The sequence below is a fragment of the Phyllobacterium zundukense genome (assembly GCF_025452195.1).
Classification (GTDB): Bacteria; Pseudomonadota; Alphaproteobacteria; order Rhizobiales; family Rhizobiaceae; genus Phyllobacterium; species Phyllobacterium zundukense_A.
Map to the genome: position 1 here is coordinate 517,586 of NZ_CP104972.1, position 461,373 is coordinate 978,958.

Here is a 461,373-nt window from a genome sequence, read left to right on the forward strand (position 1 = left end):
CGTTCAGGTTGTTCACATCCAGCGTGGCCCCGGCGGTGTTGTCCAGCGAGATCCCGGAACTGCCGAAGGCGTTGCTCGAGCCGGCCTTCAGAGTGCCGTCCGCCACGGTTGTAGTGCCCGCGAACGTGCTGCCATTGCCTGACAGCATCAATGTGCCGGCGCCTCTCTTTATGAGCCAGCCGCTCCCCGCATATTGCCCAGTAAACTCCAGCGTGGTCCCGGCCTGCGTGACATAGATAGAGCTGCTTGTGCCGCCCGAGGTGTTGACGGTGAAGCCACGGTCGGTCGTTTCGCTGACGCCGGTGTAGGTGAGCACGCCGGTGTTGATGAGAAGGTTCGCTGCGGCGCTGCCCGAAGCGCCGACGCCGCTCGCCTGGCCGCCGTTCCTGATACAGTCGGTGCTCAGGCCGCCACCCTGGATGGTGGTGACGCCGCTAGAGCTGTTGCCACAGCCGGTCATGGTTTGCGTGCCGCCGAGAACCGACATGCCGCCGGTGCCGCTGACCGCACCCGTAAAGGTACCGTTGCCCACAGTGGTCAGCGTGGCCGAACCCAAGGTTACGCTGCCGGCGCCGTTGAGGCCCGCCACCCTGTTGTTGAATCCGGCAAGGTCGAGCGTCGCGCCCGCATTGACTGTCATCGGACCGGGGAAGGGGCTGATGGCGGGGCCGAACGCCTGTGTGGACCCCGCACGCAGCGTGCCTGCGTCGACGACGGTTCCGGCGGTATAGGTATTGAGGCCGGTGAGCACGAGGGTGCCGTCGCCTTCCTTGCGCAGGCCGCCCGACCCCGCCGCCCCACCGCTGAGCGTCAGGATGGCGCCGGCATTGCTCACATCGATGCCGCCGCGGGCCGCACCGGCGCCGAGCGTGAAGCTGCGGTCGCTGCTGGCAGTCCCGCCGGTATATTGCAGATTGGCCCCTGCATTGATCACGAGGTTCGCGGCGTTACTGCTGGATGCGCCGATGCCGCTTGCCACGCCGCCATTGGCGAGTGTGCTGACCGACAATGTCCCGGCACTGATCGTCGTCGGACCGATATAGTCGTTGCCGCCGTTAGCCAGGGTAAGCGTGCCGGTGCCGGTCTTGGTCAGGCCGGCATCATCGGGGCTGGTCACCTGGCCGGTGAAGGTCAGGTTGGCACTGCCATCCACCTGTATCGCCTGCGACGGACCGCCATTGACCAGGGTGAACCCACGGTCTGTAGTGGCGGTGGCGCCGCTATACTGCAGCGTGCCGTTTTCTATCACCAGGTTGGACGAGGCGTTGGACGAGGCGCCTATGCCGCTGGCTGCCCCGCCATTGCCGATCGTGCTGACCGTCAGCGTGCCGCCGCTCAGCGTCGTGCCGCCGCTATAGGTGTTCGTACCGGTAATCGTGACCTGCCCAGTGCCACCTTTGATGAAACCGATAGCGCCGCCATTGTCGACGATCGTCGAGGCAATGGTGAAGTTGCCGGTGGAATTCTGCAGGATGCCCAGCGTGCCGCCGCCGGCAGCGCCGGTCAGGTTGCCGCCGGTGATCGTCTGAGCGAAGTTCCCGACCGTGGAAGCAACGATGATCGTGCCGTCGACACCGAGGGTATTGCCGCTGCTTACATTCACCGTGCTTGCTTTCGCGACGGTGTACTTCAAGCCGCCGAGTTGCACGCTGCCGGTTACGGCGCCGAAATATTGCGTGCCGGCAACGCCACCGGTATCGCTGACGACGTCCCCGTTCACCCAGGTCGAGGCATCGTCCTTGTTGACATAGGCGGTGAAGGCCTGGATGTTGCCGCCCGCCACCTGCGCGTAGTCGGTTCCGTTGACCGTGGCCCAGGACAGCGCGCTGTCGGCATTCGTGGTCGTGATATTGCCGGTGCCGCTGGCAGGCAGCGTGAAATCTGCGAGGCCGCCCGTGTGGTTGAGAGCGCCAAGATTGAGGGTTATGGAGCTCCCACTTCCGCCTGCAGTCGCGCCGATCTTGTTGTTGCCAGCGACGATGTTCGTGGCGGCAAAAGTCTGGGAATTGGTTTCCCCCGCGGCGCCCGTCACGTTGAGCGTTCCACCCGCCATGTTAAGGGTCGAAGCGGCGGCGATAATGTTACTGGTCGGGCCGTCGGCCGGAGAAAAATCTAGCTTCAGCGTGCCCCCATTGACGGTCGTCGCTCCCGTGTAGGTGCTCTGGCCGGTAAGCGTCAGCGTGCTAGCGCCGTTCTTGATGAGCCCGCCATTACCGGTGAGACTGCCGGCATAGCCCGTGCTGGTCGTCCCATTCACCGTCAGATCGGCGCCGCCGTTGAGCGCCACACTGCCGCTCGTCCCGGCGAGCGAGGCGAATCTCATGTCGAAGCCGTTGAGATCGAGCGTGCCGCCATTGACGACGGCGCCATTTGTTGCCGGGCCGAAGGCCTGGGCATTGCCGACCTGCAGCGTGCCGCCATTGACGGTGGTGCTGCCGGTGAAGGCGTTGGCAGCGGTGAGCAGCCAGGTATCGCCGGCGGCGCCGTTCATGACCAGATTGCCGGTGCCGGAGATCACGCCCGACAGCGTGTTCGTGCCGGCATAGCTGCCGCCGAGCGTGAAGGTTTCGACTGCACCGCCGGCCAGGAACGCCACCGCGCCGCTGAGCGCCAGCGCGCCGGTGCCATCGTTGCTGATATTCCCTGTGCCGTTGATGTTCCAGGTGCGATTGCTGCTCGAGCCAGTGCCGATGTAACTCAAGGTCCCATTCGTGACGTTCATCGCGGGATTGGCGCCAGCCGCCGAGGCCGTGCCGAAAGAGCTGTTGCTTCCCAGATTAGCAAGCTCGCTTGCCCTCACCGTCACGCCGTTAATGCTCGAAATGCCCGTATACGTGTTCGCCCCACCGAGCGTAATGGTCCGAGTCGGGCTGGAGCCAGTACCGCTGCTTGTGAAGGAAATGCCGTTGGCACCGCCGCTAATAACGCCGGAGAGTACCATGTCGGCGGTCCGGGCGTTGAAAGTGCCGTCACCCGTGACCGCGTTATTACCGGTGAGCGTCAGTGTGCCGGTGCCTGCATTCACGATCGAGGGATGCCCGAAAAAGTTCGTCCGCATGTCGAAGTTGCGGTTGGAGCTAGCCGTCCCACCGGTGTAGTTGAAGATTGCACCGCCATTGCCGCCAGACTGTAGGATGATTGCAACGCCGGCTGTTCCCGTTCCCAGCGCGCTTGCAACGCCGTAGTCGGCGATCGAGCTGATGCTGAATGTGCCCCCGAACTGCCCGGAATTGAGCACCGTCTGTCCGGTGTAGTCGTTGGCGTCGTTGCTCAACGTGAGATTGTTGGCCCCGCTGGCGTTGCCCGGCCGTCCCAAGATGAGGCCGCCGGCCCCGGTGAATTTGGCTGAGCCGACGCCCGCACCATCGATCGTGACGCTACCGCTGGTGAGGGTGACGACCCGGCTGGCGGCCAGCGCCCCGCTGCTCTGCAGCATCGTGCCGTTGGCCATGGCGATGCCGTTGGCGGCAACACCAAGGGCCGCATCGCCGTTGACACTCAGCCAGCCGCCGTTGACGGTGACGCCGCCCGAGAATGTGTTGACGCCGCCAAGCGTCAGCACGCCGGCGCCGGCCTTGGTCAGGCCGGCGCTGCCGGCGATGATCGAGTTGATCGTGACGACATCGGAAGTGTCTCCGATGATGTTGATCGTCGGGGCCACGCCGCCGAGGGTGAGCGTATTGCCGTTGAACGTGTAATTGGTCGGGGTGAGAGGCGTAGTGGTGTCGTTTTCGAAAGTCATATTGTGCACGGTGATCCCCGTGCCCAGGGTTATCGTGCCGGTGAAGTTCGCGCCGGATCCCTCGTCGCCGAAGATGGCGTTGTCCAGCGCGCCATTGTTCCAGGCCCGGCATGGACCGGAGCAACTCCCGTCGGCGGCCGTGTTCCAGAAAAAGGATGCCGTATCCCAGACGCCGGTGCCCCCTCGACCCCCCAAGTTGCCGTTGGCATCCCAGTAGAGATCGGCGGCTGCCGCCGGACCTGCCGCAAGCCCGGCCAGCAACACCGCCGGCAGCAGCAGCCTGGCGCCCCACCTGCGCGCCGTGGACGCAACCAACGGCGCCATATAAGGCGCATAGCTTGCAGCCTCGCCGTTGCACTTGGTCATGCGACCGCCACGCAGCATGCGCGAACCAAACATGGGACCGCGCGAACGACTTGCCGACCCGCCTACCGCGACGGGACGCGTCGGGGAGGATACGCGTCCGGAAAGTGCGGGGTCGAATCCCAAGAAGCTGCTCGGGGCGCCCGAGCTTGGTCCCAGATCGCATTGGTCCGGCCGAGTAATGTCGTGAGTTGTCTCGCCGCCGGCCAATTTCACCATGTCGTTTCCCCCGTCCAAGTCGATGATTAATAAAGACTCAAGACTTGGAAGGTAATCACAGGTCGCCCGCGCCCGTATTTCAAAAAACTCCGGTTCTTTTTATAAAATACCGGTCGTCGACTGCAGAAAGTGCATACGGGACTACGGTGTTACTTTTGTGCAACGGGAACGCACTCATCAGTGCCCCCCGCAATGGCGGTCGCACACGGCCACGCTCCGATGTGAATCATTGGGGCCCGGAACCAATTTCGAATGAAACGAGCCTGGCCGGGACGCTCCATTGCGGCAAAGTCCAAACGCGCCGCCCCAAGTGCGGAATCCCATGCATTTGCGATTGAAAAACGCTCATGCTTCGAGCCAGGTGACGACTGCTGGCCCTACGGAAAGCGAGAGCAGAAAATGCTGAAATCGGCGGCCGCGAGATCGGCCCAGAAGCTTGACCACCCGAAACGACGTTTGCGCGGGTTCCGTTGTTTTACGCCATTTAAGTCCAACACATTCTCACGCGGGAGTGGAAGCGAGAAATTTCTCGATTCCTTGTCACTTCGCAAGTTCTATTGTCCGGTCCAGCGCCGGAGCGAAACCCTTCAGGGAGATTCTGAGCTGTACTGGCTGCGCACTATCGGAGGCTGTTGCACCAACCTTCAATCCGGATGCCTTTCGAAGCGCCGAAACCGTTGCCGCATCGAGTGGCAGCGGGACGATACAGCCCTGGGCAACGCAGGTTTTGAATTGCAGCGTCGGCAACGGCTTTCCCTCTTCCGGTTGAAGCGTAACGCCGTTGGCCAAGGCGAGCCCAAACGGCATCATCAGGTTGCCGATGACTTCGTTTGCTTTGGCGCTCGGTTGCAGTTCGATGGCAAGCACCAACTGTCCGTTTTCCTGTGTTTGTTGCTGCGCCAACGCGCAACGCTTTGATCCGGCCTGTTGCATGCAGGAAACCCGCCAGTCCTGATAGGTCTCCTGTAAGGACGTCGCTCCTCCCGGCAGCGTTGAAACGGGTGCCTGGGCGAACCCAGGGGTTGCCGCAAGGATCGCCAGGAACAGAGACGAGAATTTGAGTACTTTGTTCATTTACCATCTCTCCGTTAAATCGGCCGTGCCATTAAGGCTATTGTTATCGGCGAGGCCGGTTTTGACCAACACCTCGTCATAGACGGAGTAATTTCGTCGGCCAGTTGTAACTGGCGCTCGCACCAATTTCGCTGCATTTCGGCTCGCTCCCGACGATGATTCGCAGCAACGATCCTATACGAGAAACCATGCTTTGCATGTGCCTGTCCTGCAACATCATTTAGAATGTCGCCAAGATCGCAATTTTTCTGGTGCCATTGCATTGACGAGGTCGAAGATCCCCGGGGCCGAACTTTTTTGAGTGCTCGCGCACATGGCGCCGATTGCAATCGGCCATAGGCACGGGCAGCGTTCCAGCCAACCGCCTTCAACGAGCAAGGGCGCTGGGCATACGGCTCGAAACGTTAGAACTACGAAACCTGCAGCGCCAATCAAGCGAAAAGCGGTTTTCGTTCTTCCCACCTTGGTCGCGGAATTCGAATTTCGCATGTGGCACATAACTTGGCACCGTCGTTAACGGGGAGATTTGGTTGCCGATAAGCAAGACGGCGCACAATCGAATGTGCCCTGTAACAGCGGCAATCCTGCGAACTGAGGCAATTTTTATCCGCAAGACTCAATCAGCAACTGGCCGGGCCAATCCCAACAGGCACTGTATCACATAACAGTCTATACATCGTTCTGCCGGAAAATCGTTTAATGAATAACCGGCTTCCTTCCTAGTAGATCAACCGCCGCACAACGAACTATGAATCACCGGTTTTTCCCTCGAATAGTAGGTTTCAGAAAAATACTTGCGATCGGTCACTTCATTTCAAGACGTCAACACGCCTGTGACAACGCGTAATTATTTCCAAAGGATTCCAAGATTTCAGCTTATATTCTCTGTCCAGTTGACGCGTTCTGTTTTGCATACATTTACCGTCTTTATATAATCTTGCTAAATAATGTCCCTGTAATGTTGCAGAAGTTCGCAAAGCCTCTTCACTAAGCTGTCACACTGTGTAATTAATTTGATTTAGCTATTTGGGCGAATTCTGGGCAATTCCGGCAAGCACAGGTTTTGGTACTGCTTGTTGCCAGGTGATGCAATTGCGGTGGGGCAGAACGGATGCAGCAGAACACTCGTTTCTCGGAAATTGAAAACCTCGACCTGCGGAGAATAGATCGTCGGATCTTTGATGGCATTCCGGAACATTCGGGACCGCGATTGATTACATTCCGCGGTGGCGCGGCGCATTCCATACGGCCACCCGGGACTCATAATTTTTGTGTCAAAAGCCACCTTATTGACGTCGCGCTGGAGCCCGCACCGGGAATGAGGGCTGCACTGGGTAGCGACAAGGTGCACGAATACGACGCGGAAAGAGGCATGCTGGTCGTCATGCCGGCGAACACAAAGAGCTACTGTGCTTGGTCGTCCACCAAAGAAACCGCGATCATAGCGCTCACGCCTGAAAGTCTGCTTGATCTGGCGGCACATGAGTTCGATACCGGGTGCATGGAACTGCACCCGCCACCGTTTGGTACGTTCGATCCCACGGCGTTGCGGATTGCCAGATCGCTAAAGGCAGAACTCACCCAACGAACCGCTCCAAACGAGCTCTATGTCGATTCACTGATCACAGTCTTCGGCATCCACCTTCTTCGAAACTACACCGAAGTAGGAAAGCCGATACTCCGCATGAGGGGCGGGCTTTCGGTTCGAAGCGCGCGGACAGTAAGGGAGTTCCTGGACGAGAATTTCTCCCGCAAATTGTCGGTGGCCGAGCTTGCGGCGGTCTCCGGCCTTTCGTCACACCACTTCATCCAGGCATTTACCAAGACCTTCGGCGATCCGCCGCATCGATATCTGGTCAAACGGCGCCTTGCTTTCGCTGAAAAATTGCTGACCAAAGGCGGTTTGTCGATCGCGGAAGTTGCTCATCTGAGTGGGTTTTCTGATCAGAGCCATCTGACGGTTACGATGTCGAAGCACTGGAACAGAACCCCGATGCAGATGCGGCTGCAACGATAGCTGTCGTCATTCCGTCACAACCACATTCAGTTCCATCGCAGCAACTTTAGCTTATGTGGTAGAGCCGCCGCAGTTCTTATTTCAAACCTCACTCTGTAAAGAGAATTCAGAACTTCCTGAATAGGGCCTGCAAGAATATGTGCTGATGAATGCATTAGATCAGTCAGTGAGGCTTTTTCATGCGGAAGCCATTTTCGCTGCGCGATGCAGCAGATCGCTTTGCCGGGCCTTTTGGGAGCATTCATCGTCTTCTGGGCAGCGCAAAATTTATTCGGCTTTTGGGCATTCCCCGTTGAAGCGGATTGATCGCAGCTGAACCTGTAAACTCAATTCGCAGCCAGCCTGATCCTTCCGGGCGTAGTTTGTTTATATCGCATCATGGCAGTGGTGAGATGGCTTTGGCTCGAAAAACCGGTCTGAGCGGCTATTTCCGGGATCGGAATTTTTGAGTCAATCAGCAGTCTTTCTGCCTTCTGCAGCCGGATGTTGATAAGGTATTTGTGCGGCGGGGTGCCGAATGTCGCCGTAAACGCACGGATGAAATGGCTGGGCGACATGCCCGAAATTTTCGCAATCGCATTGATCGACGGTATTTCAGCCATATGATCATTCATATAGTCCAACACCTTCCTCGACGTTTGCAAGGACAGGCGCCCCACGCTCGTTTGTCGCAACTTGCCCCTCGAATATGTTCTGATGAGATGAACGCCGAACACCGTCATCAATGAGTCGAGATAAAGTTCGCTCGCCGATCCTTCTGACACCTCTAGCGCCATGGTTCGAGCGAGCTGCAGTGCACGCAGATCCACATGGCCAAACTTCGGCGGCTGCAGCTCCCAGTCAGCGCCATCCAATTCGGCTGCCGCGAGATTGGAATAGGCGAGTGAACCGAAAGCAATCGCTGCATTTTTCTTGGATGTGGACCATCGGAGTGTTCTGTCGATGTTGGACGGATTGATAACGAGCATGCCGATCGGGGCGTCGAGATCTATGTAATCTGTCGCTTGCAAAGGCGGCCTCCATGTTGGGCGATGGAGCGAAGAGCACGGAAGCGAACTCCGCGTTGGATCGGAAGGTCATGGATCCGGGCGGCCGCGCAACATTCGCGACGCCGCCTACTATTGTTTCGACGCGCGGCCCGACCTGGTCCGAGATAGCAGAAAGCATTCCACGCTCATTGTTCAAGTCCAATTCGATTACACTATGGTCGCGCGAACTGATCGTTGGTGGAGCCATCACGAAGCACACGGGAAACGTCGTGGTTTGCCATTGGGACCAATAGCCGAATCAGCTGAGCTTCCCTGAAACAAGATGTGATGCTCCCGCGCCGCGACTTACACTATGGGGATCAGAATTGGTCCGATTAACTATATCAATGTCCCGCGGCGCGGTTGGTTCCGTTTTTTACGATGTCTTCCCCATCGGCCGATTTGAATTTCCATATAGCGCCTAAAACGGGCTTGAATGGTATTGCGGCGAACATAAAAGTGAGTTGGCACAAGTTAGCCTCTAATTTCGGCCTTCCTCGCGACTTCGTTATCAGTGTTTTTGCAGCTAACGATTGCTAGTCACCACGCTCTAAGGCACGTTTATTCAAACCTCCGTCGATGATGATCACATTTGCGAGAAAAACCTTAATCCAGGAGAAGCGACTATGGATCTGAAATTGATCGGCAAGACAGCCCTTGTCACCGGGTCCACCGCAGGCATCGGTCTTGCAATCGCCAAGCGGCTGGCGGCAGAAGGGGCGAATGTCGTCATTGTCGGCCGATCGCAGGCCAAGCTGGATGAGGCAGCAAAGATCGTCACCTCTGCGACGATTTCCAAAGTCGCGCCAGGCATCCGCGCCGTGCTCGCAGATGCTGCGACCGCCGAAGGAGCTGCCGTTCTGCATCGGGTAGTCCCGACCGTGGATATCCTCGTCAACAACCTCGGCATTTACGAGTCCAAGCCCTTCACCCAGATCACTGACGCGGATTGGCTGAAATTCTTCGAGGTAAACGTGCTCAGCGGTGCGCGTCTCGCTCGTCAATATTTTCCGACTATGCTGGAACGAAATTGGGGACGGATCATCTTCATCGCCAGCGAATCCGGTCTTGTTGTTCCGCCGGACATGATCCATTACGGCATGACGAAAACGGCGCAACTCGCCATATCGCGCGGCTTGGCAGCGTTGACGAAGGGGACGGGTGTCACGGTAAACTCCATCCTTCCCGGCCCTACCCGATCAGAAGGCATCGTCGACTTCTTGAAGAGCGTCGCCAGCGACCCGTCTCTGCCGCCCGAGGAGATGGAGGCCGAATTCTTTCGCAACGAACGTTCTACGTCATTGCTGCAACGCATGATCGAACCGGAAGAGATCGCCGATCTGGTGGCCTATGTGGCAAGCCCGCTGTCGGCGGCGACCAACGGAGCAGCGCTTCGTGTCGAGGGCGGCATTACACCGACAATCGCATAGGAGGTCATGATGCCCAACCCATCCGGCGAGACCGGAACGGCCAGGCTCACCAAGACGCCAACGGGTTATCTCATGGTATTGCTTCAAGGGGATAACATGTTCGTCGAACTTGAGGCTTTGATGCAGAACGAACAGATCCCCTCGGCGAGCTTCTCGGCCTTTGGATCTCGCAAGGCTTGCCACATTCGGCTTTTTCGATTTCGTCAAGAAACAATACGATCCAGGATCGTTCGAGAACGTCGAGATGGCAAGCGTTATCGGAACGCTGGCTTGGAAAGATGGCAAACCTTCAGTTCATGCGCACGGGGTCGCTTGCGATCATAGGTTCGCGTCCGTTGGCGGCCATCTTCTGGCATTGGAGGTTGGAACCGGATCACTTGAGATCACCATTATAGTGCATGCACAAAAACTTGAGCGTAGACTAGACCCCATGATCGGAGCGAATGTACTTATAATTCAATAGCATATTGGAGAACGTTGCGGTGGCAGGTGAGTTTGGGCGACGGTCAGCTACGAAAGTCACATAAGAGGCAATATGCGATTTTCGGAGCACATACCGAGAACATCCCTGTGCTGCCGCCAGCTTCACGATTGTGAGGTCGACATCCTCGATTAAATGAACTGATCAAATGCTTGGATCTCGTTGACTGTAGCCAAAAGGCCCTGCGCGCGAAGTGTATCAAGGTAGTCTTCGACCGTCTTCGGCGGGTTCTTTAGACGTAAGCGAACCGCTTTTATGGCGGCCAGAAACTGCGGCTGCGAAAGGTGGAACTGGTGCGTTAGGAATTCATCGGGATGTTGGGCTTCAATGCCCCACGGTGCGAGCTGGCTGTGGGGAAAGTCCTTGAGATTTGCTGTAACGATCAAATCAGCCCGCCCCTTGATGGCCGCCGCTAGAACGTGGCGATCATCAGGATCCGGCAACTGGAGAATGCCAATGAGTTGATCAAAATCTGTAACAAGCGCGTCGCGCACATGGGCGTTCATCAGGTGGCGGGTCCGCTCGAGCCGTTCTCTGGTTAGATCGTCCCTGCTTGTGAGCAAAGCGTTGATCCATTCATCATGCACTGTGTTCGACCATTTGGCGCGATACAGGTCAGAAACAGCAAGCTCCAAAAGCAGGTCGCGCAAGGGAGCTGGATAGAGAACCGATGCGTCCAAGAAAGCTGTGAAAGTCCCCAAAGCTTAGTATCCCATCCCAAGCTCTTGAGCCTCCGCTGCAAGCTGGCCCAATACCTTGCGCCGTTCCGTGTCGATCGCCTCTTTGTAGTTCAGTACATCTTCGAAACGAACACGGCGATGGGTTCCCACCATGCGGAATGGTAGCTTCCTCTCGTCCAACAGGCCAATTAGAAACGGACGCGATACGTTCAGGACGTCAGCGGCTTGCTGTGTTGTCAGTTCAGCGTTCTGCGGGACGATCGTAACAGCTCTTCCCGATGCCATATCCTCAAGCACGGCCATAAGCAGCTTCACGGCCCCCGCCGGCAGCTCAATAGCTTCTTCGTTGTCTGCATCACGAACGCGAAATGTCAAAGCAAGTCCTTTGCGTGCATAAGGAGCCAATCGCTGGCCCGATGCGCGTGCAAGCTCCACGTCATCTTTGGATGGTGGATTTGTGGTGAGGGCGGCCGTCATGGCTATTTTTCCTTGTCTGTTTCCTTCGAATATAATCCATAATAAACTAAACGCAATAATCGCAGCAAACGAATTTTTCGAAACGACGCGTAACGTTGGTCTTACAGTCATGACTTGAACTCTAAGGAACGGCGTTCTTCCAACCCCTCGGATTCGGAAAGCTGTTCAATCCAGAATGTGCTAATAAATCTTCCTTTGAAAATGCTGATAAGAGCGCTTTTCGGCTTGTGCCTAACTGTGTAAGCGCTCACGTGATCCCCTCTATCCCGAATGGTTTGAAGATGTCAGAAGATCCTCCGTTGGTTCGGAGGTGTCTACATGGCTATCCCCGAATATCCTGGCGCGAAGCGCTTCAAGGGAATGCAACTTCACACAAAGGACTATTGGACGGCCGACGAGTTCGTTGGCCAACATGTAATCATTGTCGGAGGCGGCATCTCTGCCGTTCAGACGCTCGATGATATCTCGCGTGTCACGTCAACCGCGCGGGTGAACCCGTCGCGAGCCGCAGTTCCGGAACACGCCATTTGCGTCGGAGGACGGCCGGGCCACCGTCGCCTTGGCCGCGGATCGCGTTCGCAAGGGCCTTCCCGTCCGGCTCGATCGTCTCGGTGACCGGCTGCCCGTCACGCCTGCGGCCCGCGACGAAAATGGGAAATGCGGCAACCAATCCGCGGATAAGAGCGTGACCAATGCTTCGTCCGATCCGAGATCGGATCGGGGCACGCCGACAGCTAGAAATCAGATGACGTCGATGTAAAGTCGGCGATACACCACTATGCTTCCCATCCCCATGACAGTCATGAGAACGTACGACTTTGAGCAGCTCTTGCTCCATCCCCGAGGCGCTTGAGGGCTTCGAGCAGGTCATCGACGAAGGTGAAGACGACGCGCATCCACGGCAAGGGAGAGGCGCGTGGCGCAGCCCAGTTGCGGGCGCGTGCACCCCACAGCCGTCCGTTGACGGCGGCGGTACGAGACTTGGGCCGGGCTGACATGATCTGCTCCTTCGGGGTCGCTTGTGCCGAAGCAAAATGTTCGTGGTCCTCCACCACCTAAGGTCGTCTCCAGGTTGCCAGATGCGCCGAAATAGCGAACGAAAGGCCATCGTGGGTAACGTAGTGAGCGAGAACCCTTTCCGCCTCCGCCAGGAGGCGATCAATTTGCGGCTCCGGCAGCACAACCCCCATGACGGGTAGCCAGCCCCTGAGTTCCGCCTCTGCAAACTCGCGCATGTCGGGGAACCGCGCCGCGCCGCCACGACTCGTGATGTTGATCGGGTCGGCTCCGGCGTCCTTGAACAAGGCGGCGAGCGCTTGCCTGTCGCCCAGCACAAAAGGCGCTCGAAGCGCGTCGCCGGCGGGCTTTCCGGCGACCTTGTCCAACAGGTCCACGAGGGTAGCGAATGCGGGGGCGTTCTCGATGGCATCCCACACCGCAACCGCACCCCTAGCGCCAGGGACCATCACCCGGAGCATCTCCCTGATCGCCTTGTCGCGGTCTGAAAAGAACATCAGGCCGAACTGACATACGACGACATCAAACGAGCGATCCGGAAACGGCAGCGCCTCGGCCGTCCCATCGCGCCAGTCGATGCCGGGCGCGAGACTTCGCGCCACCGTCAGCATTCCCGCGTTTGGATCGAGAGCGGCGACGCGGCCAGATTGTCCGCTCCGCGTTGCCGCCTCGCGCGCCAGGACTCCGGTGCCGCAGGCAATGTCCAAGACGCGGTCGCCGCTCCCGATCTTGGCCGCATCTGCCACCACTGGGGCCCATTGCCGAAAGAGTGCCGGAACGAACAGCGCCTCGTAGGCATTCGCGGCGTCGATCAAGCTTTGCGAAATCGGAGCGGTCATTGTGTCGCCTCAACGTCTGGAGCGGCGCGCCGAACTATGCCGCGCGTCCCGGCGGCGATCGCCTTTACTTATTTCCGAGACTAGCATATCTCCGCCGATCGCCCAATCGCCACTTGCGACCTCGTTGATGTTGACCCAGGTGACGCCGCAAATCATTCGGTGCAATCTCTCGCGGCCGGCCGGAACGGATTTGAGGCCGGACGTGCATAGGGCGTGTCAGAAAATGCGCTTCGATAAGCGCCTTATGATGGCAGTTTACACATCTGACGTTGAAACCTTTGGAAAGTTGGCCTTGCCCTAAACAGTTTCACCACAGCAACGAAGAAAAACGCAATCACGCGGCAAGTTGTGATCCCATTTCGGCTATTCGCGCGGTGATATGACGTTTCAAAAGCTGACACCGTACCGGAGGCAGTTGGTTTAACTCCGATCTGGGACAAAGCCTTGCGACGTCTGCCGATCGTGTCGATCCCACCACCCGGCGAGCAAGGCCGGGGCGACAAGATAGAGCGCGGTGGCGATCGCCACGACGCCAGTGAAGCCGACATGCATTGCAAGCAGTGCGGCCAAGATCGCACTCAACACCGACGCACAGCCATTGACTCCCCACGCCCAGGGAATAAATGCCTCCGAGCGTGCGCCGACGTGGCCGAGGCCAAGGGGGAACGGCATGCCCATGAAGAGGGCGAGCGGCGCTATGAGGAGGAGTGCGACCGCGATCTTCGCGGCATCCGGGAGTGCCAGCAGCCGTTCGAACACCAAGGGCAGTGCGAACAGGTAGGTGGTAGCCAGGAATGCGATCACCACGACAGCGAGGGCAATGCTGCGCACCGCTGATCCGCGACCGACCACGGCCATCCAGCGTGCGGCTACCGCGCTACCGAGCCCGGCGAAGGCAAGGAAACCCGCAAGCACGACAGCAACCGCGTACAACGGATGGCCGAGGAACAGCACGAAGCGCTGGATGAAGGCGATCTCGATGAGCAGGAAGGCCAGGCCCAAGGCAAGGAAATAGAGTCCGGCGCGCAGCCGGTGTACGGCTCTCCCGAATATGCGCCGGCCGAGCCAGAGCGGCAGCAGGATCAGGACGGCGCTGAGGATCGCGGCCTGGACCAGCGTCGCCACCAGGATCAGGTAGCCCCAGTCGAGCATCGCGGCCCCGCCTTGCGTGTGCAGCGTCAGGAGTTCGGGCAGGGCGCGCCAGCGGAAAAAGTCGAAGAAATAGGGCCGATTGTCCGTGGCCGGCGCAATATCAAACTTGTAGCGCTCGGTGAATTCGGCACGCTCAGGGCCAAGGAGGGCGACGGCTCCCTCGTAAAAATATTCCTGGTCGAGCTGGTTGTAGCGGTTCACGTCGCTCGCGGAAATACCCGGCGCCCAGGAGACGTCAAAGAAGTTCTCGGCCGCGAAGCCGCGAATGGCTGCGACGTCTTCGGCCGTGAACGGCGACTTGGCGACGAGCAGGGTTGCAGTGTTCCAGCTCCGGATCAGCGCCAGGTGCCGGCCTGGCTCGACCACACCCTCCGCTTCAAGCGCCACGGTAGCCGTGGCGAAAAGCTTGAGGATGTCGCGTGGCGGCACGCGCAGCCATCGCGTGGTGGCGATGACTCCATCCGGTCTCAGCACAGCCAGGTAATCCTGCAGTGCCTCCACGGTGTAGGTGTAGTTCTCATGCACGCTCTGCACGCCGGCCGCTGCGGCGCTGAAGGAATCAAGGAGCGGTATCTGGATAAGATCGTAACGCTCGCGGGTAGTCGAAGCGAAGGCGCGCGCCTCGGCTAGATGTGAACGCACGTTCGGTCGGCTGAAGATGCCGCCGACGAAGTCGGCGAAGCGATCCCGAGCCAGGTCGATCATCTGCGAGTTGACCTCTACGGCAGCCACGGTATCGGCTCCGGCGCGCAGCGCCAGCAACACCTGCTCGCCACCCCCGGCACCGAGGATTAGCGTTCGCGGCCGCTCAAGGATGCGGAACGGGAGTGCTGTCGTTGTCCGGTCGAGATAAGCGACCGTCGCCGGATTGCCACTGTAGGCGGTGAAGGCCGTCATACTGTCACCATCGGTGAAGACGGCGAGTTGCGCGGGGGGCTCTTGGGTGTTGGCGAGGCTGAGGCCCGGTGCGTATCGGAAGGGGACGGTCGGGCTCTCGACGACCGTCAGTAGTCCGAGTGGGCTCGATCGCTCCTCGACCACCCGCGCGTTTGGCACTTCGAGAGCCAGGCGCAGGCCCTTGTACTGCGACATGTGCGGGCCAAGCGCCGTCCAGGACGGTGGTAGCCACACCGCGGTGACCGCGGCTGCAAGTCCGAGGCTGCCCACGGCGAGCCACCGATGGCGAGCCAGGCCCGTCGCTGCGAGGGCCGCCGCCGCTAATCCCAGCGCTGCGACCAGGCGCAGCGCCGTAGAGGGAAAGACCAGGAACAGGAGTCCGACGGTGCCCAGCGCACCGATCCCTGCGCCGATAAGGTCGAAGGCATAGACGTGTCCGATCTGGCGAGGATAGCAGCTGAAGGCAAGGCCGATACAGGTTGCACCGAAAAAGAACGGCAGCATCAGCAGAGCATAGCTGGCTGCGAGCCAACCGAGTTGCCACGGATTCCAGACGACCTCTAGCGCGTTGAACGGCAGGCGTTCGGCGCCAGCGAAGCTGACAACCGCAGTAATGCCGAACAGTGCTGCCGACGCTGCGAAAGCGGCCGGGTATCGTTCCACCAGCGGGCGGCGGGCGAACGCAACGAATGTACCACTCGCGCCGAAGCCCAGGAGCGCGATGCTTATGATCATATAGGCGAAATGATGCCACTGAATGATCGAAAAGAGCCGCATCAGCAGCACTTCGTGGGCAAGGATCGCCGCCGATATGAGGCTGACCGGCAGCAGGCGCCCCGATCTCATCGGACCCTGCCGCCCCTCAGCGGCACAAAGCTCACCGGCAGCAGCTGCCGGGTCGTGATGCTTCCGTCCCGCCGCTTCTCGACCAGCATGAGCAACTGGATCGCGAAGGGACCTCCCACAGGAACGACCATCCGGCCCCCCTTGGCGAGCTGTTCGACCAGAGGCGGCGGGATGTGGCTGGCAGCGGCTGTCACCACGATGCCGTCGAAAGGCGCGTGCGCAGGCCAGCCATAGTAGCCGTCGTCTACCTTCACTTCGACATTGTCAAAGCGAAGCTCCGCAAGCCGGGTGGCCGCCCTTTGGCCCAGTTCCGGTATAATCTCAATGGAGTAAACCTTCGCTGCGAGCGGCGACAGGACGGCCGCCTGATAGCCCGAGCCAGTGCCGACCTCGAGGACAGTGTCGCCAGGCCCGACCTTGATCAGGTCGGTCATCAGCGCGACGATGAAGGGCTGAGAGATCGTCTGACCGAATCCGATCGGCAATGGCCGATCTCGATAGGCCGCGCCACGTTGCTCCTCGGGTACGAAAAAGTGGCGCGGCACATTGCCCATTGCCTTCAGCACTGCCGGATCGATACCCTGTGCCTCTACCGCTGACGGCGCTGAGCCGGCGTGCGATTTGATTGTTTCGATCATCGCCGCACGCTCGGCGAGGCGATCCTGCGCGGGCGCGGATGTCGAAACCACGGCGACAGCGATCGCGAGAGCAGCGGCGAGTAACGCTTGGCACTGGGCTAGTGGAGGCATGAACCCCTCTCCCGGCTAAGACACCGAGTATAGTGGCGGTGAAGGCAATTTTGAACAAAATTCGATCACCCCTCGCCAATGATGGCTTCTAGCAGAAATCGGCGTCAAGGATTGCGTTGCTGATGCAGATCCGCGCTAAGATGGGCGAAGAAATCGTGCCGACAGATGCTCGCGCAACGTGGCTTCAACATCGTGGCCGTTGACCGGCGCCCTTCTTGCCGCTGATAGATGGAGAGCTTCAAGGTCGCGGTTCGCAAGTAGTCACCGACACAATGTCACGGGGCGGGCAAGAGCGTTGCTATAGGAGGTCCGTTGGGTCATAAGGTGAGTAAGGACCCTGCGGACGTACATGTTGTCGTGAGCATCGCAAGACTCCTGCTGACCTTGTCGCTGATGGCGGCCTTCAAATTCCAACGACACAAAAATAGCGAAGATCGACGCGGGTAGCGGTCTGTGCTCGAGTTTGATCTGCTATCATCGGCATGATTGGCCTCCAGAGCGTTTTTTTGGCCTCACTTTGCCACGGTGCAGGCCGCGACTCACTCCTGATGGGATCTCAAGGCACAAGACTGAAGCGCCTGAGCCCTTGAAATATGGCTTTCTCTCACCATATAAGGTTGGTCGACAAGATTAGTCCGGCCATTTCTGCAGGCTCCGATTGAGCGCAGAACCTTTACCGCACCACTCAAAGTTTGAATGCTGACATTTACGCAGCATACCTCTCCTTTGCTTGTATTCGACGGATTTTCAAAATGAACGGCTGCGGGCGATGCTGCGCGGCGAATGGATTCCAATATGCAAAATAATATCGAAATGAAACAAAGCGCGGTCAGCCCGCGTTCAATCGACCCCAAAATGCCGAACATGTTGCCGAGGAAAATCACGAGCCCGCGCCAAATGCTGGCGTCAGGATTCACACGCGAGGAAATGCGCCAGATCGTCGCCGAACAAATCGATTGAATATCCTGAATTTCAACCCTTGCGACGTCAAAGTCGCCACGTACCAAAGGAGTGAGCCGCCAAGCGGCTCAAGACCGAATGAATACAAGCCAAACTGGATCAACGAAGCGGCCAGGCATAGCCCCGCTGCATTCTTCCCTCAATCAGAAGCCTCAACACAGCTATGAGCAATATCTTTCCCGCGCTCGCGACGAAGAGCGTGCCGGAAACAGAATAGAAGCAGAGAACTACTATCAACACGCCGAGCACTATTTCCGGACGATCAAATAGGTTGTCAGGACTTTGAATACCGGGCTCGGAAGTTCCAAAATCAAGGACCACCCGCCAGGAACGCTGATTGAATAACGGATACAGGAAGAATTCCCAGGCCGAAGTGTCATCGACGCAGCTGAAATCGCATCAACAAAAGGAGCAGATTCCATGAATATTGTACCTGTGAAATGGGCCAAAAACCAAAAGCGTTTCGACGAGACGCTGCCCGACAATGATGATCATGTCACTGCGGGCCCCACGGCCACCCTTACGCGTCATGCAGGAACAACGTGCTCGCGAGGCGGCAAAAGCTGTCGAGGAATACGCAGCCAGCGGACGCGCCACCGAAGCCAAGACCGAACGCCTGCGCGCACTTCGCCTGGCTAGAGAGGCCGCCAATGATTCATCGAAAATGTCCAAGACAAATCGTTAGGGCGTAGTCGTTCTCATCGATTGAGACCTGCGCAGGTCCTCTTCGCCCGAATGTTTTTAGTCGTACGCATCGAAACTGTCTCTGTCGAACGATGAATGAAGTTCGGGGGCATCGTCTTCAAGTGGTGCCCCCTGCCGTAAACGGGCTGATAGCATTCCAGCTTTCACCTAACTCGTGCCTAGCCTGTTCCCGGTTACACGAATGTGCTGTTGGCTCATGGATCGACCTTCGTCCATACCTCGGGTGCCTGTCCTGATCGCTTGTTGGAGTCGAGTACGCCGATTGTCGACCACAGCGACGCCGATTTGGAAAAAGTTAACCGTTTATTAACCACGGTTTGTTGCAATACGTAACATTGTGTGACTAATAAGGGATGACTTTGACCAGCGGCATTCAATCGCAACTTGGCAAACAGCAAGGCGAAAGCCGTTCACAGCGCAGATTCGGCGGCAGCACCGTGGCCTCCATGACGACGCTGTGGGGTTTGATGCGGGCCTACTGGCTGTCAGAGAAGTGGATGGAAGCCTGGCTCCTGACTGCCGCGATCGCGGTTTTGACAGCAGCTGGAAGCAAGGCCAGCGTCTGGATGGCGGAGGCTTCAGGCGAGCTTCTCAACTCGATCGTCAATATCCATGATCCTTTCAGCCAACGTCCCCTCGGTATCATTCTTACGAACGTGGGCCTTCTCATTCTGATCATGTTTGTGAAGGAGGCAGGTTTTGTCGGCTTGCGCCATCTGTTTTCGACGACGCTGCAACGCAAGTGGCGCGGCTGGCTGAATTCTCGCTTCAACGATGCCCTCCTCGACAGCAATCATACGCATTATCACCTCCAGCAGGGGGAACGTGCGGAAATGCCTGACAATTTAGATCAGCGATTGCAAGAATCCATCAAAGGCATGACTGGCGGTGCAATCGGTCTCGCGATGGGGATTTTGGGCGTCGCGATGTCAATCATTTTCGTCGGGCAGAAGCTCATTGAGATGTCGACCGAAGTCAGCGGGCTTGAATTCCTCGGATCATATGGCAGCGCCATACTCGCTTTTGTGGCGATCGCTGTTTACGTCCCTCTCAGCACCTGGGTTGCACTGAGGATCGGCCGTATACTTGAAACGCTTACGCTGGAGATGCAGCAGACAGAGGGCAGTTACCGCAGCGAACTGACAACATTTCTTCGTCGCAGTTTCCAGGTGGCCGCTTCAAACGGCGAAAATGTGCAGCGTATCGCTAACACTCGCCTCTATTCAGGCATCGACAGAACTTGGTCCAAGTTGAACTGCTTTGATGCCGCATACATGTCATTCACGGCCGTCTATAACTTCTTCGCTGCTCGCGTGGTGGCTTATCTGCCCGGTCTGCTTCCTTATATGGGCAATACGATCAGCTTGAAGAGCTACATTACTGGAGCCGAGCTGGTCGGCTCAATGATCAACGAGTGCTCGTGGTTCATTCAGGTGATGCCCGCCATTGCCAATCTGAAGGCGAACGGAAGACGCGTCACTGAACTGGCACTAGCCGTTGAATCAGTCCAGCGGCCGAAGGATTTCTATCGGTCGAGCGGAATCAATGAATTCTCTTACGGCACACAGCACGAACTCTTCGGCATGACGGTGCGCAATCTCGAGCTCATGCATCGGTCGGATGCGGCGCAACCGTTCCTGTCTGCATCCCATCTGCATATCCACAAGGGTGAATGGGTCTACCTCAGGGGTGAGTCAGGCTGCGGGAAAACATGCCTGCTGAAGGCGCTGAACGGGCTTTGGGGATACGGGCGGGGTGACATAATCTATCCCGAAAACGCAACGGCAATGTACGCGGCGCAGGAAGTGAAGCTCCCTACAGTGTCTCTCAAGCAGCTAATTTGTCTACCGGACAATGAATCAGACTTTGGCGACCCCTCAGCAGCAGCGGCACTTCATCGCGCCGGGATGGGAGAATTCATCGAGAACCTCGAACGGGAGGACCGCGATGGCACTCCATGGGACCAGTTTCTGTCCGGCGGCCAAAAACAGAAACTCGTGCTTGCGAGAATCCTGCTGCACAAGCCAAATATATTGTTCCTTGACGAGGCCACAGGTGCTCTCGATCCAGAATCCAAAATTGCATTCCATCAGGCCATCAAGGATCATTGCCAGGGTATCACGGTCATCAGTGTGATGCACGAGCAGGAAACACCGAAATCGTCTCGCGGATCCGAGTTTTATTCGCAGATGCTGGAAATCAGGAACGGACTTGCCGAACTCCACGACATTCAGCCGACGCTGGGACGGGTTGAGGTGCCGAACTTCGTGCGGCGAAGATATTCAATGGTTGCCGCTGAATAGCACAAATCGCTGGGCAAGCAGGTCGAATAAACCAGCGCATAGTTCGGGAGATTTGCCATGAGCAAGCTCAGCTGACCCAGTATTTGGGAACGGCTTGCATTTAACAGACTGCAACCTCTGGGTCTGGCAATCATTTCGACGGGCCTGATGACATCGGCGATAGCCTACTGTGGAGCGGCAATTGGGTAAGGGGCGTTTGCTGTCGTCTTCGGCCCTGGCAGCGGCCTTTTAAGCACTGCGCAGGGGACGCTTCTGCTGGCGCTGGTCGGCAGCATGGGTTACGGCGAGCGCGTTGGATAGTCCACGGCTGTCCGTCTGGTTGCATCGTCCGAGCACCGTTTGTATCTGCCTTCACCATGCATCGGCTGGGCATCGGACCGTCCCTGCTGACTTGTGTCGCCATCGGGTCACTGGCAGCAACGGCGTTCGCGCCTATTGAACGGCAGCTGCGCATACGACCGAAGGAACTGTTTCGGCAACCAGGGTGACGGTATCGCGAAGGGTTGCCTCGTCATTTGCCCGAATGTTTCACAAGGAACGCGAGAAGCCCGCAGTCACGACAGCGCTACGCTGATGGGTCGAAACGCGTCCCTGATCATCGTGGCCATACCATCAATAGCGGCGCTTTTCATGCGAGGATTGCGTCTGAGCACCACATTCGAGCAATCAATCTGGGGAAAGCCGTCTGCTTCCGTCAGGGCGCGACAACCGGCCGGAATATTGCTGCTGGCAAGGGGCGCGATCGCCAGTCCCGAGACGGCCGCAATCTTGAGTCCGCCGCTCGTGTCGCAACTATAGGCCACGCGATAGTTGATTTTGGCTTTGTCCAAGGATCCCACAGCAAATTTCCTGCACCAGCTGGAGCGCTCATAGATCGCAACCGGGACGACGTCACTCTCATGAACGCAGTGGACTTCCGAGGTCACCCAGACCGTCGGATCAACAAAAAGCACCTCCCCGGTCGTCGGCTGCTCCTGATCGAAAATCACCGCAAGATCGAGTTCGTCCGCGTCGATGGCCGCCAACTGTGCGGCGGAATATCCACATTTCACCGTCACTTCGACATGCGGATGCTGGCTGGCGAAGGCTGCCAACGCGCGCGGCAGTACGGTGTAGCCATACTCTTCCGGAATACCGATCCGCACGGGACCGCCGAGCGGTTTTGCCCGGATCGCGGCGGCCGCCTCGTCGAGCAAGCCGATGACCCTGTTGGCGCTGACGAGCAGGAGCTTTCCTTGTGGCGTCAGTGCCACGCCGCGTGAGCCTCGCTCAAAAAGGCTCACGCCCAAGGTCTTTTCGAGCCGCTTGATCTGAATGCTGACCGCCGATTGTGTTCTGCCGACCTGTTCTGCAGCGCGGGTGACATTCCCGGCAGCAGCCACGGCCACAAACGTACGCAGCAGTTCACTGTCCAATGGCAGATTCACAACGATGCTTTCGATAAAAATTTCAGATGGGAGCTATGATTTCTATTCGTTTGTTAAATGTCAAGCTCTGGCGAATCCTGTGCCTCTGTCCAGGAGCGCCAAATGCACAACGTCCGACATCGTGTGATACAATTCTTCAGAGTGTGGCGGGCCGCCAGACATGAGCGGCAGTTGTTGTTGGAGATATTGAACAAGCCAAGCGATCGACTGCTCGTCGACGCCGGCATCACCAGGGAGGATGCACTTCGGGTCGTCCGCAGCGATCTGAGGATGCAACTCTGGTGGTGTTCGTCAGTCCCACAGTGTATCTCCCAATACGCGCACCGCAGTTGGTTTGATTTTCGATACAATTGAGCGGCATACCACACTGACACGTCCCGGAGGCCGATCATGGCAGCACAACACGTTCACGAAATCGATGCGGCGATAAAGGAACTCATTTCATCCCGCCGGCAGGAAATCCTGCAGATTGCCCAAAACGGGGCAAACCCGGGTCCATTGAAGAACGTCGTGGAGATACAATCGGCGATTGATGCCTTGTATCGCGCACGCGAACAGGAGAGTACCATCATGACTGTGTTCGACCATTTGGCGCGATACAGGTCAGAAACAGCAAGTTCCAAAAGCAGGTCGCGCAAGGGAGCCGGATAGAGAACCTTGACCGCTTGTCGACCTGCCATACCCAAGCGGCCCGCAGCAGCGGCATGTTGTCCATGGCTGTTACAGTTACGTACTTGTGTTTCCCTACATGCTGTCGGCACAGTTTGGCCCAAATCAAATTGGCAGCAGCGATCTTCGATCGCAAGGGGGATGTCAATATGGCCAAGAAAGCTCCGGTTATTTACCGCGCGCTCTGGAAAGAGCCACTGCTGCATTTCGCTCTCATTGGCTCGGTAGTATTTGGCGGCTACCATTGGCTCCACGGCTTTCCGAAGAACGACGATCAAGTCGAACCGATACACGTCGGCGAAGGCGACCTGAAGGGCAATCTAACCAAATCCATATTATTCCGTCTTTTCAATGAATTAGGTAGCATCTAGTGGTCTTTGCTACCTAATTTCCGCAAAAGTGGCATCAACGTTCGTTTAAAGATGCTGAAAATGCGTATTCGGATTGAACCTGAGGGTCAACAACTCCTCTGTAATCGCGCCATAGACCCAAGTGATACTGCCGCAGCGATGTTCCCTGTCGGCTCGGCGTCTGTTTGCATGGCACCGCGCGTCAGCGTCCTGCTTCCCTCACCACTCGCCTTCCCTTACAATCCCTTCCCGACACAGGGGAGTTCTGCCATGAGCGAAGACGCCTTCAACATTTCTATCCGCAAGTTCCTGAAGGAAGTCGGCGTCACCTCACAGCGCAAGATCGAGGAGGCGGTGCGCGAAAGGCAGATCAGCGGCAAGAAGCTGAAGGTCCGCATGACGCTGACGGCGGAAGGCACGGGCCTCACCCACGTGGTGGAGGGCGAGATCGAACTTCCGTAGGCTTGGCGAAGCAATCAAGCGCGTCGACGCGGACGAAGCAAAGAGGCGGCGTTTACCGCTGGTGCAGTTTGGAGCTTTCTGAGCTAGACGATCCGGGTACCGCGGGTAACCAGAACGTTCCAACATATCCATCAGACCAGCTATGGATGGAGTTGTCATGAAGAAGGCTGTCGTCAGGGTTGTCTGTGCCATCGGCCAAGCGGGGCAGCTCGGCCTCAAAGGCGGCCTTCCATGGGAAAGCGACCGGTCGCCGGAGTTCGTCGCTGACGTTGCACGGTTCTTCGACCTCACGAGAGGACACGTCTTGCTCGCCGGCCCCAAGACGATCGCGAGCGTTCCGGATTTTGCTCGGGCGGATCGGGAACTTGTCGTCGTTCGCTCCAGCATGGATCCCGAGGACACACTCAGGCGCTTTGCCGGCCGTGTCGTCTTCATCGGCGGCGGCCCACCGGTCTGGGACGCCTACGCACGCTTCGTCAGCCACTGGGATGTCACGCGGCTGCCCTATGACGGGCCGGCGGACCGCTGGTTCGATGCAAGATGGCTTACGGGAGGTGGCGAAGTTACCAGAAATCACCGCGACCAATGAAGACCCGGCTCGTATCGATTCTGCGCTTTTTTATCGACATGAAACGCCGCGTCACAACCGGCAAGCTGCTGTAAGCGACTTCCTCATTTCCTAAGCTTCAATATTTTCTGTTTGGTCAGCGGGAATTCCAAACACACCGATTGGTCTTTCAAGGCCTTTAAGCGTATAGGACCCCAAGCTCTTCACTTGGGTTTCAACCCCGGCCAACTTCACGAAAGCCTCTGAGAGGAGAACGGAATGTCCGATCTGCTTGGTAAGACTTTCGAGGCGTGACGCAATGTTAACGGCTGGCCCAATGACGGTGAAGTCAAGCCGCGATCGCGAGCCGATATTGCCGTACATTACATCTCCTGCGTGGACACCGATGCCGTATGCTAGCGGTTCGCGCCCCGCTGCAGTATGCTCTTTATTCAATGCGGTGACCGCTGTTTGCGCTTCGCTGATCGCCTTGAGAAGATCGGCGCATGCTGTGGAATTGCTAAGCGGGAAAATCGCCAGAAGTCCGTCGCCCATGAATTTGAGAATTTCCCCGCCATGCTTCTCAATGGGCTCGGACATCGCGTCGAAATAGCCATTTAGAAGCTCGATCACGTCGTCGCGTGGCCAGGCGTCCGATATGGCAGTGAAATTGCGTAGATCGCAGATCAAGATCGCTGCTCCCACGGTCGATCCGCTGCCACGGCTGGTAGCGCCAGCGAGTATCTGTTCGCTCGCGTGTGGTCCGACATAGGTTTCTAACAACGTGCGCGCCAAGCGGTTCTTGAGTCTGATCTCACTGACGAGAGCCAGCGCGGGCAGAACGTCAGCAAACAAGACCAAGTGTTCCTGACTGAATCCTTGCGGCTTGTCACTGACGAAGCTGACCACGTGCCGCTTGCCCTGAGTATGGATCAGCGGCCACGCAACATAATCCGTAAGGCCCTCGTTACCCAGCTGCCTCCAGAGTGGATAGCGCGATGCGGCCTGGCTCCCGTCATCGATACGTTGCCGCAACTCGCTTGCCCCCCTTCTGATCTCATATACCGGACTTTCAAGATATTCTGCAGTCTCTTCAACACCGTGTTCAAATGTGTCGATCTTCGCCTCCGTGATCCCCTTATGCCACAAGATTCGGGCACCGAACCATTGGGGATGCTGGATAGCAAAGTGGAGCGTTGCCCGGCCAATGGGAACGCCGGCATCTAGTAGCCTCTCGCACATCTCTACAAAGATGTTGTCAATGAAACGTTCGTTCTGAGTTTCCATCACCAGCCAGTCGAGAACATTTCTCCTTTTCGCCGGCCAGGCGCCGCTGTCAGCCGCCGATGCCAAATTTATCTGCATGACCACGCTCCATTGATCTGAGTCTGAAGAAAACTTGTGTGTTTAGCCCCATCAAAAGTTCGGACTACATGTGGCTCATCCAAGGATGAATTATAAGGTCCTGACGGCGACAATGCGCCGAAAATGACAAACCGCGTGATCGCGTCGCCGGAGTTGGCCACAGCACTGATACTTTTTGACAATTTACTTCCAAAGAAGCGCTGCTTCGCTTATGCGAATGCTGCCCGCTCGACTTATATGCTTCCCGTACTTCGTAGACGGGCTTATTTGAAAGCGGCACGAACCACAGCTCGAACATTTTCAGGAGTGTCTTCAATAATGCTCGGACCAGTACAACCGTCCTGCAGTACCTGAATGGAGGGCACACCGTTGCTATCGATCACCGTTTCCAGCGCAAGCACGACCTCTGTCGGGCCCTTCCATTCTGCGGGCATGCCAAAAGTAGAATATGTCCATGGCACATCCCAAACTTTTAGAGACGGCCCTTTCAAGGTTTCTATGACTTCGAACTGAAATTGGGCTGCCCGTTTCGATTCCAACTTTTGATATTGTAGAACCCGGCCTCGAAACCCACGTCCGCTTTTGAGAAAAAATCATAGCTGAAACGTTTGTTGCCGATACATGCCGACGATGAACCGAGGGCGAGGCCCGTGAACATGCTGTCAGGAGTATCACTACTACGGATGTCTGGTGCCTTACCTTACTGATGGCCTTCTGCATTCAAATCCTGCTCGTTATGGTGGTGAATTTATTGAATCGCAATTGCTGCTTACGTGGTACGGCACGGCATGAAACATTATTACAAAAAAAGATTCGGCTGCTACACTTTGTCAACAGGCCCTAGTATGCAATCTGCCCGGTAACAGTTGCTGGAGGATCATCTGTCGGAAATAAGGGCCTCTACGACCGAAGACCCCGACTTCACCCCGTCGGGTGTGTCAACCTGAACCGTCATTCTGAAAGGATACTGGGTAATATGGTCAGAGATCATCCCAATGCCGATCCACACTGCGAACGTCAGCACGAAGAAGCCTAGAAATTTCAGAAACATCTTGCCTCCAGCGACACCGGAAGGATGCCCGGTTTGAGACAACTTAAGGGGGACCAGCTAAGGTCAGGTATAGCATTTTGTTAAAATTCGACTGGCTGGCCCAGGCGAAATGCGTCGCGACGATCAGGATTCCCGGACGATCCTGGGACACCAAAGTTCTCGAGGTATCGGCTGTTAGGTCATCCCGAGCGAATCTGATCCACCTATGACGTTAAAACACCTGCTGGCAGCGTCTGCCAACGGCGTCGAGAAGGCACCCCGGCTCTCACCAAGCAACATCTATGAATGGTATCTACCTGAGCGACCAGGATAAGCTTTTTCGCCACACCTACAGCAGAACCCGCTATATCAACGTTCATGTCGTTCAATATCTTTGGCCAACAATTCCAGCGCGATGGTAAGTCGGATATTGGACGATTTGCCTCGCAGCCCCTTCTTGTAGTCAAGTAAGCTTTCCGCATTCCAGATCGGATGTTGGCTTTCGTCAATGCGACTCAATTCCAACTTAAGAATTGTATGATCGTCTGTGATGATGTGAATTATATCTTCGCCTTGTTCAGGTATACACTTAATGATGTAGGCAGACGTCAAAGCTGGCTTCAAATGAAAAATCGCATCACGGATTCGTTTGTTCTTGTCCGAAAAAGATATTGATGCGACTCGACCAGTTGTTTTCTAATATCGCTTTCGATCTTACTTCCTATCAATTTAATTTTATAACACTTGGCGTTGCCGTAATTAAGTTCCCAGCCGCATCACTCATGACGGTCATTATAGATGTGGGTCTTGAGCTATTGAACTTATCAACCCCAATAGCATAGCGCAGTTGCCTCGCCGGTTGCATAATCGAACTTGTTGCGCCCCGCCGTCAGGCGCAGATCCTTGCCGTAGACTGGACCGTCGACCCGAACACTGCGCGATACCACGTCGAAAAGGTCGACACCTCCCTGCCCTGATGCGAAGTTGGCAGCGAGGACAGCTTATAGGTACTGTTGGGATTGATACGAGCGTGGCCTCAAGAGGTTGGCGATGAAACCGGAGAAACCCTCGATCTACATAACTGGAGCATCGTGTTCAGGAGTGACAACGCTAGGCAGTGGCCTTGCCGCAGCGTTGGGAGTCCGCCATGTGGATTGTGATGACTTCTATTGGTACCCGACCAATCCCCCGTTCTCGACTAAGCGTCCCCCTGCCGATCGCGTCCGCCTGATCGAAGAAGCGCTAGGCGAGGATGGCTGGGTGTTGTCCGGATCATTCGACGGATGGGGAGATACTTTAATCGAGAACGTCAATCTGATTGTATTTGTGTACACTCCGACGCCAATTCGGATGGAACGGCTATTGGGGCGGGAACATGAACGATACGGAAACCGAATATTACAATCGGGCGATATGTACGAAATCCATACAGCGTTTGCCGCTTGGGCTGCTCAATATGACAAACCGGATTTTCCGGGACGGAATTTAGCGCGGCACGAGGCGTGGTTGGAGACACAAATTGCACCTGTACTACATCTTGATGGAACCAAAGCGCCTTGGATTCTCGTCTCCCAAGTTCTCGCCGATCTGCCAGATCCAATTAAGACGCTGGGAGGAAGTCCACTAGCTTCGCCGAGGGGATAACATCCATCATGTCCTTCATCGCACTTCGCACGGCGATCTTCGCGCCCTCGATTCTATCGTCGTCGGTTGAACCCCTATTTTAATGCGAGTTTTCCGTATTGGCCTTTGGTCCGCGCCGAGCATAATTCCCGCTTCACGGCAACATGAACAAAATGCCACATTTTCCTGACAATATTCCTGCTGAAACAAGGTTGAGTGACGATGAAGCGCAAGTCAAAATCCCCGGAGAGCCCCTTAGACAAACACACTGTGGAAGAGCTGGAATTTCAGGAGCGTCTGATTATCAAGTACATGAAGGAGGGCATGACGCGCGAGGAAGCGGCAATGCAAGCGCTCGCCGATTTGCGGGAGAAAATGGATCGGCGCTGAAATGGTATATCCGGCATCGACGGGTCTGGTTAAACCAGCGTATATTGTGACCGATTTGCTGAACCTATGCTAGGATAGCTTCCAACAATGAGCTTCCTATTTAGGAGCAGCCGATGGGAAAATCAGGAACAATCTTATTGACGTTGGCTTTAGCCGCTATGTTGGCGTCCGGCTCGGCCAGCATATCGATGGCGCACGGTAAAAGTCATGGCGCTCATAGCTACCAAGGGTATCGCATTAGCGGACTTTGGCGTGCGAATGGTTATTGGTATCCACAATTTAAAGACTGCTATTTCCCGTACCGTTACGATTTGCCCGTCTATTGCGACGAATCCACCCAACGCTTTTCGAAGCGGAACGAGTGGCGACGGGCTCCAAAGTTTATCAGAAAATAAGGTAGAGCGACTGGCTCTGCAGTTCACCAGCAAGTGTCACAATGCGGTCATACGGCAGAAGACCCGTGGTTTCGGTATCCGCTACAATCACCCGCTTTTTGCGCGTGTGGACGCTGGATCCATCCATAAGATCCTGTCATGGATCGCTGTTGGACAAAGCCGCCAATCGACGCTTTGAAGGCTACCACAAACGACTTTCTGCCGCTTGGAAGAACCGTCTATGGTGGCAGAATTTTGAACGAACGCTTAATGCCGGTCATCTGCGCGCATTTCTGAAACGCCTGCCGGATTTCGACGACATGGAGGCGGAAGAGAAGGCGCTTGCATACGTTTATCACTATCCGGATGTCCACCGCGCCTTGGCATTCCTGTTGTCGTGGCCAGCGCTGGATCAGGCGGCGAGGCTTGCGATTTCGAGGGCAGCAGAACTTGATGGCGACCGTTATGAATTCCTGACATCCGCAGCCGAGGCGCTGCGGGATAAACACGCCTGGCATCAGTCATCACGCTGCGCGCAATGATCGACTTCGCGCTCGACCGCGCAGGGACCGCCCGATACAAGCACGCTGCCCGTCATTTAGCTGAAGCCAAGCGGCTTTCAGCGGGGATCAGGGATCGCAGCCCAATTATTCTCATGAAGACTACGTCGCGGACCTTGGATCCAAGCACGGGAGCAGGACGAGGTTTTGGAAGCTTGCCGTTTGAACCGACGTTTCGTGAACATAACCCGTCGTCTCCAAAAGATAAAAGACCCCTCGCGCTAATGATGACCCTGTGGAAGAGAGTCCGCCGCTTAGCTAGTTGTGGAACCTCAACAGGTTGTCCCGATCCAGGCCGAGACGGCTGATAGGTGGTTTTGATCCTAAACTGCCGTGCGGCCTGTGCCAATTGTAGCGATGAAGCCAGTGCGGCAGCTCCTCCGTGCGTTCTTGAGAGTTGTTGTAAGCACGAGCGTAAGCCCATTCGCGTAGGCTCGTCTGAATGAAGCGTTCGGCCTTACCATTGGTCTTAGGCGTGTATGGTCTTGTGAAGACTTGACGCAAGCCCAGACGTTTGCAGGCTGTGCGGAAAGCCTTTGACCGGTAGCATGACCCGTTGTCGGTCATCACGCGCTCGATACAGATACCCAGCTTCGCATAGTAGGCGACGGCAGCCTCCAGGAAGGCAACGGCGCTCTCTTTGCGCTCATCTGGCATGACCTGCACAAAAGCGACCCGCGAAGCGTCATCAATGCAGACGTGGACGAACTCCCAGCCGATGCCCAGATGGCGGTTGACAACGCCCGTTTGCCGTCCGGTGATGCGGTGTCCCACCGAGCCAATACGGCCAAGCTTCTTAATGTCGAGATGAATGAGTTCGCCCGGATGTTCCCGTTCATAGCGGCGCACGGGTTCGGGATCCAGGGCGCTCAGTTTGTTGAGGCCCAACCGGCGCAGAACACGGCTGACAGTTGCCGGCGAGACGCCGACCTCGGCAGCGATCTGCTTGCCTGTCCAACGCTGGCGGCGTAACCGCTCAATCGTCCCGACAATGGCTTCAGGGGTCGGCCGGCGCAAGCGATGTGGTCGCGACGAACGATCCTCCAGTCCGCTCAAGCCCTCGCGGCGATACCGATCGACCCATTTGCGCACCGTCCGCGGGCACACGCCTGCGGCTTCGGCAACGGCCTGCGGCGTCTGCCCGCCCTCGACCTGGCTCACAATTCGCTCTCGACCATACCGCGTAAGACGGGCATTCTTGTGGATGTTCATCCGGTCCTCCAAGAGTCACTGAAGCTTCGACAACCTCAGTCTCCCCGGTTTGGACCGGATGGACAACCTATTGAAAGCTCACAGCTAGTCACCGAGCGATCACGGATTCCATCCGCCGCTGCCGTATTGACGGGTAATAATCTCGAGAAGATGACCGTTGGGGTCCTCGAAATAAACGCCGCGGCCGCCGTCGTGGCGATTGACCTCGCCCGGACGCGTCCGGCCAGGGTCAGCCCAGTACGTGAGACTCCCTTCGCGAATCCGACCGAAGATCTCGTCGAACTCGGCTTCGCTGACCAGGAACGCATAGTGCTGCGGCGTAATTTCGCCGTCGGTATCCATGTAGTCGAGGTTCGCACCGTTTTCGGTCGTGACCATCTGAAACGGCCCCCAGCGCCTCGGGGCTGGAAGGCCAAGCATTTTCGCCAAAAAATGTGCCGACGCCTCGCTGTTGCGGGCCAACAGTATTGTGTGGTTGAAATCGATAGCCATGCCATCACTCCCTGTGATCTCTCCTCGCACGTCGCTCAGAGTTGTTCCATGACCGAAGCGTTGCGGCACGAGACCATGATACCTCCAGAATATAGACGGAACATTACTTAATTTGCGGACCGAACGAAAGGACACCGAGGGTTCTCAGACTTCCGCTTTCCACCGCATTGCTGCCGTTCGATCTTACGCGGGCGAACGCCGGCAACTACGTCGATGAGCCCGAAGTCGGTCCCTGACAGGTTATGCATGGTGAAACGTTAACATCAGGCATGGTGCGGTCTTTTGCAAAGCGGGTCCGGGCGGTCGGCCCGCTGCACAGCCGATCCAGGTTCGACAAAGCGCGACGGCCAGTCGACGGCGGACATACGAAGAGCGCCCGCAAGTGACCGAGCCATCAGCCGCAGCCTCACCGCGGCCGGCGCACCGCCCGCACCACCCCGGCCGACGTGCTGCCGCAATAGAGGCGGTCGCCGCCATCGGATTCCAGCCCCGACACGCCCATGCCGGCCGGCATATCCAGCTTCTCGAGAACCTTGCCCGATTGCGGATCGACGCGGCGCAGATCGCTCTGCTCGCCTTCCCAGGTGGCGTGCCACAGCTCGCCGTCGACCCAGGTCACCCCGGTGACGAAACGGTTGGATTCGATGGTGCGCAGGATTGTTCCGGTCTCCGGGTTGATCTGGTGGATCTTGCGCTCGCGGTATTGCCCCACCCAGAGCGTCCCTTCGGCCCAGGTGAGCCCGGAATCGCCGCCGCCGCCGGGTGCCGGGATGGTTGCCAGAACCCGGCCGGTGTCGGGGTCGATCTTCTGGATGCGGCCGTGGGCAAGCTGGAAGAAATGCTGGCCGTCATAGGCGGTGCCGGCATGTGCCGCGACATCGATCGAGCGCTGCGCCTGCCCGTTTTCCGGATCGAAGGCGACTAGCTTCTCACCCGAGGCAAACCAGACATTGTTGCCATCAAAGCTCACCCCATGCACCCTCTCCACATCTGGAAAGGGTCCGTATTCGCCCAGGATTTCGGCTGTTGACTGTTTCATGTCTCTATCCTCACTGAGATGGTCTGATGTCCGTTACTAACCGTTTGGTAGCGGTGCCGGGAGTAACAAGGTGGTCGTGAATCCCACTACCGGCGGCGTCACCCAGCGGCGCGCCCGTCCGTGCCCGAAAAACTGCACCTTGCCGGCCTCGCCAAGCTGCACCAGAGCCCGTTGCACGCTGCGCTGGCCGGTGCCAAGCGCCAGCGCCAGCGCCGAACTCGCCCAGGATTCGCCATCGGCGAGAAAGGCCAGCACCGCCGCATGCCGTTCCTCGATCGGCCGCGCCAGCACCACCACCTCGCGCGCCTCTCGCGGCGCCAGCGCGAAGCCTTGGCTGGTCGCGCCGATGTCGGCCACCCCCCGCAGCTCGGCGCGCAGCCGGCCGATCTCGACCCTGAGCCGCGCCCGGTGCGATTCATCTGCGTGCCTGCCGCCGAAGGCTTCGGCGATCAGCCTTCCCCTCGACACATCGCCCGGCCACGCTTCGGCCAGCGTGCGTGCCAACGCGAAGAGCACCGGGCGCGTTGCCAGCGTCACGATTGCTTGCTGCTGGCGCATGACATAGCGGAAGCTATCGACCACCAGCGCCGGCGACGCCTGCAGCGCCTCGACCTCCTCGAGCAGCAAGGGGCGCTGCTTACCACCCGCAATCAGACACGCCGCCGGCGTGTCCAGCGCCAGGAATGCGCTGTCGACCTCGGCGATAAGCCCCGGAATGCCGGCGCGGCGGGCGGCATGACGTGCCCACTCCAACGCCCTGCGCGCCGGCTTCGTCCTGAGGCGCCGCATAGCGATACCGGCGACGGCGAGTTCGTGCGCGGCTCTCGAAGCCGGCGGCAGCGGCATCGGATCGAGCCCGGCCAGCACAGCTTCGGCCTCGTCCAGACGGCCGATCAGCAGCAGGCGCCGCACCTTGAGGTGGCCGGCATGCGCGGCGTTCAGCCGGTCGCCATGCTTTTCCAGCGTCGCCCGCGCCGCATCCAAAAACTTGGCGGGCCAGCCAAGGTCACGCGAGACCAGCGCGATCTCCGCTTCGGCGACGACGCATCTGGCACGCGCTACCGCCTCCTTCGGGCCGAAGCCGCGCGCGGCCCGCCTAAGCAGCGTCTTGGCACGATCGAGGTCGCCGAGCTGCGCCATCGCAATGCCGCGCAGCGCCAGCGCCGGCGGGTCTTCGCGCAGGGCGACGCGATCGAGGGCGCCGAGCGGATCGCCCACGGCCAGTGCCAGTGCCGCCGCGGTGATCAGCGAGTCCATTCAAATACCGTCACACTTGTTACTCCCACCCCTAAGCTGCCCGCCCTAACTTAAGTCATGGCCGTCAACCAGCAAGCCGTATCAACGCTGTGGCTATCGTTGACGCCGATATCCGCATTGACAAGCCCTGAGCATCTCAGGCGTCAATATTAAACATCTCATAGGGGATAACTGACATGCCTCACGCCGACGATCTGTCTCTCCGCGCGACGAACGACGCCGCCGAGCACGCCGAGCGGATGCGCCATCCCTGCTGCGGCGGGCCGGGTCCTTCAAATCCCGTCGCACTTGTAACTCCCACCTCTGCGCTTCACCGCCCTATTCTGGCTCGTAGCAAGCAACAATTGACCGGCAAAGGAGACGACCAATGACCGAGCACACCGCAATGAAGACCCCGCCCATCGTTTCAAGACAGGACTGGGAGGCCGCCCGCGAACAGATGTTGGTGAAGGAGAAGGCAACGCTGCGCGCCAAGGACGCGCTGGCCGCCGAGCGTCGGCGCATGCCGTGGATGGAAGTTGACAAGACCTATGTGTTCGAGGGGCCGAATGGCAAGGCGAGCCTCCTCGATCTGTTCGAAGGCCGCCGCCAGCTGATCGTCTACCGCGCCTTCTTCGAGCCCGGCGTGTTCGGCTGGCCCGAGCATGCCTGCCGCGGCTGTTCGCTCGGCGCCGATCAGGTCGGTCACCTCGCCCATCTCAACGCCCGCAACACCACGCTTGCCTACGCCTCGCGCGCCCCCCAGGCTGACATTGCGCGGCTGAAGCAGCGGATGGGCTGGCAGATGCCGTGGTACACCATCACGGACAGTTTCGACAAAGACTTCGGCGTCGACGAATGGCACGGCCACAATGTGTTCATCCGTGATGGCGAGCGCATCTTCCGCAGCTATTTCATCAACAGCCGGGGCGACGAGGCGATGGGCACCGTCTGGAGCTATCTCGACGCGACGCCGCTTGGCCGCCAGGAAATCTGGGAGGATTCGCCCGAAGGCTATCCGCAGACCCCCCTCTACGCCTGGTGGAACTGGCACGACAATTACGACGCCGGGGCCGACAAGACATGGGAAGAAGTGTCGGCCGCCGGCGAGGCGGCGTTCAGGGATAAGGGTGAGCCGTAACGGCATCCAGCTCGGGTTCCTCTCCTCACTCCCCAGGGGCGAGGAATCAGTTCTGGCTGGCGTAACACATCAAGGGATTGAGACCATGAGCGATATCCATTCTCGAACCGGCAGCATGCCCTGCGAAAACACCGTCACCCTCAGCATCGCCGACTGGCTATGCCTCGCCGCCGCACCCACCTTCGCCGTGATGGCACTGCTCTCCTGGCTTCAGGCTGGCGATGCGGCCATGCTGTGCATGGGCTCCTCGCCACTCACTGGCATGGCGGCGATGTATCTCCTGATGAGCGCCTTCCATCTGGCGCCCTGGCTAAGGGTGATCTCCGGCCGGCAGGTCCGATAGGTCCAGCCGCGCCGCCCAATTTTAACGGTTGTGATGGGGTTGACGCCCCCGACGGCATCGATGTGCCAGAATGGAGACGTTGATCACCATTTAAAGGAGGTCTGCTGGTACGGGCCGGTGCTTGGTGGGCCCGGTCCATTGGACATCATGAAGCTGCCTAGAAGCATCAAGACCGGCTATGCGACCCTTTTTCGACCACATCCGCAGCCCGGAGCTTTGCCGCGCTCGTACGCAGCAGCTTTTCGACTGGTCGGGGACGGTTCGCTGAAGGTGAAGATCGATGGCGTCCATGCACTTGCTGAAGCCGCGCGGGCGCATATAGACATGGAAAGCCGCGCCACAACCGGCAAGCTGCTGTTGGCCGTAATCGTCGATAAAGACGTCCACGGTCAGCTTTGGTCTTCCATCGATCCGCAGAGCGTCTTTGCCGATGCGGACAAATTGCCCACCCTCGCTGTCCATGCGGCATCAGCCCGCTTCTGCGTTCGCCTCCGCCGGCAGGAAACCTTTGCGCGCGTTGACCGTTGTCTTTACGCGACATAAGGAGGAAGTTGGATGGCATCTGTCCGATACATCGTTGCCGACGTCAACAAGGCGGTCGCGTTCTATCGAGACAATCTCGATTTCAAGGTCGACAAGCACAATCCGGGCAAGTTCGCCGCGCTGCTGCGCGACGACTTGACGCTGTATCTCAGCGCCCCAGGTGCGGGAAGCGGAGGTCAGGCGGGCGGCGATCCGAAGCCGGGCGGATGGAACCGATTTATGATCGTAACGAGCGAGGTCGATGTCCTCATTGAGCGGTTGCGCCGGGCTGATGCGAGATTCCGGGGCGAAATCAGCGACAGCGGTGCCGGCCGCGCCATCTTGCTTGAAGACCCATCGGGCAACGTCATCGAGCTGTTCGAGTTCAAAAAGCATTGAGCCTGACGTAAAGTGATGGCGGCGGGCTGTTGGTTTTGATCCGTCTGCTCCTGGTCATGTCGCTTTGCGTCACCGCCGGCAGATCTCGAAGCTATCTATCCTGAGGGACTTCCCCCTTCCCGCTGGTCCGCTCACGTGCTCATGCAGGCTCGCACGGCTGAACTGAACGGCGAGCTTCGCGATCGACTGCGGACACCATTGCGACAACCAGAGCCGAACGTACCTTCGCTGTGCAAACCTAAACCTTGCGCGTGAACCCCAGAGAAGTTACCTGTCTCTGGGCGTGAATGGCCGCATTCTTACGATCAAGTGGAGTGCGACATCCGCAAATACTCCTGCATATTATGCTCTGCTGGGGATTACTCGCCTCATGGCGAGCTCGCCATTACTTCAGCCAGTTGGATATATAGGCGGCGTGATCCTCCCGGGGTTCAATACCTTCCTTCACCGCAGTCTCACATCAGATGCGCCGCTTCGGGGCGGGTTCTTGGTCGGAGTCGCCGGAGTTGGGTTCACCCTTGGGTTCGATCAAGAGTACCTTGACCTCTTTTTCAGCGCGTGGCCGATGAACGACGCCCTTGGGCACAATGAACAATTCGCCAGCCTTGACGGTTCGAGAGGGCTCTCCCTTGATGTCCATCTCCATCTCACCTTCAAGTACAAAGAAGAAGTCATCCGTCGTATCATGCTTGTGGAACGGATATTCTCCGATGAACTTCACCACCATCACGTCATTCTCGTTGTAATCGGCGATCACATGAGGGTCCCAATGGCTTGAGAATTGCCCCAGCTTTTCGGAGAGGTTTACTGTTTTCATATCGGGTCTCCTGCCTTTGATAAAAGACATTTAAGATGACCAGTCTTCCAACTGGCCTGAGTGCGATGTAGGTTTCATCACGACAGCTTGGAGGAAGACCAATCTCACGCGCGCTAAAATCTTGTGGCAAGACAGCACAGGATATCACCCCCGGTCTTGAACGTTTGTGCGCGCAGGATTGGGTGCAAATGGCACCGTGGCAACACGGAATTGGCCGTATTGAAGCCTTCTTTTCCGGCGAGGCCTATGCTCCGCATCGGCACGACACCTATTCGATCGGTTACACAATTCACGGCGTACAGAGTTTTGATTACCGCGGCGCGCGCTCCGATAGCATGCCGGGCCAGGTCATCGTGTTGCATCCCGACGAGATTCACAATGGTGAAGCAGGTACAAATGACGGCTTCCACTATCGGATGATCTATATCGAGCCATCCATCGTGCGCGACGCGCTCGGGGCGCGGGCGACAACGCTTCCATTCGTGAAGAACGCAGTCTTTGAGGACCCAAGGCTTTTGCATGCAATCCATGCCGCATGCGCCGATATGGACCGCGTGCTTGAGCCGACCGCACTGGATGAGATTGCGGTCCTTCTGGCCGACGGCCTGTTGGCCAACAATACGTCTATTCGGGGATCCGTAAGTACATTGATAGACGCCAGAGCCCTCGATCGAGCTCGCGCCTATCTTGATGCCAATCTCGACCGAACGGTCGCTTCGGCCGAGCTTGAAGGGATTACCGGGCAGGATCGCTTCTCGCTGGCGCGCCAGTTTCGCAAGGCTTATGGGACAAGTCCACACCGATACCTGATGATGCGCCGCCTCGATCGGGCCCGCGCCGGGATTGCGTCGGGGCTCAGTCTGGCGGACGCCGCTCTTGTGGCCGGTTTCAGTGACCAGGCGCATATGACGCGGCGCTTCAAAACGAATTATGGCATCTCGCCTGGACACTGGCAGCGCCTCTTGGCGAAGGCCCGATAGATCCCGGGATACAAGGCGCATTGCCATCCGCTCGGGCAATAGCTGAAAAGGCATTGATGAGGATCACCGTCGTGTCAAAAGACGCATCCGGTTCAAGTCAGAAGCTTCGGCCAACATCACCCTGGCAGGGATTGAACTGGTTCATATGCGCAAGCAGCAAGGCCTGTTTTGCCCCCGGCCCGTGTACTTGCTCTCAAAGAGCAGTTCAAGGTTCTCGCCGCCTGCACATGCCCTGATGGAGGATGTCCCTAGCCCGTTTCAGCATTTGCAACTCAGCCCGGGAAATAGTGGTCGGTATTCGGCAGAGCGTCTGCGTATATAAGTTCTCGGCGGAAGCACACGCGGCAAACTGTCAGGCAAGCCAGTTGCATGGGATCGTCATCAGGTGAGCGAGAGATTTCTCAAATCGAGCCCGAGAAACCGCTGCTCCTTGTGTTCCTCGTTCGCAGATTGCCGCGTTCGGCAGGCTTGTCTCACCGAAACATTGGAATTCCCTCATGATAGGCGGCTGTGTTCAAATCACGTCGAACAAACGGACTCATGGATTCGGCTTCTTCGGTGGTGACCTGGTGGCCCCGCGCTGGCGTATGACCGTACGCAACGGCGGTTTCATGGGCACGGAGTGAGGTCAGTTGCCGATCGACATGACCGGCACCGCGGTCTGGCATGTCAGAAAGACGGCTTGTCCAACGCAATTGGGTCGAGCCGAATGCACTCAAGGTCCATCGCCGCCTGTCGCGAAAACAACAGCCCGCCAGGATTTGAACGACGCCGTGGCTCCGTGGATAAGATAGCCCAGGCAATGCCTTGCCCTCCCGGCTAGCAAGCGGATGCATCATGTCGATATCAGAAACCGAATTATGCGGCCGTGTCCAGAAGTCCGAGCTTGCGGGCGCGCAATCGCGCCAAGCCTAGCACGCTGTCGATAAACGGTGTCGGCAGATCAAGGATCTTGCCGATATCATGCGCTACCGTCAGCAGGGCGTCCAGCTCAACGGGTTTTCCGGCTTCTGTATCCTGTAACATCGAAGTCTTGAAAGCACCCAATGTCCTGGCTCTTCCGATCACTTCAGTCGTCGAAGCGTCCATCGGGATACCAATGGCATCACCAAGCACCTCGGCTTCACGCATCATCCGCAGGCAGAGCTCGTATAGCAGAGGATCATTGATAATAATGTCGCTCGTCTCACCCGTAAGCATGCTGATCGGGTTTATGCTGAGGTTCCCCCACAGCTTATGCCAGATATCATGCCGGATAGTGGTTGTAACCCGACTTGAGAAACCAGCAGAATTGAACATGTCATTAATGTCTGAAAGCCCGGACACGGACTTGTTGTCGGCATAGCCTATAACGAGCTTATTTCCACTATAGTGCCGGACTTTCCCCGGCGCATCGAGCGAGCAAGCCATGTAGACAACACAGCCGACCGTCTGGGCCAAGGGTATAGACTTTTCGACAATCCCATGTGGATCCACGGCAGCCAGCCGTGTGTTGCTGAGTACCCCATTGCCGCCGACGAAAAACCACCAAGGGACGCCGTTCATGGCGGTGATAACCCCGGTGCCAGGACTCAATAGAGGCGCTATATGTGACGCCACATCCGCAAGCGAGGGCGCTTTTACGGATATTATCACATAATCTTGCGGCGCCAGTTCAGCGGGGTCAGCAGTGACCCGTACTTGAACACGGTGAGTCTTGCCGTCTTTCGTCAATTGAAGGCCGTCATGTTTGATTGCCGCCAGTGTCGCATCATGCGCGATGACGCTGACTTCAGCCCCGGCAAGGGCCAGAAGTACACCCATAGTCCCGCCCACAGCGCCAGCGCCGTAGATGCATATTTTTAAACGGTCGGATTTCGTCATGGCGTCCATTGGTCTTTCTCACAGTCGTCTTTGACAGCTCGTGCGTGGCTTTGGCTATTGCATGCGACAGAACCATCGGCTCTCCGTATCCCATTGAACGATCGCCATCCGATTGGTCTGACTGCCGTCAATCGTGACACAATCCGGGTCGTCGATGACGCGCCAAAGCGCTGCAAAATAAATCGTTTCGCCGCATCGAATGCAGACTAAAAACCAGAAAGTTGCACTTTGGCTTTTCCGCATATCTTTTTCGATCCGGACTCCTGCGCCTTATCAATAATACCGGACGCAAGATCAGACACGATCTCTACTGCAGTATCTTCGGGCAATCCTGTTTCCCGCATGCCAGCTCTCATGGCTGTATCGCTGGCTTCATCGGTGCCGCATATAGAGGCACGAGCCTCCATCATGGCAGCCTGTTCGAACTTTCTGTTTCCGACTTCAGTAGATTCCGCCTGGTTCTTGACGGTGGCAAATACGGGTCCAGTGGCTGCGACAAACACAGCCGCCGCCAAAATGGGTATCGATGATTTGTAAAAGCACATTTTCCTGCCCATTTCCTGGCGATTATCGCCATTCGACATGGATGTGGACTGCACGCAATCCACGCTGTTTCCATCCGTCATCCATCCGCCCCCGGATTCTGCCGGGAGCGGGGCTTCGAAGTGCATCAACTACTCACAGTATCTGGTAGGAGAATTGCCAAAGTGCGGATATTCGCAGGATCCGTAATTATCGTCACGGTTGAAATCCCTAAGGTGATCCCTGCGGTCGCCAAAGCGATCATGGCTCACCGCAACCGCGCGGGCACCGAAGACGCCACCGGTTCCGAAGATCCCGCCCTCTCGGGAGCCATGGTCCCTGCCGCCGAAACTATGATCGCCGCCGCCCAAACCACGGCCGATACCACCGTGGTCCCCGCTACGGCCACCGCCATCATGGTCACCGCCGCGCGCCATCGATTCAGTTACCGAGCCGGCGGCCATCATTGCGCCCAAAGCTGCTATCGCCAAGATAGTTGCTGATCTTTTCATGATTTCACTCCTAAGTTACAAAAGCCTACCGCTTGGAAGGTTTTTGTAACTTAGGAGGACCAAGTTGTTCACTATATTATACATTGGTTTATGCATGTAGTCTTATGGTTCTGGTTCATCACCCACGTGGATATTGTGATCAGCTTGGGTACTTGGATGCTTGTTGGACAGTTCAACGACATGATGATGGGGTGCCTGCGACTGGCGCATACAGCCGTTTCCCCATCTGGTGGCCACACGTCCGTTTGCGGGCGCAAAAGTCGACATGAAGGAGCGCCTCGAGGCGTGTTTCGAATGTCGGCTCCAGACGAGATGGGATGGTTGCCACCCTCCCCTGGCGGCATCGCAATATGCCAATATTGTGGTGCGTGAACCTACAAAGCGGAGAAAGCGGCAAAATGAACGATACAATGATTGGTGTGGACCTGGCAAAGAGTGTTCTGCAGCTCCACGGTGCGTTCAAAAAAGCTGCCCCGCTCCCAGCGCGGCGGCCATCTTCTCGCTCATTGAAACAGCAAAGCTCGGGGATCGTGACCCCGAAGCATGGCTCCGTGACGTCCTCACCCGCATCGCCGATCACCCGATCGACAGGATCGATGAGCTCCAGCTACCCTTTCTAGGGTGACTCGCCAAAGTATTTGGCGTGCAGCTCCTCCACGAGACCGCGCTCATGAGCGCCTATGAGTTCAACGGTCAGCCGCCTTGTAGAGGAACTGTTGAGAGGAAGCCCGAAGCCGTATTTGTCCGGCTCGAAGACGCCGCCGATGACATCGACCCTTTGTTCAGGGTGTCTGTGGGCATAATATTCCAGCACCGGGGCATCGCCGATGATCGCTGTGATACCACCGTCGAGCAAAGCTGCCACGGCAGCATCAATGTCCGGGAATGAATGCAACTCCAGCCCGGAGTTGCGGGCAAAATCCTCCGACACACTCCCGGTGAAAACCCCGACAGCCTTGCCAGGAAGATCGGAAAGGCTGTTGATTTGATTGGTCAGCGAGAGCGTGGTCATTACTGTCGCCACGGAGGACGTAACAAACGCCAGCACGGCAATCCCGCATACGAGCCACAAACCCTGCCAGATCCGCCCAACCCACCCAAAAACATTCTTTCGGCCGGTTGGTTTGCCAGCAGCAATCGACATGACCGAGAAGAAGCTTTCTGCTATGCCGTCACGCCACCGGCGTGGAAAGTCGGGGGCAAACCTTCGGTCCAAGAGGGTCAGCAGTCCTGTCGCCGCGGCGACGACAAAGGCAATCCATGCATAGGCGCGAAGGAACCCTGAGTCTCTCAATCCTGTGACAACCTCCAGAAACCCCGTGCCCTGGCGTTCGTTGACCATGATCCTCAGTCCAGCGTCGAACCACGGATAGGTGAAGTCCATCCGCTGTGCCCGGTCTTGCGTAATGGTGAGATTGGTGACGGCAACATCGACGTCGCTGTTCGCAGTGGCATCGAGCAGGGCGCGGACCGTCGGGAACGATATGTAGTCGGTCTGAAGGCCTTGCGCCCTTGCAAGCGACTCCCAAAGCTCGACTGCCATTCCTGTGAATTGGTCCTTCTCCTGGATGACAAATGGCGGGCTCACATAGAGCCCAACCCTGACCGGTTGTTTGGCTTGAGGCATCTCTTGCGCAAATGGATTGCCCACGGACAGAAGGATGCATAACATGCCCAGGGAGAGAGCATTCTTTGACATGAAAAACTCCTGCTTGCAGCGTCTCACGTCCTTCGCCGCGTCAGCCTGTTGATTTTCCAGTGAGAACTGACCCCGATATGAAGTGTCCATCGGGGCTCGACCAGATGGCGTTTCAAGCGCCTGCCGGGCACGTTGGTTTTCAATTCCTCGGGCGATCAAATGGCCGCCAAGAGCAGAATGAAGCCGTTTGGCATTGTAGATTTGATCTATGAACCTTGGCAACCTCTCGGTTACGTCGACGAACGTTTCGTATCCGGCAAAAGAGTCTCTTAGACCTTTAGTCCTGAAGGAATGCCACTGTCAGATCGCATTGGCTTGTATTCAGCCCAGCGGTCGCCCTCCAGTATGATAGACTGCTGCTGTGTCTAAAGCCTTCGAGGGGCCATCAATGACGATCGTTACTTGCCCTGTTTCAGACGAGCCGGTTAAGGCTCTCCCGAGCGATGGAGACTTTGCTGAATTTGTCTGCCCGAGTTGCGGGCGATTTCGGATATCTCGGACAGCGCTCAGGCTCATTAAAAATCTTTCACGAAGAAGGCGCGAAAGCTTGCTGAATAAAGCGAGGAGCGACGCCCAAGGTGGTGATGGCGTCCCCTTCATCAGAAACATTTACTAGCGCAGCAATAAAGCCTGACATGTTGATTCCAGGAGCATCGTGATGTTCAACCCCGATGCAAAAGTACGCCTATCATCCCAGACGTGATTTTAACCAGCACAGTCAAAACGTTCGACAATGCCAAGGATGCGCTTGCCGCGATGTTCTTCCTCTGTGACGACGGCAGGGTCCGGACCAGACTGCGTCGATGACTGTATTGTCATGGATAGCCGCCAGGCCCGTATCGAAGTCAGTCGGCGCGGTTCTCCTCCCATTTATCCGCGCTGCCTGTTTTCTCTGAAGGTTTACCTTCACAATTGAAGCCGGGTTTTTTTGTTCGGCCCTTTTTTGTGCAAAGCATGTGTAATCGGGCGGTCTCAAAAGGGGCGAGCTCCCGGCTTGGCAGGAGCCATGCGCTCCTGCTTGTCGGCGCTGACTTCGGCTGACGCCGCGGCGCCGTGGCTACAACTTTCCCTGCACATCGGACTGCGGCCAACGCTGCAGCGCGATGCGGCCAGCTTCTGTCAACGCATAGACGCCCCTATCAAGGCGCTCAAACCAGCCATAAACATTCGAAAGCAATATCTTGCCCACGTCCGGTATGTCGGTTCTAACATCACGCACGCGCAGCGGTCCTGCCGTCAGCGTTGCCGCGCAGGCGAGTGCCTGCTGTCGATATGCCGTCATGATCGGCGTGCGGCTACTACCACCAAGCGCCGGATCCCCGCGCCGTTTCTGGTGTTCGCGCATTAGTTTGGAACGCCGTTTTGGATCGGTCCGCGGCATTGGTGATACCGAAGCAACGATGACGCTGACCTCGCCGGCATCTGAAATGCCCAGCATGCCAACGCCCAGCCTGCGGCAGAGGTTGCGGTAGCGTTTGTCGGCTTCACGACCTCTGCCCTTGGACGATATCCTGGCAGCGATCCAGATCTCGTCTGAAATGTTCGCCCGGTCGACCGCCTGCAAAATGAGCTCCAGATTGAAACTCAATTTTAGCTCGCCGACCACGACAACAGACGGATCGTCATTACTGAGGCCGACAAGATCGCAGCCGCCAACCTCGCCTTTGGCGACGTAACCTGCCTTTTCAAGAAAGCTTTTTACCGGCAGATAGAGCGAAGTTTCCATATGTGCTGATTAAATCGGAGAATCGTTGCACCTTAGCTACACCGACCACACCAGACAATTTCAATTCATCTCCGATGGCGTCGCTCTCAGGCAAGTCGCCGCTGCTGGTTGTGAAATGTGTTCGCGCTGGAGGCAATAAGGTTGGCTGAAGGATCAAAGGTTTCAAGAACGCTGATCGATTTGCCGTATGATCGAAAGAAGTTGCTCCCTGCCCTATCTGCCATAGGGAAAACCTGCGTGATCTGCGAAATAGATAACCCTGCCTCGGGAGGCGCTGTGGATCTCCAGTCCGCGGATCACCGCACCGATCAGCGGTCTGTCGAAATGTTGCAATCAAAGGCCGCACAGAAAAGCGTACTTGATCACACGCGCACACAGAAGAACGATTATGTCGGAACATCTTCATGGCAACTCCATTTGAGTTGACATGAAGACTTTTGTTGGAATGTCCACGATCTTCCTGATCGTTTCCGTCATCGTCGCTGAAGCCGCAGAGGTCAAACCCGACGCGATCAATGCTGCATCCCTGTCCACAATCCCGGCGGAGCGCTCTTCCAAACCATCAGCGGATCCCGACCCTGCGATCGTCCGCCTTCAGGTTCTCCTCGACCGCGCGGGCGCATCGCCAGGCGTGATCGACGGCATTTATGGAAACAATGTTACCAAGGCGGTGGTCAGTTTCGAAAAGATGATGGAGATGCCCCAGGACGGCACAATCGACCCCGATGTCATCAGCAGGCTGGAGACGGGTGGCCCGATTATCGGCACCTACACGGTCACGGCGGACGACGCGAAAGGCCTCGTGGATCATATTCCCGCAGACTACGGTGAAAAGGCGAAGATGCCCGGCTTGGGTTATACCAGCGTCGCCGAAGGGCTTTCAGAGCGGTTCCACATGCATATCGACCTGCTGACTGCGCTTAATCCAGGATCGGATTTCGTCCCTGGCGAGACGGTCCAGGTAGCGCGACCGGGTCCCCCGCGCCAGGGAAAGGTGGCCCGCATCGAAGCCGACAAGACGGCCGGGCAGGTCACGGCTTACGATCATCGCGATGACATTTTAGCGGCATATCCCGCGACAGTTGGCAGCGAGGACAATCCTTCTCCCGGGGGAACGCACAAGGTAAAGGGCGTCGCGCGGATGCCCGTCTTTAGGTACAATCCAAAGGTCAACTTTAAGCAAGGCAAGAACGACAAGGTCCTCACTTTGCCCAAAGGCCCCAATGGACCGGTCGGAACTGTCTGGATCGATCTGACCGAGCCAACCTACGGCATTCATGGAACGCCTGATCCCGAGCTTGTCAACAAAGTCGGGTCGCATGGCTGCGTTCGTCTGACGAACTGGGACGCAGAGGAGCTAGCTGGAATGGTGAAGCCGGGCGTCGTTGTCCGGTTCGTCAACTAAAGGTATTCCTCGCCGTCGATCGGGATTGGTGATCGAACGTCTTGAGGCAATCGGAAAAACGGAGCGAAGGGCGTCAGTGTCCCCCTCTCACTCCCTCCTTCTCTCAACCACGGCCGCTCACCAAGGCCGGGTAATCCAAAGGGGAAAACTGGGCGCTTGCGCGCTATCGGCAAGGCCGATATCGCGAAGCATGTGATGTGACAGGTGGGAGATGTGGTTCTTCGTTTGATGGCGCCGCCAGATAGCCAGAATCAACGCATAGGCGGTGTTCCAGACGCCGAATTTTTGGCACAGTTCATCAACTGTTGCCGCAAGAGTATCAACAACGAACGCTTGTGCTTCGCGCATGATTTTCCTGTCCGGTGCAACGAGGCAGCCGGTCCTCTCGAAGGTAAAAAGACGCGCGGATGCGGACGCGGAAATGCGAACAGTCGCTCCGTCAGCCAGTCACGTCAGGGAAATGGGAAATGCCAAACGGCAGAATTTCGGGGCCTAGAAGCCCTGATGCCAATGTCGGCTTGGTCGAGATGCACATCGCATCGAAGCCAACACGGCCGTTCCACCACAGAGGCGCGTAAACATGAGAATAGGTGTCATTCACGCCTCCTCTGGGTTGATTGCGAGTGGCGTCACGGTACACGACATTGGCTGATAAACAAGCATGCAATTTCGCTTGCAGACGTGGCGCAGGATTTCGTTGCAAAAGAGCAACACTATTTCAGATGACACTTACGCCTTGCTTGGTCCACCCTAAGCATCCAGCCGCTACCTGGTTCGAAATGACGCTGCCGAACAAGGCGTTGCACCAAAGAGCTGGTCAAGCCCGATACACCTTACACGTCGTATTCAGCGGGCGAACGTTGACGAATCCACGAGCAGCCGCCAACCCGAGCATCGGTCGGATGCGGTATTTGATCCTTCCATGATCCTGTTTAATGCGGTTGTTGAGATACTTACTCGACCTGGTGGTGGTGCTGGCTGAAGAAGAACTCGGCCGTGTCGCCAAGGCTGTCGATCGCCCGGACGCTTGTTGAACCGCTCATGCAATTGCGAAGAGAAGCGCAAAACCCATCTAGGGACAATCGAATGATCGAAATGGTCTTGCACTCTTCCATCATTTTCAAGTCGAGCAGAATGAGCGATCGCTCGAAATGACGCCCTTTGGACCCGCAATTCCCGAGATAGATTGGAAACACATATTTCAGTCAAATTGTTAAAGCATTTGCGCTAGAGTCCCCTCGGGTAGGTAGCGTAGTTGCCAAACGCGCCCTGGCTATCGTCTCCGCCTCTTTTCGACTAAAGACTTTGATTTTTAACGGCCGAAATGCGAGTCCTCTTTAATGACTGATATTGCCCCCACATCACCAAGATTGCTATTCAGGGCGACTTTGCCAATTTTTGCCATTGCCATGGCTGTTTGCCTTGCAATTTTCGCGTTGCTCGCATGGTCAAGTCGCATGACTGATCAGATTGCTGTTGAGCGGCAGGAACGGCTGCTCGCCTTGGTACTATCGCAGGCGCAGTTCTCGGTCGCTCATGACCAGGAAAGCGCCACCGTCTGGGATGATGCGATCCGCCAAGTCAAGAGCCCCGACAGTGCGGAGTGGCTGAACAACAATCTTGGCGGCTGGATGACCACGTATTTTGGTCATGATGTGGTCTATCTTCTCGACGGAAAAGACAATGTTCTGTACGCCTTTGCTGATGGCAAGCAGATCGATCGCGCTGTGTATGACAGCGTCGAGCCTAGCGTTGCGCCGCTGGCATCAAAGCTCAGGCAATCCTTGCGGCATCCCGATGCCAACGGTTATGGCGACCGGGTGTTAAGCGCCGGCGCCTCGGAGATTTTGACATTGGATAACCGGCCGGCAATCGTCAGCGTCAAGCCGATTGTCTCTGACAGCGGCAACATTTTACAGACGGTTGAGGAAACCTACCTGCACGTTTCCGTTCGTTATCTGGACAGGAGTTTCATAGAAGACCTTGCGCGGGACTATCTTTTTGCTGGCCTGCGGTACGCCTCACAAGACACATTGCAAGCCGGCGAGTATCATTATCCACTTCGCTCGACCACCGGGAACACCATCGGATATTTCATCTGGCAGCCGTATCGCCCCGGCTCCACGGTCATGACGCAAATTGGCCCGGCATTTGTCGGCATTGTGCTGTTGATGTTGGGCATCATGGCGATCCTCCTGGCGGTGCTGCGCCGGAGATCCGCCAAGCTGCGCAACAGCGAAGAGCGGATGAACTTTCTCGCACTGCATGATTCCATGACAGGTCTGCCCAACCGGGCCCATTTCAACGATAAGCTCGATGAGGCACTGTCAACCATCAGCAATGCCTCGGTGGCGGTGCTGTATCTTGATCTCGATAGATTCAAGCAGGTCAACGACACACTCGGACACCCGGTGGGTGATGAACTCATCCGGCAGTTCACCATGCGCCTGAAAGACATCATCGACCACAAGACTTTCATGGCCCGGGTCGGCGGCGATGAATTCACGATCATTGTTCCCAACTTCGGACCACTTTCGGCGCTCGAAGCGCTTTGCGAGCAAATAATCACCGTTGTCCGGTATCCATTCGATATCGATGGAAATCATATCTTCATCGGCGTAAGCATAGGCGTCGCCACCGCGCCACTAGACGGCACTGGCGGCGGCGAGCTTGTCAGAAAAGCCGACATAGCGCTCTATCACGCAAAGACCGCCGGTCGAAGCCGGTTTGCGGTGTTTGGCAAAGAGATGGACGCCATGTTGCAGCAGCGCCGTACCCTGGAACGCGAGTTGCGTCAGGCCGTGCAGTCGCAAACCCAGATAAAGGTTGAGTATCAACCGCTTTATTCGGCCAAGGAACAGCGTATCACCGGGGTTGAAGCTCTCCTGCGTTGGCAACATCCCGAACGCGGCTGGATTTCGCCTGACGTGTTCATACCCATAGCCGAAGAAGCAGGCCTGATCGAAGCGTTGGGCGAACGCGTCCTGCAGCAGGCTTGCTCGGAATCGAGGTCATGGCCGATCCAGACCCTCGCAGTCAATGTGTCGGCAGTCGAATTGAGAAATCCGGCCTATGCCATGAAAGTTGCGAAACTGCTATTGGCAATCGGAATGGATCCTCGCCGGCTCGAGCTGGAGATTACGGAAAGTACGCTTATCGACAGCGCCGGACATTGCGAATACAACATCAGGGCGCTTCGTGCATTGGGTGTGACCATCGCGCTTGATGATTTTGGAACGGGCTTTTCGTCACTGGGACGACTGCAGCAGCTTGAAGTCGATCGCATCAAGATTGATCGAAGCTTTGTTCAGGGCTTCGGCCGCTCGGCCAATGACGAAGATATTGTCAAAGCCATTGTTCATCTTGCCCACGCAAAAGGGCTTCGCACGACAGCCGAAGGCGTGGAAACAATCGAGCAAAGTGACTTTCTCCGCCAGATCGGCTGCGATGATCTCCAAGGCTTTCTCCTGTCCCGCCCCATGTCCCCGGTGGGTATCGAACGCCTGCTGCGCGTCTCTGGTTCACTTGATCCGCTTTTTCCAACCGCGCACGACAAAAGCGCTGAGAGCCCATGAGTCTGATCGTGTGAAGGGAATGGCGGAAACGGCTGCGACGATAGCGGACCTGCTACGTCACTGAGCTGCAACCATCAGATGGCGGGACTGTTTCGCTTCATGGACGGTGGTTCTAAAATGTCCTTGTCGGTCCCACAAAGCGTGATAGCGCTCACGAGGACAGCCCGTCGAACCATTCCTCCGGTCCCGGGTTCATCCGGGTTTAACCGACCTTGATCTTTCGAATCGCCCCAGATTGACGGCGACCATAGGCTCTGCGAATTTGCTTTGGGAGAGATCATGGCCATCGATTGGATTTCAACGCTGCAGGAGCAAGCGGAGTTCGCCAGGCAAATCGCGGACGATGTTACACAAACGCTTGAGATCGCTGATTTGAGCGCTGCGCAGGCAGCCAGGCTCTACCGCGTGGTCGAGCAAGGCGCCCAGGCCTTTGATCGCATTATCGAAGAAATGGAACAGCACGACATTGACAATGACCTTATCGAGGCGGCCGAGACGATAGCCGACGTGTGGACCAACCTGTCCGTCACGACTGCGAACAAGCTGCGTGCCATGCAGGGTCTTGCACCCATTGCGTTTCCACCAGAGATCCCTGAATAGGGGCAAGCCGGCTGATACGCTGCAGAGGCGGTGCTGGATAAAATAGATATCCTTTGAGGAGAAAGGGATCATGCCAATTCCGAGACCGCACTGTTCCAGAAATCATCCCGAGCGCTTTGATGCATGCCAGTTGGCGATTGAGGACAAGCTGATAGAACTGATCGGCCAAGCATCGGATATGGGCTGGCACAGGGACGAAATACTGTCCGCCATAATCGCAATTGCCGACGATCTATCCTTGGCGCGGCGTGATGATATCGCGCTCGCGATAGCAACCCAATTATCGAAACTAATGAAGAAAAAGGATGTGTGAATTGGCTGACGCCAAAACGCATCCCGCACGCCTTATCGTTGTTGTGGCATTCAGCCGAGCGGGCAACGGGCAACTTGTGCCTGCTTACGATCCGATGCAGTTCGATACCCCGGAAGAGGCCACGCGAATGGCGCGCTATCTCTCGGTAAAATGCGCTGGCGTCGTGGCGTGGGTTCGTGATGCACAGCCTGACGCGGGAGAGTACGGTCCGCCGACGATTCTGTTTCGATCTGGCGATGTCCCGGAACTGGAGTAGCCGTCGAGCGATCAACATGACGTGGGAAGCAAACATTCACAACCTCGTCAAAATTAGCGCGGTCAAAATGACCCGGCACGTTGAAGAAGCTGTGCTTCACCAGCGCCTGGCTGATGCCGAGGCAGATTCACCGACGCTCGTATTGTTACGACTATTCAATCCCGCTTCTCGCTGGCCATTGAAGGCGCGCCGGGCAAGCCTTTTGCGGAACATGTGTGGCCCTGTAAAATTGTTTCGTCGGAACGGGCCTAGAGGTCAGTCACGATGCTCCGCGTCAGTTTTCCCGGGCTATGGGCTTGATTTGGCTGCCTTTCGGTCCAATATGGCCAAATGTCCAAGCAGCGCCCTCTGAACGATAACGGCCTTCTTCTTTTCTCGCGGTCTTGCCACCTGCGCCGCCGACAACAATACGACCAATAACAGTCGTTCCGCAGATCGCTGCAATCCAATTGCAGCGCAAACACTCGTTGGCAGGTCAGGCGTGACGGAAAGTGAGGCGAAGTCAATCACGGGCGCGGTTACGATACGCCGAATTCCCCGGGAGATATGGTTACGCAAGATTTCCGGAACGACCGGCTGACGTTGGAAATCGACGGTCGTGGTATCGTTATGCGAGCCGTCTGTGGCTAGTCGGTATCCAGATGTGCATCTCGTCGTTTCAGATCAACGCACAGTCGGTTGAAAATGCCACTAGAGGCACCCTTCAAGTTTTACTTTAAGCTCAGCGGCCTTCCGACTGATCTTGCTGGATTCTCCGCAGCAGCAAGCTGGCCGGTATAGCCCGCTTTCAATTGGGAGCTCTTGAACCGCGAATGGTACAGACTGCAAAAGTCACCGTCCTTCAAGGGCAGATGAAACATCCTGAAAGACAACTTTAAGAGGTGCCATCAACGCTCTCTTGTTTGATGCCAAGCATGAGACGTAGAATCCTGATTGTATCAGCGGCCTTCAGCATGATTTCCCTTGTTTCGTCGACGTATTTGAAATCGATATGTTCGGCAAACTGCTCTAGTTCAAAGGCGATGTCGGTCTCGGCATCCTTCTGCGAAGAACCTATAAAGGCGATCAGCTCGCTGTAAGCACTGATCAGCGTTGCGGCATCTTGAAGAAGAGCCTGTTTCTCTTCCCTCGTGAGGTCCGACACGCCGTTTGCTTGTTTGATCAGCGCAGTCAGAATCCCCGGTTTAGCTGCCATGCTTACTCCATCTTATGGATAAACGTTTTTGAAAAAGCCGATAAGCATCAGCTGGTGCCAAGTGCACTTGGTTGCTATTTCCGCATATTTGCCCCCGAATATCGACTGCTAGGTCGAGATTAAAACGCCCGACATGTTCGTCAATTGGCAAAGACGCCTCAATGAATGGCAAGCTTTTTGTCGATCAGGTGCTTGACAATGCCGGCAAGCGAGGACTTGTCAGCTTGCTGTTTGCCGAACACCATGGACTCCAGATGTTCAATTGCAGACCGCGAATGTCCGCCGACCTGCGACTGCCGCTGCAACTGCCAGACCAGTACGGCATCGCCATCGTTTGCAGCGCGCTTCATCCGAAGCCCGGTCCTATAGGCGCGCCAGCGTCGGGCAATTTTCGCGATTTGCGCGCGAAATTGCTGCGAACACAAAAGTAAGGTCACGATCAAAGCGGCAACAAAGGCAATTGCAATCAAAGCACGATCGATGGAATCCATCCCAGGCTTGCCGGATCGCTCGACGATCCCAAGCGACTGTTCCATGTCTGCAAGTGTTGGACCGGTATCCTTTAGTGCAACGGTGCGTCCGGAAATTACGATGTGCTGCATAGAATTTAGGTCCGTATTGTACCAGGGGATTTCGATAGCCGGCACTGTTGCCGGGTCGCCAGTAACCGGGCGGATTGTCCATGAATAGGTCACTGATGAAATCGGACCTTCCCTCCCCTCGACAATCCTGTAAGGGCCTGGTTTTTTTGAGGTCCATTTGTTTCAGCGGTTTGCCCAGGCCGATTTCAGTTTTTCGCACCGGTGTCGCCGGAACAACAATCAATCCCGGTATCTTGATTTCCGGGCGAGGTGGCAGCTGGTCGTCGGTTACACCCACTCCGCTTATGGTGATAGACCTTTTGGCCGATTGGCCGATGTCGATGCCATCGGGATCGTGGCTCCAGTCCTCCTTTGCTGTGATACTGCGGGCAGCAAGCCACCACGAACTGGCATCCGTCAATTCCGGTGCGACCTGAATGGTCACAGGTTCGGATTGAATGACCGTCGTTATCCGGGCGCCACCCCGGTCGATAAAAGTCAGGTTCTGGATGAATGGCGGAATGACGAGATTGCCGCTGCGCTGGGCAAAGACGGCGATGACCTGCTCGAAGCCACGCACTTGCGGGCTGTTTTCGACGGCCTCGGACCACTCATCCTTGCCAATGAGCATCCAGCGAAAACCAGGGAGCGCAGGTTGCTCGGTTTTGACGAGTGCGACCGGCCTCGTATAGGTGCCTCGCAGCCGCAGCAGGATCATCTCCTGCACGAAGGGCAGTCGGTTCCTTTGGTCGACATCCACCCAGATGCGTCCGGCGAACTGGGGTTGATCCTGAGCGTGCGCCATTGTTCCTGCCAGACAGAACGGTACCGCCAACAGGATGATGCGTGCCATTGCAACCAAACACCATAGGGAATCCTTCGACTGAATGGCCATTCCTTTGTCCTGGCGCTGCTTGTGCTCTGCCGCAATTCGCAACCGCAGGAACCTGACCGGATCGTGGGGAATTTGCGCCAGCCATTGCAGCGTGGCCTGTTCGGTTTCGAGCTTCGCTTCCAAAGCGTTCTGCACGGGTATGGTATCGTCGACACTGGCACGCGTGGTCTGCCCGCCATTTTTGCCAGCACTGCCGCCGCTGTCCGTCGCCAGGCCCTTGGATGACCCCATCCCGGCCTCCAGTTCACTATTGCGCGCGTCGCCGCGGCGGTCGACTTTGCTGCTACCTGCCATTTGCGCATTGCCTGCAGCTTCGCGCTGTCCGGCCATTCCATCGCCGGAGGTGGACTTTGTTCCTGCATCATCGTCGGAGGCTTTGTTTTCACCGCCCTGTTTTTCCTTGGCGGCCGTCGAACTCGCAAGGCCAGCCACGGTATCCCCTGCTTCCTCCCGGGCTTTTATCAAAGATTGAACGAGCTGGCGATTGGCGTATGCCGCATTGTCACCTGGGTTGCGCCTGAGCCGCCGGGCATCTGGCTGCGCCCGCGAAGCTGTGTAATCAAGCTTAGGGACATGAACGGTGGGCCGAATGCGATCGGGTACACCGGGCCTCCAGGCTAGATTTTTGAAGAAGGGCGTTGCCGAGCGTCTGTCCGCCGGACCCGCCCTTGAGATCAGGCTTTGTGGCACGAAACACCTACTGGTGATGTTTCGGTTCAAAATCGAGATCGACAAGGATATAGTAAATTCGATCTTTCCAAAAAATAGCGCCAGCGGCTGTGCGCGACCGCTGGCGTCTTGCAGTTGAAGGTGACTGGAGTCAGCATTTCCTCGGAGCCGCTGATAACAATCGGTTGCCGGGAATTACTTAATCTCAGTTACCGTGAGCTTGCCGTTGACCTTCTCGGCGACGAATTCGATCGCCTGGTCCTGTTTGGCCTTGGCAAGCAGCGCATCGTCGCTGACAACGAACACCATCGTCATTGCAGGCATGTCCAAACTTTTGAGCTCCTCATGCTTGATGGTAATCTTCTTCTGCTTGAGATCAATTTTCTTCACCTCGCCCTTGGTGAATTCGGCAGCCAATGAAACAGTCGAAATTGCAGCTGCGGCAAGTGCGATCAATACGGTCTTGATCATGGATTTCATATCGGTTTCCTCTATCGATGGTTGATTTTGGGAATGTTATGGAGCGACGGTGATGTCACCCTTCATGCCGGCTTCGTAGTGCCCGGGAATCAGGCAAGCGAAGCCGAATTCTCCAGCCTTGGCGAAAGTCCAGATGATTTCGCCGTTGCCCCCCGCGGCAAGGCGGATGGAGTTGGGGTCGGCATGTTCCATTTCCGGAAATTTCTGCATAAGCGCCTTATGCTCCTGGATGCCTTCGTGGCGGTCCATGACGAACTCATGGTCCGTCTCACCCGTGTTGTTGAATTTGAGGCGGATGGTTTCTCCCTTTTTAACCTTCAAGACCGCCGGCTCAAAGACCATCGAGCCGTCGTCCTTCTCCTTCATCGAGATGGTGACGGTACGTTTTACCGCGGCCTTGGTGCCAGGTTTGCCGATCTCCATGACATCATGGCCTCCGGCATGATTGCCGGCAGCGAATGCGGGCGTGACGACAACTGCCGTCATTAGGGCTAGTACGAATTTCAATTCAGTTTTCATGCTTCATGTCTCCGTTTAATTGTTGATGCAGTTTTCCTCACCCCTTGTGCCCTTGGGAGTGCTTGGTGGCGTCGGGAGTTTTAGTTTCAGGCCCAGCAGCTTTTTCGGGAGTTGGCAGATCACCAGTCCACTCGTAGGCAACGGTACCTTTCGGGTGCTGGTACCATCCAGGATCGGCGTAATCTTTGGCCGAGATGCCCTCGCGGACCTTGACGACCGAGAACATGCCGCCCATCTCGATTGGACCGAACTGGCCCGTTCCCGTCATCATCGGGATCGTATTGTCGGGCAGAGGCATTTCCATCTCGCCCATGTCGGCCATGCCCCGATTGCCCATCGGCATATATTCCGGCTGAACCTTGCGGATTTTCTCGGCCAGTTTCGACTTGTCGACACCGATGAACGTCGGCACGTCATGCCCCATCGCGTTCATCGTGTGATGCGACTTGTGACAGTGGATGGCCCAGTCGCCCGCATGAACGGCGTCGAATTCATAGGCTCGCATGGCACCGACCGGGATGTCGATCGACACTTCCGGCCAGCGAGCTTCTGGGCGGACCCAGCCTCCGTCGGTGCAGGTGACCTCGAAATCATATCCGTGCATGTGGATCGGATGATTGGTCATCGTCAGGTTGCCCACACGCACCCGTACCCGGTCATTCATCGACACCACCAGGGGATCGATCGCCGGGAAGATCCGGCTGTTCCAGCTCCAGATGTTGAAGTCGGTCATCTCCATGACACGCGGAACATAAGAGCCGGGGTCGATGTCGTAGGCATTGAGCAGGAACACGAAGTCCCGGTCGACGCGCATGTATTTCGGGTCTTTCGGATGAATGACGAAGAAACCCATCATGCCCATGGCCATCTGCACCATCTCGTCGGCGTGCGGGTGGTACATGAAGGTGCCGCTCTTCACCAGATCGAACTCGTAGACGAAGGTCTTGCCTGACGGGATGCCTGGCTGGGTCAGTCCGACCACACCATCCATGCCGGATGGAAGGATCATCCCGTGCCAGTGCACGCTCGTGTGTTCCGGCAGCTTGTTGGTAACGAAGATCCGGACGCGGTCGCCTTCGACGGCTTCAATCGTGGGGCCCGGCGACTGGCCGTTATACCCCCACAAATAACCCGTCATGCCGGGCGCGAACTCCCGCTCAACGGGTTCCGCCACCAGATGGAACTCCTTCACGCCGTTGTTCATGCGGTGCGGCAAGGTCCAGCCGTTAATGGTGGCGACAGGCTGATAGTCCTGGCCTGAAACCGGAAACAGCGGCGGCTGGGTTTCGGGCGCTTGCATGGTCGGGGCATCGGGCAGGCCCATGGCCGAAGTCTTGGTCCAGGCGGTGGCACCTGCAAGAACGGCACCCGCGCCCAATAACTGGCGTCTTGATAGCATTGTCGGTTCCTTGTTCATTCTTCACCTGCCTCTGCTTCGGCAGTAGCGACTTCGATTTCACCGCCCCCCCCAGAAGAACCGCCGCCGTAAATGGCGGTCCCAAGATTGACTTCGGCGAGATAGAATTCGCGTTTGGAGTTTAGGGAAAGGATATTGGAGCTGATCTTGGCGCGGGTGTCGGCCAGGAGTTCGAAGGTGTTGGTGATCATGCCATTATAGGTGAGCACCGACTCTTCTTCGATTTTCGCCCGCAGCGGCACGACGCTGTTGCGGTAATGACGGGCGATGTCATATTTGGAACGATAGGCCTGGTAAGCGGAACGGACCTCAGAGCGGACGTTCACCGCTTTTTCGGCCAGAAGGTTTGCCGCGCGCATGTAGGACAGTTCCGCCTTTCGCATGCGCGCCTTTCCGGTGTCGAAGATCGGGATGGTAAATTCCAGTTCGGCGGCCCCGGAAACCACATCCCTCTTCTCGCCTTCTTCCTCTTCCCGCTCTGCTTCGACGCCGCCCATGAGCTGGAGATCACTGACGTACCGGGTGGCGTTGGTGAGACCGTAGGATTTCGCGGTCGCTTCAAGTTCAAGTTTCGCCACGTCAAGATCGACCCGGTTGCGTAGCGCTTCCGCCTCGATGCCCGACTTGTTCTTCGGCCCCTTCGGCAATGCGGGGAGAGCATTGGGGACACTGTAGTCCATATCCTGCCCCCACAGCCCCATCAGGCGGGTCAGCTCTTCCTTGGCGAGCCTTGCATTCAGACGCGCCTTTGCAGTTTCGCCCGTAAGCTCGGCATTGAATACATGTTCACGCGCTTGTCCGGTTTTGGAGAACGCACCGGTTTCTCCGAGCTTTTGAGCAAGGTCCGACGCAGCATCGGCGGCCGCTTGTGAACGGTTGAGATAGGAAACCGTTTCCCACGCCGACACGGCATTGATCCAGGCTCGCCGCGTGTCGGCAGCAACCCGCAGGGTCTCCACTGCCGCCTTCAATTGCGCTTGGCGGAAACGTGCATCGGCTACGCCGACGCGTCTGGATTGTGTCATTAACGCTAAAATGTTGCCCGTGATCGCCGTTTCGATGATGCGGCCGATGCCGATGGAACTGTAGCTGACGGACGCGGTTGGATTGACGGGCATCGTTTCCTGCCAGACGTCAGCGGCTGACAGTCCCACCTCGGCGTAGGCGGCCTGCAGGCCGCGATTGTTCAGGAGCGCCACCTGAACGGCAGTATCGGGGCCGATGGTCTTCTTGTAGACTAGACTGCGAGTCCGATCAGCAAGTGCCCGAGCGTCTGCCTGTGATTGCGCCCAGACCGCCTGTTTGCCGATCGCTCCGGACGTCTTGGCTTGAACCGTGCTGAACCCGGCAGCTGGTTCCGAAACCAGGGCCGTCGTACCTGAAGTCGCACAACCAGAGATCAACAGAGGCCCGGCGATACCCACGAGGATTTTCATCGACGCCAGCCTCATGAACCTTCTCCCTTCGGCGCAAGGTCATCATTGAGCTGTCTCCAGTTCTTCGGATCGACGGGTTCCCTATGTTGATAGGAGCCCAACACCGAGTGATAGTGACCGGAGGCCGTGCCAAATGACGGATTGGCGGCCGGCTCGGTTGCCATGTCGGCGAGCCGTGGTGATGCGGTGCATCCAGCGCCGACCAGCGCCGACGCCACCGCAAGTAATGCAGCGATTTTCATGTTCTAACCTGAATTTGAACGAGGTCTTGAAACCGCGCGAACCAAAGTTTGCGCGGAGTTCACCCGTCGAGAGACGGAAAGGTTAGATCAGGTGTTTGGGAGGACGTGCCTGCCTATCGTAGGCACTCGACGTAAGGACGCGGTGCAGAACAGGCTCGAAGCTGCGCTTGGGCAGGAGCATCGGCTCGAAGTAGCTTGGAGCAAATGCTGCGAGCGGCGAACAATGAACCTCGCAATCCGTGTCTGCCGACAGTTGTTTGGGCGAATGTTTTTCCGCAGACAGACCGGGTTTTGAATCCGCAGTTTCAGCTGCATCTGAAGAATGATGGCCGCCCTCATGGGAATGGCCGCCCATTGCCGTTTCGGCAGAACCGAAGGTCTGCAGAATATCCATGCTGTTTTGGGCATATGCCGCAAACTGCATGGAGGTCATCACCACCAATGCGAGAGCCAGCAGCACCTTGAAAGACGCTGATCGGCTTCCCAACAACTGGTTCAAGAACCTTTTCATGATGCCTTTCCACAAGTGTTCGCGCAATTTGTCAACGCAAAATTTGTTGCACTGCCCGCGATTGGCGAAGAAGTGATCGAAATGAAACGGCAGGCTCCGGCTGCAATTCCGCAATGGCCTAAGAAGCCCGTTTGGCTGTTTTCTCGGTGAAATGAAAGGGTTCACATATTTTTCATCGGCGATCGTCACTCGGCGGAATAACGATGTTTGACGTCCATGACCCTCGTGTATGTTGTTTCATGAATTCTGACGGGAGCCCGCTAGCTGTTTGCTGAGCATCGCACTGAGTGCCAGTTCTGACCAAACTGGGAATAGATCCGGCGCACCCCCGTGAGATTCTACTGTGCGGCCGGACATATCGTATGAACGTGTAACAAGGCCGTCAGTTACCATATACCTGAATTCAAGAAAAAGAGGTCCGAATTCAACGGTCCCGGTGTTGAGTCTAAAATCCACAGGGTTCCGGATGGAAGGGTCCTCAGCCAAGCCACTGCGCAACAAATTTCCTACAATGATGTACACGCCGAAGTGATCCGCTCGCCCTATGCGCCTGGGGTTACGGGCATTCCACCAATCACAAAGGGTGATTACTTTGCTAGGTACAAGCGCAGCTTCATCCGGGCACAAAATATAAACTAGATCCTGAAGTGTCGCCTTCATCATAGGGTATCCTGGTTGACCACTGTCAGCCTGAACTATTTCCCCGCAAGTAAGAAACGCTCTCGTCTGGCAAACCTGCGTCAGCAGCGGGAAAGCTGGTTTCGACCTCTCCTATGGCTTCGTCTGGCACAATCAGACAACGCTCATCAGGGCTGTCGTTCCAACCCGGCGCTGTAGATAAGCGATTCCGATTGTTCCACGCCGCCCGGGAAGTTCCACTTGATCCTTCCTTATCCAGTCAGCAGCCGACAAGGACGCGGGAACGCGGCTCAGCATAGCCGCTGACACAACAAGCGAGGCGTTAAGGGTTTTAGTCATCGCTTCCAAGCGCTGCGCGACATTGACGACGTCGCCGAAAACCGTGAACTCGTCGTGAAACCCGCTCTCGAGCACTCCGCCGATGATGGTGCCCATGTGTAAGCCGATGCCTGCGTCAAGCGGGGGCTTTCCTTCAAGGCGTCGCCACTCCGTCCAATCGTCAAGGATTCGCACAAGCTGCAGTGCACATTGCAGCGCACGCTCCGCGTCGTCCGGTGAAGGCTTCGGCTGACCGAACACGGCCATGATTCCGTCCCCCATGAACTTGTCTACGGTACCCCCGGTGCGAAACACTTCGCCAGCAACAATGCCGCGGTATTCTGCCAGGATTTCAGCAAGTGCGGCGGCGGGAGCGGTTTCGGTAAAACGCGTGAATTCCCGCAAGTCCACGAACATGACGACCGCTTCCCTGCGTTCGAGGTCTAGGCTATCGCTGGCAACCTGCAGGTCCGAGACCGGAGGGTGAGAAAAACCGCGAAAGGTTCATGCGCCGCTCCTCGCTCTCAATCGCCACACGCATGATGGTCCGGTGATCTATCGTCAGGAGGTATACGACAATGGCGGCGAAGGCGAACGCGGCCGCCAATCCGAGGTCCTCGCTGAAGGAGGTGACGAAATGCGTGTCGATGCCGCCTGACCAATGCCGGGCTGTCATGAGCAGCAGCAGAAACACCCATCCCGCAAGAACTATGCTGCTGAAGAGCAGGACAAGCGAAGGCATGAGCCTAAGGCCGACGTGATTTAGAAGCAGAAAGGCGATCGCGAGGCTCGGCGTCGTGAGCCCGTGGTCCTCCGTCACATCGAAGCGGAAAAGGTGTTCATAAAGCACGATGATGACCATAAGGGCATCGACGGAGACGAAGAACGTGTCCGTCCAGGGGGCTCCGCGTCTGGTAATCGCCATTCCCAGCGACAGGAGACTGACCGCCAGATAGCCAAGTACGACGGTCGCATGGACGGCGAAATTGTCGTGATCGTTGCCCAAAATGAGGTTAGCGAACAGGATGAGGAGCACGGCCGCTCGCAGACTTGCGGACCGGATTTCCCTCGTCCACTGTCGTGTGTCGGTTGTCGTCGATTGAACGCGCAGTGTCATGGGCGTTTTCCCCCAAAACCGACAGAGATGCAGTCGTGCGATGCAGGCATCGCGCAGAAATCCAAATTCGTGAGTGGGCTTTCAAGACAGGAGGACCGACGCGCGGCCTGTGTGGCCACGCACTTACGTCGCCTTCCGGCGAATGGTCAGACGACTGTCTTGGGCGGCCGGTCGCGGGTTTCGGCGTGGCGACGCTTCAAATGTTGGTCGGCGAATGTCACAACGGGCCTCGACGTTGCCTGTCTCGTATTCGGGTCGCTCTCAGTTGGGTAGAGGCCTGATAGGCAGTGTTGTTCGCAATTCTGTTCGATCGCGTCACCCAACAACGATGTATAGTCACGCTCGACGTTTAGGGATGCCATCTCCCCAGCCGCGGCGGTTGTCCCGCTGCTTTGTTCGACATGGACACGCTGCAAGGTAGTTATCAGTGGAGTAGCGAAAGCGGCCGATTGGATTATGGCTGTGATGACAAGCATCAACATCAGAGCCGTGTGAAAACCTGAACGCCAGTTTTTGCGGGGATCCATCATGCGTTCAATTCGGCAATCGTTCGAGGAGAACATCGTCGCCTATGACATCGGAAACCATAACGGCTAATCCGTGGCGGCGGCATGAATTATAGGGTTTGTTTCGTCCGCACAGGTCGCGCATCACAACTGGTGCCTGCTCTCGGGTACACGCCGTTCAGCGTATTCTCAAGGCTTGTATTACTCATTCCCTTGCACAATTATTACTCATTTCACCTGACATCTAATATACATTCTCCCACATTTCTATTGTGCATCTCCCCAAGTTTATGTTATTAATTTCACCGCCCCCGGACTAGTCACCGCGACTGGAAAACAAATGGATGAGTCCCTGCTTCCGCGCCACCTAAAAGCGGAACTTATCGAGGCCCTTCGCTCGGCGCGAGTTGTGAACATTATCGGTCCCCGCCAAGTCGGGAAGACTACGCTTGTTAGAGATTTGCTGGATGTTGGAAAATTCGTCACGTTGGATGAAGAGAACGTGCTAGCAGCGATGGAAGCTGATCCCGTTGGGCAGATTGATGCGCTTGTGTCCGAAGCGGGTGAAGCACCTCTCATTATAGATGAGGCGCAACGATCAAAACGCCTAGCGCTTGCCATCAAGAAGATCGTCGACGAACGGCGCAGAATGGGGCAATTCATCCTGACTGGGTCTTCGAACGTATTTACATCCGCGCATGTCGCGGACTCCCTCGCTGGCCGAGTCCAGACCTTGACGATGCTCCCGATGAGCGTCGCCGAAATAAGTCAGAAAGGGCCTGCGAGAATTCTGGATTGGGCCAATCGAGCCGAGGGACCAACGCTGGCCGATTTGCCGATGCCGGGTAAAGTCTCAAGGAGCACATACGTCGATATAATGCTGGCAGGGGGATATCCTGAGATTCGCAGCTTAGAGGACCGTCGCCGCAGACGACGTTACCGAGACTACGTGGATACGATTGTCGAACGGGATGTTGCTGACATCCTCGAAATCAGGAGATCTGACGCGATGCGTCGGTTGATCGATCAACTCGCCGCACGAATTGCCACCGAACTCAATGTCCAGGACCTCAGCGGGAAGATTGGCATCCAGCGCAAGACAATGGATACATATTTGGACGTATTAACCAAACTGGCACTCCTAGTGAGGCTTCCTGCTTGGACATCCGGCGAGGTCGGTCGCGACATCCGCCATCCAAAGATCCACATTGTCGACACAGGGATAGTCGCAGCATTGAGAAACTTGACATCGGCCAGCTTCGCTATCGATGCCAACCCAACCGCGCTTGGAGCTATTCTTGAGGCATTTGTGCACAATGAGTTGCAGAAGTCGCTTCCACACCAAAAAAGTGATTGGCGACTTTACCACTGGCGTCATCAGCGGGGACCCGAGATCGACATTGTCGCAGAAGCGGATAGGACGCTCGTAGGTTTTGAGATGAAAGCAGGAGCTACTGTTGATTCGAACGATTTTCGGCACCTGAAATGGTTCCGCGATGAAGGGCCAGGAAAAATGTGGAATGTTGTCGGGATCGTGATCTACCTTGGAGACCGCCCCCTGAGCTTTGGCCCAAAGCTCTTCGCGTTGCCTTTGTCCGCGTTTTGGGCTTTTTCCCAGAGTACCGACTAATCCCGGTGCACAGATGGCACGCGATCCTATCTCACCGTGCAGTGCGGCACAGATTTTTGTGCTGAGAACAAGGGGTGGCATTTGCTATCCAACACCGGATTTTCGCCTGGTTTCGATTCAGTCTGTTGATACCGACGGCAGCCTCCGTCAGTGCCGCCCGCATCGCACGATACCTGTCGCGTGCTTGAGATACTCAACAGATCCCCAATTAGTGGTGTGAACCTAAGTGAACGGGATAAGCCGACAAATTACCACCTACCTTGCGTAACAATATCTATCGTTTGGGATCAGCGTATCCCCGCAAGGAATTGTATCGGTCAATCTGATCCACGGTCAGGATCAGCCTCGTTTTCAGGTGGGCGGATAGATGGATATAACGCAACTTGCCTCGGCTTTCTTCGATTTTGGCGATCATTTTTGAAAGGGTTTCGTCCGTGATCGTCTCGTTTTTGAATTCGAGGTCCAATGCATTCTCGTAGGAAATGAGGCGGTTTCCTTCCGAAATCGCGTCCGAGCGCATGTGATCAAAGATTTTTTCTAAGGCGGCTGTCTGTTGCGGGTCGAGTTGGATTTCGTCTTTCAACTCCAACAAGTGTGAAGGCCCCGGTATGCCGTTCAATTCCGCAGCCTTGGCCAAGCCGCTGCCAGCGCCTTTGCATAGATCTGCGATTTCCTCGTCCGATAAGCTTTTGATCTCGCGGTTCTCTTCTCCCGCATATGCGGATGTTGCTCCATGTTGATGCTCCTGAGCGTAAACTGCGGCAGGAAGCAGCACAGCTATCATTCCGAGAATACGTACGAATTCCATGGTTGCGCTCCCAACGACTTTGATCCTCGAAAAGCTTGCCACGGGCTTCAAATTTGGGACATGATAGCGATCATGTCGGATCAAATGATTGAGCAACTTCGAAGGTTGGCTTCGAACGAGATGTCGTTCGGTGAAGGCGAAGTCGTGTTTGCGCAAGGTTCCAAAGTCAGCTTTATTTATCTCGTTGTTCATGGGTCAGTCCGGCTGCTGCGGCATCAATCAGACGGCGCGGCGATCGTGATGCAACGAGCTACGGCCGGATCAGTTCTGGCAGAAGCTTCTCTGTTTTCGGATCGTTATCATTGTGACGCGGTCGCGCTGCTTCCTTCGAAACTGGTTTCGATCAGAAAAACGCTGTTAGTCGATCAAATATTCGGCAATGCGGAATTGGCGAATATGTGGAACGTCTATATGGCCCGCGAAATTCAGAATGCCCGCCGCAGCGCGGCGATCGTCTCGCTCAGGACGGTCGCGGCGCGGCTTGACGCCTGGATTGCATGGAATGACGGTAAGTTTCCTCCCAAGGGCGAATGGAAGACCGTTGCCGAAGATATGGGTACCAGCCCCGAAGCCCTTTACCGGGAACTCTCCAAACGCAGAGCGGTCTGTTCAAAGCGAGCCAATCCGGTTTAAAATCGGTCCGACACGCTGAAGAAGCCCAAAAATCTCAGTGCAAAATCTGACTGAGGAACAGCTTGGTGCGCTCATGCTGCGGATTGTCAAAGAACTCCGCGGGCGCGTTCTGCTCGACAATCTGGCCTTGATCCATGAAGATCACCCGGTTGGCAACCTGACGGGCGAAGCCCATCTCGTGGGTGACGCAGACCATGGTCATCCCCTCTTCGGCAAGTTGAACCATCGTATCCAGCACTTCCTTGATCATCTCCGGATCGAGCGCCGATGTCGGTTCATCGAACAGCATGATGCGCGGGTTCATGCAGAGCGATCGGGCAATCGCCACACGCTGCTGCTGACCGCCGGAAAGCTGGCCCGGATACTTGTTGGCCTGCTCGGGAATCTTGATGCGCTCAAGATAGTGCATCGCGATCTCATCGGCCTTCTTCTTCGGCATCTTGCGCACCCATATGGGTGCCAGCGTGCAATTTTCGAGGATCGTCAGATGCGGGAACAGGTTGAAGTGCTGGAATACCATGCCGACTTCGCGGCGCACCTCGTCGAACTTAAGATCGTTGGTGAGCTCAATACCATCAACGAGGACCTTCCCGCTTTGATGTTCTTCCAGCCGATTGATACACCGGATCATGGTGGACTTACCCGAGCCGGACGGGCCGCAAGCGATAATTCGCTCGCCGCGCATCACCTTCAGATTGATATCTTTCAGGACATGAAAATCGCCATACCATTTGTTCACGCCCGTCAACGCGACGGCAACTTCATCATCCCGAGAAGCCTGCTGAGGACCGGGGTGGCTTGCGATGGAAAGTGTCATGCAATCTCTCAATAACCGATGTTACCACGCCGCTCCAGGAAATCGGAGAACCGGGCGAAGGAGAAGGACAGCGCGAAGAAGATCGCGCCAATGAACAGGAATGTTTCGGCTGCCGGAGATGGCCAGGCAGGGTCGGCCAACGCAGCTTTACCTGAACTGATAAGGTCAAACAGGCCCACCACAAGCACCAAGCTGGTGTTCTTGATCATCACGATGATCGTATTCGCCAACGCGGGGATGGCCACGCGGATTGCTTGTGGCAAAATCACCAATCGCTGCGTACGCCAGAACGAGAGGCCGAGAGCTTCGGCAGCCTCATATTGCCCACTTGGAATGGCCTGCAGTCCACCGCGGATCACCTCAGCCAAATATGCCGATGCAAACAGCGTCAGAGCAACCAACGCACGCACAAACTTGTCCGGCAGGAGATAGTCCGGCAAAAATAGCGGTAGCATGATTGATGCGACGAACAGGATAGACAGCAGCGGCAATCCACGAATTCCTTCGATGAAGGCCACGGCGATGATCCGCATGGCAGGCATCGTCGTCGAGCGGCGCGCAAGTGCCAACAAGACGCCTATGGGGAAAGCGACCCCAATGGCGACGACGGTCAAGATCAGGGTCACCGGAAGGCCGCCCCAGGAAGATGTGGGAACCGTTGCCAGCCCAAGGCCGCCACCCATCAGCCATCCGACGAGCGCGAGGGCCGCGACCCAAAGTTGCAACAGTCGCGGCGTCCAACTGGCCGGCCGAACCGACCAGGCGAGGAGTGCAATGATGAGCACACACACCAATGCCGGACGCCAGCGCTCGTCGAACGGATAGATCCCGAAAAGCAACTGACCGGATTTTGCGTAAATGAAACTCCAGCAAGCACCCGACGCTGCACGGCATGCATTGAGGGTTGCAAGCAAGACACCGTCTGCGATTGCCGAGGTTCTGGCTGACCATGGAAGGTGCGTCCACTGGCATCACTGAACGTCCCGAAGGGGCCGCAACAGAAGTGAGCCTGCTAAATTGTTTTGACAGGACGCTTTGTCGGGTGTGCACTACTCCTGTGCGGGTGCATCCCGCATGCAAAAAAAATGGGAGGAAGCCATGAAAGACATGAATCGTCGGTCGGCATTGGCACTCGGTTTAGCGGCGACCGCCGCAACACCTCTGCTCATTTCGGCAGGCCCGGCCGTGGCCAAGACCAAGGAGTACGGCCCAAATGACGGCAAGGAACTTGCCCCGGGTGTCAGGTTAGTTGAGTTGGGCACGTTTAAGTCTGATATCCCCGCCTACAAGAGCATCAACATGGTAGATATTGTATTTCAGCCCGGCGCGGTGGCCGCGCCAATGATGATGGACAATGACATGCTGTGCTACATCACTGCGGGTGAATTCACCATCAAGAAGCCAGACAGGGAATTCAAGATCAAAGCAGGCGAGATGTACGCCTGTGCCAAAGGCACAACGGACGGGGCCACAAACACCAGCAAGGTGGTCGGGATTCACACAATAGGCATTCTGATCCCTGCCTGAACGAAGTCGGCGTTCTCCGGCTGGGCTCCTGCCGTGAGTGCTATCGGTCCTTACGTCCAGCCGGAGTGGCAGTCACTGCCGCTGCCAACTCAGTTCCTGGGTCTGACCTCGTAATAAACCGAAGTCTTCTGCTCCGGCCCCTTGGCGACGGCATAGACATCGAAGCTGGCATTCGGATCGTAATCCATCCCGAGCGATCCCACAGGCATGCCGGGAACCGCCAATCCGGCAATGTCGGGCCTCTCGTACAGCAGTTTCGCCACCGCCTCCAGCGGCACATGCCCGTCGAGGAAGTAGCCGCCGACAACCGCCGTATGGCAGCCCTCGACGGAGGCGGGCACGCCAAAGCGCTTCTTGACACCGGGCAGATCGTTGGTGTCCACCCGCTCGACCGTGAACCCGGCGTTCTCCATGGCCATGGACCAGAGGTTGCAGCATCCGCAATTCGGATCTTTGTAGACCGTCATCGACCAATGTGTCCCGGCCCCCGCGTTGCGTGCAACCACGACAGCGGCCATTGCCGCGATGCCCGTGCCTATGAACTCACGTCTCTCCATCAGATCGTTCCTCCATCACCCCTTCTTCTCAGGCTGCATCGGCCTATCCTTGCGCCACTGCTCGTTAGGCTTTCCGGAATCGGGAGTGCTTTGCATCATCTTGTTGCAGCTTTCCATCATCTGGCTCATCTGCTTCATCATATCCATCATGCCGCCGTGCTCCATCATGCCCGACCCCATGCTTGAGTCTGGAGACGGCTTGGCATCGGCAGCAAAAATCGGTGATGTGAGGGCAAGCCCAGTGACTATGGTGGCTGCTACCCCAAGGAATTTCAATGAACTGTACATTGCGGTCTTCCCTTCATTTTAAAGTCGCAACGGAGCCCAACTGAACACCGCGTGCGGACATCTACCAATCTGGAACGAACCTCGGCACCAACTCCCGGTATTGCTCGTACTGAATGTCAAATCGCTCGATGAGGTCATGCTCTTCCCGCTTGGGCAGACGCACGTAGAACCATGCAATCAAGGGCGCGAGCAGCAGTGTCGGAATTGTCGGCCAATGCACCAGCTGCCCGAAAATCACCAGGAAGATGCCTGCATATTGCGGGTGCCTTGCAACGCCGTAGACACCCTCGGTGATTAGCCTGTCACGGTAAAAATAGACCTCCACCCAGCCTTTGACAATCAGAAACAACCCGGCCATCACCAGGACCGAGCCGAGCATCATTTCGAGCACCATAGCGAACGTCTCCCATAGCCCAGGAGGGTCGCCCAGACCTGACCTGTGGAATGAACCAGTGTCGCTTTGCTCTTAAAGGCGAGATGAGGAATTCAACAAAATCAAAGGCGTTCCTTTGTCTCTAAATCTGATATTTGCCTTTAAGAGCAAAGCGACACCCACAATTCCTCACATCTGGTCACCGTGACATGGTCATCAACCACGTCGAAAACGAGCAAATGCGCGAGGACGGTGAGTTTACCATTTACTTGAACCGGGTTTGGGCAGAATATCATCGAGTGGGAGGAAGCATTCGGACCCCCTCTCGAGAAGTGCGCCCGAACGGCTTTCGGCCCTTGATTGCAAGGGAGGACCAATCATGCGGTGTATTTTCTTACTCGTGGCCTGTGCCGCGGCGTTGTCGCTCGGCGTCTCGCACGCCTTCGCACAATCCGGTGGTGTCGAAAAAGCGGTTGGCGGCTATAATTTCGATGAAGCCGCAAAGGAAGCCCCCGGCACAAAGAATTTCCATTCGGCCGACGGTCACTTGACCTTCGCGGTCGTAACCCACACGGCGGGCAATGGCTTCTTCGACCCTGTCTATGTCGGCGCGACCGTCGCCGGCAATCTGATCGGCGCCAAGATCCTGCTGCTCGGCTCGGAATCGCCGACCGACGACCCGGCTCGCGAGATCGAAATTCTGAACCAGATCGTGCAGGATCCGACGATCGACGGACTGATCATGACAACGCCGCAGGCCGGCGCCTATAACGACATCGTCAAAGCCGCCGAAGCGAAGGGCATTCCGGTTGCCACCACCAATTCGTTCGACGGGACGATCCTCAACCGCAACAGCCTAAGCCATACCGGTCAGGACGCCTCCGCCGCCGCGATTGCCGGCGAGGCGCTCGTCAAGTGCCTGGTGGAAAAAGGTATCGAAAAGGGCTCAATCGTGCTGCCCTCGTCAACCGCGATGGGCAACATAGAAGTGAACAACCGCGTAACATCCGCGTTCAACGCAATCGTCAAGGGTCTCAAGGACGCCGGTAAGCTCGAGAGCTTCAAGGTCGACGCGGGCCCGGAGAACACCGGCATCGACACCAATCCGAATGATCCGGTGAATGGCATCGTCACGCTGTTTGAATCGCGCGGTGACGTGGTCGGCGCCTTCGCCGGCAACAACGTGTTCACGCCGGCCCTTGCCAAGGCGGTCGCCCAGACCGGAATGACCGGCAAGATCTGCGCTTATGGCTTCGACCTCGGCCCGGCGCAGCAGGAGGCGTTGAAGGGTGGCGACCTGACCGGCGCGCTCGGGCAGCAGCCCTTCCTGCAGGGCTTCTGGCCGGTCATGCAGCTCTATCTGCAGATTGACCGCGGCATAGCGGCGGCCAATCTCGACACGCGCGCCCAACTCGTGACCCAGGAGACCGTCGGAAACGTCGGCAAGCGCTTCGAGAATTGATGTCGTTCGGAACTCCTCAGATCGTCGTGGGCGGGCGCGAGCTCTCCTGCAGCGTGCTACGACCCGGTCGGACAGAAGAACCTTATGGCGGCTAACGCGACGACACGGCTCGGCCACGCACCGTCCCAAGTCGTCGGCGGCTGGGAGGCGGGGCTCATCGCGCTGCTCTTGCTGCTCTATCTCGGCGGGGCTGTTGTCAATCCCGCGTTCTTCGGGTCGACGGAGGCGTTCCATGCACTGCTTCGCGACACCTCGCGGGTTGCCATAATCGCAGTCGGAATGACTTTCGTCATCGTCAACAAAGATCTCGACCTCTCTGTCGGCTCCACCTATGGCCTCGTCGCCGTCGTTTTCGCCAGGCTTTTCGCGCCGAGCTTTTTCGATCTTGACGTCATCACGTCGGTGATCCTTTGTGGGCTTCTCGGTACGGTGATCGGCCTCGCCAATGGCGTGCTTGTCACGATCCTGAAAGTGCCAGCGTTTATCGCCACGCTGACGATGCTGTTCATCGGCCGCGGTTTCGTGCTTGCCCTCACGCACGGCCAGGCGATTTATTATCCCGGCAAGGCGAAAGACTATCCGCTGTTCTTCCACCTCGGCGAGACAAATTTCATCGGCTTCAACAACCAGATTGTGATCTTTGTTGTTGTCGCCGTGCTCGGCGCCCTCGTGCTGGCCAAGACACGCTGGGGCTACGAGACTTTCGCCACCGGAGGCAACGAGCAGGCGGCGGTCTATGCCGGCATACCAACGAGCTGGGTGCGTATCCGGGCTTACTTGATCTCCTCGCTCTGTGCGACCCTTGCCGGTTTGCTTTCGGCCACCCAGGACAAGGGCGTGACCCCTCTTTACGGCGTCAGCGGCGAGTTGACGGTCATCGCCGCGGTAATCATAGGCGGCGCCTCGATCCTCGGCGGTCGCGGTCGTGTAGCCGGATCATGCCTTGGCGCGATGCTGGTTGTCCTGATCGACAAGGTACTGCGCGAGGGCTGGCCGATCACACGCGTCATCAAAATCGGTGACGATGAAGTGGCGGTCAACGCGGTCTTCTCCCTGCCGGTTGGCGCTGTGCCGGTCATCCTCGGACTAATCCTCGTCACCGCCGTACTGATCGAGCCCCACCTCATTCGGCGCCAGGCGGCAATGCGGTTCTGGGCCTGGCTCCGCGGCAGACCGCCACCGGCGGCCTACGAGATCGGCAGCATCGCACTCGAGGGCGTCCAGACCAAGGGCGCGATGGCGACCGACATAGCGTTGTCAGCGACCGCACTCGGCAAGTTCCTTACCCGGCGCGATTCGCTCGCCATCATCCTGACCATTGTGCTGTGGCTCACGGGGGCGGTTCTCAGGCCCGACTATTGGTGGAACTTGTCGAACACTTTTGCCATTCTGCTCAACTATACTGAGCTGGCGTTGATCACGATCGGACTCACCTATGTTATCGCGGCCGGCGATATTGACCTCTCCGTCGGCGCAGTCCTCGCCCTTGCCGGAAGTACTGCCGCCTACTTCCTGAAAGTGCTCGGCGCCGATCCCCTTGCCGCCGTCGCGATGGGCCTCCTTGCAGGAATGGCCGCTGGTCTGGTAAATGCGGTGATGACGGTCGGTTTCAAGTTGCCGGCGTTTATCGCCACGCTTGGTATGTACTACATCGCCCGCGGTCTAGCCGCGTGGTTCGTCGCCGGCCAGCAACTCACCGGCTGGCCGGAGGGCTATAACCTGTTCGGCCGCAAGTTAAATGACATCCTGCTCCACTTCCGCTTCTCTCTGGCCCCCGGAATCCTTCGCACGGTAGCAGAGGTGGTCAGCGTCCAGACGATCTGGATGTTTCTCGTCGCCCTGATCGCCGGCATCGTACTCGCTTATATGCCGTTCGGACAAAAGGTCTGCGCCACCGGCGGCAACATCCGCGCCGCCGCTTACGCCGGCATCAACACCAACCGGGTACGCTTCATCTCGCTCATGCTGGCGGCGCTTTGCGCAAGCATGGCCGGGATCATCAACGTCGCTTACTTTCGCAGCTTCAATCCTGTCGCCGGCCAGTACCGCGAGCTTGACGCCATCGCCTCCGTGATCATCGGCGGCGGCTCGATCTTCGGTGGCTACGGCACCGTTATCGGCGCGCTTGCCGGCGCAGCCGCGATCACGCTCGTCCGGGCACTCCTGCAGCTCAATGTCCAAGGGTTCAGCATGCCGCAGCACTGGATCAATGTCTTCATCGGAGTCATCCTTATCGTTGCGGTGCTAATCGATATTTGGGTGCGCCAGGCCAATATTTTCGGACGCCTGCGAACCCGCGTCGCAAGAGGTGCACAAACACGGAAAACCGCTCATGACTGACGCGACACCACCCGAACCCATCGTGGAAATGAGGAGCATCGAAAAAGCCTTCGGGGCCGTGCAGGCGCTGCGCAAGGTTGACCTCGTCCTTTATCCTGGCGAGATTCTAGGTCTGGTCGGCGACAATTCCGCTGGCAAGTCGACGCTCATGAAGATCCTGACCGGCGCTTATCAACGCGATGCCGGTGAAATCTTCGTTGCCGGGCAAGCGGTGCACTTCAAGAGCCCGCACGAGAGCCGTGACGTCGGCATCGAGATGATCTACCAGGATTTCGCGCTATGCGGGAACATGGATGTCGGCCAGAACATCTTTCTTGGCCGCTGGCCGCTCAACGGCCCCTTTGTCAATCGGCGGCGGATGTATGCGGAAGCAGACAGTGTGCTGAAACGGCTCAAAGTCGACGTGAACTCCGTCTATCAGAAGGTCGAGAGCCTGTCGGGCGGCCGCCAGCAGTCCGTGGCCATTGCCCGCGCGATCTCGTTCGAGCCGCGCGTCGTGATCCTCGACGAGCCGACCGCCAACCTTTCTGTGATGGCGACCGAACGCTTGCTCGAAACCATGCTGGAGCTAAAGAAGCAAGGTGTTGCCCAGATCATCATCTCGCACCGCCTCGTCGACATTTTCGCCGTGGGCGATCGCGTCATGGTGCTTAAGCGCGGCGAGTACGTCGGCGACCGCTACATCAAGAGCACCGACGAGCATGAGGTCCTGGAGATTATCGTTTCGGGCACGCGCGAGACCGCACTTACGGCCGATGAAGCAAGGTAGATTTGACCGATTATGGATTACTTTGGCTCTGTCGCAAACCCTGATTTTTGAGCGATGAGATTAGTTTTGTTGCCGGTGATCAGGTTGTGAGGGGTTGTCTTCTCTATTCGGCGTGGTGAGGTCAAGCCCCTTCTGACTGTCCGTAGCTTCCGTAGCTATGGTGATTGATGTCTTCGCAGTATCGCGCTTCTCTCCGGGATCGGCCTGCGTGGCCCTCCCATTATGGGACCAGAAGAATGAGGCGGAACAATCTAATCGGCGACCTGATCGCAATAAACGACCGTACCAAGACAACGACGCGAACTCACCCCATCCGTCGTCCTGCGAGGGACATCTTTCCACCGGCGGCGGAATCTTCTTGTCTCCTTTTGTTCCTGTCACCTTGGTTGCTAATTACGCAGCAACAGGCAAGCTCCCCCGTGTCCAACAGAATTCGGTTCCGTCACTCCACATGCGATGCATGATCACTGCAAGCCGTCGGGCCAAGGCTACAACCGCCTTTTGCCTGCCGCGGCGTTTGGCAATATTCATCGCCCAGGCTCTTAGCCACGACCATTTCTTAACAGTTGTCAGCAAGACTTGCGCTGCTTCATAGAGGAGGCCGCGCATCGTGCCGTCGCCACAACAGGATACTCGTCCAACCCGTTTGCTTTCACCTGACTCCTTGAGTATCGGCGTCAAACCAAGCACAGGGCCCACCGCCTTTGAGTGCGCAAACCGCTCGGGAATATCGATCGTTGCCGTATAGGCCAGAGCCACGACAGGACCAACGCCGGGGATCGTCATCAATCGGCGGCAGATTTCATCATCGCGTGCCAGATCCAAAACCTTCTTGTGCAGCCTGGTGAACTCTTCGCGTAGCAGTTTGCGTGCAGTCAACAAAGACTGCATGATTTCGCGAAGATCCGGCCTGTCTTCGACGAGCTCATTGATCCGCTCCTCGAATTTGACCTTGCCAACCAATCCGACTTTCAGTTGCGCAACAATCCGCGAATGTCATTCGCGATGGCGATGGCTTTTTCCTGCAGGAGTTTGCGCGCCGTCAGCAATGCCCGGTGCTTCTGGCTCGTCAGTGTCTTCACGTGCACAGGCCGGTAGAGATTGACGCGCATCATCTGGGCTATGCCACGCGCGTCGTTGCGGTCCGTCTTATTCGGTTGGGCTTTCAAAAATGCCTTGGCGTGCCTGGTCTCGATGCAGATCGCCGGCAATCCTGCCTTAGCAAGTCCTTCATAAAGCCATTGCGACAGTGGTCCGGCTTCAAGACCGATCCGCTCGATCTGCCACCTCGCATCCTTAATCACCGAGATCAAATCCTCAGGGTGACTGGCAACCTTCATCTCCCGGCAAATCTTGCCTGTTTCATCAACAATGCAAATGGCGGTCTCTTTCACGGAGACGTCTAATCCCGCATAATGTTTCATGCTGCGCTTCTCCCTTCGATGCTTGAGGCTGTTGAAAGACATGACCTCGTTTTACCATCAGCCAGAAGCGCAGCACCACAAATCCACAATGGCCAACGATGAGGCGCAAAGCCGAATACCCCATCTAATTGCACGTGGGGTGTCAAGCATTTTGATGTTGAAACGACACTGCCGGGTGCATGGTTGGCTTCGCGGTCGACATTAGCCGCCGCTCGGTCATACGGTTCGTTTGATACTGCCCGCCTATGTGAAGCCATCACTACATCATCAGCCAGTATCCGCGCCTCGATCGCAGCCGCAATGAATGCCCTCTAACGTGAGATGGCGGTTTCTTTCCCGAAAGACTCCTTGGCGGCAACCGGAGCCGCGAAATATTTCGGACCCCTCACCTCATTCCATTCCTGCAGCAGTACCCGGTGTGCTCGTCCGCGGATCTGACATAGCGGTATCTGCCGAGCTCATCGGATTTGCGGGTCACGCTACATGCGTGCCCCCAGGCGCAGCAACAGGAGATCACTTGGCAGGTCACTGGCGTCTACTGTTACCCAGAGTGTGGTGCTTTCGCTCCGAGCGACACAACTCTCTGCGGAGGCGACCGCAGTTGGTCGAGAGACCGTGCGCCCACATTTATGATGGTAGATCGGCCAGCATGTAGATTAGTCAATAGCATTGAGGCTTCGACCCTCGGGGTAAGAAATTTTCGATGCCACATCAGTGAACGCACTGCATAGAAACGCCGCAGCCGGCATAGATTTTATCACCAAATGGTGCTATTTTCCGCGCTTCAACTAGGGAGCTGCTACATCATGCGATCAACTATTAACCTCGACGATACGCTTATGGAGAAGGCCAGGTTCTTGACCGGTACAAATGAAACAGCGGCCCTAGTGCGCCAGGCGTTGGAAACGCTTGTCCGTGTGGAGTCCGGAAAGCGCCTCATCGCGCTCGGAGGAACTATGCCCGATGCCGAGGCAGCTCCGCGCCGCCGGAGCGCAGCAGCCAAGTGATCCTCGCGGACACCTCGATCTGGATTGATCATTTTCGTCGTGTTGATGCGGAGCTGCGCAGGATTATTGAAGACGACCTCCTACTTTGCCACCCAGCCGTGATCGGTGAGCTGGCGCTTGGCAGCCTTAGGGATCGCGGCAGCGTGATCGCTTTTCTGGCGGCGCAGCGCGCGGCGGTCGTCGCCACGCACGACGAAGTCATGACAATGATCGATCGCCACAGTCTTTTCAGCATCGGCATTGGCTACACCGATGCTCACCTGCTGGCATCCGTCCTTCTTGACCAGCGAGCGACCTTATGGACCAGAGACAAGCGCCTAAGAGCGGCGGCCGAAAAGGCAGGCGCTTCACTGCACCTACCCGTAAATCGTCCGAACTAAAATTGCCAAACCAAAGCCCTTATTTTAAACGCCCCAGTAGCCGACATCGGCCCGGCGTGATTGGAATGACCAATTTGGGGCCTACAGCAGTCCTTCCGCTTGCAGAATAACGGCGCGATAGCGTGATGTCCGAAACGGTCTCCAACAGCGTAAGGGATTTTTGCTGAAGTCGCTTCATGGGGCAATGACGTTCGAACTGATTGCTTGCCAAATACAGGGTCGCTGCCTTCGCCAGTTCAGGAGCGATGGCAGGGGCCATCCGAATGGCCGCCTTGCGCCAACAGCGCTTATGAGGGACCGCATTGAATGGCTTAGATAGGGCCGTTCCACACAAGCCATTAGGCGATTTTCAAGGTACAGAAACGAGAACATCACTCTTTGCTGCGGTCAGGCCATCTCGCACTGCGCCCTCAACCGGCCAAAGGCTCGGGCTCGACTTTAAAATGTACCGCTTCACGACAATTGAGCTCCCGAAGGACCGCAGGGAGATTGGCAAGGCGCGGGTTGCCGCGTGGCCCGAACATCCGCATCAAGTTCTTCGGATCCATCGCCACAGCTTCGCTGAGCTGATCAAAGCCGACGGTCGCATTGATGTGAACTCGGATCCCCGAAGTCAGCTCCGCACGGTCGCCACCGGAATGCTCTGTCTCGTATTTTGGGACAATTGCGAAGCCGGCCGCCGAGGAGGCGCGATGAGTGCAGGAGATGAAGTTGTAGGTGCTACTTCCGCATCCAGCGAATTCGAGAGCTTGCACGAAATCGTTGGGAAAGGTCATCAGATTCTGCCGAAAGAAAAAATGGGATAGCCTTATCGGTGGCGCTGAAACGGAGACAACGCTCAAGCGCAACCGTCTAACCATCGATTCCATTGCTTTCAAACCCGGCGTGCTGCGCAATGTCAGCACCATAGACCTTTCCGTCGAGCATTTTGGCCGCACGCTGCGACTGCCGGTGTTTCTCGCGCCTACGATGCCGCCCTGACAGCCACGAAGGCTGCCGGGTACGGACCCTGTCACAGCTTCGTCCCCGACTGCTCCTGACGCCCGAAGCAAAAGAGCTGAAGGCTGCATCGGCCTGCGACGTGCTGGTCGTTGGCGCGGGTGCCGCGGGGATTGCCACCGCCGCCAGCTTGCTGAAACATCGCAAGTGCCTCAACATCATTGTGCTACGAGTGGCTTCGGTTCCTTGTCGGTCCACTGTGGCGGAAGACCGTATTTGCCCGCCACGGCGCCCAGCACGCCAGGGGCTCGACCAAACGCTTCACACGCGGCGTATTTCGGCTTCCCTCCGAACCAGGACTGCACCCGGTTTCTTGAAGGAACCGAAATGTCCAGCATTTTCGGCTCCCTGCCCGTAATCAACATTCGCGAAAAGTCGCTCGCGAACTTCGTTGCCAGGCCATACGCGTCACCCACCTCGGAATAACGGGGTTTGTCCTGAATGAAATTCGCCCCGCGGCCCCACATCATCGCAGCGCGTTGTACGCTGGTACTATCGACGGCTTCTGCCTCAACGGCGAGACCGCCGAGACCGAACGGTATACGGGGTATGCCAACAAAAGGCACCTCGCTGGGTAGCGCAAAACCGCCGCCCACGCTAACGACGGTTGCAGCGCCCGCCACAGCCTTGTTGGTCGGCACTATATCGGTGATGACAGAACGGATTGTCAAATCTGCCGGTTGGTCGGAGGAGACCATTTGGTATTTGTCGCTAAGGGCGACGCACAAGGCCCGGTCGAGCGCGTTGGACACCAGAAAACGGTCGGCCTCCGATTTGGTCCTGGATGCAGCGATGAAGGTAAAGCTTGTCGGGACGATCCGGACCGTCTTCACTTGGGACAGTTGCCGGCCATCGATATAAAGCCGCCGCTTCTTGCCCAACTTACCCTTTGGGGGGCCAAGATTGCTGTAGGAGGTAAGCGTTCCACTTTCCTTTATGGGCATCGAGGTACATCCCGTGGCGAGGAGAGCCGTGATCAATACCAAGAAAACGGAAAATAAATGCTTTGGCGGATCGCCAACCAAGCGACGGAAGAGATGAAGATTGCTGCGCACTTTCGTTGGCCTCCAATATTGACTTCGGAAGGACACTGGGAGTGAAGGATTGCCGCAGCATTACAAAGACGTATTGTGAGAGGAAACCGAGGACATAGGATCAGAAAAATCGGCAGAGGAAGTGGATTGCCGTCCAGCAGTGCCGGCCCGTCACAGTTTTAAAGCTGAATCGTCACCTTCGTGCCATGTGGGCTGCTTTGTAAGCTGATGCGACCGCCGTGATTTGTAACGATTTGCTTCACAAGGCTCAGGCCGAGTCCCGCGCCTTGGCTTTTGGGTGTCACGCGGTAAAATGGTTCGAAAACCAGTTCCTGATGATCGGCCGGTATGCCCGGGCCTTCGTCCGTCACTGATATCTCGCCGCGGGACGAAACCGTAACGGATATCTCTCCCCGACCTCCACAGTGATCGATTGCGTTGCGCACCAGATTGCCGATTGCCCTTGTCAAAGCTGGCGCGCTGCCACTGCGGTTCAGACGTTCCACCTCACGGTGAAAGGAAATCTCATAGCCCGCCGAGATCGCCAGAGGAGCAATGTCTCCCACTGCCGTTTGTGCAATTTCAACCAAATCCACAGTGCCATCAAGGTCGACCGCCTGGTCATTGCGTTCAAAATCGAGGAGTTGCTCGGCTGTATCGGCCAAGCGTGCGACATCGTCCAATATACGACTGCGCTCCTGCCCCTCGGTCATTCCGTCGATCCGTAGCTGCATGATCGCAATTGGTGTTCTAAGTTCGTGCGCCGCATCGATCAAGAATCGCTGGCGCTTCCTTGCCTCGTTCTCAAGGCGACCGAGTGTTCCGTTAAAAGCCATGACCAGAGGAGCGACTTCCTTGGGGATGCCGTCTACCGGAAGGCGTGTTCCATGCCGGCGCGGTTCGATTTGTGATGCCTTTTCAGCGACGTCGCTCACCCGCGTCAGCGCGCGGCCGACAATTCGCGGAATGGCAAGAAAAATCGCAGGCAGAGCGACAGCGAGCAAAGAGATATAGATCGGATAGGCCTTGGCCAACAGGGCAAAAACCGGTGAGCCTTTGTCAGCCACGCCACCAAACAGAATTCGAACCTCACCCACGGCTGTTTCGGCACTGTCAACCGTGGCGACCTCATTTGTCGCAGCGGATCCCCGGATATCTGCGTCGTCGAATAGATGAACCAGATGCGCGAGCTCGGCATAGGCTGGGGGAATGGCGCCGTAAGACACCGACACGCCATCCACGGTGGCCGCCACATACCACAGTGAGCTGATCTGCTCCTTGAGCGCTCTCAGCTGCGGAGTTTCCTTTAACTCCAAGCGTCCTCGGCTGTCGCGTGCCGCCGCCCCGGCTATCGCTGAGCCAATCTCCTCCTCCATGGCAATATTCGGCGACATGATTGTAGTGGCCCAGATGCAAAGTCCGAGAATCACCGCAGCAACAACGGCGACGATGACCAGACTTAGCTGCCAGCTCAGCCTCCACCACAGCGAAGGGTTCGATTTCCCTGTCATGCGCATCATTCTTCCTTCAGGAGATATCCAACGCCCCGGATGTTGTGGATTGCAACTCCGGAGCCGGCATCCGCCAATCGTTTGCGCAGTCGTGAGATGTGCGCATCGAGAGCATTGGACTGGATTTCTTCCTCGTAATTATAGACAGCCTCTTCCAGCGTCGACCGGAGAACGGTCCTGTTCTTTCGCTTGGCGAGCGCGACGAGGACAAGAAGCTCGCGCCTGGGTAGATCGAATTGCGTCGAGTTGATGGTAACGTTCAAATGCAGCGGATCCATCACCATGCGTCCAGCAACAATCTTCAACTCTATGAGATTTGTTGGCCTTCGAAGCACTGCGCGCACACGCGCCATCAGTTCCTCGACCAGGAACGGCTTGCCGAGATAGTCATCGGCACCAATGTCCAGTCCCCTGACACGCTCCAGCGGCTCGTTTCGTGCCGTCATGACGATGATTGGGGTGTCCCGCCCTGACTGTCTCAGCTTCGGTACGAACGTCAGCCCTTCACCATCAGGAAGGCGTCGGTCCAGGAGGATGGCGTCGTAATCATTTTGAAGCGTCAATTCGAACGCGTCGGCGAGATGCGTTGTGTGGTCGATGACGATACCATGCTTGCCAAGGGCAGCCGCCAGTGCCGCCGCCAGTTCCTTCTCGTCCTCTATCAGTAGAAGTCTCATCTTTCCGTCACCCTTCCGTCCCGGCGTTCTCCGCCACGAAGATTGCAGCAGCATTACGGGAAAAGAACGGCCATCCGGTAATGCTGCTGCAATCGTCGAACTGCAGTAATCAAGCCATGGAAACGCAAAATGCGCGGCAACCAGCAATCCGGCGGGGCCGCTGGCGATCATGAGGACGAGTGCCATGGCTTCAAAATGGACGCAAAGAGCAGCTGCGGCAGGGATACTTCTCGGAGGCATTTATACCATCGTCGTGTTTCTTGATCCCGCACGTGCGACGGTCGATGCGAGCGAACGGGAGGCGGTTACGGCAAGCCAAGCCGATACGCCGTTCGAGCTCTCGCCTATGGAAATCGTAAGGATACAGCCGACAACCCTGGTCGAACGACTCCGGGTGAGCGGCGAGCTTCGGCCAATCAACCACGCAACCCTGCGTGCAAAGCGTGGTGGCAGGATTATTCAAATCAGCGCGCGAGAAGGGCAGGCCGTAAAAGCTGGCGATGTCCTGGTTCACTTTGAAACCGAAGATCTCCAATCCGTGCTCAAGCAGCGCGAAGCGGATCGCGACGCGGCCGAAGCCGAGAGACTGCTCGCTGTTCAATCTCTCGACAGGATCGAACAGCTTACGCGGAAAAACATCGCGCCCACGGAGCAGCTCGATAAGGCGCAAGCCGAGTTTGCAGCCTCAACAGCCCGGCTGGACAGTTTGTCAGCTCAAGTCGAGATTGCGCACTCGGCTTTGCGTGACGCTGAGGTCCGCGCTCCTTTTGATGGTGTCATCGCAAGGCTTGCTATCAACGAAGGCTCGTACATGGCCGCGGACGCCGAGCTTGTCAGCGTCGTAGACACAGCCGTTTTGGAGGCCAGGATGCTCGTTTCGACACGGGACGTGTCTCGGGTTGCTCTCGACCAACCTGTCGCACTGCAGGTCGATGGGCTGGAAGAACAGGCCGTCCAGGGGAAGATAGCACGGATCGGTCCGGTCGCCGACGACGGCAGTCGCTTTGTCCCAGTCTACGTGAAGCTTGCCAACGGCGGGGAACGCCTGAAGGGAGGGATGTTTGCCACCGGCGTAATTGTGGTGCGTCAGCATGAAGAGATATTTGTCGTGCCGGCGACCGCGCTGCGCGAAGATGCGTCGGGAAACTATCTGCTTAAACTGGTGGACGGTCTTCTCGTTCGCCAGCATGTCACCGTTCGACCAAGGTGGAACGGGGACGATACCGTCGAAGTCTCCGAGGGCCTTGCACGGGGCGACACCATCGTGACCGCACCGTTGCCCGAGCTCTGGCCGAATATGGCCGTCACGATTTCTGCGGCGGGCTGACCATGTTTCTCACGCGCATTTCCGTCAATCACCCCGTCTTCGCTACTATGATGATGGTGGTTCTGGTGGTATTCGGTGCTTTCTCCTACGATCGCCTTGGCGTTGACCAGTTTCCGAATGTCGATGTCCCGGTCGTGCTGGTGACGACGGGCTATCCCGGCGCGACGCCCGAGACGGTCGAGAGCGAAGTGACCAGACCAGTCGAGGAGGCGCTGAAGACGATCAGCGGGCTCGATGAGATCGCGTCCACCTCCTACGAGGGGAGATCCGTTGTCACCGCGAGCTTCAAGCTTGAGGTCGAGAGCGCGACGGCGGCTCAGGACGTCAGGGACAAGATCGCCGCGCTCGAAGCCGATCTTCCCGAAGAGGCCGACAAGCCGGTCGTATCCCGGTACAATCCGTCAGACGAGCCGGTTCTATCGGTCGCGATCAACTCGACATCGTTGGGAGTACCCGAACTCACAACGCTGGCCGAGCAGCGCGTTGTGCGCAGACTGACGACGGTGTCAGGGGTTGGACAGGCGACGCTTGTCGGCGGCCAGAAGCGTCAGATCGATATCGGCATCGACGAAACACGGTTACGTGCGTTCGGCATCGGGATCAATGAGGTCATCAATGTCGTGAAAGCCAGCAACCGGAACAAGCCCGCCGGAAGCGTGATCGGTGATTTTGTCGAGCGGACCATTCAGGTGCAGGGCCGCGCCGCCATGCCGGAAGAGTTTCTGGACATGATCGTCGCGCGTCGCGGCGGCGGACCCGTCTATCTCCGCGACGTCGCCACGGTGAAGATCGGCCCTGCCGATCCCGACAGCCGGGCGATCTACGATGGTAAAGCTGCGCTAGCGATCGATATCGCCAAGATCCAGGATGCCAACACCGTGCAGGTGGTGGCAGACGTGCGCGCGCAGCTTGATCGGCTGAACGCCGAATTGACTGGCCAAGACGTGCAGCTCCAAATCATCAGGGATGCCTCGACACCCATCAAGGAGTCGTTGCAAGAGGTTCAGTGGACACTGATCGAAGGGGCGGCGCTCGCCGTCGCCATCGTCTTTCTGTTCCTGAACTCCTGGCGAAGCACGGTGATCACCGGATTGACGCTTCCGGTCGCGATGATCGGAACGCTCGCCGTCATCGACTTCCTCGGCTTCACCCTCAACACGCTTAGCCTGCTGGGCCTGACACTTTCCATCGGAATCCTCGTAGATGATGCGATCGTGGTGCGCGAGAACATCACGCGCCACCTGCACATGGGCAAATCGCATCGGCAGGCGGCTCTCGACGGCACCAATGAGATCGGGCTTGCGGTGATGGCGACCACCGCCACCATCGTGGCGGTTTTCCTGCCGGTTGCGTTCATGGAGGGCATGGTCGGCCGTTTCTTCTACGAGTTCGGCGTCACCGTTTCCGCCGCCGTGCTGATCTCGCTCTTCGTGGCCTTCACCCTCGATCCCATGCTCTCCAGCGTCTGGCATGATCCCGACGCCGAGCCTAACGCCAAGCGCGGACCGATCGGACGCCTTGTCGCGCGTTTCGATCACAGCTTCGAAAGGCTTGCCGGAAACTATCGGCAGATCATAACGTGGACGTTGCGCTATCGCCTGATCACGCTGTTGCTGATGGCGGGTGTCTTCCTTGGCAGCGTCTGCATGGTTCCGCTGGTCGGCACCGAATTCTTCTCCACTGCGGATGAAGGGCGGTTTCAGATCAATGTGACAACACCCGCCAGCTCCTCGCTGGACTACACGAGGGCCAAGGTTGGGCAGGTGGAGAGCGCCTTGCGCAAGTTTCCCGAGGTGGCCTCGACCTATTCGACCATCAACACCGGCAGCAATATGGGCAAGCACAAGGCTGCCGTCATCGTCAGCCTCGTGCCCCAAGAGGAACGTAAGCGCACGCCCGTCATGCTGGCGGATCCGATCCGTCAGCGCCTTGCGGTCATTCCGGGCATCGCGATCGGTATCATTCAGGAAGCCCTTGGCGGCGGGGCAAGTCCGATACAGCTCAGCGTCCTGGGTGACGATCAAACCGTGCTGAAGAAGACCGCCGCCGCCCTGACCGCCGGCATGCGCCGGATCCCGGGAGTCGTCGACGTCAACTCAAGCGCCAGCGACGCGAAATCCATCTTCTCCGTCCAGCTCAAGCGGGAGCGGGCAAGCGATCTTGGCATTGGCATCCCCGAACTGGCGGGAATGCTCTGGCCGTTGGTCGGGGGAGATATGGTCTCGACATGGACGGACGGGCTCGGCGAGACCTACGACATCGTCCTTCGGCTTCCCCGTGATCAACGCGCCAGCGCCGCCGCCATCAAAGAGTTGATGATGACGACGCCGGGCACCGACGCGGCCGGCAACCCGCGCATGGCACGTCTGGATCAGGTCGCGGACATCGATCTGGTTCCCAGAGCGTCCGAAATCCGGCGTCTGGACCTGTCGCGGGAAGTTCTGATCACGGCCGATGTCTCCGGTCGCGCCGTGGGGGATGTCACGGCCGACCTGGAAGCTCTCATTGCCGGGCAAAACCTGCCGGTGGGCTACCGGATCAAGTTCGGGGGAGACGCCGAGGACATCGGGAAGGCCGCCTCCAACATGCTCAAGGCGCTGATCATGGCGACCATCTTCATTTATATCGTGCTGGCCTCGCAGTTCGGGAGCTTCACGCAGCCGCTCGCTATCATGGCGGCGCTTCCCCTGTCGCTGGTGGGTGTGCTGCTCGGCCTCATGGTCGCAGGGAGCACCATCAACATGTTCTCTATGATCGGCTTCATCATGCTTATGGGCCTCGTCACCAAGAACGGCATCCTTCTGGTTGATTTCGCAAACCGGGAGCGCCAGCGGGGGCTTTCGCTTGCCGAGGCGCTGGTCAACGCGGGCGCGGTGCGTTTTCGTCCAATCATCATGACCACGCTCGCGATGATCTTCGGCATGATCCCGCTAGCATTGGCCACAGCTGGCGGGGGCGCGCAACGAGCACCTATGGCGCACGCCGTCATCGGCGGACTCATAAGCTCGACGATCCTCACGCTGGTCGTGGTGCCAGTCGTCGTGTCCTGTATCGACAGTCTGGCGAGGTGGTTTTCCCGGCCGCGGCAGGATCGAGTCAACCAGGAAGATGTCCAGTCGTGATTATGACGCGCAATAGGATTTACCGCCTTTTTGTCCGGCTGCTTGTATCTCTCTTCTGGGTGGTCACGATCTTCGGAGGGCCAATCGTTCTCTTGGTCTTCGTTGCAGGGCGTTTGGCGATGTGAAACAGACGCTCCTCGGGCATCTAGCATGAACCTCAAAGAGGCTTGAGGCACGTAATGCTGGCGCAATGCATGCTCCCCACGTTGGCCCGACAAAGATTTACCGAGGATTGGTCATGCAAGTTCTTATCGTCATAGTCGCGTTTGCCGCGCAAATTGCGTTGGGGAAGCGCACGCTCTCCCGCGCGGACGGTTGCCTTGGCTCCCTATTACTGTGTGGACGGTTGCCATATGACCTCCCAGAGATGGCCATCCGGGTCTTTGAAGTAAACCCGAATAAATACCCCACGGTCGGTCATGAGCTGCGTCAGTGAGCGTGGCGCCAGCTGCTTTGGCCTGGTTCAGTATTTGATCGACCTCGCCTTTGCTGCCGGCAAGGTACCCAAGGCTGAACTCTGTGGAGCTTGGTACCCCAATGGTGTGGTGTGCATCTTTGGCAAGCTCACTTCGAGGATAAAGGGCAAGGGTAAGGCCGCCTTCCAGGTGAAACATCACTACGGCCCCGGCGGCATGCGTGTCGTCGCCTTTGAAGTCGTCGGCGGTAATACCCTTTGTAGGCAAACCAAGGCCGTCGCGATAAAACGCAAGCGACCGATCCAGGTCGTCGACCCCAAGCGTGACGATACCAATCTGTGGCTTCATTACCCACCTGCGGCTCGTGATTTTATTTATATATATGGTGAATAAGGTCGGCGACAAGAGGTGTCGAATGCAGCTCGATTGCCTTTCACGCCTGGCGCTATTGATACTCCGGATCGACCCGGAACGAGTCGGCACATATGACAAGCGGACCTGAAGATCTACAAAGGGGCCAGTACAAGGACGGCCGCTTTAGCCATTCTCTGGCGCGTGATTGCTCTAGGACCTTTTTGATCCCTCGCCTTGAGCGGAGCCGAAGCGCAGACCCACTCAATGCGGCATTCTGAAGGTGCAGTTCCCATTGAGATGGGATGTTTGCCGCCCTCCCCTGACGGCATCGCAATGTGCCAATGCTGTGGTGCGTTAACCCACAAAGCGGAGAAGGCGGCAAAATGAAGGATCCGATTATTGGTGTGGGTCTGGCAAAGAGTGTTTTCCAGCTCCACGGAGCGTCGATGACGGGTCAGGTGAAGTTTCGCAAAAAGCTCTCACGGTCCCAGTTTCTGAAGTTCATCGCGGATCAAGCACCTGCGGTCGTGGTGATGGAAGCCTGCGGCAGCGCGCACTACTGGGCTCGACACGTCGCGGAGTTCGGCCATGCGGTGAAACTGATCGCGCCACAGTATGTCCGGCCGAGGGGCGGGATTGCTCCTGCAATCTCCCGCCCGGCGGCGGTCTATTCGCCGCAGGTGCCGAGGATCGGCGTCATCACCCTGACATGCTCGTCGATCCGTTCGAGCACTTTTTCCGGGATGACGGCCCGTTCCGGCAGATCCCACCAATGTTCGTTGACTCTTTCGACAACGCCGACCACCGCCTTGAGCACGGCCGGCTCCGGTAGTTTTGCGCGGTTGGCGAAAGCCTTCCATCGCGGCGCGGCGAGAGCCTTGAAGGAGCGCTCGCCGCCGAGCGGGAGCGCCATGGCGTCGGCGGGGAGATAGGGCACGGTCGACAGCACGTCGTAGATCGGCGCGAGCTCCGGCTTGCCGCCGTCGCCACGGTAGATCACCGACCAGTTTTTCAGGTGCATGTCGCCGTTGCCGGTGATCACCGTCAGAGCCAGCCGGCGCACGAATTCGAGGGCGGCCATCGGCGCGACGGCGACGCTGAGCGCCGAGGCAATGTCGTGATATGCAGCGCCTTCGTATTTGCGCGAGGGATAGACGCCGAAGACCTGGGCGAAATCCTCGATATGGATCCGCTCGCCGCCGGCGCGATCGAAACGTTTGACCAGGAGAACCTTGCCGTCCGAGAGCGTATCGAACTCTGCAGGGATCCTCTCGAAATCGGACTTCTCGACCAGCTCGCGCTCGGGCACATCCATGCCGATCGCGGCCGCAAGCGCCAGGTTGGCGAACTCGTTTTCGGAAACGCCGGGGAACGCCGTCGAAGGAAACTTGGCGATATACGGGCCCTGCTCGTCGCCCATTGGCAGGGTCAGGCCACCGCCCTTGCCGGTGTTCTTCATGACCGACAGCTTCATCTGCACGCCGGCGAGCGAAAACCGGGCTTTCGGCTTGTCCTTCGAGGCATCCTCGACAACCGCGGTCGTGCCATCGCTGGGCAAGACACGGACGGCGCCCGGAAGGTCCGCGCCGAGCGCCGCCAGCAGATCGAAATCGTTTCCCGGGCGCACATGGCCTGCGTGGTGCTTCTCCATCGCCTCGCGCAGTTTGTCTTCCGGAAGCAGGTTGGCGAAGAATGCCGGCAAGGCGGCCGCGACAGGCTTGGGGTCCTTGCGCAATCCTCCCGGCGCCGCCCTGAACGACAGGCTGAGGACGGGAAACCCGCCCGTCGCGCGATAGGCGTCGTCGAAACTGAACGCATTGAAATCGCCCGGCGTCCGGACGATCGTGCCGACCTTCAGATCGTTCAACAGGACGTCGAGCGAGGGGATGGCTTTTGGCGCTTGAAACAACTTAGCCATGATCGACATCGTCGGGCTGGGAGACAAAAGCGGGCAGATCGTCGTCGTCATGCGGGCGCAACAATGCCTCGACCGCAGGAACCATGGTCTGCGGAATCAGCATCATTTCCAGCCCCAGCGCACGAGCGATGTTCTTCAGGGTGGTCGCACGCGCCGCCGCCACGCCCGTTTCGATGTCGCGGTAGCGGGGGCGCGATATGCCGGCCAGGTCGGCGACCTGTTCCTGCGTCATCGCCGATGCAAGCCGCGCCCGCTTTAGCAGCCGACCTATTTCAAGCAGGGCCTCCGACTCGGACGGCACGATGATACCTATGCGTTTCATTCCACAGTGAAATGATACGCATAGATATCTTTTTTCCCGACCTGTCAAGGGGAATGATCTGTAAATGCATCACTTCGGAAAGAAAAGAAGCGTTTGAGGATCATACAAATGGGTTGTATTTGCAATTTTTCGGTGCCCGGAATGAGGCATGAGAGTGTGACCGTTTTTTTCCTGGAGTTTGCATGATGTTCAAGGCCGTCATTTCGATTCGGTGATGCTTCTGTGCATACGCTGGTATCTGGCCTATGGGTTGAGGCTGCGCGACCTGAAGGAAATGATGGCCGAGCGTTGATCATTCAACTGTTCATCGCTGGGTCGTTTCTCGCCAATACTGCTCAAGCGCTTTAATCGGCGCAGGCGCTGTTGGCAGCATGTGGCATATGGACGAGACCTACATCAAGCTCAAAGGCCATTGGATGTATCTCTACCGGGCGATCGACAGCACGGGTGATACGGTCGATTTCTGGTTCAGCGAGCACCGTGATCGGTCGGCAGCCAAAGGCACTACATGTGTTCGAGGATCAGCTCTGGAGCATTAAGTAAAGCAGCCATCGCGCCCGAGTCGACGGGTTTGCTGAAATGGTACCCCTGGGCCTCGTCGCACCCGTTGGCACGCAGGAACGCCAGTTGACCTTCCGTCTCGACACCCTCTGCAATTACCATCATGTTCAAGCGCTGTCCGAGAGATATCACCGCAGATATGATGCTTCGATCATCCTCGTCATGTGCAAGGTTGCGCACGAACGATTGATCGATCTTGAGACGCGTTACGGGCAGGCATTTCAGAGTGCTCAGGCTGGAATAGCCCGTGCCAAAATCATCAATGGCGAAATGAACGCCCAGCTCTTGCAATTCTTTCATGGTTGCGATTGCCTGATCAACATTGCGCATCAACAAGCTTTCGGTCACTTCCAGTTCCAGATACTCGGCTTCAAGGCCGCTTTCTTTCAATATTCGCCTCACCCGCTGCGGCCAGTCCTTTTCCTGAAATTGCAGTGCCGAAACATTGACACTGACGCTGAGGTGCGGAAGCCCTGCATCCTGCCAGGCTTTGTTTTGCCGGCAGGCCTCGCTGAGGACCCAGTCCCCAAGCGGAACAATAAGACCCGTTTCCTCAGCGAGTGATATAAATTGAACGGGGGACAATACACCGAGAACGGGATGTCTCCAGCGGACCAACGCTTCTGCCGCGAAGATGCGCCCCGAGCGCAGATCGACTTGAGGTTGATAATCCAGGTAGAATTCCGACCGCGCGATGCCCGAGCGTATTGCATCCTGCATTGCAAAGCGTTCGTGCGCTTTGGTATTCATCTCCGCGGTAAAAAACTGGAAGCTGTCCCGCCCACTATTCTTGGCCTGGTACATTGCCGCATCGGCGTTCATCAGCAACGTCTCTGCATCGTTGCCATCATGTGGAAACGTAGCAAGACCCATGCTGCAAGTGATGTGGAATTCGTGACCGTCGAGAGCAATCGGGTCCGTAATAGCTGCCCTGAGCTTGTGCAGGATTACTGAGATCGCATCGGTGCTTGCGATGGTACCTCGCCTCCGGCTTGAGTTTGCGTGATCTCGAGGAAATGATGCAAGAGCGCAATATCCATGTCGATCATTCGACCGTGCATCGATGGGTTTTGCGCTTTTTTCACTACTGTTTGAACAGTAAGAAATCTTCAACAGTGCGTTTTGGCTTTCGGCCAACATAAGTTTCCGGCCGCACCTAGCCTCGATTTCTCTTGAATATGAGACGTCACGTGCCACAAAACGTTTCGAGCACGCGCTCGTTGATTTCCGGTGGCTTTGCATAATGCGCGAATTTCGCCTGGTCCTCGAAAGGTTTGCCAAGAACCGCCAGCAATTCTTCAAACGGGCGGAAATTATTATTCTGGACCGCTGCCGCTATCACCGCTTCGACGCGGTGATTCCGCGGGATAAAAAGCGGATTGACGTGGAGCATGGCACTCCGGCGCTCAAAACCTGTTTGCGGTTCACGAGAGATCCGCGACCGCCAGCGTGCCAGCCATTCTTTGAATGCGCCAGGTTCTGTAAACAGGTTGAGCACTTTCTCATCGTCGTTGATGGTCGCGGCAGAGTGGCTCAGATATCGAAACGTCAGAGTAAAGTCCGCCTGGCCCTTCGTCATTGTGTCGAGCAGTTCTTTGATAAGTGTCCGGTCGTTTTCTTCCTCGGTGAACAGACCAAGCTTCCTCCTCATCCCGGTGATAAACACCGTCTCGAATTGGGCGTCGAAAGCGGCCAGCGCGTTTTGAGCCAAGGACACCGCCGTGTCCTGATCGTCCGCAAGCAACGGGAGCAGTGTCTCTGCCAAACGCACCAGGTTCCACAGAGCGACCGGTCCCTGGTTGCCATACGCATAGCGGCCCGCGTGATCGATGGAACTGAAAACCGTCGCCGGATCGTAATTGTCCAGGAATGCACATGGACCATAGTCGATAGTCTCGCCGGCGATGGACATGTTGTCTGTATTCATCACACCGTGGATAAATCCGGCCAACATCCACTGCGCAACCAGCGAGGCCTGGGCCCCGATTACTGCTGTCAGGAGCGACAGGTAGGGCATGTCGCCTGCCGCCGCGTCGGGATAATGCCGGGCAATGACATGGTCTGCCAGAGCACGAACGCCCTCAGTGTCACCCCGTGCGGCAAAAAATTGAAACGTCCCTATTCTTATGTGACTGGAGGCAACGCGGGTGATAACGGCACCGGGGAGAGACATCTCACGCGCAACACTATCTCCGGTCAATACGGCAGCGAGCGCGCGGGTCGTTGGAATCCGCAGGCTATTCATTGCCTCACTTAGGATATATTCGCGCAGCACGGGACCCAGCGCCGCACGTCCATCTCCACCACGAGAAAAAGGCGTCCGCCCCGCCCCCTTTAACTGTATATCCCGTCGGACACCGTCTCGATCAATGACTTCACCGAGCAAGATCGCCCTGCCATCGCCCAGTCGCGGGACGAAATAACCAAACTGATGCCCCGCATATGCGGTGGCAATAGGGTAAGCGCCCCTCGGGACGTTGTTTCCCGCGAGCATGTCGATACCCTCGGCGCTGCTCAACCACCGATCATCTAGCCCCAGCTGGGAGACGAGGTCCAAGTTCAGCTTGATCAATCTCGGAGACGCAACAGGGGTAGGCATCGTGCGGATGAAGAATTTGTCCGGGAGCCGGCTATAACTATGGTCGAATGCGATCTCGGTCATTCCAAACCTGCTTTTTGGCTGTTTCATCGTAGCCAAGCGTTTGCCGGAGCACAAGTTTGGCGCCGATCGTGACAAGAAGGCACGTCTTGTCCAATCAGCAGCATCGCAAATCAATTTGTCAAAAGTTTATTTCATCAGTCGAGGCTTCATTTGCGCCCGAGTTGCTGTCATGACCCCAGCCAAAAATGGCGCTCGACCGCGCATCCCTTCTCTTGGGCAAGCGGACCGGCTGGCCCGGCGCATTATGACCCTCTTTGACCGTGGTTTGCGCGATTTCGATTTGATAGCTGCCAAGGCTGCCAATGCAGAAGAGAAATGAGAACCGGACCTCGTGTACCATCGGTACAGACTGAGTTGGTTCAACAGATTCCCGTTCCTTCCGCGTCGCAGCCATTAATTGCGCGTGACGTCCACGACTTCGCCATGAAAACAGATATAGAATCGATCCGATTGAGGAGCGCGCGTTGGACGAAATGGCGAAAGAATAATTGAGCGAGCTCACACGCCTAAAGTTTTGCTGGCCTTCCCCGGTGCCAGCAGAGGTCTGGCGCTGATTCTACGACTACAGAATCGGCGCCATACCTTGTTCATATTTTTAGTTCCGAGGTGCAAAATAAGTAACAGTTCAAAAAGGCCTATGTTGCGATGCCCCTACCAATGAGCGAAACCATGACTGATTCTTGCGCTTCGCTCTCGAGTTTAGGATGGTCGGAATTTTTTAGCGATCAGCTTGTGTCAAACGAGACAAACCTCCTCCCAATGCGCATTGATACGGTTCACCGCGCGCGTCTCACTGCGATTTTTCAATCCGGAACAGTCAAACTAACCTATCCTGCCGACGTGACGACTGCAGATTTTGCCGTCGGTGACTGGGTTCTCGTTGATCCGAGCACGCACCTGGTGCAACGCCTTTTGAAACGAAAAACACTTCTGGAACGTCGCAAAGCGGGCAATCGACCCCCACAGCTGGTTGCCGCGAACATCGATACACTGTTCATCGTTACCTCGTGCAATTCCGATTTCAATGCCGCCCGGCTGGAACGTTACCTTGCGTTGGCCAACCAAGCCGGAACAAATCCGGTCATCGTCTTGACCAAGGCTGATACGGTGTCAAACGCTTGGGAATTCGAACAGCAGGCGGCTGCACTGCAACGCGGTTCGACTGTCGTGACCCTGAATGCGCGCTCTCCTGATGCCAAGACTGCGCTCTTTCCCTGGTGCGGAGTCGGGCAGACAGTGACCTTGGTAGGGTCCTCCGGTGCAGGCAAATCGACTCTGGTGAACACGCTGGCGGGCCCGGTCCTAGAACTGCCCCAGCAGACGGGCGGTATCCGCGAGCATGATGCCAAGGGTCGTCACACCACCACATCCCGGTCTCTGCACGCGATTGCCGCCGGCGGTTGGGTGATCGATACGCCGGGAATACGAACGCTGGATGTCAGCCACGTGGGTTATGGCATTGATACCGTGTTCGCGGAAATCACAGAACTTGGCCCGCATTGCCGGTTTCGTGACTGTAGTCACGTTCATGAACCCGGCTGCGCGGTGCAAGCAGCAATGGCTGCAGGCAAGATTGATCCCGAGCGTTTGACCCGCTGGCGAAAGCTGCACAACGAAAACTGCGATAACAGCGCCAATCAAGTCAGACCGCGTGGCACAAGTTCCATGCCCCGGCGCAAAAACAGGGAATGAATGGAATTAGGCGACCCATCTTCCAACTTTTTCCAATCATCAGCCGCACGATCACACAGTCTCGAATTTGGCGCGTTTGTCCGAGGTCTGTAAATGCGGCGTCTGGAGGCCACAACATAGCAAACCTTGCCGTTGGGTTGGATTTGGCCAAATGGTTGTGCAAGCTGGTGTTACGGGCCGGACCACGACGATTGTTTTGCGTATAGCAAGCTCGGGCCGTCCATCGACATTCATACTATCGTTCAAACTGCGCATCAGTCGCGAAATAATCCAGGGAGCCCCTCTGGTTCAAGGTACCCGAGTTAATCCACGTCTGCATCTCAATTGGGTAGTTGCCTCCTGCCGGATTGTGTCTCATATCCACAGGTTTTGAGGGGATGCCGAATATGACCAAATACGCGGGCCTCACCGACTATCCTAAACGTAGGACGGAAGGTGAACTTACTCTGACATTCGACGAGATTGCCGCCATCATCAACGGCTATCTTCCGAAGTCGGCAGAGCAGTCCCAATATTGGGAAGACGCGGCGAAGATGTGCGCGGGCCACAAAGCATCACAAAGAGCTGGTTATAAGACATATCTCGTACATGGGAACGACAAGGTGCGCTTCGTTCGCAGTTAAGCTGGTTGACAAAATAACCACACTCGTCTCCTGTCGGGAGAAACCGATTTCGGCGTGAAGCCCGGGTTCCGGACGAGGAGCCCAAGCCGGGGCCCATTGACGCCGTTGGCGGTTTAGGTCACGCGATGTGCTGTGCTTGATGCCGCATCCATTGTCACCGAAGCCCCATCCTCTTGGTGTTCGAGTGCGCTTTATTTCTGGAAGCGCTAGGCGCGGATTAACCTCGTGACAAGTCGATCCGCAATTGCACAGACAAGCAGTGTTGAAGGCTAAAACGCGCGGTGGGGTTGTCATAATGGATGGTAAAGCCCGCAGTCCTCGCGCAAACTGGGAAGGGTACGACTTCCCTGTAGTTACTGCGCCCAATCACAAGGATAATTACTGCTATCTCCGCGAATGGGAGCGGTGCCCATTCATAGGGCCGCCGCATCCAGGCTTATTGCCCGCATCCACCTACGCTCTGCCGGAGCGGGTCAAAAGCGCTCAGCAGGAACATGAAGAAATCGTGGCCGCGATTGCTGCAGGTGAAGGGGATGCAGCAGAAGCGGCAGCACGCCGCCATGTTGCCAGTGGCTACCGGATCCGGCTGGGCCTGACAAAGGTTCAGTTCGCACCTGAGAGGCACTTGCCATTCTAAAAGTTGGAACAATCACACAGGGGCCGTCATTGAACGTTAGAATTTTTGGCACATCTGCCACATAGCGCTGAATTCGCGCCAATTATCTCTGACATCTACAAGATGAGCTTTTACAAACAAGTAGCCGTGTCTCGCAAAAGTTAGACAGACTGTGTCAAAACGCAGTTGTGTGAGCTGTGCAGGCGCGCTTGATGTATATCTGCGGTTAGAACCCGGTCCGGCCGGACGCGCCTGAACGCTGAAAATCCCTTAACGCGGCTGCGCGATCACGAGGTCGATCCCCATATCGATGCGCGCGATCTCCCGGGCAACCAGAACGTCGAGAATCGCCTGCTCGCGATCAGGCTGCGAAGCCGATCCATCCGCAGCGACGGGCGGCAGCGCCAGCCGCACCCTACCGGCAACGGGATCCTCCGTCTGTCGCCAGACCGGCGACGCGGCTTCGAGCACGGCCTGACGAACCTCCTGCGCCATGGCCCTGAAGTCCCGGACGCGCTTGTCCTTGAACTTGTGGGAGAGGGCGTCCGGTCAGGCTCTCAAAGGTCTCGGCTTCGATCTGCCGGGGCTCTGAGCAGAAATACCCGTAGGACAGGTCGGGTTTGTACGCGATCGTATGGACCTTGTCGTCCGGCAACGAACCAATCTGCGCTGGAGAGAACAGGATAGGGCTGCTCGCTACGCTCGCCGTATTGTAGGCGCTATTGAATGCCGGACAATCGCGCAGGCATGGCGCGACATAGAAAACCTGGCCCGGATAGCGCCCTTCCCCAGTCAATCAGAAGCCGATGCTGATCCGACACATCCCGGCGCATGAGCGCAATCCGGAAGAATTCAAGCGTCAGACCAGGACACAGGCTGTTGGCGATCTCAAAGGCGCTAGCCCGGGGCATCAGCTCCGGGAGCTTGTGCTGAAGGAAAAGCGGCACCGCCGGGAAGTCGATCCGCACGTCATAGCCCAGCGTCCCCTCCTGCTCGAGGTTGGGAAAGAAAGGCGCGCCGGCAGGGGCCGTGGCCGATCCGCGGACCAGGTTTTCCGTGAAGGCGTAGCCAAAAGAAAATTCCGTATATCCGACCTTCATAACAGCCCAAACCGCCCTTTCATTTTGACGCGTCAACCACGCCCGACACGCGCATATCGTAACTATGTACAAAATTCTGGCCATAAACTACCCTCACGACCAATCAAATGAACAAAACTTGACTTCATCCCAGCGCTATGACATGATGTACAACATTCTGGACGTGAGAAAGCCTCGCATTCAAATGAACAAACAGGTAATATCAGTGCCCCGTCAGAGAAGCTACTCCAGAGTCACGCACCAGGCGCTCGCCATGCTCGGCAAACTGATCCGCGTCGGGCGCGCCGAGCGCGGCCTGACCGCGCAGGAACTGGCCGAGCGCGCTGGTATCAGCCGGACGACATTGTCCAGCATCGAGAAGGGTGCGCCAGGTCCTGAAATCGGTACCGTTTTTGAGGTTGCCTCGCTCGTTGGCGTACGCCTGTTCGACTATGACGAGCGCACTCTCCAGATGCACAACGCCCGCCTCGATGAGAACCTGACCTTGCTGCCCAAGAGTGTCCGCCACAGTGTGAAGAAGGTCGATGATGACTTCTAAGGCGGATGCCACTGAAGCTTTTGTCTGGACGTGGCTGCCGGGGGCGACGGAACCGGTGGTGGCCGGCCGCCTCGACCAGGATGGTGCGCGCCTGCTCTTTACCTATGGCGCCAGCTACCGCCGCCGCAGGAACGCCATTTCCCTCTACGAGCCGGAACTGCCGCTCCAGGAAGGCGTCATCGCGCCGATCAACGGCCTGTCGATGGCGAGCTGCATTCGCGACGGCTCACCCGACGCCTGGGGCCGCCGCGTCATCATCAACAGGCTGACGGGCAGGAAGCCCGATGCTGCCGGCGTGCCGGAGATCAGCGAGCTCACCTATCTGCTCCAGTCCGGCTCCGACCGGATTGGCGCTCTCGATTTTCAGGCCTCGGCAACAGAGTATGTCCCCCGCCTTGCCGCGCAAGCATCGCTCGACGAACTCATGGAAGCGGCCGCCCTCATCGAAAAAGGCGTTCCCCTGACACCGGCGCTCGAACTGGCCCTCAACCACGGCACCTCGATCGGCGGTGCGCGCCCCAAAGCGCTCATTGAGGACGGGACGAAGAAATTCATCGCCAAATTCTCAGCAACCAACGACACCTACAGCGTCGTGAAGGCCGAATTCATCGCGATGAAGCTGGCAGCCGCCTGCGGTCTTAACGCGGCGTCCGTGGCGATGACCCGCGCCGCGCAAAAGGACGTGCTGCTTATTGAGCGCTTTGACCGCACGCACACAAAGGATGGCTGGTCCAGACATGCCATGGTCTCGGCCCTGACTATGCTGGGCCTTGATGAGATGATGGCTCGCTATGCCTCTTACGAAGACCTGGCCGAGCTGATCCGCCGCCGTTTCACTGCCCCTAAGGATACACTCAATGAGCTCTACGGGCGGATTTGCTTCAACGTGCTGTGCGGCAACACCGACGACCATGCCCGCAACCATGCCGCCTTCTGGGACGGACGGGTGCTCACTCTGACGCCGGTCTATGATATTTGCCCGCAAGGACGCACGGGCAACGTAGCCACGCAGGCCATGCTGATTAAGGGCGATGGCCGCGCCAGCACGCTCGCCACCTTGCTCGCAGCCGCGCCAGATTATCACCTGAAAGAGGCGGAGGCCGCAGCGCTGATTGAAAACCAGGTCGCGATGATTGCCGCACACTGGCCAGCGATCTGCGCGGAAGCTGAACTGAGCCCCGTCGAGCGCAAACTGTTCGCCGGACGTCAGTTTCTCAATAGCTATGCCCTTGACGGGCTCGAAGGTCACAAGACGCTGCAGGATGCCTTTCGTGCCGCACGGGATGCGCTGATCGCGAGCGGAGGCACTTGAAGATGACAGCGCGGCAGCAGCTCAAGAAACGCGCTTGTACGATCCGCCGTTTTGTTGAGTACGTGCCCGCACGAGCAGCAATCCGAAACTGCGAAAGGAGCGTACAGCACTTTCACTAAGCGGCCTGTCAGAAGCAGCCATCATGACCGCTTTGGGCGGAATCGCACCGCAGTCTAGTTGAAAGCGGCATCCTGAGGGTCTTGTTCCGGATGAGACATTATGCGACCTTTTCGGCACAAATCCGAAACATTGCGTGAACGGTCTAAGCGGAGAGCATACGGAGATTGGCGCGTAGCCAAACAGACAATGGGCAGATTTGCCAGTGCTCGGGACAACCTACAAGTAGGCCCGCGTTCCGGGAGGAGGCTTGCTTTTTGATAGACAATGTCAGCGCCTCTGACGTTCGCAACGAATCGGACTATCAGCCCTTGTGTCTCTGGCACGAAAAAATGGAAGACCGGGCTATGCCATGAGTTCTATCTTCAAAGCAGCTGTCAGATGCTCGGCCAGTAGTATTGCCGGCCGCGGCAGGACCGGAGCCCGATGTAGTTTGACGTCAGCTGGCGGCAATGCAGGCATGCCATCAGCTTCTGAGAGGATACGCAGGCGCTGTGGACAGGTGCTGGACTTTACGACCGTCACCGCCAGACCTTGCAGCACAATTGCCTCGACTGCGGCTAGGCTGTGGCTGACAAACGCGATGCGCCACGGTCGGTTGGCCGCGTCGAGCGCATCCATTGCCCATTTGCGGAAAAGGCAACCTTCTGGAGAAAGCGCGATGGGCAGGGGATTCATGTGCTCGGCGCGATCCGTTTCACCGCTAACCCAGATCGCCTGTTCGCGACGAAGAAACTCCCCTTCCCCTTTCCCGGCCGGATGCATTGCGATGACGAGATCGAACGATCGCCCGAGCCGAGTCAGCATATGAGCGGTCAAACCGGTCTCCATCTCAATATGAATATTCGGATAAATCTTGGCGAAGGCGGCAATCAAAGGTGGCATGACAGTCATGCCGTAATCATCCATGATGCCTAGCCGCACGCGTCCTTCAAGTTTGTGCTCACGCAGACTACCCAAAGCCTCTTGATTGAGAACGAGCATGCGGCGCGCGTAGTGCAAAAGTCTCTCACCTGCGGGCGTCAGACCGACCTGAGCGGTGCTCCGGAAAAGGAGCTCGGCGCCTGCCTGCCTCTCCAGCCGTTTCACTTGCATACTAATCGCCGATTGAGTGCGGTTAAGCGTCGAAGCCGCTCGTGTGAAGGAACGGCAATCGGCTACAGCCACAAAAGCTTGTAGCAAATCAAGATTGAGGACCGGGAAGCTCATCACAAATCACAATCAACTTCATAACATTAATTCCATTTCTTGATTAATAGCTTAGCGATAGCATGGTCGCAAGCTGTTCAACGGAGGTGTCATGGGCGAGATATTGGGTATTGCAGCGGCGTTGCTATCAAGCCTGCTCGGGGGAACATCGGTGGCCGTAACTCGATACGTCGTCGATGCCATCGATCCGCTCGCACTGGGCGCCTTCCGCTTCGGTATCGGCTTCATTTTTCTCCTGCCTGTATCCTTGTTGAGTGGTGGGCGATGGCCGCGCCGTACTGACTGGGCTGGCGTCGCGGCGCTGGGCGCTCTGTTCTTCGGGCTGTTTCCGGTCCTGTTCAATGCATCGCTTAGCTATACTACGTCCGCTCGCGGTGCCTTGGCCCTATCCACATTGCCGTTACTAACCATGCTCACTGCCGCACTACTGGGTATTGAAAGACTCACAACGCGCAAGTTTACTGGCGTGCTCGTGGCAACGCTCGGAGTGGCGGCGGCGCTGCTGACGGATTTCTCCAGTGCACCGGCCAATGCTTGGCGCGGCGATCTACTGATGGTTGCTGCCGCCATGTGCATGGCGTTCTACAATGTGTGGTCGCGCCCGTTCATCGCTCGCGCTAGCCCTTTCACGTTCGTCTCCATGGGAATGGGGGTGGGCGCGGTGATTCTGATCACAATATCACTGTGGAGGGATAGTTTTGAACCGGTCCCGCTATTGAGCTGGCCCCACTGGTCGGCGATCATCTTTCTCGGCCTGTTCGGAGCCGCGATTACCTTTTTCCTTTGGACCTTCGCCCTGGCGCATACAACTCCTACGCGCGTTGCAATATCTATTTCAGTCAATCCCATCGCGGCATCGCTTGTCGGAATGCTAATGCTCGACGAGCCGTTTACATTTAATTTCATCATTGGTCTTGCCGCCGTTTGCCTTGGAATTGGCTTGGCCACTACTGAAGTGATCACCCAGAAAAAGGTATTGTAACGTCGCTATAGGTTATTCTGCTAAAACACGGACCGTAGGCGAAATAGGATTGGACGCAGGGCCACAATTTTACAGGTCGTTTGAGCGGCTGTCACGCTGCAGTTAACCAGGGTCTTCCTCAATTTCTGTGGTGTTCGGTATGTTTGCACGGCAGCATGCGTGCCCTGAGTAGTTCAGCGCCTGCTCTGCCATACATCGCGCGCTTGATCGTCTTCAGGCGGTTGATTTGGCCCTCAGCCTGGCCGTTGCTCCACGGAAGTTCAACGGCGTTGTGAACAGCATCGATGTCACGGAGTAAGACCCGGGCGAAGCGGGCGATAGGTACGAGTCCCGAGCCGATGGCGTCATCGATCCAGGCGTCGAGCTTACGAGATTCGCGGCTCCGAAAGATGCCGCGTAATCGCATGGCAAGGGTTCGCATCTGGGCAAATTCATTTCAGTGCAATCACCTTTTTCTCCTGATCGATTGTCAGCAGGCCCCGCGGCTTTAAGCAGAGGGCCGCCGCAATTACCGGGGAGATTGCATGTCCAGTCTCTGGATCCCGTATTGGTTCGGGCTCACACACGTGTTGCCGGGAAATGTCCGGAACCGGCAATGCATCACCTTCGTCCAACCTGACGGCGCGGCGCCAGCTTGCGAGAAGTCGTTCAAGATTCGAGAAACTACCCGTGTAGCCGCGCTGTCGGATATCGTGGAAGAGATGCCGCCCGCAGCGATTACCGTCTTTCCAGCACTGGGCTAGAAACGTCTCGAAATACAATGGTGACGTCGGTTTTAATGCTGCCCTACGTCTGTCGGGAGGGCTCTGAGCAGTCAGCCATTTTGCAATGCTGCGCCTGCCGTAGCCGGTGCGACGCGCAATCTCCGAGTAGGTCAGACCTTCCTTACTCAATGCATGAACAGTTTCGAATACCATCTGCCGTGACTGCCGGTGAGCGCGGCGCACGTTGCGCCGATGCTTTGCATCACACTGCAAATCATCCGGAATTTGATCGACCTGCGGAATCCTAATCGCGTCATCAGTCAGCAATGCTCTACCCGTGGCGCGGCCCGAGAGGCTCATCTGCTCCTCGATTGCGACCCGCAGATTTTGCATAAGATGAAATCTGTCCGCCACCTGATGTGCTTGGGGTGCGCCTTCGCGAGCGGCTTGTGCATAGAGCCCGCACCGGTCGCGGCTGACGATCTCGACAGAAGGGTGCTGCTGGAGCCATTCCGCAGTACTCGACGCACTTCGGTCTTCCAGGATGTCTACGACCGAGCGACGCTCTAGGTCGACGACGATCGTGCCGTACCGCCATGACCGTCTCCAGCTCCAGTCATCTATGCCGACGACCCGAATAGGAGGAGTACGGCAAGCGGCGGCTGCGTCCCGCTTCAGCTGTCGCAGGATCGTGTCATCGCTGACCGGCATTCCCAGCCGCTGCATCAAGCGTTCGCCGGGGCGGCCACCTGCGCTATGGCCGAGCAGACCGACAATCTCGGCAACTCGTCTTGTGCGGCGCGCATAGGGAGTAGCGATTGTCGGAAGCCGGTCTGTGAATGTTTGACGTGTGCATTCCGCTCCGCGCATAGCCAGCGGCTCGATCGAAGCTTCACCGTTACGGCTCTCCCCTGAACCGGCAAATCTTGAAGACAGCGATCAGACCAGCCATGCCGGTTGCGTGTCCTCTGCCCGCACTCGGGACAAATGCCATACGCAGGGCCAACAGCAGAAACAACCCAACTGTCGTCATCTGTGAGCGCCACGCCAAGCACTTTTATCTCTGAACCGGGTGACCATGTCGTTTTCGTTCGCATGCCCGCTCATAGCTGCGTCCCTGCTAACGGTCTGTTAACCACACAAATTGAGGAAGACCCTAATATTGTCTCGGGAAGAGCCAGCGAAATGTCCCGATGGATGTTGCTAAAACGCGCTGTTGTGAGAGCGGTTCCATCTACGGAAAAGTGACGTCGCCCCGGGCGCTAAAGCGCGACGAAACATTGGGTTGACGATCGACACGCATTCGGAGAAATTGATGTGGACACGTCGCTGCAACGCCAAGTCCCGAGCTATTCGACCGTCGCCGGGGTCGTGTCCTTTTCGAGTCCGCATGACCATCGTCGGTCGAGTGCCTCAAAGTTTGGGACGAGTGTGGGCGACCCCGCTTGCAGCCCGACTAAAGCGACGCCATTACTGGGCGAATAGCCATTTGTTACGGACGACACGGCTGGTGCCAGCCTACACGCTGTTGCCCCTAAAGTTAGAAAACAAATCATATGAGGTTTTTCCTGATGTCGTGGGGAGGTTTTCTCCTATCTTCGACGCGGGCTTTTTTGGGGCAACCGTAAATCTGGCATGTAGACCTACGGCCGGAAACGATGTTCGGGGTCCCTGTTGGCTATCGACAATGTCCCTGACCCAGTTCGCCGGACACCGGGACGCTATTGTCACACTATTTCAATAGGATGGACATACTTCCAAGTGGAACCAAGGGCAGCGTTGACCGTTTAGCTTTGGTGAATGAAAGCCTTCAAGGAGTTTACCATGGGTAGCACAAGCGACAAAGTTTCCGGAATGGCCAATAAGGCAGCTGGCAATATCAAGCAGGCTGCCGGCAAGGCAACCGGTTCCAGAGAAATGCAGGCCAAAGGCAAGATGCAGGAGATCAAGGGCGACGCCCAAGTGGCCAAAGGCAAAGCCAAGGATACTGTGAAAAAGTTCGTTGATAAGGCGTGATCGCCTTCGACGAGATCTGCCGACCGGTCTGCACCGGTTGTTTTGTCCGGGTGCACTACCGCCATCAGACGGCGCCTATGATGGCGACCCTACATACAGCCAAAGAGACGATCACATAGCGTGGATCAATAAAAATCGCCGCATGAAGTGGTAGGCGTCCACCAAAAGGGCTCTGATCGAGACCGCCATCGGGCGATACAAGGGATCGCATGGCGCTTGAGAGCTCGCTCCTTCCCGGCCGCCATCGGTTGCGCCGTTCTCAACCGCATGTTCGCCTGTGCACGCCCGAAGTCCGTTCGTTGCAAGGCGAATATAATACGGCGCTATGCTGCTATGCTTTAAACAGAGGTCGGGTCATTCACGGGATTTGTCGACGCTGTAAGATCGAGCACGGGCACGCCCGCTGGTCATATCGCGCTTGCCAACCCGAAGATCCTTATCTTCTTTGAGGTCCGGTATTGTCTCGCCGACGTCGTCCGGAGTTTCGTTCCCCGAAGCACTGGCGACGCCTGCCATTCCCGAAATCTTTGGATCCCCGGTGCGATCATACTCAGCCGGTGCCAGGTCCTCGATTGCCGGTGGCGACCAACCTTCGGAGCGCCAGGACGCAGCACGTTCATCGATGTCTACGCTGCCTTCATCGTCCAGAATATCGAGCGCCGTATCCGCCAGTTCGGCAGCCACACCAGTCACCGTGACCAGGTAGCCGCCACGCCGAAGCCCCTCGGAATAGACCTCCCGCTCAGCACTCGGCAGGAAGAAGTCACCCAGCGATTCCCAAAAGCCCTTGTTGTCATCGCTCGATCTTGCTTCCGGGCTGACAGTGTCGTTACCCTCCACCAGGCGAACGCTATCTCGACCAATTCCCGCATCAACTAGACGCTGCACAGCCCTTTCCGCCATTTCGCGATCTTCATAAAAAGCAGTCAATGTGTTCGAAGGGGTTGAGTTGTAGTCACTCATTTTGGCGTCTCCTCATTGTTGGGTTTTGAAACTCCGGTTATTGCGAGCTGCTCCTCGAGACTCGTAGAAACCGCACAATTCTGCGGTGTATTCTTAGGTCATCACTCACGAGGCCGTCTGATCAACAAACGGCTTCAGTGATGGTTCCGGCAAGGAGCCAAAATATTAATTCGGAGGGCAAATGCACGGCTAGAGTTTCGACAGTTCGTGGTCCTGTCGAGCTTCACGCGTGATCATCGGAACTAAGTTCTGATAAGATGCGTTGCTGATTAAGGTAATGTCAGCTGTGTCAACCGGACATGATGGCAGCACGGACAAGGGAGTTTTTCCGGTTTCCGATCTTGGCCAACGAAATGGCAGGCGAGCGTCTATCCCATCCGGCTGACATTGCTTCAATATTAACAGGATTTGTCGTGACGAAGAAAATCAGTGAGCAAGACGCCAAGCAGGGAAGCAAGGCCTTCCGGTGCTTGCGTTCTCGCAGTCTCATTAGGATTGGCGGTTATTGTTTGAGGCCGTAGAAACTTTACGGTGAGTTGATCGCCCCCTACTTGCAGCACTGCAAGCGATGCCACGGAATGCATTGAGATTCCATGGGCCGCGTTGTGGAAATCGGCACCCCAGCTCAATATCTAGGAAAACCGCCTCCGACATCTTTGATGGGTATGACCATGAATTTGCTCATATGTGATCGCCCTTGCCAATTCCTGTTTCGTCGTGTCTTCGCCCTACCGCCGTGCAAGCGTCACGTCGAACTCAATCGAAGGGAAGACAATGGTCCGTTCAACATGCCACGGAAATTGACGATGCACTGAGAGAGCTGGTTCTGTCTCGCAGACAAGCCTGACAAATCACTGGGGATGAAACGAAACTGAAAACGTACTTTACTTGAAATCCGCTAATGCTATCTGAACCCAAAGTATCCGAGTACGAAGAGAACGATAACGACTGCTCCGACCAGCCAGATCAAGTTGTTCATGCCGTGCTCCTTGTCATTAACTGTGTGGCTTCGTGACGGCAATTTCGGATAAAATCATATCCGACATTCCACTCGAATCACGCAGGGAGGGCGTTGCTTCAGTACCAGCGTCCGCGGCCATACCAGCCGCCTCCGCCAAGCAGAAAAATGATAAGAACTATAATGAGAAGTGTGGTGAGATCCATGTGCGTCTCCTATGAGTGCTTTCGGCCATCTTCGCCGCACTTGCCCCGAGCAGGGCATGGCCGCGACAGCACTCCGACCTCAATCAACGTTCCGCACCGCTTATTGTTCCAATGGAACGAACCTGAGATCGTTTGAACGAGCGCATGCAAGGCAAACCAATTTAATGCTAAGATGAGCAACGATATTCGTGTTTTATGCTAGCATTGGACGAGAGATCTGGCCCACACAAACGTGTTTGGTTCCTCTGCGAAGAATGTCTCTCTCGTTATACATCACATCCTGGCGTTGATTGCCCAACAAGATCGAGCTTTGACATGCCGTCAATAACAATCAAGTCCGAAGAACAGAAGGACGCTGAAGCCGATGTTGAGCGTGTTCATGACGACCTCGGTCCCTTCGTCGTTGCCGCCGAGACGACGCGCATGGCGATGGTGTTTACGAACGCGAAGGAACCCGGCAATCCGATAATTTTTGCCAATGACAGCTTTCTTTCTCTGACCGGGTACGATCGGGAGGAAGTGCTCGGTCAAAGTTTCAACTTTCTGACGGCACACGCCTCCGATGCGAGATCGCTGGCAACGATTGCATCCGAATTTGAGGGCAATTCGGCAGGCGGATCGGAAATTCGCTACCGCCGCAAGGACGGCAGCGAGTTCTGGGCAGCAATTTTCATTAGCCCGGTTAGGGATGAACGCGGGGACATTGTTCAGCATTTTGCCTCCTTCGCTGATCTCACCAAACACAGGAAGGAGGAAGCTCACTCCAGGAGGCTCATCGATGAACTCAACCATCGCGTCAAGAACACCCTGTCGACGGTGCAATCGATTGTCTGGCAGGTATTGCGGGCAACGTCTGATCCCAAGGCAATTAGAGACGCTATCGAGTCGCGTCTATCGGCGCTATCCCGGTCGCATGACTTGTTGACTCGCAAGAATTGGGAAAATGCGGGCTTGCTCGATGTGGTCAACGATGCCTTGGAACCATTCGCGGTCACGGGCGGTCGGGCACAGCGCATCGTCATTAGCGGCGAGAACATCCTTTTCCCGCCAAAAGCAGCCTTGGCCCTTGGTATTGCGTTCAACGAGCTTGCGACTAATGCGGTGAAGTATGGTGCGTTTTCAAATAGCACTGGTTCAGTGCTGATCGATTGGAAGATCGAGCCGGCTCCGCAGGGCGGCCGGCTGATCCTGATCTGGCAGGAGAAGGACGGTCCGCCTGTCGTAACACCGTCACATAAAGGCTTCGGCTCGCGCATGATCAAGAACGGCCTAGCCCAGGAGCTGGAAGGCACGGTTCACCTCGACTATCGGCCAGACGGCGTGGTCTGCACGATCAACATTCCCGCGCCCCAGGTTACTCGTGGAGGATAAATTGCTTTCTGGCCGCCGCGTCCTCGTGATCGAGGATGAGATGCTGATCCTTATGATGATTGAAGACATGCTGGCCGACCTCGGATGCGAGTCCGTGACCTCGGCCGCCACCATTAATCAGGCCATTGCCCTGATTAATGGGCAGGTATTCGACGCCGCCATGCTGGATATGAACCTCAATGGCAAGAACAGCCGCGCTGTCGCCGACGCGCTCGCCGCGCGTGACGTTCCGTTTGTCTTTTCCACCGGCAACAGCATTCACGATGTTTGGGACGGCTACAACGGCCATGCTGTTCTTAGAAAACCGTTCAGCAATGACGACCTCGTCGCTATGCTTACACGTCTTCTCTCTCCGAATGGCGTTGCCATTCCGGGTATTTCCTGACGACTCCCGGACGTACAAGGTTGGTCAGTCCTGCGTGTGATTGCGACGGAGCGACGCAGAATCATCCAAATCCGTGCCTGCTGCGTATTTGCCAGACGGAGCGAGAAGTGAGCAGTATCTCGAAACTATCTACGTCGCGGAAAATTGAGAAGCGAATCGACGTCTCCGCCAGAAACCGCAGGAGTTCACGCGCGAGTTCTTCTGGAGCTTCCTCCGCCATATGGTGTCCGCAATCAATCCCACGTCCACGTAAGGCAGCCGTCCATGGCCGCCATGTTGCTGGAATTAGTCGAACCAAGGGTGTTTTGATTTAACAGGTTGAAAAGCCGAAACCATTCGGATGCCTCACAACGGATACTATTGGCACGCCAACACGCATTACCTCGTTATCGTTTTGCTAATAATGCACCCAACTGGTGTTCTCGACATATATCTCTGCTTCCTTGGCAGCTTCGACGAAGACCGACCGTGCCATCTCGCCGGTTGCGTCGCCATCCTCCGCTTCCAGGCAAGCCTGTTGCGCCAAACCATGAAGCCTTCCGCGTTTTCCCGGCCATTCATTTGCGAGAAAGTCGGCCGCCTTAGTCACCGAACTGATGTTCCGGAGTTTGCCGGGTTGTGCCGATTCAACGGTCACCGATTTGAAATATATGTTTTCCATGAGCGAGCAACGCCGCAGGATGAATTGTGGTTCCAAATCAAGAATCGGATTTGGCGTTTTGTCCGGGAGAACATTTAATTGCGCGTACGATTGACGAGCGTAATGTGACGTGCATCAGTGCCTCTTTCGTGTACCACTACCGTGTCTCAGAAATTGGTCGGCTGTGCACAGTGACATTCAACTATGGCAATTTTCTCCGTGCGGCACATTACAGTATATCGCTACCAGCGACCGGTGAACTTCGGCGAACATCGGCTGATGTTCCGGCCTCGGGACAGCTACGACCAGAGGCTCCTCGCCGCAAGCCTGATGGTGGATCCGCAACCCGGTGATGTTCGCTGGATCCACGACGTCTTCGGCAATTGTGTCACGCTCGTTGAAATTCCTGTCCCGGCCTTTGAATTACGCTTCGAAACCCGCATCCGCCTTGACCATACACCCCAGGCGGCCCCGGATCTTCAGATAGACGCCGAAGCTCTAACCTATCCTTTCACCTATAGTTCGGACGAAATCTCGGATCTTGCGTGCACCATCGAGCGTCAGTACCTCGACGACGATGACGAAGTCGGGCAGTGGGCCCGGCAATTTGTCCATGTTGGCCGTCCGACCAACACCGGCGCCCTGTTGATGACGTTGTGCTATGCCATCCACGAGAGCTTTGCCTATGCGCGTCGTCTGGAGACCGGAACCCAGCCGCCGCTGATCACCTTGCGGCTGCGGCGCGGTACTTGTCGCGATTTTGCGCTGTTGATGATGGAGGCGGTGCGATCGCTCGGCCTGGCGGCGCGCTTTGTCACCGGATACGTCTATGTCGCCGAACGCGACGGGTCGGACACGCGCGGCGGCGGAGCCACCCATGCCTGGTGTCAGGTCTACCTCCCCGGTGCCGGATGGGTGGAGTTCGATCCGACCAACGGCATCGTCGGCAATCGGGATCTGATCCGGGTCGCAGTGGCTCGCGAGCCGCGACAGGCCATCCCGCTAACGGGAAGCTACGCCGGCGTTGCGGCGGATTATGCGGGAATGTCCGTGCAAGTAAACGTGACGACGGACGGCACCAATCAAGTTTTCGATGAGCAGCTCGGCGTGCCAACGGAACCGTCCGAGGCGGTCAGCGTTCCTCCCTTAGCTTTTGCCAAATCGTCAAAGACCGCTGAGACAAGGGCTACAATGAAAATCCGTGCCGGTTTCACATTGGGCTACGAATGCCCGCAACCAACCCCTATGCTGCTCATCCTCAGCATTCATCCGTCGCGCCGCGGCGATCTCTTGACCGATCAGATCCTGACCTTCGATCGTCCGATTGACGCACGGGACTACACCGACGGCTTCGGCAACGCATGCACCCGGATCGTGGCTCCCGCCGGCCTGAGCACGATATCGACCGACTTCGAGATCTACGACAGCGGTCAGCCCGATATTGTCGCCGAAGATGCCATTCAGCATGGTATCAATGATTTGCCGGACGACGCGCTGGTGTTTCTGCTCGGCAGCCGTTATTGCGAGACCGATCGCCTCGGTGATGTTGCCTGGTCCCAGTTTGCCTCGACGCCGCCCGGATGGCGCCGAGTTCAGGCAATTTGTGACTTCGTGCACAACCATATTACCTTTGACTATCAAAACGCCGATGCGCAGAGGACTGCGCATGGCGGATACGTTGACAAGACCGGCGTCTGCCGTGATTTCGCTCATCTCGCCATCACGCTTTGCCGCTGCATGAACATTCCCGCCCGTTACTGCACCGGGTATCTCGGCGACATTGGAGTTCCGCCCGACCCTGTTCCGATGGATTTCAGCGCCTGGTTCGAGGTCTATCTCAGCGGCCGCTGGATGACCTTTGATCCCCGCCACAACGCGCCGAGAATCGGGCGGATTCTTATGGCCGCCGGTCGCGATGCCACTGACGTGGCGCTTTCGACCAGCTTCGGTCCGTCGGTGCTGGCGCGCTTCGAAGTTGTCACCAAGGAAGTGCTGACAACCTAGAAATCTATTCCCTGGCCCTTTAATTGGCTCTCAGTATCACATTGAACGATCGCCATCCGATTGGTCTGGCTGCCATCAATCGTGATACAATCCAGTCGTCCATGACGCGCCAAAGCCTTGCAAATAAAGCGTTTCGCCGCCTTCAGATCACGATCTTTGCTGAAGGTGAACTCGACTGTATTCCCGTTGCCGTCAATGGCGCGGTATTGTCTAGGTGCAGAATAGGAGCCACGTCCACAACTGCTCGCGGCGCCGATGGCGCACGAAAGCATTCGTCGACGAAGCTGCTGCACGACGAGGTATTAAGCGTCCAGCTGCGCCTCTGTGCCATGATCGTCGCTGGGGAAAAGCCGAGACTAGCACCTCGATCATTGGTGGCTCAACCGCGACATTCCTGGCTACGTGGACCGGATCGTCGGAGGTCATTCCTATTCAAGTTGTTGACCCGAACGCGACCTTTGTTGTCCCCATGCCCGAATGGCTGCTTTGCGTCTCTCATGCACGAACCCGATTCGCGGGAGGGGCGTCTCGGCCGGAGATGGCGCTACAGGCATTTGACTTGACCGGGTAGAGGCGTCGATCTGACCATGGAGTTCCTTTCCACGAGAGGAACTCGCCATGGCTACCCTGTCGACCGATGCACCAATCTCTCCGCTTCCCTGGCGCAGGCATCACGACATGCTCATGCGCGGCCTGGGCTCCCATACCCAGCAGGACTACGTTCGTCACGTCCGGCGCTTCGCTGTGTTCCTTGGCTGCTCGCGCGCCAAAGCGGCGGGATCTCGTGCGTGCGCTGTGGTGATCATGAATTATCAGCACAAGCCGACGTGCTGAACGTGGAGAAGCGGCGCGGCTGCTCGAAATCGCACCAGCATCCATGTACAAAGGCTGCCGCCCATATCGGGTGTTGAAGGCGTTAAAGTCGCCGAACTGATTTGTGCCGATTCGTTCGCGGCTCGCGATCCATTTGCCACAGGTTGTTTTTTGCGCGAGGATTTAAGGATGGCCGAGGGTGCCTAGGGGAACACTCTATTGGACGATGACAGGCCTAATACGGAACAGAATATTTCTACGGCTGCCAGTTGGTACACGGTCATCGTTCTGTGCCTTGCCTTGCTAATTTCCTTCACCGACCGACTCGTCATCAATCTCGTGGTCGATCCTATCCGCGCAGATCTGATTCTGACGGACTTTGAGGTCAGCCTGCTGCAAGGCGCCGGATTTGCCGTGATCTTCGCCCTAGCAGGTTTACCGTGCGGCCGGCTCGCCGATTGGGCTAACCGCCGCAATGTAATCATGACCGGCATCGCGCTCTGGTCTGTAGCGACGATCGCCTGCGGAGTGTCTGGCGACTTCTGGAGCTTTTTTGCCGCGAGGGTCGCGGTGGGCCTCGGCGAGGCGGCGCTGGTCCCGGCAGCTTCGGCGCTGATCTTCGACAGCTTTTCTTCAAGACGGCGCGGCATTGCGCTCGGCATATTTTCGCTCGGCGCGACGTTCGGCACAGGCGTCGCGATGTTCGTTGGGGGTGTAGTGCTGGCTTTCGCCTCGCTGGAGCCGATTGCGTTGATCGGGCCGCTGGCGCCGTGGCGGCAGATGTTCGTGCTGGTGGGGATGCCGGGTCTGTTGCTGCTGCCGCTGCTTCTGCTCATTCGCGAGCCGCAGCGGCGGCACATCTCGGGTCTGCTGCCACTCGCGGGGGTACTCCGCCAACTGGGTGCCGACAACGGCGCAGTGCTCAGGTTGTGCCTGAGCAAAGGGGCGCTCGGGATTGGCAACTACGCTTTCCTCTCCTGGTTGCCGACACTCCTGCAGCGCACGCATGGTATGACCCCACTTGAGGCGGGCGGCCTTATCGCGTTGTCGATCACGACCAGCGGGGTCGTTGCATCGCTTGCCGGCGGCGCGCTCTCGGACTGGATCGTGCGGCGCTGGGGCGTGGCTGCCCGCATCGTCCCGCTTCTTGGATGCTGCACGTTGGCGATCGCAGGAGCCTCAACGACGTTTTTCGCCGCTACTGGGCAGCAGATGACGCTCTCCTTCGCCATCTGGGCCTTTGGTTCGATAAGCAGCTACGTGATTGGGCACGTCGTCATGCAGGAAAAAGTGCCGAACGAGATGCGCGCCACAACGATTGCGCTTTCTCTCACCATCACGGCGCTGCTCGGCATCGGGCTCGGGCCGACGCTCGTGCCATTGGTGGCCGAACATGTCTTCGGCGGCGAGGCGAGAATGCAACCGGCCATGGCGACGGTGAGCCTGGGCGCGGCGCTGCTTTCCTTTGTCGTGATCTGGCCTTCGGTACGCAAAGGGTTGAGAGCGATGGATGGGTAGGCCAGCGCCGGTTTCTGGAACTGCAGATCATTCTGCCGCCTCGATTTCATGAGGGCGCAGGCCCGCAGGAGGTTGCCGGTCCAGAACCCCTCCAGCAGCTTGCGGCGGTGTTCAGCTCTTTCGGAGCCTCATTGAATCTGGCTGCTTTCCATGGCATCGTCTATGAGATTTCGGCTAATACGTTTATTCAACATAGCCAGGGAGGGACGCTTCCGAGCGACCTATGCTAAACGATGTGGCGCCCATCTTACCAAACTTCAACCGCGCGTCTGGTTCGCGTTCATCGGGCGCCATTGTGTCGTTCGGCAGCTTCCGCCTGGACGGTGCCCGCCGGCTGCTGTTGCGGAATGGCGAGCTTGTGCGGATCGGATCCCGTGCGCTGGATCTCTTGATCGCCCTGGTTGAGCGCGCCGGCGACATCGTCAGCCGGCACGAGTTGCTTGATCTCGTGTGGCAAGGCGTAGTCGTCGATGAAGCGGGCGTCAGGGTCCAGATGGCCGCGCTGCGCCGGGCCCTTGAGGACGGCCAGGACGGAGCGCGGTATATCGTCAATGTCGCGGGCCGCGGCTACAGCTTTGTCGCCCCGATTGTGCGAGAAGACATCGATTCGGTGCCCCCGACGGTACTGCCTCAAGCGTCCAGGTCGCTTAGCCATGCGCCGCCGCCGCCCCGTTCGCTCATTGGCCGCGAGACCGTTATCGACAGCTTGAGCGGACTCCTTCTGGAGCGTCGTTTTGTCAGCATTGTCGGATCGGCAGGCATTGGCAAAACGACGGTAGCGGCTGCGATCGCGTTGCGCATGCAATCAGAATTCGCAGATGACAACATTGCCTTTGTCGACCTTGGAGCGGTCTCGGAAACCGGCGTGGTGCCAGGAGCCGTCATCTCGGCGTTGGGGTGTAAACTCGAAGGCACCGACCTTGTCGAAGAGCTTCTATCCTACGTCCGCGACAAGCGCATGCTGGTAGTCTTCGACAACTGCGAGCATTTGATCGATGCGACGGCCTTCCTGGCGGGGGAACTCGTTCGTGGTGCCCCAGGTCTGCATCTGCTGGCGACCTCTCGGGAATCCTTGCGTGTCGAGGGAGAGACCGTTCACCTGCTGAGCCCACTTCTGGTTCCCGACAACGAGCTTCCGACCGCAGCGGAGGCGTTGTCTACGGCAGCGGTGCAACTCTTCATGGATCGGGCGGTCGCGAGTGGATTTGAAGGCGGACTGACCGACATCGACGCGCCGATGGTGGCCGAGATATGTCGGCGGACCGATGGCATTGCGCTGGCGATTGAGATGGCTGGCAGCCGCGCCGGCGCCTATGGCATCCGTGGCGTGGCAGACTTGCTTGCGAGTAATGTGGAACTGCATTTGCCTGGACGGCGAAACGTCGCTCCGCGACATCAAACGCTCGAAACGATGCTCGACTGGAGCTTCAATCTGCTCACCGAGAAAGAGCAGATCGTCCTGGCCCACCTTTCCGCTTTTGTAGGGTTTTTTACGATGGACGCCGCGCGTTCCATTTCGGGTGACCACGCCAGGGCGGCGCTGGGCAGCCTGGTTGATAAAAGCCTGGTTTGGGTGCATCCGGTAGACAATGCTGTCTTTTACCGCCTTCCCCACACGACCCGTGCCTATGCGGCGACCAAGCTCAGGGAAATCGGAAACGCTGAGCAGATTTCCCGGCGCCACGCCCGCTATTTCGCGGATCTGTTCAAGGCGGTTGCGCTCAAGCCAGGCTTGTACGCCAACATAGAGCGTCATGCGCTGCATATTGGCAATGTGCGCAAGGCGCTGGAGTGGAGTTTTTCCGACAAGGCATCTTATGCGATCGGCATCGAACTTGCCGCCGATTCATCTCCGTTGTTTATTGGCCTCTGGCTGCTCGCCGAATGCCGCCATTGGTCCCATCTGGCGCTGGGCATAGTTCAAGGTCACAGCCGCGGATCCCAGCAGGAGGTGCGCCTGCAAGAAGCCCTGGCGATCTCATCAATGCATACACAAGGCAATCCGCAAGAAGTTCGTGACGCCATCGAACGCGGACTGGATCTTTCCCAAGCGGATGAAAGTTGGGTGCCGCAGATTCGTCTACTAGCCGGTCTCAGCGTCTTCTTGAGCAGGCTCGGTGACTTCGACGGTGGTTTGGACGCAGCCAGACGATGCATGGTTCTTGCAAAGCGCAATGGATCGCTTGCCGAAAAAGTAATTTCTGAATGGATGGTCGGCGCCGCCTGCCATCTCGCCGGTGACCAGGCCGCGGCCGTTGAGCACTGTCGACGCGGTTTCAAGCTCGAAGCCACTGTTGGGCGTGTCGACGTCAATATCTTCGGATATGATCATCATCTGCGCGCCGAAATCGCCCTGGCGCGCTGCCTATGGCTCCGGGGCTTCCCCAAGACCGCCAACGGGATGGCGCTCAGGCTCATGAACGAAGCAGAGCGGTCTAGTCTCCCGGGTAATTACTCCATTGCCGCCGTTGCCTCTATTCCTATCCTGCTTTGGGGTGGCGATACGCAGAACTCACGAGAGCACATCGAGCGGGTGATTGCTCATACTGAGAAACATTCGTTGAGAAGCACCGCGGCTGCGGCATGGGCGCTGAAAGGAGAATGGCTCCTGATGACGGGAGAGGCTGCGGCTGCCGTAGACGTCCTGCGACAAGCCCTCCACATACTTCACCTAGACCCATTTCGCCTGGTCATTCCCCCAGCGTCCCGCGCCTTGGCGGCGGCACTCGTCCATTGTGGCGAATATGACGAAGCTCGTGCATCCATCGCCGAGGCGATTTCTTCGGCCGAGAAAATGGGCCAAAGGCTGTGGGTACCTTCTCTTTACCGGACGCAAGCCGAGATTGCCCTCAAAGCGCCTTGCCCGGATATCGATGCGGCGGAGACGGCCTTGCGAAAATCCATCAAGCTTGCAACAGCGCAGGCTGCCATCGGTTGGCAATTGAAAGCCGCCGTTTCATTGGCCCGGCTGTTGATAGACAGCGGACGCAGCGTGGAGGCGTTCGGCATTCTGCGACCGATCTTCGAGGAATTTTCGGAGAGAACCGGCACAAGGGATCTCATGAATGCCGAACGCATTCTGGCATCTCTGAAATAGTTGAAAATTATCCAAACCCCAGCTCGACGGCGCCTTGCAACGCGGTCTCGAGGTCAAGGTGGCGCGACAATCAGCTGAAGACCCCAGCCTAAGCCAGAGCTGACATCGATGTTGCTGGGACACGAGCGAGAGATTGCGAGGACATTGCTGCGGACTAATAAAGGTGTTCACACCCCTCTATGCAGCGTTGCAAGCAATTGCTCTGATACACGCAGTTTTCCAGATTTTTCAACTCTTTACTCGATAGATTGTGAGCATCTAAGTATGTTCGCGGAGTAAAGAGCCGGAATAAACCGGCTTTCGAATCGTGGAGCATATGATGCAAGCCCGAAACAAAATTGCGATAGTGACAGGAGGAAGCCGCGGTCTCGGCCGCAATACCGTGGTCAGCCTCGCGCGCCGCGGGGTCGACAGTATCTTCACCTACAACGCGGCCCGCGCCGAAGCGGAGAGCGTAGCGGCGGAGGTGGCCGCGTCCGGACACAAGGCAATCCCACTGCAACTCGATGTGGGACAGGCCTCGACCTTCAAGGCGTTCGTCGAACAAGTAAGCAATGCGCTCGCCGGACTTGGCGCCGAACGCTTCGACTATCTCGTCAACAATGCAGGCATCTCGCATCACAATTCACTCGAAAAAACGACGGAAGACGAACTCGACACGCTCTATCGGGTCAACTTTAAAGGCGTGTTTTTCCTGACGCAAAAGCTGTTGCCGCTTATCAACGATGGCGGGCGCATCGTGAACCTTTCGAGCGGTCTCGCTCGCATCATAGTTCCGGGCAGCGCCCCATATGGTGCGCTCAAGGGGGCGATCGAGGTCCTAACCCGCTACCAGGCCAAAGAATTCGGTTCGCGACGTATCGCCGTGAACACAGTGGCCCCCGGGTCGATCCAAACGGATTTCAGCGGAGGCATGGTCCGGGACAATCCGGAACTCAACAAGCAGGTCGCGGCAATGACCGCGTTCGGCCGGGCGGGAGTTCCCGACGACATCGGGCCTATGATCGCATCTCTGCTGTCCGACGATAATCGCTGGGTGAATGCTCAGCGCATAGAGGTCTCCGGCGGCATGGCGATCTGACGGAGTGGCAGCCAAGGCGCAACGCTACTCACTTCGGCGCCGTCCAGATATGAAGAGGAGGTACCTATGGACATCAATTTTCAAGGCAAGGTGGTCTTGATCACCGGCGGGGCACGCGGCATAGGACGCGCCCTTGCATTACGTTTCGGGGCTCTTGGTGCATCTGTCGTCGTCAACTATGGTCACAGCGCTGACGTGGCCCGCGATACCGTCCGCGAGATTGAATCCGCTGGTGGAAAGGCAGTCGCCATCGGCGCTGACGTATCAAACGTCACAGAAATCGATCAGTTGTTCGACAAGACATCGGCCCTTTTCGGCAAACCAGACATCGTCATCGTCAATGCGGGAATCGAAGTTGTCGGCAAAACCATGATCGAGGTGGAAGAAGCTGACTTTGATCGCGTGTTCGCCATCAACACCAAGGGCGCCTTCTTCACTATGCGACGTGCGGCGCAGGACGTTTCGGACAATGGCCGCATCATTTTCATTGGATCCAGCTCCACGTTGATCCCAACAGCAGGCTATGCTCTCTACAGTGGAAGCAAACGGGCCTCCGCCTTTTTTGTCGAGGTCCTGGCAAAGGAGTTGGGCGCCCGCGGGGTGACGGTCAACTCAATCCTGCCGACCGTGACCGAGGGCGCGGGCTTGTCCGCCGGGGGGCTCCGGCCCGCAGTTCGCCATTTCATCGAGCAAAACAACCCGATGAAGCGCGCAGGTACGCCTGAGGACGTGGCTAATACCGCCATTTACCTTGCAAGTAATCTCGCGAGTTTCGTTAGCGGTCAGCATCTGCTGCTTAGTGGCGGCGGCCAAGCGTGATCACAATGTGGGAGTTCACCAAGGCTTTGGACAGGAAGCCAATCGGTCCCCGCGATATCGGGGCCCATGATCGCTTCGCTGCTCTCGGAAGACAAACGCTGGATCATGCGCCTCGCATTGAGGTCTCGGGCGGTATGGCGATCTGGGCGGGATAGGATGCGGCTACCTGCAGCGCTTTCTACCTCGTTCACCCTGGTTTCGGGGGTGTTAACCGATGAATACATTCACGGCGGCACTATAAGACAACCGCAAATCATCTGGTGGAAGGTTTCGTGAAGGCGGCGGCAGTGGAACTGCCTCTGGCATTCGCATCAACTGCGTCAGCCCCACCGTTCTAGAGGAAGCAACCGCCTATCATGCCTTCTTCACAGGCTTCACTCCCGTGCCGGCCGTAGAGGTCGCGCTGGCTTATCTGCGTGCAATCTCGACGCCGATTACTGGGTTGAATCCTCAAGTTACACAAGTCCGATAGCTGACCCAGCACGATCGCCGTTGGCGGATCAGTTGCCGCCAATCCGCATGTTTGGCCGTTCGGGACACCGCGCCACGGATGAGATCCCGGACTGATGTGGTTCCACTGTCAAATAGGCTTGCAGCATGAAATTGTACGTGGATCTTTTCCCCGATCCCCGGTGCATTTCTGGTCCAGCCGAAACCATGCTTGCACCCCTACGAGCCGCAAACGACCCTTCACGTTTCGATGCGCAGCGAGGATCAGGCGGATGCGTGAATTGCCAACCACGCGCCGGCGCCCTCCAGGGTTTTGAAGTCTTCCAGACCTCTTGTCGAAACTCCTTGATAGGCGCCAGCTACCATATCGCTGAGAGCCGCACCCGGACCGAGCTCTAGAAAGGCATTCGCACCCGCCTCAATGCAGCCTTGCAGGCAATCAGTCCACAGTACCGTTTGAGATAACTGGGCCGCTAGTTTATCGAGACCAGCCTCGGCCTGGATCACTGGCGAGCCGTCAATTCCGCTCAGAATACGCAGGTCTGCATTGGGAGGAAAATGCAAGCGAATATGGCTCAGGCTCCTGCGGAATTTCTCTGAGGCTCTCGTAAGTCGGACAGTGTGCGAAGCGACCTCAACAGGAACCTCCACCACATTCTTGGCTCTCAACGATTTCGCCGCCAAACCCAGTGACTCAAGTGCTGCACGGCTCCCGCCAAGGACAAACGCGTCGCCCGGGTTGACAATAGCGATATCAACATGGTGATCCGCGCAAAGGTTGTCCATTGTTTCTCGCGACAATCCGCGAACGAAGAGCAATCCATCTCCTGGATTCGTAGACTGGTCCATGACTTCGGCCCGGCGCGCAACAAGGTCCAGCGTGTCTGCCATGCTCATGATATCTGCGACACCCCACGCCGCCAGTTCGCCAACGCTGTAGCCGGCAATGACCACCCTGCCCGCCACCTTGTTGCCCAGCGCCGTCGCGGCTGCGAGAGCTTGAAGTACGCAAAGGATCTGACTAATTCGATTTTGATGCAAACATTCGTACGTTTCCGTCTTCACGATGTCACGAGGATCACGGCCCCCCAGCAATTTGGATGCATGTTTGAAAAGGCTGTCGGCCTCAGGCACATTGGCCGTCAGGGCGAACATGTCGGGATGTTGCAGGCCTTGTCCTGAACACAAGATCGCAAGGGTCATATCAGGCGCTCATTGAGGGAAGAGGACAACGATGGCTATCGCCATCGTAACGACGCTCATAGCGGTGCTGGCGATAACCATGGAACCTGTGGCAGCAGAGTCCAGGCGATAGTTTACAGCAAACAAGATACCGAAAAATCCGGATGGAACGGCCGCAAGTAAGATTGCAATTTTAGCGGTTTCCGCGGAAAGAGGTAAGCCGAATGCAATGGCTGCCATCAACAACGGTCGAACGATATCAGCCATCCATGCGGCGCAGACGACGATCCAGTTCATTCGAAATGCCTGAGATGACAGAACCAGGCCAGTCAGAAATAACGCCACACCGGGGGCCGATTGTCCGATCAATATGAGGCAGGAATCGATGACCCGGCCGGTTGCCAACCCGGATAAAGAAAAGAGAATGCCAAGAGCAGGTGCTAGCACGACCGGTTTGGTCAGCGCATGCCACAGCGCCTTGGCGATACGTTTGCTCCTCGACTCAGCTACCGCGCCCTTTTGAACATTCAGTTCGACGATAATAAGTGAGAGTGGACTGACGATGATCGAACCAGCTGCCAGTGCGGTGGCGATCGGAACCGTTCCCGTGGGTCCGAGCACGGCGGATATCATGGGAAGACCAACGCCGGCTAGGTTTGGAAAAGCTATTGTCAGGGCCTGAAGTGAGGCGTCCGCCTTGCTTGCTTTGGATACGAGATGAGCAAATGAATACCAAGCCAGGAACATTGCTAGCATGACCAGACCGAAGGTCGCGAAGAGGGAGGCCTGAGCGAACATCTCAACGCGGGACGCGGATGCAGTTGCTACAAAGAGTGACGCAGGGAGCGCGAAATTCATCACAAGTGCGTTAAATCCATCGACATGGTAATTATCGACGATATGCAACCGCCCGGCGCCATAGCCTAAAAACATCACAAAAAAGACAGGCGCCAACGCCAGGAAAATTGCATAGGTCATGTGCAAACTGACCTCTCGTAAGCATCGACAAAGAGGGTCATGGCGAGTAGGTCTGCTGCCCCGCCTGGACTAAGCGAGCGGGCAATAAACTTCTCGTGAACTGCTTGAGCGGAACGGCGCCAACCCGGCCTACTGACACCTCCGGCTTGGAGGAACCTGCGGGCTGAGCTGCGTGCAAATCGAAGACCTTCCAAACCTCCCCGATGCAGGAGGTTAGTATCTTTTATGGACGCTATGAGGGCGAAACAGGTCTCGATCCGTGCTGCTTCTGCATCATCCGGTGCACGGCGAGCACCTCTGCGCAAGGCGTTTAATCCCACGCTGTAGATGCTGGGAAATCCTAAGGCTGCTTCCATCCGCGCGCCGCCGGCTCCATAACGACGTGAGGCCCCGGTCCCGTGGCTGTGCAGAAGGATGGGGCCATTTATTATGTCCTTGCCCCAGAGGTTGGACACAACTGCTCCCAAGCTTGTTTCAGCATCGATTCGTCCACCAGTTCTGGCGCCTGCTGCCGCACAAAGTAGTCCCAACCCGAATATGGCTCCACGATGGGTGTTGATCCCGGCGGTCGCTGCGAACATAGCCGCTTCAGCTTCGAGGCCAATCACCCTTAGATTTCCCATGCTGCTACCCAAGGCGCCAGCGTTAGCTAAAGCGTAAAAATAGGGCGCAATAGCCCTCGCGCTCGCCCGGAACGTCTCGGCTGTCATGTCGTTGTGGCTACCCGCGTCAATATGGCTTACCAGGCCGGGCTTTGGCCACGTCTCCAATTCCAGAAGCAGGCAGCTTATCGCCAGCGCCGCTATTGCTTCAATCGCAGGGAGATAGGACGCTTCCCGAACTGCGGCATGTGTTTGCTCTACGATTCGCTTCTGGGCGGTTGTCATCGAAAAATCTCGCCGCAAAGAAAGGAGCCTGCGTCTCGCAAGGCTATCTCATCATGCGTCTTGACCAGCACCGCGCGCGCTCCTCCACTGAGCTCGCGCCAGTTCACAGCGGCTCCATCCTCACGGACCAGTTCTCCATCGAGTCGCATTGGGGCAGCAGCCTGGATCGCCGCGAGGTCGGCCACAAGCCGAAGAATATCCGTACTGCGATGGATATGTAGTAGCAGGTCGAGATCAGAGGTGTCCGTGACATAGGGCAAACCCGTTAGCGCGCGCCATGCCAGACTGCCAAAAACTCTTGGCTCCAGCGAATGTTGCGAAGCGACTGCAACGACACGTTCCAGGATGCATCGCCATGCACGCGGTGCAGCGCTAACGACCAACCCAAGCGCCGGGGGCGGCGCGGTAGATACGATTTCTTCGGGCTGCAGCACGAAGGAGAGCCTTCGCTTGCCGGCTGACGGCGGCAATGGAAGACCCAACGGTATCCCACGCGCCTCCCCCGGGACGGCGCGCCGACCTATCAATGGCCATCCCTTCTCGACCCAATGGGCAACGAGTGGGTCAGCTGCTAACTCGCGCCGTGTCTCCAGCATACATGCCCACGCGCGACGATCCACGAAAGCCAGGTTGTGGCGTCTCAGCGAACAACTATCAGCGCTGGAGTGCGAGGTCATAGACGCGCTCCGCAATATCGGCCGCCTTTAGCCGTCCGTGGCGCTCCTTGCCAAGCGTGTCACGTCGGTCGCCCGCGTCTGGCGTGTCACTCAACAGTTTTTCCAGTCGATCCGCGAGTGAAGTGCGTTCGTCCCAAGTAAGTTGAACTGCTCCGAGTTGGAAAAGATTTTGCAGCCCGGGGGCAAATACCGGTGTGGACTTGGCCCGTTCTTTCAACATTTCTATCGACAATTTTGTCACTTTGGCCATGGACGGCAGATCCATTACCACAGGTTCGGCACCTGGTAGTGCCACCAGAACACGCGTTGCAAGCGCCGTTGCAAGAAAAGCGCCGGCCGCCGTATGACCATATAAAAGTCCAATGGTCGGGCGGCCGTGCAGGTTGGCATAAATTAGACACTTGGCCAGGTGGGCGAGAAATTCGTTCAGCCCTAGGAGCTCGTCGCGCTTGCTCATTCGTTGGCTGTCACTGTCCACCATGACAAGTATCGGTCCACTGTCTTTTTCGAGAGAATCAAGAACGTATCCGGACAGCCAAATCGCCTCATCAATCCCGACGGCAGTTCGATCGCAAATACCAATGACGAGCGCCTGCCCGCCAGATCGCAACTTGGCCGACCCAGTTATCACGCCTTCTTCTTTTTTCACTGAATGCCCCTGCGGAAACAGTGAGGCAAGGATGTCATCGAGCATCATGATTGATCCTCCCGGCCTTATCGACGAGCTTCTTGAATTCATCGGGTGCCAAACCCGGAACAGTGTCTGGTTGGGGCACAGCTTCTGCTGACCAGACATCAACAGCGTCCAAGCAGGATCCAAAACGTTCCAAACGTTGTTCAAGGCGCGCTTGCTCATTGATCAAGGTGGCGAGGCTGAAATCTGCGACTGATCTAAGTAACTGCATGGCGGTATTTCGAAAATCTTCCACTGTATCTTCGGTGAAGACGTCGGCGCCGCCCAATAAGCGCCTGTGCTTGCCACCCATGGTACGCCAGACCAGCGCCCGATCTCGCGAATCGAACTCCTCGACGCCGCGATTGGTTTCGATGACCTCAGGACCCGAAACCGCAATACGGCCTTGTTCTGATACCGCTAGTGCTGAACAGCAACCAGCTATCAATCCGCCGCCTCCATAGCAGCCGGCACGTCCGCCGATCAGTCCAATAATCTTGGTCCCCGCCGTTCGCGCCTCAATAATGGCACGCATTATCTCGGCAACAGCGACTTCTCCTGCATTGGCCTCCTGCAAGCGTACGCCGCCCGTATCAAACAAAATCAACACTGGTACTGATTTTATGTCCCGCGCCGCGCGAAGCAGACCCGTCAGCTTTGCCCCATGAACTTCGCCGATGGCACCACCCATGAAACGGCCCTCCTGTGCGGCAACAAATACAGGTGATCCGCCAAGTTCGCCGCGCCCAACAATAATTCCATCATCGAACTGCTCGGGGAGATCAAACACTCGCAGATGCGGGCTAATTTCGCGCATTTGCGGTCCGACAAATTCATGTAATGTTTCTGGATCGAGCAGCAGCCGGACCCGTGTTCTGGCCGACGCCTCGTACCAGCTCGTCATCTGGTCGCGATGCTGCAGCATCGATGCCTGCATTTTTGAACCACTGTTCATTGGTCTTTCCCCTCTATCAATCGTACAGCCTGAGCCAGACGCAGCGAAACTGTGTCCGGGCGAGCGCCGCCGTCATTAATGGAGAATCTTAGCCCGCCGGGGGAATAGCGGTCTACAAAGTCGGCGACGACGGCGGCCCACACTTCTCCAAAGCCGTCGACTGCTGTTTTGATTTCCACCAGACATTCGGCATCAGGCATAACCCGCTCAACCAGTACTTCGAGATTGCCCGAAGCCACTACTCCGATGATGGCGATCTTGTTGTCACCGCGGGCACCTTGGCGGACAATATGGCGTAATTGGAAGTTTTCCATCCCTGTTCCTTCTACCAGTTCCGGAACTGCGTGGGCGGCGCATAAAGCCCGCCGGACCAGTGGACAAGGTCCTTCATCGACCGCGCTGCCAGCATATTTCTATCTGCGTCTAGGGGGTCGATGTCCAAATCTTCGGGTCGGCATATTACACGCCGCTCACGCAATTGTTTGACCAGATTCAAATCCCGCGCTCGCCCGACGTCTGTGTATCCTGCCACGCCTCGAATAGCCTGTTCGCGTTCGTTCGCATCTCGGCATAACAGCAGATTTGCAATACCCTCTTCTGTGATTATATGGGTGACGTCGTCGCCGTAAATCATCACCGGCGCTAGTTCGAGTTTCAGCTTTTCGGCAAGAGCCAGTGCATCAAGCTTCTCGACAAATAGAGGTATGTTTTTGTCGCCGAAGGTTTCGCCGATCTGTACGACGAGCTTGCGCCCGCGACGCAGTGGGGCCACCCCGCCGGGATCTGCTTCAAGACCAGCCTGCAGCCAAGGTTGGCTTGGATGGCGCCTACCACGAGCATCGGATCCCATGTTCGGCGCGCCTCCAAATCCTGCAATGCGCGACGTCGTGACGGTGGAAGAGTTCCCTTGGAGATCGATCTGTAAGGTGGAACCTATGAACATATCGCATGCGTAGAGACCAGCAACTTGGCAAAATGCACGGTTAGATCGCAGTGAACCATCCGGCCCGGTAAAATAGACGTCGGGTCGAGCACGGATATAGCTATCCATGCCAACTTCGGAACCGAAGGAGTGAATTTGCTTTACCCAGCCAGACTCAATAGCAGGAATAAGCGCTGGATGAGGATTCAATGCAAATTGGCTGGCAACCTTACCCCTCAATCCTAGTTTTTCACCATATGTCGGCAATAAAAGCTCAATGGCCGCAGTGCTAAAGCCGATTCCATGGTTAAGTCTGCGGACGCCATATGGCGCATAGACCCCTTTTATTGCGAGCATGGCCGTCAGAATTTGCGTCTCGGTAATAGCGGCGGGATCGCGCGTAAAAAGAGGTTCTACGAAAAATGGCTTGCCTGCTTTAACGATGAAGTGCACCCGGTCTGAAGGGATGTCGACACGTGGCACATGATCAACAATCTCGTTGACCTGAGCAAAGACTATACCGTCTTTGAAAGTCGTAGCTTCCACTACAGTCGGTGTATCCTCCGTATTTGGCCCCGTATAGAGATTGCCATCATGATCGGCGCTAACGGCTGCGATCAACGCAACATTCGGCGTCAAATCTATGAAATAGCGTGCGAACAACTCTAGATAGGTATGGACCGCACCTAACTCTATCTTCCCGCCAAATAGCATCGTTGCGATACGCGCTGACTGAGGCCCGGAATATGCGTAATCAAGTTTCTTGGCCACGCCTCGTTCAAAGATGTCGAGGTGTTCCGACAACACGATTCCGGATTGAACCATGTGCAAATTGTTCACTTTGGCAACATCGACGGCGAGAAGTGCAGCGCTCAGCAAATCCGCCTGCTTCTGATTGTCACCTTCCAGACAGACGCGATCGCCCGGCCTTATGATAGCTTCCATCAGCCGGGTGACGTCAGCCTCCGCTACAAATTTGCCTTGAGCCAGTTTCGCGCCGGCCTCTATCCGGGCATTGCGCGATTCCCGACCATGCTGCCAATTCGCCATGATCTGCACTCCGTCAAAACATGTCAGCTCAGATGCATCGGTGCACTCGCTATTCGCGAGCTTTTTCAGCAGCGTCCTTTATAACCGCCGCGACCTCTCTCGGATGGGATGCATAAACGGAGTGACTGGCGCCTTTGATTTCAATCGTATGGCTCTTGGCCCGAGCATAGTACCAACGTTCCAGATCGGGATTGATGATCTGGTCGCTACCAGCAACGATCCCCCAGCTTGGCTTCGTCTTCCAAGCGGCCGCCGTCAAGGGGGTGGTGAAAACACTGGCCGCGGCCATGACCTGTGACTTGGCAGCGAATTCCGCCTGCTCACGAGGCAAATCAGGTGCGAACAGTTTGAGAAAGTCTGACAGTTTAAGGTAGGTGTAAGCATCAGGCGTTTTGAGGATCGCGCCGTTTGTCTTGGCAAGAATGCTGGGCGTTTTTTTACCGAGAGTTCCCTCGTCTTCACCGACGTCCGGGGCGTGCGCTGCGACATAAACCAGACCAGCAACCTTTGGATGGACTCCCGCTTCGGTGATAATCGAGCCACCATAGCTGTGGCCGACGAGAAGTGTGGGCCCATCCTGAAGGTCCAGTACTCGCTTCGCCGCAACAACGTCTTCCGGGAATGACGTTTCAGGTTCCTGGACCATTGTGACGTTAAAGCCGTCCTTGGTGAGGATTTCATAGACGGGCTTCCAGCCCGACGCGTCTACCCAGGCACCGTGAACCAACACGATGTTCTTTAGAGGCTCGGCGCTCGCCGGGACCAGTGTGGAGACTAGATAAAGAGCTACCGCAGTGGCGAACGAGGCTTTAAGGTTTCGCATGTTCATTCTCCTTTTAATTGCACGGGATTGCTGAGCCTGAAGGTCTGCTCAGAATTATGCTAAAGCCAGTTATGCGATGTAAATTTTTGTAAATCGGGCATTGATCCTCAAGTTCAACGCCCTATCCCTCGAAGGCCAATCCGGATTCCTCGTGCCGTCTCCTGCGGGTTGATCACTCCCGTATCGAGGCGCCTATGCCATGGAATTTTGAAAAGTGATGGCCTGGGTTCACCGGCTACAGCGGATGGGCAATTCCCGCAGATAGGTCAGCCGCGTGTTGCTTCACCCTGCCAATTAGCGACGGTCCGCATAATACAAATTGGCCACCTTGTTGCAGGAACTGAATCCGAAACAATTGGCGCTGATGGTTTATCGACGCCGCCCAAGTCGACTTATTTGCCATGAGCGACGGCACTTGATCGTGTACATCAGAGGCCTTTGAGCGTAGGGCGCAATAGTAGTTCGAGCCGGTCCCGGTCGCGCGATCAAAGGTCCGTCTCAGTTGGCCGAGCCCAGTTGGTCCAGAAGCTTACGCGCAGCAACAAGATCTTGTGTTTTAAATCCCTCTGTAAATCGCCAATAAATACCTTCGAGCATCGAACGGGCGACGTCACTTTTCCCTTGGTCCCTCCACATACGAGCCAGAGGGATAGCGGCTTTCAATTCCCAGCTCAGCGCAGATTTCTTCCGCGCCGCATCCATCGCTTCTAGCAGAGACTTTTGAGCTGCCAGATAGTCTGGACGATGTTGTCCCAGCAGAATCTGGCCGCGGGCCCGCAGCAGGTCAGGGTACCACAATGTCCCGCTGGACCGCTGCGCCTGCGTCAGCGCTTCGTTAATTGTCTTGAGCGCCTCGTCGTGCCGGCCCAATAGAGCTAGCCCTTCAGCAAGTGCTCGCAACGTCGCCAAAGTCACTGTATTGGACTGATTGGCTGCCAACGCTTTCAGGGCGTGCCGAAGAATTTCTACTCCCGACGAGGCATCGCCGCTGACGATCATGAGTTCGCCCCTTAACGCAAGGCCGGCCGCGTAGTAGGGAGCGAGCGAGTATTTTTGCGCGTGCGCAATTGCGTTTTCCGTGTGTGCTACTGCATCTTTGATATTGCCGCTCCAATGCAAAACGGGGATGGAGTAGAGAACGGTAATGCTGTCCAAGATGGGATCATTGAAATCCGGTGACTCCTTAAGTCTCTGATCCTGTAACTCCTTGATCCCTTGAAATGCAATCTGGCAGCCCTGATCGGCAAAACCACAAAGCCATAGGGTCCGTGCTAGGGTTCCCAGGCGACGTACGTAGTGGTGGTAGCGAAAAAAGCTCACCCGTTCCGCCGGTCGGTAGCGAAAAAAGCTCCGACGACCCGGCAAAAAAGACATCAGCTCCATTCCACGCTTGCAATGCTGCAACGCGGTCGCCTGATCGCCCGCCCAGTGATGCGCGGTGCTTAACATCCATGCGATCATGGCGCTTTGGTCCGTCCGTCCGATTGCTTTGACAATCTCGGCCCCTTGCTCGGCGGCGGTCAAGGCCCCGTTAAAGTCACCGCGACGCGTCAGAAAAAGGTTCAGCCCACAAAACAGGTCGGCTTGATGCTCTCTGGCGCCCAGGCTCTCTGCGAGCTCCAGGCCTCGCTCAATGGCCGCCCTAACCTCCTCTGTGTTGCCGAGTGTGTACATGATTGACATCGCTAGAGCTTCCTGCAACGCGAGCTCGAGTAACGAACCGCGATCCCCGTCGGGCAACGCACCCAATGCCTTCCTGCACCATTGCTGGCACTCCTCGAGCAGTGAAATACGTAAGAGCAGACCTGCTGCATGGGCGACAAGCTCCACGCCGATGGATAGATCGCCCGAATCTGAAAAACTCCACGCGAGCGCCTTGCGGATGTTGCTTAGTTGGACAGCATACGTGCTGATTTCGGTGTCGGACAATGCCCAGCTTTTAGCCGCGGCCACCTCGAGAACATTGGCATAATGGCGGGCATGGCGTTTTGCTACCACTTCTGCTTCCCCACCTTCCATAAGCTTAACCACAGCATATGCGCGCGTTGTATCCGATAGGCGATAACTGGCGGGGCTGATTGTCGATGAGATCCAGATGAGAGACTTATCCACCAAGCTGGCAATCGTGTTACTGACCGTTTGTGTCTCTCCACTGGCGAACGCTGCGACTGAATGAGCAGCTGATAGATCGAACTGGCCGACGAATACTGACAACCTCAATAGAACTTGCTGTTCATCTGGCAGTAGAAGCCTGAAGCTCCAGTCAACCATGGCCCGCAGCGTTTGATGCCGAGACAAGGCGTCCCGCCTGCCCTGCATTGTTAACTCAGCCCCTATATCAAGGAGCTCTGCTGTCCCTCGAATACCGTAGGTGCCTACACGGCTAGCTACAAGTTCGATGGCCAACGGTACCCCATCGAGCCGGCGACAGATGTTCGCTACGATCGGCGCATCTCTATCGCTGAGTTCGGCCAGATATCCGCTAGAACTCGCGCGCTCCACAAAAAGCTGTACGGCCGACGACGCGAGGGCCCGAGCAGAAGATGGTGTTTCAACGTCGGGACTGTCGAGAGGCAGGAGCAGATGCACATTTTCGCCGGCGACGCGCAACGCCTCGCGGCTGGTCGCCAACAAATGTACCGACGGCGCAGCGTGAAAGAGGCGTTCAGCGAGAGATGCGACGGCCTCTATTACATGTTCGCAGTTGTCGAGGACGATCAGCATCCGCTTCTGGGCCACAAATGCGCGTATGTATGGTTCAGGATCAGGCCCTTGGACTACGCAGCCAAGCGCCGATGCGAGGGCCGCGGGAATGACTGCTGGATCGGTAAGCAAACCGACGTCGAAAAAACAAATCGCATCTTCGCCGAAATCTTTGCACAGCGTATTGGCGACTGCCACGGCAACGGTGGTCTTTCCCATTCCACCCGGCCCCACAACGCTGACAAAGCGCCGCGTCAATAAGAGCAACGATAGAACATCAACAGTTTCATTCCGGCCGACCATATTTCGCGACACCGCTGGGAGGTTCAAAGCTCCGGGAGTGCTATTCGTTGAAACATGCCGGATCGGTGCGACAAAACTGTAGCCACGGCCAGCAACGTTCACCACGTACCGGACGCCGTCTCTTCCTTCTCCCAGCGCCTTACGAAGCGTGGTGACGCACACGCGAACATTGGCTTCTACAACAAACACATCCGGCCAGACAAGTTTGAGAAGCTCGGTCACACTGACGACCTGTCCTGGGCGACTCGTCAAGACAATTAGGAGATCAAGAGCTCGGCCGCCTATAGCTACAGGAACGTTGTCCTTGACCAGCAATCGCTCGCTGGCGTTTAAGCGGAAAGGGCCAAAATATATTCCTTCATCGCCACCCGATTGGGCAGCGTTGGCCGCAACAGCCCCCGAGCTGGACGGCCGTGTGCTCGGGCGCAGCGACGCTCGATTATTTGGCATCCCCTAGGACCTATAACGTACCAAGACTAACCCTTTCTCCAATTCCGCAAAAACCCCCGACCAATAGCACAGCGCTTTAGCACAAGGAGCGTCGATTTATGATCGGCCGTTTTTCCTCTGCGCATAACCCGATAAGTCGGATGATCTTCTCCGCGCGCACCGATATACGATGATCAAATCGTCGCAAATGTACCTTCGGATGCGCCCGGACACGCTAGCCTCCAAGGTGAGTAAACTTAAGACTCTTCGTTTGGAGCCACAAGTTCTTATTTGAGGCGCCGAGCCGTAAGCTTAGCGGACAAACGGATATAACATACTTGTACCGGCCTAATCGGCCAGCCCACTGCAGGGCCACCGAGTTCAACCAGCTTGACGATCCGCCGTTATGCCACCAAACACTATTGGTAATAGAAGCGGGCAATACAGCGCGAATAAATGCTCTCTCAGCTGTACAAATCAACTTGGCGTCTTCGCCGGGCCAAGGAATCAAAGTTGAGCCTAAGTTGACACTCGGTCAATATTGCACCAGTTTGCGGCAGCTCATCGCACGGTCATAGGAGCTGGAGGCATTTGGGGTGGAACTCCTTCTTGCCTTGCGACATGAATCAGGGAGGTATTAATGTTTCCCCGAGCTTGGTTTGGGCACTGCCTCCGGCCCAGCCGGTTCGCGGTGGCCGCATTGATCATACACCTTTCTGCTGGGTTGCTGGGCACCTGTGGGTTGACCCAACCAGCCATCGCTCAGAGTGCGGACTATCCAAACCGTCTTGTGCGTATTGTTCTGCCGTTCCCGCCCGGCACGTCCAACGACCTGGCGATACGAATGCTTGCCGAGAGGCTGTCGAAGCAATGGGGTCAACCCGTAGTCGTGGAAAATAGACCTGGCGCCTCGTCAATCATCGGGACCGTTGTGGTAGTGAAGGCGCCCGCGGATGGCTACACACTGCTGGCGACGATTTCGCTACTCGCCCAGAATCATACGCTCATAAGGAATCTACCCTATGACGCGCTTCGTGACCTGGTGCCCGTCACGGAGTTGAACCGCCAACAATTGGCCGTATATGTCCGCGACGATTCTCCCTTCTACAGCGTCGCAGATCTTCTTTCGCATGCTAGGACGCATCCTGGCGAACTTAAATTTGCCACTTGGGGTGTTGGCTCGACTGCACACCTGATGATCGAAAAAATCCGCCTCGACAAGAGCGCAGTGATGACGCACGTCCCCTACAAGGGCGGCACGGATATAGTCAGAGCGGTTCTATCCGATGAGGTGGATGTGGGTGCCGGTGACTTGCGTATCGCGAGCCGGTCCCGTCTAAGAGTAATCGCTGTAACCGGCCCATCCCGCTTGATTGCATTACCGCAAGTGGGCACACTTGCAGAGGCGGGAGTTGACGGATTTGGAGACTACAGTTGGTTTGGCCTATTCGCCCCGGCAGGTACGCCGCCGGAAATTGTCCGGAAGATCTCGGATTCTATCAACCGGGTGCAGTCCGATCCGACGCTCGCCAAGCGGCTCACAGATGACATGTTGGCCACACCAACTTTCACAACGCCCGAGGAGTTCTCAAAGATTTTTCAGGAGAGCGTTAACACTTGGGCATCCTTCATCAAGGCTACAGGCGTCGCCACTGATCAATAACGAATTGGGCGCAGATCGTGAAACAATATACCTCGCGGTTTGGCGTCAGCGAATGATCGAATCCATAGTTGTACTGGTCGCCTGTCGATGCCATCCGTGTTCTCATCGGCAGCTGCCGAGTGGATTGAACGTTTGATGATAGTGTTCCAAGGCGGACGATGGGAGAGACGTATGAATCCAGGCTCTCGAATCTGGCTCAGGCCACGCCAGTGGATGGACTTGATTAATCTTTGCGGTCTGAACGAGCATCGCAATCGTGGACCAGTTCGTCCACCACCAGCACTGCCGGCGAAAAGAGCATTTTTTCGGACGATATCTTGGGCTGGATTGCCCGCTCGACGATATAGGGATCGATTTCGATGTGACCGTCAGCCAGGAAGCGCTCGAAGGCCGTGCGCCGCCGCGCAAGTGCATCGCGAAGGCATCGGCGAGTTTGACTTGCCGGAGATGCGCGGCAGTGTGTCCTTCCAGAGTTTGAAGAGATCTGTGACGGACAAGAGCAGGTCCCTGGCGCGCGTGGTCCGTCTGTTGCCTAACTTCTCAATCGACGCACGGTAGGATCTCCTTTTGTGAATGCGATTGATGTCGCCGCGATCAACAAGATTGCCCCAAGCGCCAGAAAAGTATCTGAGAAGGCCATTATTAGTGCTTGTTGCGAAATCTCGTCGGCCAGCGCTTTCAGTGCCAGACCCTCCGATAAGCTCTCACTACTGGTTCCGCGAGATCTGAAATAGCGTTTGAGGCTCCGTAGCTGCTCCTGTGAGGCGACGCTGTATTCCGTGACCGATTGGCCAATTATATTGGAATGAAATTTTTCGCGTTGCGTTATAAAGGTCGCCAGGGCAGCGGTTCCGATTGCACCGCCGAGACTGCGAAGCATATTGAAAATTCCTGATGCACCTGCCGATTCCGATTGGCTTATCCCGACCATGGCGATACCGGTCAAAGGGGCCAGCACTACAGCTTGACCCATCGCGCGCACAAGGTTTGAGACTTCAAACTGTGGCCCGGAAAAGTTAGCGCTCATATGGATATTCATGAAGCAGCTTGTCGCAAAGATGCACAATCCCACGAAGACAATGAGTCGAGCGTCGACATATTTCTGAAGTATCGGTACGAATGGAATAAGGAGAAGTTGAGGGAAACCGATCCAGGCCAGGGTCAACCCAATTTGTTCAGCGTCATAACCTTGAACTTGTCCGAGATATGTCGGAAGGACATATACTGACCCATAAAGAGCGAAGCCCACCAATACATTTACCAACGTGCCCAGCCCGAAATTGCGACGGGCAAGCAGTCTTAACGGTAGCAGTGGCTTAGCGATAGTAAGATCGATGATTATGAAAAGGATCAGAAATACAGCCGCAACACAGGCAAGCTTAATGATGTAATCGGAGTCGAACCAGCCATATTGGTTTCCCTCATCCAGAAAAGTTTGGAACGCTGCTAGCCCCACTGCCATGCAACCGACACTTAACCAAGCTCCCTCCTTGAGTAGACCGAGGTTTAAGGGTTGCCGATCCAGACTACCATACAGTAGCAATATCATCAGGGAACCTGGTATCACGTTTATGAAGAATACATACTGCCACCCAAAATTATCAGTCAGGTATCCGCCGATGGTGGGTCCCACTGCCGGTGCAAAAGTAGCTGTCATTGCGAAAATCGCGATTCCGATCGGACGTTGGCTGCGAGGAAGTTGTGTCAGTACAAGCGTAAATGCCATCGGAATCATCACGCCTCCAGTAAACCCCTGCAATGCCCTCATAAAAATCATCTGGGTCAAATTCTCAGCAAAAGCGCAGCCAACTGAAAACACCAAGAAAAGACAGGCATTTGTCAACAACAAGCGCCTGAAAGAGAATACCCGGCTCAGGTAATCGGTCAGCGGTATCATTATGATCTCGCCTATAAGGTATGACGTGGAGATCCATGTCCCGTTGCTGGACCCAGTGCCGATGCCCCCCTCGATATCGGGAAGAGAGGCGTTGGTAATTTGGATATCTAGAACCGCCATAAACGCCCCAATAATGCCGCCGAGAACGGCGACCCAGGTCCTGAGGCTGGCACGCTGATTCAATTCCGTTATGACCACGGCCTCAGTCATGGTACGGTGTGGTTTGGTGACTGTCCGGCAGACTCCGTTGTTGTCGGGGTCGTGCGGGTATCTATGGTCGCTGTCACGGACATGCCAGGCTTCAACCTTCCAGCTAGGGGATTGCTGCGATCGAGAGTGATCCGAACGGGAATTCGTTGAACAATCTTCGTGAAATTCCCTGTGGCGTTATCGGGCGGAAGAAGTGCAAATTCCTCGCCGCTGGCAGGTGCCATACTGTCAACATATCCAACAATGCGAGCGTCCGGAAATGTGTCGATCCGCGCAGTAACCGTTTGTCCCACGCGTACGTCTGAAAGCTGGGTCTCTTCGAAGTTCGCAACAATGTAAGTAGATTCTAACGGAACAATCGCCATAAGCCCCGTGCCAGGTTGCACAAACTCCCCCGGCCGGAGCGTCCGCTCTCCTACAACACCGGCGATAGGTGAAGTTATTACAGTATAGCCTAAGTTCAACTCTGCTTGGTCCTGAGCTGCTTTCGTTTGCGCCAAGACAGCATTCGCTTTACCTAGTTCTGCGTTGAGAGTTGCGACCTGTTTCTGAGCAACTAGCAGTGCAGCCTCGTCACGGATTATTGTTGATTTTGCAGCTTGATCCTGCGCGTGAGCCTGCTGTGCGTTTTGCTCATTGCCGTATCCGGAGGTCGCCAATGTACCATAACGCTGGTCGTTTTGGCTGTCGAAAGTTTCCGTTGCCTTATCAACGTTGGTGGTTGCTCCAGCCTCCTGAATGGCAGATTGTTGTTGGTCCAACCTAGCTTCTATGTCAGTAATAGACGCTTGGGCCTCTGCAACTGCGGCAATCGCTTGATCGACGGCCGCGCGATAAGTTCGGTCGTCCAGTTTGGCCAGCAATTGTCCAGATTTCACCGCCTGGTTATCAGTAACCAACACCTCTCTGATGTAGCCTTCCACCTGTGGTGCAATTGGAACAACGTCAGCTTGAATGTACGCGTCGTCTGTTGACACGAGAAATCGACCGACCGAAACATAGTTTATGACAAAGTAGGTTCCCGCGGCGGCAACGACAGGGACAACCAAGCAAAGTAGGCCGATGCGTATGAGGCGACCTTTTTTGCTCGAGCCGACTGCAGAACGAGTTGTCGCCAAGTCTACCGCGGCTTGCTCGTCATTTTGGGTCGATGTTTCACCGGAAGTCACTGTGGCCTCCTGACGTTAAAACGTACACTCAAATTGGTCTTGTGCTGAAAGAACCGGGCTGGCTGGTTCATGATCTGCTGGCGCCTCGAACACTCCCCCAGTGGGATTGAAGCTTCGAGCATTCGAATGAGAGCTCTTCTCTGGCGTCCCCCGCCTAAGAATGAACGTTGTGACCCGCCCATCGCTGCCGCAAGTCGGCTCGTGCGGAGGGCTTAACGGATTTGGAGACCACGGGTGGTTCGGCCTATCTGCCCGGCCGGTACGATGCCAAACGGCAGGCTTCCATCCGTCACAACGCGCTGGTGCTCCAGGCGAACCATCGATCATCCCTATCGCCGGCAAGTCTCGAATAGGAACCAGGCTCGCCGTTCCGTCGCATCTATCCAGTTTTCAATTAGGCTGGTTGTGGCAACATCATTATATTCTTCTGCAGTCGCGTGGGTCGCCCGTAAGGAGCGGGCAAGCTGGCGATTGTCGTCGCCCAACTCTGCAACCATATCCTCGGGCGTTACAAAATCTGCGTCATTGTCCAGAATGCGCTGCAACCGTGCGATGTGTCCTATCGAACGAATTGTCGCTCCGCCCACCTTGCGGGCTCGCTCGGCAATCGCATCAGTCATGGCGAAAATCTGGTCGCCCTGTTCATCAAGCAACACATGATAATCTCGGAAATGAGGACCTGACATGTGCCAATGGAAATTTTTGGTCTTGATGTACAGAGCAAACGCGTCGGCAAGAAGCTTTGTCAACGCTGTTGCAATGTCCTTCGAAGCGTCTTCACCAAGTTCGGTTGGTGTACGCAATGCTGCGTTAGTGATCATGTCCGCTACTCCTCGATTCTAAAGACAGGTTATTGGGCGGGCCTAGATTTTATAGGCGTATGCTCTGCTCAGAATTGCGAAAAAACCAGTTTTAAGATGTAAATCGTTATAAATCGCCGCCACAAACTCCTTCTGTCTGCAAAACACATATCTGAAGGGCTAAAGCGGCTCCGATTTGTCCCGTTAACCTAGCTGGTCCCATGGGATGAACACAGCCAGAAGCTCATATCGTTTCGCGAGGCTGCCAGTATGGGAACGGCCGCTTGAAGGCGATACCCCGCTGAAATTCGGGTACCTTACCGAACGACCAACTTGACCTTCAAGAGATGAGCTTCATGATCGCACAAATTTAAGGTCCAGGAGCGAGCCAGTCTGATCTTTCTGATTTGTACCGTCCTTGCCTTCAACGAAATATCCTATAACTGTCACGGATGGATATTCGGGAGGAAACAGTTTCAGCTGCGCTTAAGCCATTCGATGTGCAAAATGATCCTTTGATTATGGCTGAAGTCGAGCGGCTTCTGGGCGGCCGTACCCGCGACATTCGCCTCAAAGGCAAAATTAGTCGCGTGTTTCGGGACCGAATCTGGTCACAAACTGCCAAGATTATCCGCGCCTGGATGATATGGGTGGCCCTGCTGGACGTGTTGACGCTGGCGCTCAACCTGCTCATGCTTCCACGAGACGTGGCGCTGTCCATGCTCTTGCCTGGCTCATTTCTCCCGCCAGTCGCACTGGGCGTCGCCTTTGTCTGGCGCAAACCTCGCGCGCACTGGCTGCAGGCGGCCGTTTTGATAGTGGGCATATTTCTTATCCTCCTATCCATTGCATTGGTGGGCAGGAGCGCGGGAGGAGAATTCTACGAACGGCATTTGAATATTATGCTGTTCGTGGCGATCACAGCGATCATCATCTTCGCAATTCCGCTTTCTTCTACGATAACGATCGCGGGTTTTGCGCTTGCCCTTTATCTTGTTTTTCAGTTGCAGAATCCAAACCTCGAAATTGCGAGCAGTCTGGGTGCCACGTTGTTTTTTGCAATCGGTATCATCGCGACGATTGTCGCACGACGGACAATGACCATCCTGGCCCAGAAGACTTTTCTTCTTGAGCTCAGAGACAGGCGGCGAGTCAACCAACTCGCAGAGGCCAATGCCCGGCTTGAGCATCTTGCAAGGACTGACCCCTTAACCGGAATTGCTAACCGACGCTGGATGATGGAAACGCTTGATCAACTCTGGAGCCGTAGCAGGAAATACAGTGGGCAGGTTGCAATGCTGATGTGCGACATCGATGACTTCAAGAACCTTAATGATAGGCTCGGTCATGCCGAGGGCGACCGCTGTCTTATCAAGGTGGCCGGTATTATTCAAAGCCACATGAGACGAGAGCGCGATCATGTCGCTCGCTACGGGGGCGAGGAATTTCTTGTCGTTCTTCCGGAGATGGAAGAACGCGAAGCCTCCGCGCTGGCTGAACGTATTCGAGAGAGCATTGAGGCTGCCGCCCTTTCAAATCCTTCAACCAGCGTCTCCAATTGCGTCACGCTCAGCATCGGCGTTGCGGTTCAGGCACTTGGCGATAGCATCTCGCCGGAACAGCTTCAGCGCCGGGCAGACATGGCTCTTTATCGTGCCAAACAGACCGGTCGCAACCGAGTGGAACTCCACAAACCGGGTGACTGACTTTCAGCGGTCGCCATCATGGCCGCCGGTAGTCCCCGCGCCGGTTCTGGCCTGAAGAACACTTCTGTTCACAAAAGGCCTTCGGGAGGGTCGGGCTTTGCGGTGATGTCATTTTGTTTGCTCGCGCTCAGCTTCTTCAAGGCGTCGCAGAAATTCTCTGAATCTCTCATCGTCGGCTCGAGGCTTGTGATACGACCGCAATGCTTCACCGTACTCCGGCCGCTTTAGTTGCCAGTCGATAATTCGCGCACCTTTGGGCTTTTCTTCGTCACTGAATTTCATTGTCCCTTGGTCTCTCAACCGTTGTGTGGAGCGTTGGTTCCCGTGTCGAAACTGCAACCATCGGGATTGGTTCATGAAATCGCTTTGCATTGACTCACTCCGTCTTCTGGCGGACATTATCAAAGTCGCCAGGCATGTAACGGCCGCTGGCGTTTGAGAGATGGAACGTGCTCCCGCCTATAATGGGGTACGATCATGACCTTTCAATCACTCACATCCGTTGCTGAAAACGTATATAGCCAAGAGGATTGGCGCGTGATGTCCGACGCATACGCCAGGGCAGCAGCAATGCTGGGACGTTCACCTCGGACCGATCCGCACGCGCAACGCCTGGCGCGGGAGGTCATGCGCCTTTTCAACAACGGAAAACGCGACATCCAGTTGATTACCTCTCTGGCAGTCATCAATGAGCAGACAATCGGGTCCGAAACCGAGCAAGGGCGTCGCCGGCACAGCACTCACCTATCGCATTCAGCATCACCTGGCTCCATATCTGAGAAACATCATGGGTAGCAATGTGCCGCAACGCCTGGATCACAAGCTGGACTGCAAGGCTTGCGGTACGATCTATTTGGAAATTCCTGAGAACGTTCAGAGCCACACTCCAATTTACTGCAGCTCATGCGGAGAGCTCCTTGGCCGTTGGGATGAGCTCGAACTCGATTTTAACCAGCAAGGTGGCCAGAACGGCATCTTTGAAATGCATGACGGTCAAATCATACGCAAGGCATGACATCACCATCAGCCAAGATCCCCGTGTTTGCGCCGCAGGTATTCCCTAAAATCAGAGATAGCCATGGCCATGGCCGGTTTAGGTGTCCCTTGATCTGCGAAATATGCAGCCTGCGAGTCCATCAACCATTGCGACGCATCGTAGAGAATTGGAAATTCCCTTCCGCACCACCACTTCAAATCACCGATGTTCATACTGGCAAGCTGATAGGCACGAGCCTGTTCAAAAACATCGGGGAACCATCGACGTACGAGCCACAGTTTCAATGACAGGATCATCAGCTACCTCGATTCTATCGCCTGACAGGTTGTTCCAAGCATTGACTTCGCACGTGCTACTTAAACCTCCAGCACAAGCGTCATGAAGTAAGTCGGGCGCGCAATCGACCTCATCGACAACGGTCAACCGCCGAAGGCTCGGCAAGCATTAGGTATAACCGAACCATTAGTTGAAAAACCCTCCATAACTTGATTTAGACCGCAATCATATATTTGATGTAGTCATCGACAGACTGACCCGCCTGACCCACAAGATGCGTTTTGAGCATTATTGTGAGTTGAAAAATAAATCTGATGCAGGCACCGTTTTATATCTTGAAGGGAAGAAACGGTATCTACGCCTTTTAATTACTATCGCATTCATCTGCATCACATGGCTCGCATGTAGATACTTTCCGATGCCTCCGGCCGGACACCGGTGAAACAGCCTTATAGCTACAGGCGATCCGCCGCAAACATGCCCGCTCGTCTTGTCTTGTCTTGAGGCAAACTTGCACCGGGATCGGCACGATTTGCGTTGATCCAAGCCGCTAAGGAGGCGGGCAACTATGTGGATGAACCGGAACGCCCACCGCCACTTACGGGAAGCTCACGAAGTGGCACAACAGCAAGCCACGGCGCAGGTCGTAGCGTCTGATCGACGAACCAATGCGACGACTGCGGGAACTATCTGCCAGTGGTTCGGAAATTGGTGCAAGAGGTCATTAAGACAAAGGCCTGAGACGAGGGCAACCAGAGGATACCGAACGCAATCAAGCCATCACGAATTCTGAAGTGATCAGTCACCTCGAGGCCGTTCGGCCAATGACCGGTTTGGGCCGATCCTGGACCCTGGCACCGCCGCCACCCTCCGCCCGACCTCGCTCGGTTCTAAGATGAATAGCGGATCACTTTGGTCGTTGGCGAAGCGGCAGCGCCCCCGCTGCTTTCCATGATCACATCAGCGGTCGGTCGCCGCGTTGTTGAGGATACTCATACGGATCACGGTGACCCCGCCATTGGCTAGCTCGGGCAGGCGCGCGAACCAAGACTGCACATGCGGCGTCTGGTTATGCGCTTCGAAATCGGCTTGGCTGGCGAAGATCTCATAGAAGATGAAATGCCCGGGCGCCTCGCGGTTCTCCTGAAGGAAGTAGAGCAGGTTATTCGGTTCGGCGCGGACCTGCGGCACGAGCGATAACGTGATGGCGCGCAGCGCATCCTCCTTGCCAGGCCTGGCGCGAACCTGCGCGACGACGGCATAGGCGTCGGCGGGCATATCGGCGTAGCGTAGGCCGCCGGCGTCGTGGGCAATCGCCGAGGGCGCTGCAAAAGCGGCCGCAATCAGCGCTGCCGGCCTGATGTGCGACAGGAATGTCCGTGGCATATTTTATTTCCTTCCTTCGTGGGATTGGGACCGAGTCGCAGACAGTGCCCTCGAGCCGCCGAATGAATCTGGGGCCCATTTCCTCGGTCGTGAGTTCGGCCTTCATCGTTGTATACACGCCTATGAGGAAGAGGTTGGCGGCAAGGTCGTTCATTGCCTGCACTCCGCTCAGCGCGATGCAGCCACCATTTTACGCCGCGCTTCCAGCGCACTGTCGAAGGTTTGCTTGACCGGACCCAGTGCCTGCACGAACTCGAGCTGCTCGCCTTCCGAGCCGGTGCAGTAGATCAGCCGCCACCCAGCCGACTTGCCCTCCGTGATCGGGTTGGAATTGGCGTCGAGCGGGGCTGCGCTGCGTTCCGCCTCGCTCGTAACGTTTACGACGCGGTTCGCGCGGACATGCGTCATGCCGCGCCGCGCCGCGCCCGCTTCGAGGTCGGCGATGAACTGGTTGAAATCGACGTCGTCGCGGATGTGAAAGCAGATGTGCATCATCCGTGGAAAGGCAGGGCTCATATGATCGAGTGGCTCGGCGAACGCTCGCGGACCACCCATTGGCTGGTCGGCGTCGCGATATTGCAGAAGCTCGATCACGACATTGTCGAACTGGATGAAGCGCACGTCGAGCCGCTGGGCGCCACCGCGAAGGTCGGGAATTCCTATGGTGCGCGGATTAACACCGCGTGCGCGCGCTTCGATTTCCTGACTGGTCAGCAGCGTATTGTGAATACGCTCACCTTGAAAATCACCGTCCCTCATTACCTCGGTGCCGCCGAGAACCTCGGTATAGAAGGTGAAGGCTCGTTCCATGTCCTGGACCGTCAGGCCGAAATGTTGGACGCCTTGCAATCGGGGGCCAATCGGCAGCTCTGGGTTGGCCGACGAAGCCGTCTGCCGCCCCTGCGCCGCGGTTGGCGTCGCCATCCCGGTCATCGATGCGGCCAGCACCGCACCTGTGCTTTTCAACGCGTCCCGGCGATTGAGGCCGCCTGAAATCTGCCCATGATTTTCTACCATCTTTTGTCTCCCTGAACTTGCGCAAGCGCTCGGCGACCTGACCTGCTGCTCCCTGACGCAGCATCACGTTGCGCCATTCAACTAATTGCCGTGCACCCCCGCGGTTTCGTTATCCCCCCGCACCACACGAAGCGAACACCGATGTCAGATAAGGGTCCGCGGCTGGCGCGTATTTCAAAATCTTGCTATTTTGCTGCGACAGGCGCTTCGATGCTTCGCATAAATTTGCGCCACCAAAAGCGTTTAGGCGGCCTGGAGGGCGGGCGGTTGAAATTCGACGAGGCCTGGCGGGGGTTCGGCTACAGTGAACGGGACGGCGAGCGCGCCGGCCTTGCTTCCTGCAGGGCGGTTAATACTTCTGGGGTGCCGCGATACTGGACAGATCATTTGATCGCACCGGTACGCATGATCGGCGCCGAAACGGCGTCGCTCAAATTGAGCTATTGGTTCTCGACTATCGAGGATTCCCCGCAAGAGGGTGATCCGAACTTCGTCAGTGCCTCGCTCCGCACGAGCGCAGCGACGGCCTGGCGCGATGCGGCGCCGTCGGGCCTGGTATCCATGTTGCCGTTCGAGGGCGCACAATGGCGCTTCGAGCAGCCGGTGAGCTTCATGCAATTCCACATTCCATTCGACCTGATGGGCATGGTTTGCGTTTCGCTGTTCGGAATAGAGCTCACCCACGATCATATCCGGATGCCGGCCGATGTACTAGATGTCCAACTACACCACAGCCTGGAGCGCATACGGCATACGGCCTCCCTGATCGAGCCTACCAATCTTCTCCTCGACAGTTGGGCACTGATCCTCGCTGAAAAATTCCTTCTGCGGTTATCGAGTCACGGCGAGCGAAACGGGCACGGACCATTCGGCAAGCTTCCGGCCCGGGGTGTTGCACGTATCGTCGATTACATCGAAGATGGGATCGACCACGATCTGCGACTGTCATCGCTCGCTGCGATCGCAGGGATGAGCACCTATCATTTTGCCCATCGCTTCCAAGAGACAGTTGGCATGTCGCCCCATTCTTATGTGCTGGTACGGCGGATCGAACGGGCTCGAGCCTTGTTGCAACGCGAAGGCGCACCGCTCGTCGATGTCGCGCTCGCTTGCGGTTTTTCCAGCCAGTCCCATTTGACGACCGTGTTCCGCCGTTGTCTTGGTGTCACCCCCGGAGAATATCGCCGGCGCGCAGTAATCTAAGTGGATTGACGATGCGATAGGAACCGCCGAAAAGACGCCAAAGGCGCGATGGGTATGCTGTCGCTGATGGGATCAGTCATTGTCCAGCCAGCCTTTGCGTTTCATGAATTCACGAGTGAGTTTGGAACTGAGTATCCGGTGTTAGGCCTGTTGGTAACTCCCGCAACAATCTCTTTAATATTATGGATGCTTTGCGGTGACCAAGTCTCCACGAGGGGGTGGGGTCAATCCTCCATTGATTACATGGTTTCGAATACGCGCTTAAATCGCTAACAATATTTACGTCTTGATCCATCTTCTCGATCACTGCCTCAACTTCGGCACCCGTAAGTATGCCTCTTGACGTACCCGTTGGTGGAGGGCCCGCTGGATAGGCGCTGGTCTTTCCACTGATCATTCATCGCGAAAGCGAAGCCAAACCGAAGGTTAAGGACAAATACATATTGACCTCGATGATCCTGAACTGCACTTAGGCAACCCAGTTGGAACGCTTTGAGCTTTGCAAGGCAGCGTTGCAGGCGAATTGACGTCGTATACAAACACAAAAGCACGACAAACCTTTTCCTTTGAAAATGCCGATAGGAGCGAAATTTTCAGTAGATTTCGATTTGTGCCTAGAATTCTACAAACACACTTTGCAGCCTATCGGATCAGTAATCTCCGATGGTAGATAGGCGGACTTCCAATCAGTCAAATCACAGCAGGTTTCTGCAGGGCCGCGGCTCTTTTTCGGCGCGCCTTGTAAACTAACTGTTGAGCGTTGAGTTTTTCGCGATTGGCGGCGCGGTAAGCTTTCTGATAGGCGCTGTTGTGTTCTTTGTTTGATTGCCGCCACTTCCGTGACCTCGCTGCGGCCTTGGCCTTTTGCTCGGGGCTCAGCGGATTGGCGGCTCGCCACTTCCGCATCCTTTCGGCGGCCTTAGCATAGGCGTCCTTACTCGCATCATCGTCTCTTGTCATACGTTCTCTTCAATCCGGTGCATCCGCAGAAATTATCGGCTTCATGAAGGCGAGTCAAAACGGCCAGCCAAGGCGGAAGCCTATGTCGACGCTCTTGGCATGACTCGCCTGTGCTGCTGACCTTTTCGGAAGGCGGAGCCCACATGGGAAGGGGCTTTTAACGCCAAGGTAAGTTACCCTTATGACAAACATACCACCCGGCTGAATCAGCAGTCGCAAATGGATTGATCGCGGAAGCGCATCCGTAACATTGGCGCTGCTTGTGGCCTCAGAGCGTGTTAAAAGTCTGGCATCGGCTGATTTCGGCTAAGCCCGAGCTTTGAAATCAATTCGGCGACTGATTGTTGAACCCGGCAAAGATAGCAAAGAGGCCGCAGGCGGCAGCCGCGAAGATCGGCAGTCCGCGCGACGAAACCTCCATCACCATCCCACCGATTAGCGGCCCGGCAAGCGCACCCAGCCCCCAGGCGATCGACAGCAGGGCATAAACGCTCACCAGTTCACCACCCTCGTAACGATCACCGAGAATGGCGATAGTTATCGTATAGATACCGACAAAAGCTCCGCCCCAGACGAACAGCAGTGGATAGGCAAGCCAGGCATGCGCCAGGGCGGCGGGCCAGACGAGCGCGCCAGCGGCTGAGATTGCGGCGAGAATGACGACGAGAATGCGACGGTTCATTCTGTCGCCCAGCCAGCCGATGGGGAGCTGGAGCAGGATAGATCCGATCAGCAGGACCGTGAGCAGGAAGGTGGCCGACTGTTCCGGCCAGCCAAGCTGGATCGCATACAACGGAAGCAAGCTAAGACCTGCCGATTCCAAAGCCGCATTCAGCGCTGCGGCAGCAACCGCCACGGGTACGCGCTTGAGATAGCGAAACGGACTTTCATCCACGGCCCGCTCGGGCTTCGCTTCACGGGGACGGCCGAGTTGTAGCACCACGCAGGCGGCAAGGGTGAGCACCGCGCCGATGACGAAAGCGAGCGCTTCATCGCGCCCGACGAGCGCAAGGATTCCCGGGCCGAGCGCGGTGCCTGCCGATAAAGCAGTCACATAGATTGCGATCGTCTTGCCGCGTTTTTCCTCGCTGGTGATCTGGTTGAGCCATGTTTCAGAGACCACGAACAGGGCCTCGGCAGCCGCGCCCAACGCCGCCCGGAGCGGAAACCACCACAGGAAAGGCGCGGTCGGAAAAACCGCGAAGAGCGCGCCGGCGAGGAGCAGCGCACACTTGGCGAGCTTGCCAAAACCCAAGTGCCTGGACAGATGCGGAAGCGCAGGCGCGACGAGCAGCACGCCGATCGCATACATGGCGCTGTTGGCGCCGACGAGTGTTTCCGAATAGCCGGCGTCCGAGAGCTCGAGCGCGATCAGCGGCGCGCTGAGGCCATAGGTCAGACCGAAGGTGGCGGCGGTCAGGATCACGACCCCTGCCGTTCTTGTCGGACCGGTCACGACACGGTCCTATCTCTTTCGGCATGCCCGTGCTTGTGGACGAGTACCCGTCTCGCACGGAAAGCTTCGCCGATCCGCGTCCTCCAACGCCGCTCGCTATGCTCGATCACCTGCTCGAGGAGGCGCGTGTAGTCGAGTACCAGCCCCGGCGTCCAGGTCATCGCTTCCGTTCTACCACGCACGATCCGCATCAACCAGAAATGCGGATCGCTGACGATGCGGAAAAGATCGCGCCAGGGCCGTCCCGTGTAGGCTGCGCCCTCAGTGGCCGCGTCGAGCGCCTGGATGACTGTGGTCGAGCAATTGCGTGCGGTGAGATTGTAGGTCGTGTCTTGCGAATAGGCTTGCCAGAACCTTTTCAGCGCTTGCGGGTTGAAGCGGCAGAAGGTGATTTTCTGGTCCGGCATGCACCAGGCGGCAGCTTCAATCGCCAGCGATTCATTGAAGCGCCCCGGCACGTCGTTCTCATGGCCCGCCGATAGAAGCGCACGGAAATCGTCCGGGCTGTGGTCGATGTCATTGGCCGGGTAATGGCTGACATAAAGGTCTGGCGGCATTTCCAGCGCGCTATGTCCGGTCGAGACCACGCCTTTCTTGTCGACGGCAGCCACATAGCGATCGACTAGCAAGCGTCGCTCCGGGTCCTTCACGGAACCGATGGCGGTCCAGACATAAACGTTGAGGATCTTGTCGCCTTTGCCGACAGCCGCATCATCTGTAACAACCGGATGGACTTTGCCGCCCTGCCAGTTGCGCGCCGCGTAAAGCGGGAGGGAGGTGATGGAGGCGCCGTCGGGCAGCTGCCGTAAGGGTAAGGCCATGCGGACGAGGGCATAGCCCGACGTCAGAAGAAGCAGCGCGAAGCAGAAGGGGACCGTCAACAAATGCGGCACCGGCCAAGCGAAAAGGATCATGGCTGCCAGACAGACCTCGATCAGCCCGGCGACGATCCCGACCCTCCACCGCGGGCTTTGCACTACATAGGCCGAACCAATCCGGAGCAATCCGTCGATCAGGAAAGCAGCGCCGAAGACGATCGCAGCGCCGATATTGTTGTCCCACGGCACGTTGACGACGATAAATGCAGCGAAGAGAAAAGCCGCGCCGCGTAGCGCGTCGATCCAATGCCGGCGCAGTCCGAGCGAGACAGCCGCTACGATCTCCACGATCCCTTCGATCACGAGGAAGAGGGCGAGCGTGTCCAGGACAACGGACAGCACTCCATCGCTCAGATCAAACAGGATCAGGATACCGAGGAGCATCCAGACGACGCCTGCAACCATCAGGAGCCGCCACATCGGTTTCAAGGCACGCGCCCCAAGAAGCAGGAAAAGGAGCCTGATCATGACATTAACGGCCTCCCATCATCACTATGAATCGACGAGCTCTCATGCAGTCCTTGATGAGATCGGCTCGCTGCATGCCTTTGATGATGCCTTCCCCGATACTACGCCCCGTGGCCGCCGCGCGATGTTCATCGTCGCGCCATCCATCGACACTTCTCTCAAGAGCACGGTTGACCATTGTGAGTTCGTCTTCGGTGAGTTATCCGCCCAGCGGCTCACCGGACGCATCTCCCCGAGGAATGATGATTTGGAATCATGAGGAAACGCTTTGTCGGGGTTAATGCCCAAGACGAGGGCGGCAAGCGCAAGGCGAGCGTAAACCCGCCCGCCCCTGTCGCTCCAGGAGCGCAGGTCACCGACTGAATTTCAAGGCGCCGGGCGATGCCCCGCGTGTCGGGGTTGAAGGCGCGCCCCGTCGCCTCGATCTCTGCACGCATCGAATGAGCGCCGCCGCATTCTGATTTTGAGGTCATGGCTCACCTATATGTGCAATATTGTGAGAGACGGGAAAGCCTGGTTCCAGAAGGTTGCGATCGAACATTTAGCTCACTCCGTTTTTCAGCTTTGGTCGATTATGACGGACTCGCTTTCTGAGGTAACATGTGCGGCGGATGTTGGTCCGCCGAACAGGATTGCAGCGATGCGCAGGAGCTTGAACACCTGCCAGAAGAGGTCAAGGGCTTCAGAAAAGACATTTCCCCAATCCCATCTCCCTGCGGAAAGGGCTACTGGAGTTGGCCGTCGCCGCTTCTATCGGTCTTGGCAAAGTCGGCCATGACCTGGTTCATGAATTCCTTCTGGCTCACGTTGCCATTGCCGTCGCGGTCCGTCGCGGCAAATTGGGCCGGGGTCAGCACTTTGCCAACTTCGCCGGCGCGCAAACTGCCGTCCCCGTTCGTGTCCAGCTTCTTGAAAGCGTCATTCATGAAAGCCTGATATTCCGTCCGGTTCACCGAACCATTGTCGTTGGTATCGAGCTGATCCCGGTGGCCTTCATACATTGGTGTGGGCTGCTGCGCTGTCGCTACCGCGGTGCAAAGCAGGAGGGCCGAAACGGCCGTTGCAATTTTTGTTTTCATCTTGATGTCCCTTCTCGTTTTGCGGGCCTTAGCCACAAGCCAGGCGGTTGCCGATGTAGCCACCGCCGCCCAAACCGACTGCTGCACCGATGAGCCGGCCGGTACCGCCACCAATCGTGCTACCTATCAATCCACCGACGATCGCACCGCCTACGGTGCCGGCCATGCAGCCGAATTCCGCATTGTGGGCTCGAACGGACGGGTCCGACGACGACGACTGGCAGGCCGTCAAGGCGAAGCTGCCTACCAAAATGAGTGCCACTGCTGCTCGTTTCTTCATTGGTTTCTCCAGTTCTGTCGTTTCGTAAAATTGCGCGATATGCAAAATTGTCTTGGTTGGACCTCCCTGTGATAATTGTCGGCTTAAATCAGAGAATGACGGCATCAGTCCGGATCGGGCAGAGATCCGTCATTGCGACATCGCGCCAGGGGAAGGATGTCGCCCGCGATCACTCTGGTAATCCTTTGCTGCCTGGCGCTGGTCACGACGGTCATGCAAGCACATCCGTAACCGTAACCCGCACCAGGCACATTGGTCTCCACGAATTGCCGATCGTCAAAGGCGGGGAGATTGTCGATACCTTTGGGATCCGGACGTCCTTGCGTCTGAATCCACCACTCGCCGTCCCCGTCTGTCAGGATGAGGTTGCCGGGTGTCGGGCTGGAATACCAGCCACACCGGCGTTCGGCGGAATAGACTGCTGCAGGTAGAATCATGGCCAGGCAGAAACAGATGCCGAATAGCGGGCGCATGGAAATCTCCTCTCAACCAGGTCCCCGGAGCGGCAAGCCTATGGCTTCAGCTTTGTGTCCGGATGCTTCTCCTCGATCAGGTAGCAGTGGAGCGTAACGGGTGCTTTCATGACATCAGCAAGGGCACCGTCGATAAAATCGCAAGCGAGCAGATTGTCGGGATTGCTCTTGCGCGCCGACGCGACGTTGACGTTGACCTTGGCAGGGCCGGCGAGCCAATCGAGACGCTTCGTGTCAACCTTCGCGCCACTGACATGCGCGTGGCCACCGGTGCCCGGTATTTGCACCTCTTCGTCCTGCTGCACGAGACTGATCTGGCCGATCTCGTTGGCATGCTTCTCGGCACTCTTCTTCGGATCACCGTAATAGTCGGCGAAGACAACGATCCCCTCCTTTTCGGCCGCGAGCCTGGCAGCCGCTTTCGGGGAGAGCGTAACGTTAACATCGAAACCCATGTCACCCTGGGCGGTTGCCGGAGTCGCAGCTTGAGCGGGCGTAGAGGGAGCGGCGGTTGAAACGGCAGCGGCGGGGACGGGGCAACGCATGTCCCCTTCCTCGCATTTCAGATAGGCCTCGAAGTTTTTGATACGCGATTGTGTCAGCCCGTCCGTGCACTGCGCAGTGAGCATTGGCATCATGCTTCCGCCGGCCGCTTGGGCGGTCTGGAAATTGCACTCGGCGTCGCGAAATTTGACCCAATCTCGCTGTGCCTGAACAAGAAGCTTCTTGGTGTCCGCGTCGTCGTTCAGGCGGGTTTCGATCTGCTGGTAAAGCTCATTGAGCTTCTTGTCGGATTTCTTGAAAGAAGAACCGGCGCACTCGTTCATGGCGGCCTGAGTCTTGGCGGCGTCGGAGCACTTGTCTTGCGCAGAAGCGAAAGTCGGCATAGCCAGAACCATGGCGGCAGCCAGTGTCACGGTTTTCATCGGTTGTCCTCCGTTTAGAATCCATCTGTTGACGGACCAGGGTCCCCACGCCAATGTTGTCCGTCGGCGGCACAGTCGGCCCCTATTTGGAATCGTGTCAGAATGACAGATTCCTTTCGTCCAGCTGGTTTACGGGAAGGGAGTCACCTCGCCGCTCAGGCAGTATGGTTATTTTGTGGCAACAACGCAACAATCAATTGCTTTACAATGACTGAAACAGGGAACAGCTGTACCGAAAATATATTGTTTAGACCGGTGGATGGAGCTATTTATATTTCAAATATTGAATTAAATTCGATGTATGTACCATAGCTTGCTTCTTGCAATTCTCTGCTATGGAGCGCCTTAGAACTGTGGGGCGTCATACTGCAATCTCGCGGTGATCTTCTCGCTCGGCCCAAAGTGCGCTTGTTCACGCTTTATTGCCACCCGATACACTTTGTTTTTCGAAAGTATGGTTTTCGCAAGAACAAACAGATGTGCCTTGGTAGAATTCCATGCATCGTCCGGGGCGAGTAAGACGTTGCGAGTTTAGTTTCCGGCCACTTGAGGGAGTTTTACAATGTCCACCATCCGAAATCTCGTATTCGCCGGCATGCTTGCGGCGGCATCATTTGCCGTTGCACCAGCCTATGCGCTCACTGCCAAGGAATGCAGCGTCAAGTATCAGGCGGCAAAGGAGGCAGGGACGCTTGGTGGTCTGAAATGGAATGATTTCCGCAAAGCCGAATGTGCTTCTGATGCCGCGCCGGCAACGGAGACGAAGAAGGCGGCGAGCAAGACAAAAGCCGATACCACAACAACACCCACAGCCGCCGGCGGCACCGATGGAAGTGGTGGTTTGACGATGAAGGAATGCAGCGCAAAATATCAGGCTGCAAAGAGTGCCGGTACATTGGGTGGACTGAAGTGGAATGATTTCCGCAAAGCCCAATGTAGCGCGGACTCTACTGCTGAAGCTCCGGCAAGCCCAACCAAAACCAGCAAAACCGCGACCAACAGCGCCAGTGATGATGGCGGTCTGACGATGAAGGAATGCAGCGCCAAATATCAGACTGCCAAGAGCGCCGGAACACTCGGGGGTCTAAAGTGGAACGACTTCCGCAAAGCACAGTGCAGCACCGGTGCATCTGCTACAGCCAATCAGCAACCGGCTCAACCGACAACGACTGCGACCGCCGCATCGGATGACAGCAATGGCGCTGGTCTGTCGATGAAAGAATGCAGCGTCAAATATCAAGCGGCCAAGACGGCGGGCACGCTCGGCGGCTTGAAGTGGAATGATTTCCGTAAAGCGCAATGCAGTGCCGATGCCTCTACAACCAATGATGACGAGACTGCTCCGAGTGCCGATACCGCCACATACAAGGGCGAGCCGGCAGCACCGACGGCAGCCGCTCCGCGCGGCGTGGGTTTCCCGAGCGCCATCGCGACCAAGTTTTCCAGTGAAAGCCCAGGCAAGGCCCGCATGCACACGTGCCTGGAACAATACTATGCCAACAAACAGAACAACTCTCTTGGAGGGCTGAAGTGGATTCAAAAGGGCGGCGGCTACTACAGCCTGTGCAATTCGCGGCTCAAGAGCTAGCTACAATGGCAGCAAGCGGGCTGTAGTGGTCCGTTTGCTGCTGCGGAGAATCTAGCGCCGTCAGTCGGAGATTGCGGAGCATCGGCAATGCCAAATATGGGGTCATCCCGCCTGAGAAGCGCAAGTTTCGATGGCAGCATCACGAGCCGGAGCCAACCATGCGCCCACACTCCAGGCCAACGTTCACTATTCTGGAGGACTTGATGAACTCTTATTTTGACAGCCCTATTTTCGTGAAAGACGGCTCGAAGATGGTCCGAGAAATTGCAACACGCAGGGGCGGCTCGAACGCCATACGCTGACAAGGGAGCTCTGCTCGTCTCCTTCCCTGACTGGATGCTCGAAAACACCGGAAACACCTGGGACGGCCCACGTCAATCAGGTTTCCCTCGCTGGAGCTCAGCAAAACTCCTGAGCTCCTGTAGGTGTTTTCACTCAGCCTGTGGCTCAGAACTTCACCTTAAACCCGGCCGTGTCGTTGAGGCTGTCCTTGCGACTTAATTCTTGCCCGGCCAGACCCTACAGTCAACAACGCCGCCCCGTCTTCTCAACCACGCCAAAGAGCCAGTCGACTCCCCTGTCCATCATTGCGGCCTTGGTCGCGACGGCAAGAATCTGATCGCGCGGCCGTGCTAGAGGAATCTCGGCAATCTCAAGGTCGAGCCGCCCTGCATATGTCTCCGCCAAGCGTCGGGGCACTGCAGTCGCGAAATCCGTCCCGGACAGCATCAGCATCGCTTGCATGAAGTTCGGTACGGTCAGAGCTACCCTGCGCGAACGGCCGAGCGCAGCGAGATAATCGTCAAACATGCCGTGACTGTCGCCTGTGAGCGATACAACGATATGCTGCATATCGCAGTACCGGTCGAGCGAAGGATCTTTGGGATAACCATGTCCTGCCCTCGTCACGATCACGAAACTCTCTTCGTAGAGCGTCGACATCACAAAGCGGGCGGGTACCGATTGAAGCGGCACGATTGCAATATCAAGACTGCCGGCTTCCAGCTCATCGAGCACCGGCTGCCAGGCGGTTTGAAGGCCCCTCGCCCTGTTGGGCGGTAGAAGCTGTCGTACGCCAAGATCGATGCGGGGGGCCAATGATTGGAGAGCACCGAGTAACGGCGGCAGCAGCACCGCTGAGACACCATCCGGTGCGCCAATCGTAAAACGCCGTCGTGATGTCGAGGGATCAAAGGCCCCGGCAGTCGAGACAATATCGCCAATGCGCGCAAGCACGTCCGACACCGGTTCCCGCAACTCTATCGCTCGGACTGTAGGAACCACGCCTTTCGGCGTTCTGAGAAAGAGCGGATCGTTCAATAACCGTCGCAGCCGCTTCAAACCATGACTGACTGCGGAGGGCGAAAGATTAAGCTTCTCAGCTGCACGGCCAACGTGGCGCTCGTCGAAGACGATCGCGAAAAGCACGAGCAGGTTAAGGTCGATACGAGCTAAATTACTTTCATTCAGCATATTGATGAAATCATACCATTGGATTCAGCATCACGCATCTGAAATGTTGCGATCACGAATTTGTAGTCCAGCAACACAGGAGCTTTAAATGTCCTGGAACTTGAAACCACCCGCCAGTCTGGAAGCCTTTGTGGAAATCGCATCGATGGCTGGAGGTCTACCCTTTGTCGAGGCGGATCGCGGAAGGGCCGCCCGCAACTATGCAGATCACGCGACGTCAGATGCAGTAACTCCGACCAAGGTTATATCGGGTGAAGCCGTTGTCGAATTCTGGCGTGCAGCAGGCCCAACGCTTTGGTTCGCCAAAGACGTCGATTTCGACCGCCGGTTTCGAGAGCGGTTCCTTGATCTGCACGAGGCGGCGGCCCGCGGCGAGCTTTCCGATTGGCTGTCGACACCGACAGGGGCGCTGGCGCTGGTCATTCTCCTCGATCAGTTTCCGCGCAATGCCTTTCGCGGAACGCCGCGCATGTACGAAACGGACCAAATGGCGCGGGAGATTGCCAGCGATGCGATAGTGGCCGGTTACGACGAAGCGATCGAAGCGGAAATGCGCCTGTTCCTGTACCTGCCGTTTGGTCATTCGGAAAGCCTGCCGGACCAGCTGCTATCCGTAGAGCTTGGCAAGCGGCTTGGCGAACCGAACCTTTCACATGCACGGCGGCATTGCGACATCGTCCAAAGGTTTGGACGCTTTCCGCATCGCAATCCGATTTTGGGGCGCACCATGCGTCCTGAAGAACAGCGATATCTGGATGAAGGCGGTTATCGGGGTTAGCGGACGCTCGCCGGCTGCGGGGGCTGCCCGAAATACCGCGAGAAATTCGGCCAATATGCCGTCACCCCATGGTCTTGACCAGCCAGCCGTGATGCAAGGCGACTTGCGGCTCGAACGTATCATTGAGATCGGTTTGGAAACGGGCAGGCGTTCCCTCCTCATCGATTTGGCTTCAACGGCAAACCGAGGACATTGGAGGCTGCGAGGCAACGCTCGCATCGAAGATTGCCAGGGACATAACCGATCGAAGGCGTGCCGAGCAACAGCAACATATGCTGATCCGTGAAATGGACCACAGGATCAAGAACCTGTTTGCGCTTGCCAGTGGAATAGTTTCGCTGAGTGCCGCTTCGCCGCTACGCCTGCCGAACTTGCCGCAACGGCCTCCATCGCCTCAACGCCCAGGCACAATGGAAGGCGGTGGCAGGTGCATTAGCCTGAAATCTGCCAGCCAAAAGGATTTCCCTTTCCTCGAAGAGTTAACCTGACATCACCCCTTTATGCAAAGGAGCGGATTGGCTGCACACATATACTCGGATGGTCAGCCTTGGAGCATAAGTAGATCAGCCATCGCGCCGGGGTCGACGGGTTTGCTGAAATGGTAGCCCTGGGCCTCGTCGCACCCGTTGGCACGCAAGAACGCCAGTTGACCTTCCGTCTCGACACCCTCTGCAATTACCATCATGTTCAAGCGCTGTCCGAGGGATATCACCGCAGATATGATGCTTCGATCATCCTCGTCATGTGCAAGGTTGCGCACGAACGATTGATCGATCTTGAGACGCGTTACGGGCAGGCATTTCAGAGTGCTCAGGCTGGAATAGCCCGTGCCAAAATCATCAATGGCGAAATGAACGCCCAGCTCTTGCAATTCTTTCATGGTTGCGATTGCCTGATCAACATTGCGCATCAACAAGCTTTCGGTCACTTCCAGTTCCAGATACTCGGCTTCAAGGCCGCTTTCTTTCAATATTCGCCTCACCCGCTGCGGCCAGTCCTTTTCCTGAAATTGCAGTGCCGAAACATTGACACTGACGCTGAGGTGCGGAAGCCCTGCATCCTGCCAGGCTTTGTTTTGCCGGCAGGCCTCGTTGAGGACCCAGTCCCCAAGCGGAACAATAAGACCCGTTTCCTCAGCGAGCGATATAAATTGAACGGGGGACAATACACCGAGAACGGGATGTCTCCAGCGGACCAACGCTTCTGCCGCGAAGATGCGCCCCGAGCGCAGATCGACTTGAGGTTGATAATCCAGGTAGAATTCCGACCGCGCGATGCCCGAGCGTATTGCATCCTGCATTGCAAAGCGTTCGTGCGCTTTGGTATTCATCTCCGCGGTAAAAAACTGGAAGCTGTCCCGCCCACTATTCTTGGCCTGGTACATTGCCGCATCGGCGTTCATCAGCAACGTCTCTGCATCGTTGCCATCATGTGGAAACGTAGCAACACCCATGCTGCAAGTGATGTGGAATTCGTGACCGTCGAGAGCAATCGGGTCCGTAATAGCTGCCCTGAGCTTGTGCAGGATTACTGAGATCGCATCGGTGCGTGCGGGTAGATCGACCAGCAGTATTACAAATTCATCGCCACCAAGCCGAACAACGGCATCGATCGGCCTCACGCAGCCCACCATACGACGCGCAACAATCTTGAGAAGCTCGTCTCCTGCCGTATGGCCCAGCCTGTCATTGACCGTTTTGAAATTGTCGAGGTCTACGAAGACCACCGATACCCAGGGGTTATGATGGTGAAGTTCCGTGTGCAACATGGCCTGGGTCAAACGATCTTTGAGCAAAATGCGATTTGGCAAGCCCGTCAGAGCGTCATGATTGGCCAGGAAAAATATCTCATCTTCGTTTTGCTTGCGCTCAATCGCGATGGCAGCAATCCTTACTACCCTTTCCGTGAGCCGCCTTTCAAAGGAACCTGGTTGCCTCACCTCACCTGAATACAGGGCAAAGGTACCGAGGAGGTCGCCCTGATGCGACAAAATCGGCGTCGACCAGCAGGAGCGCAGGCTGTGGAGTTGTGCCAAGTCCCTGAAGTTGCTCCAAAGTGGATCATTCGCGATATCCGCGACTATGACGCTCTCCCGCCGATAAGCTGCCGTGCCACAAGAACCCATGTTCGGGCCAATCGCGATGCCATCAATAGCGCGGGCATAGGTCCCCGGAAGGCTCGGCGCGGCACCGTGCCAGAGGTGCCCTCCATCGCTGTCAACAACAAGGATTGAGGCAAACACGCCCTCCAGCTGCTCTTCGATCAGGCGCATTATTTTGTCTAGTACATCCCTGAGAGGCAAGTTCATTGCGATCATTTCGAGTACAAGGCTTTGCTCGTCGCGAAGACGATCCGCCTGTTTGCGAACGCTGATGTCGCGCGATATCCCGACAAGTCCTATGGTCTCGTTCGTGTCATTGTGAAGAGCGATTTTGGAGGTCGAGAGCCACTTTTTGGCTCCGGTTACCGCATCAACGACCTCTTCCTCCATGTCGATCATCGGGCTGCCGGATTGGATTATCGCCTGCTCGACTTCGAAAAACCTTGCCGCGAGATCGGGCGTGTGTAGATCAAAATCGGTTTTGCCAATCAACTGATCCGCGTGGTCGTAACCGTGGATTCGCGCTACCGCCTGGTTTACAACAACAAAGCGGTGATCCAGATCTTTCACGAACAGATAGTCGGGGACCTGATCGATCATTGCCCACAGCAAATTCCGCTCTGCCGTCCAATCCGTGGTTGCCAAAAGGCCCTCATGGTTTCGCGCTGCCATCCCCCCGATCGTTGTGGTCAAACGGCCGATCTGCAAGTCGCTGCTCTCGGAATTGGAACGACCGGGATGCGCGCCATTGTCGGGCGCGCGGAGGAATAGTCTCCGGAGCCAGGGCAATTGCATCCGGGCATAGTCATTGGCCACCGGGCTAAGGCCTTACACCGGAGCGCCTGCGCACCGGTTGTTTGCGCATCTCTGTGCTAAAACCCATGCTGCGTTCCCGGTCCGCTGCCAGCGATGCGATCAAGCTGACGTCACGTTTTCCGTTGTTAAACAGCCGCATTACTTCACGTGCCAATCGGCCAGCGTTATGATTTCCATCATCCGATGCGTCGAGCAGGAACATAGCCTGTTCATAGGCCGCCGACATGACGTGCCAGTTCACCTTGGTATATGCATCCTTGGAAACCGATGTTAAAATCTGGAATGACATGATTGCTCCCTTTGGGCGGGAGCTCGACTAATCTCTCCAGCGTCAGCGGCCGATCCAATGCCTGACGACGAGATGAGAGTCCTCCTTTAAGGCAAACAAGTCAATGTAAGTAAAAAAATGCTGCATATTCCTCGGTTTAGATGAATGAAAAACAAGGACAGCAACGACGAAATCAAAGTATATCCTGTTGTCCAAAAGACAGAACGCATCTTCTAATGAAATACCCCGACACGTTCCTGTCGGGCCGAGAACAACGAAGATGGACTTTGGTGCAGCGACAAGAATTCGACGCACCTCAGTCTTTGACTTCCATTTCTGTGCCGGCGCCCCGTTCACGGGATGCGGGTCTGCCCGCATGGATCGGTCTGGCCATACCATTGCAGTTGGCTGCGGATTTGAACAACCTCATGGTAGTTGGTGCACCATGGTCGTTGGCTTTTTCGCAAGGTATTGGCACAAGTTGGCCGAGATTTGCTGTTCAGGCTCGGGCCTGCCTATTTATCCTTTGCCTGTTGCCTTCTCGCGAACCGACCTCCGGGAACATATCCATGGCTCATTGGGAATCTCACTTCAAATGCCCGCCTTGAAGGGATTTGAATTGCAGGATCCTCGAACGCGAAAAGCTGCAATGCAAGCGTACGGGGGATAACAAGCTCCCTCGTTCTAGCAATTCAGCCAGGTCGACCGCTCTCGGGAAAGTCGAGAAGACGGCGTGCGGCGCAGACGATTTCCTCTTCGACGTGAACCGTCGCCCTCGGATCCGCGCTTTCAATGTAACTGAAGATAGCTTCGAGAAGCAAAGCCAGGCAGCCATTTATGTGTGCGCCATCAGCGACACAATAGCCTCCCGGATCCAGCGTTGGCCGCCGTGTCCGTGACTGCGCTCGTGCCACACCATTCCCACGGCGAAACCTTCGACGGGAAATGGGCAGTCTATTACCATGAACTTGTCGGCACGGTCGCGTACGAGACGTTCTGGAACAAGGGCAACGAAGTCCGAGGAAGACACGATCTCAGGAACGAACAAAAATGAGGCTGCAGATAACACCGCATTGCGTCTGTGTCCGAGGTCAGCCAAAGCGCTGTCCACTGGCGTCACAAAGCCACCGCCGTCCAAGGAAACAATTACCTGGTCCATCTCAGCAAACTCCTCGACCGTGATTCCCTCTCTTAGTCTCGGATGCTTCCGTCGGCCAATGAGCACATAGCGCTCGTTAAACAGGTGTCGAGTACGAAGACTCGGCGAAGCGGCCTGCGGCGTCATGAGCGCCAGATCCACATCACCCCGCACCATCTGCGCGTCCAACTGCGGCACGTCGAGATTGCGCAGCGCGACACGAACTCCGGGTGCCCGCATCCTGAGTTCCACGACGAGCGGCTTGACCACCACCGCCTGCAGATAATCTGTACAGGCGATAGAAACGGTTAGCTTGGCTTCAGCCGGGTCAAAGTTCCTATGGGAAACAACCGTGGCTCGAACTTGGTCGAGGGCCTGGCGCAAAGGTTCGAGCAATTCCATTGCTTTAGCGGTCGGCGTCATTCCTCGCTGTGCAGGAATTAGCAGTGGGTCGTCGAACTCATGTCTGAGGCGGTTTAGCTGGGCGCTTACTGCCGGTTGGCTCAGATTCAGGCGCGCGGCCGCCTTCGTGACGTTCTGCTCCACGAGCAACGTCTCAAGAGTGACCAGCAGATTGAGATTCAGGCGCTTGGTATCCATTGAATGGATAGTAGCTGAACATTCCTATGATTTCCAATATAGCTCGAAACAGGCAAGACTTCCGGCCTGAGGTCCGGCCTTTTCCGCGGTCGCCATTCACGAGCACCCTGGTGGACAGCAACCGGGCGACTACGGTTCACGACCTCAAGATCAGGAATCTCAAGACTGGGAGAAGTTGCATGATCCAAGCCGATACCGCCAAACCTCTGATCACTGTTGTCGGTGCCTCGAGCAAGCAAGGCCGCAGTGTCGCCGAGGCCCTGCTCGACAGTGGGCGCTACCGGGTGCGTGCCCTGACGCGCCGCTGCGATAGCCAGCCTGCGCAAATCTTGGCGCAGAAGGGCGCCGAGGTCGTGGTGGCACCCCTTGAACTCGGCATGGAGGCCAAGCTAACCGCGGCCATGAGCGGCTCGTACGGAGCGTTCTTGATGACGCCGCCCATCGTCAAGGTGCCGCCGGAGGAACTCGAGCTTACCCTCGGCATGGAATTGGCTAACGCGGCGGTGGCCGCTGGCGTCGAGCATGTGGTTTTCAGCGGGCTCGAAAATGTCGAAGCGCGTACCGGCGGCACCAAGTGGGCGCCGCACTTCACCGACAAGGCGAAGGTGGAGGACTACATTCGCAGCTTGCCCGTTCGCAGTTCGTTCGTCTACCTGGCGTTTTACTACACCAATTTCCTAGAATACTATGTGCCGCAGCGCGGGGCGGACGGCATAACGTTCGCCATATACTTGCCGCCGCATATACCCATGCCGTTCTGTGATCCGCTCAGTGCCGCTGGACCGGCAGTGCGCGCGATTTTCGATCACCCGACGCAATACGCCGGCAAAACCCTACCAGTGATCGGCGAGTTTCTCACGGCGCAAGAAATGGTGGACACTTTTGTGCGGGTCACCGGGCAGCGGGCGCACTATGCCTCCGCTTACGCGCGCGAAGACTTGTTGCGCCACTTTCCGAATTTTGCCGCCGACGAGCACCTCGTGCGCGAATTGGTGGGTATGGTGGAATACGCTGTCGAGTATGGCTATTACGCCCCCGACCGCGATCTGACGTGGAGCCGGAAAATCGATCCGCATGCGTTGACTTGGGAGCAATTTGTGAAACGCAGCAATTGGCAAGGCGACCTGCTGTCCTATGGCGCCACCTCCGAGGCCGAGCTTTTGTCGACGTGACCAGCGGCGACGCTGCATCCGCGCTGTGAGTACGTTGTTGGCGTTTTGCGGACTGGCTGAACCTGGGCGTCCTCGTTCACGAACTCGCCCACTATATCCAGTAGTTCAACAAAGTGCCGATGTGTGAGGCAGAAGCCATTCCCGCTCAATGCAGATGGCCGCAATCAATGGGCGAAGGCCCAAGAGACTACAGAGAGAACCATACTCCGACTTACCGGAGATAGTGAGTTCTCGAACTGGATTGGCTGGCGGCAGAATGATTAGCCACGGCCCGCGTATTGAGACATGAGGTTTACCCATCTCTGAGAGACGATGGTTAGGTCCTCTTTCACGGAGAACTCACCATTGGTCGTGACGATATTTGTTGTCTCGCCGGCCTGGGTAATCGTGACGACGGCATACGGGTTCACATGCACCGGAAAGCCATTTGGATAGGTAAGTTCGAGCATAGCAGACTCCTTTCCCTCCCCCGTGTATCCAATTACCAAAGCGAGCGACAGTATTCCTTTGTCGATCCGTCATGGCACTTCGTCTGGCTAGATGGTGTCTAATGATGCCATCCGGCCCATTGTCGCAACTCCTGGAGGCAGCTGGATTGATAAGTACGCGTGCACAGCCACAGGGTGCGCAAGGCGTGCGACGGGTTTTAGCGCCGCATCTTGCGGTTTGCCGCTTTGATCGATGTGCCGATGCGCGCTTTCGCCATGGCCAAAAGTTGCTTCTTGATCGAGGCTTGGGCCATTGCTTGAGCGCTCGCCCATGTGCCCAACACGTGTCCGCAATCGCGGCAGACGGCCATGGTTTCACCAGCACCCGATGCGGCACCAACTATGCCTCTACAAGTAGGGCATTCAAAGCTGCCATCTATTGTGCTGTCTGCCACATTGCCTCCTATTGTTTCCTGATGAGGCTGACACGCGTTTGCATATTGCACACTCCCGCCTCATCTTTGCAGCTTCAGCTGCACCGGAATGGTACAAGCTAGCGTCGCGTGCCAATGCGCTGCCAGTGAGAAATTTATCACGGTATGCTTTTGCAGCAACATTGGAAACAAGCATGCCTGAGACTTTTCCCGAAACAGCAAAAGAAAGGCAGCAAAAACTTAACTGCAACAAGAATTTCTCAAATGACACCATCGCCGCGATAATTAATCGCGAACTGCTACAATTTCATAATCATACGCCAAAATTGAATTTGTGTCCCGAATTCAATTTCCAGCTCGGGCCCGACCGGCTTCCGGCGCAGCGTTTGGATCGCGGAGTTGTAGTCGCCGATGGCATATTGAGCCTGGCCCAACATCCAGTAATACCAACCGGGCCAGTGAGGATTGAGCCGGAGCGCCTTCCGCACCTGCTCAATGGCTTCCGCGGGCCGTGCTTTTTCCGTCGTCAGTTCAGTCTGCAACGCCCATTGCGTCGGCGCGGTTGCGGTCCAGCTTATGGGCGGCTTCGAATTCGGCATCCGAATCCGCCCAGCGGCTCTCGTGGCCCAAAATTACGCCCAATACCCAGCGATTCCCTGTATCATTCGGGTCGAGTTCGACCGCGCTGTGCTTCGGCAAGCGCTTTTGCGCGGTTGGGATACAATGCCGGTTCCTTCAATAAGCAGGTAGTCGAAGCGTCCCTGTTCGGAAAGCTGGCGAACGTCCTTCAAGAGGTCGTCGCACAACGTGCAGCAGATACAGCCATTGGTCATCTCGACCAGCTGCTCTTCGGTTCGGGACAGATTGGCGCCACCGTCGCGCACGAGGACAGCATCGATATTGACCTCGCTCAAGCATGGCTGGCCTCTTTGAGTAGGGAGGTGGCGGGGCGCAGCTGAGATTAAAAGCCGTCGATCAGTGCGCGATCATCTCGCGCACGATCTCCTTCGCATCCAGGGAGGATGGATAGTAGGTCGGCCAGTTCGCCACCTCTTTCAGCAGGGCGGCGCGATCATTGCCCCAGTAGAGGTGATAGTGGTCCGCGGCATCCGGCGCGATCTTGTGATCGCTGAACTGGATGTATTGCGGAGCCTGTGCGTCGCCGCCGGTCTTTTTGAAGACGAAGCGTACCCCGCGGTTACCCGCCTCGTATTTCAGGATTTCGTAGCCGTCGCTCGCATAGCGGGCTTTGAGCGGCTTCCCATCCTTGAAGAATGTCACGGTGTCGCCGTCGATCTCAATCCGTTCGACGTCGGTCCGATAGCCGATCTCGTAATAGGCCTTATATTCGTCGGCCTTCTTGTCGCCTTTCTCTGTCTTGTGCGCCATCACCGGATCGAGCGTGCCATCCTGCAGATAGGGATAAACCGACTGCCAGTCCCCGGCCCAGTCCGTCAACGCGCGTTCCTTGACCTGCGCGTCCTCAAAGTAGCCTTTGTAAACCTGGTCATCATCGTGATTGTGAGCATGGGCATGGCTGTTCTCGTGGGCGTTCGCTTCCTCGCCATCGTTGCCGTGGACCATGCCGGAACCGCCGACTGCGACGATGTTGAACGGCTTGCCTTCGACCGCAATTTCGCCGGCCTTCTCGAAGGACACAGCTTTGACCAGGTGGAGTTTGCTATTCAGAGGATCCGTAACGACAACATTATCGCCTGCGACAGCAATACGGGGCCGCGGATCGCTCCAGTGACCATCCATGGAGTAAGGCTCGGTCAGCTTAAGCGAATGAACGATCTCGCCTTTCAGGATGTCGACCTGATGGAGCTGGCCGTCTTCCGTGAAGACGTAAGCAAACTTCGCCCGGATGGGATCAACAGCAAAATGCACCCGACGTGTCGGGAGCTGCACCAGTCTGAAGCCACCATCGGCTTCGGATGGGTCAACCAGCACAATGCGGTCCGGGCCATAGTTGCCGACGAAGTACTGCAATCCCTTGCCGCCGATGAGCGTGGAAGCACTCCCTTCCGGAAGGGAGGATGCGTAGGGCAGATGCCTGATGGATGGCGTATCGCCGTTTTGGGTAATCAGAAGCAGGCCGGTATTGCAGGCCAGAGCGTAGATGCTGCCGGAACCCGCCGAGCCGTGCAAGCCAGGGCAAGCGACGTCTTCACCGACCGTGTTGCCCTCGAAATCAACCACCCGCGCACCGATTGGCCGCTTGGAAGCATCGTCGGGATTCGGGATCGATACGACCGCATTTTTGTCGTAAGGAACGGCGACGCCGTGGTGAGGCGCCATGACGTCGGCACTTCGCACCTCCGACTTGCCGTCCAGAACACCCTTCTCGGTGAAGATGCTTGCCGTGCCCTCCCCGTCGAACCACTGGGCAACGTTCCCCTGCTGTTCGACGAAGTGTCCGGGCTTCTTGCCCGAAATCTCCACGCCCAGAAGCTTCGGATCATCAACATCAATGTCCCCATGATCGCCATGATCGTGGAACGCAATTCCCGTGGAAATCGCCGATACAACGCCAGCTGACCCCTGAACCGCAAAGACGGTTTCACCGCTGCCGGTGCGATAGAGAGAGGCCGGCCCCTTGATCTTGAAGGTGTCGAGTTTAGCGCCGTCGAGCGCATCGATGACGTTGACGACGGGTTCGGCGTGATCGGAAACAAACAGTCTCCACGCAGTCACCTCATTATCGTCGGCCAGCGCGGCACCCCCGCTCATAAAGACGGCCAGCGCCAGGGCCGAGGCGCTTAAAATTAGTCGGTTCATAGGTCTCTCCTTTATTAACGGTATAACATAACAACAATCAAGAACTTCTGCCTGTTGTTATCCTTGGTCAATCGGCCTTTGTGGCCGCCCGGATCGTATTGACGTTGTGGCGCATCATCTCCTTATAGGAGGCCGCTGGCCCATCTGCGGCTGATAAAGCGTCCGAATAGAGTGTGCCCCCCACGTCAAGGCCGCTCTCCGATGCGATCTGTTCGACCAGTCGTGGGTCAGAGATGTTCTCGGCAAAAACCGCTGCCGCCCGTTTCCCCTTGATCTCACGAACAACGCCAGCCAGGTCCGCCGCCGAGGCTTCAGATTCCGTAGATATGCCTTGGGGCGAAAGGAATGTTATTCCGTAGGCGTTCTCGAAGTACCGGAATGCGTTATGGCCAACGACCACTACGCGTCTGTCTTGCGGGATCGCGGCGACCGCCTGCTGGATATCAGCATCGAGTTTGGTCAATTCGGCCCGATAGGCGGTTGCGTTAGACTTGTAGGCATCGCAGCCTTCGGTATCGGCCTTGCAAAAGGCGTCGGCAATGTTTTTAACATAGATTTTTGCGTTGCGGACAGATTGCCATGCGTGTGGGTCGAATGGCGCTTCATGAAAGACGGCCTTGTCGCCATAGTAGTGATAATGCCCGCCATGCGGATCTCTCAGGATTTCGGCATCCCTGGTTGCTTCGACGACCATCGCCGATGTTCCGCTTGCTTCCACCAGGCGAGGCAAAAATCCTTCGAGCTGCAGCCCGTTGACGAGGATCACATCAGCACTCGCCATGGCAATGGCGTCCGACGGCCTGGGTTCATAGACATGGGCGTCGCCATCGGGACCGACGAGCGTACGCAGTTCAATGCGATCGCCACCGACCTTTTGAGCAAAATCTCCAAGAATGGAAAAACTCGCAATGACATTGAGCTTTTCCTCCTCCGCCATTGAAGGAGACGCGGGGAGAAATATTATGACGCTCAGTGCAATTGTGAGCTGTAGTTTCCTGATCATTCAATCATTCCTTTCAGGTGGTACTGGCGACTGGCTTCGGATCCCCAACCATCTATGTAATGTTATTACATTAAATCAAGGTAAGGCAAGGTCGAAGTGATAGATTGGATTTGAAATGGAGGTTTCCGGCCCGGATTGCCTATAAAGTAAAAATAGGGTAGGGGTCTATATTATGTCGCATACTGCAAAAGAGAAAGCCAAGTTGCTCGGACGCATCCGCCGCCTCAAGGGACAGATGGAGGCGGTGGAGCGAGCCCTGGAAGCCGAGGTGCCCTGCGGCGATATCCTGAATCTTGTCGCGTCAGTGCGGGGTGCGGTGAATGGCCTGATGGGGGAACTAATCGAAGGCCACATACGCATGCACGTCGTCGATCCCGATAAGGATTCGGATGCCGCGCGTGCCCAGGCTAGCGCAGAACTCATCGATGTTGTGAGGAAATATCTCAAATGACCCATGACGATACAACACATGCGCAGACAAGTACTCACGACCACGTTTTCCTTGGCGACAATCACGAGCGCAACGAGCGCCGCACATGGTTGGTCATCGCCTTGACGGCGACAATGATGGTGGCGGAAATTGTGGCAGGAACCGTCTTCGGTTCGATGGCGCTCGTCGCTGACGGCTGGCACATGTCCACGCATGCGGCCGCGATGTTGATCGCGGCGTTGGCTTATCTGTATGCCCGCAAAAATGCTCGCAATCCACGCTTCACTTTCGGGACGGGTAAGTTTGGCGATCTTGCCGCATTCGCCAGTGCCGTCGTGCTTGCCCTGATAGCGCTGTTGATCGGTTGGGAGAGTTTCGTGCGTCTTGCCAATCCCATTCCCATCAGCTTCCCGCAGGCAATCTCCGTCGCTGTGATCGGTCTCACTGTCAACCTCATTTGCGCCTGGCTGCTGCGCGACGACCAGTCTCACCACAGCCATGGACTTGACCATCAATATCATCACCAAGGACATAGTCATGACAACAATCTGCGGGCGGCCTACCTGCACGTCCTCGCCGACGCTTTGACCTCGGTTCTTGCTATTGCCGCCCTTGTTACCGGCAGCATCTATGGCTGGTTGTGGCTGGATCCGGCGGTGGGCATTGTCGGTGCGCTTGTCATCGCCAAATGGTCTTGGGGCCTCATTCGAGATGCGGGCGCGGTGCTCCTGGACTATGTGCCATCCAGCGAAGATTTACCGGAAGAGATCCGCTCCGCGCTTGAAGAAGAAGGCGACGTAATCACTGACCTGCACGTCTGGCAACTTGGTCCCGGACATCACGGGGCCATCGTGTCACTCGTCAGCGAACGTCCGAAGGCGCCGTCATCCTATCGCGAGAAACTCTCTCATATTCATGACCTGTCACATGTAACGATCGAAGTCGAACCAAGGGCTGCTTAAGACCGTCAGCCCCATTTCAATGGTCAAAATGCCGATGAGGACCGGTTTTCAGCGATTTCGATTGGTGCCATAGATTCTACAGTCGCGGATCAACGGAAAATGACGTCTGCTTGAAACTTGTATTGAAAAGACAGCTTCTAGGCCAGCAGCTAAAACTGCGTCTGCGCCGCCAAATATACAAATCGAAACTAACCAACCTGCTCGATCGTACTGGACCTCATTCAGAGAACATTCTGGTTATCAGGGTCGTGTTGTGCTTATCTCCTGAAGTCAGTCTTGCGCAAGCTCTTGAACCGCACTCATTGCAAACGAGGTTTCGTCCTCTCCGAGGCCGACGAGTCGAGATACATCCGGGCCCCCTGGATGACGCCGCGCATATTGTCATACATCACGAAACCAACCGATAATGGCGTTGCCATCGCTAAGATTTTCGTCCGAAATCGACGAACCTGCCACTTGGCGCATAAAAAGGATGGAATAGTCTGCTGTATAGGAACGTCACGTCGCGATCGACGGAACGCCACTCCCGAGATCTATCGATCTTCCCCAAGGTTAAGGAAGGTATGAGGGCGGAAACTGGATTGACTGGATATCCATCTTGAAACCAGCTTCTACACCAGTTGCATCATCCCCCTCCGAATTTTAATCGTTTCCGTCTCGAAAAATCCGAATGGCACCCGCCGTCGAATGACTGCGGCATCATGTTAAAGAGGGTTTTAGCAATAGCTTTCGCAGACGGATCTGGAAACCAATGCAAAGTGTGTATTTGGGGAATACTCGACATTTTCTGCTGCGTGCCCGATGCAATAATGCTCACACGTATTCGGGTAATGCATTCTCGGAGACGTATGAACATGAGCACCAAATCCCGCTTGATCTTCGTGATCACGGTTTTGTCGATCCGGCGGCCCCAGATCAACGTGTCCTACTCAACGTTTGAACATGCGCCTCTCGAGTATATCTGCAGAGTGTCAAGCTTTCGGCCGCGGGCGTATGGCGTAGGTACGAATTAAAAATAGAGAGGTGATGCATGAAAACGCTGCTGCTTAAAAGAGAGGAAGTTAGCAGATTAATCTGCATTAGCGAAGTCATCGGTACGGTGGAAGAGGCATACAAGGCCTTTAACAGCGATCAGGTGGAACAACCTGACTATATCGGGATACATCTCCCCTCGCCTCGTGGGGAAATTGATTTCAAGGTTGGTTATTACAAAGCCAACGAAGTGATCTCTATGAAAGTATCCTCTGGAGGGTTCATCAACAATCCAACAGCACACGGCGTACCCAGTGGCATGGGGACCATCCTGCTACTTGATGCCAGGAGTTGTGCGTTAATTTGCGTTATGGATGGAAGTTTGATCACTGGTCTCAGAACAGGAGCGTCTGGAGCCGTTTCCGTAAAAGCGCTGGCAAGGAAAAATGCAAAAAAAATTACGTCGATCGGGACGGGAAATCAGGCAAGAATGCAAATCCGGATGATCAACGACACTATGAAAATTGAAGAAATTCATGCATGGGACCGTAACCCGGAAACGCTCTCCAAATACAAGACGGATATTGAAAGCGAATTTGGCATTCCTGTAATCATGGCAAACTCCAAAAAAGAAGCGGTTGAGCAGGCCGATATCCTGATTACGACGACCCGCGGAAAAGGGTCGCTTGTGGAACCAGAATGGGTGAAACCCGGTACACACATTGTTGCAATTGGTACAGATCAGCAAGGTAAACAAGAACTGGGTCCAGAGATTTTTAGGAATGCAAAAGTAGTCGTTGACTCAATTGCGCAGTGCACCGAAAAGGGCGAAACGTGGCATCCATTAAATAAAAATATCATCACCAAAGAAGATATCCATGGAGAAATCGGCGAGATATTGCTGGGCAAAAAGCCAGGAAGAGAAAATGATGAAGAAGTTACCATTTTCGACTCCACAGGAATGGCCATACAAGACAATGTAACGTCGATCAAAATTTATCGAAATGCAATAGAAAGAAACATTGGAACTTTCTTCGAGTTCTTTGATAACGATTTTAGAGACTTCGCACAGTAAAGTTGCTCTTAAAATTCCCACCAAGAGGGCCCTGCGTGTGCAGTACACTGCGAGCAAATCCGAAGCTTGGTTCCAAAAAATAAATTTAACATCGATCAAGGCGTCCTCTTATGTTCAGAGGAACGTGATTCTTGAAGTTGAAGGGCGACAGGTAATATGCGCAACTACCCAACAATACAGGACATTCGCGAAGCCCAGAAAAGGCTGGCACCCCTCATCAGGCATACGCCGTTGTTGCGAGCAGAAAAAATAGAGGAAGTTGTTGGTTGTCAGCTATATCTTAAACCTGAAACCTTGCAAATTACTGGCGCATTTAAAATTCGCGGCGCTCTCAACAAGGCACTTTCGCTCCCAAGAGAAGAGATCGCAAACGGCATCATTGCCTCATCGTCGGGCAATCATGCCCAGGGGCTTTCTTACGCGGCAAGGATGCTGGGCGTAAAAGTGATATTGGTACTCCCGGTGACCACGCCAAAAATTAAGATTGCCAATACAAAGGCTTTGGGCGCGGAAGTCATTCTCTTTGATGGGGATACTGCTGCCAGATGGAAGAGGGTCTACGAAATCGCTGAAGAAAACAAATATGCGACTATTCACGGTTTTGAGGACCCCATGGTAATGGCTGGCCAGGGAACAATAGGGTGCGAAATACTGGAGGACTTGGAAGATGTGGATACGGTCATTATTCCCGTCGGCGGCGGAGGCCTTATCTCGGGAATCGCGACGGCTATCAAGGAAACGAAACCATCAGTGCGCGTTATAGGCGCAGAGCCTGCCTTAACACCGAAGTATTTTCACAGCCGGATAAATAAAGAACGTACGTCGTTTCCCTTAAAAGATACCATTGCCGATGGCTTGAGAATAAGTGTTCCGGGTAAAAACCCCTATCCTATAATTGAAAAGTATGTGGATGAGATTATTCTTGTTGACGACGAACATATCATCGCAGGTATGCGTACTCTTGCCAACGATGCAAAATTAATCGCTGAACCGGCCGCCTCGATTGGTATTGGCGCTTTGTTGGCCGGCTCCATAAAAGTCAGACCGGACGAAAAGGTTTGCGCGGTGTTGACTGGAGGGAACTGGGACTTATGCGACCTTGCTGAGATATACAAAGTTGCTGAGAGTAACGAAAGATGAAGACCGGACAGATGTGCATGCGCTCACGGTGACATGCCATGGCAGCGAGCCGGTCTGCCCAGTGCGCCATCTGACACGAAAAGATCCGCCCGATCGTCGACGGTTTCGCGTCATGGCTCATCAAGGAACGGATTCACCAGGCAGAAGACCAAGCTTATAGTCGCGGGTGTTGGCTAACGCACCCGGCAAGAAGCCTGATTTAATCTTCGATCTTCCGCTGATCACTGGCCCGGCAACCGCACTACGCGCTTTATAAGTAGGGCGGTGCGGCCGCCCTTTGGGTGCAAGAATGCTGTCGTGTGATTTTGGGCTTCTCATTCGCTGAAAATCCGCTCTGATGTATCTAGACGGGACGAGCGTTGTAATCGCGAACAACGTCTAGAAATCAGCGACATTTCCCCATGCGCTGCGGTTTAAGCGCTCCGGCCTGTAGGGAGTTGGATCGACTAGCGGTGAACGGCCTGTGATCAGGTCGGCTATCATATGACCGGCACCAGGGCCTATCCCAAAACCATGACCGCTGAATCCAGCTGCAAGAATAAAGCCTGGTACAGCCTCTATTTCTCCGATCGCAGGGACACCATCCGGTGTGCTATCAATATATCCCGCCCAGCGGTGGGCAATCGGAAACTTGGCTAATTCCGGTAATAGTTTCTGCGCTCTTTGATAGGTAAGGCGGATCTGTCCTTCATCAGGCTTCGGGTCAAGAATACGATTCTTTTCCATCGGAGTGATGTCATCGAGCGACCACTTTTTCAACGTTTCATGTCCCTCACACCAGCCGCCAAGCCCACCGGGCGCAAGGCTGCGCCAGCGGCGGATGAACATGGGAACGAACTCGCGGCTGAACCGCAATTGCTGGGGTGTTGTGTCTACTCGCGCCCGCCCGCTGATCGCCAGAGTATATCCTCCATCCATGCGGCGAGTTATCGATACTTGCGATGTGTGTAATGCATCAGGCAAGTCAATCGCCCCGGGCGCGACAGAAAGAATAGAAGCACGAACGGCCGCCTGTGGAAAGCGAATGCCCACCTGGTTACAGAAGGACGAAGCCCACGCGCCACCAGCCATTACCACCGTCTTGGTGCGGATCACTCCGGCTTCTGTGACCACGCCGGTCACCCGTCCTGCACTCAGTTCCAAACCGCGGGCCGCGCAATTCTGATGCACTGTGCCTCCAGCCGCCATGATGCCCCTTGCAACAACCGGAACGGCTCTCGACGGATCAGCGACTCCGTCAGTTGGCGAGAAGACACCACCTTTCCATAAGTTTGCCGTTGTTGTGCTGCGTTCGGCAGCTTCTGCCGCGCTCAGCATATGTGTCTCGACACCAACAGTTTTTGCAAAATCACGCCATTTCGCCCAGCTGGCTATTTCAGCTTCATCCTGCGAAAGATAGAGCAGCCCGCATCTGCGAAAACCCGTATCCTCGCCGGTTTCCTCAGCAATCTTATCCCACAACTCAAGACTTCTAGTGGCCATCGGCAGTTCTCGCGCATCGCGGTTCTGTTGACGACACCAGCCCCAGTTGCGGCTCGACTGCTCGGCAGCAATTCTTCCCTTTTCTAAGAGGGCAACCTTCACACCGCTGCGGGCAAGGTAATAGGCTGTAAATACACCAATAACGCCGCCGCCTATGACGACAACATCCGCCTCTGCGGGTAAAGTCGCGCTGGTCTCAATATGCAATAGGGGCGCAGGCATGGGTACAACTCCCGGTGTTTCTGCATCCTAACGCGGTGAGCGCCGAGTCATGCTTCGGAGTTTGATCTTAAACAGAATTTCCTGTGGTTTGGCGTGCCTTTAGCAGGCGATTATTGCATGCAATCAAGGCCTGCATCGCACCTGAACTGAATATCATAAAACGGCCTGAAGCGATTGCAGCATAGAATGAAAAAGACGATATTCTTTTCTCACAGTACTAACTGATTGGTATCTCCATGAAGCTGGACAAAATAGATATTAAAATTCTATCCCAGATGCAAAAGAACGGACGGATCACCAATGTCGAGCTTGCCGAACTCGTCAATCTTTCTCCCAGTCCCTGCCTGATGCGGGTAAAGAGGCTCCAGTCAGAAGGCTATATCACGGGTTATTCAGCGCAGATCGACGTTTCAAAACTTGGTCAGACACTGACGGTATTCACCGAGATCACGCTAAAGAACCATCGCCAGACCGACTTTGCACGATTTCTTACCACGGTCGCAAAGGTCGATTCGGTCATCGAGTGTCACCTGGTTTCCGGTGGTTACGATTACCTTATGAAATTCGTCACCCCGGGGATCGTTGAATATCAGACCATTATGGAACGTCTCATCGACATGGATATCGGCATAGACAAATATTTCAGTTTTGTCGTGCTCAAATCCCCTATTGTGAAAGCTCATCTTCCCTTGGATGCGATCTTCACTGAGTAGATGGAAACCGTCAAAGGCGGCTATTGCAACATCGTTTGCCTCTGCTCGAAATCTGCCACGGTATATCAGTTTCTGGTAAACTCCCGCACCAGGTCGGGATCCTGTTCCAGACTGTCCAACCAGCGCGGGTCTAGCTTAGGTACTGAAGAAAACAGGAGCCGCGAATAAGGATGGCTCGCGCTGCTGCCCATCATGCCCGGGCTCAATTGTTCGACCTTCCTCCCCGCATACATGACCACGACTTCATCGCAAATGGCCCGGACGGTGGAGAGATCGTGGCTGATAAAAAGATAGGATAAATTAAGTTCACGCTGCAATTCCTTCAGGAGATCGATGATCGCTGCTGCAACAACGGTGTCGAGGGCGGATGTGATTTCATCGCAAAGAATAAGTTTGGGATCCGCCGCCAGCGCGCGCGCCAGGTTGACACGCTGCTTTTGACCACCCGATAATTCGCCGGGACGCCGATAACGCAGAGTTCGTGGAAGGCGCACCATATCGAGAAGCTGATCAATTCGCGCTTCACGGCTTTTTCTGTCCATCCCATGATAGAACGACAGCGGACGAGCCAGGATTTCAGCAGTGGATTTGAACGGATTAAGCGCCGTATCCGCAGACTGGAAAACAATTTGTAGTTCGCGCAACTGATCGCGGCTGCGCCTGCGCAAGTCGCTCGGCATCTCCGCACCGTCAAAGTGTATCTGGCCGCGAGCAGCAGGCAAAATGCCCGCGATGACGCGTGCAAGCGTAGATTTTCCGCAGCCGGATTCACCAATAATGCCCAGGTTCCTGCCTCGCGCGAGTTGCAGGCTGACATTATCGACGGCGATCATCGCAGGATCACCTGAACCTCCAACCATGCCATAGCCCGCAACGACATTGTCGACCACCAGAAGTGGTGCTGGCTTCTCGACCTCGACCATTTTCGGGCGTGCATACAGGGCTGGTTCAAATGCGGCCACAAGTTCCTTGGTATAAGGGTGCTGCGGGTTGTGAAGAATATCGCGGGTACTGCCGGCTTCCTGCACTTCGCCGTTTTTCAGAACGACAATGCGGTCGGCAATCTGGGCAACAACCGCCAGATCGTGGGAGACGTATACACCGGAAATGCCGTGCTTTTTCATGACTGACTTGAACGCGCGCAGAACCTCAATCTGGGTCGTCACGTCAAGTGCCGTCGTTGGCTCGTCAAAAATCACCAGCCTCGGGTCACCGATCAGCGCCATCGCCGCTGAAAGCCTCTGCAGTTGCCCGCCTGATACCTGATGGGGGTACCGATCACCAATCGTATCGGGGTTTGGCAGTGCTAGCGCCTTGAACAGGGCAATCGCCTTTTTGCGCGCCTGGTTCATCGGCATAAGGTGATGGATTTTCGCCACTTCGATGACCTGTTCCATGATCCGATGCGCGGGATTGAAGGACGCCGCCGCACTTTGAGGAACGTAGGAGACTTCCGTGCCACGCTTTCGTGCTCTTTGCCGCTCCGAAAGATTGACTATATCCTGTCCGCCTATGGCTATAGTGCCGCTCACGATTCGACAGCCGGGTCGCGTGTAACCCATCAGGGAGAGCGCAATCGTCGTTTTGCCCGAACCGCTCTCGCCGATAAGCGCTACGATTTCGCCTCCTGCAATATCAAAACTGACGTCCCTGATGATTTCCACCTTGCGCCCGGAATCGGTCTTTGCATCCACGCGCAGATTGCTGACCTCTACAATATTGCCCATTACTCGCTCCGATCGCGGATCTTGTGAGGAAGATTATCGATCAGCAGATTGACGCTGATCGTAAGGCTCGCAATGGCAATAGAGGGCAACACCACGGCGGGTGCTGCAAAGGTTAGCCCACCGATATTTTCCTTGACCAAAGCACCCCAGTCAGCAAAAGGCGGTTGCACGCCCAGTCCCAGGAAAGACATGCTTGACAGAAGCAGGACGATGAAGACAAAACGCAAGCCAAAATCGGCGAGCACAGGGCGAATAATCCCGGGCAGAATTTCCGAGCGGATCAGATAGCCCATCTTTTCGCCACGCGCTCTTGCAACGGTAATGTAGTCCATCGCATTGATGTTGATTGCCAATGCACGCGCAAAGCGATAACTGCCAGGCGTGTAAATAACCGCCATAGTCGCGATCAAAATCGGAATGGACGAACCTACGCCGGCTACAATTACCAAAGCCAGAATCTTGCTTGGGATTGAGGTCAGCGCATCCAGAAAGCGGCTGAGGGCAGAATCGAACCAGCCACCGACCACGGCGGCCATCATCCCCAAAAAAACGCCAGCAAAGCAGGCCAGAAAAACAGCCGCAAGTGAAATCCCGACCGTGAACCGTGCCCCGTAGATAATGCGCGAGAGCATGTCTCGTCCAAGATAGTCGGTGCCGAGCGGGAACTGGGCGCTTGTGGGGCCGAAGAAATCGAAATCGACGATCTCACCAACCGGATGCGGCGCAATCCATGGAGCCAATACGGCGACAAGGGCCCAGGCCAGAACGATGAGGAAAGAAATGGCGCCAACCAGATTGATCCGGTATCCGAAGTATGCAGACCTTGTTGCCTGTTGATTTGTCATGGGGGACATTGCTATCGAAGCCTCGGGTTGGAGACGATGGCAATCAGATCCGCTATCGTGATAAGCAGGAGATAACCAAAGCAAAAGATCATCGCGCAGGTTTGAATCAAGGGCAGGTCGCGCGTTGCCACTGCATCGAGCATCAGCTTGGCAATGCCGGGATAGTTGAAGATGGTTTCCACAATGATGACGCCGCCAAGCAGGTAGGAAAGCGAAAGCGCGACGGCGTTGACGATAGGCCCCAGCGCATTGGGCAGCGCATGGACGATTACCATCCGGAACCGCGAGGCGCCTTTGAGCAAGGCCATTTCCACATAGGACGTATCCAGCGTTTCCAGAACCGCGGCCCGTGTCATGCGGATCATCTGCGCGGAAATCACAAAACTCAATGTAATGACCGGCATGGCGAATACCTTCAACAGGCCGGAAAGCGACGTGACCTCATTGGCCATGGAGAGTGCGGGTAGCCAGCCGAGATAGACCGCGAAAACGATGACTGCGATTGTTGCCACCATGAATTCTGGCACGGAAATCACCGCAATTGTAATGATCGAGACAGCGCGGTCATAGAAAGTGCCGCGCATGATAGCGGCAGTAATACCGAGAAACAGTGCAACTGGAACCGAAATGGCAGCTGTGACGCTAGCAAGCTTGAGCGAGTTCACCAATCTCCCGCCGATCAGATCAGCGATGGGAACATTGTTGACATAAGATACCCCCAGTTCGCCCCTCAACAGGTGTCCGAGCCAGTAAAGGAAGCGAAAAAATGCGGGCTGATCAAGATTCATCGCATGACGAAGTCCGGCGACCGCTTCTGGAGTAGCCGCCTGCCCCAGCAAGATTTCTGCCACATCACCCGGCAGCATCTCGGTCGCAAAGAAAATCGTGAACGCGACAATGAGAAGCGTAACGACTGCAACTACCAGGCGCTTGATGATAATATTGAGCAATGGGGACTTCATGATCATGCACCAGTCCGCAACTTGGGGAAAATATCGCCCGGACAAAGTCAGTGATTTGCCCGGGCCAAACAAAGAAATAGTCAGGCTTCCAGCCAGGCGTGCTCGGCAAATGTGTAGCCCATCATGCCGCCGAGCGGATTTGGCTCAAGGCCCTGCAGTTTTGGCGAAATCGCGTCAACATTCGACATGAACACAGGAATGACAGTCCCTGCTTCGTTGGAAATCAAGGCCTGCATCTCGCCGTAGATTTCCTGGCGTTTCGCTTCGTCCAACATACCGCGCGCCTCAAGCAGCATAGAATCGAACTTATCAGACTTGTACTGGCTTTCGTTCCAGGGCGCGTCCGACTTATAGAGCAGCGAGAAAAGAATGTCGGGAGTTGGACGTGCATTGATATTGCCATAGTGCACGGCGTCTTTTAGCCAATGGTTCGACCAATATCCATCCGAGGGCACGCGATCGATAACAACCTTCTGGCCTATGGATGAAGCTGCCTGCTGCAGTACCATCGCATAATCGAGCGATGAAGAGGCAGCTTCCGCTGCGGTGATATGAATTTCCTGACCGAGCACGCCGGCCTTTTCAAGCAATGATTTGGCGCGCTCTGGGTCGTACTCGCGCTGTTTGAGTTCGGCGTTGAAGTATTTGTTGGTATTCGGAATGGGATGATCGTTTGCAATTTCCGCCAGTCCACGCAACACCGATTTCTGGATAACTTCGCGATTGGTGAGATATTTGAAAGCTTCCGCAACGCCAGCCTTGTTGCCGGGCGCCATATCAAGCCGCACATTCAGATTGGTGTAGGTGCCCAGCTTGGAAATGAAGAGTTTTGCCGCCGGATTGTTCTCAAGAACCCGCAGCGAGCGCGGATTGAGGTTGGCAGCCAGTTGAATGTCGCCCGAGAGGACCGCGTTCATGCGGGCGGATTCGTCTGAAATTGCGAAGAACTCGAAGGAATCAAGATAGGGACCGTTGTCTTTCCAATAGTTCTCATTGCGCGATGCCATCGAACGAACGCCGGGCTGAAACTCCTTGCAGACGAACGGCCCCGTGCCGTTTCCCTTGGAGAAGTCAGTCGTGCCGTTGGCCACGATCATGAAATGGTGCATCGCAAGAATGGTCGGAAGGTCTGCGTTTGCGCTTTCCAGCGTAATCTCAACGGTCGTGTCATTGATCTTCTTTGCGTCGGTAATCTGTTTGGCCAGCGCATTGACTTTGGACCCGACGGCCGGATCAAGGTGGCGCTTTAGCGAAAAGACGACGTCATCAGCAGTGAGTGACTTGCCGTCATGAAAAGTCACACCCTTGCGCAGCTTGACAGTCCAGGCCTTGGCATCAGCGGTCTCAATACTCTCCGCGAGTTCCATCTGGGTCTGGCCTTGGCCATCAAGAAAGGTCAGGCGGTTGTAAAACGCGCAGCAACGAACGTAATCCGTCGCATTTGATGCCTTGGCGGGATCAAGCGTATCTGCAGTGGATGTGCTGAAACCCGCGGCCTTGATAAAGCCGCCTTTCACAGGGGTTGCTGCCAGTGCAGAAGTAGCACGCGCGAAAACAGAAGCACCGGCTACTGCTGCCACACCGCCCATCATCATCATTTGGAGCAGTTCGCGTCGGTTCGCTCCGCGGCCAATTGCATTTTCAATCATCCGGTGGTCGGAAGAAGTCCAGTTGGTTATCTTCTCGCTCATTGCAGTTCCCCTTGTTGGTTGTGTCGGGCGCCGGCTTATGGTCACCGGTTACACCAATCTTTCAGATGGTCAGTTGTTAAAAATACCTCTTGCAGTGTCGGCCAACGCAGCTTGTGCGTATCAAAGGAGAGTCCAGCAGCTGCGGGAATAATTGTCGATACATCCCAGCGCGATCCATTGGATCTGACCTTTAACAGCTATGGCAGTGTGTTACGGAGGTGCGCATAAATTGCGCTGAATCGGTCCGGAACGGCAGCATAAAATTGCGAATTTCGGGGATTCACGAAATCCATAGCATCATCTCCTACTGTTTCTCGTTCTCTCATCCCTTCATTTCCGCGCGCACATCATTATCCGCCAGCGTTTGGTCCAGCGTGAGGCGAGTGCGCTCGATAATGGCATCAATGTCTTCATCCGTGCAGCAAAGCGGCGGTGCATAGCCCAGCACACCATTGGCAAAGGCGCGAATGACAAGGCCATTGTCCCAGGCGCGGTCAAAAATACGCCGTGCTGGATCGGCAGTTGCCGGCAGCGGCGTTTTGCGTTCCTTGTCGGTCACCAATTCGATTGCGGCCAGCATGCCACGCCCGCGCACATCGCCGACCAGCGGATGATCAACAAGTGATCGGAGCCCGGCTAGCAAACGCTTTCCTGCCTTGCGGCCATTGTCGAGCAACCCGGCCTCATAAAGGCGCAGACATTCAAGACCAACCGCAGCACTGACCGGATGCGCTGAATAGGTATAGCCGTGGCCAACTGCTGCTTTACCCGCACCATCCGCAATCGTAGAATAGATGTGCTCCGACATTAAGACGGCACCCATTGGCATATAGCCGGACGTCAAGCCTTTGGCAGTGGTGATGAAGTCCGGTACGACACCGTCTTCCTCACAGGCGAAAAGCGGACCTGTACGACCAAACGCGGTGATGACCTCATCGGCGACGAAAAGGACATCGTGCTCCTTGCACACTGCATGCATCGCCTTTAGCCAGCCAGTTGGTGGCACTAGAACACCGCCTGAACCCTGAATAGGTTCGACATAGAAAGCAGCTACACGTTCCGCGCCAAGTTCTTCAATTTTCGCACGCAGCGCCGCAACCGAGGCATTTATAATTGCCTGGGGATCCGGGCCGACAGGGTTGCGATAAGCATAATGCGAGGGGATTTTGTGCTGCCAGTCATAAGGCACCCCGAAGCCCACATGGAATGCTGCAAGGGCGGTCAAGCCCGAACCTGCTGTAGAGGAACCATGGTAGCCATATTCAACCGAGATAAACTGGTCTTTCTGCGGTATGCCCCTGGCATGATAGTAATAGCGAATAAAGCGGATCGTGCTGTCGATCGCATCAGAACCGCCCAGCGTAAAATAGACATGATTGAGATCGCCTGGTGCGCGGTCAGCCAGTTCGGCCGCGAGACGAATGCCCGGTTCTGATCCCAAACCAAAATAGCCCGTAGCGTAGGGAAGCTCGCGCAACTGCTTCGTGGCCGCCTCGACGATGCTGTCCTGACCATAACCGGCATTGACACACCAAAGGCCCGCGAAGCCATCGAGCAGGGTGTGGCCGGAGGCATCAGTGACCGTAGCCCCTTTGCCCGACTTCAAAATACGCACACCCGCAGCTTCGTGGCTGCGATAGGACGAAACCGGATGCACCAGATGGGCGCGATCAAATTCGATCAAGGAATTGCTCAGCATGATATTCTCCAATCAACTAGTCTTTTGCGGCTCAACCCAGTGCCTGATTTACAAGGGCATAGGTTCGATATGGCGACGCGATTCTGTTTTCTTGCTGGATGTTTGCGGCTCGGCGCATGGATATACCGCCACCAACATGGTCGAGCCCGCGTTGAGCTAGCCATTTCGCCAGATTTGTCGAGATGTGCGTGTCGACGCGGACAAACTCCCCCATGTGGTGTGAGAGCAGGAAACCGATCAGCGCCCGTGCGTCGGTGTCGTTGCTCGCAACAACCGGGCCGATAGCAAACCCGCGTCCAAATGCGCGGATTGCTGCAAATGCATTCACCGCACCATCAGTGCGAACGACTGCAAATTGGGCCCGTTCAACCAGAAGCCGCATGAGTTCACAACGGTCATGTCCCGCTGCCAACCGATCCAGAACAATGAAATGAGCGAAATCTTCAGGCGTTGCCCACGATACATTGTCCGGCGCGTCCACCCCCGATACCGCACCCTGATGCTGAACGATCTCGCCAGTCGCGACGAAGCCGAGCTTCTCATAAAGAGGCAGCCCCTCCTGCGTTGCAATCAGAAGGCAGATGCGTTTATCAGCAGCTTCGAGAGCGGTCTGCATCAGCTTGCGGCCCAACCCGCGTCCGCGCATGCTCTCATCGACGATAACCATATTGATGGTCGCGGTATCGCCACCGAAAAGCGTGGTCATTGCGGTCCCAACCACACGGCCGTCTTCAAGCGCGACCACGCCATTGCTCAAAGCCAGTACCAGCGCCCAATCTTCGCGGCGATGCGGCCAACCTGCTTGAGCAGACAGGGCAACAGCTTCACCGAGATGGTCTTGCGTCATTGTTCCAAAAATAATTTGTGATGCGTTCATAGCTGGTTCCGGCATGGTTCGTCATAGACTCAGATTAAGATGCCTTAAGCAGCAGTTCATCCCGACCGGTATGTTTAGGCAGAGCGTTTTCACTGTCCTTTTGCACTGCCGCCGCATGTTATGCCGTGACCATGGCCAAACCGCTGCCGAACTCAGCTGCAAAGCTCCCATCGACAATCACCCGACAAAACTCTCTGCCAAAGCTTTGACCGGATACGAAACAATCTGCTTTGTGCCGATATGAATGCAGTGATTAGTCCGTTCACCACTCATTATGATGCTTGTGAACGGCACAGCCGTGCCTGCAATGCTTAGGAGGATCAGAGCATGACCCAATTTAGACCGAAATACATTACTTTCGATTGCTACGGTACGCTGACCAATTTCCAAATGGCGGAAGCCGCGCGCGACCTCTATTGCGACGAGGTTGACGAAGAACGCATGCAGCAGTTTGTAAAGGATTTTGCCGCCTATCGCTTGGACGAAATCCTCGGCGAGTGGAAACCTTACAGTGAAGTCGTTCACAATGCGATTGAACGGACCTGCAAGAAAAACCGTGTCAGATTCCATGAAGAAGACGCACGCAAGGTCTATGAGAAGGTTCCGACCTGGGGTCCGCACCCGGACGTACCAGCGGGTCTTGCCACGGTCGCGAAGGAAATTCCCCTCGTCATTCTTTCAAATGCAATGAATGAACAAATCCACTCGAACGTTGAAAAGCTCGGCGCTCCGTTCCATGCTGTTTACACTGCACAACAGGCACAAGCGTACAAACCGCGCTTGAGGGCTTTCGAATATATGCTGGATCAGCTCAACGCCGGTCCGGAAGACATTCTTCATGTTTCCTCATCATTTCGTTATGATTTGATGTCGGCTCATGATTTAGGCATCAAGAACAAGATCTGGGTCAATCGCGGCCATGAGCCTGCGAATCCCTATTACGGCTATACCGAAATCAAGGGCATCTCCGGTTTGGCCGGCGCCCTCGGGCTTTAGAGCGCGCGGTTCGATCTGATTTGTTAAATGGCGCTCCAACAATCGTATTTGCGCGCATTTATTTGTAATTCCAGTTTCGGAAATGCGCTATCATCGCGAGGCAAAATGCAATTCAAGCCCTATTGGCACGATACTACACCGCCTTTCACACAAGCGGAGCAGCGCTCCCCGGAAGGACACTATGACATCGCCGTCATCGGCGGGGGCTTCACCGGACTTTCTGCTGCGTTGCACCTTGCCAAGGGTGGCGCGCGCGTCGCGGTCTTCGAAGCATCTCTCGTCGGTTCCGGTGCATCGGGGCGCAATGGCGGTCATCTCAACAATGGCCTCGCCCACAGCTTCATTGCGGCAAAACAGCACCTTGGCGCAGAGCGCGCCAAGACACTCTACAAGGCTTTTGACGACTCGATCGATACGATCGAACGGATTGTACGGGAGGAGAATATCGACTGCTCCTTCCGCCGTGCCGGCAAGTTGAAGCTTGCGTCCAAACCAGCCCATTTCGATGGTCTGGCACGCAATTTCGAGGCCATTCACGCGGAAATCGATCCTGACACAGCTTTACTGCGCCGCGATGAGCTTGCAGGCGAAGTCGGGTCCAGCGGCTTCCATGGTGCGATGCTTTCCAGGAAAAGCGCCATGATGCATATGGGCCGCTACGTTACCGGACTTGCGACAGCCGCAGTACGCCAAGGCGCGGCGATCTTTGAAAACACACCCGTGATCGAACGCAGGAACGTCAATGGTCTTAATCAACTCATAACATCAAGCGGCACGACTACGGCTGACAATATTATCCTCGCAACAGGCGCCTATACGACTGATAGTTTTCCCTATTTTCGCAAACGCATCATCCCTGTCGGCAGCTTTATCATTGCGACGCGGCCACTGACGGAAAGCGAAATCGCAGTCACCCTGCCGGGCAACCGCACCTATGTGACGTCGATGAATATCGGCAACTACTTCCGGCTGGCGCCGGACAACCGCGTCATCTTTGGTGGCCGTGCCCGCTTTTCCACCACATCCGACCAGCGTTCCGATGCCAGAAGCGGCGCAATCCTTCGCGCAAATCTTGTCAGGATTTTTCCGCATCTGGCCAATGTCGAAATCGATTATTGCTGGGGCGGTCTCGTGGATATGACGCAGGACCGCTATCCGCGTGCGGGCTTCGCCGATGGCGTGTGGTATGCAATGGGCTATTCCGGCCACGGTGCCCAGATATCGACGCAGATGGGCATCCATCTGGCCGATGCCATTCTTGGCCGCGGCGACTGCAATCCGGTTGCCGATCTCGCTTGGCCGGCTATTCCAGGCTATTCCGGCAAGCCCTGGTTCCTGCCGCTGGTCGGCCTTTACTACAAGATGCTGGATACGATTCAATAATCCAAAAATGAGAGTCCGGTTAAACCGCGCTCTTCATTGGTTCACAATCCACCGACATGCAGCGTTTTGACTTCCAGGTACTCGTCAATGCCAAGCCTCGATCCTTCGCGGCCAAGACCGGACTGCTTGACACCGCCAAAGGGAGCAACTTCCGTTGATATCAGGCCGGTGTTGAGACCAACCATACCGAATTCCAGTGCCTCAGTAATCCGCCAGGATCTCTTCAGATTCTCAGTATAGAAATAGGCGGCAAGGCCGAACGGCGTGCCGTTGGCAAGTTCGATAGCCTCTTCTTCCGTTTCAAAACGGAATAGCGGGGCCACCGGGCCAAAGGTTTCTTCGGAAGCAAGCAGCATGTCGGTTGTTGCATCACCAAGAACAATCGGACGGGCGTACTGACGGCCTTCCGGCATTTTTTCGCTTTGTGCGAGGATTTTTGCGCCGCGACCCAAAGCATCGCTCACGTGGCGCTCGATCTTTTCGATAGCCGAGCGGTTGATCATCGGGCCAATCGCGACGCCCTCCTCGGTTCCTGCGCCCACTTTCATCGCAGAAACGCGGCTGGCCAGCCTGGCCGCAAATGCGTCATAAATTCCGGACTGCACCAGAATACGGTTGGAGCAGACACAGGTCTGACCGCCATTACGGAACTTCGATGCAATCGCGCCCTCAACTGCCTGATCCAAATCGGCATCGTCAAAGACGATGAACGGCGCATTGCCGCCCAGTTCAAGGCTGAGCCGTTTGATGCTGTCGGCTGCGCCTTTCATCAGCAGCGCGCCAACGCGTGTCGAGCCGGTGAAGGAGATCTTGCGCACTGTCTCGTTTGTCATAAGCTCCTTGCCGATTTCCGTCGGCATGCCGGTCACGATGTTGATAACGCCAGCCGGAATCCCTGCCCGTTCGGCAAGAACCCCCAGTGCCAGTGCGGAAAATGGCGTGAATTCCGATGGCTTGATAACAACCGTGCAACCTGCTGCAAGGGCGGGCGCGACTTTGCGCGTAATCATCGCATTCGGAAAATTCCATGGCGTGATGATTGCGCAGACGCCTACCGCTTCTTTGAGAACAAGAATGCGGCGGTCAGACGAAGGCGAAGGTATGGTGCTGCCGTCAATACGGCGTGCTTCTTCGGCAAACCATTTGACGAACGAGGCGCCATAGCGGATTTCACCCAGAGCTTCGCCAACAGGCTTGCCTTGCTCCAATGTCAGCAGCAGTGCCAGATCCTGCTCGTGCTCGCCCATGAGAGCAAACCAGCGCTCGAGAAGGGCTGCGCGCTCGGCGCTTGTCTTCTTTTTCCAGCTCTTGAACGCTCTCGCCGCCGCATCGATTGCGGCGCGCGTTTCCTCGACTCCCATATCGGGGACGGTGCCCAGCGTGCCGAGGCTTGCCGGATTGGTGACATCAACGACCGCTCCTGTGGCTGCATCCTGCCAGAGACCGCCGATAAAGCCCTGTTGCCTGAAAAGAGCCGGATCCTTTAATGTGTGCATGTTTTCCTCTTTTCGTTAGGCGAGGGCCGAAAGAACGGCCTGCGTGATCGCGTCCGTTTTGTCCTTGCCTGCGATCGTTCCGATACCCTGCATGGTGGCTGCCTCGATTGCCGCCATCACGTCTTTTGACGCTAGATGTTCGCCAAGATGGTCGAGCATCATCGCACCGGACCAGATCGCCGCAATCGGATTGGCAATGCTTAAATGGGCAATATCAGGCGCCGAACCATGAACCGGTTCGAACATGGAAGGTGCACTGCGATCCGGATTGATATTGGCCGAAGCGGCATAACCTAGCCCACCCTGAATAGCCGCACCAAGATCAGTGAGTATGTCGCCAAACAGATTTGAGGCAACGATAACGTCAAGGCTTTCGGGTGCCATCACCATGCGCGCCGCCATGGCATCGATATGGTAATGCGAAATCTCCACATCGGGGTATTCCTTGGCAACGTCCCGCGTGACCTCATCCCAAAAAACCATGGAATATTTCTGTGCGTTTGACTTCGTTACCGAGGCAAGCTTCTGACGGCGTGCGCGGGCTTGCTCGAAGCCGTAGCGTATGATGCGCTCGACGCCGGTACGCGTGAAAATTGCAGTCTCAACCGCGACTTCATCTTTGGTGCCGGAATGCACGCGCCCGCCAGCTCCCGAATATTCGCCTTCGGTATTTTCACGGATGCAGAGGATATCAAAACCGTCGGAGCGCAGTGGCCCCGTTACACCGGGCAGAAGCCTATGCGGTCGTATATTGGCATATTGCACAAAGGCCTTGCGGATTGGCAGCAGCAAACCGTGCAGGGATACTGAATCTGGTACTTCCGCAGGCCAGCCCACAGCGCCTAGGTAAATTGCATCGAATTTGCGCAGGGTTTCGATAGCATCCGCTGGCATCATAGCGCCGGTTTCATGATAATAAGCGCAGGACCACGGGAAACGAGTGCCCTCAAGGTCAACACCCCTGCGCTTGGCAACAGCCATCAAAACCTGCAGTGCCGCATCTGTAACTCTCTTGCCAATGCCGTCTCCCGGAATCAAGGCGATCGAATAGCTTTTCACGATGAGTTCCCTTTAAAGTTCTATGAGCACGCTTTTTGATCTTCGGTTCGCCAGATAGGCTTCCCGGCCGAGGTCCTTGCCGATGCCCGAGCTCTTGTAGCCGCCGGTTGGCAGAATATGGTCGCGCGAGCGGCCATAACGGTTCACCCAGACCGTGCCCGCCTGCATCGTCTTCGTCACTCGAATCGCCCGCGACAGGTCGCGCGTGAAAAGTCCTGCAGCCAGTCCATACGTCGGATGATCGGCAAGCGCGAGGGCCTCCTCTTCTTCCTTGAAGGTCTGGATAGTCAGCACGGGCCCAAAGATTTCCTCGGTTACAGCCGGTGAATTTTTGCCAACGCCGCGCAGCAGTGTTGGCTCATAGAAGTAACCATCTCCATTCATCGAACTGCCGCCGACAACACACTCCGCGCCGAGGCTCACAGCCTTCTTCACGATTTTATCAATACGGCAGAGTTGCCGCTCGGAGATGATGGGTGAGTACTGGGTGTTCTCGTCCCACGTCATCCCCGGCTTGATGTTCGCCATGTGTCGCGCGATAGCTTCGCTCAAGGCGTCCGCGATGTCTTCTGCCACGATGAGGCGCGAACCGGCCACGCAGACCTGTCCGGCATTGGACAGAATCCCAAGCGTGATGGCTGATGCTGCCAGGTCAAGATCGGCATCGCTGAACACGACCTGAGGGCTCTTGCCCCCGAGTTCAAGCGTCATAGGCTTGATGCCGGTGCGGGCAATATTTTCCATTATCGCGGCACCAGCCGCAGTGGAGCCGGTGAAGCTCACTTTGGAAATATCCGGGTGGCCGGTGATGGCGTTGCCAGTCGTTGGTCCGTCTCCAAGGACGATATTGATCAGCCCCGCCGGGATACCGGCCTTTTCGGCCAGTTCAGCCATGTAGAGAGTGGAGAAAGGCGTAATTTCAGATGGCTTAAGAACAACGGCATTGCCTGCGGCCAGTGCCGGCCCAAGTTTCCAACCGGCCATGGATATTGGGAAATTCCACGGGGTGATGGCACCAATGATGCCGTAAGGTTCGCTCAACGTCATGCCAAAATTGCCGGCGCTCGTGGGAACGACACTACTCCCTTCCTTATCGGCAAATTCAGCGAAAAAACGTATCTGCTCAGCAGTAGAGGCAATATCGCCTTCAATGAGCTGCGCAATCGGACGGGTTGAGGAAACGGCCTCGAGGCGGGCCAGAGCAAATGCCTCCCGCTCAATAAGATCGGCCCAGCGGTGCATTGCATTGAGCCGTTCGCGCGGGCGCACATCAGCCCAGCCACTTGATTTTAATGCTGTTTTTGCGCCCTGCACCGCTTGGTCAACCAGCCCACTGTCGGCAACAGGGCAATCGCCATAGGCCTTTCCGTCAGAAGGTCTGCGCATTTCGATGCTTCCTGCTGAATCCACGCGCTGCCCGCCAATGAAGTGATACAATGGAAGCTGAAGCGTTTGCGGATCAAAGCTTAATGTCATGGAGCACCTCACACTATTGTCCACTTAACGATAGTGCTGGACGCACCGCATTTTCCGTTGAGAGTAGACCGCCTGACGGCTTTCAATCGCGTCAGGCGGGTTATATGCAGCGGATTATTCTGGACCGGCACCGCCATCAATGCCGATAGCCTATTCGTAAACGCAGACGTATATCTTGCGGACGGTTTCAATGGTGCGCCAAATGCCCACGAAACCAGGTTTCATCACAAAGCTGTCGCCCGCGCGATATATGTTTGTTTCGCCGTCTTTTTCCTCGATCTCCACAAGACCGGATAGGATATGACAGAACTCAAAGGTTGCGCCCTTGATGGAGTGCGTTCCCCCGGTGTTGCCTCCCAGATGCCTGTCAAGACCTTTTCACCCTTCGAGGCATCCAGCGCCCATGCCTTGAAAGCTGGGTTGCCTGAGATAAGCCGTTCCGGGGTCGGCAACGCCTCTTTTGGTGCAAAGCTTGGATTTGTGTCGATGGTAGTCAGGAGTGACATGTCATTTTCCTCTTGCGTTAATAACCTAGCGTTCGGTCGATCAGGCCGATCAGTTTTTTTCCTGCGCGATGACGCTGGATATTGTCGATGACGAATTTTGCAGCCGTCTGCGGTTGGGTTACTGAAGCGATATGCGGCGTGATAAGTACCTTGGGATGCAGCCAAAGCGGGTGTCCTGCCGGAAGCGGTTCGGGGTCAGTTACATCCAACATCGCGCCAGCCAGATGGCCGCTGTCCAACGCCTCTATGAGTGCCGCCTGATCGAGCTGTGGCCCGCGACCGACGTGCAAGAGTCGGGCGCCGCTGGGCAAATGGGCAAACAAGGGGGCATTGAGTATGCCACGCGTTTCATCCGTAAGCGGCAGAAGACAAATGAGAATATCCGTCTGCTCCAGAAAGCTGACGAACTGGTCTTCACCATAAAAGCATCCGACGGCCTCAATCTCCTTCCGCCTGCGGCTCCAGCCAGTAAGGGGAAACTGAAACGGCTTGAGACGTTCTATTGCCGCCTGCGCCAGCATCCCAAGTCCAAGAAATCCGACACGTCGCGCGGTTGCGTGAGGAACAGCAAGCGCTCGCCATTCCTCGTGGTCCTGATGTTCGCGATAGGCAATCACCTCGCGATGAAGCGTCAACACGCCAAGAACCACATATTCCTGCATCATGCGGATAATGTTGTCTTCCACCATGCGCACGAGCTTCACATGTTCCGGCACGCTGGCGAGCTTGAACTGATCAACCCCCGCGCCGATCGAAAAGAGTATTTCAAGATTGCGATAGCGCGCGATGTCATCGGGCGTCACCCAGCTGATCAAATAACGTATCTTGTCAGGATCAACGTCTTCGCCAGCTTGAAAGAACTGGAGATCTGGAAGCCCACGCGCAAAAGCCGTGCGAAAGACGGCACCGCGTGCTGCATCGGAATTGAAGAGAAATGCCATCGAAAGTTGCCGTCTGCTCGAGTATCATGCTGCAAGGCGTGCGCCGAGATCTTCGATCATTTTCTGGCACGCCTTGAGTTCATCGAGCTCGATATATTCGTTGGGACGATGCGCACGGCTTATGTCGCCAGGACCGCAGATAATCGCATCGATGCCGGCCTGCTGATAAAGCCCGGCTTCGGTGCCGTAACTCACGGCAGGAAGCGTTTCCTTTCCGGTGAGTTCGACCATAAGCATTGCGAGCTTGGCTTCCCGCGGCAGCGATAGTGCCGGATACGCGCTCAATTCGTGCCAAACCACCTCATAACCTCGCTCTCTCAAGGCAAATAGCTGCTCTTTTACCTCTTTGAGCAACAGCCTTGGCGAGACACCGGAAATGGCACGCACTTCGATATCGGCAGTACATCGATCAGGGATGATATTGACTGCCTGACCGCCAGAAACGACACCAAACTGTAAGGACGAATAGGGCGGCTCGAAATTGTCATCAAAGGGGCCCTGCTCCAGAGACCGGCCGTAGACCACCGCCTGTGCGATGACGTTCGCCATGGCATGAACCGCATTCAATCCCAGATCAGGCCGAGACGAATGTCCTGAGTGCCCCACCACGTCAAGCCTTGCCGCTGCTTTCCCCTTATGCGCACGTACAGCTTGCATCCGGCTCGGCTCACCGATGATTGCCCCCAAGGGCTTCGCGCACAAATCGGGTAAAGCTGCAAGCAAATGCGGTACCCCACGGCAACCAGCCTCTTCATCATAGGAAAAAGCAAGGTGTACAGGACGTTGCAGATTGCTGGCGGCAAGTTTCGGCAAAGCAGCCAATGCGCAGGCCAGAAAGCCCTTCATATCGGTCGTTCCGCGGCCGCAAAGCCTCTTTCCATCCTGTCGGAGTTGGAAGGGATCCGTTTTCCACCCTGCCTCGCCGGCCGGCACAACGTCCATGTGACCTGAAAGAATATAGCCGGGCACATTATGCGGCCCGGCAGTTATCAATAGATTGGCCCTGTCGCCCTCCGGTCCTGGCAGCACAGTTGCTTTCGCGCCAGCAGCTTGCCCGTAAGTGCTGATCCAGTCGACGATCGCATCATTGGGTTTGCCCACAACCGAGGGAAACCGTATCAGCATTGCCAGAATTTCTTCGACCTTCATATACGCCACGCCGTGAGAGAGCAGAGTTTCGAACGGTTATCAGCATAATTGCCTTGAGAAGTATTCCGTGCCGAATAACGCCAAGCTTCAAACAAAGATTGCGAATTCGCCCTGCCCAGAAGCAATACGTGCCGGCATTGCCGTGCGATGATGCACAAAATATGCCTATAACGTGATGGCATTCATCGACAGGATAACAAACTGCATGCCCCAGGCTCGGTTACGGGGTGAAGAAAGCGGATAAGCTGAAATGCAAAATTCAGTGCGACTGAAATCGTTTGAACTGGTAGCGCGTGATATCGCAGAGGTGGATATCAGCTTCCTTCATGCCCTATCGCTGGGTGTTGGCTGGCCGCACCGTCCCAATGACTGGGAAATGCTGTTGCAGAGCGGACAGGGCCTTGTTGCCGTCGATGGCATCGGACGGGTTTTCGGAACGGCAATGTGGTTTCCGCACGGAGTAGATTTCGCCACTATTGGCATGGTGATTACTTCCCCGCGCACGCAGGCACAGGGCAACGGCCGCTGGCTCATGGATCAGGTTCTGGGGCGCTGCGCCGGCAGAAACCTTAGCCTCAACGCCACCAACGCTGCCTACAGTCTCTACGTTTCGCTCGGCTTTTTGAACGAAGCAACCGTGTATCAGTGTCAGGGCGACGTCGCCCTGACACTGCCGGCCACTCCTCCCCTGAGCGGAGAACTGGTCGCCATGCCATCAGAAGAATTAGGCGCCATCGCGAGCCTGGATTGTCAGGCATTCGGGACCGATCGCACCAGTCTGCTCGCTCTGATCACTGAAAAATCCACGATTTACGGACTGAGACGCAATGGTCAACTTGTTGGGTACTCCTGCTGCCGTGAGTTCGGTCGCGGCAAGGTTATTGGTCCAGTTGTCGCCGCCAGCGATCAAGACGCAATCAATCTGACCGCGGTCCATTTTCAACATCTCAAGGGGGAATTTGCACGCGTCGACACCCGTGAGAAAGACGGCGCTTTTGCAGACTTCCTCGCGCAATGCAGGCTCGGCGTTTTCGATACGGTCACGACGATGTCGAAGGGGGAAAAGTTCCTGAATCGGAAGGCCGGCGAGCCATGGGTTTACGGACTGGCAGCACATGGATGGGGCTGAGGGGTTGCCACGTTGTTTGAAGCAGGCAGCAACGGTGTCCGTCAGAGAATTTCAGACCGTCATGAAATACTGCAGCGGCGATGCTCCGAGGCCCTTATCAGCGAGCACCGCCGAGCGGTCGTCGTTCGTAGAATGGATCAAATATTTTTGCATGATCGGCGCCAGCTCGACACAAAAGTGCCGGATCCGTGCCATGCCGCGGGCATGCACCATGTCCTCGATGGCGACCTGCACGGTGCGCACAAAAGTGACCAGGCCAATGAAGAAAAGACCAGGAAGCAGAACCAGGCTGAACAGCACGAAAGGGTTTCCCATTTGCGTAACTTGCGCGACGAATGACAGGGCGATCGTTACGCTTGAGACCGACGTAAGAATAGATTGGCGCGCTGGTTGGCTTCCTGAATCGTGGCTGCCTGGGCGGTCTGCAGTACAAAATGCTCGGTTGTCATGCACTGCAGGATTTGCTGTGTGTTGTTGCGCTCTTCTGACATCACTTCCTCATTTGGCTGCGAACGCCAACTTGACAGACTCGAGGAACGGGACCAGGAGCGAAAACCTTCTTCGCTCAACGTGTGCGTAGGAGTTCGCAATCAGTTGTTGTTCCAACCGACCAGCTGGTGTTCTGCTGGACAATACTCTCTTGACCACATTAACAGATTATCCATGGCCGGATAATGGTCTGGATATGCTCAGCGAGATATCGATGCGCCTAGCAAGTTCTGATATTCGCGCTCGGCTTCACCGTAAAATCCGTTAGCCTCAGCCAACAAACCCGCGCGATCAACGATGGTGACCTTGCCGCGGGTAGCACGGGTATAGCCCTCGCCCTCAAGGGCATGCAGGGTTTCTGTCACCCATGGACGTCGCATGCCCAGCATCACTGCCATGAACTCATGGGTGAGATATAGATCATGACCCGAAGTGCGATCATGCACCATCAGCAGCCATCGGGCCAATCTTGTCCGGGCGTCGGCTTGACCATTGACCAAAGCTGTCGTGGCGGTCTGGACAACCATCGTCTGGACGTAAAGAAGCAACACCCGCTGCAGCGTCCGGCTTTGCTCCATTGCAGAGAGCAATTTGCCGGCAGCAATCCGGTGGCCAGCACCGGGAAGCTGAATGTAGACGGAGAGCGGCGCGCTGGTATTCCCGAGCACGAGCGAAGTCCCCGTCATTCCATCCAGGCCGACCAAACCAATTTCGATATCGCCGCCGGAAGGGCTTTTTGCTACAATTGAGGCTATGCCGTCCTCGATAAACAGCGCGGCGTCAATAGGCTCCCCCGGACTTTCAATGGGATCTCGTAGGGAAAATGTTACGTATTCGAGATCCGCGACAAGCAGCTGGAAATCAGCCGGTGACAACAATCTAAGGAGTTTGTTTTGAACAGAGGATTGGACCAAGTTCATGTTGCTCCTTCCCGCGAGGAACAAACTGACGATCCAGCGCTTTCAAAAAAACCATAAATATCAAGTTGGAAACCAGGAACAATGGTATGTCCTCCAGAGGACAATCCGGGAATATAGGCCACTCGGAAAATGTCGGTTAAAACAGAGCTGCTGCGCGCCTGAGGTCAGGATGGATCGTAACGCCACATATCGCAGGCTCCTCAACGAGGATGATATACCCGTTGATGCGGTATGCCTACGGATAATCGAAAAGGCTGGCCGGCCGCTCGCCGAAGTCGAGTGGCCAGAAAATAGCCTCACCAACAAGGGCGACTATTTCTATGCCACACCCGTTCCGCTGGCGCTTGAGCGGGCACTTGACGTTAAAGACAATTACGGTTTTCGCGAAATAGTCATCATTATCGACGACCTAGCGCTTTGGAACGACGCATGTGGAATTGTCATCTAATGCCGGGTTGCAAAGGATCGAATGCGAATGCAATCCCGCGCTTTTGCCAAGGCTCTATCACAGGGCGGCTCACTCATCTGGCCTCCTGTGCAATCCAGCAGCATCATCGGAAATTATCCATCATTGACCGCGTTGCTCACGACGATTCAACCCTCAAATTGGGTGCTCGACATTGATGCTCGCTTCAACGCTTTTGTTATTTGACTGGCAAGCCCTCCTGGCTGCCGTCTTTGTGGCGTTTCTCTGGCTCCATTTTGCCCTTCATGTCCTAAGGCCTTGTCTGGTCAATTTTTGACCATTCCAAGCGATCAAGCAGATGCTGAAACCTCGCATCCGTCCTTATGGGAAAGTGGCCAGACTTCCTTCCCGCCTGGAACTCGTAATCCCTTCCGCTGCAACCAGGTGGCGGTAGCTACCAAGCTAGATTTTGGTGATATCACTAGCAGACACCACTACCATTATTTCGCTGAAACCCCATCGAACAGGTAGAGGAGCGTCGCGTTGGCCCTTGCTGACTGATGCCGAGTGCGCACTGCGATTGCTACCGCAATTTCTCATTCTTCGATTGGGTTTTGCTGGAACTTGCCCGCGTAGGAGGGCGTTGGATCTCTTTCGATCAACTGAACTGCACGGAGGCAATGATGGACTTCCATTCAACCGTGGCCGAACCGCGATGTAAATTTAAGCGAGGCGATCCGGTCAAGATCCTAAAACATGAGGCGAAGAACGCGCGAGGTCGCGACCCAGGTGAATGGATTCAGGCGTGGGTCGTGTCAAATTCCGAAGCTGCTGTGACCGTTCTATTTCGAGACGGAACGCGTGAAGTCATTCCTTGGTCCTCAGGCAGAGTTTGCGCCGCGAAAGACAAGTTTCGAATTTAGCAACAATCGACCGAGCGGCTGTAGTGTCTGGCGCCGCGAAGAACAAAATTATTGAGGTCGACTGGCTTCACGACGCTGTACCAAGATGAAGCTTGATCCGTTCCGTCGCAGGGTGCGTACCGAAGAAGTGTCGAAGCCTCTGCTGCTTTTGAAGAAGCCTCCGACCCCAAGCTTCCCAATGTGCCTGGCAAAAACATCAAGGGCATACTGGTGGAGCTTGAGTCGGGCGGCTCGATCCGCGGGCAGGTCAATGGCGGGCCCTCTACCACGCCGGCGAAAGCTGCGAGGAGTTTCCAGGCGACCATCACGGTGTCAGCGAGGATGGGAGCAAGGCTAAGGCTGCGGGGCTCCTCGCAGTTTTCGTCGTCGACACCGACCAGAAGAGCCTATGGCCTGCGAAGGTGGGCGTGACAGAGACACTAAAACTTGCCGGAATTTCAGTTCCCGCGACACCTCTCATAGAGCGCGCGCTGGATTATGCGCATGAGGCATACGAATCCCATCCATACAATCACATTGTCAGGTCGTGGCTCTTTGCAGAATGGATCGGACCAAAATACCGCCCCGGAGAGGTTTTTAGAAAGTGACGGCAGTTCGCAGCCCGAAAACGGCAGCATTCCCAATCGCCGAGCCGGGATCGTTCGGATCGGCCGCATTGCCGCCCGGATGAATGATATATTGGAAGAAGGGCTGCACTGCCAGCCACTGCGTAACTTGCGCTTGGTATGTAACTTCGATCACGGCCTCGTAGTCTGGAATGGGTTGCGACATGCCGCTGAACGCAATGTCCGCTTTCGCTAGATTCGACACGCTGTTGCTTAATTTCGCGTAAGCGAAGCCGATCCCTGCGGTGTCGTTGTCACGTCCCGGCAAAAGCCCCTTGTAGGCCATACCCATATCGACGTACCAGGTGATGCTGTTGCGATCTTGCTCGGGTGCGATGGCAACGCGGACAAATCCGTTGAGACCGTTGTCACTGCTGCCGGGCTCCTGCCAGAGTGTTTGGTCGGCAATGGCGTAGATCGCGTAATCTCCAGACAGTCGCCTCGGGCTACCGCTCGCCAAGGGGTTGGCTAGCAAAACGCCATTCGAGGCGGTGGAGAGGCTGTCGAACGTTTCCGAATTATACCACATGCCAATCTTGTATGTGCCGGGTAGGCCGGGATCACCCTTGGCAGGCGTATAAGCATAAGATGCCTCGGCAATGGCGAGAACTCCATCGCCAAGCGAAATACCGAACCCGCTGGCATCATGTGTTGGACGGCCGTTGAATACCGCCGCCTGCAGCGCCCATGCATCATCGGGCTTTAAAATGACTTGCACCCCCGGCGCGGCGAAGGGATAAGCTGGTCCTCCTTCGGGGAGGTCGACAGCAAAAAGGCCGGGAAAGCCGAACGTGGAATTCACAAAAAGACCTGCAGTGTTGCTGATCGCAAAATTCTGGTCTGCCAGAATCTGCCCGACCTTCAGCGTAACGGAATCTTTCATCAGGCTTTGCGCAATATAAAATTCACCGAGCCTGACACCGCTTTCGGCCTCGACCGAAGTCACGGTCAACAGGTTGTTAAGGTCGTGCTTCGACAGACCTTCGCCTTGGATTGCATATCCCGAGATATGGATCTTGCCGCCAGTCCAGCCGCTCAGCCGATCCATATCGAAATCGCCCTGCAACTGGAAAACGCCGTCATAGGCAGTCCCCGTTCGCACGCCGCCTGATACGTTGCCGAGCCAGTCGCTGGTTTGAGAAATTGTGAAGACCACACCCTTATCTCGCAGCCAACTCCGATAATCGTTCCAGTCGCCCGTGAGCGCGGTTTCTGAATAGGATGGGGGAGCGTCCGCACCCGCATTCGCTTGGGTTGCGGATAGGATCATCGCAAGTACGATTGGGACAAGGGCGCCGTTTCTGATCATCATACCCTTCCGAGGGCGCAATTGCCTTGTCTATCCGTATCGGAGGCAGCGCTACCTTATTCCCAAATACCGTAAATCATCCCAGGTCACTATTCGCAGCGGATGCGCCTGATTGCGATTATCGCCTCAAATCCGCAACATCATCGCCTACAGCCACAGAGCCGCATTTATCGCCCGTCCGGCAAGACGATGCCAGGTCAAAGGAAGTTTTCCCTCACCATTTCCCAAACATCCTTTCCCCGACCGTGCAAAACGGCGCGAGCTGAATAAAGCGCCATGCCAACTGCTGGTGCCGCAGCTATGAATGGTGGCATGACCAGCTGCATGGGACTGACGTGCACGTGCAGCAGTGCAGGCCCCGGTTGGGCAAGCCAGTCCTTGACGCTCCCTTCAAGTTCGTCCGCCTTGGAAACCGTTTGGCCCCAGAGGCCCAGCACTCGCGCAGCTTCCCCGAAATTCGGGTTTTTCAGCCGCGTGAATGTATCGAGCATCCCCTCAGCCCTCTGCTCGATCTCCACGAAGCCGAGTTTGCCATTGTCATAAACGGCAATCTTGATCGGCAATTGCTCCTGGACCACGGTCATCAGGTCACCGAAAAGCATTGCGAGCCCGCCATCGCCGGCCAGACAGACGACCTGGCGGCCTGGCTGAGACTTCTGCAGCCCAAGGGCCGAGGGCATGCCGCCAGCCATGGTTCCATGCAGGAGACTGGCAAAGGTGCGGCGCTGGCCATTGGTCTCGATGTAGCGAACAAGCCAAACGGCCGGTGTGCCAATGTCCGCAGAAAATATCGCGTCCTTGGCGGCATGGCGGTTGATCACTTCAGTCAGATAGGTTCCAGGAATACTCCCGTCGTGACCCGCGACAGCCTTGGCCTTTTCCGATTTCCTGGCTTTGGCGTAGCGCTGTACGTATCGGTCACGGAAGGAGGCGTCAGTGCGCTCGACCAGCTTCGGCAGCAATGCTTCCAGGGTTGGTCTCACATCGCCGACAACACCCTTGGTGATCGGATGGCGGCGCCCGAGGTGTGTTGGATCGATATCGACCTGAACAATCTTCGCCTTGTCGGGATAGAACTGCCGCCAGGCAAAATCGGCCCCCAGAAGCAGCAGCGTGTCGCAATCGAGCAAGGCGTGATATCCGGCTTCATTGCCGAGGATGCCGGTCATCCCGATGTTGTAGGGATTGTCAAACTCGAGAAAGTCTTTCCCGCGCGAGGTATGGGCGATCGGGGCCTTGACCTTTTCGGCAACCGCCAGGATTTCCTGGTGTGCCCCCTGGCAGCCCGCTCCTGCATAGATGGCGATGTCCCCGCCGTTGTTGAGTATCTCGGCGATTTCGTCGAGATCGGCATCGCTCGGTCGAACGACGGGCTGTGCAACGTGAACTGCGTAGGGGATGTCATCGTGTACCGTTGAGGCGGAAACGTCCGCCGGCACGATGAGAACGGCGACCCCGCGTTTCGCCAAAGCGGTCTGGCAAGCGATGACGGTTTTGCGCCGCGCCTGCTCCGGTGTATAAATCATGTCACAGAAAACGCTGCAGCTGTTGTAGATCTGCTTGAAATCGACTTCCTGGATGAAATCGAAGCCCAACTCATCGCGAATGATCTGGCTTGCAATGAGAATGACGGGCGCGCGGTTTCGGTTTGCTTCAAAAATCCCGTTGATGAAATGGAGGCTCCCAGGCCCGCAACTTCCGGCGACGGCCGTCAAGTGACCCGTCAGTTGTGCTTCGGCCTGTGCGGCGAAAGCGCCGGCCTCCTCGTGTCTCACCGGCACCCACTCGATCGTGCTTCGTTCGAGCGAACGCGCGATCAGATTGAGCGTGTCACCCACGACGCCGTAACAATGTTCGACGCCTGCGCTCTGCAGCGTTTCAACGATGATGTCTGCTACCTGCTTGCTCATGGCGTCCAACTCCTGGTGAGACCGTTTCGAGCCTCGCATAAATGGACCAAATCCATGAGATTTCTACTATACGGATGTATGAGCTGCTATTTCGTTGGCCCAGTTATACAAGAACGGGCTCGAACCCGTCCTAAGTCGAGATCTCCCGAACAGGCTGCTGAGGGCAATTGTCTAGAGACACAAGCTGCCCAATTTGGCCTGTGGTACTGCGGGAGCGTTGTCGTTTCCAATGCGCCGTTTATCGACAGCGTGCTTGGTTTGGCGCGATTAGGCGTTCGAACGCTGGGACTTTTCGACAGGGTCGCCGCATAAAGATTATGCGAAACCGGTAGTGCAATCCTTACTGGCACGTTTAGGCAAATCATACCTTGGGCAAACCATACCTACGTATACTTTCGCATCGGGCTGATTGTTTGTACCTCTACTACCGCGCCTGTCGAACACCGATGGGCCCAGGTAGTTTCCCCGGCTACCACGCTTCAGTTTCCCCCTGGCTGAAGCCCGGACATCCTCCCGTGTCCGCAAAAGACCGCCCGAAGCCCACCGGGCGGTCTTTTGTTCTCAACAAGCGGGAGACAACAAGGAAGAGAAAAATGAAGCTGCCACTTGCAATCGCTTTTCACTCGATCCTGTTATCCGGTGCCTTGATCTCCCGATCATGGGCTTCTCCCCACGGACACAACGTTCACCATGGCCGAGTGCAAAGTCTCCCATCAAAGGGACAGACATGAGACGCCAGGTTAGACAGAGATTTCGTAATATCGATCTCCGGATTGGAATCCCCCAATGTTCACTCGCTTGCTATTCACTTTTGCGGCTCTTGCGGTTTTTTCGGTTTCTGCGGTCGCTCAGGATTTTCCTGCAGAGCTTGCGCCTCCGCATGGTGCCACGCTGCTCGGCAGGTACGCCGCAAGGGGCGTCCAGATATATGTCTGTCGTGTCAAAGGGACCACACGCGAATGGGACTTCAAGGCTCCTGAGGCCGAGCTTACCGATGCACAGGGCAGGCCATTCGCCAAGCACTATGGCGGCCCTACATGGGAAGCGGGCGACGGCTCCAAGGCCGTCGGCAAGGCCTTGGTAACCGAACCCGCACCGAAGCCAGGCGCGATTCCCTGGCTGTTACTGTCGGCGGATTCTTCGGCGTCGGGGATACTTGCCGGGGTGCGTTTTGTCCAACGTATCAACACTTCCGGCGGAGCTGGACCGACCGGCACGTGTCCGACGGTCGGGTCAGAGCAGCGTGCCGATTACACTGCCGACTACATCTTCTATAAGTGATCATGTTCTCTGGAATCGGCTTCGTGAGTTGCGTCTATTGCGGCGACGCCGCCGGAGTATCTGTGTTCCCCACCAATCCGGGAGACCCTCCAGCGACTGCCGGATGAGCCCTGCAATAACGTTCACAAGGCCAAGTTTTCGATGCACTCGATCACCTCTTCACAATCAAAAGGTTTTTTGAAAAAGGCAGTAGCCCCTGCTGCCATGACCTGCCTGTGTATCCGCTCATCCTCGAATGCCGTAATGAATATGACCGGTGTAGTGTCGCCGGCCTTACGCAGGATATTGAACAGCGCTACCCCGCCCATCCCATCCATCTGCACATCCGTGATCAGGCAATCAATTTCGACGGAGTCTCTTTGAGTCAGGAAGGCTTCGGCATTTGCAAAAGCATGGACATCGAGTCCGTGAGCACCGATCAGATTCTCCAGTGCAGCCCGCAATGATGCGTCGTCCTCGACGACAGCTATGGATTTCAGATTGGACAAGGATGCCCTTTTGCGTACTCAACGCGCTTTAATAACTTTACAGACAAATGCGCCCGAGCCCGACGAAATTCAACCATACTCAGGTTTACCCTTCAATACGTTCAGTGATTACCTTTTCAGGCGAGGCAAAATCGTCTCATATTTCTTGACAAGCTCGGCAAGCGTCCGCACACCCATCTTTTCCATTACGTGGCCGCGATGAATTTTGACTGTTATTTCACTGACGCCCAGTTCGCCGGCAATCTGCTTGTTCATCAGGCCGCTTGTCACCAGGGCGATTACCTCACGCTCCCGGCTCGTCAGACTCTCGTACCGCTTCACCAGCGCGGACAGTTCGCCATCGCTCGTCCGACGAGCCCGATCAAGCACGAGCGCATTCGAGACCGCATCGAGCATATCCTGGTCGCGGAACGGCTTGGTAAGGAAATCAATGGCGCCAGCCTTCATCGCCCGCACAGACATGGGAACGTCACCGTGGCCGGTCATGAAGATGATGGGAATATTGTTGCCAAGGTTAGCGAGCTGGTTCTGGAAGTCGAGGCCGCTGACGCCTGGAAGGCGGATATCGAGAACAAGGCAGCTTGCGGCGGTAACCGTCGCAGGGCGGTCAAGCAGTGCCGACGTAGAGCCGAACAGCTCCACACGCATGCCGACCGAGCGGAAAAGATTGCCCAGCGCTTCTCGCAGGTGCGCATCATCGTCAACGACAATGACGAGTGATGTGAGTTCGGCCATCACGCGGCTTCCTTTTCCAAAGGAATGGTGAATTCGAACGTGGTGCCTGCTCCCGGTTTGGAACTTGCACGGATGCTTCCACCATGGGCAGTCACGATCGACCGGCAAATCGACAACCCCATGCCCATGCCGTCTGGCTTGGTCGTATAAAACGGGTCAAAGAGGTTAGCGCGGACTTCAGGCGTCAGGCCTGGGCCATTGTCGTGGATTTTCACAAGAGCGGACCGTTCCTCGGCAAAGGTTTCTATAAGCAGCTTGCGGGTGTTGCCAGCGGCATGTGCCATTGCCTGGATGGCGTTTAACAGCAAATTCAGGATGACTTGTTGCAGTTGTACGCGATCACCGTTGACCTCTGGCAGATCGGCTGCAAGATCGAACCGCAAGCTTACCTGATTGATGTCAATTTCGCGCCGGACAAGCGCCACCGTCTCATCGAGAACCGCATTCAGGTTGATCTGTATCGGCTTTGGAGGCGACTTTACTGACAGCGCCCGCAAGTTCTTGATGATGTCGCTGGCACGTTGTGCATCGGCAATCATACCCTCCATCGAAGACCGGACTTTCTCAAGGTCCGGTACGTCCCGTCGAAGCCAGCGCAAGCCGGCTCCTCCGTTGGTGACCACGGCGGCCAAAGGCTGGTTGAGTTCATGCGCGATCGATACCGTCAGCTCGCCAAGCGTTGCCACGCGGGTGACATGCGCCAATTCTGTTCGCGCTGCATGAAGCTGGTTCTCGGCTTCCCGTCTCGCCGTGACATCCATGATGCTGATCAGGACCATGTCGAGAGCCGGGCGATTGGCGGGGAAAGCGACATTGTATAAAACGGCCAGCTGGCGGCCTTCCGCATTGTTGATCACCGTTTCGGCCTCATAGCTCGACTGGCCGGACCAGATTGCCGCCAGGAATGTCCAGGCTTTGTCGATGTCCGCGGTGATAAGTCCAGGCAGCATGGTCTCCAGCGCGTTGCTGTCTGCGGCATTGAACATCGTCAGCGCCGTATCATTCGCGTTGATCAACTTTATGGTTTTTGCAACCTTGTAAGGAAACCCCGGATCAAGCCTCCGGGCATGATCGATGTCCCGCACGCCGTCAACCTTGAGCCTGTCGATAGCCGCCTTGAGGCGTGTGAAATCCATCTGCAGGATGCCGACACCCGTCGCCAGGAAAATCGTGCGGTAACGCTGTTCACTTTCGGCCAGAACACCGATCGCAGCTTGCACCCTGAAGGCAAGGAGTGTTGTGATCCCGATGGCCGCAAGGCTGACCAAGCCACGCCCCATCGACTCTTCAAATGCAGGCAGTCCTTCGCCATGCGAAATCAAAAAGCCTAGAACCGTCAGTCCCATGCAGCCAGCACCGATCAGAACGAGCCCTGCCTGGGTCGCAAAATTGAGCGACAGCAAGACCACGAGCACGTAGAGCACCGCAATGGCAATGTCCAAGGATGTCAACGTGTCCAGCATGAAAACGGCTGCCGCGATAATGGCAGCAGCGGTTCGCGAAAATCTTAGCGTGTTTAGGCATGCAAAATTGATAATAGTATTAAAACGTTCAGCTGCCAGCCACTGAACAATGGCTGTTCCGATACCTCGTGAGGCCCCTGTCTCAATCGCTGTTTCTCTCTCTTTCGTAGACATTGTAAATCCCCTCTTTCAGCAGTCGTCTCGCAGCAAGGAAATGCCGACTTCGTCGGCGAGGAAGGCCTGTTCGGCCGCCTGTTTGGTCAGGACCGGCACGCCGCCTTGCTTGACCATGTGGCCGATGAGATTGACGGCGAGACGTTCGTGGTCGTTGACGGCAACCTTCTTTTCGTCGGGCGAGAGCATGGCGCCGCCATTGCCGAAGATCATCGCTGAGAAATTCCAATCGTCGCCCTGCCAACGCAAATCGATGCCTTCATTGCCATCGCCCCCTTCTTCATAGGTCGCCGAGGGGTTGGCGAAATTGATACGAATGTCCGGATTCGCTTCCATAAATTTCTTGGAAATGACATCCATCCCATCCTGGAAGAAGTCCGGCATCGGGGAATGGACATGCAGCGTCGTATCGGCAAAGGCCGGAACGCAGAGCCCTATAGCGATCGCTGCCGCGGCAATCGTCTGCTTGAAGAAGTCCATGGTTGTCTCCTGTGGTGATATCAAAGAGGTGGTTCAGCCCTTCAGGCCGGTCAGAGTGATGCCTTCGATGAAGCGCCTTTGCGCCAGAAACGCGACGACCTGGGGAAAGTGTGATCAGCGCCCCATAATCATCGCCGGCCTCGGCGGTACGAAAGAGCAGACCAAGCGGCGGCGGCCCTTTCGGTACAGGAGCTGACGAGTAGCGGCCAGAACAGTTCGTTCCAGTGCTCGACCACAGGGAGGATCGCGGGCGCCGTCACTGCCGGCCAGGCATTGGGGGACAATGACGCGGTTGATGAACGGCGCCGACAGTGCAAAATAGCTGTTAAGCATTTCGACCTGGTTCAGCACCACATAGATCGGCAACGCGGTCGCATGAATCAGCATGAGCAGTCCGAGCAGGACCATTGTCATCATTGTCTGTGCAGGCCGGAGTTTCAGTTTCGACACAGCACAGGGTATGGCGATGACCACCTGCAGCACAAAGATCAGCCCGCAAACAATGAAGCCGTTGAACGGGAGCTGCGTCACCGGATCATGCGTAGACGCCTTGCCGAGATCCTCCCACAAGGCCCAGCACTCCGGCCAGAGCGATAGCGAAGACGAAAAAATCTCCTCGCGGGATTTTGCTGCGGTCGAACGCATCCAGATATAGGGCGCGAGGAGCAGCAATGCACCCCCAGACAGAATCGAGAAGCACAGATTGCGCATGGAGAACAGGGCCAGCGGGTTCAAGTGTAGTGCAGCCGGCGATCGACAATCGGGTGTTGCAGGAATATCAGGACGACCGGTACCACCAGGAGAAGAAAAACAAGACATGCACCAGCATTGACTTTGAGGCCGACAGGTGCGCCGGTTGCCAGATTCAGAATATCGGCAGGTGCAGCGCTCAAGGTGACGCCGTTTTCGCTGCCGGTAACAGGTGTGAAGGCAAGCACTCCGGAACCAAGGATTTCCAGTCGCAATAGGAACTGGTACTGGCATGGCGCTTGCTGCGGTCGAGGGTGCGGATGTGTCGGCGATTGCTGTCAGATGACGGGCGGCCCGGTTGGGTGTGATATAGGCGTCAACGGCAGGGCGCATGTCCAAGAGCTGTTCTGAAAGCTTGTTGAGATGATCTGCGATGTATCCGGAACGCTGCTTTGCCACCAACGTTAAGCCCGATCCGTCCGAGACATGAAATAAACGGCGATGACTATCAGCGCGCCTTTGAAGAGTTGCTGGACGTAAGGATCGACCCCCGTCAGGTTCAAAATGTTTGCCAAGACACCAATGATCAATGTCCCGAGAAACGTACCTCCGACAGAGCCTTTGCCGCCGAAAAGCGAAGTGCCTCCCACTACCACCGCAGCGATGGCGTCGAGCTCGTAACCCTGTCCGGCAATGGGGGTACCAATACTGAGCTGCGAGGCATAGACGAGGCCGGCAAGACCCGAAACACCTCCAGCAATGACGTAGACAATGATCTTGTAGAAGCGAACCGGTACGCCCGAAAGCCGGGCCGCTTCTTCATTCGAGCCAATGGCGTAGATGCTTCTGCCAAAGGCAGTGAACGACAGGATTACCGCGCTAACCGTAAGGATAGCGAGCAGGATGAGCGAGGGAATGGGAATTCCGAACAAATAGTCATTGCCAAGATTATAGAAATCTTCATTCAGGATCGGAATCGGGGTTCCGCCCGTATAGAGAAATGCGAGTCCCCGTGTAAACGACAGCATTCCGAGCGTCATGATGAAGGGCGGTATACCAGCCGACGCCACTCCGAGGCCATTGACCAGGCCGGCGGCCATCGCTACCAGAAGCCCGATGGGTATCGCCACTGCCATACCATGCGTTTGCAGCAAGCCCGCATAAACGACAACCGAGATCCCAAGGATTGATCCCACGGACAAATCGATACCTCGTGTCAGAATGACGAATGTCAGGCCAATGGCCAGAATTCCTACAATTGCGACTTGCCGCAAAATATTGAGAAGATTCGATACAGTCAGAAATCTGTCGGAAAGGAAGGAAGCGGCGACAACCAGGATGAGCAGAGCTGCGAGCACTCCAACCCGCCGCCAAATCTTGGCGACGGAAACAGAGTAGGTGGGAAGTGATGCTGACATCTTCGGCATTGCTTTAATCTTCTGGTTCCAAATCAGTCTGCCAGAGCAGCTGCTCTCATAATTGTATTTTCGCTCGCTTCGTCTCGCGACAATGTCGTTGCAACTCTGCCCCGGCGCAGGACTACAATCCGGTCCGCCAGCCGCAGGATCTCCTCCATCTCGGAGGAAATGAGAATGACACACATGCCGGATCTAACGAGTTCATCGATTAAAGTGTAAATCTCGCTTTTCGCGCCGATATCAACGCCTCGTGTCGGCTCATCGAAAATCAAGATGCGCGGCTCGACCGCTAAGGCCCTGCCTATCAATACCTTTTGCTGGTTTCCACCGCTCAAAGTCCGGATTTCTGTGTCGATTCCGGAAGGGCGAACATCGAGGCGCTTCACGGCATTCCCTACATATTTCCGCTCCAGGGACCGGTTCAAAAAACCAAACTTGCGAAAGCGCGCGAGACCAGAAATTGTTGCATTCTCCAGAACGGGCCGGTTCGGCAAAAGTCCAAGCGATTTGCGATCCTCACTAACGTAAGAAATACCCAACCTGGCGGCAGCCTTGGGATTGCGCGGCCGGACAACTTCGCCGAACACCCTGATTTCACCGGATGTTGGACGGGTTATTCCAACGATGGCTTTCGCGACCTCCGTGCGTCCGGCGCCGACAAGTCCTGCCAGGCCAACGATCTCGCCTTGCCGGGCCAAAAAAGATACGTCCTCGAAGCTGCCACGAACACTCAGTCGGTTGACTTCGAGGGCAGGCGAACCGAATTTCCTGGCGCTTGCCTTGTGTACCGGAAAATCCCTTCCGATCATTTTGGCCACAAGCCATTCCTGGTCAATGGACGAGACCGTGTTCAGGCCGGTTCGCGACCCGTCCCGCAACACTGTGACCGTGTCTGCGATGCGGAAAATCTCTTCGAGATGGTGCGAGATGAAAACCACCCCGATGCCGTCGGCCTTCAATCTCCCGATCAAAGTGAACAGCGTCGCCACCATAGCCTCATCGAGGACAGCGGTCGGTTCGTCTAAAATAAGAACCTTGGCTTCAAACGAAATCGCCTTGGCAATCTCCACCATTTGCTGTTGAGCGATACTGAGTTCCCCGACCGGGCGTTTGGGATCGATATCGATGGACAGACGTCGTAAAAGCTCGCCCGTGTGCTCACGCATGCGTCTGCGATCGACGAAACCCGATTTGGTGCGAGGAAAGTGGCCCAGGAATATATTTTCTTCAGCCGAAAGGTGCGGAGCGAGCGACAACTCCTGATGAATGACAACGACCCCACGGGCAATTGCGTCGCGGGGAGACCGCAGCGTCGTTTCGACGCCGTTGATCCGCAGTTGGCCTTTGTCAGGGCGGTGAACACCAGCCAAAGTCTTTATCAGCGTCGATTTGCCAGCGCCATTTTCACCGACGATAGCGTGGACTTCGCCTGCATGAACCTTAAGGTCGACGCCAGAGAGCACGGTATTGCCATCGAACGCCTTTGTCAGCGCTATGGCTTCAAGGAGGATCTTGTCCATCGGCCTGTCCTGATTGTGCAGTTGCAATGCTAAGCTTCAAGTATGTGGCTGCCCGTCAAATACATCCGGACAGCCTCGGCTCGTGTTACTTGCAAGGATCGAGCGTGGGTTCGAAATTGCCCCAGCCGCGGCCGATCCATTCATCGGCATTTTCAGCAACCACGGTCGGTGAATCAGGCAAAAGCAGACGCTTTCCTGGCATGTCATAATCTTGCATACCGGCAATCTCCTTTCCCATGAGCTTATAGAGCGCCGCCCGAAGGCCAATGTCAGCTATGAACGGAGTATAGTTGCCATCAGCGCTGAAGGTACCGGCTTTTACTGATTTGAATCCAGCGTTGGACCCGTCAAACGTGTAGTGGCGTATATGGTCGCCGCAACGCTTCGCCCGCGCAATCGCAAGCTGTGCGCCCCAAGATGACTCTTCCGCATGGGAGAAAATGGCGTTGATATCTGAGTGCGCGGTCAGAAAGTCTTCCATCAGTGGCACAGCTGGTTCGCGTATCCATTGGCCATCACCGACTGCGAGCACTTTGATATCCGGATATTTGCCCAAGACATTCTTCATGCCTTGATCGCGATCAACAGCCGGAGACGAACCTTTAAGTCCGGTGATGACGACGATGTTGCCCTTCCCGCCAAGATCTTTCGCCATCCGTTCAGCAACCTGTTCTGCCATCGTGACATTGCTCTGCCCGATGAAAAGCGTCTTGTCTGTCGGCACATCACGGTCCATCACGATAAGTGGAATGCCCGCAGACTGAACGGCTCTGGCCGCAGGAACTAGCGCAGCCGATTCTACCGGGCTGAGAAGAACTGCGTCGACCCCGCGAGCCAAGAGATCGCGGACATCATTACTCTGCTTGGCAACATCGACGTTGCCATCAAGAACCACAAGCTTCACATTGGAGTGACGGCAGGTTTCGGCCTGGAGCGATTCTAACATGGATACACGCCAGGGATGGTTGAATGCGGTCTGTGAGAACCCGATGGTAATATCCTTCGTTTCTCCACCAACGGTAATCGGACCGTCCTCGAGTGGCAGAACCGACGTGAATGGTAGTTTGTTATATTCCTCCAGAAGCTGAGTGCATGTCTTTTGCGAGATCGGCTGCGCGTCTTCCGCAAAAGCTATCGTCGCGGGAGGCAGAATGACTATCGGCAAGATCGTAAGCAGCCGTTTCAACATGGTTTAATTCCCCTTTGCCTTATGGCGATTATGTTGATGAACGATTTGAAAGTGTGATCTCGTTCCTTCTCGTTTTGGATGCTTGAGAATTATCCTACCGCTTGGCGAGCCAAGTCGCGATATTGAGCCAAAGCTTGGGATAGCCTTCCCGTACAACCAATTCCGGGGGGGCACCAATGAGGGCCGCAGTCAGACGAAAAGACACTCCGTCCATCGCCTGTTTCGCGCACGGCAATAAAACCCTTCACATGAACGCTGTGGGTCGTCCGCGGTTCACCCGCAAACAGGAGTTTTATCGGATCAGCCATGTCCTTGCCTTCCATCTTCAAATTTTGTCCGCTAGATGTGCTTGATCCGTATCTGCCGCAGGCAAGTACCGTGCAGGAGAAAGGTTCCGTATGCTGAAGTGGTCGTGCCGATACAAGTTCATAAATTCTCTTTCATTGACTTGTCATGACGTTCGTACGATATGACTTTAATGTGGAACAAACCGCTCCCCGAGTCCAGCCCTCTTCCGCTATGGTTTCAAATCGCCGAGCGATTGCGCGATGCAATATCTAAGGGCGAGTTCACACCCGGCGACACGCTTCCATCGGAGAGTCAGCTGAATGCTACTTTTGGGGTTAGCCGGTCGACGTCACGTGCCGCGTTGGACAAGCTTGAGCAAGAGGGTCTGATTGTCCGCAAATCCGGCAAGGGCTCCATTGTCGTCAGACCACGCATAGACCAGCCCGCAAATGAAATGTTGGGCTTTTCGGATGACATGAAGCGAAGGGGTCTCAAACCGTCATATTCAACGCTTTTTGCAGGACGGGCAAGGGCTCCGATAGAAGTTGCAGAAGCGTTAGGCGTAAAAGTCCATTCATCCATCTATCAGTCGCGCAGGTTGTTGAAGGCCAATGATGCGCCCATTGGGATCGCAGTATCGTGGTTATCTCCGACATTTCTCCAAGGAGGCGGCCTACCCTCTGCAACGGCATTGAATGAAGGGTCATTGTACGAATGGTTACAGCGTGAATTTGGAGCAAAGGTTGTTCGCGCATCCGAGTATATTGAGGCCGCCGTCGTCGACAGTGAAATGGCCGCCGAACTCCATGTCAGGAAAGGGGCGGCTGTCTTGATTATCCGCCGCCAGTCTTTTGGTGAGGATAATCTGCCTATCGAGTACGCCATCCTGTATTACCGCGCCGACCGATATCGCTTGCAGCTTGAATCCGGCGTTGTAATCTAAAATTCAGCCCTACTCTCAGACCATCGCGCGGCAGTGGTCTTCCTCAATACCTGTGGTGTTGCGGCGTGATTGACCAATTCTCGTCGACGACGATCCGCTTGCCGGTTTCGCGGCTCAACGCGTAGCCGAAACCGTCATTGCCATTGATCAGGCTCTGGCCCAGCGTGTCGGAGGTAATATCGCTGTCGTACCAGTTGAGCTGCATCTGCCCGTCGACATAGAAGCCGTTCTGGGCAAGCCAGGTCAGCGTACCGCCAAAACCGTAGCCGTCAGTGTCGATGGAACCATTACCGAACAGGGACGAGACGTCGGTTGAAATCTCGCCGTATTGGAATGTCACGCCGCCCATCAGCGTACCGGACTGGTTTTCGTAGAGCTTGCCGTCAAGACCCGACTGCAGCCGCCAGGTGTTGTAGTCATATTCCGCCTGCGTGGTCGAGCGGTCAGGATCGACGCGCGAATGTGCACCATCGATACGTGCCCATATGGCGCCCGCATCGATGGTGGCCGTGCCGCCTTCGGAAGGCAAAGGTGCAGCCTCGGGCGTTCCCGGCCCGTCGCCTTCGGCAATCATCGCACCGCCTGCGCCTGCCCAATAGCGGTTGCCGATGCGTTGCTGCATCGAGCCGACGCCATTGAGCACCTGCAGGCTCTGGGCGTAGGCCTCGTAAAGTGGCGCCCCCGGCTGGTAGAGCGGGCCAGCAGCTGGCGGCGGCGTCGTCGGCGGCGTCGTTGTCGGGGGTATGGTTGGGGGTATGGTTGGCGGTGTCGTGGGGGGCGTGGTTGCCGTCAGCTCGGATCGCAGATACCAGTCGCCATCGCCAGGGGTGCTCACCCCGTTCTTGTTGAGCGTATAGCCATAGGCACCCGCCACCACAGCCTGCTGCCCGCCGATCACTAGTCACCCAGCAGCGAAAAGGCGCCGTTGGAAGCACCGCCGACGTCGACGATCTTGATGCCTTCGACCGTCTGGCCGCCCGCGTTATCGGGATCAAGATTAACGACCTTGACGTTGGTCGTGCCTGCGGTGTCGCCGGTGACGACGAGACGGTCTGTGGGCGACGCGTCGCCGCGGAGCTCGGACTCGATCACCAGCGTGCCGCCATTGCCGGTGTAGTTGCCGTCGACCGGCAATATCGATGCAGTTGGCCTCTTCGCCGGTATCATCATCCTGACGGTGTTCGTGCTTGTGATAGAACGAATACTGGATGTGGTGGACGATCGCCTGACTGGACGGCGGCCAAATGCCTCGGAGGAAAAGGCGGCTTAATTGGAACAGACGATGCAGGCTTTAAACGGTGGCGGCAACATGAAGTGGCCACCTGTACAAATTTATATTCTGTCAAAAACGGTTCCTTTGAAAAGGCCGATAAGAGCAAATTTCGGGCAACTTCAATTGTAGCGCTGGTGACTACAATCCGTTGTCGAAGTGCGTTTCACAACATTCCCTACCGGTCGCCTTGAACCAAGTCCGAATCGATAACGGCGCTATTCTTCTCATCATCACGCCGCAGAACAGTTGAAATTCCTCATCTCACCTTTAAAAGTAAAGCGACACTGAAATCAGCTGCATGGATGCCTCTGCGCGGCAACGGTGTGAGCCGCAGTCACGCAACCTTGAGCGATACGGCAAATTGCGTTGGGGAAGCACACACTCCCGCGTGGACGGTTGCCTTGGTCCCCTATGACTATGTGGATGCATTCCATATGACCTCCCAGAGATGGCCATCCGGGTCTTTGAAGTAACCCGAATAAATACCCCATGGTCGGTCATGAGCTGCGTCAGTGAGCGTGGCGCCAGCTGCTTTCGCCTGGTTCAGTATTTGATCGACCTCGCCTTTGCTGCCGGCGAGGTACCCAAGACTGAACTCTGTGGAGCTTGGTGCCCCAATGGCGTGGTGCGCATCTTTGGCAAGCTCACTTCGAGGATAAAGGGCAAGGGTAAGGCCGCCTTCCAGGTGAAACATCACTACGGCCCCGGCGGCATGCGTGTCGTCGCCTTTGAAGTCGTCGGCGGTAATACCCTTTGTGGGCCAACCAAGGCCGTCGCGATAAAACGCAAGCGCCCGATCCAGGTCGTCGACCCCAAGCGTGACGATACCAATCCGTGGCTTCATTACCCACCAACCTTCGGTTCGTGATTTGATTTATATATGTGGTGGATAAGTTCGGCGACAAGAGGTCAAATGCAGCTCGGTTTCGATTGCCTTCACAACTGATGCAATTGATACTCCGGATCGACCGGAACGAGTCGGCACATATGACACGTGGAGCTGAAGATCTACAAAGGGACCGGTACAGGGACGGCCGTTTTAGCCATAGCTCTCGATTGCGGACAGTCGGGTAACGCCCCAAGCCGCCCGGCTACTTTGATTAAACCGGTAGACTGTACTCCGCTTCCTAATAGCCGACGAAGCGGAATGAACACGCGCGGCCTGATCCGGCTAGCTGCATCGGAAAACTGTTCCGGACGGCAGTTTTAACGGTCGTGTTAATTACTTGATTTTCAAGGAAAAATAAGTGAGAAATCTGGAAAAGTAATCCAACTTTCATTAAGGCCCATGATGCAAAATAACCTATTACAAACGAATAGCTTATTTTCTGTGACTGTTCCGGATTTTCCGGAATAGTGCTACCGATGGGGCGGATTTGGCAAGGGTGCATATACCAACGACGTCGCGCTACCCACTAGGCGAGGCCGGATGTCCCGCTCGACCTAATAGATCATTATGGCATCACGACGCGCAAAAAGTCTCTGCGCACCACCGACCCTTGCTTGTGGCGTGGTATGCAAGGCTCGTGGCTCAGCCGGATGTGAGCCACTTGCGGATTCCTCCTATGGTATGGAAGGCGGCGGCGGCGTAGCACTGGACTTCGGGAAGCTCTGCACGCGCCATCTCGGCAAGCGCGTGTCCGGGCCCGAGATCCAGGGCGCGGTCGACGCCCAGTTCGGAAAGAACTTCAAGGGTAGTGGCCCAATCGATTGGGGTTGCGACTTGGGCAGCCAGCTTGGCCGCTGCCGTCGCTGCCTCGACGACGCGTTCGCCGTCGCCGCCGGCCAGCAGCAGGCGACCGGTTACCGGCCCAGCCGATGTCTCGGCTGCCAGCGCCGCGCGTAGCGGGGCGACGGCGGTCGCGAGATGACTCGTGTGCGAGGCGATTTTCACGGCGAGAAGATCGGCGTGCATCGCGCCAGCCGCCAAGGCCGCGTTGCAGACCGCGATGACATCGGCTTCACGGCCGCCTATGACGAACAGGTCTCCGGGATTGGTGATGGCGATTGCGCAATGATGACATTCTGTCAACCGTTCGATCGCCGGCCGCCGCAGCCCGCGGACATAACCTAGCCGTCCGCCGACGCCTCCTGCGACGTCCATCGCACGCGCGCGTTCGTCAGTAAGCCTCAAGGCAGTCGCGGCGGTCCAGATTCCGGCGATGCTCCAGGCAGCCATCTCTCCAACACTATAGCCGGTGACAGCGAACCGCTCCGGCAGCGCATCCTGAATGCAGGCAAGCATCGTCAGCGCTGCCGTCACGGAGAGGATCTGGCTGGTGCGGTTGGCGACCAATCGATCGCTTCTTGTGCTTTGCACCAGATGGCGCGGATCTTCGCCGAGGAGGTGCGTCGCCACCTCGAAGATCGTAGCCGCTTCCGGTCTGTCGGCAACGAGGTCGAACATATCCGGGGACAGCAACCCTTGCCCGCCGCAAAGCAGAGCTAACATGATGCTTCCAGATGATCGACAAACAGCGTCATGGCCAAGAGGTCCGCGCACCCGCCCGGACTAAGATTGCGGACGGTGAAAGCTTTGTGAATGGCAGTGGCCCGGGCTTGCCAATCCGTGTGTGCAACACCGCCTTCCGTCAGGAAGTTTGACGCCTGCACCTGTGCGAAAGCCAGCCCGTCCGATCCAGCTCGATGCAGGAGATTGGTGTCTTCGACCGAAGCGATCAGAGCCATGCAAGCATGGACGCGCGCTGCCTCTTCGCCGCGAGCAAAGGCGCGGCCGGCTCGCAGTGCGGGCAAGGCGATCTCGTAGACCGACGGTAGGCCCTGTGCGGCTTCGGCGCGGGCGCCACCAGCGCCATAGCGGCGTGCCGCACCGGCGCCGTGGCTGTACAAAGCAGCCGGGCCTGTCAGGATGGCCTGCCCCCAGCGCTCGGCGATGATCGCACCGAGAGAGCGGGGAATGCCGTAAGCATGTCGGAAACCCGCGGCGGCGGCAAGAAGCCCCAGGCCGAAGATTGCGCCGCGATGGGTGTTCACGCCCCCGGTCGCAGCGAGCATTGCACGTTCGGCGGCGATGCCGATGGCACGCAGGCGATCCATGGCAGCGCTTGCGGCGCCCGCCGCCGCGAGGTCGGCGAAAAAGGGGGCGAGCGTTTCTGCGCTGCGGATCAGCAGCGCGGCGTCCATGTCACGATGCGCGCCATTGTCGATGTGACTGACCAGGCCGGGCTTGGGATGGGTCTCGACTTCCAGCCTCAGACACAGCACTGCGAGACCGCCTATATCTTCACTCTTGAAGCTCGGCTCGGACGTGTAGGCAAGCAAAGTGGCGATCATTGCATGCCTACCGTGAAGAGATCCGCTCGGGAGACGGCCCGCACGTCGCGCAGTTCTTTGACGACGACGACGTCAGCGCCGGCATCCCGCAGTTCTCGCCACTGCACGGCACCCGTGGCGTTATGTACCTCGCCATCGACGCGCATCGGCGCGATCTCGTCAATGGCCGTGATGCCTTCAAGCAGGGTGTCGACATCGCCACCGTGCGGCAAATACCACAGTAGATCGAGGTCCGAACCAGCGGAAAGATAGGGCAACGCCGTAAGGTGCTGCCAGGCCAGACTGCCGAAGACCCGCGTAGTTGGATCGAGGCAGATCAATTGGTCGATGCATCGGCGCCAGCAGGCGGGTGCCGATACGGCAGCGGCGAACAGCAACGGCGGCGGATCCGCGCGCAGGATATCGTCCGGATCGAGCGTCACCGCGATACGATGTTTGCCCTGTGCCGGTGGCAGGGGTAGGCCGAGGGACACCGTTCGCGGGTCGTCGCTGAGTAGCTGCCGTCTGACAACAAGCGGATAGCCGGCATCGGCCCATCCCGCCACGACGGGCTTTTTCGCCAGGTCGGGGCGCTGCATCATCAATGCAGCCCAGGCGCGCGGCGAGGGTTTTACCATGGTGTGGCGCGGCAAAATCTCAGGCACGGGATGCCTCCTTTTCGACGCGCTCAGCAATGGAGGCGGCCTTTGGGCGCCCGCCTCGACTTTCGCCCAAGCGATCACGTACGTCGCGACCGCCCTGCTCGTCGAGAAGTGCCAGAAATTGTTCGGCAAGCGATTGATCGGGATTCCATACGGCGCGGATGGCCCCGGTCTGCGCCAGGTTGTCGAGACCCGGCGCGAATACCGGCGTTTTCTCGGCCTTCGTCTTCAGCACCTCGATCGGCAGTTTGGTGACACGCGCCATCGACGGCAGATCCATCACAGCCGGGTAGGCACCCGGGAGCGCGACAAGTGTTCCGGTAGCCAGTGCAGTGGCAATGAAGGCGCCGGCAGCGCTTCCGCCGTACAGCAGGCCTATGGTCCTATGACCTCGCACCTCCGCCAGCAGCAGCGTCTTGGCCAGGTGGGCCAGGCATTCGCTGAGGCCGAGCAGTTCGTCGCGCCGGCTCATCTGTTGACTGGAAGAATCGATCAGCACGAGAATGGGCGCAGTACTCCCACCGCGCACAATTTCCAGCACATGGCCGGCGAGGATGAGCGCGCCGTCGCAGCTGAGCGCGCTTTGACCGGCGATGCCGATGACGTGAACCTTGATCGGGTTGATGATCCCGATACCGGCGATCAGATTGTCCGTGACAGTCACCTCATGGCCGCCCGGGAACAGCGAAGCCAAGATATCAGCGAGCTTCATTGGCTGTCTCCCGCTTGTCGGTGACGCGTCGCAGAAATTCATCGGTTGCAAGGCCTGGTATTTCGGCCGGATCGCTGACGCCTAGATCTGTCCAGATATCAACGGCATCATGCGCCCTGCCGAAACGCTGGAGGCGGCGTTCGAGACGTTGCTGCTCGGCCTCTAGCACGGCGGCATCAAGCCGGCCGTTGCCGGCAAACGCCATGAGCGCAGCGTCGCGGAAGGCCAGGACATCGTCAGCGACGAAGGCATCGGCTCCGCCGATCAAATAGCGGTGCTTGCCGCCCATCGTCCGCCAGACGAGGGCGCGGTCACGTGAGTCGAATTCCTCAACCCCCTTGTTGGTCTCGATCACTTCCGGACCGCTGACGCCGATGCGACCCTGTTCCGAAACGATCAAGGCGGAGCAGCAACCGGCAATCAGACCGCCACCGCCGTAGCATCCGGCGCGGCCGCCGATCAGGCCGACCACCTGCACGCCAACCATTCGCACCTCGACAATCACGCGCATGATTTCGGCGATAGCGATCTCGCCCGCATTGGCCTCCTGCAGCCTGACACCACCGGTGTCGAACAGGATCAGCACTGGTTCTCCGAGCGATCGAGCGGCCCGGAGAAGGCCGGTGAGCTTTGCCCCATGGACTTCGCCGAAAGCGCCGCCCATGAAGCGTCCCTCCTGGGCCGCTACCAATACGCGGCCTCCTTTGAGAGTGCCGCGACCGACGATGATGCCATCATCGAATTGTTCCGGCAGATCGAAAATCGCCAGATGCGGGCTGATCTCGCGCTGCTCGGGGCCGATGAATTCTACGAAGCTGCCGAGGTCGAGGAGAGCCGCGACACGCTGGCGAGCGCCCGCCTCATACCAACTGGTTGCGGATGTCATGCTTCAGAGCTCCTCAATCAGACGGACACCTTGGGCGAGACGCAGGGAGACCATATCTGGCCGTGCCCCGCCGTCGTTGATGGAGATGTGCAGGCCGCCGGCCGGCTGCCGCGTCACGAAGTCGCCTACCACCGCTTCCCACACAGCTGCAAAACCGTGCGCTGCAGTGGCGACATCGATTACGCAGACGTTCGCTGGCAAACCACGCTCGAGAAGGACCTCCAGATTGCCCGAGGCGACGACGCCGACGATGGCTCTTGCACGGGTGCCAGTGGCGGCGGTTGACGGCCGCATTGTGAAGCTGAGCTTTTCCAAGGGCTGATCTTCCTCTTCACCAATTCCGGAAACGGCTCGGAGGCTGGTAGAGCCCACCCGAGGCGAGCATGAGATCCTTGATCGAGCGCGCTGCCAGCATGCGGCGGTCCGCATCGAGCGGATCGATGCCGAGATCCTCCGGGCGGCGGATGACACCGCGCGCGCGCAGCCGTTCGACCATCTTGCGATCACGTGCCCGGCCGACATCGGTGTAACCGGCAACACCGCGGATTGCCTGTTCGCGCTCGTCCTTGTCACGACACAGCAGCAGGTTGGCGATGCCATCCTCGGTAACGATGTGGCTAACGTCATCGCCGTAGATCATGACCGGCGCGAGATCAAGGTCGAGCTTGTCCGCAAGTTGCAGAGCGTCGAGCTGTTCGACAAACAGCGGCACGTTCTTTTCGCCGAAGGTCTCGCCGATCTGGGCCACCAGTTTACGCCCGCGGCGCAGGCCCGCTGCGGCGTCGGGATCGGCATCGGCGCCCGCCTTTAACCAGGGTTCGCTTGGATGGCGACGCCCGCGCGAATCAGACCCCATGTTGGGGGCACCGCCAAAGCCGGCGATGCGGTTGGTCGTGACCGTCGAACTATGGCCCTGGAGATCGATCTGTAGAGTGGAGCCGATGAACATGTCGCAGGCATAGAGCCCCGCGACCTGGCAATACGCGCGGTTGGAGCGGAGCGATCCATCCGGACCGGTAAAGAAGATGTCGGACCGCGCCGAGAGATAATCATCCATGCCGACTTCGGAGCCGAAGCTGTGGATCTGCTCCACCCAACCGGCCTCGATCGCCGGAATGAGCGTGGGATGCGGATTGAGCGCAAAATGCGTGCAGATCTTGCCCTTCAGACCAAGTTGTTCGCCATAGGTCGGCAATAATAACTCGATGGCGGCGGTGTTGAAGCCGATGCCATGGTTGAGACGGCGAACACCGTAGGGCGCATAGAGCCCCTTGATGGCGAGCATGGCCGTCAAGATCTGCGTCTCCGTGATCGCGCCCGGATCGCGAGTGAACAGCGGTTCGACATAGAACGGCTTCTTTGCGTCGACTACGAAATGGACGAGGTCGCCGGGGATATCGACACGCGGCACCTTGTCGACGATCTCTGCTACTTGCGCCACAACCAGGCCGCTCTTGAAGCTGGTGGCTTCCACGACGGTCGGCGTGTCCTCGGTGTTGGCGCCGGTGTAGACGTTGCCGTCCCGATCGGCACTGACCGCGGCGATCAACGCCACCTGCGGCGTCAGATCGATGAAATAGCGGGCAAAGAGCTCCAGATAGGTATGGACGGCGCCGAGCTCGATCTTGCTGCCGAACAGCATGCGCGCGATGCGCGCCGATTGCGGGCCCGAATAGGAGAAGTCCAGCCGTCTGGCGATGCCCTTCTCGAACACATCGAGATGCTCCGGAAGCACGACGCCCGATTGCACCATGTGGAGATCGTGGATTTTGCCGGGATCGAGATCGGCAAGGGCTTTGGCGAGGACATCGGCCTGCTTCTGGTTATCGCCCTCCAGGCAGACGCGATCACCTGGCCGGAGGACTGCTTCGAGGAATCGGGGAAGGTCGTCCAAGGCGACTTTCTTGCCGCAGGCGTAGCGCTGGCCAGCATCGCGCCGCAGTGCGAGAGCCTCCTTCTGGGTATTCCAGTTCCGCATTCCGGGGCCTCCGTGCACAACTGTCCCAGTTTTAGCGAGGCAACGATCGAAGCTCTATTATACTTAGGTGTGATCGCTAAAAGCCGAGCGGTCTCAAAATGTGCGTCAGGCTGACGACCTATCGGCCGCCACCGCTTGAGCGTAGCCAATATTGCTACACGATACCTCCGAGCAGCCGGTCGTGCGGGGCGATTTCGATGCTCATTGGGGCGGCGACCGAGCGGGGCCACCACCGGTTCGGGTTCAGGCGCGAGAGTCCTTGAGGATGCGCAGGTCGGTCACCGAATAAGACATGGACAGGCGATCTCCCGGCCCACGCGCCGCGGCGCTATCTGGTGAATGTTTTCCCCCGGACTTGGGGGATAGTTAGCTCGGCACTGCCAGCCCAAAGATTGACGATCGCGGGATTATCGGTAAGAGGCAGGGTTAGCTCGTCGAGGTATACTTGGGTTTTGTTTTGTGTATTTATGCCCACAACGGTTTTTTTCCTTTCGCGCGAGTGAGCCGCTGCGAAAAATACGGCACACATGCCCAGTTCAGCCGACTAGATCGGCGGCCTTTCGCAGCGCAGGCGAGCTTCCGGTTGATGGATTCTTCGATGCCGCAGTCCGAAGTGGACGAGACCTACATCAAGCTCAAAGGCCCAGTCGATGTATCTCAGCCGGGCGATCGACAGCACGGGCGATACGGTCAATTTCTGGTTCAGCGAGCAGCGTGATGCCCATCAACCAGCGAAAGCCCGGATAGTGTTCACAGCGACGCTCCACCCCCTCGGTTGTAAGAGCAGATCCAAAGCTCACCAGAAGCGGCGGATCATAGGCGGGTCGCCCGGCAACGTCTTCAAGCAGCCAATGCCTTGATTCCTCCGAGCGACAAGGTGGCCACCTACATCTTGCACCCGCTTGGCGCGAGAGCCCTGAAAGATGAGCGGTGGCATACTCGTGTTTGTTTTTGTCATACTCATGGTTAATTTCCTTCAGCCTGTCCAAGACCTAGTTTTGCTAGCTAGCTGTGGAACCTCAACAGGTTGTCCCGATCCAGGCCGAGACGGCTGATAGGTGGTTTTGATCCTAAACTGCCGTGCGGCCTGTGCCAATTGTAGCGATGAAGCCAGTGCGGCAGCTCCTCCGTGCGTTCTTGAGAGTTGTTGTAAGCACGAGCGTAAGCCCATTCGCGTAGGCTCGTCTGAATGAAGCGTTCGGCCTTACCATTGGTCTTAGGCGTGTATGGTCTTGTGAAGACTTGACGCAAGCCCAGACGTTTGCAGGCTGTGCGGAAAGCCTTTGACCGGTAGCATGACCCGTTGTCGGTCATCACGCGCTCGATACAGATACCCAGCTTCGCATAGTAGGCGACGGCAGCCTCCAGGAAGGCAACGGCGCTCTCTTTGCGCTCATCTGGCATGACCTGCACAAAAGCGACCCGCGAAGCGTCATCAATGCAGACGTGGACGAACTCCCAGCCGATGCCCAGATGGCGGTTGACAACGCCCGTTTGCCGTCCGGTGATGCGGTGTCCCACCGAGCCAATACGGCCAAGCTTCTTAATGTCGAGATGAATGAGTTCGCCCGGATGTTCCCGTTCATAGCGGCGCACGGGTTCGGGATCCAGGGCGCTCAGTTTGTTGAGGCCCAACCGGCGCAGAACACGGCTGACAGTTGCCGGCGAGACGCCGACCTCGGCAGCGATCTGCTTGCCTGTCCAACGCTGGCGGCGTAACCGCTCAATCGTCCCGACAATGGCTTCAGGGGTCGGCCGGCGCAAGCGATGTGGTCGCGACGAACGATCCTCCAGTCCGCTCAAGCCCTCGCGGCGATACCGATCGACCCATTTGCGCACCGTCCGCGGGCACACGCCTGCGGCTTCGGCAACGGCCTGCGGCGTCTGCCCGCCCTCGACCTGGCTCACAATTCGCTCTCGACCATACCGCGTAAGACGGGCATTCTTGTGGATGTTCATCCGGTCCTCCAAGAGTCACTGAAGCTTCGACAACCTCAGTCTCCCCGGTTTGGACCGGATGGACAACCTATTGAAAGCTCACAGCTAGCCGGAACCGCCGACGCTGATCCCAGCGCGTATCAATGCCCTGCGGAGAGAAACCTAATGTGGCGCCCCTCGGACGTTCTCGTAGCGAGACTGGGGGCCCTCGAAGCCTCTTCGCGCTTTTTTACGACTGATCACGAATCGACGGCAGTGCCTCTTTTTCTGTGCCGTATTTGCTGTCGGTGTAACACTAAGGATAGCCGCGGCGCTCGGGATTTGCCCTTCGGGCGGCGGCTGTCGCTGCGGCTTGCAGCGCTCGCACTTTGTATTGGAAAGCTGGCATGAGGCATACCTACGAGACTCATCTGCGGTGCCGCGCGCGTTCGGTCGTCCAGGCAGAACAGCGGGCTGAGGCGGCACGATGAACTTGGTATCGGTTGCGTTGCGACGCCCGATCTCGCTTTTGATGATGGTCGTCGCCGTTGCTTTGGTGGGTTTTCTGGCGCTCGATCGCATGTCGCGGGATATCTTCCCCGATCTGGGGGTGCCCGTCCTGTACGTGGCACAGCCTTACGGCGGTATGGACCCGGCGCAGATGGAAGGGTTCATCGTCAACTACTACGAGTACCACTTTCTTTACATCACCGGCATCGAGCACGTCGAAAGCAAATCGATCCAGGGCGTAGGGCTCATCAAGCTCCAATTCCATCCCGGCACCGACATGGCGCAGGCCACGGCGGAGACGGTCGCCTACGTCGACCGCGCCCGCTCCTTCATGCCCACGGGAACGGTGCCGCCTTTCGTGATGCGGTTCGACGGTGGCAGCGTTCCAGTCGGCGACCTCGTCTTCTCCAGCAAGACGAAAACAGTCGCCGAGCTTCAGGACGCGGCGCTCTTCAAGGTGCGCCCGCTGTTCGCGACCCTGCCGGGCGTGTCGGCACCGCCGCCCTTCGGTTCGAGCCAGCGCACCATCCTCGTTCATTTGGATCCCGACAAGCTGCGTTCCTACAACATGTCGCCCGACGAGGTGGTGCAAGCGTTGGCTGCCGGTAATACGGTCAGCCCATCGGGCAACGTCCGCATCGGCGACCTCATGCCAATGGTTCCCGTCAACTCGGTTGTCGGGGATTTCAAGGGCCTGAACGACATTCCCATCCGCTCACAGGGAACGCAGACGATCTTCATACGCGACGTCGGATCGGTTGAAGACGGCGCTGACATCCAGACCGGGTACGCGCTGGTGGATGGACGCCGCACGGTCTACATCCCGGTTACCAAACGCGCGGACGCCTCGACGCTCACGGTCGTCCAGGCCGTCAAAGCCAACTTGCCACGCTTCCAGTCCGCACTGCCGGACGATATTCAGGTCAGTTACCAGTTCGACCAGTCCCCCTACGTGACGCGTGCCATCCAGGGCCTGTTCGTCGAAGGCGCTCTCGGCGCGGTGCTCACAGGCCTTATGGTGCTGCTGTTTCTGCGGGATTGGCGCAGTTCGCTCGTCGTGGTCTTGAACATTCCGCTCGCGATCCTCGCGTCGGTGGCGGCGCTCTGGGCATCGGGTCAGACGATCAACATCATGACCTTGGGCGGGCTGGCTTTGTCGGTCGGCATCCTGGTCGACGAGGCGACAGTCACCATCGAGAACATCCATACCCATCTTGCGCATGGCCGTAGCCTTCCCCGAGCGGCCAGCGAAGCCACTGCCGAGACGACGCTGCCGCGGTTCGTGGCGATGCTCTGCATTCTGGCGGTGTTCATTCCCGCCTTCTTCATGACCGGCGCTGCGCACAACCTGCTCGTGCCGCTGGCCCTGGCAGTCGGCTTCTCGATGGTGGGGTCGTATCTGCTTTCCAGTACCTTTGTGCCGGTACTGTCGGTCTGGATGCTGCGCAACCCGAGCACGCACCAGCAGCCGCAAGAGACCTTTTTCGACCCGCTGCGTGCCAGGTACGATCGGTTCGCGCGCGCCGTCATGAAACGACGGCATGTCGTGGTACCTTCCTATCTTATCATCAGCGGCGCAATCATTTTTCTGGTCGGTGGCTCCCTCGGCACCGAGATTTTTCCAGTCGTGGATACTGGCCAGTTCCTATTGCATCTGCGGGCGCCGGCGGGAACGCGTATCGAGCGCACCGAGCAGATCGCGCTGCAGACACTCGACGCGATCAAGCGCGAGGTCGGCCCGGATAACGTGGAAATCAGCCTCGCTTTTGTCGGCACGCAGCCGCCCAATTACCCCATCAATACCATCTATCTCTGGAGTTCCGGCTCCGAGGAAGCGGTGCTGCAGGTGCAGCTCAAGCCCAACACGGGGATCGGCATCGAAGATTTGAAGGAGCGGCTGCGCCAGAAATTGCCTCAGGAATTGCCGAATGTACGCTTCTCGTTCGAGCCAAGCGACATCGTCAGCCGGGTGATGAGCTTCGGCGCACCGACACCGATCGAAGTGGCGGTGAGCGGGCCGAACCTCGCCGATAGCCGCCAATACGCCGACAAGCTACGAGCGAAATTGGCACAGGTGCCGACGCTGCGAGACCTGGAATTCGAGCAGGAGCTCGACTACCCGACCGCAAAGGTCACTGTAGACCGCGAGCGAGCTGGCGTTCTCGGGGTAACGACGGATGAAGTGGCGAAATCGGTCGTCGCTGGCACGTCGTCCAGTCGCTACACGTCGGCGAATTATTGGGCCGATCCCAAGAGCGGCATTGGCTATCAGGTGCAGGTCGAGATCCCGGAGCAGCAGATGAACTCCCTTGAGGAATTGAGGAACCTGCCCATCGCTTCCCGATCGGGCCATCAGATCGACCTGCGCAATGTGGCCGACGTGACCGACGGCACGGCGCTCGGCGAATATGACCGCTACAACATGCAGCGCATGCTGACACTGAGCGCGAACGTCTACGGCGAGGATCTGGGACGTGCTGCGGCCCGCGTACAACAGGCGATCAGCGATACGGGAAAGCCGCCCGATCGGGTGAACGTGACCGTGCGGGGCCAAATCCAGCCGATGGCGGAAATGTTCGGAGGCCTCAGTCTTGGGCTTTTGATGGCGGTGGGTGTCATCCTTATTCTGCTGGCCGCCAATTTCCAATCGTTCCGGCTTTCCCTCGCGGTGGGGTTGACGATTCCCGCCGTCATCGCCGGGGTCGTGCTCATGCTTTGGCTCACCCGGACCACGCTCAACATTCAATCCTTCATGGGCGCGATCATGGCCATCGGCGTGGCCGTTGCAAACGCCATCCTGCTCGTGACTTTCGCTGAGCGCAGTCGGATTGGGGGCCGCGAACCGTGGGAGGCTGCAATAGAAGGCGCACGGAGCCGTCTGCGTCCGATCCTGATGACCAGTTTCGCGATGCTGGCCGGGATGGTGCCGATGGCGCTGGGCCTGGGCGAAGGCGGAGAGCAAAGCGCGCCGCTTGGGCGGGCCGTGATCGGCGGTCTGTTGGGCGCAACGTGCGCCACGCTCATCATCCTTCCGGCGATCTTTGCCACGCTCCAGTCGCGGCATGCCCGGATTTCCGCGTCGCTCGATCCTGACGACCCGCACAGCCCCTATTTCGAGTCGGAGCCGCGGATCGCGACGATGCCGGATCGTGGCGACGGACGCGCTGATAACGATCAAGCAACAGTCGCAACGGATTTTAAAGGGGGAACTCAATGATGTTCATGAACCGAACGGGCATAATGGTATTGGTGGTGGTCGGCGTCGGCGCGGGGGGCATCGTTGCCGAACGGCACTCGGCGGCATCGCCATCGCCGGTGAATTTAGTGAGGGAAGACAGCCCCCCGAGGGTCGAGGTGGTGCGTCCGCGCCGCGGGACGGTGGCCCGAAGTCTTCAAACCAACGCCACCCTCGAAGCCTTTGAGGAAACGGATCTCTTTGCCAAAGTTTCCGGATACCTCTCCGACGTTCGCGTCGATATCGGCGATCATGTGAAGGCGGGTCAAGTGCTCGCGGTGATCGACGTCCCCGAAATGGAGCAGGAGCTTGCCGAAGCCAAGGCCCAGCTCGAATCCAAGCGAACTTCTCTGGAGGTCGCGCGCCGCCAACTGGACCACTTCGGAGCGAACGTGAAACTTCAGAACGAATTGTTGCGGCGTCGGGAGGAGCTCTCCGCCGGACAGGGGTGGATCAGCGACCGAACGCTTGACGAGGTGCGCGCCAACGCGGAAATGGCCAAGGCGGATCTCAGCGTTGCCGAAGCGAACGGCGACCTCGCGGCCGACCAAATCGACGTCGCCGCCGCGGCCGTGGAGAAAATCAAGACGCTGCTCGCCTATACGCAGATCGTCGCGCCTTTCGATGGCGTGGTGGCTCGGCGGCTGGTGAACCGGGGCGATTTGGTCCAGGCCGCCACGGCCACGCGGACGACACCGTCCGCAGGGTCACTTTTCACGGTGCAGCGGATCGACATGATCCGGGTGTTTTGCGACGTTCCGGAGAACGACGTACCTCACCTTCACGTTGGCGATCCGGCCATCGTCAAGCCGTCTGGCTTCGACGGTAAGCAGTTCATCGGCAAGGTAACCCGTTTCTCCCTACGTCTCGACCCCGAAACCCGCAACATGCGCACCGAGATCGACCTGCCCAACCCCGACGAACGGCTTTATCCGGGCACCTATGCGGACGTCTCGCTGGAAATGAACCAGCGCCCCGATGCGCTCACGGTACCCGCCGCGGCCATAGGTTCGGATAGCGAAGGCAACTTCGTGTACACCATCACCGACAAGCGCATCACACGCCTCGCCGTCAAGACTGGTCTGACCGATAACGGTCGCATCGAGGTGACCGCAGGCCTATCGGATGAAACACCGGTGGTGGCAAGCGCCCAGGGCACGCCACCCCTGAGAACGTCGGTACAGCCGCAGATGGTCCGCGAGAACTCCTTGTAATGGATCAGGAGCAGCCAACGCCGTTCCGGCTGCTTATCGCTAAAGATGAGCTTGTGCGCGGTCTTGATAGGCCCGCTGTATGACGGCTATGTCTCAGATCAGTGACAGTTCAATGACTTTCCTGTGAAATGGTATGGGTTCGTATGGGACGTTCAGGAAGACGCATCTCGGATGGCACGGTAGTCTGTCTGGCTTTGTCGCAGACGCTTCCGTGAGGGAAGGGGATCTATGCATTTTCCGGGGAAACTTCAAAGGTATCAAGTGTTCGAAGGGCGTCACTTTCAGTCATTCATTCTGTTTTACATGCGCTGGTACCTGGCTTAGGGGCTGAGCTTTCGGGTGATCGAGAGCCTTAGCGACACGATACGTGCTTTCACAACGATTGCCTTGTCTGCTCAATCGTTTTGTTCCTGAATCGCTCACTTCAATTGGGATGATTGCCATCGCCAGCGTTCAATGCGCGCCGGCATCCATCATAATGTCGTTGAACTGTCCAACAGCATCCAAGTACCCAAGCTGATCACAATATCCACGTGGGTGATGAACCAGAACCATAAGACTACATGCATAAACCAATGTATAATATAGTGAACAACTTGGTCCTCCTAAGTTACAAAAACCTTCCAAGCGGTAGGCTTTTGTAACTTAGGAGTGAAATCATGAAAAGATCAGCAACTATCTTGGCGATAGCAGCTTTGGGCGCAATGATGGCCGCCGGCTCGGTAACTGAATCGATGGCGCGCGGCGGTGACCATGATGGCGGTGGCCGTAGCGGGGACCACGGTGGTATCGGCCGTGGTTTGGGCGGCGGCGATCATAGTTTCGGCGGCAGGGACCATGGCTCCCGAGAGGGCGGGATCTTCGGAACCGGTGGCGTCTTCGGTGCCCGCGCGGTTGCGGTGAGCCATGATCGCTTTGGCGACCGCAGGGATCACCTTAGGGATTTCAACCGTGACGATAATTACGGATCCTGCGAATATCCGCACTTTGGCAATTCTCCTACCAGATACTGTGAGTAGTTGATGCACTTCGAAGCCCCGCTCCCGGCAGAATCCGGGGGCGGATGGATGACGGATGGAAACAGCGTGGATTGCGTGCAGTCCACATCCATGTCGAATGGCGATAATCGCCAGGAAATGGGCAGGAAAATGTGCTTTTACAAATCATCGATACCCATTTTGGCGGCGGCTGTGTTTGTCGCAGCCACTGGACCCGTATTTGCCACCGTCAAGAACCAGGCGGAATCTACTGAAGTCGGAAACAGAAAGTTCGAACAGGCTGCCATGATGGAGGCTCGTGCCTCTATATGCGGCACCGATGAAGCCAGCGATACAGCCATGAGAGCTGGCATGCGGGAAACAGGATTGCCCGAAGATACTGCAGTAGAGATCGTGTCTGATCTTGCGTCCGGTATTATTGATAAGGCGCAGGAGTCCGGATCGAAAAAGATATGCGGAAAAGCCAAAGTGCAACTTTCTGGTTTTTAGTCTGCATTCGATGCGGCGAAACGATTTATTTTGCAGCGCTTTGGCGCGTCATCGACGACCCGGATTGTGTCACGATTGACGGCAGTCAGACCAATCGGATGGCGATCGTTCAATGGGATACGGAGAGCCGATGGTTCTGTCGCATGCAATAGCCAAAGCCACGCACGAGCTGTCAAAGACGACTGTGAGAAAGACCAATGGACGCCATGACGAAATCCGACCGTTTAAAAATATGCATCTACGGCGCTGGCGCTGTGGGCGGGACTATGGGTGTACTTCTGGCCCTGGCCGGGGCTGAAGTCAGCGTCATCGCGCATGATGCGACACTGGCGGCAATCAAACATGACGGCCTTCAATTGACGAAAGACGGCAAGACTCACCGTGTTCAGGTACGGGTCACTGCTGACCCCGCTGAACTGGCGCCGCAAGATTATGTGATAATATCCGTAAAAGCGCCCTCGCTTGCGGATGTGGCGTCACATATAGCGCCTCTATTGAGTCCTGGCACCGGGGTTATCACCGCCATGAACGGCGTCCCTTGGTGGTTTTTCGTCGGCGGCAATGGGGTACTCAGCAACACACGGCTGGCTGCCGTGGATCCACATGGGATTGTCGAAAAGTCTATACCCTTGGCCCAGACGGTCGGCTGTGTTGTCTACATGGCTTGCTCGCTCGATGCGCCGGGGAAAGTCCGGCACTATAGTGGAAATAAGCTCGTTATAGGCTATGCCGACAACAAGTCCGTGTCCGGGCTTTCAGACATTAATGACATGTTCAATTCTGCTGGTTTCTCAAGTCGGGTTACAACCACTATCCGGCATGATATCTGGCATAAGCTGTGGGGGAACCTCAGCATAAACCCGATCAGCATGCTTACGGGTGAGACGAGCGACATTATTATCAATGATCCTCTGCTATACGAGCTCTGCCTGCGGATGATGCGTGAAGCCGAGGTGCTTGGTGATGCCATTGGTATCCCGATGGACGCTTCGACGACTGAAGTGATCGGAAGAGCCAGGACATTGGGCGCGTTCAAGACTTCGATGTTACAGGATACAGAAGCTGGAAAGCCCGTTGAGCTGGACGCCCTGCTGACGGTAGCGCATGATATCGGAAAGATCCTTGATCTGCCGACACCGTTTATCGACAGCGTGCTAGGCTTGGCGCGATTGCGTGCCCGAAAACTGGGACTTCTCGACAGGGCAGCATAATTCGATTTCTGATATCGGCATGATGAATCCGCTTGCTGGCCGGGAAGAAGGCAGCGCCCGGGCTATCTTGTCCACGGAGCCACGGCGTCGTTCAAATCCTGACGGACTGTTGTTTTCGCGACAGACAGCGATGGATTTCGAGTGGCCGAAATAGTCTGTGTTCTCTGTGACGATCCGGTTGACCGATATCCCAGAACTTATGGCAACGCACGCAAACCTTCAATGCTCTGCGTATCGAATGAGGTGATCGGCGATTGATTGCATTGGCTGAATTTCATCCCGATGTGAAACCAATCGATGATGTGGATTGTCGGCGTCGGCATCGTGCGGAGCAACCGTTTGAGGATCCCAGCGCCATCCGGGATCACCGTGACATCGCCAAAGCCGCAATACCCTTCGCGTCGAAGGTAAGAAGGGTGCGATCCGAACTGCCGTTTGATCGGTACTGCCGGTGACGAAATAATGGCCGCCGACTTCGCCCCGCCCACCGCGGCTTGTGAACGCTGTCTCACTTTTAGGGCAAGAATCTCGATTTTAAAGGCAGAATTTCATGTTTAATGGCAAAGCATCGCCATCGATTTGTTGAGTTTGCTCATTTCACCTTTAAGGGCAAAGCGACCAAAATGGTGTACGCCACTCAGCACCGCTCACTGACCAAACGCCCCAGTCATCGCCTGCCCTGAATACCTTGCGCTGCGGCGAGTGCGAGGCAAAGCAGGCCGAGGGTCAGCGCAAATCCCTGGATACCGACTAGTTCCATGACCGCGCCGGTAACCGGCGGACCAGCGATGCCGCCGACACCCCATACCATGGCGAAAGCCGCATTGCCGGCCATAAGCATCGAGCCGGAAAAGCGTTCCCCTAGTTCGATCAGAGCCATGGTGTAAATACCGAACGACGTGGCGCCCCAAACGAACACGATCGGCCAGGCAAACACCGAATTGAACGACAGCGGTAACAGCAGACAGCCAAGCGCCGTCGTCAGCGCGCACAACATCAGCGCCCGCTTCGAGCCCTGCCTTTCGGCCAACATACCGAGGGGAACCTGCAGCGCGACATTGCCGGCGACAAAGACAGCGAGCAGCGTTGATATCCTGGCTTCCGGGCTGCCGTAACCTTGACCATAGGTCGACATCAGCGCCAGCGTTACTTGCTCGAAAGCGGCAGCGGTAAACACCGCGAACAGTAGCAGCGACGCCCGGGGTACGAAACGTCTGACGGAAGCCTGCTGCGCATGGCCATTGTCGAACTTGGGCAGTTTCGGCAGCACCCTGAGCAGACAAAGTCCGCACAGCACGAAAGCCGTGATGCCGACCAGGAAAGGCGGCCAGCCGTGCGTTCCAACGACGGTCAGGGTGAGCGGCCCCAACGCAAAGCCGGCGGAAATCACTGACGTATAGACGCCCATTATGCGGCCGCGCTTTGCCGGTGGCGTCAGCGCGATCATCCAAGTTTCGCTGATCACGTAGAGCGGATTGACCGCAAACCCGAGCAGGAAGCGGAGCGGAAACCACAAGAGGGCGTTCTGCTGCCAGCCGATAAGTGCAAGCAGCAGAGCTGCCAGGCCGGCGCACGACAGCGCAGTTCGCCCTGCCCCGAAGCGTCGTGACAGCCATGGGATGAGCGGCGCCGACAGGATAAAACCAAGCGGCGTCATCGCCGCCGACAAGCCGATCGTGCCGGGCGACATGCCTTGCCGCTGCAGGATAAAACTGAGCAAAGGATAGCTCAGCCCTTGCGCGATAGCGAAGACAGAAACCGTCGCTATAATGCCTGCTAGCGCCGGCCACGGCTGTGCGTTCAATTGAATCTGCAACTCGTCATTTGTCATGGTTTGCTCCAAAACGCTCAGCCAGAGACGCGCTCTGCTCGGCTTTAAGACTCTTCTCACGACCATTGAGCTTCCGACGAACCGACAGAATTGGCGAAGTGCGGGTTGTCACTCTGGCGAACATCCTCACCTGTTCCTTTGAATCCACTACCCCAACTTCCTTGAGTCGATCCAATCCTACAATCGCGATGATGTAGCGGCCATCAGTTTCTAAGCGGATCCAGTTCCAGAGGAGACGGCAAGCGAATTTCGAAGTGTAGGGATGGATTCTATTTCGAAGTGCGACACGTTAATAATATCAACGTGTTGGCTTTGGAGAAGAATGCATGCCTCGCCTCTACGTGCAGCTCGATCTGGATGAATGTCGCAAACTGTATCGATATTGAGAAAAGAAACTGCCCGTCGATGAGATAGCCAGACTGCTCGGCAGGCATCGTTCGACGATTTATCGCGAACTGAACGCAACCATTTCCACGACCCGCAATTCAAACAATATAGCGGCTATTACCCGCTGACGGCCAACGACCTGTGTTTGCGTCGCCGTCATGTCCGGCGCAAGCTTGTCCGTTATCCAGGTTTGCGCGCTATGGTGATCGATCGTCTGCGCAACTGGTCACCCGAACAGATCGCCGGACGATTGAAGAGCGATGGCATCAATCCTTTTCGGATCTGCACGGAAACCATCTATCGGTTCGCTTATAGTCAGCATGGCGGCGAGCTGATGCTGTACCGGTATTTGCCGGAAGGCCGCCGGGCACGCCGCCGTGGCAGCCGTAAGCCGCGCGGCTCATATCCCCGTGAACTGCAGCATTCGCAAGCGCCCCCGATGCGATCAAGGAACGCAGCAATTCCGGCCATTGAGAGTGCGATTTGATGGTGTTCCGAAAGGCATACGGTCAGAGCAATCTCACCTCGCTGGTCGAACGCAAAAGCGTCGAGGATTGAATGACAAGCGATAAGAAGGTCCATAGAATACTTTCGGTTCGCTGATAACGGCGAATGAAAGGACACAAGGATCATTTCCCTTGATGGATCAACAGGCCGCGCTCGAAAAATGATGGACATGGCTAAGTCGCACTATTTCGATATCGTCTCGCCCGAGTTTCACGCAAACCGTTTTCCGACGCTCGATCGCATGCGAGCCGAAGGTCCCGTGGTTCGCATACAGTTGCCGATAGTTGGCCAGACCTGGCTGGCCGTCACACATGGCAGCTGCGCAATGTTGATGAAGGATTTGCGCGCGACCCTGACTCAGGCGCGAATAGTAAGGGTCCTGCCGAGGACGATCAGCCTTTTGGCGCTCAATATGATGGGTCATGATGATCCTCAGCACCGTCGCACCTGCGTAGCCTCGTTGAGCCAGCGTTCCAGCGCAAGACGATAGATGCCTTGAAACCGATAATCGAAGACATTGCCGATCGGCTTCTCGACAGGCTGAAGGGGAGAACGGAGGCCGAACTCATGCTTGAATTTTGTCGGGATCTGCCACTTTCAGTCATCTGTGCGATGCTTGGCCTGCCGGAAGAAGATCATGACCGATCAAGAACTGGGCGGGCTAAAGGACACCGCCAATATTGGCGCGGTTATCCGCGCTATTCCCGGTAATCCGTGTCCTTCGCTACCTTCGCCGAGTTTCGCGACCGCAGGGAGGAGCACTATCCGTTGCAAGGCTGCGTGACGCTGAAACGGTCGGACCACCTCTCAGTGAAGATGAATTGGTGTCGATGATCTTCCTCCTCTTCGGCGCTGGACAGGAAACCACACCCCATCTGATCGCCGGAGGACTCTTCGCGTTGCTGTCGCATGAGGATCAGCGACGTCAGCGGCAAAACGATCCAGGCCTGATGCCGACCTGCGTCGAAGAGTGCCTGCGCTACGTCTCACCAGTGCAGATGACCAAGCCACGCTTTTGCAACCCAAGATTTAGTCTGGCAGGGACGGCAATTCCGCCGGGACCGACGCAGTGATGCGACGTATGCCGGCGTGGTCGGAAACGGCGTGCTCGTCCTGCAACGCAAAGGCGGTTGTCCGAACGGTGTTGCAACTCCGAATAATTTCGTTTCAGTCTCGCCGCGGGAAATCAACTTCTCCATAATCTTTGTCCTTCCCCCAGGATTAATTTTCGCCCTTGACTGGCCGATTTCATCAACATGGCTCTGGATACTGAGCCGATCCAGCGAGGCAAGCGGCAGGTTGATAAAGATCTTCAGCCGCCGGCCGAGTTCCGCCATTGCCCGGGAAGCGATTTTTGTTCTGAGTCTGGTTCGAGTCCGATCAAACCTCCCGCCCCTGTGCGAATTCGCATTTGGAGCATCGCCCAGTATTTGATCTAGCGAACTAAGAATTGCGCGCTCCACATGCCTCGGAGCAAGTGCGCCGCTCGCTTACCATGAACCAATGTCTAACGTTCTGATACGAGGGTATAATATAAAACGCCTACAATTTTCCCCAAAACTATAATGATTGCGGCGGCGATCCGTTGCTGTTGTGGCAACGCCCGCTTATGGCGGGAAATGTTGATTGGAACGCAAATGCCTAGTAGATCAATGAATGGAGAAACTCCCCAGGCGGCCAACCAAACGCGTAGCCTCCAGGTCACCATAGACGGCCTCAAAGCCAACCTCGACTGTGCCGTGGAGGCAGCGTTTCTTCATGGCGCGACCGAATGGGTTCGTCTTAATCACCCAACACATTACGAGCGGCTGCTCATGAGATTTGACGACAGCGCCTTGCTGGGCGCGCGCAGGTATCTCCACTGAGGTCGTACGATGTCCACATTCACTCTGATCCTGTGCCACGGCACCGATGCCGATTTCAGAGGCTTCGACTTTAGCGAGTGCAACGACAGCGGTGCATTCGGCCGCGGATTCTATTTCTCCAACGATATGGAGCTTGAGCGGCAATATTCGAATGGTCTCGATCCGGTCGTCGCCAAGGTGACACTGCGGAACCCTTATGTTCTTGATAAACGTCTTTCGTACGATGAGTGGATCGCAGCCACGAGAATTTTTCGGCCGATCGAGCGTGCACGCGAGAGATTGATAGGATTGGGGTATGACGGGGTTCTGCTCCTGCAAGACAGCTACGTCGAAGTCGTCGCTTTCTACCCGAGACAGATTCAAAGCTTCGACCGCAGCCCCGATCTCGCAATTCCGGATACGCGAAAACGGAACACCCCGCCCTTGTTGAAGCTCAGATCCTTCTTGGGGCGATTTCGAACATATCCCTCAAGCTGAACATTAGTTGGTGTTCATGAACTCGCTGAAGAATGAAAGAACGGAGAACGAGTATGCCTCTTGGAATCGCCAAAAAATTGCTGCTGGGTCTTGCGCTGGGAATAACCTCTCTGATGTCGTTGTCGCTAGAAAGCAATGCACAAAGCACGATGATGAAGTCAAACAACCAGCCTAGCGCCGCCCAAACATCCAGTCACGTCAATGTACGCGGGACAATCGAAAGCATCGCCGGAAAGACGTTGGTTATCAAAACGCTGGAAGGCGGCGAGACAGCAATCACCCTTGCAGACGATTTGACTGTCAACACCTTGACCAAGGCGTCGATAGACAACATCAAACAAGGTGATTTTGTCGGCATTGCCAATGTTCCGACAAGCGGAGGCACCAGCAGTGCGCTCGAAGTCGTCATTTTCCCGGCAGCCCTCAAGGGTACTGGTGAGGGCAACTATGCATGGGATCTGAAGCCGAACAGCAGCATGACCAATGCGACCGTTGCAAATGCCGTCAAGGGCGTAGACGGTCACACCGTCACAGTCACCTATCGCGGCGGTCAAAAGAAGATCGCGATCCCGGACAATACGCCCATCGTGGCATTGGCTGTCGGGAAAGCAGATGATCTAAAGGCTGGTGCTGCAGTGTTTGCCCCCTCGGAATTCGGAGCCGATAGCAAGTTCACCTCACATCGTGTCGTCGTCGGCACTGATGGCGTGGTCCCACCAATGTAACGGCGGTCTGCCAGCAAAGTTCACCGTAAATGATCGAGCGCCAAATGATGGCCGAGCTCTCGCACTATCTCGGCCATCTATGGCGATTTGGGATTGTTCTTTCCCTCGACAACCATATTGCAGAAAAGCTTGTCGAACAGACATGCATCTGTGCGCTTGAGAGCGATCCATGGCCGATATGACGAGAACAGCGACACCTAAAAGAGACAGGACCGAAAACACACTCACGGGTCCGAGCGTCAACTCATTCCATATAAGATTAAGCCTATCTATCCGTCGATAACCCCCGCGTTGCGCCCTGCAATAACAGCGGCGGGTAAATGCGCCGTCAATAGCGCCTTGATATTATCCAACAAAAGATGCTCGGTGGAGGGACACCACCACCGCTTCCGAGCATGTTTCTATAAGCAGAATTTCCTTTTTCTATTCGTCAAAATCTTGGATGTTATTGGTTCTAAGGGCCTTTGCCCGGGCGCATGTCAGCATTCCGCTGAGCTTGGGTCTTTGGCTTGTCGACCAAAAATCGCATTAGCTGCCCTGGAATGCCTTGCTTATCTGTTTTGGTCGAGGGAAACACTCGCCGAGATTCTTGAGTGTGACCCGATTTTGGTGAAGGAGTGAGCTGAAGGGCGAGAGCCGGTTCCGCCTCAACTTGCCGCTTGGCTAGAGCCATTGGCGCTGGCGCATGCCACGGCGGGAATCCTGACCGCCTATGGGTTAAGAAAGCCGCGTGGGTGCGACTCAATCGCGCTTCCTGCTGGCGGTTGAAGGTGTGCGCCAGACAAGCCTTGCAGTCGCAAACCATGCCGGATAAAAGTTATTCCCAACGCCCAGCACAAGATTGACGTGTCGCAGCTGGCTGCAATGATTACCCAGCTTGAAAGCGTCGTTCCGGGTGCAGCAAAGACCCGGGGAGATTTCCGCAATATCCGCATACAATGCAAGAGCGTGTCGCCTGTCCCGCCAATCTCGCCGGAGCGGACCCCGCCCCCGATTCTGTCCATAATGGCTATTTAAGCTAATTGGTCGCAACAGCCAAAGCGAACTTTGGTTATATCCCTTTCGACTAACCATTATACGTAAAAGCGTATAATCTTGTTTTAGGCGCCTTCGCGTATATCTCAGATTTAAACGCAAACACGTATATTGACGAGTTATACGGCCTCGCGTATATTGATGATGGAGGCTCGTCATGACCGATTCCATTGCCCGCACTGAAAAACAGCTGGGCGCTATTATCCGCCGCGCCCGTAAACAATCCGGCCTGACGCAGGGGGCTTTAGGCGATCTGATCCATCTGCGCCAGGGGACGATCTCACGTCTTGAAGCCGGACAGCCTGCCGTCCAGTTGCGCACGCTGATGGAGGCGCTCTCCGCCCTCAAGCTGGAACTGGTAATCCGTCCCCGGACGCAGGCCAGCGCTTCCGACATCGAGGATATATTCTGATGGCACGGCGCAAGGCGCATGTGCCTCTCAATGTTTATTTGAATGGCCGCGTTGTCGGCGTGCTGCGCCGGGAAACCTCCGGCGCTATCGACTTCACCTACGCGCGCGACTGGCTGGATTGGAGCGAGACCTTCCCGGTGTCACTCTCTCTGCCGCTGCGCGAAGACCGCTATATCGGCGCGCGCGTCACTAATGTTTTCGACAATCTGCTGCCGGACAACGAACCGATCCGCAAACGTGTCGCAGAACGCGTGGGCGCAGAGGGCATTGATCCTTACAGTCTGCTGGCAGCGCTCGGCCATGACTGCGTCGGGGCTTTGCAATTCCTGCCCGAAGGCAGCGAGCCCGGCCCTGCAGGAAGCGTTGAAGGGAAACCGATCAGCGATGAAGAAATCGCAGCGCTTCTTGCCAATCTGGCAACCGCTCCGCTCGGGATGGGCGATGATGCGGACTTTCGGATTTCGATTGCCGGTGCGCAGGAAAAGACGGCCTTGCTGTTCAGGATGGCCAGTGGTTCAAGCCTTCCGGCACGGCAGCGACCACTCATATCCTCAAGCCACAGATCGGCCAGATCGCAGACGGTCTCGATCTGTCGGACAGCGTCGAGAATGAATATTTCTGTCTCAAGCTGCTGGCGGCATTCGGGCTTCCGACCGCCCATGTCGAGATCGCCGATTTCGGGGAGCGGCGCACACTGATTGTCGAGCGCTTTGATCGCCGCTGGACGAAAGACAATCGCCTGCTGCGCCTGCCACAGGAGGACATCTGCCAGGCCCTGTCCATCCCGCCAACCCGCAAGTACCAGTCCGAAGGCGGCCCGGGCAAGCGCGACATTATTCAACTGCTCAAAGGCAGCGACAGCCCTGATGAGGACATTGCCGCCTTCATGCGCGCCTGCATCCTGTTCTGGCTGATCGGCGCGACCGACGGGCATGCCAAGAATTTCAGCATCTTTCTGGGGCCGGGCGGGCGGTTCCACATGACGCCGCTCTATGACGTACTGACTACCCAGCCGAGCCTTGATAGCGGGCAGATTCTCCGCAGGAAATTCAAACTCGCCATGTCGGTCGGCAAAAACAATCACTATGCGCTCGATGAGATTGTGCCGCGCCATTTCCAGCAGACCGCCGACGAGGCGGGTATGGGGAAAGCGGCGCTGCGGGCAATTTTCGAAGAGCTTGCCGCGACCGCTGGCAAGACAATGCAGGCTACTATCGATCAACTGCCGAAGGGATTCCCGCCAAAACTCGTCGAGTCAATCGCCGCTGCACTGAACGGCCGGATACGGCTCATTGAACACTATCTTGAGGGAGGCAGGTGACTGCAGACCCTCTAGCTATCCCTCTCGTTCCGAATGAATAGGCCAAACAACGATGGCTGCTTCGCGCCCGCGGAGCAGCCATTGCGTAGTGTCTGCTACTTGCCGATATCGTTGAAAAACTCGGCCAGGTAGCTGTTCATCGGGCTGTTGCAGCATCCTTCCGGTAGGGATGATGGGCTATCTGCCCCGCACTTTCGCGTAGGGTATCCTTTCTGGCCGCTTTTATGCAGCAATGACGCCGTGTGGTGGCCTTTGTGGTCTGAGTTTCGCCAGTCTTCTGAGGTTCTGGGCGGTTGCTGCAAGCAGGAATTCGTCTCGCGCACCACATGGACCTCGCAGCCTCAAACGCGCCATCCGGAGAATGCGTTTGAGGTGAGCGAAGAGCATCTCGACCTTCTTGCGGCGATGCCGGGACCGCTCGTAAGCGGGTGTGGCGGCAATAGCTCTGGCGACATCGCGGGCATCTTCGTTGAGATCACGCGGCACCTTGCGAGCAGGCGCATTCGGGCAGCAGCGCTGTTTGAATTCGCAGGCGTCGCAGTTCTTTTTGCTGGCGCGATAGAGCCGCGTCCCTTCACTCGTTATCCCCGATCTGGGCGATGCATAGGTTCGGTGAAACTGCTTGAGCTCTTCGCCTGCCGGGCAGATGTAGCGATCATTCTCGCCATCCCAGGTGAAGTCCGAACGCGAGAAGGTCCCGTCGGTCCTGTTGGATTTATCAAACACCGGAATGTGCGGCGCGATGTCCTTTTCCTTGACTAGCCAGGCAAGATTGTCAGCAGAACCGTAAGCGCTGTCGGCTGCCAGATAGCCTGGCTTCAAGCCGAAGCGGTTCTCGGTTCTGTCGATCATCGTGCGGGATGCTCCGACCTCCGCCTGACGGATCGCTCGCGTAGCCTCGACGTCAAGGATGACACCGTGATCAGTATCGATCAGATAATTGGTGGCGTAGGCGAAGAAGGCATGCCCCTTATGAGCACCTGTCCACTGAGCTGCCGGGTCGGATTGCGAAATGAACTTCGGCGTCACCGGCGAGGCAGCGCCAAAAGCCGCGTCATCCAGAACCGCCAGATATTCCTGAACCGAGCGGCCAGCATCGTCTTCGGCTTTCCATTCAGTGCCGGGCACCGAACGCTGCTTATTGGCGTCCGCCGCGATCAGGCTGGCATCAACCGCAAAGCCTTCTGCTCCCACCAGCCCTTGGGCAAGGCACCGTTCCACCACAGTCTCAAACATGTGCCGGAGGATATCACTTTGCCGGAACCGGCCATGACGGTTCTTCGAAAAACTGGAATGATCCGGTACCTTTCCGTCCAGGCCAAGGCGGCAAAACCACCGATATGCGAGATTGAGATGGACCTCCTCGCAAAGTCGCCGTTCCGACCGGATACCCATGCTGTAGCCGATAATCAGCATTCGCATCATCAGCTCAGGATCAACTGAGGGCCGCCCAGTGTTGCTATAAAAAGGCTTCAACTGTGCTCGAACGCTATCGAGATCGAGGTGACGATCGATCCCGCGCAGCAGATGGTCCGCAGAGACATAATCATCGAGGCAGAAGTCGTAGAAGAGCTGCGCCGAAACCGCCTGACATCCCATCATTCGCCTGATCCCCTGCAAATCACTCAGAGGATTGAATCACGCGTCCCAAGCATCGGCAATGCCGAGTTTTTCAACAATATCTGCCAACAGCTGTCATTGTGAAGCCTCCGTTCACCGCCAAGGAAAGTCGAGCAAGTATCACACAGTTCGTGTATCGTCAGGCCATCACCATGCGAGGGGGAGTGGAGATGACCGAAGCTGCAAAGCGATATGCTGGGCATATCCGTGTTTTGTGCCTACGACGTCTCGTTGCGGTAGTGTTGGTGGGCGTTGAACCAATCGCCAGCCAGGCCCAGTCCTTCGAGCACGCTACAAAAGAAAAGATCTTGGCAGCCTTGCCAAAGTTGGAACTGGCGGCGCAACAAGTCATTGCCAGTGACGGGGTTCCGGGTATTTCGATCGCCGTCGTCTATCAGGACAAGGTGATCTACTTGAAGGGCTTCGGCGTTAGAGAAGAAGGCAAAAGTGATCTGGTCGACGCCGATACGGTGTTTCAGCTTGCCTCGTTCTCCAAGCCGATGGCCTCGACCGTCGTGGCGGCGATCCTGAGCGAAGGGGTGGCGAGTTGGGATTCGCGAATTGCCGACATCTCCCCATCCTTCCAGCTCTATGACGCCTATCCGACCGCACAAGTGACCGTGCGCGATCTCTTTTCTCACCGCAGCGGCCTTCCCGGAGGGGCCGGAAACGAACTCGAAGAGATCGGCTATGACCGCGACGCGATTCTTCAGCGGCTCCGCCAGGTCAAGCCGGAGAGCAGCTTTCGATCGGGCTATTCCTACAGCAATTTCGGCCTTACCGCGGGCGCGGTCGCTGTGGCCAAAGCGGCAGGCATGAGCTGGGAGAATGCGGCAGAGGCCAAGCTGTACAAACCGCTTGGAATGTCATCAACCAGCTCGCGCTACGCCGATTTCCTGACGCGAACAAACCGCGCCACCCTCCACGCCCAGCTCGACGGCAAATGGAGAGCGCTTGCCAAACGCGACCCCGACGCGCAGTCACCCGCAGGCGGCGTCAGCTCCAATGCGCTTGATCTCGCTCAATGGCTCCGGCTTGAGCTCGGCAAAGGCAATTATGATGGCAGACGCCTGATCGACGCAGAAGCGATCAGCCAGACCCATATGCCGCTGATGGCGCGCGGTAAAAACCCGGTGACCGGCGGATGGTCGTTCTACGGACTTGGCTGGAATGTGGAGTATGGCCGTTACGGCGAAGTTTGGGGCCATGCCGGCGCTTTCAGCACTGGCGCACGGACGCTGGTCAGTTTGCTCCCCGCCGAGGAACTCGGCATCGTCGTCCTTACCAACGCTTTCCCGACGGGTGTTCCCGAGGGCCTTGCCGACACGTTCTTCGAGCTCGTGATGACCGGAAAGACGACAAAGGACTGGGTCGTCGAATGGAACAACATTTATGGGCAGCTCTTTGGGCCGGCGATCGACGCCGCGGTCAAGCGTTACGGGACACCGCCCGCCTCCCCGCTGCCAGCGCTCCCGCTGTCTGCCTATGCCGGCACCTACTTCAATCCTTATGTTGGCAAGGCAGTAGTAGCCGAGAAAGATGGCACGCTCGAAATTCGCCTTGGGCCAAAAAGCGAGTCGGCTTTCCCGCTCAGCCATTTTGATCGAGACCTCTACACCTACCGGCCGTCTGCGGAGATGCCGAACATGCCCGTTGCGGTCACGTTCGAAATCGGGCCAGACCAGAAAGCGAGCCAGGTCAAGATCGACGATCTGAACGAGCTTGGGCTTGGCGTGTTGCGTCGCATTGAGATTGACCGTCCCGCTTCACCTTAGCTTCGCTCTCGGCGCAGCCAAGCGCCGTCTTGGAAGCGCGTGGAACGTAAATTGAATGGAGGTTATATCTCGGCCACATTCACGCGCTCGCCAAACGCCGCCGAAACAGAGACATAGAAACAGGAACGCAGGCTCAAGCGTTCACTTGTTCACAGCTGCGAAGCAACGCGCTGATGCCAACGACCATGTTCTTTGTTTGCCGCAATGTCACACCCAAAACCGTAGTTCCGGGTCCAGCAATGATCCTGGGCGCAATCCGGCATATCCGCATACAACGGAAAAGCGTGTCGCCTGCCTACCAATCTCGCCGGATCAGGCAACCAATTCGGTGGATATTCTGGAGCAAGTTGCTTTTCCACGTCCGAATTCTAACAAACGTCGGTGGAGACCGTTTGGGGACGTAAGACAGGCGCATGACGGCGTGCCAATATTGTTCACTGGCATATGCTCTCGCTAATTCTGAATGCCGGTGCAAATCGGCATTTGGTATGCAGTCAAAGGACGCGAGCAGCATCATGCCGCCAGAAATTGAGGGTGCGGATGAGAACTGCCGTTCGACCAATGTTTAACATAACGATACGTGAGTATAATACCAAATCAGACGATTTCCCTCCATCATTGTCCAAGATAAGCGGCGCTCCGTCGTCGGCATTTGCTGCAGTAACCGCAGTCTGAACGATGAAGGCAACTACAATGTCAAATAAATCCCTAGAAGGAGAACTGTTGCCTGCGACCACGCAGACAGAAAATCCAGTGGTGACTGTCGAGGGCCTTAGGGTCAGGCTGAACAGTGCTGTAGAGATTGCATTTCTATATGGAGCGACCGAATGGGTTCGTCTCAACTATCCGTCCCAATACGAGCGGTTATTGATGCGGTTTGACGACAGCACATCGTTGGAAAACCACAGTTATATCCACTGATCCACCTCGCGAGGTTTGGCGATGTCCCCAATCACTTTGACCTTATGTCATGGCACAGATTCTGAATTCCAGGGTTTTAATGTCAATGAGTGCAATGAATGCGGCGCGTTTGGTCGTGGTTTTTACTTCTCCAACGATTTCGAACTTGAGCGGGTGTACTCAGATGGACTTGATCCAGTGGTTGCCAAGGTAGCCCTGCAAAACCCTTATATTCTCGACGTGAATCTGCCCCATGACGAATATCTGGCGGCATCCAGGATCTTCCGTCCCGTTCGGCATGCTCGGGAAAGACTAATCGGACTGGGCTATGACGGGGTTGTGCTGAGACAGGATAGCCATGTCGAAACCGTGGCCTTTTATCCCAGTCAGATACATAGCTATGGCCGACGCCCGGACTTCCCAATTCCAAATGAACGAAAACTGCAAAACATACTCCCCGTTTTCCAACTCTGGGGTATCCAAATTGGATTCGGTCGCCGGCACCACAACACCTGAGCGACAAGGTTGCCAAGCGCTGCACAAGAACTTCGACCAGGAGATGAGAGATGTTTATCAAACCATTGGTTTTTATAACTGTGATAGGGCTGTCAAGCCTGCCGTTGACGGCATACGCGGAGGGATACTTTTACGAGTATAATCCATCTGGCGGCATTCCGTTTACGGATCGCGCGCCAGACCACCTCGATATTCATGACAACGAGGGCTATGGTGACCACAATTTCCTTAACTTCGGTCAACAGTGGGAAAAACCTAGCGCAACCGTAGTTGGGAAAACGTCAGCGCGACATCGCGTCAGCATGTCCCCGAAACAGCAATAGCGCCCAAGATATTGCGCGAAGGTTTGTCGGGCAGGCCGGCGTCCGAACGTCCGCTCAGCGCCCTCATATCGGTCGTAAAAGCTACATCGTCAGACTTACAAAGCGGACATCGCCATAACCCGATTAAGCGCCCGCCGGTAGACGGTCTCGCCCGCCCGTTCCATATTCGTTTCGCGGCGGAGCCGCGCACGGCGCCCCTGGGCCACAACGAATTCAAGTTCAACGCGCCCGTCGCAGCATCGGGACGAGCGTCGGCGACGAACCGACCTGGATCGCGCCGAGAGGTTCGAAGCCATAGCGTCGATAGAACGGAATGTTGCGCGGATTCGAGGATTCCAAATAGGCTGGCGCGCGATCGAGATCACACCGTGCGAGTGCGTACGCCATCAAGGCGTCACCATGACCTTCGCCTTGATGCGCCGGGTCTACGCCGATCAGGGGCAGGTACCAGTGTGGTTCGCTCGGGTGGTACTTGGCCATTTGCTCGAATATGGCCGTTGTTTCGGGAGCAAGTGAGCGCGCAACTGTGGTCTCGAGCACCGTACCAAGCCCTTCTTCGTCGGAATGCGCGCCGGGCGATAGCCACAGCGCAGTTCCGGCGTAGCCGTCGGTGCAAAAGGCAGTTCCCCCAGAGAACGCGCTACTCCCGAACGCCCGGATCATTCGCGGCATCGCCGCAAGGTACTGGTGTGCATGCGGCCAGGTCCATCGCGCCATGGGGTCCGCTGCAAACGCCAGCATGACCGTTTCGACCGCCAGATCTTCCTCGGCCGCGGCCATAACTCTCACGGTTTGCGATTTCATATTGCCCTCCTGAGTAGGTGGTCCGACGCGGCAACCGCGCCCGTTCTCAGCTATGCATCGTACCCGGATGACGGAGTGTGCGATACCAGTTGCTGCTGGTCACAGGTAATGCAACTGAAGTCGCCCGCTTTGGAGCGAACGCCCTAGATGCTGTAACAATTACCGATCAGAACAAATTCCCGTTGCTGACGCGTGACGTGTTTAAATACCCGGTTTTGGAAGCCGACAGAAGTGGTTAGAATGTGTGTTCAAGGACGATGCGAAACGGCCGCTTCTGATCGATGTCATTCCGTAGGCTGCCGTTCGCCCTCGGCGCCAAGGTGATGCCACTGGTCTGACCAAGCGTTAAACGGCCTCTGATTATTTGCTACATTTGCCAAAGTGACGATAGTTTGTGCCCAACCTCTCTTCTACGCTACAACGAGTCAAAACAGTCAAAAAGACCTGGGTTGGAGACTTAGCTGCATGGCAAGGATCGTCTTTGGAATGAACCAGTCCCTGGACGGCTATGTCGACCACCAGGAATTTGCGCCGGATCCCGAACTGTTTCGTCACTGGATAGGGCACGTCCGCGGCCTGACAGGCAGTGTGTACGGCCGCCGCATGTACGAGGTCATGCGCTATTGGGACGAAGACCGTCCTGCATGGAGTGCGGAGCAACACGACTTCGCGATGGCGTGGCGGAGCCAACCGAAGTGGGTCGTGTCGCGCTCGTTGAAGTCGGTCGGCCCCAACGCCACACTTGTCGAGGATGACATCGCGGTGGCGATACGTGGCCTGAAGACTCAGCTCGTTGGGGAGATTTCAGTTTCCGGACCAGAGCTGGCACAAAGCCTGACGGACCTTGGCCTTATCGATGAGTATCGGCTCTACTTCCACCCCGTCGCGCTTGGTCGCGGCAAGCCATTTTTTGCCGGCCCACGGCCACCGCTCCGCCTTGTGGCCAGCGACTTAATCGGCGCGGACGTGATTAGGTTAACCTACGTTCCTGCTTGATCACACACTCGCCCAACGGATCGCGCCGATGCAGCAGGTCCGCTTTGAGGCCGGTAGCTGAGCGACAGCTATTCAATGGAAACGACCCAAAAGCTGGCAGTCTTCGGCCCCATCCCGGTCATTGATAACATTAGTTTAGTTGCCGCAATAATGGTTAGATGTGCTATCCAGGGCTCATTGGAAAGCTCACTTTAAATGCCACGCCTTGATGGAAATTGAACCATCGATCCGAAGCAATATGCGGGATGATTCAGTGGCATACGGCAGCTTAAGGATGTCGGGCCGTCTGTTACACTCCTAACGGTGATTACTCTGAAAGCAACTGCGCTTGTCTGTTCAATCGGCGGACCCTAAGCAGGCTCGCTGGCCCAATCTTCATGTCCATGGCGTATTCGAATCACGAAAATGGTTCCGTTCTCTTGGATGCGGCAGACAATCAGATGGGCTTTGAACGGATGGATCCTGACCGGCGGCGAAATCTCTTCGCGCTCACGCGCCATTCGGGGATTCGCGGCGATCAGTTCAAGTACCGCGAACAAGTCGTCATGGTACCGCCTGGCCTGTAGAGTTCCGAACATGCGGATACCTTGCTCGGTGATGACAATGATGTCTTCTTCCGCTTCGACAGAAAGGCTAAAACGCATTATTTGCTGCCGCGCGCCGTTTCCGTGCGCGCGGCAGCCGCAGCGAAGAGCTCGTCCTTCGACCGGCTGCCAACACCACTTTTGAGGCCGTCATCGACGAAGCGTTGCATGGCAACAATCTTATCGCTACGCGTTTGGTCCCTTCGAATCAGATCGCGCACATAGTCACTCGCATTGGAGTATCGCCCGGTCCTTGCCTGGGCTTCGACCCAATCTTTCATTGGATCCGGTAGAGACACGTTCATAGTAGCCATTCAAGCCTCCATTTGCGCCCAGATTAACTGAGTTTGGCAAAGTTTGTCAAACCTGATCCTCTTAGACACGAAGTTTCAGGCGGGCAACATTCGCTCGTCGAAGCAGGAGTCATATCTTGAGCTGGCGTACCGATCAGATTGTTTCCGCCAAGAACTGATTGGCACGATTTCTTGCTGGCAGTTAGGCAGATTGCAGAGAACCTGTCCCGATGGCGTCCGCATCAGCAGGCGCAAAAAGCCGAACAGGCGTTGTGATACCGCGGATCCGGTGTTTGCCGCAGGAGACGAGCGGCGTGCCCACTTCGGCGGCGATGTCGGCCGTCAACAGTACCGGTTGGGCCAGCGTCTTGCAAAAGTCCTGGATGCGGCTGGCCACATTGACCGCGGTCCCGATCACCGTGAAGTCAAGGCGTTCCATGCTGCCGATGTTTCCATATGCGACCTCGCCAATGTGCAAGCCGCAGCCGAAGTCAATCGGCTCCTCGCCGCGGACGCGTCTCTCCGCATTGATCGACGGAAGCTGCATGCGCGCCGTCAGCGCGGCATCAAGCGCCCTTTGACAGGCAACGCCCGAGCTACCGGCCTCCTCCACGGGAAAGATGGCCAAGACGCCGTCGCCCATGAACTTGATGATGTCGCCGCCGAAGCGGCGTACAGCCCTATCAAGCAACTCGAAATAGCTGGACAGGGCGGCCAAAAGCGAGTCGGACGGCCAACGCTCGGCCTTTTCGGTGAAGCCGCGTAGGTCGGCGAGCAGGATGGCGCAGGTAAGGCGGCGTACGTCGTTGCGCTGGATTAACCCGTCGAGCACATTGCTGCCGGGGGCCGCGCCGAGATATGTCCGCAAAACTGCGCCGAGGGTGAGGCGTTGGGCGCGTACCTCGAGGGGTGTCGCCATCGGCGGAACCGCCGCGCGCAACAAGGCGGTCGCCTCCGCAGTAAAGCCCGAGGCGGCCTTCGTGGCGAATGTTATCCCCGGCGTCTGGCCGAAAGTGAACGGTATGAGCTCGCAGACCAGCTCTTGGTAGCCTTCGTGGGCAAGTTCGTTGAGAATTGGCATGCGCGTTTCGGTGCCGTGCGAAACATCGAAGCGGACCGCCGTACCGCGGTCGAGCGCCTCCTGATAGGGGGAAACGAGCATCCGTTCAGAATTGTCGAAGTCATGGCTGAGCGGCACAAGCCACGTGCCGCGCTCACGCGTCCAGAAGTAGTTGTGTCCGGGATAGACCGGATGCAGCGTCTTAAAAAGGAGCACGCAGCGATCGATCGGCACGCCGGCCTCAGTCAGCCGCCCACAAAGCCCATCGAACAGCTTCTCCGAATCCAGCAGGCGGGCTCTGGGGCCGGTCAGCCAGCGGGTGTAGTCGGCCACCCAGGGATGCTCAACAGGAGCCGGCCCGACGTCGATTGGCTGGCCACAATGCCACTCCACCCACTCGTTCTTGACACCTTGCTCCATCCGGGGTCTCCGCTGTGCGGGAAATCACGTCGCTGATTATAGCAGACACGACTGAAACCGCAGTGTGCCTTCTTCAGGTGATCGAAGACATCGACCGCAACCGACTTGCTGCCACAGCTCTCGGTTCCAGTGTTGCTGCTTTATAGCCGCGGGGATGCGCGCGTCCCCATGGACCGGGGCGTGGGACGGTCGAGACCAGCATGTTTGCCCCGGACTGCAAGCCGATAAAGCCTCGCCGGCATCGGGACGCAGCAGCACACGGCCTACGGTGGCCTCCGGGGCCAATTGGCTTATTGCCCGCCAAGGATCGCAGGTCTACCGCGTGGGCACCGCATGTTGGGCCGCATAGCCGTAGAGGGCCGCGGCCGGCCTTGCGGCCGAGCCAGCCGCTCTGCTAGGCTCCGAGGTCCTGATTTCAGGTTCTCCGGAGGACTACGACGCCATATGCCATTTGCCATCGACCGTCAAATCACGGCGATACGAACCGCCCTGAATCTTCTGCGGTCAGAACAAGAACCACCGCCAGGGTGGTTGGAGGCGCATCATGAGCTTATTCGAACCTCGGAGCTTCGAGAGCTTCACGACTTCGCTTCCCAGTGTCTCCCTCGTCGAGCAGTGGGGATCCCGGGTGGCAAAAGTAGGAGGCAAGGTATTCACGCTTCTCAGGCTGACATCCCCGGATCTGCACAGCATCGTGTTCAAGTGTCGAAAGGATAGCTTCGTCGTGCTAACCGGCATCGAGGGTGTCAGGCAGGCTCCCTACTTCGCCAAGGGGCAATGGGTCTGCGTGCCGAGGGAGGTTGATCTCAGCAATGCCGAACTCCAGGCCTATCTGCGTCGATCGTACCTGCTTGTTACAGCGGGCCTCACGAAGAAAGTTCGTCAGGAATTAGGTATCCCTCTCGAATGAATTGTGCCAAGCGGACCACTGTGGCCCGCTTGTTACCCTTTTGATTAACTCTTGAGCCGGGAATTGCACCGCTGTAATAGCCACCGCCCTTCTGAATCCATTTCAGTCCACCAAGAGAGTTGTTCTGTTTGTTGACATAGTATTGTTCCAGGCACGTGTGCATGCGCGCCCTACCTGCGCTTTCATTGGAAAACTTGGTCGCAACAGCACTCGGAATCCCACGCCGCGCGGAGCGGCTGCCGTCGGTGCTGCTGGCTCGCCGTTGTAATGTGGCGGTATCGGCGGTCGGAGCGGCAAACGCACCGAGCGGCACCGCAATGACACCAAGCCAGCCTTCAGGAGCTCAGCCGTTGGAGAGTTGTTACCCTAACGTACTTGCTCCGCCGGAACGCATGCATGAAGCTGCGGGAACGCCAGATCCGCGCAGACTATAACTGCGTCGTTGAAACTGCGAATGAGCAGCCGGATCAGAAGCGTTTCCTGGAGCATTGACAATGATAGTTGCCACCAGCCAGAGGTCCAGGCCATGACCTTGACAGCGCGTAGCCTATCGGAGCCGCTATGCTTGCATATAGCCCCGTTTCCAGAGGCAGGCCCACAATCGCCGGGTAGGCAATGGCACTTGGCAAGCCAACTGCGGCGACCGCGAGCCCGGCCGATATATCGCTCGGTAGCCAACTGGCCCGATATCACCTCAGGCTTCTGAAAACGGGGATGGTTCGGTCCTTCCAGGATACTGATTGTCGGACCGGACGCGGCAACCATGACCGTGCTGGCCGCGGCCGTGACATCGATCGTCGTCTCCCTGCCGGCGGACGCAGCGGTAGATCGAGCCATGGTTGCATCGCTGATCGCCCTCGTCGTTGGAGCCATATGCCTCGCAGCTCGCCTGTTGCGACTCGGCGTCGTGGCAACATTCCTTTCGCGCCCGATCCTCGTCGGTTTCTTCGCAGGCATTTCCGTATCGATCATCGCCTGACACGGCTATCTAATTGAAGGGCGAAAACGATGCCGAGCTGCGATCACCTCTGCACGGCTACCTGGGCTGCAGTGACGGGACGCTCTCCTCTGACCAGTTCTACTCGCTGATCAAGGGGACGAACATCACCGAGCCGAGGTCTTCCCGCTCAAAGTCGGTTTCGCTCGTACGAGTTAGTTCGCAAAGCGTCTGACTCCGTTCGTCAAGGCCGACTGGCATTACCAAGCGGCCACCAATGGCCAACTGCTCCTTCAGCGCCGCAGGCACTCTGGCTCGCCCGCAGCGACCAGAATGACCACGAAGGGTGCGGCCTCTGGCCATCCCTTCGTGCCGTCACCAATACGCAGATCGATGTTGTCGTAGCCGAGATCCTGCAACCGATCGCGGGCGGATTCGCCAAGGGTGCGATGTCGCTCGATGGCAAACGCACGCTTAGCGATCAAGCTGGCCACCGCCGCCGCATAGCCGGATCCTGCACCGACATCGAGGACCGTTTCTCCAGACATCAAATCCGCGGCCTCGATCATTAGCGCAACGACGTAGGGCTGCGAAATGGGTTGGTCCTCGCCTATAGATAAGGGGCTGTCTTCATAGGCAAACTCTTCAAGTCCCGGATCCACAAAAGCTTCGCGCGGCACGCGGCGCATCGCCTGCAGAACATGAGGGAACATCTACCATTCGGTTCCGCGCACGCGAGAAATCACGCATCCCAAGCGCTCCGGTAGCGGTGTGCATCCGCTTCTTAAAGCATGAACGAAGGCGATTGTTCCGGATTCCGACGGGGCCAGCACGCCAATGCCGATATTGGCAACTCGTGGCGGCCTTCAGACGTTGCATGCCCAATGTAGATGTCATGAAGGTTATTATCTTGACCAACCCTGGTTCCAGCAGCAAGAAACGGAAGCTTGGGACGCTGGCCGCCTTTCCTTACGACCGCATGACGGTTGAACGGTTCCGTGAAGCGTTCCCGCGTGCACGATGGAGCGACGACAAGCGAGCTTGGTTTGTGCCGGGCAAAACTGCTGCGAGTCGTCTGGACCGATGGCTGGCACGCGAAGCTGATCAAGCACTACCGCACGCCGACGCTAAAGGCCGGGACGCGTATGCGTTTGAGCCCATCACCAGCGCTTATCTGGAAGCGGCCGAAGATTTGCGCGTTAGAACACCCTATTCGAAGACTGTTGTCGAGCAAATGCGGGCGATCCCATGGGCGCACTGGGACGAGGAATTGCGGGCATGGCGCATTCCGTTCCGATCTTATGAAGAATTGCTGCAACGATGGACCACCATAGAGGCTGCCGCTCGTCGCAACGAGCCGGAGGAACGCAAGCGGCGGCTGGAGTTGCAGAAGAAGTCGTCCAGTTATAAGGCTGCTCAGCTTCGCCATGCGGAACGGCGACGCCGACGGTATCCCCTTCCCTCGGAAGATCTGCCGCCACTCGGGCGTCCGTTGATGACCGAACGGTATGGCATCGTGACATTTACGGACGTATCCGGGGAGTTGGTCGACCCAACCACGCTGGCGTCATTTTACCCGCATGCTGCGACCGGCATGTCCAACTACGTGTGGGGCACGTGGCGATTGCCGACGCTTGCGGAGCTCGTCGCAACATGGCCCGCTCGTCCTGAATCCGAGCGGAAGGAGGAGTCACGCGGATGGTGGCAACCGACCTTGGGTGAGCTGCGATTGGCCCGGCGACAAGCGCGGTCGATCGAGCGCCGAAGGCGGCGGTGAAGAAGTGCCCACCATGACCGAACTGCGGCCAAAAATCGGCAAGCCCGAAACCTTGCAACTCAGCCGCAGCAGCTGGGTGCCCAACAATCAGCGGTTCTCAGTGCTGATCTATCACAACGTGATGGTTTCAAAGGGAGAAGACGCCGCGGAAGCGCTGGAATACATGTTTCGGCGCAATGATTGGCCACCCCAGTGGCGAAACGGCGTTTATCCGTTTCATCACTATCATTCGACGGCACACGAAGTCTTGGGCGTCGCCGACGGCAGCGCAAGGCTAATGCTCGGCGGACCCGATGGGCAAGAGGTGAGTGTGACAGCGGGTGACGTGCTTGTGCTTCCGGTGGGCACGGGCCACTGCCGCCTGGAGGCAAACCCCGATTTTCTTGTTGTCGGCGCGTATCCTCCAGATCAGACAGCTAATTTTTGCCGCGAAGCACCGACCGCCGCAATGACCGCGCAAATGAAAGGCCTCTCGGCTGCTGTGTCGGATCCAGTAGGCGGACCCGACGGATGGCTGCCCAGAATATGGCGATAGATCGATCAATATCGTCCGGTGAAAATGCACTTGCTGATGGAATTATCCCCTGTGCTAGAGACGATTAGCTCTCCCCACGACTTCGTTATCAGTGTTTTTGCAGCTGATGATTGCGAGTCATCACGCTATGGGGCACGTTTACTCAAACTTCCGTCGATGATGATTATCTATGCGTAATACCCAATCTAGGAGAAACTCCCATGGACCTGAAATTGACAGGCAAGACAGCTCTTGTGACTGGATCTACCGCAGGAATCGGGCTAGCAATCGCCAAGCGGCTAGCGGCTGAAGGGGCGGACGTCGTCATTGTCGGCCGATCACAGGCCAAGCTGGATGAGGCAGCAAAGATCATCACCTCTGCGACGACTTCCAAAGTCGCGCCGGGCATCCGCGCCGTGCTCGCAGATGCTGCGACCGCCGAAGGGGCTGCCGTTCTGCATCGGGTAGTCCCGACCGTGGATATCCTCGTCAACAACCTCGGCATTTACGAATCCAAACCCTTCACCGAGATCACTGACGCGGATTGGCTGAAATTCTTCGAGGTAAACGTGCTCAGCGGTGCGCGTCTTGCTCGTCAATATTTTCCAGACATGCTGGAACGAAATTGGGGACGGATCATCTTCATCGCCAGCGAATCCGGTCTTGTTGTTCCGCCGGACATGATCCATTACGGCATGACGAAAACGGCGCAACTCGCCATATCGCGCGGCTTGGCAGCGTTGACGAAGGGGACGGGCGTAACGGTAAACTCGATCCTTCCCGGCCCTACCCGATCCGAAGGCATCGTCGACTTCCTGAAGAGCGTCGCCAGTGACCCGTCTTTACCGCCCGAGGAGATGGAAGCCGAATTCTTTCGCAACGAACGCTCTACGTCGCTGCTGCAACGCATGATCGAACCCGAAGAAATCGCCGATCTGGTGGCCTATGTGGCAAGCCCGCTGTCGGCGGCGACCAACGGAGCAGCGCTTCGTGTCGAGGGCGGCATTACCCCGACAATCGCATAGGAGGTCATGATGTCCAATCCATCCGGCGACATCGGGACTGCCAGGTTCGCCGGGACTCCGACAGGGTATCTAATGGTGTTGTTTCAAGGGGATAACATGTTCGTCCAACTCGAGGCGCGGATGGAGCGAGGAGGATCGGTATGGTGGCCTTGGTGGTCTGAGTTTCGCCAGTCTCCTGAGGTTCTGGGCGATTGCTGCAAGCAGGAATTCGTCTCGCACACCGCATGGATCTCGCAGCCTCAAACGCGCCATCCGGAGAACGCGTTTGAGGTGAGCAATGAACATCTCGACCTTCTTGCGGCGATGCCGGGAACGCTCGTGAGTGGGTTACGGCAATAGCCCTGGCGACGTCGGGGGGCATCTTCGTTGAGATCACGCGGCACCTTGCGAGCAGGCGTATTCGGACAGATGCCACTTAGATATCGTGGACATTGCAGGCATGTTGTCATCACGGCAAATCTCGCGGACGCTCTGGCCATCTGCTATCCGCTCGCAGATGATATCTTCAGTTGCCGGCTTATATTCGAGCGGACGCTTTCCGGGTTCCTTGGTTCTAGCCATTAGCAACTCGCTTGCTTTCTGATGGGATAGGCTGTTGATTGCCCTCAAGGCCTTGGAGGAGGCCGTCAATGACAAGCACGACATGCCCTATTTCAGATGAACCGGTTGAGGTGATCCCCACCCTTGGCGACTACGCAGAATTTGATTGCCCAAGTTGCGGTCGCTTTCGCATATCGCGGACAGCACTTAAGCTGATTGCCAACCGCTCACGCAGGAGGCGAGAAACTCTGTTGGACAAGGCTAGGGCCGACGCTCAAGGTGGCGACGGCGTACCCTTTATCCGAAACATTTTTTAACGCAGGAAGGCCGCTCGCATGCTCAAACTAACGTCCGCACAAGGACAAACTATCTACGTGAATCCGAATACGATTGTTGCGGTTCAGAAATTTCACGACGCACGTCACACTACTATTCACACTCTAGGCAACCAATCACCGAGTCATTTTTGTTTAATGGTTGTAGAAGAACCAGAGGCCGTCGCCACTCAATGGGCCGAGGCTATGAAGTAACTTCCATAATCACACAATGCGTTGTTAATCTTTGTACCCATTTGGGTAGGGTGCAAAGCCGCAAGTAAGAACGTATATTTCCCCCTTTGGGTGGGGGAAGCCATGATCGAATTGACCTTACTTGTAGGCAACAATACGAAAGCCCAACTCGATGGGACAAGAGTTCTCAAGCTTCGGGGCGGATCACTCGACGGCGTACCGGCAGCGGGTACGGTCGTCACCTGGGACGAACCAATGGTGGTGAAGGAAGACCTTGGGTATGTCGCTTCTGCTGTTCAGGCCGAGTTACCAGTATTGAGACAATTGAAACTTCCGGTTGGCAAGCCGGTGTGGTTCAACGGACACTTGGCAAGAGGTCCGGTCAGGTTACTCAGCAACGAAACCGGAGCCGGTGCCCGTTCGGCTTTTGTTATTGATGGCAAGAAGCAGCGAGTTTCGAACACCCATGAAGAAGTCGCAGCTGTTATAGCCTCCGCGAATGGTGACGTTGAGCCGATCCCAACCGATAATTTGGTTAAGTCTTCAAACAATTTCAAAAATTCAAGAATGGCTTCAACCAATCCCGTGATTGCCGACCTCCTGGGTCTGGCGCGCGTCCAGCCACCGCGCCCGGTCTTGCCGTTGCAGGAGGACACCAGAGATGACATCCGGCAGGCATTGGAGACACTCGAACTCGCCGGGCACAGGAGTGCCCAGCGCAACTGCTAAAGTCATTGGTGCAAGGCGAGCGTGCTGGCCAAGCTCCCCGTCGCTTTGCGCCTGATCGGTCTACAAGGACAGCGGATAACCGTTCAGTGGGGCAATGACCTCCCGCGCGGCAGAAGCCTTTGCGACAGGGCAGGTACTTACTGGACGCCCTTCCGAACCTCTAGCCTGCGCGCGCTTCGCGCTGCGCCAGCGTTGCAACCAGATCACTGAAGCGATCACCCTGCACGGCGATATGCTGCCGGAGCAGTGTGCGGGCCAGTTCCGCTTCTCCGGACAGGATGGCTTCGACGATTCCCGCATGCTCGCTATACGACGTTTTCATACGATTGCGCACCCGAAGCTGGAGGCGGCGATAAGGGCGCAAGCGGCGATGCAACGCAGTACACTGCTCGATGAGAAAGCTGCTATGGCTCGCGGTGTAGATGGCCTGATGAAACCGTTCGTTGTCATAGTAATAGGTGTCCGCATCATCGGCATTGGCGGATTGTTCGCATCGGCCGTGAGAGGCAAGCAATTCGGCCCGGTCCGTGTCCGTATGGCGGCGTGCGGCGAGGGACCCGGCCATTCCTTCCAATTCCGCCATCACCTCGAACATTTCATAGATCCGGTGCGGTCCGGGCTCGACAACGACGGCACCGCGCCGAGGACGAATCTCGATTAGGCCGATGGCGCTAAGCTGCATCAACGCTTCGCGGACAGGCGTTCGCGACACGCCGAATTGCTTCGCCAACTGCATCTCGTCCAGTCTTTCACCTGGAGCGAACTGATTGGTGACGATACCGTTTTCGATGTCATCCCGCAGTTTTTGTACGATGTTTTCGGCCATGGTCCCTCACAAAAAATGCAAGACATCTAATCTTGTATACAAAATGGTTGACTCTACACACAAGATACGTTAAATATTATATATCATTCCAAAGCATGGATGCAACATATCTACTTTTGCCATGCAACATATCTACTTTTGCCATTGAGCAATCCTGCGGATCGGAGTCATACGATGACGGGTACGACCTTCTTCAGCGATATGGTGCAGACAATAACGGAGCGGGGCCGAAAGCTGTGGGCCTTCACCCCGCGTGAGGAACGGCTCCCCCATGGCATTTCGGGTCTTCAAGGCCTGTGTGAAAAGCTGCTATCGAGCCGCGGCGAAGCGTCCGGCATGGCGCTGGCCGCAGAAATCTTGCAGCAATGGTCGCGCTTGAGCGATGAAGAAGAGCACAAGTTCATGGTACTGCTGTTCGACAAGTTCGGACCGGATTCAACAAGGCTTGACGCAGCGATTGAGACCTATCGTGCCGCTCGGACCTCACGGGCAGTGCTTGAACTTCATCAGGCCGCCGAACCGCGCCGGCAGGAACTGATCCGGCGCCTCAATCTTGCGCCGAGCGGCATATCCACGCTTGTCCGCATGCGTGAGCGGCTGTTGAGCCTTAAGGCCGACACGCCAGATCTTGAATCCGTCGATGCCGATTTTGCCCACCTCTTCGCCTCCTGGTTCAACCGCGGTTTTCTGATCCTGCGCCCGATTGACTGGTCAACACCCGCCGATATTCTGGAAAAGATCATCCGCTACGAGGCGGTGCATGAGATCGGCAACTGGGATGAATTGCGCCGGCGGCTCGCACCTGCCGACCGGAGATGTTTCGCCTTTTTTCATCCGCAACTCGCGGATGACCCGCTCATCTTCGTGGAAGTGGCGCTGACGAAGGCTATTCCCGACAACATCTCCGACGTCCTCGACGAGACGCGCGCGCCCATTCAGGCACAGGATGCGAGAACCGCCGTTTTCTATTCTATTTCAAACTGTCAGGCGGGCCTGCGCGGCATCTCCTTTGGCAATTTCCTCATCAAGCAGGTGGTGGAAGATTTGCGCCGGGACCTTCCCAAGCTGGATACGTTCGTCACACTCTCACCGGTTCCGGGATTTTCTGGCTGGCTGACACGTGAGCGAGGCAAGGAGCACTCGGATATACTGAGTACGGCCGATCAGGCCACCCTCGCCGCGCTGGACGATGCCGAATGGGCAAATGATCCGGTAAGGTCAGCGGCCGTGAAGACTGCCTTGATGCCCGCCGCCGCATCGTATTTCCTCAATGGGCGCACAGCAGATGGACGCCCGATCGACCCCGTTGCCCGTTTTCACCTTGGCAATGGTGCGCGGCTGGAGCGGATGAATTTTCTTGGCGACACGTCAAGCCGTGCGATGCGGCAGGCGCACGGCCTCATGGTCAACTACCTCTACAAACTCGACGACATCGAAACCAATCACGAAGCATTTGCCCAGCGCAACGAGATCGTGGCAGCACCGGCCGTCAAGAAATTGCTGCGCGACGACAGGCCGGGCCGCAGCCTTGCTCCCGCGAAGGGGGCGAAAAACAAACAGCCGGACAAGAGCAAAGCGACAGCAAGGGTGAATTCATGAGCAATCATCTGTTTGATGCCATTCGTCGTTCAATCGCTGCCGATGACGCCATCTTCATCGAAACCGCGAAGGGTCGCTGGACCTATGGCGACATGGTTGAGTGGTCCGGCCGGATCGCAGGCGCCATCGACACGCTCGGCGTGAGGCCCGGCGATCGCGTTGCCGTTCAGGTGGAAAAGAGCGCTGAGGCGCTGATGCTTTACCTTGCCTGTATCCGCTGCGGGGCTGTCTATCTGCCCCTGAATACGGCCTATACACTGGCCGAGCTTGATTATTTCATCAGCGATGCGGAGCCGCGTCTTGTCGTGGTCGACCCGAAGACTGCAGACGGCATCAGGACGATCGCGTCCAAATATGGGGCGCTTGTCGAAACACTGGATGAACGCGGCGGCGGATCGTTGGTCGAGCTCGCAAATGATGAGACACCGGATTTTGTTGAAGCTGACAGAATGGCCGATGATCTCGCCGCTATTCTTTATACCTCTGGTACAACCGGCCGGTCGAAAGGGGCGATGCTTACCCATGCGAACCTGTTATCGAATGCCTTGACCCTAAGGGATTACTGGCGCTTTACGCCGAAGGACCGGCTGATCCATGCACTGCCTATCTTTCACACCCATGGACTTTTCGTTGCCACCAATGTCATTTTAACTTCCGGCGCATCGATGTTTCTTTTGCCGAAGTTCGATCCAGCGCAGATCCTGGCATTGATGCCGCGTGCTACAACTTTGATGGGTGTTCCAACCTTCTATGTCCGCCTGCTCCAGCAGGAAGGACTGAACCGCCAGGTCGTGGCCAATATGAGGCTGTTTATTTCCGGCTCAGCGCCGCTTCTGGCCGATACCCATCGCGCGTTCAAAGAACGCACCGGCCACGCCATCCTCGAGCGCTATGGCATGACGGAAACCAACATGAACACTTCCAATCCCTATGACGATGAGCGGATAGCCGGGACTGTCGGCTTCCCGCTTCCAGGTGTCACGGTACGCGTTAGCGAACCCGAAACCGGCGAGATCCTGGGGCAAGACGAGACCGGCATGATTGAAGTGAAGGGGCCGAATGTCTTCAAAGGCTATTGGCGCATGCCGGAAAAGACAAAAGCAGAATTCCGCGACGATGGTTTCTTCATCACGGGGGATCTCGGCAAAATAGACCCGCAAGGCTATGTACACATCATTGGCCGCGGCAAGGATCTGGTGATTTCCGGCGGCTACAATATTTATCCAAAAGAAGTCGAGAGCGAGATCGATCAGCTTCCCGGCGTTGTCGAATGCGCGGTCATAGGCGTGGCCCACCCTGATTTCGGCGAAGGGGTAACTGCCATTGTGGTCAAACAGTCCGGGTCAAGCCTTGATGAACAAGCTATTCGAGATGCGCTTGGGGATCGTCTTGCACGTTACAAGCAGCCAAAACAGATTATCTTTGTTGACGACCTGCCGCGCAACACAATGGGCAAGGTACAGAAAAACGTCCTGCGCGAGCGGTATTGCAACCTTTATACCGGTCGCACGAGTGCATGACTGAAGCGAGCAGGTTGCTGTCGGGAGGATGACAGCCGCGAACGAGGCGTAAGGGGAGCTCACGCCACATCAATGAGGAAAAGACGGCCGTCGTCTGGCGCGCCGTAAAGGGAGGGTTATTGTCGTGAATATCGAAATTTTATCCATTCTTGTGCTGATTGGCATGTTCGTTATTGCAACCATGCTGCCCATCAATATGGGTGCGCTTGCCTTCGCGGCAGCCTTCATCGTCGGTTCCCTCATCATGGGACTGTCATCCAATGATATCTTCGCCGGTTTCCCGAGCGATCTCTTTTTGACGCTCGTCGGCATTACCTACCTGTTTGCAATTGCCCAAAATAACGGAACGATTGACTGGCTGGTCGAGAAGGCCGTCCAGCTGGTGCGCGGACATATGGCACTCATACCCTGGGTCATGTTCCTGGTCGCAGCAATCATTACAGGCTTTGGTGCGCTCGGTCCGGCGGCTGTTGCGATCCTCGCCCCGGTGGCCCTGCGCTTCGCCGCGCAATATCGCATCAGTCCGGTCATGATGGGCTTGATGGTCATTCACGGTGCGCAGGGCGGCGGTTTTTCGCCAATCAGCGTTTATGGCGGCATCACCAACCAGATCGTCGAGAAAGCAGGCCTGCCCTACGGACCAACGACGCTGTTTCTATCAAGCCTGTTCTTCAATCTCGCTATTGCGATTGTCGTCTTCTTCGTCTTCGGTGGCTGGAAGAGCCTGCGTGAGCATGCCGCCGCATCGGGGCCGGATCCGGACACGCACTTGGCGGGAGCATCGCGCGCTATTGTCGGCCATGGCGGTACGCCCGCCTCTCCGGCCTATCACCGCAGCGACGTTTCACCCTCCGGCGCGTACATTCCATCGAGCGAGGGCCTCACTCGCGAACGACTGCTGACGTTGATCGGTCTGACAGCGCTTGCCATTGGTGCCCTGGTATTCAAATTCAACGTGGGCCTCGTGGCCATCACTGTCGCTGTCGCCCTGGCGCTGGTGTCGCCCAAAACCCAGAAAGCTGCGATAGACAAGGTCAGCTGGTCCACGGTACTGCTGATTGCCGGCATCATCACCTATGTCGGCGTGTTGCAAAAAGCCGGCACGGTAGATTATGTGGCATCGGGTATTTCAGGGTTGGGAATGCCGCTTTTGGCTGCACTACTCCTATGCTTTACGGGTGCGATCGTTTCGGCCTTCGCCTCCTCGACCGCATTGCTCGGCGCGATCATTCCATTGGCGGTCCCCTTCCTCATGCAGGGACATATCAGCGCCATAGGTGTCGTCGCCGCCATCGCGATCTCGACCACGATTGTCGATACGAGCCCATTCTCGACCAATGGTGCTCTTGTCGTGGCCAATGCATCCGAAGGCGAGCGCGATGATGTCCTGCGCAAGCTGCTCATCTATAGTGCATTAATTGCTATCATTGGCCCCATTGTTGCCTGGTTCGTCCTTGTCGTCCCGGGCATTATCTGACGATAGACACGGGCAAAATGGCGGGGGCGTCCCCCTTCCCGCGCCTCACCTGTTGCAAGGATTGCGGGGGCCAAGGACCTTCACGACGTTGGCGTACGTAAGGGCCGAAGTCAGCGACCTGCGATGGGCAAGAGTATTTCGAAAGGAGCGCCATCCGCCCTTGCCGTCTGTTCCACTTGAGACGTTATGCGACTTTCGAAGCACAGATCGGGGTTGTTGAGAGCACGTCTGCATATGCCCAATTCTGGACGTGGCACCGTTCGCAAAGAGTCCGGCGAACCGATTGACGTGCAAACCCCGCGCGCTAACACAGCAGCCGTGTTTCTGAAAGAACGGTCAAGTGTAATCGGTTGCCGTCAATACCCAATACCGCTGCAACTGCCACGCTCCCAGAAAATCCTATGGCTGACAGCACGGTTCCGTCGCGGAAGGCAGAGACAATCGCGGCTTTTGAAATTCGCATTCCTCGTCGGTGATGCCCTTTGCCGTCGATCTGCAAGCATGATTCGAGTGAATTGATCCGGAATCAGTCATCCTATTCGTTGCTCATGTGTAGCCTTGCGGTTACCTATCTCACAATCGCATCATGCTCCGTATACGTAGTTACCGATTTTAGGCCACAGTAGATGCAGCTGCCTGAGTTGCATGTTCGAGAGCTTTCCATCCAACCGGCGACCGCGCATTAGGACGATACCGATTGGCCTCCTTCAGCGCCCGGCGATAACCGTGGTTAACGATGCTTGTGCCAATAGCGGTCATAGTGAAGCTCATAGGAGTTGGAATGATTTCGGAGCACGTACCGCGAACATCAGGGGCCTGTTTGCAGGCGAAGTTGATTGGCGCCGCGCGAACCCCAAAATATTAGGCTCATTTGGCCGTGCAAAGAGGTCTGCGGTATTGTTGCGCTCGACGCCCATCACGATCGATACGAGGAGCCACGTCAAGTCCGTTGGCTATGTCGGCGACATCACACGCGACTTCATCACTATGGGGAAACATATTCATCGTTAAATCGACGATCTGAGATAGCCAAAGCGGCTCCCCGCCGACCGCTCGTGGCTCTGGTCAGGCACGGCTTTTTATCTGCGCATGTTTGGTGCTGCCGTTCGTCTTGTGGCATTCCTTCAAAGAGCGAAATCTGGGGTCAAACCGCCTGCAAATGCGGTCCGGTTTAGGGCGTTCTGGTTTCCAACGCAGCTCAAGAGAGCCCAAGTGTTCGCAGCAGGCTGTCGAATGTGATCTTTTGCTTCTTATCCGTTTGCCAATCACGGCGCGAATGGTCTCCGGAGGCACGCTTGTGTATGTTGCTAGGGCTATACCCGAACTGCTGCGTGAAAGCGCGACTAAAGTTTGCTGCCGAATCGAAACCGATTGCTAAACCAACTTCGGCAATCTTTCGGGTATCTGAGGGATCCGCCAACATTGCATGAGCTGCGGACAAGCGCCGGCGGCGAATATAGTTCGCAACACCACCGGACATTTCGAAAAGTTCATAGAGCCGTGTCCTCGAGATCGCCAGTTCCCGGCCGAGAGCATCGGGTGTCAGGTTGGGCGAGGCAAGATTGCTGAGAATAAAGCGTCGCGCTCGCGCCATCAATCCTATCTGCGAAATCTGATCGTTGCCGCCACCACGGTCCACTAATGGTGTGATCGTGTCGAAAACCATTTCCCGCAAGCGGTCCTTGACACCTGGAAGATCGTCATGCGTGAAGCGATCGAGGTTGGCTTCAACGCTCGACAGATGATCGATCAGCAAATTGGCTCTGTGTCCACCCAAAACGACGTTGTTGCTTGCCGTCGTCAAACCACCTCGATCAGTGAACACGTCGACCGGAACGATCAAACTGACGGAATCGGTTGCCAACGCTCGCCCGCTAAACGGATGGCCGAGCGAGCGAATTTCAATCATGCCTGGCTCATTTTGCGCTACACGTCCATTCATGCCGGTCCAGGTACGGCCGGCACGGAGAAAAGTGATCTGCCAATGGTCAATCGGACTGAATCGCACCATGTTTGGCGAGCGTTCATAGCTGAAAGCCGCAACGGTTTGTTGCACGAACAGCATACCGCCCAAATTCCACACAGCTTGCCGGGCGACAAATCCATCCTCGGGATCAACATCGTCCGGCAGGCGCGTATCCGACAATACCGCCATGTGCTCGTGCCAGGCACGAAACTGCTTGCAAGGCGCAAGGGACTCCGTCTCAAAAAGCAGCGGAATCAGGGCGGTCTTCTTGGTCTCTTCCTCACCAAGGGGATCTTGCGACACGCGTGGCCAGCGACGTCGTTCTTGGGAAACGGGCTCTGAATCGAAGTCATCATCATTATCGGACATCATTGCCCCCAGCCAAGACGTGAATTGCCGAAAGCTGGCGCCTTATAGTCGGGATAGTCAGCATCCCAAAGCCCTCTGCCAAATCTCCGAAAAGATGGAAATCCCAATAGATCAACCCCCGCCCACATCATGCTGACGGTTAACCAATTCAAAAAAATTACAATGCACAGAGTCAGGAAATCCACTTGTAGCATGTTCAACCGCTCTTTTAATTTGAATTGCTCGTTATTTTAAGGCGCCGATTCAGAGGCCGGCACCGAAGGTTTTCGCCATCGTAGAACTGTGCATTGTGGCACGGCGAATCAACAGCGCGCTTTGCCGTTCGCCCTCGATCCTGAACCACCATGAACGGACATGCCAGTTCAATTGCCATTCAGCTATACGCCAATGGCTGCAGCTGCATTGATTCTTGGCTTGGGCGTCTGACCGCTTTTTAAGGCCGTCGCTGTGTGAACGGTTAATTTGACGGCGAACCTCAGTCTCGATCTGCGCCTGCAGGCCTGTGACCGTCGGTTCATCGCGATGGTGATGGTGCGGACAACAAGTGCCGTTCAGTGAATCTGAACATGGTCCAGTAATTCAAGTGGATTTCAACCTTCTTTTCCAACGCGGAATGCAATCTGTTAGCCATCCAATCCACGACGAACGCCTGTCGATAGCTGCAAAAATGAACGTATTGAATAGTTTTCGGATTCCTCGATATCGCAATGCTGCAACCCCAACGATATTAAAAGCCATCAAATTCGCTTCAGTAAGAAAGCCGGTAAAGCTCTGTCAGTGTCAGTAGTTTTTACGCTCCTTCTTTCTCATGAAGCATTGGCGCAACTATTATTCCTTTTGTTGGGAGAGTTATGTGAGCATCGTCTTCAATTCGTCAAACTTTCGCTCTGATCGCGCCTCCAAACGGCGGGTTCTTGTTGCAGGTGGCGCAGGATTTCTAGGATCTCATCTTTGTGATCTTCTATTGCGTGAAGGTCGGACCGTAGTCTGTGTGGACAATTTTTCCACGGGACGGATGGAAAATTTACGCCACCTCCTGCGCTTTGACACGTTCAGCTATGTCCGTCACGACATCGTCGATCCGATCGATCTGCCGGTAGACGAGATCTACAATCTCGCCTGCCCGGCGTCGCCGCCGCACTATCAGGCCGATCCGATCCATACGATGAAGACCAACGTGATCGGTTCACTCAATCTTCTCGAGCTCGCCGCACGTTATCAGGCGCGGATTTTCCAGGCTTCCACATCGGAGGTCTATGGCGATCCCCACGTGCATCCTCAGCCCGAGAACTATTGGGGCAATGTCAATTCCTTCGGTCCGCGCTCCTGCTATGACGAAGGCAAGCGTTCCGCCGAGACGCTCTTCTATGACTTCCATAAGCAGCATGGCGTCGACATTCGTATCGTGCGCATTTTCAACACGTATGGACCGCGCATGCGTCCAGATGACGGCCGGGTGGTATCCAACTTCATCGTCCAGGCACTCAAGGGCGAAGATATCACCGTTTATGGCGACGGATCGCAGACCCGCTCCTTTTGTTATGTGGATGACCTGATCGAAGGCTTTCACCGGCTTATGTACAGCCCTCGGGCCATTCACACGCCGGTCAATATCGGCAATCCCGGTGAATTCACCGTACGTGAGCTGGCCGAACAAATTGTCGCCATGACGGGCTCGTCATCCAAAATCGTCTATCACCCTTTGCCGACAGACGATCCGCGCCAACGCCGGCCCGATATTACGCTGGCAGAGCGGGAGCTCGGTTGGGCACCGAGCATTGCGCTGACGGAGGGCCTGAAGTCGACGATAGCCTATTTCGAACGCCAGTTGGCGAGGCCGAATGCGGAACTCGCAGAGGTGGCATGATGAGCGGGCAGAACGTACTCGTTGTCGGCGGCGCGGGCTTTATTGGAAGTCATACCGCCAAGCTCTTGTCCAGGCAGGGTTACGAGCCCGTCGTCTATGACAATCTCTCGACGGGGCATCGCGCATCCGTGCGCTGGGGAACTTTCGTCGAAGGCGACATTCTCGACACGCAGCGGCTCATCGAGGTCGTCGGGGACCACGATCCGATCGCGGTGATCCATTTCGCCGCCTCCGCCTATGTTGGTGAATCTGTCGAGCATCCGGCAAAGTATTACCGCAACAATGTGAGCGGGACGCAGTCGCTGCTGGAAGCTTGCCGTCTCGCCGGCGCACGCAATGTCATCTTTTCATCGAGCTGCGCAACCTATGGCGTTCCGGATCACCTGCCGATCCGCGAAGGCGAGACGCAGCGCCCCATAAACCCATACGGTCGCACCAAGCTGATCGCGGAGCTGATGCTCGCCGATTATTCGGTTGCTTATGATCTGCGCTATGTGGCGCTGCGTTATTTCAATGCATCCGGAGCGGATATCGACGGAGAAATCGGCGAAACTCACGATCCCGAAACGCATCTCATTCCGCGGGCCATGATGGCGGCCGCGGGCAGCATCGACTTTCTGGAAATCTTTGGCAACGATTATGACACCCCGGATGGCACCTGCATCCGAGATTACATCCATGTCGCCGATCTGGCACGCGCGCATGTGCTGGCAGTCGAACATCTCGTCAACGGCGGCAACAACCTGGCCGTCAATCTGGGCACCGGACACGGCACCTCTATCAAGGAGATTCTCGATGCGATCAGGCGCCTGACGGGCCGTAACGTACCAGTCGAGATGCGCGCTCGCCGTGCCGGCGATCCCCCGGTGCTTTATGCCGATCCGGCGCTTGCAGCGGAAAAACTTGGGTTTCAGGCGCTTTATTCCGATCTCGATACGATCATCCGCACGGCTGCTCCCTTCTTTGGGCTGGAGGTGCGGACATGAAAACACATCCGATAATACCGGAGACTACCCCAGATGAACCCTTGATGGTTCCGGTTTTTACCGGCTGGCGGCGCGCAGAATATCTGCTTGGTGCAGCGTTGTGGGCCGCAGCAATTTTCTACTTTTGGCGCTGGTGGCTTGAACCTGCCAACCATGTGAGCCTTGCAGGCTCCGCTCTGGTTACGGCTATTCTGGCCTGGGTGACGTTGCTGCCGGCATATTTCATCGTCCTGTTCTTCCGCGCGCGCCGCCCGAGTGGCCCGTTGAAACTTCCGGCAGGAAGCCGTATCGCCATGGTGGTAACAAAGGCGCCCTCTGAACCTTTCGAGGTAGTGGCCGAGACATTGCGCGCCATGCTGGCCCAGGACGTACCGCACGACACCTGGCTTGCCGATGAAGATCCTTCTCCGGCAACTCTCGCCTGGTGTGAGAAGCATGGTGTCTTCGTTTCCACGCGCAAAGGACGCGCGGATTATCACCGCACGACGTGGCCGCGCCGCACGCGCTGCAAGGAAGGCAATCTCGCCTTCTTCTACGACCATTACGGTTATGGCGTTTATGATTTTGTGGTGCAGCTCGATGCCGACCATGTGCCGGATTCAGATTATCTGTTTCAGATGCTGCGTCCCTTCGCTGATGCGGCTGTCGGTTATGTCTCCGCGCCCAGCATTTGCGATCGCAATGCACATGAAAGCTGGTCGGCGCGCGGACGTCTTTATGCAGAAGCCAGTATGCATGGATCGCTGCAGGCCGGCTACAACAACGGTCTAGCCCCGCTTTGCATCGGGTCGCATTATGCGGTTCGTACGGCGGCATTGAAGCAAATTGGCGGCCTTGGCCCGGAATTGGCGGAAGATCATTCCACCACTTTGATGATGAATGCCCATGGCTGGCGCGGCGTGCATGCGCTCGACGCCATCGCACATGGCGACGGACCCCGCACCTTTGCCGATCTCATCACGCAGGAGTTTCAATGGTCGCGCAGCCTGATGATGATCCTGCTGCAGTATTCGCCGCGGCTTGTCGGTAATTTGCCGCCGCGACTGAAATTCCAGTTTCTGTTCTCGCAATTCTGGTATCCCCTGTTTTCTCTTTTCATGGCGCTGATGTTCGTCTTGCCGATCATTGCGCTGGTGGTCGGGGATAGCTTCGTTGCCGTCACCTACCCCGCTTTCCTCAACCATTTTATGCCCCAGGCGATCATGTTGATCGTGCTGGCCTATCGCTGGCGCGCTTCCGGCACATTCCGCTCGCATGACGCGAAAATACTCAGTGTCGAAATGACCCTGTTTTTATTCGCGCGCTGGCCCTGGGCGCTGGCCGGAACGCTGGCGGCGCTGCGCGATTGGTCAACGGGTTCATTCGTGGATTTCCGTGTCACACCGAAGGGAGCCTCCGAAGTGGACCCTTTGCCGTTGCGCGTGCTCGCACCCTACGGCTTCCTGGCGGTTCTCTCGATCCTGCCGGTGTTACTCATCCCGGACGCCGGTGACAACAGCCGTGGCTTCTACGTCTTCGCCATCGTCAACGCCGTGATCTATGCGCTGCTCCTGTTCGTTATCGTTCTCCAACATGCGCGCGAGAATACGGTTCGCTACCGCACGTGGTTTTATCGCCCGGCGCTTGCCGCCAGCCTGCTTGCTCTTGTGGCTCTGCCGAGCTTTGCGACCGCCGAAAGGGGACGCGACGGCATCGAGGCGCTTGCATGGGGAACCCAGAGTTTTTCCCTGTTCGACGATCGCTTTGCAGTTGCCGGCGCAGGCGTCGGCGGCCGCGATGTCCACAAAACCATCTTCAATCCGCGTTGGCGCACCAACGTTCCCGACAATTCAAACCAGCAATAAAGGCAATCAAAAAAATGAAGATCGCAGTCATAGGAACCGGCTACGTTGGGTTGGTCAGTGGGACTTGTTTCGCCGCCTGGGGCCATGAGGTTGTATGCGTCGACAAGAACGCCCAGAAAATAGACGGCCTCGAACGCGGCATCGTGCCGATTTACGAGCCCGGTCTGGATGAATTGGTGGAGCGCAATTCTGCGGCGGGCCGTTTGAGCTTTACGTGCAATTTGGCCGAAGCGCTGGCGGGGGCATCGGTCGTGTTCATCGCGGTTGGCACGCCGCCGCGCGCCGGTCACGGGGATGCTGATCTGTCGTTCGTTTATATGGCCGCGCGGGAACTGGCGCCGCTGATTGACGACGGTGCGGTTGTGGTCGTGAAGTCCACCGTTCCGGTGGGCACAGGCGATGTCGTGCAGAAGATCATTGGAGCGGCACGCCAAACCGGCACTTTCTCGGTTGCGTCCAACCCTGAATTCTTGCGAGAGGGCGTCGCTATCAGCGATTTTCTGGAGCCCGATCGCGTCGTGATCGGTGTCGAGGATGAGCGCGGGCGCAAGGTTCTCATGGAACTCTACGGTGCGCCTCTCGAAGCGCGCAGGACACCCATCGTGGTCACCCAGCGCCGGACTTCGGAACTGATCAAATATGCCGCCAATGCGTTTCTGGCGACAAAGATCACCTTCATCAATGAACTGGCTGATCTTTGCGAGCAGGTTGGCAGCAATGTCAGTGAGCTGGCGCTGGGAATGGGTCTCGATAAACGTATCGGAACAAGTTTCCTCAATGCCGGTCCGGGTTACGGTGGCTCGTGTTTCCCGAAGGATACGATGGCGCTTTTGCGCACAGCCCAGGACTACGGCGTGGCGGTGCGCATTGTAGAAGAAACCGTGACTGCCAATGAAGCGCGCAAGCGCCGCATGGCTTTGAAAGTCGTGGACGCTCTGGACGGTGATGTGGAAGGCCGGACGATCGCCGTTCTGGGTCTCACTTTCAAACCCGATACAGACGACATGCGTGATGCGCCGTCCGTTCCACTCATTGAAACCCTGCAGCGTTTCGGCGCCACTATCCGAGCCCATGACCCGGTGGGTATGGACAATGCCAGCCGCATCCTCTCGGATGTCGAGTTTTTTGACGATGCCTACGAATGCGCGCGCAACGCCGATGCCGTTGTTGTCATCACGGAATGGGACAGCATTCGCAAGCTCGACCTTGCGCGCCTGAAGAAGACTATGCGCCAGGCGGTGTTGATCGATCTGAGAAATGCCTTTGAACAGGGCGTTGCGGAAGAAATCGGCTTTCGTGTATCGGCTATCGGCCGATCAACGACGGCTCGGTATGACACGAGTACCTTCGCCGCGCTGCCTCATACGGCCGAACAAGTCCATCAAGGAAGAAAGCCGCAGGACGCTCATTTCGAGATGGCGGGAGGTTCCAGTGGCAATCTCTAAATCTGAAAAGGTTCGATTCCGGCCGGGCTTGCGGATGATAACGACCGTCGCCTGGGCTGTAGCCTGCATTGCCGCACCGGCGCTTGCGGCGCCGTCGCAAGCTCCTGAACAGCCGGCGGGAACTCGCCCCATGACGGCCTTCGAACTCTACAGACTCTATAAGAACAAGAGCTGGCAGTGGGACAACGGAGCCGGGCAGATGCTAGATGCAGGACGCCAATTCAGTGCCTGGGCCGATGGCGAGAAGGGCAAATCCTGGGCGGAAGGACGCTGGGTCGTCGCCGAAAAAGGTCTGTTGTGTCTCAATGCGACATGGCATTCGCAACAGGGCGCGTTTCCGGCAAAGACCTGTTTCTCGCATCGTATCGGCAATGGAACGATTTATCAAAGACGTGAGCCCGATGGTAATTGGTATGTGTTTCGCCACGCCCAAGCCCGCAACGACGACGAGGCCCACAAACTGGTTGCTACAGATCTTGTTTCCCAACAACGCGACAGCATCAAAACCGCCATCAGCGCGGCCAAGCTGTCTGAACAATAAGAAAAGGAGGGGGCGATGAAACGTCTCTTTAAACTAAGCGCAGCTTTGCTTTGCGGCGCATTCGTTTCCGGTGGTGTATATGCTGCCAGTGGTGTGTCAGGAGCGAGCGTTGACAGCCGCAACCCGTTTCACGACAAGCGGCCAGTCATAACGGCTGAAGCCGTAACGCCTGGTGCCTACGATCCGCACGGGGACTTTTCCAACGATTCCAATTCCAAGATCGAACATCTGTTTTTGCCTTGGGAGGACGTAGATCTGGCGACCCTTAGTGCCGCGGATGCATATGCGCAGGCACGCGGGCGCTCCATCTTGATCACTATTGAACCGTGGTCATGGGCGCGTGACTGGCGCGTCAGCCCGGATGACCTGCTCAACGGTATTCTAGCCGGACGGTACGATTCCAACATGTCGGCGGTCTGCTCTGCGGCAGCAAAGCTGAAAAGCCCTGTCACCATCCGCTGGGCGCAGGAAATGGAAGATAATGACGGGCAGTTCACCTGGGCTTTCTGGAAGCCAGAAGGCTATGTGAAGGCCTATAGACATGTAAATGATGTATGCCGCAAGCAATTTCCTTCGGCCAAATATATGTGGTCGCCGAAGGGAGAGGCAGGCCTGGAAGCCTATTATCCGGGGGATGAATATGTCGACATCATCGGTCTGTCCGTCTTTGGCTATCAACCCTATGACAAGCTGGAGGTCGGTCACGACACGACGTTTGTTGAGCGGACGAAACCCGGATACGATCGTGTGGCACGCTTTGGCAAACCAATCGCCATTGCGGAGCTTGGCTATGAAGGCACCGACGACTATGTTCGCGACTGGGCTGCAGAAGCAAACAAGCCACATACTGAGTTCCCTGCCATGACCGCGGTTGTCTACTTCAACGATCGTGAAGTCTATGAGTGGCCGAGGAATGTCGGCAGACCTGATTGGCGCGTCGCCAACCATCCGCTGGACTGATCTTCGGTTTTCACGGGGCGGTTCGACTTTTCATCCCGTTGCGGGACCGCTCCATCCCTTGTTTCTACGCGATTCCAAACGCGGAAGCCTACCATTCTCGCTGGAACTGCTTTGTTAGTCAGGAATTAAAAATGTATTCGATCCATTCAACTATCGTAAGTACGATGCTCTCCGTATTCTTGCTGGCAGGCAATGCCAGCGCCGCATCCAGGCCACAAACGGACGACGCAACGGCCAAGCTTGCCGCCGCGGCGCCGCCGATGAATGCCATGGCACTGGAAAAGCTCTATGCCGGCCGTACATGGAAATGGAAAACTGGTGGTGGATTTTTTTCCGCTGACCGGTACCAGTTTGCCGCGTGGACGCGCGAAGGGGCGGCTTGGTCCTACGGCGAGGGGCGCTGGTATGCGACTAATGGCGGAAAGCTCTGCTTGCAGGCTCTGTGGTCAAACAGGATGGGAGGAAGCGGCGCGGTGACATGTTTCCTGCACCGCGAAAAGGACGGCGTGATTTATCAAAAGCCAAGCTTGGGCGGCAGCTGGTATGTGTTCCGGCATAATCCCGCCCAGAAGGATGATGAAGCGCTCAAGCTTGTCAAAGGCGATCGGGTGAGCAAGGAAGTGTCTCGTCTCAAGGACATTCGTCGATAAATTGGTGAGGAGCTGTCGGGCGGACCAGGCGCGACAGCTCCTTTACTGCGAAATCTCTTTAAACATTCGGCCGTTTGAAGATGCCTGGAGTATAGCAACGCGCTTTTTGCCCGAAGCCGCTTGGCGTACAGACATAAGGATTGCTGTTCATATATTGCGAGGCGGACACCTTTACGATCTTGCCAGCAGATTTGCCATAACGAATTTCGTTATTGACCCGATATTTGACGAGGTAGACGGATCGCATCTCTTGTTTTGGTTTGCTTCTTTCTCCGGCTTGAGCGCTTGCGCCAAGTACCGTGGAAACCGTGAGTCCGATTGCCGCCGCCGCTATCCATTTTAGACTGGGCCGATGCGCGATGGAAAACGTCATGTAGTAGCCTCCAATATTGCTGTTCTGGAGAGCGTTTTAGTGAACAGGATTTAAGGTTCCGGTCGAACTATCCTGAGAATTTTATGCAATTGTTGCTTTCTCGACCGACGCGACTGAAAAGTCATCGGAGACCGGGATCAACCCTTTCACGCCATGCACAGCGCCATTGCTCAATTAGTATATTTAACGCAGTCCCTCCCGGCACGTTTAGCAGCATAGAGGGCTGCATCTGCTCGCGCGATCAACTCAGCGACGCTTTCGCGCGAGCGCGCCTCGGCCACGCCGAGGCTTACCGTTACCCTCTGTGCCGCAGGCAGTCCATCGAACGAATTGTCGCGCATTTCGTGCCGAAGCCGCTCAGCAAAAGCGCGGGCTACCGAACCACCGCAATTGGGCATCAAAACGACAAATTCCTCGCCGCCCAGACGACCACAAATACCGGCTTGGCCGAGCATGTCGAGAAGCAGGCGGCCGAACCCTGACAGTACTTTGTCACCCACCTGATGACCGAAGGCATCGTTGATGTTCTTGAAGTGATCGATGTCGGCAACGACTAGGCTGACCGGCCTCATATTGGGGGTTCGAAGATGGGAAATAACGCACTCGTCAAAGCCGCGCCGATTCAATAATCCGGTAAGAGGATCCGTTGCCCTTTCCCGCCGCAGCACCTCAATCGTATCGCCAATGGTAACAGCGAGCAGGGCCAAGGCCAGCGCTACTCCCAGTATGGCCAATGAGAATTGCAGGGCCAACCAGAAGGGGCTGAAACCAAAACCTTGAGCGGCGGGGGCATTCGAACCAACGGTAAGGACCGTTCGGGGGAAGAAATGAACTGCAAACGCCAGCAGTATCCAGAAGAGAAACCGTTCCGACGCTCTTCCTAACCGAAGGTGACGCAACTTCCAAGCCGTGGCTGAGAGGATCAGCCCTAGCCCAAAATTCAGAATGTAAATGCGCATCAAGAGCTGGCGGTCGATGTAGTAAAAGTAGGCGACGCTGACAACCACGGACACAAGCCTGGCAAGATGCCCAAGTAAAGGAAGCCGCTTTCCCGAGCGCCGGAGCAGGCCATCACTCAGCACCAATACACTCAATGTATAGAGAAACGCCGATACAACGGCATTGGGGCCATGGCCCGGCGGAAACGCAAAAAGTTGGGATGACGTTCCCAAGCAGAACATAAACAAGAGACTGCAAAAAACAGCAGATATCGTTGCTTTCGCTCCCTCCACCAAGCTAGCAGGAATGACAAAGCAAAGATCAGAAGGATGGTGGGTCCGATCAACACAAGAGGATTTGAAGGGACTCTCATCAGATAGCAGAAGCTCTTTTTTCCAAGTCTTGAAGGTATAATATGGTGGTCGGCTTGTGACCGTTACAACAAATGCGCTGACAGTAGATCGCAGCAGATTTTGGTTCCTGCCACAACAATCGCAGGCTGTGAAGCATTACCGTGTCTTGGATTGGCGAATCTGATTTACGAAGGCAGGAATCGGGAGTTGTTGAGCGAGATGTCCAAAATCGCCCTGGCATCGGACTCTGCCGAAGTCATTGCGCCCTCCATTGTTATTGCAACCATCATGTTTACCGCTGAGAGTTGCGGCTGGTCCGCGAGGCGGGCCGCGCTTGGAGATTTCGCCGCCGCATCGGCTGATGAAAGGCGACGATTGCCAACACCGCGAGCGGTCGAGATGAATTATCCTGGTTCGACTGCGGCCCGGAACATCAAAGTTGCTTACGCGTTTTGTCGGCAGGAGAATGCAGACACCAGGCTGAACCAGGGAGGCCGGAATGCCTGGATTGAATTGTCAATATGGGCTGGGCTTCACAACACTCGAACGTGAAGTTGACCGGCTTTCGTTGCAAGTACAGGGCCTGTTGCCGGGGTGGCTGACGGGCCGACTGCTTCGAACAGGGCCTGCAAAATTCGAGGTTGGGCACCAGGTCTATAGGCACTGGTTCGACGGGCTCGCCATGCTCCACGCCTTCGATTTCGGCGACAGCATGGTCCGCTATTCAAACCGCTTCATCCGCTCACGGGCCTATTGCGAGGCCATGGAGAAGGGCCGCGTCGCGCGTGGCGAATTCATGACCGATCCGTGCCGCACACTCTTCGGTCGTGTGATGGCGATTTTCCGCCCGAAGCCAACCGACAACGCGAATGTCAACGTTTCCGTGCTGGACGACGAGATCGTCGCGCTGACCGAAACACCGATGCCGATCGTCTTCGATCCGCATACGCTCGAAACGCGCGGCAGATTGCAATTCAGCTCCGCCATCAGGGGGCATGTCTCGACCGCGCATCCGCACGGCGACGGAAAGCGCGAATACTCCTATGTCATCGATATGGGCCGTCGCAGCACCTATCGCCTTTTCATCAATGAAAAGGGAGAGCAACGCGTCCTAGCCGAACTGCCCAGCGATCGTCCCAGTTACATGCATTCATTCGGCATGTCGGAACATTATCTTGTACTGACAGAGTTTCCGCTGCGGGTGAACCCGCTCAGGCTCGCCCTATCGGGCCACCCCTTCATCACGAACTATCGCTGGCGACCAGAGCTCGGCACGCTGTTCACGGTGATCGACAAGGCCAGCGGCGCCATCATCGCCCAGGCAAAGGCGGCGCCCTGTTTCTGCTTCCATCACGTCAACGCATATGAGGCGGATGGAGCGCTGCTGGTGGACATTCTCGCCTATCCCGACGCAAGGATCGTCGATGATCTGCGCCTCGACCATCTGCGCGCCGGAGCGAAAATCGATCCGACCTCGACCTTGACGCGATACCGGATTCCGCTCGACAGTCACAGTTCAGGAGCTGTTGAGGTTGAGCCGGAGCCACTCTGCGACATGCGGATCGAGTTGCCGCGCATCGACTATTCCCGCCGCGCTGGCAGATCGTATCATTGCGTATGGGGAACAGGTCAAACCAGATTGGACAACTTCCTCGACACTATCACTAAGATTGAGCTTTCGCAGACCGCGCCGGCGACCGTGACGACCTGGACAGAGCCAGGCTGCTTTCCCGGGGAGCCTGTCTTCGTGGCACGGCCGGAGGGCATAGCAGAGGACGATGGCGTGCTCTTGTCCGTTGTGCTCGATGCCAACGCTGGGACATCATTCCTGCTTGTGCTCAACGCCGCGACACTTGCCGAAATCGCCAGGGCGTCCGTGCCACATCACATTCCCTTTGGGTTTCATGGCAACTACTTTGCGAGCAGCTTTTCCTAGAGCTAGCTGTGGAACCTCAACAGGTTGTCCCGATCCAGGCCGAGACGGCTGATAGGTGGTTTTGATCCTAAACTGCCGTGCGGCCTGTGCCAATTGTAGCGATGAAGCCAGTGCGGCAGCTCCTCCGTGCGTTCTTGAGAGTTGTTGTAAGCACGAGCGTAAGCCCATTCGCGTAGGCTCGTCTGAATGAAGCGTTCGGCCTTACCATTGGTCTTAGGCGTGTATGGTCTTGTGAAGACTTGACGCAAGCCCAGACGTTTGCAGGCTGTGCGGAAAGCCTTTGACCGGTAGCATGACCCGTTGTCGGTCATCACGCGCTCGATACAGATACCCAGCTTCGCATAGTAGGCGACGGCAGCCTCCAGGAAGGCAACGGCGCTCTCTTTGCGCTCATCTGGCATGACCTGCACAAAAGCGACCCGCGAAGCGTCATCAATGCAGACGTGGACGAACTCCCAGCCGATGCCCAGATGGCGGTTGACAACGCCCGTTTGCCGTCCGGTGATGCGGTGTCCCACCGAGCCAATACGGCCAAGCTTCTTAATGTCGAGATGAATGAGTTCGCCCGGATGTTCCCGTTCATAGCGGCGCACGGGTTCGGGATCCAGGGCGCTCAGTTTGTTGAGGCCCAACCGGCGCAGAACACGGCTGACAGTTGCCGGCGAGACGCCGACCTCGGCAGCGATCTGCTTGCCTGTCCAACGCTGGCGGCGTAACCGCTCAATCGTCCCGACAATGGCTTCAGGGGTCGGCCGGCGCAAGCGATGTGGTCGCGACGAACGATCCTCCAGTCCGCTCAAGCCCTCGCGGCGATACCGATCGACCCATTTGCGCACCGTCCGCGGGCACACGCCTGCGGCTTCGGCAACGGCCTGCGGCGTCTGCCCGCCCTCGACCTGGCTCACAATTCGCTCTCGACCATACCGCGTAAGACGGGCATTCTTGTGGATGTTCATCCGGTCCTCCAAGAGTCACTGAAGCTTCGACAACCTCAGTCTCCCCGGTTTGGACCGGATGGACAACCTATTGAAAGCTCACAGCTAGCTATCAAGAGAATGGCCGCATTCTTCGTGTCGTCGACAATGCCGTCGCCATCCGTCATGCAGCACTTCGAGCCGAAAACGTTCAAACGCCGTGATGGCGATCGTCCCTTTTGGCGGCTTTGTCCCAACCGTCTTCAGGATTAGATGCTTCCCACCCTCGGGTATCCGCGACGCTTCGGTCAGCCTGTCAAGATAGGGCGATGAGCTCCTCCTCTCTCGTTCACTCCGGTCCTTTGAGGAGATATCGATACGCGATCCTGCATTTTTTCATGAATTCGCCGATCCGCGGTCTAGAATTTCCGCGGCGAATGCGCTATCTATCTGACTATCTGACCAGGTAGGACCGATGGGCAAGCAAGCAGAACTGACCAAGAGCAAAAAATCCGCCAATAAAGCGGCGGGCGGACGCTGGAAGCTCGAGGACGCCAAGGCCCGGTTCAGCGAGGTGGTCCGGCATGCCCGCCAGGACGGACCTCAGCGCGTGACCGTGCGTGGCCATGATGCCGTCGTCGTCATGAGCGTAGAGGAATTCGACAGGCTTGCACCGGAAAAGCCACGTGCGCCGTTTGTCGCGTTCATGGAAAGCCTGCATCTCGACGGGCTTGACCTGGAACGCGAGATGGATCGCGGCCGGGACGTCGAGCTTTGAGAGGCTGGCTGCTCGACACCAACGTCGTGGCCGCTCTGATCAATCCGCGGGGGGCACCCTCGGTGAAGAGATGGGCCGCCGCTCAGGACGAGGATACCTTCCATATCAGCGTTCTTACACTGGCCGAATACGATAAGGGCATTTACAACCTTCCTACCGATCACGAAGACCGTCCTCGCTACATTGCGGCGCGCGATGTGCTTGCCGAACGGTTCGGCCGGCGCGTCCTGTCGCTCGATGACGACATCGTCTGGCATTGGGGTAGGATCTCCGGAAAGGTGAAACGGGAAAGCGGTCACGCCCCGCCGGTGATCGACACGATGCTTGCTGCAACCGCGATCGATCTCGATCTCTATTTGGTCACGCGCAATGTCCGGGACGCTCGTCCGTCCGGCGCGATTGTCTTCGACCCGTGGAATGACGATGCGGAGAAATTCCCGCTGAGCCCGCGCGGACGCGGTACGCCATAGCGACAGTGAAAAGGCCGATCTCACGGCCGGCCAGATTGCGAAGTGGCGCAATGGACGAGACCGGGGCTCGTCCATGGCGGCTTATAAGGCCGCCGACTGGAGTTCGACGCCTTGCGGTCGAGCGACTGGCCAGGGATGTTCGTTGTCTTCTCTATTCGGCGTGGTGAGGTCAAGCCCCTTCTGACTGTCCTAGCTTCCGTAGCTATGGTGATTGATGTCTTCGCAGTATCGCGCTTCTCTCGTGCCTTAAGCCCGAAATCTTTAGAGTCACCCCGTGGCACTGATCCAAGCAGGGGGGCAAATCAGCTCTGCATCTTCTGCTTTCGAACTCCAGACTAGCACTCCGCGAGCAAAGCCCAAAATGCGAAGAGCGGTGTATTGACTGAACGCATGGCATGCTTGATCCCCGGAACATTGTAGAACGAGCCGCCAATTCCTGGCGAGAACCAGTCACCTTCTCCTTGCTGAAATTCGCCTCTAGAGAGCACAAGATAGACCTCTTCCGGCGCGTGATCGTGGTCCGGGTAACGCACGTTCGGAGCTAACAGGGTCACACCTATCCAGACGTCCATGCGTTGCTCCAATCCACCCGGACCAATAATCATCGCATTTGCATGACGCTCGACGAAGTTCTCACTGGCCGAGCCGTCATATGACGTGCGACGACGCCATTCGAGTTGCGGCTCAATTCCTTTGAATCGCTCTATCAATCGCCGAAGTGACGGGAACCCGGGCTCTATGGCCAATGCTGTGTCCAAATGTTGGCAAACGGGAAGTTTGCTTCCCGGGCCTTCCCGCTGCACGCCCGGCCGCTCCAGAGCTGCGAAAATCTCAAGAATGCATCGGCGAGACTCCGGCGCACGGGCGAACTGGTCGAAGGCCACAAATGCGCAATCCGTGAATAATTGCAGGTCGTCGCTACGTTCCATCATTTGCTCACCTAAAAAATCCAGACCGTCAGTCCCGCTCAAGATCAGATATCCTTCGCAATGCGCAGGCCGTCATAGATCGCAGCGTGCGTGTTTCGCGCTGCCACTGCATCCCCTATGCGGAACAGCTGGAATTTTCCCTCTGGATTGCGGACGACTGCTTGCTGTTGTCCAGAAAGCAGCTGGTCGTGCGATATTTCACCCAAGTTGGTCGAGGCTGGCTTCAGCTCAAAATAAATGTCGTCTAGCGGGATCGTGCCATGATTGACAACAATCTGGTCGACCATCCGCTGCATGCTGACGCCACCATAGTCACTGCCAATATGAGCGATAATCTGATTGCCGCTCTTCTCTGCAGCCTCCAGCCGGTACGTAACGGTGAAGGTAATGTCGAGCTTCTGGAGGGAGCGCATATAGGGCACGAGGTTCATCGCCATAACCTCCGGCGCAAACGAGCGATCCGGCGTCATGATCTCGACCTTGGCCCCGGCACGGGCCAAAAATTCCGCAGCCTGGAGGCCGGCATGGTCGCCAGCGTCATCAAAAATCAGAACGTTCGCGCCAGGCTTCACATCGCCGGAAATGATGTCCCAAGCCGAAACGACCAGTTCGTTACCTTTTGACAGAACTTCGGTATGCGGTATGCCGCCCGTGGCAACGATGACGACGTCCGGGTGTTCAGCCGAGACAATGTTCGCTTCCGCCCAGGTGTTGAAATGGAAAGTTACGCCGAGCTTCTCGCATTGGCTCATGCGCCAGTCGATAATGCTGATCATTTCTCGGCGACGTGCACTTTGCGCGGTCAGTCGAATCTGGCCGCCCGGGTTGTCTGCTGCCTCGAAGACCACGACATCGTGGCCACGATCACCTGCGACGCGCGCAGCTTCAAGACCGCCCGGACCCGCTCCTACGATGACAACCTTTTTCCGAACGTCCGCTTTTTTGACGATATGCGGCATGGTCAGTTCGCGACCTGTTGCAGCGTTATGAATGCAGTAGGCGGCTCCACCCTGATAGATGCGGTCGAGACAGTAGTTCGCGCCGACGCATGGTCTGATGTCGTCCTCACGCTTTTCGATGATCTTTTGCACGATATGCGGATCCGTCATATGGGCGCGCGTCATACCGACCATGTCAACCTTGCCAGCCGCGATGGCATGGCGAGCGGTGGCGACATCCGGAATCTTCGCTGCGTGGAAAGTGGGAAACTTTGTCGCCGCCCGAATCTCGCCTGCGAAATCGAGATGCGGCGCGTTTGCCATACCCTGGATCGGGATCACGTCGGTCAGACCCGCATCAGTGTCGATATGACCGCGGATAATGTTCAAGTAATCAATCAGTCCACTGTCCTTGAGGCGCTTCGAGATCTCGATGCCCTCTGCCTTACCCGTTCCGCCCGGGAGACATTCGTCGGCGGTGTAGCGCACACCCAGGATAAAATCGTCGCCAACCCGTTCCCGCATTGCTTTGAAAACATCGAAACAAAAGCGAAGGCGATTGTCCAGAGAACCTCCGTAAGGACCGTCCAGCTCGTTTGTAAGTGGAGAGGTGAATTGATCGATGAGATGGCCGTAAGCCTCAAGTTCGACACCATCCATGCCGCCAGCCTTCATGCGCTCGGCGGCGTCGGCAAAATCCTTGATGATGCGCTCGATATCCCAGTCTTCAATCTTCTTCGGAAATGCGCGATGTGATGCCTCACGATGATGCGAGGGGGCGACGACGGGAAGCCAGTCGGCCTTATCCCAGCGCGTGCGGCGGCCAAGATGTGTCAGCTGAATCATGATGGCCGCACCCTCCTCGTGCACGGCATCGGTCATGTGCCTGATCCACGGAACGATTTCGTCCTTATAGGCGAGCAGGTTGTTAAAGACGGGCGGACTGTCCCTCGACACTGCCGCGGATCCAGCGGTCATGGTGAGGGCGACGCCTCCTCTGGCCCGTTCGAGCGTATAGGCAAGGTACCGTTCCTTCGGCATTCCATCTTCCGGATAGGCCGGCTCATGGGAAGTCACGATGATGCGGTTACGAAGCTTCAAGTGCTTGAGCTGATAGGGCTGAAGAAGGGGATCGTTCGACATACGCCTGCCTCCGGATTAGAAAGTCAGCACACGCTAAGTGCAATGTACATTCATGTCAAGATAAGTGACATATTAGTCTTTTTTATCGACATGTCTGTACATTTCGGTTGTGTGGGGCTTCAAATTTTGTTAGGAGGTAATTCCATGGATCAAACTGTAAACGACACCGGTTGGCGCGGATCACAGGAGGGATGGCTGGAAGCGGCCTATGATTGCCTGCTTGAATCGGGTGTGGCTTCGGTGAAAATTCTGCCGCTGGCCAAAAAACTCGGTCTCTCGCGCACGAGCTTTTACTGGTTCTTCAAAGATCGTGAGGAATTGCTTGCCGCGCTGGTGGCAAAATGGCGCGAGAAAAACACCGGCAATATGGTCAAGCAGTCGGAAGCCTATGCGGAGTCCTTGGCAGAGGCGATGCTGAACGTATTCGATTGCTGGCTCAATGCCGACCTCTTCGACGCAAAATTCGAATTCGCCATCCGCAGTTGGGCGTTGGAGTCGCCCGAAATCCTTGACGAGGTCCAAATGGCCGACCAAGTGCGCCTCGAGGCGCTCAAGCGAATGTTTGTTCGTTTCGGCCATTCGGAAACGACCGCCGATGTACGTGCACGAACGACCTACCTCGTGCAGATCGGATACATCTCCATGCAGTCCGAGGAAAATATCGCGATCCGCATGAAGCGAATTCCAGAATACATCGCGATCTACACCGGCCAGATCCCCCAGAAGAGAGAGCTTGATCGCTTTTTCTCGAGGCATTGCTACAAACCAGAAGACGGGCCGGCGTAATGAGCGGGTCGTTGCGCATCGGCATTACCGGTGGAGGTAGGTGGCTCGGTGGAGCGATCGTGAAGTCGATCCTCGATGCCGGCATAACCACTCATCAATCATTCGCATTGCCCTATCGCAGTGATCAGTCAGACCACTTCCATCAAGGATATGAGCGCTGGGGTCGACGGCGAAGTCTCAGAGCACTGGGAAGCGGCGTCCCGAAATCGGTGAGAACGGGAGAAATCCCTGACAGCCGTTAATGCGGGCGATCCGCGGCCCCCCGCTTGCTACTCGAGGCCGCTAGAAATGAGGGAACGAGAATGAAAAAACTACTTGCGTCGACAAGCCTGATTTTCGGCCTGCTAGGAGGCGCCTCTTTTGCCAGCGCTGCGGAATGCGGCACTATCACCATCGCCAGCATGAATTGGCAGAGCGCCGAAGTCCTTTCGAGATCTAGACAAGATCATTCTGAACGAAGGTTACGGCTGCCAGGCGGATATCACCGTCGGTGACACAGTCCCGACAATCACCTCGATGGCCGAAAAGGGGCAGCCGGACATTGCGCCCGAAGCATGGGTTGATCTGCTTCCGGACATCGTGAAGAAAGGAACGGAAGAAGGCAAGATTATCCAGGTCGGCTCGCCGCTGCCCGATGGCGGCATCCAAGGCTGGTGGATCCCTAAATATTTTGCCGATGCTCACCCGGACATCAAGACCATACCGGACTTGCTAAAGCATCCGGAACTTTTTCCGGATTCAGAAGACTCTTCAAAAGGCGCGATCTTCAATGGTCCGTCGGGCTGGGGTGGTACATTGGTGACCACGCAACTTTATAAAGCTTTTGACGCGGAAAAAGCTGGTTTCAAACTCGTGGATACCGGTTCGGCGGCGGGCCTCGACGGTTCCATCGCCAAGGCCTATGAGCGCAAGCAAGGTTGGGTTGGCTATTATTGGGCGCCAACCGCTATCCTTGGCAAATATCCAATGGTCAAGCTGGAGCCAGGCGTTCCTAATGACCTTGCGGAATGGAAGCGCTGCAACACAGTAGCAGATTGCCCCGATCCGAAACCGAATGCATGGCCAGTGGACACGATTGTAACGCTGGTGGCGAAGCCGTTCTCAGAAAAAGCTCCTCCAGAAGTGATGGACTATCTCAAGCAGCGTTCCTGGAGCAACGACACTGTTAACAAGCTGATGGCCTGGATGACCGACAATCAGGCTACGGGTGAAGATGGTGCCAAGCATTTCCTGAAGGAAAACAAGAACGATTGGACCAAGTGGGTCTCGCCGGAAGCAGCCAAGAAAATCGACGCTTCTCTCTGATCGTCCCATATTGCGGTGCGCCTTGGCGCACCGCAGCTCACTTGCCGACAACGATAAAAGACTTGCCACGGCTTCTTTAAAACGAGGGGAACCCGCATGGAATGGTTTTACTCATTTCCCAATATGAATGACGACACGCTGCGCAACTTGAAAAAGGCGATGGACGAGGGTTTCAAGGCGTTCACTCGTCAGTATGGCGATGTCATCGAGTCGTTTTTTCAACCCCTGCAGTATTTTCTCATTCAGGCAGAACGTTTCATGACGACGACGCCGTGGCCGGTCATGATCGTGCTCATTGGCGGCATTGCATGGATAGCCAGCCGCAACTGGAAGATCGTAGGTGGTACCATCCTGACCCTTCTCCTCATCGGCTATTTCGATATGTGGAGTGATGCGATGAAGACCATTGCCATGATTTTCGTCGGCACGGTCGTTTCCATCGTCGTTGGTATCCCGATTGGCATCGTCATGGCACGTTCTGATGGTTTCCAGCGCATGGTCAATCCCATCCTTGACGTCATGCAGACAATGCCGAGCTTCGTCTATTTGATTCCGGTTGTGATGTTGCTCGGCATCGGCAAGGTCCCAGGCCTTATCGCTGTTGTGATCTACGCTATTCCGCCGATGATCTCGCCTGACTAATCTCGGTATCAGGCTCGTCGACAAGGACGTCCTGGAGGCAGCCGATGCATTCGGGTCTTCAAGCTGGCAGCGATTGAGGAACGTCCAGATACCCCTCGCTCTGCCGACAATCATGGCTGGCATCAACCAGACAATCATGATGGCTCTCGCCATGGTGGTTATCGCATCCATGATCGGCGTCCAGGGACTTGGACAGCCTGTGTTGCGTTCGGTCAACGGTCAATTCTTCTCGCTCGGACTTTTCAACGGCCTTGCCATTGTTGGCATAGCCATCATCTTTGACCGCGTTAGTCAGGCCTATGGCAAGCGTCTACAAAAGCACCAGGAGGTTGTCCATGGCTGATCGTTCGGTTCAGGGAGCAGGAATCAAGATCAAGAATCTCTACAAGATTTTCGGCCAGAGACCGCAAACCTATGTAGAGGCTGTCAAGAAAGGCATGTCGAAGACCGAACTCAACGAAGAGCATGGACACGTTCTTGGCTTGCGGGACATCAACATCGATATGCCGGCCGGTTGCATCCAAGTTGTTATGGGGCTCTCCGGTTCAGGAAAATCCACATTGATCCGCCACATCAATCGCCTGATCGATCCAACGGCAGGTGAAGTCATCATCGATGGCGCCGATGTATGCAAGATGAACCAGAACGATCTGCGTCAGTTCCGGCGCCACAAGACGGCAATGGTTTTCCAGAAATTTGCTTTGCTGCCTCATCGCACAGTGCTGGATAACACCGTCTATGGCCTTGAGATACAGGGCCTGTCGCGGGAAAAGCAGGAGGAGCAGGCAAGGCGTTGGATTGGCCGGGTTGGACTCAAAGGCTTTGAGGATCATTATCCTAACCAGCTGTCCGGTGGCATGCAGCAACGTGTCGGTCTCGCTCGCGCCCTGACCAACGATGCGCCCATCCTGCTGATGGACGAAGCTTTCTCGGCGCTCGACCCGCTTATTCGAATGGATATGCAATCGGTTCTTCTCGATCTGCAGAAGGAAATCAGGAAAACGGTCGTTTTCATCACCCACGATCTCGATGAGGCCTTGCGACTGGGTGATCGCATCGCAATCCTCCGTGACGGTGAAGTTGTTCAACAGGGAACCGGGCAAGATATCGTTCTAAAACCTGCAGACGAGTATATTTCGAGCTTCGTAAAAGAGGTCAATCGCGGCCGCGTCATCATGGTCGACACGATTGCCACGCAATCCGGTGCGCCGTCGGCAACGGGCGGTGTGACAGTCAAAACCGGTACGATTCTTGAAGAAGCTGCCAAGACGATGACCGACGCCAACCAGCAATACGCAACTGTTATTGATGATAACGGGAAACCCACTGGCGTCATCAGCATGAATAATTTGATTCAAGCGATGGTCACACCGATCAGCCATCTGACATCGAAAGCTGCGGCTGAGTAGGCGAAGGCTTTGTACATCGGTTATCTCCGGAGCTACACCAAAGCGCTGTCGATCTCAACATCCATTGCGCGTGGAGCTTCATAACGAGCTACCATGCGCGTCCATCGCTCGATTTTGATCGAGATACCGATGTTTGGCATGTCGCCATCGTTGGCGACGACGGCCCTCCTCCAGCCCCGGTTAGTCCTCCCGGACTGGAGGAGGTGTCGACCACGCCGCAAGGCAAGCATGGCATTGGGCGTTTCGCTGGCCGCCGCCTCAAGTGGGAACTCCATACCGAATTCTTGATACTGACCCTTTGTCGTGCGCCCCTCGGACAGTCTCGGCGGCACCCCTCCGCCAGCGTTCCAGGAACTTTGCGACCGCGCTGACGGACAGGTCATCGCCGCCGTCCGCGTCCTTGTGCGCGACGAAAAAGATGGCCGGCGCCTTGAAAAACCCAGCGCCGACTTTGTTGCGTCTGAGCTTGGCGGCGGTGATGCGTGCCCTTTCGGGATGAATCGCGGTATTGATATCCCCGCTCTTGAGCAGATCGCCAACAATGGCCAGTTCGGCGCGCTCGACGACAGCTCCGACGTCAATGAAAAGCCATGCCACTGGTCTGACCAAGCGTTAAACGGCCTCTGATTATTTGCTACATTTGCCAAAGTGACGATAGTTTGTGCCAACCTCTCTTCTACGCTGCAACGAGTCAAAACAGTCAAAAAGACCTGGGTTGGAGACTTAGCTGCATGGCAAGGATCGTCTTTGGAATGAACCAGTCCCTGGACGGCTATGTCGACCACCAGGAATTTGCGCCGGATCCCGAACTGTTTCGTCACTGGATAGGGCACGTCCGCGGCCTGACAGGCAGTGTGTACGGCCGCCGCATGTACGAGGTCATGCGCTATTGGGACGAAGACCGTCCTGCATGGAGTGCGGAGCAACACGACTTCGCGATGGCGTGGCGGAGCCAACCGAAGTGGGTCGTGTCGGGTTCGCACCGCCTTACGACTCACACCGAAGTTTACGCCCCATTCTATTGAAGAATATAGCTATAAGACATGCAAATTGGCCCGGCTTACGGGGTAATCAGCACACAAATAATTCGATGCCGAAGGTTCCGTGCTGATTGACAGGAAGTGATCTATCGAGTCAACCCGCCGAGGGCACTAGTCCTTCAATGTGAAATTCAAACCCGCGTCTTGTACGAAATCGATGCGCACGAATAACTGTTCGTTAAAAAATGCCGATAGTAGCGATATTCTAGTGGACTTTATTAGTGCTTCAAAGTCTACGACGACCTTAGTATCAACTGGCAGTACCTCGCGCTGTATCCAAAACTTCAAATCAGCGAAAGCTTCCACAGTCGTTCGGGCACGCCGTCCGTTCGCCATTCCAGTTACAGACGTGGAAAAGGCCGGATTGCAAACCACCTGCCCTGATGGTTTCCGGCGCACGCATGACTTCGGAATATACCAGATATCTAGCCACGATAATCGGCTACTTCTTAAGTACTATGACGCATCCCCAAATATAGTAACCCACCAATAAGTTGCTTGACACTGCTTTTTACTCAGCGTTTATCCTGTTGCAAAAACAAACCTCGAATAAACGCTCTTCGTAATTTTAACTTTGTACTTGTCTCCGGCTCACCAGAGTCCGAAAAGGTGTATCGTGTCAAACAGCAATGTATCCCTGTTAGAAAATACTGTTCCTGATAGCCAGACTTTTGCAGACCGCCATCCCGTAGTCGATCAATGTCAATCCGTATGGCGTCAGTTTAACTTGCGCACCCCTCAGATAGCCCTCTACCCCGATACGATCATCCCTCACTCCCGTTACCTTCGCGAAGTGTTCTCGGTCGTCGATAATGATGACATCGATGCGGTTTTACTGACCAACGAAAGGCAATCATTCGGGTTGGAAAAATTCCGCAGCGCAAGGGATCTGTTTCTCGTGCCGGTGGTGAACGTTTCCGGGAAGCCGAGCGTGGCCGCCGATGTGGATTTTAGCCTGAAGAATCCCAAATCATGGGTGGAGACCGCGAGTTGCATCAGAAAATTCCGGGAGCGCCGAGGCCGGTTGTCGAGCAGATTTCTATCTCCTACTTCTCCAGCCGTGCGAATGATGGCTTATTTGTTCGTTTCCGGGGAAGATCTCACCCCTGTCAGGCAGCCAAGTTCCCCGTACTATTTCGGATACAAGGGTTTTCCGAATACAGCTTCCGCGACAATGGTTGCCGAAGCCCTTGCCAATAAGGGCTGGCTCGAACGTAGTTTTTTCGACAGGTACCATAAATGTGCCGGATGCCACTCTCATCGGTTGACGGTTAGAGAAGAATGTCCGGCATGCCAGTCGCCGCAGCTGTCAGAAGTGGACCTGATCCATCACTACAGCTGCGCGCAACTGAGTCCCGAGGCGACCTTCCGTCGTGGAACGGCACTCATCTGCCCCAAGTGCAGCAAGCAACTGCGCCATTACGGTAAGGACTATGACAAGCCGGGGCGGGTTCAGGTGTGCGCCCAATGCAAGAATACCACGTCCGAGCCGGCCATTGGTTTCCTGTGCCAGGATTGCGGAATGCATGTCGGCGGGGACGCAGCGAGCGTATCGGACGTGTTCTCTTATTCCCTGTCCCATCATGCAAATACTCTGCTTGCCGACGATGTCGCGAGCGTAGAGCGATTTCCGGTCGCTCAACTTCGTTATCTTCCGGAAGAACTCCAAAGGAAGATTACGCAGCTTTCTTCCTCTACCGGGGCGGCATCCGATTTCCTCCTGGTTGAGTTGCAATATGGTGGCCGCGAACAAGTGCTTAGAACTCGAGGTGAAGCCAACTTCATTTCAATGCGGAAACTATTTGCAGATAATCTTCAGGGTATTCTTGGAGAAGTTGCATCCGTACATTCGTCTTACGAGCGGGAGTACGTCCTCTTTCTTGGGCGCGACGAAGCCGGTTTCACGGCCTATCTGCAGGAGGCTCTGCATCATTCCGAATCTGTTTTATCCGACAAACTGAACCCCACTTTGCTGGTTTTGTGGGGCACACGTGAAAAAGCGCTGTCGTGAACGACCTTGATTTCGGCCTGTCATTTCTTCTGGCACAAACGGGCTCGAGTCTGGTTACCGTCTTTTGGTACACGCTGATATTCGATGTTCCAAGATACCTCGTGCCGTTTGTAATCGCCGCGATGAGCTTGCGACACATGGAGAAGGACAACGGCACTCGCCGCAATTCCAAATTTCCAAGTGTGAGCGTCGTTCTTATTGGTCACAACGAGGCCGATTCAATTGGCGCATGCGTTAATTCCCTGATGGAACAGTCTTTTTTGGATTTTGAGATCGTTATCGTCAGCGACGGCTCAACGGATGGAATGAATAAAGTTGCCAGAGAAATGGTCCGAAAAGGGCTGGGATCCTGTATCCTTTCGACAGGAGTTCGAGGCGGCAAGGCGAGCGGGACCAATCTGGCGTGCGAAATCGCACGCGGTGACATCATCATTAATATTGACTGTGATTGTTCGTTTGACCGATTTGCGATTGAACGTCTCCTGGAACCCTTTGCCGACGGGCGCGTCGGAGCAGCGTGCGGGGATATCGCACCACGCAACGCCGATGTGAGCCTTGTTTCACAGTTTCAGGAGATCGAATATCTGGAGTCTATTTCCGTCGGCAAGCGGTTCGGCGCAGCGATTGGCCAAATAACATGTGCATCCGGTGCTTTTAGCGCCTTTCGCCGAACCGCTCTCGACGAGGTAGGCGGGCTTGATGTTGGCGGTGGAGAAGACCTCGATGTGACGCTGCGGCTGCGTCGGGCGGGCTGGCGCATCGGATATGTGCCGAATGCCGTGTGCTACACGGACGTGCCAACGACCTTTTACGCCTATATCAGGCAGCGGCTGCGTTGGGAGCGCGATGCAGTATGGATCCGCTTCCGCAAGCACCGCCGCCTGCTCAATCCTTTTGATCGCAAGTTCAGGCCAGCGGAAGCGTTTCACCAGTGGGATTTTCTGGCGTTCAGTGTTGCCGGCGCCGTCATTTTCCCGATCTATATATCGTGGCTCGCAATCAGCTTCGGCGCGCTTGCCATCCCGGTTCTAATAGCGATGCAAATCGCGTTGCTGGTTCTGGATGTCCTTATGCTTGCCCTGGCTTGCTGGACAACAGGCCGCGCCAGTTTCTGGCGTAATCTGTTGTTCGTTCCTGGCTACTCCATCTTCATGTCGTATGGGATGCGGTTGGTACGCTTGCTGGCTTACATCGATGAGTGGTTTTTTCGCGGTTCTCATCGCGACAACTATACGCCGGAAAAAGTGCGCCATGAGCGCGCGTGGTGAGGTTAAGTAAATGAAGTACATCCGCAAACGCCCTCGCATAGACAATCTCGACCGGCAACAGAGAAAGGGGTCCGGCCGCCTGAGCAGATCGATCTATCTCTTGATACTCGGAGCGCTGGTCGTTTCGCTTGCAAACTATCTTGTTGGCGGCATGTTTATCTTGTCAGCCGACGGCATCGTATTGGCGCAGCGGTACATCGTATCCGCCGGCTATCCGGCAACCGTCGACAAGGTGCTGGTCAGCGAAGGCGATAGTGTGACCCAAGGAACGCCGCTCCTCGAGCTCACGTCGTTCGATATGGTGAAGGAGATCGCGGAACTCTCGGTACGGACAAGTGAACTTGCGGTGCGCGTGGGAGAACTGCAGGGAAAGGTAGCAACGAATACGGTACTATTGCCCCTGGCAGAGCGTTCAGCACATGAAAGCAACGACGCCATCGTGCGTCTTGACCGGGTGTCGGCGCGGGGCGTTGTTCTTGCAAATCGAAGGGATGAAGCCTTGACTGCCAACTACCAGGCCGCGGAGCGCTACGCCCAATTGCAGGCTGAGTCGCGAGTCACCACAAACGAACTCCATGTGGTTGAAGAGTCGCGACAGGTGGCATCCGACGCGGTTCACAAAATGAAAACAATCTATGGAGATGGTAAGGTAACTGCGGCGGTCACAGGTATTGTAGGTTCAAAAATTCCTGTTCCGGGTCAGGTCGTGCGTCTGGGTGATGAAATGCTGCAAATTAACGGGGGGAAGGCCTATCTGTTTGCTTATTTGCCGGATGGGTATCTTTTTCCTGTCAGCAAAGGCATGAAGGTTCAGGTGAGCGGCGGGAGCGAGCGCGCGACGGGAACCGTTGAAAAAGTGTTGCCGATCGCCGACGCTCTGCCAGCGGAGTTTCAGAATTTGCTGCGGCCACGCGATCGATCCCGGCTGATCCGAATTGCGCTGCCGGAAGACCATCCCTTTGCCGTAACCCAGAAGGTCGTCATCAGAGGATGCATGTTCGGTTGGTGTTGGGTTCGATAGCATGCTTTCGGGCGATGTCACGTTATTGATGGCTTAACGGAGCGACCGTATTCGGGGTACGATACCCGTGCCTTCAGCTACGAGCAGCCGTGGTATAACGATCATGGCAATCGCTCCATCGGACCGCGCCTCCAAAGGGCCGGGTGTCAACTATAATTGCGCACGCCCGTTCAGGACCCGCTCAACCGTAGTAGTTCCCAAATCATATCCCGATAGTCGGGTTTTGCTCATTATCGTCCTCGAAGGCGAAAACAAGCTGCTTGAGCAGCACACCGCGCTATCAACCACTTGAAGCATTGCTCGAAAAGCCCATTCGCTCACAAGCATTTGCGGTTCCAAAGAGACCTTATGCGATTTTTGGAGCATATACGTACAACATCCGGCTGTTGGAAAATCATCGTTCCTCGAAGTCGAAGTGCGTGACCGGAACCAAAGTTCACCTTGAAGAGTTGAATATTGCCTGCAAGACCACGCCGGCATTTGGGAGGATGAATGATGATAACTAGCCGCAAGAATTGTCTCCTTACCGGACTCGTCATAGCTGCCATCGTGTCCACGGTTCCCGCTTTGGCTGACACCTTGAAATTCAAGGCCGATCTGAAAGGAACAAGCGAAGTGCCGCCTACCGACAGCGCCGGCAGTGGATCGGGCGACATCACCGTCGACACCGCTACCAAGAAACTGACATACACCGTTACCTCGAGCGGTTTATCCGGCGACGCCACTGCCGCGCATTTCCATGGTCCGGCGGCGCCGGGCGAAAATGCCGGACCGGTGGTCGATATCTCCGCCGCTATAGCTTCGGGATCTGCCGACATCACTGCTCAGCACCTGGCCGATTTGCAAGCCGGCAAATGGTATCTCAATATTCATACGAAGAAGTTTCCAGACGGCGAGATCAGGGGGCAGTTGGAAGCACAATAAAAGAGCGGATTGGCGGAGCGCAGCCGATGGAACATTGTCGCTACCCTCCGCCACTTTTACGAATAAACGCCCGTCGAGTTCAACTGAGCGGGCAAACAGCGACCGGGCCTTTGGCATAGATTGCGGAAAGGTCGAAGCAGGAAGGGGTGGTTTTGAGACCTTCGAGTATCCTACCAATCAGCTCATTCGAGGGGGCGAAGCTCCCATAGTGAACATGAGCCAATGGAGACGCGGCGATGGACATTCGATCAACGCTGAAGGAGCTATGTGAGGCCTTCAACGCGCATGATCTTGATCGTATCATGACATTCTTGGCTGATGATTGTGTATTGGAGATGCCGCGGGGAACCGACCTTGGGTTCTCGTTTCGAGGGCAAACCGAAAGTACGCGAAGCGCTAGTAACACGCTTTGAGGGCCTGCCCGATGTTCACTACGGCAACGAGCAACATTTTGTAGATTCCGATACCGAGACTGGCATCTCGAAATGGAGCCTTACGGGCACACCTTCGATGGGACGAGAAAGGAAGTCAGGGGTGTGACTTCTACTCGTTTCGCGACGGGAAGGTGGTATGCAAGACTCATCTTGGAAAATAGTGGAGTGAAGGTGTCCACGTGAGGTCGTGTGGACGATCCTAGTTTTTGCTCCTCCAATTAAATCTCCAACACTGAAGGTGCCGTTCCAGTCGAGACCTTACTTAAAAGCACAGAACAGGAACACCCGATGGTGGTTTATGGATGGTCCTGTTCGTTATCCCCTTCGGATTCCCTCGCCGTTGCCATGACGATCCGCGCTGATCCACAACCAGACAGCAAGTCAGAATACGGCAGTGTGCAAGCGGCGAAGCTCGTTCACAGGCTCCGCTTTCAGGGACACATAAGAAATGGCAAGGGATCACGGGTGGCGTAACAGAGATGCACACTTACCCAAGGTCGCGCGGACAGGTCCTTCGGCACGTCGGCGCTGACGTCGAGCTCGCAACAGAGCTTCTATTGGCGCACCATCTCGTTGATCCCCTTTGACTTCACTCAGCACATCCGTAATTGTTCGGGCCGGAACCCCGTAAACACGCAGATACAGGTCGATCAATGCTTTGGCCCTACCCAAATGGCGACTATCCTGAGGGTTATTTTTTAGCTCACGGTGAAGAACCCGTGCCGGTCGGGCGTGGTCACCTCAAACCAAGTGCTTTTGCTCGTCGTCACTGAGCCGCCCTTTTACACTATCGGCATAAGATGGCGAGACGCACCCGAATGGTGCATCAGCGTGATGAAGAACTCACTTTGCGGAAGGAGGGCGAAGTCCTGCGCGTTAATGCGCCCAAAGGTTATTGCGACCCTTGCTAGAGTTCGATTATGCCCCGCTTTGTGGCAAGTGCGACAGCATGGGTACGATCTTTGGCGTTCAGTTTTGCGAGTATGTTTTTGACGTAACCCTTCACCGTCTCCTCGGTGATCGCGAGGGCTACACCGACCGCCCTGTTGGAATTTCCGCCCGCGATGAGCGAAAGAACCGCCGCTTCCCGGTCGGTCAAAGGACTTTCTCCGACATGATGTGACAGGTTTTCCGCGACCTTTGCATCGATGTGTTTCTGCCCGCGGAAGACAGCGCGTATGGTGTTCAATAATTCGCGGCGCACGGCGCTTTTCAGAAGATATGCCCTGGCCCCGAGACTGATTGCGCGGCTGGCCAGATGGTCTCCCTCATAGGTCGTGAGCACAATGATCCGAGCCGACGGTTTTAAGCGCTTGATTGCAGTTATCGCCTCGAATCCGCCCATGGCCGGCATTTGCAGGTCGAGGAGAACAACGTCCGGCATTAGCGCCTTGTACATTGCGGTCGCTTCCATCCCGTTCGAAGCCTCGCCGACGATCGCCATGTCGGATTGGCTGGACACAAGCGCGGAAATGCCTTCCCTGATCAGCGGATGATCATCGGCCATGAGCACACGAATGGGATCGCGGACCGTCATTGCTTTGGCTCCCCAGCCCACGCACGGGAAGGGCCCGTTTGCAAGCCGACGGACAATTCGACGGTCGTGCCTAACCCGGACGGGTCGTTGATAATCAAGTCTGCACCGATTTTCTCCGCTCTTTCGCGCATACCCCTGATCCCCCAGCATTTTCCACGGCTGGAGACGGTCCCATTCCCGGCTCCCATTCCCACGCCGTCGTCGCGGACGCGCACGCGCAGGTCCGTCTCCGAAAACGCGAAAACGCATTCTATCGTTGACGCTCCGGAGTGCTTGAAAGCGTTCCGCAAAGCTTCACATACGATACGGATGATCTCGTGACTGGTGGTGGAATCGAAATTCAAAGGCCTCCCGGATGTCGTGACGCTGAATTCGGTGACGGCTGCCGACGCGTCTTTTGCAAGCTCGTCGCCGACGCGTTTCACCTCGTCGATGATGTCAAAATCACCCTGCGTCGAGATCTCGCAGCGCCTGGACGGCATTCCGGCCCTCGATGATGGCCTCGTCGCTCTTGTTCAGAACGAGGTCTAGCATTCTGCCCGCCTCCCCCGGACGACCTGGGAGCATGTGACGGGCCGCCTGTATCCGAAAAATCAATCCTTGGAAGCTTTGCAACAAAGTATCGTGCAGCTCCCGCGCCAATCTGTTTCTTTCGTTAATCCGCTCTTCGAGCCGGATCCTGTATTGGGTGGAAACTTTCGCTAGCCGATAGCGATAAAGTGCGGCCAGGCCGGCGCACACGGCAATGAGTGCGGCCAGCCTGAACCACCATGTCGACCACCATGGGGGCAGCACCACGATGTGAAGCTTGGTGCCGGGTGCAATCCATTCTCCCATGCCGGTTGAAGCTTGAATCATCAGGGTAAAGGTCCCCGACGGGAGAGCGGCATAGCTTATTGTGCGTTCGTTGTCCCCTGCACTGTGCCACTGCCCGTCCAATCCGGAAAGCATGTAACGGAACTTCATGGTGTCGGGACTTTTGTAGCTCAATGCGGAGAAGGACACCGCAAGTTGATTCCGGTTGTAGGGCAGCGTCACGGCGTTCGGCAATGCGGCCGCGGCATCTACGGACTGGGTATTTCCCTCAAGGTCGGATAGCGTGAGTCCGGTGAGCACCACGGGCGGCACGTAGGCTGTGTCGTGATCGGCAATGGTGTGTTTGCCTGCGGCAGCGCCGGCAAAGCCGCCGAAATAGAAGCGGTCGTGTTGGCCCTTGCTGCAGGCGTTCCACCCGGTGAGGTCGTCTCCCGGCAATCCGTCAGCAGTGCTGAAATTTTCAAAGTGCAGTGCCGGCACATCCATCCGCGAGACGCCTTTGTTGGTGCTCATCCACAGATGTCCGTCGTCGTCTTCGAGCAGGCAACTCACAACGTCGCCTGCCAGTCCGTCCTTGGAAAAGAAGTGGTCAAACGTACCATGCACCACGTCGAAGCGGTTGAGGCCGTTTTGCGTGCCGACCCACAGCACCCCCTTGCCGCCCGTATGAATGGTGTTCACGGTGTTGTTGCTGAGGCTGGCAGGATTGTCGGGGTCGTGCTTGTACACCTTGAAGGTAGCCTCACCCGGGTCGAACTGCACCAGTCCGGCCGTCGTGCCCAGCCAGAGCATTCCTCGCTCGTCCTTGATGACCGAAAAGTAGGTCTCCGCGTGGGCCGCAGGATTCCTTTTGAAGGTGGTGAATTTGCCGGTGCCTGGTGAAAACCTGTTGACGCCGTTCCAGGTGGTGATCCACAGCTCTCCTGATGTGTCGGCGAGGACGCGGGTGACAACGTCACTGCTGATGCTTCGCGGGTTCTCGGCATCGTGACGATAGGAGCTGAATGCTTTCGTTTTCTGGTCAAAGGCATAAAGCCCGCCACCGAGAGTGCCTATCCAAAGGGTTCCTGACGGGTCATCGGTGATCGACAGAACCTCGATCGATGTCCCCGGCCCCGCCGGAGCGAAAGGCTCCATTGTCCTGGCAACCCTATCGATCCTGTTGAGGGCACCGCCTGCACCGATCCAGATTGCACCGTATCGATCTTCAAAGATGGCATTGACAAGCGATTCGCCGAGCTTGTCCGGATGTCTCGGGTATGGCCACAATTTCTGGAACGGCGGCGCATTCTTGGGGAAAACGTTCGGTGGGCTTGCGTGAAGGCCTGTCCAGATGTTGCCTTCGGCGTCCTCGTACAAGGCGATCACCCTGTTTTCCGCAAGGCTCTGCACATCGTTGGGATCGTTCGTGTACCGGATGAAACGGAATTTTTCCCGGTCGAACCGCAACAAACCCGCGCCCATAGTCGCCAGCCAGATATCGCCGTTGCTCGCTTCCAGCAAATCATAGACACCCGTCAGGCTATCGTCGGCAACGCCCTCGAACGAATATCTGACAAGCTTGTTTGTTTTCCGGTCATAGATACCCAGTCCGTTGCCCGATCCGTAGATAATCCAGAAGGTGCCCTGCGCATCCTCGTGGAATTTGAATTCCCTGACCTCCTCACGAAGGGGTATTCTCACCGAGACTTTGCCGCTGGCTCTGTCGAACGCTTCCAACCCGGCGTTGCTCGCCACCCAGAACACGCCCCTACTGTCGGTTCCGGTCGACTTGATGTCGTCACTGGAGAGGCTGGCCGCATCCTTTGCATCGTGTCCGAACCTGACACTTTTCCCTGTAGCGGGATCAAGACGAAACAGCCCCTGGCTGGTCGAGAGCCACAGGTTGCCTTCGGAGTCTTCGCTGATGTGGATGACCGTCGGGTTCGCGGGATCGAGCGAATAGTGCCTGAAAGTTCCTGTCGTCTTGTCGAACGCGTCGAGGAATTGATCACTGCCTACCCAGATGGTTCCGTTGCGGTCCTTGAAGAGGGAATATATAAAGATGCCGCTCAGGCTCTCGGGGTTGCCCAGTTCATGTTTGAATACCTGAAACCGCTGACCGTCGTAGCGATTGACGCCGTGTTGCGTGCCGAACCAAAGATAACCATCATCGTCTTGAACAATCTGCGACACGCGGGTTTGGGAAAGTCCCTGCGATAGTGATATCCTCCGGAAGCGGATGTCGTCGCGTTCCTCGATTTTCATCTTGATGATGTCTGGTGCCACTTCTGCTACCGACACATTTTGGTTCGCACCTGCAGCACACGACACCAGAATTGCCGCAATCGCAGGTGCTGTATGAAGGAAATTCCGCACCAGTGTCGATAAAACGGCAATCGAACAAAAAGCCGGACGTTTGTTCGGCGGTGTTGTGGGAGGCGGAGCAAAACTTCGGTCGTGGCCGTCCCGAACGGAGGAGCTCCCGTCACTCACGTCTGGTCGGATCCCAATCCATCCACCATTTCGCACAGATTTTGAATCTGGGCCAGCAGGCGTGCGGAAGTGCGTTGCGCGGCTTCCAGATTGGGCTGGCTAGATTTGAGCCACTGGACGTTGGCTTGCGCGCCGATGACAATGGCTCTGAGCAGCAGATTTATGCTGTGAACCTCGTTCGCCGAGGCCGCCGCATGTTCAGGCAGCATGCCGCTGTGGCCGCTGACGTTCAGGTTCGAAGGCATCGCCCCATGGGTGGAGCGCACGTCTGAGACCGGATGGCCGGTCCCGAATTTTCTGTCTCGATCTGCATCCATTTCAAACACCCCATGACGGTGAAATACATATGTTTCCACGTATACATTTTCCGTCGGACCGCGCGCTTTCCTCTGCTCACCGCACCCATGTCCGCTGTCCGCATACAACCGCCATTTTAGCTGCTCCGGTCTGGTAGAACACCCTCGAAAGAGGGGTGACCGCGGCTTTCGAATGCGTCAGTGCCAGTCGCATGAAGTCGATCAGACGATTGATCTCCACGGGCTTGGCGAGAAAGGCAACAGCGCCACCAGCCATCGCCGCCAGCCGCGTCTTGTTGTCGACATAAGACGTCATAAAAATCATAGGAGGTTTCAGCGGGTCGGCATTGAGCTTGAACTGAAGCTCGATGTTTGCAGTAGGCGAGAAACTCTTCGGCGGACGCAAGCAACACCGAACCGTATCCGCATGCGTGTATCAGATCATCCAACGCTGCGCGGATCGCCTCGTCGTCATCCACTACCGCTATCGTTCTGGTCTTTGGCACCAATTTCCAGCCTCGATCACAGCGTCTGGAGCTGACTTCCCGACCGGGCGACCCGGCCGCAGCACCGAATCTAAACCGATACCCGTTATCGCGCAATGCACCGACGTAGTCTTGGTTCCATTGGAAGTGTCAACAGCTTCGCGCGTGTCGGACGGCTAGGTCTCAATGCTGATGGACCGGACGGTCGCTGACGGCAATGTCGCCATGTGATCCGTACACGGAGATTTCCTGGATCACGCCCAACAGCGTTACAGGCGACACAGGCTTGGTCAGCAACTCGAAAGTGCCAGCGTTTATCACCATCGCAGTCACAAAAATGTCGCCGAGCCCGCTGACGAGGACTACTGGCAAGCAACCCGAGAGCCGGACGTTCCGGAGGAGGCGCGTCAACGAATAACCTGCAAACGCTTCCTCAAGCGAGTTTACCGAAGCAAAGGACTCGGCTCGTATGCCTGCGGATTCTAGCAGGTCCTCGATAGCTTCCCGTATGAGAATGTCGTCCCCAATCAAAACAATCGTCGGTCTGTCGGCCTCAATGCCAGATTCGGCCGGAGCCGTGGATGTATCGGTTGCTTGCGCCGAAATTTTAAAGTCCGACACCGCCTCGACACTCAGCATGTATCCGCGACCGTTGATGGTCTTGATTGCGTCCCCGTCGTCTCCAAGGGCCTTGCGGAGTCCTGAAATTTGACAACGCAGGTTGCAGTCGCCGACAAAGGTTGTCGGCCATACCTGACTGATGATTTCCTCCTTGGTAAGGACTTGACCGCGCTTCCTGACAAGAGCCGTCAACAAGTCGAATGCCCGGCCGCCGATAAAAACTGGCAAATCCTCGCAAAACAATTGCCTTGCTCCGGGGACCAAGCGGAAGCGGCCAAATCTTAAAACGTCGCCTTCCATGCCATTGTCCACCTCCACAACTCCTCTGCTCGTTCGTCACATTGGATCAAGTAACCTTTGTGGCGGCCCGATGATAAGCTGCGGGGACATGGATGCAATCGTACCAATGGCCGCCGGTGACATCCTTGGTTGAGCAATCGCTATGCTTTGGTCGAGTTTCCGCTGGCTGTTTTGCGATTGTCATTGCATGCAATGTTTGGGCTACTCGTGGACGTCTGCAGCAAAAGTGGGGATATCGAACCGAAACTTGCGCTCCGACGACGATCGCACCGAGCAGCAGATTTTTGTTGTGCACCTCATTCGCCGAGGCCGGAGGTGACTCGGTGACCGGCATGCGCTCTTGACCGTCAGCGGTCAGGTCCGAGGGCATCGCCCATGGGGCGGAAAGAGTACGGTCGATCTCGATAATGCTATCTCTGTCTACATCCATTTGAAACACCCAATGACGGTGAAAGACAAAATATCGGTCGGAGCGGTACTCAAATGCACACATCGAAAAGGCGTTTCGCCGTCCAACCCGCAACGGCCATTCTAGCTGCTCCGGTCCAGTAGCACACCCTCGAAAGAGGGGTGACTGAGTCTAGATTTGCTCCAGTGCCATCCGCACAAGGTCGGTCAGACGGTGGATTTCCATGGGGTTTCGCAAGAAAGGCAAAAGCGCCGCCCGCCATTGCCGCCGACCGCGTCTTGTCGTCGACGTAGGAAGTCATCAAGATCATCGGCGGTTTGGCGGCAAGGAAGGTTTCCGTGGCGCTCCACAAGCCTGTCGCCGCCGCACTGAGGTGATTGCCCAGTTGGTTGGTGGCTTCGCCGATGACATAAGCAATCCCCGCCAGGGCGACGACCACCGTGGAGAATAAGAAAACCGACGACCAACAATTCAAACGTAAGATTTTGGATTAACTCAGGACGAAACTTTTGCAGCCGGATTCGTCAAAATGCCCAGCTGCCGCAACTAAGTAGGTAGTTGCGTCGTTTCAGCCAAGCATGGAAGCTGATCGATTCACATGGATAAACGTTCCTTGAAAATGCTGAGTGCGGCATTCTATGGATGTTGTTCCAGACGAGCCATTATGCGATTGTCGAAGCACGGAACGGCGGCAGACCCGGCACAAACGATGCATAGGACGCGATCTTCTCTAACGCACATTCGGAATGAATAACCAACGCTCAAGTGCCGTGGCTACAACTTTCCCTGCACATCGGACTGCGGCCAACGCTGCAGCGCGACGCGGCCAGTTTCCGTCAAGGCGTAGACGCCCCTGTCCAGGCGCTCAAACCAGCCATAAACATTCGAAAGCAATATCTTGCCCGCGTCCGGTACGTCGGTTCTAACATCGCGCACGCGCAGCGGTCCTGCCGTCAGCGTTGCCGCACAGGCAAGCGCCTGCTGCCGATATGCCGTCATGATCGGCGTGCGGGTACTACCACCAAGCGCCGGATCCCCGCGCCGTTTCTGGTGTTCGCGCATAAGCCTCGAACGCCGCTTTGGATCGGTCCGCGGCATTGGTGATACGGAAGCAACGATGACGCTGACCTCGCCGGCATCGGAAATGCCCAGCATGCCAACGCCAAGCCTGCGACAGAGGTTGCGGTAGCGTTTGTCGGCTTCACGACCTCTGCCCTTGGACGATATCCGGGCAGCGATCCAGATCTCGTTTGAAATGGTCGCCCGGTCGACCGCCTGCAAAATGAGTTCCAGATTGAAACTCAATTTTAGTTCGGCGACCACGACAACAGGCGGATCGTCACTACTGAGGCCGACAAGATCGCAGCCGCCAACCTCGCCCTTGACGACGTAACCTGCCTTTTCGAGAAAGCTTTTTACCGGCAGATAGAGCGAAGTTTCCATGTATACAGATCAAATCGGAGAATCGTTTGACAAAAAACTACACCGATATGGCAGCCAGGGACACCGCATTTGCCTCGCATTGAGGAGTATCTCACCCACGACACCACCGAAATCTTTCGATCCTAACTCGCGATTCGGCCTGTTCAATTGCAAACCTGCCAGAAATCTTTGTTTGAAAATGCCGATAATAGGCAAATTTCGAGCACTTCGATTGTTGCTTGGATGTCTACAATCCATGTCGAAGGGAGCGAAACAAATGACGGCTGCTTTGCGCCCCGATGTCGGCCGTTCAGCATAAAAGGCCCGTCGCCCGAAAGCTGACACAGATGCTGACCACACTGGGTGGTGAAGGTGGACTCTAGAGACGTTCCGATTGGCGATCGCCAGCGACCTGCTCAACCTGGACCCGTCATGCCGGCGTCGGCGCGATTCCACGCAATCTCGTCAACCCTATCGCGGCGAACACGAGAGCGGCGCCAGAGGCGACGGTGCGAACCTGGTTCCAGAACTGCCATCGCCCCGAATAGCCCTCCCAGATCTCGCGCGCGGTCTCTAGGTCAGTGGGCACGTTCACGGCCGCCAGCGCTTCGTTCATGGGCACGTTCACGGCCATTGTGAGGAACAGGCCGAACGCGAAATAGACGACCGCCGCTGCCAGGAACCAAGCGGCAGCCGATGTTTGCACGGCCCTGCGGAGGACCAGCGCCGTGATCGTGAGAACCACCGGTGTGAGGAAAAACGCGGGAAAGAAAACAGCGTTACGCACCGACCCGTTCATCGCCTGCATGGCTGCAATTGCGACGCGGGGGTCCGCTTGGTCCAAGCCCCACATGGTGGAGCAGATCCAAGCATAGAAGAACCCAAATATCGCCCCGCAAAACACGATGGAAGTGATCGGCAGCACCAAGAACATGGCGGGCATGGCAGCCTCCCTCAAACCGTACGCATGTGTACGTCTTTACATATCCGTATTGATGTGTACGCCTTAAGTCAAGACGGCTGGAGATTACGCATGCGAGAAGAAAGCAGGGCTAAACGGCATCGGCAAATTGAAGAGGCGGCCTACAGGGTTCTGAAGAGACAGGGCTATGGAGGAGCGTCTATGCTGGCCGTTGCCAAGGAGGCCAAGGCGTCCAACGAAACGCTCTATCGCTGGTATGGCGACAAGCGTGGCCTGTTCAAAATGATGGTGGAAGGCAATGCCAAGGCAACGACGGCAGCCTTGGAAGCAGCCATTGGCCGCGGCGCCGACCCCCTGAGCACGCTTGAACAGATTGCCCCGGTCCTGCTGTCGATGCTGCTTGGTGAGCGGGCCATTGCGCTGAACCGGGCGGCGGCGTCCGACGAAAGTGGGGAACTCGGTGCAACCATTGCTTCATCTGGCCGGGAATCGGTGTTTCCATTGATGGAAACCCTGATCCAGAACGGACTGCAGCTCGGCGTACTTGCAGCCCCCTCTGCCCCAATGGCGACGGAATGGTTCCTGAGCCTGTTGATCGGTGATCAGCAGATCAGGCGGGCCGTCCGCGCAATGGCCTTGCCATCGGAGAAGGAAATCAGGTCCAGAGCCGCCACTACGATGGGCGCCTTCCGAAAGTTGTGCGCCGTATGACGTCTGCCCGTCGTTGCGAACTGCCGTGACGAGCGGACGGCTTTTTTCCGCAGTGCGGTTGCCTGACGGATCGGACGGCCGACCGCTTCGGGCACAGCCGAGCCGTGTGTCGTGTCCAAGGGGCGTCAGCCGAACGGCGACTTACTCTAGTTCTCGGTCAGAACCGGACCGGCAGCTACCGGCCCCATCTCGCTCATTCAAGTGCTCTAGAAGAGCCCCTTTGAATCCCTCACCTTGAGCGGAATCGAACCGCAGACTCACTGACTACGGCATTCTGAGGTTGCGGTTCCACACAAGACTTTAATCGGCCTAGTATAGCTCTTATGAGCGCGACAACCTGTGGGACAAACGTTCGCTGAAACAATACGATGCGATCAAGACCATCAAAATCGCTTCGACGGCGCCATAATTTCACACGTCTTTTCGAGTGCGAAAGACTTGCGGCCACCATTCATGCCAGCAACGGTGCGGAACCTGTTTTACATCGTAGCAAGCAGAAAAGGTTAGAGCTTGCTGTTTGTAATTCGCAGACTGTACCTACGTCACGGATCATCGCACGGTTGCTTGCACGGTGTCGCTTTGCCTTTAATTCGGGTCTTCCTCAATCTGTGTGATGTTTTTGAACCAGCTGGCTCAGCCAGGATCTGGCAGCACATTAGCAACCTTGGGCCGTTTCAAATCCGCTACGATTGCCCTTAGGTAGAGCCTTGGGCCGTTTTCGGTCATCTATGGTCCCCAACCCGAGTAGACTTCCTGATGCCTATCATGGTGATACGGTGCTTCAGCTGTTCACAATTGTGTGGTCGCTGACTGGAATGGTAGGACGCTTCATCAAGCATTCCTCCGCTGCGATTGAGCAAAAAGCCCAACGAATTCGGCAACGCCGACATGTCCGGCTTGCATAGGGAGAATGATTTCGGGCAGTTGATCAGGCCAAGCACCACACAAATTGAGGAAGACCCCCTTTAAGGGCAAAGCGACAGCGGATTTTGCAGCCAAAGACATAGCCGCGGTTGCTAGAACGCGGGGCAGCAATCCACATGCCATGATGATGTGGCTTGGAGAAGCGATGTCACGTTAACCGCCGAGTGGCGCGAGGCAGGATATCTGTTGGGGCAGGACGGCTGCACCCGCGTATCCGGCGCTTGTTATGGACCACAAGGAGCGTGGGCCGGGTTTTGAAGGTGTCTACAAGGTCCTGAAGGACGAAGCGAGCAACTCGACCGGCCAAGCCGTGTATTATTTCGAAAGGGCTATGAGACATCCTTGGGGCGATTATAACCTTTCACGGAGGATTTCGTAAAGCGCTTTTCCCTTGAATGCTCCATGCGGCCAGGTTGTAGAAGCGCTCCCATTTCGTTCAGTTTTGCTCTGAGATCGACATCACCGGTTTAGGACAGGAGCTGGTAGAACTCTTGCTCATCTGTCCCGTGCGAGCGCTCGACCTTTCCGTTCAGTTGGGGGATGCTGGTTTGATATAGGCGTGGCGTATGACATTGGTGCACCGAGCCGAAGTTCGAGGCAGTTCGATCTTTGATGCCGCCTGTTTTGCTGTTTGTTCAACGTCTCGTGGCTCCAATCGATTGTCGCAGCGAGAGTCTGGTGTCTGGGAAGAGCGGTCCTTCGCCCTTTGGTTACGATGCTGAAGCGGTCGTCCAGCCGGGCGGCGAGTTCCCTCAGACCAAACAATGGAACCCGAGCGGCAGCAAGTTCAGTCGCAAGCGGCAAGCCGTCGAGCCTCGCACACACTGCCGCTAAAATCGCGGCATCGCCGTCCGTTACCTGAAAGGTTCTGTCTGCTGCCGCCGCTCGTGCGACACTACCCTCTTTGTTACCTCATTCTGAAGGTTTGGATTCGCATACCACTGCATAGTCGCGACAAACCTAAGTATGATTTCGCCCACAAGGGTTTCGGGTATAGCTATTTTTCGTCTCCCAGAGAGGCGGTAGCGAACTCTACCCGCCGCTATTACTTCGTGTCCTCCCACTCCCGGATTGCAGCAGAGTTCGATCCGCCAGACCGTCCAGTGCCCCCTGGGTGGCCCCGCTTTGGTGATTTACTCGGAACAGTCCAGAGCCTTTGTATGGCTTTGGCACGGCGAACAGGAGACAGTACATGACCGCAAATAAATCTTCCGCAACAACCACCACCCTCCCCACCCGCCGCTTCGGTCGTACCGATATGGAAATTACACGTGTTGGTTTGGCGCCTGGGCAATTGGCGGTGCCGACTGGGCTGTTGGCTGGGGCTCGCAAGACGACATTGATTCAATCGCAGCCATCCGGCATGCGGTCGATCGCGGAATCAACTGGATCGACACCGCAGCGATCTATGGTCTCGGCCATTCCGAAGGACTTGTGCGCAGAGCGCTTGCCGACATACCCCTGCGCGTGCCGGATCCTTTGAATGAGGAGCGCAATCGGTTATGAGCTATGAAACTAGGGGACCCTCATCAGCGACGCTCGAAGGGGACGCGAGGCGACTGAACGCCCGCCACAGCGATGTGAACGTTGGTGAAATCGCGATCGGAGTGGTTATCGGACGGACGTCGGAATTCTTCGATTTTTTCGTCTATGCCATCGCATCGGTGCTGGTCTTTCCAAAACTTGTATTCCCTTATGTCGATGCGCTGACGGGCACACTTTATTCCTTTGGCATCTTTGCTCTTGCCTTCATCGCGCGACCGCTTGGCACTGGCATCTTCATGGCAATCGATCGCACCTACGGCCGAGGTGTAAAGCTCACGATCACGCTGTTCCTGCTCGGAAGCTCCACCGTGGCAATTGCATTCCTGCCCGGCTACGATCAAGTTGGATGGGCGTCAGCTTTGCTTCTGGCGCTGTTCAGGATCGGTCAGGGACTGGCTCTGGGAGGCGAATGGGACGGTCTGGCTTCGCTTCTTGCGCTCAATGCTCCCGAGCGCCGCCGGGGCTGGTATGCCATGATCCCGCAACTCGGGGCACCGCTCGGCCTTATGGTCGCAGCGGCTTTGTTTGCGTTTTTTGTCGCGAACCTCTCCGCCCGGGACTTCCTCGATTGGGGTTGGCGCTATCCGTTCTTCGTGGCCTTCGCGATCAATGTCGTTGCGCTGTTCGCACGGCTTCGCATGGTCGTGACGCCACAATACGCAAAGCTTTTCGAAAGCCAGGAGCTCCAGCCGACCACTGTCACAGACACGCTCAAGGCCGAGGGGCGCCATGTCGTCATCGGAACATTTGCTCCTCTCGCTAGTTTCGCGCTGTTCCACATAGTCACCGTATTTCCTCTTTCATGGGTGTTCCTGTTTACAGATCAGGGACCGGCGCGGTTTCTAGTGATCGAGACGATTGGCGCGGCGGTCGGCGTGGTGGCAATCTTCGCATCGGGCACTATCGCAGATCGCGTAGGGCGTGGCACCCTGCTCGGCGTTACTGCCTTAGCCATCGCCGTTTTCAGTGGATTCGCCCCTCAATTGCTTGATGGCGGCGATGTTGGCGAAATGATTTTCATGATCCTCGGCTTCCTACTTCTTGGCCTGTCCTTTGGCCAGTCATCGGGCGCAGTTGCATCGAATTTCTCAAAAGCACACCGCTACACCGGTTCTGCGCTGACATCCGATCTGGCATGGCTTTTCGGCGCAGGTTTTGCACCTTTGGTAGCACTCATTCTCGCGAGCCGCTTCGGCTTGATCGCCGCCGGTGCCTACTTGCTTTCGGGCGCTGTATGCACGCTGGTCGCTCTGGGAATGAATCGCCAAGTTGTAGCCCACGATCAATAACAAGGCACCGGCCACATCAACCCAAAACCAGCCATTGTGGCGGAAGTTGAAAAGATGACGATCAAAAGCGACGGATCCGTGAGAGCTTACCTGGGTAGCCGGCTGCGTGCCTGCCGGAACCGTCTTCTCTCCATCGCCTTGCTTCCGCTTTTCGCGTCAGTGACTGCATGCAACGCTGTGGTCATGAACCCTTCTGGCGACGTGGCGGTGCAGCAGCGCGATCTGGTGATCATCTCTACCGTGCTAATGCTGCTCATCATCGTGCCGGTCATGATTTTGACCGTGTTCTTTGCCTGGCGCTACCGGCAATCGAACACCGACGCTCCTTATGACCCAGACTGGGATCATTCAACCCAGCTCGAGTTGCTCATCTGGGCCGCCCCGTTGCTCATCGTCATCTGCCTGGGTGCGGTGACCTGGATGGCAACGCATCTGCTCGATCCCTATCGAGCATTGGGCCCCTCTCCCGGCGAAGCCGTCTCGGAAGCAACAAAACCGCTGGAGGTGGAAGTGGTCGCGCTCGACTGGAAATGGCTGTTTATCTACCCGGAATATGGCGTGGCGACGGTCAACGAGATGGCGGCGCCCGTGGATCGACCGATCGAGTTCCGCCTGACTTCCTCGTCAGTGATGAATTCCTTCTATGTTCCCGCGTTGGCGGGGCAGATCTATACCATGCCGGGAATGCAAACAAAGCTGAGCGCGGTCATCAACCACCCAGGGGTGTATCAGGGGTTTTCCGCAAATTACAGCGGTGCTGGCTTCTCCGGCATGCGCTTTGCGTTCCGGGGCCTGCCAACGGCCGATTTCGACAAGTGGGTTGCCGATGTGAAGGCTCAAGGCAGCGCGCTGGATCGCAATATCTATCTGCAACTTGAGCAGCCGAGTGAAAATGATCCGGTGCGCCGCTATGCGACCGTCGATCCCGAGCTATTCGGCGCCGTTCTCAATCGGTGTGTCGAGCCCAATAAAATGTGCATAAGCGAGATGAGCACTATCGACGCAAAAGGCGGTCTTGGTCTTGCCGGGATTTATAATGTCCGCCCGCTCGAAAACAATAATTATACCAGGCGCGGTTCCGTTTTCGGACCCGAAATCAGTTTCGTCGCGGGTATCTGCAGCACGAGCGAGGCAGTCAAAGCAAGCGTTGACGCGCCGCTGATGACGCCCCGCGATACATTGCCCATCACTGGCGCCGGTCTCCCACGGCCCTTCTCTGCTCCCTTTTTCGGCTTCCAGCGCCGGCTGTCAAATTCCTGAACGGATCCAACCCGACATGTTTGATAATCCCAATCTTCTTAAACTCGTTTTCGGCCGGCTCACTCTGGATTGCCTTCCGTTGCACGAGCCCATTCTGGTCGTCACCTTTGCTGTGGTAGCGCTGGGCGGCGCGGCGGTGATAGGAGCCCTCACCTATTTCCGCGTGTGGGGCTATCTCTGGCACGAATGGTTCACAAGCGTGGATCACAAGCGCATCGGCGTTATGTACATGGTTCTCGGCATCATCATGCTGCTGCGCGGCTTTTCCGACGCCATCATGATGCGTCTTCAGCAAGCCATGGCATTTAACGGTTCCGAAGGCTACCTGCCCGCGCAACACTTCGATCAGGTCTTCACGGCCCACGGCGTGATCATGATTTTCTTTGTGGCTATGCCGCTCGTCACCGGATTGATGAACTTTGTCGTTCCGCTGCAGATCGGTGCACGTGACGTATCCTTTCCATTCCTGAACAATTTCAGCTTCTGGATGACCACCGCCGGCGCGATCCTAGTGATGATGTCGCTGTTCGTCGGCGAGTTCGCCAGGACCGGCTGGCTCGCCTATCCGCCTCTCTCGAATATCGGTTATAGCCCCGATGCCGGCATGGATTATTACATATGGGCGCTGCAGATAGCGGGTGTCGGGACACTGCTGTCCGGTGTGAATCTCGTCGCTACTATCGTAAAGATGCGCGCGCCGGGCATGAGCATGATGAGGATGCCTATCTTCACCTGGACGGCACTGTGCACCAATGTGTTGATCGTAGCTGCATTTCCAGTGCTGACCGCCGTGCTCGCGCTGCTCACTCTCGATCGCTATGTCGGCACAAATTTCTTCACCAATGACTTCGGCGGCAATCCGATGATGTACGTGAATCTCATTTGGATATGGGGCCATCCGGAGGTCTACATCCTCATCCTGCCGGCCTTCGGCATCTTCTCGGAAGTCACCTCGACGTTCTCGGGCAAACGCCTCTTCGGTTACACCTCCATGGTTTATGCGACCGTGGTCATCACCATTCTCGCCTATCTCGTCTGGCTCCATCACTTCTTCACTATGGGCTCCGGCGCAAACGTCAATTCCTTCTTCGGTATCACCACCATGATCATCTCGATTCCGACGGGCGCAAAGATCTTTAATTGGCTCTTCACCATGTACCGCGGCCGCATCCGTTTCGAACTTCCGATGATGTGGACTGTCGCCTTCATGCTTACCTTTGTTATCGGCGGTATGACTGGCGTGATGCTGGCTATCCCTCCGGCAGACTTTGTGCTGCACAACAGCCTGTTCCTCGTTGCCCATTTCCACAATGTCATCATCGGCGGCGTATTGTTCGGCATGTTCGCCGGCATCAGTTACTGGTTTCCAAAAGCTTTCGGGTTCAAGCTCGATCCGTTCTGGGGAAAGATGTCGTTCTGGTTCTGGGTCATCGGCTTCTACTTCGCTTTCATGCCGCTCTATGTGCTCGGGCTGATGGGAGTGACGCGGCGACTGCGTGTGTTCGACGACCCATCGCTGCAGATCTGGTTCGTGATTGCTGCTTTCGGGGCCTTCCTGATCCTCCTCGGTATCTTGTCCTTCCTCATCCAGATCTATGTCAGTGTCCGCAATCGTGAGGCGCTGCGCGATTTGACCGGCGATCCCTGGGAAGGCCGGTCGCTGGAATGGTCGACTTCATCGCCGCCACCCGTCTATAACTTCCCCTTCACCCCGGTAATCCATGACCTGGACGCTTGGGACGACATGAAAAAACGTGGTTACAGCCGTTCACTGGAAGGTTTCAGGGCGATTCACATGCCACGGAATACCGGTGCTGGCATCATCCTGGCCGGACTGAGCATGATCTTCGGTTTTGCGATGATCTGGTACATCTGGTGGCTGGCAGCAGTAAGCTTTGTCGCGTTGCTGGCGGTCGCGATCGGTCACACCTTCAATTACAAACGCGATTTCCATATACCTGTCGATCAAGTTGTACAGACGGAAGACCAACGCACCGCCCTTCTCGCCGCGGGGTTGGCACAATGAGTACGATAACCGCCAGCGCGCAAGGCAGCACCGACGTTCCTGTATTTCACCGGACGGACGAACATGATCATGCCGAAGGCGGCAGCACCATGTTTGGCTTCTGGATCTACCTGATGAGCGATTGCCTCATCTTCGCAGTGCTGTTTGCCACCTATGGGGTGCTCGGTGCCAATTATGCGGCCGGTCCCTCGCCCAGGGACCTGTTCGATCTGCCCCTCGTGGCGGTCAACACGTCCATGCTGCTCCTTTCGTCCATTACATATGGCTTCGCCATGCTGACGATGGCGAAAGGCCGTGTCGGTGCGACACAAGCCTGGCTTGCGGTGACCGGCCTGTTCGGTATCGCTTTCATCTGCATCGAACTCAGCGAATTCTCGCATATGATTCATGAGGGTGCGACGCCGCAGCGCAGCGCCTTTCTGTCGTCCTTCTTCACCTTGGTGGGAACGCATGGCCTGCACGTGACTGTGGGGCTGATCTGGCTGATGACGTTGATGATGCAGGTTGCCCGGTACGGGCTAATCCAGGCAAATATGCGCCGGTTGACGTGCCTGAGCATGTTCTGGCACTTCCTTGACGTCATCTGGATCGGCGTCTTCACTTTCGTGTACCTGATGGGAATGTTGCGATGAATACGGATGCAAAGACCGGTTATGACGCCCATGGAGATGACAGCGGTCAGGCCCACGGCTCGCTTCGGTCCTACCTCATCGGCTTTGGCCTTTCGGTCGTCCTGACGGCACTTCCCTTCTGGCTTGTCATGAGCGGCACGCTGGACTCAAAGCAGGCAACAGCACTGGCAATCATGGCGTTAGCCGTGGTGCAGATCGTGGTCCACATGATTTTCTTCTTGCACATGAACGTGCGGTCCGAAAACGGCTGGTCGATGATGGCGCTGATCTTCACCCTCGTTCTGGTCGTCATCACGCTGACCGGTTCGCTTTGGGTTATGTACCATCTCAATGCCAACATGATGCCCGGACACGATATGAGCCAGATGCCATGACAGCGGCTGCCGTAGTGGCCGAGCTCGCCAATGAAGGCGATAAGACCGATCACTCCGGGGCACACGCTTTCACCGGCAACGATCCGCTTCCCGCGCAAAATTCCTTGCTGAAGCTTTGCGCGCTTGGCATGGTTGCTCTTTTGGGCGTGACCGTCCTGTCGGGTCTCGGCATCTGGCAGCTTGAGCGCCGTATCTGGAAGCTGGAATTGATCGATCAGGTGAAACAACGGGTTCACGCCCCAGCGTTCTCCGCGCCCGGCCCCGCCTCCTGGGACCATATCAACGCCACCGACGATGGCTATCGCCATGTCCGTGTGGGCGGACGCTTTCTGGACAAGCCTGATACGCTGGTGAAAGCCGTAACAAATCGCGGGGGCGGTTTCTGGGTCCTCGCGCCGTTTCATACCGCGCAAGGCTTTACCGTTCTCGTCAACCGCGGCTTTTTACCGGCTGACCTGGCACGAAGCCGATGGCGGTCGAATATCCACGCCGGAGCCGATACCAATCTTACCGGTCTTATGCGCATGACCGAGCCCGGCGGCGGTTTTCTGCGGGGGAATGATCCCACTGCCGATCGCTGGTATTCGCGCGATGTCGCTGCGATCGCGGCAGCTCGCGGCATCGGACAGGTCGCGCCTTACTTTATCGATGCCGACGCAAACGCCAATCAGGATGGGCCTCCGGTCGGAGGACTGACCGTCATCACCTTTCCCAACAATCATCTGGTCTATGCGCTGACCTGGTTTGCAATGGCGCTGATGCTTGCTGCCGCCTCGATTCTCATCGCGCGCGGCGAATGGCAGGTTCGCAGAGGGCACCGTAAACCAGTTAGCGATGATGGATGGCACCGTAAACTTAACCAGTTGGCGATGTTTCTCTATGAATTTGAGTGATAACCGAGGTTGGTGATCTACTCTATCGCCGTCACCGTTTTCCAGTTGAAGTGTACTTCCGCTTCCCGCTCGGTCTTCGCATGGCAATGGCGAAGACTGAAACCGTGGCGATAATGCCTGCAAGTGCTGACCGTGGGTGTCGCTTTGCCTTTAATTCGATTCTTCCTCAATTTCTGTGGTTAACAGAGTGTTAGCGCCGCGATTGCTATCTGCGGGGATGCGAACGCAATTGAAATGGTCACCCGGCCCAGGGGTCAAAGTTCCGGGTATCACCCTTCAAGATGAACAAAACTGGGTTGTTTCTGCCGCTGCGAAACCTGTCGGTATCTGCACGGCTGGCACAACCGCCGCCTCCAGGACTTGCCTGTTCAGGGTCAAGTTGTGAAAATCAAACTCGCACTGAACCGGTGGCAGTGTAGGCACCGGAAATGCGGGCGACGAACCTTCACCGCAGGCCCGCCAGGTGGCTGACCGTTTTCATCTGGTCCAAAATCTCAGGGCGGCGATCAAGGAACAGATGTGCGTTTATGGCCACACCCATGTCAGACCCATTCTCTCCAAGATGCGATCGCCAGCGCTACAGCACAACTCGCCGTGCCCGCATGGCGCACAGACAATCCCGTCAGGAAATATTTGCCACGCTTCAAGCGTTGCGCCAGCAGGGCCTCACCTACAGCGAGATTGCAAGGCGGACCGGATACGAGCGCCGCAGCATCGCGAATTGGCTCACTTCTAACGCACATCGAGACAGAAACCGGGCAGCATTGAATCCGACATCGCCGTTGTATTTTGAAACTTTTCTGGCTGAATGCTGGAAGAATGGAAACCGCATTGGGCGCCATCTGTTTCACGATATCAAGAACCGCGGCTACACGGGCAGTCGTTCCAATCTGGAGCGCCTGTTGAAGGTGTGGCGTGAAGCCGAAAACATCCAACCCGACGACCCGCCTCCAGATGTGCATGTTTCAGAACCTGTCCGCGATCCTGATACCGGCCATGTGATCTCGTCTGTGGTGGCTGCAGCGTTGTGCATAAAACCGCGCGGCTTGCTGACAGATCTTCAGACCAGAAAGGTCAATGCTTTGAAGCAGGGCTCGACGGTGTCGCCATAATGCGTGACTTGGCCATGCGCTTCAACGGCATCTTGCGCAGCAGGAATTCGGAGGCACTGGATGAATGGATCGACGATGCCATTGACACCGAACTGACGGCGATCATGCGTTTCGCCAGCGTTTTGCGCCGGGATATTGATGCCGTCAAAAATGCAATCGACCTCCCTTGGAGCAACGGTCAAGCCGAAGGGCAGATCAACCGCCTCAAGATGCTGAAGCGAGCAATGTACGGTCGCGCCGGCCCAGAACTGATGAGGGCAAGAATGCTGCCGCTGAATCACAGAAATTGAGGATGAACCGTTTCAAGGGCAAAGCGACAGCGGTTTAGCGCGCTGACGATCTGAGTGGAAAAAACTGACGCGAAGCCCTACGCCCACCTCCCTAAGCCGCTGGGCTGGCGACATCATCGCCTACAGCCACAGAGCCGCATTTATCGCCCGTCCGGCAAGACGATGCCAGGTCAAAGGAAGTTTTCCCTCACCATTTCCCAAACATCCTTTCCCCGACCGTGCAAAACGGCACGAGCCGAATAAAGCGCCATGCCAACTGCTGGTGCCGCAGCTATGAATGGTGGCATGACCAGCTGCATGGGACTGACGTGCACGTGCAGCAGTGCGGGCCCCGGTTGGGCAAGCCAGTCCTTGACGCTCCCTTCAAGTTCGTCCGCCTTGGAAACCGTTTGGCCCCAGAGGCCCAGCACTCGCGCAGCTTCCCCGAAATTCGGGTTTTTCAGCCGCGTGAACGTATCGAGCATCCCCTCAGCCCTCTGCTCGATCTCCACGAAGCCGAGTTTGCCATTGTCATAAACGGCAATCTTGATCGGCAATTGCTCCTGGACCACGGTCATCAGGTCACCGAAAAGCATTGCGAGCCCGCCATCGCCGGCCAGACAGACGACCTGGCGGCCTGGCTGAGACTTCTGCAGCCCAAGGGCCGAGGGCATGCCGCCAGCCATGGTTCCATGCAGGAGACTGGCAAAGGTGCGGCGCTGGCCATTGGTCTCGATGTAGCGAACAAGCCAAACGGCCGGTGTACCAATGTCGGCAGAAAATATCGCGTCCTTGGCGGCATGGCGGTTGATCACTTCAGTCAGATAGGTCCCAGGAATACTCCCGTCGTGACCCGCGACAGCCTTTGCCTTTTCCGATTCCCTGGCTTTGGCGTAGCGCTGTACGTATCGGTCACGGAAGGAGGCGTCAGTGCGCTCGACCAGCTTCGGCAGCAATGCTTCCAGGGTTGGTCGCACATCGCCGACAACACCCTTGGTGATCGGATGGCGGCGCCCGAGGTGTGTTGGATCGATATCGACCTGAACAATCTTCGCCTTGTCGGGATAGAACTGCCGCCAGGCAAAATCGGCCCCCAGAAGCAGCAGCGTGTCGCAATCGAGCAAGGCGTGATATCCGGCTTCATTGCCGAGGATGCCGGTCATCCCGATGTTGTAGGGATTGTCAAACTCGAGAAAGTCTTTCCCGCGCGAGGTATGGGCGATCGGGGCCTTGACCTTTTCGGCAACCGCCAGGATTTCCTGGTGTGCCCCCTGGCAGCCCGCTCCTGCATAGATGGCGATGTCCCCGCCGTTGTTGAGTATCTCGGCGATTTCGTCGAGATCGGCATCGCTCGGTCGAACGACGGGCTGTGCAACGTGAACTGCGTAGGGGATGTCATCGTGTACCGTTGAGGCGGAAACGTCCGCCGGCACGATGAGAACGGCGACCCCGCGTTTCGCCAAAGCGGTCTGGCAAGCGATGACGGTTTTGCGCCGCGCCTGCTCCGGTGTATAAATCATGTCACAGAAAACGCTGCAGCTTTGGTAGATCTGCTTGAAATCGACTTCCTGGATGAAATCGAAGCCCAACTCATCGCGAATGATCTGGCTGGCAATGAGAATGACGGGCGCGCGGTTTCGGTTTGCTTCGAAAATCCCGTTGATGAAATGGAGGCTCCCTGGCCCGCAGCTTCCGGCGACGGCCGTCAGGTGACCCGTCAGTTGTGCTTCGGCCTGTGCGGCGAAAGCGCCGGCCTCCTCGTGTCTCACCGCCACCCACTCGATCGTGCTTCGTTCGAGCGAACGCGCGATCAGATTGAGCGTGTCACCCACGACGCCGTAACAATGTTCGACGCCTGCGCTCTGCAGCGTTTCAACGATGATGTCTGCTACCTGCTTGCTCATGGCGTCCAACTCCTGGTGAGACCGTTTCGAGCCTCGCATAAATGGACCAAATCCATGAGATTTCTACTATACGGATGTATGAGCTGCTATTCTTTGGTCGCTTCGCTGAACTCGCCACGACAGACCGGGAGATCCCCATTGTCTTCATCACAGGCCATGGCGATATTCCCATGTCGGTGCAGCCGATGAAAGGCGGTGCCATTGAGTTCCTGACCAAGCCGTTCCGCGATCAGGCGCTCCTCGAGGCCATTCAGCTCGGCCGCTCTCGCGATCGTGCACGGCGGGAGAATGAAGAGGCTCTGGTCGATCTCAGGGAGCGTTTCGCGTCTCCGAGCCCAGAGAGTGGGAAGGTGCACCGCAGCCGTCTGATGCGAAAGATGAAGGCCCATTCGCTTCTCGCACTCAGCCGAACGGCGGAAAAGCTGCAACTGGTACCCGAGGAGCCGCAACACTGCTGAGCCGAAGCTGCACCGGCAGTAGTGGTTCTACTGGCATTCGATCTGCCCTCCTTCGCGTGTAAACCAAAGTTTAGCGCAGTAACACCATGAGGCTACTCCGCGCCACCCTGTGTACAATAGATCGCGGGCGTTCCAAATCGTCAAACTGCATCTCACCCGGACACCGTGCGTGTTCGGGCCGCTCAAGCAACACATGGCGACGGCACATGGGGATACCGGTTCACATATGGGCATATGCCCTGCGGACATGGCTGGGGGCGGTGATCGCGCTCTATGCAGCATTCTGGCTGCAACTGGGAGGTGCATCCTCCGCGGCAGTCACGGTGGCGATTCTGGCGCTGCCAACCCGCGGGGCTGCGCTATCGAAAGCGGCGCACCGGCTAGCGGCGACCTTCATCGGTGCGACCATGTCGATCGTTATTGCTGGACTTTTTCCCGGCGAACCGCTCGGCCTGTTGCTATCGTTCATTTGCTGGATATGCATCTGCGTTTTTTCGGCAAGCTACCTGCGCGGCTATCGCGCCTACGCCGCGGTCTTGTCCGGGTATACGGTAGCGATCATTACCGTCGCCAACATCGATACCCCACAAAACGTGTTCACAACCATGACAGATCGTGTGGCGGCGATAACGATTGGTATCCTTTGCGTCACCATTATCAACGACCTCTTCGCTTCGCCGTCGGTATGGTCGGGCTTGGATCGCAAGATAAGCGACATTTGGCGCGACGTCCGTGAACATGCGCGCAGCGTGCTGAGCAAAGGGCAGGAGAATCCCGAAACGGCCGCCGCGCTGCTGTCGCAGATAGCCGGTTTGCGGGAAGATATCGATGTGGTCGGTCACGACATGGTGGACGGCCCGTATCGGGCAGCAGGTGCACGCAGCGCGATGATGGCGCTCCTTGAGACGGTTTACCTGCTTCGTCGGCTAAGCCTGTCTAAGTGTGACGACCCCATAGCTGTCTCGGTCAGGGCTCAGTGTTTGGCCGCACTCGACGATGAAGAATCGGAGGCGTCGACGCGGCTATCAAGGCTGCGTGAGTCGGAACTGTCGCGTCAAAATATCGACGTGGGTGCGGTTGGGCAGGTTCAGCAGGCGATTCGCTTCGTCGAATCGAAAGGCCTGTTCGATGATGGCATGTCGTCTTTGCGGGAAGGGCGGCCGCCAGCTCGCGACGTGCGGCTGAGTGACACCAAGGCATTCTTCTTCGCCGGGAGAAACGCGTTTCGCGTTGGTGTTGCTCTGTCAGCCTGCGCGATATTCCTTGTACTGGCAGGATGGCCGGCCTCGGTTGCGGCCCTGACCACAACAGCGATCTTGTGTGGGCTGAGCACCACAGCGCAGAGCCCATCGAAACTCGCAGTCGGAGCCATCGTTGCGTTCCCGATCGCCGCAGCAAGCGCCGGTTTTGTGCAGTTCTACATTCTGACGGAATCGCAAGACTTCGTTCGACTCGCCATCGCCATGGCCCCGATCCTGATCTTCGGTTGTTTGTTAAGCGTGCGGCCGCAGATCGCCGGGATCGGCACGATCATAAACGTTTTATTCTTGGTCCTGCTCGCGCCGTCCAATCCCCAACTTTACAATCCGCTGAACTTCTTCTTCGAATGCATCTTCGTGGCGTTCGCGCTCTGCGCGGTCTTGTTGGCAACGCGGTTGGTCTGGCCGGCGTCCGACCTCGACAGGCAGCTTGCGGTTGTCAGGGCGACAAAACGGACTTTGGCGGCATCTGTGTCCGGCGACGCGGAAAGCTTGCCCGCACTGGGTTTCGCGTTGGCAGCGCGGGTCGCAGATTATGTTGGCGCGACTGCCCCGGGGCGAGGATCCCGCCCACACGTGCTTAGGGCGCTCCTTGCGACCAACGACCTGTCGCTTGCTGTGGCGTCGGCCCACCTTCATCTGGAACAGACCTCGGACGACCCGGCAATCCGCTCAAGGATTGGTGCATTGCAGCGGGTCCTGCGATCCAGCAGCAGCCGGCGGCTTTATGCGACGGCGCGGTCAATTCTTCGGCACGCGCCCCCAGGGCAAGCCGCGTCTCATGAGCCGCTCATAGCCGCAGCCGCAGATCTGTGGGCTACCGGTTTGGTGCTGGAAGGTGAGCGGCTCCTGATACGACATTTCTGCGACGACAACTTGGGAGACGGTTTGTGGCGCGTGTAATGAGAAGAAGGCGATTCGCAACCAATGTCCTGCGATATCTCGCCACGGGCGCGCTCGTCGTAGCGGCGCTGGTTGCCGCAAGAGACGGGTGGACGCTTTATGTGACGTCGCCATGGACGCGCGACGGCACGGTGCGCGTGCAGGTCGCAAACGTGGCGCCGCAGGTTTCGGGACAGATCGTCGAGGTGCGAACCTACGACAACCAACGCGTCCACAAGGGAGACGTGCTTTACGTCATCGACAAGTTTGATTTTCAGGTGGCGCTGGATACCGCGAAGGCGGCTGTCCTAAGCAGTGAGGCCGACCTCGCTGTCAAGAAGGCCGAGGCCGGTCGCCGCGAGACTCTGTCCACATCGTTCAGCTCGATTGAGGAGAAGCAGGCGTTCAACGGCTCAGCGGAGATGGCCGCTGCTACCCTTGCGAGCGCCAAGGCCTCGCTCTCTCAAGCGGAAACCAACCTTCAAAGAACAGAAATACTCTCCCCGGTCGACGGCTACGTAACAAATCTCCTGATGCGCGTCGGCGATTTCGCTCAAACCGGCTCTTCCAACGTCTCGGTGATCGATGAACACTCGTACTGGATCGATGCGTATTTTGAGGAAACCAAGTTCGCCAGGATACATGTGGGTGACCCGGTCGAAGTGAAGCTGCTAGGATACGATGTCCCGATCAACGGAACCGTCGAGAGCATTACCGGTGGCATCAGCGCTTCGAACGCCGCAAGCAGCACACAAGGCCTGCCTAACGTCGATCCGATATTCACCTGGGTTCGTCTTGCGCAGCGAATTCCGGTGCGCATCAGGATCGACCAAGTGCCGCAAGGGGTGCCACTGATTGCGGGAATGACCTGTAGCGCGTCGGTCGTCGGAAGGGAAGATTCAGCATCGACGCTCGGAGCTGGAGGCTCTACTCTCTGGTTTAGCCAACTGATGGAGTGGCTCCTATGAGGGCGCAAACCGATATCGATCTTGGCGGCGTCTTGGTCGACCCCTTCGTGCGGTATCTTTTTCTGGCATTGGTCATCCTGCTCGCCGTTCGATTTGTCGTCGGCAGGCTGGGCCTGAGGCGGCTATTTGCCAATCCTCCGCTCGCCGAAGCGGCAATCTACGTCTGCATCCTCGGTTCGCTCGTGGTGTTTTGGAACTGAGCGACAGCCGGAACGCCGTCCAGCACTGCAGGTTTCTCCGCTCGGTCCTTTTCTCGCACGAACGCGCGTCTCTAGTTGCTATGGGGAACCGCCAGCAACCATTCTTTGAGCACGATCGGCCCCAGCTCAGCAGTATCGTACAAGCATAATTCCCAAGGAATATGCAAGCCAGAAGAATAGATGCCGACCACGATGACGATACTACAACGGCCTCTATTCGAATGACCTCGAAGCTATGATGAGCGTCACGAAAACTGCCACCTTTGCTGTCGGAACAACACTAAAAAGCACAGATATGCCTAGAACGGTCGCAGATCAGTTGGGCGAGTACCTCGTCGCGGCGGGGGTTAAGCGGGTATATGGCATTGTCGGCGACAGCCTCAACGGTTTGACAGACGCAATTCGGCGCCAGCGAAAAATCGAATGGGTGCATGTCCGGCACGAAGAGGTCGCCGCTTTCGCCGCTGGCGCTGAGGCGCATCTGACCGGCGATCTCGCGGTCTGCGCTGGAAGCTGTGGACCGGGCAACCTGCACCTCATCAACGGGCTCTTCGATTGCCATCGCTCGCGGGTACCGGTGCTGGCCATCGCGGCACATATTAACTCGTTTTCTATCCTTCCCAGTCGCGGGGTTTCACGAAAGGAAGAATCAAAACGGGGTGACATATGAAGCTGTGATAAGGGGCTTTGTTATTTAGTCCTGTTGTTGTCGTTCTGAATGACTGGACTGAACCGTTGCACCGTGCCGTAGCGCAAGTTCTTGAGTTCTACGACGCCTCCGTCCAAAACGGTATAAACAACTTCCCCGTTTTTAACCGTAGCGGTGTCGCCAGGCTTTCCTTCACCTCTTAGAATTTTGTTGATGGTAACGAATTGCGATGCGCTGTCGTTCTTGGCCAATGCAAACTGTGAATGAAGTCCGAGGCTTGTCAGCAAAGGAATAAAAGCGGTCAGTCGTCTTTTCATTATTCAATCCTTCCACGGGATGAACAGCACCGGAGCAAACGGCATTCCGACCACAAGCAGCCCTATTCCGCCCAAGCACAAGATCAAGCAGCGCCCGTGAGAAACTTATGAGCAGTAATTGCTCTTATTGTACTGGAAACCGAGGATTTTACGGAATTGATGGGCCATATACGTCTCGTAAACGATTGTATACTAGATGCTCTCACTCTCTCAAGTGCCATTCACAATCATGCTCCGCGCGCATTCTATGGAGCCACAAGTGCCAAGTCCGCCAACCAACCTTATCTAAGGCATATGCCTCACATTGAGGCGGCCGAGCTAATTGTAGTTGCCTTCTTTTGGCTCTCACGTTCGGGTCCCACTGGATTTACAGAGCGCTGAGCTGAGTTGACTCTCCATCAACCGCTGACACACAAAGGGTGCATTCCCGGCGTGATCAGCTGAGCGCGCAGGAGCCAACGCCTCCAGGACTTGTTCGCCTCACTCACCCTCACCTGCTTCCGCCTCGGCTTGCTTGATCGAACCGCGTGTAGGTTCGTCACGCAATCCCGCACTCAAAGGCCTGTCATTATCGCGCTGGAGTGACAGGGGCGGCGGCGCCGCTGACTTCAGTACCTTCGACCAGTTGCACGGGTGGGTTTCGAACGACCTTGTCGCCTGACTTGAGGCCGCTGTTGACCTCGATGGTCGTTCCCAAATCCCTTGCCACGGATATCTTCCTCAAATGAACGATGCCGTTGTCGACAACCGCTACCTGCAGCCCGTCCGAATTGAAAATAAGTGCGTCGGACGGGACTGAAAAGCTGGCGACCTTGCTGGGGATTTGCAATTCAACGGTGCAGTAAATCCCTGGTTCGAGCAGCCTGTCCGTATTGGTTACATCAATTTCCGTCAGCAAGGTGCGGGGTGCCAGGCTCCAAGGAGTCCGAAATTCGCGTCACCGTTCCCGTGAAAACACGGTTCGGAATTTTGGGAACATGGATGATCGCATTCTCGCCGGGGCCAACTCCAAACACCTGGTCCTGCGGCACAAACACGTCGGTGGAGATAGGTTTGCTCTTCCGCTTGGGCGCTGTCGTCATAACGCATCAGCAGCCGGTGGTAGTGTACCGGGTAATTGAGATGAACCCATTCCGACGCGCCATAGAGGAATGCAATCTCCACGGCTTTATCGAGATCCGCTATGAGGCTATCGATGGCGACCTGAAGCCGGCTCGCCCGGTTGGCTGCGGTAAGGACTGGTTCGTTAGTTGGTTTGCTCGGCATGTGCGTCCCTATCCGGTTTCCAGCATCGCGGACGAATCGGTCAACCTTCGGGTGCATATCGGGCACCTGCGCAAAGTCCTCAGGGACGGCAAGTGCTGTCCGATATATCAATAACGGTCCGGGCCGCGGATATTGCTTTGTTGCTCCCGAGTGCTGGACACAACAACTTCGCCCGATCGACAACATGTCCGGAGACGTCGGCGGCGGCGCTCCTGCGCCGCCAGCATCCGGTTGCCCCCGCCTGTCAAGGTGATCGGGCGGGACAAAAAGCGTGCGGAACTGAAGAAAATGCTCATCGCCGGTCTCGTATCGGCCATTCCGCCTGCCGGCTTTAGGTCTTAGGCGTGTAAACCAACGTATGATACCGCTTCACGCCGACCGTCCCTACGTCTGTGTAATGCCTTCAATGAAATGAACCAATACTCAGGAGTGAACCATGAGAACATCTGCATCAATCATGGCGGTAGCCGCTTTGGGCGTGACAATGGCATTTGGCTTGTCGACGGAATCGATGGCCCGCGGTCATGGAGGTCATGGCGGGCGCCACGGTGGCGGCCATCAAATCTTTAGGAACCACGGCCCTCACGGCAGTCATCACTTCGGTGGCTTTCGCGATCACCGTGGAGACTTCTACCGCCACGGTTTCCACAACCGAGGACATTTCAGGCATTTCAGGCACCGCGGCTATTATTGGGACAATCCTTACTATTCATGCGGATTCCCATTCTTGTTCGGGGGCGGTGATCCTTACTACTGCGGATATTGATGCCGACGCTGGAAGGCGCTCTGCGGTGTGTTGATTCCATCTGGATGAACTTGAGAAGAAGTACCGCTGTTCATGCTGTGACAGACTGGGTGAGGCTCGGCTTGGAGTTGGGCCGAGACCGGGCAGGCCATGTTAATCGGCCCAGAAAAGCATTTCTTTCTGCCATGCCAAAACCAACTGTTCGTCAATCAGCACCCTACCCTTGTGTCGAAAGCGTTCTGTCGTTCCCCCTAGGCGTCAAAGCCCAAGGAAAAACACGCCTAAATCCATGATGACCATACTGCTCGGCGCTGCGCAGCGATGGACTCGCACGCGGCACTCTTCGATGGCACCGCGGTCGTGCTTATCCAGCCTATTATCCGGAAACGTCGACAACTCTCCACCGCCTCGAACGGCGTTTCGCTAGTCAACTCCCTTGGCGAGCGGCGCGAGGCGACTCTCTGCAGGTTACGCGATCTAACGCCATTGCCGACCAAACTCTCTGGCAGGAGCCCGGCAGCAGTGACAACAGTATCAACGGATTTGTCCGCGATGCAATCGCACCTGAGCGAAATCGTAACAGTATCACCAGGTACGTTGATCTGGGTATGACCTACAAGGGGCTTTGCCGGGGCGTTACAACGACACAACAGGGATCGGCTTCGCTTACGCGACATGATCAACGGCGTGTCGAATCTAGCGAAAAGCGGACATTGCGTTCAGCGGCATGTCGCAATCCCGGCTCGGCGATTGGGAATGCTACCGTTTTCGGGCTGCGAACTGCCGTCACTTTCTAAAAAACTCCGATCTGGGGCGGTATACCGGCCGCGATTTGTCCTTTTGCAAGATCCCTTTCACGGGGAGGTGGGTCGGATCGAGAAGTCGCCGAGCATGCCGGGTCTCCATAAAGCCCAATATATCTATCCGCTTTTTTCGCTTGCCGCGAACAGCGTTGCAGCGGATCACGAATTTGATGGAAGGGGGGAGTCGGTAGATGCTGCCGGGATAAGTCTTAAACTGACCACGTGTTTGGGCAAACCATACCTACGTATACTTTCGCATCAGGCTGATTGTTTGTACCTCTACTACCGCGCCTGTCGAACACCGATGGGCCAGGTAGTTCCCCCGGCTACCACGCTTCAGTTTCCCCCTGGCTGAAGCCCGGACATCCTCCCGTGTCCGCAAAAGACCGCCCGAAGCCCACCGGGCGGTCTTTTGTTCTCAACAAGCGGGAGACAACAAGGAAGAGAAAAATGAAGCTGCCACTTGCAATCGCTTTTCACTCGATCCTGTTATCCGGTGCCTTGATCTCCCGATCATGGGCTTCTCCCCACGGACACAACGTTCACCATGGCCGAGTGCAAAGTCTCCCATCAAAGGGACAGACATGAGACGCCAGGTTAGACAGAGATTTCGTACTGTCGATCTCCGGATTGGAATCCCCCAATGTTCACTCGCTTGCTATTCACTTTTGCGGCTCTTGCGGTTTTTTCGGTTTCTGCGGTCGCTCAGGATTTTCCTGCAGAGCTTGCGCCTCCGCATGGTGCCACGCTGCTCGGCAGGTACGCCGCAAGGGGCGTCCAGATATATGTCTGTCGTGTCAAAGGGACCACACGCGAATGGGACTTCAAGGCTCCTGAGGCCGAGCTTACCGATGCACAGGGCAGGCCATTCGCCAAGCACTATGGCGGCCCGACATGGGAAGCGGGCGACGGCTCCAAGGCCGTCGGCAAGGCCTTGGTAACCGAACCCGCACCGAAGCCAGGCGCGATTCCCTGGCTGTTACTGTCGGCGGATTCTTCCGCGTCGGGGGTACTAGCCGGGGTGCGTTTTGTCCAACGTATCAACACTTCCGGCGGAGCCGGGCCGACCGGCACGTGTCCGACGGTCGGGTCAGAGCAGCGGGCCGATTACACGGCTGACTACATCTTCTATAAGTGAACATCCTCTCTGACGGGACCAAGCAAGTTGATTGGTCCCGTCGCACGAGTTGTATAGAGCGTGTTTAGAATTTTTAACTGACACCAATGACGACTTCGTTCGTCTTCAACTTGGCATCGAAATCAACAAAGTCATTTGCCGCCGAGAAATTTTTGTTGCCGTAGTCGGTGTAAACGGTACTCAAGGCGACCGATCAGGTTGTCAGTGAACGCATACTCAGCGCCGCCGCCCACGGTCCAGTTATGCGCCGCTGTCGTTGCACTCTCCCGTGGTAAAGACATCAGACAGGTCGTTGCGCCGTCATTTACAGCCAAACGGATTGCCAGGATATTCGCAGTGCCCGTAACTGCCGTCGCCGGGTGAATTTTTGAAGTGATCCCTGCGCTCGTCAACGCGGGCATCATCACGCTCGCCGCCGAAGATTCCGCCTGAACCCAACCTGCCTCTTCCTTGCGAAGGGTCGATCCTGTTATCGCCAACACTAAAACCGCGTCCCATGCCGTGGTCACCGCCGTCATGGCTCCGACTATTGCCGCCATGATCCCCGCTATGACTGCTGCCGCCGTCGTGTCCTCCGCCGCTGCCCCGTGCCATCGACTCAGTCGCTGAGCCTACAGCCACCATTGCGCCTAAAGCCAATACCGTTAGTCCTACTAAAGATTTTCTCATTTACTCACTCCTCGTTTTCAAGTGCCTCACCTCCATTTAGGAAACGGAATTGCGTACCTGTATTATACCTTGGTCTGTGCTCGTAACGCCTAGGTATTCACCAGTGGTCCACGTCCACTTTCACTATCACTACGCGCAATGAAAAAAGACATGTGATCTGCTCTAGTGCCAGGCTGGCAGCCCCTGCCCCTCCATCTGGAACATTTGCGGTCAAGAGCTACGACGCCTTCGTTGGCGATCGCGGCATCAAGCTCTCCGGCGGCCAGCCAGCGTATCGCCATTGCGCGCGTCCTGTTGAAAGGACGCGCCGATCCTGGTGCTCGACGAGGCGACCTCCGCTCGACACGCGTCCGTCGTTCACCTCGCAACCTTCGCGGATCGTACGCCTTGATGGGATTCGGTCAGCAGATCCACCCAAACGGAGGGGCTCTGAAAGCGGTTCCCGAAGAGCGATTATGCGATTTTCGACGCACAAAGGCGAACCTAAGGCGGTTTGTGCTCGTAGGTTGCGACGACCGATGGAATATACTCCGTAGTGCGATACCCACAATTTGCATGCGGATAAAACGCCACGCGGTCGCGGGTTTTCCGACAAGTATCACGAGTCATCATGGTTTGCCGAGCTCGGTCACATGCAAAAATCGCGAGCGGAGCCCGGTGCTCCAGCCGTGAAGCGATCAAATCTTGTCCCTATTTCGGTGCCGCCGCCGCGGTCTCGCCGGGCGGCAAGATCCGGAACATAAAGGTCGATACCTTTTCGCCGGGTTTAACCGGGTCGGGAATCTTGTTTTTGACCGGCTTCACGCTTTGGAGAAATGCCGCGATCGCCATGGCGTCATCCTTGGTGAGATGCGCAAAAGCGTGCCAGGGCATGATTGGGGCGAGGAGGCGACCATCTGGCCGTTGCCCAGTCTGAAGAGCGGTAACAATTTGCTCGGGACTCCAGCCACCAACGCCGGTCTCCTTGTCAGGCGTGATGTTGGGGCCGACAACGACACCGACACCGGGAATCTCGAAGCCTACATCCGAGCCGCCGAGAAAGCGAGACAGGTCGGGCTTTCCTAAGAAGTAACCCGGCGTGTGGCAGTCGTTGCATCCGCTTATCGTGGCGAGGTATTCGCCCCGCGTAATCTGTGCGTCGTCGGCCATGGCCGCAAACGATAGCAACCCAAGGCCCGACGCGGTCAAGAATGCAAATCGAACTGGGATTTGAAACATCGTTTTCTCCCTCGTATTTTAGAGCCCGCGCGCTTCACAACCCGTTTGCGCCCGCGTAGCTTTTAAGCAGCACGGTGGTCTCGACGGCGCGGGTTTCGAAATGTCGCCGATCGAATGGCCCACCAGCACGCTCCCGCGTGCTCGCAAGGCTGCGCCGATGGCGCGCACATAGTCCTCCAGGATCACCATGGCGGCCGGCGTGGTATCGGCTTCGTGGTACGGCAGATCGATGTCTTCGAGCGCCGCCACCACCCCTTTCCCAACACCAGGCGCCGTGTCATGCGTCATGAACGAGCAGGAACCGCATCATGCGTTACCTCATCGACATCAAGTTCGCGACTAAACCTGCCTTGACTTTAAGTACAGGCGCGGGGGTCTCGGCATGACCGATGTCTTTCAACTGATCGGGGGTCAAATTCGCGATTGCCCGACGTCTTGCGGCGGTCCGTTGCCAGGTCTTGAGAGCTACGATTGCGGTTGCTGTGGTTTTCAGCACAAGTCCCAGCAGGCGAACTGTCGACGAGTGATGACTGCCGCGAGTTTCCGTATGAGCCATTTCTGCCTCCCAATGTCCAGACTGGTCAAGGTCTCCGCAACCGTTGCCAGCACGAGCCTCCCCGCTCCTTCACATTGTCGTTATGGCATGGTAACGAAACGATAGGACTGATAGAAGTGCCAATTCCTGCATTCTCGGCCAGTCCAATTATGGTATTGTGACGCCAGGTCGGACTTGAGCGCGCGATCTCGACGACTACCGTCGCGCGGTTCTGCCGAATGTCGGATGAACACGGATGAGCTGATCCGAGTGCCCCTAGACCGCATACGGCAGCATGTAAATGCCGACGCCAAGTTCGCGCGCTTCGCGTGCCTGCTCGAGCACCGGCCTCGATACCGAGCTCATGCAGAGCCAAAGCTGTCGTCAGGCCGCCAATCCCGGAACGGCATCAGAACTTTCATGGCTCCGTTCTCCGCATCAGGATCGGCCATCGCTTGCTGTGGGCGGGTTTGCTACGTCTCATCCCGCGCATAAATAGTTTCGTTCCCGGCGATGACAAATTTGCCGAAACCCATGCCGTTACGTGGCGGGATCAAGACTTCGCCACCACTTATGCGCAAAACTTTGCCTCTTCCGCAGATTGCCAACAACGCATCGTAGAAAAGAATGCGGACTGGTAGAAGTGGCAATTCTGACATTTTCAGGCAGACCAATTTTCTGTACTCTAAAAGCATGATGGCCTTTCACGTTAGCTTGGTCGGTCGTAAGGACCTCAGCGGCGAGATCTATCGACAGATCCGGCGCGCCGTTCTGGATCGGCGGCTGCGGCCCGGCGACCCACTGCCGCCTGGCCGCGAACTGGCGCGGGCGCTGGCCGTGTCACGTGCCACAGTAACGGTGGCTTATGAACGGCTCGCCGCGGAAGGGTTCGTGACATCCCGGCAGGGGTCTGGAACATTCGTTAGCGAGGTGGTTGCGCAGGCCGGGCGTAAAAGCACAAGTCGGCGATCCTCCACCGGCGTGGTTCAACCGCGCCCGGTCTGGGAAGGAATTCCACTTCTGACGGCGTTCGAGAGGCGGGCTCGCTTCGATTTTCGCACTGGGTTGCCCGACGCTTCATTGTTTCCCCACAGGCACTGGCGGCGGTCGGTGACCCAGGCACTGCGGTCGAGTGAAGCGGCTGCTGGGTTCTATGAGCACCCCGCCGGCCATCGCGATCTTCGCGCGGCAATTGCCCGGCAGGTCGGAATGTCTCGCGGGGTCGAGGCATCGCCAGATGACATCATCATTACCAATGGTACGCAGCAGGCGCTCGATCTCCTGGCGCGCGTCCTGCTGGAGCCGGGCGACGCAATTGCCGTCGAAGATCCCTGCTACGGCCCCCCGAGACATTTGTTCAAGTCGTTGGGCATTCGCGTGGTCGGGGTGCCGGTGGATCGCGAGGGCCTGCTCGTCGAGGCACTGCCGCGAGGTGTCCGGGCCATCTATGTCACGCCGTCCCACCAATATCCGCTTTCCGTCACGATGACGCTGCCGCGCCGACAGGCACTATTGGCGTGGGCCGAGCGGAACAACGCGGCCATCATCGAAGACGACTATGACAGCGAGTTCCGTTTCGCAGACCGCCCCCTTGAGCCATTGCAAACGCTCGATACAAAAGGTCGGGTTATTTACGTAGGATCCTTTTCCAAGACCATGCTGCCGACCCTCCGATTAGGTTTCCTGGTGACCCCGCCATCGCTCAGGCTGGCCCTGCACAAGGCGAAATTCGTCAGCGATTGGCATACATCGACCCTCGCGCAAGCGGCGCTCGCGCGTTTCATTGATGAGGGCGCGTTTGCGCGTCACGTCCGCCGGGTGAGTGCAGTCTACCAGGAACGGCACCAGATCCTCGCGGACGCGATCGCCCGCGATTTTGCCGAGCATCTCGAGCTCATCTCGTCGACAACGGGGCTCCATCTCACCGCTCTGGCCCGGAGAATGTCGGTGGACCAGATCGCCGAGATCGCCCGCCGGGTCGCCGATCATGGCGTCGCCGTCCAGGTTCTGTCACGGTTCGCCGTGAACGCAATTCCACGAGCCGGTGTTATGCTCGGGTATGGCGCCATTCCTACAGCCCGCATCGAGGAAGGGATGCATCTGCTCCGCGTTTGTTTCGACAGTGAACCGCAGTGAGCCCACCATTTATGATGGTAGATCGGCCAGCATGTAGATTAGTCAATAGCATTGAGGCTTCGACCCTCGGGGTAAGAAATTTTCGATGCCACATCAGTGAACGCACTGCATAGAAACGCCGCAGCCGGCATAGATTTTATCACCAAATGGTGCTATTTTCCGCGCTTCAACTAGGGAGCTGCTACATCATGCGATCAACTATTAACCTCGACGATACGCTTATGGAGAAGGCCAGGTTCTTGACCGGTACAAATGAAACAGCGGCCCTAGTGCGCCAGGCGTTGGAAACGCTTGTCCGTGTGGAGTCCGGAAAGCGCCTCATCGCGCTCGGAGGAACTATGCCCGATGCCGAGGCAGCTCCGCGCCGCCGGAGCGCAGCAGCCAAGTGATCCTCGCGGACACCTCGATCTGGATTGATCATTTTCGTCGTGTTGATGCGGAGCTGCGCAGGATTATTGAAGACGACCTCCTACTTTGCCACCCAGCCGTGATCGGTGAGCTGGCGCTTGGCAGCCTTAGGGATCGCGGCAGCGTGATCGCTTTTCTGGCGGCGCAGCGCGCGGCGGTCGTCGCCACGCACGACGAAGTCATGACAATGATCGATCGCCACAGTCTTTTCAGCATCGGCATTGGCTACACCGATGCTCACCTGCTGGCATCCGTCCTTCTTGACCAGCGAGCGACCTTATGGACCAGAGACAAGCGCCTAAGAGCGGCGGCCGAAAAGGCAGGCGCTTCACTGCACCTACCCGTAAATCGTCCGAACTAAAATTGCCAAACCAAAGCCCTCATTTCAAACGCGTCAGTAGCCGACATCGGCCCGGCGTGATTGGAATGACCAATTTGGGGCCTACAGCAGTCCTTCCGCTTGCAGAATAACGGCGCGATAGCGTGATGTCCGAAACGGTCTCCAACAGCGTAAGGGATTTTTGCTGAAGTCGCTTCATGGGCAATGACGTTCGAACTGACTGCTTGCCAAATACAGGGTCGCTGCCTTCGCCAGTTCAGGAGCGATGGCAGGGGCCATCCGAATGGCCGCCTTGCGCCAACAGCGCTCATGAGGGACTGCATTGAATGGTTTCGACGGACACTTCCATACGAGACATTATGAGATTTTCGGAGCACATACCGAAAACACCAGGCTGTTGAGTACTCTAGCGTGGTGACAGGGATGACATACTTTCCAACAACCATGTGAGCATTTTCACATCACGCCATCAGCTACCCGTCCACCGCCGTGCAAGGAATGTATCTGTTCACGATTCGCATGACGAGGTGATATCGGCCGAGAACAAGCAAAAGCGACCTGGCAGACCCTTTAAAACGACAGGTTCCATGGCCGTGAAATTAAACATTCCGGGATTGCTGGTAGCAACGGCTGCCATAGCACTTTCGGAAACGACTACTTGCGCGGGATTTGCGATGCTGGAAATCCGCGCGGCCAAATTCACCGTCTGCCCAAAAATGTCACCGTCTCGCGGCACGACCTGGCCTGTGGCCAAGCCAACGCGCACCGGCAGGAGACCAGCTTTTTCGGCCGATTCCACCAATCCAAGACAGGCGCTCAGCCCTGATGTTGGCTCCGGAAAAAGTATCATCACGCCGTCTCCGAGGACCTTAACCAATCTACCCCCAGCAGGAGAGACAATTTGCTGTGCAAAGGCTTCAAAGTGTGCCGCCTGTTCGGCTGCCTTCAGGTCGCCAAGTTCGTGCGTCAATTCAGTGAATCCACAAAGGTCAGCGAAGGCAACGGTTGGTAAATCGACATCGGGCCGTGTCTCCAAGCCGCTCTCGCAAAGGGCTTCTTGAATACGTGAGACAATATTATCGAAGACCGACTCTTCCAGCAGGCGACGCTGGAGCATGAATAATACCCTAAACCCGATCCGTTGCAGCTCGAGTCGTTTGGCAGCTGCAGTAGAAAGCATCTCAGAGTGTGAAATTCCAGCATTCAGCATTCTCTCCTCGACTTCACTGCGGAACAAATCGCGCATTGTTTCCACAACGCGGTGTGTAGATTGTCCAAAGGCCCGCAATACTCTCGTCATTGCCGGGTCGGAGATGCCTAGTCGGCGGCATTCAGCAATGAGTTTGAGCAGCTCGACATCGTCCTCGCGCAGAATCTGCTCTGCTGACAAACGAGGAAGGCCTGCGGCAGCCCTCAAATTATTCAGTGTCGTAGGAGTGACATCCAAACCCTCGAGCTCCCTCTCCATCGACGTCGTCGACAGATAGACCGGGTCGAACATAGTCTGCGCAGCGAAGTCGAGCGCGAATACCTTGTTTCGAATTGCTTTGACCAATGTGTCCAAAGGTATGCCTGCTTCATGCAAGGCAAGTGCAACGCGAATCCTGTCCGCGTCTTCAAGATGATAATCCGTTTTTCTCTCGATTATGCCAGCCATCTCAAATTGTAGAAGCTGACCTTCTCCGCACCCCGTCAAGGCTGACAGAGCGGTTCGCGATAGATTGTGCATTGCCCTCAGCCTGATCGATACCGAAAAATGGCACAATAATCATTCTGCCAGGCAATTACAGTACGTCAAAGGATGGACATCCGGCCTTACCGTAAACAACCTGGAGGCTCTGCATCGGGAAAGCAGGGCTCGCCTTTAGATGATTTCCCGGAAACGGGAACAGAGTCATGCGGCTGACCTATCTGGTGTTCGCGCTACTCGGCCTCTTCTGGGGCTCGAACTTCATCTACATGAAATGGGCGGCGGAGCTAATCACCCCCGCGCAAATCACGCTGCTACGGGTGTTCTTCGGCTTCTTGCCGCTGGCCCTCGTCGCGGGGCGAAAGGGAGTGATCCATCGGGATCAGGTGCGGCACCTGCCGCATTTCTTCGTTATGGCTGCGTTGGCAACGGCCTTTTATTATTTTGCGATCGCGGAGGGCACGGCGCTCCTTCCCTCGGGCACCGCCGGCGTTCTCGGGGGCTCGATCCCTCTGTTCACGGCAGTTGCCACCCTGTTGTTTCTTCGCACGGAAAAGCCGAACGCATTGATGTTGGTCGGCGTTCTTGTCGGCTTCGCGGGCATCGTGCTGATCGCCAGACCATGGGAAGGATCAGATCGGACCATCGACATAATGGGGGTGTTCTGGATGCTGGCCGCCACTACGATCCTTGGTGTTTCCTACGTTTACGTTCGTCGCTTTCTATCACCGCACAACTTGCCGCCCCTCGCGCTCGCGACATGGCAAACAGGCCTCGCTCTGCTGGTGCTCCTGCTCATCGTTGATCGGACGGGAACGGGCAACATTCTGCAAAACTGGCACGCAGCCGCTGGTGTCGCGATCGGGCTCGGTGTTCTGGGAACCGGAATGGCTTTCCTGATCTATTATTATCTGCTGCAAGAGCTGGGCGCGGTGGCGGCCTCGGGCGCAACCTACATCACGCCTAATGTTGCATTGCTGATCGGCTGGGCCACCGGAGAAAAGGTTGGCATCCTGGAGATCTCCGCCATCATCCTTGTGTTGGCGAGTATCGCGATGTTGCAGATCGGGCGGCAGCGAGCGGTGAGGCAGGCGGAACAATCAGTCACCGCAATCGCCTAGCGCTGAATTTTGTCGCTCTAATCCTGACTTTTGCGACACTCCGGTCTTTCCTGAAAGCGTCCTAGGTTTCCTCTGTCGCAAAAGTTGGCGTTTCGCGGCGAATTTTTGCGACGGCCAATGACCGGTTTGGGCCGATCCTGGACCTTGGCACTGCCGCCACCTTCCGCCCGACTTCGCTCGGTTCGAAGATGCAATCGCGGATCATTTAGTCGTCGGCGAAGCGGCAGCGCACCGCTGCTTTCCATGATCACATCAGCGGTCGGTCGCCGCGTGAACGCCGTCATTGGCACACTTGTCTGAATACTCTGACGGACATCGTTGCCGCCTGCTTCAAACAACGTGATGACCCTCGCAGTCAGCTTCGTCTACGGAAGATCGCCACCGTCAAGGCCGATCACATGTCCACTCAGATACGAACTTTGATTGCCAGCGAGAAACAGCACCAACGCTGCAACTTCATCCGGCGTACCCACCCGGCGCATCGGATAGGGTGCAACCAGCTGTTCGGTTGTAACATTCCAGTCCCGGCGTACTCGCTCAAGCATCGGGCTCTCGATCGGACCTGGCGCGACTGCATTGATACGAACGTTGCGGCCATACTCCTGTGCGGCGGCGCGTGTCATGTGAATGACGGCGGCTTTCGAGGCACCATAGGCAACAATATTAGGGAAAGCATGGCGACCGCCAATGGACGCCATGTTGATCATGGCTCCCTTCGAGCGCACCAGATGCGGCATCTCGTATTTCATTGAGACAAATACTCCGCGCAGATTCGTCGCGATCTGGTCGTCGAAACCGGCGATGTCCGTATCGGCGATTGGCGCTGGCGGCAAATCGATCCCTGCATTGTTGAAGGCGACATCGATACCGCCATAGCGTTCGACCACGTCAGAAACGAAACGCTCCACCTGGCCGGCGTCGCGCACGTCCGATCTAAGGTAGACGGCGTCGCCGCCCGCTGCGCGTATCTCTGCTTCCACCTGGCGACCGAGCGCCTCGCGTCTTCCATTAAAGCCGACCCGAGCGCCCGCACGGGCGAAAGCCGCCACCGTCGCGGCTCCAATGCCGGAAGTGGCACCCGTGACGATTACCACCTTGTCTGCCAACGCGCCTGATGTCTCCGCGGCCGCCGACGCTGATGTTGCGAAATTCTGCCCGGCTAGTGTGCCTGCGGCTAGTATGCCCGCCAGAACCTGCCGCCGCGGAACCGCTGTCGTTTCCTCAGATCTGTTTGTCATGACTTGGTTCCTTCACAATATGTCTGCGACAGAGTAACCCAAGCGATTACCTGGAAAAATCGCGGGTGGCTTTGTGCACTATTTAGTATAGATTTATAATCGTATGAGCATGATACCTGACCCTTTCTCCGGTCTGGCCGCCTTCCTCGCCGTAGCGGAAACACGCGGATTCACGGCGGCCTCCGCACGGCTGGGCGTTTCCCCTGCAGCCGTAAGCCAGGCAGTAAAGGCACTCGAAGCGAAGCTCGGCACACCCTTGTTTGTTCGTACAACGCGCCGGGTCGGTTTGACCGAGGCTGGCGCGAACCTGTTGTCGCGTGTGGCACCTGCAGTTGCCGACATTGCGGGAGCCATCGAGACGGCAGGAGCCATGGGGGATGAACCTTCAGGTTTCCTGCGCCTCACGGTACCCCGCATGGCGGTGCCACTTATCATTGATCGCGTGGTGCCGGCCTTCCGGCACGCGCATCCAAGAATTACAGTCGAAGTCGCTGTGGAGGATGCAACGGTCGACTTGCTGGGACTTGGTTTCGATGCAGGCATCCGGATCGGCGAATATGTCGAACGCGACATGGTGGGAGTCAGGCTCTCGCGCGATATCGTTTGGTCTGTCGTGGCCGCCCCCTCCTACCTGGCTGCCCGCGGCTGCCCGGCAACCCCCGAAGACCTGACCCGTCATGAGGCTATCCGATATCGCTTCCCGGCCTCCGGCGCTCTCTATCGATGGGAGTTCGAACGCGGCGGGCGCCCCCTTTCGGTCGATCCTCCGGGAAAGCTCATCGTCAATGATGGCGCGCTGCTTGTCTCTTTCGCAAAGGCTGGGCTCGGCCTTTCATATGTTGCCGACATCGCAGTGGAACAGGAGCAGCGTGCTGGACTGCTTGTCCGCGTGCTTGAATCCTACCTGCCCACCACGCCGGGGCTCTTCCTCTATTTTCCGCAACGCGCTCAGGCGCAGCCGAAGCTGCGCGCCTTCATCGATGTCACCAGAAAGCTGATACGGCTTCGCCGGATCGAGGCCGAATTCCACCATGCCGCCAGAGGTAAGCTGAAAGGCTAGCGGCGTCTTCGCTTGGCTCGCAGTCAAAAGTCCAGTGCCGACCAGTATGGCGCCTGCCAGCACCACGGGGCGCCGTCCGGCCGACACCCAGACAATCAGCAAGGGCCTAACGAACCGGAGAATTATCTGTATCTTGCAAACGAGCCGGATCGCCACACTCGGGGTCCGAACGAGTAATATCAGGAGTGGGTGCGTCCGCTGCTTGATCACCTGGGCGATGGTGAGACGCCAGTCGTACTTCGCGTGCCAGGGAAACGAGCTGCCCCTTTGGACGGGCTGGCTCGATCAGCACCCAGATCTGTCGTATCCCCGACAGAGTTGAACCATGACATTAGTCATCGTCACCGTCGTAGCGGTTCCGGGGGCGACTTCGCCTGCGTTCGCGTTGGCGATCACGGTTCCAACCCTCAATATATACTCGACGCTTAACGTAGCGTTCGCAATAGCCGCCTTCGCAATACGTTTTGACAACACGCTCGCGTACCACGCCGTTGTTGGATGAGCTGTTCGAGCTTGTATTCGATGATTGGCTTCCCGCATAAGCCGTACCGGTGACCAAGGCAGCTGCGACAGCTAACAGGACAATCTCGATACGCATCGCCTCTCTCCTTTGCTAACTACTGCATTAAGCTGTCGAGCCTGAACCGTCGATGAATGCGACGCTGCAACGACCGAAGTCTGCAACAAGATCGTTGGGTCGTGGTGTCCGCTCTGCGAAACTTTCGGCAATGACGTAACGAATAACGTTGGCTGGCACCGAGCAATGATCCATGGTTGTCTCCACCCAAGACCTGTAATTCTGGACTTTGACGAACCTGCGGGTGGACATGTTGTTGTGAGCACCACAAAACTCCTGCTGACCTTGTTGCTGATGACGGCCTTCGCCTACGTGTCGCTCGTCGGCCTGATGTATCTTGCACAGCGCGCCCTCCTCTATCCCGGCGCCAGCGCGACACTTGCTCCAGAGCACGCGAACTGGGGCGAAAACGTATCCATCAGCACGCCTGACGGAGAGACGCTTCATGGTCTCTACAGCCAGGGCGAATCCGGCAAGCCGTCGGTGCTGTTCTTGCTCGGAAACGCTGACCGGGTCGGTAACTACGGCTTCCTCGCCCAGACCCTGGCCGCGCGAGGTATTGGCCTGCTCGCGATCTCTTATCGCGGCTATCCGGGATCGACCGGCTCGCCGAGCGAGCATGGGCTACTGACCGATGGCATTGCTGCCTTCGACTGGCTGTCGCTACGGTGCGAATGCGAGATCGTTGTGCTGGGCCAGTCGCTGGGCAGCGGCGTTGCCGTCAACACAGCCGGCCAAAGGCCTGCCGTCGCCGTCATTCTGGTGTCCGCCTACCTGTCGGTCCTGTCACTCGCCCAGACCCATTACCCATTTGTTCCGGTCGCACTTCTTCTCAAGGATCCCTTCCGCTCGGATCTCAAGATAGCGAAGGTGAGGCAACCGAAGCTGTTCATCCACGGCCGGCATGACGACATCATCCCGCTGTATTCGGGCGAGGCGCTATATCGTACCGCTCCCGAGCCCAAGCAGATGCTCGTTTACGAAAGCTCGGGTCACAATGATGTTTGGGATGATCGCATGGTCGGCGACGTCATTCGCTTTCTGGAGGCGCTGAACCGAGACGCCACCTAGACCCGTCAAGCAGCGGAAATCGTCAGCATGAAGCGAGCGCGGCATCCAGGATGCCCCCGAAGCAGTGAACGAACAAGTCATGTCCATTCCGCAGGATGCAAATGGCCAAGCTCAAGGAGCGATCGATTTTGGCCGTCAACAAGCTCGTCGGAAGCGGCTGCAAGCCGCGCGCCGCCGCTTGGGACTCGAACGGTGGTAAGCTCGCCTGGAGTGGCGACAAGGAGCCGCAGTACTCCGTGCCCTTGCTTTGCCGTGACCATCAAGAATGTTGATACATGATGGCAGGGAACTGGCGGGTGGACGGGAGCGGATGCCACAAGGCAACCCTCTCAGTTGTGGGACCACAACAGCAGGCAGTAGAAAATTACGATCTGCGGAAGCTTGTTCAATCAAGAATGTGCAAGAAACCGTTCGTTTGAAAATGCCGATAAGAGGTAATTATCAGGCATTTTTAATTGCAGCGAAAATGTCTACGATCTTGACACGATGCTGTTTGATAAACGCAAATGGCCCTAGGCTTCAAGGAAGCTTTTTCTACCTCGACCTGCTAAGGACCTATATATAACTACGCCTGTTCCTTCATCTGATGGTGACGATTATGCCTCGCTCCTTGCCGAGCTCAAGGATAGGATCCGAACAGCTCGCCTGAAGGCGGCCGTCGCTGTCAACCGAGAACTTATCTTTCTCTATTGGAGCATCGGCCGCGAGATATTGGCCCGACAGACCAGCGAGGGATGGCGGGCCCGTGTGATCGATCGGCTCGCTGCGGATCTTCGTCGCGATTTTCCTGAGATGACGGGCCTTTCGCCTCGAAACCTCGAATATATGCGTGCCTTTGCGGAGGCATTTCCCGACGAGGAGATCGTGCAACAACTTGTTGCACAATTGCCTTGGGGCCATAACGTCAAACTCATTGAGGCTTTGAAGAGTCCTGAAGAGCGGCTTTGGTATGCCCGCCAAGCAGTAGAACACGGCTGGAGCCGCAACGTCCTCGCACATCAGATCGAAAGCGGCCTTTATCGACGACAAGGCAAAGCACTGACCAACTTCGCGCGGACACTACCTGCACCACAATCTGACTTGGCCCAAGAATTAATCAAAGATCCCTACAGCTTCGATTTCTCGGCCTCGGCCCAGCAATGTCCGAGCGGGAGCTAGAGAAAGGCCTACTTGAGCATTTGCGCTCTTTAATTCTTGAACTCGGTAAAGGTTTTGCATTCGTGGGTAGCCAGCATCACATTGAAGTTGGTGGCCAGGACTACTATCTCGATCTCCTGTTTTATCATTTGCGGTTGCGCTGTTTCGTCGTTGTCGAGCTCAAGATCGAGGAATTCAAGCCGGAATTCGCGGGCAAAATGAATTTTTATCTTTCCGCGGTCGATGATCCAATCCGGCACGAGTCGGACGCTCCGAGCATCGGGAATTTTGTGTAAAGGCAAGAATGAGGTTATTGTCGAAAGGATTCCGAGCTTTGGAAGACATGGCTGCGTACTTTCGCGAGGAGTATGCCGGCCATCTGGAAGTTCTGCAAAATGCCGATAGGATGATAGTCGACCGGAAATTCGCATTTGTGCACGCGGGCGTCGACCCGGAGTTGCCGTTGGATCAACAGAGCGAACGAGACTTAATGTGGATTCGGGACAAGTTTCTAGACTTCGACGGGCCTCTCCCTCACGTATTCGTCTATCCCTTCATCTGCCCTTGCCGTCCTATGACAGAAATGAGTTCAGCTGCTGCAAAACAAGATGCGGGGCTTCGAGCTGGGGTACGTGGCCGACTCCATGCAAGGCTTCAAACGAGGCCCGCGGGATCAGTGCATGAAGCGCTTTGCCTCGCTCCAACGGTATCCATGGATCGTCCGCGCCCCAAATGATCTTTACCGGGCACCTAATATCCCTGAACATCGGCTCGACGTCGGCAGTGTATTTTTCGTCGGCTTGCGCGAATTGCCGATAGAAGCTTTCTTGCCCCTCTTCGGAAAGCCACGGCTCGATAAGTTTCTCGAAATCATCGCCATCGATGTTATTAACTATCGCCCCTTGGATGTAAGCCCGCACGATCGCCTGATGGATGTGCGGCGGCAACCCCAGAAATGCATCTACATAGTGGCGAACGTGATCGAAGAACTCCGATCCCCAAGGACGCATCGCGACGACGTTCACAAGAACAAACTTGTCGAAGTCGCAGTCATGCAGCAAGTGCGCTCGCAGCGTCGTCGCTCCGCCCATGTCATGGGCAACGACGATCGGCTCCTTAAGGTCCCAATACCCAAGCATTTCGGTAAAGACCTGTCCTTGCACGTCTAGCGATGTGCGGTGCTCCGCACCTTTCTCGGATCTCCCGTATCCTGGCATATCGTACCAATGAACGTGGTACCTCTTTGCAAGATCCGGAATTAGCCGATGCCATGAGAATGAAGACCACGGCCAGCCATGGGCGAGCACAAGTGCGGCCCCGTTACCAAGTCGACCCGCCGCGACGGTGCCCGCGGATGTTTCGACGGTTTCATCCAGTTTCCACGGCATCAAATATTCTCCTTGATGTTCTGGAGGAGGTCGTTTGATACGTATTGGTTCGCAGCAACCATATCGTTAGTGGCCGCTAGGCTCAATCTTGGACGCTGTCGTTGAGAACGCAGATGGAGGCCGTGAAAATGAACCGGACAGCATCGCGGTATTGCGGGTGAGCACCCTCGCACCAAGGCGCTTTCAAGCCCCGTGATGAGGTGACTGAGGACGGACTGCGAAATCCCGAGCGTGGCTGCAGCCTAAACTTACCTACTTTTTGGAACCTTCCCAGCTTTGCAAGGTTCACGACTGGTTGGAGAGTGTGGAGCTCTGTGACACGGGGTCCGGCGTCGTTATGGTTACCGCGGCGTCGGACCTTTGCCTTTTCGTCCACCCAACAGGCCAGACTTCAGTTGCGCGCATACCGATCCCAAGGCCTTCCAATTGGCTCTTGTGTAAGCGCATTTCTTTTAAAATATGTCACGGCGATAAACCGACGGTATATAGACGTGCCGAATATTAAAATCTTGGTCCCAGCTGTCTACAATTTCACCGCTAGCAATGAACAGTCGACGGCACGGAAAGAGGCACCAACTGGTTGCGATTGAGCGCAGCCGTTATTGAAGATTGACCATCCCGTCGATGGTGTGGGTGAGTCCGACCTTGTCTATGGTGAGCACAACCTTGGCGGATAGAGTCTCGCTCCCGTTCAGCCGGCCATCGGCTATCGCCTCGCGGACAGTCTTTTCGATCTCGCGCTGGGAGGTGACGCCGACCTCTTTGAGGAACTTGCGCAGCGAGGTATTAAGGGCGTCTTCGTTCATGCCAATCTCCTTTGTAAAAACCGTCACCGGCGTGCGCCGGGAATATGCCCCCGGTGCCGTTCGCTACCTGATACGTAAAAAAGGTGGAGGCAGTTTTCGCTGTTGTATTAGTCCAAAAGCACAAAATAAATATTTCCGTTCATTGAAACGAGGATGATGCCTGATGGCGTAGCGAGTCCATGATCCTTCTCCTCGCGAGCGGCTCACACCGAACGCGCCGACGACATCAATTCTAGTACCCCATGGTCAGTCAGCTGCGGAAAGTCGCCATAATACGCGCCGATCGCTCCGGCAACAAATTGATCGGTACGATCATATTGATGTCCGCAACCTCTCCATTTTTGCTCATTTGCAAGTGAAGCGAGCCGATGCATCCGAGCCAAACAGTGCAGCCCCTCCCCAGGAAGGATGAGCCGGCGCGATGAAGATCGCTTCATCCAGTACGTACTACCATAGCCGGCAAATTCCTGTTTGGCGACGATGTTCGCTCGGACGAACTGACCGATCCCGTCCGCAAGCACAACGGGATCTCCTACCTTGGCTTCGGGCGCGTCGCCGAAGTCCACCGCCGATACGGCAAGCGGCCCAAGCGCCTGCACGAGGCCAAACCCCGTTTCTTGATCGTAGGCGACCGCATGACCAGGAATGATTTGCCCGTCATGGCGCGTCTCCGGTAAGATAGCCGATCGTACCTTGTGGAAAAAAGTCGAAAGGCTCGCGCTGCCTGATTTGTTCGCCGTGCATGGATGGAGGGTCAGGGACAAAAGCGAATTCGTCTCGTTTGGCAACCAAAGGCCCGAATCAATCAGATTCAAGGACAGACCGACCTCTACTGGAAAAATAACCGCCATCCGACACAAAATGTATGTCGACGGCCATGGTCCGCAGCTACCAACACGTGAAGCCGCCGTCCACGACGAGATCGACGCCAGTGACGAACGACGAGGCCCGGCTTGAAAGGAATATCGCGGGGCCGACCATCTCTTCGGGTGCGGCCAGGCGGCCCATAGGTGTGTCCCGCTCGAACACTTTGACCTGATCGGCGACTTCCGGCCGGCGGTTCATCGGAGTCAACGTGTAGCCCGGACTGATCGAATTGACACGAATGCCGCGGTCGACCCATTCCATGGCCAAGCTTTTCGACAGGTGAATTACCGCCGCCTTAGACGAATTGTAGTCGGCCTGTTTCAGATCGCGATTGACGATCGATCCGGACATGGAGGCAATGTTGATAATGGAACCTTTCTTGCGGGGAAGCATGACGCGTGCTTGCGCCTGGCAGGACAGAAAAACCCCCGTCACGTTAATATCGTACACTCTTTGCCAGTGGTCCAATGGAAGCGTCTCGGCGTCGCCCCCAGCACCGACACCTGCGTTATTGATCGCAACCGTCAAGGGGCCAAGCTGGCTTTCAATCAGGTCGACCGCTCCCGTTAAATCGCTTGCCTTCGTCACCGAGCCTTCGAGCGTTAGGGCTCGGCGGCCAAGAGCGCGAATTCTCTCTGCTGTTTGGTCCAAGCCGCCGTTGGACAAATGACCAAAACAGCCAACGTCCGCTCCGGCCTCGGCCAACCCGATGGCTATGGCTTGGCCAATCCCGCTGCCGGAGCCCGTGACCATGGCCACTTGCCCGTCAAGGCTGAACAATTCCATTGCGCTCCCTCCCATGGCAGACGGCGTTTGAGTTGCCCCGTGACCCTGTTGCCATACTATACAGGTCCGGCCTGGATTCTTCGATACCTGTTGCATCTTGCCATCACCTCGATTTGACAAGCGCTTAAAATGGAATGGTATCGTCGGAGCATCGAGGGTACGCGGACAAAGTCGCGTTGACCCCTTTGCGGATCTCGTCTCGGTATTCGGATTGTACTCTCAAACGAGCTCGGCATGTCCGGCCCTGCGCAACTGGTCTCGGGAAATCATGACCATCGATTGGATATCAACACTGCAAGAGCAGGCGGAGTTCGCGAACCAGATCGCGGACGACCTGAAACAAACTCTGCAAATCCCTAATTTGAGCGTTGCCCAGGCTACCCGGCTTTTACCGCGTCCTGGAGCAAGGCGCACAGACGCTTGATCGGATCGTGGAGGAAATGGAGGGTGCCAACGATATCGACGATGACTTAAGGGACGGCGCTGGATCAATAGCGACCTGTGGACCAATCTTTCCGTGACGACTGCAAACAAGGTCCGCGTCATGCAGGGCTTGTCACCGATAGACTTTCCCTCGGGTCCCAACGGTAGACATTAAGGACCGATGGGCATCAGTCAGCATAAAGCAGGATGATGCCGCCAACGACAATCAGAACTACCCCGGAGTGTTTCTTTGTAAATCCGGGGAACGTTAGCCCGCCCCCTGCCCGCGAGGGTCCAAGGGGGTGAGTTTTGATTGTCTGATGATTGAGGCAGCCGGCTCAGCCTGCAACGACTGAGCGCTGCCCAAGCCGAATAGAGCACGCCAGCAATCACCAAAATTGCACCAACAGCCTTCAGCATCCACTCATCTCCACCAGAATCGCGGGACTTCGACTTCAATCATCCGACCGTCTCGGCAATCAGCTCGTGCGCCCGAATTAGTAAAGTTGGGACTCGCCTATCAAAGCCCCTGCTTTTTTCCCGCGCTCTTGCCGTCGGAGCTTTTCGAACGTTCCTCAAAGCGATCTGCACCCTTGGCAAGGTCAGAACCTTTTTGCGCTTCGACCTTCTTCTCATCGGCTGCGGCGCTCTTTCTCAATCCGCGCGCGGCCTGCTTGCCTTTTTCTGTTGGAGCTTGCTCGATACCCATCGCCTTTCCTCCTGACTTACTTCGCTGAGCTGAACGGTTGGATCGTGGGTTCGTTCCGCCATTTCTCGTCACCCATCGGAGCATCTTTTGCGCCCCGGCAAACGTAAAGGTGACGCTGGCGAAAGCTAGCATCTTGCTTTCCCCGCGATTTAGCCATCAATGTTTTTGGGTTGATGATTGCGAGTCACCACGCTGTAAGGCACGTTATTCGAACCGCCGTCGATGATGACCACATTTGCGAGAAAATCCTCAATTTAGGAGACGCCTCCCCATTGACCTGAAATTGACAGGCAAGACAGCCCTCGTAACTGGATCTACGGCGGGAATCGGGCGTGCAATCGCCAAGCGGCTGGCTGCAGAAGGGGCGAATGTCGTCATTGTCGGCCGATCGCAGGCAAGCTGGAGGAAGCAGCAAAAATCGTCATCTCTGCGACGCCTTCCAACGTTGCGTCAGGCATCCGCGCGGTGCTTGCTGATGCTGCGACCACCGAAGGGGCTGCCATTCTGCACCGCGAAGTCCCGACCGTGGATATCCTCGTCAATAATCTCAGCATTTGCGAATCCAAACCCTTCACCGAAATCACCGACGCTGATTGGCTAAAATTCTTCGAAGTAACCATGCTCAGCGGCGCGCGTCTCGCTCGTCAATATTTTCCGACTATGCTGGAACGAAATTGGGGGCGGATCATCTTCATCGCCAGCGAATCCGGTCTCCTTGTTCCCCCGGAAATGATCCACTACGGCATGACGAAAACGGCTCAGCTCGCCATATCGCGGCGTCGAAGCGTCGACGAAGAGGAGCGGCGTAACGGTAAACTCGGTCCTGCCCGCCCTACCCGATAAGCCATCCGTACGTCAGCCGGCCTGCGCGCCCGTATATCGTCGACACCGCGCCCGGAGCCCGCCGGTCCAAAGCACAGCGCTGGCTGAAAGGTTCTTAGCGATAAGCCCTCCCACGTACGTCCGCCCGCGTCGTTCACGTAATCCTCGGTGGAGAGCCCCGATTGTGATTTGACGATTTTCACCAGTTTGAACATCCTGCGGTGTTGTCACATTGTTTGAGTTAAGGCGCGAAAGGGCACCGCTCCGGTTCTCAGGCGAATTGATGCGCTACTGTATTCCACTCAGCCATAGCCTTGCGGCGACGGGTGCGAATTTGTGAAGCGCATCGGTTTGCACGGATTGGAATGAAGAGGTTACGGACAGCGGAGAAGATTGACAGAAATTGCTGTAAGGGACCCGATGGACCGAAACCCTTGCCGTGTTCGCTCCCGTTTTCGAAACGGCAGATGAGAATTCTCCGCACGGTTGTTCAGCCCCTTGTGAGACCGGTGCTCGACATGCGGCATGACCTGGCGCTTTGCCGCTCCATATGAGCGCAGCTTGTCGGTGATCATGCGCTTGGGAGCCATGCCCTGCTTCTTCAGCAGACGGATTAACAGGCGCCTGGCAGCCTTGGTGTTCCGGCGCATTTGCACGATTTCATCCAGAACGTATCCGTCCTGATCAATTGCACGCCAGAGCCAGCATTTCCTGCCGTTGATTCGCACAACAAGCTCATCGAGATGCCAGATATCATTTTGCGAAGGCGGCTTTCGGTGTAAACGACGCGTGTAGTCAGCGCCGTGTTTGCGGCACCACCGACGGATCGTCTCATAAGAGACGACAACGCCGCGCTCGCGCATCATCTCTTCGACTTCGCGCAGGCTGACGTTGAAACGAAAGTAGAGCCAGATTGCGCGGGCGACAATCTCGATGGGAAAACGATGGTTCTTATACGTTAGGGCCGTCTGGCTCATCCGAAACGCTAACGCAGAACCGTTGACGAAAAATCAATATGACAACACCGCTTGACGAGTTTCAGAACCTCGGCAAGCTCGAAAACATCATGGAAGCCGCGACGATCCTCGGCGGCTACGGTGTGCCGACATGGTTTTTTGTGCAATCGCTGAAATCCGTCGATACCATCTATCGGGAAGAGGGCCGCAAGACCTCGTCAACTCGGCACGTGTCCAGGTTTTCTTCGGCGCGCAAGATGCTGAAGACCTGAATTACATCTCCGACACGCTGGGCGAACGGACGGAAAAACAAAAGGATGTGAGCAAGACCCAGGCCACGATGTTCGACATGCATCATGCGCGAACCGTGCATGTTAAGGAAATCATGCGGCCGCTGATGCGGCCTGATGAAATTCGCACGATGAGCCGTAACAAATGCATCATCCTGCCGCGCGGATCGCATGCCATCTATGGAACCCGCAATTTCTATTTTGCTGACTCCGAATTGACGAAACGGGCATGGAAGCCCATCCCTACATTTAAAGGAACGACGGGAACCGTTGCAAAAGATACTTCGGTAAAAGGCGCTAAATTGCGTTTGCCTGACAATACCATCATCTCGCCTGTCCGTCATTTCACGCAACAGCAATCCGAAGGAGTGGTTCCATCCCATCGGCGTGGCGCTGTCTTCGCTGCGCGGACAGGGGGGATAGCTTCTGCTCGGCTTGTCCAGACTCGACCTGCCATAGGCACGCGAGACAAGCCAAAAACATCGGCAGCGTCGGCTCCAGCGCTGAAACCTATCAATCTCGCCGCGCTCTCGGCCGCCGCAACCACCAGCAATGTTGATATGAAAAAGCAAGCACTCTTTGCAAATTTCCTACGCGAAGCTGGCAAAATTGCTGTTCAAACCATCGACCGCGAAAAATTCGAACGTGCATCCCAAATGATCGGGCTGGAAGCGAACGACTTGTGAGTGCAATAATCTTGGAACATGGACGCTAGCCACATCTTGCCAAATTTTGCCAAATTGATAAAGTGCTTGAATGACAACAATGAACATTTCTCTCCCTGACGCTCTCAAAAGCTTCGTCGATGAGCAGGTGACAGGCCGTGGCTACGGTACAAGCAGTGAGTATGTGCGTGAGTTGATCCGTAAAGATCAGGATCGATTGCATTTGCGCCAGCTTTTGCTCGACGGAGCGGAGTCGTTGCCGAGCGCGCCGGCAGATGATTCCTACTTTGCAGGCCTACGCAATCGGGCTAGCGGCCAGCAACCAAAGTGACCTCCAAACCAATTATCGCACGCGAAAAAGCACGGTGGGATATTGAAGGCGCGGTTGATTACTACCTTACCACAGCCGGACAAGGGATTGCGCTTCAATTCATTGACTCCCTTGAACGGGTCTATCGGCTGATTTCCGCTTATCCCGCAAGTGGCTCGTTACGCTATTCCTACGAATTGAATCTTCCGGGTTTGCGGTTCAGACAGCTTACGAACTATCCTTATCTCGTATTTTATATCGAGAGCGAGCATCACGTCGATGTATGGCGCGTCCTTCATGCGCAACGTGATATACCGGCGTGGATGCAGGAGAGCGCAACGGGAAATGGTTAAGCTGCGGAGCGAACTCCACGAAGCGAACTGAAAGAGAGTGCCGCTTGTCATCTAGTTTAACACGTAGAAATTCAATTAGATCAAGTACTTAGTTCCATAACGATGGTTATGCGATCGGAATCGGTCAACGGATCGCAAGCGCCCTCATTTCGGGTTGTCTTTGCTGTAGGTAGGCTTCTACGGTGCTGTCCCGCTTGTTGGCATCGGTGCGGGTGTAGCCTGCTATGATGATCATGGGTCTGCTCCTCCTTTGGGCTGGCGCCCTGTTTCCGGCGCCGCGCCGCCGTGCATGGTCCGGGATAGCGACCCGCGAGGATCGCCGGTTCTCGATCGGAACGTCAGCCCCCCTTCACGTAGCCCAGACCCTCGACGATCTTTCCTTCGCGGACGCGCATGATGTTGACGCCTCGAACCTGGTCCGCTTCGCGCTCGCTCCAGCGAAGCTGCCAGCGGATGATCCCGCGGTCGCCCATCGCGGAGATTTCCTCAGCTTTGAAGACAAGGTTGGCGGACGACGCGACCCCCCTCCAGAAGGTGAGGCAAGCTTCACGTCCTTCGTAGCGCGCTCCATCCGGGGCCGGCACTGTATTTTCGAGAACACAGCCGTCGCCGATGAGATCATCAAGGTCTTCGGGGCGATGCTTCTCAAATGCGTGGTGGAAGCGTTCCACGATTTCGCGGGTAACTTTGCTGTCAATGGTCATTTCTCACCTCATAGAGCGATGGAGCCGCCGTCGATCCCCTGCGTGTGGCCGATGATGAACCAGGCTCCGGTTGAACAAAGAAAAACGACGATGATTGCGACTCTCGTTTGTCTTGTCGTTCTTGCCACAAACTACTCAGGCAAGGGCGCCGACTGACCGGCTGTTTTGGCATAGGCCAGGGCTTCGACGATCCGACCGTCACGGACACGGATCAGACTGACCCCGCGCAGCGAACCGCCGTCGCCGAAATGGAAGCGCCAGCGGATGTTGGCACGGTCGCCCATCACGAAGATGTCTTCCGACTCGAAGCGGTTCGCGCGGTCGGCCGCCATGGCCCGCCAGAATGCGAGATTCACATCGTAGCCCTCGTACCGCGTGCCATCCGGTGCCGGCTGGATCGACTCCATGACGCAGTTCTGGCCGATGATGTCATCGAGGAGCTCGGGATTGTGCTCCTCAAAGGCATGATTGAACCGGTGAACGATTTCAGATGTTTTGCCGGTTTTCATAATACCCTCCTACACAGACCGGTCTGTCTACTTCTTGTAGTATACAGACCTGTCTGTTATAGTCAAGCGATGGATCAGAAAACTTCTCGCAGCCCTTCCGAAACAGGTTCCGCGCGTCGCCGTTTGCTCGACACCGCGACCAGGCTCTTTTACCAGGGAGGCATCCACGCTGTCGGCATCGACCGCATCATCGCTGAAGCCGGCGTGGCCAAGGCGACGTTCTACAAGCACTTTCCGTCCAAGGATGACCTCGTCGTCGCCTATCTCGAGGAGATAGACCGGCTCGGGCGGACGGCAGTGGCCGCGCTTCCGAAGCAACCGCCCCGGAAAATGATCTCGGCGATCATGGGGCGTATCAGCGAGGCTGTGACCGCGGGAGGCTGGCGGGGGTGTCCGTTCCTCAACGCGGCGGCCGAATATCCGGATCCAGCCAGCCCTGTGCGGCAGGCGATCAACGCGCGCCGCGTTTGGTATCACAACAGCCTCGAGAACTTTCTCGCGGAGGACGGCGATCCCGCTCCTTCCGTCACCGCTTCCCTCCTCGTCGCGCTTTCTGACGGCCTGCTGGAAAGTGCCTATCTGGATGATGATGCCGAAAGCGTCCCCGCCCTTGTCCGCGAGGCGGTGGCGAGACTGCTGGACCGCCGATGAACGCCGCTCGCCGACCAAGCAGCACCGGTCTGCGCCAATTCCTGGATCTCCAGCTCCAGCACGGTTGGATGGAGGGCAAAACGATCCTGCGCGACGCCGACGAGCGCTCGGAGCCCCTCGAACTGCGTTTCAAATATGTAACGCGGTTTTACCGCCTTGAAAAGATCTCGAACCGCAGACCCAGTTAATGCAGTTTTCAGAGGTGAGGTTCCAGACGAGACCTTATGCGACCTTCAAAAAGTTCATACCGCCAAAAGCTGGTTCCGTAGCCAAGGCATCAATTATTGTTCAATCAAAGTTCTTCCTCAAGTAAAGGCACGATGCTTCGAGCGATATCCAGTCTTGTGCTGGTCCTTCAATGAAGCGGCCAGAAGACCAGCAATGCCGCACTGCCGTTAGCACGATGATCACCGAAAGTGGCAAGCCTAGCCGAGGATAGTCGCTGAATCTGTAGCCGCCCGGACCCATAACCAGCGTGTTGCACTGGTGGCCGATGGGTGTCAGGAAATCACAACCGGCGCCAATGGCCACCGCCATCAAAAAGGCCTCCGGTTTAAAGCCGAGGGTGCCGGCAAAGCTGGTTGCAATTGGCGCCATCACAAGCACCGTTGCGGCATTGTTCAGGAATGGTGTGACGGCCATCGCGGCCACCAGGATAAGCGTCAGTGCCCCGAACGGAGGCAGTTGATGCGCCACTTGGGTTAACCAATGTGCGATCAGTTCGGTGCCACCCGACGTCCTCAGGGCGTCGCTGACAGGTATAAGCGTTGCAAGCATCATCAGTATCGGGCCATCGATTGCTGTATAAACTTCGCCGAGCGGAATCGCACGGAATAGCACCATCGCGACCGCACCGGCAAAGAAGGCTATCGACACCGGCAACAGCCCGAACGCGGTCGATCCCATCGCGGCAAACAGAATGACGAGAGGAATAAGCCCGCGCCTGACACTGCCCAGCATGATGGCCTTTTTGCCAGTGGCAGACAGCCGAACTCACGCAGCAATGTCGGCAGTACTCTGCTCTGCCCCTGCAGCACGACGACGTCGCCGAACCGGAAGGTGATCTCGCCCAAGCGCTCCTTGATCCTTTCACCATGGCGGCTGACGGCAAGCAGATTGACGTTGTATCGATCGAACATTGCAAGGCGCTGCGCTGACATATCGATCAGCGGTGAGTGCTTGCCGATGACCGCTTCAATCGCCTCGATTTCCGCCGATCGCTCGATATCCAGGGTGACCGGTCATGCGACAGTTTCAACTTTCCAGCCGTCACGATGGCGTCGAGCGCATGCGGGTTACCCTCCAGTACAAGCACATCACCTTCCACCAGTACGGAATCGGGAAGCGGTGTGACCCGGTGATTGGCACGCACGATAGCCACACACCGACATCGAGAGCGCCAACATTTTCGAATCCACATCACAATGCTTGGCGAGCGCTGGACCAGAGCACCGGAGCAAGCAGATAATAACTGATGAATGACTATTTCCAGCAAGTACAGTTCAAAGGCAGGCTAAACCACTGGCGTATGGCTTCTTGCGCTGGATCGGCGACAAACAGTGGGGCCGACTCTCCGCCCGCAAAGGCCATGAAAGCGCTTCGATAGCGCGATCATGGCCGCACGGTGAGGATCCGGCGTTTGGATTCGGGTCAGACGCTGAATGCATTGCCCGGAAACGGAAGCCAGCCATGAGCTGGGGACGTTGTCCTGACCGGGGCTCGATGCCACGGCCAGGACAAAGACCGCGCTGAAAACCAGGGTTAAGCGGGTCGCAGTTCTCTACAGTCCAGCAGCCTTGCGCAGGGCCTCATTCACCCGGCCCTGCCATCCTTTTCCTGTCGATTTGAATGCCTTGATAACATCGGGGTCCAGTCTCAGGGAGACTTGCTGCCGTGGTTTCTCGACGCTGGGCCGTCCCCTCGCCCGCTTGATGCTTTCCATCAGGTCGGGGAAGGCTTCGGCAAACGGCTTGGCCTGCGCCAGCTCCTCGTCGGTCGCTTCGGGCGCGTCCGGATCGCTGGCAATCTGTCTCTGGACCTTGGCTTCTTCGGCAGTAGTCAAGGGTTTAATACGAGGTTTGGTGGTCATAGAATCTCCTTTCCTTCTGACTGGCGGCGCGCATGGAAATCACCGACAAGCCTTCCCTTCCCAAGCGGGCGAAGACAACTGCAATCACATTGTTGCGCAGGACACCGATTGCCATCATGCGGTTGCGCTTGCTGGGCAGAACGGTCGATGCTGCGAAAAACTCCATGTCGAGATCGGCAAAATCGTAGCCGTGTTTCTCCAGATTCCGAATGCGCTTGTTTTCATCCCACGTGATCTGCATGATTATTTGTATCACATTTAATAGATGTTTGCCAAAATTAAAGTGATACAATAAATAAACTCTTGCATCACTCTGCTGCGGTTATCCGGAATGGATTGGTCAATCAAAACGGCACCGGAACCGCCGTGGCGAATCCGGTGCCTGCGGGTCAAGGGGAAGACTTGACCGCCGCTGATCGTTTATTCACCCTTGTCAACGTTTTCGGGGTCCACGTCCTGATCGTCAAAGTCCACATCGTCCATGTCCTGCATCAGCTTGTAGGCCGGATCGCACGACTGCTTGAGGCCAATGGGAAGCCATGCGCCGTTGAGGTCGGCGGTGGCGCGTTCGGCCAGGGGACCTTTCTTCATCGTGGCAAGATTTTCCGCCTTGTCATTGCCATTGAAGGCTGCGACAACCGAGAGAATGTGCTTCTTCGCGGTGCGATTGAAATAGCCAAGGTCGTTCAAGGTGACGTGGCTAGCCGGATCGGTGCCGAGGGCAGTGGCCAGTTGATCGGCATGATAAGGCTGGTCGCGGCTGGTCGAGTAGGCCTTGAGCGAAAGTGCCGAAAACAGAGCCAGATGCTCCAGCAACTGCGTCTGTTGCATTTCCAGAAAATAGCGCCACGACTCCACAAATGTGATCTTCCGGTGTGGCCCTGTCGGTCTTGATCTCCAAGCTGGTAGCGAAATATGTCGAATAGAACAATTTGGTTGCCATGGCGTGAACGGTGGCGGCAAGGGCTACTTGCGGATTGCTTGCAAGGTCGGCTGCAATCATTGTGGTGCGGATCGCCGCGAGTTCCGTCCCAAGCTTTTCGGAAACTTTTGGATGCCCGTCCAGATCGGTGGCCGGTGCCAGCGCAGCCTTGCCGCCTGTTTTCCTTGGTTTCTTCATGAGGCCGCGCCGGACCTTGACCTCGCCGTTATACTCCATGGTGATGACGGCAAAGGCCTCGGCAGCTTCTGCCGGATCAAATTCCTCCACGGAAAGCTCTGCGACCCGTTCGTCGATTTCATCCATCCGCACACCGAACTCGGCATTGTTCGGCTCGTCGTTATGGCGAGCAACGAGGCCGTCATATTCTTGCCTGAGGGTGGATAATTCGTCTTCTTCCGACTCCGTCAACGCGCGGGGCTTCGGATAGATGCGGTTGGGATAGCGGGAATTAAGTGTGTAGTAGTCATTGTCGATTTCAACGCCTTGCCAGCCCTCGGCCTTTACGTCCTCGATCAGCTTCTGCAGCTTCTCGTCAAACAGCCGGTCGAGCAATGCCGCGTCGGTCAGGTAGGCCACTTCGCCGTCACTGAAGAGGTCCTGATAGAACCCTCCGCCCGCTTCGCTGTAAGCATCAAGACCAATCAACGTCACCCGCTTGTCGGTGAGCGGAATATCGCCCTCGGTCAGCGTCCGCTTGATCTGATAGGCATTCATGTCCGGATTGCTGCGGAAAAGGCCGTGATCGTCTTGACCAGCATCCCGCGGTCTCGAATGAGTAGCATGAGCGCAAGCACGAAGAGCAGGTGATCGAGACCCGACAGTATATGATCGACACCCAGCGAGGAGTAGGTCTGCGCTACTTCGAGGCTGGTCTGTGCGCCCGCTACGACGAAGGAGGGCGCGTCCGGCACGAGGCGCACGACCTCCGTGTCGCCGTTCTCGTATTCGATCCGGACGAGCGCTTCGGTCATGGTCGACTTGAGGCCGTTGATGCCGATCTCTCCGCCCCTCAATCCCCCTGAACAGGCGACAGTCCTTCGCTCCAGATAAGCTCGGTCCACGATCGACCTCGCCGGTTCGGCTTTCTCGATGCACGGCTTCGGCAGACTTGCATAGAGGCCGAGACGCATGTCGCCCTGCGCAGGTACCTTCCAGACGACGGCGAACTCGTCCGGAGCGGTTTCGCGCATGTCGAGATAGGCGGGCCGAATCTCATGAGCATACCCCGGCGTGGTCAGCAACACCGGCAGCGCTGCCAGCAGGGCGCCAAGCCGCGTCATCGGCGACATCCCAGTCGAGATCGGCACCGCCGCCGCCAACCAGACCCCAGCCGGTGAAATACACCTTGTCGGTGATCGCATACTTGCCGAGCATGCCAGCGAGACCGTCGACCCAGGTCGCCCCGTCGCTCCGCCCGCGACCGTCGAGGATACCGCCGCTGAACGAAATGTCCGTGTTGGCGTGCCATTCTATCTCGCCAATTTTGCCGACTACAACGCCACTTACGGCGCTTTGGGCGCGGTCGCAGGTCTGATGGTATGGATATGGATCTCGGTGATCATCCTCATCCTCGGCGCTGAGTTGAACGCGGAACTGGAGCATCAAACCGCGATTGGTAGTACGACCGGACAGCCGCTTCCGATGGGAAAGCGCGGAGCAGTCGTTGCCGATACACTTGGCGAATCTGTGAATGAGACGAAAGGCAAAATGTCGGTGCCCTGAAGCGTCTAGCCCAGCTTGCATGAAGCCCTGTCGCAACAATTGCCAGTTGTCCGGTCAATCGAGGACCGAGCCTGCGCTTCAAGCCAGCTACTTAGCTGTCTATTCGCCCTAGTTATCCATCCAACGCGGATGCTGCGAGCGTGTGACTTGTAACGGCGCTTTGGATACTCTTTCATTATCCCGCACTGCACTCTACTTTGACGGCATGAGAGATTTTATGATCCATCTCGAAGAACAGGTGGCATGGTTGCCGGACTGGATCATCAGCCTTGCCCTCATCGCCGGCGCGGCTGGCATAGGCTGGGCCGTGCATCACGCTCTTTACAACCTGCTTACCCGTATCGTTGCCGCCTGGGGTTTGTTCTGGCGCTCACTGGTCTCCAGAACCGAGCGCCCTGCCCGCTTCGCGATTGTGGTGGCGGCACTCTCCTTGGCCGTATCACTTGCGCCGCTGACCGATCTGCAAGCCTCGGTACTTCGTCATGGTCTGCTCATCTGTTTTATCGCATTGATTGCCTGGATGGTGAAGTCGGCTGCGCATATCTGGACGACGGTCTATCTGAGGCGCTTCAAACTTGATGCCGAAGACAATCTGCTGGCGCGCAAGCATGTGACGCAATCGCGGATCATCGGGCGAATCATCGACCTGTTGATCATAATGATCGCGGTCGCCGCCGCATTGATGACATTTGATGCGGTCCGGCAATATGGCGTTAGTCTCCTGGCATCTGCCGGTGCAGCCGGTATTGTGGTTGGCTTGGCACTTCAACCGGTCTTGAAGAATCTTTTCGCGGGCATCCAGCTCGCGATTACGCAACCGATCCGGATCGATGACGCGCTGTTGGTTGAGGGCGAGTGGGGCAATGTCGAGGAGATCACCTCAACCTATGTCGTTGTCAAAATCTGGGACTGGCGGCGCCTCATTCTTCCGCTCAGCTACTTCATCGAGAACCCGTTCCAGAACTGGACCCGCGAGAGCGCCTCACTGATCGGCACGGTGATGATCTATCTTGATTACAGTGTTCCCGTCCCAGCCCTTCGCAGCAAAGTGGAGGAGATTCTCGCCGCTTCGACGCTCTGGGATCACCGTGTCGCCAACGTCGCCGTCACCGATTTCAAGGAAAACGTGATGGAAATCCGTATCCTTGTATCCGCGACGAATTCCGGCCGAACATTTGATCTGCGTTGCGAGGTTCGCGAAAAGCTGATCGACTTCATCCAGCGCGAATATCCGCAGGCATTGCCGCGGATACGTTTGAATCCCGGCAATGTCGCGACAACAGGGCAAACGGGGACGAACCAATCAGCAACGCGAGAGAACTGAAATTTTCTCAGCCGAAATGCTGCCCCTGTCATGGTTTCGGTTTCTACATCTCAAACGTTCCGGTCAGCGTCGCTTGCGCAAGTATGTGTCTTTTTGCTGCATTCCACATCAGCCCAGCACCTGCAGAGCTAGGCACAGAACGATTCGGGACATCGAGTGCCGCCAAGCGAAAATGATAGTGGTGCACTCCATGATCTTTGGGTGGTTGCGGTCCGTCATAACGCGCATTGCCGAAATCGTTCTCCGAAAAACGCGGCGCCTGGCCCGGCACAGTATCCGCACTTTCAGGCAATCCATACAGTGTCGGCCGAATGTTAAATATTCCACAATGCCGGAAAATCCCACTCGGTGCATCGGCATCTTCAACGACGAGTGCAAAACTGCGTGTCCCATCAGGAACACCGCTCCATTTCAATGGTGGAAACAGATTTTCGTGGATGCGGGTATATTTTGGGGGAATAGCATCGCCATCAGCAAATGCAGGGCTCACTAACGTCAAGACCATGGGATTTCCTTCAACAGGTGTTCTGACTGGGATTTGTACCGACGCTGCGCCTCACGGACGAAGACCGTGTCCGGCAGGTTTTGCTCCGCCGACACTCTTCCCAACCTGCAAGGACCGAGTTTGTTCCAGGAAATATTATCGCCATATGACATGTACCAAGTATCGTTTCTCGCCACTATTTAGGCAAGACGGCCTTCACTTAAATAGTGGAGAAACTAAGGTAAGCGCCTTTAAATAAGACCGAGCACTGTTCCACTTGAGCCCTTATGCGATTTTCCAAGCACAGATCGAGAACATTCGGAAAATAAGCCCATAAAGACGCGGCGCGATGAGGCTCCGTGGTCACAGTTTGAACCGGGTTCGCTAAAATAGCGATTGAAAACAACTGTAGGCCCTCGCAGTTATCGCGCTTCATTGTCGGACCCGGTGCTAGTTCGCACTAGGGGACAATAGAAATGAAACCAACACTTTTAGCCGGCGTTGCCTTTTCGGCGATGCTTACGTTCGCCGCCGACCGCGGTCACCAGTGCAGCCACATTTGGCTTTCCCCTCGGGGATCTTGAGCTGCTCTATAGTGTGATCGGCCACCGATTTTTTCGCAACGTTCTTGTAGACCTGAACCTTGGTGACGATCGGCTCTGCTGAAAGTGCGACAGAACCCAGCAATGGCTGGCGGCCCGTCAGGGCGATGGGCTGGTTTATGTTGGGCACGTCGGAACGGGCTTCTCAGCGAAACTAGCACGTGATCTTAAAGCCCAGCTCGATAGTATCCGTATCGAAAACCCATTGGCCTCGGGCATCAAGGCAAGAAATATGTGTTCGTCGAACTGGGCTTGGTTGCGGAAGTGACCTATGGAGCTTGGACGCACGACGGAAAACTGAGACACACCTCATTCAAAGGAATCCGTGAAGCGGCGGACCATGCCGAGGTCTATGAACTAGGGCAGGGGATCGATTAAAGGGTTGATGAAACGGACGGGCAACGGTTCGAAGTGCCTGGTATTGGCCGTCAGCAAGATAAGATCATGGGTTTTCCCGATCGCGGCAATAATGCAATCGGCAAGGCCGGGATTCCTGCCCTTGGCGTTTGCGGCGTCTTCGATGCTTCCTGCTGCTCGTGCAACGGCAGCGTCGACGGCAAGGACGCGCTCTCCGAATCCCTCAATCATCTGTTCAAGCCAGCGCATGATTTCTTGAGCTCGAGCATGCCCGCCAGCGCGATCGAGTTTAGATGCGCCGCGCTCGATCTCTAGGATTGCGATTACAGGCACATACAAGCGGTTTGTGTTGTTCCGTACCCATTGAGCCAACTTTGCCTCCACAGGGGCCGCATTCGGCCTTGCAGGCCCAAAGACGGACAGTATCGACGTATCGAACAGGAAGCCGCTCACAGGTCAATCTCACGGCTTGGAGACGGATTCCGTTCGAACTCAATTCCGCCCCCGGGAAAGGATAACAGGAATTCCCCGAATGACGGACGGTCGACAGGATAGATGCGCGCAGCGTCGGCGATCGGAACGATGATCGCGGCTGGCCGACCATGTTTCGTGATCGTCGTCGGCAAACCATGTTCAGCCGCGTCGATGATCGCGCTGAACCCTGCCTTAGCTTCTTTGAGATTGATAGATTTCATCCGTCCTTGGTCCACAATTTGAGGTGGTTACTGGTGACCACTTTAGGAACATTTTGTTGGCATGTCAAGCGAACAAGGGAAAATGTTGGCTTCGCTTCGATTTCCTTTAGGCTCATGGACGCCGGGCTGTTCGCAGCGCGATAGAGGGTCTTGGGGTCGAGCAGGACGGCGTGCTTGCATCGGGTGCAGGTGACACGGAGGACTTGCCAAGATGAGAAGTCGGATAGGCGGATTGCGAACGTAGTCTCCAGAAAAATGTGGTTCGCAACACGAGGGAAAAATACTGCTGTTCGCGGATCGGGGTAATCGCTGGAAAAAGTTATTTCCGACAAAGAAAGCCGGAAGACGAAGCACTCACGTTTCAGGGGGGACTGAGGATGGAGTGCAGTTTCGGGCGCTTCCGGCTAGGTCCTGACCAGCAATTTGATTGAGGGCGAAATTGCCGGTCAGCTATCGACATAATACACCTGTTTTTCAGCCTGAGGCTTCAATCACAGACATTTGTACCGGCCAAAAAAGGGCCGGGCGACACAACACCTTGGGGGTGCGTAGTCTGCTCCGGCCTTTGGGGTGCTGCCCTATAGGGCCCCCGGGGTAGTGGGTTTCAAGGCAGCAAAAGAAGTGTCTCCCGTTAGGGCGGTCCGGTCCAATCACTGTTCCCTTCCGCTTGACACAAAGAGGGAGAAGAGAGGGCACGTCGCCCCCAATCCTCTCCCAGAAAGCGGGTTGTAGAATTTGGCTAGCCATCACAACCGGCACGGGCAAATTTACTCCCGTTTCCAGCGTTTTGCGAATGGGATTTATTAGCAAAATCGGCTTACAGATTTTTATTTATTTTTTTCTTTTTGTATGCGCAATGGCTGTCTGCATCATGTCCACTTCGCGCCGCGAGTTTGGCGGTGGCTGGGGAGAAGGCCAGCCCTCTAGGGGGTGTGCAAGCACATGATTCCCGCCAGCCCCTCCGCCGTGACAGGCAGAATTAGTCCTCGGTGGATACGACCTGCTGCTTGCGCTTCTCCATTGCAGACCACACTTGATGGAGGACTGAAGTTAAGTGAACAACAATCGTCTGCTCATGTTATCTTTACGGATGACAAGTAGTATTGCACGACCGGTGCGAAAATCCCTTCAATGTGGAAATCTGTATGAAGCCTGGCGTCAGTGATCTCCTGCTCCATATCCAGAATGAAATTCTGGAAGCTGTGACCTCTGGTGATCCACTGCGCGACATTGCCGATTTGCTGTGTCGCAGGATCGAGAATCTGGTTCCAACCATTGTATGTTCAGTGCTTACAGTTGACCCGGACCAAAAGCTTCACCCGCTGGCTGGGCCAAGCCTGCCTGACGCCTACTCTGAGGCACTCGACGGAATCGAAGCCGGCCCCACGGTCGGGTCGTGCGGAACTGCGGCTTACCGAGGCGAACCCGTCATCGTTTCTGACATAGAATCCGATCCGCTCTGGGCTGATTTCAAAGCTCTGGCGCTGCCACTTGGACTTCGAGCCTGCTGGTCTACTCCTATAAAGTCGCGCGATGGACGCGTGGTGGGTACATTTGCTTTCTATTACAAAACAGTCCGGACACCTGATGAACTGGAGAGGCGAATCGTCCAGACCTGTGTTCATCTGTGCGCAATCGCCATTGAGCATGAACAGGTGCAGGCGCGCGATTATAAGCTCGCTTATTTTGACGCGCTGACCGGGCTATCCAATCGAACCCGCTTTGATGAAATGCTTTGCCGGCGGGTTCATGACCAAGCCGCTTTCGGGCTACTTCTGGTAGATATCGATCACTTGAAATCTGTCAATGATACTATGGGACACCTGTTGGGCGACTTCGTGATCAAAAGTGTGGCCAACATGATTGGCAAGGACCGTCCAGGAGAGACAGCGTTCCGGCTGGGCGGGGACGAATTTGCAGTCATCATTGATGGTGTCACAACTGCAGAGGGTCTGGCTGGCGCTGCTCAAGGCATTCTTCATAGAACCAGTGGTCCCGTAACTGCCGGATTGGACACACTTTTTCCCAGCGTCACCATCGGCGGAGCCCTGTTCGGAGCCGATGGCGTTGAAGCAAATATGTTGCGGCAGAATGCGGATTTTGCGCTTTATCACGCAAAGGAGACAGACCGGGGAGGCTATGTTCAATTTCGTCCCGAGCTTCGCACCTCGATCATCGACCGTATCCGCGCAATCCGCAATGTGGACGCTGCATTGGCAGAGGGCCGCATAACGGCATATTACCAACCAATCGCGCAGCTGGCGTCATCAGAAGTTGTCGGCCTGGAAGCTTTGGTCCGCATGACTGATCTACAAGGCGGCGTATCCCCTGCAGGCGATTTTGCTGCTGCGTTCTCCGATACCAAGATAGCCTCGCGTGTTACTGAGAAAATGCTGAACCAGGTTGCATCCGACATTCGCGAATGGTTGGATCTCGGTATCCCCGTGGAGCACGTCGGGATCAACGTGACGACCGGGGATTTTCAATACGGAAATCTCCAGGCGAAGATCGAGGCATGCTTCGCAAAGCAAGACGTTCCGCTCAAGCACATTGTGCTTGAGGTTAACGAGTCTGTATTTATGGGCGGCAGCGACCAGTTCGTGGCCAAAGCGGTAAAGCGGCTCCGCGATAAAGGACTGCTTGTTGCACTTGATGATTTCGGCACGGGATACGCTTCCCTTACCCATCTGATAAGCTTCCCGGTTGATGTCATCAAAATCGATCGGTCCTTCGTGGGGGCTTTGGCCAATGGAAAAGCAAGTTCAGTCATTGTCGCAGCTATCATGGACATGGCGAACCGGTTAGACATGCGTGTGATTGCAGAGGGTATCGAATCTCTTGAGCAGGTGCGCCAACTGAGCGAGCTCGGTTGTCAGTTCGGTCAAGGATACCTCTTCGGCAAACCGGTCTCGGCGGCAGACATTAGGGAACTCTTATTGGAGCAGCATCGTAGAGCGCATACGCGATCCGGCATCTATCCATCCTGGTATTAGCGGACAGGCAACAGCAACTGTTGGCCTTGAAAATGTCGCCTTGATGTCACGCTGCAGTTAACCAGGGTCTTCCTCACTTTGTGTGGTTAACAAATCGTTAGTGGTCACGGCGCTAGTGCCAAAGCTGGATCTCCGCTGACATTCTTTAGCGCCATCGCAAAGGTAACGCCCCGTATTGCCCGTCGAATTTGGCGGATGCTGTTGTGCATTACCACTTGCTCAAGCAGAACCGACCCAGTCCGTGCATGCTGAAGCAATTTTTGAGGCAAGACGCCCTTACCCAACTTGGGCAATGTCAATGTGAGCATCGTCCCACAGATTTGACAGTCGAATGCGCAGGCTCGTCGCTAATGCTTGAGTGCGAGGCTGCGCAGCGTATGGTTCGGACAGGGAATGGAAGCAGTTCCGGATGAGACGTTATGCAACTTCGAAGCATATATCGGGAAGGTCGGCGGGAAAGCGATGGCATTGATCGAGCGAGTGCCGTCAGGTTTGACACCGAGCGCAAAGCTACGCTGCGATGAGATTCGACTGCGCGGCATCATCCCAGAAAGACGTCGAAATTGGCCATTCGAGCCAACGGACATTTTGATCGACCCGTTCCTTATGGCTCATACCAATGACGGCAACTGAAACGGATGAGTGGCGGAACGGAAATTGCAGCGCGGCAGCCTGCAGGGGTATGTTGTGCTTTTCGCACAAGGCCGCGAGGCGCTGGGCTTTCTCCATAACGGCGGCGGGTGGCGCCTTATAGTCATAGGTGACGTTGGCGGAAGTAGGGCCCGAGGCCAGTATTCCAGAGTTGAAAACCCCGGCCACCACGATCTCGACGCCTTTGCTTGCCGCGAGTGGAAGAAGGTCATCCGCCGCGCTTTGATCGAGCAAGGTATAACGCCCGGCGATCATAACGGCATCAAGGGTGGCATTTTGCAGGAAGCGCGTTGCGATATCGCTTTCATTAACGCCAACACCAACCGCCCTTATGTGACCCGCCCTACGCAAATCATCGAGTGCGCGGTAACATCCGTCGACTGCCTCATCGAAGCGTCGTTCGAAGATGTCTCCATGCGTGTAGCGATCGACATCGTGGATATAAACGAGATCGAACTCGGAGAAACCGAGGCGATTGGCCGATTGTTCGAGTGACCGCATTGTCCCTTGGTAGCTGTAGTCGAATACCGGTTTCAGGCGCAGTGGCGACGCCCAAATTCCGTGGTCGACATCTTCGCCGCGAGGCGGCACGAGATAACGCCCGACCTTGGTCGAAACCGTGAAACTTTGGCGCGGCACTGTGCGGAGAAACTGGCCAAGCCGCAATTCGCTGAGGCCATGGCCATAAAGCGGAGCCGTATCAAAATATCGAAATCCAGCATCGTAGGCGCTGTGCAGCACCTCCTGCGCTTGCGCTTCCGGCACGTCGCGGTAGAGCGTACCGATACCGCTCGCGCCAAAACCGAGCCGTGACGCGAACCCAATGAGGCTCTTCCCGATTGGTTCAAGGCTCATGATTGTAAGCCCGGTAGCTTATATGCCTCGATGGCCGAGCCGCCGAAAATCTGTTCGCGTTGTTGCACTGTCAAATCCGGCAGACATTCACGCAACGCACCGATAACATCATCATAGCCGCCTGCAACCAGACAAACCGGCCAATCCGTGCCGAACATGCAACGGTCGGGACCAAAGATTTCAAGGACATGGTCAACATAGGGCCTCAGATCGCCGGGCGTCCAATTCTGCCAATCGGCTTCGGTGATCATGCCTGACAGTTTGCACCAGACATGGCGCCGCTCGCTGCGGAAGCCTTGCATGAGTTCGGCCCACTCATGGTACTCGCGGTTTTTGATGTTCGGCTTGGAAATGTGATCGAGAACAAAGCGTAACTCGGGAAAAGTTTCTGTCGTCTCGATCGCCGACGGGAGTTGGGGAAGATTGGGAACGAGGTCGTAGACCAGACCCGCATCCTGTACGGCCTGAAGACCCCTGCGTACATCATCGCGTAAAAGCCAGTCCGGATCGGATTCTGTCTGGATCAAATGCCGTATACCAACCAGCCACTTTCCGTTCGGGCTTTGCTGGAGTTCCGCAAGCGTATCCGCCACATGCGGATCGGTCAGATCGACCCAGCCAACCACGCCGGCAACAAAATCGGTGTTTGATGCCATGTTGATGAAATCCCAGGTCTCATCGAGATCATTCCAGGTCTGCACAAGGATGGTTCCGAACACACCGTTGGCTTGCAGAGCCGGCCGGAGATCGCCGGGCTCGAACTTGCGGTTGAGCGGTTCGAAGGGGCCACTCAACCACCCATAGTCGCCACCACTTGCCGGATCCCAGAAGTGGTGATGTGAATCGATAATCGGAGATGCCATGCTAAATCACCAACGCTGATGCACGTAGGGCTTGATGTCCTGCTGATAGATTTCCCTGATCTTATCCATCGTATCGGTGGTTAATGGAGCAAGTTCGACTGCTTCGGCATTCAAGCGTGCCTGTTCAGGATTGCGGGCACCAGGAATTGCGACGGTGACAGCGTCGAACATCAGGATCCAGCGCAAGGCAAATTTGGCCATGGTCGTGTCACCGGAAACGAGCGGACGGACCTTTTCGACCGCGTCGAGACCTTTTTCATAAGGAACACCGGAAAAGGTCTCGCCCACATCGAAAGCTTCGCCATTGCGGTTGAACTGGCGATGATCGTTCTCGGCAAATTTCGTATCGCGCTTGAACTTGCCGGAAAGCAGCCCGCTGGCAAGCGGCACGCGGGCGATGATCGCCGTCTTCTTCTCCTTGGCAAGCCCGAAGAACCGCTCGGCCGGACGCTGGCGGAATGCATTGAAGATTATCTGCACGCTGACGATGCCGGGATATTCGAGAGCCTTGAGGGCTTCTTCGATGCGCTCGACGCTGACACCGTAGTTGCTGATCTTGCCCTGCTCGACAAGCGTGTCGAGCCTTTCGAAAACCTCCGGATGATAGTAAAGGTCTGTCGGCGGGCAATGAAGCTGCACCAGATCCAGCGTGTCGGTTTGAAGGTTCTTCAAGCTGCGCTCGATATAGTTCGAAAGGTTCTCGGCGCTGTAGCCGGCAACGGTCTGTTCCGGCAGGCGCCGGCCTGCCTTGGTGGCGATGAACGGTCTTGTCCCGCCGCGCTCCTTGACGACCTTGGCGATCAGCTGCTCGGAGTGGCCATCACCATAAACGTCGGCGGTATCAATGAAATTGACGCCGCTGTCGAGCGCGGCATGAAGCGCCGCCAGCGCCTCCTCGTCATTCACCTCACCCCAGGCAGCGCCGATAGCCCACGCACCAAAACCGATTTCACTGACCTGGCGGCCAGTGCGTCCAAAATCTCTCATTCGCATGGGTCATCTCCCTGTCGGCGCCGTGTCCGTTATCCAGAACCTGCAGCGCATAAAAGAACGCAGTCTTCCAATCTTTACCTGAGATTTAGTTGTACGACAACCCTGTAATATGACGCTAATGGCTTTTATACGGCCTCGCCGATTATATCGGCAGCTTTTTCTCCTATCATGACGGTGGCGGCATTGGTATTGGAGGAGATCAGTCGCGGCATGATCGAACTGTCGCAGACACGCAGCCCTTCGATGCCGCGAACGCGAAGTTGCGGATCGACCACTGCGCCCTTTCCGGTTCCCATGCGGCATGTACCGACAGGATGATAGGCGGAGCGCGCATATTGCCGGGCGAAGACGGCTGCACTTTCTCGCGACGTTACTGCCTCACCGGGAAGATGTTCGCGGCGAATGAATGGCCGGAATGCAGGCTGCGCGAGAATCTCGCGGCTCAGCATGATACCGTCAATGGCGCGCTCCAGATCATAGGGGTCCGCAAAGGCGTTCGGATCAATGATCGGCGCATCGCGCGGATCGGAGGAGCGCAAGGTGACCGAACCGCGCGAACGCGGCCGGACGTGATACGAGTTCAACGTGCAGCCATTGCCTCCAGGCACCGAACCGATGCCTTCCTCGACACCGGCGCCGGGGAGAAAATGAAACTGGATATCCGGCGTCTTCTCGCTCTTGTCGCCCCACCAGAAAGCGCCGCCTTCGACGATGTTGGATGCGATCGGTCCTTTGCCAAAGAGCGTGTATTCGAGACCGGCCATGAATTGCCAACGGCGCTTCTTGTAGCGGTCAATGCCATAAGGACCCGAGAGTTCCGCCAGCACATCGACATCCATGTGGTCCTGAAGATTTTGCCCGACGCCGGGCAGGTCATGAATGACTTTGACACCGACAGCCTTCAGATGCGTCGCATCGCCAATCCCCGAAAGCATCAGCAGTTTTGGCGAGCCAATTGCGCCGGCCGCCACAATCACTTCCCGGGCGGCGTGCAGGAGTGAAGGATTGCCGTTTTCGCTGATTTCGACGCCTGTTGCGCGTCCGTTCTCAATGACAATGCGATTGACGAAAACGCCGGTGCGAACAGTGAGGTTTTTGCGGCCGAGCACCGGCTTGAGGTAGCCGACGGCTGTACTGCTGCGCTTGCCCCTTTTCGTCGTGGTTTGATAGAACCCGGTCCCCTCCTGATGGGAAGCGTTGAAATCGGCGGTAAAGGGCAGCCCCGCCTGTTGTGCAGCCTGCACAAATATTCGGGTCAGCGGGTGCGGATTGCAAAAGCTGACGCCGAGCGGCCCCTCATTGCCGTGGTAATCGCCGACGAATGTGTCATTGCCTTCAGACTTCTTGAAGTAGGGAAGCACGTCCTTGAATGACCAGCCGGTACATCCCTCTTCCAAAGCCCAGGCGTCATAGTCTTCCGGACATCCGCGCGTGAATACCTGCGCATTGATGGAACTGCCGCCGCCCAGTACCCGCGCTTGCGGATAGACCATGGTGCGGCCGTCGATCTCGCTCCCTGCAGCAGTTTCATAGCCCCAGATCAACGGTCCCGCGGTCATCTTGAAAAACCCTACAGGCAGATGGATGTAAAAATTCGTATCGCGCGGACCGGCCTCGAGCAGCGTGACGGTTACGCTCGGATCCTCCGACAATCTCGCAGCCAGAACGCAGCCAGCGGAGCCACCGCCAACGATGATATAATCAGACATTCATATCCTCCCATGCCGGATGTAAGCTTTGGAATTGGCAGAGCACCGGCACCTTTCAGATCGAACAATCTCAAGTCTCTTGTGAAGCGTCAAGAGAAAGGGTATGGTTATCGTGTTGGAGGGTTGTCGTACAATTAGGAGGCTAGCGGCATCGGCTTCACTTGCATTTCATGCTTCGAGGAGAGGCATTTTCAAAAGCATCTGATTCCACCGGGAGGATAGAGGAATGAGTGACAGGGCTAGTATTGCACATTTCGGCCAGATAAATCGCCGGACGTTGATGATGGGCGCCGGTGCCGGCCTGGCAGTGGCGGCAATGCCGAAACGGCTGTGGGCGCAGGGTGCGCCAACGCTGGTAACGTCGATACGCTCGCTTTCGAACCCTTACCACGCTGTGTGGAAGACAGGCGCAGAGGCCTATGCGGCGTCGGTCGGTCTGGAGCACGTTACGCTTGTGTCCGAGGGCAACAGCGAAAAAGGGATTGCCGACATCAAGGCCATGCTTGCCAAGACCGGCGGCAACATGGTGCTCAATTCCGATCCGAACGATACGCCGGATGCCCGCCCCATCGTTGAAGCCTGCAAGAGTGCCGGCGCCTCGGTGGTGACCCAATGGAACAAGCCCGCAGATTTGCATCCGCGCGACTTCAATCCGAATTACGTATCGCACATCGAGTTCGATGGTATTGCCAGCGGCAAGCAGATTGCCGAAATCCTCTTCAAGGCCATCGGCGGCTCGGGCGGAATCATTGCGCTTGGCGGCCTGATTTCGACGACAGCTGCCATCGAACGCAAAAAGGGTCTTGACGAGGCGCTTGCCGCGAACCCGAACATCAAGCTTCTGGATTTCCAGGTCGCAAACTGGAAGTCCACAGAGGCGTTCGACCTGACCAGCAATCTCCTCACGCGGTTTGGTGATGACATCAAGGGCGTATGGGCGGCCAATGACGACATGGGCACGGGCGCTCTCGAGGCGCTTCGCGCCGAAGGTCTTGCCGGCAAGGTTCCAATCGTTGGTATCGATGGCATCAAGACCGCTGTCGACGCCGTGCGGACGGGAGAATTTGCCTGCACGATCACGTCTGATCCGTTCTGGCAGGGCGGCATGGGGCTATCCATCGGTTACAATGCCCACATGAAGAAATTCGATCCTGCCACCCAACCGCCGGAACACCGCGAGTTCTACGGCAAGGTGGTCTCGATCACGAAGGACAATGTCGAGGAATACTACAAGAACAATATCGACTCCAAGCCGACCATGGACTGGAACGACCTCTGGGGCCGGGTGACCGGCGCCATTCGCGCCTGAAATCCGGTAATGAAGGACGCAGCCCGGCTGCGTCCCTCATTACGAGTGGCAGCGTTGGTTCCGCTGCCTGTTCTTTCCCATCTTTCATGCGGGATGTAGTCTGTTGACAGTCAATTCTGAAACCATGAAGTCCATTTCGAATATGGAGCCGAAAACGGCGATGCAATCGTTCTGGAGCCGTGCGGGCAAGGCGAGACGTTGGCGTGCCTTCGCGCCGCTGGCCGTTCTGATCGTCCTTTGTATCCTGATTGCGATCGCCAACCCGAATTTTATCGAACCACGCAATCTCATACGGGTTGCAAATTCAGCTGCGGTGCCTTTGACGCTCGCGATGGGCATGACCTTCATCATCCTGCTTGGCAGTATCGATCTTTCCGTTGAAGGTGCCATGTCCGTCGCAGCAATGGTGCTGGTCCTGCTCGCCACAAACGACAGCAATGCCAACAATTACGGCTGGTTTGCCGTGGTCGCTGCCATAGCGGCGAGCACGGTGATGGGTCTGGCCAGCGGATTTCTGCAAACCACGCTGCGGATACCGTCGTTCATGGCGACGCTCGGTGTGTGGTTCATCGGCCTCGGCTTTTCCGTCTACATGCTCGGCGGTTCGGCCGTCCGGCTAATGGACGAGAACATCCGCGCCTTGGCGTTGTCACGCTTCCTCGGATTTCCGCTGGCAGTCTGGATCGCGCTTGCTGCCTTCGCCGTCGCAATCGTTATTCAATACCACACCCGCATTGGCCGTCACATCATGGCTATAGGCGGCGGTGAAGATGTGGCCGAGCTCTCCGGTATCAATCTGCGACGCGTGCGCATCATGGCTTTCGGTCTCGCCGGTTTCTTTTTCGGTGTGGCCGGCGTTCTCGCCGCCGCGCAGCTCGGCCAGTCCAATGCGGTGATTGCCGATGGCCGGCTATTTGCAGCGGTGACCGCGGTCGTCGTTGGCGGCACCGCACTGACGGGAGGCGAAGGCGGCGTTCTCAATACGCTGGTCGGCGTTCTGATCGTGACTGTGCTCGCCAACGGCATGATCCTCCTTGGCATCTCTCCTTACATTCAGCAGACGGTGCAAGGCTTGATGATTATCGCCGCGGTCGCGCTGTCGCTGGATCGCTTCAACCTCAAGATCGTGAAGTGACGCCATGTTTGCAGCAAACGGGATCAGCAAATCTTTTGTCGGCACACACGCACTGAAGAATGTCGACATCGAAATCCGGCCCAATGAGGTGGTCGGGCTTATCGGCGAAAACGGTGCTGGAAAATCAACACTGATGCGCATTCTTGCCGGCACGCATCGTCCGGATTCGGGCACGCTTACGCTCGACGGTCAGCCACTTCGCATGCGCAACGCGCGCGATGCCGCGGGCCATGGCATCGGCATGGTGTTCCAGGAGCAGTCGCTGCTCCTGAACATGACCGTCGCAGAGAATATCTATCTCGGGCAGGAGCACCAGTTTACGCGCTTCGGCATTGTCAACTGGCGGGCAATGAATGATGCCTCGCGCCGCCAGCTCGCAAAGATTGGCGTCGATATCGACGTGACTGCCCGCGCCTCTGGGCTGACTTTTGCGGCGCGCCAGATGGTGGAACTTGCCAAGGCCCTGACGCTCGAGGAAAGCGTCGACCGGCCACTGGTCATCCTGCTGGATGAGCCCACCTCCGTCCTGAGCGCCTCCGACATCGACGTGCTGTTTGCACGGGTCAAGTCGCTCAAATCCCGCGCGAGTTTTGTATTCGTCTCACACCGTCTCGAGGAAGTGCTGCGGATATCCGACCGTGTCTATACGATGAAAGACGGAGCAGTCGTGGCCGAGCATCGCTCTGAGGACGTGACCGCCCCTGCCCTGCATGAGATCATGGTCGGCCGGGGCCTGCAGACCGAATATTACAAGGAAGGCAAGCAGAACGCCCCGCGCAGCGAAGTCATCGTCGAGGCATCGAAGCTCGGTGTCGCCGGTGCTTTCCATGATGTCAGCTTCAAGATACATGCCGGAGAAATCATCGGCATCGCCGGGGTCGTCGGTTCGGGACGCGAGGAAATCACGCGCACGATAGGCGGTTTTCTGCCTCAGACCGAAGGTGCGCTCAAGATCAAGGGCGAAGCCGTGCGCTTTACTTCGCCGGAGCAGGCCGTGCGCAAGAGCATCGGCTATATTCCACGCGAGCGGCGCATCGAGGGGCTGGTGATGTTTCTCTCGGTTGCAGAGAACATTACGCTGGCCGACCTTTCCTGTGTCATGCGCGGCGGAGCGATCAACTATAGGAAAGAGAGAAAACTCGCCGTCGACTGGATCAAGAAGCTGCGCATCAAGACGCCGGGACCGGATGCTGCCTGCCGCAAGCTCAGCGGCGGCAACCAGCAAAAGGTGGTTCTGGCGCGCTGGATGACTGCGGGTTCGCGCGTATTGATCCTCGATCATCCGACGCGCGGCCTTGATGTCGGCGCCAAGGAGGAAGTCTACGACCTTGTCAGAGACCTTTCGGCGGAGGGCATCGCGATCCTGCTCATCTCCGACACGCTCGACGAGACGATCGGTCTTTCACACAGGGTACTCGTCATGCGTGACGGTGAAGTCACCGCAGAGTTCGACGCTTCTCGCGGCGACAAGCCGGATCAGGTCGAACTCTTGCGCGAGATGGTTTGAGGAGCGGCGATGAAGAATTCTTTCGATTTCAGATCCATGCTCGCCAATGCCTGGGTCCAGGATGCGATCCCTCCAGCGCTGCTCATCGTGCTCGTCATCATCGTCGAAATAGGTTCCCCCGGCTTCCTGACCGGTGAAACCCTGGCGCTGCTCTTGTCCAACACAGCGGTGCTATTCATTCTGGCGACCGGCGTCACCTTCGTCATTCTTATCGGCGGCATCGATCTTTCCATTCAGGCCGTCGCATCGCTTGCCAGTGTCATTCTCGCCCAGTTGCTGCCGTCGATGGGGCTGCTGGCCTTTCCGGTGGCCATTGCGGCAGGTCTGGTGTTTGGCATTCTCAGCGGCGTCGTTCATGTCTGGCTGCGCGTGCCGTCCTTCGTGGCAACCCTTGCTACGGGCGGCGTGGTTGCGGGCATGGCGTTGTGGCTGGCAAACGGCCGGGCAATCACTATCGAGGAAGGCGGGAGAGCGAGCACGTCCTGGATCAACGCCACCATTGGAGGAACGCCCGTCGTGGTCCTGATCGCTATCGGCGTCGGGCTAGCGAGCTATCTCGGCTTGCGTTACACCCGTTTTGGCAGGCAGAGCCTTGCTGTGGGCGCCGGTGAACCGGCAGCCTACGCGGCAGGTATCAATGTGGATCGCACCAAGATCGTTGCATTCGCCCTTTCCGGCACCCTCGCCGCCATCGCCGGCGTCATCCTCGCTGCCCGGCTTTCAAGCGGTTCGCCGAGCCTTGCCAACCAGCTTCTGCTTCCGGCAATTGCTGCGGTTATCGTCGGTGGCACGGCGATTACCGGCGGTCTCGGAGGCGTTGGCCGCACCGCCGTCGGCGCACTGATCATCTCGATCGTTCGCATCGGCATGACCTTCGTCGGTGTGAATATTTTCGCGGAGAACGTGGTTTTTGGCGCCGTGCTGATCGCAGCCGTGGCCATCACCATCGACCGCAGCAAGATCGCGATCATCAAATGAGCAGAACGAGGACGAGCCGTATGGGCCACTGGAGCCGCACCGCAAGAACGTGCGGACGGCCCCGCAGGCAAAACCTACTTCACCGTATCAAGGCCAACCAATTCGATCTTATAGCCGTCGGGATCTTCGATGAAGGCGATATGCGTGGTGCCATGCTTCATCGGTCCCGGCTTGCGCGGAATGCTCGCCCCGTTGCGTTCAAGCTCCGCGCAAACCGCGTAGATGTCGCTGACCCCAAGAGCCAAATGACCGAAGCCCGTTCCAATTTCATAGGGAGCCGCCTGATCCCAGTTATGGGTAAGCTCGACAACCGTGTTGTTTTCTTCCGGACCATAACCGACAAAGGCCAGCGTGAATTTGCCGTCGGGATACTCGTCGCGACGCAACAATTTCATGCCAAGCAATTCGGTATAGAATTTGATCGACGTCTCGAGGTCAAAAACCCGGATCATGGTGTGCATCATTCGAAAACGTGTGTCGGGATCGCTCATGGTGTTCCTCCTCTTGTAAATGATCGCTTTAGGTTGATTTTCAACAACAATTGGCAAAAGGCAAGGCCGCTGCCGGTTGATGTTCCAAACCATAGTTGTATGATAACATGGCAACAGGGATAGTTGTCCAGTTGTTTTCGCTCTCGCGGAGAATCTGAAATGAATGTGCTGCCACCCTCTAATCGAAAGTCACTCGCTGCGCTGAGCGCAGCGATGCCAGAGGGTATTTTACTGACCGCCGAGGCGGACATGGCACCCTATAGCCGTGACTGGTCGGGCGACCACTATGGTCGACCATTGGCCGTTGCACGTCCACGCACAGTCGAAGAGGTTTCGACGCTCATGAAAATCTGCTTCAGGGAAGGCATCCCGGTCGTACCGCAGGGCGGCCTGACTGGTCTGGTGGGCGCTGCCGTCGCGGCGCCTCAAGGCGGTGAAGTCGTTATCTCGCTGGAACGCCTGAACAAATTGCGCTCCATCAGCGGCATCGATTTTGCCATGGTCGTGGAGGCAGGCTGCATCCTTGAGGAAGCCAAAAACTTCGCCGAAGCGCATGATTGCGTGCTTCCCATAACCTTTGGCGCGCAGGGGAGCTGCCGGATCGGCGGCAATGTCGCAACCAATGCGGGCGGCTTCAATGTCCTGCGCTATGGCATGACGCGCGATCTTGTGCTTGGCCTCGAGGTCGTTCTCGGCGATGGACGGGTGTGGAATGGCCTGAAAGTTCTGCGCAAGGACAATCGCGGCTATGACCTGAAGCAATTGTTCATTGGCAGTGAGGGAACGCTGGGCATCATTACCGCTGCCGCGTTCAAACTTTTTCCGCGGGCAACGCAGGTCGAAACCGCATTGGTTGGCTTGCGGTCGGTCGAAGATGCTATGGCACTCTACGCACGCGCCAGGCGTGAATGCAGCGACTTGCTGACAGCCTTCGAGCTGATCCTTCGTGGCGGTATTGATATTGCATTGAATGCCGGTACCGGGCTTACCGACCCACTGACCGCGCCCTACCCTGTCTACGTTCTGATCGAAGCTTCCGCCGGAGGCAGGGTGGATCTGAAAGCGATCCTCGAAGACTTCCTTGGTGACGCCGGAGATATCGTGGTGGATGGCGTCGTGGCCTCCAGCAAAGCGCAAGCCGAGCGGCTTTGGCTGTTGCGGGAGACGATGGTGGAGACCCAAGGCGGCGGCGGGCGCTATCTGAGGACGGACGTTTCAGTGCCGATCTCGAAGCTTGCGGATTTCGTCACCGATGCCCTGGCCGCGCTGGCCCACCACCATCCCGAAGCCTTGGCTGTGACCTATGGTCATGTGGGGGATGGAAATGTTCATCTCAACATCGTACCCCCGCACAACAGCACGCCCGATGCAATTGAGGATCTGTTTCACGCGACAGAAACGATCATCTTCGATGTGGTGGACCGTTATGGTGGATCGATCAGCGCTGAACACGGAATCGGCCGTGTCAAACAAAAGGCGTTTCTCGACCGGGTGGATAAAGTTACTCTCGACATTGCCGGGCGACTCAAGGACGCTTTTGATCCAAAGCACATTCTTAGCGATGGCCGGATTCTGGGGGCGCATTCACGTATTGGAGTATAGCTGATCGATGACGTTGAAGCTCGACAAGGTCAATCGCGGACCGCATCTTTCGACATTGGTGGCCAGTTCGATCTCCCGCGAAATCGCGCAAGGGCGGTTGAAGACAGGCGACCAATTGCCGACCGAGCAGGCGCTCGCCACCACCTTCGGGGTCAGCCGGAATGTGGTGCGTGAGGCCATTGCGCGGTTGCGCTCCGAAGGCCGCATATGGTCACAGCAAGGACGCGGCGCCTTTGTGGCCGACGCCGCGAATTCTCCGGTCCTGACCATCGATCACGATGCCTTGCAACAGGCGGACGCATTCAAGAGCCTGTTCGAACTGCGCGGCGCGCTGGAGGTAAAGGCTGCGGCGTTAGCGGCCCAACGCCGGACCGATGCCGACCTTGAAGCCATGAAAGGCGCGCTGGCGGCAATGAACACTGCACCTTATGGCAGTGTCGCCTGGTTGAAGGCTGATCTTGAATTTCATCGCGCCGTCGTTGCGGCAACCCGCAACAGCTATATGGAACAGTTTTTGATCTTCGTGTCTGAGCGGGTACGGGAGAGTATTCTCGCGGCGGGCAACCAGCAGGGTTCCGACGATATGGCGAGCACGACGCTTGGCGAACACAATCGCATTCTCGATGCGATTATATCCGGCGATGCCGACGCGGCCCAGGAAGCCATGCAGTTGCACCTGAATGGCGCTGCACGTCGTGTCGGCCTTCATATCGATGATCTTTGAGACGATCGCTATGCAGGCGCATTACTTCACACCCAACAGTTTCAGGGACGAGACAAAATGACAGGCAGGCTCGAGGGAAAAACGGCAGTCGTAACGGCTGCCGGACAAGGCATGGGGCGTGCCGCAGTTCTGGCGCTTTCACGCGAAGGCGCGAAGGTAACGGCCACGGACCTCGATCAGTCCAAACTGGATACACTCGGTGACGTCGCGGGCGTCAGCATCCGCCGGCTCGACGTACTCGATCCCGCCGCGATAACCGGTTTTGCCGCTGAAACAGTGGCACCCGATATTCTGTTCAATTGCGCCGGGTATGTCCATCACGGCGCCATTCTCGATTGCGATGAGGATGCCTTTGATTTTTCCGTCAGTCTGAATATCCGCGCCATGTACCGGATGATCCGGGCTTTCCTTCCCGGCATGATCGACCGCGGTGGCGGCTCCATCATCAACATGGCCTCGGTTGCTTCGACGGTGATCGCTGCACCCAACCGCTTCATCTACGGCACGACCAAGGCTGCCGTCATCGGTCTGACAAAATCGGTCGCTCTCGACTATGTCGGCAAAGGCATCCGGGCCAATGCCATCTGCCCTGGAACTGTCGACAGCCCCTCATTGCACGATCGCATGCGAGCATTGGGTGACTACGAAGCTGCGCGGGCCGCCTTCATCGCGCGCCAGCCGATGGGCCGGCTAGGTACCGCCGAAGAGGTCGCCGAGCTTGTGGTTTTCCTCGCAAGTGCAGACTCGGCCTTCATGACCGGCAATGCCATTGTCGTCGATGGCGGCTGGTCAAACGCCTGAACGGCGCAGCTGTTCATAGCTCGAGAGAACCCGCAGCGCGGCACTGGCCGCGCCATAGCCATTGTCGATGTTGCAGACCACAAGTCCGGGTGCGCAACTGGCAAGCATGGCGTTGAGCGCGGTGCGGCCTGCTTCAGCAGCGCCATAGCCGACCGATGTCGGAACGCAGATAATGGTACTTGATACCAGTCCGCCAAGCACGCTTGCCAGGGCCGCATCCATTCCAGCGACGGCAATGACGATTGAATGTGTTCGTATCTCTTGCAATCGTTCGGTGAGGCGCCAGAGCCCCGCGACACCGACATCGGCAATCACCGTCGCCTCGACGCCAGCATGACGGAGCGTTCGCTCTGCTTCCCGCGCGACCCCGACATCCGAGGTGCCGGCGGCGACGATCGCTACGGCCCCTCGTGCAATGATCGGCTTTACGGAACCGAAAAACCCGGTGCTTGAAACCGCGCAATAGTCAATCGCATCACCGTTTGCGGCGGAGAGACCTTTCAGCTTTTCCACCGTCAGCTTCGTCAGCAGCAAGCCGGCACCGCGCGCTTTCGCCAATTCGAGTATGGCCCCGATCTGCTCCACGGTTTTCCCGGCGCAGAAGATTGCTTCATCGAGGCCGATGCGATTGGTTCGGTCGAAATCAAGCACGGTTTCCGCTGTCATGATGTGCCGGTTCGAAGAAAGGCGCTGCCGTTCCGGTACGGCTCGAAGGCAAGGGATTTGCCGGCCAGATTGGGGGGCAAGAACGACATGATCGAGGTTTCCAGCAAGGCGCTGTCAGCAACCGTCAGCAACTGTAAGCTTGCAGCATCGAGTTCGACGACCACTCCAGTGCTGCGAACCCGGCAACGCACCGTGCGTGGCTTAAGTTTCTCGGCGAGAAATGTTTCCACCGCATGGATGAAACCCAGTGTTTCCGGTTCGATCCGAATAGATGTTTCCACGCGGCTGGCAAGACACGGCGAAGAGGCAAGCTCGGCGACGTCGCCAAGCCCGAGTTCGCGCGCGAGCTGACGGACTTCGTTCTTGTACATTCCAGCTTCGACGTAAGGGTGTCGTACCCCATGGTCGCGCGCTGCATCCAATCCCGGACGATATTCACCGAGATCATCGACATTGGCGCCGGACACGATCTGCCGGCTCGAATATCGGGCGATCGTGCCGTAGAGATTGCCCTTGCAGAAAAAGCAGCGGTTGACCGGATTGCTGCGATAGTTGGCGTCGGCGAATTCGCCCGCGTCCACGACCTGAAGATCCCAGTTTTCCCGGCCTGCCCAATCCCGCGCCCTTTGCGTGGCTTCGGGTGGCACCGCGGGCGAAGCAGCGTGAACCATATTCACGCCGTTGCGTCCTGTAAGAAGATGGGCAGCCGCTGCGAGCGTCATGGAATCGACACCGCCACTGACAGCAACCGTCAGCGGGCCAATGGCGACAAGTATGTCTTCAAGCCTCTTTCTCACGATTGCTTTCCTGTCTTTGCCGCGGCTTCCGCCACTTGTCTGCGCCGTTGCCTCTCAGCCGCACCAGGCCCATTGCCAATATCACTGGCCTCCGCTTTCGCGGTTTGTCCGCTCGGCCGCTTCACCAGTTTGACATGCGCTGACCCGGATGCCGTGTCGGTCTCGATGATTTCGCGTGGCAAGATCATGCGGTCGACAATAGCGTGACGAATGCCGATTGTCGTGGTTTCGTCGAAGGCCAAAGCTACGACCTGCGCAACCGCGTCGGGCCTTGCCAAAATGCGCACGCCGGTCATCATCCGTCCCTTCTTGCCGAAGACAGGCATCTGGACCACATCGAGCACATCCTTATGCGCTCGCAAGTTTTCTATCCCCTGGGCAAGATCCTCGCCGGTCTGGTCATCGATTTCAAACTCCAGAACCGCAACCCGATCACTCCCGGCAACATCTGTTGCGCGCGACTCGAAACAAATCACGCGCACGCAATTGCTTATTCCCGGCAATTTGCGCGTGCCAAAGCCATAACCCGATGCGACAAGCCGCCGAGGTTGCGGCGATATCGTTTCCTGCTTGCAAAGATAGCGCAGGATCGCCGACCCGGTGGGTGTCACCCGTTCTCCGGGGATTCCATCGTCGATGGTTGGCAGGCCCTCGAGCAGCAGGGCCGTTGCCGGTGCCGGCACCGGCAGGATGCCATGCGCAGTGCGCACTCTGCCCGAACCGAGGGGAGCGGCGCTCGACGTCCAGCGGGTCGCATCCAACTGGGCGATAAGATAGGCAGCGGCAACGATATCGGCGATCGAATCCCATGCGCCGACTTCGTGAAACTCCACGGCTTCGGCGGCAGTGCCGTGCACGCGCGCTTCCGCATCTGCCAATAGCGAGAATATGCCGATGGCATGATGGGTTGTTTCCGCGTCAAGCGACGAAGCTGATAATGCCGCCCGAATATCGCGCCATGCCGCATGGTGATGGTGTTCGTGGGTTGTATCCGGACCTGGCCGTTCGACGAGGAAGCGGCGGCCCGTCAAAATACCATCATCATGGCTGACGATCCTGCACGAAACCCCCTCCAGCATTGGCGCATACGAGAGAACATTCATGAGCCCTTCTTCCAGATCGGACCGAAGATCGAGGATGGCGGCAACAAACATGTCGCCTGCGATGCCGCCAACAAGATCGAGATGCAGTTCCATGAAATTCTGAATTCCTGTCAATCGGCAGATGGTGCCGGGCCGCTCAGCGATACGCCATTGAGACCTGCTACCACATCGGACAATGCGGGCACGAATTCCTCGCCGTGCCCGGTTGCAACAGCCGTCGCGAAGGAATTGCGCACAGCCGCGCCAATGGGATTGGCGATCGATGCCGATTGCGCGAAGGAGGCGAGATAGGACATGTCCTTGAGTGCGTTGACCATGGCAAAGCGTTGTGCGTTCTCATTGCGGTTGAGGACGAATTCAAAGAAGGCCTGATAGAACCCGCAATCCATCCTCGAACCGCGTATGACACTGTCGAAAACCTGAGGTGTCAATCCGGCTTTTGCGCCAAGTGCAAGCGCTTCCGAATAGATCGTGGCATAGCCCATCGAGACGAAGTTGTTGAGAAGCTTCATCGTGTGGCCGCTGCCCGTCGGGCCCGTGTGGATGATGCGCGCAGCGAATGCCTCGAGGATAGGCCTTGCCCGGGCCACCGTTTCTGCCGATCCGCCTATCATGACGTCAAGCGCACCTTCCGCTGCTTCTTTGGGCGTACGAGCCAGCGGTGCATCCACCAGGATGCTGCCTTGAGCCTCCAGTTCCGTTGCCAATTGCGCGGTTATAGCGGGATTGGAGGTCGAGCAATCGATGATAAACAGTTCTTTACCCGCTGCGAGTAATCCGTCCGCGCCCTTGAGAACCTGTTCGACCTGGGGCGAACCGGTAACGCAGAGAATGACGACATCCGAGGCAAGCGCGAGGTCCTTCGGTGTCGCAGCCTCTGTCGCCCCGTCCTTGACCAGCCGCTCGAGCGCCTCGCGGCTGCGATGGGCGAAAACAGTCAGCGGCCAGCCCTTGGCTAGCAGGTTAGCGGCCATGCCCGACCCCATATTACCCAGTCCGATGAAGCCGATCCTGTCTTTCATGCCGTCCTCCCAGGGATGGTGATCGTGTGGACCACGCCCGTTTTGCTTTTTTCCGTTCGTTGCGATAGCAACATTGTCATGAAATCTTTCAATGCGATTCCCAACGAAGGTCGTTTCAGACGATGAAGGAGCAGGGAACCACGCTGTTCAATACGATCCAGCAAACGCCCAATCTGCGCAGTGGATTGGTGGACACGCTGATTGCCCAGATTGAATCGGGTGACCTTGCACCTGGTCAGCGCCTGCCGACCGAACAGGCGATCATGACCGCGACCGGCGTCAGCCGCACAGTTGTGCGCGAGGCTCTGGCCTCGCTGCGTGCCAAAGGCCTTATCACCACCAGGCAAGGTCTTGGAGCGTTTGTCTCGGACGATCCGACGCCCAGATCCTTTTCCATCATACCGACAGACCTTGAATCGATCGATGACGTACTGCGTATTCTCGAACTGCGAATGGGTATCGAGGTCGAGGCTGCCGGGCTTGCTGCGCGGCGTCGCACGCAAGACGATGTGGAGCGGATGGCGTCGCGACTTGATGCTCTCGAGAAATCCATCCAGGCCGGTGGTCCCGGCGCTGAAGAGGATTTCGCCTTCCACCGTGCTATCCTTGTCGCAACCCAGAACTCCTACTATGCCCGGCTTTTCGACACGTTCGGCAGTGCCATGGTCCCGCGCCAATGGGTCAGGTTCGACACGATGGACACTGCGGAACGGCAAAAACACGTCGCCCGAATGCAGCGCGAACACCGCGCGATCCTGTCGGCGATCCGCGACCAGGATGAACGCGCTGCTCAAAAAGCCGTTCGAACGCATCTGACCAAAAGTTCCGCCCGCTTCCTCGAACTGCTTGACCGCGCCCGAAGAGGCGAAAGCTGAACGGTCAGGCAGCGAAACGCGGAACGACATAGGGGCCCTCCGGGATGATCGCGACCGCTGTATCGCCGCTCTTTGCGATGCTTCTTTCGATGGCCTTGCCAATATCGTCAATCATGTGAACGCCTGTCAGCGTCCGGTCATCACCGGACAATCCGGTGGTATAGAGTTCGATGCGCCCGAGCCGCATTGGCTTCAACTGCATCTCGGTCTGCCACTCGTCGATCTCGGCAAGGTTTTTCGCGGTAAGCGTCGCAAGAAAGCGCTCGGGTCCGAGATCGACAAGACGTGCCTGAGCTTCACGAAACTCGGCCGAGCCAAATCCTTCCGAACATTCCGAGGCGATGATCAGCGTGCCGCCGGGTTCAAGAATATCGAGCGGTGTCACCATGCCCTTGATCGTCTGGTAATAGGTCTTGTCGAGCGGATAGCCGGCCGATGACGTGACGATCGTCGAGAACTTTCGCGATGATGTAATTTGCGTAACCTCACTGATAAACGCCACGGCCGCCGCATGGCTTGCTATGATCTCACCAAAGCTGACGCACACCAGATCGCGATCTTCATCAAGGACTGTGTTGAGGCCATAGACATCGCCAAGCATCCGGACGATTTCCAGCTGCTCTTCGTGCAGGGGATTGCCGATCAAATTGCACTGGACCGCGAGCGGATCTTCCATGAACCGGGCCGAATGGAACGTGCGGATCGTTTGATGGTGCGCCACACCAGGCGCAATCACCTTTCGTCCGCCCGACCAGCCGGCCATGAAATGCGGCTCAACCAGTCCAGTGGCAATGCGCAGGTCAGCCTCCACAAAGCGCCGGTCCAGCTTGACCGGAGTTCCCCGCGTCACCGTCGGCCCGAGGTCGATATGATCTTCCTCGTTGCGGGCATAGTGATTTTCCACCCGTACGTTTTCGAGGACCCAGGGATCACCGACAAGTTCGGCAAGCTCATCGCCAAGGTTGGGCCTGTGCAAGCCGGTTGCAATGAGAACAACAATCTTGCCACGGGGAATCCCCGCTTCGATCATGGTTTCGATCATCGGGCGCAGAAACAGTCGATTTGGCACGGGGCGGGTGATATCACAGATGAGAATGCATGCGCTTTTGCGTCCGCGTGCAAGTTCGGCCAGCGGTGGCGATCCGATCGGCTCGTTCAGAGCCGCTGCGATGGCGGCCGGCTGATCGGCGATCTTCGGCAAGGCTTGTTTGCGGATGAGCGTCGGTCTCGCGATCCCCGGCAGCCTTAGGGACAGGTGGCCGCGACCGAAAGATATAGAGATTGTCTCATCCGTCATTTTCCTACCCCGCGACGCCGCCAAGATAAAGTTCGCGCATCAGTGACATATCCCTGAGCTCCGCGATCGGACCCGATGTGGCGATACGTCCGTTTTGCATCAGATACCCGCGGCTTGCAACCGAAAGTGCAAGGCCCGCATTCTGTTCAACCAGCAAAACCGAAGCGCCGAAGCGTTCGCCTATCCCGAGGATAATCCCTTGGATTTCCTTGACCAGGAGCGGTGAAAGACCGAGCGATGGCTCGTCGAGCAGCAGGATACGTGGCCGTGCCATGAGACCGCGGGCGATTGCCAGCATCTGCTGCTGGCCGCCGCTCAGCGACCCACCCTTGTCGCGGCGCTTGATCGCGAGAATGGGAAAGAATGATTCCATGGTTTTGACATCCGCATCGATCGCGTCCCCGTCCCGGCGCGTATAGGCTCCGAGCCGGAGATTTTCTTCGACGGTCATATCGGTAAAGATGCGGCGGCCTTCGGGGACGAGCACCATTCCGCGTTTTGCCATAACATCAGGCGCCCGCCCGGTGACATCAGCACCGTCGAAAATGACCGAGCCGCTGCGGGGTTTCACCAGACCGGCGAGTGTGCGCAACAGCGTCGATTTGCCAGCACCGTTTGGCCCGAGAACGGTGACGATTTCCCGCGCCGCCAGGGTCAGCGAAACGCCGCGATTGACGATCGTAGGGCCGTAGCCTGTGGTTATGTCGCAGATGGTGAGCAGCATTACAGCGCCCCTCCAAGATAGACTTCAAGGACCTTGGGATCGTCCAGCACATCTGCGGTGGGCCCGTCGGCAATCTTTGAACCGAAGTCCAATACAGCGAGGCGTCGGCACAGCATCTGCATCAGTTTCATGTCGTGATCGATGACGCAAACGCTTATGCCATGCTCCGGAAACTGTTCAACCAGATGCACCAGCGTGGTTGTCTCGCGATCGTTCAATCCCGCTGCCGGCTCGTCCAGCAGTATGAGCGACGGCCGTGTTGCCAGCGCCAAAGCCAGACCCAGCAGACGAAGGCGTCCGAATGGCAATATGCCTGCTTTTTCTCCGGACAATCCTGACAGGCCGACGAATTCGAGAAGACTTGCCGGCGTCGTCCAAGGAAAGTTTGTAAGCGTCTTGCTGCAATGCTCCGTCGCGATCTGAACGTTTTCAAAAACGCTCAAGCCGGGAAACGCCATGGCTTGCTGAAAAGTATAGGCGATGCCGGCGCGCGATACGGCATTTGCGGGAATTCCGGTGATGTCCCGGCCACGCCATGAGACCGTGCCCGAAGTCGGCCTGTGTATCCCTGTCACGGAGTTGAACAGCGTCGTCTTGCCCGAACCATTCGGACCAACGACACCGAGGATCTCTCCCTCGTTGACGGTTAGGTCCACGCCGGCGAGCGCCGTAACGCCGCCGAACTGCTTGCGCAGAGCTTTAATATCGAGCAGCGCAGCCATTAATTGCCCTCCCGCTCGACGGCAGGCTCGTTTGGTTGAGCGGGACGGCGGTCGAATATCCTGTGCCAGCCAGTAATAATTCCGGCGATCAGACCATTGGGAAGAAGCAGGATCACCGCGATCAGGCAGACACCGTAGAGAATGCGCGACTGAACGGGATCAAGGTTGAGCAGTTCCGGCAGGAATGCGACAAGTATTCCGCCAGCGAGAGGTCCGAGCAAAAGCCGCGCCCCGCCAATCATCACCATCAGCGCGAGATAGATGCTTGGGAAGGACGAGAACTGGCTCGGAGAAATATGCCGCAGGAAATAGGCGAGAAGAACACCTGATACGCCAGCAAATACACCGCTGACGATGAAGGCTCCAATCTTGTGGCGGCCAACATTGATGCCGAGCGACGCTGCGAGTTTTTCGTTCTCGCGTATCGCACGAAGCGTTCGCCCGTAGCGGGAATTGATGATGGCCCAGCTGGCAATTGCGCTCAGCGCCACGAAGAAAACGACCATCAGATAGTACTGCGTCAACGCGTCCATCGGCAAACCGAACAAGGCAACGGGCTGCTGCACATCAAGTCCGGACGCGGCGCCGGTATAGTCGCCGCCATTGGTCAGGATGATCGACAGCAGCTGCCCGAAAGCAAACGTCATGATGACGAAATGATGGCCGCTGACGCGCAGCGAGGGGATGCCGATCAGTGCCGCCACGATGGCCGCCATGATCCCTGCCAGTGGTATCGAGAGCCAGAATCCTATGTTGAAATCGCGCGCGAGAATTACCGCCGTATAGGCGCCGATCCCCACCAATGCGGCATGGCCCATCGAGAGTATGCCGGTTTGGCCGAAGAGTACGGACAGACCGTACAGCGCGATAACATTGATACCGGCGGAGATGGCCAACGAGAGAAAGCGGTTGCTCGGCGATAAAAGCGGTACGAGTGCCAACAGCACAAGCAGTATGAGGACTGGTAGAAGCGATCGGAATGAACTGCTTGCGGGCATCAGGGTAACACTCTTCTATATATCGCAATCATGCCATCTTCGGGCCACTGGTCCCGCCGAAGAGACCATTGGGCCGGAAGAGCAATACGAGAATCATCAGCCCAAACGAATACGCGTCGGTCCACTCCGAGAAGCCGTAACCGGCGCTCAGACCTTCGACGATACCAAGAATGAGACCGGCGACGACCGCGCCCATGAGATTCCCGAGGCCGCCGATAAGAGCCACGGCAAAGCCCTTCATCACCATCGTTCCGCCGGTGAAGGGCGTTATTGGAAACAATGCAATGAGGAGACCGCCGCCAAGACCGGCAAGCGCACTTCCGAGAACGAAAACACCGGTGATGTAGCGGCGAACCGGAATTCCCATCAACGCCGCCGTATCGCGGTCTTCGACGCTGGCACGAAGGGCTCTGCCGTAACGGCTTCTGGTTATGGCAACGAATGTCATGGCGACGACTGCGGCGGTTATGAAGATCACCATGACACGCACGGACGCTATACGTACGCCGCCGATCTCCCACACCGTATTGAGTGGCCGCGGAATGCTTTTCTGATTGGCGCTCCAGAAGAAGATGACGATGTGCTGCAGTACAATGATCAAACCGAGCGAAACGATGAATCCATTTGTCGGCCGCTCAAGCGTAAAGCGGAAAAGACCGCGCTCCAAAGCGAAGCCCATCACTGCCACGACGATCATCGCAAGGAGGATTGCCAGCCAGAAGCTGATGCCGCTGGCGACGGCCAGCCAAGTCACGATGCTGCCTACCATCAGGAATTCGCCATGAGCAAAATTGATGATGCCCGTCAGGCCGAAGATCAGTGTGACACCGACGGCGATCAGCGTGATGACGCTGGCAATCGAGAGCCCGTTGAGAATTTGTTGCAGGAGTATGTCCACAGTCTGCTTCCGGTTCAGAATCATCATTCGGATAGCGTTCCGGCCGCCCCGAAGGGCGACCGGGGTCCTGGGGGACTATTGTTTTGGCGCGTCAGCCGGCGGTTCCTGCATGGCGCAGGTGATATCGCCACCCGGCGCTGCTGCGCAAACTTCGGTCGCGTGGGTCACCTGATGCGTCGCGTTGAATGCGAGGTCGTCGGAAACCACACCCTTGTGATGCAATGTTTTGAGCGCTTCAACCGTCTTGTCGGGATCGAGCGAACCAGCCTTTTCCCATGCTTCGGCAAGGAAATGCACATAATCGTAATAGAGCAGCGACACGGACGAGGTCACACCCTTCGGTGCACCGGCGGCAAAATACGCGTCAAAGTATGCTTTGGCTTTCGGATTGGACGACTCGCCCCAGCAGACTGGCACGCAGCTCATCGCTACGGGGACATCTGCCGACAGCCCCTGCTCTTTCCAGATACCGGGGTCGACACCGAAGAGGAAATAGCTCGGTGCAACACCGAGTTCCAGCGCCTGGGGAAGCGCTGTTAGCGTCGAGTCGCCATTGTACCAGAAATGGACGACATCGGGCTTCAGGCTCTTGGCGCGGGTAAGAAAGGGCGAAAAATCCGTCGTGTCCGGAGGATAGAAGATAATGTCCGGAACTTCCTGGCCTTCGGATTTCAATGCAGCGAGATAATAGGACGACAGGAATTGTCCGGTCGCATCGTTGCCGACGATCAGCACTGATTTCTTCAGCGGGCGGCCGACAAGCGGCTCCAGCAGCTTGAGCACACCACGCGCGGTCGAGCCGCTGCGCTGAAACTCCTGGGGCTCCGTCTGGAAGAGATAGTGATCTTCGCCGCCGCTGGTGACAGAATTATCCGTCAGCACTTTGGCAAGCGTGCTGTTACCGGCGAAATGCAGGACCTTGGCCGGTTGGGTGATTTTGGCCATCGCCAGGGTAAAGTCGTGGGTTTCCGATCCGAAGATCGCCGCGACTTTCTCGTCGCGCACGAGTTCTTGCGTTGCCGCGATTGCCGTCGAGATATCAGTGCGGTCATCACGCTTCAAAAGTTCGAGTTTATAGGTCTTGTCACCGACCTTTACACCGCCCTCGTCATTGATCTCCTTGACGGCGAGGCTAACACCTGCGGGCAGCGTGTGACCGGCGGAAACGAATGCTCCGGACTCTGCGGCGACCACGCCGATCTTGATTGTATCTGCCGCATCCTGGGCCAGCGCTGGGTATGCCACTGCGCCGAGGAACAGCGCCGCAACAGCGCCCCTTAATAGAACCGATTTCATGATACAGATCCTCCCGATTCATGCTTTGCATTCTTACCGGGTTGTCGTACAACCATGTTCTCTGTTAATCTTGCAATCGCGAATTGTCAAGTCGTAGCGGTGGGAACAAGGGTTGGGTGGTCCGTTTGGACCGGTGCCTCGGCGCGACCGTGGAAACGGTTGTGGCCTTTTTGGTGGTCGCCGAAGACCGAGACCATTCCTCCCAGTATCGTTCTGATTACCATTGGCTCGGTGACAGGAGTCTCGATTGCAGCTCTTTTTAGCGGCGGTCTGCTCCCCGGTCTCGTGCTCGCAGCTACCTTATGTTTGCGTTGTCGGGTACCGCTATCGCACGGAAGACACTTCCGCGATCGCAAGGCCCAGCTGGAGTGTGATCGGCCGTAGTCTTCTAATAGCCCCTCCCGCACTCGCCCTGCCATTCGTCATTCGCGCTGCGGTCGTTGAAGGCGTGGCCACGGCGACGGAAGTGTTGACCATCGGCATTGTCTATACGATCATAGTCGGTCTGCTCTTTTACCGTCAGTTCAATTGGCAACGTCTCGTGCCCATGCTGGCCGAGACCGCGGCACTCTCCGGCGCGATCCTTTTAATTATCGGAACCGCGACCAGCATGGCGTGGTGTATCACGAGGTCGGGCTTTGACGACCTCGCCCGGATCATGGAAGCTCTGCCAGGGGGCGCGCCAACCTTCATGCTGGTTTCGATCGTCGCCTTTAGACTTACGAAGTATCGCCTGTGTTCGCGCCGAGGATGCGCCTTTAGGTTGGCCGCTTGTTCAAAATCGAAGCTCACTGATAATGTTAAATGCCGATAATACCAGCGGAGGCATCGGCGGAAATCGCCGGCATGAGATCAAGGCACGCTCTCGGTTGGATGGTCGTGACATCTGTCAGCCAGATCTTGCGGCCGCTCGAAACGTGGGGCGAAGTAGTCGGGTGGCTGTTTCCCAATCCAACGCCTTTGAGAAAAAATAGCCCTGGCCAAACTCACAGCCAAGCGCGTGCAGTTGCCGGGCCTGTTCGGATGTCTCGATGCCTTCAGCAATGACGTCGATTCCAAGCCCTGCGGTAATTTCCAGCAAACCTTCCGTTATGATGATTGCAGGGTCTCCAGGGACCAATCTTTTGACAAAAGTCTGATCGATCTTGATGATGTCAACTGGCACGGTCATCAGGTGGGTGAGAGAGGCAAAGCCGGTTCCGAAATCATCAAGCGCGACATGAAGGCCAAGATCTCTCAGCGACTTTATCTCCCTTGCAAGGAAGTCCTCCTGCTGACCGAGATAAACCGATTCAGTGATTTCCAAAACAATGTGCTGCAATGGGACCCCTGTCCCGCCAAAGATCTCGCACAGACGTTCCTTAAGATTGCCTGTGTGAAAATCGGAGGCGGATAGGTTGATCGCCACGCGGTGAAACGGCAGGCCCATATCCAACCATCTGCGGATGTCTGCGGCAACGCGCGTCATCATGCATTGGGTGAGTTCTGCGGCAACATGCGCATCTGTCGTTGCTTCATTGAAATGGACAGCGTCGATAATCTCACCCGTTGTCGTGGTGATGCGGCACAGGGCCTCGAAGCCCACCAATTCTTTGCTACCGAGGCGAATGATCGGCTGGTAGTACGGAGAAATCCTGTCATCTGCGAGCGCTTGGCCAACCTGTCGTATTGCCTGGAAGCGGCGCGTCAATGCGGTGCCCAGGTCTCCATGGTACTCAACGAACCGCCCGCGGTTTTGCTCCTTGCCGTGGTAGAGCGCGATATCAGCCTTCCGCCGAACGTCATCGGGGCCATCACCAAGTTCCGAAGTTGCGCCGCCAATGGTTATCTTGGGAAAGACGACATGACCGTTGCAACTGCAGGCCTGTTTCAAGACGGACAGGACTTTGAAAGCCTCGCTCTTCAGATCAAAGCCATCCTGATGATCCACCACAATCGCAAACTCATCGCCGCCCAGTCTGAAGATCCGATCAGACCCTGTGACCGACAGGACTCTCTCGGCCACAACCTTGATCAGATCATCTCCTGCACTATGGCCAAACGTATCGTTGACCATCTTCAGATTATCGATGTCGGCGAGCAGGATTCCAAAGGGCCGCCGCAAATCTTCGATTAATTTTGCATTGAACCGTGCTCGGTTTCCCAATCCCGTGAGGGCGTCGGCGTAGGTGAGGCGTTGCCTCTCCTTTACCCGCTCGTGTCGCTCGAAGGCGATCGAACAAAGATGAACGCAGGCGCCGACAATGTTCTTTTCAAGCTCGCTCGGTCCACGCCGATCGAAATAGTAGAAGGCAAACGTGCCAACCACACGTTCAGCGCTCAAAATTGGCGAGGACCAACATGCTTTGAAACCAAGCGGGCGGACCAAGGCTTTGAAATCACGCCATCGGAAATCGGTATCAATATCAGTGGCAGAGACTGCCTCTTGATAGTAGGCCGCGGTCCCGCAAGATCCTGCAAAGGGTCCGATCTCGATACCATCAAGCGCCGACGAATAGGCGAACGGCAACGTGGGGCCTGCGAGGGGACGGAGCCTCTTTTGGTGATCGACAGCGACCACAGAACACACCATGCGAGGCACAAGTGACTCAACTTCCCGACACAGGCAGTCGAGGGTTTCCTCAAGCGGCCTGCCCGTTGCAATCATTTCGAGGATAATGTTCTGGAGCTGAAGAAGCATCTGATGTCGCTTTGGCTGAAGAAAGCAACGTAACAGAAATAGATTTTCGATCATCTTTTATCTTATTGGACGAGGGCTTAACGCAATTTTGTCATCCGAGCGGTTCAGCCAACCGTTCCAAACTTGTGAAAATTGATTAACCCCCTTGCTCCCCTGACGTTAAGAGACCGGCCGGTTGGTTGTGACGCGCTCCCATCGCTAACGCCAGCCCAGCCTCTACCGGTGTTGTTCCAGCGACTCCAGACTCACTGCTATCAACTTCAGCGCGATAGTGGCAGCAGCGTTGAAGAATATTCGGATCTCACAGGCGCAGTTTGGTCGAGACAGCGGCAAGAAAGTCGAGGAGGTCATTGTCCTGACCAACTATTGCCTTTCCGCGCATAGACCCAGACGTTGCAGCATGGTTCGCCACGTTCTGCCGCACCGCCAATCCTGTGTGGTCAAGGTCGTCACGCGACATGTCCTGGTCGAATCATCGTGATCAAGAAGCGCATCTGCCGGCAGACTTCCAACTTCGAAATCCGCTGAACACTTCAGCCGGTTTTTGTGCGCTGGCCTCTTTCAGCGATATCGATATGTTTTCGTTGCAGCAGGGTCCCCCGCCTCCGTTCGCGAACATAGACTCGAACCATCAGTGAATTCGGGATTATCGACCAGCTTTTTCGTTTCAAGGTCTGTTCCGCGTAACCGGTGCCGGATCAGGTCTAACCAATGGATAGTGGCTCAATAGAAAGCAACCTTGACTCCCCTCGCCTTGGCCCGATTTTAACCGCAGACCCCACTCTAAGCGGTTTTCCGAATGGGTTTCCAGTCGAGTGGGATTTGGAGAAACCAAATGATCAACATGGGCCTGTTATATCGGCCGTTCCAGTTAGCGAAGGGCTCGGGAGTTCGTACTGTCTGCAACCAGAAATGCCGCTTTTGCTTATGGCGTTGATCTCTATCTTTAGACCCGGCCCGGCTACAAGCGGGACGCCAAGACTTTGTCGACGCGGCGGTGATCAAGGTCAACAACCTCGAATCGCCAGTTCTCGATTTCTATTGCCTCTCCCGTTACGGGAATCCTTTCCAGGTGATCGATCACAAAGCCCGCTACCGTCTCGTAGTGGCGGTGTTCCGGCAGGTCGAGACCAAGCAGATCCGCCATTTCATCAACCGGCATCCAACCCGCAAGAAGCCAGGATCCGTCCTCTCGCCGTACTGCCTCATTTTCTGACTGATCCTCATCCGAGCGGAACGCGCCTGCAATGGCGTCAAGGATGTCGCCGGGTGTCAAAAGTCCCTCAAAGTGACCATATTCGTCATGAACGAGCGCCATTGGCACATCGGCATTGCGCAGAACCTTGAGCGCCGCCAAGGCATCCATCGTGTCGGGAATGATCGGAGCATGGCGCACGTGGTCGCGGATGACCACCGCCGAGGATGCAAGCATCGGCTCGATCATATCCCGAAGCATTATGACGCCGACGACGTTGTCGCGATCCCCGTCAAACGCCGGCAGACAGGAGTGGCTGGCTGCAATGAGTTTACGTTTCAACGACACCGCATCTTCGCCGATGTCGACCATCTCAACTTCGGTCCGCGGCGTCATCACGGCGCGTGCGCTGCGATCGCCGAGCCTGATGACACCGGATATCATGGAGCGCTCTGCCTCCTCGATCACGCCTGTGCTGCCCGCCTCGGCAACGATCGTCAGGATTTCCTCATCGGTTATGGCACTTTCGGAAGCAGTCGATATGCCAAGGAGCCTGAACACACCGCGCGTCGACGCATCGAGCGCCCATACCGCCGGCGCAGCGACGAGCGATAGGACATTCATGGGGCGGGCGATGAAGCAGGCGATGCGCTCCGGGTTCTTCAATGCCAGATGTTTGGGAACGAGTTCGCCGATGATCACCGAGAGATATGTGATGATACCGATAACGAGAGCATACCCTGCGACATCGGCGATATCGGCGCGCACGCCCACACCAGCAAGGAATACGCTCATGCGCGAACCAAGTGTTGCACCGGAGAACGCACCCGCGACGATACCGATGAGTGTGATGCCGATTTGAACCGTGGATAGAAACTTCCCGGGATTCTGCGAAAGCTGAATGGCCGCGCGTGCTCCCGCGACACCGCGATCGAGTAACATTTCCAGTCGGGCTTTACGCGCCGAAACTACCGCAAGTTCAGATAGTGCGAAAACTCCGTTCAGGAGAATAAGGAAACCGACGACCAGCAATTCAAACATAAGATTTTGGATTAACCCCAGGACGAAACTTTTGCAGGCGGGTTCGTCAGATGCCCAGCTGCCGCAGCTAAGTAGGTAATTGCGTCGTGTGAGCCAAGCATGAAAGCCAGTCAAGTGGCAACTGATCTGACGGAGACGGGATATGATTCGGCCAAAAAATCGCGAACTTTATCTTTTTGGCTACCGATTCTCGGGACAGATGGCGACGGCAGCGCTCATAGGATTGTTCTTGGTGACAGCGATAGTCATTGCAAGCCCCGCGGGAGGCACATTTAGGAATTGCGATGGCTGAAGCTTTGCGGGTAGTGATAGTTGGATGCTCTGACCATGCCTTGGGATAACCGACATTTGAGTCGAGCAGGTTTGATCGGCAGACGAAGACTCCGGTAACTGTTCTGTACGTGCAGTTGCCGGCGAGAATGCAAAAATTGCCATATCTCACCTCGACTCCGTTGGTTGACTTCGGCCTGACCAAGCGGCACATCACGACTTCAGCCAACTTGGAGGACTCCATGGCAGCACAGCACGTCAAAGAAATCGACGCGGCGATAAAGGAATTGATTTCCTCGCGTCGCCAGGAAATTCTGCAGATTGCACAAAACGGCGCGAATCCTGGACCGCTCAAGAATCTGGTGGACATCCAGACGGCTATCGACGCCCTCTATCGAGCACGTGAACAGGAAGGGGCACATTCCTGAATTAGCGGACACAGTTCATTGATCCTGACGAGACTGGAGCGCAAGACACATTCTGCGGTCCGTCAGTATAGAAGACTCGCTGTCGGCCCACGAGCGACTACGCCGCCTTCCACGGATCAGGCGAAAGAGTGTGCGTCGTTTCGTCCATGTCCATCGAGTCCTGCAAAAGGTGGCCCAAGCTTGGGACGAGCGTGCCGGCGTGAAACCTTCAGGCAGTTCAACGGGATGAAACAGCCCGCACTGTGAGTGTACTTCGCTTTGGCTCAGTCCAGCCTGTGCGGCTCGCCAAGCGTGTGCATCAAACGGTTAGCCCAACCAAAAATTGCGACGGCGTGGATAAGATCGATGATCTGGAGGTCGTTCATACCGATCTCACGTAGATGGTAGAATTGGTAGGTGCCAACCTTATCGGGATGCGCCGTCAGATCGACGCCGAAGTTAAATAGTGCCTGCTCGAACTCCGGCAGGTCTGCGTCAAGCCCGTTCTTGTAGATCTCTTCCACGACCTGCGGACGCCTTTCGCGTTGGATGTAGCGGGCCGCATGCACCGAGGCGCAGTATATACAGCGGTTGACGAAAGAGGCTGCGAGCGCCCCGATCTCGCGACCACCGCGCGAAAGCCCGCCCTCGCTATACATGATATCGTTGAAAAGTGGCGTGCGTTCCCTTAGAGTTTCGGGCTCATTGGCAAGCACCAATACGTAGTCAGAAATCTTCCTGTTCGACGGAGTGATTTTCAATGCGTCAAGCTGCTCGGGTGTAGCCCTATCCAATTCGACCGGCTTCACATAGGGTTTCCAGCCGAGAGTGTCGACTGTGAATTCGTGTACCGCTTGCGACATGTCAGTTATCCCTCAGCATCTTGAGGCCGGCCACGACCAGCACCTGATAGTTGACGTAGGCGATGAGGCCTGCGAGTGTGACGATGTCCCGATCGTCGAGGCCAGCGGCGGTAAGCTTTTCGATGTTGGCACGGGTAGCGTCTTTCGGAGAAAGCGTCACCAGATCAACATGGGCGAGGATCGCTGCAAGGTTTGGTGCGCGGAGGCCGCGGTACCCGCTTAAGTGACATAGCTATCCCATTGAGGATACCTCATATTTTGTCACGAAGCATTAAAAACTTGCGATTGCTCATCACTAAAAACTTGTGACTTCACGGCATCATTGACTTGTGATGGATCGTCATTATATACTTGTAATCGCACAACACCAAAAACTTGCAAAGGCACGGCCATGGCCAAGCCCCATGAAAAACTCGCGGAATCCCTAGCCATCCTCAAAAAGCTGCAGGAAGGCGGGCGGCGCATATTCAAGTCGGACGAACTATCCCGCGTTCACCGAGAGCGCCTGCTGCAGAATGGCTTTCTGCGCGATGTGATCAGAGGCTGGGTCATGTCGACCGGCCCACAGGCGCAGCAACAGGACACCACCCCCTGGTACGCAAGCTTTTGGGAATTCTGTTCTCTGTACTGCAATGAGCGGTTCGGCAAGGACTGGTTCTTGTCACCAGAGCAGTCGCTTTTGCTGCATGCGGAAGCGCCCACCATTCCGCCGCAGGTGGTGGTTAACACACCCAAGGGCAAGAACAACAAAATCGACCTGTTGTTTGGCACTTCCATCTATGACCTCCAGGTCAAGGAAATGCCAGAACAGCTGACGGAAAAGAACAGTCAGCGCGTATTCACCGTTGAGGCCGCGCTTATTCGTGTGCCGGAAGGATTTTTCCAGCGCGCGCCGATCGAGATGCAGGTCGCAATGGCGTCGGTGCGCGACGTCTCGACTGTTCTGGCCTTACTGCTTGATGGCGGCCATTCCGCCGTGGCGGGACGGCTTGCCGGCGCTTTCCGCCGCGTAGGGCGCGACGCCTTCGCGGATGAAATCGTGGCGGCCTTTAAAGCGGCCGGGTATGACGTGCGCGAGTCCGATCCGTTCGCGGGACAAGCTGGTGTGACCGCTATCCCGGCGGGGGTACCGCCGCTGGTCGCCCGCCTGCGCGCGATCTGGGAATCGCAGCGCGAAGCCGTCATTGAAATATTCCCAAAGGCGTCTGGCCTGCCGGCCGACAAGGACGCCTATATGAAGTTCGTCGAGGATATCTACGAGAGCGACGCCTATCATTCGCTGTCGATCGAAGGGTACAGCGTCACACCCGAGCTCATCGACCGTGTGAGAGAAGGAAGCTGGAACCCAGCAATCGATGAAGAGGACCGCAAGAACCGCGATGCGCTTGCCGCGCGCGGTTACTACCTCGCCTTTCAGAAGGTCAAAGAGTCGGTCGCCGCTATCATAAACGGCAAGCCGGCAGGAGCGTTGACGCGGGATACACATCGAGAATGGTACCGGGAACTGTTCGCGCCGTCCGTGACCGCTGGTATACTCAGGGCGAGTGCGCTTGCCGGATATCGCAACCAACCTGTGTACCTGCGCGGCTCGCAATATGTACCGCCGCGAACAGAGGCGGTGGCCGATGGGATGAACGAGCTCTTCGATTTACTGGAGGCGGAGAAAGAAGCGTCGGTGCGCGCCGTGCTCGGGCACTGGCTCGTGGGCTATGTGCACCCCTATCCAGATGGCAATGGCCGGATGGCGCGGTTTCTCATGAATGCCATGCTGGCCTCCGGCGGTTATCCTTGGACAGTCGTCAGGGTGGAAGACCGCAGGGCCTATCTGGCAGGGCTGGAGGAGGCGAGCGGCAATATGAATGTGAAGCCGTTTGCCGCGTTCCTGGCAGAGCAGGTGAAGTGGTCGTTTGAACAAGCAAGTAGCGGCGTACGCTAACATGTCGCCGGTTTCTAAGCCATTTCACCCTTCTCGAAAGCAAGTGCATTCCGCCACTTTCGCTTCTTGTATCCCTGGCTTGCCGGTTAGCATAGGCCGGGCACCATAGGAATTCGGCTTCGAAGGTGAACTGATGTTCCCGCTTACAAAAACGTTGGAGATCTCACTTTTTGAAATGTCTCCTTCGCGATGACGTATAACGCCATCGCTTCTTCGCATCACTATGCGTTGCGGGTGGATGTACGGTCAGAACCGCGTTGGTCTGAAAGGTTCCAGAAGAGCGTTTGTCTCCCCCGTCGCAATTTCACCAGCCATAAGTTCTCCGGCAATTAACCCCAGGGTTGCACCACTATGGCTGAATGCGAGGTAACAGCCCTCCACCTCCTTCACAGGACCGAATACGGGCTCGCCGTCCCCAGGAATAGGCTTGGGGCCGATGCCATAACTCGCAACCGTAAGTTTCGGATTGCCCGCCAGAACGTTCGATGCCTCGTCGAGAAGTCCCTGTATTGTGGATTGGTCCACATGATAGGTGCCATCCGCGCGCGTCACGACCTCTTCCTCGGACCAGGCTGAATCAAGAGCGAAGCCGCCCGACGGCATCGGCCGGACGGCGACGCGCGGCGTGTTCAAAACTGCGCGCAGAGGATGTTCAATCGGCTCGGTACGCACCAGGAGCGCAATCGGCGTCGCATCGGGAATTGTACTGCCGATCTCCATGGCCATGGATGGAACTGCCGGCCCGGTAGCTAGCAACACTGCGTCCGCGCCAATCTCTCTTCCATCTTCCAGCATGGTCGCTCCGGCCCTGCCGCCAGGCGTCAACAGCTTGGCGCGGCCTCCATCTGTTATCACCTCGCCGCCAAGTGTCTGAAACTCGCTCATCAGAAACGCAATGAGCGAGGGAAGATCTACCCATCCTTCACCCGGGTTGAAAATGGCCCCTTGGGCAGGGACAGACCGTGCGTCTACGCCGGGCGTAACCGACGCTATCTCGGCGGCAGACAGCAGGCGGGCGTCGTAGCCTATCGATCGCTCATAGACAAAAACGTCGGCAATTTCGTTCTTGGCGCCGTCGGCATCCCACGTCAATCCGCCATCGAAACGCAGCCAGGCGGCGCCCGGATGCGTCGCTGCCAGGCTGCGATAGCGATCGATCCCGGCGAGGCGCAGGTAGTGATAGGCGACAGAGCGTCGGCGCGCGGAGTTGAGCCAGGCGAGCGAGCGTCCCGACGCGCCCCGCGCAAGCGGCCCATCATTGACGAGAATGGTCCGGACCCCCTGCCGGGCAAGATGCAAAGCAGCAGATGCACCGAAGATACCGCCGCCGACCACGACGACTTTCGAGACTACGGGAGCGGATAAATTCATGATGTCACTTTCATATTGATGGGTTGGTTTATGCCTATTGCCGCTGTGCCGTTCATTACAGCACTTCAGCCAGGAACCGCTTCAGGCGCGGACTTTTTGGATCGTCGAAGATTTCGGATGGTGGGCCTGTTTCGATCACGCGGCCTTCATCCATGAAGATGACCTGGTCGGCGACCTTGCGGGCAAAACCCATCTCGTGGGTAACGACCACCATTGTCATGCCGCGCCGGCCAAGATCAGCCATGAGATCCAGCACGCCCTTGACCAGTTCCGGATCGAGTGCGCTTGTCACCTCGTCGAAGAGGATAACCTCCGGCTCCATCGCCAAGGCGCGTGCAATCGCCACGCGTTGTTGCTGGCCGCCAGAGAGCCGTCCCGGCCGGTGATCCTTGCGTGAGGCCAGACCGACATCGGCGAGGCTGGCTTCGGCGATCCGCTTTGCCTCGCGTTTGGGCAGGCGCTTGATCTTGACGAGGGCGAGCATGACGTTTTCCAGCGCCGTATGGTCCGGAAACAGGTTGAAATGCTGGAAGACCATGCCAACCCGCCGGCGAAGCGTTTCAGGTTTCATCGTCAGGATTGTCGTTCCGTCGAGGAGAATATTTCCGGCCTTCGGTTCGACGAGCCGGTTCAGGCAGCGCAGCAGCGTCGACTTGCCAGAGCCCGAGGGACCGATAACGCAGGTTACCGAACCGGCCTTCACCGCGAGGCTCACCTGTTTGAGAACGTTAAGGTCGCCATAAGCCATGTCGAGTTCGCTGATAGCGAGGCTGCCGCCTGTGAACCGCGGTTTTGCCGGATCAATCCTGGCCCTGTCAGGCTCGGCGCCGACGGGTGCCTGGCGGTTGACGGCGTCGTCCAGTTCACCGACTTCGACAAGACCGCTGGTGAGCGCGCCGGACGTGTGTTTCCCTGTCCTCAGACTGTTGTCGATAAAGTTGACGAGGTGGGTGAGCGGCACAGTGATGATCAGATAGAACACCCCGGCAAGCAACAGCGGCGACAGGTTGCCGGTAACAACCGCCTGGTCCTGGCCGACACGGAAAATCTCACGCTCGGCCGCCAGCAATCCAAGGAAGTAGACAAGACTGGAGTCTTTCACATTGCCGATGAACTGATTGACAAGTGCCGGCAATACGCGCCGGACCCCTTGCGGAATGACGATGAGGCGCATGCCTTGCCCATAGCTCATGCTCAAGGCACGGCATGCTTCCATCTGGCCCCGCTCGACGCTTTGAATGCCCGCGCGGAATATCTCGCCGATATAGGCACCGGCGATCAGGCTGAGCGCCAGAATGCCGAGCGGATAGGGAGACGGGCCGAAGAACTCTCTTCCAATGCGAGCAAAACCCTGCCCGATGAGCAGAATCGTCACAATGGCCGGCAGGCCGCGGAAGATATCCGTGTAGATACGGGCCGGCATCCTCAGCCAGAGCGTTTGCGAGATACCCATGACTGCAAGAATCATCCCGATGATGACGCCGAGTACCGTCGATGCTGCGGCGAGGATCAACGTGTTCTTCAACCCGACGGTAATCATCGTCGGCAGGACCGCCGCCATAGCCTCCCAATCGAGGAAACTGCGACGCAGGTTTTCCATCCAGTCCATGCTGTTCCCCTTAACGTTAGGTCGGCCCGGTAAGCGAGCGGGCTGCAGCCCGCGTCAGGAACTATTGCTTCTTCGGAAGGTACTGATGCGGCATGGGCGAACCCGGAAACCATTTCTCGTAGAGCGTCTTCCAGGTGCCGTCCTCCATGGCAGCATGCAGTGCCGTGTTGAGCGCCTCGCGGAAGGCATCATTGCCCTTGCGCACGACAAATCCTGCCGGTGCATCGAATGACGGAATATTTGCCGCGATTTTCAGGTCGGGATAACGTTCGCTGTATTGTTTGGCGGCCTCGTAGTCGAGGAAGTGGGCATCGACCGTTCCGTTGTTCAGGGCCGAAACCGCGGAATTGTTGTCCGGGAACTTGACCAGATCCGTGCCCGTGAAGTTTTTTCCGGCATAGATTTCCTGGAGTGTCCCCTGCACGACGCCAAGACGCTTGCCTTTCAAGCCTTCGGCGGACGTCATCGCTTTATCCGAGGTCAGGACAGAGAGGTAACCCGCGAGATAGCCGTCGGAAAAATCGACTGTCTTCTTCCGCGCCTCCGTCGTTCCGATCGCAGCCACGGCGACGTCGAACCGCTGGTTGGCGACCGACGGCATCAGGGCTGAAAACTCCTGGCCGGTGAAGATAACCTGGTCCTTCTGAAAGCCGAGACGGCTCGCGACATTGAGAAAGAACTCGATATCGAAACCGGTAAACTCGCCCTCCGCGGTGGTGAATGTGTATGGTTTGGCGTCGCCCATGGTGCCGACGCTGATCACTTTCGGATCGATCAGACCGTAGGGATTGTCACCGGCGGCCTGCGTCTGCGCGACGGAGAAAAAGCCGGCCAGTATGAAACTCAATACGACTGCGGCGCGCCTGGCCGCCGGTGCGAACATTTTGGTTCTGTGAATGCTTATCATCTGTTGTTCTCCTCTGAGGTTTTGCACTTTCTTGTCTGACACTGACGCAATCCCGGCTGTAGAAGGCAGGGCGCCCAGAACTTCAAACATTTCTCAAACACAAACTTTCTACGTAGAGACCGGTCTCTTATTGCGTGAGACCGGTCTCAATGGTAATTGATATATTCACATTGACCTCCCGTCAACAACTCTAGTAGTCGTTCAGCACATGAATAGTTCGAACCCCAGGATCCACTCGGTCACAGTCGCCGACGTCGCGCGAGAGGCAGGTGTCTCGAAGGCTACGGCCGCCCGCGTATTGGGAAATTATGGGGTCGTCAGCGAGAAGATAAGAGGCGATGTATTGGCGGCCGCCAGGCAGCTGGATTATCGCCCCAATGAACTCGCCCGGAGCATGACGACAGGAAGATCCGGTATCATTGGCGTCGTGGTCGGTGACATCGAGAATTCCTTCTTCGGCTATGCTGTGCGTGGGATCAGCGACACGGCCCGTTCTGCCGGCTTCAATGTAATCCTGGCAAATTCCAGCGAGCAGATCGAGATGGAGAAGGCGGCGGTCCGGGTGTTGATCGGCAAGCGCGTCGACGGCCTGATCGTGACCCCGTCGGAATCGCGTGACATTTCACATCTGCGCGATATACATCGTTCAGGCCGGCCGCTCGCGCTGCTCGACCGTGCACTTCCCAATTTCGACGTCGACACCGTAACCGTGGACGATCGCAATGCCGCCCAGCGCGCTACAGAAATCTTGACTGCGTCCGGCCATCGAAGGATCGCCTACATCACCGCTGTCGATTTCGCAGGACACGAATATAAAGATTTGGCGCAGATCTACACCTCTTCCGTTCGCGAACGCATTGAGGGCTTCATGACTGCCTGTAACATAGCCGGGGTTCCACCGCAGGATCGGCTGATTATGCTGGGCGCGACCACGCAGCAGTCGACGGCCGAAATCACCACCAATCTGTTGTCTCGTCCGAACCCGCCGACGGCTATCATCGCATCGGATAGCGTCATTGCTCTTGAGATTTTCAAAGTTGTCCGGCAGCGGGGCCTGCGCATTCCTGAAGACGTGTCGCTCATAACATTTCATGACGCGGATTGGACAACCGTTACCAGCCCCCCAATTACTGTTATAGACCAGCCCGCCTATCTTCTTGGCCAGACAGTGGCAGAGCTTCTTATACGAAGGCTGAAGGGGGAAGCCAGACCCCCGGAGCGGATCATCGTTCCGACCTCTATCATCGAGCGGGGTTCCGTTGCGCCGCCAGCAAACCAAGGTTGATCTGGCGCTCGGTAGTGAGAGATGCGGAATCCCATATCCGTGGCACTTAACCGCCAAAGGCAAAGGCTGCGTTCGATCGGACGGCTTTCTTAAACCAACGTCGGACTTCTCAGTAGCGCTTCTAACAGTCATCGAGCGGAGTTCTCTCCGCCACATTTATAAATTATCCTTGTTGGCAGGCTTGGATGTTTGCCTAAGTTTGGGCGAGCGGCGTAAGCCAGCCTACCGAAGATCATTCTTGAAACGCTCTGCTTCTTCGGAACCGGCCGTTGCATTGCCGGTGCTGTAGGAATGTGCACCAGCACCTGCAAGTTTCCCGCCGTCAACGATCAGATACTCCTCGCGAATGGGCCGCCCTTCGAACCAGCATTCAAGGATTTCTCGTGTTCCCGCCGCGTAACGCGCCTGGGCGGACAGGGATGTTCCGGAGATGTGCGGCGTCATTCCGTGATGCGGCATGGTCCGCCACGGATGATCCTTCGGCGCCGGTTGCGGAAACCAGACATCTCCTGCATACCCAGCCAACTGGCCGCTTTCCAATGCTCTGGCGACAGCATCGCGATCGCAAATCTTGCCGCGGGCGGTGTTCACCAGATAGGCGCCGCGTTTCATCTTCGAGAGCATTTTCTCGTTGAACAGGTTTTCCGTTTCCGGATGAAGCGGGCAGTTGATGGTCACGACATCACAGACCTTGACCATGTCCTCGACCGTGTCATGCCATGTTACGTTAAGTTCCTTTTCGACGGTGTCCGGAAGCCGGTGCCGGTCATGATAGTGAAGATACATGTCAAAGGGCTTGAGACGGCGCAGCACAGCCAGACCAATACGGCCGGCGGCGACTGTTCCAACGTGCATCCCCTCGACGTCATAGGAGCGGGCGACACAATCAGCGATGTTCCAGCCGCCTTTGACTACCCATTGATAGGAAGGAATGTAGTTTCGCACCAATCCCAGGATCATCATGACAACGTGTTCGGAGACACTGATGGAGTTGCAATAGGTAACTTCCGCGACGGTAATGCCGCGGTTGATCGCGGCCTGAAGATCGACGTGATCAGATCCGATTCCCGCCGTGAGCGCCAATTTGAGCCTCGATGCCTTGGTAATGCGCTCTGCAGTCAAATATGCTGGCCAGAATGGCTGCGAGATGACGATTTCAGCATCATGCAGTTCCTTCTCGAACACTGAATCCGGACCATCCTTGTCGGCGGTGACCACAAACGTGTGGCCAAGCGATTCAACATATTTTCGCAGACCCAGTTCACCCGAAACGCTTCCGAGCAGCGTTCCGGGTTGAAAGTCTATAGCCTTGGGTGAAGGGAATGTTTGGCCTCCGGGATAGTGGTCGATTTTCGGAAGACCATCGCGTGCATATGTTTTCGGATAGCCGTCGACCGGATCATCATAGAGAACACAAATTATTTTGGCCATGATCGTTTCCTTTCCTATACCGGAAACACGCCTGACCAAGCCTGAGACAAAGCCAGTTACATGGGATCGTCATGCGGTGAGCGAGAGGTTCTCAGATCGAGCCCGAGAAACCCCGGCTCCTTGTGTTTCCTCGTTCGGAGGTTGCCGCGTTCCGCAGGCCTGCCTCACCGAACATTGGAATTTTCTCACGATAGGTGGATATGTTCAAATCACTTCGAATATACGGAGTCCCGTGTTCGAATCTCTTCGGCGTCAAGGTCGATCTCCATGACAATGGGCATGGCGATGGGATGACGCCTCCTCTTCTCGCCGCGGTAGCAATCACCCCACTATGTCACGTCGATGCCACCGAGGGCGCGTGTGTTGGGTGCGCGAACTTTAATCCGCATATGGCAGAAGCAAACGCTCTGATGTAAGCTTGACCATGGGCCTGATGAGAAAATTCATCGCAGATTGGTTCGGATATAATCGTGCCGCCCTTTCCGTTGCCGTCGTGTTACTCGGTAGCTTTTTGTCCGTATTGCCGAACGATGCACAGAGCGCACGTACGGTGCTGATCCTGCAACTCGAAGGCATCGTTGGGCCAGCCTTATCCGACTATATATTGCGTGGCTTGCGAACGGCGGCAGAGCGCAACGCGCCTCTCGTTATTCTGCAAATGGACACGCCCGGCGGTCTGGACACGTCCATGCGCGACATCATTCGTGGCATCCTCGGCTCCCCGGTGCCCGTAGCCACTTATGTCAGTCCAAGCGGCGCACGCGCAGCCAGCGCCGGCACCTACATTCTCTATGCCAGTCACATCGCGGCGATGGCGCCCGGGACCAATCTCGGCGCAGCGACGCCCATCCAGATCGGCGATTTGCCATTTCCAGGGAGCGGCGAGGACAAGAAGGACAAGGATCAGGATGCCAGGACAAAAAAGGATGGGGACGACACGGGCACTCCCCCTACGCCGCACAGCTCGATGGAAACGAAAGCGATCAACGACGCGACGGCCTATATCCGCTCACTGGCTGAACTGCGCGGCCGGAACGTCGACTGGGCTGAAAAAGCGGTGCGTGAAGCGGCAAGCCTTTCCGCCAGCGCAGCACTCAAAGAAAATGTGATCGATATCCTCGCAACGAGCGTGGATGACCTCCTGGCGCAGGCCAATGGCCGCAAAGTCAGCGCGGGAGGAAATGCGATTACGCTCGATACCAGGGGTCATCCTCTAGAGCAGATCAACCAGGACTGGCGCACAGAGCTGCTGATGGTGATCACGAACCCGAATGTCGCGCTGATCCTGATGATGATAGGTATCTATGGACTTATTTTCGAATTCATGGCTCCGGGTTCGTTTTTTCCGGGTACCATTGGCGCGATTTGCCTTCTGATCGGCCTATACGCACTCGCTGTGCTTCCTGTGAATTTTGCTGGCCTTGGTCTCATTATCCTCGGTCTTGCGATGATGGCTTCCGAAGCGTTCGTGACATCTTTCGGCGTTCTGGGCATTGGCGGCGTCATCGCTTTCATATCCGGCGCCACGATATTGATCGATACCGACATTCCAGCTTTTCGCATTTCCTGGCCGCTAACCGCCGGCGTCGCCCTAACCAGTCTGGCGCTTTCCTTGATCATCATCCGCCTTGTGGTTTCCTCGCACAAACGCCCGGTGGTGACGGGTAGCGAGGAGATGGTGAGAGCCCATGGCGAGGTCCTGGAGTGGCGTGGACGCCGCGGGCATGTCCTTGCCCATGGCGAACGGTGGGCGGCAGTATCCGAGACGCCGCTGAAAAAGGGACAGCAGGTCCGGATAGCAGGCATCGAGGGCATTATCCTCAAGGTCGAACCCGATCAGCCGGAGAGCAATTAGTGGAGGACTTTCCAATGCTTATCACTGTCTTTATTCCGATCATCGTCATCCTGCTGGTGCTCTTGGCTGCCGCGATCAAGATATTGCGGGAATATCAACGCGGCGTGGTGTTTACGCTCGGCCGCTTCACCGGCGTTAAAGGACCGGGTCTGATCATCCTCGTCCCCTTTGTCCAGCAGATGCTGCGTGTCGATCTGCGGACAGTGGTGCACGATGTGCCAAGCCAGGACGTGATCTCGAAGGACAATGTCTCGGTGCGTGTCAACGCAGTTCTCTATTTCCGCGTCATCGACCCCGAACGGGCGATGATCCAGGTCGAGGACTTCCTGATGGCAACGAGCCAGCTTGCCCAGACAACGTTACGTTCCGTCCTTGGCAAGCACGATCTCGACGAGATGCTGGCGGAGCGCTACAAGCTCAATAGCGATATTCAGGAGATTCTCGACGCGCAGACCGACGCGTGGGGCATCAAGGTCGCAAATGTCGAGATCAAACATGTTGATCTCAACGAAACGATGGTGCGCGCCATCGCCAGGCAAGCCGAGGCCGAACGCGAACGACGGGCCAAAGTCATCAACGCCGAGGGCGAACAGCAAGCTGCGCAGAAATTGCTGGAAGCCGCAAACATCCTGGGCCAACGGCCGGAAGCGATGCAACTGCGTTACCTCAGCACGCTGAATGTGATCGCCAATGAGAAGAATTCAACGATCGTGTTTCCATTCCCGATGGAACTCGGTGAACTCTTCAAGGCTGCGGCAACCAAATCTGGATAGCGGTGGACACTTGAATCGCGCCAAAGCGGGGTTTGCCGACCGCAACATGCCTATTGCGGGAACTTGTCACAACGTGATTATAGCGGATAGCGTAGTCGCGAATGCGTTCCTCGCATCGGGCTTGCTGTGCCCTTCTGGAGGTCAGGCATCAACAAGTGGGACGGCTTTCTGCAGTTGAACGATGTCGCGGTGCTGCTGTTCGCCTCGGAGTTCAAGCTGCATTTGCCGGGCGGCCCATACCCATTTCCTGCACCGGGCATCTTTGCCTTCGCGGCCGCCTCCGCAGAGATTGTCCGCTGCTCCTCGTTGTCGGCCTCGCGACTCGGTTTGCCGCCTTCGGCTTGCTGCTGATGACCCTTGTCGTTCAGCTTACCGTTCCCGAAGGTTGGCCACTTCATGTAACATGGGCAGCAATGGCGCTCGGAATAATGGCCTGGGGACCGGGACAGTTTTCACTTGATAGTTTGCTGACACGGAGCAACCCTTGAGAGCTCGACTTCCCTGCTATCAGATCAAGGCCATTCAGGCGCCGATCAAGGAGCGCTACAAAACCGACCCGAAGGACGTATATATCACGTTGAAGGCGCACGGCACGCTCGATGATCAAAATATCGCCTGCAAAGTGGAGACTGGACGCCTTCTCGCCGTTGCGGGCCTGCATCCCGCGACGGGGGGACAGGCCTGGAACTGTGCTCCGGTGACATGCTGCTCGAAGCACTCGTTGCCTGCGCGGGCGTGACCATGAAGGCAGTGGCGACGGCGCTGGAGATTCCGCTTCAATCCGCTGCCGTCTCGGCCGAAGGTGATCTCGATTTCCGCGGTACCCTCGGCGTTGCCAAGGACGCTGCAGTTGGCTTTGCCCAAATTCGCCTAATCTTCGACGTTGAAACGGAAGCACCGCAAGACAAGCTCGACCAGCTCCTCAAGCTTACCGAACGCTACTGCGTGGTGTACCAGACCATTCGCAACGGACCGCCCGTAGAGGTAATGCTGCGGCGTTCGTGACGCTCTGTTCGAAAGGGGCGGGTCGAAGTCTGAAACCGCGCAAGATGTTGCCTCGCTCAGAGTTGCCCTTAAATCCGTCGATTGTCGCAATCTGCGGAGCGCCGCCATGAAACATCGGCCGAAATCCCTCGCAACTCTTCGGAGCAAGATTAGTCTGACGCACTCACCGCTGTGTTCCCGGCTGCGTAGATGCTCAGGATGCTGGCGACCGCCCGGTTCATGGGTGTCGGTATGCCCAGCTCCTCTCCCAAGGCGGCGACTCCGCCACTCAGCCACGGCAACTCCATTCGCTTGCCGTGATCAAGATCATGGTGCATCGACGATGTCATCGAAACCGGAAGTGTATCACAAAAGGTCAGCCGGTCCTCGGCAAAGTCTGGAGCGAGCGGCACACCCTTTGCCCGTCCGACGGCAACAGTCTCATTCATGATGTCGAACAAGAGAGCACGGGCAGCGGGATTTTCCCGGATTGGCCCAATGGTTTGACGGATAGCCGATGTTGTTGCCGACAGTCCGACGAGAAAGACGTACTTCTCCCAGATCAGCCGTTCAATCGCGTTGCTGATATCGGCGTCGATGCCGCCGGCGATGCAGGCTTGATAGAAAGCGTCGACCCGGGTGGAGCGAGTTCCATCATATTCGCCGAATATGATGCGTTGCATGGTTCCATCGTGCCGGATGGTTCCCGGTTCAGCGATTACGGCTGCGATATAGCAGAGTCCGCCGATGACCGCGTCGGGTGGCACGTGCTTGCGCAACACCTCGTCCTTATGAACGCCGTTCTGCAACGAGAGAATCGCCGCGCCGTGTTCGGCCAATGGCTTGAGTGTGACGGCGACCTGCTCCGTGTCCCATAACTTCACGGCGACGATGACAAGGTCGACCTCACCGACTTTGCTGATATCGTCAACCGCCTTGACGGCGGGCAGATGGACGTCGCCACGTTGGCTGATTACACGCAGCCCGTCCCTTTGAATGGCCGCAAGATGGGCGCCGCGCGCAACGAAGGTCACATCCGCGCCGCCAGCCGCCAGCCGCGCTCCAAAATAGCCACCGACGGCCCCTGCTCCGAGAATCGCAATACGCATGATCGTGCCTCCAAGAAATGAAAACGGGGATCAAACATCGAGAATGGTACAACCCTCGCTGCTTAGCCGTGCAAATGAGTTTATAAGCTCTGAACACATATTCTCAGAGTTTGTTTCAACGATGTGTCTGCTAGACCTGCTGCGTCTCCCAAATCGGCGTTGTACAATGTTGCCGTGCAGCAACAACTGTTCGTTTGAAAATGCTGATAATAGGAGATTTTGACCAGTTTTGATTGGTGCCCGAGGGTCTACAAATACCTTCATACAACAGGTGGCGTCGTCTTTTTTGTCCATGCGCGGCTTCGTATGGTCTCACGATCAAGGATCGTTCGGCTCATGGTGCGAATGTTGTCCAGAACAGGCGATACTCAATAGCGACAATCATGCATGCCACGGCGCACCATTCTGACCGCGCGGAACGCTGTTCGCCTTGGGGTCATCGCAACGATAATGCCGCCTAAATCGACAAGGCCTCCGACATGCGCTATGTCACGATGACCTGAAGGCAACGGCACGTATGACATTCGCCAGGCTTCTAAGGAAAATATCCCGGAAGGATCTTTAACGAGGTCACTTTGCGTCGAATGCTCGACACTCATGTCAGAATCCGCCCTGGAAAACATGCCGATTGATCCGCCCTTGACCCCGCGCAAAACTCTTGGACTTCCGCCATTAGCGATTGCGGCAATCACCTTTTCCACCGAATGACTGTAACATGCGGAGAATTACGGAATCCATATTCCCGAAGAGCTCGCCGATTTGTTAGTTTTCCTGAAACACGTCTGAGTCCAACCACTCGAAACAGAGCGAACGCCATCATCGAACTTCTGGTCATCTAGCACGAGGTGGGTGCCCCAGATCGTCAACTTCTGATCGCCAGCTTGCCAAATTCCACCGTCGCCGTTGTCGGGATCTACGGTTTTTGAGAATCCAGGCGGCAGGTCGATGACTTCTTGCCAGGTTGGTTTTCTGAGGCCCCTTAACATCGCTGTATTGCTGTATCATTTCTCAACGCGGTGTCGATGTTCGATCTCATCCGAGTCTGCGGTCAGTGTTTCAGGTGGGAGATATCACCAAAAATCGATAGTTTCCAATCAGCACAGTATTGGAGGGAAGAAGTGACCAACAAGCCAACCAACAAATTACTGTATGACGCCATCAAGGACCGAGGCACGGCCTATCTGATGGTCTTTCGTGAACTCAAAGTCCGCTACGGCGAAGCTGAAGCCAAGGACGTGATGCGAAGTGCAAGCCGCGCCCATGGTCTTTATGTCGGCAAATCCCTCGCGGGCTGCGCCCCGAGGGACTTTGAATGTATGGCAAAACGCTTCGCGAAGTCACCAGATGACGGGTCGGTGTTTTGCCCGGACATCCGGCGGCTCGACAGCACATGCCTGGAAGTGAAGATGATGGCGTGCCCGATCAAGGACGCATGGGTCGAGGCCGGGTGCAGCCAAGAGGAAATCGTCACCTTGCTTTACTGCGCCTCCGCGCTTGACGAGGCGACTCTGGAAGCAGCGGGCTTCGACTTTGAGATTGAACTCTGGTCCCCCGGACAGGAGGGCTGCTGCCTGACCCGGATTACAGAGAAGGCCGAACTGTGAATCCTCTTCGCATTGAACCATTATGAAGTAGTTTACGATATTTGTGCTGCGGGCGAAAATGCCAATACTGTCATGTTCATGAAATAAGAATTTTTTGCCTGCTGAGAAAACCCTGACCAACGCCATAGGAACGGCCATGCGCAGCTTCTTTTTCACCATAACACTGTTGATGACCTGTTCCATCTCGGCCGCGTGGGCGCAGACGGCCCCGTTTCATGCGGGAATCGCACGTATTCCGGTTTCTGCCGAGGAGGCCTTTGATACGCTCGTCTGGTATCCGACGCAGGCGAAGGAGGTGCCTTGGCAAGCTGGCCCCTTCGCAACTCCCGCCAGCCGCGATGCGGCGGTCGCCTCCGGCCGCTTCCCTGTCGTGTTGCTCTCGCATGGCGGTGGCCAGACGGGTGGTAGCCCCCTTTTGCTGCGCGCGCTTTCAGCATACCTCGCCCGACAGGGTTTCATCGTGGTCGCGCCCTTCCATGGCAAGACCCGTTTGCTGGCCCGGCCGTTTCAGGTCAAAGCTGCATTTGATGCCATCATGGCCGATCCACGGTTCAAGCAACATGCCATCCCGGACAAGTTAGGCATGCTCGGTTTCTCGCTTGGTGGCGCGGTCGCTTTGGGAATCTCGGGCGGAATCCCCAATTTTAAGGAACTCGCCACCTATTGCTCGGCGCATCCGGACGATGTTCAGTCGTGCCGAGCCGGACCTGGCGGCGACAGGAAGGCCGTTCCGGCTCCGCAGGCTCAGTCGGCGGCCAAAGCACCTCCGATCCCCCGCCTTCCGGTAAGGGGACTTGTGTTGCTGGATCCGTTCGGCGTTTTGTTCGATCGTGCCGGCTTGACGGCGGTCAATATGCCGGTCCTGCTGTTTCGACCTGAACAGAGCAAGTTGGGCGAGGAGAATACGCGCGTACTCGCAACGGGTCTCCCGCAGCCGCCGAAGCTCCAGCACGTGCCGGGCGGACATTTCATCTTCACGGATATCTGCCCGCCGCCTTTGAAGGCAGAGGCTCCGGAGTTGTGTGAGGACGCACAGGGTGTCGATCGCGCAGCCATTCACTCTGAAGTCGAGGCGCAAGTCGCGAAATTTTTTCGCGACAATTTATAGTGACGTGTCGGTGTTGTCGCGAAACCAATAAAACTTGCTACTCGGCTGAAGATGAGCGGCCGGCTGGTTTAACCGTTGCGATAACGCGCTCTATCGCTGCCGTCAGAGAGATCGTGCCGCGCCGATATTCGCGGTCGTTCTGGCGCATGAACAGCCCGTTGGCGATCCCCACATACATGCCGAGCAGCGCATCCGCCACCTCGGCGGGCACGCCTTCCTCGGCGAGAAGCGTGGCACGCTGCTCAGGCGGAACAAGCATCGACTTCACCGGGCGGCCGAGAACTTCGGCAAAGGCCGCTGCCACATCGTCTGCACTCCAGTCTTTCGGTCCGCCCAGTTCCACGACCCTCTTGCCGGTCCAGTCCTCGCATAGCACGGCTGCCGCCGCGCGCCCGACATCGATTGTGCTCACCATGGGGATTTTCTGAGAGGGTTCGAGAAAGGTCGGCAGCACACTTTCCGACATGACAGTTTCTGCCACTTCGCTCCATGTCTCGACAAAATAGCCTGACCGCAGGAAGGCGGTCGCAGGTGCCACGCCGTCAAGCAACGCCTCGAACCGGTTGAGGGTAGCGATGACGCCGGTGCCGGAGGCATGCTGTGCTCCGATAGACGACTGGACAACGGCCTTGGGCAGACGCGCCCGCCGTGCTGCATCGGCCAGCGCCGCGCCGAGTTCTTCAGTGCGGGCATAGGGATCACCGCTCACCGGCGGCGGATTGAGCAGGAAGGCTCCCGATGCGCCTTTCAATGCATCGGCCATCGCGTCGGCATCCTCGATGTTCGCGACGCTGATCTCTGCGCCGAGGGCTATCCACTTTTCACCCTGTTCCTTGCGACGCAGGACGACACGCACAGCCTCGCCGCGTTTGATGAGGGCGTAAGCCGCCTCACCGCCAGCCCGTCCGTTTGCTCCAAGCACAACATGCATGATTGCCACTCCGTCAAATTGCTCGATAGAGGGAACAGATACGCGCAGGAGTTCCATGCGTCCAATGCATATGATATATAGTCAGCATGCACGAAGTGGATTTACGCCGGATCGACCTCAACCTGCTGGTGGCGCTTGAAGCGTTGCTGGAGGAGAAGAACGTCACGCGAGCCGCCCACCGGCTCGGCATGAGCCAACCGGCCGCGAGCCGGGCCCTGGGGCGATTGCGCACGCTATTTTCAGACGCGCTGCTGGTCGATGGGCCGGGCGGCTACGTCCTCAGCAACCGCGCCGACGAGGTGCGTCCCGTGTTGCGCAGGATACTGGCAGACCTGGGAGAAATGTTGGAAGCCAACTCGTTCGTTCCCGCGACGGCAACGGGTCGAATCCGGCTTCTTATGCCCGATCTTCAGGCCGCCGCGCTTGCCCCGCATTTGCTCGCCCGCCTCGCCCGCGAGGCACCGGCCCTCGATCTGGACATTGTCGCGCCGGGCGCGAACGGGATCGAAGCGTTGGAGCACGGTGTCGCTGATGCGATGGTGGCGCTGATCGACATAGCGCCGGCCGGCATCCACCGACGCCGCCTCTATGACGAGGAACTCGTGACGCTCATGCGGGCGCATCACCCTGCGCTCACCGGAAAACTCACTCTCGACCGCTTTCTCGCGCTTGAGCATATCGTGGTGAGCGTCACGGGCGTCGGGCCTGCACCTGTCGATGAGGTACTTGCGCACATGGGGCAGAAGCGAAGGGTGAAGCTGCGCGTGCCGAACTTCTTCTCGGCGGTCGAGATCGCCGCTCGCTCCGACCTCATCATGACCCTGCCGTCAAGCCTGGCACGAGCGGCCGCCAACATGAGGCGCTTCGTATCGTTGCCGCCGCCCCTCGATCTTGGGAGCTTCACGATGAGCCTCGCCTGGCACGCGCGCCAGCAAGACGCGCCCAGGCACATATGGTTGAGACGTGCCATTGTCGCGGCGGCGAAGGATATGTCATCGGTGATTGAAGTTGGCAACTGAGGCCGCAAAGCGGGCTATCTGGCGCACAATTGCTGAAGCCTGCGACAGACTTTGCGACCAGAACCCTGCGACGTAACAAGTTTCAGGATATGAGGACCTTTGAATGACACTAGATTTGGAAACTTCTCGCCTGCAACTATCAAGGGTTCGACCGGAAGATTGGGAGGCCTATTATCCGATCTTCTCAGCTCCGGAGACATCACGGTTTTCCGATTTTCCACGCAAGCCCACCGAGCAGCGGACAAGAGGGTTCGTGAGCTGGATGGTCCGCATTTCCCAGCAGTCCAAGGGGTTCGGCTGGATGGTGCGTGATCGCAGTACAGGAGTTCTCCTGGGCTGTATCCGCCTGAATTCAATCGACAAGCCAGCGTCACTGGCGATCCTCGGTTACGAGTTCGGCAAACCCTTCTGGGGGACGGGCTACGCTACGGAAGCATTGATCGCTGTCACGATGCACTGCCATGAGGCCATGAAGCTTTATCGACTGGAAGCTTGGACAGTGGAGGGAAACCCGGCCTCAGATCGTGTGCTGACAAAAGCGGGATACCGGCACGAGGGCACACAGCGAAAGAAAATGATCATAAGCAAACAGCGCTTCGATCGGCGCCTGTTTGGGCGACTGGCCGATGATTGACGTGGGGAAACCGAACACAGGTTGTCGATCATCGGAGTCATCTTTCATCCTGACACGTACGGCCTCGGATTCCGCCATGGGGGTCCGCTCAGCTATGTGGTCACACTCGAGATTCTGAATCGGGCAAACTGGAACGATTATGTGTCAAAAGTACTTTGGCAGTGAACAATGATCGCTGCCAATCAATCATCCAAATTACGCTGCGACAGGAACAGCCCGTGGAAGATCTTTACTCAGGGCTCATCTCCACGGACAGGTGCCGCATGGACAAAGTCATGCCAAGAATGCAGGCAGAGTGCGGCAGTTGCGTAACAAACAGTTCGTTCGAACCTCACCAATATATTTATAGATTGCCTTAAATTTAGATAAAATTATGCTCTTATTTAATGTGAGAAAGTGGCTTCTGATCCGACGACAGCAGCAAACATTTGACAGGGCTAGCCTGGTCGGCCGATATGACCAAACGCAGCAAGGCAACAATATCGACGCAGGTGCTTTACACGGCATGGTTGGCGCATATCAAGCCAATCTGCAGACAGATGTTGTTTTCGCAAGGCAAATCGCTTGCTCACCAGATTTTCGACGATGCAGACATCGCCCGTCCCTTCGTCAAATGCCTGCCGGCGCATCATCGCACCTTGGGTTTTGCGACACAGGAACACGAGATTTTCTTGCAGGAGGCGACATGAGACGACATCGTCATTCAATGAGCGGCAGAGCTGCTGCTCGGTCCGGCAGATAACGGAGCGCTCAACAAATGCAGACAGTGTCGGGCATGAACAGCTGGAGAACTATTTGTACCTTGCAACGTGCTACACCGGATGGAACCGTAGAGCGCCTGACGCCTATGCATCGGAACTATCCGCGGTAACTGGCCTTATTGTCCGGCCCGCCTCACAATCGCTCCGGCACATTCTTCCTGGGCGACGATCAAGCCGGGCGACAGCCTTTATGAAACAGCCATCGGCACTGGCTGCCGGCTCTACAAGCGCTCCGGCGAACCGCAGCCACTGCGCGACGACGAGTAGAAATTGTGTTCCTCAGCAGGCAGGGTTGCTCAGCATGGCCAGCCCGGCACGGTCTGCTTGAATGCGGGGCATGGCCGACTGCATATGATGCTAGCACGGAGTGAGCGCCAGTTATGAGACCCATGGTCATTTCCTTTTTAGGGATTGGCGGTAAGTTGGACGTGCTGTCGTTCCCCAATGCCAGCAGAAGCCCGGTCTATCGCTCATTTGCGTGCCGGTAGATCGGGCTTCGTCTTTCGCTGAGACGGGTTCACACGATAGTGAACGGTATTAGATCGATATATTTATTTACCCGAATCAGGCGCCACCGTAGCTTTCCCGCGGAACCTCGGCGGGAGGACCTCACTCCGATCTTCCAACAGTTGATAGGAGTAAGGCCGTGGCATTCCGCAATTGAAGAGAAACATTCGAAAGGCGGTTCCACGCCAGAGCCCCTGATTGGCGATGAAAGGCTGACGAAGAGCAGACTGCTTCTTTTTCACGCGTCAGCAACTTTGAGGCCCGATCTATCGGTTTGCGTTTTCCAGTAGATCGGGCTTTGCTGTTTCATTTTTTAATTCGCTTTCCTGGAATATAATTGCTGAAATCCGTGTTGTAGCCAAGTCGCCTGCGAGGGACGACAGGAGCTCCGACGCCTGTCATTCCGAGCCCAAGGAAGGCGTCGGGGCCTCCCTTAGTCCATTAGGATTAATACCGGAGCGATCCTCCATCGAACACGTTGGATCCTAGTCGGAGAGCCCACGACCTCCGGTACGAGGCCCGGCGTATCACCGCCCATTGAACCCCGCGTTGGGCCTCACCGTTGTGCAGACGGATGGGGGAAGTGACACCGATATCGGCCACCGAGGCATCGAGCTTGGCCTGCGAACGGCCGCAAATGATGACATCTGCGCCTTCGACCGAAAGCCGGCGGGCGATCTCGAGACCGATTCCTGCGGTTGCACCCGTGACTAGAGCGGTCTTGTTCTTAAGCTGTAAATCCATGTGACACTCCCTTGTGTTTTCTGTGCAGCCTAGCGGCGGGCGTTTCAACAAATCGCGACTGGATTGATGTTGACCTGCGTCGAGCCCTTGTAGAGAGGCTGGCCAAGCACGAACAGAAATTCAAAGACCCTGTCGCGAACGAGCGGCCTAGTGTCGATGAGCTCGAGATTGTAGATTCCGTTCTTGGCCAGCATAAACTGATTGACCGGGAATTCCTGCCCGTCCTTCGCTGGATAGATCTCGGACGCCCAGGTGTCTCCGCCAAACGCGACGATGCCCTGGTCGGCCAGCCACTTGGCTGATTCCATGCCGATGCCTGGTTCGACGTCCAAGAACGTCTTGTCGTCCTTGCCAATGAGTTCGAGCCACCCCGTGTTGAAGAGAACCACGTCACCGATTCTGCAGCTCAATACCTTGCTTTTCGAGCACCGCCTTGATGTCCATGACGGTGAACTCGGCATCTTTTGGTACGATCGGCTGGCCGTAGTATTCGACCATGTCCAATACGACGCCGCGCGTAACCATCGGCGGCACCTTTTCGATCCCGAGCTTCGTGACGCCCTCGACGGTGACAAAATCAGCAGCCTTATTTCCGTTGTAGTAGACATAGTCTATTCCGATATGGCCGATCCCGTTCAATTGGGTGCCAACGCCTGTCCAGCCGTTGACGAGTTCGTCGTTGAACGTGAATTTGTTTGCCGCCTTGCTGGTGCCGCCAGCCTCGCCCGGCTGAATGTTGTAAAGATTGAAGCTCCTGTGTCGGAAGGCCGGCAGGTTTTTGTCGATTGGAACAGCAAGCGGATAAGACCGCCCGGTTTTCACGAGCTGGATCGCTGCGAGCGTGATCTCAGGTGTCAATAGGTTGGCGGCGCCGATTTCGTCATCAGCTCCATATTTGGACGGTGCCCAATCTACCATAAAAGTTCTCCTTGTTGATATTATGCTAATTCCGGCTCAAGGGTGTAAACGCATTCATGCGGCCCAGTCAGGGGCGAGACCCGGAGGGCTAACCATACGACCATCCGAACGGGCAAGCCTATGGATCGCGGCCATGTCTTCGGCCGTCAGCATGAAATCGAAGATGTCGAAATTCTCGGCTACCCGTTCGGGCTTGACCGTCTTCGACAGCGCGACGAAACGTTGTTGAACGAGCCAGCGGAGCGCCACCTGTGCGGCGCTCTTGCCATAGCGGGCGCCAATTTCCAGAAGCACCGCATTGCGCGGTACGGCACCATCAGCCATGCCATAGTAAGCAGTCACGACGACGTCTGCGGATTTTGCCGCTTGGGTTATTGCCGACTGATCCAGGAAGGGATGGACCTCGACCTGGTTAGTGATAATCGGCGCGCGGCTCAACGCGATCGATTCCTTCATCTGGGCCACATTCTGGTTGCTGACGCCGATGAAACGGGTCTTACCGGACGCCTGTACCGCATTGAGCATCTCGATCTGATCGGCGATTGGCACCTTTTGACCAGGCCAGTGCAGCAAAAGCAGATCGACGTGATCGGTCTTCAGCTTGTCCAGGCTTTCATCCACCGATGCGGCGAACTTTTTGCGGCTATAATTATCTACCCAGACCTTTGTGGTGAGGAATAGGTCGTCGCGTTTGACGACGGCCTTCTGGAGAGTGCGGCCTAGCGCAGCTTCGTTCTGGTAAATCTGGGCGGTATCGAAGTGGCGGAATCCTGCTTCAAGTGCAGCGGGTATAACCCGTTCCACTTCGACGTCGGACATTCGGAACACACCGAACCCGAGTGCCGGGATTGCCGCCCCGTGAACGTTGATGGTTTCCATTGAAATTCTCCTTAAAGTGTTGGGCAGCAATACTGCGGGCTCTCTCACGCAACGGGGTGACACGCAGTACTAACCCCAAGGACTTGCTGCCTTGCCGAAGCAGGTCAACGGCGATGCGTCATACAGAAAGGAAGATAAGGTGCTTTTCCGTCTTGATAATTACCCCACGCTCCATCTTATCTGTGAAACGAATTCATCAATGGAGGCGTTGAATGGATAATCGCGCTGGCGAGATGCAGGTCTTCGTACGTGTGATCGAAGCAGGGAGCTTTGCCCAAGCAGCTCGCCTTCTTCTGATGAGCCCCTCGACCATCAGCAAAATGATCAGCCGCATCGAGGGCCGCCTTGGCGTGCGACTACTTGAACGCTCGACGCGCCGGTTCTCGCTCACGGATGAAGGCCAGATGTTTTACGAGAAAAGCCTGGCGCTGCTGGCCGATCTCGAGAAAATCGAGCGGGACCTTACTCGAGGTGCCTCAACTGCCGGCGGCACGATCCGCGTCAATGCTTCGGTGGCCTTCGGCGTTCTTGGCTTGGAACCGATACTTCCCGCCCTATGGACTGCTCATCCGAATATCACGGTCGATCTCTCACTTTCTGATGAGATGGTCGATCTGTATCTCGACCGCACTGATGTCGCATTCCGCGTCGGTACCCTTCAGGACTCAACCGTGATCGCCCGGCGCATCGGCACGGCCAGACGCAAGATCGTCGCTTCGTCCCAGTACCTTAAATCCTATGGTGAACCAAGGAGGGTCGATGATCTTGGCAGGCACAACTGCCTTGGGTTCAACTTTCGCCGGGCGGCTCCCGTCTGGCCCCTTAAGGAAAGCGGCCGTATTGTCGACCGCGCTATCACAGGACCGCTTATTGCCAATAACGGAGAGACCGTCCGCCGAATGGCGCTTGCGGGCGTGGGCTTGGCTCGACTGGGCGACTACCATGTCCGAGAAGACATCGCCGCCGGGCGGCTTGTCGAGGTGCTTTCAAGCGCTGTCGAAGGTGATGAAGAGGAGATCCATGCTTTGTACATCGGCGGCCCACGACTCCCTCACCGCGTTAGGGTATTCCTGGATTTCGTCTGCCCCCGGCTCAGCGCTTATCTAGCGGAATGACTTAGCAATAATCCGTGTTGAGAGAAACCGAACTACAAAATCTCCAAGCGAGGCTCTCGGAGCGCGTTCCAGCGGACCCGGTATGCGATTTTGTTCTTTTACAACCGGGCATGGGGCCTATATTGATTCTGTAGCTCATCTCCTCCCGGAATAGAGCACGCCAGGCCCTAACCTGGCTTTGCGGAGAGATCCGCAAAAAACCGCTCTCATTACCCCGTGGGAGCGGTCCTTTCTTACTGGTGTGATAGTGCTTTCTACTGCACTTTATCTGATTGCTTTCAAGGGATGCTCCTAAGGAAGCGACGATAACCGTGGCATGGAATCTGCGCCTTGTTCAGGCGCGCAAGTTGGCCCGCGGAAAGTGTTGGCTTTTGTAGTGCACAAGATAAACTGACGAGATGATCGGGGTGCCGTCACCCACGGGCATAGGCCGATATGGAGTTCACGGGACATCCTCTATGAGATCGGCACCCGCAACGTCCCTGCCTGGCTTATTCTAGAGGGCTCGGCCGATGCAATTCAGCGTGGTGCCGCTGGCAAATCGTCGGTGATCGCCACTTACGGTCCCGGCCAGTTCACCGGTGAGACCAATCAGTTGTCTGGCCATGCATCGCTGGCATCGGTGGTCGCGGGCGAGACGGGCGTAATTGCGATACCCTTTGATGCGCCACATCTTCGCGCGCTAGTCATCGGGTCGGCGGATGTTGGTGAAGAGATCATGCGCGCCTACATCCTCCGTCGCGTCTCGCTGATCGAAGAAGGGCGGGTCGGCGGCGCAGGGTCGATTCTGGTTGGACGCCGGGATGCCCCCGACATCGTGAGGTTGTCTGGATTTCTCACCCGCAACGGCTATCCCCACGCCCTGGTCGCCGCATGCGAAGCAGAGGGGCGCGAGCTGGTCGAACGCCTCGGCATCGCACCTGAAGATTTGCCGTTGATGATTTGTCCAAACGGCACATTGCTCAGAAATCCGAGCGACGCTGATGCTGCGTCATGTCTGGGCATTATGCCGGATCTCGATCCAAAGAATGTCTATGACGTGGCAGTCGTCGGAGCGGGACCGGCTGGGCTGGCCACCGCCGTCTATGGAGCATCTGAGGGACTGTCTGTCCTGGTTCTCGATTCGCGGGCCTTTGGCGGCCAGGCGGGCGCATCCGCCCGGATCGAAAATTATCTCGGCTTCCCAACTGGAATCTCCGGACAGGCTCTAGCGGGCCGTGCCTTCAATCAGGCGACGAAGTTCGGTGCCGAGCTTGCGATTCCGCTGACCGCCGGAAAGCTGTGCTGTCATGGAGTTGAGTCGGAAGCTCCTTTCTCTCTCGAGCTCAGCAATGGATGTACCGCACGGGGGCGTTCCATCGTGATCGCCTCAGGAGCGCGCTACCGTCGGCCTGATATAACCAATGTCGAAGAGCTGGAGGGGGCTGGCGTCTCCTACTGGGCATCGCCGATAGGGGCTCGCCTGTGCGCCGGAGAAGAAGTCACCCTCGTCGGCGGCGGAAACTCGGCCGGCCAGGCCGTTGCCTACCTTGCACCGCAAGTCAGGCACCTGCATCTTGTGGTCCGGCGACCGCTCGAGCAGACCATGTCCCAGTATCTGATCGACCGGATCGCGGCATTGGCCAATGTCGAACTCCATGTGGGCAGCGAGATTGTGGGCTTGCATGGCGACCGAGAGACAGGTCTGACCGGCGCCACCTTCCGTGACGCCCGAACCGGCGAGACCGAGGAGTGTGCCTCGCGCCATCTCTTCCTGTTCATTGGCGCCGATCCCAATACCAGCTGGCTTGACGGCTGCGTCGCGATCGACGGAAAGGGCTTCGTTCTCACAGGGCACCGCATCGGTCATGGCGAGCGACTGCCGCTGGAAACGAGTTGCCATGGCATCTTTGCCGTTGGAGACGCACGCGCCGGCTCCACCAAGCGCGTCGCGGCTGCGGTCGGTGAGGGCGCCGCCGTCGTCGCGCAGATTCATTCTTTCTTGGCGCGAAATGTCGGAGGCACGTTGGGTATGGGACGGTAATTGGCCGCTGGCGCGTGCGCGATACATGAGGAGCTTGCGTGAAGGTGATGTGTGCCGCCCTTAAGAGGAGTTTAAGGTTTGAGGAGGCTGGCGTTTCCGAGGCTGTCGCGCTTATATTAATTCAGAGCCTTCCACCAACCCTTCCTTTGAAAATGCCGATATAGGAGGTGGCCCACCCCGGCTCTTCGGTCTTCCGCACCTTGAGGCGCAGGTCGGTGGTGACCACGGCCGGCACCCCAGCCCCTCCAACGAGGCAGGACGCATTACTCGATATCTTTCAGCGCATCCAGCGGGCCAATCAGCGCCGTGCGTGGGGGCACGATGGTCGGCCGTACCAGATGCGTGATTGGCGGGCGGCGGTCCGCATCGAGGATTGCAAACCCCTTGGTGATCATCGCTTCGCTGTCCTGCCGGATCATGAAGACGGGGAAAGGCAGGAAAGAGCCGAAGGGATCGTAGTCATAGCAGCCGACGATGATATCGGCGAAAGTCTCGTGCGGATGCAGGGCGAGAAAGCGCATCAGCCCTTCGAGGTTAATCGAGGAATTGACGAAGAATGCGCGCGGCAGCTTTCCGTGGCCTTCGTAGAAGGCTTCGAAAGCGCGGGCCGTCATGGCGGGGGAATAACCGGTCGGCTGGATGCAGACGTCGGGATCCGCGCCCAGCGATGCGCGCTTTACGTCGCGAAAACCGCGAATTCGCTCATGGCTGGCATGGTCGTTGCGGCCGCCGAACAGGTACAGATCGTCAGGTGAAAGTGGGCCATCCTCTAGCGCGCGTTCGACGATCGCCTGTGTCAGCATGCGCGCGCCTTCATAATTGTCGCTGATGATTGACGGCGCCAGTGTGCCAGGCAGATCGATGTTGACGTGCTTCAGCCCTGCCTTTTCGCAAACCTTGTGCACGCCATCCGGATCGGTCGCGCCGGCAATGAAAAGCTCGTCGATCGAATAGGAGATCAGCGTCTCTACCACCTGGCGCTCCTCCTCCGGATCACGGCAGGCGCTGACGACGAGCGGACATTGGCCGCGGCTTCTGACCTGCGCTTCGAAAGACTGCGCCATGGAGGAAAAATAGCGGTTGTCGTGCACCGGAAGCAGAAGTCCGACGAGGCCGGACCGGGACGAACGCAGGCCGCGGGCCTGCAGGTTTGCCGTATAGCCATGTTCGTTCGCCAGCTTCTGAATGAGTTGCGCCGTCGCCTCCTTGATACGCCGCTTCCGCCAGCTTCCGTTTAGAACGGCGCTCACGGTGGAAGGCGACGCACCCGATAGGATCGACAGATCGTAGATCGTCGCCTTCTTCTTGCCGATGCCGGTCATATCTCGCATTTCCCTTGTCGCTTCCTTGAGAAACAAACCCCTCTTGACGAAAGCCCTACCTTGATCGATAGTTATTGCACCATCGATTGTGCAAAAAAGAAAGATCGATTGTGCAATGATGGTTCGAGGAGGCGGGATGGGGGAGGCAAGGGTATTGCCTCGCCAAGAAGCAACCAGGAACAACCTGCCGCAAACCGGCCGGTGGTCGTCGTTTGCATGAGCGATTTTTGAGGAGGAGTGAGGATGAGGAGCCTTATCGTAGCGGCATTTGCCGTATCGCTGTCGCTTGCCGGGGCGGTGGCCGCGTTTGCGCAGGACACACCGAAGGTCGGCGTTGTCGTCAAGATCGGCGGCATCCCTTGGTTCAACGCGATGGAAGCCGGCATCAAGGAGCAGGGCAAGAAATTAGGCGTCGATGCCTTCATGGTCGGCCCGACCAGCGCCGACCCGGCGCTGCAGGTGCGTGCCATCGAAGATCTGATCGCCCAGGGCGTCAAGGTCATCGGGGTGGTTCCGAACGATGCCAAGGTGCTCGAGCCTGTACTGACCAAGGCGCAAGCCGCCGGCATCAAGGTCATTACGCATGAATCGCCCTCGCAAAAGGGCGCCGACTGGAATTTCGAACTTGCATCTTCGACCGGTTTTGGCGAGGCGCATGGCAAGCTGCTCGCCGAAAAGATGGGCGGCAAGGGCGAATATGCGGTCTTCGTGGGCTCGCTGACCGTCCCGCTGCACAATGCCTGGGCGGACGCCGCAATCGCCTATATCAAGGCGAATTATCCGGACATGAAACTCGTCGGCGATCGTTATGGCGTCGCGGAAGATGTCGACAAGAGCCGCTCGACGGCGCTCGACCTCATCGCTGCCCATCCGGGTCTGAAAGGCTTCCTCGCGTTCGGCAGTCAGGGCCCGATCGGCGCCGGGCGCGCTGTCGAAGAACGCCGCAAGACGGGCAAAATCTTCGTGCTCGGCCCGTTCTCGCCTGGCCAAGGCCAGAAGCTGATCAAGTCCGACGCGATATCGGGCGGCTTCATGTGGAATCCGAAGCAGGCCGGCGAAGTTTTCGTCACGCTCGCCGATCGCCTGATCAAGGGTGAGAGCGTCAAGGAAGGTGATGACATCCCCGGACTCGGCGTGGTCAAGCCGGTCGGCAACGACATCATCGTCGATCAGCTGCTGCCGATCAACAAGGATACGGTCGACGACCTGGCCGCAATGGGCCTCTGAAGCCCCTCCCCGGGTGTCGGGCTGGTCCATGGCGACCGGCCCGGCGTTCGGGAAAAAGAGCGGTATCCGGCCATGGCCGGACTATTTGTATTTCATGGCATTCGACTGGACAGGCAACCGGCATGAGCACGGCAACGAATGATGGTGTGAAGGCCCGGCCGCTTCTTTCGCTTCGCGGCATCAATATGACATTCGGTGGTGTCAAGGCGCTGAAAAACGTCTCCTTCGAAGTCTTGCCCGGCGAAGTACACTGTCTGGCCGGCGAGAATGGATCCGGCAAGAGCACGTTGATCAAGGTGATCTCCGGCGTCTATCGGCCTGCAGACGGCGCCGAGATCGTTTTCGACGGTGAGAGGATATCTCACATGACGCCTGCCATGGCCCAGTCCCGCGGCATCCAGATCATCTGGCAGGACCTCGCGCTCTTCCCGGAAATGAGCGTGGCGGAAAACATCGCCTTCCAGACCCTTTCCGGTTCGCGCCCGCGCTTCGTCAACTATGCCGCGATCGGCGAAATAGCCGAGGAAGCGCTCGCCCGGCTTGGCGTCACCCTCGACGTCGACAGACCTCTCAAAGACTTCGCCATCGCCCAGCGCCAGATCGTCGCCATTGCCCGCGCGCTGGTCGGAGAGGCCCGAATCGTCTTCATGGACGAGCCGACCGCCTCCCTCACCCAGTCGGAGACCGACCATCTGCTGGCGATCGTGCGTGCGCTGTCGGCCTCGGGCATTGCCGTGGTTTTCGTCAGCCATCGCCTTGCGGAAGTGCTGGAAATCTCCTCTCGCATCACCGTGCTGCGCGATGGCGCGCTGGTCGGAGTTCTATCCGGTGGAGGGCATGACCCAGTCTAAGGTCACCGAGCTGATGACCGGGCGCACCTTCGACCAGAATGTTCGCGCCCGCGACGTATCGCAGAACCCCGTCCTGCTCTCCGTCAGCAAGCTTTCCCGGCCTGGCGAGTTCGAGGATATTTCCTTCGATCTGCGCCGCGGGGAGACGCTCGGGATAACCGGCCTGCTCGGCTCCGGGCGCACCGAGCTTGCGCTGACGCTGTTCGGCATGCGCCGGCCCGCCGCCGGCACGATCGTGCTGGAGGGCAGAGCGATGCGCTTTGCCTCCAACCGCGAGGCGATCGCATCAGGCGTCGCCTATCTCTCCGAAGACCGCCTTTCGCTCGGTCTCAACCAGCCGCAATCCATCGCTGACAATCTGGTCATGGCCTCGCTTAACCGTATCCTCAGCGGCCGGCTCATCTCGCCGGACAAAAAGCGCGCGCTGGTCGCGCGCTGGATCGCCGATCTCGGCATCAGGATCGGCAAGCAGGACGATGCGATCTCGACGCTTTCGGGCGGCAACCAGCAACGCGTCGCAATCGCCAAATGGCTCGCCACCGATCCAAAAGTGTTGATCCTCGATGCGCCCACGGTCGGCGTGGATGTCGGTGCGCGCGCCGGCATTTTCGAAATCGTTGCCCGTCTGGCCGAAACAGGGCTTGCGATCCTCCTCATCTCGGACGAGGTGCCGGAGGTCTATTTCAACGCCGACCGGATCATCCATATGGAAAAGGGACGCATCGCCGGCTGGCACGATCCGCGCGCCACCACACTGAAGGACCTGGAGGCGGCGGTCTATGCGTAAGCTGTTCCTGTCCCACACGACCGAAGTCGTGCTGTTTGCCGTCATCATCGCGATGAGCATCGTCCTGGGTTTTGCGACGGATCGTTTCTTCACGCTCGGCAATGCCTTCGACCTGCTGAATATCAGCGCGGTCAACATCATCTTTGCCGTCGGCCTGCTCGTGGTGTTGATTGCCGGCGGGATCGACATTTCCTTCGCCGTCGCCGCCTCGATCGTACAATATGTCACCGCACTTGCGCTCGAGCGGATAGGCGGCGGTGAATGGGTATTCGGTCTCCTGATTGCGGCCTGCTTAGGCATCGTGCTCGGCGTGATCAACGCCTTCCTGATCCACCGCTTCCGCATCATCTCGATCGTGGCGACGATCGCGACCTTCAACGTCTATTTCGGCCTGCTGATGTTCTTCACCAAGGGCGTGTCGATCTACAACCTGCCTGACTGGCTGACGAGCCGCGTCATCATCTATGAGCGCGAAATGGCCGACGGGAGCTGGGCTGAGATTACCTTGCCGGTTGTCGTCATGGCCGTGTGCACGTTCGCCACCTGGCTCTTCATTACCCGCACGACGACCGGCCGGCAGCTCTATGCCTTCGGTGACAATCCGGAAGGGGCGCGCCGCTTCGGTATCAATATCGGCGCCATGCAATTCATCGCTTTCGGATGGCTGGGATTGATGGCAGGTATCGCCGGGCTCATGCAGGCGCATTATGCGCAGGAGGTCGTGCCGAACGCGCTCTATGGCCGCGAGCTCGATGTTCTGGCTGCGGTGGTGCTCGGTGGGGCGCGGCTGGGCGGCGGCAAGGGCTCCGTGCTCGGTTGCGTGCTGGGCGTGCTGCTTGTCTCGATCACCCAGAACGGCCTCAACCTGATGGGCGTTTCGCCCTTCGCCTTCAAGATGTTCGTCGGCGCAATCATCCTCGTTGCGATCACCCTGTCGAGCGCCCGCATCGGCAATCTGGTGCCGGTGTTCGCTACCCGCAAATCGACCGATGCCCAGCCTGCAGACAGGGGAGAGAGCTGATGAACGCGCTCGCCGCCCGCTTCAACGCCATCTTCGGGGCCGACATGGCCGGTCCCCTCGCCGCGCTGGTGGCGGTGCTTATCGTCTTCGGTTTCGCCTCGCCGCATTTCCTGACGGGCGCGACCTTCGGATCGGTTGCCTTTCAGCTTCCCGAGCTTGGCGTTCTGGCGCTTGCCATGCTGATGCCGATCCTCACCGGCGGCCTCAACCTTGCGATCACCTTTACCGCCAACATTGCCGGCCTGACGCTTGCCTGGACGCTGCAGGCCAAGGGCGGCATCGATGCCGGCCCGGGCGCATTCCTGCTCGGCACGGCTCTGGCGCTCGCCGTCGGCGCGGCAAGCGGCCTGGTCATGGGCCTGGTCATCGCCTTTACGCGCGCCCATCCGATCCTCGTTTCACTATCGATGATGATCTTCCTGCGCGGCCTCGGCGAGTTCCTGACACGCGGCGGCGATATCTCGGGCTTCCCCACCTTCATCGCTCCAATCGGCCACGGCAGCATCCTTGGCATCCCCGTCCCTTTGCTGATCCTGATCGCCTGCGTCATCGCCACTCACATCCTGCTCTCACGCTTCAAGCTCGGCTTTTCCACCTATATGATCGGCTCCAATATCGAGTCTGCCCGCTATTCCGGCATCAACACCCGCAAGGTCCTGGTGCTGGTCTACATGCTGTCCGGCGTGATGGCTGCGGTTGCCGGCATCATTATGCTTGCGCGTTTCAATTCGGTGCGCGTCGGCCACGGCGAATCCTATCTGCTGATCACCGTGCTCGCCTGCTTCCTCGGCGGCATCAATCCCTTCGGCGGCTTCGGCCGCGTCCTGCCCGTCTTCGTGGCGCTCATCGTGCTGCAGCTCCTTTCTTCGGGGCTCAACCTGCTGGGCGCCAACCAGCATCTCACCACTGCCGTCTGGGGCATCCTGCTCATCGTCGTGATGGTGCTGCGATGGCTCTCGGCCAAGTTCATCAGAATCGTGAAATAGGAGATACGACCATGGAAGGTTTCGGCGTTCACACCAGCATGTGGACCATGAACTGGGATCGCGCAGGCGCCGAGAAGGCGATTGCCGGAGCCGTGCACTACAAGATGGATTTCATTGAGATCGCGCTGCTCAATGCGCCCGCCGTCGATGCCAAACACACCCGCGACCTGCTTGAGAAGCACAAGCTGCGCGCGGTCTGCTCGCTCGGACTGCCAGAACATGCCTGGGCCTCCATCCGCCCGGATGCCGCAATCGAGCACTTGAAGGTTGCGATCGAAAAGACCGCAGAAATGAACGCCGAGGCCCTGTCCGGCGTTATCTTTGGCGGCATTGGCGAGCGCACCGGTGTGCCACCGACGCAGGGCGAATACGACAACATCGCCAAGGTGCTCGACGCGGCGGCAAAGCATGCAAACAAGCACGGCATCCAACTCGGCGTCGAAGCCGTGAACCGCTATGAGAACCACCTGATCAACTCGGCGCAGCAGGCCGTCGATATGGTGGAGCGTGTCGGCGCCGACAATATCTTCGTTCACCTCGACACCTACCACATGAATATCGAGGAAAAGGGGGCGGCAAACGGCATCCTGATCGCCCGCGATCACCTGAAGTACATCCATCTTTCCGAAAGCGACCGCGGCACGCCTGGCTATGGCAACATTCCGTGGGATGCGATCTACGCCGCGCTCGCGGCGATCGGCTTTAAGGGCGGACTTGCGATGGAAAGTTTCATCAACATGCCGCCCGAAGTAGCCTTTGGCCTGGCCGTCTGGCGCCCCGTTGCACGCGATATGGAAGAGGTCATGGACAAGGGTCTGCCCTTCCTACGCAATAAGGCGGAACAATACGGTCTCATCTGATCCGGTTTGCCGGATATTCCGCATTTAAATCGACGCCCATGTTGGCCGTCTGCCAATCGGCGTCGTGGCACCGAATCTGACTGCGAAGACGTCGTCCCCTCCAACGAGGTTCCTCGACCTGTACCCGGCAACACGGCATCAGGCTGCTTCGAAAGCGGACTTCAAATGCCCCCTTAACGAAGCCGAACTGCAGCTCAGAAAACGGATGGTCTGAGAGCCGTTCCGGACGAGACGTTATGCGATTTTCGAGGTACAAAGCGGGAACCTTTGCGCCAGTGTTGTTCCATAGCTTGCAGCGCGTCGAGGGGTAGTTGCGTCAAAAACTGCACCCGTTTCTGTTCGGATTCGGAAGCTTTGCTGGCCGTGCACGCAGAGCGTCCCGCCGGACCGGAAGTCGTCGCTCCCGGTCTCAAGGTTTTGATCAGCCGGGCGAAAGGCCCGAGTGTGCCATATGTGCCCCAGTACAATTAGGTGAGTTTATGGGAGCCGAGTCACGCTACCTCGGCCAAAAAACGTTTGAAGTGCGGGATTAGTCGCGGATGGTGTCCAGCAGGAGTATTCATCATTGCAAGCTGCCTACCAGATCGTCTCTCGCGGCGCAGCCATTCACTGATTGTTTCGGTACATGTGTGATCCAGAAACTGAAGATCAACACAAACGATTTCGACCATTTTGTCCTTCGGCAAACCTTCCAGTGTATTAAGCAGTCTCGGCACATCTTTGTATGTTCCTGCACCCTTCAGCATGAGACTGATCGCATGGTCCTTGTCTTCCTCGCGAATATGCAGCCGTTGACGTAGATATGGCAAAATTTCCATAACCGATAATACCAAACCTGTTGCAACGCCGATCAATAGATCCTGAATAACCACCAGAGCGACCGTTGCCACCCATATACCAACCGGAACCCACCCGTGATGATCAAAGAGATGGCGGACATGATGCAGACTAATAAGCCGCCAGCCTGTAACGAGAAGTACCGCTGCGAGAGCTGTTAACGGCACCATGCCGAGTAACTGCGGAAACATCGCCACGAGCGCAAAAATCCATACTCCGTGCAAAATCGTGGAAAGACGAGTTCTGGCTCCCGCTTGAATGTTAGCAGACGATCGAACAATGACCCCGGTGATAGGCAAGGCCCCCAGCATGCCACATATGCTGTTTCCAACACCTTGAGCAAACAGCTCTTTATTAAAGTGCGTGCGCTTGCCATCATGCATGCGGTCGACCGCCGCTGCTGACAGGAGCGTTTCGGCACTGGCAATAACGGCAATAACCAATACTGTGATCATGACCCCTGGTTGGGCAAGCTGCAGGAAATCTTGGATGTTTGGAAACGACAATCCTTGCAGCAGGGTATCCGGCACTTCAACTCGCACGATTGGCAAATGAAGAACAACTGCTAACACGGTGCCAAGACCAACACCAATCAGCGCCCCCGGCACCAGCGATAGTGCTTTTGGGCGAAATTTTTCCCAAGCGACCATAGCTAAAAGCGAGGCAACGCCGACGCCAAGTGCTATCAGCGCGTTGGCATCTCCACGCCATAGAGTGCCGATGCTATTATCAATTGCGGCTACATTCTCCAGTCCGCCGGCAGCTGGCTCTGCGCCCATTACCACATGAATCTGTCCTAGAATGATCAGTATACCGATGCCGGCCAGCATGCCATGAACGACGGCCGGAGAGATGGCACGAAACCAGGAGCCAATCTTCAAGAACCCGGCCAGGATCTGTAGAAGTCCGGCCGCAACCAAAACGGGTCCAAGCATTGCCACACCATACTGCTGCACAAAACTGAAAACGATCACAGCAAGTCCGGCTGCCGGACCAGACACCTGAAGTGGCGAACCTGCCAACAGCCCGACAATAATGCCCCCGACGATGCCGGAAACGATCCCCATGGCAACGGGGACGCCTGATGCGACCGCTATGCCAAGGCATAGAGGCATAGCCACGAGAAAAACCACCAGCGAGGATGCCAGATCGCGAGATAATGAAGTGTTGGTCATCAGATATTTACTCCGCAGCGAGATTGGTTGTCTGGTGTGTGACGTGAGGATTGCCACGCCCCATCACTGCTGCGGGCAGCGGTTGATCTTCCTTAGCTTTTATGAATGCCGAAACTGCTCCGTCGTAGACTTGGACTTCCCCCGTCTCGATGTCGAAGAACCAGCCATGCAAGGCTATCTCATTGGTGGCGAGTTTGGCTGCAACCGAGGGGTGTGTGCGCAAGTGGTCAAGCTGTACTATGATGTTCTCCATTGCGACAGCACGGACGCGATCATGCCCGGAAAGGTCCGCTGGGTACGCCTCACAAACAATGGAATAGGCCGCGTGACTATGTTTGAGCCATGCCGCCACGTTGGGCATGGGAATTAGCGTTTCCGGGTGGCAGAGACCTTTCATAGCTCCGCAATCCGAGTGCCCACACACGATTATGTCACGGACACCGAGCGCAACAACCGCATACTCGATCGCAGACGATACCCCACCATTGGCTGTTGAAAACGGGGGAACGATATTGCCGGCGTTGCGACAAACGAATAGTTCCCCGGGGCCAGATTGGGTAATGGTTTCGGGCATCACCCGACTGTCAGCGCAAGATATCATCAGAGCCTGTGGCTGTTGTCCCTCTCTTGCAAGTTTACGATAGAGGGCGGAGTCATTTGGGTAGACTGCGCCGCGAAATGTTGAGATGCCTTTTAGTAGATTACCCATGGTGAGATACTCTCTATGTCAAGCGTTGCGTGAACAGCGAATGTATTCTTTGCCGAATTGATTGCGCTAGGAGGATTCCTTTCGCACATGCGAAAGTAGGTATGGACATCAGGTGATGATAGGGCGACAGAATATATTGCGTTGCAAAATATATCACAACTTCGTTATTTGACAGCATTGAGAGATGAGTGAGCGATTCTCACATAATATGAGACTATACTATTAAATTTGAAATATATTCATGTTTTATTCGGGGGTGGGCTCTGTGATGTGCCGCACCACCGTAATATGAGTCAGCTCGCGTCAGCCGGCTCAGTCTGCGCTTTGGCAGAGTTGAGTTTCTGGCAAGCCAGTGCGTATCAGCTAACAAAACTTGTTCATGACAATCTCTGGTTAAGTCGACGGGACAGTTTTCAAGCACGTCGACAACATAACTGCGGTTTGTCGCAGAGTTGTGCCGCGTTGAAGGTGGAGTTGTCGCAAAGTATCTCAGGACCGAGTGATGGGACTTTTTGCTACGAATTTCGATGCAGTTAATGCCGGCCACAACGGGTGATGACGATCTTCTGCAGGTGGCGTTCTGGCGATTTGGCGGGCGTCGGCCAACTCGCCTGAAACTCTCCGTAAGGCGATTAACACGCCTGTCGTTCAAACAAAGTGACATCCCCCCATAAATAGGTCCCTTTTTCTCCTTTGTAATCGGATCTTCATATGAGGAATGCATTTCCGCCAACCACGTCCCATTGAGATCAGGGGTGCGAACAAAGCGATTCAGCGGCCAAAGTCGCCATAGAAATTTGTCGAACAAGGCCCATCCCGTTGTCATCACAAACAACGTTAGCGAGTACGGTTTGGCATGTTCCCAAGTGAGATCGATCCCCAGTATTGCATGATGCGCCTTGTGAGAGGAGGTCGGTCAATCCTCCAGGCACAAAAACGGAAAACGCCCCCAAACATTGGGGGAGTCCGATGGGTCAAGCCGCGAAGACCACCTTGATCTTGGATTGGTATGGGGGCATTCTGCACATGCCAGCGTAACAAGCTCATCGGCATAAAACCCCCAGTTGGTCGTCATGCAAAGAGTGTGTCGGCTAAAGCCAATACTCCCGACTGAAAGGTTTGAACCATGACTCAAGCAAAAATTGGCGATATCGTTCGCATCCATTACACCGGCATGCTTGCGGACGGCACAACGTTCGACAGTTCGAAGGAACGCGAGCCTTTGCAAATCGAGATCGGAGCAGGAAAGGTTCTTTCAGGGCTCGATAAGCAGATTGTCGGCATGAATGTCGGCGACATACAAACCATTGAGATTCCCGCTGAAGACGCGTTCGGGCCGCACGACCCGCGCAAGATTCAGACAGTCCCACGCTCCAAAGTTCCTTCCGATATGGATGTCAGGCCGGGAATGCAGCTCCAGGCGGAGTCAAGCGGCGGCACACCGATGACGCTTAATGTCGTGGATGTGAATTCGGAAGAGATAACGGTTGATGCCAATCACCCCTTGGCGGGCCGTGATGTGGTATTCGAAGTCGAACTCACCGAGATCGTCAGGGCCGCTTGAGGTCTAGTGCGTCGGATGACGTCTGTGGAGACTTCGATGACCTCAAACTTCAACGTCCGCGATGCGAACAGCTATGAGCAACTCATGGGCCGTTGGAGCCAAAAACTCGCGCCCCTGTTCATCGACTTCGCGGGGCTGGCCGACGGCGAAAAAATTCTCGACGTCGGCTGCGGCACCGGAAGCCTGACCTTCGCGCTCGCCAGAACCGCCAATCTCGGCGAGATCGCCGCGATCGACTATTCGCCCGTCTTCGTCGAGGAGGCAATCCGGCGCAACACCGACTCGCGCATAAAGATCCGGCAGGCAGATGCCTGCGCCTTGCCCTTCGAGGGCGGCACGTTCGACCGCGCCTTGGCGCTTCTGGTGCTCCACTTCGTGCCCGAGTCCAGCAAGGCAGTCGCCGAGATGCGCCGCGTCGTACGGCCCGGCGGCGTGGTCGCGGCGGCCGTTTGGGATCATCTCGGCGGCATGCCCGGCATGCGCATGATGGTCGACACGGTGGCGGTACTCAACGAAGGCGGGCGCCAGCTGCGCGCACGCTATTGCTTCCAGCCGATGATGCAGCCCGGCGAAATGAAACGAACCTTTCTCGAGCAGGGTCTCGTGGACGTTGCGGAAACCCAGATGATGATCCGCATGGACTACGAAAGCTTCGACGACTACTGGGCACCGATTGCCGCGGGCGAAGGGCCACTCGGTAAATATGTGGCCACACTAGACGCCGCGGAACGGGCACGCACCGCCGCCGCCGTTCGCGACGCTTACGAGGCGGGCCGACCCGACGGTCCGAGGTCTTTTGCAAACGTAGCCTGGGCCTGCCGGGGCATCGTTCCCTGACAGCAGGCGAAGGGCGAAAAGGTTTCCAAGGTTTTGGCGCGGCCGGTTCGCGCGGTCGCGCCATCCTGTTGATATGGCTTGCGTTACATCCGCGGCTTTCGGACCTGGACGTCCCCTTCCCCATCAGCCCAGCGCACAAGATCGTTGGTAAGACGGTTTTTGTTTTGCCCCATCTCAATTGGCCCCAAATCGAACTGCGTGGCTGTTTGCGCCGCACAGAAGAACACCGATGCGTTCACCCTTGCTGGGCTTGTAGGCACCAGAGATAAGAGCGCCAAATGCAGCCGCGCCTCCGGGCGCCCATTTGGGAAAGTTCGTCTTTGAGTTCTTGAGCTAATTCGATCCTTGATTGTCCCGATTTCAATCCAATGTCTCCTTAGGAACTTTCGCAAGATAACCCAGTCAGATCTGTCGATACAGAATGACGCGACCGGTTGGTATGAGCTGCAGAATATAATCGAAGTCACTGACATTCCCGGTGAGAACCGTAAAGCCAAGCTTTTGAGCCTGTAGAAACAACACGCAGTCATGAAGAGCGCGAAGACGCGCATCGGCTTTGTAGCCTTGCAGGCGACACAACATGCCAGAAAGCAGGGCGGCTCTGCCCAAAACATCTGGATCGGGTGCGAAAGTCCGATGGGAAGGCATATCCTTCACAGTTGTAGCGATCTGGCTAACCGCTGTCTGTGTACCTGGATGATTGGGATCCAGTACGCCAACGGTGTGCATGAGTTCCTGAATTGCAATCGTCGAGTGATTGACCTGCCTGAGCGCAAGCATATCGGCGATTAAGCGGGGGGCGCGGCCCTGCAAACCATCAATGTATACGCTTGTGTCGAGCAGGAGGTCGGGGCCCGCCTCGGCTGCGTCAGCAAGAAAGGGCAGATCGCCATCCTTGCGACGACTCAGAGTCTTTTTAGGATCGAACCGTGCCCAGCGAACGGCTGTATCAAAATCAAATTCAGCCAAATCAGAATCCGAGCTTCAGAGATGGATCCACTGTTGCCTGTGTTTTGCGGAATGTCTCCGCAAAATTGTCCTCGAGCGCCAAACTTGCAAGAGCAAATTCCACGAGCTCCGTGTCGGAAGTCAAACCGGTCCTGGCCTTCGCCTGGGCAATCAGCTCTGCGCTCACACGCCCGGCGATGCGCCCAGTTCTCTTCCAGCAATCCGGATCGCTTGGCGCTCGCAATGACAGCTTGGATGCGTTCCCGCTGCCGTTTCAGCACTTCAATGCGCTGCAGCTGCTCTTTGCTCGCACGACGCACGCGTTTGGTAGTTCCACTTGTCCGTCCTTGGCGGGTGCGGAAGGCGAGCTTAGCAGTCATGAGGGCACTTCCTGTGTTTAACAAAAACGAATTTTGTTAACATACTACAATCGTCCGGAATTTCAAGGAACAAGAAAAACTAAAGGCCGCACCTAAGTCGCCTTGTCCCGCATCAAATGATGCAAATGTTGAAAGCCAGACTGATGGGTGGTCGTAGTCGTGGTCGAAACCAAACGCACCATAAACAGCGAGTCCGGGAGGGGCCTTTACCGATATCAGCGCTTGGTCTTCCGTTTCGCAACGATGCTGGAAATCGTCCGCTGGGAGAATCGGTCTCATCAGCAAGCTCCGGATGCCGTTAGCGCATCAAGGCCTATAACTGAAATGCGAAAGCAGAAATTCAGCACCCATCTCTGCCTTGCCGCTTCAAATTGAAATGCTAAGTCAGAAGCCACAGGAAATCTGCCCCAGGAGAGCGGCTTCCAGCGAATTGCAGTCCTATTGTGGGAAGAACACGCCCGCCTGAGGCGGAAGCGGCTCGGTCATGCGTGTCGCTTCCGCCCGGCAATGTCCGCGCGCTTCTCAAAGACCCTGATCCAGCCTACTCTGTGCCGACCAGTGGGCAAATGGGTCGCCGATCTGGGAAATGTCGGCCAAAGACTCAAAGGATTCGCCATTGGCCAACACTTAGCAGGATAACAGGAGGTAACGATGGATCTCAAGGACAGGCGCCTCTGGTACGGCGTAGCCGTGATCGTGGTATTGATCGTGATTGCCTATGCGGCTGGTTGGTTTGGCGGGACGCCGACACCAGTGCCACCGCAGTGAGAGCGATCGTCATTTGCGCCGAATTTCCGGTATCGCCTTTTATTCGTTCTAGGGACGATTAGATCAGTCGTTAAGAAATCTGCGTGGTGGCCTGACCACGAAGGAGCCAATGCTCGTCGCGCTTCAAAAAGTGAGTAAATCCTATCGAACAGCAGAAGGGCCGTTGGAGGTCCTGCGCGAGGTTGACCTCGGGCTGGATGTCGGCCGAAGCCTTGCTTTGACCGGAGAGTCAGGCAGCGGCAAAAGCACACTTTTGCACTTGGCGGCAGGGCTGGATCATCCGGACTCCGGCCGCATCGAAATCGCCGGTCAGGATATCTCGCAGCTGAACGACGTCGGCCGCGCCGCATTGCGGCGCGGTGTGGTCGGACTGGTGTTTCAACAGTTCAACCTCATCCCTTCGCTTGATGTAGCAGCCAATCTTTCCTTCCACGCGCGCCTTGCTGGACGCTACAATTCGACTTGGCAATCGGAATTGGTCGAGAAGCTTGGGCTTGAAGCCCTGTTGAAGCGCTACCCCGAACAGCTCTCCGTCGGCCAGCAGCAAAGGGTGGCGATCGGGCGGACGCTGGCTGCGCGTCCAAAGCTGGTGCTCGCCGACGAGCCGACGGGCAATCTGGACGAGGCAACCGGTGATGCGGTGCTGGCGCTGATGCTGGAACTGGTGGTGCAGACCGGGGCAGCTCTATTAATGGTGACGCATTCGACGCGGCTTGCCGAACGGCTCGATGCACGGGTGCACCTTCAGGCCGGGCGGATCGCCTGATGTTTTATGCGAGCATGTCCGCCTTGCTTTCCCATTGGAGCCGGCAGCCGATGCAACTGGCGATGCTGCTCATGGGTCTCTCACTGGCGACCGCCCTCTGGTCGGGTGTTCAGGCGATCAATGCTGAGGCGCGTGCCAGCTACGATCGTGCGGCGTCGATGCTGGGACAGGATCGCCTCGAACAATTGGTATCGGCGGACGGGGAAACAATCCCGCAGCAGGTCTTTGTCGATCTCAGCCGGGCAGGCTGGCTGGTGTCTCCAGTCCTGGAGGGTCAGCTGCGTCTCGGCGCCGCGCGGCTGCACGTCCTCGGCATCGATCCTGTGAGCTTGCCGCGCGAAGCGCAGCAAGTGGATCTGGCAGGAGGCGATAGTCTTCTGCCGTTCATCACCCCACCGGGGCTGCTCTACGTTTCGCCAGCCACGGTAGAACAGCTGGCAGGCCAGCAAACGCCGCCATTGCGGATCGCAAAAGACCTGCTGCCGGGCATGGCAATCACCGATATCGGGATAGCCCAGTCCCTGCTCGGCAAGCCCGGCCAGATCAGCCGCCTGGTCGTCTCGCCGGATCAGACCGTCGATCGTGCCACGCTTGCGACGACTGCGCCGCAACTGACGCTGAAGAAACCGGACCCCCGGGGCGATTTGGCGAGAATGACCGACAGCTTCCACTTGAACCTGACCGCGTTCGGGTTTCTGGCCTTCGCGGTCGGGTTGTTCATGGTCTATTCCGCAATCGGGCTAGCCTTCGAACAGCGCCGCTCAACCTTCCGGACGCTGCGTTCGCTCGGTTTGTCGGCGCGATCGCTGACGGGACTTTTGCTGACCGAACTGATCATGCTGGCGCTGGTGGCAGGCGGTGCCGGGGTGGCGCTTGGCTATCTCATCGCATCGCTTCTTCTGCCGGGAGTCGCCGCAACCCTGCAAGGTCTCTATGGCGCCAGTATTCCGGGCGCGCTGACGTTGCGCCCGACATGGTGGGCGACGGGACTGGGCATTGCGGTTTTCGGAACACTTTTGTCGGCCGCGCAAAGTCTCTGGCGCATTTGGCGCATGCCTCTGCTGGCACCGGCACAACCGCGTGCATGGGCGCGGGCGTCGGAAGGTGCGTTTCGCATCCAGGCGATAGCCGCGATTGCGCTTTTTGCTTTGACGCTTGCGCTCGCTCGTTGGGGTACGGGGCTGATCGCCGGATTTTCCATCCTCGGCGGCCTGCTTCTGGGAGCGGCGCTAATATTGCCGGTCCTCCTCGCGCTGTTCCTGCTCGTCATGCAGCGCTGGTCGGCGAGACCCGTGACGGCGTGGTTCTGGGCGGACACACGCCAGCAATTGCCCGGCCTTTCGATGGCGCTGATGGCACTCTTGCTGGCATTGTCCGCAAATGTCGGCGTGGGAACGATGGTGTCAAGCTTCCGCTTGACGTTTACCGGCTGGCTCGATCAGCGACTGGCTGCCGAACTCTACGTCACGGCACGAACCGAGACTGAGGCTACCGCCCTTCGCGAATGGCTCACACCTCGGGTAGACGCCATCCTCCCGGTCTGGAATGTCGAAGGCGACTTCCAAGGACAGCCAGTGCAGATCTTCGGCGTAGCGGATGATGCGACCTATCGCGACAACTGGCCCCTGTTGCAGGCGACGTCCGACGTTTGGGATCGTGTGGCCAGCGGCAAGGCTGCTTTGGTCAATGAGCAGCTGTCGCGCCGCCATCATCTGAACATCGGCGATCCTCTCATCCTGCCCGGCGGCTGGACGACGGTGATCGCGGGAGTTTATTCGGACTATGGCAATCCGACGGGACAGGTCATCGTCGGCATAGTTGCCTTGACATCGCACTATCCGGACGTCTCCCGGCTTCGCTACGGTCTGCGCTTGGCCCAAGCAAACGTCGCCGGAGTGGGCAGCGAACTGCGCAAGCAGTTCGATCTTCCTGAGCAGAACGTGGTTGATCAAGCGAGTCTCAAACGCCGGTCGATTCAAATTTTCGAACAGACGTTTGCTGTGACGGCGGCGCTGAATGTACTGACCCTTGCGGTTGCGGGCCTGGCGATGTTTGCAAGCCTGATGACCCTGTCGGGGATGCGGCTGCCGCAATTGGCACCAGCTTGGGCGATGGGATTGACGCGGCGGCAATTGGTTCTTCTTGAATTGGCACGAGCCATGGTGCTCGTCGTCATTACCCTGCTTGCTGCGCTACCGGTCGGCATCGGGCTTGCTTGGGTACTGCTCGCGATCGTCAATGTCGAGGCATTCGGATGGCGGCTGCCGATGCATCTGTTCCCGGCCGACTGGCTGCGGCTTGGGGCGATCGAGCTTGCCGCCGCGCTGCTGTCGGCGCTGTTCCCCCTGAAGCGTCTCGCGCGGGTCACGCCCACCGATCTTCTGAAGGTCTTCGCCAATGAACGCTAGATCTTTGCTGTCGACATTCTCTGCCGTGATTATGCTCTGCAACGCTTTCGGCGGCACGGCTAGTGCCCAGGGCTTTGCCGGCCTTGGTACGACCGCGGAGGGATTTGCGGTTCCTCAGCCCGGGATCGCGTTGAACTTTTCGGTCGATCATGGGTCGCATCCGAATTATCGGATCGAGTGGTGGTATCTGACGGCAAACCTGAAATCCGCCGACGGCACGGAGTATGGCGTACAATGGACGCTCTTTCGCTCAGCACTTGCACCGGGCGAGAAGACCGGCTGGTCGAGCCCGCAGGTCTGGATGGGCCACGCGGCGTTGACGACGCAATCGCAGCAATATGTCGCCGAGCGCCTTGCCCGTGGTGGAGTCGGCCAGGCCGGCGTGACCGCCTCCCCCTTTGCGGCCTGGATCGACGATTGGCAGATGCAAAGCTTGGTTGGCGGCAGCCAACAAGACGGGCTGTCCGATATCGACCTCAAGGCTGCTGGTGCGAAGTTTCGCTACAATCTAAGGCTTCACGCAACCGGTCCTCTCGTTCTGCAGGGCCAGAACGGCTACTCCGTGAAATCCGCAAAAGGGCAGGCAAGCTATTATTACTCGCAGCCTTTTTACTCCGTCGAGGGCAAGCTTGATCTGCCGGAAGGCGAGGTTGCCGTCACAGGGCAAGCGTGGCTAGACCGGGAATGGTCGTCACAGCCGTTGGCAGCAGACCAGACCGGATGGGACTGGTTCTCTTTGCATCTCGACAGCGGTGAAAAGCTGATGGGCTTTCGCCTGCGGGATGGCGGTAGCGGATTTACATCCACAACATGGATTTCCGCAGAAGGAAAGCCGACGCCGTTACCTCCAGGGACACTGAAGTTGACGCCGCTCGACACCGCGCGTGTGGCCGGCCGCGATATCCCGGTTGCATGGCGCATCGAATTGCCATCTCGCAATCTCAATATTACCGCGACCGCGCTCAACCGCGAGGCTTGGATGGCGACGCGTACGCCCTATTGGGAAGGTCCAATAAGCTTCAAAGGCTCCCATACAGGGCGAGGATACCTCGAAATGACCGGTTACTGATTGATTCAGCCGCAACGACTTTGCCGTAAGATATTGTTCGAAGGACCGAGTGTCATCAAACCGTTTCCTCCATGGCGGACGAAACTGCACTCTGATTCCTGCCGTGGATCTGACGGACGGCGCAGATGAAATGAGGGGATCGCAGATGGACAGTTTCGATTGCGGGGGGTAAGAACCGGATTTTTGAGCCCGGCGGGGCTATCCCTTGCGCAGGTCATCGACCGACGTCGGTGATCCTCACAGGATCAAATTGCGGAGAATCCGAAATGAGCAAAGTAGAAGACACAAGGCCGTGGGTCGCCTGGTGGTTCACAGAGTTCTGGGGCAAGCACGCTAGCTGAATGGGACCGCTCGAGCAGATGTCCGAAAACGAGAAAGCCGACCACTTCAAGACCAATCGGATGCTGCCCGCGCACTCATCGGTTGCACATCCGGACAGGACGATCATCACGCGGGAGGCGTTGTCAGATGCGCGGATGAACACCTTCACCAGGGATGGCAGCTTGCGCGGGCTGGATGGTTTCATCGACGAATACGGAAAGCTATCCGAACAAGAGCCGGGCGAAGCGGAGCTCCTAGTCTCGGCAACGCCTCCGAAAATCTAGGTTGACTTATCTTCACGAGGAGGCAATTCATAGGTGGTGCTTTTCTCGTTCGTTTCGTCCTTGTTGAACCCAATCGCAGCAAACCGGCGATCGACCTCGGGATGATTACTCCAGATCACCGACCGGACAGGAATGTTGCCGCAAAGTTGTTGGATTTGCTGAATATGTCGTTTGCAGAAGCGAACGGTTTTCGCTGCGAAAAACGCTTCATTAGCTGCGAAAGAAGTGTACGCATTTCCATCATCTTCATGCCACGTGATAACGGCCAGGATTTGGTCTCCTTCTCGCAAAGCGTGTCCTCGACCTTCTCTTAGGTCCATCAAAAGATGCTCTTTGGCGCCTCCTTCAGTCTCTCCGGCTGCTGAAAATTCTTGGCTAATTCTGGCGGCGAGATGCGCGAAGACATGACTGAGGTCTTGTCGCGTGGCGGTTCTGGCTTCCATGGCTGTCCTCCGATCCGTCTCACTGAACCTATAAATAGGGACGTTCCCATGCAATTCACAGACGCTGTCACCGTCGCGGGAACGCGCGTGATGACGGCAAGCTTTGTTGCCGATGCTCGGATCGCTCGCACCGGCATTCAGACCTATCTTGGGGCGACAAGATTTGTTCCAAATCATACGCTTGCCCGATTCATGATCCTTTCCAGTTGATATGATTTGGAACAGTTTTTTTAACCCCCCGTATTGCTCAGGCGAACGCCCAAACGATTTCATCAGATGGCGTTTCAACGATTTGAACTTTTTCCCCTCTTCCAGGCAGATGATGTAATCGGGGTAACTGACTTCTTCGGATTTACTGCTGGCTCTGGTCTCGGCGCGCCAACCGCAGTTTCTTCAACGGCTTGGGCAACGCCGGCGAATGCCGCATGCACATCGTCGATTAAGCTGTATCCGCCAATGGCACTGCATTCTTGCTGACGTAAGCAGCCACCAATCCGGCTGTCAGTTCAACCAATTGGTGTTTATCTCAATGCCAGCGTCCGGAGCATTCATTCAGCCAGTTCCCATCTAAAGTTTCGGATTTCTCAAATCTCGGCGGGTCCGTGAACACCAATTGCACTGAAAACACAAATGTGAAAACCAGCGGGGCTATTTGCCCTGATTGATATAGTCGACGAAAATATCGGCTTCCTTGGCGGCTTCAATGAATGCAGAGCGCGCATCGGCAGCCGATGCGTTTCCGTCCAGAGCGTCAAAGCAACGCTGACGGGCTGCTTTTAGTTTTGGGCCTTGGTGCACAGGCCACTTCATCAACAAAAATTCGGCGGCTTCTGTGACCGAGCAAATGTTCTCGGGCTTGCCCAAGCGGCGGGATTCGATCGTTACTGGCGGGAATGGATGGCTCATATTGGCAAAATACGCCCACTGTTCAGGTCAATTCAATCTCCCATTTAGGGCAGCCGATCTTATGTTCAAGTATGATATCAGGAGTATGACGGAGTGCTGGCATTGCTCCACGCAATTGGGGATTAACCTTCTAAGGATTTCTGTAATGTTCGAGTTTGTAGGAAGCACGAGCTTGGGACCGACGAACCCTAAATGGCAGGAAAGTCGGATGGTCGGCATCCGCTGTTCACGCCTTGCCAAAAGCACATTTTCCCAAATCTACTATTTCTGGTCCGTGTCGACCCATCCTTCGTCATTATCACTGAGTTCAGTCGATGGGCCCTCGCCAACATGTTCAGCAGGACGGCACGCTGACCCAAAGCAACTTGACCTTGTGATCCCCATGTGAGTTTGCAACACTGCCCCAAAATGTTCCACCCCGAAACGGGCTGACGCTGGTTGAGCAACCTTAGCGGGAGAAATTGTATGTCGCGCAGGTTCCCTTCTGCGGATGCGGATCGGCCACAGCTTCCTGAGGCACGTCAGGCCCCTCGAATACCTTCATGAAGAGGGAGACAACGCTTCCTTGGGCAAGAACGACATACGTCACATCCTTCTCGCCGCACAGGCGATTGCCGTTCATAAGCACAGGATTGGCCGGAGGGTCGACCTTGAACACGCCAAGCCGGCCTTCGACGGGAACGAGCCTGATGCTCTCTCCATTGGCAAAAACGATCCGATCGGTTCCAAGAGTGATATCTCCGGTGACAGCAGTCGCCGTGTTGCTGGGTGCCTTCCATACGTCGTCCTGGGCGTGGGATGCGGCAGACCCCGACACCAGAACCACGGCTGCCAGTAGCGTCCGCATGGCCATCCTCCTTGTGCCTTCTTAACTGACGCTTAAAGAAAGGCGTTTATCGGGCACCGGCCGCTAGGCGCGATTTGATACGCGCGCGGGCGATCTAAGCAAAATGTCGTCCTCTTGAAACAACTCTGCCCGCGGGGCTGAGAGGAACTTGAAGACTGGAGAAGGCAATCACCGGACAATTTATTGCACGGTGACCTGCGCAGCAGATATCGAAGCGCGCAGCCGCACAAAAAGGGGGTGCCACCCATCGTTCCACACGAGACATTATGCAACTTTAGGAGCACATACGGGCCATCTAGCCTCAATTGGCGAGACCAATGGGGCATACGCGTTTGGATAGGCCGATTAGAGTGGTTTTTGACTGGGCACAAAAATCTAAAGGCAGTTTGCGACAGATCCTTCTAAATCTGAACCGCTTCTATCACGCTAACCGCGGAATCGGTCGGCACGACACGCGTGAGACGGAAGTCAGCCTTACTAAGAAGGGAGCGGTATTCGGCCTCAGTCCGCTCCTGGCCTCCAGGGAGTACGAGCATCACCATATCAAGCATCTTACCTGGATGCGGCGCGTCGCCGGCCGGTAACACCATCTCCACAATAAGCAGATGGCCGCCCGGCTTCATGGCTTTGCGGACGTGGCCAAGGATCCTGAGGCACTGATCTTCACCCCAGTCATGGAGGATGTGCGACAGAAGATAGGCATTGCCCCCGGCAGGCACGGTGTCGAAGAAATCACCGGCTTCTATCGTTACACGGTCGATCACGCCTTTTGATTGGAGCAAAGCGGGCGCGTCCCCCACCACGTGCGACCTGTCGATCAGGATCCCGCGAGGCCCGGCATGGCGGGTGAGGATGGCTGCCAGCATGTTGCCAGTCGCGCCGCCGACATCGACAACGGTCTCGAACGTGGAAAAATCGTAGGCCGCCGCAACTGCCGGAGGCTCTTCGCCATGAATGCCGACCATCGTCTCGCTGAACAGGGAGGCGTCATCAGGATGCTGCGCGAGGTACTCGAAGACCGGCATCCCCTGAACTTTTTCAAAGCCGGTTTCACCTGTCTGAACGGAATGGACGATGTGATCGAAGGAGCCGTCAAACCAATAGCTCCCAACGGTAAGCAGGGTTGCCCTTGCCGAGCCGGGAGCGCCGGTCGTCAGCGCCTGACCCAAGTCAGTCAGGGCGAACCGTCGCTCGGTCCGCTCGGTGAGGATGCCCAAACTTGCGAGCGTGCGCATCAACCTGTGCAGAATAGGGGCATGCGCGCCGATAGCGCCCGCCAGCTCCTCTGCACTCTTAGTTCCTGACTTAAGCTGATCTGCGAGACCCAATTTGGCCGCAGCGTAGACAACTCTGGATGCCCAGTAGGCAGTACCCATCTGAATAAGTTGAACGTGAGGCGGAAGACTTAGTGATGAAGAATGCTGCTCAGGTTCAGTCATATTGAGCTTTCTGTATGAGTATACCGATTGAGCTGAACACGCGTGCATACGGGTGGTATGAGCATGGTCCCCTCATCGTGAGGTGTCAAATCACGTTGCAGCATCGGACCAGAAAGCGTTCTCCTTTCTCTTGGAATATTCTATCCGTACAATGTCGAAATGTTATGAATAAATGTTCCTTTGAAAATGCCGATAATACGCGAATTTCGAACAATTTTGGTTGTAGCTTAAATGTCTACAATCCATGTCAAGACGCCATTTTTCACCAATTCGCTTATGATAACGTCCCGAAAAGGTATGAGCTGCAGACCCATTCACGTCTCATGGTTGTACTTTGCCACTATGCGGTCTTTCTGGCTAAACGGAAATGAAGGGAGCCAAACAAACTACGGCTGCTTCGCGCCTCATGTCGGTCGTTTGGGCTGGCTTCAACAGATCCTGAAAGCGGACACGCCAACGATAAAGCCAAGATGCAGGAGATGCTCTCGTTGCCTGCTGCTTGTGACCGGAAGCAGCGGCATGGCGTTGAAAGCGGCCGGCTTCCCATCGGCGCGTTGCGGACGAGGGTGATGACGCTTCGCTCCACGCGTCCTAACCTTCAACCTTCTGCCAGACGGAGACATGTTTATCGCTGACCTGCGTGAACAGCTCCTTTTTCCAGCCGCCCCAACGCTCTTTGAGCCTTAAACCAGCCAGTCGCGCCATAAGGTCGAATTCAGCTGGCCAGGCATAACGAAACGGTACTGAGAATCGCTCATAGCTTCCGTCACGGAGCCAGATGTGATGGGACGAGAAATTCTGGTTCACCACGTCGTACTCGTCGACGCCCCAATGCGTTTCGCCGTGGTCGAATGCCAGGATCGTCTCGCCGACCGGCAGCCGCTGAAGCGGTGGCACGCCGACCTCAATCAGGAAGTGTCCACCAGGTTCGAGATGCGCGGCTGCGTTCCGGAAGCAGGCGAGCTGAGCGTCCTGCGATGTCAGGTTGTTTATCGTATTGAAAACCAGGTAGACGAGTGAGAACCGTCTCGCGACATCCGTCGTTGCCATATCGCCGATCGCTACCGAGATCTCCGCGCCTCCTTCTTTAGCGCGAAGGCGAGACACCATCGGCCTCGAAAGCTCGATGCCCTCCACCTGCACCCCTTTCCGCGCGAGAGGAAGTGCGATACGTCCGGTTCCGATCGCGAATTCCAAGGCGCGCCCGCCTCCTGCGAGCTCGGCCAGGAGATCAACGGCCGGCTCGATCACCTCTGGCGCAGAGATGCCTTTATCATCATCGTAGGTCGCAGCGATCTTCTCGTCGAAAAGCCCGTCATCATGCATTCTGTCTGCCTCTCTAGTAACGCTTGTTTCAAGACCGACGGCGCTATCGCGTTGACCGCGGCTTCGTGGACATCGCATTAATTCGTGAGCCGTCGCGAAAGGGATCAGCGAGGGCTTCCACCCATCCGCTCGGGGCATGGGATTCCCCGCAGGCAAGCGCATCCATGGCGGCGGCCGGTGATCTGTTTCGTCGCTCGCTGGCTGCGACGGTCCCAGTCCAAGCGAACTCGCGAATATCGCGACGCGCAATACCTATGTCCGCCAGATCACGATCCGATAGTCGGTGCAGTGCGTGTTCGGTCTCGCTCCGTTGCCACCAGCCCACAACGACGGAGGCTCCGTACCTCAAAGCTGGTAGCTTCGTCAGAAGGCCGCGGGCAAGGCGCTCCGGGATTTCGGCCATTTGGAATTCCAGTGTCATGACCTTCGTCCAAGTTGTGCTGAGTTAATGCCAACCTAGTGAATTGCCGTCAGACGTGTTATCGGCAGTCTGACAAATTATGTCTCTGAGCCGCCATGATTGCCCGCGACAACCTGATCAACGTTCATTTGCCGGAAGACGGGTTCGGAGATTATCCGCATACCGCTGTCGCTCAGGGCGGAGCAGAGCCCGCCGGGCGGACCTACGCTTTTCATACGCACCACCGGGCGCAGCTTTTCCAGATCGTGCGGGGTTCGCTGAGGCTGGAGACGGAGCGGGGTTACTTCATCATCCCACCCGAACGCGCCGTGTTCGTGCCGTCCGGGGTCCTCCACGAGGTGACCTACCTGCAGGAGACGGAGCGCAGCTATGTCTTTTTCCGCCCCGACGCGGTGGCGAGCCTGTCACCGGAAGTCTCCGTGATCGGTACGACGCGGCTCCTGCGCGAGCTAATCCTAGCGTTTCTGGAAATACCTCGCGCGGATGCGGGCAGCCTCCGCGCCGAACGACTTGTGGCAGTCATTCTCGACCAGCTCCAGACGAGTCCGGTCGCACCGTTGTCTCTCCCGTTGCCGGCATCCGAACGCCTCCGGGACATCGCCGCAGACATGCGGAATGAGCCGGGCGCAGATTGGCCCCTCGATGAGCTTGCGTCACGTGCGGCCATGTCCCCACGTAGCTTCCAGCGTCACTTCCAATCTGAGACAGGGATGAGTTTCCGCGCCTGGCGACAGCAGGCGAAACTGCTGAAATCGGTGGAGTGGCTCGCCGGTGGCCGAAGCGTCGGCGACATCGCTTTTGCACTCGGCTACTCAGGCCCCAGCGCCTTCATCGCCGTTTTTCGTGCGGCCTTCGGTGCCTCTCCCGGAAAATACTTCCAAGAAACGCCTCTGGAGCTGTGATTCACCGGATGCCCGGCGCGGCTTACCGCGTAAGTCTGCCTTCTTGGCCTCGCTCTCCAGAACCTGCCAGTCTCCTTCCGGCCCCATTTTGGTCATCGCCAACCCCTTCGACATGACCGCTTTTGGCGCATTGCTGCGATCTCTGACACAGCGATACTATTCGAAACGGCAATACGCTCGCGGTCAAGGTACCAGACAAACAGCGCTTACTGTCGATGAACGTGTTGAAGCAGCCTTTGCCGAAGTACCGCGAGGGGATTTCCTTGGTCCCGGTCCGTGGCAGATCTTCCGAACGCGAAAAAGCTTATGTTTTTTGAACGCACTTCTTCGGTCGCCTTTCCCCGGCCATTCCTCCGCCTTAAGCTCGGGTGTGTTGCCGACGCGGAGTGCATGAATGTCCGCTCTGCGCGGCCGGAAAGTGCCTCCCCTTAGTTGGCTTCATCCAGCAATCAACGTCAGCTTTCAGGTAAACTTGTTTGACTGGCTGGGTTGGGTCGCGAGCCAACCCAGAATTTCCGGCGCGAACCGGCGTGAGGCCCTACCGTGAATCTGTCTCCGAATAATACTAGGGGCCGATATGCGCAGCTAAGCGGAAGCTCCTCCATGGGCGGCGCTGATGCCTTTGCCCTGGCTGACGGCTAGCATGCCGCTGTTGGGACGAACGGCCATACACACAGGAATGCCGATCCGGTCGAGACCGGTTGCCTCGGCCATCCGGACGATGCCAAATAGGAAAAGTGCGGCGCAATCGGTTCACAGTGACGTCTGCATCAGTTAGTTTTGTCGATGATGGGTTCACCGAGATGGGCGGCAACACGAAGGTTCGCTTCGTCCGCCGTCAATAACCAAAACCGGAATCCCTGCCAATGGTTTCATTGCCACTTCATCAGGCCGCCTGGATCGCCGGCATCGCGACACAGATCTCGTCACAGGCCGGCAATGATCAGTTGCTTGTGGCCCGTCGTCTTGACCGCATCGACGACCTTCCGATTCTGCCAAGTGTTGATGAAGGTCCGGTCGATCACCTCCTGGCGGGGGAACACCCGAAGCAGGCAATCTTGCAAACCGTCCAGGCGTCGGAACGTGTTTGCAACGTGGTCAGTCTAAAGCAGCCGGACCAGCGGAACGCGCCCGTTCAAACGGATTGCAGCGACCGTCGAAGAAGAGCGCCCGCTCGGACGGATCGCTGCGACCGTCGAAGGAAAGAGCCCGCTCGGACGGTTGGCTACGGCCATCGAAGGAGAGCGCCCGTTCAGACGCATTGCTTCGACTATCGCCCGCGGCTATTCCGCGGTTTGTCAATTTGTTGATCGAATTCAAGAATTCCAGGCCTGCTAATCCCAAGGAACCGATCACCTCCCGATCGAGATACTCGGCACTGTGTGTTTCCATGTTCACAAGCCAGAGCTTGTTGGTGTCTGAGTCATCCACGATTTGATACTTTGCCATGCGAATAACCTTTCTATGAAGGAGAGCCCACACGGCAAAGATATAACGATTCCGGTTTTGATCAAGAAAACAATTCACTTCATCTTTTTAATGTCCAGTACTTTACCTTATTCTTATCACATCCAGATCGTCGAATGCACATTGGATCGACTGCTTACAGCGACCGCAATATCTACTCTCTTGATTGCGATTATTCCGTGCTTTTTCGCGTTCTCGTAACAATCTTAACTAACTCATCATCAAGTGCACCCCAGGCCGTTAAAGCCCTGTCAGCCGGCGACGAAGTCCCCCTCTCAACATTGACCAACCAAAACTCATCGTGCTCTGTACTTCGCCATGCAGATAATTCCTGTGTTGGATTTGAAGTTGAAGACTACTGGAACCCTGCTTCACGCAAGGATGCTTCATATTTTGCGCGCTGTTCGGGAACCCTCAGACAAACACTCTTGGTCCACTCATCAATCCGAAAGGTCGGACTATCTACCAGCGCATAGTTTCGGTATTCGGTCGCCTTTTCCTTCTCGCCAAGCATCGCCCAGCTTGCAGCCATGAGGCGGGCTGCAGCGCGGGGGTTTTTCATTTTCTCAAGAAAGCTGATGGCTTCGGTGTGACGATCGAGGCTGTGAAGAGTTCCTGCCCCCACCCAATAGTAATAATCCGGAGCGAGGGGATTATGTTGAATCGCTTGTTCAATTTTTTCGAGGGCCATATGGAGATCGCCATAGTGGGTCAGCGCATCGGCATAATCGGCAAGCAGATCGGCATGTTGCGGATTGATGGATTCGCCTTGGTCGAAATATTCAAGACTGTTGTCAAATTTGCCGAGATACATGCTGATGGTGCCAAGCTCGCGCAAAGGCCGTTCATCGTCCGGATCGGTTGGTGCGGCGCGCTTGGCAACCTGCTCACCCTCAAGCAGGATATCTTTCTCACTCCGCGCAAGCATGAGCCATTCCTTTTGCATCGTGCGCGCGATGCCGCTGAGCGCCGGCACGAAGTCCGGTGACGCAGTGAGAGAATTCTTGAAGGCCTGGCGCGCCTGACGCAATTTCGGAAGGTCGAGATCTGTCGACATCCCTCTTGCCGATCAGATACCAGTAGTAGGCGTTCGGATCCTGGTAGAGCTTATTGTAGCGATCGAGTTCGGACTTCTTGATGAGCGAGACGACGGAGAGGATGATGCGGATCGACAGTTGGCGGTATTGCTGCTCGGGCAGAACATAATCGAACTTCTGTTTTTCCGCCCAGACGATTTCCTGGGTGGCGACATCAATAAGCTTCACCGACAGGAAACAGAAACCGTCGAGGCGAACGATCTTGCAGTCGACCGCATAGTTGACGCCGAATTGTTCACGCAAACCCTCAAAACTGTTTATCGGGGAATCGGTGACAATCCTCTTCGATGTATAGGGCGCCACAACCGACAGCGTACGCAGACGACAAAGCCCGATGGTGATATCGTCTACCAGCGAGGCTGCAAGCTGCTCCATCGGATCCGCTGCATTATGCGGCATATAAAGGACCATGACTCGCGGCAGACCAGCCTTTTTGTTCTGCTCGATCTGGATCGTCGGCAAGATCGATTGCGGGGTCTGGATCTCCACACCATTGGTAACCAGCGGAGGAGCGGGCTGCGGCAGGATCAGGGCTCGCGTTGTCGCTGGTGAAAGCTTGGGCAGCAGCTGCTGATAGAGCTCGATCGTTTCTTCTTCCGGATCGACATCAAGGTCGTCACGGAGCTTCTTGGCGCATTCGCGGAATGTTCGCTCGACCTTTGCGATCAGACCCAGTTGCGACTCCGTCTGCATCAATGTGCGATAGCCAACCTCCTGATAGGGATCGATCTCGATCAGCTTGCGAGCACATTGGCGCTTTTCATCGATACTAACGCCAACCGGCTGGTCGACCATTTTCAAGAGTGTCGTGATCAGATCATCGCGCAGCTTGACGCGCTGGACGTCCAGCCATTCATCGAAGTCGGAGTTCTGCGGCTCGTTGTGCGCGAGCAGGTCGCCAGTATAAAGGCCAGCGAGACTGAGCACAGACTCTATGTCACCCAACTGCGCAAATTCCAGATATTCAAGAAGATCGATGCTGAGCAGTTCTGCCCTTACCTGCGACAGGTTAAGATAGACATATGTGGCATCGCCCTGGACAAGGTTGAGGCCGTACTGTTCCTGAAATTTGCGGATGCGCGCCAGGCTCTGGCGCAAATTCATGGAAGCATGGGCCTGATCCGTATTGGACCAGAAAACTTGCGCAAGCTTGCCGCGGGAAACAGAATGATTGGGACTCTCGAGAAGCAGATAGACTATGATGCGAAGAAAATTCGCGGGTACGCGCGGAACGAGTTGCCCGCCCAGACTAACAGTTGCCTCTCCAAAAACCGCCAGCTTCATTCCGACCTAAACCCCGGATTTTATTTGATTTTCTGAATACGTAGCCCTGTCAATTGATTAATGCCATTCCGCCTCGCCGCCTAACTCTACTATAGCTCCAAATAGTTCACTAGAGGGAGAGCGACAGCATAAAGCCGCAAAGGTTCTCTGCGAATTCATGGCTGAATCGCCGATCTTTGGTATGAATCAATGCTTATCCCGGTCGCTCAGGTATACACTACATGTAGAATCTGGCCCTGCTGACACCGAGTTCCCAAACCACGTCGCGAATGCCGCTTTCCAGACTGCCTGAGCCAGTGAGGTATGCTTGAACGAGTGGACGAAGGACAGCGGCCCTACGCGTCGCTTCTGCGCCAGTTCCACCAGCCTGGTCCCCTTCCCTCACCATCCTAACCCATCGAATGCTTGTGAACGCTGTCTCACTTTTACAGGCAAGAATCTCGATTTTAAAGGCAAAATATCATGTTTAATGGCAAAGCATCGCCATTGATTTTGTTGAGTTGCTCATCTCACCTTTAAGGGGTCTTCCTCAATTTCTGTGGTGCTTGGCTTGTTCGATCGCCCGAAATACATTTCTCGCTGCGCATGCCGAACGCGTCAGGTAGCTGAAATTGTTCACCTTCTTGGTTACAGCATCGACAGCCTGACAGGAGCACGCGTGATGAACCGTCTTGGCATTCCAATCAGCGACGACACCGTTTTGCAGCAGTCTCAGCGCAATATCTCCGCTCTAGGCACCCAGGAACTCCATTCGTAGGTGACAAGAGCTGGCACAAGACCGCAACTATAGGGCCATGCTGGTAGATTTGGAACGCCGCGGGACTGTTGATGTCCTCTCAGACCGCCCGGCTTCAGCGGCAGCCAGTTTGTAGGACAAATCACCACACAAATTGAGGAAGACCCCTTTTAAGAGCAAAGCGACACCGGCTCAGATGGGACAAGAACAACAAAGGTCAGCGCCAACAGGATCACCGCCGAGCGCAGTTCGGACCAGCGCAATTTGCGCATGGAGGCGTGGAGGAATTCCCGGCTTGCAAGCACCGCAACCAGAACCACGCCCCCCGCGGATGCGACGGTCATGCTTCCGAGAACGGCTGCACTTGCGATAGCAAATGTAAGCATCGCAACCACAACCGACGTCGCGCTGTAGTTCTCGTCTGCGATTGCTTTGCGCAACCGAAACGCCGCAAAAACCGCTGTCAGCGTCACCAGGAATCCGACGACGACGATCCCCGGGATGCCGCCTGGACGGGCAAGAAAATGTTCGAGTAGGCCGGCAACGCCCCCGAGCAGGCCAATGAGTGCAAACGTACGAATGCCGGCGGTACGGCTGCCTTCCTCTTCGTCCTTTTCCCGCCAATGCCGTTCGACACCAACCGCAGCGCCGATGGCAAGCGCCAACCCCATGCGTTGAAATATTTCTATGTCTTCCATAAGTGGAATATCCGCAGCATATCGGCGGCTCGTCAATCGCCAATTGTTTCGCGGGGCGCTTGAGCGGATCGAGCGGTCGCGGTATCCTTCCGATCTGCAAGACATGGCAGCGAGAGGAACATGCTGATGCGCCGGTTGATGCTGCTTCGTCACGCCAAATCGGATCGGCCCGAAGGTGTCGATGATCAAGAACGCCCTCTGGCAAAACGCGGGCGACGAACGAGCCCTTTGATGGGCACATACATGGCAGAGAAGGGACTTATGCCCGACCTCGCCATAGTTTCAACGGCTCGGCGCGCCAAAGAAACCTGGAAACGCGCACGCTCCGCCTTTAAGCACGACATTTCGCGGCGAAAAGAACCGCGCATTTACGATGCTTCGGCGAAGGCCATCCTTGATATCATCAAGGAAACAGCACCCGATGTTAAGGCGCTGTTGCTCGTCGGACATAACCCCGGACTTCAGGACCTTGCTCTCAGGCTGATTGGCAAGGGAAGTCAATCCGATCTGTCCCGACTGCACCAAAAATACCCGACCGCGGGCCTTGTTGTAATCGACTTCGATGTCAAACGCTGGCGTGATGTGTCCGAAGGCCTAGGCCAACTTGAACGGTTCGAGACACCGAAGTCCATCGGCGGCATTGCGGACCTCAGGTAAGTGCGACTATCGGGGAGCTCTCACATCACCGGGACCGGTCCTAGACACATTTTGCGCATGCGTAACCGAAACCGCTTGCGCTGACCTTGAACAACGCTCCACTCACACCAATAGAAAATAAGTGCGTTTGATCCAGCGGTTCCACGGCCGCACCGATCTTACCTTGAATCTGACCGAATTTGCTCGGAACCGACCCAATGCCTGCCGTAATTGGTTGCGTTAGCTCTGGTCCAATCGGCTAAGCAGTTCTACAAAAGGAATCGTATAGGCTCATAGATCGTACAAATTTCAATCGAGAACGCGTTGCTCACTTGCTGCGTGATGTTCTGCTGATTGTATGTCACCAGAACATGTCTTGTCTCAGCCAAAAATGAGTAGCAGGCGCCTTGTTTTTGTGGCCAACTACCATCGTTCAGCGAACGCTGAGCCAATGAAATTCGTCCGTGATCTGAACCGCTTAAAAGGGTTCTGGAAGTTTCATTTCGGAGATTTGCAGGTGGGAGCATTGTTTCGAGGCATTCTGACGACAGTTGCTGTCAGTGTTCTCCCAATAGGTTGCGTTGCGGTTCAATCGCAACAGTCTCCGAGGCTTTCGATTACCGGCGGCTACGGCCCCGATCCCGTGTTGCCACAACCCAGGACGGCTCTGATTCCTACAATCAAGATAGCGGAGGCTAAAGGGTGGCCTGACGGCGTAACCCCGAAGCCTGCAAAAGGACTAAAGGTGAACGCCTTTGCGAAAGAGCTCGACCACCCACGTTGGCTTTATGTACTACCCAACGGCGATGTTCTGGTCGCCGAGACGAACGCGCCCGCCAAGCACGACAGCGGATTCAGTTTTCGCAAATTGGTAATGGGGCTCGCCATGAAGCGCGCCGGCGCGAGTGTAGCAAGCGCCAACCGGATCACTCTTTTGCGCGACACCGATCATGATGGCGTCGCCGATCTCCGTACTCCATTTATCGAGCGACTCAATTCGCCCTTCGGTATGGCCTTGTTGAACGGTAGACTCTACGTTGCCAATACCGATGCCATCGTTGCCTTTCCCTATTCGCAAGGTGACACCCGCATAACCAAGCTGCCAGAAAAAATCGTCGGCTTGCCAGCCGGACCTATCAATCATCATTGGACCAAGGATGTCATTGCCAGTCGCGATGGCACGAGGCTCTATGTCACCATAGGCTCAAACAGCAATGTCGGAGAGAACGGCATGAGGGCCGAGGAAAATCGGGCTGCGGTACTGGAAGTTGCCCTGCCCAGCCGAAAGACCAGGGTGTTTGCCTCTGGATTGCGCAATCCGAACGGGCTTTCATGGAACCCGGACGACGGCAGACTTTGGGTAGCTGTCAATGAGCGCGATGAAATCGGCAATGATCTTGTCCCCGACTACATGACATCGGTTAAGGATGGCGGATTTTATGGATGGCCCTATAGTTATTTCGGACAGAATGTCGATATTCGTGCAAAGCCGCAACGGCCTGACCTCGTCAGCCGCGCAATCAAACCTGACTACGCGCTTGGCTCACATACCGCCTCTTTAGGGTTGACGTTCTACACCGGTCCGCTGCTCGGACCGTACTATCGTCACGGGGCCTTCGTCGGCCAACACGGCTCGTGGAACCGCAATCCCCGCAGTGGCTACAAGGTGATTTTCGTTCCATTCAGGAATGGCAGACCGCAGGGACCACCCAAAGATATCCTAACCGGCTTTATCGGCCCTGGTGGCGAGGCGCGCGGCCGACCGGTTGGCGTCGTAGTGGATAAGGCGGGTGCACTGTTGATTGCCGACGATGTCGGCAACGTCGTATGGCGGCTAGTGCCAGCGAACGTTCGCCATTGAGGTCGGAAATACGTTCACTGCAATCGGAACCGCGGGCCTCACAAGCCCATTGAGGCATCCTTTATCGTCATTGAGGTTGAGATGGAAAGCGGGACTGGGGTCGCTTGTCCGTGGCCGAAATGCAGCTTGCCGAGGGCGGCGACAAAGCCAACGCGGGCTGCCGGCTGCGTGCGGACGCTATCGAGGTCCAGGTGGTTGTCGATCCGGCGTAGAAGATAATCGGCCGGCACGTGCTCGTCGAGATTGAAATCGTAGAAGAGCTGCGCCGGAGCCGCCTGAAATCCCATCATCACCTGATCCCCTGCCAATTCACTCAGAGGAGTGAATCACGCGTACCAAGCGCCTGCAACAACGAGTTTTTCAACAGTATCCGCCAACAGCGATCATGAGGGACCGCATTGAATGGCTTTGAGAGAGCCGTTCCAAACGAGACATTATGCAACTTAAAAGCACAGAACAGGAACACCCGATGGCGGTTTATGGATGGTCCTGTTCGTTATCCCCTTCGGATTCCCTCGCCGTTGCCATGACGATCCGCGCTGACCCACAACCAGACAGCAAGTCAGAATACGGCAGTGTGCAAGCGGCGAAGCTCGTTCACAGGCTCCGCTTTCAGGGACACATAAGAAATGGCAAGGGATCACGGGTGGCGTAACAGAGATGCACACTTACCCAAGGTCGCGCGGACAGGTCCTTCGGCACGTCGGCGCTGACGTCGAGCTCGCAACAGAGCTTCTATTGGCGCACCATCTCGTTGATCCCCTTTGACTTCACTCAGCACATCCGTAATTGTTCGGGCCGGAACCCCGTAAACACGCAGATACAGGTCGATCAATGCTTTGGCCCTACCCAAATGGCGACTATCCCGAGGGTTATTTTTTAGCTCACGGTGAAGAACCCGTGCCGGTCGGGCGTGGTCACCTCAAACCAAGTGCTTTTGCTCGTCGTCACGGAGCCGCCATTTTACACTATCGGCATAAGATGGCGTTCTATGTGGACAATGCCCTGTTTCCAGACGGTACGCGTGGACGCGCCACCTCGGCGGGTTTTCATTACTGGCGTCGCCCCATACGTGATGTTCAACATGCTTGGGACACCTATGATACTTATGGCGCTCACACCATGCTGATACCTGTGGTATGGCGCTGGGGCAGACTGGACATCAGCGACGAGGATATAGCGTTTCTTGATCAACCGGAACAACCGACTGTCGACTTGAACTCGAGAACCGGCGCCATGGATACGGACCTCTATGGCGATGCTGAAATCAAGAAAATCGTGGACACTGCGGCTGGAGCGGCAGCGTTGTTCAGTTTGCTGGTTACGCGAGATTGGGTGAGAGAAAGTGACGGAGCTTTCCTTGATCACACGCACGACGATGGAGCGTCTATCGTCAGAGACATTCGTAAATTCGGCGAAACATACGGAGACGTTAACTCGCTCTTTCTGGATGGTGACGACTTCAAGCAGGCGTGTATTGCCATAGAGAAACATCTACACCGCTTAGGATGGCATAGGGTCGGGCCATAAAACGCAACCCTCCGTGTTGCCGAAGTTCACGATGTTCTTCAAACGGGTAGCGTGAGACGGCCGGAGGGAAATCACTGTTGAGGCTGAGAAGTTAGTCACCGCCACACATTCCTCGTGTGTGTGGGAGCTTAGCATTATGTTGTTGAACGCACCCGCTCAGAGATTCTGGCCGAGAGCCATTGGGCCGCCCAAGCGCAAGAACTGGAACCTATCGAGCGCGACGACGAGATGATCTACCGTTTCAGGATTCGATAGGAAGAGCTATGGTTGGCTTGCCATCAGCTAACGAGTTTTCGTACGGCCTAGCCTAGGACTTGTGCAACAACTGCTCTGACGATGGGAGCCAGCGCCGCACAGGATCAGGGGAGCATTCAAACGTTGCCTCGAAACTTGCTGACGCGAGAACAGCATATATGAGGATCGCCGAGCCAACGTTTCGGAAGCCGCCGAACTGCACAATCGCTGGGCTTGCACCGGTTTTCACCTTGGCCACCGGCACAATGGTTGGTTCCGTTCCACCCGAGAAGGCCGGGATGAAGATCCTTAAAGTTAGATATGAAGAGGGGAAGTTCCTATCTTTAGGGCCATCAACCCCCTATGGATTTTCTGCATCGGACTTTGTCCAATGGGTGTATGAACAATTGGGGATTTGGCGGGGCATGTTCGATAGAAGCGAAACTACTCACAATCTGTCGAATGAATTTGAACGTGATCTTCAGTTCGTTTTGAATAACGTCAGGAACGTCCAGCATCACAAATTGACGTTACCTAAATTGGAAAACCTCGAGGTTCGTCTCATTGATGAAACTCGCCAAGAAGGGGGGTCTTTCAAGTATCGGGGTGCCATTCTAGGTGCGAGGAATAACCGACTGGGTGTTGTTGCGTGCGGTTCCGGCAACTTTCCGATCGCAGTTGGGTTGGCCGCTTCAAAGCTGAGCCTTCCGGCACTACTGGTTATGCCAGATGACGCTCCGCAACTCAAAAAGAAGCTTGCGCTAGGATCTGGCTCGGAGACGGTTTTCGTACCACGATCCGAGTTTGTTCAAATCGCGAAAGAAGAAGCTGATATCCGAGGCTGGAATGCCCTGCATCCCTTCAAAAGTCCGGAAATGCTCGTGGGAAGCTGCACTCTGGGTTTTGAGGTAGCTGAGGCAATCGATAGTTATGGCTCGCCAACAGATGCAGTTGTTGTTGCATGCGGAGGAGGTGGTCTCGCGGCCGGAACTGCGCTTGGTCTTCGACTTAAAGGGGCCGCTAACACTGTCTACGCTGTTGAGCCGGAGAACTACCCGCGCTTGGCAGCAGCCTTTGCTACGGGTTGTCCAGTGGAGATTTACCCTACCGGGCATACAAACTGCGATGCTCTCCGGGTCACCGAGATAGGACAGCTGGCGTTTGACACAATTCAAGAACTCGATGTCTCGACGACAATCGCATCCGATGCGGGAGTGGCCGCGGCGCAATCGCTGATGGCAGAAGAATGTGGGGTTTATGCAGAACCAAGCGGCGCTCTTGCGTTAGCAGCGCTTCTGGAAGACCGGTTACCGAGAAAACATAGTCGGATTTGGGTGGTCGTATGCGGAGGCAATATCTGATGAGCGGCTGCCGGCCTCAACAAAGCCCGAAATTCAGGGGCTGACCAGATCAAGCGGAATATCGACGCCGATATGTTTGAGCATGCGCCGAAAGGTGTCCAGATCATAGTTTTCATCTTCGGTGATAAGCCCCTGCACGATGCTAGTGCCGGCTGTTCCAGGCCCGATGCCCGCAACAATGTCCTCTGCAGGATCGAGGAAGAGACAATCGGGGCGGGACGCTTCAAAAAAGCTCTGCAGCCAGGGCAGATGGGTGCTTGATAAGGTCAGGGCATCGATCAAAGGATAGCGCTGGAAAATTTCGTCGGCAAAATGGCCGACGGCGGCCTGTGTATCGGCTGGCGAAAACAGGAAAGAACCGTTCTCCACCAGATCAACCATCGGTGACGCATCGATAAGAGCCACATTGTCAGGCTTGTTGGTGTGCTTCTCGATGAACCGAGGCAGGTTCTCGCTGTCCACCAACGAACGAACAGCCATGATGCCTACGTGGCCGCTTCGTGACGCTGCCAAGGCTTGCTGCAGCGGCGGAAACACGCCGTAAAGAGGCAGGGCACAATATTTCCTCACCTCATCCAGTACCATGATGGATGGCGCGTTGGAGGCAATAATGATGGCTGAGGGATCAAAGTTTTCAAGAAAGCTAATCGATTGCCGCATGATCGAAAGCAGTTGCTCCCTGTCCTTTCCGCCATAGGGAAAACTGGCGCGATCTGCGAAATAGATGATATCCTGCCTCGGGAGACGTTTCTGGATCGCGGCGACAATGGCGTAGCTGCCGATACCGGCATCAAAAACAGCAATTGGTTGGTGCACTCGTCATTTCCTGTACTGGACACGCGAACAGCAGCAACGGGCTAATCGCCAAGGGCTGAATGCCAGCGTTGATGAAACAGAACGGCAGATGATCGCCTCACAAAGCCTAATATTTCGTAGAGGGCAACCGGCCTGTCCGGACAAAGCATTCGAAGCTCCACCAATTTCGCGAAGCGTTGTACCCAACGAAGTGAATCACAATGGCTTTACCTGTCAGGATAGGTCCAAAGCTCATCGTCGGCCCTTATTGCAGCCACTACTGATTGAGCCCTTTCACGGGTGTCGGACCTTTCTCCAATACCCATGTGTTCAGCTTCAATCTGGACTAAGTAACTTACTACCTCGGCATCAGGAGCGCCTCTCCGCAACTGACCCGCCGCATAAATCAGGTAGCGATCGTATTCATCCGCGAAGCCTCGACAGTCTTCGTCGTCCCAGCTTTGTCCGGCCGACAATAGTGCGATTGGATCCCAAATCGACCAACCGATATCGCGCAATCGCGAAAGCTTAATCTTAGGCGGTGGGGTCAGCGGAGCCATCTTTTCATCCGTGGCGATACATCTTGTCGTGAGACTACAGGGAGTAGCAAAAGTCCGCTACGGGCCATTAGGGCCGGTACTCCTGCTTTCCACTCGTCTGGCAGGCGATGCCGTTTGGAACAAACGAGCATCGTGCTCGTAAATCGCATCTGTGATGGAGAACACCTGAGCGGCCAGGGGTGTCCCGATCACGTCCTTGCGGGCCAATGCAGTGCGCGCGAAGTCTCCGTTTGCGGCTGGTCTGCCAGTGGCGTCGATCACCATCAACACGGGGCTGCCATCCGGTTGTTGACGATGGAGAAGCGCAACGGTGAAGCGGTCGTCAGCGGTTGCACCTTCACCCCAGCGTCCAAGGACGAGGTCGAGATTGGCTCCCGGATCCCTCAGGTGACCCCTCTGTCCAGTGCACCCAGTAGGCCGCCGACGCGACTTCACCGTCGTAGACGAAGCCCCAGACGCAGCGGCTCTCCTTGCCACAGCAATCGCAATGGCCAGAGCTCTCGCCCATCGTCTCTACCCTGAAGTGATGCCGTCGAGGTCGTCGGAACATCCTGCGAGCATATCGGTCCGAAGGGCCGAAATCCATCCATTGCTGCCTCCTGCTTTCCACGACCGTCTGGCGATCGATTAGGCCCTGAATTTTCCGATGCTAATCAACCTACTCCTACTTCATCGCGAATGCGCATCTTCCTAGTTTGGGGGGACCGATCGAAATGCACCTTCGCTACCATCGACTCCCCATACGTTCGGGATGTGTTTCCCGGTAAGGTGCTTAGTAAAGTCCGTCTTGCCTGCATCGCGGGTGCCGGACTGTTTAGCTCCAGCCGGCATAAACCCTCGGCCCATGAGGCCGCGCAGCACTTCGATTGTCGGGATGGGTTGGCGAAAAAATCTGCTTTATGTCAGCACGAAGGAGTCCCTAGCTCTGAGGCCTACGGCGACGAAATCGTCAGAATTCATGTCTTCTGGGGCCGAGTAGCGACAAGGTGTGCAATCGTCTGGTCGCCTGAAGGAGGCAACGCGGTGGGAGGAGCGGCGGAGACTTCGTCATGGAAACCGCCGTTTTGCGTCCCCGCTGTCCATGGAACAAAGGTATCCTCGCTGGTCGGAAGCGACCACTTCAACCGAAGAACGTCTGGTCGATCCGGGTTCGGCTGAAATGAACGGAGCCAGCCGGGAGTGACAGAACAGACGAAGGCAGCACTCAGGGCTTGGCTCCCGTTTGTTCGAAGAAACGGCGGTAGCTACCTATTCCCAAGCCGCCGTAAAACCTCGCAGCATCTGTCGGCAGCGCTGATTTACATGAAGACAGGCAGCCTCCGCGCGGTCCAGATTCTGCTCGGTCACTCGCTCCTACCACTAAGCCACGATGACTACATCGGGCCGACTGCGGGTATGGCTGGAATGCGCGATACTGTTGAAAACTCCGAGCAGGCCCTGCCGGCAAGGCTTGACTGTGACAGGGTCAACCGCCATAAGCCGACCAGTTTTTGGGGGAGGTTGCGGTGAACCAGATAGCCATCTTCAGCGGCAGTGCTCATCCCGAACTTGCGCAGGAAATATGTTCCTGTCTCGACGTGCCCTTATATCCGGTGCGCACCAAACGTTTCTCCAATGATTGCCTTGAAGTCCAGCTGCAGGCCAATTGCCGCGAGCAGGATGTTTTCATCGTCCAGCCGCTCAGCGTGCCGGTGCAGGAAAACCTGGTCGAGCTGCTGCTGATGCTCGATGCCGCGCGCGGTGCATCAGCTTCACGCATCACCGCTGTCATCCCGCACTTTTCCTATGCCCGTTCCGACAAGAAGGACGCGCCGCGCATTTCCATCGGTGGGCGATTAGTTGCAGATCTCCTGGTCACTGCTGGGGCCAGTCGTGTCCTCACCATGACGCTACATTCCCCGCAGGTGCATGGCTTTTTCAGCGTGCCCGTCGATCAGCTCCATGCGCTTGGCGAGCTCGCCAATCACTTCTTGCGCTATGACCTGAGCCGCGGCGTCGTCGTTTCGCCCGACCTTGGCAATGCCAAAAACGCGGCCGCCTTCGCCAAGCGCCTCAATGTGCCGGTCGCCGCCGGTGCCAAGGAACGTTTGAGTGATACCCAAGTGCGCATCTCGGCGCTTATCGGCGATGTCCGCAATCGCGACGTCATCGTGCTCGATGACGAGATCGCCAGCGGCGGCTCCATTCTCGAACTGCTCCAGCATCTGCGCGCCCATGGCGCCCGCTCCATTCGGATTGCCACCACTCACGCCATTTTCGCCGGCTCCGCCGCCGCCCGCCTTGCCGCCGAACCCGACGTGCTGGAGATCGTCTGCACGAACACCGTGCCCATCGCCACCGAAAAGCGCCTGCCCAAGCTGACCGTGCTGTCTGTCGCGCCTGCCTTCGCGGAAGCCATGCGCCGGATCAATTCGGGCGAATCCGTCAGTGCGCTTTTGGCCGAGGACATCGTCCCGGCCCGGGCAGTCGCCGCGTCTTAACCAATCGAGGCGTGCCTTCATATTTGTCCATCACACGTCCCGCTCCGGTTTCGAGTGCATTTCCAGTCGAGTCATTATGCGATTTTCGATGCACAGATCGAGAACACCCGGAGCAGTTTTACACGATAGTGGCGCCAAGCGATGGGGAATAAATGACCATGACGTCGGCATAATACTCGAGGCGTGTCCAACAGAGCCTTCTGACGTTTTCCCGCTTTTGCAACGCGCACCGATTCAATGTTGGAGCTGCGTTTACAAAGGCAGCTGCGTTTCATTGTGCATCGGTGCGCCTGTTGGCTTAGATAGTTGAAAGGAAGTTTATCATTTCAGCACCGTGGCATCCGCCTGCCCGTCCACTGGCGAGCCAGCTGGCGCTGTATAAGCGAGTTGCCGATGTCGCGTCCGTTAACTAAAAGCAAGGGTTCTTCCGTATTTGTCGGTCATCCTGCCCGTTTTAGGATCACCCCGGACGATCTGGAATTCCTTGCCTTCGAGGAGTTCCTTAAGAGCGGCCTTCGCTTCCAATCCTCGCTTCAGCTCGGATTCGCATTTTGCCTGCCCGATTTCTGGAGCGTCGATATTTGCGATCCTGATCTGCTCACGGTTGTAAAGGATCGTGTCGCCGTCCACGACATATAGTTGCTGACGGCTGATGGTTTGTCCGACGAATGCGACAGCATTCGCCGAGTCATTGTCCGGAATGACAATCGTGGCATAGGTCGGGAACATTACGATCGCGAGCAGGACAACGGTCGCTGTCCAAACGCTTTTTGGTTAGATGTATGCTCGTATTTCAGGTCATCCCGCCAATTTGAGGGCGCTGAATAGTCCCCCTCTTTTTTGGGCTATTGCTGCTGATCAATCTAGGCTGCTTGCTCATTTCGTTCCCCGGTAAGGAGAAATGTTAGCGAGAAAACAATAAGCAAACTTTGCGCAATCGTTTAAATTTTGCAACGTCAATCGAGGCAGCCAATCGGTTTTCGATGTGCCCATGAAAAGCGCCAAACGAACGACGACTGCTTTGCGCCCCATACCGGTCATTGCGGCTCTCGCAGAACTCCGTATTCTGCGACGTCGCAAAAGATTGACAGGCAACAAACCTTCTGCGCAGAATTAGTCCTCGGTGGATACGACCTGCTGCTTGCGCCCCCTCGGGGTACGGTGAATGTATCGAGCCGCTCATGGCTCCCTTTGCCCGAACGAACGGGTCAGCAACGCAAGCCCCTGACGCTTTCCGTTCGTTTATGCAGAGGACCATCCCATGCGCGATTTCCGCGATGCCAAAGCTATGGCGAAAACCCTACGTGAAGCGCTTCACGCCAAATCTGTCACCTTCACCAACAGTGAGAGCCAGGAGCTCGTTGCTCGAATTCTTGGCTTTCGAGACTGGAACGTATTGGCCGCAACGATCCAAGCGACGCAGCCGAGAGCGAAATCGGTGAGTGCCGAAACGTCCATTGCCGCGGGGGCGGAGATCCCCCTCGTTCCTATGCGGGACTTGGTTCTGTTTCCGCACATGATCTCGCGGATTTTCGTGGCACGCGAGAAAACCCGACAGGCCGTGGAACACGCTCTTGCCAGCGACCGGCGCGTTCTCGTTGTCGCCCAAAGGCATGGCGGCGAGGACCACCCCAGCACTCTTGAAGCCCTCTATCCAGTGGGAGTCATAGCAAACGTGGTCGATCGCCAGACACAGGTGGACGGGACCCTCAAGGTTACCGTCTGCGGGCTTCAGCGAACAGGCATGGTCCGGCTGACCGATGACGGGTTCCTGGCGGCGGAGGTTACGCCGTTTGACGACGAACGCGGCCAGTCGACGGAGGCAGCCGCTCTGTCGAGTGCGGTTCTCGATGCGTACCAGATCTACGCCGAGGTCGATTTTTCTGCACTACCGCCGGGATCCAAAGCCAGGTTCGGCCTACCTTCGATCGGAAACCCCAGCCTGTTAGCCGACACAGTCGCCCCTTTGCTATCGACCAGTATCGAACAGAAGCAGCAACTCTTGGAAACCAATGACGTGGTGGCTCGTCTCCAAAGACTCATCGAGCTGATGAGCAATGGCCGACCCAAAGCTGTCGCATAAATACCGACTTTTGCGGCGCACCTGCTTTCCTGAAAGGGATTGAGAATTCTCGTCGCGGAACTCTCTCGCTAAAGTTGGAGTTTCGCGGCGGATTTTTGTGACGGCCAATGACCGGTTTGGGGGCCAAAAGCAGACATTGCGGCATTGCGAAACCGACTATTTTGCGACGTCGCAAAAGGCAGGGAAACCAGTGTGCTTGATCAGGAGTTTCCGACGACTCTTGACAATTTTTGTGAAAATGCCGCTCTTGTCTTGCCTCTCGCAATTATATCGGAGGCAATATTATGAAGCATGTCCCCTATATTGGTTCTGGCCCATACTGCTACGCAAATTCGTTCGCGATGATGTTTGGCGGGGATGCGCCGTCAACGGCGGCCATCGAGTTCGCGACCAGTAGTCCCTTTGGAATGCAGCTCGTGGGCGGTGCGATGCCATTCTTCGATCCCTATGGATGGACGCCCGAAGCCGGTTTCAATGACGCTCTCGACGCTATGGGTTGGACTTCATTGGTCACCAAGGCCGGCAGTGCGAAGGATGCGCTTGCCCGGCTCAAATCGGCGCTCTCCAATGGCCCGGTCTGGGCCGGCCCTGTGGAGATGGGCCATCTTCGGCACCAGCCTGGCAAGGATGGGCCTATAGGAGCCGACCACTATGTCGTTGTGCTTGCCGTTGATGGCGAACGGGTGCAGATGCACGACCCGCAAGGCTATCCCTTTGCGTCCCTGCCGCTTGATGATTTCATTACCGCGTGGCGCGCGGAAACTATCGACTATGGCGAACCCTACACGATGCGGACGGATTTTCGTCGCGTTCGCCAGGTTGGGGAGGATGATATAATCCGGGCCTCGCTGCCCGCAGCGATCCGGTGGCTATCGATGAAGCACGCGCAGCGTTTGCCACAGGGCACCGTTGGCAATGAAGAAGCAGCCGAGCTTCTGGCAAGCATTGTCGAGGACGGTTGCAGCGACGATCTACGCGGACACCTGATCCACTTTGCTGTTCGCGTAGGCGCGAGACGGCTTGCCGATGCGGCGACATGCCTTGCGCGGGTCGGCCAAGCCGACGCGGCCGCAATAGCCTCTTACCAAGCCGTGTTGATTGGCTCATTACAATATCCGTTGACGGTCGCACGTGATGCAGAGGCGGCCGCCATCTTGAGACAGCTGGCTCCGACATATCCCCGGCTCCTATCCTTGCTTCAAGGCATGTCGCACAAGTCCTGACTTTTGCGACGCTACCAAAATTAGGCTATCGTATCGAGCATAGAAGGCGGCCACAATGATCAAAATCGGCTCGGTCGTGATCCATTGCTACGAATTTAAGCGCATGGTCGAGTTCTGGCAGGAAGCCTTGCATTACGTGCCGCGTGCGCCTGCCAGCGGGGGCTGGGTTGTGCTTTATGACCCTCAAGGCCACGGCCCGAATATTTCATTTCAGGCCCGTGACCGAAGCGGCTGGCCGAGAAGCTGGCTGCATTTGGACCTTTATACCGATCGTCAGCAGGAGAAAGTCCATCGTTTGCGGACCATCGGAGCGAAGCAATACCCGTGGCGCTATCCGGAGAATGCTGACTATGTGGTTTTGCAAGACCCGGACGGCAATCTTTTCTGTGTCGTGCAAAAGTCACGGAACTCCTGACTTTTGCGACACTTCGGTCTGCTCTGAACGTGTTCGGGGCTTCTTGCACGCAAACCTGTCGGAAAGTTTGAATTCCCTGCGGATTTTTGCGGCGGCCAATCACCGGTTTGGCTGAAAGCAGCCACGGTGGAATCTTGAAACCATCGGGGCGCGGCGGTACACTTATAAGATGCTGCTGCGCGTGAGTTGCCTTACAGGTTGTACCAGCTAGACGGGAGAAAGAGTTGGAGAAGGAGGTCACCAGAAAACGCGTCGCGCTGTACACTTTCGGGATCTTCCGTGCTCCTGCTACCGATCCAAGAAACCAGGGCTTTCACGATAGGAACGATTTGAATTTCCTTGCAGCCGAAAGCAGTGAAGGGTTCATTGCTCGATCTGGATATGACGATGAACCCGGCCCTGAAAGTTGGGGCAAGCAGGTCTACCCGCGGTTCTACGAAGAAAAAGGAGATGGTTGGTCTCCCTCCTCTCTTTCACTTTGGCGAGATCTCATTTCACCGATGGCCTTTTCATATTCTGGGATACATTCTGAAGCTCTCAAGCATGGCCGTAGCTGGTTCCGTAAACCAGAATGGCCTCCCTATGTGCTTTGGTGGGAAGAGGAGACGCACACTCCAACGTGGGCTGAAGCAATTCAGCGGCATGAATATCTACATGATCACGGTCCAACCGCCTGGGCATTCGATTTCAAACAGCCATATGATGTAAGCGGGCAGCGGACGGTCCTGAATCGAGAAGAGTTGAAGCAATATGTTGAAAGAAATCAAGCGCGGCAGGCTCTGCTAAGTCTTTAGCCATTTAGCTGCCGCGGTAAAGCCCGAGAGATGATGAGCAAAGGACGCGTCGATCCGCTGCTTCTAAATGCGTGGCTTTCGGCCCGATCGATTGCGCGTGGACTGCCATTGCCGGACCCCGAATATGGAGGCGTGGGGCATGCGTGTGGCCTATGTGTGGGACCCTTCCGGCGTGCTCTGGCACATAGCTTCAAGGGCATGAAGGCCGTTTTCCACACTGTTTGGACCAAGCAAGGCCCCGGGCCCCTCAATACTGCCTTCTCCGGCTCTTGCGACATCAAACTCAGGGAAATCTCGATACCCTGCCGGGTCCGGCACTGAACAGCGCAGGCCTACATTTCGCCAAAGAGTTTTCGGACGCTCTGATGGAGTTTTGCGACAGTGGAGCCGCAGTTTTTGACCATAGCCGGTCATTTGGCTAGCCATTTGGCAATTGCCGTGGCAGCAGAATCCACTGAAAGGTGGCTTACGTCGAGATGAAGTAGGCGGTCACCGCCGCGATCGATCAAAGGCCGACCATCGCGATTGCCGTTGACCAACGTCACATCGCGAGGCTTCCGCATCGTATCTCGGCCGGAACTTTGAATTCGACGCACATTCTCGTCGGGCGAACAATTCAGAATTACGACAGCCAGCGTGGATGGACGGCGGCGCGCTAGAGAGATTACCTCGTCCCAGTTTTCCTCCCCCAAGCCGAACCCTTCGAATACCAATTGGTGAGAATGACAGGCATCGTCGTAGGCAAGGTCAGGACACGTTGATAGGCAAGGTCTCGGGTAGCGCGGACTGTGTCGTAGAAATTGGGTGACCGAAACTCCGTCAAGGCAAACGCAATGTTGTAGATCGAATGATTGTCGAGAAGCTTGCCCCCTATTTTATCAGCCAAGGCACGGCCAATCGTGAGTTTGCCGACGCCGGGATAGCTATTGATATGAACGAGCATGGATTCCTCAAGACAGACAGAAGGCGCGTGAGACTATCGCAGTATGCGGTCGCTTTCCAGCCAACTGCGACCTTCGCTTGTCGCGCAATTCCTAAAACTCGCTATGTTGTAGGATTTGTCGGAGATCGTGTCGCGGGGTTGCCTATTCCTTCCAGAACCACTTCTTGCATTCGCGATGAACCTCGGCACAGTTTCGGCCAATGTCGCTTAGTCGATGAACCTCCAACTCGCTCAGATCGTTGCGTTGTGTGTGTCGAGCCGCCCAAAGCCCGATCAGCCTCAGAATGTTTTCAATCCACATGGTTCGGCCAGCGGCCGGTATGGACGAAGGCGCTCGCCGGATTTCTGCTGCGGGCCGCAAGTTCCTTCTCCTGCACGATTGCGGGCAAGCTGGATGCGTCACCGAGATAGCCGATAGCGAACGCCGTCATCGGCAGCAGGTCAGGTGGGATATCGAGGGCCATGCGCGCGTGGGCGGGGTCGAATCCCGCCATCTGATGAATGTGGAGACCCAGGGCGCACGCCTGAAACGTCATGTGTCCAACCGCTTGGCCGAGATCGTAGCGGGCGTGGATATTTGGACTGCCATCCGGCTTTGTGGGGCGTTCGAGCGCCAACCCGAGAAGGGCGGCGTTGCGCGCCCATAGCGCATTCGACTCCTTGAGGCACTCGCAAAGTACCTCGAAATCCGACGTTCCTCGCTCCGCGTAGATGAAGGCCCACGGTTGCAGGTTATTCGCGGATGGCGCCCAGCGTGCAGCCTCGAACATCGAGGCGATGGTGTCGCTGTAGAGCAACCGGGCACTAAAGGCGCGCGGGCTCCATCTGGAAGCCAGCATCGGATGGATCGGATGATCGGTTCTTGCGGTTTTGTACGGCATGGCGGGCGGGTCTCCTGTTTCCGGACCCTTGCCACCCTTGCCATTCCAGCAACAGCGTGTAATTTTCGATATGGTGTGCAGAAAACTCACAGGAAAGCCCCTTTGCCTCGAAAATTGCCGTCCCTCAATGCCCTAAAGGCTTTCGAAGCGGCGGTGCGCCACGGCACGACAGTCGGCGCGGCCGCCGAGATCGGCGTCACGCATGGGGCGATCAGTCGCCAGATTCAGCAACTGGAAGACTGGATCGGGCGGCCATTGTTCAAGCGTGAAACTGGAAGGCTCGTTGTCACAGACGCCGGCGCAGCCTACGCCGAGATCGCTGGGCGGGCTTTGGACCTTCTCCATGATGGGACGCAAGCCTTACTGGATGTTAGCGACAACGTGGTGCGCGTCACCACCACGGCGTCTTTTGCATCGGAGTGGCTGATGTTGCGTTTGTCGGACTTCCAATCGCAGCATCCGCACATTGAAATCTGGGTGGAAGAAGGCAAGGAGATCGTCAATCCCCGGTCTGGCGGCTGCGATCTCGCCATTCGTATGGGCCTGGGGGATTGGCCGGGCGTGCATGTGGAGCTGCTTATGGGCGACAGGCTTTTTCCCGTCTGCGCGCCCGAGATCGCCGGACAGCTCGCACACCCTGGGAATCTCGGCAAATTTCTTCTCTTTCATGATGACGATCCGCACGCCCAATGGAGCCGGTGGCTGTCACAGGCCAGTATCGACATGACGCCTGCGATCGCGAAGCGGTTCGATCGGGGTCCCCGCTTTGCCAGCTCATCCATGCTGCTGCGGGCAGCCGCAGCGGGACAGGGCGTTGCTCTCGCTCGCGAGCGCCTGGCCGAAAGCTGGTTGGAGAGCGGAAAGCTCGTGCGCCCATTTCCAACGTCGGTGGAGCTCGAAAACGCCTACTGGCTTGTCACGCGGCACGGCATCGAGCCTCGCCGCCCGTTGCGCATCTTCATTGCCTGGCTAAGACAGCAGGCTGGAGCGTCGCACAATTCCTGAAACTTGTTACGTCACACGTTTTAGTCGCAGAATGTGTCGCAGATTTCGGGGATTTTTGCGACGCTATGCCCGAGAAAAGGCATTCGCTGAAAATGGAGCACCACGATCTCCTCTCCGGCCTCGTGCGCCTGCATGTGCTCCACCACGCGGCCGAGCATGAGATTTACGGCCAGTGGATGATCGACGAGCTGGCGGGCCACGGCTATCGCCTGTCTGCTGGCACACTTTATCCGCTGCTGCACAAAATGGCGCGTGACGGCTACCTCACCTCGCGGGAGGAACGCGACGGCCGCACGGCGCGCAAACTCTATTCCATCACTGACAAGGGGCGCGAAGGCCTTGCCATGGCCAAGGCGCGCATCCGTGAATTTACGGAGAGGCTATGAAACGATGACGGACACGACGAGCCACGATGAAAGCCAAACCACCAGAGGCACGGCCGGCGAGGTGTTCACCGCCTTCCTCAAGCTTGGTCTCACCTCCTTTGGTGGGCCGATCGCGCATCTCGGCTATTTTCGTGACGAATTGGTGCTGCGGCGGAAATGGATCGACGACAAGGGCTATGCAGACCTCGTCGCCCTGTGTCAGTTCCTGCCCGGTCCAGCGTCGAGCCAAGTTGGTTTCGCCCTTGGGCTCTTGCGTGGTGGGCCGCTCGGGGCGCTTGCCGCCTGGACAGCCTTCACCCTGCCGTCGGCCATCCTGCTCATCCTCTTCGCTTTTGGTGCAGCGTCATTCGGCGGGCCAATCGGCGGCGGCATCATCACGGGCCTCAAGATCGTCGCCGTCGCCATCGTCGCCCAGGCGGTTTGGGGGATGGCACGGAACCTCTGCCCCGACCGCGAGCGGGCCACGATCGCGCTGGGTGCGGTACTGATCATCGTTTTCTTCGCGGGCGCGCTCGGACAGGTTGCGGCGATCGCCGCCGGCGCTTTGGCGGGTCTTGTCTTCTGTCGCAATCATCAGGCGGAAATCACACGGCACATCGAATTTCCCGTCTCGCGGACGTTCGGGGTAATCTCGCTCGTCGCCTTCTTCGCCCTGCTATTCGGACTGCCGATCATTACCTCGGCCATGTCTTCACAGGGGCTGAGTGTATTCGACTCGTTCTTCCGCGCCGGCTCCTTGGTCTTCGGCGGCGGCCATGTCGTGCTGCCGCTTCTCGAAACGGAGGTCGTGCGAAGCGGCTGGGTTAGCCACGACCAGTTTCTTGCCGGCTATGGCGCGGCGCAGGCTGTGCCAGGGCCGCTCTACACTTTCGCGGCCTATCTGGGAACCGTGTTGGGGCCAGAGCCCAACGGCCTCATCGGTGCGACCATTGCCCTCGCCGCTGTCTTCCTTCCGGGGTTTCTGATCCTGCTCGGCGTGATCCCCTTTTGGGATGGCTTCCGCACACGCGAAAGCGCGCAAGCGCTGATGCGTGGCGCGAACGCTGCGGTGGTCGGCATCCTCGGCGCGGCGCTCTACGATCCGGTCTTCACCAGCGCCATCGTCGGCCCTTATCAGTTCGCCTTGGCGCTAACTTGCTTCGTTCTGCTGATGGCGTGGAAAACTCCACCATGGATCGTCGTGCTCGTTGCGGCGGGCTGTGGGGTGTTGATGAGCATGAGCTGACATCGAAGCGCGATGTCGCGAAAATCCTAACTTTTGCGAGACATGGCGACTTGATTGTAAAAGCTCATCTTTTTCTGTTGCAAAAGTCTATCGCAAAAGTATTATTGTGCGAACGAGTTTTGCGACGGATTTCACATGCTGTTAGGTTACGCCCGCGTTTCCACCGATGACCAAGATCTGACCCATCAGCGGGCAAGCCTCACTGCAGCAGGTTGTCAGAAAATCTATGCGGAGAAAATCTCCGGCGCGAAACGTGGGCGGCCGCAATTGGAGCGGCTTCTGGGTGAATTGCGGGGTGATGATGTTGTGGTCGTAGCGCGACTTGATCGCTTGGCGCGATCGACGCGGGATCTTCTCGACATTGCAGAACGTCTGAACCGTTCTAACGCCGGTTTGAGATCCATCGCAGAACCGTGGGCCGATACGACGTCGCCGGCCGGCCGCATGGTGCTGACCGTATTCGCCGGCATTGCCGAATTTGAGCGTGCGCTGATCCACGATCGCACAAGCGCCGGTCGAGCAGCCGCGCGTCAGAACGGAGTCCGCTTTGGTCGGCCGCCTGCACTCAATGAAGATCAGATGATCTTGGGCGCTCGCTTGCTGGATGAAGGAAAAAAGCCGGGAGAAGTTGCCCGCGTCCTAAAAGTGCATCCGGCAACGATCTATCGCGTCTTACGCAGCTCGCTTGCCCGCCCCGAGTAGGAGAAAATGCACAATGAGAAGCACCACAGGTAGTCGTTTGAGGAAAATTCGCCTGGATGCCGATTTGAGATTGGAAGCATTTGCAGCCGAACTCGAGATGTCACCAACTGCCTATACTAAATATGAATATGGGGATCACGAGATTCCCTCGCGCCTGCTCTTGGCACTATTTCACAAATTTGGCGTCGATCCGATTTGGCTACTCACCGGCACTCCAAGGATTGTGAAGAGTGACCGCACGTATAGCAATCGGGATGATTGGTTCCTAAGCGGTGATCTCACCGATGAGGATCATGTGAAAGCGATCATTGCCCAGTGTCAACGCGATGTGCTCGAGCATAATTTGGGTCCGGAACACCAGCTTTTCATTTCAACAATTATCGAAACGCTCGATCGGCAGCAAATGGCTATCGCGACGCTTGAACGAGAACGGAATGACGCGCAGGGAAAACTTTACAATCGGTTGGTTGAAGGGTTGAAGGGTTGAAGGTCGGGAAGGAAATTCGATTTCTCATTGGTCAACGATGATTCCTGTCCGAATAGGATGTACGAAATTTGACCGTTGTTCAAAAGCCTGTCGAGCTAATTTATGGACAGGCTTTGCCTGCCCGTCCAAAAACGAGCGATTCCGTACAGGCCCAAAACAGCCTGTCCACAAATTACCTTGACAGCTTTATGAACAGGGTTGATATTTCGGACAGCCTATTCGGACAAAATTGAACTGATGCCACGCACCTTTGCCTATGTCCGTGTCTCCACGACCGGACAGACCACCGAGAACCAGGTTCAGGAAATCGAAATGGCGGGTTTCCATGTCGAGCCGCGCCGAGTCGTCACCGAAACCATCTCGGGTAGTGTCGCCATTGCCAAGCGCCGTGGTTTCACCCGCTTGAAGGACAAACTGGAAGCTGGCGACGTGCTTATCGTCACCAAGCTCGATCGGCTCGGCCGCGACGCCATCGATGTCAGCATGACGGTCAAGAAGCTGGCGGAAATGGGCGTGCGTGTTCACTGCCTCGCGCTTGGCGGCGTCGACCTCGCAAGTTCGTCCGGAACGATGACCATGAATGTCCTCAACGCCGTCGCACAATTTGAGCGAGATTTGCTTATCGAACGGACCCAATCGGGCCTCAAGCGAGCAAAATCGGAAGGCAAGATCCTCGGTCGACCATCCCGCCTCAGCGAGAAGCAGAAACAGGATGTGTTGGAGGATCTCGCCAAAGGGATGAGCATCTCGGCTGTCGCCAAAAAATTCACAACCAGCCGCCAGACCATCATGCGTGTCAGAGACGATAGTTTACGCTCTGTTCGATCTTAGCGTGTCTGGGGAGCAGTTCTTGTCCTGACCTCACTCTGGGCTACTTGCATTCGTTGCCCAGGCGGCGCGGCGTTTCGGATGTTCTCAATATCGATCGGTGGGGGTCAGCCACTGGCTTCGTTTTCGGACCAGTCGTCGCTGAGACCACCGAGCATCGGGTGGTACATTTCGTCCCCCGCATGCTGCGTGAACTCGACATTGACTTCGTTGATCATTAGCTTGAGGCTCTCCATGCAGGCGCTGACTAGAGCCTCCGCGAGCATGGCACGCTGCTCGGCCGGACGTCCGTGACGGATGTCACACATGAGCAAGGCGGCGGGGTAAGGCTCCTCTCCGGTGCATCGCCACAGTCCGCCCTCGCCCAATTCGCGTATCGCGATCGAAATGCGCCGCACGTCCGCCTGCATAATGCGGCTATAGATCTCGCCCAATCGACGGGCGAGTTCACGCTTTACGTCAGTCGGGTAGGTGCGGGAGACATCGAGTTGTAGATAGGGCATCGGGTTTCTCCTTAAGTGCGAAGCGTGGCTTCTATGGCGCGGGCGATGTCGATGAGCCGAGCATCATGTCCGGCCGGTGCCGCAAGCATTAGGCCGACCGGCAGTTCGCCGGGGGCCTGGATCGGCAAGGTGACGGCGCAGGCATCGAGGACGTTGAAGGGCGCCGTGTTCCTCAGGAGTCGGGTGCGAACGCCGTCTTCGTCCAACTCGCATTCCGCGAAGCTGGGCGCCACAACCGGCACAGTCGGCAGGATGAGGGCGTCGACCTCGGCCATGTCCGCCATGAATGCTGCCATGAGACCGGAACGTATCCGGATTGCGCGGACATAGTCCGCCGCTGTAACCTCTCGCCCCTGAAGGATGCGGGCACGGATGCGGGGATCATAATCCCCGCCACGGCGGGCAAGCAGAGCTTCGTGCGTGGTAAGGGCTTCGACGGACTGTATTGTACGCGCCAGACTGCCGTCGGCCGTTGCACCCAGTGCTTCGAAGGCTTGGTTGCGGATGAGGGCGCCAGCAGCACTCAGCCGCCGACAGGCCCGTTCGAAGGCACCGGATACTGTCGAGTCAAGGCTTTCAAGGAAGCAGCCGCCGGGGAGAGCGAGGCGTACCCCCTCGACATTTGTTCGCCGCCATGGCTGCAATTGGCTTCCCGAGATCACAGCCAACACCCTTGCGCAATCCTCTACCGTTCGGGCGAGCGGACCGATGCTGTCGAACGTCGTGGATAGCGAGAAGGCGCCTTCCAGGGGTACGGTGCGTTGTGTTGGTTTCACCCCTACTACACCGCAGAGCGCCGCCGGCACGCGAATAGAGCCGACGGTGTCGGAACCGATCGCTGCTGTGACCATGCCGGTCGCAACCGACACTGCAGCGCCGGAGGAAGAGCCGCCAGGGGTTCGGGTCCTGTCCACCGGGTTACTTGGCGTCCCGAAATGACCGTTGAGGCCTACGACGGAGTAGGCGAACGGCGTCATGTTCGTGCGACCGATCAGGACCGCGCCGGCCTGCTTGAGGCGCGTCACCACAGGCGCGTCTTCACGTGCTGCCAGCGCGTCGTCGAGGGGACGCGCTGCGGCACGCGTGACCTCGCCCTTTACGTCGAGCAGATCCTTGATGGAGACCGGCAGGCCATCGAGCGCAGAACGGTAGCCGGCACGGTATAACCCATCGAGGCTCTCTGCTGCGATGCGTGCTTCCTCATCCCAGACTGTGAGGAAGACCCTCGCGCCTTCACCGGCAGGATCGGCGATGTGCGCGAGGCATTGATCTATGCGGTCACGGCGCGAGAAAGCTGGGCCGGTGTTGGATGGGAGTAGTGAATGGGTCATGCTTCAGTCCTTATACTCATGACGCGGTGTGGAGCAGGCCGAGCACCGGGATGATCGCGGCGGTGCTGATGGCCATCGATGCCACATTGCCGATGAAGGGATGGTAGCCCTCTGGCAGCCGAGCCGAAATCGCGGCGGCAAGCGGCGGGCCGATGAGGGCTCCAAGAACGGCGCTACCCATAATCGGGATTGCCGACCCGTTAAACGCAAGCGTTGCGGCGGGCACCACGGAAACGATCGGCACGAACGTCGGATAAAAGCCGTTCTGAGCCCATTTGCGGTGCCAGAGCGCCATGCCGACCATAGCCGCGACACCTTGCCCGGCGATCATCATCAGCAGTTGCGCGCTGCCATAGGCGGGCACGCCTGGCGCGATGAAACTCGCGAGCAGAGCCCCCAGGATCAGGCCAATACTCGCCCATTCATTGCCGAAGAACTGCGCCTCTGAGAAATCGGCAAGTATCCGACGGAGCGCCCAGAGAAAGCCACGTCCGGGAGCCTCCACCTCTTGCGCCCCATCCGCATTGGGTTGTGCGGGATGGAACGGCAACAAACGGCACACGGCGAAGGACAGAAACGCGCCGACCGCCATGCCTCCGGTCACACCCGCGACCGGCGGCAGCCCAAGCGGCCGGCAGAGGAAATGCGTGGCGGCGATGGACAGCGGCGCGACGATGACGGCGGATAGCACCGCTCCGGCTAGCGCCGGTCGCCAGCCCGCCCCATAGACGAGCACAACGGTCGGCGCGATCGAAACCACAGGCACAAACGTTGGCTGCCAGACACCGGTTTCGCGGAGCGTCCAGCCCCAGACGAGATTGCTGAGAACGAGACCCAGTGCGGAGCTCGCCACCGTCCACGGCCACAGACCCGAGCCGCAGGCAAGGCCGATGCCCCGCCAGCGGGACTGGACTGTCGCTAGACAGTAGGCGAGCATTGCCCCGATCAGCAGCCCTACACCAGCGAACGCGGATGTATAGAACACGGGTTCGGTCCACGCCGAGAGAAACCATCGGGCGAGGCCGGCCCAATCAGTGACCTCGCCACTCCAGGGTGTGTAACTCCCATTATCCGGCCAAAAGACCGCGAGCGCGCCAATTGCGACACTGGCTCCGGCGGCCACTGGAATGCGCAAGTCCATTGCAGGCAATTGGCGCCTGCTCCCGCCAATCGAGGGCATCTCCATTTTGTTTATCCTCCCAATGTTATGTTTTTTAGCGGGGCAGTGGACTGCCACCTTGATAGCCGAGCATCTGGTCATAGAGATCGACACGCCGATCGCGGGGTAGATCGTTCAGCTGGTTCCAGATGGGCGCCGTGCGGCTTTCGACTAGGTCGATATCGGCGTAGAGAATTGTGTCCTCATCAGGCCCGGCGATGCGGCCCACCGGCCAGCCATTGGTCCCCGCGATGAGCGAGTTGCCCATGAAGCCGGAGGTGCGTTCGACGCCAATGCGGTCGGCGGTCGCTATGAAAACGGTGTTGGCATGCGCGGCCGTCATGGTGAGATAGGCGGCCATGCAGGTGCCGCTCGCATCGTAGAGGGGCGGAGGCGTCCACACCCAGCCGGTCGGAATGCAAATGATGTCGGCGCCTTGCTGCGCGACGATGCGGGTTGTCTCGGGGAACCAGATGTCCCAGCAGACGAGGAGGCCGATACGACCGATCCGCGTGTCAAACACGGGGTAGCCTAGATCGCCGGGCGTGAAGAACAGCTTTTCCTCATTCCAGAGATGGGTCTTGCGATACTTCCCGATATAGCCCTCCGGCCCCACGAGGACGGCAGTGTCGTAGAGCTTCACGCCGTCCAACTCGGGTAGGCAGCCGACGATGTAAACGCCCTTGGCTTTCGCGAACTCTTCCCAGCCCCGCACTGTGGGGCCAGAGGGAACAGGTTCGGAATGGGCAAATGCCTCTTCGCGTGAGAAGAAGGTGTAGCCGGTCGTGGCGAGCTCCGGCAGGACGATGAGGTCCGCACCCCCTGCTACGGCCGCATCGAGGCGCTGCTGGACGGCGGCGAGATTGGCCTCGCGATTTTCCAACCCAACCTGAGGATTGAATTGAACCACGGCGACCCGGACCGGGCTGTTGCGGCGCGGTTCGGCCGTCTTTGCAATCTCGTCTTGCTGTTCGGACATAAGATACCCCTTTCTGTTTAATGGTTCGATGATAGAACCATTTGCTAAAAAGAGAGTCAAGTTCTATTATCGAACCATTAAAACGATTTGGAGAAACCGTGTGAAGCGCAAGAGTATGGAAGGGGCTGAATGCCCGGTGGCTCGGGCGCTGGACGTCATCGGCGACTGGTGGACCCTGCTGATCGTGCGCGACGCGCTTGACGGCATACGCCGCTTTGGTGCGTTCCAACGCAACCTCGGAATATCAAAGGGTATTCTCGCGGCCCGGCTAAAGGCGCTCGAGGAGGCCGGCATCTTACGCCCAGAAGAGCCGGAAGACGGCGGAGCGCACTGCGACTATGTGCTGACTGCAAGGGGGCGTAGTCTGTTCAACGTCATCGTAGGCTTGAGGCAATGGGGAGAGGCCCATTGCTTCAAGCCTGGCGAAGCGCATTCAGTGCTCGTGGAAAAGGCTAGCGGCCAACCGGTCGGACCGCTCAGCCTTCCGAATGCGGAGGGGCGCCTGCTCGATGCGTCCTCGACCGAGGTGCGCAAGGTTGGTACTTAAACAGGCCTTCAGGGGACCTCGATTGGCCGGGACAAGGCAGCCAATCTCGCGAGTAACCTCCAGGAAGGTCGAGTAGGTCTCATGCAGGCGAATATGACCTTCCCGTCGCGCCGAGCAACCGTACCGCCACATTGCGGGGTCACGTGTCGCCGCTGAGTTGGGAGCACATCAGCCTCACTGGCATCTACTCTTGGGACACCGAACATCAGACGCCGGAAGGCTTCAGATCACAGCGCCTGCCGGGACACATCCGGAGAGCGGCGTGATGTTCCTGCTCAGTTCGACCTTAGCGTACGAGGCCTTTATCAACCAAAGGCAGCTACAGTTGATTTGATAATGAGCCCGCCGTCCGGGCTTCTGCGCATCTGACGTCCCGTGGCCGCGCGAAAAACGTTCAGAAGTTGCAGCGCGGGTGGCACCCGTGACCAGAGAGTTCGCATGGTTTCCCGGCCGTGCCGAGTTTTCCGGACCACACTTCCGGTTACAACACGCTGGGACCAGCGAAAGCCGATCTCATGGAAATACAGATCCGCATGTTGTGGACTGATGTGATGAAAAACACCGGCGATGGTCCGCCTGACGCGGGAGTTGAACCCCTCGGTCGAATTGACGTGGACATTCCCACGGGCATATTCACCGCTGGAATGATTCACGGTTTCATGTCCGGCAAAACTTTCACCGATGGCCATGAATGCCTTTGCCTCGTCGCTCATCAAATGCGCGTCCGGTTCAATCTGCGTTTCAATAGCACGCTCGGCCGCACGCAAGGAAAGACCTGTCACAACCGCGGCCCGCGCATCGCCGGCCAGAGTGCCGGGGACTATATCAGAGGGTCGTTGTACCATCGCTATAATCGGGGTTTTCTCCGTGTTTGCCTGACCTTTCCGTCCCCGTCCCGGAGGAGGTTCGTCCCGCTGCTTCCTCGCTCGGCCGCCGAGATAGAAATGGTCGATCTCTACTGTGCCATCGAGCATATTCTCCCGCGCCACCATGAGACGCAACGCATGTCCCATACGCCAGGCCGTCGGCTGGCTTACCCCGACGATTTCGGCCAGCCGTACCGAGGACAGACCCTTGTCCGACTGGAGCATCAGCCACATGGCCTTCAGCCAGACACGCAAGGGCAGTTTTGTTGCGTGCAATGGCGTGTGTGTCGTCACGGTGAACTGGAAGCGGCATTCGCCATTGGAACATTGATAGAGACCTGGACGAGCCCGCCGTTTACTCGTGTTCCGCCCGGCAATGGCTATCGAGTGTCGATAGCCACAGGAAGGGCAAATTCTGCCTTCCGGCCACACCATGCTTTCCAGCAATCTGCGGCAATGTTTCTCATCATGGAAGGTTGCAACCATTTCATCAACCGTCCGGATGCCGGATAGCACGTCGAGTATCGGTTCAGCCATTTTCATCTCCTGAAGGATCAACCTAAGAATCGCATAAGAATCAAATGGTTACAAGGATAATGCTGCCTTTGGTTGATAAAGGCCGCGTACGATTTTGAACAGCTCTTGTTCTGACCCCTATGTTGACCGCATTTTCGGAGGGGTAGCCGATACGCGCTGCGCGATCCAGCAATCCATGCTTATCCAGAACATCGAAATATTTGACGTTCTTACCCCGGTACACGGGGTTGGTGAACGGTCCAATTTCGAGCACAGTATTTCGACGTTCAATAAAGGAAACAAGTTCTGCGCGTCCGAACTCGTTTGGAATCTGTAGCATCGTAACCCTCGGTGTATTTTCCTAAACGGTGCAAGTGCCCGAAACCGAGATCGGAATCAACCCTGTTTAGAGATCTGCTGGCGCTACAATCCCTATAATGGTCAATTTACCTACATTCATCATTTGTTCTTCAAGTTGGCCGGAATCCCAGCTTCGGGTCCACTGGGCCGAATCCTTGGAGACTTGAGACATTTTGGACTTTGCCGCGATACGAGCGGGAACCGTCGCGAAACTTAGGCAGACTGTGCGAAATACTCGGCGACGAAAAAATCTGGGATATCCTCTGGATTGCACCCTCAGCTATTCGCGGCGAAAGTCATTTTTGAGTTCTCACACACTCTGCCCTATTTTGCGACGGAGCAAAAGTCAGGCGCAAAACCGGGGCGATGTTTTGAATGAATAAACTTATATTGATCTTGCAATGTTCTGGGAGCAAAAAATCGACGCTTTCTGAGGTCAAAACCCGCTCTTCCAGAAACCGACGAACTGGTCATGACCGATAAAAGCAGGCCACCGCCCATACCGTCTGACGCAGACATCCAGGCGACTCTGCGCTGGCGTGTCGACCTTTGCCGGCTGTGCCCGGGCTATGCAGTTGGAATAACCGAACGGGGTGATCGCCGGCTGGTTGTCCATGGGTATCGCGACGGCGCGGCAACGGCGGAACTTGATCGCGATGCGCTATTTGTGATCGGCTCGGTCACCAAGCTCTTTACTGCGCTGCTGCTCGCCGACATGGTGCAACGGGGCGAGGTATCGCTCAGCGATCCGGTCTCCGATTTCCTGCCCGCCGGAGTACGTGTCCCGGCCTATGATGGACGCCCGATCACCCTGGCGGACCTGGCGAGCCATACTTCCGGGCTGCCGAGACGCCCGTCGAATCTTCCATCGCATGATCCGGCCAATCGCTATGCAGGATACTCGGCAGAGCTGCTGTACGACTTCCTATCCTCCTACGTGCTGCCAGGCCCCATCGGCGAGCAGGTGGTCTATTCGAATGTCGGCTTCGGCCTGCTCGGGCATGCTCTGGAGCTGCGGGCGGGCATGGATTACGAGACGCTGCTCAGGACCCGCATCTGCACCCCGCTAGGATTGGCCGACACGGCGATCAGCCTGCCGCCCGGCCGGGCGGAGCGGCTTGCGGCCGGACACGACGAGAGTCTCGATCCCGTACCTGATTGGGACACAGGTGTTCTCGCCGCCGCCGGGGCTTTGCGTTCGAGCGTCCCTGACCTACTGACGTTCCTTGAAGCGCTGGACTCCGAAGCCTCGCCGCTGGCAGCCGCCGTGCGAATTCTCAATGCGCCGCGATCGGCCGCAGATGCCGACGCCGGCGGGCTCGGCATGGCCTTGGCGAGGAGCGAAGGTTACACCCTCATCGAACATGGAGGATTGACGAGCGGCTATCACTCCCATGTCG

410 protein-coding genes and 59 pseudogenes (2 of these 469 only partly in view) are annotated in these 461,373 nt (G+C 56.8%); 222 read left to right on the forward strand and 247 right to left on the reverse strand.

The features are described from left to right. Positions 1-4,108: the 5' portion of an autotransporter-associated beta strand repeat-containing protein gene (locus tag N8E88_RS10010; RefSeq protein WP_262291619.1), read on the reverse strand. Its footprint begins 6,623 nt before the window's first position; 4,108 of the gene's 10,731 nt are visible here — the first part of the coding sequence; its start codon is at positions 4,106-4,108; its stop codon lies beyond the left edge, outside the window. A gap of 756 nt (positions 4,109-4,864) precedes the next feature. Further along, positions 4,865-5,398 (reverse strand): invasion associated locus B family protein, encoded by a 534-nt coding sequence (locus N8E88_RS10015; protein ID WP_262291620.1) that lies wholly within the window; start codon positions 5,396-5,398, stop codon positions 4,865-4,867. 1,318 nt (positions 5,399-6,716) lie between these two features. On the opposite strand from N8E88_RS10015, the gene N8E88_RS10020 reads away from it, so the two are divergent. Next, positions 6,717-7,415, forward strand: a complete 699-nt coding sequence (locus tag N8E88_RS10020; RefSeq protein ID WP_262291621.1) for a helix-turn-helix domain-containing protein — start codon at positions 6,717-6,719, stop codon at positions 7,413-7,415. A gap of 326 nt (positions 7,416-7,741) precedes the next feature. On the opposite strand, the gene N8E88_RS10025 is transcribed toward N8E88_RS10020, so the two are convergent. Continuing rightward, a complete protein-coding gene (locus tag N8E88_RS10025; protein WP_262291622.1) occupies positions 7,742-8,425 on the reverse strand; it encodes a helix-turn-helix domain-containing protein in 684 nt (227 codons plus the stop codon). Positions 8,426-8,436: 11 nt separating this feature from the next. Here N8E88_RS10025 and N8E88_RS10030 point away from each other — a divergent pair, with 11 nt between their 5' ends. From N8E88_RS10030 to N8E88_RS10040, 3 genes are all read left to right on the forward strand, one after another. Continuing rightward, positions 8,437-8,697: a hypothetical protein gene (locus N8E88_RS10030; protein ID WP_262291623.1), complete on the forward strand. Its 261-nt coding sequence runs from the start codon at positions 8,437-8,439 to the stop codon at positions 8,695-8,697. Positions 8,698-9,075: 378 nt separating this feature from the next. Further along, a complete protein-coding gene (locus N8E88_RS10035) occupies positions 9,076-9,873 on the forward strand; it encodes an SDR family NAD(P)-dependent oxidoreductase (RefSeq protein WP_410010593.1) in 798 nt (265 codons plus the stop codon). Positions 9,874-10,033: 160 nt separating this feature from the next. Beyond that, positions 10,034-10,336 (forward strand): PPC domain-containing DNA-binding protein, encoded by a 303-nt coding sequence (locus N8E88_RS10040; RefSeq protein ID WP_262291625.1) that lies wholly within the window; start codon positions 10,034-10,036, stop codon positions 10,334-10,336. Positions 10,337-10,485: 149 nt separating this feature from the next. Here N8E88_RS10040 and N8E88_RS10045 read toward each other — a convergent pair whose 3' ends face one another. Together N8E88_RS10045 and N8E88_RS10050 are read right to left on the reverse strand one after the other, a co-directional pair. Continuing rightward, on the reverse strand, positions 10,486-11,055 hold the full coding sequence (locus N8E88_RS10045) for a PIN domain-containing protein (RefSeq protein ID WP_262291626.1): 570 nt from the start codon (positions 11,053-11,055) through the stop codon (positions 10,486-10,488). Positions 11,056-11,058: 3 nt separating this feature from the next. Next, on the reverse strand, positions 11,059-11,511 hold the full coding sequence (locus N8E88_RS10050; RefSeq protein WP_262292402.1) for an excisionase family DNA-binding protein: 453 nt from the start codon (positions 11,509-11,511) through the stop codon (positions 11,059-11,061). 324 nt (positions 11,512-11,835) lie between these two features. On the opposite strand from N8E88_RS10050, the pseudogene N8E88_RS10055 reads away from it, so the two are divergent. Beyond that, positions 11,836-12,185: pseudogene (locus tag N8E88_RS10055) on the forward strand (pyridine nucleotide-disulfide oxidoreductase); the annotation flags it as partial. Between the two features lie 126 nt (positions 12,186-12,311). Here N8E88_RS10055 and N8E88_RS10060 read toward each other — a convergent pair. The 5 genes from N8E88_RS10060 to N8E88_RS10080 form a co-directional block, all read right to left on the reverse strand. After that, entirely contained in the window at positions 12,312-12,509 is a 198-nt protein-coding gene (locus N8E88_RS10060) for a hypothetical protein (RefSeq protein WP_262291627.1), read from the reverse strand. Positions 12,510-12,566: 57 nt separating this feature from the next. Next, entirely contained in the window at positions 12,567-13,367 is an 801-nt protein-coding gene (locus N8E88_RS10065) for a methyltransferase domain-containing protein (RefSeq protein ID WP_262291628.1), read from the reverse strand. Between the two features lie 420 nt (positions 13,368-13,787). After that, positions 13,788-16,262: a polyamine aminopropyltransferase gene (locus tag N8E88_RS10070; protein WP_262291629.1), complete on the reverse strand. Its 2,475-nt coding sequence runs from the start codon at positions 16,260-16,262 to the stop codon at positions 13,788-13,790. Beyond that, positions 16,259-17,011, reverse strand: coding sequence for a protein-L-isoaspartate(D-aspartate) O-methyltransferase (locus N8E88_RS10075; protein WP_262291630.1), 753 nt, complete (start codon positions 17,009-17,011; stop codon positions 16,259-16,261). Before N8E88_RS10075 ends, N8E88_RS10070 begins: the two co-directional genes overlap by 4 nt. Before the next feature lie 539 nt (positions 17,012-17,550). Further along, a complete protein-coding gene (locus N8E88_RS10080) occupies positions 17,551-18,018 on the reverse strand; it encodes a hypothetical protein (protein ID WP_262291631.1) in 468 nt (155 codons plus the stop codon). A gap of 31 nt (positions 18,019-18,049) precedes the next feature. Here N8E88_RS10080 and N8E88_RS10085 point away from each other — a divergent pair, with 31 nt between their 5' ends. The 3 genes from N8E88_RS10085 (at position 18,050) to N8E88_RS10095 (ending at position 20,979) form a co-directional block, all read left to right on the forward strand. After that, a complete protein-coding gene (locus tag N8E88_RS10085; RefSeq protein WP_262291632.1) occupies positions 18,050-18,241 on the forward strand; it encodes a DUF4167 domain-containing protein in 192 nt (63 codons plus the stop codon). Positions 18,242-18,464: 223 nt separating this feature from the next. Then, positions 18,465-18,656: a hypothetical protein gene (locus tag N8E88_RS10090; protein WP_262291633.1), complete on the forward strand. Its 192-nt coding sequence runs from the start codon at positions 18,465-18,467 to the stop codon at positions 18,654-18,656. Positions 18,657-19,122: 466 nt separating this feature from the next. Beyond that, on the forward strand, positions 19,123-20,979 hold the full coding sequence (locus N8E88_RS10095; protein ID WP_262292403.1) for an ABC transporter ATP-binding protein/permease: 1,857 nt from the start codon (positions 19,123-19,125) through the stop codon (positions 20,977-20,979). 554 nt (positions 20,980-21,533) lie between these two features. Here the strand turns inward: N8E88_RS10095 and N8E88_RS10105 are convergent. Next, entirely contained in the window at positions 21,534-22,406 is an 873-nt protein-coding gene (locus N8E88_RS10105) for a LysR family transcriptional regulator (RefSeq protein WP_262291634.1), read from the reverse strand. A 390-nt stretch (positions 22,407-22,796) separates the two neighbouring features. Between N8E88_RS10105 and N8E88_RS10110 the strand changes: the two genes are divergently transcribed. The 4 genes from N8E88_RS10110 to N8E88_RS10125 all read left to right on the forward strand — a co-directional run bounded on the left by N8E88_RS10110 (position 22,797) and on the right by N8E88_RS10125 (position 24,476). Further along, positions 22,797-23,057, forward strand: a complete 261-nt coding sequence (locus tag N8E88_RS10110) for a hypothetical protein (RefSeq protein WP_262292431.1) — start codon at positions 22,797-22,799, stop codon at positions 23,055-23,057. 167 nt (positions 23,058-23,224) lie between these two features. Next, positions 23,225-23,446, forward strand: a complete 222-nt coding sequence (locus tag N8E88_RS10115) for a hypothetical protein (RefSeq protein ID WP_262292432.1) — start codon at positions 23,225-23,227, stop codon at positions 23,444-23,446. Between the two features lie 249 nt (positions 23,447-23,695). Further along, positions 23,696-23,887: a DUF6494 family protein gene (locus N8E88_RS10120; protein WP_262291635.1), complete on the forward strand. Its 192-nt coding sequence runs from the start codon at positions 23,696-23,698 to the stop codon at positions 23,885-23,887. A gap of 157 nt (positions 23,888-24,044) precedes the next feature. After that, on the forward strand, positions 24,045-24,476 hold the full coding sequence (locus N8E88_RS10125) for a thymidylate synthase family protein (RefSeq protein WP_262291636.1): 432 nt from the start codon (positions 24,045-24,047) through the stop codon (positions 24,474-24,476). A 90-nt stretch (positions 24,477-24,566) separates the two neighbouring features. Here N8E88_RS10125 and N8E88_RS10130 read toward each other — a convergent pair whose 3' ends face one another. Beyond that, positions 24,567-25,799 (reverse strand): adenylate/guanylate cyclase domain-containing protein, encoded by a 1,233-nt coding sequence (locus N8E88_RS10130; protein WP_262291637.1) that lies wholly within the window; start codon positions 25,797-25,799, stop codon positions 24,567-24,569. A gap of 877 nt (positions 25,800-26,676) precedes the next feature. Beyond that, positions 26,677-26,850, reverse strand: coding sequence for a hypothetical protein (locus tag N8E88_RS10135; RefSeq protein ID WP_262291638.1), 174 nt, complete (start codon positions 26,848-26,850; stop codon positions 26,677-26,679). Between the two features lie 1,029 nt (positions 26,851-27,879). Between N8E88_RS10135 and N8E88_RS10140 the strand changes: the two genes are divergently transcribed. Beyond that, positions 27,880-28,473, forward strand: a complete 594-nt coding sequence (locus tag N8E88_RS10140) for a P-loop NTPase family protein (protein WP_262291639.1) — start codon at positions 27,880-27,882, stop codon at positions 28,471-28,473. Positions 28,474-28,674: 201 nt separating this feature from the next. Beyond that, entirely contained in the window at positions 28,675-28,842 is a 168-nt protein-coding gene (locus tag N8E88_RS10145) for a hypothetical protein (RefSeq protein WP_162701954.1), read from the forward strand. A 387-nt stretch (positions 28,843-29,229) separates the two neighbouring features. On the opposite strand, the pseudogene N8E88_RS10150 reads toward N8E88_RS10145, so the two are convergent. Continuing rightward, positions 29,230-29,364, reverse strand: a pseudogene (locus tag N8E88_RS10150) (DNA polymerase III subunit epsilon); the annotation flags it as partial. 22 nt (positions 29,365-29,386) lie between these two features. Between N8E88_RS10150 and N8E88_RS10155 the strand changes: the two are divergent. Together N8E88_RS10155 and N8E88_RS31780 are read left to right on the forward strand one after the other, a co-directional pair. Next, positions 29,387-29,758 (forward strand): DUF6880 family protein, encoded by a 372-nt coding sequence (locus N8E88_RS10155; RefSeq protein WP_262291640.1) that lies wholly within the window; start codon positions 29,387-29,389, stop codon positions 29,756-29,758. Continuing rightward, entirely contained in the window at positions 29,755-30,084 is a 330-nt protein-coding gene (locus N8E88_RS31780) for a DUF6880 family protein (RefSeq protein WP_410010558.1), read from the forward strand. Before N8E88_RS10155 ends, N8E88_RS31780 begins: the two co-directional genes overlap by 4 nt. Here N8E88_RS31780 and N8E88_RS10160 read toward each other — a convergent pair. The 4 genes from N8E88_RS10160 to N8E88_RS10175 all read right to left on the reverse strand — a co-directional run bounded on the left by N8E88_RS10160 (position 30,035) and on the right by N8E88_RS10175 (position 33,776). Further along, the gene (locus tag N8E88_RS10160) at positions 30,035-30,988 is read right to left on the reverse strand and encodes an IS481 family transposase (protein ID WP_262291641.1); all 954 of its coding nucleotides are present in this window, start codon (positions 30,986-30,988) and stop codon (positions 30,035-30,037) included. The two genes, N8E88_RS31780 and N8E88_RS10160, sit on opposite strands and share 50 nt — an antisense overlap. A 99-nt stretch (positions 30,989-31,087) precedes the next feature. After that, positions 31,088-31,480 carry a VOC family protein gene (locus tag N8E88_RS10165; protein ID WP_262291642.1) on the reverse strand — a complete coding sequence of 131 codons (393 nt, stop codon included), beginning with the start codon at positions 31,478-31,480 and terminating at the stop codon, positions 31,088-31,090. Positions 31,481-31,886: 406 nt separating this feature from the next. Further along, positions 31,887-32,519, reverse strand: coding sequence for a Vgb family protein (locus tag N8E88_RS10170; protein WP_262291643.1), 633 nt, complete (start codon positions 32,517-32,519; stop codon positions 31,887-31,889). A gap of 36 nt (positions 32,520-32,555) precedes the next feature. After that, positions 32,556-33,776, reverse strand: coding sequence for a helix-turn-helix domain-containing protein (locus N8E88_RS10175; protein ID WP_262291644.1), 1,221 nt, complete (start codon positions 33,774-33,776; stop codon positions 32,556-32,558). Positions 33,777-34,143: 367 nt separating this feature from the next. Between N8E88_RS10175 and N8E88_RS10180 the strand changes: the two genes are divergently transcribed. From N8E88_RS10180 to N8E88_RS10195, 4 genes and pseudogenes are all read left to right on the forward strand, one after another. After that, positions 34,144-34,896 carry a DUF899 domain-containing protein gene (locus N8E88_RS10180; RefSeq protein ID WP_262291645.1) on the forward strand — a complete coding sequence of 251 codons (753 nt, stop codon included), beginning with the start codon at positions 34,144-34,146 and terminating at the stop codon, positions 34,894-34,896. Positions 34,897-34,981: 85 nt separating this feature from the next. Further along, positions 34,982-35,239, forward strand: a complete 258-nt coding sequence (locus N8E88_RS10185; protein WP_262291646.1) for a hypothetical protein — start codon at positions 34,982-34,984, stop codon at positions 35,237-35,239. Between the two features lie 102 nt (positions 35,240-35,341). Next, a pseudogene (locus N8E88_RS31785) lies at positions 35,342-35,599 on the forward strand (zinc-binding dehydrogenase); the annotation flags it as partial. A 195-nt stretch (positions 35,600-35,794) separates the two neighbouring features. Further along, positions 35,795-36,160, forward strand: coding sequence for a VOC family protein (locus tag N8E88_RS10195; RefSeq protein ID WP_262291648.1), 366 nt, complete (start codon positions 35,795-35,797; stop codon positions 36,158-36,160). Positions 36,161-36,620: 460 nt separating this feature from the next. Here the strand turns inward: N8E88_RS10195 and N8E88_RS10200 are convergent, their stop codons facing one another. After that, a complete protein-coding gene (locus N8E88_RS10200) occupies positions 36,621-36,977 on the reverse strand; it encodes a cupin domain-containing protein (protein ID WP_262291649.1) in 357 nt (118 codons plus the stop codon). A 188-nt stretch (positions 36,978-37,165) separates the two neighbouring features. Between N8E88_RS10200 and N8E88_RS10205 the strand changes: the two genes are divergently transcribed. Continuing rightward, positions 37,166-37,957 carry an AraC family transcriptional regulator gene (locus N8E88_RS10205; protein ID WP_262291650.1) on the forward strand — a complete coding sequence of 264 codons (792 nt, stop codon included), beginning with the start codon at positions 37,166-37,168 and terminating at the stop codon, positions 37,955-37,957. A gap of 52 nt (positions 37,958-38,009) precedes the next feature. Further along, a pseudogene (locus N8E88_RS10210) lies at positions 38,010-38,209 on the forward strand (hypothetical protein); the annotation flags it as partial. Between the two features lie 606 nt (positions 38,210-38,815). Here N8E88_RS10210 and N8E88_RS10215 read toward each other — a convergent pair. The 3 genes from N8E88_RS10215 to N8E88_RS10225 form a co-directional block, all read right to left on the reverse strand. Further along, positions 38,816-39,829: a 2-dehydropantoate 2-reductase gene (locus tag N8E88_RS10215; protein ID WP_262291651.1), complete on the reverse strand. Its 1,014-nt coding sequence runs from the start codon at positions 39,827-39,829 to the stop codon at positions 38,816-38,818. Positions 39,830-40,026: 197 nt separating this feature from the next. Next, the gene (locus N8E88_RS10220; protein WP_262291652.1) at positions 40,027-40,446 is read right to left on the reverse strand and encodes a hypothetical protein; all 420 of its coding nucleotides are present in this window, start codon (positions 40,444-40,446) and stop codon (positions 40,027-40,029) included. 48 nt (positions 40,447-40,494) lie between these two features. Continuing rightward, a complete protein-coding gene (locus N8E88_RS10225) occupies positions 40,495-40,854 on the reverse strand; it encodes a hypothetical protein (RefSeq protein ID WP_262291653.1) in 360 nt (119 codons plus the stop codon). Positions 40,855-41,338: 484 nt separating this feature from the next. Here N8E88_RS10225 and N8E88_RS10230 point away from each other — a divergent pair. Then, a pseudogene (locus N8E88_RS10230) lies at positions 41,339-41,479 on the forward strand (transposase domain-containing protein); the annotation flags it as partial. Here the strand turns inward: N8E88_RS10230 and N8E88_RS10235 are convergent. Continuing rightward, positions 41,471-42,553 carry a transporter substrate-binding domain-containing protein gene (locus N8E88_RS10235; protein ID WP_262291654.1) on the reverse strand — a complete coding sequence of 361 codons (1,083 nt, stop codon included), beginning with the start codon at positions 42,551-42,553 and terminating at the stop codon, positions 41,471-41,473. The pseudogene N8E88_RS10230 and the gene N8E88_RS10235 sit on opposite strands and share 9 nt — an antisense overlap. A gap of 1,057 nt (positions 42,554-43,610) precedes the next feature. Next, positions 43,611-44,279: a DUF2161 domain-containing phosphodiesterase gene (locus N8E88_RS10240; protein WP_262291655.1), complete on the reverse strand. Its 669-nt coding sequence runs from the start codon at positions 44,277-44,279 to the stop codon at positions 43,611-43,613. A gap of 427 nt (positions 44,280-44,706) precedes the next feature. Between N8E88_RS10240 and N8E88_RS10245 the strand changes: the two genes are divergently transcribed. Continuing rightward, the gene (locus N8E88_RS10245; RefSeq protein WP_262291656.1) at positions 44,707-45,684 is read left to right on the forward strand and encodes a L,D-transpeptidase family protein; all 978 of its coding nucleotides are present in this window, start codon (positions 44,707-44,709) and stop codon (positions 45,682-45,684) included. Between the two features lie 117 nt (positions 45,685-45,801). Here the strand turns inward: N8E88_RS10245 and N8E88_RS10250 are convergent, their stop codons facing one another. Together N8E88_RS10250 and N8E88_RS10255 are read right to left on the reverse strand one after the other, a co-directional pair. After that, a complete protein-coding gene (locus N8E88_RS10250; RefSeq protein ID WP_262291657.1) occupies positions 45,802-46,032 on the reverse strand; it encodes a DUF1127 domain-containing protein in 231 nt (76 codons plus the stop codon). A 91-nt stretch (positions 46,033-46,123) separates the two neighbouring features. Further along, complete coding sequence (locus N8E88_RS10255; protein ID WP_262291658.1) at positions 46,124-46,285, reverse strand: hypothetical protein; 162 nt, start codon at positions 46,283-46,285, stop codon at positions 46,124-46,126. Positions 46,286-47,141: 856 nt separating this feature from the next. Between N8E88_RS10255 and N8E88_RS10265 the strand changes: the two genes are divergently transcribed. The 5 genes from N8E88_RS10265 (at position 47,142) to N8E88_RS31790 (ending at position 51,058) form a co-directional block, all read left to right on the forward strand. Continuing rightward, positions 47,142-49,259 carry a putative bifunctional diguanylate cyclase/phosphodiesterase gene (locus tag N8E88_RS10265; RefSeq protein ID WP_262291659.1) on the forward strand — a complete coding sequence of 706 codons (2,118 nt, stop codon included), beginning with the start codon at positions 47,142-47,144 and terminating at the stop codon, positions 49,257-49,259. A 279-nt stretch (positions 49,260-49,538) separates the two neighbouring features. Next, a complete protein-coding gene (locus N8E88_RS10270; RefSeq protein ID WP_262291660.1) occupies positions 49,539-49,859 on the forward strand; it encodes a hypothetical protein in 321 nt (106 codons plus the stop codon). A gap of 70 nt (positions 49,860-49,929) precedes the next feature. After that, complete coding sequence (locus N8E88_RS10275; RefSeq protein WP_262291661.1) at positions 49,930-50,172, forward strand: hypothetical protein; 243 nt, start codon at positions 49,930-49,932, stop codon at positions 50,170-50,172. A 1-nt stretch (position 50,173) separates the two neighbouring features. Continuing rightward, complete coding sequence (locus N8E88_RS10280; RefSeq protein ID WP_262291662.1) at positions 50,174-50,428, forward strand: hypothetical protein; 255 nt, start codon at positions 50,174-50,176, stop codon at positions 50,426-50,428. Between the two features lie 546 nt (positions 50,429-50,974). Continuing rightward, a complete protein-coding gene (locus tag N8E88_RS31790; protein WP_410010594.1) occupies positions 50,975-51,058 on the forward strand; it encodes a hypothetical protein in 84 nt (27 codons plus the stop codon). A 244-nt stretch (positions 51,059-51,302) separates the two neighbouring features. Here the strand turns inward: N8E88_RS31790 and N8E88_RS10285 are convergent, their stop codons facing one another. From N8E88_RS10285 to N8E88_RS10335, 11 genes are all read right to left on the reverse strand, one after another. Then, entirely contained in the window at positions 51,303-51,623 is a 321-nt protein-coding gene (locus N8E88_RS10285; RefSeq protein WP_262291663.1) for a hypothetical protein, read from the reverse strand. 158 nt (positions 51,624-51,781) lie between these two features. Further along, entirely contained in the window at positions 51,782-51,973 is a 192-nt protein-coding gene (locus tag N8E88_RS10290; RefSeq protein WP_262291664.1) for a hypothetical protein, read from the reverse strand. Between the two features lie 13 nt (positions 51,974-51,986). Further along, on the reverse strand, positions 51,987-53,531 hold the full coding sequence (locus N8E88_RS10295; protein WP_262291665.1) for a hypothetical protein: 1,545 nt from the start codon (positions 53,529-53,531) through the stop codon (positions 51,987-51,989). 432 nt (positions 53,532-53,963) lie between these two features. Further along, the gene (locus tag N8E88_RS10300; protein WP_262291666.1) at positions 53,964-54,248 is read right to left on the reverse strand and encodes a copper-binding protein; all 285 of its coding nucleotides are present in this window, start codon (positions 54,246-54,248) and stop codon (positions 53,964-53,966) included. Positions 54,249-54,284: 36 nt separating this feature from the next. Continuing rightward, complete coding sequence (locus N8E88_RS10305; RefSeq protein WP_262291667.1) at positions 54,285-54,767, reverse strand: cupredoxin domain-containing protein; 483 nt, start codon at positions 54,765-54,767, stop codon at positions 54,285-54,287. Positions 54,768-54,804: 37 nt separating this feature from the next. Then, on the reverse strand, positions 54,805-56,166 hold the full coding sequence (locus N8E88_RS10310; protein WP_262292404.1) for a multicopper oxidase family protein: 1,362 nt from the start codon (positions 56,164-56,166) through the stop codon (positions 54,805-54,807). 14 nt (positions 56,167-56,180) lie between these two features. Beyond that, entirely contained in the window at positions 56,181-57,635 is a 1,455-nt protein-coding gene (locus tag N8E88_RS10315) for a TolC family protein (RefSeq protein ID WP_262291668.1), read from the reverse strand. Further along, positions 57,632-57,862, reverse strand: coding sequence for a hypothetical protein (locus N8E88_RS10320; protein WP_262291669.1), 231 nt, complete (start codon positions 57,860-57,862; stop codon positions 57,632-57,634). The genes N8E88_RS10315 and N8E88_RS10320 overlap by 4 nt, the downstream gene beginning before the upstream one ends. An 82-nt stretch (positions 57,863-57,944) precedes the next feature. Continuing rightward, positions 57,945-58,373, reverse strand: a complete 429-nt coding sequence (locus tag N8E88_RS10325) for a hypothetical protein (protein WP_262291670.1) — start codon at positions 58,371-58,373, stop codon at positions 57,945-57,947. Between the two features lie 792 nt (positions 58,374-59,165). After that, positions 59,166-59,747 (reverse strand): adenylate/guanylate cyclase domain-containing protein, encoded by a 582-nt coding sequence (locus N8E88_RS10330; protein ID WP_262291671.1) that lies wholly within the window; start codon positions 59,745-59,747, stop codon positions 59,166-59,168. 31 nt (positions 59,748-59,778) lie between these two features. After that, positions 59,779-60,447, reverse strand: coding sequence for a hypothetical protein (locus tag N8E88_RS10335; RefSeq protein ID WP_262291672.1), 669 nt, complete (start codon positions 60,445-60,447; stop codon positions 59,779-59,781). 846 nt (positions 60,448-61,293) lie between these two features. Here N8E88_RS10335 and N8E88_RS10340 point away from each other — a divergent pair. Further along, positions 61,294-62,583, forward strand: a complete 1,290-nt coding sequence (locus N8E88_RS10340) for an ATP-binding protein (RefSeq protein WP_262291673.1) — start codon at positions 61,294-61,296, stop codon at positions 62,581-62,583. 274 nt (positions 62,584-62,857) lie between these two features. Here the strand turns inward: N8E88_RS10340 and N8E88_RS10345 are convergent, their stop codons facing one another. Continuing rightward, on the reverse strand, positions 62,858-63,367 hold the full coding sequence (locus N8E88_RS10345; protein ID WP_262292405.1) for a hypothetical protein: 510 nt from the start codon (positions 63,365-63,367) through the stop codon (positions 62,858-62,860). A 96-nt stretch (positions 63,368-63,463) separates the two neighbouring features. Between N8E88_RS10345 and N8E88_RS10350 the strand changes: the two genes are divergently transcribed. Then, positions 63,464-64,024 (forward strand): Crp/Fnr family transcriptional regulator, encoded by a 561-nt coding sequence (locus N8E88_RS10350; RefSeq protein WP_262291674.1) that lies wholly within the window; start codon positions 63,464-63,466, stop codon positions 64,022-64,024. 34 nt (positions 64,025-64,058) lie between these two features. On the opposite strand, the gene N8E88_RS10355 is transcribed toward N8E88_RS10350, so the two are convergent. After that, positions 64,059-64,841, reverse strand: a complete 783-nt coding sequence (locus N8E88_RS10355) for an amino acid ABC transporter ATP-binding protein (RefSeq protein WP_262291675.1) — start codon at positions 64,839-64,841, stop codon at positions 64,059-64,061. Positions 64,842-64,849: 8 nt separating this feature from the next. Then, a complete protein-coding gene (locus N8E88_RS10360; protein WP_262291676.1) occupies positions 64,850-65,755 on the reverse strand; it encodes an amino acid ABC transporter permease in 906 nt (301 codons plus the stop codon). A 184-nt stretch (positions 65,756-65,939) separates the two neighbouring features. Here N8E88_RS10360 and N8E88_RS10365 point away from each other — a divergent pair, with 184 nt between their 5' ends. Then, a complete protein-coding gene (locus N8E88_RS10365) occupies positions 65,940-66,368 on the forward strand; it encodes a cupin domain-containing protein (protein ID WP_262291677.1) in 429 nt (142 codons plus the stop codon). A gap of 89 nt (positions 66,369-66,457) precedes the next feature. Here the strand turns inward: N8E88_RS10365 and N8E88_RS10370 are convergent, their stop codons facing one another. The 3 genes from N8E88_RS10370 to N8E88_RS10380 form a co-directional block, all read right to left on the reverse strand. After that, positions 66,458-66,925 (reverse strand): DUF411 domain-containing protein, encoded by a 468-nt coding sequence (locus N8E88_RS10370; RefSeq protein WP_262291678.1) that lies wholly within the window; start codon positions 66,923-66,925, stop codon positions 66,458-66,460. A 15-nt stretch (positions 66,926-66,940) separates the two neighbouring features. Beyond that, the gene (locus N8E88_RS10375) at positions 66,941-67,213 is read right to left on the reverse strand and encodes a hypothetical protein (protein WP_262291679.1); all 273 of its coding nucleotides are present in this window, start codon (positions 67,211-67,213) and stop codon (positions 66,941-66,943) included. 61 nt (positions 67,214-67,274) lie between these two features. Then, positions 67,275-67,607: a methyltransferase family protein gene (locus tag N8E88_RS10380; protein ID WP_262291680.1), complete on the reverse strand. Its 333-nt coding sequence runs from the start codon at positions 67,605-67,607 to the stop codon at positions 67,275-67,277. 358 nt (positions 67,608-67,965) lie between these two features. Here N8E88_RS10380 and N8E88_RS10385 point away from each other — a divergent pair, with 358 nt between their 5' ends. The 3 genes from N8E88_RS10385 to N8E88_RS10395 all read left to right on the forward strand — a co-directional run bounded on the left by N8E88_RS10385 (position 67,966) and on the right by N8E88_RS10395 (position 72,157). Next, a complete protein-coding gene (locus tag N8E88_RS10385) occupies positions 67,966-69,048 on the forward strand; it encodes a substrate-binding domain-containing protein (RefSeq protein ID WP_262291681.1) in 1,083 nt (360 codons plus the stop codon). 84 nt (positions 69,049-69,132) lie between these two features. Further along, positions 69,133-71,388 (forward strand): ABC transporter permease, encoded by a 2,256-nt coding sequence (locus N8E88_RS10390; protein ID WP_262291682.1) that lies wholly within the window; start codon positions 69,133-69,135, stop codon positions 71,386-71,388. Then, on the forward strand, positions 71,381-72,157 hold the full coding sequence (locus tag N8E88_RS10395; protein WP_262291683.1) for an ATP-binding cassette domain-containing protein: 777 nt from the start codon (positions 71,381-71,383) through the stop codon (positions 72,155-72,157). The genes N8E88_RS10390 and N8E88_RS10395 overlap by 8 nt, the downstream gene beginning before the upstream one ends. Positions 72,158-72,550: 393 nt before the next feature. On the opposite strand, the pseudogene N8E88_RS10400 reads toward N8E88_RS10395, so the two are convergent. Further along, a pseudogene (locus N8E88_RS10400) lies at positions 72,551-73,581 on the reverse strand (IS110 family transposase). An 806-nt stretch (positions 73,582-74,387) separates the two neighbouring features. On the opposite strand from N8E88_RS10400, the gene N8E88_RS10405 reads away from it, so the two are divergent. From N8E88_RS10405 to N8E88_RS10415, 3 genes are all read left to right on the forward strand, one after another. Then, entirely contained in the window at positions 74,388-74,588 is a 201-nt protein-coding gene (locus N8E88_RS10405; protein ID WP_106667672.1) for a type II toxin-antitoxin system VapB family antitoxin, read from the forward strand. Beyond that, positions 74,585-74,968 (forward strand): type II toxin-antitoxin system VapC family toxin, encoded by a 384-nt coding sequence (locus N8E88_RS10410; protein ID WP_106713775.1) that lies wholly within the window; start codon positions 74,585-74,587, stop codon positions 74,966-74,968. Before N8E88_RS10405 ends, N8E88_RS10410 begins: the two co-directional genes overlap by 4 nt. 717 nt (positions 74,969-75,685) lie before the next feature. Beyond that, positions 75,686-75,949 carry an alpha-hydroxy-acid oxidizing protein gene (locus tag N8E88_RS10415; protein WP_262291684.1) on the forward strand — a complete coding sequence of 88 codons (264 nt, stop codon included), beginning with the start codon at positions 75,686-75,688 and terminating at the stop codon, positions 75,947-75,949. A 176-nt stretch (positions 75,950-76,125) separates the two neighbouring features. Here N8E88_RS10415 and N8E88_RS10420 read toward each other — a convergent pair whose 3' ends face one another. From N8E88_RS10420 to N8E88_RS10430, 3 genes are all read right to left on the reverse strand, one after another. Then, on the reverse strand, positions 76,126-76,911 hold the full coding sequence (locus tag N8E88_RS10420) for a DUF3313 domain-containing protein (RefSeq protein ID WP_262291685.1): 786 nt from the start codon (positions 76,909-76,911) through the stop codon (positions 76,126-76,128). A gap of 269 nt (positions 76,912-77,180) precedes the next feature. Continuing rightward, the gene (locus tag N8E88_RS10425) at positions 77,181-78,512 is read right to left on the reverse strand and encodes a sensor histidine kinase (RefSeq protein WP_262291686.1); all 1,332 of its coding nucleotides are present in this window, start codon (positions 78,510-78,512) and stop codon (positions 77,181-77,183) included. Between the two features lie 5 nt (positions 78,513-78,517). Continuing rightward, positions 78,518-79,189, reverse strand: coding sequence for a response regulator transcription factor (locus N8E88_RS10430; protein ID WP_262292406.1), 672 nt, complete (start codon positions 79,187-79,189; stop codon positions 78,518-78,520). A 184-nt stretch (positions 79,190-79,373) separates the two neighbouring features. Here N8E88_RS10430 and N8E88_RS10435 point away from each other — a divergent pair, with 184 nt between their 5' ends. Then, entirely contained in the window at positions 79,374-80,516 is a 1,143-nt protein-coding gene (locus tag N8E88_RS10435; protein WP_262291687.1) for an efflux RND transporter periplasmic adaptor subunit, read from the forward strand. Positions 80,517-80,518: 2 nt separating this feature from the next. Continuing rightward, complete coding sequence (locus N8E88_RS10440) at positions 80,519-83,638, forward strand: efflux RND transporter permease subunit (RefSeq protein ID WP_262291688.1); 3,120 nt, start codon at positions 80,519-80,521, stop codon at positions 83,636-83,638. 331 nt (positions 83,639-83,969) lie between these two features. Here the strand turns inward: N8E88_RS10440 and N8E88_RS10445 are convergent. Next, positions 83,970-84,402: pseudogene (locus N8E88_RS10445) on the reverse strand (VOC family protein). Between the two features lie 389 nt (positions 84,403-84,791). On the opposite strand from N8E88_RS10445, the pseudogene N8E88_RS10450 reads away from it, so the two are divergent. Beyond that, positions 84,792-85,034, forward strand: a pseudogene (locus N8E88_RS10450) (IS110 family transposase); the annotation flags it as partial. Between the two features lie 41 nt (positions 85,035-85,075). Here N8E88_RS10450 and N8E88_RS10455 read toward each other — a convergent pair. Together N8E88_RS10455 and N8E88_RS10460 are read right to left on the reverse strand one after the other, a co-directional pair. Further along, positions 85,076-86,326: a type II toxin-antitoxin system HipA family toxin gene (locus N8E88_RS10455; RefSeq protein WP_262292407.1), complete on the reverse strand. Its 1,251-nt coding sequence runs from the start codon at positions 86,324-86,326 to the stop codon at positions 85,076-85,078. Further along, positions 86,319-86,648 carry a type II toxin-antitoxin system RelB family anti-toxin gene (locus N8E88_RS10460; protein WP_262291689.1) on the reverse strand — a complete coding sequence of 110 codons (330 nt, stop codon included), beginning with the start codon at positions 86,646-86,648 and terminating at the stop codon, positions 86,319-86,321. Before N8E88_RS10460 ends, N8E88_RS10455 begins: the two co-directional genes overlap by 8 nt. 214 nt (positions 86,649-86,862) lie before the next feature. Between N8E88_RS10460 and N8E88_RS10465 the strand changes: the two are divergent. Continuing rightward, positions 86,863-87,148, forward strand: a pseudogene (locus N8E88_RS10465) (IS6 family transposase); the annotation flags it as partial. A 4-nt stretch (positions 87,149-87,152) separates the two neighbouring features. Here the strand turns inward: N8E88_RS10465 and N8E88_RS10470 are convergent. Next, positions 87,153-88,184, reverse strand: coding sequence for a putative bifunctional diguanylate cyclase/phosphodiesterase (locus N8E88_RS10470; protein ID WP_315975244.1), 1,032 nt, complete (start codon positions 88,182-88,184; stop codon positions 87,153-87,155). Here N8E88_RS10470 and N8E88_RS10475 point away from each other — a divergent pair. Beyond that, positions 88,160-88,285: pseudogene (locus N8E88_RS10475) on the forward strand (IS6 family transposase); the annotation flags it as partial. The gene N8E88_RS10470 and the pseudogene N8E88_RS10475 overlap by 25 nt on opposite strands. 110 nt (positions 88,286-88,395) lie before the next feature. Here the strand turns inward: N8E88_RS10475 and N8E88_RS10480 are convergent. Then, entirely contained in the window at positions 88,396-89,871 is a 1,476-nt protein-coding gene (locus N8E88_RS10480) for a protein adenylyltransferase SelO (RefSeq protein ID WP_262291690.1), read from the reverse strand. A gap of 169 nt (positions 89,872-90,040) precedes the next feature. Here N8E88_RS10480 and N8E88_RS10485 point away from each other — a divergent pair, with 169 nt between their 5' ends. The 4 genes from N8E88_RS10485 to N8E88_RS10500 all read left to right on the forward strand — a co-directional run bounded on the left by N8E88_RS10485 (position 90,041) and on the right by N8E88_RS10500 (position 92,823). Beyond that, positions 90,041-90,190 carry a hypothetical protein gene (locus N8E88_RS10485; RefSeq protein ID WP_262291691.1) on the forward strand — a complete coding sequence of 50 codons (150 nt, stop codon included), beginning with the start codon at positions 90,041-90,043 and terminating at the stop codon, positions 90,188-90,190. 326 nt (positions 90,191-90,516) lie between these two features. Further along, entirely contained in the window at positions 90,517-91,563 is a 1,047-nt protein-coding gene (gene rsgA, locus N8E88_RS10490) for a ribosome small subunit-dependent GTPase A (RefSeq protein ID WP_262291692.1), read from the forward strand. A gap of 386 nt (positions 91,564-91,949) precedes the next feature. Then, positions 91,950-92,186: a DUF7662 domain-containing protein gene (locus N8E88_RS10495; RefSeq protein WP_262291693.1), complete on the forward strand. Its 237-nt coding sequence runs from the start codon at positions 91,950-91,952 to the stop codon at positions 92,184-92,186. A 295-nt stretch (positions 92,187-92,481) separates the two neighbouring features. Beyond that, positions 92,482-92,823 (forward strand): FCD domain-containing protein, encoded by a 342-nt coding sequence (locus N8E88_RS10500; protein ID WP_262291694.1) that lies wholly within the window; start codon positions 92,482-92,484, stop codon positions 92,821-92,823. Between the two features lie 249 nt (positions 92,824-93,072). On the opposite strand, the gene N8E88_RS10505 is transcribed toward N8E88_RS10500, so the two are convergent. Both N8E88_RS10505 and N8E88_RS10510 read right to left on the reverse strand, forming a co-directional pair. After that, entirely contained in the window at positions 93,073-93,297 is a 225-nt protein-coding gene (locus tag N8E88_RS10505) for a hypothetical protein (RefSeq protein WP_262291695.1), read from the reverse strand. A 224-nt stretch (positions 93,298-93,521) separates the two neighbouring features. After that, positions 93,522-93,902: a hypothetical protein gene (locus N8E88_RS10510; protein ID WP_262291696.1), complete on the reverse strand. Its 381-nt coding sequence runs from the start codon at positions 93,900-93,902 to the stop codon at positions 93,522-93,524. A 253-nt stretch (positions 93,903-94,155) separates the two neighbouring features. Here N8E88_RS10510 and N8E88_RS10515 point away from each other — a divergent pair, with 253 nt between their 5' ends. Further along, a complete protein-coding gene (locus N8E88_RS10515) occupies positions 94,156-94,440 on the forward strand; it encodes a type II toxin-antitoxin system RelB family anti-toxin (protein WP_262292408.1) in 285 nt (94 codons plus the stop codon). Further along, entirely contained in the window at positions 94,430-95,752 is a 1,323-nt protein-coding gene (locus N8E88_RS10520) for a type II toxin-antitoxin system HipA family toxin (RefSeq protein WP_262292409.1), read from the forward strand. Before N8E88_RS10515 ends, N8E88_RS10520 begins: the two co-directional genes overlap by 11 nt. Positions 95,753-96,214: 462 nt before the next feature. Here N8E88_RS10520 and N8E88_RS10525 read toward each other — a convergent pair whose 3' ends face one another. Continuing rightward, positions 96,215-97,078, reverse strand: a complete 864-nt coding sequence (locus N8E88_RS10525; protein ID WP_262291697.1) for a LysR family transcriptional regulator — start codon at positions 97,076-97,078, stop codon at positions 96,215-96,217. Positions 97,079-97,169: 91 nt separating this feature from the next. On the opposite strand from N8E88_RS10525, the gene N8E88_RS10530 reads away from it, so the two are divergent. Then, positions 97,170-98,060, forward strand: a complete 891-nt coding sequence (locus N8E88_RS10530; RefSeq protein ID WP_262291698.1) for a DMT family transporter — start codon at positions 97,170-97,172, stop codon at positions 98,058-98,060. Between the two features lie 118 nt (positions 98,061-98,178). Here N8E88_RS10530 and N8E88_RS10535 read toward each other — a convergent pair. Further along, positions 98,179-99,861, reverse strand: a pseudogene (locus N8E88_RS10535) (ISL3 family transposase). A 727-nt stretch (positions 99,862-100,588) separates the two neighbouring features. Here N8E88_RS10535 and N8E88_RS10540 point away from each other — a divergent pair. Together N8E88_RS10540 and N8E88_RS10545 are read left to right on the forward strand one after the other, a co-directional pair. After that, positions 100,589-100,780, forward strand: a complete 192-nt coding sequence (locus tag N8E88_RS10540) for a CsbD family protein (protein ID WP_262291699.1) — start codon at positions 100,589-100,591, stop codon at positions 100,778-100,780. A gap of 64 nt (positions 100,781-100,844) precedes the next feature. Next, positions 100,845-101,122 (forward strand): annotated as a pseudogene (locus tag N8E88_RS10545) (IS5/IS1182 family transposase); the annotation flags it as partial. Positions 101,123-101,134: 12 nt separating this feature from the next. Here the strand turns inward: N8E88_RS10545 and N8E88_RS10550 are convergent. Then, a complete protein-coding gene (locus N8E88_RS10550; RefSeq protein ID WP_262291700.1) occupies positions 101,135-101,743 on the reverse strand; it encodes a general stress protein in 609 nt (202 codons plus the stop codon). 1,479 nt (positions 101,744-103,222) lie between these two features. Between N8E88_RS10550 and N8E88_RS10555 the strand changes: the two genes are divergently transcribed. Together N8E88_RS10555 and N8E88_RS10560 are read left to right on the forward strand one after the other, a co-directional pair. Then, complete coding sequence (locus tag N8E88_RS10555) at positions 103,223-104,278, forward strand: HWE histidine kinase domain-containing protein (RefSeq protein ID WP_262291701.1); 1,056 nt, start codon at positions 103,223-103,225, stop codon at positions 104,276-104,278. A gap of 1 nt (position 104,279) precedes the next feature. Then, positions 104,280-104,663, forward strand: coding sequence for a response regulator (locus N8E88_RS10560; RefSeq protein ID WP_262291702.1), 384 nt, complete (start codon positions 104,280-104,282; stop codon positions 104,661-104,663). A gap of 397 nt (positions 104,664-105,060) precedes the next feature. Here N8E88_RS10560 and N8E88_RS10570 read toward each other — a convergent pair whose 3' ends face one another. Beyond that, entirely contained in the window at positions 105,061-105,324 is a 264-nt protein-coding gene (locus tag N8E88_RS10570) for a DUF982 domain-containing protein (protein ID WP_262291703.1), read from the reverse strand. Between the two features lie 183 nt (positions 105,325-105,507). Between N8E88_RS10570 and N8E88_RS10575 the strand changes: the two are divergent. Together N8E88_RS10575 and N8E88_RS10580 are read left to right on the forward strand one after the other, a co-directional pair. Beyond that, positions 105,508-106,374, forward strand: a pseudogene (locus N8E88_RS10575) (transglutaminase N-terminal domain-containing protein); the annotation flags it as partial. Positions 106,375-106,494: 120 nt separating this feature from the next. Next, positions 106,495-107,307, forward strand: coding sequence for a transglutaminase-like domain-containing protein (locus N8E88_RS10580; RefSeq protein WP_262292410.1), 813 nt, complete (start codon positions 106,495-106,497; stop codon positions 107,305-107,307). 17 nt (positions 107,308-107,324) lie between these two features. Here N8E88_RS10580 and N8E88_RS10585 read toward each other — a convergent pair. After that, positions 107,325-107,513 (reverse strand): annotated as a pseudogene (locus N8E88_RS10585) (DDE-type integrase/transposase/recombinase); the annotation flags it as partial. Between the two features lie 826 nt (positions 107,514-108,339). Here N8E88_RS10585 and N8E88_RS10590 point away from each other — a divergent pair. From N8E88_RS10590 to N8E88_RS10605, 4 genes are all read left to right on the forward strand, one after another. After that, on the forward strand, positions 108,340-109,638 hold the full coding sequence (locus tag N8E88_RS10590) for an MFS transporter (protein ID WP_262291704.1): 1,299 nt from the start codon (positions 108,340-108,342) through the stop codon (positions 109,636-109,638). A 223-nt stretch (positions 109,639-109,861) separates the two neighbouring features. Further along, on the forward strand, positions 109,862-112,735 hold the full coding sequence (locus tag N8E88_RS10595; protein WP_262291705.1) for an ATP-binding protein: 2,874 nt from the start codon (positions 109,862-109,864) through the stop codon (positions 112,733-112,735). Positions 112,736-113,051: 316 nt separating this feature from the next. Then, the gene (locus N8E88_RS10600; RefSeq protein ID WP_410010559.1) at positions 113,052-113,816 is read left to right on the forward strand and encodes an SDR family NAD(P)-dependent oxidoreductase; all 765 of its coding nucleotides are present in this window, start codon (positions 113,052-113,054) and stop codon (positions 113,814-113,816) included. A gap of 66 nt (positions 113,817-113,882) precedes the next feature. Beyond that, positions 113,883-114,635, forward strand: coding sequence for an SDR family oxidoreductase (locus tag N8E88_RS10605; RefSeq protein WP_262291706.1), 753 nt, complete (start codon positions 113,883-113,885; stop codon positions 114,633-114,635). Between the two features lie 714 nt (positions 114,636-115,349). Here the strand turns inward: N8E88_RS10605 and N8E88_RS10610 are convergent. The 10 genes from N8E88_RS10610 to N8E88_RS10655 form a co-directional block, all read right to left on the reverse strand. Continuing rightward, entirely contained in the window at positions 115,350-116,288 is a 939-nt protein-coding gene (locus N8E88_RS10610; protein WP_262291707.1) for an acyltransferase domain-containing protein, read from the reverse strand. A gap of 9 nt (positions 116,289-116,297) precedes the next feature. Further along, positions 116,298-117,245 (reverse strand): AEC family transporter, encoded by a 948-nt coding sequence (locus N8E88_RS10615; protein WP_262291708.1) that lies wholly within the window; start codon positions 117,243-117,245, stop codon positions 116,298-116,300. Further along, positions 117,242-118,132, reverse strand: a complete 891-nt coding sequence (gene mdcB, locus N8E88_RS10620) for a triphosphoribosyl-dephospho-CoA synthase MdcB (RefSeq protein ID WP_262291709.1) — start codon at positions 118,130-118,132, stop codon at positions 117,242-117,244. The genes N8E88_RS10615 and mdcB (N8E88_RS10620) overlap by 4 nt, the downstream gene beginning before the upstream one ends. After that, positions 118,129-118,728 (reverse strand): malonate decarboxylase holo-[acyl-carrier-protein] synthase, encoded by a 600-nt coding sequence (gene mdcG, locus N8E88_RS10625; protein WP_262291710.1) that lies wholly within the window; start codon positions 118,726-118,728, stop codon positions 118,129-118,131. The genes mdcB (N8E88_RS10620) and mdcG (N8E88_RS10625) overlap by 4 nt, the downstream gene beginning before the upstream one ends. Positions 118,729-118,786: 58 nt before the next feature. Then, entirely contained in the window at positions 118,787-119,506 is a 720-nt protein-coding gene (gene mdcE, locus N8E88_RS10630; RefSeq protein WP_262291711.1) for a biotin-independent malonate decarboxylase subunit gamma, read from the reverse strand. Beyond that, on the reverse strand, positions 119,493-120,437 hold the full coding sequence (locus N8E88_RS10635; RefSeq protein WP_262291712.1) for a biotin-independent malonate decarboxylase subunit beta: 945 nt from the start codon (positions 120,435-120,437) through the stop codon (positions 119,493-119,495). The genes mdcE and N8E88_RS10635 overlap by 14 nt, the downstream gene beginning before the upstream one ends. After that, positions 120,434-120,751 (reverse strand): malonate decarboxylase acyl carrier protein, encoded by a 318-nt coding sequence (gene mdcC / locus N8E88_RS10640; protein ID WP_262291713.1) that lies wholly within the window; start codon positions 120,749-120,751, stop codon positions 120,434-120,436. Before mdcC (N8E88_RS10640) ends, N8E88_RS10635 begins: the two co-directional genes overlap by 4 nt. A gap of 11 nt (positions 120,752-120,762) precedes the next feature. Continuing rightward, positions 120,763-122,409: a malonate decarboxylase subunit alpha gene (gene mdcA / locus N8E88_RS10645; RefSeq protein WP_262291714.1), complete on the reverse strand. Its 1,647-nt coding sequence runs from the start codon at positions 122,407-122,409 to the stop codon at positions 120,763-120,765. Positions 122,410-122,458: 49 nt separating this feature from the next. Then, positions 122,459-123,232 (reverse strand): alpha/beta hydrolase, encoded by a 774-nt coding sequence (locus N8E88_RS10650; protein WP_262291715.1) that lies wholly within the window; start codon positions 123,230-123,232, stop codon positions 122,459-122,461. A 498-nt stretch (positions 123,233-123,730) separates the two neighbouring features. Continuing rightward, entirely contained in the window at positions 123,731-126,688 is a 2,958-nt protein-coding gene (locus N8E88_RS10655) for an ATP-binding protein (protein WP_262291716.1), read from the reverse strand. A gap of 721 nt (positions 126,689-127,409) precedes the next feature. Here N8E88_RS10655 and N8E88_RS10660 point away from each other — a divergent pair. Continuing rightward, entirely contained in the window at positions 127,410-128,330 is a 921-nt protein-coding gene (locus tag N8E88_RS10660) for a Bug family tripartite tricarboxylate transporter substrate binding protein (protein ID WP_262291717.1), read from the forward strand. A 201-nt stretch (positions 128,331-128,531) separates the two neighbouring features. Here the strand turns inward: N8E88_RS10660 and N8E88_RS10665 are convergent. The 4 genes and pseudogenes from N8E88_RS10665 to N8E88_RS10680 form a co-directional block, all read right to left on the reverse strand. After that, a pseudogene (locus tag N8E88_RS10665) lies at positions 128,532-128,821 on the reverse strand (transposase); the annotation flags it as partial. A gap of 41 nt (positions 128,822-128,862) precedes the next feature. Further along, the gene (locus N8E88_RS10670) at positions 128,863-130,437 is read right to left on the reverse strand and encodes an MDR family MFS transporter (RefSeq protein WP_262291718.1); all 1,575 of its coding nucleotides are present in this window, start codon (positions 130,435-130,437) and stop codon (positions 128,863-128,865) included. After that, positions 130,434-131,606: an HlyD family secretion protein gene (locus N8E88_RS10675; protein WP_262291719.1), complete on the reverse strand. Its 1,173-nt coding sequence runs from the start codon at positions 131,604-131,606 to the stop codon at positions 130,434-130,436. The genes N8E88_RS10670 and N8E88_RS10675 overlap by 4 nt, the downstream gene beginning before the upstream one ends. Before the next feature lie 329 nt (positions 131,607-131,935). Further along, positions 131,936-132,427: a Dps family protein gene (locus tag N8E88_RS10680; protein ID WP_262291720.1), complete on the reverse strand. Its 492-nt coding sequence runs from the start codon at positions 132,425-132,427 to the stop codon at positions 131,936-131,938. A gap of 431 nt (positions 132,428-132,858) precedes the next feature. On the opposite strand from N8E88_RS10680, the gene N8E88_RS10685 reads away from it, so the two are divergent. Both N8E88_RS10685 and N8E88_RS10690 read left to right on the forward strand, forming a co-directional pair. Further along, positions 132,859-134,112, forward strand: a complete 1,254-nt coding sequence (locus N8E88_RS10685) for a GGDEF domain-containing protein (protein WP_410010560.1) — start codon at positions 132,859-132,861, stop codon at positions 134,110-134,112. 688 nt (positions 134,113-134,800) lie between these two features. Continuing rightward, positions 134,801-135,127, forward strand: a complete 327-nt coding sequence (locus tag N8E88_RS10690) for a hypothetical protein (RefSeq protein WP_262291722.1) — start codon at positions 134,801-134,803, stop codon at positions 135,125-135,127. An 8-nt stretch (positions 135,128-135,135) separates the two neighbouring features. On the opposite strand, the gene N8E88_RS10695 is transcribed toward N8E88_RS10690, so the two are convergent. The 3 genes from N8E88_RS10695 to N8E88_RS10705 form a co-directional block, all read right to left on the reverse strand. Continuing rightward, entirely contained in the window at positions 135,136-135,405 is a 270-nt protein-coding gene (locus N8E88_RS10695) for a hypothetical protein (RefSeq protein WP_262291723.1), read from the reverse strand. 940 nt (positions 135,406-136,345) lie between these two features. Further along, positions 136,346-136,771 (reverse strand): putative quinol monooxygenase, encoded by a 426-nt coding sequence (locus tag N8E88_RS10700; RefSeq protein ID WP_262291724.1) that lies wholly within the window; start codon positions 136,769-136,771, stop codon positions 136,346-136,348. 168 nt (positions 136,772-136,939) lie between these two features. Then, entirely contained in the window at positions 136,940-137,788 is an 849-nt protein-coding gene (locus tag N8E88_RS10705; protein ID WP_262291725.1) for a VOC family protein, read from the reverse strand. 210 nt (positions 137,789-137,998) lie between these two features. Between N8E88_RS10705 and N8E88_RS10710 the strand changes: the two genes are divergently transcribed. Continuing rightward, positions 137,999-138,991, forward strand: coding sequence for an AraC family transcriptional regulator (locus tag N8E88_RS10710; RefSeq protein ID WP_262291726.1), 993 nt, complete (start codon positions 137,999-138,001; stop codon positions 138,989-138,991). Positions 138,992-139,681: 690 nt separating this feature from the next. Here the strand turns inward: N8E88_RS10710 and N8E88_RS10715 are convergent. The 3 genes from N8E88_RS10715 to N8E88_RS10725 all read right to left on the reverse strand — a co-directional run bounded on the left by N8E88_RS10715 (position 139,682) and on the right by N8E88_RS10725 (position 142,753). Then, positions 139,682-139,951, reverse strand: coding sequence for a hypothetical protein (locus N8E88_RS10715; RefSeq protein WP_262291727.1), 270 nt, complete (start codon positions 139,949-139,951; stop codon positions 139,682-139,684). A 325-nt stretch (positions 139,952-140,276) separates the two neighbouring features. Further along, on the reverse strand, positions 140,277-141,407 hold the full coding sequence (locus tag N8E88_RS10720) for an MFS transporter (RefSeq protein WP_262291728.1): 1,131 nt from the start codon (positions 141,405-141,407) through the stop codon (positions 140,277-140,279). Beyond that, the gene (locus tag N8E88_RS10725) at positions 141,404-142,753 is read right to left on the reverse strand and encodes an HdeD family acid-resistance protein (RefSeq protein ID WP_262291729.1); all 1,350 of its coding nucleotides are present in this window, start codon (positions 142,751-142,753) and stop codon (positions 141,404-141,406) included. Before N8E88_RS10725 ends, N8E88_RS10720 begins: the two co-directional genes overlap by 4 nt. On the opposite strand from N8E88_RS10725, the gene N8E88_RS10730 reads away from it, so the two are divergent. After that, positions 142,752-143,012, forward strand: a complete 261-nt coding sequence (locus N8E88_RS10730) for a hypothetical protein (RefSeq protein ID WP_262291730.1) — start codon at positions 142,752-142,754, stop codon at positions 143,010-143,012. The genes N8E88_RS10725 and N8E88_RS10730 overlap by 2 nt on opposite strands. A gap of 466 nt (positions 143,013-143,478) precedes the next feature. On the opposite strand, the gene N8E88_RS10735 is transcribed toward N8E88_RS10730, so the two are convergent. From N8E88_RS10735 to N8E88_RS31530, 4 genes are all read right to left on the reverse strand, one after another. After that, positions 143,479-143,832 carry an EF-hand domain-containing protein gene (locus N8E88_RS10735; protein ID WP_262291731.1) on the reverse strand — a complete coding sequence of 118 codons (354 nt, stop codon included), beginning with the start codon at positions 143,830-143,832 and terminating at the stop codon, positions 143,479-143,481. A gap of 28 nt (positions 143,833-143,860) precedes the next feature. Beyond that, a complete protein-coding gene (locus tag N8E88_RS10740) occupies positions 143,861-144,112 on the reverse strand; it encodes a YMGG-like glycine zipper-containing protein (RefSeq protein ID WP_262291732.1) in 252 nt (83 codons plus the stop codon). A gap of 104 nt (positions 144,113-144,216) precedes the next feature. Beyond that, the gene (locus tag N8E88_RS10745) at positions 144,217-144,585 is read right to left on the reverse strand and encodes a DUF4087 domain-containing protein (protein ID WP_262291733.1); all 369 of its coding nucleotides are present in this window, start codon (positions 144,583-144,585) and stop codon (positions 144,217-144,219) included. Positions 144,586-144,623: 38 nt separating this feature from the next. Beyond that, positions 144,624-145,511 (reverse strand): lysozyme inhibitor LprI family protein, encoded by an 888-nt coding sequence (locus tag N8E88_RS31530; RefSeq protein ID WP_315975218.1) that lies wholly within the window; start codon positions 145,509-145,511, stop codon positions 144,624-144,626. An 847-nt stretch (positions 145,512-146,358) separates the two neighbouring features. Between N8E88_RS31530 and N8E88_RS10755 the strand changes: the two genes are divergently transcribed. Next, complete coding sequence (locus tag N8E88_RS10755; protein WP_262292412.1) at positions 146,359-147,099, forward strand: hypothetical protein; 741 nt, start codon at positions 146,359-146,361, stop codon at positions 147,097-147,099. Positions 147,100-147,624: 525 nt separating this feature from the next. Here N8E88_RS10755 and N8E88_RS10760 read toward each other — a convergent pair. Then, positions 147,625-148,572, reverse strand: coding sequence for a LysR family transcriptional regulator (locus N8E88_RS10760; RefSeq protein ID WP_262291734.1), 948 nt, complete (start codon positions 148,570-148,572; stop codon positions 147,625-147,627). A gap of 88 nt (positions 148,573-148,660) precedes the next feature. Between N8E88_RS10760 and N8E88_RS10765 the strand changes: the two genes are divergently transcribed. Together N8E88_RS10765 and N8E88_RS10770 are read left to right on the forward strand one after the other, a co-directional pair. After that, positions 148,661-149,350 (forward strand): DUF924 family protein, encoded by a 690-nt coding sequence (locus tag N8E88_RS10765; protein WP_262291735.1) that lies wholly within the window; start codon positions 148,661-148,663, stop codon positions 149,348-149,350. A 215-nt stretch (positions 149,351-149,565) separates the two neighbouring features. After that, positions 149,566-149,729: pseudogene (locus tag N8E88_RS10770) on the forward strand (HWE histidine kinase domain-containing protein); the annotation flags it as partial. 162 nt (positions 149,730-149,891) lie between these two features. On the opposite strand, the gene N8E88_RS10775 reads toward N8E88_RS10770, so the two are convergent. The 4 genes and pseudogenes from N8E88_RS10775 to N8E88_RS10790 all read right to left on the reverse strand — a co-directional run bounded on the left by N8E88_RS10775 (position 149,892) and on the right by N8E88_RS10790 (position 154,273). Continuing rightward, positions 149,892-152,123, reverse strand: a complete 2,232-nt coding sequence (locus tag N8E88_RS10775) for a sensor domain-containing protein (protein WP_262291736.1) — start codon at positions 152,121-152,123, stop codon at positions 149,892-149,894. A 148-nt stretch (positions 152,124-152,271) separates the two neighbouring features. Continuing rightward, positions 152,272-152,556 (reverse strand): hypothetical protein, encoded by a 285-nt coding sequence (locus N8E88_RS10780; protein ID WP_262291737.1) that lies wholly within the window; start codon positions 152,554-152,556, stop codon positions 152,272-152,274. 494 nt (positions 152,557-153,050) lie between these two features. Next, positions 153,051-153,374, reverse strand: a pseudogene (locus N8E88_RS31795) (type II toxin-antitoxin system RelE/ParE family toxin). Further along, entirely contained in the window at positions 153,371-154,273 is a 903-nt protein-coding gene (locus N8E88_RS10790; RefSeq protein ID WP_262291738.1) for a LysR family transcriptional regulator, read from the reverse strand. Before N8E88_RS10790 ends, N8E88_RS31795 begins: the two are co-directional and overlap by 4 nt. A 179-nt stretch (positions 154,274-154,452) precedes the next feature. Between N8E88_RS10790 and N8E88_RS10795 the strand changes: the two genes are divergently transcribed. Further along, positions 154,453-155,445, forward strand: coding sequence for an NmrA/HSCARG family protein (locus N8E88_RS10795; protein ID WP_262291739.1), 993 nt, complete (start codon positions 154,453-154,455; stop codon positions 155,443-155,445). A 260-nt stretch (positions 155,446-155,705) separates the two neighbouring features. On the opposite strand, the gene N8E88_RS10800 is transcribed toward N8E88_RS10795, so the two are convergent. The 7 genes and pseudogenes from N8E88_RS10800 to aztC all read right to left on the reverse strand — a co-directional run bounded on the left by N8E88_RS10800 (position 155,706) and on the right by aztC (position 160,025). After that, positions 155,706-155,894 carry a flagellar FlbD family protein gene (locus N8E88_RS10800; RefSeq protein ID WP_262291740.1) on the reverse strand — a complete coding sequence of 63 codons (189 nt, stop codon included), beginning with the start codon at positions 155,892-155,894 and terminating at the stop codon, positions 155,706-155,708. 197 nt (positions 155,895-156,091) lie between these two features. Then, positions 156,092-156,328 carry a hypothetical protein gene (locus N8E88_RS10805; RefSeq protein ID WP_262291741.1) on the reverse strand — a complete coding sequence of 79 codons (237 nt, stop codon included), beginning with the start codon at positions 156,326-156,328 and terminating at the stop codon, positions 156,092-156,094. 278 nt (positions 156,329-156,606) lie between these two features. Continuing rightward, on the reverse strand, positions 156,607-156,906 hold the full coding sequence (locus tag N8E88_RS10810) for a hypothetical protein (RefSeq protein ID WP_262291742.1): 300 nt from the start codon (positions 156,904-156,906) through the stop codon (positions 156,607-156,609). Positions 156,907-157,022: 116 nt separating this feature from the next. Then, positions 157,023-157,221 (reverse strand): annotated as a pseudogene (locus N8E88_RS10815) (GTP-binding protein); the annotation flags it as partial. A 61-nt stretch (positions 157,222-157,282) separates the two neighbouring features. After that, complete coding sequence (locus N8E88_RS10820) at positions 157,283-157,891, reverse strand: ZinT family metal-binding protein (RefSeq protein ID WP_262292413.1); 609 nt, start codon at positions 157,889-157,891, stop codon at positions 157,283-157,285. A 66-nt stretch (positions 157,892-157,957) separates the two neighbouring features. Then, positions 157,958-159,088 (reverse strand): annotated as a pseudogene (aztD, locus tag N8E88_RS10825) (zinc metallochaperone AztD); the annotation flags it as partial. A 67-nt stretch (positions 159,089-159,155) separates the two neighbouring features. Further along, complete coding sequence (gene aztC / locus N8E88_RS10830) at positions 159,156-160,025, reverse strand: zinc ABC transporter substrate-binding protein AztC (RefSeq protein WP_410010595.1); 870 nt, start codon at positions 160,023-160,025, stop codon at positions 159,156-159,158. Between the two features lie 238 nt (positions 160,026-160,263). Between aztC and N8E88_RS10835 the strand changes: the two genes are divergently transcribed. From N8E88_RS10835 to N8E88_RS10850, 4 genes are all read left to right on the forward strand, one after another. Continuing rightward, a complete protein-coding gene (locus N8E88_RS10835) occupies positions 160,264-160,542 on the forward strand; it encodes a metal/formaldehyde-sensitive transcriptional repressor (protein ID WP_262291744.1) in 279 nt (92 codons plus the stop codon). Next, entirely contained in the window at positions 160,539-161,483 is a 945-nt protein-coding gene (gene dmeF, locus N8E88_RS10840; protein WP_262291745.1) for a CDF family Co(II)/Ni(II) efflux transporter DmeF, read from the forward strand. The genes N8E88_RS10835 and dmeF overlap by 4 nt, the downstream gene beginning before the upstream one ends. Positions 161,484-162,513: 1,030 nt before the next feature. Continuing rightward, on the forward strand, positions 162,514-163,530 hold the full coding sequence (locus tag N8E88_RS10845; RefSeq protein ID WP_262291746.1) for an ornithine cyclodeaminase family protein: 1,017 nt from the start codon (positions 162,514-162,516) through the stop codon (positions 163,528-163,530). 156 nt (positions 163,531-163,686) lie between these two features. After that, complete coding sequence (locus tag N8E88_RS10850; RefSeq protein WP_262291747.1) at positions 163,687-164,670, forward strand: threonine/serine dehydratase family protein; 984 nt, start codon at positions 163,687-163,689, stop codon at positions 164,668-164,670. Positions 164,671-165,048: 378 nt separating this feature from the next. Here N8E88_RS10850 and N8E88_RS10855 read toward each other — a convergent pair whose 3' ends face one another. Further along, complete coding sequence (locus tag N8E88_RS10855; protein WP_262291748.1) at positions 165,049-166,374, reverse strand: NAD(P)/FAD-dependent oxidoreductase; 1,326 nt, start codon at positions 166,372-166,374, stop codon at positions 165,049-165,051. Between the two features lie 236 nt (positions 166,375-166,610). On the opposite strand from N8E88_RS10855, the gene N8E88_RS10860 reads away from it, so the two are divergent. Then, positions 166,611-167,087, forward strand: a complete 477-nt coding sequence (locus N8E88_RS10860) for an Lrp/AsnC family transcriptional regulator (RefSeq protein WP_262291749.1) — start codon at positions 166,611-166,613, stop codon at positions 167,085-167,087. A gap of 65 nt (positions 167,088-167,152) precedes the next feature. On the opposite strand, the gene N8E88_RS10865 is transcribed toward N8E88_RS10860, so the two are convergent. The 6 genes from N8E88_RS10865 to N8E88_RS10890 form a co-directional block, all read right to left on the reverse strand. After that, a complete protein-coding gene (locus N8E88_RS10865; RefSeq protein WP_262291750.1) occupies positions 167,153-168,814 on the reverse strand; it encodes an ABC transporter ATP-binding protein in 1,662 nt (553 codons plus the stop codon). Further along, positions 168,814-169,659 carry an ABC transporter permease gene (locus N8E88_RS10870; protein ID WP_262291751.1) on the reverse strand — a complete coding sequence of 282 codons (846 nt, stop codon included), beginning with the start codon at positions 169,657-169,659 and terminating at the stop codon, positions 168,814-168,816. The genes N8E88_RS10865 and N8E88_RS10870 overlap by 1 nt, the downstream gene beginning before the upstream one ends. Positions 169,660-169,670: 11 nt before the next feature. Next, positions 169,671-170,621, reverse strand: a complete 951-nt coding sequence (locus N8E88_RS10875; protein WP_262292414.1) for an ABC transporter permease — start codon at positions 170,619-170,621, stop codon at positions 169,671-169,673. Between the two features lie 80 nt (positions 170,622-170,701). Next, positions 170,702-172,312, reverse strand: coding sequence for an ABC transporter substrate-binding protein (locus tag N8E88_RS10880; RefSeq protein WP_262291752.1), 1,611 nt, complete (start codon positions 172,310-172,312; stop codon positions 170,702-170,704). Between the two features lie 322 nt (positions 172,313-172,634). Next, the gene (locus N8E88_RS10885) at positions 172,635-174,011 is read right to left on the reverse strand and encodes an aspartate aminotransferase family protein (RefSeq protein ID WP_262291753.1); all 1,377 of its coding nucleotides are present in this window, start codon (positions 174,009-174,011) and stop codon (positions 172,635-172,637) included. A gap of 31 nt (positions 174,012-174,042) precedes the next feature. Beyond that, complete coding sequence (locus N8E88_RS10890) at positions 174,043-174,888, reverse strand: GNAT family N-acetyltransferase (protein ID WP_262291754.1); 846 nt, start codon at positions 174,886-174,888, stop codon at positions 174,043-174,045. 327 nt (positions 174,889-175,215) lie between these two features. Here N8E88_RS10890 and N8E88_RS10895 point away from each other — a divergent pair, with 327 nt between their 5' ends. Both N8E88_RS10895 and N8E88_RS10900 read left to right on the forward strand, forming a co-directional pair. Further along, on the forward strand, positions 175,216-175,884 hold the full coding sequence (locus N8E88_RS10895; protein WP_262291755.1) for a haloacid dehalogenase type II: 669 nt from the start codon (positions 175,216-175,218) through the stop codon (positions 175,882-175,884). Between the two features lie 105 nt (positions 175,885-175,989). Then, complete coding sequence (locus N8E88_RS10900; RefSeq protein ID WP_262291756.1) at positions 175,990-177,267, forward strand: NAD(P)/FAD-dependent oxidoreductase; 1,278 nt, start codon at positions 175,990-175,992, stop codon at positions 177,265-177,267. Positions 177,268-177,308: 41 nt separating this feature from the next. On the opposite strand, the gene N8E88_RS10905 is transcribed toward N8E88_RS10900, so the two are convergent. From N8E88_RS10905 to argE, 6 genes and pseudogenes are all read right to left on the reverse strand, one after another. Then, positions 177,309-178,763 carry an NAD-dependent succinate-semialdehyde dehydrogenase gene (locus N8E88_RS10905; protein ID WP_262291757.1) on the reverse strand — a complete coding sequence of 485 codons (1,455 nt, stop codon included), beginning with the start codon at positions 178,761-178,763 and terminating at the stop codon, positions 177,309-177,311. A 15-nt stretch (positions 178,764-178,778) separates the two neighbouring features. After that, positions 178,779-179,822, reverse strand: a complete 1,044-nt coding sequence (locus N8E88_RS10910) for a tartrate dehydrogenase (protein WP_262291758.1) — start codon at positions 179,820-179,822, stop codon at positions 178,779-178,781. A gap of 12 nt (positions 179,823-179,834) precedes the next feature. Beyond that, positions 179,835-181,298, reverse strand: coding sequence for an aldehyde dehydrogenase family protein (locus N8E88_RS10915; RefSeq protein ID WP_262291759.1), 1,464 nt, complete (start codon positions 181,296-181,298; stop codon positions 179,835-179,837). Positions 181,299-181,448: 150 nt separating this feature from the next. Then, positions 181,449-181,804: pseudogene (locus N8E88_RS10920) on the reverse strand (cupin domain-containing protein). A gap of 17 nt (positions 181,805-181,821) precedes the next feature. Beyond that, positions 181,822-182,745 (reverse strand): 2-hydroxyacid dehydrogenase, encoded by a 924-nt coding sequence (locus N8E88_RS10925; protein ID WP_262291760.1) that lies wholly within the window; start codon positions 182,743-182,745, stop codon positions 181,822-181,824. Between the two features lie 24 nt (positions 182,746-182,769). Beyond that, a complete protein-coding gene (gene argE / locus N8E88_RS10930) occupies positions 182,770-183,894 on the reverse strand; it encodes an acetylornithine deacetylase (protein ID WP_262291761.1) in 1,125 nt (374 codons plus the stop codon). A 250-nt stretch (positions 183,895-184,144) separates the two neighbouring features. Here argE and N8E88_RS10935 point away from each other — a divergent pair, with 250 nt between their 5' ends. After that, the gene (locus tag N8E88_RS10935) at positions 184,145-185,023 is read left to right on the forward strand and encodes a GNAT family N-acetyltransferase (protein WP_262291762.1); all 879 of its coding nucleotides are present in this window, start codon (positions 184,145-184,147) and stop codon (positions 185,021-185,023) included. A gap of 51 nt (positions 185,024-185,074) precedes the next feature. Here N8E88_RS10935 and N8E88_RS10940 read toward each other — a convergent pair whose 3' ends face one another. Together N8E88_RS10940 and N8E88_RS10945 are read right to left on the reverse strand one after the other, a co-directional pair. Further along, positions 185,075-185,338 (reverse strand): hypothetical protein, encoded by a 264-nt coding sequence (locus N8E88_RS10940; protein ID WP_262291763.1) that lies wholly within the window; start codon positions 185,336-185,338, stop codon positions 185,075-185,077. 374 nt (positions 185,339-185,712) lie between these two features. Then, a complete protein-coding gene (locus N8E88_RS10945; protein ID WP_262291764.1) occupies positions 185,713-186,432 on the reverse strand; it encodes a Crp/Fnr family transcriptional regulator in 720 nt (239 codons plus the stop codon). 169 nt (positions 186,433-186,601) lie between these two features. Here N8E88_RS10945 and N8E88_RS10950 point away from each other — a divergent pair, with 169 nt between their 5' ends. The 3 genes and pseudogenes from N8E88_RS10950 to N8E88_RS10960 all read left to right on the forward strand — a co-directional run. Continuing rightward, on the forward strand, positions 186,602-186,880 hold the full coding sequence (locus tag N8E88_RS10950) for a hypothetical protein (RefSeq protein ID WP_262291765.1): 279 nt from the start codon (positions 186,602-186,604) through the stop codon (positions 186,878-186,880). Positions 186,881-186,907: 27 nt separating this feature from the next. After that, positions 186,908-187,084: a hypothetical protein gene (locus tag N8E88_RS10955; RefSeq protein WP_262291766.1), complete on the forward strand. Its 177-nt coding sequence runs from the start codon at positions 186,908-186,910 to the stop codon at positions 187,082-187,084. 905 nt (positions 187,085-187,989) lie between these two features. Then, positions 187,990-188,150: pseudogene (locus tag N8E88_RS10960) on the forward strand (cupin domain-containing protein); the annotation flags it as partial. Positions 188,151-188,337: 187 nt separating this feature from the next. Here the strand turns inward: N8E88_RS10960 and N8E88_RS10965 are convergent. Together N8E88_RS10965 and N8E88_RS10970 are read right to left on the reverse strand one after the other, a co-directional pair. Further along, the gene (locus N8E88_RS10965; protein ID WP_262291767.1) at positions 188,338-189,678 is read right to left on the reverse strand and encodes a carbohydrate porin; all 1,341 of its coding nucleotides are present in this window, start codon (positions 189,676-189,678) and stop codon (positions 188,338-188,340) included. Positions 189,679-189,872: 194 nt separating this feature from the next. Continuing rightward, positions 189,873-191,585: a thiamine pyrophosphate-dependent enzyme gene (locus N8E88_RS10970; RefSeq protein WP_262291768.1), complete on the reverse strand. Its 1,713-nt coding sequence runs from the start codon at positions 191,583-191,585 to the stop codon at positions 189,873-189,875. A gap of 786 nt (positions 191,586-192,371) precedes the next feature. Between N8E88_RS10970 and N8E88_RS10975 the strand changes: the two genes are divergently transcribed. Continuing rightward, positions 192,372-192,866, forward strand: a complete 495-nt coding sequence (locus N8E88_RS10975) for a DUF3455 domain-containing protein (RefSeq protein WP_262291769.1) — start codon at positions 192,372-192,374, stop codon at positions 192,864-192,866. Positions 192,867-192,988: 122 nt separating this feature from the next. Here N8E88_RS10975 and N8E88_RS10980 read toward each other — a convergent pair whose 3' ends face one another. The 9 genes and pseudogenes from N8E88_RS10980 to N8E88_RS11020 all read right to left on the reverse strand — a co-directional run bounded on the left by N8E88_RS10980 (position 192,989) and on the right by N8E88_RS11020 (position 201,023). Then, positions 192,989-193,309: a response regulator transcription factor gene (locus N8E88_RS10980; protein WP_262291770.1), complete on the reverse strand. Its 321-nt coding sequence runs from the start codon at positions 193,307-193,309 to the stop codon at positions 192,989-192,991. A 153-nt stretch (positions 193,310-193,462) separates the two neighbouring features. Continuing rightward, entirely contained in the window at positions 193,463-194,089 is a 627-nt protein-coding gene (locus N8E88_RS10985; RefSeq protein WP_262291771.1) for a response regulator transcription factor, read from the reverse strand. After that, the gene (locus N8E88_RS10990; protein ID WP_262291772.1) at positions 194,089-195,726 is read right to left on the reverse strand and encodes a sensor histidine kinase; all 1,638 of its coding nucleotides are present in this window, start codon (positions 195,724-195,726) and stop codon (positions 194,089-194,091) included. Before N8E88_RS10990 ends, N8E88_RS10985 begins: the two co-directional genes overlap by 1 nt. A 36-nt stretch (positions 195,727-195,762) precedes the next feature. Continuing rightward, positions 195,763-196,206 (reverse strand): annotated as a pseudogene (locus N8E88_RS10995) (hypothetical protein); the annotation flags it as partial. 33 nt (positions 196,207-196,239) lie between these two features. Then, positions 196,240-196,926: pseudogene (locus N8E88_RS11000) on the reverse strand (carbohydrate ABC transporter permease). 11 nt (positions 196,927-196,937) lie between these two features. Then, positions 196,938-197,171: a hypothetical protein gene (locus N8E88_RS11005; RefSeq protein ID WP_262291773.1), complete on the reverse strand. Its 234-nt coding sequence runs from the start codon at positions 197,169-197,171 to the stop codon at positions 196,938-196,940. Positions 197,172-197,360: 189 nt separating this feature from the next. Beyond that, the gene (locus N8E88_RS11010; RefSeq protein WP_262291774.1) at positions 197,361-198,323 is read right to left on the reverse strand and encodes an ABC transporter permease; all 963 of its coding nucleotides are present in this window, start codon (positions 198,321-198,323) and stop codon (positions 197,361-197,363) included. A 23-nt stretch (positions 198,324-198,346) separates the two neighbouring features. After that, positions 198,347-199,834: a sugar ABC transporter ATP-binding protein gene (locus N8E88_RS11015; RefSeq protein WP_262291775.1), complete on the reverse strand. Its 1,488-nt coding sequence runs from the start codon at positions 199,832-199,834 to the stop codon at positions 198,347-198,349. Between the two features lie 85 nt (positions 199,835-199,919). After that, positions 199,920-201,023 (reverse strand): substrate-binding domain-containing protein, encoded by a 1,104-nt coding sequence (locus N8E88_RS11020; protein ID WP_262291776.1) that lies wholly within the window; start codon positions 201,021-201,023, stop codon positions 199,920-199,922. 478 nt (positions 201,024-201,501) lie between these two features. Between N8E88_RS11020 and N8E88_RS31800 the strand changes: the two are divergent. Together N8E88_RS31800 and N8E88_RS11025 are read left to right on the forward strand one after the other, a co-directional pair. Continuing rightward, a pseudogene (locus N8E88_RS31800) lies at positions 201,502-201,672 on the forward strand (GntR family transcriptional regulator); the annotation flags it as partial. Beyond that, positions 201,673-202,254 carry a GntR family transcriptional regulator gene (locus N8E88_RS11025; RefSeq protein WP_262291777.1) on the forward strand — a complete coding sequence of 194 codons (582 nt, stop codon included), beginning with the start codon at positions 201,673-201,675 and terminating at the stop codon, positions 202,252-202,254. It abuts the pseudogene before it with no gap. Between the two features lie 43 nt (positions 202,255-202,297). Here N8E88_RS11025 and N8E88_RS11030 read toward each other — a convergent pair. Continuing rightward, positions 202,298-203,403, reverse strand: a pseudogene (locus tag N8E88_RS11030) (autotransporter outer membrane beta-barrel domain-containing protein); the annotation flags it as partial. Here N8E88_RS11030 and N8E88_RS31535 point away from each other — a divergent pair. After that, positions 203,378-203,524: pseudogene (locus tag N8E88_RS31535) on the forward strand (ABC transporter permease); the annotation flags it as partial. The pseudogenes N8E88_RS11030 and N8E88_RS31535 overlap by 26 nt on opposite strands. Before the next feature lie 418 nt (positions 203,525-203,942). Here the strand turns inward: N8E88_RS31535 and N8E88_RS11040 are convergent. The 8 genes from N8E88_RS11040 to mdcA (N8E88_RS11075) all read right to left on the reverse strand — a co-directional run bounded on the left by N8E88_RS11040 (position 203,943) and on the right by mdcA (N8E88_RS11075) (position 211,038). Then, positions 203,943-204,371 (reverse strand): VOC family protein, encoded by a 429-nt coding sequence (locus tag N8E88_RS11040; RefSeq protein ID WP_262291780.1) that lies wholly within the window; start codon positions 204,369-204,371, stop codon positions 203,943-203,945. Positions 204,372-205,058: 687 nt separating this feature from the next. Beyond that, positions 205,059-205,979, reverse strand: coding sequence for an ACP S-malonyltransferase (locus N8E88_RS11045; protein ID WP_262291781.1), 921 nt, complete (start codon positions 205,977-205,979; stop codon positions 205,059-205,061). Next, entirely contained in the window at positions 205,973-206,821 is an 849-nt protein-coding gene (gene mdcB / locus N8E88_RS11050; RefSeq protein WP_262291782.1) for a triphosphoribosyl-dephospho-CoA synthase MdcB, read from the reverse strand. The genes N8E88_RS11045 and mdcB (N8E88_RS11050) overlap by 7 nt, the downstream gene beginning before the upstream one ends. Further along, positions 206,818-207,465 (reverse strand): malonate decarboxylase holo-[acyl-carrier-protein] synthase, encoded by a 648-nt coding sequence (gene mdcG, locus N8E88_RS11055; protein WP_262291783.1) that lies wholly within the window; start codon positions 207,463-207,465, stop codon positions 206,818-206,820. Before mdcG (N8E88_RS11055) ends, mdcB (N8E88_RS11050) begins: the two co-directional genes overlap by 4 nt. Continuing rightward, a complete protein-coding gene (locus tag N8E88_RS11060; RefSeq protein WP_262291784.1) occupies positions 207,458-208,174 on the reverse strand; it encodes a biotin-independent malonate decarboxylase subunit gamma in 717 nt (238 codons plus the stop codon). Before N8E88_RS11060 ends, mdcG (N8E88_RS11055) begins: the two co-directional genes overlap by 8 nt. After that, on the reverse strand, positions 208,161-209,060 hold the full coding sequence (locus N8E88_RS11065; protein ID WP_262291785.1) for a biotin-independent malonate decarboxylase subunit beta: 900 nt from the start codon (positions 209,058-209,060) through the stop codon (positions 208,161-208,163). Before N8E88_RS11065 ends, N8E88_RS11060 begins: the two co-directional genes overlap by 14 nt. A 3-nt stretch (positions 209,061-209,063) precedes the next feature. Then, on the reverse strand, positions 209,064-209,354 hold the full coding sequence (gene mdcC, locus N8E88_RS11070; protein ID WP_262291786.1) for a malonate decarboxylase acyl carrier protein: 291 nt from the start codon (positions 209,352-209,354) through the stop codon (positions 209,064-209,066). Between the two features lie 37 nt (positions 209,355-209,391). Beyond that, positions 209,392-211,038, reverse strand: a complete 1,647-nt coding sequence (mdcA, locus tag N8E88_RS11075; RefSeq protein WP_262291787.1) for a malonate decarboxylase subunit alpha — start codon at positions 211,036-211,038, stop codon at positions 209,392-209,394. Positions 211,039-211,651: 613 nt separating this feature from the next. Here mdcA (N8E88_RS11075) and N8E88_RS11080 point away from each other — a divergent pair. Beyond that, positions 211,652-211,757 (forward strand): annotated as a pseudogene (locus N8E88_RS11080) (DDE-type integrase/transposase/recombinase); the annotation flags it as partial. A gap of 286 nt (positions 211,758-212,043) precedes the next feature. On the opposite strand, the gene N8E88_RS11085 reads toward N8E88_RS11080, so the two are convergent. Then, a complete protein-coding gene (locus N8E88_RS11085) occupies positions 212,044-212,997 on the reverse strand; it encodes an IS481 family transposase (protein ID WP_262291788.1) in 954 nt (317 codons plus the stop codon). A 445-nt stretch (positions 212,998-213,442) separates the two neighbouring features. Here N8E88_RS11085 and N8E88_RS11090 point away from each other — a divergent pair, with 445 nt between their 5' ends. The 5 genes from N8E88_RS11090 to N8E88_RS11110 all read left to right on the forward strand — a co-directional run bounded on the left by N8E88_RS11090 (position 213,443) and on the right by N8E88_RS11110 (position 220,612). Beyond that, complete coding sequence (locus N8E88_RS11090; protein ID WP_262291789.1) at positions 213,443-216,682, forward strand: efflux RND transporter permease subunit; 3,240 nt, start codon at positions 213,443-213,445, stop codon at positions 216,680-216,682. Continuing rightward, complete coding sequence (locus tag N8E88_RS11095; protein ID WP_262291790.1) at positions 216,679-217,914, forward strand: efflux RND transporter periplasmic adaptor subunit; 1,236 nt, start codon at positions 216,679-216,681, stop codon at positions 217,912-217,914. Before N8E88_RS11090 ends, N8E88_RS11095 begins: the two co-directional genes overlap by 4 nt. 659 nt (positions 217,915-218,573) lie before the next feature. Next, positions 218,574-218,933, forward strand: coding sequence for a hypothetical protein (locus N8E88_RS11100; RefSeq protein WP_262291653.1), 360 nt, complete (start codon positions 218,574-218,576; stop codon positions 218,931-218,933). A gap of 48 nt (positions 218,934-218,981) precedes the next feature. Next, positions 218,982-219,401: a hypothetical protein gene (locus N8E88_RS11105; RefSeq protein ID WP_262291652.1), complete on the forward strand. Its 420-nt coding sequence runs from the start codon at positions 218,982-218,984 to the stop codon at positions 219,399-219,401. A gap of 197 nt (positions 219,402-219,598) precedes the next feature. Next, entirely contained in the window at positions 219,599-220,612 is a 1,014-nt protein-coding gene (locus N8E88_RS11110) for a 2-dehydropantoate 2-reductase (RefSeq protein ID WP_262291791.1), read from the forward strand. Positions 220,613-221,279: 667 nt separating this feature from the next. Here N8E88_RS11110 and N8E88_RS11115 read toward each other — a convergent pair. Further along, complete coding sequence (locus N8E88_RS11115) at positions 221,280-222,443, reverse strand: MFS transporter (RefSeq protein ID WP_262291792.1); 1,164 nt, start codon at positions 222,441-222,443, stop codon at positions 221,280-221,282. A 419-nt stretch (positions 222,444-222,862) separates the two neighbouring features. On the opposite strand from N8E88_RS11115, the gene N8E88_RS31805 reads away from it, so the two are divergent. The 9 genes and pseudogenes from N8E88_RS31805 (at position 222,863) to N8E88_RS11155 (ending at position 229,172) form a co-directional block, all read left to right on the forward strand. Further along, on the forward strand, positions 222,863-222,958 hold the full coding sequence (locus N8E88_RS31805; protein WP_410010596.1) for a hypothetical protein: 96 nt from the start codon (positions 222,863-222,865) through the stop codon (positions 222,956-222,958). Positions 222,959-222,975: 17 nt separating this feature from the next. Beyond that, positions 222,976-223,317, forward strand: coding sequence for a hypothetical protein (locus N8E88_RS11120; protein WP_262291793.1), 342 nt, complete (start codon positions 222,976-222,978; stop codon positions 223,315-223,317). A 189-nt stretch (positions 223,318-223,506) separates the two neighbouring features. After that, positions 223,507-223,827, forward strand: a complete 321-nt coding sequence (locus tag N8E88_RS11125; protein WP_262291794.1) for a cytochrome P450 — start codon at positions 223,507-223,509, stop codon at positions 223,825-223,827. A gap of 190 nt (positions 223,828-224,017) precedes the next feature. Continuing rightward, positions 224,018-224,410: a cytochrome P450 family protein gene (locus tag N8E88_RS11130; RefSeq protein ID WP_262291795.1), complete on the forward strand. Its 393-nt coding sequence runs from the start codon at positions 224,018-224,020 to the stop codon at positions 224,408-224,410. Positions 224,411-225,211: 801 nt separating this feature from the next. Next, a complete protein-coding gene (locus N8E88_RS11135) occupies positions 225,212-225,679 on the forward strand; it encodes an ADP-ribosyltransferase-containing protein (RefSeq protein WP_262291796.1) in 468 nt (155 codons plus the stop codon). A gap of 53 nt (positions 225,680-225,732) precedes the next feature. Beyond that, complete coding sequence (locus N8E88_RS11140; RefSeq protein WP_262291797.1) at positions 225,733-226,404, forward strand: hypothetical protein; 672 nt, start codon at positions 225,733-225,735, stop codon at positions 226,402-226,404. Positions 226,405-226,433: 29 nt separating this feature from the next. Then, a complete protein-coding gene (locus N8E88_RS11145) occupies positions 226,434-226,586 on the forward strand; it encodes a hypothetical protein (RefSeq protein WP_262291798.1) in 153 nt (50 codons plus the stop codon). A 1,010-nt stretch (positions 226,587-227,596) separates the two neighbouring features. Then, positions 227,597-227,851, forward strand: coding sequence for a type II toxin-antitoxin system RelB family anti-toxin (locus N8E88_RS11150; protein WP_262291799.1), 255 nt, complete (start codon positions 227,597-227,599; stop codon positions 227,849-227,851). Continuing rightward, positions 227,851-229,172 (forward strand): annotated as a pseudogene (locus N8E88_RS11155) (type II toxin-antitoxin system HipA family toxin). Before N8E88_RS11150 ends, N8E88_RS11155 begins: the two are co-directional and overlap by 1 nt. Before the next feature lie 222 nt (positions 229,173-229,394). Here the strand turns inward: N8E88_RS11155 and N8E88_RS11160 are convergent. Beyond that, the gene (locus N8E88_RS11160; RefSeq protein WP_262291800.1) at positions 229,395-230,774 is read right to left on the reverse strand and encodes a transposase; all 1,380 of its coding nucleotides are present in this window, start codon (positions 230,772-230,774) and stop codon (positions 229,395-229,397) included. A 188-nt stretch (positions 230,775-230,962) separates the two neighbouring features. Here N8E88_RS11160 and N8E88_RS11165 point away from each other — a divergent pair, with 188 nt between their 5' ends. From N8E88_RS11165 to N8E88_RS11175, 3 genes are all read left to right on the forward strand, one after another. Beyond that, complete coding sequence (locus tag N8E88_RS11165; RefSeq protein ID WP_262291801.1) at positions 230,963-232,567, forward strand: serine hydrolase; 1,605 nt, start codon at positions 230,963-230,965, stop codon at positions 232,565-232,567. A 942-nt stretch (positions 232,568-233,509) separates the two neighbouring features. Further along, complete coding sequence (locus N8E88_RS11170) at positions 233,510-233,983, forward strand: ADP-ribosyltransferase-containing protein (RefSeq protein ID WP_262291802.1); 474 nt, start codon at positions 233,510-233,512, stop codon at positions 233,981-233,983. A 50-nt stretch (positions 233,984-234,033) separates the two neighbouring features. Beyond that, positions 234,034-234,306, forward strand: a complete 273-nt coding sequence (locus N8E88_RS11175) for a hypothetical protein (protein WP_262291803.1) — start codon at positions 234,034-234,036, stop codon at positions 234,304-234,306. 219 nt (positions 234,307-234,525) lie between these two features. On the opposite strand, the gene N8E88_RS11180 is transcribed toward N8E88_RS11175, so the two are convergent. Next, the gene (locus tag N8E88_RS11180) at positions 234,526-235,110 is read right to left on the reverse strand and encodes a GNAT family N-acetyltransferase (RefSeq protein WP_262291804.1); all 585 of its coding nucleotides are present in this window, start codon (positions 235,108-235,110) and stop codon (positions 234,526-234,528) included. A gap of 465 nt (positions 235,111-235,575) precedes the next feature. Between N8E88_RS11180 and N8E88_RS11185 the strand changes: the two genes are divergently transcribed. Next, positions 235,576-236,106, forward strand: coding sequence for a dihydrofolate reductase family protein (locus N8E88_RS11185; RefSeq protein ID WP_262291805.1), 531 nt, complete (start codon positions 235,576-235,578; stop codon positions 236,104-236,106). A gap of 350 nt (positions 236,107-236,456) precedes the next feature. Here the strand turns inward: N8E88_RS11185 and N8E88_RS11190 are convergent, their stop codons facing one another. The 3 genes from N8E88_RS11190 to N8E88_RS11200 form a co-directional block, all read right to left on the reverse strand. Continuing rightward, the gene (locus tag N8E88_RS11190; RefSeq protein ID WP_262291806.1) at positions 236,457-236,750 is read right to left on the reverse strand and encodes a type II toxin-antitoxin system RelE/ParE family toxin; all 294 of its coding nucleotides are present in this window, start codon (positions 236,748-236,750) and stop codon (positions 236,457-236,459) included. After that, a complete protein-coding gene (locus tag N8E88_RS11195) occupies positions 236,750-237,004 on the reverse strand; it encodes a type II toxin-antitoxin system ParD family antitoxin (protein WP_262291807.1) in 255 nt (84 codons plus the stop codon). Before N8E88_RS11195 ends, N8E88_RS11190 begins: the two co-directional genes overlap by 1 nt. 181 nt (positions 237,005-237,185) lie before the next feature. Beyond that, positions 237,186-238,463 (reverse strand): adenylate/guanylate cyclase domain-containing protein, encoded by a 1,278-nt coding sequence (locus N8E88_RS11200; protein WP_262291808.1) that lies wholly within the window; start codon positions 238,461-238,463, stop codon positions 237,186-237,188. A gap of 544 nt (positions 238,464-239,007) precedes the next feature. Here N8E88_RS11200 and N8E88_RS11205 point away from each other — a divergent pair. Further along, complete coding sequence (locus N8E88_RS11205; protein ID WP_262291809.1) at positions 239,008-239,373, forward strand: MmcQ/YjbR family DNA-binding protein; 366 nt, start codon at positions 239,008-239,010, stop codon at positions 239,371-239,373. Between the two features lie 44 nt (positions 239,374-239,417). Here the strand turns inward: N8E88_RS11205 and N8E88_RS11210 are convergent. Next, positions 239,418-239,637 (reverse strand): annotated as a pseudogene (locus N8E88_RS11210) (antifreeze protein); the annotation flags it as partial. 272 nt (positions 239,638-239,909) lie between these two features. Beyond that, positions 239,910-240,035, reverse strand: a pseudogene (locus tag N8E88_RS11215) (SulP family inorganic anion transporter); the annotation flags it as partial. Positions 240,036-240,091: 56 nt separating this feature from the next. Here N8E88_RS11215 and N8E88_RS11220 point away from each other — a divergent pair. Further along, a pseudogene (locus N8E88_RS11220) lies at positions 240,092-240,346 on the forward strand (SulP family inorganic anion transporter); the annotation flags it as partial. 108 nt (positions 240,347-240,454) lie between these two features. Here the strand turns inward: N8E88_RS11220 and N8E88_RS11225 are convergent. Continuing rightward, positions 240,455-241,060 (reverse strand): annotated as a pseudogene (locus tag N8E88_RS11225) (protein-L-isoaspartate(D-aspartate) O-methyltransferase); the annotation flags it as partial. 145 nt (positions 241,061-241,205) lie between these two features. On the opposite strand from N8E88_RS11225, the gene N8E88_RS11230 reads away from it, so the two are divergent. The 3 genes from N8E88_RS11230 to N8E88_RS11240 all read left to right on the forward strand — a co-directional run bounded on the left by N8E88_RS11230 (position 241,206) and on the right by N8E88_RS11240 (position 243,626). Next, on the forward strand, positions 241,206-242,087 hold the full coding sequence (locus N8E88_RS11230) for a hypothetical protein (protein ID WP_262291810.1): 882 nt from the start codon (positions 241,206-241,208) through the stop codon (positions 242,085-242,087). Positions 242,088-242,100: 13 nt separating this feature from the next. Continuing rightward, on the forward strand, positions 242,101-242,622 hold the full coding sequence (locus N8E88_RS11235) for a cupin domain-containing protein (protein WP_262291811.1): 522 nt from the start codon (positions 242,101-242,103) through the stop codon (positions 242,620-242,622). 200 nt (positions 242,623-242,822) lie between these two features. Beyond that, a complete protein-coding gene (locus N8E88_RS11240; RefSeq protein WP_262291812.1) occupies positions 242,823-243,626 on the forward strand; it encodes an SDR family NAD(P)-dependent oxidoreductase in 804 nt (267 codons plus the stop codon). A gap of 69 nt (positions 243,627-243,695) precedes the next feature. On the opposite strand, the pseudogene N8E88_RS11245 reads toward N8E88_RS11240, so the two are convergent. Further along, positions 243,696-244,033: pseudogene (locus tag N8E88_RS11245) on the reverse strand (transposase); the annotation flags it as partial. After that, positions 243,999-244,271, reverse strand: a complete 273-nt coding sequence (locus N8E88_RS31810; RefSeq protein ID WP_410010561.1) for a terminase small subunit-like protein — start codon at positions 244,269-244,271, stop codon at positions 243,999-244,001. The gene N8E88_RS31810 and the pseudogene N8E88_RS11245, both read right to left, overlap by 35 nt. A gap of 527 nt (positions 244,272-244,798) precedes the next feature. On the opposite strand from N8E88_RS31810, the gene N8E88_RS11250 reads away from it, so the two are divergent. Further along, on the forward strand, positions 244,799-245,404 hold the full coding sequence (locus N8E88_RS11250; protein ID WP_262291813.1) for a hypothetical protein: 606 nt from the start codon (positions 244,799-244,801) through the stop codon (positions 245,402-245,404). A 160-nt stretch (positions 245,405-245,564) separates the two neighbouring features. Here N8E88_RS11250 and N8E88_RS11255 read toward each other — a convergent pair whose 3' ends face one another. After that, positions 245,565-246,230 (reverse strand): GntR family transcriptional regulator, encoded by a 666-nt coding sequence (locus N8E88_RS11255; protein WP_262291814.1) that lies wholly within the window; start codon positions 246,228-246,230, stop codon positions 245,565-245,567. A gap of 174 nt (positions 246,231-246,404) precedes the next feature. Here N8E88_RS11255 and N8E88_RS11260 point away from each other — a divergent pair, with 174 nt between their 5' ends. The 3 genes from N8E88_RS11260 to N8E88_RS11270 all read left to right on the forward strand — a co-directional run bounded on the left by N8E88_RS11260 (position 246,405) and on the right by N8E88_RS11270 (position 250,826). Next, on the forward strand, positions 246,405-247,829 hold the full coding sequence (locus N8E88_RS11260; RefSeq protein ID WP_262291815.1) for a malonyl-CoA decarboxylase: 1,425 nt from the start codon (positions 246,405-246,407) through the stop codon (positions 247,827-247,829). Further along, on the forward strand, positions 247,826-249,349 hold the full coding sequence (locus N8E88_RS11265) for a malonate--CoA ligase (protein ID WP_262291816.1): 1,524 nt from the start codon (positions 247,826-247,828) through the stop codon (positions 249,347-249,349). The genes N8E88_RS11260 and N8E88_RS11265 overlap by 4 nt, the downstream gene beginning before the upstream one ends. 124 nt (positions 249,350-249,473) lie before the next feature. After that, the gene (locus N8E88_RS11270) at positions 249,474-250,826 is read left to right on the forward strand and encodes an SLC13 family permease (RefSeq protein ID WP_262291817.1); all 1,353 of its coding nucleotides are present in this window, start codon (positions 249,474-249,476) and stop codon (positions 250,824-250,826) included. A 1,198-nt stretch (positions 250,827-252,024) separates the two neighbouring features. On the opposite strand, the gene N8E88_RS11280 is transcribed toward N8E88_RS11270, so the two are convergent. Then, positions 252,025-253,164, reverse strand: coding sequence for a helix-turn-helix domain-containing protein (locus tag N8E88_RS11280; RefSeq protein ID WP_262291818.1), 1,140 nt, complete (start codon positions 253,162-253,164; stop codon positions 252,025-252,027). A gap of 850 nt (positions 253,165-254,014) precedes the next feature. Between N8E88_RS11280 and N8E88_RS11285 the strand changes: the two genes are divergently transcribed. The 7 genes from N8E88_RS11285 (at position 254,015) to N8E88_RS11315 (ending at position 261,454) form a co-directional block, all read left to right on the forward strand. Further along, the gene (locus N8E88_RS11285; RefSeq protein ID WP_262291819.1) at positions 254,015-255,028 is read left to right on the forward strand and encodes a UDP-glucuronic acid decarboxylase family protein; all 1,014 of its coding nucleotides are present in this window, start codon (positions 254,015-254,017) and stop codon (positions 255,026-255,028) included. After that, positions 255,028-256,014 (forward strand): UDP-glucose 4-epimerase GalE, encoded by a 987-nt coding sequence (gene galE / locus N8E88_RS11290; protein ID WP_262292415.1) that lies wholly within the window; start codon positions 255,028-255,030, stop codon positions 256,012-256,014. Before N8E88_RS11285 ends, galE begins: the two co-directional genes overlap by 1 nt. After that, the gene (locus tag N8E88_RS11295) at positions 256,011-257,858 is read left to right on the forward strand and encodes a glycosyltransferase (protein ID WP_262291820.1); all 1,848 of its coding nucleotides are present in this window, start codon (positions 256,011-256,013) and stop codon (positions 257,856-257,858) included. Before galE ends, N8E88_RS11295 begins: the two co-directional genes overlap by 4 nt. Before the next feature lie 14 nt (positions 257,859-257,872). Continuing rightward, positions 257,873-259,303, forward strand: coding sequence for a UDP-glucose dehydrogenase family protein (locus N8E88_RS11300; protein ID WP_262291821.1), 1,431 nt, complete (start codon positions 257,873-257,875; stop codon positions 259,301-259,303). A gap of 34 nt (positions 259,304-259,337) precedes the next feature. Beyond that, positions 259,338-259,844: a DUF995 domain-containing protein gene (locus N8E88_RS11305; RefSeq protein ID WP_315975219.1), complete on the forward strand. Its 507-nt coding sequence runs from the start codon at positions 259,338-259,340 to the stop codon at positions 259,842-259,844. A 15-nt stretch (positions 259,845-259,859) separates the two neighbouring features. After that, positions 259,860-260,804 carry a glycoside hydrolase family 26 protein gene (locus N8E88_RS11310; RefSeq protein ID WP_262291822.1) on the forward strand — a complete coding sequence of 315 codons (945 nt, stop codon included), beginning with the start codon at positions 259,860-259,862 and terminating at the stop codon, positions 260,802-260,804. 131 nt (positions 260,805-260,935) lie between these two features. Then, a complete protein-coding gene (locus N8E88_RS11315) occupies positions 260,936-261,454 on the forward strand; it encodes a DUF995 domain-containing protein (protein ID WP_262291823.1) in 519 nt (172 codons plus the stop codon). 58 nt (positions 261,455-261,512) lie between these two features. Here N8E88_RS11315 and N8E88_RS11320 read toward each other — a convergent pair whose 3' ends face one another. Together N8E88_RS11320 and N8E88_RS11325 are read right to left on the reverse strand one after the other, a co-directional pair. Next, the gene (locus N8E88_RS11320; RefSeq protein ID WP_262291824.1) at positions 261,513-261,827 is read right to left on the reverse strand and encodes a hypothetical protein; all 315 of its coding nucleotides are present in this window, start codon (positions 261,825-261,827) and stop codon (positions 261,513-261,515) included. A 170-nt stretch (positions 261,828-261,997) separates the two neighbouring features. Continuing rightward, on the reverse strand, positions 261,998-262,999 hold the full coding sequence (locus tag N8E88_RS11325; protein ID WP_262291825.1) for a GGDEF domain-containing protein: 1,002 nt from the start codon (positions 262,997-262,999) through the stop codon (positions 261,998-262,000). A gap of 619 nt (positions 263,000-263,618) precedes the next feature. Here N8E88_RS11325 and N8E88_RS11330 point away from each other — a divergent pair. Next, on the forward strand, positions 263,619-265,055 hold the full coding sequence (locus tag N8E88_RS11330; protein WP_262291826.1) for a carotenoid oxygenase family protein: 1,437 nt from the start codon (positions 263,619-263,621) through the stop codon (positions 265,053-265,055). A gap of 2 nt (positions 265,056-265,057) precedes the next feature. Here the strand turns inward: N8E88_RS11330 and N8E88_RS11335 are convergent, their stop codons facing one another. Further along, positions 265,058-266,011 (reverse strand): IS481 family transposase, encoded by a 954-nt coding sequence (locus N8E88_RS11335; protein WP_262291788.1) that lies wholly within the window; start codon positions 266,009-266,011, stop codon positions 265,058-265,060. 433 nt (positions 266,012-266,444) lie between these two features. On the opposite strand from N8E88_RS11335, the gene N8E88_RS11340 reads away from it, so the two are divergent. Both N8E88_RS11340 and N8E88_RS11345 read left to right on the forward strand, forming a co-directional pair. Next, positions 266,445-266,747, forward strand: coding sequence for a type II toxin-antitoxin system Phd/YefM family antitoxin (locus N8E88_RS11340; protein ID WP_262291827.1), 303 nt, complete (start codon positions 266,445-266,447; stop codon positions 266,745-266,747). Then, positions 266,744-267,217, forward strand: coding sequence for a type II toxin-antitoxin system VapC family toxin (locus N8E88_RS11345; protein WP_262291828.1), 474 nt, complete (start codon positions 266,744-266,746; stop codon positions 267,215-267,217). The genes N8E88_RS11340 and N8E88_RS11345 overlap by 4 nt, the downstream gene beginning before the upstream one ends. A 335-nt stretch (positions 267,218-267,552) precedes the next feature. Here N8E88_RS11345 and N8E88_RS11350 read toward each other — a convergent pair whose 3' ends face one another. Together N8E88_RS11350 and N8E88_RS11355 are read right to left on the reverse strand one after the other, a co-directional pair. Continuing rightward, positions 267,553-268,149, reverse strand: a complete 597-nt coding sequence (locus N8E88_RS11350; protein ID WP_262291829.1) for a dimethylsulfoniopropionate lyase — start codon at positions 268,147-268,149, stop codon at positions 267,553-267,555. A 41-nt stretch (positions 268,150-268,190) separates the two neighbouring features. Beyond that, the gene (locus N8E88_RS11355) at positions 268,191-270,227 is read right to left on the reverse strand and encodes an NADH:flavin oxidoreductase (protein WP_262291830.1); all 2,037 of its coding nucleotides are present in this window, start codon (positions 270,225-270,227) and stop codon (positions 268,191-268,193) included. A 144-nt stretch (positions 270,228-270,371) separates the two neighbouring features. On the opposite strand from N8E88_RS11355, the gene N8E88_RS11360 reads away from it, so the two are divergent. The 12 genes and pseudogenes from N8E88_RS11360 to N8E88_RS31815 all read left to right on the forward strand — a co-directional run bounded on the left by N8E88_RS11360 (position 270,372) and on the right by N8E88_RS31815 (position 281,046). Then, positions 270,372-271,013, forward strand: coding sequence for a TetR/AcrR family transcriptional regulator (locus tag N8E88_RS11360; protein WP_262292416.1), 642 nt, complete (start codon positions 270,372-270,374; stop codon positions 271,011-271,013). A 302-nt stretch (positions 271,014-271,315) separates the two neighbouring features. Then, a pseudogene (locus tag N8E88_RS11370) lies at positions 271,316-272,318 on the forward strand (ABC transporter substrate-binding protein). Between the two features lie 96 nt (positions 272,319-272,414). Beyond that, positions 272,415-273,303 (forward strand): annotated as a pseudogene (locus tag N8E88_RS11375) (ABC transporter permease). Further along, positions 273,296-274,369 carry a quaternary amine ABC transporter ATP-binding protein gene (locus tag N8E88_RS11380; protein ID WP_262291831.1) on the forward strand — a complete coding sequence of 358 codons (1,074 nt, stop codon included), beginning with the start codon at positions 273,296-273,298 and terminating at the stop codon, positions 274,367-274,369. Before N8E88_RS11375 ends, N8E88_RS11380 begins: the two are co-directional and overlap by 8 nt. Positions 274,370-274,391: 22 nt before the next feature. Beyond that, positions 274,392-274,852: pseudogene (locus N8E88_RS31540) on the forward strand (DUF3422 family protein); the annotation flags it as partial. 248 nt (positions 274,853-275,100) lie between these two features. Continuing rightward, positions 275,101-275,349: pseudogene (locus tag N8E88_RS11395) on the forward strand (dihydrofolate reductase); the annotation flags it as partial. A 676-nt stretch (positions 275,350-276,025) separates the two neighbouring features. Beyond that, positions 276,026-277,420, forward strand: coding sequence for a TackOD1 domain-containing metal-binding protein (locus tag N8E88_RS11400; protein ID WP_262291834.1), 1,395 nt, complete (start codon positions 276,026-276,028; stop codon positions 277,418-277,420). Then, positions 277,417-278,688: a glycosyltransferase family 2 protein gene (locus tag N8E88_RS11405; protein ID WP_262291835.1), complete on the forward strand. Its 1,272-nt coding sequence runs from the start codon at positions 277,417-277,419 to the stop codon at positions 278,686-278,688. The genes N8E88_RS11400 and N8E88_RS11405 overlap by 4 nt, the downstream gene beginning before the upstream one ends. 10 nt (positions 278,689-278,698) lie before the next feature. Next, the gene (locus N8E88_RS11410; RefSeq protein ID WP_262291836.1) at positions 278,699-279,709 is read left to right on the forward strand and encodes an HlyD family secretion protein; all 1,011 of its coding nucleotides are present in this window, start codon (positions 278,699-278,701) and stop codon (positions 279,707-279,709) included. Positions 279,710-279,969: 260 nt separating this feature from the next. Continuing rightward, positions 279,970-280,215 (forward strand): hypothetical protein, encoded by a 246-nt coding sequence (locus N8E88_RS11415; protein WP_262291837.1) that lies wholly within the window; start codon positions 279,970-279,972, stop codon positions 280,213-280,215. Beyond that, entirely contained in the window at positions 280,202-280,633 is a 432-nt protein-coding gene (locus tag N8E88_RS11420) for a CHRD domain-containing protein (protein ID WP_410010562.1), read from the forward strand. Before N8E88_RS11415 ends, N8E88_RS11420 begins: the two co-directional genes overlap by 14 nt. A gap of 302 nt (positions 280,634-280,935) precedes the next feature. Continuing rightward, on the forward strand, positions 280,936-281,046 hold the full coding sequence (locus tag N8E88_RS31815; protein WP_410010597.1) for a hypothetical protein: 111 nt from the start codon (positions 280,936-280,938) through the stop codon (positions 281,044-281,046). Positions 281,047-281,974: 928 nt separating this feature from the next. Here N8E88_RS31815 and N8E88_RS11425 read toward each other — a convergent pair. The 8 genes from N8E88_RS11425 to N8E88_RS11460 form a co-directional block, all read right to left on the reverse strand. Beyond that, entirely contained in the window at positions 281,975-282,604 is a 630-nt protein-coding gene (locus tag N8E88_RS11425; RefSeq protein ID WP_262291838.1) for a response regulator, read from the reverse strand. Continuing rightward, positions 282,601-283,086 (reverse strand): sensor histidine kinase, encoded by a 486-nt coding sequence (locus tag N8E88_RS11430; protein ID WP_262291839.1) that lies wholly within the window; start codon positions 283,084-283,086, stop codon positions 282,601-282,603. The genes N8E88_RS11425 and N8E88_RS11430 overlap by 4 nt, the downstream gene beginning before the upstream one ends. Continuing rightward, a complete protein-coding gene (locus N8E88_RS11435; RefSeq protein WP_262291840.1) occupies positions 283,049-285,703 on the reverse strand; it encodes a ligand-binding sensor domain-containing protein in 2,655 nt (884 codons plus the stop codon). Before N8E88_RS11435 ends, N8E88_RS11430 begins: the two co-directional genes overlap by 38 nt. Before the next feature lie 188 nt (positions 285,704-285,891). After that, positions 285,892-286,251, reverse strand: a complete 360-nt coding sequence (locus tag N8E88_RS11440; protein ID WP_262291841.1) for a hypothetical protein — start codon at positions 286,249-286,251, stop codon at positions 285,892-285,894. A gap of 37 nt (positions 286,252-286,288) precedes the next feature. Continuing rightward, positions 286,289-286,516, reverse strand: coding sequence for a response regulator (locus tag N8E88_RS31820; protein WP_410010563.1), 228 nt, complete (start codon positions 286,514-286,516; stop codon positions 286,289-286,291). Between the two features lie 343 nt (positions 286,517-286,859). Next, a complete protein-coding gene (locus N8E88_RS11450; protein ID WP_262291842.1) occupies positions 286,860-287,609 on the reverse strand; it encodes a winged helix-turn-helix domain-containing protein in 750 nt (249 codons plus the stop codon). 1,171 nt (positions 287,610-288,780) lie between these two features. Then, a complete protein-coding gene (locus N8E88_RS11455) occupies positions 288,781-289,449 on the reverse strand; it encodes a DUF2161 domain-containing phosphodiesterase (RefSeq protein WP_262291843.1) in 669 nt (222 codons plus the stop codon). 409 nt (positions 289,450-289,858) lie between these two features. Next, complete coding sequence (locus N8E88_RS11460) at positions 289,859-290,371, reverse strand: anthrone oxygenase family protein (RefSeq protein ID WP_262291844.1); 513 nt, start codon at positions 290,369-290,371, stop codon at positions 289,859-289,861. 90 nt (positions 290,372-290,461) lie between these two features. Between N8E88_RS11460 and N8E88_RS11465 the strand changes: the two genes are divergently transcribed. Then, positions 290,462-291,061 carry a TetR/AcrR family transcriptional regulator gene (locus N8E88_RS11465; RefSeq protein ID WP_262291845.1) on the forward strand — a complete coding sequence of 200 codons (600 nt, stop codon included), beginning with the start codon at positions 290,462-290,464 and terminating at the stop codon, positions 291,059-291,061. Between the two features lie 1,275 nt (positions 291,062-292,336). Here the strand turns inward: N8E88_RS11465 and N8E88_RS11470 are convergent. Next, positions 292,337-292,553 (reverse strand): annotated as a pseudogene (locus tag N8E88_RS11470) (integrase core domain-containing protein); the annotation flags it as partial. A gap of 690 nt (positions 292,554-293,243) precedes the next feature. Here N8E88_RS11470 and N8E88_RS11480 point away from each other — a divergent pair. The 8 genes and pseudogenes from N8E88_RS11480 to N8E88_RS11515 form a co-directional block, all read left to right on the forward strand. Next, positions 293,244-293,446 (forward strand): annotated as a pseudogene (locus N8E88_RS11480) (aldo/keto reductase); the annotation flags it as partial. A gap of 41 nt (positions 293,447-293,487) precedes the next feature. After that, positions 293,488-294,819 (forward strand): MFS transporter, encoded by a 1,332-nt coding sequence (locus N8E88_RS11485; protein WP_262291846.1) that lies wholly within the window; start codon positions 293,488-293,490, stop codon positions 294,817-294,819. A 54-nt stretch (positions 294,820-294,873) separates the two neighbouring features. Beyond that, the gene (gene cyoA / locus N8E88_RS11490) at positions 294,874-296,079 is read left to right on the forward strand and encodes a ubiquinol oxidase subunit II (protein ID WP_410010564.1); all 1,206 of its coding nucleotides are present in this window, start codon (positions 294,874-294,876) and stop codon (positions 296,077-296,079) included. A gap of 16 nt (positions 296,080-296,095) precedes the next feature. Further along, complete coding sequence (cyoB, locus tag N8E88_RS11495) at positions 296,096-298,105, forward strand: cytochrome o ubiquinol oxidase subunit I (protein WP_262291847.1); 2,010 nt, start codon at positions 296,096-296,098, stop codon at positions 298,103-298,105. Further along, positions 298,102-298,737: a cytochrome o ubiquinol oxidase subunit III gene (cyoC, locus tag N8E88_RS11500; protein ID WP_262291848.1), complete on the forward strand. Its 636-nt coding sequence runs from the start codon at positions 298,102-298,104 to the stop codon at positions 298,735-298,737. Before cyoB ends, cyoC begins: the two co-directional genes overlap by 4 nt. Then, entirely contained in the window at positions 298,734-299,111 is a 378-nt protein-coding gene (gene cyoD / locus N8E88_RS11505) for a cytochrome o ubiquinol oxidase subunit IV (protein WP_262291849.1), read from the forward strand. The genes cyoC and cyoD overlap by 4 nt, the downstream gene beginning before the upstream one ends. After that, complete coding sequence (locus N8E88_RS11510) at positions 299,108-300,004, forward strand: SURF1 family protein (RefSeq protein WP_262291850.1); 897 nt, start codon at positions 299,108-299,110, stop codon at positions 300,002-300,004. Before cyoD ends, N8E88_RS11510 begins: the two co-directional genes overlap by 4 nt. 439 nt (positions 300,005-300,443) lie before the next feature. Next, positions 300,444-301,406, forward strand: a pseudogene (locus tag N8E88_RS11515) (transposase); the annotation flags it as partial. A gap of 170 nt (positions 301,407-301,576) precedes the next feature. Here the strand turns inward: N8E88_RS11515 and N8E88_RS11520 are convergent. Further along, entirely contained in the window at positions 301,577-303,289 is a 1,713-nt protein-coding gene (locus tag N8E88_RS11520) for a thiamine pyrophosphate-dependent enzyme (protein ID WP_262291851.1), read from the reverse strand. Positions 303,290-303,396: 107 nt separating this feature from the next. On the opposite strand from N8E88_RS11520, the pseudogene N8E88_RS11525 reads away from it, so the two are divergent. From N8E88_RS11525 to N8E88_RS11545, 5 genes and pseudogenes are all read left to right on the forward strand, one after another. Continuing rightward, a pseudogene (locus N8E88_RS11525) lies at positions 303,397-303,747 on the forward strand (response regulator transcription factor); the annotation flags it as partial. 206 nt (positions 303,748-303,953) lie between these two features. Next, a complete protein-coding gene (locus tag N8E88_RS11530; protein WP_262291852.1) occupies positions 303,954-305,909 on the forward strand; it encodes an FUSC family protein in 1,956 nt (651 codons plus the stop codon). Next, a complete protein-coding gene (locus tag N8E88_RS11535; protein ID WP_262291853.1) occupies positions 305,909-306,856 on the forward strand; it encodes an efflux RND transporter periplasmic adaptor subunit in 948 nt (315 codons plus the stop codon). The genes N8E88_RS11530 and N8E88_RS11535 overlap by 1 nt, the downstream gene beginning before the upstream one ends. Continuing rightward, positions 306,853-307,056 carry a DUF1656 domain-containing protein gene (locus N8E88_RS11540; protein WP_262291854.1) on the forward strand — a complete coding sequence of 68 codons (204 nt, stop codon included), beginning with the start codon at positions 306,853-306,855 and terminating at the stop codon, positions 307,054-307,056. Before N8E88_RS11535 ends, N8E88_RS11540 begins: the two co-directional genes overlap by 4 nt. Before the next feature lie 295 nt (positions 307,057-307,351). Then, positions 307,352-307,672, forward strand: a pseudogene (locus N8E88_RS11545) (thiamine pyrophosphate-binding protein); the annotation flags it as partial. Positions 307,673-307,746: 74 nt separating this feature from the next. Here the strand turns inward: N8E88_RS11545 and N8E88_RS11550 are convergent. Both N8E88_RS11550 and N8E88_RS11555 read right to left on the reverse strand, forming a co-directional pair. Continuing rightward, entirely contained in the window at positions 307,747-308,022 is a 276-nt protein-coding gene (locus tag N8E88_RS11550; RefSeq protein WP_262291855.1) for a hypothetical protein, read from the reverse strand. Between the two features lie 568 nt (positions 308,023-308,590). After that, a complete protein-coding gene (locus N8E88_RS11555) occupies positions 308,591-308,920 on the reverse strand; it encodes an efflux RND transporter periplasmic adaptor subunit (RefSeq protein WP_262291856.1) in 330 nt (109 codons plus the stop codon). Positions 308,921-309,003: 83 nt separating this feature from the next. Between N8E88_RS11555 and N8E88_RS11560 the strand changes: the two genes are divergently transcribed. Further along, complete coding sequence (locus N8E88_RS11560) at positions 309,004-309,402, forward strand: hypothetical protein (RefSeq protein WP_262291857.1); 399 nt, start codon at positions 309,004-309,006, stop codon at positions 309,400-309,402. Between the two features lie 337 nt (positions 309,403-309,739). On the opposite strand, the gene N8E88_RS11565 is transcribed toward N8E88_RS11560, so the two are convergent. Beyond that, positions 309,740-309,958 carry a hypothetical protein gene (locus N8E88_RS11565; protein WP_262291858.1) on the reverse strand — a complete coding sequence of 73 codons (219 nt, stop codon included), beginning with the start codon at positions 309,956-309,958 and terminating at the stop codon, positions 309,740-309,742. A 1,521-nt stretch (positions 309,959-311,479) separates the two neighbouring features. Between N8E88_RS11565 and N8E88_RS11570 the strand changes: the two genes are divergently transcribed. Then, positions 311,480-311,974: a DUF3455 domain-containing protein gene (locus tag N8E88_RS11570; RefSeq protein ID WP_262291859.1), complete on the forward strand. Its 495-nt coding sequence runs from the start codon at positions 311,480-311,482 to the stop codon at positions 311,972-311,974. A gap of 131 nt (positions 311,975-312,105) precedes the next feature. On the opposite strand, the gene N8E88_RS31825 is transcribed toward N8E88_RS11570, so the two are convergent. Next, a complete protein-coding gene (locus N8E88_RS31825; protein WP_410010565.1) occupies positions 312,106-312,492 on the reverse strand; it encodes an outer membrane protein in 387 nt (128 codons plus the stop codon). A 369-nt stretch (positions 312,493-312,861) separates the two neighbouring features. On the opposite strand from N8E88_RS31825, the pseudogene N8E88_RS11580 reads away from it, so the two are divergent. After that, positions 312,862-312,983 (forward strand): annotated as a pseudogene (locus N8E88_RS11580) (ATP-binding cassette domain-containing protein); the annotation flags it as partial. A gap of 350 nt (positions 312,984-313,333) precedes the next feature. Here N8E88_RS11580 and N8E88_RS11585 read toward each other — a convergent pair. The 4 genes from N8E88_RS11585 to N8E88_RS11600 form a co-directional block, all read right to left on the reverse strand. Then, positions 313,334-313,861, reverse strand: a complete 528-nt coding sequence (locus N8E88_RS11585) for a c-type cytochrome (protein ID WP_262291860.1) — start codon at positions 313,859-313,861, stop codon at positions 313,334-313,336. An 18-nt stretch (positions 313,862-313,879) separates the two neighbouring features. Beyond that, the gene (locus N8E88_RS11590) at positions 313,880-314,110 is read right to left on the reverse strand and encodes a hypothetical protein (protein ID WP_262291861.1); all 231 of its coding nucleotides are present in this window, start codon (positions 314,108-314,110) and stop codon (positions 313,880-313,882) included. A 64-nt stretch (positions 314,111-314,174) separates the two neighbouring features. After that, entirely contained in the window at positions 314,175-314,417 is a 243-nt protein-coding gene (locus N8E88_RS11595; protein WP_262291862.1) for a hypothetical protein, read from the reverse strand. Positions 314,418-314,869: 452 nt separating this feature from the next. Further along, positions 314,870-315,091, reverse strand: coding sequence for a hypothetical protein (locus N8E88_RS11600; protein ID WP_262291863.1), 222 nt, complete (start codon positions 315,089-315,091; stop codon positions 314,870-314,872). Positions 315,092-315,110: 19 nt separating this feature from the next. Between N8E88_RS11600 and N8E88_RS11605 the strand changes: the two genes are divergently transcribed. From N8E88_RS11605 to N8E88_RS11615, 3 genes are all read left to right on the forward strand, one after another. Then, on the forward strand, positions 315,111-316,532 hold the full coding sequence (locus N8E88_RS11605; protein WP_315975221.1) for a MocR-like pyridoxine biosynthesis transcription factor PdxR: 1,422 nt from the start codon (positions 315,111-315,113) through the stop codon (positions 316,530-316,532). 188 nt (positions 316,533-316,720) lie between these two features. Then, positions 316,721-316,921: a type II toxin-antitoxin system VapB family antitoxin gene (locus N8E88_RS11610; RefSeq protein ID WP_106667672.1), complete on the forward strand. Its 201-nt coding sequence runs from the start codon at positions 316,721-316,723 to the stop codon at positions 316,919-316,921. Beyond that, on the forward strand, positions 316,918-317,301 hold the full coding sequence (locus tag N8E88_RS11615) for a type II toxin-antitoxin system VapC family toxin (protein WP_106713775.1): 384 nt from the start codon (positions 316,918-316,920) through the stop codon (positions 317,299-317,301). The genes N8E88_RS11610 and N8E88_RS11615 overlap by 4 nt, the downstream gene beginning before the upstream one ends. A gap of 487 nt (positions 317,302-317,788) precedes the next feature. Here the strand turns inward: N8E88_RS11615 and N8E88_RS11620 are convergent, their stop codons facing one another. Continuing rightward, positions 317,789-318,937 carry an adenylate/guanylate cyclase domain-containing protein gene (locus N8E88_RS11620; RefSeq protein ID WP_262291864.1) on the reverse strand — a complete coding sequence of 383 codons (1,149 nt, stop codon included), beginning with the start codon at positions 318,935-318,937 and terminating at the stop codon, positions 317,789-317,791. Between the two features lie 239 nt (positions 318,938-319,176). Between N8E88_RS11620 and N8E88_RS11625 the strand changes: the two genes are divergently transcribed. After that, positions 319,177-320,091: a DMT family transporter gene (locus N8E88_RS11625; protein ID WP_262291865.1), complete on the forward strand. Its 915-nt coding sequence runs from the start codon at positions 319,177-319,179 to the stop codon at positions 320,089-320,091. A gap of 365 nt (positions 320,092-320,456) precedes the next feature. On the opposite strand, the gene N8E88_RS11630 is transcribed toward N8E88_RS11625, so the two are convergent. Continuing rightward, entirely contained in the window at positions 320,457-321,329 is an 873-nt protein-coding gene (locus N8E88_RS11630) for an SDR family NAD(P)-dependent oxidoreductase (protein ID WP_262291866.1), read from the reverse strand. 109 nt (positions 321,330-321,438) lie between these two features. Here N8E88_RS11630 and N8E88_RS11635 point away from each other — a divergent pair, with 109 nt between their 5' ends. The 5 genes and pseudogenes from N8E88_RS11635 to N8E88_RS11655 all read left to right on the forward strand — a co-directional run. Continuing rightward, the gene (locus N8E88_RS11635) at positions 321,439-322,389 is read left to right on the forward strand and encodes a LysR family transcriptional regulator (RefSeq protein WP_262292369.1); all 951 of its coding nucleotides are present in this window, start codon (positions 321,439-321,441) and stop codon (positions 322,387-322,389) included. A gap of 325 nt (positions 322,390-322,714) precedes the next feature. Continuing rightward, positions 322,715-322,891: a hypothetical protein gene (locus N8E88_RS11640; protein WP_262291867.1), complete on the forward strand. Its 177-nt coding sequence runs from the start codon at positions 322,715-322,717 to the stop codon at positions 322,889-322,891. Between the two features lie 333 nt (positions 322,892-323,224). Continuing rightward, positions 323,225-324,037, forward strand: a complete 813-nt coding sequence (locus N8E88_RS11645; protein WP_262291868.1) for an alpha/beta hydrolase — start codon at positions 323,225-323,227, stop codon at positions 324,035-324,037. Between the two features lie 101 nt (positions 324,038-324,138). Beyond that, positions 324,139-324,309, forward strand: a complete 171-nt coding sequence (locus N8E88_RS11650) for a hypothetical protein (protein WP_262291869.1) — start codon at positions 324,139-324,141, stop codon at positions 324,307-324,309. Between the two features lie 289 nt (positions 324,310-324,598). Next, positions 324,599-325,495: pseudogene (locus N8E88_RS11655) on the forward strand (YhcG family protein); the annotation flags it as partial. Between the two features lie 251 nt (positions 325,496-325,746). On the opposite strand, the gene N8E88_RS11660 reads toward N8E88_RS11655, so the two are convergent. From N8E88_RS11660 to N8E88_RS11680, 5 genes and pseudogenes are all read right to left on the reverse strand, one after another. Continuing rightward, positions 325,747-326,562, reverse strand: coding sequence for an alpha/beta fold hydrolase (locus tag N8E88_RS11660; protein ID WP_262291870.1), 816 nt, complete (start codon positions 326,560-326,562; stop codon positions 325,747-325,749). Positions 326,563-327,161: 599 nt separating this feature from the next. After that, entirely contained in the window at positions 327,162-327,368 is a 207-nt protein-coding gene (locus N8E88_RS11665) for a DUF6494 family protein (protein WP_262291871.1), read from the reverse strand. A 289-nt stretch (positions 327,369-327,657) separates the two neighbouring features. Next, positions 327,658-328,036 (reverse strand): annotated as a pseudogene (locus tag N8E88_RS11670) (signal protein PDZ); the annotation flags it as partial. 220 nt (positions 328,037-328,256) lie between these two features. Then, positions 328,257-329,021, reverse strand: coding sequence for an SDR family oxidoreductase (locus N8E88_RS11675; protein ID WP_262291872.1), 765 nt, complete (start codon positions 329,019-329,021; stop codon positions 328,257-328,259). Positions 329,022-329,964: 943 nt separating this feature from the next. Further along, positions 329,965-330,153 (reverse strand): hypothetical protein, encoded by a 189-nt coding sequence (locus N8E88_RS11680; RefSeq protein WP_262291873.1) that lies wholly within the window; start codon positions 330,151-330,153, stop codon positions 329,965-329,967. A 271-nt stretch (positions 330,154-330,424) separates the two neighbouring features. Between N8E88_RS11680 and N8E88_RS11685 the strand changes: the two are divergent. Beyond that, positions 330,425-330,982: pseudogene (locus N8E88_RS11685) on the forward strand (SDR family NAD(P)-dependent oxidoreductase); the annotation flags it as partial. Positions 330,983-331,246: 264 nt separating this feature from the next. On the opposite strand, the pseudogene N8E88_RS11690 reads toward N8E88_RS11685, so the two are convergent. After that, a pseudogene (locus tag N8E88_RS11690) lies at positions 331,247-331,952 on the reverse strand (IS6 family transposase). Between the two features lie 89 nt (positions 331,953-332,041). On the opposite strand from N8E88_RS11690, the pseudogene N8E88_RS11695 reads away from it, so the two are divergent. The 3 genes and pseudogenes from N8E88_RS11695 to N8E88_RS11705 all read left to right on the forward strand — a co-directional run bounded on the left by N8E88_RS11695 (position 332,042) and on the right by N8E88_RS11705 (position 333,549). Then, positions 332,042-332,907: pseudogene (locus N8E88_RS11695) on the forward strand (type IV secretory system conjugative DNA transfer family protein). 70 nt (positions 332,908-332,977) lie between these two features. Further along, on the forward strand, positions 332,978-333,217 hold the full coding sequence (locus N8E88_RS11700; RefSeq protein WP_262291874.1) for a ribbon-helix-helix domain-containing protein: 240 nt from the start codon (positions 332,978-332,980) through the stop codon (positions 333,215-333,217). Beyond that, entirely contained in the window at positions 333,214-333,549 is a 336-nt protein-coding gene (locus tag N8E88_RS11705) for a type II toxin-antitoxin system RelE/ParE family toxin (RefSeq protein ID WP_262291875.1), read from the forward strand. Before N8E88_RS11700 ends, N8E88_RS11705 begins: the two co-directional genes overlap by 4 nt. Positions 333,550-333,887: 338 nt before the next feature. Here N8E88_RS11705 and N8E88_RS11710 read toward each other — a convergent pair whose 3' ends face one another. Then, entirely contained in the window at positions 333,888-334,253 is a 366-nt protein-coding gene (locus N8E88_RS11710) for a nuclear transport factor 2 family protein (RefSeq protein WP_262291876.1), read from the reverse strand. A 131-nt stretch (positions 334,254-334,384) separates the two neighbouring features. Continuing rightward, a complete protein-coding gene (locus tag N8E88_RS11715; protein WP_262291877.1) occupies positions 334,385-334,762 on the reverse strand; it encodes a nuclear transport factor 2 family protein in 378 nt (125 codons plus the stop codon). Between the two features lie 69 nt (positions 334,763-334,831). On the opposite strand from N8E88_RS11715, the gene N8E88_RS11720 reads away from it, so the two are divergent. Continuing rightward, positions 334,832-335,413 carry a TetR/AcrR family transcriptional regulator gene (locus N8E88_RS11720; protein ID WP_262291878.1) on the forward strand — a complete coding sequence of 194 codons (582 nt, stop codon included), beginning with the start codon at positions 334,832-334,834 and terminating at the stop codon, positions 335,411-335,413. A gap of 355 nt (positions 335,414-335,768) precedes the next feature. Here the strand turns inward: N8E88_RS11720 and N8E88_RS11725 are convergent. From N8E88_RS11725 to N8E88_RS11750, 6 genes and pseudogenes are all read right to left on the reverse strand, one after another. Further along, positions 335,769-336,773: pseudogene (locus tag N8E88_RS11725) on the reverse strand (SLC13 family permease); the annotation flags it as partial. Between the two features lie 420 nt (positions 336,774-337,193). Continuing rightward, positions 337,194-337,502, reverse strand: a complete 309-nt coding sequence (locus N8E88_RS11730; RefSeq protein WP_262291879.1) for a BrnA antitoxin family protein — start codon at positions 337,500-337,502, stop codon at positions 337,194-337,196. Continuing rightward, a complete protein-coding gene (locus tag N8E88_RS11735) occupies positions 337,480-337,743 on the reverse strand; it encodes a BrnT family toxin (RefSeq protein ID WP_262291880.1) in 264 nt (87 codons plus the stop codon). The genes N8E88_RS11730 and N8E88_RS11735 overlap by 23 nt, the downstream gene beginning before the upstream one ends. A 179-nt stretch (positions 337,744-337,922) precedes the next feature. Next, entirely contained in the window at positions 337,923-338,192 is a 270-nt protein-coding gene (locus tag N8E88_RS11740) for a hypothetical protein (RefSeq protein WP_262291881.1), read from the reverse strand. 10 nt (positions 338,193-338,202) lie between these two features. Further along, positions 338,203-339,159, reverse strand: coding sequence for a hypothetical protein (locus N8E88_RS11745; RefSeq protein WP_262291882.1), 957 nt, complete (start codon positions 339,157-339,159; stop codon positions 338,203-338,205). Beyond that, positions 339,156-339,725, reverse strand: a complete 570-nt coding sequence (locus N8E88_RS11750) for a HupE/UreJ family protein (RefSeq protein WP_262291883.1) — start codon at positions 339,723-339,725, stop codon at positions 339,156-339,158. The genes N8E88_RS11745 and N8E88_RS11750 overlap by 4 nt, the downstream gene beginning before the upstream one ends. 184 nt (positions 339,726-339,909) lie before the next feature. Here N8E88_RS11750 and N8E88_RS11755 point away from each other — a divergent pair. Next, positions 339,910-340,167: pseudogene (locus N8E88_RS11755) on the forward strand (YihY/virulence factor BrkB family protein); the annotation flags it as partial. Between the two features lie 217 nt (positions 340,168-340,384). Further along, entirely contained in the window at positions 340,385-341,491 is a 1,107-nt protein-coding gene (locus tag N8E88_RS11760) for a mechanosensitive ion channel family protein (RefSeq protein WP_262291884.1), read from the forward strand. A 43-nt stretch (positions 341,492-341,534) separates the two neighbouring features. Here the strand turns inward: N8E88_RS11760 and N8E88_RS11765 are convergent, their stop codons facing one another. Next, positions 341,535-341,996 carry a YbhB/YbcL family Raf kinase inhibitor-like protein gene (locus N8E88_RS11765; RefSeq protein WP_262291885.1) on the reverse strand — a complete coding sequence of 154 codons (462 nt, stop codon included), beginning with the start codon at positions 341,994-341,996 and terminating at the stop codon, positions 341,535-341,537. A gap of 498 nt (positions 341,997-342,494) precedes the next feature. After that, positions 342,495-342,707 (reverse strand): hypothetical protein, encoded by a 213-nt coding sequence (locus N8E88_RS11770; RefSeq protein ID WP_262291886.1) that lies wholly within the window; start codon positions 342,705-342,707, stop codon positions 342,495-342,497. Here N8E88_RS11770 and N8E88_RS31830 point away from each other — a divergent pair. Beyond that, positions 342,690-342,955 (forward strand): annotated as a pseudogene (locus tag N8E88_RS31830) (ATP-dependent DNA ligase). The gene N8E88_RS11770 and the pseudogene N8E88_RS31830 sit on opposite strands and share 18 nt — an antisense overlap. Here the strand turns inward: N8E88_RS31830 and N8E88_RS11775 are convergent. Then, positions 342,935-343,387: a PIN domain-containing protein gene (locus tag N8E88_RS11775; RefSeq protein WP_315975222.1), complete on the reverse strand. Its 453-nt coding sequence runs from the start codon at positions 343,385-343,387 to the stop codon at positions 342,935-342,937. The pseudogene N8E88_RS31830 and the gene N8E88_RS11775 overlap by 21 nt on opposite strands. After that, positions 343,384-343,629, reverse strand: a complete 246-nt coding sequence (locus tag N8E88_RS11780) for a type II toxin-antitoxin system Phd/YefM family antitoxin (RefSeq protein WP_114433072.1) — start codon at positions 343,627-343,629, stop codon at positions 343,384-343,386. Before N8E88_RS11780 ends, N8E88_RS11775 begins: the two co-directional genes overlap by 4 nt. 1,145 nt (positions 343,630-344,774) lie before the next feature. Here N8E88_RS11780 and N8E88_RS11785 point away from each other — a divergent pair. Further along, positions 344,775-346,622 carry a putative bifunctional diguanylate cyclase/phosphodiesterase gene (locus tag N8E88_RS11785; RefSeq protein WP_262291887.1) on the forward strand — a complete coding sequence of 616 codons (1,848 nt, stop codon included), beginning with the start codon at positions 344,775-344,777 and terminating at the stop codon, positions 346,620-346,622. Between the two features lie 510 nt (positions 346,623-347,132). On the opposite strand, the gene N8E88_RS11790 is transcribed toward N8E88_RS11785, so the two are convergent. From N8E88_RS11790 to N8E88_RS11805, 4 genes are all read right to left on the reverse strand, one after another. Beyond that, positions 347,133-348,128: an aldo/keto reductase gene (locus tag N8E88_RS11790; RefSeq protein WP_262291888.1), complete on the reverse strand. Its 996-nt coding sequence runs from the start codon at positions 348,126-348,128 to the stop codon at positions 347,133-347,135. Continuing rightward, on the reverse strand, positions 348,125-348,991 hold the full coding sequence (locus N8E88_RS11795; protein WP_262291889.1) for an amidohydrolase family protein: 867 nt from the start codon (positions 348,989-348,991) through the stop codon (positions 348,125-348,127). The genes N8E88_RS11790 and N8E88_RS11795 overlap by 4 nt, the downstream gene beginning before the upstream one ends. Positions 348,992-348,997: 6 nt before the next feature. Further along, a complete protein-coding gene (locus N8E88_RS11800; protein ID WP_262291890.1) occupies positions 348,998-349,984 on the reverse strand; it encodes an aldo/keto reductase in 987 nt (328 codons plus the stop codon). Between the two features lie 125 nt (positions 349,985-350,109). Next, positions 350,110-351,693, reverse strand: a complete 1,584-nt coding sequence (locus tag N8E88_RS11805; protein WP_262291891.1) for a GMC family oxidoreductase — start codon at positions 351,691-351,693, stop codon at positions 350,110-350,112. Positions 351,694-351,919: 226 nt separating this feature from the next. Between N8E88_RS11805 and N8E88_RS11810 the strand changes: the two genes are divergently transcribed. The 4 genes from N8E88_RS11810 (at position 351,920) to N8E88_RS11825 (ending at position 356,622) form a co-directional block, all read left to right on the forward strand. Then, complete coding sequence (locus tag N8E88_RS11810) at positions 351,920-353,002, forward strand: sugar ABC transporter substrate-binding protein (RefSeq protein WP_262291892.1); 1,083 nt, start codon at positions 351,920-351,922, stop codon at positions 353,000-353,002. 160 nt (positions 353,003-353,162) lie between these two features. Continuing rightward, positions 353,163-354,137 (forward strand): ABC transporter permease, encoded by a 975-nt coding sequence (locus N8E88_RS11815; protein ID WP_262292421.1) that lies wholly within the window; start codon positions 353,163-353,165, stop codon positions 354,135-354,137. A 4-nt stretch (positions 354,138-354,141) separates the two neighbouring features. Continuing rightward, positions 354,142-355,644 (forward strand): sugar ABC transporter ATP-binding protein, encoded by a 1,503-nt coding sequence (locus N8E88_RS11820; protein ID WP_262291893.1) that lies wholly within the window; start codon positions 354,142-354,144, stop codon positions 355,642-355,644. Between the two features lie 9 nt (positions 355,645-355,653). Continuing rightward, entirely contained in the window at positions 355,654-356,622 is a 969-nt protein-coding gene (locus N8E88_RS11825) for an ABC transporter permease (RefSeq protein WP_262291894.1), read from the forward strand. A 74-nt stretch (positions 356,623-356,696) separates the two neighbouring features. Here N8E88_RS11825 and gloA read toward each other — a convergent pair whose 3' ends face one another. Beyond that, positions 356,697-357,113 (reverse strand): lactoylglutathione lyase, encoded by a 417-nt coding sequence (gene gloA, locus N8E88_RS11830; RefSeq protein ID WP_262291895.1) that lies wholly within the window; start codon positions 357,111-357,113, stop codon positions 356,697-356,699. Positions 357,114-357,272: 159 nt separating this feature from the next. Here gloA and N8E88_RS11835 point away from each other — a divergent pair, with 159 nt between their 5' ends. The 3 genes from N8E88_RS11835 to N8E88_RS11845 are packed head-to-tail and all read left to right on the forward strand — an operon-like array spanning position 357,273 to position 360,240. Then, positions 357,273-358,715, forward strand: coding sequence for an FAD-binding oxidoreductase (locus N8E88_RS11835; protein WP_262291896.1), 1,443 nt, complete (start codon positions 357,273-357,275; stop codon positions 358,713-358,715). 7 nt (positions 358,716-358,722) lie between these two features. Then, entirely contained in the window at positions 358,723-359,439 is a 717-nt protein-coding gene (locus tag N8E88_RS11840) for a FadR/GntR family transcriptional regulator (RefSeq protein ID WP_262291897.1), read from the forward strand. 57 nt (positions 359,440-359,496) lie between these two features. Beyond that, positions 359,497-360,240, forward strand: a complete 744-nt coding sequence (locus N8E88_RS11845) for an SDR family oxidoreductase (RefSeq protein WP_262291898.1) — start codon at positions 359,497-359,499, stop codon at positions 360,238-360,240. On the opposite strand, the gene larB is transcribed toward N8E88_RS11845, so the two are convergent. Genes larB through N8E88_RS11865 form a run of 4 tightly spaced genes read right to left on the reverse strand, consistent with a single transcriptional unit; the run spans position 360,229 to position 363,828 of the window. Next, positions 360,229-360,906 (reverse strand): nickel pincer cofactor biosynthesis protein LarB, encoded by a 678-nt coding sequence (gene larB / locus N8E88_RS11850; protein ID WP_262291899.1) that lies wholly within the window; start codon positions 360,904-360,906, stop codon positions 360,229-360,231. The two genes, N8E88_RS11845 and larB, sit on opposite strands and share 12 nt — an antisense overlap. Further along, positions 360,903-361,706, reverse strand: coding sequence for an ATP-dependent sacrificial sulfur transferase LarE (locus N8E88_RS11855; RefSeq protein WP_410010598.1), 804 nt, complete (start codon positions 361,704-361,706; stop codon positions 360,903-360,905). The genes larB and N8E88_RS11855 overlap by 4 nt, the downstream gene beginning before the upstream one ends. Next, a complete protein-coding gene (locus tag N8E88_RS11860; RefSeq protein ID WP_262291901.1) occupies positions 361,700-362,899 on the reverse strand; it encodes a nickel pincer cofactor biosynthesis protein LarC in 1,200 nt (399 codons plus the stop codon). The genes N8E88_RS11855 and N8E88_RS11860 overlap by 7 nt, the downstream gene beginning before the upstream one ends. Before the next feature lie 17 nt (positions 362,900-362,916). Then, positions 362,917-363,828, reverse strand: a complete 912-nt coding sequence (locus N8E88_RS11865) for an NAD(P)-dependent oxidoreductase (RefSeq protein WP_262291902.1) — start codon at positions 363,826-363,828, stop codon at positions 362,917-362,919. Positions 363,829-363,950: 122 nt separating this feature from the next. On the opposite strand from N8E88_RS11865, the gene N8E88_RS11870 reads away from it, so the two are divergent. Continuing rightward, positions 363,951-364,703 carry a FadR/GntR family transcriptional regulator gene (locus N8E88_RS11870; RefSeq protein WP_262291903.1) on the forward strand — a complete coding sequence of 251 codons (753 nt, stop codon included), beginning with the start codon at positions 363,951-363,953 and terminating at the stop codon, positions 364,701-364,703. A 4-nt stretch (positions 364,704-364,707) separates the two neighbouring features. Here the strand turns inward: N8E88_RS11870 and larA are convergent, their stop codons facing one another. The 6 genes from larA to N8E88_RS11900 are packed head-to-tail and all read right to left on the reverse strand — an operon-like array spanning position 364,708 to position 370,638. Beyond that, positions 364,708-366,000, reverse strand: a complete 1,293-nt coding sequence (gene larA, locus N8E88_RS11875) for a nickel-dependent lactate racemase family protein (RefSeq protein WP_262291904.1) — start codon at positions 365,998-366,000, stop codon at positions 364,708-364,710. A 4-nt stretch (positions 366,001-366,004) separates the two neighbouring features. Continuing rightward, a complete protein-coding gene (locus N8E88_RS11880) occupies positions 366,005-366,724 on the reverse strand; it encodes an ABC transporter ATP-binding protein (RefSeq protein WP_262291905.1) in 720 nt (239 codons plus the stop codon). Then, positions 366,724-367,446, reverse strand: a complete 723-nt coding sequence (locus N8E88_RS11885; RefSeq protein WP_262291906.1) for an ABC transporter ATP-binding protein — start codon at positions 367,444-367,446, stop codon at positions 366,724-366,726. Before N8E88_RS11885 ends, N8E88_RS11880 begins: the two co-directional genes overlap by 1 nt. Beyond that, complete coding sequence (locus N8E88_RS11890) at positions 367,446-368,444, reverse strand: branched-chain amino acid ABC transporter permease (RefSeq protein WP_262291907.1); 999 nt, start codon at positions 368,442-368,444, stop codon at positions 367,446-367,448. Before N8E88_RS11890 ends, N8E88_RS11885 begins: the two co-directional genes overlap by 1 nt. A gap of 28 nt (positions 368,445-368,472) precedes the next feature. After that, entirely contained in the window at positions 368,473-369,369 is an 897-nt protein-coding gene (locus N8E88_RS11895) for a branched-chain amino acid ABC transporter permease (protein ID WP_262291908.1), read from the reverse strand. A 48-nt stretch (positions 369,370-369,417) separates the two neighbouring features. Then, positions 369,418-370,638 carry an ABC transporter substrate-binding protein gene (locus N8E88_RS11900; protein WP_262291909.1) on the reverse strand — a complete coding sequence of 407 codons (1,221 nt, stop codon included), beginning with the start codon at positions 370,636-370,638 and terminating at the stop codon, positions 369,418-369,420. Between the two features lie 54 nt (positions 370,639-370,692). On the opposite strand from N8E88_RS11900, the pseudogene N8E88_RS11905 reads away from it, so the two are divergent. Further along, positions 370,693-371,452, forward strand: a pseudogene (locus tag N8E88_RS11905) (TRAP transporter large permease subunit). A 75-nt stretch (positions 371,453-371,527) separates the two neighbouring features. On the opposite strand, the gene N8E88_RS11910 reads toward N8E88_RS11905, so the two are convergent. The 3 genes from N8E88_RS11910 to N8E88_RS11920 form a co-directional block, all read right to left on the reverse strand. After that, the gene (locus N8E88_RS11910) at positions 371,528-373,318 is read right to left on the reverse strand and encodes a bifunctional diguanylate cyclase/phosphodiesterase (RefSeq protein ID WP_262291910.1); all 1,791 of its coding nucleotides are present in this window, start codon (positions 373,316-373,318) and stop codon (positions 371,528-371,530) included. A gap of 301 nt (positions 373,319-373,619) precedes the next feature. Continuing rightward, entirely contained in the window at positions 373,620-373,778 is a 159-nt protein-coding gene (locus N8E88_RS11915) for a hypothetical protein (RefSeq protein WP_262291911.1), read from the reverse strand. Between the two features lie 501 nt (positions 373,779-374,279). After that, the gene (locus N8E88_RS11920) at positions 374,280-375,554 is read right to left on the reverse strand and encodes a hemolysin family protein (RefSeq protein ID WP_262291912.1); all 1,275 of its coding nucleotides are present in this window, start codon (positions 375,552-375,554) and stop codon (positions 374,280-374,282) included. 419 nt (positions 375,555-375,973) lie between these two features. Here N8E88_RS11920 and N8E88_RS11925 point away from each other — a divergent pair, with 419 nt between their 5' ends. Next, entirely contained in the window at positions 375,974-376,252 is a 279-nt protein-coding gene (locus tag N8E88_RS11925; protein WP_262291913.1) for a hypothetical protein, read from the forward strand. A gap of 263 nt (positions 376,253-376,515) precedes the next feature. On the opposite strand, the gene N8E88_RS11930 is transcribed toward N8E88_RS11925, so the two are convergent. Together N8E88_RS11930 and N8E88_RS11935 are read right to left on the reverse strand one after the other, a co-directional pair. After that, on the reverse strand, positions 376,516-377,094 hold the full coding sequence (locus tag N8E88_RS11930) for a peroxidase-related enzyme (RefSeq protein WP_262291914.1): 579 nt from the start codon (positions 377,092-377,094) through the stop codon (positions 376,516-376,518). Position 377,095: 1 nt separating this feature from the next. Beyond that, positions 377,096-377,284 (reverse strand): annotated as a pseudogene (locus tag N8E88_RS11935) (CMD domain protein); the annotation flags it as partial. 360 nt (positions 377,285-377,644) lie between these two features. Here N8E88_RS11935 and N8E88_RS11940 point away from each other — a divergent pair. Next, entirely contained in the window at positions 377,645-379,030 is a 1,386-nt protein-coding gene (locus tag N8E88_RS11940) for a Fic family protein (RefSeq protein WP_315975223.1), read from the forward strand. A 246-nt stretch (positions 379,031-379,276) separates the two neighbouring features. Here the strand turns inward: N8E88_RS11940 and N8E88_RS11945 are convergent, their stop codons facing one another. The 3 genes from N8E88_RS11945 to N8E88_RS11960 form a co-directional block, all read right to left on the reverse strand. Next, positions 379,277-380,401, reverse strand: coding sequence for an NAD(P)/FAD-dependent oxidoreductase (locus N8E88_RS11945; RefSeq protein ID WP_262291917.1), 1,125 nt, complete (start codon positions 380,399-380,401; stop codon positions 379,277-379,279). 55 nt (positions 380,402-380,456) lie between these two features. Then, positions 380,457-382,010, reverse strand: coding sequence for an amino acid ABC transporter permease/ATP-binding protein (locus tag N8E88_RS31545; RefSeq protein WP_315975224.1), 1,554 nt, complete (start codon positions 382,008-382,010; stop codon positions 380,457-380,459). A gap of 61 nt (positions 382,011-382,071) precedes the next feature. Next, positions 382,072-382,917 carry an ABC transporter substrate-binding protein gene (locus N8E88_RS11960; RefSeq protein WP_262291918.1) on the reverse strand — a complete coding sequence of 282 codons (846 nt, stop codon included), beginning with the start codon at positions 382,915-382,917 and terminating at the stop codon, positions 382,072-382,074. A gap of 208 nt (positions 382,918-383,125) precedes the next feature. Here N8E88_RS11960 and N8E88_RS11965 point away from each other — a divergent pair, with 208 nt between their 5' ends. Beyond that, entirely contained in the window at positions 383,126-384,202 is a 1,077-nt protein-coding gene (locus N8E88_RS11965) for a LacI family DNA-binding transcriptional regulator (protein ID WP_262291919.1), read from the forward strand. 222 nt (positions 384,203-384,424) lie between these two features. Here N8E88_RS11965 and N8E88_RS11970 read toward each other — a convergent pair whose 3' ends face one another. Continuing rightward, a complete protein-coding gene (locus N8E88_RS11970) occupies positions 384,425-385,633 on the reverse strand; it encodes an NAD-dependent formate dehydrogenase (protein WP_262291920.1) in 1,209 nt (402 codons plus the stop codon). Positions 385,634-386,066: 433 nt separating this feature from the next. On the opposite strand from N8E88_RS11970, the gene N8E88_RS11975 reads away from it, so the two are divergent. From N8E88_RS11975 to N8E88_RS11990, 4 genes and pseudogenes are all read left to right on the forward strand, one after another. Next, entirely contained in the window at positions 386,067-387,488 is a 1,422-nt protein-coding gene (locus N8E88_RS11975) for an NfeD family protein (protein WP_262291921.1), read from the forward strand. Positions 387,489-387,502: 14 nt separating this feature from the next. Further along, entirely contained in the window at positions 387,503-388,261 is a 759-nt protein-coding gene (locus N8E88_RS11980; protein ID WP_262291922.1) for a slipin family protein, read from the forward strand. A gap of 114 nt (positions 388,262-388,375) precedes the next feature. Then, positions 388,376-388,749 (forward strand): annotated as a pseudogene (locus N8E88_RS11985) (DoxX family protein). Further along, positions 388,746-389,266, forward strand: a pseudogene (locus N8E88_RS11990) (OsmC family protein). Before N8E88_RS11985 ends, N8E88_RS11990 begins: the two co-directional pseudogenes overlap by 4 nt. Before the next feature lie 149 nt (positions 389,267-389,415). On the opposite strand, the gene N8E88_RS11995 reads toward N8E88_RS11990, so the two are convergent. Then, positions 389,416-390,354: a ketopantoate reductase family protein gene (locus N8E88_RS11995; RefSeq protein ID WP_262291923.1), complete on the reverse strand. Its 939-nt coding sequence runs from the start codon at positions 390,352-390,354 to the stop codon at positions 389,416-389,418. 1,118 nt (positions 390,355-391,472) lie between these two features. Between N8E88_RS11995 and N8E88_RS12000 the strand changes: the two genes are divergently transcribed. After that, a complete protein-coding gene (locus N8E88_RS12000) occupies positions 391,473-391,958 on the forward strand; it encodes an L-2-amino-thiazoline-4-carboxylic acid hydrolase (RefSeq protein WP_262291924.1) in 486 nt (161 codons plus the stop codon). 136 nt (positions 391,959-392,094) lie between these two features. After that, complete coding sequence (locus N8E88_RS12005; protein WP_262291925.1) at positions 392,095-393,066, forward strand: alpha/beta hydrolase family protein; 972 nt, start codon at positions 392,095-392,097, stop codon at positions 393,064-393,066. Positions 393,067-393,103: 37 nt separating this feature from the next. On the opposite strand, the gene N8E88_RS12010 is transcribed toward N8E88_RS12005, so the two are convergent. Next, the gene (locus N8E88_RS12010; RefSeq protein ID WP_262292423.1) at positions 393,104-393,997 is read right to left on the reverse strand and encodes an NmrA family NAD(P)-binding protein; all 894 of its coding nucleotides are present in this window, start codon (positions 393,995-393,997) and stop codon (positions 393,104-393,106) included. An 86-nt stretch (positions 393,998-394,083) separates the two neighbouring features. Here N8E88_RS12010 and N8E88_RS12015 point away from each other — a divergent pair, with 86 nt between their 5' ends. The 3 genes from N8E88_RS12015 to N8E88_RS12025 all read left to right on the forward strand — a co-directional run bounded on the left by N8E88_RS12015 (position 394,084) and on the right by N8E88_RS12025 (position 396,339). Further along, a complete protein-coding gene (locus N8E88_RS12015; protein WP_262291926.1) occupies positions 394,084-395,016 on the forward strand; it encodes a LysR family transcriptional regulator in 933 nt (310 codons plus the stop codon). Between the two features lie 103 nt (positions 395,017-395,119). After that, positions 395,120-395,650: a GNAT family N-acetyltransferase gene (locus tag N8E88_RS12020; RefSeq protein WP_262291927.1), complete on the forward strand. Its 531-nt coding sequence runs from the start codon at positions 395,120-395,122 to the stop codon at positions 395,648-395,650. Positions 395,651-396,105: 455 nt separating this feature from the next. Beyond that, the gene (locus N8E88_RS12025; protein ID WP_262291928.1) at positions 396,106-396,339 is read left to right on the forward strand and encodes a hypothetical protein; all 234 of its coding nucleotides are present in this window, start codon (positions 396,106-396,108) and stop codon (positions 396,337-396,339) included. 1,170 nt (positions 396,340-397,509) lie between these two features. Here the strand turns inward: N8E88_RS12025 and N8E88_RS12030 are convergent. From N8E88_RS12030 to N8E88_RS12040, 3 genes and pseudogenes are all read right to left on the reverse strand, one after another. Beyond that, positions 397,510-397,662: pseudogene (locus tag N8E88_RS12030) on the reverse strand (SDR family NAD(P)-dependent oxidoreductase); the annotation flags it as partial. A gap of 44 nt (positions 397,663-397,706) precedes the next feature. After that, a pseudogene (locus N8E88_RS12035) lies at positions 397,707-398,580 on the reverse strand (cyclase family protein). A gap of 54 nt (positions 398,581-398,634) precedes the next feature. Further along, the gene (locus N8E88_RS12040; RefSeq protein WP_262291929.1) at positions 398,635-399,459 is read right to left on the reverse strand and encodes an aldo/keto reductase; all 825 of its coding nucleotides are present in this window, start codon (positions 399,457-399,459) and stop codon (positions 398,635-398,637) included. Between the two features lie 212 nt (positions 399,460-399,671). Between N8E88_RS12040 and N8E88_RS12045 the strand changes: the two genes are divergently transcribed. Both N8E88_RS12045 and N8E88_RS12050 read left to right on the forward strand, forming a co-directional pair. After that, entirely contained in the window at positions 399,672-400,574 is a 903-nt protein-coding gene (locus tag N8E88_RS12045; protein ID WP_262291930.1) for a LysR family transcriptional regulator, read from the forward strand. Positions 400,575-401,121: 547 nt separating this feature from the next. Continuing rightward, positions 401,122-402,597: an NAD(P)/FAD-dependent oxidoreductase gene (locus tag N8E88_RS12050; protein ID WP_315975225.1), complete on the forward strand. Its 1,476-nt coding sequence runs from the start codon at positions 401,122-401,124 to the stop codon at positions 402,595-402,597. A gap of 263 nt (positions 402,598-402,860) precedes the next feature. Here the strand turns inward: N8E88_RS12050 and N8E88_RS12055 are convergent, their stop codons facing one another. After that, on the reverse strand, positions 402,861-403,919 hold the full coding sequence (locus N8E88_RS12055) for a LacI family DNA-binding transcriptional regulator (RefSeq protein WP_262292424.1): 1,059 nt from the start codon (positions 403,917-403,919) through the stop codon (positions 402,861-402,863). A gap of 243 nt (positions 403,920-404,162) precedes the next feature. On the opposite strand from N8E88_RS12055, the gene N8E88_RS12060 reads away from it, so the two are divergent. The 5 genes and pseudogenes from N8E88_RS12060 (at position 404,163) to N8E88_RS12080 (ending at position 409,651) form a co-directional block, all read left to right on the forward strand. After that, the gene (locus tag N8E88_RS12060; RefSeq protein ID WP_262291931.1) at positions 404,163-405,146 is read left to right on the forward strand and encodes an autoinducer 2 ABC transporter substrate-binding protein; all 984 of its coding nucleotides are present in this window, start codon (positions 404,163-404,165) and stop codon (positions 405,144-405,146) included. A 122-nt stretch (positions 405,147-405,268) separates the two neighbouring features. Further along, positions 405,269-406,784 (forward strand): annotated as a pseudogene (locus tag N8E88_RS12065) (sugar ABC transporter ATP-binding protein). Further along, complete coding sequence (locus N8E88_RS12070) at positions 406,777-407,805, forward strand: ABC transporter permease (protein ID WP_262291932.1); 1,029 nt, start codon at positions 406,777-406,779, stop codon at positions 407,803-407,805. The pseudogene N8E88_RS12065 and the gene N8E88_RS12070 overlap by 8 nt, the downstream one beginning before the upstream one ends. Beyond that, positions 407,805-408,791, forward strand: a complete 987-nt coding sequence (locus N8E88_RS12075) for an ABC transporter permease (RefSeq protein WP_262291933.1) — start codon at positions 407,805-407,807, stop codon at positions 408,789-408,791. Before N8E88_RS12070 ends, N8E88_RS12075 begins: the two co-directional genes overlap by 1 nt. An 11-nt stretch (positions 408,792-408,802) precedes the next feature. Next, the gene (locus N8E88_RS12080; protein WP_262291934.1) at positions 408,803-409,651 is read left to right on the forward strand and encodes a sugar phosphate isomerase/epimerase family protein; all 849 of its coding nucleotides are present in this window, start codon (positions 408,803-408,805) and stop codon (positions 409,649-409,651) included. Positions 409,652-410,142: 491 nt separating this feature from the next. On the opposite strand, the gene N8E88_RS12085 is transcribed toward N8E88_RS12080, so the two are convergent. The 3 genes from N8E88_RS12085 to N8E88_RS31835 all read right to left on the reverse strand — a co-directional run bounded on the left by N8E88_RS12085 (position 410,143) and on the right by N8E88_RS31835 (position 413,198). Beyond that, entirely contained in the window at positions 410,143-411,663 is a 1,521-nt protein-coding gene (locus tag N8E88_RS12085) for a SulP family inorganic anion transporter (RefSeq protein ID WP_262291935.1), read from the reverse strand. A 7-nt stretch (positions 411,664-411,670) separates the two neighbouring features. Further along, positions 411,671-412,372, reverse strand: coding sequence for a carbonic anhydrase (locus tag N8E88_RS12090; RefSeq protein WP_262291936.1), 702 nt, complete (start codon positions 412,370-412,372; stop codon positions 411,671-411,673). A gap of 214 nt (positions 412,373-412,586) precedes the next feature. Next, positions 412,587-413,198, reverse strand: coding sequence for a hypothetical protein (locus N8E88_RS31835; protein ID WP_410010566.1), 612 nt, complete (start codon positions 413,196-413,198; stop codon positions 412,587-412,589). A 300-nt stretch (positions 413,199-413,498) separates the two neighbouring features. Here N8E88_RS31835 and N8E88_RS12095 point away from each other — a divergent pair, with 300 nt between their 5' ends. Both N8E88_RS12095 and N8E88_RS12100 read left to right on the forward strand, forming a co-directional pair. Further along, complete coding sequence (locus N8E88_RS12095; protein ID WP_262291937.1) at positions 413,499-413,936, forward strand: FKBP-type peptidyl-prolyl cis-trans isomerase; 438 nt, start codon at positions 413,499-413,501, stop codon at positions 413,934-413,936. Between the two features lie 36 nt (positions 413,937-413,972). Next, the gene (locus tag N8E88_RS12100) at positions 413,973-414,773 is read left to right on the forward strand and encodes a class I SAM-dependent methyltransferase (protein WP_262291938.1); all 801 of its coding nucleotides are present in this window, start codon (positions 413,973-413,975) and stop codon (positions 414,771-414,773) included. Positions 414,774-415,175: 402 nt separating this feature from the next. Here the strand turns inward: N8E88_RS12100 and N8E88_RS12110 are convergent, their stop codons facing one another. Then, positions 415,176-415,742, reverse strand: coding sequence for a type II toxin-antitoxin system VapC family toxin (locus N8E88_RS12110; protein ID WP_262291128.1), 567 nt, complete (start codon positions 415,740-415,742; stop codon positions 415,176-415,178). Between the two features lie 1,236 nt (positions 415,743-416,978). Here N8E88_RS12110 and N8E88_RS12115 point away from each other — a divergent pair. The 4 genes from N8E88_RS12115 (at position 416,979) to N8E88_RS12130 (ending at position 421,717) form a co-directional block, all read left to right on the forward strand. Further along, entirely contained in the window at positions 416,979-417,635 is a 657-nt protein-coding gene (locus N8E88_RS12115; protein ID WP_262291126.1) for an ABC transporter ATP-binding protein, read from the forward strand. Further along, a complete protein-coding gene (locus N8E88_RS12120) occupies positions 417,635-420,043 on the forward strand; it encodes an ABC transporter permease (RefSeq protein WP_262291125.1) in 2,409 nt (802 codons plus the stop codon). Before N8E88_RS12115 ends, N8E88_RS12120 begins: the two co-directional genes overlap by 1 nt. Next, on the forward strand, positions 420,033-421,112 hold the full coding sequence (locus N8E88_RS12125; RefSeq protein WP_410010535.1) for a lipocalin-like domain-containing protein: 1,080 nt from the start codon (positions 420,033-420,035) through the stop codon (positions 421,110-421,112). The genes N8E88_RS12120 and N8E88_RS12125 overlap by 11 nt, the downstream gene beginning before the upstream one ends. Before the next feature lie 341 nt (positions 421,113-421,453). Then, entirely contained in the window at positions 421,454-421,717 is a 264-nt protein-coding gene (locus N8E88_RS12130; RefSeq protein ID WP_262291124.1) for a hypothetical protein, read from the forward strand. Here N8E88_RS12130 and N8E88_RS12135 read toward each other — a convergent pair. Next, the gene (locus tag N8E88_RS12135; protein ID WP_262291591.1) at positions 421,714-422,160 is read right to left on the reverse strand and encodes a hypothetical protein; all 447 of its coding nucleotides are present in this window, start codon (positions 422,158-422,160) and stop codon (positions 421,714-421,716) included. The two genes, N8E88_RS12130 and N8E88_RS12135, sit on opposite strands and share 4 nt — an antisense overlap. Positions 422,161-422,208: 48 nt before the next feature. Between N8E88_RS12135 and N8E88_RS12140 the strand changes: the two genes are divergently transcribed. Continuing rightward, positions 422,209-422,370, forward strand: coding sequence for a hypothetical protein (locus tag N8E88_RS12140; protein WP_262291608.1), 162 nt, complete (start codon positions 422,209-422,211; stop codon positions 422,368-422,370). Positions 422,371-422,808: 438 nt separating this feature from the next. Here N8E88_RS12140 and N8E88_RS12150 read toward each other — a convergent pair whose 3' ends face one another. The 5 genes from N8E88_RS12150 to N8E88_RS12170 form a co-directional block, all read right to left on the reverse strand. Beyond that, the gene (locus tag N8E88_RS12150) at positions 422,809-423,066 is read right to left on the reverse strand and encodes a DUF982 domain-containing protein (RefSeq protein WP_262291123.1); all 258 of its coding nucleotides are present in this window, start codon (positions 423,064-423,066) and stop codon (positions 422,809-422,811) included. A gap of 448 nt (positions 423,067-423,514) precedes the next feature. Continuing rightward, positions 423,515-423,913: a hypothetical protein gene (locus N8E88_RS12155; protein WP_262291939.1), complete on the reverse strand. Its 399-nt coding sequence runs from the start codon at positions 423,911-423,913 to the stop codon at positions 423,515-423,517. Between the two features lie 401 nt (positions 423,914-424,314). Next, positions 424,315-425,352: a methyltransferase gene (locus tag N8E88_RS12160; protein WP_262291940.1), complete on the reverse strand. Its 1,038-nt coding sequence runs from the start codon at positions 425,350-425,352 to the stop codon at positions 424,315-424,317. Positions 425,353-425,943: 591 nt separating this feature from the next. After that, positions 425,944-426,678, reverse strand: a complete 735-nt coding sequence (locus tag N8E88_RS12165; RefSeq protein WP_262291941.1) for a class I SAM-dependent DNA methyltransferase — start codon at positions 426,676-426,678, stop codon at positions 425,944-425,946. 43 nt (positions 426,679-426,721) lie between these two features. Next, a complete protein-coding gene (locus N8E88_RS12170; protein ID WP_262291942.1) occupies positions 426,722-427,099 on the reverse strand; it encodes a DUF1127 domain-containing protein in 378 nt (125 codons plus the stop codon). 95 nt (positions 427,100-427,194) lie between these two features. On the opposite strand from N8E88_RS12170, the gene N8E88_RS12175 reads away from it, so the two are divergent. Continuing rightward, positions 427,195-428,001 carry an AraC family transcriptional regulator gene (locus tag N8E88_RS12175; protein WP_262291943.1) on the forward strand — a complete coding sequence of 269 codons (807 nt, stop codon included), beginning with the start codon at positions 427,195-427,197 and terminating at the stop codon, positions 427,999-428,001. Positions 428,002-428,586: 585 nt separating this feature from the next. On the opposite strand, the gene N8E88_RS12180 is transcribed toward N8E88_RS12175, so the two are convergent. From N8E88_RS12180 to N8E88_RS12205, 6 genes and pseudogenes are all read right to left on the reverse strand, one after another. Next, complete coding sequence (locus tag N8E88_RS12180) at positions 428,587-428,715, reverse strand: hypothetical protein (RefSeq protein ID WP_262291944.1); 129 nt, start codon at positions 428,713-428,715, stop codon at positions 428,587-428,589. 175 nt (positions 428,716-428,890) lie between these two features. Further along, positions 428,891-429,044: pseudogene (locus tag N8E88_RS12185) on the reverse strand (hydrolase); the annotation flags it as partial. A 55-nt stretch (positions 429,045-429,099) separates the two neighbouring features. Continuing rightward, complete coding sequence (locus tag N8E88_RS12190; RefSeq protein WP_262291945.1) at positions 429,100-429,450, reverse strand: hypothetical protein; 351 nt, start codon at positions 429,448-429,450, stop codon at positions 429,100-429,102. A gap of 373 nt (positions 429,451-429,823) precedes the next feature. Beyond that, on the reverse strand, positions 429,824-430,396 hold the full coding sequence (locus tag N8E88_RS12195; protein ID WP_262291946.1) for a tetratricopeptide repeat protein: 573 nt from the start codon (positions 430,394-430,396) through the stop codon (positions 429,824-429,826). Next, the gene (locus N8E88_RS12200; protein WP_262291947.1) at positions 430,380-431,849 is read right to left on the reverse strand and encodes a BTAD domain-containing putative transcriptional regulator; all 1,470 of its coding nucleotides are present in this window, start codon (positions 431,847-431,849) and stop codon (positions 430,380-430,382) included. The genes N8E88_RS12195 and N8E88_RS12200 overlap by 17 nt, the downstream gene beginning before the upstream one ends. A gap of 906 nt (positions 431,850-432,755) precedes the next feature. After that, the gene (locus N8E88_RS12205; protein ID WP_262291948.1) at positions 432,756-433,283 is read right to left on the reverse strand and encodes an MgtC/SapB family protein; all 528 of its coding nucleotides are present in this window, start codon (positions 433,281-433,283) and stop codon (positions 432,756-432,758) included. Positions 433,284-433,409: 126 nt separating this feature from the next. Here N8E88_RS12205 and N8E88_RS12210 point away from each other — a divergent pair, with 126 nt between their 5' ends. Together N8E88_RS12210 and N8E88_RS12215 are read left to right on the forward strand one after the other, a co-directional pair. Beyond that, positions 433,410-433,940 (forward strand): SixA phosphatase family protein, encoded by a 531-nt coding sequence (locus N8E88_RS12210; protein ID WP_262291949.1) that lies wholly within the window; start codon positions 433,410-433,412, stop codon positions 433,938-433,940. Positions 433,941-434,457: 517 nt separating this feature from the next. Further along, complete coding sequence (locus N8E88_RS12215) at positions 434,458-435,780, forward strand: PQQ-dependent sugar dehydrogenase (RefSeq protein ID WP_262292425.1); 1,323 nt, start codon at positions 434,458-434,460, stop codon at positions 435,778-435,780. Between the two features lie 38 nt (positions 435,781-435,818). On the opposite strand, the gene N8E88_RS12220 is transcribed toward N8E88_RS12215, so the two are convergent. Next, entirely contained in the window at positions 435,819-436,070 is a 252-nt protein-coding gene (locus tag N8E88_RS12220) for a hypothetical protein (RefSeq protein ID WP_262291950.1), read from the reverse strand. A 544-nt stretch (positions 436,071-436,614) separates the two neighbouring features. Between N8E88_RS12220 and N8E88_RS12225 the strand changes: the two genes are divergently transcribed. Next, entirely contained in the window at positions 436,615-437,310 is a 696-nt protein-coding gene (locus tag N8E88_RS12225; RefSeq protein WP_262291951.1) for a hypothetical protein, read from the forward strand. Positions 437,311-437,843: 533 nt separating this feature from the next. Next, positions 437,844-438,905, forward strand: coding sequence for a pyridoxal-phosphate dependent enzyme (locus N8E88_RS12230; RefSeq protein WP_262291952.1), 1,062 nt, complete (start codon positions 437,844-437,846; stop codon positions 438,903-438,905). 33 nt (positions 438,906-438,938) lie between these two features. On the opposite strand, the gene N8E88_RS12235 is transcribed toward N8E88_RS12230, so the two are convergent. The 3 genes from N8E88_RS12235 to N8E88_RS12245 all read right to left on the reverse strand — a co-directional run bounded on the left by N8E88_RS12235 (position 438,939) and on the right by N8E88_RS12245 (position 440,737). After that, positions 438,939-439,721, reverse strand: coding sequence for a glutamate racemase (locus N8E88_RS12235; RefSeq protein WP_262291953.1), 783 nt, complete (start codon positions 439,719-439,721; stop codon positions 438,939-438,941). 206 nt (positions 439,722-439,927) lie between these two features. Next, positions 439,928-440,260: a hypothetical protein gene (locus N8E88_RS12240; protein WP_262291954.1), complete on the reverse strand. Its 333-nt coding sequence runs from the start codon at positions 440,258-440,260 to the stop codon at positions 439,928-439,930. Positions 440,261-440,317: 57 nt separating this feature from the next. Beyond that, positions 440,318-440,737 (reverse strand): hypothetical protein, encoded by a 420-nt coding sequence (locus N8E88_RS12245; RefSeq protein ID WP_262291955.1) that lies wholly within the window; start codon positions 440,735-440,737, stop codon positions 440,318-440,320. Between the two features lie 1,028 nt (positions 440,738-441,765). Between N8E88_RS12245 and N8E88_RS12250 the strand changes: the two genes are divergently transcribed. Then, a complete protein-coding gene (locus N8E88_RS12250) occupies positions 441,766-442,740 on the forward strand; it encodes a ribose-phosphate diphosphokinase (protein ID WP_262292426.1) in 975 nt (324 codons plus the stop codon). Between the two features lie 405 nt (positions 442,741-443,145). On the opposite strand, the gene N8E88_RS12255 is transcribed toward N8E88_RS12250, so the two are convergent. Further along, positions 443,146-443,469 (reverse strand): thermonuclease family protein, encoded by a 324-nt coding sequence (locus N8E88_RS12255; protein ID WP_262291956.1) that lies wholly within the window; start codon positions 443,467-443,469, stop codon positions 443,146-443,148. A 532-nt stretch (positions 443,470-444,001) separates the two neighbouring features. Here N8E88_RS12255 and N8E88_RS12260 point away from each other — a divergent pair. From N8E88_RS12260 to N8E88_RS12275, 4 genes are all read left to right on the forward strand, one after another. Then, complete coding sequence (locus tag N8E88_RS12260; RefSeq protein ID WP_262291957.1) at positions 444,002-444,823, forward strand: LON peptidase substrate-binding domain-containing protein; 822 nt, start codon at positions 444,002-444,004, stop codon at positions 444,821-444,823. 284 nt (positions 444,824-445,107) lie between these two features. After that, positions 445,108-446,046: a YobF C-terminal domain-containing protein gene (locus N8E88_RS12265; RefSeq protein WP_262291958.1), complete on the forward strand. Its 939-nt coding sequence runs from the start codon at positions 445,108-445,110 to the stop codon at positions 446,044-446,046. A gap of 55 nt (positions 446,047-446,101) precedes the next feature. Then, positions 446,102-446,461, forward strand: coding sequence for a VOC family protein (locus N8E88_RS12270; protein ID WP_262291959.1), 360 nt, complete (start codon positions 446,102-446,104; stop codon positions 446,459-446,461). 224 nt (positions 446,462-446,685) lie between these two features. Beyond that, a complete protein-coding gene (locus N8E88_RS12275; protein ID WP_262291960.1) occupies positions 446,686-447,255 on the forward strand; it encodes a DUF3291 domain-containing protein in 570 nt (189 codons plus the stop codon). A 410-nt stretch (positions 447,256-447,665) separates the two neighbouring features. Here the strand turns inward: N8E88_RS12275 and N8E88_RS12280 are convergent, their stop codons facing one another. The 3 genes from N8E88_RS12280 to N8E88_RS12290 form a co-directional block, all read right to left on the reverse strand. Then, entirely contained in the window at positions 447,666-447,818 is a 153-nt protein-coding gene (locus tag N8E88_RS12280) for a hypothetical protein (protein ID WP_262291961.1), read from the reverse strand. A gap of 101 nt (positions 447,819-447,919) precedes the next feature. Continuing rightward, on the reverse strand, positions 447,920-448,198 hold the full coding sequence (locus N8E88_RS12285; RefSeq protein WP_262291962.1) for a hypothetical protein: 279 nt from the start codon (positions 448,196-448,198) through the stop codon (positions 447,920-447,922). 290 nt (positions 448,199-448,488) lie between these two features. Further along, positions 448,489-449,079 (reverse strand): nitroreductase family protein, encoded by a 591-nt coding sequence (locus N8E88_RS12290; protein WP_262291963.1) that lies wholly within the window; start codon positions 449,077-449,079, stop codon positions 448,489-448,491. 102 nt (positions 449,080-449,181) lie between these two features. Here N8E88_RS12290 and N8E88_RS12295 point away from each other — a divergent pair, with 102 nt between their 5' ends. The 6 genes from N8E88_RS12295 to N8E88_RS12320 all read left to right on the forward strand — a co-directional run bounded on the left by N8E88_RS12295 (position 449,182) and on the right by N8E88_RS12320 (position 453,715). Beyond that, positions 449,182-450,084, forward strand: a complete 903-nt coding sequence (locus tag N8E88_RS12295; RefSeq protein WP_262291964.1) for a LysR substrate-binding domain-containing protein — start codon at positions 449,182-449,184, stop codon at positions 450,082-450,084. A gap of 92 nt (positions 450,085-450,176) precedes the next feature. Beyond that, entirely contained in the window at positions 450,177-450,470 is a 294-nt protein-coding gene (locus N8E88_RS12300) for a PadR family transcriptional regulator (RefSeq protein ID WP_262292427.1), read from the forward strand. A gap of 4 nt (positions 450,471-450,474) precedes the next feature. Then, the gene (chrA, locus tag N8E88_RS12305) at positions 450,475-451,695 is read left to right on the forward strand and encodes a chromate efflux transporter (RefSeq protein WP_262291965.1); all 1,221 of its coding nucleotides are present in this window, start codon (positions 450,475-450,477) and stop codon (positions 451,693-451,695) included. A 135-nt stretch (positions 451,696-451,830) separates the two neighbouring features. After that, on the forward strand, positions 451,831-452,397 hold the full coding sequence (locus N8E88_RS12310) for a recombinase family protein (protein ID WP_262291966.1): 567 nt from the start codon (positions 451,831-451,833) through the stop codon (positions 452,395-452,397). 13 nt (positions 452,398-452,410) lie between these two features. After that, positions 452,411-452,884 carry a helix-turn-helix domain-containing protein gene (locus tag N8E88_RS12315; protein WP_262291967.1) on the forward strand — a complete coding sequence of 158 codons (474 nt, stop codon included), beginning with the start codon at positions 452,411-452,413 and terminating at the stop codon, positions 452,882-452,884. A 237-nt stretch (positions 452,885-453,121) separates the two neighbouring features. Then, the gene (locus N8E88_RS12320; RefSeq protein ID WP_262291968.1) at positions 453,122-453,715 is read left to right on the forward strand and encodes a recombinase family protein; all 594 of its coding nucleotides are present in this window, start codon (positions 453,122-453,124) and stop codon (positions 453,713-453,715) included. Between the two features lie 104 nt (positions 453,716-453,819). On the opposite strand, the gene N8E88_RS12325 is transcribed toward N8E88_RS12320, so the two are convergent. The 4 genes from N8E88_RS12325 to N8E88_RS12340 are packed head-to-tail and all read right to left on the reverse strand — an operon-like array spanning position 453,820 to position 457,684. Continuing rightward, positions 453,820-454,215, reverse strand: coding sequence for a tautomerase family protein (locus N8E88_RS12325; protein WP_262291969.1), 396 nt, complete (start codon positions 454,213-454,215; stop codon positions 453,820-453,822). A gap of 11 nt (positions 454,216-454,226) precedes the next feature. Then, positions 454,227-455,546 carry an amidase gene (locus N8E88_RS12330; protein ID WP_262291970.1) on the reverse strand — a complete coding sequence of 440 codons (1,320 nt, stop codon included), beginning with the start codon at positions 455,544-455,546 and terminating at the stop codon, positions 454,227-454,229. Between the two features lie 16 nt (positions 455,547-455,562). Continuing rightward, positions 455,563-456,732, reverse strand: a complete 1,170-nt coding sequence (locus N8E88_RS12335; RefSeq protein ID WP_262291971.1) for a hypothetical protein — start codon at positions 456,730-456,732, stop codon at positions 455,563-455,565. Positions 456,733-456,760: 28 nt separating this feature from the next. Further along, complete coding sequence (locus N8E88_RS12340) at positions 456,761-457,684, reverse strand: nitrilase family protein (RefSeq protein WP_262291972.1); 924 nt, start codon at positions 457,682-457,684, stop codon at positions 456,761-456,763. 115 nt (positions 457,685-457,799) lie between these two features. Here N8E88_RS12340 and N8E88_RS12345 point away from each other — a divergent pair, with 115 nt between their 5' ends. Next, on the forward strand, positions 457,800-458,231 hold the full coding sequence (locus tag N8E88_RS12345) for a winged helix-turn-helix transcriptional regulator (RefSeq protein WP_262292428.1): 432 nt from the start codon (positions 457,800-457,802) through the stop codon (positions 458,229-458,231). 305 nt (positions 458,232-458,536) lie between these two features. Here the strand turns inward: N8E88_RS12345 and N8E88_RS12350 are convergent, their stop codons facing one another. Next, positions 458,537-459,634 (reverse strand): IS1595 family transposase, encoded by a 1,098-nt coding sequence (locus N8E88_RS12350; protein WP_262290827.1) that lies wholly within the window; start codon positions 459,632-459,634, stop codon positions 458,537-458,539. Positions 459,635-459,674: 40 nt separating this feature from the next. After that, positions 459,675-459,953, reverse strand: coding sequence for a hypothetical protein (locus N8E88_RS12355; RefSeq protein WP_262291973.1), 279 nt, complete (start codon positions 459,951-459,953; stop codon positions 459,675-459,677). 492 nt (positions 459,954-460,445) lie between these two features. On the opposite strand from N8E88_RS12355, the gene N8E88_RS12360 reads away from it, so the two are divergent. Then, positions 460,446-461,373: the 5' portion of a serine hydrolase gene (locus N8E88_RS12360; protein WP_262291974.1), read on the forward strand. Its footprint extends 392 nt past the window's final position; only the first 928 of its 1,320 coding nucleotides appear in the window; the start codon lies at positions 460,446-460,448; the stop codon falls past the right edge of the window.

Bases quoted from the DNA above. Each gene is read 5' to 3' on its own strand.
- N8E88_RS12355 (WP_262291973.1), bottom strand. From the start codon at position 459,953: ATGCTACAGATTCCAAACGAGTTCGGACGCGCAGAACTTGTTTCCTTT.
- N8E88_RS11900 (WP_262291909.1), bottom strand. From the start codon at position 370,638: ATGAAATCGGTTCTATTAAGGGGCGCTGTTGCGGCGCTGTTCCTCGGC.
- N8E88_RS11785 (WP_262291887.1), top strand. From the start codon at position 344,775: ATGAAGCCTGGCGTCAGTGATCTCCTGCTCCATATCCAGAATGAAATT.
- N8E88_RS11460 (WP_262291844.1), bottom strand. From the start codon at position 290,371: ATGCCCGCCATGTTCTTGGTGCTGCCGATCACTTCCATCGTGTTTTGC.
- N8E88_RS10975 (WP_262291769.1), top strand. From the start codon at position 192,372: ATGTTCACTCGCTTGCTATTCACTTTTGCGGCTCTTGCGGTTTTTTCG.
- N8E88_RS12290 (WP_262291963.1), bottom strand. From the start codon at position 449,079: ATGCCGTACAAAACCGCAAGAACCGATCATCCGATCCATCCGATGCTG.
- N8E88_RS12165 (WP_262291941.1), bottom strand. From the start codon at position 426,678: ATGCATGATGACGGGCTTTTCGACGAGAAGATCGCTGCGACCTACGAT.
- N8E88_RS10120 (WP_262291635.1), top strand. From the start codon at position 23,696: ATGAGCGAAGACGCCTTCAACATTTCTATCCGCAAGTTCCTGAAGGAA.
- N8E88_RS12195 (WP_262291946.1), bottom strand. From the start codon at position 430,396: ATGCTTGCGCGGAGTGAGAAAGATATCCTGCTTGAGGGTGAGCAGGTT.
- N8E88_RS10015 (WP_262291620.1), bottom strand. From the start codon at position 5,398: ATGAACAAAGTACTCAAATTCTCGTCTCTGTTCCTGGCGATCCTTGCG.
- larA (WP_262291904.1), bottom strand. From the start codon at position 366,000: ATGACGGATGAGACAATCTCTATATCTTTCGGTCGCGGCCACCTGTCC.
- N8E88_RS10835 (WP_262291744.1), top strand. From the start codon at position 160,264: ATGTCGCATACTGCAAAAGAGAAAGCCAAGTTGCTCGGACGCATCCGC.
- N8E88_RS10965 (WP_262291767.1), bottom strand. From the start codon at position 189,678: ATGATGATCAGAAACGGCGCCCTTGTCCCAATCGTACTTGCGATGATC.
- N8E88_RS10225 (WP_262291653.1), bottom strand. From the start codon at position 40,854: ATGAAAAGATCAGCAACTATCTTGGCGATAGCAGCTTTGGGCGCAATG.
- N8E88_RS11340 (WP_262291827.1), top strand. From the start codon at position 266,445: ATGGGCAAGCAAGCAGAACTGACCAAGAGCAAAAAATCCGCCAATAAA.
- N8E88_RS10020 (WP_262291621.1), top strand. From the start codon at position 6,717: ATGAGGGCTGCACTGGGTAGCGACAAGGTGCACGAATACGACGCGGAA.
- N8E88_RS10405 (WP_106667672.1), top strand. From the start codon at position 74,388: ATGCGATCAACTATTAACCTCGACGATACGCTTATGGAGAAGGCCAGG.
- cyoA (WP_410010564.1), top strand. From the start codon at position 294,874: ATGACGATCAAAAGCGACGGATCCGTGAGAGCTTACCTGGGTAGCCGG.
- N8E88_RS10780 (WP_262291737.1), bottom strand. From the start codon at position 152,556: ATGTCATTCCAGATTTTAACATCGGTTTCCAAGGATGCATATACCAAG.
- N8E88_RS11595 (WP_262291862.1), bottom strand. From the start codon at position 314,417: ATGGCTCATACGGAAACTCGCGGCAGTCATCACTCGTCGACAGTTCGC.
- N8E88_RS11925 (WP_262291913.1), top strand. From the start codon at position 375,974: ATGCAAAAATTGCCATATCTCACCTCGACTCCGTTGGTTGACTTCGGC.
- N8E88_RS12010 (WP_262292423.1), bottom strand. From the start codon at position 393,997: ATGCATGTTGTGCTTGGAGCAAACGGACGGGCTGGCGGTGAGGCGGCT.
- N8E88_RS10205 (WP_262291650.1), top strand. From the start codon at position 37,166: ATGGCACCGTGGCAACACGGAATTGGCCGTATTGAAGCCTTCTTTTCC.
- N8E88_RS11350 (WP_262291829.1), bottom strand. From the start codon at position 268,149: ATGATGGAACGTAGCGACGACCTGCAATTATTCACGGATTGCGCATTT.
- N8E88_RS10875 (WP_262292414.1), bottom strand. From the start codon at position 170,621: ATGAAGTCCCCATTGCTCAATATTATCATCAAGCGCCTGGTAGTTGCA.
- N8E88_RS11815 (WP_262292421.1), top strand. From the start codon at position 353,163: ATGCAATCGTTCTGGAGCCGTGCGGGCAAGGCGAGACGTTGGCGTGCC.
- N8E88_RS10440 (WP_262291688.1), top strand. From the start codon at position 80,519: ATGTTTCTCACGCGCATTTCCGTCAATCACCCCGTCTTCGCTACTATG.
- N8E88_RS11865 (WP_262291902.1), bottom strand. From the start codon at position 363,828: ATGAAAGACAGGATCGGCTTCATCGGACTGGGTAATATGGGGTCGGGC.
- mdcA (WP_262291714.1), bottom strand. From the start codon at position 122,409: ATGGCGAATTGGCAGCATGGTCGGGAATCGCGCAATGCCCGGATAGAG.
- N8E88_RS11600 (WP_262291863.1), bottom strand. From the start codon at position 315,091: ATGCTTTTAGAGTACAGAAAATTGGTCTGCCTGAAAATGTCAGAATTG.
- N8E88_RS11015 (WP_262291775.1), bottom strand. From the start codon at position 199,834: ATGGACAAGATCCTCCTTGAAGCCATAGCGCTGACAAAGGCGTTCGAT.
- N8E88_RS12340 (WP_262291972.1), bottom strand. From the start codon at position 457,684: ATGTCCGAACAGCAAGACGAGATTGCAAAGACGGCCGAACCGCGCCGC.
- N8E88_RS10455 (WP_262292407.1), bottom strand. From the start codon at position 86,326: ATGGCTAAGTTGTTTCAAGCGCCAAAAGCCATCCCCTCGCTCGACGTC.
- N8E88_RS11635 (WP_262292369.1), top strand. From the start codon at position 321,439: ATGATACCTGACCCTTTCTCCGGTCTGGCCGCCTTCCTCGCCGTAGCG.
- N8E88_RS10215 (WP_262291651.1), bottom strand. From the start codon at position 39,829: ATGGACGCCATGACGAAATCCGACCGTTTAAAAATATGCATCTACGGC.
- N8E88_RS10890 (WP_262291754.1), bottom strand. From the start codon at position 174,888: ATGAACGCATCACAAATTATTTTTGGAACAATGACGCAAGACCATCTC.
- N8E88_RS10385 (WP_262291681.1), top strand. From the start codon at position 67,966: ATGCGGTGTATTTTCTTACTCGTGGCCTGTGCCGCGGCGTTGTCGCTC.
- N8E88_RS11095 (WP_262291790.1), top strand. From the start codon at position 216,679: ATGATGTTCATGAACCGAACGGGCATAATGGTATTGGTGGTGGTCGGC.
- N8E88_RS31780 (WP_410010558.1), top strand. From the start codon at position 29,755: ATGATCGACTTCGCGCTCGACCGCGCAGGGACCGCCCGATACAAGCAC.
- N8E88_RS11410 (WP_262291836.1), top strand. From the start codon at position 278,699: ATGAAGTACATCCGCAAACGCCCTCGCATAGACAATCTCGACCGGCAA.
- N8E88_RS12020 (WP_262291927.1), top strand. From the start codon at position 395,120: ATGACACTAGATTTGGAAACTTCTCGCCTGCAACTATCAAGGGTTCGA.
- N8E88_RS10145 (WP_162701954.1), top strand. From the start codon at position 28,675: ATGAAGCGCAAGTCAAAATCCCCGGAGAGCCCCTTAGACAAACACACT.
- N8E88_RS11085 (WP_262291788.1), bottom strand. From the start codon at position 212,997: ATGAACATCCACAAGAATGCCCGTCTTACGCGGTATGGTCGAGAGCGA.
- N8E88_RS12135 (WP_262291591.1), bottom strand. From the start codon at position 422,160: ATGGAAGCCAGAACCGCCACGCGACAAGACCTCAGTCATGTCTTCGCG.
- N8E88_RS11820 (WP_262291893.1), top strand. From the start codon at position 354,142: ATGTTTGCAGCAAACGGGATCAGCAAATCTTTTGTCGGCACACACGCA.
- N8E88_RS10240 (WP_262291655.1), bottom strand. From the start codon at position 44,279: ATGGAAACTTCGCTCTATCTGCCGGTAAAAAGCTTTCTTGAAAAGGCA.
- N8E88_RS11680 (WP_262291873.1), bottom strand. From the start codon at position 330,153: ATGGGTATCGAGCAAGCTCCAACAGAAAAAGGCAAGCAGGCCGCGCGC.
- N8E88_RS10540 (WP_262291699.1), top strand. From the start codon at position 100,589: ATGGGTAGCACAAGCGACAAAGTTTCCGGAATGGCCAATAAGGCAGCT.
- mdcA (WP_262291787.1), bottom strand. From the start codon at position 211,038: ATGCGGAACTGGAATACCCAGAAGGAGGCTCTCGCACTGCGGCGCGAT.
- N8E88_RS10685 (WP_410010560.1), top strand. From the start codon at position 132,859: ATGGATATTCGGGAGGAAACAGTTTCAGCTGCGCTTAAGCCATTCGAT.
- N8E88_RS11230 (WP_262291810.1), top strand. From the start codon at position 241,206: ATGAAGGTTATTATCTTGACCAACCCTGGTTCCAGCAGCAAGAAACGG.
- N8E88_RS12280 (WP_262291961.1), bottom strand. From the start codon at position 447,818: ATGCGGAAGCCTCGCGATGTGACGTTGGTCAACGGCAATCGCGATGGT.
- N8E88_RS11780 (WP_114433072.1), bottom strand. From the start codon at position 343,629: ATGAAATCTATCAATCTCAAAGAAGCTAAGGCAGGGTTCAGCGCGATC.
- N8E88_RS10330 (WP_262291671.1), bottom strand. From the start codon at position 59,747: ATGTTCGTGGACTTGCGGGAATTCACGCGTTTTACCGAAACCGCTCCC.
- N8E88_RS11040 (WP_262291780.1), bottom strand. From the start codon at position 204,371: ATGAAGCCACGGATTGGTATCGTCACGCTTGGGGTCGACGACCTGGAT.
- N8E88_RS10220 (WP_262291652.1), bottom strand. From the start codon at position 40,446: ATGACGGATGGAAACAGCGTGGATTGCGTGCAGTCCACATCCATGTCG.
- N8E88_RS10650 (WP_262291715.1), bottom strand. From the start codon at position 123,232: ATGCGAAACCTTAAAGCCTCGTTCGCCACTGCGGTAGCTCTTTATCTA.
- N8E88_RS11335 (WP_262291788.1), bottom strand. From the start codon at position 266,011: ATGAACATCCACAAGAATGCCCGTCTTACGCGGTATGGTCGAGAGCGA.
- N8E88_RS11140 (WP_262291797.1), top strand. From the start codon at position 225,733: ATGCCTCTTGGAATCGCCAAAAAATTGCTGCTGGGTCTTGCGCTGGGA.
- N8E88_RS12005 (WP_262291925.1), top strand. From the start codon at position 392,095: ATGCGCAGCTTCTTTTTCACCATAACACTGTTGATGACCTGTTCCATC.
- N8E88_RS10500 (WP_262291694.1), top strand. From the start codon at position 92,482: ATGGATGGTAAAGCCCGCAGTCCTCGCGCAAACTGGGAAGGGTACGAC.
- N8E88_RS10795 (WP_262291739.1), top strand. From the start codon at position 154,453: ATGATCCAAGCCGATACCGCCAAACCTCTGATCACTGTTGTCGGTGCC.
- N8E88_RS31545 (WP_315975224.1), bottom strand. From the start codon at position 382,010: ATGGACTGGATGGAAAACCTGCGTCGCAGTTTCCTCGATTGGGAGGCT.
- N8E88_RS10755 (WP_262292412.1), top strand. From the start codon at position 146,359: ATGAAGGAATGCAGCGCAAAATATCAGGCTGCAAAGAGTGCCGGTACA.
- N8E88_RS11710 (WP_262291876.1), bottom strand. From the start codon at position 334,253: ATGACCATTGACAGCAAAGTTACCCGCGAAATCGTGGAACGCTTCCAC.
- N8E88_RS11565 (WP_262291858.1), bottom strand. From the start codon at position 309,958: ATGCCTGAAATGTCCTCGGTTGTGGAAACCGTGGCGGTAGAAGTCTCC.
- N8E88_RS10125 (WP_262291636.1), top strand. From the start codon at position 24,045: ATGAAGAAGGCTGTCGTCAGGGTTGTCTGTGCCATCGGCCAAGCGGGG.
- N8E88_RS10345 (WP_262292405.1), bottom strand. From the start codon at position 63,367: ATGATAGCTGTGCTGCTTCCTGCCGCAGTTTACGCTCAGGAGCATCAA.
- N8E88_RS10635 (WP_262291712.1), bottom strand. From the start codon at position 120,437: ATGAACAGTGGTTCAAAAATGCAGGCATCGATGCTGCAGCATCGCGAC.
- N8E88_RS11800 (WP_262291890.1), bottom strand. From the start codon at position 349,984: ATGCGAATGAGAGATTTTGGACGCACTGGCCGCCAGGTCAGTGAAATC.
- N8E88_RS11455 (WP_262291843.1), bottom strand. From the start codon at position 289,449: ATGGAAACTTCGCTCTATCTGCCGGTAAAAAGCTTTCTCGAAAAGGCA.
- N8E88_RS11250 (WP_262291813.1), top strand. From the start codon at position 244,799: ATGATCGAATTGACCTTACTTGTAGGCAACAATACGAAAGCCCAACTC.
- N8E88_RS10790 (WP_262291738.1), bottom strand. From the start codon at position 154,273: ATGGATACCAAGCGCCTGAATCTCAATCTGCTGGTCACTCTTGAGACG.
- N8E88_RS10340 (WP_262291673.1), top strand. From the start codon at position 61,294: ATGGATGAGTCCCTGCTTCCGCGCCACCTAAAAGCGGAACTTATCGAG.
- N8E88_RS10170 (WP_262291643.1), bottom strand. From the start codon at position 32,519: ATGAAACAGTCAACAGCCGAAATCCTGGGCGAATACGGACCCTTTCCA.
- N8E88_RS12060 (WP_262291931.1), top strand. From the start codon at position 404,163: ATGAGGAGCCTTATCGTAGCGGCATTTGCCGTATCGCTGTCGCTTGCC.
- N8E88_RS10140 (WP_262291639.1), top strand. From the start codon at position 27,880: ATGAAACCGGAGAAACCCTCGATCTACATAACTGGAGCATCGTGTTCA.
- N8E88_RS10695 (WP_262291723.1), bottom strand. From the start codon at position 135,405: ATGATCCTGTCATTGAAACTGTGGCTCGTACGTCGATGGTTCCCCGAT.
- dmeF (WP_262291745.1), top strand. From the start codon at position 160,539: ATGACCCATGACGATACAACACATGCGCAGACAAGTACTCACGACCAC.
- N8E88_RS10065 (WP_262291628.1), bottom strand. From the start codon at position 13,367: ATGACCGCTCCGATTTCGCAAAGCTTGATCGACGCCGCGAATGCCTAC.
- N8E88_RS12090 (WP_262291936.1), bottom strand. From the start codon at position 412,372: ATGGGTAATCTACTAAAAGGCATCTCAACATTTCGCGGCGCAGTCTAC.
- N8E88_RS10615 (WP_262291708.1), bottom strand. From the start codon at position 117,245: ATGACCTATGCAATTTTCCTGGCGTTGGCGCCTGTCTTTTTTGTGATG.
- N8E88_RS10395 (WP_262291683.1), top strand. From the start codon at position 71,381: ATGACTGACGCGACACCACCCGAACCCATCGTGGAAATGAGGAGCATC.
- N8E88_RS11380 (WP_262291831.1), top strand. From the start codon at position 273,296: ATGGCTGATCGTTCGGTTCAGGGAGCAGGAATCAAGATCAAGAATCTC.
- N8E88_RS11610 (WP_106667672.1), top strand. From the start codon at position 316,721: ATGCGATCAACTATTAACCTCGACGATACGCTTATGGAGAAGGCCAGG.
- N8E88_RS11585 (WP_262291860.1), bottom strand. From the start codon at position 313,861: ATGTTTCAAATCCCAGTTCGATTTGCATTCTTGACCGCGTCGGGCCTT.
- mdcC (WP_262291786.1), bottom strand. From the start codon at position 209,354: ATGCGGCCGTCAACCGCCGCCACTGGCACCCGTGCAAGAGCCATCGTC.
- N8E88_RS10195 (WP_262291648.1), top strand. From the start codon at position 35,795: ATGGCATCTGTCCGATACATCGTTGCCGACGTCAACAAGGCGGTCGCG.
- N8E88_RS10945 (WP_262291764.1), bottom strand. From the start codon at position 186,432: ATGAACTTGGTCCAATCCTCTGTTCAAAACAAACTCCTTAGATTGTTG.
- cyoD (WP_262291849.1), top strand. From the start codon at position 298,734: ATGAATACGGATGCAAAGACCGGTTATGACGCCCATGGAGATGACAGC.
- N8E88_RS10605 (WP_262291706.1), top strand. From the start codon at position 113,883: ATGGACATCAATTTTCAAGGCAAGGTGGTCTTGATCACCGGCGGGGCA.
- N8E88_RS11940 (WP_315975223.1), top strand. From the start codon at position 377,645: ATGTCGACCGGCCCACAGGCGCAGCAACAGGACACCACCCCCTGGTAC.
- N8E88_RS10430 (WP_262292406.1), bottom strand. From the start codon at position 79,189: ATGAGACTTCTACTGATAGAGGACGAGAAGGAACTGGCGGCGGCACTG.
- N8E88_RS10420 (WP_262291685.1), bottom strand. From the start codon at position 76,911: ATGCCCATAAAGGAAAGTGGAACGCTTACCTCCTACAGCAATCTTGGC.
- gloA (WP_262291895.1), bottom strand. From the start codon at position 357,113: ATGAGCGATCCCGACACACGTTTTCGAATGATGCACACCATGATCCGG.
- N8E88_RS31790 (WP_410010594.1), top strand. From the start codon at position 50,975: ATGGTTACGCAAGATTTCCGGAACGACCGGCTGACGTTGGAAATCGAC.
- N8E88_RS11915 (WP_262291911.1), bottom strand. From the start codon at position 373,778: ATGTCGCGTGACGACCTTGACCACACAGGATTGGCGGTGCGGCAGAAC.
- N8E88_RS11485 (WP_262291846.1), top strand. From the start codon at position 293,488: ATGAGCTATGAAACTAGGGGACCCTCATCAGCGACGCTCGAAGGGGAC.
- N8E88_RS11430 (WP_262291839.1), bottom strand. From the start codon at position 283,086: ATGCCGTCCAGGCGCTGCGAGATCTCGACGCAGGGTGATTTTGACATC.
- N8E88_RS11090 (WP_262291789.1), top strand. From the start codon at position 213,443: ATGAACTTGGTATCGGTTGCGTTGCGACGCCCGATCTCGCTTTTGATG.
- N8E88_RS10555 (WP_262291701.1), top strand. From the start codon at position 103,223: ATGCCGTCAATAACAATCAAGTCCGAAGAACAGAAGGACGCTGAAGCC.
- N8E88_RS12315 (WP_262291967.1), top strand. From the start codon at position 452,411: ATGAGAAGCACCACAGGTAGTCGTTTGAGGAAAATTCGCCTGGATGCC.
- N8E88_RS10725 (WP_262291729.1), bottom strand. From the start codon at position 142,753: ATGATCAGGCTCCTTTTCCTGCTTCTTGGGGCGCGTGCCTTGAAACCG.
- N8E88_RS10485 (WP_262291691.1), top strand. From the start codon at position 90,041: ATGACCCCAGCCAAAAATGGCGCTCGACCGCGCATCCCTTCTCTTGGG.
- N8E88_RS12190 (WP_262291945.1), bottom strand. From the start codon at position 429,450: ATGGCAAAGTATCAAATCGTGGATGACTCAGACACCAACAAGCTCTGG.
- N8E88_RS11640 (WP_262291867.1), top strand. From the start codon at position 322,715: ATGACATTAGTCATCGTCACCGTCGTAGCGGTTCCGGGGGCGACTTCG.
- N8E88_RS10060 (WP_262291627.1), bottom strand. From the start codon at position 12,509: ATGTCAGCCCGGCCCAAGTCTCGTACCGCCGCCGTCAACGGACGGCTG.
- N8E88_RS10075 (WP_262291630.1), bottom strand. From the start codon at position 17,011: ATGCCTCCACTAGCCCAGTGCCAAGCGTTACTCGCCGCTGCTCTCGCG.
- N8E88_RS10245 (WP_262291656.1), top strand. From the start codon at position 44,707: ATGAAGACTTTTGTTGGAATGTCCACGATCTTCCTGATCGTTTCCGTC.
- N8E88_RS11810 (WP_262291892.1), top strand. From the start codon at position 351,920: ATGAGTGACAGGGCTAGTATTGCACATTTCGGCCAGATAAATCGCCGG.
- N8E88_RS10610 (WP_262291707.1), bottom strand. From the start codon at position 116,288: ATGACCCTTGCGATCTTGTGTTCAGGACAAGGCCTGCAACATCCCGAC.
- N8E88_RS12040 (WP_262291929.1), bottom strand. From the start codon at position 399,459: ATGGAAACCATCAACGTTCACGGGGCGGCAATCCCGGCACTCGGGTTC.
- N8E88_RS10760 (WP_262291734.1), bottom strand. From the start codon at position 148,572: ATGCTGAATGAAAGTAATTTAGCTCGTATCGACCTTAACCTGCTCGTG.
- N8E88_RS11045 (WP_262291781.1), bottom strand. From the start codon at position 205,979: ATGTTAGCTCTGCTTTGCGGCGGGCAAGGGTTGCTGTCCCCGGATATG.
- N8E88_RS10800 (WP_262291740.1), bottom strand. From the start codon at position 155,894: ATGCTCGAACTTACCTATCCAAATGGCTTTCCGGTGCATGTGAACCCG.
- N8E88_RS31835 (WP_410010566.1), bottom strand. From the start codon at position 413,198: ATGACAACGGGATGGGCCTTGTTCGACAAATTTCTATGGCGACTTTGG.
- N8E88_RS10880 (WP_262291752.1), bottom strand. From the start codon at position 172,312: ATGAGCGAGAAGATAACCAACTGGACTTCTTCCGACCACCGGATGATT.
- N8E88_RS11745 (WP_262291882.1), bottom strand. From the start codon at position 339,159: ATGAATGCCTATCAGATCAAGCGGACGCTGACCGAGGGCGATATTCCG.
- N8E88_RS11170 (WP_262291802.1), top strand. From the start codon at position 233,510: ATGTCCCCAATCACTTTGACCTTATGTCATGGCACAGATTCTGAATTC.
- N8E88_RS12220 (WP_262291950.1), bottom strand. From the start codon at position 436,070: ATGATGGGATTTCAGGCGGCTCCGGCGCAGCTCTTCTACGATTTCAAT.
- mdcB (WP_262291782.1), bottom strand. From the start codon at position 206,821: ATGATCGCCACTTTGCTTGCCTACACGTCCGAGCCGAGCTTCAAGAGT.
- N8E88_RS12335 (WP_262291971.1), bottom strand. From the start codon at position 456,732: ATGGAGATGCCCTCGATTGGCGGGAGCAGGCGCCAATTGCCTGCAATG.
- N8E88_RS11010 (WP_262291774.1), bottom strand. From the start codon at position 198,323: ATGCCGAAGATGTCAGCATCACTTCCCACCTACTCTGTTTCCGTCGCC.
- N8E88_RS11910 (WP_262291910.1), bottom strand. From the start codon at position 373,318: ATGCTTCTTCAGCTCCAGAACATTATCCTCGAAATGATTGCAACGGGC.
- N8E88_RS11360 (WP_262292416.1), top strand. From the start codon at position 270,372: ATGGATCAAACTGTAAACGACACCGGTTGGCGCGGATCACAGGAGGGA.
- N8E88_RS12310 (WP_262291966.1), top strand. From the start codon at position 451,831: ATGCTGTTAGGTTACGCCCGCGTTTCCACCGATGACCAAGATCTGACC.
- N8E88_RS11240 (WP_262291812.1), top strand. From the start codon at position 242,823: ATGGACCTGAAATTGACAGGCAAGACAGCTCTTGTGACTGGATCTACC.
- N8E88_RS12045 (WP_262291930.1), top strand. From the start codon at position 399,672: ATGGATAATCGCGCTGGCGAGATGCAGGTCTTCGTACGTGTGATCGAA.
- N8E88_RS12205 (WP_262291948.1), bottom strand. From the start codon at position 433,283: ATGGAAGACATAGAAATATTTCAACGCATGGGGTTGGCGCTTGCCATC.
- N8E88_RS11975 (WP_262291921.1), top strand. From the start codon at position 386,067: ATGAGAAAATTCATCGCAGATTGGTTCGGATATAATCGTGCCGCCCTT.
- N8E88_RS10580 (WP_262292410.1), top strand. From the start codon at position 106,495: ATGAAAATCCGTGCCGGTTTCACATTGGGCTACGAATGCCCGCAACCA.
- N8E88_RS12075 (WP_262291933.1), top strand. From the start codon at position 407,805: ATGAACGCGCTCGCCGCCCGCTTCAACGCCATCTTCGGGGCCGACATG.
- N8E88_RS10070 (WP_262291629.1), bottom strand. From the start codon at position 16,262: ATGAGATCGGGGCGCCTGCTGCCGGTCAGCCTCATATCGGCGGCGATC.
- N8E88_RS11960 (WP_262291918.1), bottom strand. From the start codon at position 382,917: ATGATAAGCATTCACAGAACCAAAATGTTCGCACCGGCGGCCAGGCGC.
- N8E88_RS10905 (WP_262291757.1), bottom strand. From the start codon at position 178,763: ATGCACACATTAAAGGATCCGGCTCTTTTCAGGCAACAGGGCTTTATC.
- N8E88_RS11305 (WP_315975219.1), top strand. From the start codon at position 259,338: ATGATAACGACCGTCGCCTGGGCTGTAGCCTGCATTGCCGCACCGGCG.
- N8E88_RS12080 (WP_262291934.1), top strand. From the start codon at position 408,803: ATGGAAGGTTTCGGCGTTCACACCAGCATGTGGACCATGAACTGGGAT.
- N8E88_RS10300 (WP_262291666.1), bottom strand. From the start codon at position 54,248: ATGAAATCCATGATCAAGACCGTATTGATCGCACTTGCCGCAGCTGCA.
- N8E88_RS10365 (WP_262291677.1), top strand. From the start codon at position 65,940: ATGAAAGACATGAATCGTCGGTCGGCATTGGCACTCGGTTTAGCGGCG.
- N8E88_RS11790 (WP_262291888.1), bottom strand. From the start codon at position 348,128: ATGAGCCTTGAACCAATCGGGAAGAGCCTCATTGGGTTCGCGTCACGG.
- N8E88_RS10265 (WP_262291659.1), top strand. From the start codon at position 47,142: ATGACTGATCAGATTGCTGTTGAGCGGCAGGAACGGCTGCTCGCCTTG.
- N8E88_RS11715 (WP_262291877.1), bottom strand. From the start codon at position 334,762: ATGAAAACCGGCAAAACATCTGAAATCGTTCACCGGTTCAATCATGCC.
- N8E88_RS10820 (WP_262292413.1), bottom strand. From the start codon at position 157,891: ATGGTCCACGGCAACGATGGCGAGGAAGCGAACGCCCACGAGAACAGC.
- N8E88_RS12225 (WP_262291951.1), top strand. From the start codon at position 436,615: ATGCTTTGGCCCTACCCAAATGGCGACTATCCCGAGGGTTATTTTTTA.
- N8E88_RS10315 (WP_262291668.1), bottom strand. From the start codon at position 57,635: ATGAGGCTGGCGTCGATGAAAATCCTCGTGGGTATCGCCGGGCCTCTG.
- N8E88_RS11835 (WP_262291896.1), top strand. From the start codon at position 357,273: ATGAATGTGCTGCCACCCTCTAATCGAAAGTCACTCGCTGCGCTGAGC.
- N8E88_RS11425 (WP_262291838.1), bottom strand. From the start codon at position 282,604: ATGACGGTCCGCGATCCCATTCGTGTGCTCATGGCCGATGATCATCCG.
- N8E88_RS11700 (WP_262291874.1), top strand. From the start codon at position 332,978: ATGACAACAATGAACATTTCTCTCCCTGACGCTCTCAAAAGCTTCGTC.
- N8E88_RS10655 (WP_262291716.1), bottom strand. From the start codon at position 126,688: ATGCCAAATAATCGAGCGTCGCTGCGCCCGAGCACACGGCCGTCCAGC.
- N8E88_RS11320 (WP_262291824.1), bottom strand. From the start codon at position 261,827: ATGACGTTTTCCATCGCGCATCGGCCCAGTCTAAAATGGATAGCGGCG.
- N8E88_RS10900 (WP_262291756.1), top strand. From the start codon at position 175,990: ATGCAATTCAAGCCCTATTGGCACGATACTACACCGCCTTTCACACAA.
- N8E88_RS11845 (WP_262291898.1), top strand. From the start codon at position 359,497: ATGACAGGCAGGCTCGAGGGAAAAACGGCAGTCGTAACGGCTGCCGGA.
- N8E88_RS11560 (WP_262291857.1), top strand. From the start codon at position 309,004: ATGATCGCATTCTCGCCGGGGCCAACTCCAAACACCTGGTCCTGCGGC.
- N8E88_RS12125 (WP_410010535.1), top strand. From the start codon at position 420,033: ATGAACGCTAGATCTTTGCTGTCGACATTCTCTGCCGTGATTATGCTC.
- N8E88_RS11965 (WP_262291919.1), top strand. From the start codon at position 383,126: ATGAATAGTTCGAACCCCAGGATCCACTCGGTCACAGTCGCCGACGTC.
- N8E88_RS10110 (WP_262292431.1), top strand. From the start codon at position 22,797: ATGGCAGCACAACACGTTCACGAAATCGATGCGGCGATAAAGGAACTC.
- N8E88_RS11300 (WP_262291821.1), top strand. From the start codon at position 257,873: ATGAAGATCGCAGTCATAGGAACCGGCTACGTTGGGTTGGTCAGTGGG.
- N8E88_RS10600 (WP_410010559.1), top strand. From the start codon at position 113,052: ATGATGCAAGCCCGAAACAAAATTGCGATAGTGACAGGAGGAAGCCGC.
- N8E88_RS12345 (WP_262292428.1), top strand. From the start codon at position 457,800: ATGGAAGGGGCTGAATGCCCGGTGGCTCGGGCGCTGGACGTCATCGGC.
- rsgA (WP_262291692.1), top strand. From the start codon at position 90,517: ATGCCCCTACCAATGAGCGAAACCATGACTGATTCTTGCGCTTCGCTC.
- N8E88_RS11185 (WP_262291805.1), top strand. From the start codon at position 235,576: ATGGCAAGGATCGTCTTTGGAATGAACCAGTCCCTGGACGGCTATGTC.
- N8E88_RS10050 (WP_262292402.1), bottom strand. From the start codon at position 11,511: ATGACGGCCGCCCTCACCACAAATCCACCATCCAAAGATGACGTGGAG.
- N8E88_RS10550 (WP_262291700.1), bottom strand. From the start codon at position 101,743: ATGAGTGACTACAACTCAACCCCTTCGAACACATTGACTGCTTTTTAT.
- N8E88_RS11465 (WP_262291845.1), top strand. From the start codon at position 290,462: ATGCGAGAAGAAAGCAGGGCTAAACGGCATCGGCAAATTGAAGAGGCG.
- N8E88_RS10735 (WP_262291731.1), bottom strand. From the start codon at position 143,832: ATGAAAACAAAAATTGCAACGGCCGTTTCGGCCCTCCTGCTTTGCACC.
- N8E88_RS12180 (WP_262291944.1), bottom strand. From the start codon at position 428,715: ATGGCCGAGGCAACCGGTCTCGACCGGATCGGCATTCCTGTGTGTATG.
- N8E88_RS10765 (WP_262291735.1), top strand. From the start codon at position 148,661: ATGTCCTGGAACTTGAAACCACCCGCCAGTCTGGAAGCCTTTGTGGAA.
- N8E88_RS10775 (WP_262291736.1), bottom strand. From the start codon at position 152,123: ATGGCAGCGCGAAACCATGAGGGCCTTTTGGCAACCACGGATTGGACG.
- N8E88_RS10090 (WP_262291633.1), top strand. From the start codon at position 18,465: ATGTCACTGCGGGCCCCACGGCCACCCTTACGCGTCATGCAGGAACAA.
- N8E88_RS10130 (WP_262291637.1), bottom strand. From the start codon at position 25,799: ATGCAGATAAATTTGGCATCGGCGGCTGACAGCGGCGCCTGGCCGGCG.
- N8E88_RS31815 (WP_410010597.1), top strand. From the start codon at position 280,936: ATGACATTCTTGGCTGATGATTGTGTATTGGAGATGCCGCGGGGAACC.
- N8E88_RS10870 (WP_262291751.1), bottom strand. From the start codon at position 169,659: ATGACAAATCAACAGGCAACAAGGTCTGCATACTTCGGATACCGGATC.
- N8E88_RS12210 (WP_262291949.1), top strand. From the start codon at position 433,410: ATGCGCCGGTTGATGCTGCTTCGTCACGCCAAATCGGATCGGCCCGAA.
- N8E88_RS10515 (WP_262292408.1), top strand. From the start codon at position 94,156: ATGCTCGGCAAACTGATCCGCGTCGGGCGCGCCGAGCGCGGCCTGACC.
- N8E88_RS10175 (WP_262291644.1), bottom strand. From the start codon at position 33,776: ATGGACTCGCTGATCACCGCGGCGGCACTGGCACTGGCCGTGGGCGAT.
- N8E88_RS12330 (WP_262291970.1), bottom strand. From the start codon at position 455,546: ATGACCCATTCACTACTCCCATCCAACACCGGCCCAGCTTTCTCGCGC.
- N8E88_RS10370 (WP_262291678.1), bottom strand. From the start codon at position 66,925: ATGGAGAGACGTGAGTTCATAGGCACGGGCATCGCGGCAATGGCCGCT.
- N8E88_RS10990 (WP_262291772.1), bottom strand. From the start codon at position 195,726: ATGTCTACGAAAGAGAGAGAAACAGCGATTGAGACAGGGGCCTCACGA.
- N8E88_RS31810 (WP_410010561.1), bottom strand. From the start codon at position 244,271: ATGTCGTGCTTGTCATTGACGGCCTCCTCCAAGGCCTTGAGGGCAATC.
- N8E88_RS12055 (WP_262292424.1), bottom strand. From the start codon at position 403,919: ATGACCGGCATCGGCAAGAAGAAGGCGACGATCTACGATCTGTCGATC.
- N8E88_RS11540 (WP_262291854.1), top strand. From the start codon at position 306,853: ATGAGGGCGCAAACCGATATCGATCTTGGCGGCGTCTTGGTCGACCCC.
- N8E88_RS11625 (WP_262291865.1), top strand. From the start codon at position 319,177: ATGCGGCTGACCTATCTGGTGTTCGCGCTACTCGGCCTCTTCTGGGGC.
- N8E88_RS12285 (WP_262291962.1), bottom strand. From the start codon at position 448,198: ATGCTCGTTCATATCAATAGCTATCCCGGCGTCGGCAAACTCACGATT.
- N8E88_RS11110 (WP_262291791.1), top strand. From the start codon at position 219,599: ATGGACGCCATGACGAAATCCGACCGTTTAAAAATATGCATCTACGGC.
- N8E88_RS12115 (WP_262291126.1), top strand. From the start codon at position 416,979: ATGCTCGTCGCGCTTCAAAAAGTGAGTAAATCCTATCGAACAGCAGAA.
- N8E88_RS10700 (WP_262291724.1), bottom strand. From the start codon at position 136,771: ATGCCACGGACATTCCTGTCGCACATCAGGCCGGCAGCGCTGATTGCG.
- N8E88_RS11115 (WP_262291792.1), bottom strand. From the start codon at position 222,443: ATGACAAATGACGAGTTGCAGATTCAATTGAACGCACAGCCGTGGCCG.
- N8E88_RS11750 (WP_262291883.1), bottom strand. From the start codon at position 339,725: ATGACGCGGCTTGGCGCCCTGCTGGCAGCGCTGCCGGTGTTGCTGACC.
- N8E88_RS10115 (WP_262292432.1), top strand. From the start codon at position 23,225: ATGGCCAAGAAAGCTCCGGTTATTTACCGCGCGCTCTGGAAAGAGCCA.
- N8E88_RS11200 (WP_262291808.1), bottom strand. From the start codon at position 238,463: ATGGAGCAAGGTGTCAAGAACGAGTGGGTGGAGTGGCATTGTGGCCAG.
- N8E88_RS12200 (WP_262291947.1), bottom strand. From the start codon at position 431,849: ATGAAGCTGGCGGTTTTTGGAGAGGCAACTGTTAGTCTGGGCGGGCAA.
- N8E88_RS11020 (WP_262291776.1), bottom strand. From the start codon at position 201,023: ATGTTGAAACGGCTGCTTACGATCTTGCCGATAGTCATTCTGCCTCCC.
- N8E88_RS12325 (WP_262291969.1), bottom strand. From the start codon at position 454,215: ATGCCCTATCTACAACTCGATGTCTCCCGCACCTACCCGACTGACGTA.
- N8E88_RS11180 (WP_262291804.1), bottom strand. From the start codon at position 235,110: ATGAAATCGCAAACCGTGAGAGTTATGGCCGCGGCCGAGGAAGATCTG.
- N8E88_RS12150 (WP_262291123.1), bottom strand. From the start codon at position 423,066: ATGAGCCATCCATTCCCGCCAGTAACGATCGAATCCCGCCGCTTGGGC.
- N8E88_RS11825 (WP_262291894.1), top strand. From the start codon at position 355,654: ATGAAGAATTCTTTCGATTTCAGATCCATGCTCGCCAATGCCTGGGTC.
- cyoB (WP_262291847.1), top strand. From the start codon at position 296,096: ATGTTTGATAATCCCAATCTTCTTAAACTCGTTTTCGGCCGGCTCACT.
- N8E88_RS10510 (WP_262291696.1), bottom strand. From the start codon at position 93,902: ATGAAGGTCGGATATACGGAATTTTCTTTTGGCTACGCCTTCACGGAA.
- N8E88_RS11650 (WP_262291869.1), top strand. From the start codon at position 324,139: ATGGCCAAGCTCAAGGAGCGATCGATTTTGGCCGTCAACAAGCTCGTC.
- N8E88_RS11280 (WP_262291818.1), bottom strand. From the start codon at position 253,164: ATGATGTCCGATAATGATGATGACTTCGATTCAGAGCCCGTTTCCCAA.
- N8E88_RS12240 (WP_262291954.1), bottom strand. From the start codon at position 440,260: ATGGCTCCGCTGACCCCACCGCCTAAGATTAAGCTTTCGCGATTGCGC.
- larB (WP_262291899.1), bottom strand. From the start codon at position 360,906: ATGACAGCGGAAACCGTGCTTGATTTCGACCGAACCAATCGCATCGGC.
- N8E88_RS10250 (WP_262291657.1), bottom strand. From the start codon at position 46,032: ATGCGCGAAGCACAAGCGTTCGTTGTTGATACTCTTGCGGCAACAGTT.
- N8E88_RS11125 (WP_262291794.1), top strand. From the start codon at position 223,507: ATGGCTAAGTCGCACTATTTCGATATCGTCTCGCCCGAGTTTCACGCA.
- N8E88_RS11145 (WP_262291798.1), top strand. From the start codon at position 226,434: ATGATCGAGCGCCAAATGATGGCCGAGCTCTCGCACTATCTCGGCCAT.
- N8E88_RS11660 (WP_262291870.1), bottom strand. From the start codon at position 326,562: ATGCCGTGGAAACTGGATGAAACCGTCGAAACATCCGCGGGCACCGTC.
- N8E88_RS12350 (WP_262290827.1), bottom strand. From the start codon at position 459,634: ATGGCTGAACCGATACTCGACGTGCTATCCGGCATCCGGACGGTTGAT.
- N8E88_RS11665 (WP_262291871.1), bottom strand. From the start codon at position 327,368: ATGAACGAAGACGCCCTTAATACCTCGCTGCGCAAGTTCCTCAAAGAG.
- N8E88_RS11175 (WP_262291803.1), top strand. From the start codon at position 234,034: ATGTTTATCAAACCATTGGTTTTTATAACTGTGATAGGGCTGTCAAGC.
- N8E88_RS12170 (WP_262291942.1), bottom strand. From the start codon at position 427,099: ATGACACTGGAATTCCAAATGGCCGAAATCCCGGAGCGCCTTGCCCGC.
- N8E88_RS11890 (WP_262291907.1), bottom strand. From the start codon at position 368,444: ATGCCCGCAAGCAGTTCATTCCGATCGCTTCTACCAGTCCTCATACTG.
- N8E88_RS10030 (WP_262291623.1), top strand. From the start codon at position 8,437: ATGTTGGGCGATGGAGCGAAGAGCACGGAAGCGAACTCCGCGTTGGAT.
- N8E88_RS11720 (WP_262291878.1), top strand. From the start codon at position 334,832: ATGGATCAGAAAACTTCTCGCAGCCCTTCCGAAACAGGTTCCGCGCGT.
- N8E88_RS11105 (WP_262291652.1), top strand. From the start codon at position 218,982: ATGACGGATGGAAACAGCGTGGATTGCGTGCAGTCCACATCCATGTCG.
- N8E88_RS11795 (WP_262291889.1), bottom strand. From the start codon at position 348,991: ATGGCATCTCCGATTATCGATTCACATCACCACTTCTGGGATCCGGCA.
- N8E88_RS11195 (WP_262291807.1), bottom strand. From the start codon at position 237,004: ATGGCTACTATGAACGTGTCTCTACCGGATCCAATGAAAGATTGGGTC.
- N8E88_RS10520 (WP_262292409.1), top strand. From the start codon at position 94,430: ATGACTTCTAAGGCGGATGCCACTGAAGCTTTTGTCTGGACGTGGCTG.
- N8E88_RS10380 (WP_262291680.1), bottom strand. From the start codon at position 67,607: ATGGTGCTCGAAATGATGCTCGGCTCGGTCCTGGTGATGGCCGGGTTG.
- N8E88_RS10690 (WP_262291722.1), top strand. From the start codon at position 134,801: ATGAGCAGACAATCGGGTCCGAAACCGAGCAAGGGCGTCGCCGGCACA.
- N8E88_RS10970 (WP_262291768.1), bottom strand. From the start codon at position 191,585: ATGAGCAAGCAGGTAGCAGACATCATCGTTGAAACGCTGCAGAGCGCA.
- N8E88_RS10865 (WP_262291750.1), bottom strand. From the start codon at position 168,814: ATGGGCAATATTGTAGAGGTCAGCAATCTGCGCGTGGATGCAAAGACC.
- N8E88_RS11970 (WP_262291920.1), bottom strand. From the start codon at position 385,633: ATGGCCAAAATAATTTGTGTTCTCTATGATGATCCGGTCGACGGCTAT.
- N8E88_RS31530 (WP_315975218.1), bottom strand. From the start codon at position 145,511: ATGAAAACCGTGACACTGGCTGCCGCCATGGTTCTGGCTATGCCGACT.
- N8E88_RS10530 (WP_262291698.1), top strand. From the start codon at position 97,170: ATGGGCGAGATATTGGGTATTGCAGCGGCGTTGCTATCAAGCCTGCTC.
- N8E88_RS10200 (WP_262291649.1), bottom strand. From the start codon at position 36,977: ATGAAAACAGTAAACCTCTCCGAAAAGCTGGGGCAATTCTCAAGCCAT.
- N8E88_RS10915 (WP_262291759.1), bottom strand. From the start codon at position 181,298: ATGACATTAAGCTTTGATCCGCAAACGCTTCAGCTTCCATTGTATCAC.
- N8E88_RS11920 (WP_262291912.1), bottom strand. From the start codon at position 375,554: ATGTTTGAATTGCTGGTCGTCGGTTTCCTTATTCTCCTGAACGGAGTT.
- N8E88_RS10950 (WP_262291765.1), top strand. From the start codon at position 186,602: ATGGATCGTAACGCCACATATCGCAGGCTCCTCAACGAGGATGATATA.
- N8E88_RS10955 (WP_262291766.1), top strand. From the start codon at position 186,908: ATGCAATCCCGCGCTTTTGCCAAGGCTCTATCACAGGGCGGCTCACTC.
- N8E88_RS10730 (WP_262291730.1), top strand. From the start codon at position 142,752: ATGACATTAACGGCCTCCCATCATCACTATGAATCGACGAGCTCTCAT.
- N8E88_RS10180 (WP_262291645.1), top strand. From the start codon at position 34,144: ATGACCGAGCACACCGCAATGAAGACCCCGCCCATCGTTTCAAGACAG.
- N8E88_RS10860 (WP_262291749.1), top strand. From the start codon at position 166,611: ATGAAGCTGGACAAAATAGATATTAAAATTCTATCCCAGATGCAAAAG.
- N8E88_RS11730 (WP_262291879.1), bottom strand. From the start codon at position 337,502: ATGACCACCAAACCTCGTATTAAACCCTTGACTACTGCCGAAGAAGCC.
- N8E88_RS10595 (WP_262291705.1), top strand. From the start codon at position 109,862: ATGCTAAACGATGTGGCGCCCATCTTACCAAACTTCAACCGCGCGTCT.
- N8E88_RS12300 (WP_262292427.1), top strand. From the start codon at position 450,177: ATGGAGCACCACGATCTCCTCTCCGGCCTCGTGCGCCTGCATGTGCTC.
- N8E88_RS12140 (WP_262291608.1), top strand. From the start codon at position 422,209: ATGCAATTCACAGACGCTGTCACCGTCGCGGGAACGCGCGTGATGACG.
- N8E88_RS10085 (WP_262291632.1), top strand. From the start codon at position 18,050: ATGAATACAAGCCAAACTGGATCAACGAAGCGGCCAGGCATAGCCCCG.
- N8E88_RS11510 (WP_262291850.1), top strand. From the start codon at position 299,108: ATGACAGCGGCTGCCGTAGTGGCCGAGCTCGCCAATGAAGGCGATAAG.
- N8E88_RS12130 (WP_262291124.1), top strand. From the start codon at position 421,454: ATGGGACCGCTCGAGCAGATGTCCGAAAACGAGAAAGCCGACCACTTC.
- N8E88_RS10715 (WP_262291727.1), bottom strand. From the start codon at position 139,951: ATGACAAGAGACGATGATGCGAGTAAGGACGCCTATGCTAAGGCCGCC.
- N8E88_RS12025 (WP_262291928.1), top strand. From the start codon at position 396,106: ATGACCAAACGCAGCAAGGCAACAATATCGACGCAGGTGCTTTACACG.
- N8E88_RS11880 (WP_262291905.1), bottom strand. From the start codon at position 366,724: ATGCTGCTCACCATCTGCGACATAACCACAGGCTACGGCCCTACGATC.
- N8E88_RS12265 (WP_262291958.1), top strand. From the start codon at position 445,108: ATGAAGCATGTCCCCTATATTGGTTCTGGCCCATACTGCTACGCAAAT.
- N8E88_RS10135 (WP_262291638.1), bottom strand. From the start codon at position 26,850: ATGTTTCTGAAATTTCTAGGCTTCTTCGTGCTGACGTTCGCAGTGTGG.
- N8E88_RS10270 (WP_262291660.1), top strand. From the start codon at position 49,539: ATGGCCATCGATTGGATTTCAACGCTGCAGGAGCAAGCGGAGTTCGCC.
- N8E88_RS11530 (WP_262291852.1), top strand. From the start codon at position 303,954: ATGGGGATACCGGTTCACATATGGGCATATGCCCTGCGGACATGGCTG.
- N8E88_RS10710 (WP_262291726.1), top strand. From the start codon at position 137,999: ATGCTTCGCATAAATTTGCGCCACCAAAAGCGTTTAGGCGGCCTGGAG.
- N8E88_RS10745 (WP_262291733.1), bottom strand. From the start codon at position 144,585: ATGCGCCCGCTATTCGGCATCTGTTTCTGCCTGGCCATGATTCTACCT.
- N8E88_RS10680 (WP_262291720.1), bottom strand. From the start codon at position 132,427: ATGATCACTAACGCAGCATTGCGTACACCAACCGAACTTGGTGAAGAC.
- N8E88_RS12260 (WP_262291957.1), top strand. From the start codon at position 444,002: ATGCGCGATTTCCGCGATGCCAAAGCTATGGCGAAAACCCTACGTGAA.
- N8E88_RS12160 (WP_262291940.1), bottom strand. From the start codon at position 425,352: ATGACTGAACCTGAGCAGCATTCTTCATCACTAAGTCTTCCGCCTCAC.
- cyoC (WP_262291848.1), top strand. From the start codon at position 298,102: ATGAGTACGATAACCGCCAGCGCGCAAGGCAGCACCGACGTTCCTGTA.
- N8E88_RS12015 (WP_262291926.1), top strand. From the start codon at position 394,084: ATGCACGAAGTGGATTTACGCCGGATCGACCTCAACCTGCTGGTGGCG.
- N8E88_RS10850 (WP_262291747.1), top strand. From the start codon at position 163,687: ATGCGCAACTACCCAACAATACAGGACATTCGCGAAGCCCAGAAAAGG.
- N8E88_RS11805 (WP_262291891.1), bottom strand. From the start codon at position 351,693: ATGTCTGATTATATCATCGTTGGCGGTGGCTCCGCTGGCTGCGTTCTG.
- N8E88_RS10095 (WP_262292403.1), top strand. From the start codon at position 19,123: ATGACGACGCTGTGGGGTTTGATGCGGGCCTACTGGCTGTCAGAGAAG.
- mdcG (WP_262291710.1), bottom strand. From the start codon at position 118,728: ATGCTGGAGACACGGCGCGAGTTAGCAGCTGACCCACTCGTTGCCCAT.
- N8E88_RS12270 (WP_262291959.1), top strand. From the start codon at position 446,102: ATGATCAAAATCGGCTCGGTCGTGATCCATTGCTACGAATTTAAGCGC.
- N8E88_RS11620 (WP_262291864.1), bottom strand. From the start codon at position 318,937: ATGGCTGGCATAATCGAGAGAAAAACGGATTATCATCTTGAAGACGCG.
- N8E88_RS12175 (WP_262291943.1), top strand. From the start codon at position 427,195: ATGATTGCCCGCGACAACCTGATCAACGTTCATTTGCCGGAAGACGGG.
- N8E88_RS10925 (WP_262291760.1), bottom strand. From the start codon at position 182,745: ATGGCATTTCTCTTCAATTCCGATGCAGCACGCGGTGCCGTCTTTCGC.
- N8E88_RS12070 (WP_262291932.1), top strand. From the start codon at position 406,777: ATGCGTAAGCTGTTCCTGTCCCACACGACCGAAGTCGTGCTGTTTGCC.
- N8E88_RS10525 (WP_262291697.1), bottom strand. From the start codon at position 97,078: ATGAGCTTCCCGGTCCTCAATCTTGATTTGCTACAAGCTTTTGTGGCT.
- N8E88_RS11165 (WP_262291801.1), top strand. From the start codon at position 230,963: ATGACCGAAGCTGCAAAGCGATATGCTGGGCATATCCGTGTTTTGTGC.
- N8E88_RS11980 (WP_262291922.1), top strand. From the start codon at position 387,503: ATGCTTATCACTGTCTTTATTCCGATCATCGTCATCCTGCTGGTGCTC.
- N8E88_RS11205 (WP_262291809.1), top strand. From the start codon at position 239,008: ATGAGCTTATTCGAACCTCGGAGCTTCGAGAGCTTCACGACTTCGCTT.
- N8E88_RS11570 (WP_262291859.1), top strand. From the start codon at position 311,480: ATGTTCACTCGCTTGCTATTCACTTTTGCGGCTCTTGCGGTTTTTTCG.
- N8E88_RS12100 (WP_262291938.1), top strand. From the start codon at position 413,973: ATGACCTCAAACTTCAACGTCCGCGATGCGAACAGCTATGAGCAACTC.
- N8E88_RS11535 (WP_262291853.1), top strand. From the start codon at position 305,909: ATGAGAAGAAGGCGATTCGCAACCAATGTCCTGCGATATCTCGCCACG.
- N8E88_RS10160 (WP_262291641.1), bottom strand. From the start codon at position 30,988: ATGAACATCCACAAGAATGCCCGTCTTACGCGGTATGGTCGAGAGCGA.
- N8E88_RS11630 (WP_262291866.1), bottom strand. From the start codon at position 321,329: ATGACAAACAGATCTGAGGAAACGACAGCGGTTCCGCGGCGGCAGGTT.
- N8E88_RS11100 (WP_262291653.1), top strand. From the start codon at position 218,574: ATGAAAAGATCAGCAACTATCTTGGCGATAGCAGCTTTGGGCGCAATG.
- N8E88_RS11255 (WP_262291814.1), bottom strand. From the start codon at position 246,230: ATGGCCGAAAACATCGTACAAAAACTGCGGGATGACATCGAAAACGGT.
- N8E88_RS10495 (WP_262291693.1), top strand. From the start codon at position 91,950: ATGACCAAATACGCGGGCCTCACCGACTATCCTAAACGTAGGACGGAA.
- N8E88_RS11315 (WP_262291823.1), top strand. From the start codon at position 260,936: ATGTATTCGATCCATTCAACTATCGTAAGTACGATGCTCTCCGTATTC.
- N8E88_RS11895 (WP_262291908.1), bottom strand. From the start codon at position 369,369: ATGATGATTCTGAACCGGAAGCAGACTGTGGACATACTCCTGCAACAA.
- N8E88_RS10985 (WP_262291771.1), bottom strand. From the start codon at position 194,089: ATGGCCGAACTCACATCACTCGTCATTGTCGTTGACGATGATGCGCAC.
- N8E88_RS10375 (WP_262291679.1), bottom strand. From the start codon at position 67,213: ATGTACAGTTCATTGAAATTCCTTGGGGTAGCAGCCACCATAGTCACT.
- N8E88_RS11295 (WP_262291820.1), top strand. From the start codon at position 256,011: ATGAAAACACATCCGATAATACCGGAGACTACCCCAGATGAACCCTTG.
- galE (WP_262292415.1), top strand. From the start codon at position 255,028: ATGAGCGGGCAGAACGTACTCGTTGTCGGCGGCGCGGGCTTTATTGGA.
- N8E88_RS12255 (WP_262291956.1), bottom strand. From the start codon at position 443,469: ATGTTCCCGACCTATGCCACGATTGTCATTCCGGACAATGACTCGGCG.
- mdcB (WP_262291709.1), bottom strand. From the start codon at position 118,132: ATGACAACCGCCCAGAAGCGAATCGTAGAGCAAACACATGCCGCAGTT.
- N8E88_RS11995 (WP_262291923.1), bottom strand. From the start codon at position 390,354: ATGCGTATTGCGATTCTCGGAGCAGGGGCCGTCGGTGGCTATTTTGGA.
- N8E88_RS10285 (WP_262291663.1), bottom strand. From the start codon at position 51,623: ATGGCAGCTAAACCGGGGATTCTGACTGCGCTGATCAAACAAGCAAAC.
- N8E88_RS10705 (WP_262291725.1), bottom strand. From the start codon at position 137,788: ATGGTAGAAAATCATGGGCAGATTTCAGGCGGCCTCAATCGCCGGGAC.
- N8E88_RS11930 (WP_262291914.1), bottom strand. From the start codon at position 377,094: ATGTCGCAAGCGGTACACGAATTCACAGTCGACACTCTCGGCTGGAAA.
- N8E88_RS10935 (WP_262291762.1), top strand. From the start codon at position 184,145: ATGCAAAATTCAGTGCGACTGAAATCGTTTGAACTGGTAGCGCGTGAT.
- N8E88_RS11520 (WP_262291851.1), bottom strand. From the start codon at position 303,289: ATGAGCAAGCAGGTAGCAGACATCATCGTTGAAACGCTGCAGAGCGCA.
- N8E88_RS12085 (WP_262291935.1), bottom strand. From the start codon at position 411,663: ATGACCAACACTTCATTATCTCGCGATCTGGCATCCTCGCTGGTGGTT.
- N8E88_RS10460 (WP_262291689.1), bottom strand. From the start codon at position 86,648: ATGAAACGCATAGGTATCATCGTGCCGTCCGAGTCGGAGGCCCTGCTT.
- N8E88_RS31825 (WP_410010565.1), bottom strand. From the start codon at position 312,492: ATGACGGCGGTGACCACGGCATGGGACGCGGTTTTAGTGTTGGCGATA.
- N8E88_RS10505 (WP_262291695.1), bottom strand. From the start codon at position 93,297: ATGGCGCAGGAGGTTCGTCAGGCCGTGCTCGAAGCCGCGTCGCCGGTC.
- N8E88_RS10855 (WP_262291748.1), bottom strand. From the start codon at position 166,374: ATGCCTGCGCCCCTATTGCATATTGAGACCAGCGCGACTTTACCCGCA.
- N8E88_RS11160 (WP_262291800.1), bottom strand. From the start codon at position 230,774: ATGATGGGATGTCAGGCGGTTTCGGCGCAGCTCTTCTACGACTTCTGC.
- N8E88_RS11675 (WP_262291872.1), bottom strand. From the start codon at position 329,021: ATGGAATTGTTCAGCCTTGACGGGCAAGTGGCCATGGTCACGGGCTCC.
- N8E88_RS10425 (WP_262291686.1), bottom strand. From the start codon at position 78,512: ATGACAGGGAAATCGAACCCTTCGCTGTGGTGGAGGCTGAGCTGGCAG.
- N8E88_RS10435 (WP_262291687.1), top strand. From the start codon at position 79,374: ATGGCTTCAAAATGGACGCAAAGAGCAGCTGCGGCAGGGATACTTCTC.
- N8E88_RS11765 (WP_262291885.1), bottom strand. From the start codon at position 341,996: ATGGTCTTGACGTTAGTGAGCCCTGCATTTGCTGATGGCGATGCTATT.
- N8E88_RS10390 (WP_262291682.1), top strand. From the start codon at position 69,133: ATGGCGGCTAACGCGACGACACGGCTCGGCCACGCACCGTCCCAAGTC.
- N8E88_RS10895 (WP_262291755.1), top strand. From the start codon at position 175,216: ATGACCCAATTTAGACCGAAATACATTACTTTCGATTGCTACGGTACG.
- N8E88_RS11885 (WP_262291906.1), bottom strand. From the start codon at position 367,446: ATGGCTGCGCTGCTCGATATTAAAGCTCTGCGCAAGCAGTTCGGCGGC.
- N8E88_RS11060 (WP_262291784.1), bottom strand. From the start codon at position 208,174: ATGAAGCTCGCTGATATCTTGGCTTCGCTGTTCCCGGGCGGCCATGAG.
- N8E88_RS11260 (WP_262291815.1), top strand. From the start codon at position 246,405: ATGACGGGTACGACCTTCTTCAGCGATATGGTGCAGACAATAACGGAG.
- N8E88_RS10885 (WP_262291753.1), bottom strand. From the start codon at position 174,011: ATGCTGAGCAATTCCTTGATCGAATTTGATCGCGCCCATCTGGTGCAT.
- aztC (WP_410010595.1), bottom strand. From the start codon at position 160,025: ATGGCGGAGGAGGAAAAGCTCAATGTCATTGCGAGTTTTTCCATTCTT.
- N8E88_RS10570 (WP_262291703.1), bottom strand. From the start codon at position 105,324: ATGGAAAACATATATTTCAAATCGGTGACCGTTGAATCGGCACAACCC.
- N8E88_RS12320 (WP_262291968.1), top strand. From the start codon at position 453,122: ATGCCACGCACCTTTGCCTATGTCCGTGTCTCCACGACCGGACAGACC.
- N8E88_RS11860 (WP_262291901.1), bottom strand. From the start codon at position 362,899: ATGGAACTGCATCTCGATCTTGTTGGCGGCATCGCAGGCGACATGTTT.
- N8E88_RS10670 (WP_262291718.1), bottom strand. From the start codon at position 130,437: ATGACTGAGGCCGTGGTCATAACGGAATTGAATCAGCGTGCCAGCCTC.
- N8E88_RS10325 (WP_262291670.1), bottom strand. From the start codon at position 58,373: ATGAAAAGGTTCTTGAACCAGTTGTTGGGAAGCCGATCAGCGTCTTTC.
- N8E88_RS10185 (WP_262291646.1), top strand. From the start codon at position 34,982: ATGAGCGATATCCATTCTCGAACCGGCAGCATGCCCTGCGAAAACACC.
- N8E88_RS11945 (WP_262291917.1), bottom strand. From the start codon at position 380,401: ATGAATTTATCCGCTCCCGTAGTCTCGAAAGTCGTCGTGGTCGGCGGC.
- N8E88_RS10320 (WP_262291669.1), bottom strand. From the start codon at position 57,862: ATGAAAATCGCTGCATTACTTGCGGTGGCGTCGGCGCTGGTCGGCGCT.
- N8E88_RS11870 (WP_262291903.1), top strand. From the start codon at position 363,951: ATGAAGGAGCAGGGAACCACGCTGTTCAATACGATCCAGCAAACGCCC.
- mdcC (WP_262291713.1), bottom strand. From the start codon at position 120,751: ATGGAAAACTTCCAATTACGCCATATTGTCCGCCAAGGTGCCCGCGGT.
- N8E88_RS11550 (WP_262291855.1), bottom strand. From the start codon at position 308,022: ATGAAAAGACGACTGACCGCTTTTATTCCTTTGCTGACAAGCCTCGGA.
- mdcE (WP_262291711.1), bottom strand. From the start codon at position 119,506: ATGATGCTCGATGACATCCTTGCCTCACTGTTTCCGCAGGGGCATTCA.
- N8E88_RS11265 (WP_262291816.1), top strand. From the start codon at position 247,826: ATGAGCAATCATCTGTTTGATGCCATTCGTCGTTCAATCGCTGCCGAT.
- N8E88_RS10355 (WP_262291675.1), bottom strand. From the start codon at position 64,841: ATGACACTTTCCATCGCAAGCCACCCCGGTCCTCAGCAGGCTTCTCGG.
- N8E88_RS12230 (WP_262291952.1), top strand. From the start codon at position 437,844: ATGAAGATCCTTAAAGTTAGATATGAAGAGGGGAAGTTCCTATCTTTA.
- N8E88_RS10290 (WP_262291664.1), bottom strand. From the start codon at position 51,973: ATGAAGCGCGCTGCAAACGATGGCGATGCCGTACTGGTCTGGCAGTTG.
- N8E88_RS11190 (WP_262291806.1), bottom strand. From the start codon at position 236,750: ATGCGTTTTAGCCTTTCTGTCGAAGCGGAAGAAGACATCATTGTCATC.
- N8E88_RS11735 (WP_262291880.1), bottom strand. From the start codon at position 337,743: ATGCAGATCACGTGGGATGAAAACAAGCGCATTCGGAATCTGGAGAAA.
- N8E88_RS10165 (WP_262291642.1), bottom strand. From the start codon at position 31,480: ATGGCTATCGATTTCAACCACACAATACTGTTGGCCCGCAACAGCGAG.
- N8E88_RS12120 (WP_262291125.1), top strand. From the start codon at position 417,635: ATGTTTTATGCGAGCATGTCCGCCTTGCTTTCCCATTGGAGCCGGCAG.
- N8E88_RS10335 (WP_262291672.1), bottom strand. From the start codon at position 60,447: ATGACACTGCGCGTTCAATCGACGACAACCGACACACGACAGTGGACG.
- N8E88_RS10845 (WP_262291746.1), top strand. From the start codon at position 162,514: ATGAAAACGCTGCTGCTTAAAAGAGAGGAAGTTAGCAGATTAATCTGC.
- N8E88_RS10235 (WP_262291654.1), bottom strand. From the start codon at position 42,553: ATGTCAAAGAATGCTCTCTCCCTGGGCATGTTATGCATCCTTCTGTCC.
- N8E88_RS31820 (WP_410010563.1), bottom strand. From the start codon at position 286,516: ATGATTTTTATGACGTCTTATGTCGACAACAAGACGCGGCTGGCGGCG.
- N8E88_RS11135 (WP_262291796.1), top strand. From the start codon at position 225,212: ATGTCCACATTCACTCTGATCCTGTGCCACGGCACCGATGCCGATTTC.
- N8E88_RS10310 (WP_262292404.1), bottom strand. From the start codon at position 56,166: ATGCTATCAAGACGCCAGTTATTGGGCGCGGGTGCCGTTCTTGCAGGT.
- N8E88_RS10305 (WP_262291667.1), bottom strand. From the start codon at position 54,767: ATGAAAACTGAATTGAAATTCGTACTAGCCCTAATGACGGCAGTTGTC.
- N8E88_RS12155 (WP_262291939.1), bottom strand. From the start codon at position 423,913: ATGCGGACGCTACTGGCAGCCGTGGTTCTGGTGTCGGGGTCTGCCGCA.
- N8E88_RS11760 (WP_262291884.1), top strand. From the start codon at position 340,385: ATGATCCATCTCGAAGAACAGGTGGCATGGTTGCCGGACTGGATCATC.
- N8E88_RS10275 (WP_262291661.1), top strand. From the start codon at position 49,930: ATGCCAATTCCGAGACCGCACTGTTCCAGAAATCATCCCGAGCGCTTT.
- N8E88_RS11065 (WP_262291785.1), bottom strand. From the start codon at position 209,060: ATGACATCCGCAACCAGTTGGTATGAGGCGGGCGCTCGCCAGCGTGTC.
- chrA (WP_262291965.1), top strand. From the start codon at position 450,475: ATGACGGACACGACGAGCCACGATGAAAGCCAAACCACCAGAGGCACG.
- argE (WP_262291761.1), bottom strand. From the start codon at position 183,894: ATGAAGGTCGAAGAAATTCTGGCAATGCTGATACGGTTTCCCTCGGTT.
- N8E88_RS11150 (WP_262291799.1), top strand. From the start codon at position 227,597: ATGACCGATTCCATTGCCCGCACTGAAAAACAGCTGGGCGCTATTATC.
- N8E88_RS11310 (WP_262291822.1), top strand. From the start codon at position 259,860: ATGAAACGTCTCTTTAAACTAAGCGCAGCTTTGCTTTGCGGCGCATTC.
- N8E88_RS10740 (WP_262291732.1), bottom strand. From the start codon at position 144,112: ATGAAGAAACGAGCAGCAGTGGCACTCATTTTGGTAGGCAGCTTCGCC.
- N8E88_RS11840 (WP_262291897.1), top strand. From the start codon at position 358,723: ATGACGTTGAAGCTCGACAAGGTCAATCGCGGACCGCATCTTTCGACA.
- N8E88_RS10940 (WP_262291763.1), bottom strand. From the start codon at position 185,338: ATGGGAAACCCTTTCGTGCTGTTCAGCCTGGTTCTGCTTCCTGGTCTT.
- N8E88_RS10480 (WP_262291690.1), bottom strand. From the start codon at position 89,871: ATGACCGAGATCGCATTCGACCATAGTTATAGCCGGCTCCCGGACAAA.
- N8E88_RS11330 (WP_262291826.1), top strand. From the start codon at position 263,619: ATGCCTGGATTGAATTGTCAATATGGGCTGGGCTTCACAACACTCGAA.
- N8E88_RS11420 (WP_410010562.1), top strand. From the start codon at position 280,202: ATGATGATAACTAGCCGCAAGAATTGTCTCCTTACCGGACTCGTCATA.
- N8E88_RS11235 (WP_262291811.1), top strand. From the start codon at position 242,101: ATGACCGAACTGCGGCCAAAAATCGGCAAGCCCGAAACCTTGCAACTC.
- N8E88_RS12095 (WP_262291937.1), top strand. From the start codon at position 413,499: ATGACTCAAGCAAAAATTGGCGATATCGTTCGCATCCATTACACCGGC.
- N8E88_RS10810 (WP_262291742.1), bottom strand. From the start codon at position 156,906: ATGCCGAATTCGAAGCCGCCCATAAGCTGGACCGCAACCGCGCCGACG.
- N8E88_RS11355 (WP_262291830.1), bottom strand. From the start codon at position 270,227: ATGTCGAACGATCCCCTTCTTCAGCCCTATCAGCTCAAGCACTTGAAG.
- N8E88_RS10350 (WP_262291674.1), top strand. From the start codon at position 63,464: ATGTCGGATCAAATGATTGAGCAACTTCGAAGGTTGGCTTCGAACGAG.